Source organism: Alcanivorax sp. (assembly GCF_017794965.1).
Taxonomy (GTDB): domain Bacteria; phylum Pseudomonadota; class Gammaproteobacteria; order Pseudomonadales; family Alcanivoracaceae; genus Alcanivorax.
Window position 1 is genome coordinate 3273526 of record NZ_CP051240.1, and the last position, 461373, is coordinate 3734898.

Sequence of the window (461373 nt, forward strand, 5' to 3'; positions counted from 1 at the left end):
CAGAGAAATCTCCAGATCCACGTTCTTGGCTTCCAGGTTCTGCAGACCGATGAAGAGGCGCCCGTCCGGCAAGAAGTCCAGCGGCCCTTCAAGGATCACATCATCGATCGGCAAGCCCTTGACGTTGTGCTCCAATCCCAACGGCAGACTCAGTGCAGGAGCGTCAAACAGCAGATCAAACTGGAGGCGGAACACCGGGCCATCCGGGGTGTCTACAATATAGCCTACCGGCGGGACAGTGCGCGGGCTGTTGGGATCACTGGGGTCTTCTGGCTCATAACGCACCCGCATGATGTTCGGACCCGTGGACGTCTCAATCGGCACCAGGCCCACATCGCCCACCACAGCCAAGAGATCACTCAACACCCCCTCGCCGCCAAACTGGCCAGCCAGTGCATTCACCAGATCATCTACCGCACCCAGGGTCATCTCCAGAAGATCAGTCAGGATGGGGCCCAGCACCGGGATTACATCCAGCGTACTCTGGGAATCCAGCACATTCAGATCCAGCCCCACCACGGCAGTCGCGTCCAGGTTGGTCAAGGCCAGCGTGGTCGGGTAAATCACTACCGGCACGCCCTGCTCTTCTTCGTCGAAATCCAGGATTTCGGTGTTGAGCAAACCGGTGACATACATGATGCGGTCGCTATCACACTGACTCTGATCTTCCGAGCTATAAGGCGGAACGCCCTCGAAGCCACAACCGGTGTTAGCAGCGGTCACCAGACCGGAGCCGCCGCCATCGCGAGGCAGAATCAAGGTAGCATTGGCCGGCGTATCTGCCGGATCGATGACATTTGCCGTTGCCACCGGCTCCCCGTTATCGATCTGAAAGTTGTTGTTCACATCCGCGCTGGGCAGGTTGCCCAGTTCCTGGAAGATGGTGTTGGCCGCCGGGCCACCCTTGAACAGGATTTCCATATCCGGGCCACCCTCTTTCAAGCCGCCGCCCAGCAGGGGTGCACTCTGGAACGGCAGGCCATCGGCAGAGCAGATGCCGGCACAGCCGGTGCCGCCGCCATTGCCCATCATGACGTAGCGATAGAGCGCTCCCTCTTCCCAGGGCTGCTCAGGAGTGAACATGACCGCACGGGTTTGGGTGGTCAGCTCACCGTCCACCGGCTCCCAGCTGCCACCATTGTCTTTTTCGACCAGGAAGGTGCCGCCCAGGGTGATGGTGGCCGGATCCATGTTCTGGGAAAAGCGCACCTTGATAGGACGGTTGGCAGGCAGATCCACAATGGGCAGGGAGTCCACTGCCACCTGCTCCGCCGTGCTGCTGGAAGACACACAGGCGCCCTGGAAGCCACTGTCGATGGTGGCCTGACTGACCGTTTCCGTGGCGCAAGGGAACCCCGGGTACACGGTGGACGCGAAGGGACCACGGCGCACATCGTCCGAATCATTTACCACATATTCCGGGAGGGTGAAGTCGAGGCTGTTGTCCCCTTCCAGGGAATCCAGCATCTGCAGCGGGTTACCGGCCAGATCGGTGATATCCGGGGTGGTGGTCACCACATACTCCACACCATATTCAACCGGGGTCTCCGGGGTAATCACCAACGCATTCCCGTTCAACACCCAGCTGAACGACTCAGCAAGGCCGCCCTTGGTCAGCTGCAGGGAATCGCCAGCAATAATGGAATCCGGCTCCAGCGCTTCGTTGAAGTGAATCACGATGGGCTCGCCCGGCTCCATGCGATCGGCCACGTTGCCCGGCTGCCAGGACAGCTCGGCACCGTTATCGCCATTCAGCACCGGGATAAATGGATTCACTGCATCCACCGGCGGCAGCGGCGCGTTTTCCTGGTCGCGATAGGACTCCATGCGGAAGCTGAGCACGCCGTAGCTGTTTTCCACGCCCAGCACACGGGGCTCTACCACGGTGATGGCGTCCGTGTTGAGCTGGCCGTCCTCGATCAGGCCAGTGCCCACCAACTCCAGGTGCATGATGTTCTGGGTAAAGGCACCGTTGGCGCGAGCGTCCGCGGTGGAGGTGGCGATATCCATGAACAGTCGCAACTGCTTGGGGGCATCATCACTTTCTGCGTTGGGGTTGGGGAACAGGTAACCGGTGGCATCGGAGATGATCTGCACGGTCACTTCACCGGAGTCGAAACCCACCGGCACTTCACCGCCGATGAACACTTCCAGCGCATCCCCTTTGAGAATACCGCCCTTCTTCACGCGCAGCGGCGTGACTTCCGGGAAGTTGGGCGTGAACGCCAGTTCCGCGTACACATCACCGGACTGCTTGGAGACCGTCTTGTCCTGCAGCAAGGTACCAATCACCGGCACACAGTTGATCGGCTGGCCGGTGAGCTCGGACAGACGCACCCCGTCGTCCAGACACCCCAGGTCTTCATCTGCCGGCGGTGCATTGGTCACCAGCACCGCACGCTCGCCAGTGGTGGGCGAGGTGGTGTCTTTGGGCACCGTGGAGTGTGTAAAGGCGGCAATGGTGTCACCGGCCTCGTTCTGCACGCCATCGATCACCAGTTCATAGGTCTGGCCCGGCACCATGTCCTCTTTCGGATCCACGGTAATCGCAGTACGGCCGACCAGCATCAAGGCCGGCACGACTTCACCGTTACTCATCAGGCTGACGGTATCGCCATAGATCGCGCTGCTGGCGTCGATGGGCTGGGTGGTGCGCACCCGGAACGAGGAAAAGTCCATGCTCTTGAACTGGCCATCATCCGGGAACAGTGAGGCGACCTCGAAGGTGTCACTGGTTCGCTGGCTAGCCAGCGGGCCTTCCAGGGCGGCACGGGTGGTGAAGTTGAGCGTGCCGTCCTTGAAGGTGGTGGTTTCACCCAGCACGGTCACACCGTTCATGACCACGCGATACTCAGACGCTGGCTTGAGAGCGTCCACCGGGGTCAGCACCACGCCTTTGCCATCGGCCACGGACGCCAGGGTAAAGGGAACATCCTCACCCTCCGGCCCGGTAAAGCTGAAGTTGCTGTCGCTGGCAGTGACCTCGTGGCTGAACTGCAGGGCAACAATGGCCCGCGGCGCCACCTGCTCCTGATTATCCAGGGGGTAGGTGTAGTGCAGATTACGGGCATTGAACGTGGGCGTATCGAAACTCACATCGGCACTGTCACCCCCGCAACCGGCCAATGCGGCCGCCGCGAGTGCGGTAACGATGAGGCCTGTGTTGTTCTTTTTCATGTCGCGCCTCCGTTAGAACTTCAAGGTCAGTGAACCTGAGAAGACATGCACGTCGCCTTCTGTGCTCACGGATTCATAGGGATTGGCCACGCCGGGACGGGTGGTCGTCAGCTCGAAATCACGCTGCTCCAGCTGCTGGAACTGGTAACCGAAATCGAGACGCATGGGGTAGGCCAGGATCGGCGGGTTCTTGATGATCAGGGCACTGCCCACACCAAAGATCATGCGATCATTGTCGAAGTAGTTCACGTCCGGGGTCTGGATGCTTTCCAGCGGGCTTTCCTGGTAGGCCACACCACCGAACAGCTTGATATGGTCATTCACGCTCCACTCGGCCCCCACCCGTGGCACCATCACATCCTTGAATTGGGCGAACGCCTGATCCTTCACGGTATCCCGCGCCAGCTGGTCTTCCAGATCACTCCAGTTCTGCTGCTCCACACTGGCCGCCACGCGGAAGTTATCGAACAACTGGTACTGGATACCGGCGCTGAGAATGTCCGGCTGGTAGGAGTCGATGGTATCGATGAGTACGGTAATACCCGGGTCCAGCACCGTGCCCGGGATGGTCAGGTTGGATTCCACAGCGGTCCGGGCTTCGGTGTGACCGCGGAAGGCAACGGCGGTTTCCAGACCGGAGAAAACCCCACAATCCTCGTTACCACAGAAGATCTTGTCCCACTCCAGGTTCATGGACAGTACCGGCCGGATGATTGGTTTGGCCGACACGGTCAATTCTTCATATTGGGTAACACCGGCCAGGTCAGCACTGGCAATCAGGGTGGCTTCACTGCGCAGGGAAATATGGGCCGATGCCCCGGTGCTGATCCCGTTGGCAATTTCCAGACCGCCCCCTAGATTCAGGAACAGGGGCTGACGGCCGTACTGCATGAACTGCCCTTCGCGGGAGTTCTTGGATTCAAAGGCCAGCATTTCCTCACCGTACTTTTCCACCCCGGCGATGATGGCGAAATACAGCGGGTGATCGCCTTTCAACATGTCGGTCAGATCGGTCTTCAGGGCAATGATCTGTTGCTGGGTATCCGCCACATTGGCCTTGTCACCGTCACGGATTACGGCTGCGCCACCCCCACTGGGGTTGCCATTACTGGTTACCATCAAGTCGTGCTCACCGTGTAGCAGGCCCACGGTCAATTCACCACGCGGATCCTGGGTCAGGTAAGCCGGATTGTAGTAGAGAGCAGAAGCCTGGGTATTGAACAGCGACAGTGCCTGCGCCGAGCCCACATCCACAGGCAGCAGGCCATAGGTGCTGGCAGTGTTGCCCATGGCGGCAAACGCCGGGGCGGTCAGCAGGGTCGAGAAAAGGGCTGCAGCCCCCAGGCGGCGTAAGGGTTTGACGGACATATTGGGTCTCCGGCGTTTGTTATTCGGCTTATTGCCACTCTTTGAGCGTGGCTTTGTTGCAGCGAAGATCAGGTGAACGGTATGCACCGGCTGACCTGTTCTTGCCTGTGTATATGCAATAAGTAAAACAAAACGCCAGTGCCACAGCCGTTGCGAAAAGGTTGGGAATGGTTGAGAAAAGTGTTTGATTTGGCGGGCTTGTTAAGGTGTGTAATCAGAGTGTTGCAGGGAAGCGGGAGGGCAGCAGTTGATAAGACCGAACCCCCGGACGTTGCCGTGGTCAAGCGGGTTGTCGTTTGATTTTCGCTCCTGCTGACAGGCTGGCGCCCTGTTCGTTCAGCAAGCTGAATCTCCCACAGCAGCTGTGCCCTTCCGTGGAAGGGGGGTTGGCGTGCGGCATGAAGCGTGGTGCGTGCATGCGTTATTCCAGTGGGAGATTCTGCTTGCTGAACGAAGGCCTTGCCGTGTGTGCAGCGGACACAAAAAAGCCGGCCCGAAGGCCGGCTTGATGCAGGATCGCCCGTTACTGCTTGATGGGCTCCCCCAGGTACTGCAGATGCAGACCATTTTGCGGAATCTGCAGATAAATCTCCGGGTTAGACAATGGAATGAAACCCAACGAGATCCCCAGTTTCACATCAATGGGCACCGTATTGCTGTTGAGCTGATCAATCACCATGCGACCATCCGGCAGGAAGGTCACCGGCCCGCTCAGGTTTAGCGTCAGCGGAGCGCTGTGCAGGCTGTGGGTACCGTCCAGCACGATATGCATGTCGGGCGCATCCAGATACACCTCCACATCGGTGCGGAACTCCGGACCGTTCTCCGTCTCCACAATCCAGCTCGGAATCAGACCCTGACGTTCGATCTCATCATACACATAGCTGCCATCCGGGTTGGTCTTGCCGCAGTAGTTCTCCGCATCCTCCGGCCAGGCCACACAGGTGTAGCGCATGCGCATGTACTGGGTTTCAGTGGGGGTTTCACTGGGAATCAAACTGATGATTTTCACCAGCAGCGTCACTGACGAGGCCTGGATCATGGTCGGGTAGAGCCCCACCCTTACGGCGCGCAGGGGCTCACCGGTTTCCGGGTCCATCACTGTTTCACCAGTCTGCAAGTCCCGATAGACCTCGGAACCAAACACTTCCGTGTCCAGTGCACCCACCACATGGATGTCACACTGTTCCGGCACGTCACAGACCAATTCCGGGTCGGTGAGAATACCGTCACCATCATAGTCATCCACCACCAATCCCGTGGTGTTCACCCCGGGACCATTGCCACCGTAGCCCGGCTCGCCGGCATCAAAGGTGCCGTTGCCGTTGAGGTCCGCGGTGGGCAGATTTCGCAGGGGCTGGAACACGGAGTCACGGGCAGGTGCACCAATAAAGTGGAGGTGCAGGTTCGGGCCACCCATATCATCCTCCGGGGCCCGCAGTAATGCGGTCTGCAGACGCTTGCCGGTTACCGAGCAGATCGCCTCGCCACTGCTGCAGTCATTCGCTTGCTGGGCGCTGGTGCCGTTCACACTCATCAGAATGTAGCGGTAATAGACACCCTCTTCCCAGGGTTCATCAGGGGTGAACCTGACGCTGCGTGCACCCACATCCAGACGGCCAGGCACGCCTTCCGCACACTGGTATTTACGGGTACTGCCGTCGTCAAAGCGCTGGGGTTTGCCGGTGGCCGGATCCAGCACCACCTTTTCTACCCGGAAGCTGCCCACATCACAGGCGGTACTGCTCTCGAAGATTACTGACGCGGGGTCAATGTCCTGGGAGAAGTTCACCCGGATGGCCCGGTCTGCCGGCAGGTAGGGCACCGGATTACGATCATCCGCCGTGTCCCCGCCCTGACAGAAGCCATGGTTGCCCGCTTCGATCTCCCAATGCTCCTTGTCGCTGGCACAGGGGAAGCCCGGATAGCTGGTCAAGACCGTGGGCGGTGCGGTGTCGCCAGGCACCGTCGGCAACTGAAAGTTTTCGTTAACGGCCACCAGCGGATTGCCCGCCAGATCCGTCACCCCACTGCCCACTGTCACCTGGTAGTTGGCACCCATGGCCAGCGGCTGTTCCGGGCGCACAATCAGGGTGGCGCCATCCAGTTCCCAGCTGAACGCTTGCTGGGCCCCGTCACGGCTGAAGCCAATAGCACCCTCCTGGCTGAGACCGTCCAGATCCAGCGGCTCGCTGAAGTTCAGGACAACCGGATCGCCGGGACGCGCCCGATCCGCCACCCCATTGGCATTGTTGACCGGCACCATGCTCTGCAACTGGGGCGCGGTCATATCCGGGACCGGCTGCGGTGGATTTTCCTGATCCTCGTAGGATTTCATGTGGAAGCTAAGCAGGCCGAAGGCGGTTTCCTGCCCCAGCAGTGTCGGCTCCACAATCCCCACGGCGTCGATTTCCATACGCCCATTATTCACCAGCGCCATGCCGTTCAATTCCACGTGCATCAGGGTCTGGCTCAGCCCGCCGTTGGCCTCCGGGTTCTCGGCGGTCATGGACACATCCATGAACAGCTTGATCTGCTTGGGCGCCTCATGGGCATCACTGTACGGGTTGGGCAACAGATAACCGGTGGCATCGGAGAGGAAGGTCACCGAGATGTCGCCGGTACTGAACCCGGCAGGCACATCGCCACCGACACGGACATCGATGTTGGAGCCTGTCAGCAAACTGCCCCGCGGGATACGCAGGGGCGACACGTCCGGGTAGTTGGGCAGATATGCCAGCTCCGCGTGCACGTCACCGGACTGCAGCGTGGCATCCTTGTTCCCCAGCAGGGTGGACATCAACGGCACACAGTTCATTACCGCGCCGGTCAGCTTGGCAGACAGGGCATCATCCTGGTTACAGGGATCCACCGCCGCGTCGCTGGCCTGCACCACTTCCTGCACCAGGGTGGCGCGGGGGCGGGAATTGCCAGCCACCCAGCTCTGCTCGTAGCCGCCCGTCAGCTGGTCATCCCCTACCCCGCGAATGGAGTCGGTCAGCTTCAGCGTGTATGTGCGGCCGGGCTGCAGATCCTCATGGGGATCGACAGTGACTGCATCTCCCTTCACCAGCAGAGCGGCAGGAACGGTCTCACCGTCGTTTTCCAGCTCCACGCTGCCTGACAGATCGGTATCCCCGTACACCACGGTGGAGGTATCGAGCAGCTGGTTGAATTGAACGCGCAGGGTGGTGAAATCCATGAAAGGCAAGGCGTCGCCATCCGGAATCACCCGATTGACCGCCAGATCCAGACTCATCATCTGGCTTTCCAGCGGCCCGTCATGACTCAAACGGGTGGTGAAATCCATGCCGTCTTCGAATCTCGCTTCACCATTGCTGGTCTCAATACCCTCAAGCACCAGACGATAGTGGGTGGCCGTTTTCAGGGGAGCCTGCGGCTGTAGCACCACCCCTTTACCGCCCGCCACCGGTTGCGGTGCCTGCAGTGCCACGTGATTGGTGCCCGTGTCTTCGCAGTCGTCCGACAGGTCAGGGCATTCAAGCAGGGTAAAGTGACTGTCATCCACAGTCACTGCATGGGAGAACCGCATTACCAGCGGCGTCCGTGGGGACACCCGCTGTTGCCCCTCGTAGGGATAGCTGTAGTAAACCTCACCCACCTGCCAATTTACGGTCTGGCTGTTATCCGCCTCCCCACCACAGGCACTGATCAGGGCCGCAGTGGTGGCCAGGCATAGCGCTTTCAGTTTCATGCCGAAGCCTCCTAGAATTTGAGCGTGATTGAGCCCGTGAAGACATGAACTTCACCGTCAGCCTCCCCGGCACCGTATGGCTGGGGGTAGGTGGGAGAGCGGCGGTCATAGAGCTCGATATCCTTGGGATCAAGCTGCTGATACTGGTAAGCCAGATCCAGCCGAACCGGGAATGCCAGCACCGGCACGGAAGCGTAACGAGCCGTCAGCCCCAGGCCGACAATCATCTTGTCCGCATCCAGATAGTTCACTTCCAGTGAACCCTTGGAATCCATCGGCGATTCGCTGAGTGCCACCCCGGCCGTCACCATGTAGGTGTCATCGAAGTGAAATTCGCCGCCAATACGGGGCACGATGATGTCCTTGAACGCCAGGCGGGCATCCTTGTTGCCGGTCAGCACCGCCTGGTCCTTGATAGTGTCGCCCTCGAGCTCTTCCTCCAGGTCCGACCATTGCTGCTTCTCCAAGGTTACCCCGACACGCCAGCGATCCTGGCTGTATGCCAGACCGGCGGCATAGATGTTCGGCTGATAGGAATCGATGGTGGACACCGCCAGAGTGATCCCCGGATCCAGCACCGTACCGGGGATGGTGATATTGGAGTCCACGGTGGTGTTGGTATTGGAATAGCCACGGAAACTGAAAGCCGCTTCCAGACCATTCATCCAGCAACTGTCGTCATCGCCACAGAAGCTCTCACCAAAATCCATGTTCATGCCGAAAATGGGCCGCAGGGAGGGTTTGGCGGACACGTTCAGGGTCTCGTAGCTGGTCTCCCCTGCCAGGGTTGAGGTGGCCACCAGCTCCGCCTCGGAATGGAGGGTAATCCGGGCAGACAGCCCCATATCCAGACCGCGCCAGATCTGGGTGCCGCCCCCCAGGTTCAGGAACAGGGGCTGACGGCCGTATTCAAGGTACTGGCCGTCAATGGCGGTCTGGGAGTTGAACGACAACATCTCGTCGCCGTACTCCTCAACACCCAGCATGAAACCCAGATAAAGGGGATGTTCATACTGGGTCAGGCCTGTCAGATCGGTCTTCATCCCCAGCAACACCTGCTGGGAAGGGGAATCCTGGAGAACCTGGCTTTTACCGGTGACCGGGCTGGAGGCCCGCAATTCATGGTCCGCATGCAGCAGCCCGGTGGTCAGTTCACCACGGCTGTCCCTGGCCAGATAGCCCGGGTTGTAATAGGTCGCCGACACCTGGCTGTTGAACAGGGACAACGCCTGGGCCGAGGCCACGTCTGAGGGGAGCACCCCGTAGGTGGTGCCAATGTTACCCATGCTGGCCATGGCCGGTATGGCAGACACAACCCCGAACCCTGCCACCATGGCGGGAAGCACTTTCCTGTATGTCATGAACGTCTCCAGAGACTTGCCCGAACGGGCTTATTGTTGTTAACCCAAAAGCGAAGCAATAACTTGCCTAAAAATAAGTGGCATAAGCGTACCAGCAAGACAGAAACATTACCTTACAACCAAGTCTCAATTTGCCATCTTATTTACATATATACACATAAATAAACCCTACAGCATTATTTATGTAAGGCATTGTTATTAGAGGGCAAATAGCTAGGCATCTGAAAGCATCAGGCCGAATATCAAGGCAAAGATGTACAGCCATGCACAAATCAAGCAAGAGATCAGGTCAAATGCAGTCTCACCACAGAGATCGCGGAGGGCACAGAGAGACCCAGTGTTTTGTCTCCGTGAATGCGGTGATCTCTGTGGTAAAAACCGTCTTTGGGGGCCGGGCTTATTGTGGGAGTCTGCTTGCAGACGAAGGGTTGGGGCATTCGCTTGCAGGCAAGCTCCCACAGTGGGGCCGGGGTTTGCTGGAATTTCCTCAGTGTACTCAGTGGCCTCTGTGGTAAACCCGTCTTTTGGTTTGCGGGGTTTGATGTGGGAGTCTGCCTGCAGACGAAGGGTTGGGGCATTCGCTTGCAAGCAAGCTCCCACAGTGGGGCTGGGGCTTGCTGGAATTTCCTCCGTGAACTCGGTGACCTCTGTGGTAAAAACCGTCTTTGGGGGAGGGAAGTTGGGCTTAATGCCTGCGGGTGAGCAGGATCACCGGCAGCAGGCCCAGCAGCACCAGGGTCAGGGACGGCGCCGCCGCCCGCTGCCACTCACCCTCGGCGGTGAGTTCGTAAATACGCACCGCCAGGGTGTCCCAGCCGAAGGGGCGCAACAGCAACGTGGCGGGCATTTCCTTCATCACATCGATCCCCACCATGAGCAGGGCCGTGAACAGCCCCGGCAACATCATGGGCAGATACACCCGGCGGCTCACCTCGGCGGAAGTAGCCCCCAGGGTGCGGGCCGCTTCCACCACTCCCGGCTTGACCTGCTGCAAGGCGTTTTCCACCGGTCCGAAAGCCACCGCAAGGAAACGCACCACATAGGCCAGCACCAACGCCAGCAGCCCGCCCACCAGCGGCACCGACAGCCCCAGATCATGCAGCCAGCCCTGCACCGCGCTGAAGCTGACCATGATGCCCACCGCCAACACCGAGCCCGGCAGCGCATAGCCCAGCGTCGCCAGCTGCACCGACGCAGACACCGTGCGCGACGGCTGGTGTCGCTTCACCCAGGCCAGCCAACTGGCCAGCATCAGCACCAGGCTGGCGGCCATGGCGCCAAGCAGGAAGGTACGCCACACCAGGTTGGCGAAGCGCCAGTCCACGCCCTGCAGACCGGTGCCGATCACCCAATACAGCAGGCGGGATACCGGCAGCAGAAACGCCAGGAACAGCACCCCGAAGGCAAACAAAGAGATCAGCCAGGCCTGGCGGGGGCGGGCCCGCATTACCTGCCGTCCCCCCAGCTCACTGTAGCGAGCACGGCGCCGGCCACGGCGCTCCAGGGTGAGCGCGACCAGCACGAACAGCAATAGCAGGGAGGCCAGCTGGGCGGCGGCCTGCAGGTTGAACAGGCCGTACCAGCTCTTGTAGATGGCGGTGGTGAAGGTATCAAAATTGAACACCGATACCGCGCCAAAATCCGCCAGGGTTTCCATCAAGGCCAGCGCCAGGCCGGCTGCAATACCTGGCCTCGCCATGGGCAAGGCCACTTTGAAAAAAGCCCGCAGTGAACTGTCGCCCAGGATACGGGCCTGCTCCAGCACCGCCCGCCCCTGGGCCAGGAACGCCAACCGCGCCAGCATGTAGACATAGGGATAGAGCACCAGGGTCAGCGTCACGATCACCCATGCCGGATGGCGGGCACTGAAGCCAGACAGGGCCGGCAACCAGCTACGCAGCTGGGTCTGGATCGGGCCCGCATAGTCGAGCAGGTCCACCATGACAAACGCCAGCACATAGGCGGGCATGGCCATGGGCAGAAACAGGGCCCACTCCAGCCAGCGGCGCCCAGGGAACTCCAGGGTGGCCACGCACCAGGCCAGCGACACCCCGAGAGTCAGCACCCCGATGGTGACGCCCACCATCAGCAGCAGGGTATTACCCACCAGCCGCCACAGCACCGTGTCGAGCAGGTGCTGCCAGGTTTCCCACTGTTGCTGGTGCCAGGCACTCAGCAATACCAGAATGGGCACCAGAACCAGCAACGCCAGTGCAACCGCACTGGCGCCACTGAGACCGGGCAACCTGATGGCGGGCAGCCGCGGAAGGGGCACTGTTGCTCGGCTCACCGCTTAGCGATACCCTGCGCGGTCCATCAGCTTCACGGCGTCCACCTGCAGGGCACCGGCCACGCTGACGTTGAGGTCATCCTCACGGAATTCACCCCAGGATTTCACTTCCTCTGCTGGTTCCACGGTCGGATTCACCGGGTATTCCAGGTTGATCTCCGCCAACAGGGCCTGGGCCTTGGGCTGGGTCATCCATTCCAGCAGAGCCTTGGCCTGTTCCGGATGGGGGGCGTATTTGGTCACCGCGCCACCCGAAATGTTGATGTGCACACCACTGCTCTCCTGGTTAGCCCAGAACAGGGACAGCGGCAGCTGCGGGTTATCGCGCTTCATGCGACCAAAATAGTAAGTATTCACTATACCCACATCGCATTGCCCTGCGACGATGGCTTCCATCAGGGCGGTATCATTGGAGAAGACATCCGTGGCCAGGTTACCCACCCAGCCGCTAACCACGGCTTCCGCCTGCTCTGAGCCCAGACGCTCGATCATGGTAGCGACCAGAGACTGGTTGTAGACCTTCTTGGAGGTACGCAGACACAGACGGCCTTTCCAGTCCGGTTCGGCCAGGGCTTCGTAGCTGGACAGATTTTCCGGGTTCACCCGTTCGGTGGAATAGACAAGGGTACGGGCCCGCTTGGTAAGGCCGAACCATTGTTTGTCCGGGTCGGTGAAACTGGCCGGCACATTGGCGTCCAGGACCACGGACTCCACCGGCTGCAGCAGCTCCATCTCGGCAGCATTCCACAGGTTGCCGGCATCCACGGTGATCAGCAGATCCGCCGGGGTGCGCTCTCCTTCCGCCTTGATACGGGCGGCCAGCGCAGAGGCATTGTCAGTGATGTAGCGAATGGTGGTGCCGGTTTCTTCGGTATAGGCATCAAATACCGGTTTGATCAGATGATCATTGCGAGAGGTGTAAACCACCAGTTCATTCTCAGCTGCAGGCTCGGAACAACCCCACAGCCCCGCCAGCGCCGCCAGGGCGCCAGCCATGACACCGACTCTCCAACAAACACGCATATCCCTTAACTCCAGTCCGGGAAATTCAAACAAGAATGATTCTTAATTGGTCTCGCAGTATGGCAGGTCTTGCGGTCAAGCTCTAGCCGGATTTTTTCACCGCTGCGGTGGCCGCGCCCGCTGCGGCAAATCCGCACTGCGCCCCAGCGCCCGGTTGGCGAAGAAGCCTTTCACCGGCCCCGCCTGATCCACCAGCTTCATCCCGGTATTGCGCAACCAGCGAAGCGGCAGGGCGCGCTGCTCGAACAGCTGCTGGAAGCCACGCATGGCATTCTGCATGACCAGGTTTTCACCCCGGCGACGGCGCTGATAGCGTGCCAGCGCATGCCGGTCGGCACAGCCCAGCCCGGTATCGACGGCACGGAGCACTTCTTCCGCCAGCACCGCCGCATCCAGCAATCCCAGATTAACGCCCTGCCCCGCCAGGGGATGGATCACATGGGCCGCATCCCCCACCAGTGCCAGCGCCGGCGCCACATACTGGCTGGCATGCCGGGGCTGAATCGGGAACACAGCCCGCTCACTCAGCAGGGTCACCTCGCCCAGCACATCAGCTACCGCGGCCTGCAGTTCCACGGCGAAGCGACCGGCATCATACTGCTGAAGCTCACGAATTCGTTCAGGCCAGCCGGACCAGACGATGGAGCACTGTCGCTGCTCACCCTGGGTCGGATCACTGTAAAGTGGTAACAGGGCCAGCGGCCCGGATTCCATAAACACCTGACGGGCACAGCCCTGATGCGGCAAGGCCGTGCCGATGGTGGCCACCAGCGCATGATGACCGCTGTCGGACGCACCACCACTGATCCCCGCCCAGTCCCGCACCTGCGAACGGGCGCCATCGGCGCCCACCAACAGATCCGCGTGCAGGCGTTCACCACCACACATCACATCCCAGCCGCTGTCATTGCGTCGCGCACTCTCCACGCTCGCGCCACAGCGCCAGTCCAGTGAGGCCAGCGCCTGGGCACGCTGATAAAGCGCGGCGGTCAGGTGGCCGTTTTCCAACAGCCACCCCAGGGTATCGGTACCCGCCTCTTCGGCGGTGAAGGTCACTTCACCGGTGCCATCCTGATCCCACACCTGCATGGCGCCATAGGGCTGGACGCGCGACAAATCAAGCTGATCCCAGACGCCACTGTTGCGCAGCAGCCAGTAGCTGGCCTCGGTGAGCGTAGACACCCGCAATTGCGCCGCCCCGGACGGCATCACCGGCTCCGGCGCCCCATCCAGCACCGTCACCCGCAACCCGGCCTCCGCCAGCAGAACCCCCAGCAAACCGCCAGTCATCCCGCCGCCAACAATAATGATGTGCTGTTCGCTATCGCCCGTCATAAATCCTTTCCAAAACGCGCAGATGCCCCAGGCAATCTCCGCCATCAAACCCTTGAGTTGAAAGTTAAAAGTTCAAAGTTGAAACGCGGGCCCGGCCAGCGTGTTTTGCAATATCGTGCCCGCGGTCACCGGTAAGGGCGCGGGTACAGAGATCCAGAACGGCAAAACCTTTCTCGCGCCTTTTCAACTTTAAACTTTGAACTTTCAACTGGTTTTGCCCCACCCGCAGCGCCAATGTCGGAGATGGGCGTTCGCCCATTTCCGACCTACGCCGCCGCAGCAAGGTTTCCGCTTTTGAACTTAGCTATTAACTGTTCACTGTTAACTATTAACTGCCTTTCAAAGCCCCATCGCCCTTCGCGCAAACCCACTGCGCAGTCCCGGCAGGATATCCAGCGCCACCAGACCCAGCTGTCGACTATGGGCAAACAGCGGTTGCTGGACACGAAACAGTTCCGGCACCCAGCGGGAGGCCTGACTGATCAGCGCCTGGTCCTTTTCCCGTTTTTCCGTGTAGGCCTGCAGGGTGGTCAGACTGCCAGGCTGGTCGCTGCCGCCCACGGTTTGCGCCAATGCCAGCAGATCCCGCACGGTCAGGTTGAAGCCCTGCCCGGCCACCGGGTGCAGGGTGTGAGCCGCATTGCCCACCACCACCGCATGGGGCACCACCTGGGCACAGGCTTCGGTGAGGATCAACGGATAACGCTGGCGCTCGCCGATGGCAGTCAGCCGCGGCGCCTCTGCCGGGCAGCGGGACTGCAGTTGTGCCAGCGCCTCCGGCTCGTCCATGGCCATCCACTGATCCACCTGCTCACGAGGCCCGGTCCATACCAGCGCAAAACGCTGCTCCGGCAGCGGCAGCAGGGCCAGCGGGCCATCATTGAGGAAACGCTCGTAGGCAATGCCTTCATGGGGCGTCGCCACTGACAGGTTGGCGATCAGGGCATCGTGGCCGGTGTCATGATCCCGGGCGCTGATACCCAGCCATTCCCGGGTTTGCGAACGGGCGCCATCGGCGGCGATCAACAGAGGGGTGTCCAGCACATCATCACTGGAGAGGGAAACCTGATAGCCACCTTCAAGGCGGCGAATGCCCGACAGCGAATCCGGTGCCCGCACGCTGATGCCGGCATCGTTGAACAGGGCACCCAGTAGCACAAAACCCAGCCAGCGGTTTTCCACCACCGCACCCAGCTGATGGACGCCTTCTTCCTCCGCTGACATGCGGGTCAGGCCCAGTCGGGATTGTCGTGACACATGCACCGTGCCGATGGACGCGGCGTGCTCGAGAATGGCATCGCCCAGCCCCAGATCGTCCAGCACCGCCAGGGTACCGGCAGACAAGGCCGTGCTGCGGGCATCAAAGCTGGGGGTCAACGGCGGCGTCTCCGGCAGCGTCAGCGGATGGCTTTCCACCAGCACCACCGAGCCCGCGCCGTGCCGGCGCAACAACAACGCCAGCATGGCCCCCGCCATCCCGCCACCCACAATCACCAGAGGTTGTTGCGTCATTTCAACGTCCATTCTTGCTGTAGGAGCGCCACTTGAGGCGCGAGCCCTAAGGGCGAGTTGAAAGTTAAAAGTTTAAAGTTGAAACGCGAACTGGATCAGCGGGTTTTGTCCAAGCTGTGCCCGCGTTTACCGGTAAGGGCGCGGGCACTGAGGCTGGCAACAGGAAAACCTCGCGCGCGCCTTTTCAACTTTAAACTTTTAACTTTCAACTGCTTTTGTTTCACCCTGCAACGCCACGTCGGAGATGGGCTCACGCCCATTTCCGACCTACGCGGCTGCGTAGCGGGTTATGTCTTTAAGGGTTTAGCTGTTAACTATTCACTATTAACTGTTAACTATTAATTGCCCTTCATCAGCTTCTCAATATCCGCCACATCCTTCGGCACCTCATGGGTCATCACCTCACAACCGTCCTTGGTGACCACCACGTCATCTTCAATGCGAATGCCGATGCCGCGCCATTGTTCGTCCACGGTGTCGTCGTCCGGCGCCACATACAGGCCGGGCTCCACGGTCAGGGCCATGCCCGGCTCCAGCTGGCGCCACTGTTCCTGCACCCGGTAATCGCCCACATCGTGCACGTCCAGCCCCAACCAGTGGCCGGTGCGGTGCATGAAGAAACGACGATAGCCCTCTGTTTCCACCAGCTCGTTGAACTCGCCTTTCAGCAGGCCCAGATCCAGCAACCCCTGGGTCAGGATATTGACCACCTGCTCATGGGGCACATTCCAGTGATTATCCGGGTGAGTGGCTTCGATGGCTGCATACTGACTGGCCAGCACCAGCTCATAGAGCGCTTGCTGGGGCTTGCTGAAGGTACCGTTCACCGGAAAGGTGCGGGTGATATCGGAGGCATACATCTCCAGCTCGCAGCCCGCATCCACCAGCACCAGGTCACCGTCCTGCAGCTTCTGTCGATTATCGATGTAATGCAGGATGCAGCCGTTGGCGCCACCACCGACAATGCTCGGATAGGCCGGGCTTCGTGAGCCATGGCGCATGAATTCGTGGATATATTCCGCTTCCAGCTGGTATTCCATCATGCCCGGCTTCACTGCCTGCATGGCACGCACATGGGCGCCGGCGGAAATGCTGGCTGCCTTGCGCATGAGCTTGATTTCACCCGCCGACTTGAACAGGCGCATATCATGGAGGTGGTGCGCCAGGGCAACGAACTCCCCCGGCGGCTGGGCGCCGGAGCGAACCCGCTCACGGATACTGTTGACCCAGCCCATCAGCCGGCGGTCGAATTCCGCATCCATGCCCAGGTCGTAATAGACCCGTTCACGCCCCTCAATCAGGCCCGGCAGGATTTCGTCGATATCCCCGACCGGGAAGGCATCATCGGCATCAAAATCGTTCACCACCCCTTCCGGACCGGAGCGGTAGCCATTCCAGATCTCCATGGTGCGGTCACGTTCACGGCAGAACATGACGTATTCGCCATGCTCTCGGCCGGGCAACAACACCAGCACGGCTTCCGGTTCGGCGAAGCCGGTGAGGTACCAGAAGTCGCTGCTTTGCCGGTAGGGATATTCCACATCCCGGTTTCGCACGTGCTCCGGAGCCGCCGGCAGAATGGCAATGCTGTTGGGCCCCATGATGCCCATCAACTCCTGGCGGCGACGGGCGAATTCCTGACGATTGATGCTCAAAACCCCTCCTGGTATCGGGAGATATTTCAGTGCTTGGTCGGCGGTGTGGACGGTACGTCTGCCTCTTCGGCCTTGGCCTGGGGACGCATAACCAGCTCAGTGTAAATCATCAGCGCTGCCATTCGGCAGTGTTCCGCCACCTGCTCGAACATGTCTTCCTCTTCCTCCCCGTCACTGTCAGGGGTTTCCACCTGGCTGATGGCCGCCAGGTCGGACAGGGCTTCCTGAATACCCTGGGAGAGATCCTTGTCGTGGGTATTCGCGGACCCGGTACCAAAGCCCACCAGAAAGCCCTCGCACCACTGGCCGATGGCCGCCACCCGCAACCCCAGATCTTCATCATCGCCCGGCAATAACAGGTGAAGCGCCAGGCCAGTACCAGCAAAGCCGCCGGCCAGCTCATCACGGGCGGCCACCAGCATGCCGGCCAAGGCAGGCTCAAACAGCTGGCCCTGCTCAAAATCCACATGGGAGGCCAACACCCCGAGCAGCTCCTCATCCCGGCCACCATGGCCGGTGGCGAGCAGTCCGGCAGTGAGTCCTTGCAGTTCGCTGGGAGAGTGGGCAATGCCGGCAGCCGCCAGGGACTGGGCCAGCACCTCAAAATCAATCGAGTTGGACATGGGTCGATCCGTTATCTGCAGGCATGAATGCCTTCCTGAAGAAGGCCATGAAAAGTGTGCGCTAAGTAACTACCAGTATTCAATTTCGTTGACCCCTGACACCCCCACACCTATAGTTGAAAGAGCCTGTCAACCGGGAGGGGGAGCCGAGCGCGGCAAATCCCGGTAAGGTGCAGGGGACGCGGGCCGAAACCGGCCCACACCTTAGGCGAACCACGACCATTTTGCCATGACGACGGAACAACAACTAAAGCAACTGGAAACCCGCGTCGATGAACTGCTGCGTATCAGTGCGCGGCTGCGCCAGGAAAATCTGGCCCTCCACGAGCGTGAGGCCAAACTGGTGGAAGAGCGCGCCCAGCTACTGAAGAAGAATGACGCAGCCCGCAACAAGGTCGAGGCGATCATTTCTCGCCTGAAATCTCTGGAGCAGGAATCCTGAGCGTGGCATCCTGCCCGTTCTTCAACCCCAAGCAATAGCGGTATCCGAGGCCATGTCTAACGAAAACTCCCTGGTGATCCATCTGCTCGACAAGGAGTACCGTGTTGCCTGCCCGGCAGGCGAGCAGGATAACCTGCTGGCCGCTGCCCGCTACCTGGACACCCAGTTGCGAGAAGTCCGCGATGCCAACGTGATCGGGCTGGAACGCATTGCCATCATGACCGCCCTGAACATGAGCCATGAGCTGCTCAAGGCCCGCCAGAGCGTGGATCAGGATTCCGAGAGCGAAGCCCGCGTGCAGGCCCTGCTCAGCCGCCTGGAAGACGAAATCCAGGCCTTCGAAGACGCCCGCCGCAAGCTGTAGAAGCGCCGCAACCGGCATCACGCTGCACGCCAACAAAGAACCGGAGTTGAAAGTTTAAAGTTCAAAGTTGAAAAGGCGCGAGCCACGTTTTCCTGTTGCCAGCCTCAGTGCCCGCGCCATTACCTGTAAACGCGGGCACCGCTTGGCAAAACCCGCTAATCCAGCCCGCGTTTCAACTTTAAACTTTGAACTTTCAACTGGTTATGTCTCACCCTGCAACGCCAATGTCGGAGATGGGCATTCGCCCATTTCCGACCTACGATGCCCCGGCAAGGTTTCCGCTTTTGAATTTAGCTATTAACTATTCACTATTAATTATTAATTGCCGTTTACCGCTGTTAACTGCCTTTCTGCCCTGTCAAGACTGTCAGCCCGGAACACCACTGTTATAATGACTGCGAGTGTTTCCTGGCCCGTGCGCCAGAGGGCCATGTCCCTGAGCCGATAACGTAATACCCGGGGGCATATATTGCCGTGTCCGTGTGCATGTCCGCCTATTGAGCGGAAAGCCTGAGGGCATGGCTGCTGCCTCCACCTTGAACCATACGGTTCAAGGGTCAAGCCCGCAGCGGCGGACCGGGAAGCACCCTTTATTTCTACGCCAGATGCTTGACGCCAGAGGCCGGATGCCTGCTCAACAGCCACTCTCGCCAGCACAACGACAACAGCGTCAGCAGCTGCGCCGGCAGTGTCGCCAGCAGCGGCGGCAGCTTACCCCCGGACAACGACGCCGGGCGTCCCGCCGGGTCGGCCCTGCGTTGACCCGGGCCCTGCAACACCGCCCCGCCCGCCATATCGCACTCTACCTCGCCAACGATGGCGAACTGGATCTGCTTCCCGGGATGACCCACCCCCGGCTGCGCCACGCCAGCACCTATCTGCCCTGGCTCGATCCGCTTCGGCGGGGGCATCTGAAGTTCAGACTGTGGCAGGCTCACCACGCCATGACCCCCAACCAGTACGGCATTGCCGAACCGGCCCGGGCCCTTAGAGGCCGTGCCCTGTGGGCGCTGGACGTGATTCTTCTCCCCGCAGTGGCGTTTGATCGCGCGGGGTATCGCATGGGAATGGGCGGCGGCTATTACGATCGCACCCTGGCCGACCTTCAGCGACGGCCACGCCAGCCAATGCTGGTGGCGGTGGGCTATGATTTTCAGTGTGTAGAGGAAGGCATGCTACCGGTGGCCCCGTGGGACCAGCCGGTAGATCGGATCGTTACTGCTGGGTCTGGGTGACAACGATACCCGCACTGTCTGCGTAATGCTGATAGTCCGGTTCGTTACCGCCATGGGTAAGGGTGCTGACCAGCACTCCAAGTCCAAAAACGATTGCCAGTAGCACCAAGGCGTCCGGCTTTTTCTTCATTTTTCTATTCCCCAAAGTGGTACAGCTAAAAATAAAATATGAGTAAAAAGTATTAACAGGACAGCCACTGTAATTGGAATGTCTGTCAGAAAATGCTAACCGGATCAAAATTTGACCATCCCACCATGGAAAGTCAAGTAGTTACCGGCACCTGTTGACGCTTCTTAACAGAACTACGGCATAACTCTTCGTTAACTGAGTCACAAAATGCATCTTTATGCATAACGAAGAGAGCCAGCCCCCGGTACAGCAAGCCGCTGGAGGTTTGCGACCGCCCACTGCGTGGCAAGTTCCTGAAGCCTTCTACAAAATCGCAACGGTGGGAGCCTGCTGCCATTCTCCCGCAGGCGCGCTCCCACAGGATCAGGTGCAGACTAGTTCAGGAACAGCCGGTACGCGGGGTTATCGCTTTCTTCCACCATGGGATAGGGCACTTTCCTGAGATCAGCCAGTAACTGGCCGCCTTTGCCCTCTTCCACCTGGAAACCCACCAGCACCCGACCATAGGCGGCGCCGTGGTTGCGATAGTGGAACAGGCTGATATTCCACTTTCCGCCCAGCGACTGCAGGAAGGCCATCAAGGCACCGGGGCGCTCCGGGAATTGCACCCGAAACAGACGCTCATGCAGGTCCTGCCGGGAGGTATGCCCCCCCACCAGATGGCGGATGTGAAGTTTGGCCATTTCATTGCCACTCATGTCCACCACGGGGTAGCCCTTGTCGGTCAGCTCCTGCATCAGGGCCTGCAATGCCTTGCCCCCGGGCTTGAGCTGAATCCCCACAAAGATGTTGGCCTGGCGGTCATCACTGTAGCGGTAGTTGAATTCGGTAATACCTCGGCGCCCCAGGGCCTGACAGAATGCCCGAAAGGCGCCCGGCTTCTCACTAATGGTGACACCCAGCAGAGCCTCACGCTGCTCGCCCAGCTCGGCACGTTCGGACACATGGCGCAGGCGATCGAAATTCACATTGGCCCCACTCTGGATCGCCACCAGGGTCTGGTCTTTCACCCCATGCCTGGCCACCCAGTTTTTCATGCCCGCCAGGGCAAGCGCCCCCGCTGGCTCACAGATGGCGCGCGTGTCCTCGAAGGAGTCCTTGATGGCCGCACAGATTTCATCCGTGGTGGCGGTAATCACTTCATCCACATGGTCTTTGAGAATCTTGTAGGTTTCCTTGCCGATCTGCTTCACGGCCACGCCGTCAGCAAACAGACCCACTTCCTTCAGCGTTACCCGGCGCTTCTTCTCCATGGCCGCTTTCAGGCATGCCGCATCTTCCGGTTCCACAGCGATGATCTTCACGTCCGGGCGCACGTATTTCACATACGCCGCCACACCTGCCGCCAGACCACCCCCGCCCACCGGGATGAAGATCGCATCCAGATCACGACTCTGTTGGCGGAGGATTTCCATACCCACAGTGCCCTGCCCGGCGATCACATCCGGATCGTCATAGGGATGCACAAAAGTCAGGCCGCCTTCGGCTTCCAGCTTGCGGGCATGGGACAGGGCTTCATCAAAGCTGTCACCATGGAGCACTGCTTTACCACCGTGGTTTCGCACCGAGTTGACCTTGATGTCCGGTGTGGTCCGCGGCATCACGATGGTGGCTTTCACTCCCATGGAGGTGGCCGCCAGCGCCATCCCCTGCGCGTGGTTGCCTGCCGAGGCACAGATGACCCCACGGTCCAGTTGTTCGCGGCTCAGCTGGCACAACTTGTTATAGGCACCACGCAGCTTGAAGGAAAACACTGGCTGCAGATCCTCACGCTTGAGCAAAACCCGGTTGCCAATTCGCTTGGAAATCAACGGCGCTGCATGAATGGGTGTTTCCACCGCCACGTCGTACACGCGGGATTGCAGTATCCGTTTGACGTATTTGTCCAGCATGAAAGTATCCGGGTTGGTCAGGCACAAGTATTGGAAGCACCATAGTCTAGGGCCTGACATGGGGAATTGCGATAGGCCGGGGTCGAGTCCGCGCCTCTGCTGGCCTATAATTGGCGCTTTACCGGGTTATCAGTAAAGCTGCGCTGGCCGGACGTCTGACGTCGCAGGTCTGACGTCCGACCAGGTTGTTGAGCCCCCGCACGTTCACGATGAGCACGACCACTCATCACACTCACCAGCATGACAGGACAGGCTCATGGATCAGGATGCACTGAAGAAGCAGGTCGCCGAAGCGGCGCTGCGCTTTGTTCCCGAAGGCGAATACATTGGCGTGGGTACCGGCTCCACCGCCAACTTCTTCATTGATGGTCTGGCCACCATGAAGGACCGCATCAAGGGCGCCGTGGCCAGCTCCGACGCCACCGCCGAGCGCCTCAAGGGCCATGGCATCCAGGTGGTCTCCCTGAACGACGTGGATCGCCTGCCGGTCTATGTGGACGGCGCCGATGAGGTGAACGCTCACCGGGAAATGATCAAGGGTGGCGGTGGCGCCCTCACCCGGGAAAAGATCGTGGCGGCGGTGGCTGGTCAGTTCATCTGTATCGTCGACGGCTCCAAGCAGGTCAAACGCCTGGGCACCTTCCCGTTGCCCGTGGAAGTGATTCCCATGGCCCGCTCCCATGTGGCCCGCAAACTGGTAGCCCTCGGCGGCCAGCCGCAATACCGTGACGGCTTTGTCACGGACAACGGCAACATCATTCTCGACGTCCACAACCTGGACATCCTCAATCCCATCGAACTGGAAGAGAAAATCAACAACATCGTTGGGGTGGTGACCAACGGCCTGTTCGCCAAGCGCCCGGCCAATGTGGTGCTGGTAGGCGAGAATGGCAGCGTTAATCAGTATTAGGCGACGCTGCACGCACCACGCTTCATGCCTGACGCCTGACCCCTGACGCAAAAAGGCCCACCCGGTAACCCAGGCAGGCCTTTTTGCGTCTCAAACGCTCACTATACCCCACTGTAGGAGCCCAGCTTGCCTGGGCGATGCGAGCCCAAGCGAGGCAAGGATTCCAGAAACACATCTCGACGATCAAATCCCAAACCAATTTCCATGCGTCTTGTTTTGCCTTTCGAAACTCGGCACTCGCAACTCGAACCTTTTCACCTCGCCTGGGCTCGGATCGCCTGCAGGCAGGCTCCTACGGCGGCTTCGTAGAAATGTAGAGCCCCGGGAACTATTCGGCCTTTCTTAATCCAATCGAGCATAGCTCATAGCTCATAGCTCATAGCTTACGGCTTTCGATTCATATCCCGGATCATGTCATCACGGCGTTGCTGGATTCGATCATGAAGGTCCTGTTGGCGGGCGTCGGATTGCTCTCGCAGTGCATCACGTTGATCCTGCCTTTGCTGTTGCTCACGAATACGCTGGTCTTCCCGCAACGCTTGCGCACGTTCAGCAGGATCAAGCGATGATGAAGAAGATGGCTCTGCCGCCATGGCAGACGACGTCATCAGTGTGGCCACCAACAGGGCGGCAACGCCACCCGCTACCTTTAGATTCTCTCTCACCACAGCCTCCCGGCCGATACCCGGCATCGCTTGCTGACACTCTTTCCCCCACTATGCCAGATTGATGTCATCAACACGTGAGGTTCAGCACGCCCTGTTTCCGGTCGTGTTTGCTTGACCACACGGGCCAGGCCGAGGGCATCGCCTGACAGACATAAAATTGTTCATCACGGAATTTTGTGAAAGGGGCTTGGCCAGGGTTGGCTGAAGGCGATTTCGATCTTGATGTGGGAACGTAGCGTAGCGAAGTAACGCACGGAGTGCGGCCCGAAGGGTGAGCGAAGCGAATAACTTGCTTGCAAGCGAATAGCCGTTTCCGCACCAACATTCGCCTGCAAGCAGGCTCCCACGAGACCGGCATCTTCGAGAGTCAAAATGCGGCGGTTAAGGCGCCTCTGAATAACTCCTTGCGTACTCAGAGGCTCCTTGAATCCTGCTCCCCTAAACAGAGAAACCCGCCGGCTTGCCAGCCTGGCGGGTTTCGGACTTCGCTAAATCAAATTGTGGGACAGCAGTGGCAACGTGCGGTTTTTTGGTACATCGCGGGTTAGCAGGAAAAGATCGTTTGCAAGCAAACGCCCACATCAAGATCGAAAATCGCCTTTCGAAAATCCTGGCCTCGCCCTGCTTCCCGCCATTCCGCGACGCACTTTTTTAGGTCTGCCAGAAATCAATCCCAGAAGTTGTACCACGGCTTGGCTTTGGCATTGGCCTTGGCTTCCACTTCTGCTTCTTCTGCATCTACTCTGGCTTGAGCATCCATTTCCGCTTGAGAAGCTGTTTCGCTGGCGCGCTGTTTGGCATCGTCATGGCGCTGCTTGGCTGCGGCTTTGTTCTCTTCCATTTTTTCCATGGCGGCATCGCGCTTGCCGCGTGCTTCATCTTCCAGACGTTTGCCATGGCCTTTCACTTCTTCGCCATGCGCTTCGGCATCGTCCATCATTTCATCGTGCCGGGCCTTGGCGTCGCCCTTCATTTTTTTGTGCTTTTCCTGCATGGCCTTTTTCTGGGCCTTGGCATCTTCCCTGGCCGCATCACGCTTGGCTCGCACATCCTGCTCCGCCGCCTTGGCATCCGCTTCCGCATTGACCGCAGCATTGATGCCCGCATTCAGATCCGCCACCGCAACCTGACTCAGCATTGCAGCACCCGCAGTCATCGCCAGTATAATTTTCTTTTCCATTGATTATCTCCCTGTTCCATGCCGAGGCATGAATATGATCTATTGGTTCGCGACACATACCCTGTGCCAAACCCGATCCCTGCTCAAGTAACAAACCGTAAAATCGGAAAACCGGTCAATGATCAGGCGAGATACTCATCAATAATCGCGAAAATTTTCTGTCGGAATTCCTCATGCTCATTGGCCAGTTGATGGCGTGCGCCGGGCAGGAGGTGAATACGCGGCTCACTGAATTTGCTTCGAATCACATCCAGGTTGTAGCGCCAGTCCACCGTTTCATCCAGGTCACCCTGAATGACCACGGGAGAAACATGAATACGTGATGCTTTTTCAAAACCCGGCAGCCATTTTTTCAGCGCCCCCACCCAGACCGCTGACACCCGCCGTGACTGCAGCGGATCCTTGTTCTCGAGAAAATCGAGAAAGTCCGGGTCGTTGGAGTTGATACTGAATACCCGCTTGATGCTTTTCGTAAAGGGGCTGATCGCAGTGTGCAACCAGCGACCGGTATTCCATTTAAAGGGACGCACCAGTGGTGCCAACAGGATGACCTGCTCAAAGGGGTTGTCGTCTCCCTCTCCGCGGCTCGCCAGATAATCCATCACGATGGCACCACCGGTACTCTGCGCGATCACATGCCAGGGGCGGGGGAAATGATTGGCTGCCAGACTCAGGCACTGCTCCAGCACGTTGCGGTAGGTGAGGAAATCTTCGATCACCGCCTGGGGACCGGAGCTGAGTCCGTGCCCGGGCAAGTCATACGCCAGGACCGCATAGCCCAGCTCCAGCACATGGCCAATCACGTGCCGGTACAGGCCCACATGATCAAAGTAACCATGGCAGACCAGCACGGTGCCGCGGGGGTTCTGTGGTCGCCACGCATGTACCGAGATCTGGTGGCCATCGGCCTCAAAATAGCCGAAACCATGCTCCAGACTGGGCAGCCGCTCAGCAAAGTTCAGTCCGTAGTAGGCAATGTACTGCTGGCTGGACGCCTCCAGAGGGTCAAAGGCTTCCCAGTTCAGGGGCTTCCAGTGCTGCTGGATATGGTCTCGGTCGAAAGGGTTTTCCATGGCCTGGGCAACGTCTCCACGGTTTACTCACGGCGTCTGCTGATAATACGGACGATACCGCCTTCCCGAAAGGACAACACCGGCACCACATCAGCGCCGCTGGTCATTGGCATCCACCACCGCAGGCCCAACACCATGCATTTCACCAGTCAGTCACTGGACGCCCTTCCCAAACGTACAAGGGTCAATCTGATTAATAGCCTGTCTGGCTTCAAGAGTGCCAACCTGGTGGGCACGCGTAGCCACGAGGGACAGGAGAACCTGAGTATCGTCAGCTCCTGCTTTCATCTGGGTGCAGACCCCGCGCTGATGGGCATGATCATCCGCCCCCACTCGGTGGATCGCCACACCCTGGAGTACCTGCAGCAAACCGGATACTACACCCTCAACCATGTCCATCAGGGGATGATCGGCCCGGCTCACCAGACCTCGGCCCGCTACCCCAGAGACGTCTCCGAATTCGAGGCCACCGGCCTGACCCCGCAGTATCATCAGAAGTTTCCCGCGCCCTTTGTGCAGGAAGCGCGGATACAACTGGGCATGAAGGTGGCAGATATCCAGGATATTGCGGTGAACGGCACCGTGCTGGTCATTGGCGCCATCGAACAAGTTCAGCTGCCTGAGGGCATCATGGCCGAGGATGGTTATGTAGATGTGGAAGAGGCGGGCACGGTGGCACTGTCCGGGCTGGACAGTTATCACCTCACCCACCGGGCAGGCCGCTGGCGTTATGCCAAACCGGATCAGCCCCCAACCCGATTCAGTGACTGAACAGGGGCTCTGGCATGGGCTGCTGCAGGGCCAGTAGCGCCCACCAGGCGGTCAGCGCCAGAATCGGCAGTGCCAGCACCAGCCCCCACCACACCAGCCGGTTGGCCCAGGGATTCAGCGCCCGGTAGCGCAATGCAAAACACTGCGATGCCGGCACCGGCAATAACAGGATAGCAAAGCCCCACAGCCACAGCTTCTGTCCGAAGGCAGTAATCATCAGGGTCAGCCAGCCCATCCACATCACCCCGATGCCCACTGCCGACACCATGGCCAGAGGAAGCGCAATCCATTGATGCTGGGTGTAGAACGCGAGAAAGGTATCAAGCATGGGCTGTCCCGGATATTGGCAAGGTGTGCTGGCATTGTCCGCGCTGTTCACACCTGGTCAAGCCGGGAACGCCATTCTCTTGCGGTACATCAACGGATCGCGGGATGCCGGGAACCTTTCCTTGCCCCTCTTCTCTAACCGGACAGACACACATGCATCCACAACCGTGGTTGAAGACAAGGAACCGCCATGAAATCCCTGCTGCCCCTCACCCTGCTGTTTACCAGCCTGTTCCTGGTAACCGCCTGCAACACAGCCTCCGACAATGGTGACAACGCCATGGCCATGCCATCCTACGAGCAACTTGCCGGCGCCCCCTGGCAGGTACAGACCCTGAACAACAAACCGGTGGGCAATGCCACCGTCACCCTGGTATTCCCGGAAGCGGGCAAGGTGGCCGGCAAGGCGGCCTGCAACAACTTCACCGGCAGCTACCAGGCTGACAACGGCCAATTCACCCTCCAGCCTGGCGCCATGACCCGCAAGGCCTGCATGCCCCCGCTGATGGAACTGGAGCAACAGTTTGTGACCGCGCTGAAAGGCGTGGATACCGCCGTACTGAATGATCTGGGCGAGCTGGTGCTGAGCGGTGAAGGGGTAGAGATCAAGGCGACGCGGTAGCACGCATGACGCCTGACGCCTGACGCCTGACGCCTGACGCCTGACGCCTGACGCCTGACGCCTGACGCCTGACGCCTGACGCCTGACGCAAAAAGGCCCGCCCGGTCTCCCGGGCGGGCCTTTTTGCGTCGGTAAAACATTCACTAGTGGCTGCTGTGGGAGCTTGCCTGCAAGCGATCCGAGCCTAAGCGAGGCAAGGATTGCAGAGACGCTAATGGTTTTCCTCGCTGTCGCTCGGATCGCTTGCAGGCAAGCTCCCACAGCGGCGTTGCAGATCCCAAAGCGGCTTCGGATCGAGGTTTCGGTATCAACAAAAAAGGCCACACCCATATTCAGGCGTGGCCTTTTTGTTGTCCGCCTGCAACCACCTCAACCGCGTTCTTGCATGTTGCGTGAAGCGTGGTGTGTGCAGCGTCTCTTACTTCACCCGCGGATCCAGCTCACCGGACTCGTAACGCTGGAACATTTCTTCCAGGTTGATCGGCTTGATCTTGCTGGCATTGCCGGCGGTGCCGAAAGCTTCGTAACGGGCGATACAGATATCACGCATGGCCGCCACGGATTCCTTCAGGTATTTGCGCGGATCGAACTCGGCGGTGTTGTTTGCCAGGAAGCGACGAATTGCCCCGGTGGACGCCAGACGCAGGTCGGTATCGATGTTGACCTTGCGGACACCGTGCTTGATGCCTTCCTGGATTTCTTCCACCGGCACCCCGTAGGTTTCCGGAATCTCGCCACCGAATTCGTTGATGATGGCCAGCCAGTCCTGGGGCACGGAGGAAGAACCGTGCATGACCAGATGGGTATCCGGAATACGCTGGTGAATCGCCTTGATCTGCTCAATAGCCAGAATGTCACCGGTGGGCGGACGGGTGAACTTGTAGGCGCCGTGGGAAGTACCGATGGCGATGGCCAGGGCATCCACCTTGGTCTTCTGCACGAAGTCTGCCGCTTCTTCCGGGTCGGTGAGCATCTGGTCGTGGGTCAGCTTGCCCGCCGCACCAATACCGTCTTCTTCACCCGCTTCGCCGGTTTCCAGGGACCCCAGACAACCCAGCTCACCTTCCACAGAGACACCACAGGCGTGGGCCATTTCCACGGTACGACGGGTCACGTCCACGTTGTACTCGTAATCGGTGGGGGTCTTGCCGTCTTCACCCAGGGAACCGTCCATCATTACCGAGGAGAAGCCCAGCTGGATAGAGCGCTGACACACGGACGGGCTGGTGCCGTGATCCTGGTGCATGACCACCGGGATATGCGGAAACTCTTCCACCGCAGCCAGGATCAGGTGACGCAGGAAGGGGGCGCCGGCGTACTTGCGAGCGCCGGCAGAAGCCTGCACGATCACCGGGGAATCGGTCTGGTCCGCCGCTTCCATGATGGCGCGCATCTGTTCCAGGTTATTCACGTTGAAAGCCGGAACGCCGTAACCAAACTCGGCGGCGTGATCCAGCAGCTGACGCATGCTAACTAGTGCCATTTTCGTTTCCCCTTCGTTTAACCGTTTGCGGCGAACTTCACCGCCTCACTTCGTTCATTACGGCCTGATGCCTAACGCTCGACGCCCAACGCTGTTCGGTTTGCGTCAGGCGCCGGGCGTCCAGCATCCGGCGTTTAATCCTTCGCTCTTGCTTCCAGCATCGCCACCGCCGGCAACACCTTGCCTTCCACGAATTCCAGGAAGGCACCGCCACCGGTGGAGATGTAGCTGATCTTGTCGCTGATGCCGTACTTGTCCACGGCGGCCAGGGTGTCGCCACCGCCGGCAATGGAGAAGGCATCGGAATCGGCAATGGCTTCGGCCATTTCCCGGGTGCCTTCACCAAACTGGTCGAATTCGAATACGCCCACCGGGCCGTTCCAGATGATGGTCTTGGCTTCCTTCATCAGTGCCGCCACGATGTGCGCAGTCTGCGGACCCACATCCAGAATCATGTCATCCTCTGCCACATCCTCCACCTTCTTGGTGACCGCTTCAGCGGATTCGGCAAACTCCCGGGCAGTGACCACATCCACCGGGATCGGGATGTGCACCTTCTCAGCGATCTTCTTCGCCGCCGGAATCAGGTCTTCCTCATACAGGGATTTGCCCACCGGATGACCGGCCGCCGCCAGGAAAGTGTTGGCAATACCGCCGCCCACCACCAGCTGGTCTACCTTGTCGGACAGCGCTTCCAGCACCTCCAGTTTGGTAGACACCTTGGAGCCCCCCACGATGGCGACCAGGGGCTTCTCCGGGTTCTGCAGCGCCTTGCCCAGCGCATCCAGCTCGTTGGCCAACAACGGGCCGGCACAGGCTACCGGCGCAAACTTGCCTACCCCGTGGGTGGACGCCTGGGCACGGTGCGCGGTGCCAAAGGCATCCATTACATAGATATCACACAGCGCGGCCATTTTTTGTGACAGGGCTTCATCGTCTTTCTTTTCGCCCTTGTTGAAACGAACGTTCTCGCACAACACCACCTGACCGTCTTCCACATCGACGCCGTCCAGCCAGTCCTTCACCAGCGGCACCTCACGGCCCAGCAGCCCTCCCAGATGATCCGCCACTGGCTGCAGGGAAAATTCGTCTGCATATTCGCCTTCGGTGGGGCGACCCAGATGGGACATCAGCATTACCTTGGCGCCAGCCTTGAGCGCATGCTCGATGGTGGGCAGGGAGGCGCGGATACGCGCATCGCTGGTGACCTTGCCGTCCTTCACCGGCACGTTCAGGTCTTCACGGATCAGAACGCGCTTGCCTGCCAGATCCAGGTCGGTCATGCGTTTGAAGTTCATTGCTTGCTTACCTCATTCACGGCCACCCAAAGGGGTGCGTTCATTCAATTCAGTGTTGCTGCGATTCGGCCAGCGCCGCTACCCAGTCGAGCAGTCGGTTGGCATAGCCCCATTCGTTGTCGTACCAGGCCACCACCTGCACCATATCGCCCTGCACCCGTGTCTGGGTCACGTCGACAATGGCGGATTCCGGGCGGTGATTGAAATCCACACTCACCAGCGGCGCATCATTGTAGCCAATCAGGCCACTGGACGCTGTTGCCTGTTGGTGTAACCACTGGTTGAGACTGTCTTCATCCGGCGTCTGTTCCAGACGCAACGTCAACTCCACCATGGCCACATTCAGGGTGGGCACGCGGATGGAACTGCCACTGATCTTGCCTTCCAGCTGCGGCAGCACTTGTTGCACCGCACCAATGGCACTACTGGTAGTAGGCACGATATTCTGTGCCCCTGCCCGTCCCCGACGCGGATCCCGGTGGACATGGTCCAGCAGGGTCTGATCCGAGGTATAGGCATGGATCTCTTTCATCAGCACCTGCTGCACACCAAAGCTGTCATCCAGCCGCGCCAGCAGGGGCGCAATACAATGCGTGGTACAGGACCCCGCCGACAGGATCCTGTCGTCCGCGGACACGGCCTGATGGTTCACACCGAACACCACCACCTGGTCAGCCTGATCGAACGGCACGGCACCGATGATCACTTTTTTCGCGCCCGCATCCAGATGCCGTGAGGCCCCGGCGTGGCTGCGAAAATGACCGGAGCATTCCAGCACCAGATCCACATCCATGTCGCCCCAGGGGAGCCGCTCCGGCTCGGGCTGCTCCAGTAGCCGCGGCGCCTGCTGGCCGATGCGCAGCATGCCCTCAATCAGTTCCGCTGGCGCCGCCAGACGCCCATGGGTGGTGTCGTACCGGGTCAGGTACAACAGGTCTTCTGGTCGCCCCTTGTCGTTGATCGCCACCAGACTGAACGGTGCCTTCCAGCCAGCGCCCTCGCGCTCGGCAAGGGCACGGACAAAGGAGCGACCGATACGGCCGTAGCCGTTGATGGCAATGCGCATCAGGCTGCGCCCCGCTGGACGCCGGACGCCAGACGCACGACGCTAAAAACCAGAACAACCAACCAACCGGAAACGGCAGAGCCACAGCACGCAACCACGGCCAATCTCGTCAGGCGTCCAGCATCCGGCGTCCGGCATCTCATTAAAGCAACGACTCCACCGCTTCCTGTACCGCTTCGGCAGTGATGCCGAAGTGCTTGAACAGGTCTCCGGCCGGGGCGGAGGCGCCGAAGCTGGTCATGCCGATGACCTTGCCGTCCAGACCCACGAAGCGGTACCAGTAGTCGGCGATGGCGGCTTCCACGGCTACGCGGGCACGCACGGACGACGGCAGTACGCTTTCCTGGTACGCCGCATCCTGGGCCAGGAATTCTTCCACGCAGGGCATGGACACCACGCGAATATTCTTGCCGCTCAGAGCCTTGGCCGCATTGACCGCCAGCTCCACTTCGGAACCGGTGGCGATGATAATCGCGTCCGGAGTGCCTTCACCGGTCTGCAGCAGGGTGTAGCCGCCCTTTTCGATCTCGGCCAGCTGCTCGCTGCCACGCTCCATGCAGGGCAGGCCCTGGCGGGAGAAAATCAGGGAAGAGGGGCCGTCCTGACGGAGGATGGCTTTCTTCCAGGACACCGCCGATTCCACCGTGTCACAGGGGCGCCAGGTGCGCATGTTCGGGGTCAGACGCAGGTTGGCAATCTGTTCGATGGGCTGGTGGGTGGGGCCATCTTCCCCCAGGCCGATGGAGTCGTGGGTGTAGACCAGAATGTTGGGCTGGTGCATCAGCGCCGCCATGCGCACCGCATTGCGGGCGTATTCCATGAACACCAGGAAGGTGCCGCCGTAAGGGCGCAGGCCACCGTGCAAACACAGGCCGTTCTGCACCGCGGTCATGCCGAATTCCCGTACCCCATAGTGGATGTAGTTGCCGCTGGCGTCGTCGGCGGTGACCGCCTTGCAGCCTTTCCACAGGGTATTATTGGAGCCGGCCAGATCAGCGGAACCACCGGCCAGCTCCGGCAAGAGCGGGCCAAAGGCATCCAGGGCATTCTGGCTAGCCTTGCGAGTGGCCACCTTGTCGCCCTTTTCCTGACATTCACGGATATAGGCATCCGCCTGCTCGGCAAAGTTCGCCGGCAGCTCGCCCGCCTGACGGCGCAGGAACTCGGCGGCCAGCTCCGGGTAAGCCGCCTTGTAGGCATCAAATCGCTGCTGCCATTCGCTTTGCGCGGCGGCACCGGCAGCGCTGGCATCCCAGGCCTGCTTGATGTCGGCCGGGATCTCGAACGGGCCATGGGCCCAACCCAGCTCCTTGCGGGTCAGGGCGATTTCGTCGTCACCCAGGGCGGCACCGTGGGATTCTTCCTTGCCCTGCTTGTTGGGACTGCCGAAACCGATCACGGTCTTGCAGCAGATCAGGGTCGGCTGGGTGGTGTTGGCACGGGCATTCTCGATGGCCACCTGCACCTCTTCCGCGTTGTGGCCGTCCACATTGGGAATCACCTGCCAGCCATAGGCCCGAAAACGCTCTACGGTGTCGTCGGTGAACCAGCCTTCTACTTCACCGTCGATGGAAATGCCGTTGTCGTCATAGAAGGCAACCAGTTTGCCCAGCCCCAGGGTGCCCGCCAGCGAACAGGCCTCATGGGAAATGCCTTCCATCATGCAGCCATCACCCAGGAAGCAGTAGGTGTTGTGATCCACAATGGTATGACCGTCGCGGTTGAACTGGCCGGCCAGCATTTTCTCGGCCAGCGCCATGCCCACGGCGTTGGCGATGCCCTGGCCCAGCGGCCCCGTGGTGGTCTCGATGCCCGGGGCATCACCATATTCCGGGTGACCGGCCGTGGGGCTACCCAGCTGACGGAAGTTCTGGATGTCTTCGATGCTGACGCCATAGCCGGTCAGGTGCAGCAGGGAATACAGCAGCATGGAGCCATGGCCATTGGACAACACAAAGCGGTCACGGTCGGCCCAGGTGGGGTCCTGCGGATTGTGCTTCATGAATCCGCGCCACAATACTTCGGCAATATCGGCCATGCCCATGGGGGCGCCGGGGTGGCCGGAGTTGGCTTTTTGAACCGCATCCATGCTCAGGGCACGGATGGCATTGGCAAGATCACGGCTGGCGGGGGCACTGGACATGCAGGGCTCCAAACTGACTGGTGGCTGAAAAGGGGCGCTATTGTCCCTCATGGAGATAAGGGCTACAAGCGCAAGCACCCTGCCGTCCTGACTTCCCGGCTTTTGCGTGCTGCGTGGTGCGTGATGCATGCAGCGGGTTGAGGTAATGCCGAAACCTATATCAATTTATTTTGATTTAGTTTTCGATTGCGTTAGACTGCGTCCTTATATGAATGCACAAGCCCCCTCCACCCCTGCTGTCGCTGAGATCACTGATCAGCTGGCAGGCTTCCTGAAGGCCGCGGGAGATCCCCTGCGGCTCCAGGTATTACAGGTGTTGGGGCAGAGCAGCTTCGGGGTGCTTGAGCTGTGCGACATCATGGCTATGAAGCAATCCGGCATGAGCCACCACCTCAAGGTGCTGGCCAAGGGCGGCCTGGTGGAGAGGCGCCGCGAAGGCAACTCCATTTTCTACCGCCGCCGCCTGCCTCAGCCAGAAAGCCGGGAAGGGGCCCTTCACGGTGCCTTGCTGGACGAACTGGACGATAGCGCTCTGAACGGCAAGGTGGCTGAACGGCTGGAGCAGGTACAGAATCAGCGTGCCGAGCAGAGTCGGGCGTTCTTTGCCCGCCATGCGGAGCAACTGGATGAACAGCAGGAACTGATCGCCGACTACTCGCAGTATGCCGAACAGGCGGCGGAGTTGCTGCTGCGGGCCTGCCCGGAGGGCCGTAATGCGCTGGAAATCGGCCCCGGCGATGGCCAGTTTCTGGCGGAGCTGGCTAACCATTTCGAGCAGGTTATCGGCCAGGACAATGCCGAAGCCATGCTGGCAGTCGCCAGGCAGACTGTCGCCGAACGGCAAAATGTGGCGCTGGTACTGGGAGAGTGGCCCGCCAGTGCCAGCACCCTGCCCACGGTGGATGCCGTGGTACTGAACATGGTGCTGCACCACCTGCCCTCCCCCGCCAGCGCCATCCGCGCCGCGGCCGGGCAGTTGAACGACGGCGGCACCCTGCTGATCACGGACCTGTGTCCCCACGATCAGCACTGGGCTCACGAAGCCTGTGGCGATGTCTGGCTCGGTTTCGAGGAAGCCGATCTGGTCAACTGGGCCGGCCGCGCCGGACTGGAATTACAGGAAACCCAGTTTCTGGCATTGCGGAACGGATTTCAGGTGCAGGTGAGAACATTTAGAAAGCAGTTGAAAGTTTAAAGTTCAAAGTTGAAAAGCGCGGACGAGCAAAGTGCAGTCTGACAGGCCGAGTCCGCGCACCAGCAACATGAAGCGCGTAACAGGGAGCCTTCGGGTTGGCACAAGACCATCTTCGCGTTTCAACTTTAAACTTTAAACTTTCAACTCAATTTTTCCCGCGTTGTTGTGTCTTTCATGCAGCGTGAAGCGTTAACCAAGGAGCACTCCAGAAATGAGTGAATATTCCATCTTTACTTCCGAGTCCGTGTCCGAAGGTCACCCGGACAAAATGGCCGACCAGATCTCGGACGCCGTTCTGGATGCGATCATCAAGGATGACCCCCACGCCCGCGTGGCGGTGGAAACCCTGGTGAAAACCGGCATGGCCATCGTTGCCGGCGAAGTGCGCACCAGCACCTATGTGGAACTGGAGGACATTGTTCGCCAGGTCATTCTGGATATCGGCTACGACAGTTCCGACAAGGGCTTCGACGGCGCCAGCTGTGCGGTCCTGAATGGTATCGGCAAACAGTCCGCCGACATCGCCATCGGCGTGGACGAAGCCGAGGACAAGGAAATGGGTGCCGGTGACCAGGGCCTGATGTTCGGCTTTGCCACCAGCGAAACGGACACCCTGATGCCAGCGCCGGTGTACTACTCCCACCGTCTGGTGGAACGCCAGGCTGAACTGCGCAAGAACGGCACCTTGCCGTGGCTGCGTCCGGACGCCAAGAGCCAGGTCACCCTGCGTTACGACAACGGCAAGCCGGTGGCGGTGGATGCGGTGGTGCTCTCCACCCAGCACGCCCCGGAAATCAAACTGGCCGAGCTACGCGAAGCGGTGATGGAAGAGATCATCAAACCGGTCCTGCCGGAAGAGTGGCTGCACAAGGACACCCTGTACCACGTTAACCCCACCGGCATCTTCGTGATTGGCGGCCCCATGGGTGACTGCGGCCTCACCGGCCGCAAGATCATCGTGGACACCTATGGCGGCATGGCCCGTCACGGGGGCGGTGCCTTCTCCGGCAAGGATCCGTCCAAGGTGGACCGTTCTGCCGCCTACGCCGGTCGTTACGTGGCCAAGAACATTGTCGCCGCCGGCCTGGCCGACAAGTGCGAGATTCAGGTGAGCTATGCCATCGGTGTGGCCGAACCCACCTCCATCTCCATTAACACCTTTGGTACCGGCAAGCTCAGCGACAACGAGATCGTCAACCTGGTTCGCGAGCACTTCGATCTGCGTCCGCGCGGCATCATCGAAATGCTGGATTTGCGCAAGCCGATCTACCGCCCCACTGCCAGCTACGGCCACTTCGGCCGCGAAGGCTTCAGCTGGGAAAAGACCGACAAGGCTGCCGAGCTGGCCAAGGCGCTGTAAGACCTGCCGTAGGAGCGGCGCTTGAGCCGCGAATTGCCGAGATGCTTTCGCGGCTCAAGCGCCACTCCTACAACAAAATTTTGACCCACTCCACGAGGGGCGCTGCAGCGGCATGACCGCGAGGCTCGCGGGGCGGGTTCACAAAGAACAACGGCGCCCATTCGTCAAAAACGAATGGAGAACACCATGAACGCTAAAGCGGATACCTTCACCGACTTTAAAGTCGCGGACATTTCCCTGGCTGCCTATGGCCGCTCTGAAATCGATATCGCCGAAACCGAAATGCCGGCACTGATCGCCATCCGCGAGAAGTACCGTGCCGAGCAGCCGCTGAAAGGCGCCAAGATCATCGGCTGTATCCACATGACCATCCAGACTGCGGTGCTGATCGAGACCCTGCAGGCGCTGGGCGCGGAAGTACGCTGGTCTTCCTGCAACATATTCTCCACCCAGGATCACGCCGCTGCCGCCATCGCCGCTGCCGGCACCCCGGTATTTGCCTGGAAAGGTGAAACCGAAGAAGAGTACATGTGGTGTATCGAGCAGACCTGTCGCGACGGCAATGGCGAGCTGTGGGAAGCCAACATGATTCTGGATGACGGCGGTGACCTGACCGGCTATATCCACGAGACCTACCCGCAGATGCTGGACAACATCCACGGCATCACCGAAGAGACCACCACCGGCGTGCACCGTCTCTACGAAATGCTCAAGAAAGGCACCCTGAAAGTGCCGGCGGTGAACGTGAACGACTCTGTCACCAAGAGCAAGAACGACAACAAATACGGCTGTCGTCATTCTCTGAACGACGCCATCAAGCGCGGTACCGACCACCTGCTGTCTGGCAAGAAAGCACTGGTCATCGGTTACGGTGATGTGGGCAAGGGCTCTGCCCAGTCCCTGCGTCAGGAAGGCATGATCGTGAAGGTCACCGAAGCCGATCCGATCTGTGCCATGCAGGCTTGCATGGACGGTTTCGAAGTGGTCAGCGCCTACAACAATGGCGTGAATGACGGCACTGCCGCCTCCGTTAATACCGAGCTACTGGGCACCACTGACCTGATCGTGACCACCACCGGTAACTTCAACGTCTGTGATGCCAACATGCTCAAGGCACTCAAGAAAGGCGCCGTCGTTTCCAACATCGGCCACTTCGATAACGAAGTGGACACTGCCTTCATGCGTGAGACCTGGGAATGGGAAGAAGTGAAGCCGCAGGTGCACAAGGTATGGCGCAACAAGGCAGAAGGCGACTTCCTGCTGCTGTTGTCTGAAGGCCGTCTGGTGAACCTGGGTAACGCCACCGGCCACCCCAGCCGCATTATGGATGGCTCCTTTGCCAACCAGGTGCTGGCGCAGATGTACCTGTTCGACCAGGCCTATGCCAGCCACTCCGACACAGTGAAAGAAAAGATGCTCAAGGTAGAAGTTCTGCCCAAGCATCTGGACGAAGAAGTGGCCCGCTACATGGTGGAAGGTTTCGGTGGCGTGATCACCCAACTCACCAAGGAGCAAGCGGACTACATCGGTGTCGACGTCAACGGCCCGTACAAGCCCGAGCACTACAAATATTAAAGACGCCAGACGCCGGACGCTCGATGCCGGACGCTTTCAGGCTCGCTTTGCGAGCCTTTCGTCAAGCGTCGAGTGTCTGGCCTCAGGCGTCTCGCGAAGCGAGACATCATGAAAAGAATCAGTTTTGAATTTTTCCCGCCGAAGACGGATGCGGGAAAAGAAAAGCTGCTGGCCACGCAGAATAAGCTGCTGGTGAAAGATCCTGAATTTTTTTCCTGCACCTTTGGTGCCGGGGGATCCACCCGTGACAACACCCGCGACATGGTCAACAAGCTGCGAGAGCAACATGGCGACACCGCCCCCCATCTGAGTTGCATTGGCCAGAGCAAGGAAGAAATTCTTGAGCTGGTCAACGGCTACAAGGACGCCGGCGTCACCCGTATCGTGGCCCTGCGCGGTGATCTACCCTCCGGCATGGGCTACGCGCAAAGCGAGATCAAGTATGCCGACCAGCTGGTGGCCTTGATCCGCGAAGAAACCGGTGATCACTTTCAACTGGAAGTGGCCGCCTACCCGGAGATGCACCCGGAAGCGCGTAGCTTTGAAGATGACATTGCCCACTTCAAGCGCAAGGTTGATGCCGGTGCCAACAGCGGTTTGACCCAGTATTTCTACAATGCTGACGCCTACGGCTACCACATGGATGCCCTGCAGAAAATTGGCTGTGATGCGCCGGTCTACCCAGGCATCATGCCGATCCTAAACGTGGCCAACCTGCTGCGCTTTTCCGCTAACTGCGGCGCCGATGTGCCGCGCTGGCTGCAGAGCAAGCTGAGCGACATCAAGGATGACGATGCAGCGGTGAAAGCATTTGGCGAAGAAGTGGTCACCCGCCTGTGCGAACGTCTTCTCGCCATGGGCGCACCGGGTCTGCATTTCTACACCATGAACCAGGCCGGTCCGAATCTGCGCATTCTGGATAATCTGGGGCTCTAACAGCAACGCTGCATACTTCACGCGGCACGCAACTCTCGACAACGCGGGCGGGGATAATGCCACACGGCATGGTTCCCGCCCGCGTTTTTTATTGTGTCGAAAAGCGATCCGTCGCTTCATCTGGATAGAAGGCACTGCAGACAAACTGTAGGAACGTAGCGTAGCGAAGTAACGCACGGAGTGCGGCCCGAAGGGGGAGCGTAGCGAATAACTTCCCTTCCAGGGGACAAACCTCGCGCAGCGAGGCGACCGAAGGGGTGGGCACAGCGAATAACTGGCGCTCCTAAAGCAACCCTCAGCGTTTGCGCGATACAAGAACGCCAGTGCCATCAGCACGGCACCTTCTACCTGCCCCGTTAGAGTGAGTCGAGGAACGGAGTCCTGTGACGGCATAGAGCAAAAAACCTGTCTGAGCGGAGCGAGTCTTTTTTGCGTCCGTCACAGGGCGAGCACCGGAGTGTGCCTGCGGAGCAGGCTGAACGGAGTCGGGGTAAGGGGGCGGAAGCGGGGGGGGTGCAAAACATGTTTTGCCCGCTGGAGCGCCATTCCCATACCGGGGAATGGCCGGAACGCCAGAGGGGTGCGCGCTACACCCCTTTGGGCCCGTCCGGCGAGGACACGCACATATCATAGTGCGATGGCATCTCAGGAGATTCGAAGTCACCCAGGTGGGGGCCACAATCACCGCAGGTTCGCACCTCGAGAGGTACTCCTACAGTCAGCACAAACGGCGCTTCTGGAATCCTTACCTCGCTTAGGCTCGGATCGCCCAGACAAGCTGGGCTCCTACAGTGGCTTCGTAGAAACGCCGATTCCTTTGTAGGAGCCCAGCTTGTCTGGGCGAATCCGGCTTCAAAGAAATCCGCCGGCCTCCGGGAACTTTGGGGCCTTCGTTAATCCTGTCAGTGTAGCTCGTAGCTGATTATTCCTCCCAGCTCTTTCCCTTAGCACATAACTGTATTTCACCCCTCTCTCACACCCGCTTACCCTGAAAACACATTCACCTTACTGGCCTTGCGCCGGTACCCCTGTGTGCAAGGCAGCATTGTCCTGGCTTACCCGGCCGGGAGGAGGCAGTCATGGCTACCCGCGCACTGACCGATTATCTCGACAACAACGACATCTACTACCACTGCTACAACCACGAACCCGCGGTGACGGCCGCAGAAGTGGCCCAGTCCAGTCATATCCCGGGGCGTCATATGGCGAAAACCGTGATTGTGGATGTGGACGGCATGCTGGCCATGGCCGTGTTGCCGGCCGACCAGTATCTGGATCCGGAAAAACTGCGCCTCACGCTGAATGCCCATCATGTACGTCTTGCCAGCGAGGACGAATTCAAGGATCGCTTCCCCCTCTGTGAACCCGGGGGCGAGCCGCCCTTTGGCAACCTCTACAACATGCCGGTCTACGTGGATGACACTCTGATATCCCAGGACTGGATTGCCTTCAACGCCGGCACCCATACGGAAGTCATCAAGATGGGCATGGGCGACTTCCTGCGACTCAGCGAAGCGACTACCTGCTCTTTCGCCATGCTGCATTGATGTTATGCCGGATGCTGGATGCCTGAGGCCGGACGCCAAAGGCTGAACACTGCCAACCTTCTGACGCGGGAGGTTGGCAGCCACGCCGGAGGTACGGCGAGTTTCGAAGAGCAAACCCCGTGCCCATCAGAGAAGAAAAAGTTGTCTTTGTAGTTTTGATTTTCGCAACTCATCAGTCGCTCCTCACAATTCGCCTCATTTTTCTGTCACCTTTCTATCGCATTTGCATGCTAAGCTGTCATAAAACAGTAAACGGAAAGAGTGAATGACACGACGCACCAAGATTGTTGCTACCCTCGGTCCCGCTTCCACGTCCGAGACCATGCTCGACGCCCTGATCACCGCCGGGGTTAACGTTTTCCGCCTGAATTTTTCCCATGGCAGCGCCGATGACCATCGCCGCACTGCCGACAAGATTCGCAGCCTCTCCGACAAGCATCAGCAGGCCGTGGCCATTCTGGCGGACCTGCAAGGCCCCAAGATTCGCATCGGCAAGTTCCGTGACGGTCCGATTGAGCTGAAAAATGGCCAGACCTTTACCCTGGATACCGAGCTGGATGATAGCGCCGGCACCCAGGACATCGTCGGCATCAGCTATCCACCGCTGCCGGATGACTGTGAGCCTGGCGATGTGCTGCTGCTCAACGATGGCTTGCTGGAATTGCAGGTGGATCGCATCGAAGGCAGCCGCGTCATCTGCACCGTGCTGGTCGGCGGCACCCTGTCCGACCACAAGGGGGTGAACCGCAAGGGCGGCGGCTTGAGCGCCAAGGCGCTCACCGAGAAGGACCTCAACGACATCATCACCGCCGCCGACATGGAGGTGGATTTCCTCGCCCTGTCCTTCCCCCGGGATGCGGATGATGTGAATGACGCCCGCCGCCACTTCCAGGCGGCCGGCGGCACGGGCGGGATTGTGGCCAAGATCGAGCGCGCCGAAGCCGTGGCCGATGACGAAACGCTGGACCAGATCATCCTCGCGTCCGACGGCGTCATGGTCGCCCGTGGTGATCTGGCGGTAGAAATCGGCGATGCAGAACTGGTGGGTGTACAGAAGCACATTATCCGCCGCTCACGGGCACTCAATCGCTTTGTCATCACCGCCACCCAGATGATGGAATCCATGATTCACAGCCCGCAACCTACCCGTGCGGAAGTCTCCGACGTGGCCAATGCGGTACTGGACGGCACCGATGCGGTGATGCTCTCAGCCGAAACCGCGGTGGGGGATTACCCGAAAGAAACCGTGCAGGCCATGGATCGCATCATTCTCGGCGCCGAGCGCACCTGGCAGGAACGTCGCAGCGACCGGCCACTCAATGAAAAGTCGGACAACATTGATGAAGTGATTGCCATGGCCGCCATGCAGGCAGCCAACCGGTTGAGCAATGTGACCGCTATCATCGCCATGACCGAGACCGGTAACACCCCGCGCCTGATGTCGCGTATGCGCTCCGGCATGCCGATCTTTGCCTTCACCCCAACCCCGGCAGCCCAGCGGCGCGTCGCCATTCTCCGTGGCGTGCAAGCCGTCTCCTTCGACAGTACCGCCCTGCCCAGCGAAACCGTCAACCAGCAGGCGGTGGGGATACTGGAAAAGATGGACCAGGTGAAACCCGGTGACCGGGTGCTGATCACCAAGGGCAACTATGCCGACGCCCACGGCGGCACCAACACCCTGAAGATTGTTGAGGTGGGAGGAAAGATTCAGTAGCCGGCAGTCTGCATGGCCGGCGCGGCTTGATAGTCGTGGTTTGATTTTCTGCCCACATCGCAACTCCAGCCAGATGCCTGACGCCGGATGCCCGACGAAAAAGCAAAACTCGCAAACCTGCGGGTTTTCAGCGCCGGGCATCTGAGCTCCGGCGTCCAATTAACATTCTTACACCATACCCATACGCAATAAGACGCCCCTTGCATCCTCCCCGCCGTAGACTCTAAGTGATCAAAATCTCTTCACTCGTTTACAGGACCCATAACAATGAAAATTGGTCTGGTGGTGGATTCAGGTTGTGACCTGCCCCGTGATTTCATTGATGCCAATAACATTCTTGTCATGCCGGTTCCGATCCGCATCGGCAAGGAAATCTATGTAGACGACCGGGATCCTCAGCGGGCCCGGGAATTTTATTCCCGCCATGAAGTGGACAAGAATCACGACGCCGAGACGGCCCCACCCAGCGTGGAGCAAATCCGCACACTGTTTCTGGAAAAGGCCGTCTCCCGCTTTGACTTTGCCCTGGTGCAGACCTTACCCAAAAGCCGCAGTCCGATTTTCGATAATGCCTCGGAAGCCGCCCACACCATCCTCAGTGACTACAAGCAATACCGGGCTGCCGCCGGGCTGGAAGGCCCCTTCCGGATTCGCGTCAGTGACAGTCAGACTCTGTTTGCCGGTCAGGGCGTACTGGCTGCAGAAACCATTCGCTTGATCAATAGCGGCATGAAGGTGGGCGATGTGCGCCAGCGCATCAACGACCTGACCCCCATGGCCGCCGGTTATGCGGTAGTGCCTGACCTGTATTACGTGCACAAACGCGCCCGCAAGAAAGGCGACAAGAGTGTGGGCTTCGTTGGCGCGCTGATGGGCTCAGCCCTGGATATCAAACCCATTCTCTGCGCCCGACAGGACCAGACCTTCCCGGTGGCCAAGGTGCGTGGATTTGATCTGGCGGTAAAAAAAATGTTCTCCCATGCATGCCACTGCATCAAGCAAGGCCTGCTTGCCCCCATCGTCTGCGTCAGCTATGCCGGTGATACCGATGCGGTTTACCAGATGCCCGGTTTCGAAGCCTTCAAGGCATGCGCCGAACAGCACAAGATTGAACTGTTGATCAGCCACATGGGACTCACCGGTGGCGTCAATATCGGCCCCGGCGCAATCAGCGTAGGCCTGATCAGTGCCGAGTCTGATTTTCATTGATCCCTTCTGCGCTTTCTTGAGCGCCGCCCAGAGCCGGCTTTTCGGCAAAGCCTCCACCCCCTGTTTGCTGGCATAGTAGCGCCAGCAAACAAGGAGTAACCATGTCTGATGCCCTCAGCACACTGAAGCAGAAAGGCCTGCCCGCAGATGCCCTGGCCTTTCTCGAGTCCCTGCCTGCCGAACAGGCAACCCCGCTGGCCGATGCTGTTCTGGCCGCACTCGACACCAAGGACAACCGCGTGGAAAAGGCCATGAACAATGCCCTTAACGTGGTGCCGGGCCCGTTCCGCCGGCCGGTGAAGAAGATGTTGTTCGGATAAAAGACAGGATTGATTGCCATGCATATTGAAACCGAAGCCGAGCTTTTGAAACTGGGCCGCCTGCTGGAAACCGGCGAGCACCAGCTGGATTTTCTGGAAGGCCAGGATCTGGATGCGCTGGCCGCGTTCCGCAACAGCATCTCCAGCTTCTTCTACAGCCAGCACCAGGACAGCTACCAACGACTGGCCGGCATCAGCAAACTGGTGCCCACCGGCGCCAGTGCCAAACTGGCCACCTCGGTACTGGGCTCCGTTCTGGCCGCCGGTATCGCCTCAGAACTGCCCGCTGATCGCGCCATCAAGCTGGCCGACAAGCTGCCGGACGACTTCCTGGCCAAGCTCTGCATTCATCTGGAACCGTCACAGTCCCGGGATCTGCTTGCCGCCATGCCGGACAAGATTGTCGCCCGTGTCGCCCAGACCCTGCTGGCCATGAATGAGCACATCACCCTCGCGCGCTTTGTCGCGGTGATCAAACCGTCCGCACTGGCGGCCATTACCGCCACCGTGGACAGCGGCGAAGCCATGGTGAAAATCGCCCTGTATCTTGAAGACAAGAGCAAGCTGAACATCCTGCTGGAGCTGCTCAGCGAAGATCAGCAACGGGCCACCGTTAGAGCCGCCACCGAGCATGAACTATGGCCGGCGGTACTCTCCCTGAATGGGCATGTGAACACGGATCTGCGCGGACAGCTCGGCAACATGGTGGCGGATCAGGGCGAGTCAGTACTCAGCCACCTGATCGAGGTGGCCAGTGAGCAGCGCCTGTGGACCAACCTGCTACAGGCTGTGAATGCCATGGACAATGCCCACCAGCAGAACATCGTCAATCTGGAAACCTTGCGTCAGCCTGCAGTGGTGGAAAGCCTGATCAGCACCGTGGCAGAAGAAGGCAGCTGGGACGAGCTGCTCGACCTGCTGCCGTTGATGGACCAGGCGCACCTCAATCCAGCACTGGATGTACTCACTGGTTCCGAGGCGGCATCCTTGGCCGAGGCGCTGGAGAAGGCCCACGATAGCAAACTGCTGGGCCTGTTTGGCCACCTGCCGGACGGCGCCGTCGCCGGTATGGCAGACGCCATCAAGACCAATGCCGCCAGTCAGTGGCAGGCGTTTGCCGGTCGCAACAGCGATGCCCATGAAATCGAAGCATTGAAGGCGGCAATCGCCTGACGCATCGCGGTCGTTCGACCGTGATCACCGCCCTTCCGGATACTGAGGCAGATCATCATTGATCTGCCACCAGTTGCAGGCTGATTCCACATAGAAATGAAATGCCGGGCGGGTCTTCAGTGGCTCGTTGAGTAATCCCGCGCGGATTCTCACAATCCCGGGCAAGGTATCCAGGCAGCTGTATATCGGTGACCCGCATTCGCGGCAGAACACCCGCTGCTTCCCCGACGATGACTCGAATGGCTTCAACAGTGCTTCGCCCCTTACCCAGTGAAGCGCTTTGGTCTTTACCGGGATATTGGTCACCAGCGCTGTTCCCTGGGCCTTACGGCACTGCTGGCAATGACATACCTGAATCGGCTCAAGCTCACCGGCAATTTCAAACGCGACACCACCACAAAGACAACTTCCTGTGTACATGCAGCCTCCTTGTCAGAACCCAAACATCAAGGCCTGACAGGATAGAAACTGAGGGAACCTGTCTGCAAGCGAGTTTCGAAGAGAAAATTCCAAACCTGCTAACCGCGAAGGGTCTATTCGATTTTGATTTTCGCAACTCGAAACTCGTACCTCGCGACTCTGCTACCGTTTCTGGAATCCTTACCTCGCCCACGCTCGGATCGCTTGCAGGCAAGCTCCTACATCGCTCCTGCTTCATCGCGTGATATTGTCGACCAGGAAATCCACGAACTGGCGCACCTTGGGTGAGAGGTGACGATGGCGGGGGTAGACCACCCAGACCGCGGTGTGATCACAGGCATACTGGTCCAGCACCGACACCAGGGCACCACTGGCAAGATCCTCTTCCACGTAGTAATCCGGCAACTGAACCAGGCCCAGCCCCTTGCGGGCCGCATCCAGCAGTGCCATGCCGGAGTTGCCCTTCCAGTTGCCTTGCACCCGGTGATGGCGGTGCTGGCCATCCACATCCAAAGGCCAGTTGTCGGCAGAGCCCAGCAGGCAATTGTGCTGACTGAGCTCACCCAGCGTGTGGGGGCGGGCATGCTGCTGGAAATACTCTGCGGAGCCGACAATGTATTCCCGCCGCGAGCAGAGCTTGCGGGCAATCAGGGAGGAATCGGGCAAGGCCCCTGTGCGGATGGCCACATCAAAGCCCTCATCGACGATATCCACCCGCCGGTTGGTGAAATCCAGCTGCACAGAGAGTTGGGGGTGCAAGGCCATGAAATCGTTCACCAGCGGGGCAATAAAGCGGTCGCCAAAGGTGGTGGCACAGGTGAGTCGCAACACCCCGGTGGGCTGTTGCTGGAAATCACTGATGGCAGTAAGCGCTTCCTGAAAGCCATCGAACAGCTGGCCACAATGCTCAAAGTAGACCTGGCCCGCATCGGTAAGCGTGAGCCGGCGCGTGGTGCGATAAAGCAGCTGAGTGCCCAGCTGGGTCTCCAGCCGTGCCACCAGCCGGCTGATATGAGAGCTGGATACCTCCAGATGGCGCGCCGCATCGGCAAAGGAGCCGCGGCGAACCACCTCCACAAAGGCTTCGATACGATCCCAATGCTGCATGACGGCTCCTGTTTTGACCCTTATTGTTGCTCAGCGGCAATAATCTATTGCCATATTCTGCCTTATCGCCCTATTCGTGTCTGCGTATAGTGAATCCAGTCATTTTCGGGAAAGCTCTGCCTGCGGTTTCCGTAGGGCGGAAATCGGCGTCAGCCGATCTCCACCATGCCAGAGGTCTTTCCACCCCCAATCCGTTATTGCTGGAGTCATCATGAAGTCACGTGCCGCCGTCGCCTGGGAAGCAGGCAAACCCCTGGTCATTGAAGAAGTGGATGTGGCCGGCCCCAAAGCCGGTGAGGTACTGGTGCAAATCGTCGCGACCGGTGTTTGTCATACCGATGCCTACACTCTGTCCGGCAAGGATCCGGAAGGCATCTTCCCCTCCATCTTTGGCCACGAAGGCGCGGGCATCGTCCAGGAAGTGGGCGAAGGGGTCACCAGCCTGAAGCCCGGGGACCATGTGATTCCGCTGTACACCGCCGAGTGTCGCAAGTGCAAGTTCTGCCTCAGCGGCAAGACCAACCTGTGCCAGGCCGTGCGTGCCACCCAGGGCCAGGGCCTGATGCCCGACAGCACCAGCCGCTTCTCCATGAACGGCAAGATGATTCACCACTACATGGGCACCAGCACCTTCTCCGAATACACCGTAGTGCCGGAAATTTCCCTGGCCAAGGTGAGCAAGGAAGCCCCCATGGACAAGATTTGCCTGCTTGGCTGCGGCGTCACCACCGGCATCGGTGCCGTGCTGAATACCGCCAAGGTAGAGCCCGGCTCCACGGTGGCCGTATTTGGTCTCGGCGGCATTGGATTGTCTGTGATCCAGGGGGCTGTGATGGCCAAGGCGGAGCGCATCATTGCCATCGACCTGAACGACGACAAGGAAACCATGGCCCGACAGTTCGGTGCCACCGACTTCATCAATCCCACCCAGTACAGTGATCCGATTCAGGATGTGATTGTGGAACTCACCGATGGCGGTGTGGACTACTCCTTCGAGTGCATTGGGAACGTGAACGTGATGCGTTCTGCGCTGGAGTGCTGTCACAAGGGCTGGGGCGAATCCGTGGTCATTGGCGTGGCCGGTGCCGGTGAAGAAATTTCCACCCGCCCGTTCCAGCTGGTTACCGGTCGGGTCTGGAAAGGCTCCGCCTTCGGCGGCGTAAAAGGCCGCACCGAACTGCCAGGCTACGTAGATCGTTACATGAAAGGCGAGATCAAGCTGGATGAATTCGTGACCCACACCATGGGCCTGGAAGACATCAACAAGGCCTTTGATCTGATGCACGAAGGCAAGAGCATTCGTTCCGTTATTTTGTTTTGAATACGCTGCATGCAACAGGCATCACGCAACAACGCGATGACTGTGCTGCCAGTTGATAGTTCTTCGCCGCGCTGCAAGCCCACTGTTGCCGCGCGGCCTCAAACATCACCGTTCCTGACACACTCTCCCGCATGTTATGTGTTGAGGGTTGAATGTTGCGTGATGCATGAAGCGAGGTCTCCATGGATATCGAATTGTTGTCCGCCACCAAATCCTTTGGTGGCTGGCTGAAACGCTACAAACATCGCAGTCAGGTGTTGAACTGCGAGATGATCTTTGCCATCTATCTTCCGCCGGCCGCGGAAGAACAAAAGGTGCCTCTGCTGTGGTGGCTGTCCGGTCTCACCTGCACCGATGAAAACTTCATGCAGAAAGCCGGTGCGCAGGGTATGGCTGCGCAACTGGGTATGGCCATTGTCTGCCCGGACACCAGCCCGCGAGGCAGCGAGTTGCCCGGCGAGCATGACAGCTATGACTTTGGTTCTGGCGCCGGCTTCTACGTGAATGCCACCCAGTCACCCTGGAGTCAGCACTATCGCATGTATGACTATGTCACCAGCGAGCTGCCGGCGCTGGTCAGCCAGCACTTCCCGCTCAACGGCAGGGAATCCATCTCCGGTCATTCCATGGGGGGACATGGTGCACTGATCTGCGCGCTGAAAAACCCGGGCCGCTATCGCTCCGTTTCTGCCTTCGCACCGATCACTCATCCGAGTCAGTGCCCCTGGGGTGAGAAAGCGTTCAGTGGGTATCTGGGTGAAGACCGTGAAGCGTGGAAAGCCTGGGACAGCTGCGAATTGATCCGCCAGCATGGCAGTCAACTGCCGCTACTGGTGGATCAGGGCGAAGCCGACAACTTCTACACGGATGGTCAGCTTCTGCCGGAAGACCTGCAGGCCGCCTGCAAGGTCGCTAACGTAGAATTGGACCTGCGCATGCAGCCGGGCTATGACCATTCCTACTTCTTCATCGCCAGCTTTATTGATGAGCATCTCCAGTATCACGCGGAGAAGCTGAAGTAAGAGGCAAGGCAGGCAGGGGCACAACCCTGCCACCTCTTTCCCGGAGCTTGCCTGCAAGCGACGTTCCTGCAGCCGCTTCGCTGATGATGTAGGAGCCCAGCTTGCCTGGGCGAACTGAGCGAAGCGAGGCGACCGAAGGGAGAGAGAATTCTTTAAGGGACTATCAAGACCTGAAACGCCTGATCGCCCTTCGCTCGATTCCGTGCTTCGCACGGTTCGCGCCTCAAGATGCGCTCCTACAGATCGAACAGCGTTTCTGGAATCCTTACCTCGCTTGGGCTCGGATCGCTTGCAGGCAAGCTCCTACGGGTTCTATCGAAGACATGTGCCAGCTGCACCTCAGCTCCTCGCTGTCGCTCGGTTCGTCCCCTGGAAGGGAAGTTATTCGCTACGCTCACCCTGCGGGCCGCACTGCGTGCGTTACTTCGCTACGCTACGTTCCTACAGCGGCTTCGTAGAAATGCAGAACCCCGGGAACTTTTCCGGGGTTTTCTATCCAATCAAGCGTAGCTCGTAGCTCGTAGCTCGTAGCTCGTAGCTCGTAGCTCGTAGCTCGTAGCTCGTAGCTCGTAGCTCGTAGCTCGTAGCTCGTAGCGTCCAGCATCCGGCATTTATTTCCTGTACCGCGGACTGTCTATCTCCAGTTTTTCCCGTGCCAGCGGCAGCCACAGCTCCACAATCAACGGCAGCACATCATCCAGCTTTCCCCCCGCCAGTCGGGTACAGACGGTTTCCAGGGCATCATCCGGCAAATTGAGCAGCGCGGCAGTGGATGTCAGGCGCGCCGCTTCGCCGCTGGCAAAGGCATCGCCCAGTTCACTTTCGCGTGCCAGCAAGGCTTCCAGATGGGCAAGAATCTTCTGGTAATAACCATCCACCCTGGGGTCGCTGTCCGGGTTTTCACGGTACTGTTCAATCGCGGTTTTCAGCTCGCTGGCAAAGGGGCGGTTAATCGGCATGGTTGAGCTCCATCAGTTCCTGCAAACAGACCAGCATGTCGTATTCCGTCTCGGCCACGCGCCGGCCAATGGCCGCCCGCTCCAGTGACGGCACATGGCCGCGCAGGTAACTGTAGGCCTGGTACTGACAGATCACGCCCCATTTGAAGGTGCCCAGCAGTTCCCAATAACGGGCACGGGCCTCGTCCACCCGCTGGCCGGTGGCGTTTTCATAGGCCGCATAGAGTTCGTCCCGGCTGGCAATCCCGCCCACGGGCTTGTCGCGGCGACCAAAGCGCCAGGCATTCACACACAGCCAGCCCAGATCTTCCATGGGATCCCCCCGGTGGGTGAGTTCCCAGTCAAGCACCCCGTTCAGCCCCTCTTCGCCAATCAGAAAGTTCCCCAGCCGGAAATCTCCGTGCACCAGCGCCGGGGAGTCGATCTGCGGCGCATGGTCTTTGAGCCAGCCGTAGACCAGCGAGAATACCGGCAGGGATTCACCGTAATCGCGATGCATGGCGTAGAGCAGTTCCACCTGGGTGGCGGCATCCTGTAGCGGCAGGGATTGCAGGTCTGTGAGCGGGGTGGCATGGATGGCCGCCAGCGCCCGGGCCGCGTCACCGCAGAATTGCTCCCGGGCGGAGGCAAATCGCGGATCCTTGAGCAAAACCGGCGGCAGGCTTTCCCCCGACAGGGCCTCCATCAGGTAACCCTCGCCCAGGCCTTCACTGCCGCCCAGAACGGTGATTACCCGGGCCACCGGGCACCCCGCCGTGGATGCGGCCCGTTGGGCCAGGGCCTCCCAGCGCTTGCCCGGGGCCATTCCAAGATCTTCTGCGCCGGCATCCAGACGCAGAATCCATTGCTGCGGCCCGTTACAGTCCGCTTCCAGCCACCAGGTATCGGCAGACGCGCCGGCGGTGAGCCGGCGACAAGTATGCAACACGCAGGATTGCCCCAGGGCCTCGCCCAGCAACGGCGGCAATACCGACTGGATCTGTTCTGCGGTGACTGCCATCAGCAGCCTTTGCCCACCGGGACGCCATCGACAACCTGATCCAGGTACTCGGCCATCCCGTAGCCGACAAGCCCGTCACATTCGAACCGGGACATGGCTTCGGTAATGCGCGTCTGCCGCCACTCGCCACTGTCCGTCTGGCGACGGTTACGCAGGGGGATCAACGCCAGCGCTTCACCATGCAGTTGATACTCACGGCCGGACACGGTCTTCAGGGAAAACTGCTGGGCACGGGCCTGGTCCCGATCATCAAGATCGGACGTCAGCGTGGCCGTTTCGATCAGATCATAAACTGGCTCGCTGCCGTCACGGGTGTCATACACCATGCCCCAGATATGCTGTTTGCCGCTGGCCATTTGTACGATAGACATGTTCACCGCGAAGTCGTCACGAAACGCCAGAGGCAACCAGCGATACCAATACAGATTCTGCCAGTAACGGGGCCCCCAGGAATGATCTCGCAGCCCCAGGCCATTGAGGGCAAACGTCTCGCCCTCAATGGTGACAGCCCCCTCACCTTTCATGTGTTGCTCGTAATGACCGCGGGCAAAGGATTCATCGGGATCTTCTTCAATGGGCAGGCCATTCTCGTCCACAGCTTCCCCCCCGTAGACCGGCGTCATGCCGGTAAAGGTGAGGTCCGCACTGACCTTCACGGTGGGGTTGTTGGCAAATGCGGTTTTCGGATCTTCCATCTGCTGCGGCTCATCCAGCAACAGCGCCTTGCCCTCATAGCGCAACGTCAGGGTCTTGAAAGGTTCTACCACATCAAAGCGCATCCCCCCGGCGGACAGGGCGTCATTGTTGTCGATCTCCACACGACGAAACATGAACGCCACACGGCCATCGGGCAGGTAAAAGCAAAACGACATTTCTGCATGACCTTCATTGGGCCGGTTACCCACGCGAAACCAGCCACCGCATCGCTGTTGGTGATCAAACAGATTGATATACATGCTTTCATTGAAGTTGCTGGCCGCCTCAATGGGATGCATATATTCGTCTTGCGGCTCCAGGCGAATCCGCGCGCCTTTACCCAGGTCCATCCATATTCTCCTTGTTCTTTATAGCATCACTTCAGGGTGAAGCCTGTCCCGTCTTTTTGCACTGTCCATGATTGACAATCCATAGCAGCGGAATTGTCATGTCCTTCCTGGTCGGCACCGCGTAGCGTCAAAGAAAAAGGAAAAACAATGGACGAGCTTCGCGCCCTGCTGCAACCGTGGTATCTACAGATAAAGTTTATTCATTTACTTTTCGTGATAATCTGGAGCTTCAGCACCGCCGTCGCCTACAGCTGGTATGTGAAGTCCGCCTGGATTGCCTGGCAGCATAACCCGGACGATCCAGACCGTCTGGCACGGCGAAACTGGGCCATGGAACAATTCGACAAAGGGGCGGCACTGGAACACATTGCCTTTCCCATTGTGCTGGTTACCGGTGGGTTGCTGGTGTGGGTGATGGGTTGGGGAATGGAAAGCCACTGGCTGATGCTCAAACTCACCCTGGTGATACTGGTGTTCGGCCCCATCGAAATCTTCGACTACTGGATTTCACATCTCGGTGGCAGCAAGAAACAATGGCGACTCAAGGGAGACATGCAACGCTATGAAACACTGATGCAGTGGCATTGGCGTTTCTTCCGGATCAGCACACCGCTGGTGGTCATCGTCATTCCCGCCATTATTTATCTGGCGGTGACCAAGCCGGGGTTTTAGCTTCGAGCTTCGAGCTTCAAGCTTCAAGCTTCAAGCTTTCAACAGCACAACCCGGGAGTAAGCGGCAGGGAAGTACACAACCTGTGTCTACCCCTTTCGCTTGCAAGCAAGCTCCCACAGAGCCAAGGCGCCTCTGAATAACTGGGGCTCCTACAGCAAGAACAGCACCACTCCGCAACCCTCCCTCAGTGAACTCTGTGCCCTCTGTGGTAGATCCTCTTTTGATTTTTGCGTGCCGCGTGTTGCGTGAAGCGTGTTGCAGCCGCAGAGCGGCCAAAAAAAAAAGCCAGAGGATAAACCCCTGGCTGGACTCGGGAGAGCGAGTTTGAAACTGTTGTCGCTTAGCCTTTCATGAAACCGGCCAGACGATCGTTAATGGTGGCGGTGCACTCGGTCATGATGTCATCGATGATCTCGGCACAGCTCGGGTAGCTGTCGATCAGCCCCTGCACGATACCGGAGGTCCAGATACCGCCGTCGATTTCACCAGAGGTCAGGGCCGCCTTGCCTTTCACACCGGCAACCAGATCGACGATGTATTCGAACTTCATGTCCTGGCCTTTCTCGCGCTCGATCTCGTTCACCTTGGTGGCAACCGCATTCTTGAATACGCGAGCCGTGTTGTTCAGCGGACGGAAGATCAGGGCGGTGTCCAGCTCGGACGCTTCCGCGATGGCCTTCTTCATGTTCTCGTGTACCGGCGCTTCCTTGGAGGCCAGGAAACGGGTACCCATGTTGATACCGTCAGCACCCAGAGCCAGACAGGCCGCCATCTGGGAACCGGTACCGATACCGCCAGAGGCCAGCATCGGGATTTTCAGTACCTTGGCAGCGGCGGGCAGCAGCACCAGATTGGGGATATCGTCTTCACCCGGGTGGCCAGCACACTCGAAGCCATCCACGGATACCGCAGCCACACCCACTTTCTCGGCTTTCAGTGCGTGACGCACAGAGGTGCACTTGTGGACCACCTTCACGCCAGCGCCTTCGAACAGGGGCATGAACGGCTCGGGGTTACGGCCAGCGGTTTCGACCACCGGGATATTGTTTTCACAGATAACCCGCGCGTATTCCTCGTAGGGGACCGGCTTGATGGTGGGCAGGATGGTCAGGTTGACGCCGAAGGGCTTGTCGGTCATTTCCTTGCAGCGTTTGATTTCCTTGTCCAGATCTTCCGGGGTCGGCTGAGTGAGGCCAGTGATGATACCCAGACCGCCCGCGTTGGAGACGGCAGCGGCCAGCTCGGCATAGCCGACGTTCTGCATGCCACCCTGGACGATCGGATACTGGATACCCAGCAATTCAGTAATACGCGTTTTCATTGGGTCTTTCCCCTGCTGAATTAGAACTGCCCCCACAGGGCGTGATGGCAGCAAAAGTAAACAAGTGAACGGTCGGTCAGCAATGACAGGATTGTTCAGAGCACCGGACAGTTTTGATACAAGCGTCTTATGATTAAGCGCAATACTTTGATTTTCAATGAATTAATCAAATAATCACAAAATAGCGACTGATCGCGGAATGGCAGGAAAACAACGCCCTTGAGGGTTTCCTGCTCAGTGAGGCACCTCTATGCCGGACGCTCGACGCTGGATGCCTGATGCTAGAAAAACCCTTCCCGCACATCCCCGATGCAGCCGACCTTCCTCAACCGCCCTTGCTGGCCGTCAATAGCTGCTTTCTGGCCCTGGCCGGGGTGGTTCCGGTCCACTTTCGCCAGGCCCGGCTAAAGGCGCTGTGCTCGGAAAACCCCAATAAAAGGGCGATATCCCCCAGTGTCAGCGAGGGGTCAGAGAGGTAATCCCGAGCCAGCTGCTCACGAGTGCGATCCAGTAGCGCCCGCCAGGTCATCTTGCGCTCTGCCAGACGCCGCTGCAGGGTCCGAACCGACATATGCAGCTCCTTTGCCAGGCGCGGCAGGGTCACCACCGCCTCCGGCATCAGCCGCACCATGGCCTGTTGCAAGGCGCGGTCGAAACTGTCCGACTCCGGCAGCGCCAGCATCAGGGCCCGTGCCTGACGATCCAGCAGGGTACGCATATGGGGCGCACTGTGTGGCAACGGCAATGCCAGCAAGGTCAGGGAGGACACCACCCGGGTTTGCGGCTGTTCGAAATGTACCGGGCAACCGAAGAATAGCTCATAGGCGTTACGGGTATCCTCATCCGGGGCCGCGAAGACAAAGTCGACACGCTCCGGTGAGAGGCGAGACTCCACCAGGCGGCGCAGGAAGGCCACCAACGCGGCGATCGCCACGCTATCCGCCAGCACCCCGGTAGAATCCTCTGCCGTCCAGCACAGCGCCATGCTGCTGCCCTCGGCCACCACTTTCACCACTTCGCGCCCGTAAAACAGGGACTCGTAGCGCTGGTAGGCCAGCATGGCTTCGCCCAGGGTGCGACAAGTCAGGATCAGGTACCCCAGCACCCCCACATGACGGGGCTGCACCCGGGCCCCGATATCCAGTGCCGGCGCCACGGCCTGCGGGCGCAACGCCACCGCCCGGGACAACAACGAATTCCACAGGGTCAGGGGCACCACATCGCCGGGGCTGCGACTATCCAGTACCGTGCGCAGGTCCGGGGCGGGCAGGCTCTCCCGGTCCAGCCAATCGGTCAGCAGCTGCACCCAGGCCCCGGTAACACGCATGGGAGTGGCCATGGCGTCTCCACAATGACGAATTTGTGGCATTGATTGTCAAAATAACGGCACCAATCGTCAATATTTTGTGGATGCCCACCGACACAATAGACACATTGCGAAGAAGCGAGGCCGCACCATGTCGATAACAAGCTGGTTTGAGGATGTCTGGGCCAACAGTGGGCTGGCGCCACTCTGGGATGTGCTGGCACCCTGGTTGGCCCTGGATGAGCGACAGCTGATCTTTGTCGTCGCCACCCCGATCTTTATTGGCCTGTTCCTGTGGGAATATCGCAAGATCCGCCATGACCCGGCACGGGTAGACGGCCGCGAATCGGTGCTCAACTTCATGCTCGGCGCCGGCTACCAGACCACCGAACTGTTGTTTGCCGGCCTTCTGGCGTTTCCGGTCTATGCGTTTGCCTATCATTACCGGCTGATGGAGATCGAACTGACCTGGTTCACCGCCCTGCTACTGTGGGTGTTGCTGGACTTCGCCTACTACTGGTTTCATCGCAGTTCCCACCGGGTTCGCTGGCTGTGGGCGGCCCATGTGACACACCACTCTTCCGAGCGGATGAACTTTTCCACCGCCATGCGACAGAACGCCACCAACATCTTCAATGGCGGCTGGCTGTTCTATGTGCCGCTGGCGGTGATTGGCTTCAACCCGGTGTGGATCGGCGTCGCCTATGCCCTGTCACTGGTCTACCAGTTCTTCATTCACACCACCCTGGTGGGCAAGATGCACCCGGCCATCGAGTACATCTTCAACACCCCCAGCCACCACCGCGTCCACCACGGCCGCAACCCGGAATACATCGACCAGAACTATGCGGGCGTGTTCATGATCTGGGACCGCCTGTTCGGCACCTTTGTGGAAGAAAAAGAGGACCTGCCGGTGGAATACGGCATCACCCGTCCGGTGTACAGCAACAGCCTGCTGGTGAACTGGTGCCACGAATACGTGGACCTGTTCCGGGACATGGCCAAACGCGGGCCCTTGCTACAGCGACTGAAACACCTTTGGAAGCCGCCGGAGTGGGAACGGGAAAGCAATTAATAGTTAATAATGAATAATTAATAGTTGCGCGTTCACCTGCAGCGATTTTCAAAACGTACGAGGCCGCGCCCAGGCTCTGGGCGCGGCCTCGCACATTTCAGTCAAGCAAACTGCGACCGCGACGTTATTAATTATTCATTATTAACTATTAATTACCGTTGCAAGCGCCTGCTGGTACCCCATCCACGCCATCACCCCGGCCATCAGGTTGCCAAACGCCGCCCCCAGGGCCAGCCCGCCGAAGCCTCCCAACTGAAAGCCCAGCCACAGTAACGGCAGGTAGCACAAAAACAGCCTCAGGAAAGACAACAGCATGGCGCGCATGGGCCAGCCCAGGGCATTGCTGGCCGAGACCACCAGCATGCAAACGCCCAGCAGGCCAAAGCTCGGCGGCATACAGCGAATCAGTACCGCCAGATAACCCTGCACCGGTGCGGTTTCCACCAACAGGTTTGCCAGCGGCACCGCCAACACCGCCAGTATCAGCCCCAGCAGGGTTTGCCAGCCGATCACCATGATCGCCCCAACCTTCATCAGCTGCTGCACCGTGTCCCAGTCCCGACGGCCATAACAGCGCCCCAACCAGGGCGGCAAGGCCATGGTCATGCCCAGCACCAGCACAATACTGAAGCTTTCCAGCCGGCTGGCCATGCCCCAGGCCGCCACCGCCTGCTCACCGCTGCGGGCCACCAGGGCGGTGGCCAGCATGGCCGCCAGCGGTGGCATCAACTGGCTGATCATGGCCGGGCCGGCGATGTGCAGGAATGGCAGCGCCGATATCCGCACCTGCTCCAGCATGCCATGGCGCTGCACCCAGCCTTTGCCACGCAGGGCCAGGATCAACAACAGCCCCCCCATAGCAAACGCCAGCAACGTGGCCAGCGCCGCACCGGGCAATCCCAACCCCTGCCAGTCACCAATTCCAAAAATCAGCAGCGGATCCAGCACCAGGTTAAACAGACTGGTCAGCACCATCATCAGCCCGGGAAAACGGGTATTGCCATGGGCACGAAACAGGCTGTAGCCAAAATAAACCACCCCGCCCACCCACATGGCAGGCAGCTGCAACGCCCAGTAGGGGCGGATCATGGCCTGTACGTCAGGGGAGGCCCCCAACAGGGAAAATACCGGCCCCTGCACCCACCAGAGCACCACCGCCAACAGCCCCAGCAAAGCCCCACCGCCCGCCAGCACCAGGGCCCCCAGGCGGTTGGCCTCAGCATGCTGCTCCGCGCCGATGGCCCGGGAAATCAACGCGGCAATGGCAATTCCCACCCCTACCTGGACCCCGATGACCAGAAACGCCAACGGGAAGGTGAAGGACTGGGCGGCCAGCGGCAGAGTCCCCAGCCGCGCCACAAACACACTGTCCACCAGATGAAACCCCAGCAACGCCATCACCCCCAGCGCCATGGGCCAGGTTTGCTGCCACAACTGGCGGGCAAGGGTCAGATTGGAGAGAGGGGTATCGGTTTGCTGCACGGGCGGCCTTTGGGTTGGGATGGGGTTTGGGGAGACTAGCAGGGGGGCAGGGAACAGTTAATAGTGAATAATTAATAGTTAATAACTGCGCGATCACCGCTTGAGCCGAATCAGGCCCAGCAGCCCGCGACCTGACAATCGGCGCGGCCTCAAACGCTGTAAATCCAACAACACCAACCCGCGCAGTTATTCATTATTCACTATTAATTATTAATTGGTTTCAGGCGCTCTTCCCACTTCCCGCTCTCCACCAGCTCCAGAAACTCATCCCCCAGCCGCTCACTCTCAGCCATGGCTTTGCGCCAGCTGGCTTCGCGGGCGGTGTCGTCGTTGAGGAATTGTTTGAAGTCGCGGCGATCGGGGAGCCTGCGGTTGGGCAGTGCCTGCAGGTACTCGGTGGAGGGGGACACCAGCAGGGTGCGGCTGAGTTTTTGCGGGTCGCCGTTGCGCCAGCGCAGGGGCTTGTCGAACCAGCCCGGGATCACCCGATCGGTGAAGTGCGGATAGAGCACGACTCCCTCACTGCGGTAGGGCAGATCCAGATGGTAATCGAGCAGACCTCCGTCGCGGTATACCCCCTGCGGAGCACCGGCAAGATCAGTGACCCCCGCCAGCACCATGGGGATGGCGGCGCTGGCCAGCAGCGCGGTACGCAGGTTGCTGGCGTCCAGCGAAATATGGTGGGTAGTGAAATCGTTTAACTCATGCAACGGCAGCGCATGGTCTGCGGGATAGACCAGCCCTCGCTCCATAAACAGGCCGGAGGCCTGGCGGCTGAACAAATTGGAACCGATCAGGGCCGCCAGTCCGGCACCCAGCCCCCAGCCATTCTCCCGCGCCATCAGGCCCCGGCTGCGCACCACCACGATGGCGAGGCGGTAATCAGAATGGTCGAGAATATTGGCATCACCGTCGCCGATCAGCTCGGAGAGCATCAGGGCACACTGAGCGGAGATCTGGGCCGGGCTTTCGCTACCATCGTAACGCTGGCGGGTATAGATCTCTGCCAGCTTGTGCAGACCCGCCACTGGATCGTCTGACATGGCGATGGCAGCAAAGCGCCAGCTGCCGATGGAGGCGCCGATGAGGGTACGGGGGCGCGGCGCACGGGGCAGGAACTCACCGAACACGGCGCGATCGAGACCGATGATACCCAGCGCCTTGGGCCCGCCGGCCGCACCGGGAACGATATCCACGTGCTCAGGCTGGAGGCCATGCTCGCGTAAATGCGCTATCGCTTCCTGGCCTGCGCGAAGGGTCAACGCCGGCGCAGAGGTATGAATGGCAACCACCCAGCTCTCCCACTAATCAGTCAGGACAGGGATGGTAACCACTGGGCGGATGAATACAAAAGGCAGAGGCGTCGATTATCCGGCTCATTACGACTGAATGGCCGGGAACTGATCCTGGACATCGCAAACCTCACGCTTATCAGGCTGACGATTTTGAATCTTTTGCGTCAGGCGTTCAGCCTTGGGCCACAGGCATTTGGCATCAGACGTCCAGCATCAGGCGCCCCACTCACCCTCCCTTCAGGAAGCGGCCCAGGGCGCGGGTGAATTCCACTGGCTGACTCATCAGCGGTACGTGGCCGGAGCGAGGCAACACCACATGTTCCGCACCGGCAAGCTGGGCGAACGCCGCCTGCCCTTCTGCGGGATAAAGGGGAGACAGGGCACCGGTCAGCACCGTGGCGGGCACCGGAAAGTCCCGGGCACTGTCACGGTAATCGTGGGCGCCATCCAGATAGGCGTCCAGATAGGCTCGGATATCGGCAATATTGGACACCGGCAACAAGCGTGCCCACACCCCGGCCCAGCGGGCGCTGGCCGCAAACGCATTCTTCAGCCGATCATTACCGGAGATCTGAGACAGGATATCCACCAGCTGGTGTAACACCCGCTCGCGCAGCCCCACAGCAAGGTCGACCACCTCCCCCTGGTCAGGCGCCCCGTCGAGCAACGCCCTGAGCGCACGCAGCTGGCCAAAAAAATGCGATTGATTGGCACCGAACAGACCGTGAGGCCAATCCGCACTGTTATGAATGCACGGCGACTGATCCACATGCAGATAGCGGGCAACCGAGGAGAAATCACCGAACGACTGCCAGTGCAGGCTGGTGGTGGCGCCCAGGGAATAACCCACCAGATAACAGGGCGAGAGCCCGAAATGACGCACCAGATCTTCCATGTCTTCCATGTGGTTCTGGAACACATCCGCCTGATTGAAACGGACTCTGGCGGAACGACCGGCACCCCGCAGATCCGGCAGATAGAACTGGAATTCCCGCGCATACGGCAGCACAAACGGTAGCCAGTCACGGCCCTGCATGCCCAGGCCGTGAAGCATCAACACCGGCTGGCCGCGGCCCAGGGTTCTAACGTGGAGAGACTGGCCATCCCTGGCCGGAAAAAACGGCATCCTTACCCCCTTTTTTCAGTCATGTCGGAATCAGCCGTACAGGCACAGGTACGCCGTATCTACCTCTACCTTAACCTGAAAGGTGCTGTTGGCCTCCACTTCAAAGGTGTCACCGGCGGCAAAGGTCTGCCAGTCGGTGGCGCCCGGCAGCTTGATGATCAGCGCCCCACTCACCACTGTCATGGTTTCGTGCTCGCTGGTACCGAACTCGTACTCACCCGGTGCCATGACACCCACGGTGGCAGGCTTGGTTTCACCCTGGAACGCGATGGATGCCACCTTGGCATCGAAGTATTCATTGACCTTGAACATGGTCGGATCTCCGCAGCAACAAATTCGAGGCGCGAGTATGCCAAAAGCGCCCGCCCGTTGCTCTTTATTTTAGCCGCTCTGCGGCTGCACAACGCTACACGCAAAGCCGGCAGAACCGCACTGTGGGAGCGAGCCTGCTCGCGAAGCCCCCGCTCACTGCGCCAGAAACAGCGACATTAATAAAACGGCATACCCCATTTGGGGGACGCCAAGATCGGCCGATGCACGCACAATTCGCCTGTACTGGGATAATTCGGGATAACCATAATGACAACGCAACCTTTTCGCCTCCGGCCTTTGATGCTGGCGGGCACCCTCGCCCTTGCGCTGGGCTCCACCGGCTGCAGCAACATGAAAGCCGTCAGTGCCGCCAGCCAGGGGGATCTGGCGACCCTTCAACAGCTGCATGGTGAAGGCAAGAATATCCACGGCAAGGATCTAAAGATGACCACCGCCCTTTACCGGGCGGCGGAAGCCGATCAGGCCGATATCGTCACCTTCCTGCTGGACAACGGGGCCGATATCAATGCCCGCAATGGCTTCAGCAAGCGTACCGCTCTGATGACCGCGGTGGAGACGGAAAACGCCGCCATGCTGACACTGCTGCTGGAGCGCGGTGCCGATGTGAACCTGGCCGACCGCAAGGACAATACGCCACTGACTTTGGCGGTGGATGCCGGCAAGGGCGAATTGGCCGCCATCCTGCTCAATGGCCGCGCGAACCCTGACCATGCCGGTGAAACCACTTTTACGCCACTGATCACCAGCCTCAACAGCGACAACCTGCCGCTGGCCACGCTGCTACTGGAAGCAGGTGCCGATCCGGATCTGGTGGTGGATGAAACAGGGATTCCGCCAATCCATATTGCCGTCAACAAAGACAACACCTCCATGGCTGACCTGCTGGCAGGACATGGCGTCAATCTGGAGCAGATTTACCAGGGCGACACGCCGTTGCTCGAAGCGATCAAAAAGAACAGGACAACATTGGCGAGATCCCTGGTCGATCATGGCGCCAATACCGACGCCATGGATCAGGCACCGTTGCCTGCCATGTATTACGCGCTCTTCAGGGGCCACCGCGCACTGGCACTACATATGTTTAGCGCCGGGGCAGATCCTGATGCGGTGGTCAGCCCTGCCTCCGGCACCACACTGCTGGAATGGGCTACCACTAACGGCTACCGAGACCACGCCATTCTTCTGCTTGAACAGGGCGCAACTGCCACAGACAGGGCTTTGCATTCGGCTGTGGCAAACAAAAACAACGACACGGCTCTTGCCGCCGCCCTGCTCGCCACCGGCATCACCCCGGACGGTACACTGGAGCAACCCAACGTTGCAGCCGCCGCCAAGGCCAACAACCTGGAAACGCTTAACCTGCTTCTGGCCGCAGGAGCCCTTCCTTCACCGATGCCCACCGACAACTTCAACCCGCCACTGATGTATGCCGCCGAGAATGGCAATGTGGACATGGTGGATGCCCTGTTGGCTGCAGGCGCCGAGGTGGACCAGCTTAGCGTTAATGGCTTCACCAGCTTTTACCAGGCCACCTACAAGAATAAGACGGAGAGCATGAAGCGGTTGATCGCAGCAGGTGCTGACGTCAACAGCCGTAACGGGGACGGTAAATTCACGCCACTAATGACCGCCGCAGACAATGGCCGCAAGGAAGCCACCCTGGCCCTGATCGGGGCAAAAGCCGACCCCAACCTGACCACCGACGATGGCTACAGCGCGCTGTACTATGCTGCCGGCAGCAACCACCCGGATGTCGTCACCATGCTGATGGCCGCCGGCGCCAACCCGGAACTGGGTGCTGGCCGCTATCAATGGACCCCGGTGCACAAGGCCGCCCAGGAAGGCAATTTCGAGGTGCTGGAAAACCTGCTCAAGTACGGCGCCAACGCCAACCCCCGTGATACCGATGGCGACACCCCCATGGATCTCGCCATGCGCAAAGGCTACGAGAAAACCCCTCAGGTGTTGGGCAGCTATGGCGGCAGGATCAACAACTACACCGCCCCCAAACAGAGTAGTGGCGATACCTTCGGCAAGGTGTTCGCCACCGCCGCCATTGCCGGCCTGGCCAGCTCCGCGGACATTCCCTCCTACGCCACTGCCGACATCATGAGCGCCACCGTAAAAGACATCTGGGTAGAGAACGGGCAAGGCAACAACCTGGCGCAGATGCAGCAACAATATGCCCGCGGCAACTTCGAAATTCGCGACCCGCTGGTGAAGCAAGCTTTCAGTGCCTCACTGGAAGCTGAGAAGGAAACCGCCCGCCTCAAGAAGCAGCTGGCCCAGGAACAGGCCGCCCAGTGCAAGCTTCAGCAGGAGCAACGCCGTCAGCTGCAGGCCCAGCAAAAAACCGCCAACGCGGAACAACGCCGTCGCCAGCAGGAGCTGGTCCGCCAGCAACAGGCCATGGCGGCGCAGCAGGCCCGCCAACAGCAACTGCGTGAGCAACAACAGGCTGAACGTGCCCGCCTTCAAGCCGCCCGCGCCAGTCAGGCTGCCGCCCCGGTACAGGTGGCGTATCGCAGCGAACCGGCCGCCACCCGTCAGCCCCGCCGTGGGCACAGCGCCCGCCAGGCCAGCATCCAGCACGGCAACATGCAGGCCAGCGACAAGCTCAACTGCCCCAGCTGCAAGGGCACGCTCAAGCAGCGCAACGTCACTATCGGCGAATGCACCCTGGCCTCCATCACCGTGGCTTACGATGTGGGCGCCTTCTTTGGCGAACCGATCGTGCGTGGTGACTACAAGTGGCAGGCAGCCAATGGCACCCCGGATGACTGTCTGGATTCGTCCTTCGCCATCTGGCTGAAGATCCAGAACGGCGGCGCCCATGGCTACGTGAAAGTGGATCCGGTGGTGCCCAAGGCGGGCCAGGAAAGCTACTCCGGCACCGCCGGTAGCCCCAACTGGGACGAGTTCATCTGTGGCTTCAATGGCAAGCAGAAAACCCAGTGTTTCGAACCCGATGATGCCAAGACCCTGCTCAAGAAAGGCAGCATCACCAGCTTTACCTATTCAGTACAGTAATCATCGGAAAAAAGAAACGGGCCCTCGGGCCCACTGCTGTCCCACATTTTCAGCCCCCCCTTTGGGACAGGAGCTCCTTCCTTTGTGGGAGCTTGCTTGCAAGCGAATTCCGCCCTTGCGAACACGTCTTCGCCTACAAGCAAGCCCCTACCCAGGAAGAATCTACGGAGGCTGGGGGGCGACATCTGAAAATGGGCTCGCCGCCAATTCATGTCTTCATATCACGAAAGACCCTGCCGGAATGTCAGCCCCTGCAGAACTCAGTCAAGCAGATACAAACTGTGGGACAGCAGTGCCCTCGGGCCCGTTTTTTGTTTTCCGCACCGTCAGACCGAGTCGCTTTCCAGCAGGCCCCATACTGCCTGGCGAACGGGAGTAGTTTCGAGTTACGAGAAGCGAGTTTCCAAAGGCAAAACCGGGACACGCGAAAGTTTTTGATCTTCACAACTCGAAGCTCGCTTCTCGCAACTGTGCCTTCCCCTTCTCAGCAGCAACCGGCCCACGCATACTCGGCATAGAAGTCCCTTCTCACGGAGCTGGCCATGAGCAATCTCAACGATAACGGCGACGTAGTGGAATGCCCCAACCTTGCCGGGCGGCCCACGCTGGAAGCCGTTCCTTCGCACCGCAGTGTGCTCGGCAGCGGTCTGCCGATCATTCGCCACTTGCCAAGCCGCCGCCAGCGCCTGATCGGCCCCTGGTGCTTTCTCGATCATATCGGCCCCACTTCCCTGAGCGCAGACAGCCCAGTGGATGTGGGGACCCACCCGCACACCGGGCTGCAGACCGTCACCTGGCTGTTTGAGGGCGCCCTGCTTCACAAAGACAGCCTGGGTTATGAGCAGGTGATCGAACCCGGCCAGCTCAACCTCATGACCGCAGGCCATGGCATCTGCCATTCCGAGGAAAGCCCGCCCGGGTTCAGCGGCCCCATGCACGGTCTGCAGTTCTGGATTGCCCTGCCCGGCGAACACGAAGACACCACCCCTGCCTTTGCCCACCACACGGATCTGCCCCACTGGGAAAAGGACGGCATGAGCGTGACTCTGGTGGTCGGAGAACTGGACGGTAGACACTCCCCGGCAAAGGTCTTTTCTCCCCTGGTGGGTGCGGATATTGAAGCCCATGAGGGCGGCACCCTTACCTTGCCGGTGCCGGCCAGTTTCGAGCTCGGGCTGTGCATCAACCAGGGCCATGCCCATGTGGAGGGCAACAGGCTGGATGTGGGTGAACTCTATTATCTGGGCCAGGGACGTGAGCAACTGACCCTGACCCTGGAACCGGGCAGCCGGGTGATGCTGTTGGGCGGCGAACCGCTACACCAACCGGTACTGCTGTGGTGGAATTTTGTCGGCCGCGACCAGGCCCGGCTTGAGCAGGCGGTAGCCGACTGGGACAACTGGCCCAACAACCGTTTCGGGGAGGTAACGGCCTACCAGGGAAAGCCGCTCAAGGCGCCAAGGCTGGATCCGCAGGTGAGATTGAAGGGGTGAAGGACGCCGGAGGCCAGATGCCCGACGCCGGACGCTATTCGTCTGCAGGCAGACTCCCACAGGAGCGAAGCGAACCTGCTTTTGCTTTTGACTTTGCTCTTACTCATAGCTCATAGCTCGCAGCTGGTAGCTGCTAGCTATGAATAAGGCTGACAGTAGATAGCAATCTGGTCGTCGTCACTGTCGAAGCGGGTGTAGGCGATGATCACATCGTAACTGCGCCCGCTGCTGACACTGCAGCTGACCGTATCGATCAGCACACCCTGGGTGCTGTTGTTCACATCCACCTGTAGTGTGCTGCCGGAGGAAAGTGTGGTGTAACTGCTGCCATCACCATATTCCAGCGCCGAAGCCAGCTGCTGGGCGCCGCCGGGCAGGGACACGGACAAATCATCGCCGGCCAGCCGGGACAGGGTGTTGATAAAACGCACCCGGATCTGGCCGCTGGCCACATCCACGTCCTGATAGCGGAAGGTACCAAGGCGCTGATTACCCAGGGTGGTGTCACCCATGAGAACCACCGTGTAGCGGCTGCCCGCCACCAGGGTGCGGTTCACCGGCCCATTGATCAGCGTGCTGCCGGAACTGGCGCCGCGCACATCAAAGGCAATACTTTCACTGTCGTCGTCCAGTTCCACACTGTCACTGCCGACACTACCGGTAACGGTGTACTCCACATCGCTGGCCAGCGGCGAGTTCATGTCATCCACGAACAGATCCACGCTCACATCATCGCTGCTGCCACCGGTGGTCTGGGTCATCTGGTTATGGAAATACAGCCGGGTGCTGTCGCCAAACACGTCTTCGTCTTCATCGCAGCCGAAGGCTGACAACCCGGCGATGGAGGCCGCCATGACCATGCGCAGAAATACCATGGTTAGTCACTCCCGGAGCTGGCCTCGCCGGGCTGCTCAGGCAACACGTCGGGTTCACTCTCGTTGAATTCACGGATAAAGATGCCCCAGAAGGCCACAAACAGGGCCGCCAGCAGGGGGCCCACGGCAAAGCCGGTGATCCCGAACATGGCCAGACCACCCAGGGTGGAAAACAACACCACATAATCCGGCAGCTTGGTGTCACGCCCCACCAGAATGGGCCGCAAGATGTTATCTACCAGACCAATGATGAATATGCCGTAAAGCAACAACACGGTCGCCTCGACGACCTCACCCACCGCATAGAGGTACACCGCCACCGGCAACCAGATCAGGCCCGCCCCCACTGCGGGGATCAGTGACAGCACCGCCATCACCACGCCCCACAGCATGGCGCCGGGAATACCCAGAATCCAGAAAATCAGCCCACCCAGGGCACCCTGGGTGATGGCCACCAGCAGGTTCCCCTTGATGGTGGCGCGGGTCACTTCCGCGAACTTGGCAAACAGCAGTTTTTCGCGCTCATCGCCCAACGGCAGGGCGCGTATCAGCATGGCAATCATGCTGTCGCCATCACGGATCAGGAAGAACGCCAGATACAACATCAGCCCCAGGTTGAGGAAGAACTGGAAGGTGTTCTGCCCCACCGCCAGGGCGCGCTTGGCCAGAAACTGACCGGCGCCGGTGAAGGCTTGCACCGCCTGGGACTTGATCCGCTCAAGATCGATATCAAAGCGTTCGGCCAGGGACTGGATACCCGGGAAGGCATGCTTGATCTTGTCCACATACTCGGCCAGGTTGATCTCGCCACTCTGTACCTGCTGGAACAGCCCTACCCCCTGGGTCACAAAGGAGGTGGTCACAAACAGCACCGGAATGATCACCAGCACCACGCACAGGGTCAGGGTGAGCATCGCAACCAGATTACGCCGGGCCGGCCAGCGCGCCAGCAGGCGCTTCTGGAACGGGTAGAAGATCACGCCGATGGCACAGGCCCAGAACACCGGGGCCCAGAAAGGCTTCAAGAGCAGGGCAAAAACCAGGCTGACGCCGATCAGCGCCAGCAAAAAGGCGCGTTGCTCCAGCGTTTCGGACTTCCCTGTATTCATACGATTCCTTCCACTCAGACGGCGGCCTTGATGACCGTGCTACCCAGGTAGGCCATGTAGGCCACGTAGACAATCAGCAGGCCAATACCATTCCCCCGCGTCACCTGTCCCTTGCGCCCCCACAGACCGTAGCCCATGACGAACAGCACCAGGGTAAGGGCGGTCATCAATGACCAGTCGCGCAACAGCACATCCTGCTCCACCGCCATGGGGCTGATGGCACCGGCAATACCGACCACACCAAGGGTATTGAACAGGTTCGAGCCTATCACGTTGCCAAAGGCGATATCGTGCTCGTTCTTGCGCACCGCCGCGATGCTGGACGCCAATTCGGGAAGAGAAGTGCCAATGGCCACAATGGTCAGACCGATGACCAGATCACTAACCCCCAGGGACTGGGCAATGAACACCGCCCCCCATACCAGCGCCCGGGAGCTGACGACCAGCAGAATCAGGCCCACCACCAACCAGAACAGCGACTTCTTCAAGGGCAAGGGGTGCTCAGCCATGTCGGTTTCCACTTCGCCCCCGAGCATATCCCCCTTGCCATTCATGGCGGCATACACGGACCAGCCCATGAGGCCGGCCAACAGACCAATCAGCACCCAGGCGTCGAGACGGGAAATATCGCCATCCAGCAACTGAAAACCGGCCAGCAAGGTGATCACCGTGAGTACCGGCAGTTCCTTGCGCAGGACAGCAGAGTTGATCGCGATAGGACTGATCACGGCCACCACGCCGAGAATCAGGGCGATGTTGGAGATGTTCGAGCCGTAGGCATTCCCCAGCGCCAGGGACGGGTTGCCGTCCAGGGCCGCCAGGGCGGAGACCACCATCTCCGGGGCGGAGGTACCGAAACCGACAATCAGCATGCCGATCAACAGGGGGGGCATGCCCGCATGAGCGGCGGTACCGGCGGCACCATCCACAAACTTGTCCGCACTCCACACCAGCAGAATCAGCCCGCCAATCAGGGCGGCAATGGCCAGCAACATCGGTACTCCTTTGGGCTCTCGAGAAAATCGGAATCAGGCGGGGCACATTGTGGCAGAGAGGGCAGGCATAAGCATCTGCTACGAGCGACAAGGCCGGAGCAAAGACACTGCACACGAATGAAGGCAGGGCGAGGTGCGCGTTGCGAAGATCAAGGTCAAGCCATCGGTTTATTCACCTGTGGGAGCTTGCCTGCAAGCGATGAAGCCTTGATCAACTCCCCATCGCTTGCAGGCAAGCTCCTACAGACGGGCAGTGATACTGCCATGTTTGGAGCTTCGTACCCCGTAACCTGTCGCCCCTAAACCGGCTCCCCCTTGCGCGCCTTGATCCCGTACACCAGCGTGTACAACACCGGCACCACCACCAGGGTGAGGATGGTGGCGAAGCCCAGGCCAAACATGATCACCACCGCCATGGATTCGAAGAAGGCATCAAACAGCAGTGGCACCATGCCCAGCACTGTGGTGATGGCGGCCATGCACACCGGGCGCACCCGTGACACGGAGGCATGCACCACCGCATCCAGCGGTTCCCGCTCGGTCATCTCCAGCTTGATCTGCTCCACCAGCACGATGCCGTTCTTCACCAGCATCCCTGACAGGCTCAGGAAACCCAGCAGGGCCATGAAACCGAACGGGGCGTTGAGCAACAGCAGCCCCAGGGTCACACCAATAATGGCCAGTGGCACCGTGGCCCAGATCACCAGTGGCTGGCGCAGGGAGTCGAACAGCAGCATGGTGATGATGAACATGAACAGGTAACCCAGCGGCAGGCTGCCAAACACCGCTGCCTGCGCATCCCGGGAGGCTTCGTACTCGCCGCCCCAGCTCAGGGCATAACCCGGCGGCAATTCCAGCGCCTCGATCTGTTGGCGGATGCGGCGCAGCACATGGTCGGCGGTTTCGTCGCCCAGCACATCCGGCTCGGCCTGCACGGTCAGGGTGCGTTTGCGATCGCGACGCATGATCAAGGCGTTTTCCCATTCGGTGGAAAAGTCCGATACCACCTGGCTGATGGGTATAAAGGTGGCGTATACCGGTGACCACACCTGCACATCATTCAGGTTATTGGCACTGAGTCGCTCATCATCCGGTGGCCGCGCCACGATGGGCAGCAACTTGCTGCCATCGCGATACAACCCCACAGTACGGCCGCTAAAGTTCAACGCCAGGGTATTATCCAGATCCTCACGGCTGATGCCGACACGCCGGGCCTGGGCCTCCTGGAACTGTGGACGGATCACTTTTTCCTGCTGGCGCCAGTCATGCCGGATACTTTCCAGCGCACCATCCGCCGCCATGATCGCCTCCGCCTGCAGGCCCAATTCGCGCAACGTGGCCGGATCCGGCCCGCTGAACCGGGCCTCGATGGAGGCGGCCGGACTGGGACCGATCATCAATCGCTTTACCTTGGCAAACGCCTGCAGGTGTTGTTCGCGAATCAGATTGCGGGTGTCGGCCAGGGCGCTGTCGATCTGTTCCCGGTCGCCAACCTGGACGATCAGCTGGGCGTAACTCGGGTAACTTTTCTCGGGGGCATAAGGGAGCATGAAGCGTTCCGCGCCACGGCCGATGGTGGTGGTGACCTGAGTGACGCTGTCCATCTCCAGCAGCGACGCTTCCAGTCGCGACACCGACTCACGGGTGGCACGGATATCACTACCCTGGGGCAACCAGTAGTCCACCAGATACATGGGGGTGTTGGACGGCGGGAAAAACGCCTGTTTGACGAAACCGAAGCCCAGCAAGGCCACGATCATAAGCACCGCCATGCCGGACAGCGTCAGCACCCGGTGATGGATCGCCCGGTCCAGCATGCGACGGTAGAGTACAAAGACCCGCCCCGAGTAAGGGTCTTCGCCAACTCCCTCGTCATTGCCAACATCCTTGTCGCGAAAGAAAAGATGCGCAAAGAACGGCACCAGGGTGATGGCGGTGATCCAGCTCAGCATCAGGGAAATCAGCAACACCCAGAACAGGCTGTTGGTGTATTCCCCGGTGGCATCTTCCGACAGCCCAATCGGCGCGAACGCCATGATGGCAATCACCGTGGCGCCCAGCAGCGGCCAGACGGTCTGACGGACAATCTCCGCCGCGGCCTGCAGCTTCGACAGCCCGCGTTTCATGCCGACCAAAATGCCTTCCGTAATGACGATGGCGTTATCCACCAGCATGCCCAGGGCAATGATCAGGGCTCCCAGGGAAATTCGTTGCAGGTCGATGGCCATCACCTTCATCAGGATGAAGGTGCCAAGGATGGTGAGCAGCAGAACCCCGCCCATGAGCAGGCCGGAACGCAGCCCCATGAACACCAGCAACACCGCGATCACGATCGCCACCGCCTCGCCCAGATTGAGCATGAAGGCACTGACCGAGTTATCCACTTCGTTGGGCTGGTTATAGACCGTGGCCAGTGCCATGCCCACCGGGCGCTGGTACTCCAGCTCACTGAGGCGCTGATCCACCCGTGCGCCCACATCCACCACATTCACCCCGGAGGCAAACGAGATGCCCAGCGTCAGCGCCGCGCCGCCATTGAAGCGATACAGGTGACCGGGGACTTCGGCATAACCGCGCTCGATGGTGGCCACATCACGCAAATAGACCAGCTCATCGGCACCGGGCTCGGAAATCAGCAGGTTGCCCATGGATTGCACAGTAGGAAATTCGCCGGTGGGGTAGATGCGGATGTATTCATTGCCCACCCGTACCTTGCCGGCGGGGCTCACCGTGTTCTGGGTTTGCAGCAGGGCAAAGATCCGCTCCGGACTGATCCCCAGCGACGCCAGACGGGCGCGGGACAGCTCCACCAGCACCTGCTCCTGACGCTGGCCACCGACCACCACCTTGCCGACCCCATCCACCAACACCAGCTCACGACGCAACAGATCGGCGTAGTCCTGCATATCTTCGTAGCCATAGCCGTCACCGGTGATGGCCAGCAAGATGCCATACACATCGCCGAAGTCGTCGATCACCTGGATAGTGCCGGCGCCGGGGGGCAATTGCCCCTGCAGATCGGTCATCTTGTGGCGCAGCTCATCCCAGATCTGCTTGAGCTGGCGGGTCCGGTACTCCGGTTTCATCTCCACCTGCACCTGGGACAGACCGTTACTGGAGATGGACGTCACCGTCTTCACATAGGGGAGGTTCTGGATCGCCGCCTCCACCGGCAGGGTCACCTCCTCTTCCACCTGGCGAGGGGAAGCCCCCGCGTACTGGGTGATCACCATGGCGATCTTGAGGGTGAACTCAGGGTCTTCCAGCTGCCCCAGACGGGTAAAACTCACCGCCCCACCCACCAGCAGGATCAGCGTAAACAGCCAGCTCACCACCTTGTGGCGAATGCTGTACTCCGCAATATTCATCGGTTACAGGCCCCGCTCTTTCACCAGTTCACGGACCTGCTGCCCCTCACTGAGATGATGGACCCCGGCACTGACAATGCGATCACCGGCATCCAGCCCGGCGGTAATTTCCACCCCGTCACCGACAACCTGCCCCAGTGTCACCTGGACGGCAGTGACCGTGCTGTCTTCCGGCTGGAAACGCCATACCCAGGCGCCATCGCCATCATCCTTGTTGAACACCGCCTCCACAGGGACCTGTGGCCAGGTAGTGGCCTTGCGCATGATCTGACTCAAATCGATGGCCACATCCACACTCATGCCCGGCAACACAAAGATGCCCTCCGGATTGGCCATGGTCAGGGTAATGATATAAGTCTGGGTGCGATCATCCGCGCTGGCTTCGTGTTCCTTGTAGCTCGCCTTGAACACCTTGTCCGGCGCGCCCTCGAAACGCAGCTCCGGCTGATAGTCTTCACCATCCTCGCGAATGTGGGTGAAGAACCGCTCGGAGACCGCAAACTCGATGTCGATATCCTTGTTGCCCTGCAGATACAGGATCGGCTCTTTGGCCTGGACGAACTGGTAGTTCTCCACATAGGTACGCGCCACCGTGCCGGCATAGGGCGCCTTCAGGCGAGTATAATTGACGTTGTCACGTGCCAGGCTCAGGGCCGCCTGGGCCTGGCGTCGCTTGGCTTTCAACTCATCGAACTGTGACTCGGAAATCACTCCCCGCTCATGCAAGCTGATACTGCGTTGGTACTGGCTGTCTGCCAGATCATACTGGGCCTGCCGGTCGGCCAGCTGATTGCGGAAGTCCGCCGGGTCCAGAGCAGCCAGTAATTGACCTTTCTTCACCTCTTCACCGGCCCGTATGGGCAGCTGTTCCAGCTGACCGGATACCCGGAAGGCCAGCTCCGACCCCTCGGTGGCCACCACCTTGCCCGGGTAGTGACGCAGCCGCCCTTCTGCCATGCTGTCCACGGTGTAGAGCTTCACCGGCTGCGCCAACGGCGCTTCATCCTGCGGCGATTCGCCGCAACCCCATAACACCAGCGACAAGCCCAGCACTGCCCAGATTCGTTGCATTTCGCTCTCCCAATAGCAACTCAGTGTGACGGCCACACGCAATTCGCGCATGATACACCCTCACAAAGCGATATTGTCACCTGCAATGATACCGCTGTCTTTGTTTACTCGGGACAAACGTCCAAACCGACACCGGAAAGGTCGTAATTGGCACGAGCCGATGACGCACGGTTACCCCCACAACATGTTGTTACCCTAAGGGAGAGACAGCGAGGGGGAAGAAGCGAGCGTCGAGATGCGCTTCCGGGATCCTTGCCTCGGTTAGGCTCGGATCGCCTGCAGGCAGGCTCCAACGGCGGGGTATAGAGATCAGAAACCACGGAGGACACCCATTGCTTCAACTTAGTGATCTCGGCGCCCTCCGTGGTGAAACTCGCTTTGCTGCTTCTGTGGGAAGTTCAGCTTGCTGAAAGAATGCTGCTGTAGACCAGGGCATGCTGGCAGAACCTTCGTTCAGCAAGCTGAATCTCCCACCAGACATCGATTTCACATAAGGCGAAGGAGCGGCCCTGCAGGGGTGAGCGGAGCGAATAACCGACACTCCTGCGGGAAGGCCTTTGCGGCAGCAACTTCCCGCTAATACGCGGTGAACCAAAAAAAAGGCCGACGAAGTGTCGGCCAAGGGGAAGTCTTGCGAACCTGCCGCCGGGGGAGCGGCAAGTGGACGGGCCGGCAGAGGGGAACCGCCGGCCACAGGAAAATCATAGCCTCCGGCTATTCACCGAAAAACCTGAATTGCCCTATTCGATCAATCGCACTTTCCTATTGTCCGCCCGGCTGCACTTAGGCCCCGCTTTGTGAAAGTTGTCCGAATTGGCGCTTTACAGCCTCTCCGCGGGCTCGGCATGATGCGAAAACCTTTCAGCCCTGAATTGTGACCTGTCCAACGACAAGAGGATCACCATGCCCAGCGATACCCACGAGGCGTACTCCCACCACGAGGAATGGCTCAATGGCCTGACCCACGGTATTGGTGCAGCACTCAGCATCGTCGGCACCATTGTGCTGATCGTGGCCGCCAGCCTGCAGGGCGACCCGTGGAAAATCGTCGGCTTCAGCATCTTCGGTGCCAGCCTGATCCTGCTCTACAGCGCCAGCACCCTGTATCACAGCAGCCGCAGCCCTAAACTGCGCGCCGCCTTCAAGATGCTCGACCATTGCGCCATCTACGGCCTGATCGCCGGCACCTACACCCCCTTCCTGCTGGTTAACCTGCGTGGCCAGACCGGCTGGATCCTGTTCGCCGTGATCTGGGCGCTGGCCGTCACCGGTATCGCACTGAAAGCACGCTACGGGCACCGTTTCAAATTACTGCGAGTGGGCATCTATCTGGCCATGGGCTGGCTGATTCTGTTTGCCTCCGGCGAACTCACCACCAAGCTCAACGACACCGGCTTCTGGCTAGTGCTGGCTGGCGGCATCACCTACACCGTGGGCGTGATTTTCTACCTGGCAGACAAGATCATCCCCTTCAACCATGCCATCTGGCACCTGTTCGTGGTGGGCGGCAGCGTCTGCCACTTCTACGCCATGTACTACGGGGTACTGCCGTATATGGCGCCGGTGGTTTGAATTTAGCGCCTGACGCCTGACGCCTGACGCCTGACGCAAAAAGGCCCGCCCGGTACCCGTGCGGGCCTTTTTGCGTCGGTAAAACTCTCGCTATACCCCGCTGTAGGAGCTCAGCTCGCCTGAGCGATCCGAGCCTTAGCGAGGCAAGGATTCCAGAAACGAGCCTAGAGTCACGAGTTTCGAAAACCCAATAAACAACAACCAAGCACGAGGTTTGAGGTTTTGCCTTTCGAAACTCGCTTCTCGTCACTCGAAACTTTATTACCTCGCCAAGGCTCGGATCGCGAGCCTGCTCGTTACTCGCTACGCTCACCCTGCGGGCCAGCCTTCGGCTGTTACCTCCGTTGCACTCCGGTTCCTACCGCAGCCCGGGAACAGCACCTCTGCTGCCTGCGACCTCGACCGCATTGGCCCCTTGCCAGATCAGCCTCAACAATATACATTATTAAATTATGAATAATATAGCCAAAACCCAGCCCCTGCTCCCGGACGCAGACAGCCTTCGCGACAACGCCCGCGAGGCAAGCCAGATGCTCAAGGCCCTCTCCCACCCTGACCGCCTGATGCTGCTCTGTCAGCTGGCCGATGGCGAAGAACGCAGTGTCAGCGAGCTGGAAACCCTGACCGAACTCCATCAGCCCTCGCTTTCCCAACAGATCGGCGTACTGCGCCGTGAGGGACTGATCGAGGGCAGGCGGGATGGCAAACACATGCACTATCGCGTCGCGGATGGCCGGGCACTGGCCATTCTGCAAACCCTGTACGAACAATTTTGTGGAGTACCAGAATGACCATCGACTGGAATGCCTTTACCCCCTGGGCGTCCCTGGCCGGCGGCGCGCTGATCGGCCTCGCCGCGCTGTGGCTGCTGCATGCCAATGGCCGCATTGCCGGCATCAGCGGCATCGTCGGCGGGCTGCTGCGCCCAGCCCCGATGGACCGTGGCTGGCGCATTGCCTTTATCCTCGGCATGCTCATCGCCCCCACCGCCTGGGCACTGGTGGGTACCCTGCCGCCAATGGTCATTGATGCGGACATCCCGCTGCTGATCGTGGCCGGCCTGGTGGTGGGTATCAGCACCCGCTATGGGGCCGGTTGCACCAGCGGCCATGGCGTGTGCGGCATGTCTCGCCTGTCACCCCGCTCGCTGGTGGCCACCGCAGCCTTCATGGGCAGCGGTTTCATCACCGTGTTTGTGATTCGTCATTTGCTGGGAGGTGTGTAATGCATCGCAGCCATATCACTGCCTTTGTCGCTGGCCTGATTTTTGGCATCGGCCTGTTGCTGGCCGGCATGGCCAACCCGGCCAAGGTACTGGCTTTCCTGGACATTGCCGGTCATTGGGACCCCTCTCTGGCACTGGTCATGGGCGGTGCCATCCCGGTCTCTGCCGTCGGCTTCTACCTGACCCGACAGCGTTCCGCCCCCCTGTTTGGCGACAGCTTTCAGGTGCCCACCAACCGCAAGCTGGACAAGCGCCTGGTACTGGGTGCACTGGGCTTCGGGGTAGGCTGGGGTCTGGCCGGCTTCTGCCCGGGTCCGGCGCTGGTGGCACTCGGCACCGGCAGCCTGAAAGCCATCGTCTTCGTCGCCGCCATGCTCAGCGGAATGGTGATCTTTGAAATGATGGAAAAGCGCAAGAGCGCGTAACAGCAGTAACGAGCAGGACCTCCTGTAGGAGCTTGCCTGCAAGCGATCCGAGCCTTGGCGAGGAAATCAGTTTCGAGTTGCGAGTAACGGGTTTCGAACACCAGAACAGCAAACCTTAAGCTGGCTCAGGGTTTTAGATGTTCGAAACCCGGTACTCGGTACTCGTCACTCGCTTCTGGAATCCTTTCCTCGCCAAGGCTCGGATCGCGGTCGAACGACCGCTCCTACAGCGGTTTCATCCCAGGCTTCATGGCATCCGGCATCAAGCGTTCAGCAATGTTTCAATATCCTTGCGGATCGCTTCTGGCTTGTCGGTGGGGGCGTAGCGTTTGACCACCTTGCCATCCTTGCTGACCAGGAACTTGGTGAAGTTCCACTTGATACCTTTACTGCCCAGCACCCCCGGCGCTTCCTTTTTCAGGAAATCGTAAAGCGGGTGGGCGTTGTCGCCATTCACGTCGATCTTGTCGAACATGGTGAAGCTGACACCGTAGTTCTTTTCGCAGAAGGCGCCGATCTCATCCGCGGCACCGGGCTCCTGCTTGCCGAACTGGTTGCAGGGGAAGCCGAGAATTTCCAGCCCCTTGTCCTTGAGGTCGTCATACAGCCCCTCAAGCCCCTTGTACTGCGGCGTGAAACCACACTTGCTGGCCGTGTTCACAATCAGCATGACCTTGCCCTTGAATTCAGACAGGTTCTTTTCATCGCCGCTCAGGGTGGTGGCAGAAAAATCGTAAATCCCCATTGTCACTCCATGTCGTTTCTGGCCTGAAGCCAGGTTATTGAGATTGTTCGGACAGCGCGGTGATCACCGCCTGTGCCACTGCCTCGCTGGACTGCGGATTCTGCCCCGTCACCAGCTTTCCATCTGTCACCGTATGCGCCACGAACTTGTCAGCCAGATCCAGGCGGGCACCCAGTTCTTCCAGACGCGTCGCCAGCAGGAACGGCATCACCTCATCCAGACCCACCTCACGCTCTTCCTCATTGGTGAAGCAGGAGACCGTCCGATTCTGAACCAACGGCGTACCGTCTTCATTGCGAAGCCCAACCAGAGCGGCCGGCCCATGGCACACCGCCGCCAGCACACCACCGCGATTCCAGGTGCGCTCCATGACCGCAGCCACCAGAGGATTATCCGGCATGTCGAACATGGCGCCATGGCCACCCGGGACAAAGACACTGGAAAAAGCGTCCTCCCAGACTGCTTCCAGCGGCCTGGTGTCTTCCAGTACCGAAATAGCATCCGCCCAGGCCTCTTTCTGGTCATCATCCGGCACGGAATTGGGGTCCACCGGAATCTTGCCACCCCGGGGGCTCGCCACGACCAGCGGGATACCCTGCTCCCGGAACGCCAGATACGGCACTGCGAATTCTTCCAGCCACAGGCCTGTCTGCTGTCCCTGCCCCATCTGTGAAGCACTGGTCACCAGCATCAACAACGGTTTGTCCTGATTCATCATCTCCTCCCGAAACATCCATCAAACAGCGGGAATACCAGCTGTGCATCAAAGCAGCAGCCATGGCAACATGCTGTGAAACATACCGTGGGTTCCACCAGCCGCAATATCAACCCTGGACCTGATTTCATGGACTGGCAACAGCTACTGAACAAGACCCGCCTGGGCGGGCGTGATGCCAAGGACGAAAGTGGCCGCACCGCTTTCCTGCGTGATCACGACAAGATCATCTTTTCCGGTGCCTTCCGGCGGCTGGCCCGCAAGACCCAGGTGCACCCGCTGGCCACCAACGACCATGTTCATAATCGCCTGACCCACTCGCTGGAAGTCTCCTGTGTGGGCCGTACCCTGGGGATCCGGGCCGGAGAGCGGCTGCAGTCCAAACGCCTGCTACCGGAGTCCGTGAATCCCACTGACTTTGGTGACATTGTTCAGTCCGCCTGCCTGGCCCACGACATCGGTAACCCGCCCTTTGGTCATACCGGTGAGCGCGCCATTCGCGCCTGGTTTCAGGAACGGGGACAGCACTTTCTCGACATGCTGTCACCGGAACAACAGAGTGACCTGACGTTTTTCGAAGGTAACGCCCAGGGCTTTCGCATCCTCACCAAGAGCGAATACCACCAGTACGACGATGGCATGCGCCTCACCTACGCCACTCTGGCCACCTTCCTGAAATACCCGTGGCTGTCCGCCGATGCCGGGGCCGCCAGCAGCAAACCCGGCAAGTACAGCGCCTTTGTCGCGGAAGCCGCAGCCTTTCACGAAGTGGCCAAAGCCAGCGGACTGATTGAGCAATCCCCCGGTCGTTTCTGCCGCCACCCGCTAGCCTATCTGATGGAGGCCGCCGACGACTTCTGCTATGCCATCATTGACCTGGAAGACGGCCTGGAAATGGATCTGCTGCACTGGGATGAAGTCTATGCCTTGTTGCAACCGGCACTGCCGGACACCAGAGAAGTGAGCGAACTGATACATTCCGACCTGCGCGACGGGCGCAAGGCTGCCTTGCTGCGCGGCAAGATTATCGAGCGCTTTATCGAAGCCGGTGTGGAAGCCTTTGTGGCCAATCACGAGCGGTTGCTGCAAGGCCGCATGGAAGGAGATCTGATCAGCCATTGCGAACCGGCGGTGCGGGATGTGGTGGAAAACGCCAAGCAACTGGCGCGCTCAAAAGTGTTCGAGCACCCGAGAAAAATCGAGCTGGAAATCGGCGCCTTTGAAGTGATGGGCGCGCTGCTGGACGGGCTTATAGAAGCCGCAGTGTCCCACGCCTGCAACAACGCCAAAAACTATCGCCACGAACGCATCATCGACCTGATCGGCCGACACAGCTTTCCGGAAAATCTGGAAGCGTTACCGGAACAGGAACGAATCTATCAATGCATCATGCGGGCCCTGGATTTTCTCGCCGGCATGACCGATAACTACGCCACCTATCTGGCGAAACAGTTTTCCGGGATGGCGGAGACGCGATATTAGGGATAGGTAAAACCGAGCGGCCCATTTGAGAGCTCACCCGGCCTCATATCACCTCTACAAACTATTACCTAGGGAAGGGGGGCAGGTTGGCGAATGCCAAGCAACGTATCACTTGTAAAGTAATCTTCAAAGCAGGGGTTAGCGCCACAAGAAAAGCCAGTGTTTTCATTTACCACACTCTCTTTATCCACAGCATAAATAATAGCCGCACCCTCTGCTACAACAAACGTTACAACGGGACTACCGTTAAAAGACTCAGAAACTTGAAGCACATTTCCTTCCTGAGACCAATAAAGGGTTTCTGTTTCTGGGGCCACATCCTGTTCAAGTTCTAACCTGCCAGAGAAATCAATATCTCCCTGAAACTCGCTTTCAAACTCCAAGGTAGCCGTTTTCTCGGCATCTTCATTAAATGTTAGAGAAAACTGCTCGGTCGACAAATCAATTTCTGCACCATGGGTTGCCACTTCGGCGGATGAATTGGATCCATCGTCATCAATTCTTTGCAATGTAACCCGAGAAGTTTGAATTGTATAACTGGAACCTACGACTTCGAGGGACGTAGCACTGTCAAGCTGCTCCTCAAGGGCAGCAATACGGCTATTGCTTTCTTCTATCGCAGTCACCAATGCACCAAAATTGGCATTAACCTCTGCCGCAACCGCATTCTCGCCTTGCGTAAAAGTATTTGGTACAGACACTTCCGCCACAGCCACGGAACTTGCCATTGCAGCAGCCAGAGCAGTCATCATAAATTTTTTCATTGTGTTGTTCCTTCTTCCGTAATTAGTTGGCGAACCAGTTTATTGCCAGTTCGCTTCGTTCCATTTGGTTTCACCCCATACTGCCTCGACAGTCGTACCGGTACAGGCACTAACAGTGGTACTGGGCACACAAGGGTCAGCGGGATCCGGATCAGCTACGTTGTCACCAAAGCCGTCACCATCGGCATCTTCACTTTCGGTAAAATCATCAGGGAAGGCATCTGAATTATCGCCGACCCCGTCGCCGTCAGAGTCGGCGCTTTCATCGGGGTTCTCCGGGAAGGGATCAGTATTATCCCCTACACCATCACCATCCGTATCTGCCGTTTCTCCTGAGTCGTTCGGGAAAGCATCAGTGTTATCGCCGACACCATCGCCATCGGAGTCCACGGTCTCGTTCCCGTCTTCCGGGAAGGCATCCGCATTATCGCCCACGCCATCGCCGTCAGAATCAGCGGTTTCTTCCGGATCATTCGGAAACACATCCGCGTTGTCACCGACACCATCGCCGTCGGAGTCCACGGTCTCGTTCTCGTCCTCTGGGAAGGCATCCGCATTGTCGCCCACGCCATCGCCGTCAGAATCAGCGGTTTCTTCAGGATCATCGGAAACACATCCGGACCGACACCATCGGTCGGAGTCCACGGTCTCGTTCTCGTCCTCTGGGAAGGCATCCGCATTGTCGCCCACATCGCCGTCAGAATCAGCGGTTTCATCATCGGGGAAGGCATCATCACGATCAGGGTTGCCAGGTGCAAGATCGTCGGCGTTCAGGACACCATCACCATCAATGTCAGGATCGGTACTGTCCGGGTCACCATCGCCATCCAAGTCGCTCTCGACCTTCGCGGGGGCGGGATCGGCAGGGGCAGCTAAGGCTGTGCTGGTATCCACTTCATCCTGCCCCGTATCCGCCGTTTCATCGGCCACGACCGTGTTGGTCTGACCAACCGTGACGCCATCTGTGCCGGGAATAACCAGCATTGACGGGTCCTGAGTAACTTCTGTCGCCAGGTTAGGGATGTCACTGAAGGCATTCAGGGCCTGCCCATCTGACTGGCCATCAATCGTTCCATCAGAGAAATCCTGCAGCAGCGCAGAGAACATGCTGTCAGCAGACTCTTCACTGGCGGCATTTGCCTCTTTCGCCTTTTTGGCAAGCTCTGCCGACAATGCAGATACAGCCTCTACAGCCGTACGCAGCTTAACCACTTTGGCCTGGTCATCGCCGGCAGAAGTGATGAGAGGAGGACTGGAAAACAGATCGACATCATCACCAAGCAGGTCAAACCCTAGAGCGCTCTTCACTTTTTTCTGAGCAATCCCCAGAGCCTGAAGCCACTCATCCTGGGAAACATTGCCATCACCATTACCGGCAAAGCCTCCGTCTGGGCTGTCTGCATTTTTCAGAGCTAACTGCAAAGCCAGCGTACTAAGGGGGGTAGGATAATTCGTTCCACCGTTTGCGATGTCTTCCGCAGTAGAGACGGACAGCAATCGGCCAATGACCGGCGCCTGGCCTGTGGTCAGATCAATGGTGTCAGCATCTGCTACAACTTCAACGATCACAGTGCCTGTAGTGCCATCGGGCACCGAAACCCCCGAGAACGCGGCGCTACCATTGGTATCACCTCTATCCAGCAGTTCGCCAAGTCCGTCAGGCTGATTCGGATCAGCGGCATACAGCGAGACCGCCGCGTTGGCCAATGGGCCTTTCACAGCAGAGCCCTTAAGAGCCGTGCCAGATGAACCGCCACCATCGTTTGAGGAGCCTCCCCCACCACTACTGCCACCGCCGCCGCAACCAGCGAGCAATAGCGCAGCAACGAGGGGGGTGAGGGCAAAAATTCCCTTCATATATTTCCCTTCCCTGAGTTGGTCTTGATATTCCAAGGTGCCAAACTAGCAAAATGCGACTTGTGTCTCAATTCTTTCGTGACATGAGACACAATTCATTTGCCGTTGCTACAAAAAACCTAATGAGGCATGGGCTTAATAGTCGCCATCTGGTTGCAATTAGCTTCATCTATAATATCCCCATATGGGGGATGCGCGCTTATGACTCCCTGCTCAATACTAGTAGTCAAAGCTTCGTGCCGGTTTCTTCCCGGGTTTCCCGCCAAGCCGTACACTGGGCCAGCTCACCGTCTTCCAACGTCCCGCCCGGCACCCCCAACTTGTCGCCCCAGCGATGGCTGAGCAGCAACACCTTGTCATTCTGAATAATCAGGCACCCGGCGTTGGCCAGGCACGCAAGACCCAGGTGCCACCAACGACCATGTCTTCAACCGCCTGACCCATTCTCTGGAAGTCTCCTGTGTGGGCCGCACTCCGTGCGTTACTTCGCTACGCCACGCTCCCACATCATGATCGAAAACCGCCTTCGGCAATCCAGCTCCGATCCTGCCTTACGTAGTTCTGCGATAAAAAAAGCCCCGCATCTGCGGGGCCTCTCGAATACAGAGATCAACACACGTTCATTAAGACCTACTGGATTGCCGCCCAGTTGAAATCACTGGAGGTGCTCCATACATCGCTCCAGATCTCGCCTTCCTTGGCTTCATCGCCAATGGACACGACACCATCAGACTCTTCCCAGGCAGAATCCTCTGAGTACAACCGGAATTCCCAGAAGTCTTTCCCGTCACCGAGTTCATCTGCACTGTAATACACCAGACTCCATAGCTCGGAAATGACTTCCTGCCCATCAACGAAGGTCAGCTTGATCACATTGGTGTCGAAGTCAGTGAAGGTCACCTGGAACACTTCATCATCTCCTGTGCCGTCGTCAAAGACACCATTATCACCGGGCTCAACAACGGTTGCATTACCGGCACCATCAAAGGTCAGCATGGCCTCATTCCCTTCTTCATAGAAGGTAGTATTGGCCAGCATTGCCACACTCAGTGCGTTACTATCGTGGATCTGCTCACAGGACGCACGCACCTCATAGTAATCCGTCACGGAGTTGAAAGTTTCCGGCTTTTCGTTGATGTCATCCCAGCCGGAATCATAATAACAACCCAGCGCCTGACCATCCGGATCGGTCTCGGACCAGGTCCAGTTCCAGATTTCACCGTCCTGCATGGTGGTATCCATATAGTCCTGATCAGACTCCAGCCAGTAGTAATCCTCATAGAACACCTTGAACTGGTATTCGTTACCGTCGGAGTACAGCAGGGTCAGCACGTCGTAGCCTTCTACCATGCCACCTTCGGTAAGTGAGTATTCCAGCATGACCTGATTGGTCCCGAAATCCGAAACAGTGACGAAGAATGCTTCATCGTCCCCTGTGCCCTTGATCTCGTCATCACCGTAATCCAGGCCTGTGGCGCTGTCACCATTCAGGCTGAAGGTCATTTCCCCTTCACCGTCATAGAAGGTTTTATCCGCCAGGTCGGCAGCAGAGAACGACGGCAACGGGCCATTCTGCAGGTCACAGTCGGCAATCACGTTGCTGTAATCATCCAGTGAGTTGAACACCAGCGGCTGGTCATTCATGTCGTCCCAGCCAGATTCATAACCACAGACCAGAGATTGTGACTGTGAACCGACCCGGTTGAAGAGGTAGCTCCCTTCATCCGCGTCGGTAAAGGTGAGCACAGTCCCGTCGATCTCTATCGCTTCACCCTGCTGATCCGCTGAATCATCTGCATTGAACAGACCGCCCGCACCATTGGTATCTACCGATACCGAGGTAGCCTCGAAGTTATAGCCATCCCAACTATAGAAGCCAAACTCACCGGACAGCGCCTGAGGTGAACAGGTATCGCCATAACACTCCTGATTCTGAGTATGCACGATGGCGTACTCAGTGGAGGACAGGAAGGTGAGGATATTCAGGTCATCGCCTTCGCCGAGAACCCAGGAGCCCACCAGGGGCAGCGCCTCATCGACAATACGATCAGCACCGAAGCCATCATCAGTGGTAAAGGCATCACCGTTCACCTGCAGATTGAACGAGGCACCATCCAGACCACCTTCTCCGTCAGACTCTTCGATCATGCTGGCGGTAAAGGCACCGGTCTCCTGATCCCAGCTATAGGTGCCGTACTCGGCAGAGCCGGCCGTCTGATCGGTGTTGTCACCCTCGTGGAACACCACGTAGTGAGTGTTATCGATAAAGGTCAGGATGTTGCGCTGACCAGCGCCCTCATCGATCAGCCAGCTGCCGATCAGAGGATTACCTTCATTTGCCAGCTGCATGCTGTCGGCAAACTGCTGTGCGGCCTCTTCATTAAAGAAGAAGGTTTCCACGTCATCACAGCTGTCCCAACACACCTCGAAGCCATTCCCCAGAGCAGCCATATGACCGGCCCCGATATTGGGGTCGCTAGCGATATGCCAGGTGATCACATCGGCACCAAACGTCAAGGAGCTCTGCGTCATGGAGAACGCCAGCACTTCCGGCATGTAGTAGCTATCAGCAAACGAGGGCTCATCAGATGTCCGCTCGCTCAGCTCGACGGTACCGGCACCGATCACCTGAATCTTCTCGATGATCCAGTCACCTGCATCGCTATACACGTTATAAACCGGCGCCTTGAGAAGCTGAGGGCCCTGGAAGTTCTGGGTATACGTGGCACCCGGAGTTTCGGCTACTGGCAGCGCATTCCATGCCGCCTGTGCTTCGCTCAGGGTGTGGTAGAAGCGATCCACGTTATCCGGGGAACCATCTTCGTTACGGAATACCACTTCCAGATACTGCTCGGTGTTACCGAGGAAGTTGATGCCGGCGCCAGACACGCTGTCACCCAGCTGGCCGTCAGCATTGATCGCAAGGGCAATCCCGAGCTCCTCACACTGATCGCCGGCAATACCGGTAACGTCCACGGTCAAGCCATCTGCAGAGAACACCAGCTCACTCAAGCCACGGTCGCTATTGGTAATCCACTCGCAATTAGCATCGTTGACATTGCCGTACCAGACATCGTACAGGGTACGACCTGCCAGCCAGGTGTGGGAGAAACGCTTGGTATCGAAAGTATCGGCGTGTACATCGGCCAGATTGAAGTAGAACGCATCGTAACCGATCCAGTCAGCCAAGGAGTAGAACTGACTACCCTCACCATTGCGGCAGATGTCCAGCGCAGTTGCAGAATCAAGGATATCCTCATCATCAATCCAGCAGCTCTGCTGCTTGCCATCCACCACTTCGGCATCGGCAGTCACATAGTTTGGCTGATCAAAGTCGGGAGAAGTCAGTACCAGCACCTGGTTGTCCTGTTCAAAAACCCAGTTACCGGAAATGCTTTCATCGTTACAGGCAGAGGTCCCCTCGAAGGTACCGCCAGCATCGAATGCCATGCGCACAAAGGTGGTTGTGCCCGCACATTCACTGTCATCGCCATCTTCTACATAGACATCGTAGACCGTCTGGCCCGAGAAGCTGGCAGGATCGAAGGCGGCAGCCTGTGCGGACGCTTCAATGGTCACGGCAGCAGAATCCACGCTTTCGGGTGTTTCCTGGGCATCCGTGTAGCTGGCATTCACATAGACATCCAAGCCCACATCTGCCTGCTGAACGTCATAGGTCGGACCGAAGCCGGCGCTGACTGCATTCACAAACCACTCATACGTCACCGAGCCCATACCGTCTTCATCGGAAAGAGTGTTGTTTGCTGAGAGGGTATTGCCCGGTGCAGGCTCACCACTGATGGTGACCTCGCCCTCCGGCAGATCGTTGACATTGTTTACCGGGGTAGTGTCAGAGGACAGCAACACCTGGTTGCCAAACACGCCATCGTTGAAGGTCACCTCCACGGTGATGTTCTGGCCCACTTCTGACTGGGTGAGCACCAGACTGTCCGTGGTGGCCCCGACAATATCTGCGCCAGCGGCTTTCCACTGGTAGCCCACAATGACAATTTCACCATCCGGATCAGACAGGTCATTGGTCGCCGTAAGCACCTGATCTTCGGTGTTGTCACCGGTGATGGTCACGCCACCGGTATAGGGGTCATCCGCATCGAGCACCACCACCGTCTCGGAATCCACTTCGGTGAGATTGTCGTCGCCATCGGTGTAGCTGGCGCGGACAAAGATGGACGCTCCAACGTATTCCTGACCCGGGGTAAAGGTAGAACTGCTCTCGTCATCAATCGCGCCGCCATCGGCATACCACTGGTAGCTGATCACCAGCGGATCGGGACCATCGGCGTCAGCCAGGTCATTGCTCGCGGTCCAGGTCTGGTTCTGGGTATCACCGGTAATGGTCACGGAGCCAGTGGGCAGGTTGTTGAACTGAGCTACCGGTGCAGTTGGCTCAGAGGTTACGGTTTCGGTGGAGTCGCGGCTATCCGGGAAGGTGATCTCCACGGTGATGAGCGCGCCCACGTCCGCCGTTACCAGGGTATAGGTGGCCGCATTGGCACCACCGATATCGCTACTATCGCGCTTCCACTGGTAGGTAGTTTCCGCCGGAGGCGTGCCCGGCAAGCCGTCGTCATCACTCAGACCGGAGAGGAAGTTGGCAACCGACAGCTCCTGGGTGTCCATGGCCTGTCCGGTAATGATCACGGAGCCCTGAAGCGGGTCGTTTACGTTCTCAACGGCAATGGTTGGCTCGGAGGTATCACCACCCGAACCACCGAGATCGTCGCTGAATGTCACCTGCACGGTAATGGCTTTGTCGACATGGCTATCGTCGAGGAGCAGCTGGTCACTGGTTTCCCCATCCAGCAGCTGGCCATCGGCAAACCACTGGTAGAGATACTCGACGTTCTCCAGCCCATCTTCATCGGTAAACTCAGGCACCGCCTGCAGGGTCTGATCTTCTTCCACGGTACCCGTGATAGTGACAGAACCCTCACTCCCATTGTCCACGTTGGCAACTGGCAGGGTGGCTGCGGTGGTGACAGTCTGATCGGCGAAGGTGCCATCGGTGTAGGTCAGCACCACACTGATTGCCTTTTCTACCTGGGCCTGGCCAAGCAGCAGGGACGACTGGGTGGCACCGTCAATGGTCTGGCCATCCGCCAGCCACTGGTAGCCGGTGATGGTCACCGTGCCATCCGGGTCCACCAGATTATTGCTGGCGGTCAAGGTTTCACCTTCTTCCGGGACACCCAAGATCTCCGCGGAACCGCCGGTAGGGTTGTTATAGGTGTTCGGAATAGCGGCAGTTAGGTTGGAAAAGACTTCCACGGGGTCAAACACGCCATCACTGACAACCACGCCCGCACTGATCTGTTGCCCCACATGGGCCTGTTGCGGAGTAAAGGTTTCCCCGGTAGCGCCATCAATCGTAGTACGATTTTCCTCAGTGCCGACATACCACTGATACGCTTCGTAAGAGAGCGTGCCATCGACATCACTAAGCTGCTTATCGAGGCTCAGTTCTTCGTTCTCATTGCCTGTGCCTACGATGGTGAGGGTACCAGCTGGGTCATCGTTCACCGGCGTCACATCAATGGTAATAATGCTCACGGGAGAACTTTTCTCGCCATCGCTTACACTGTAATCCAGCACCACCTGACCTGAGGAATTTAGATCCGGAGTGAACTCATAATAGGATTGCCCTGCAGGCAGTACCTGACCGTCTACGGTATAGGTCAGGGTATCGCCCTGGGCGTCAGAGCCGCCAAGATCGATAGTGATAACACCACCGTCCTCTGGCCCACTGCCGCTAACCGCAACGATCTGAGGAGCTGCCTCACAGGCCGCGCCCACACCATTGTCGTTGGCGTCCAACTGGTCATCTTCATTGGCGCCATTCTTGGTGTTGATACAGTTATCAACATCGTCTTTGACGCCATCAAAATCGGTATCGGCAACGGTGACCACTTCTTCGGGCTCCACCGTCACGGACTGGTCCACGGTTACCGAGGTACCGAGGCTTTGCGCTTCGCTGTCGAGCACCTGGGTAATATTACCCACCGGTGTGGAGGTGCCGGGAATAATCAGATTGGCAACCGGCACCGCATCCACATCAACACCCGCAAGTTCCGGCAGATCGTCCTCACCCTTCTTGCCGTCAATCACGCCATCACTGAGGTCCAGCGCCATGGAAGACAACACATCGGTAGCAGAGTCGCCTTCCTCAGAGGAGTCGGCGGCCGCATTGTTCAGCACCGCAGAAACCGCCTCTACCGCCAGACGGTAGGCCGCCACCTGGGCCTGTTTTTCCGGGGTATCGGTGTCGTCGTTCAGTACCGGCGTAGCGGTAAAAATGTCCACCGACTCATTGAGGCCAAAGCCCAGCGTGGACTTCACAGTATTCTGGGCGTCGCTGAGATTCTGCTGCAGGGTTTCCGGGGTGGCGCCCTTGCTGGCCGCCACTTCGGTGGCCAGCGAGGTCAGCGGTGTGGCCACCACCGGGGTACCGCCATTGAGCATGTCGGCAGTAATCACGGTTTTCATGATGGTGATCACCGGTTCAACGCCTGTGGTCAGATCCACCGTGTCATCATCCGCTTCCACCACCACGATATAGGGAGCCCCCGCGGGATCCAGACTCAGGCCAGTGATTTGCGCCTGGGCATTGGTAGTGCCAGTACCCACCGGTGCGGCGGCGCCAATCAGATCCGCCGCTGAATAGTCCAGCGCATAGGCTTTCACCGTGGCATTCACCAGCGGCCCCTTCACCGCAACCCCTTTGACGCTGGTGCCGGAGCCAGTCGGAGGCGTTCCCCCGCCCGACGAAGCTCCACCACCAGAACTAGAGCCACCACCGCCGCCACAAGCCGCCAGTAGCGCAGTAGACAGCGCAATGGCGAGCGGCAGCTTCGCTTTGGATCCCAACATATTGATTCCCCAGTTTTGTTTGTTCACTACTTGTCAGTTGCAGAATACCCGCCAGCCTTTGCAGCCCTCATCCCCCATTTAAGGGATGAGGGCTGCAAAGTCTTATCGCGAATTAACGGGCCGCTTCAGCCACTGTCCCTCAAATCTGCGAAGAGTCTTTTTCCGAGCCCTAAATCTATGGGATGCACAAACCATCCCGCATCACCCATTTGAGGTATGCCGTTACAAAAGTTGTTAGCCAAAAGTTAATGAATTTAATTCAATGCCAATTCGGAGTGATTAAAAGGGCGAGCACAGGGCAACGGCGCCTTTTCCCGGCGACAACGGGAGGCAAAAGCAGGATCAATGGCTGAGGATAAGGCGCCTGAGCGCGTCAGGAAGGAAGGGACGTGCCGGGCTACGCCGGCACAAGGGCATTCAGGTGCGGTCGATCAGAGTTGCTTGAGCACCCGGGCCAACAGAGTGGCAAACACTGCAGGCTGCTCCATTTGCGGAAAGTGCCAGGTGCCGGGTTGCAGCCATTCGGTGACATGGCCTTCACAGCGAGCTCTCGCGGCATCACCGATCAGATCACCATTGATGGCATGGACAGGACAGTGGAGCTCGTTGAACGCCGCCTCCGGGGACCAGCGCAGCAGGTCGGACCAGAGCGGCAGCATGGCTTCAGCAGGGGCTGACGCCATGTCCTTGCCCAGCGCGATCTTCTGGTCTGCGGGCAAGTCCGGCCCCGCATTATTGGCTACCAGGTTGTCGATGGCCGCAGGAAAGTCTTCATAGAACCCTGCCTCAACCCCCTTGGCACCCTCTTCATCCAGATCCCCATAGGGAATCACAAAGGTATCCACCAGTACCACGCCCCTTACCGGCTTGCGTCGGGCCAGCTCCAGTGCCACGGCACCGCCCATGGAGTGGCCCACTACAATGGGGTTGTCCTCGTCCTGTAATGCGTCGGCCAGGCAGTCCGCCAATGCGGCCACCGTCCAGGCGGCCGGGGTCACGTTCCGCGCCTCACCATGCCCCGGCAGATCCACTGCCAGCAGCCGAACACCCTCAGGCGGGCTATCCAGCAGCGGCTGCCAATGGCTGCGCCTGCAGGTCCAGCCATGCACCAGCACCACCGTTTGCGCGCCGTCGCCACTTTCCGTTACCGGCAGGTTCTGGCCATCCGCCAAGGTCCACTTCAACTCCACCATGTGATGCCATCCTCTGTTTTGACACTTTGCCACCCATCCGGGAAAGTGTGATGCACTTCTAATTTTGTCGCCAACCCGGTACCTTAAGAGGCACTGAGGGGAACGACAATATAATCATGACTGCTTCTGCATGTAAGGGATTGCAGGGGAAAGCACACGAGTCACTGCTGGACACGCTGTATGACGCGCCGTGCAATCCGGATGCCTGGCCCAGGTTTCTCGATCAGCTGATCGAGGCGACCGGCTCCCGCTCTGCCCGTATGCTGGTCATGGATCGCGCCGCCCAGTCGGTGAAATCCAGCATCAAACAGAATATCGACGACGCCGACCACCAGGCCTATGTGTCCCACTTTGTGAATACCTGCCCGTGGCGCCCCGAACTGAAAGACAAGGCACCGGGCCAACTGTATTCCAGCTACCTGGATTTTTCCTGTCCGCAGAAGCAGTTCTACCAGACCGAATTCTATAACGATTGGGCCTCAAAACAGGATATTCACCATGGGGTTTGCGGTACGGTCTGGCAGGATGACCACCAGACGGTGCAGCTGCTGATCCAGCGCACCCGTGGACAGGGCCACTATCAACGGGAAGAGACCAACCGCATCAACGAACTGGTGATGCATGTGCGGCGCGCGTTGCGTCTGCAGAGCCAGGTCAGTGCGCTCGACCATACCCGCATGGCGCTGGAACAGACCCTGGAGATTCAGGCGCAGCCCTTTGCCCTGGTGGATCGCCACGGCAGGATTGTGCACCTTTCCGGCGAAGCAGCAGCGCTGCTCGACGAGCTCCCATGCACCCACACGTTCAACCAGACCCTGACCCTGCAAGACCCGCGCCTGCAGGCCGATCTGTTATGCCTGCTGGAGCAAGTCACCCGCCCTGACAACGATCCCCGCGCCGGGGCCGGTGGCGTCATCATGCTGCCACGGACAGTGACTGAAGGGGTGCGCTGCCTGGTGAGCCCGCTGCGCGGCAACCCGCTGTCGCAGCATTACACTGACAGCCGCCAGCCGCTGGCCATTGTCTATTTCCAGGATCCTCGCGCCGAGGTCTATATTGATCTCAACTGCCTGATGCAGCTGTACGGACTGTCCGAAGCCGAATCCCGAGTGGCCGCGGGCATCAGTCGCGGCCTGGGCCCGCAACAGGTGGCCAACACCTACCAGCTATCGGTGCATACCGTGCGCACCCAGCTGAAAAGCGTGTTCACCAAGACCGGCACCACACGCCAAAGCGAACTGGCCAAGGAAGTACTCACTTCGCCGGCAGTACGTCACTGGCGGAACCCGGATCTGGTGCTGTCTCGCTCTGCATAGCGTCACCCGCCACCTGCAGAAACTGTTCAAACTGGTATTCAAAACGCCAGCGGTCCTTGCTCAGCGAGGATAACGGATACCAGCCAATGGCCGAGACTTCCGTCATCGCCGAGCGGGGCACATCCACCGCCGCCCCGGCCTCCACTGGCTGCAGGAGATGGCAGCGGTAAAGATGAAAACCGTTGCTCATCACCGCCAACCGCCGGCCTACCGTCACGGCCATGCCCGACTCTTCAGCAGTCTCCCGCCAGGCCGTGCACTGCGCCAACTCGCCCTCTTCCAGCGTGCCCCCCGGCACCCCCAGCTTGCCACCCCAGCGATGGTTGAGCAGCAATACCTTGTCATCCTGAACGATCAGACAGCCGGCGTTGGCACGACGGTCGTCCTCCTCGCCGGGCACGCGGGGGCAGTCCGCCAGGGTCATGGTGGGCAGGAGAAGCAGCGTTGCGATGAGGCGGCGGTTGGTGGTCATGAGGGTAGATTGGCGTTTGCGGATGACGCTGTCATGGCATTTTTCCCGGGGCTTTAGGTTTTAATCGAGCGCTCTGGGAGAGTGAACAGTTAACAGTGAATAGTGAATAGTGAACAGCGGAGAACACACCGTTTTTTCCGGCGCCGGCACTCGCACATAAACCTGGTGCGCGGCCCAAGATCTTCGAGATAACCCCATGCGCGACCGAGCAACTGTTCACTGTTAACTGCCCCTCCAGCTCCCGGTATTGCATCGGCGCGCACCGCGGGGCATCCGCTGCAGCACATAGACAAAAGCGTGACCGTACTCTGTCTGCAACTTCTCGCGGCGGTACACCCGAGGCACTTCTTCCAGGTGATCCAGCGAGGCCAAGGTCAGCGCATCCACCTCATACACCTCACCTTGAAGAGATTGCGCACCCGGCATCCAGGCGCCGGGGTAATCACCCAGGTCAAACAGCTGAAAATCTGGCGGCGACAACGTCTTCCCCACAAACCGTGCCCGGCGCAGGTAATGGTGATTGCTGTAACCCTGTTTCAGGGCGCCGACACTCGCCCAAGCAGTGGTGCGCGGCCACGGGCCTTGCAGAAAAATCACATGCGCGACCGCGCAACTGTTCACTGTTAACTATTCACTGTTAACTGATTAGTGGCAGCCTGTGCTCCATGGTCGCCGAAATCACATCGTCCGGCACGATGATTTCGGTGGCCAGCGGCAGGTGGTCGGACAGTTTGCAGTCTTCCAGCACGCGGGTGTGCTGGCTGGTCAGGCCTGGGGACAGCAGGATGTGATCAATATGTCGGTCCGGCGCCCAGCTGGGGTAGGTATTCAGGTTATCGGCCATTACCGTGTCCAGCCCCAGCTCCGACAGCGGCGAGGCATCCAGGTGTTCCAGCCGGCAATTGAAATCCCCCATCATCACCACATACTTGTACTCACGCAGCAACCGATACAGGTAAGCGAGCTGGGTATTACGCACCTTTTCTCCCAGTGCCAGGTGCGCCACCACCACCACCAGCGGCTGGATCGGGTGGCCGTACTTGATCACGATGGCGCCGCGCCCGGGCAGGCCCGGAAGGCGGTGGTCCGTAACTTCAAAGGGTTGGAGGCGGCTGAGAAAGCCGTTACTGAACTGGCCAAGGCGGCCCAGATTACGGTTGAGCTGTTGATGCCAGAAGGCAAAGTCGCCCAGGGACGCCAACCGGACCAGCTGGTTCATATTGCGTGAACGCAGGCTGCCGCCGTCCACTTCCTGCAAGCCCACCACATCGAAATGGCTGATCACCTGGGCGATCTGTTCGATGTTTTCCACACTGCGGGGGTGGGCAACCAGATGTTTCCAGCTGCCGGTGATGTAATCGCCGAATTTCTGCGTACCGATCCCGGCCTGGATATTGAAGCTGATCAGCTTCAGGGTATTTTCCGGTAACACCACTTCACGGGTCTGGCGGGTTTTTCTGACCCCCTCCCGAGCGAAGGAAAAGCCCGCAGGGCGGGCTTTCCAGTCACGATAGGCAGTGCGTGCCTTGTTCAGCAGCATGGCTTAACCGTCGTTCTTTTCCTTTTGAGCCAGGTACTCGATCACTTCGAACAGCTCCTGATTGCTCTTCAGGTTGGAGCGCAGGATCAGGTACTTGCCGTTCACCACGAAGTTGGGGACCCCGGGGATCTTGTAGTCCCGGCTCAGGGCATCGGCCTGACGAATCTTGGTCGACACGCCGAAAGAGCTGTACAGCTTGCTGAACTGCTCCGGTTCCACGCCATACTTGCGGAAGAAGTTGGTCAGGGCAGGCTCGCTGTAGAGGGGCTCACGGTGCTTGTGGATAGCATCAAACAGGGGTGCGTGGATTTCGTCCACCTTGCCCAGCGCCTCTTCCACGTAATAGGCACGGGCCAGCGGCTCGGCGTTACGCAGGAACAGCACCGGAGTGCGCACATAGTCGATGTACTCCGGCTTGTCTTCCAGCCAGTTGTCTACCGCCGGCTCCAGGGAATAGCAGTGCGGGCAGCCATAGGAAAAGAACTCACGGACCTCCACCTTGCTGGGGTCATTCACGGAACCCTGGACATCCAGAATCTTGTAGTGGGTATCCAGCGCAAAGCGGGAATGTTCTTCCTCGGCATGGGCCGTAGTGGCCATTCCCAGGGTCAGCAGCAAGGCCGTAACGAAGCGAAGCATGTGGAGTCCTCTCCTTTTTGTTAGTGTCCGGCAGATGTGACCACCGGCAACGCGTTTTTCTCCCGGTCAGGGACATTATCTTTTCATGATAGCAATAAAAAGGTGAAGGACGCATTTCCGTGAAAGCCAGACCGGCACACACCCAGGGATGCCTGCCCCACCTGGAGCCCGACAAGAAGTTCATCGTGCAATTGCGGGAAGGTGCTGCTACCTGGGCCTTCCTCCAGGAGCGTCGGTTATTCGCTCCGCTCACCCCTGCGGGGCCGCCTTGTCGGGCGTTCCTTCGCCCTGGGTGAAACCCCTGTCTGGTGGGAGATTCAGCTTGCTGAACGAAGGTTCTGGCAGCATGCCCTGGTCTACAGCCGCATTCGTCCAGCAAGCTGAACTTCCCACAGAACCAGCAAAGCGAGTTTGACCACAGAGGGCGCCGAGATCACTGAGTTAAAACAATGGGAGCCCTCGTGGTCTCAGTGATCTCTCAACCCCGCCGCAGGAACGTAGCGCGGCGGAGTAACGCACGCAATGCGGTCCGAAGGGTCAGCGAAGCGAAACCTGCCTGCAGGCGATCGGAGCGACAGCGAGAGGGAAGAAACGAGCGTCGAGATGCGCTTCTGGAATCCTTACCTCGCTTAGGCTCGGATCGCCTGCAGGCAGGCTCCTACGGAAAGGCGGGGCTTTCCCGGAACGCCGCGGTGGGCCCGCAGGGGTGAGCGGAGCGAATAACCGACGCTCCTACGGCATGGGTCGTGCTGCGAGCCATACCCTCAAATTCGCTATGAACCAAAAAAAAGGCAGCCCGAAGGCTGCCTTTTCTACAAACCGGAACCCGCAGGCTTAGTTGGACAGCCCGGAAATGAAGCTGGCCACAGCCTTGATCTGGGTATCGCTCATTTCAGCAGCGATGGTCTGCATCATGCCCGGCTCTTCGGCAGAGCCGTCGTTGGTCCGCTTGATCACGGCATCGCCGAGGTCATTACGGCCAGCGGCACGGAAGGCTTTCAGCTGGTCTTCGGTGTACTGGGCGTTCTGACCTGCCAGATGCGGGTACATGGCAGCGTCCATGCCCTGACCGGCAGGACCGTGACAACCGGAGCAGGCGGGAATGTTGTTGGCCATGTCGCCGCCACGGTACAGACGCTCACCCTGGGCCACCAGGTCCGGGTTGGCCTGACCGGCTTCCGCGGTTTGCTTGGCGTAGTAGGCCGCGATGTCCTGCATGTCCTGCTCGCTCATGTTGGCTACCTGGCCAGCCATGATGGCGTTGTTGCGCGCGCCGGACTTGAAGTCCTGCAGCTGCTTGACCAGATACTCTTCACCCTGGCCCGCCAGTTTCGGGTAGGTGGGGATGGCGGCATTACCGGCCTGACCGTGACAGGCAGCACAGGGAGCGGCCTTGGCTTCACCGGCTTCTGCGTCACCGGCAGCCATGGCCGGGGTGGCGACGGCGGCAACCGCCATCAGCACGAACAGTTTTACAAACTTCATGACCTATCCTTTGTACAGCGTCTTATTTGCTATTTGCCATGTACTCGATCAGAGCACGGTATTCGTCGTCGCTACAGTCGTTGCACATGCCTTTCGGCGGCATGGCATTAAACCCTTCCCGGACATGCTTCACCATGGTGTCCATGCCTTTTTCCATGCGCGGCTTCCAGGCAGCTTCATCATGGGATTTTGGCGCACCGGCAGCACCGTTGGAATGACAGAAAGTACAACTGGCGTTGTAACGTTCCTCAACTGTAGCTGCGTGGGCGGCAGAGCCCATCACCAAAGCCAATGCAATACCTGCAACCATACCCTTCATAAGCGCTACCTCTGCTAAGCTGGCGTCACCGCTGGCGAAGTCGTTTGCCTTTCATGGCAAACCCTTGTAGAACGTCCGCGGTCCCCCAGTGGGACCGGCGGCCGCGATTATATACCAGACTAACACGCGCCGTCATATTCCATGTGAATAGTAAGGTTACAGAGGCTCCCGATCATGGCTCAGCACCCCGTGGAAACCCTGCTGCACCAGGCGCACTTCCTGCAAAGTGCCCAGCGGCTGGACCAGTGCCCCCCGGATGAGGGCCGTGAAGTGGCCTTTGCCGGCCGCTCCAACGCTGGCAAATCCAGCGCCATCAACCGACTCACCAGCCAGCGCACCCTGGCCCGCACCTCCAAGACCCCGGGCCGCACCCAGCTGATCAACTTCTTCGAGCTGGATGAGCAACGCCGCCTGGTGGATCTGCCCGGCTACGGCTACGCCAAGGTGGCCAAAACCAAGCGCAACGAGTGGCAGCAGCATCTGGATCACTACCTGGCCGAACGCCAGGCCCTGATCGGGCTGGTACTGATGATGGATATCCGCCATCCGCTCAAGGAATTCGACCAGCTGATGCTCAACTGGTCCGCCCAGGCCAACATGCCCATCCATATCCTCATGACCAAGGCCGACAAGCTGAAGTTCGGCGCGGCCAAAAGCACCCTGCTCAAGGTCAAAAGCCAACTCAAGAACCACCCCGCCCCCCTCAGCCTGCAACTGTTCTCCGCCACCAACGGCACCGGCTGCGAAGACGCCTGGAACAAGCTGGGGGAATGGCTAGAGGTGGACGGGTTTGGGGCTGAGATGCCTGATGGGCCTGATGCCTGATGCCTGATGCCTGATGCCTGATGCCTGATGCCTGATGCCTGATGCCTGATGCCTTTTTGCATCGGTAAAACCCTCGCTATACCCCGCGTAGGAGCTCAGCTTGCCTGAGCGATCCGAGCCTAAGCGAGGCACGGATTCCAGAAGCGAGTTTCGAGTACCGAGTTTCGAAAATCTAAAACCGGTGGTCAGGTGTGGGGTTTTAATCTTGGCCTTTCGAAACTCGCGTCTCGTAACTCGAAACTCATTACCTCGCTGTCGCTCGGATCGCTTGCAGGCAGGTTATTCGCTGCGCTCACCCCTTCGGGGCCGCACTCCGTGCGTTACTCCGCTTCGCTACGTTCCTACAGCGGGTTCTAGCCAGGTCGTAGTATCGGTTTGGGGTTTGGGGTTTGGGGTTTGGGGTTTGGGGTTTGGGTTTAAGCGTCAGGCGTCCGGCGTCCGGCGTCCGGCATAAAATCCAGGCAAAAAAAATCCCTGGCAGCAACCTTGGGGGAAGGGAACGACTGTGCTGCCAGGGAGGCTTGCCGCCCCGGCTCTTTGGGGGAAGAGGCCCGGGGCTATATCACGACGAACCGGTGAGGGTACTGGGGGATCGGGGGTTCCGGCCCGTCGCTGTAAATAAGATGCCTTCTTTCGATAAAAGTTCCATCCCCCCCAAAGTATTTTTTTACGTTTTTTTGCCAACCTGCCGATCTGCGTCACAAAACCGGCGCGAAATGGCACTCACGCCCCCTGTTTGGGCAAGGCAAACAGATGCCATCCCTAGCTACAGGGTCTAGCTTGTTGATTCACAAGCAGTTAGTTCGGACAAGAAAAAGTGGCACAACGATTGCTTAACTAGCGTCAGGAGATTGATCAGGAAATAAAACAGGTCACTCCGCCTCTAGCCTTTTGCTTGCTGACCCTGTCAGCAGGCAAAAAAAATCCCTGGCAGCAATCTTGGGGGAAGGGAACGACTGTGCTGCCAGGGAGGCTTGCCGCCCTAATCTCGGGGGAAGAGATCAGGGAGTCCAAATAAGCTACGAACCGGCTGAGGGTACTGGGGGATCGGGGGGTGCCAATCCGTAGCTATTTCTTATGACCGCAGCGTTTTTCCAGAAGTTCCAGCCCGCCGCACATTTTACATTTAGGCACGCAACACGCTGCACGCCTCACGCAACAACGCGCCAAACACCCTGCCAGACGGCTACCTCAACGCCGCGATCAAAGATCAATCGCTTGCAGGCAAGCTCCCACAGCGGCTTGATCCCGAGGACGAATCTGATCCTTGGCTTTGATCTTCGACACTCAGTACTCGAAACGCGTTTCTGGAATCCTTACCTCGCTTAGGCTCGGATCGCCTGCAGGCAAGTTATTCGCTTCGCTCACCCCTTCGGGGCCGCACTCCGTGCGTTACTCCGCTGCGCTACGTTCCTACAGCGGCCCTGTAGCAAGGCCGTGGGAGCGGTGGTTCCACCGCGAAATCCGCTGCCTTTACGGCAGCAATCCCGCTCGAACACCGCTCCACCACCACAGCCGGCACCCGCGTGCTGCATGAAGCGTGATGCGTGCCGCGTCTCTTACTGCTTCCACGGTTCGCCGCGGGTTTCCTTCATGCGCTTGAGGTCGCGGTGCATGGCCGCCTTGGCCAGCATGTGCGCGGAGACCGGCGCGGTGATAAACAGGAACAGGGTGATCAACACCTCATGCAGCTGCAAGGCATGCTCCTGCCAGGAGAAGTAGATCAGTGACGCCAGGATAGCGCCGCCCACCCCCAGGGTGGTGGCCTTGGTGGGGCCATGTAGTCGGGTATAGAAATCCGGCAGCCGCGCCAGGCCGATGGAGCCCACCAGCGCGAACACGCCTCCAATAATCACAAAAATCGACACCGCCCATTCAATCAGAGAATCCATTAACACCTCGCTTGCAGGCAACACGCATCACGCAACAACGCGGCCACCGCCTGCCAATCCATCCGACCCATCACTCGCGCCGACACCGCATAGCGGCCCAGCGCGAAACACCCAACACATCAGCACACATAACCTCTCTCGCGTTGTTGCGTGCAGCGTGTTGCATGATGCGTCATTCAATAATATCCCCACGGGTGACGTACTTGGCCACGGCCACCGTGCTGACAAACCCGATCAAGGCAATCAGCATGGCCGCTTCAAAGTACATTTTGCTGCTCTGCTGGATGCCATACAGCACGATCAGGGCAATGCTGTTGATGTACATGGTATCCAGTGCCAGCACCCTGTCGGGCAGACTGGGGCCGAAAATCAGCCGGCCCAGGTTCAACACCCAGGCCAACACGAACAGGCCCATGGCTATCGATAATGCCGTATTCAGCATTCGAAGATCTCCTTTAACGGGCGCTCGTAACGCTGCTTGATCTCCGCCACCAGGGCAGCGGGATCATCCACATCCAGGCCGTGAATCAGCAGGGTGGTACGGTCCGGGCTCACATCCGCCGACACCGTGCCCGGCGTCAGCGAGATGGTGCTGGCCAGCAACGCGATGGCGAAATCGTCATCCAGCTCCAGCGGGAACTCCACAAACCCCGGCCGCAATGATTTCAAAGGCCCCAGCACTTTTATGGCCACCGACACATTGGCCACCACAATGTCGTAGAGCACCACCACCACAAAACCGAACATGCGCGGCAAATTACGAACCCGGGGGACATTGGGCCAGAACGGCTTGGTGGTGAGCGGCAGCACCACCGCCAGCACCGCCCCCAACAGGGCATGACCGGCCGTAAAACCATTAAGCAGCAACCAGGCCAGCCACAGAACCAGGCTCAGGCTGGGAAACGGCAGCACATGATTCATGAATCGGCTCATTGCGCGTCCTCCCCCAGTACCGCATCCACATAGGCTGTGGGCATTTTCAGCTGATCGGCCACCGCATCCGCCCACTGCAGACCCGATTCACCCCACACCACCATCACCGGACTGATGACCAGCAGCCACAACACAGCCAGCAGGCGGCGGCGGGACGGACGCAGGCCGGCACTTTCACCGGTGGTGCGCCAGAACAGGGTGGAACCGGCACGGCTCATGGCGATCAGGCCGCACAGACCGGCAAACAGCAACAACGCCCAGTAGAGCGGCTCCGGTACAGCTTGCATAAGCCCCACCTTGCCCACAAAACCGGACAGCGGCGGCAAACCCACCACCGCAATGGCCGCCACGAAGAACAGCAACGACAGGCGCCCGCCACCCAGGATAGCCGGCCCCGCCACCAGTTCGTCGCCCACATCACCGCGACCACGGGCAATCAGCCCCGCCAGCAGGAACAGCGCCCCGCAGATCAGGGTGGAATGCACCATGTAGTACAGGGCCGGAGCCAGTGCCGCCCCATAACCCGCGGAGAACGCAGCGATCAGCGTGCCCACCGACATCACCACCAGGTAAGCCACCGCCGTTCCCAGGCGCCGGGCGCCCAGCACGCCCACACAGGCCAGCAACAGGGTAATCAGCCCCATCCACCACAGGCCCTGCTGGCCGATGGCCGGAATCGGCGCCAGAATCAGGGACATCACGCGCACCATGGCGTAGATCCCCACCTTGGTCATGATGGCAAACAGGGCCGCCACGGCCGGGGTAGCACTGGCATAGGTGGCCGGCAACCAGAAATACAACGGAAACAGCGCCGCCTTGAGCCCGAACACTACCCACAGCAACAGCAGGGCCACGGAAAACAGGGTGGTATCGCCCAACGGCAAGACCTGGGCCTTGGTGGCCACATCCGCCATGTTCAGAGTGCCGGTGGTGCCATAGATCAAGCCGAGGGCAATCAGGAACAGGCCGGACCCCACCAGGTTCAGCACCACATAATGCAGCCCTGCCTTCACCCGCTCGGGGCCCCGCCCGTGCAACGCCAGCCCGTAGGAGGCGATCAACAGCACTTCGAAGAACACGAACAGGTTGAACAGGTCACCGGTGAGAAAGGCCCCGTTGACGCCCATCAGCTGAAACTGGAACAGCGCGTGGAAATTGGCGCCCTTGCGGTCATCGCCGCAGCTGGCATACAGCAGCGCCGGGAAGGCCAGCACCGCAGTGAGCAGCACCATCAGGGCACTGAAGCGGTCCAGCACCAGCACGATGCCAAACGGCGCCTCCCAGTTACCCAGCTTGTACACCGTGTAGGTGCCATCCCAGGCCTGCCCCACCAGCACCACCGACACCGCCAGCAAGACGGCGCAGGACAGCAGCCCCGTCAGCCGCCGCAGGCGGTGCCGCTCGCGCACTTCCAGCAACAATAGCAGCCCGGCCAGCGCCGGAATCAGAATAGGCGCGATAATCCAGTGGCTCATTGCTTGCCTCCTGCATCCGCACCGTCACTGCCATCCACATGGTCGGTGTAGTGCTCCCCCTGACTGCGCAGGGCCAGCACCACCAGGAAGGCGGTCATGGCAAAACCGATCACGATGGCGGTGAGCACCAGCGCCTGGGGTAGCGGATCGGTGGGATTGTCACTCATGCCCACCACCGCCACTTCGTTGATTTTCAGCCCGCCCATGGAGAACAGGAACACATTCACTCCATAGCTGAGCAGGGTCAGGCCCATGACCACCGGGAAGGTCCGCGCGCGCAGGCACAGATACACCCCGGTGGACACCAGCACACCAATAATGATTGCGACCAGCAGTTCCATCAGGCCTCCTCCCTCTTGTCATCCAGCAACGACAGCTTGCCCAGATTGGCCAGCATCAACAGCGTCGCGCCCACTACCGTGAGGAACACCCCGATATCAAACAGCATGGCCGTGGCCAACTCGAACTTGCCCACCACCGGCCAGTAAACGTAGGTGAAGCTGCTGGTCAGGAAGGGATAATCAAATGCCCAGCTGCCAATGCCGGTGAGCCCGGCCAGCAGCACACCCAACGCCACCACCGGGTGGTAATCCCCCGGCATGCGGCTGTGCACCCAGGCCACCCCGGACGCCACATACTGCAGCACCAGTGCCACCGAGGTGATCAGGCCCGCCACAAAGCCACCCCCCGGCAGGTTGTGGCCCCGCAGGAAGATGTACACCGCGATCAGCAGCGCCAGCGGCAGCAGGGGGCGGGAAATGGTCACCAGCACCAGCGGATGGGCGTCCTTGGCCCAGGGCCGTCCCAGCGAATCGTAGCGTGCGGAGCGCAGTTCCAGATCCTTGAGCAGGGCATAGATGCCCATGGCCGCCACGCCCAGCACGATGATTTCACCGAAGGTATCGAAGCCACGGAAATCCACCAGGATCACATTGACCACATTGGTGCCCCCGCCGCCGGGCTTGCTGTTGTCCAGGAAGAACTGGCTGATGGTGCTGTTCTCACCGGTCATCACCAGGAACGCCATTATCGCCACGCCCACACCACAGATCAGCGCCAGCGCCACATCCCGGATCACCCGGATCGAGGAGGATTCCGCCCGGGTTCGCACCGGCAGGAAATACATGGCCAGCATCAGCAGCAAGATGGTCACCACTTCTACCGACAGCTGGGTCAGCGCCAGATCCGGTGCCGAAAAGCGCACGAACAACAGCGACACCATCAGCCCCACCACACTCAACGACATGATGGAGGTCATCCGGTGGCGGTGCAGCAGTGTGGTCAGCAGGGCAGCCGCCACCAGCATGAAGGTACACAGGATCGCCACCCCGTCCATGGGCAGTTTGTACTGGCTGAGGTCCAGCGCCGGCAAACGCACCAGCTGGGTCAGCAGGATCACCGCCACCAGGGCAATCAGCCAGGCCACATAACTCTGCAGGGAGCCGTTCTGGAAACGCCCGGTGATCGCCGCGGCCCAGCGGTTGAGTTGCTGGATACGGCCTTCGAACACCAGCTTGGCATCCAGCTGGGGGACCCGGGTCCACAGATCAAACAGGCGACGGCGCTGGGTATAGATCAGCACACCACCGGCGGTGGCAATAAAGCTCATCAGCAGCGGCAGATTAAACCCGTGCCACACCGCCAGGTGATAGTCCGGCAGGGTACCGCCCAGGGTGGCCGTCGCCGCCACCGCCAGCAGACCCGCCACGGTGATCGCCGGGAACACCCCCACCGCCACACACAGGGCCACCAGAATTTCCACCGGCACCTTCATGTAACGCGGCGGTTCATGGGGCGGATACTTGGGCAGGTTCACCGGCTCGCCATTGAAGAACACGTCATGAATAAAGCGCGCCGAATAGGCCACCGAGAACACCCCGCCCAGGGTGGCGCCCACCGGCAGGATCCAGCTCAGTGCCCCCAGCTGATGGGAGCCCAGGGTCTCGGCAAAGAACATCTCCTTGGACAGGAAGCCGTTCAACAACGGCACCCCGGCCATGGCCGCCGAGGCCACCATGGCCAGCACCGCGGTATAGGGCATGTATTTCCACAGGCCGTTGATACGGCGCATGTCCCGGGTGCCGGTTTCGTGATCGATAATCCCCGCCGCCATGAACAGACTGGCCTTGAAGGTGGCGTGGTTGATGATATGGAACACCGCCGCCACCGCGGCCATCTCGCTGTTCAAACCGAACAACAGGGTAATCAGCCCCAGGTGGCTGATGGTGGAATAGGCCAGCAGGCCCTTCAGGTCATGCTGGAACAGGGCCACAAAGGCCGCCCACAACAGCGTCATCATCCCGGCCAGGGACACCAGCATGAACCACAGATCGGTGCCGGCCAGGGCCGGGTATAGCCGCGCCAGCAGGAACACCCCCGCCTTCACCATGGTGGCAGAGTGCAGGTAGGCACTCACCGGCGTGGGTGCGGCCATGGCGTGGGGGAGCCAGAAATGGAACGGGAACTGGGCGCTCTTGGTGAACACGCCCAGCAGCACCAGACACAGGATCACCGGGTACCAGCTGCTGGCGCGGATCACATCCCCGCTTTCCAGTACCGTCTGCAGGCTGAAGGACCCCACCACATTGCCCATCAGCAGCACACCGGCCAGCAGGGCCAGGCCGCCCATACCGGTCACGGTCATGGCCATGCGCGCGCCCTTGCGCGCCCCGGTCTGGTGACCCCAGAAGCCGATCAGCAGGAAGGAACTGAGGCTGGTGAGCTCCCAGAACACCACCAACAGCAGCAGGTTGTCACTGGTGACCACCCCGAGCATGGCGCCCATGAAGAGCAACAGATAGGCATAGAAGCGCCCGGCTTTCTCCTTGGCGGAGAGGTAATAGCGGGCGTAGAGAATCACCAGCAGGCCGATGCCCAGCACCAGCAGGGCAAACAGCAGTGCCAGGCCATCCAGGCGGAAGGCCAGCGACAGGTCCAGCGAGGGAATCCAGCGCAGGGTGCTGTGCAGGGTTTCCCCGGCAAACACCTGCATGGCCGGGCTCACCAGCAGCGCCAGCGCCGTGGCCGGCAGCAACGCCGCCGCACACGCCATCAGGGTGCGATTGGACGACACCCTTTCCACCAGCGGTGGCAGGCACGCCCCCAGAAACGGGAGCATCACCACAAAGGCAAGGTTCATAGATCAATCCGTTGTCATGAATCCCACTTCCCGGAAGCGGATTCTTCGTTTAAACAGGCGGCAACCCGCCCGATAGCTTGATTGCAGAAGACTAGAAAAACAATGACAACGGCGGATCAGGAAAATACGGACGCCGCCCCCGGCGCGGGCACTGGGACAGGGTGATGCAACAAGGCTGGACCAGAGAAGCGGTCATGGCATCCGTATTAATGGAAAGGGACACCGAGTATGCCATGGGCGGGCGGCGGGCGCGATACGGGACAGGGGCGAGTTGAAAGTTCAAAGTTTAAAGTTGAAACGCGGCTCCAGGCCGAGGGGATTGCCCACCCCTCTCCGCGATCACCGGTAATGGCGCGGGCACACCCCATGAACGCCATGAGAGCCTCTCCCGCGCTTTTGAACTTTCAACTTTAAACTTTCAACTCGCCTCCCCCCGCCCTGCCGAATCCCGCCATTTCCGCTACACTCTCCCCACTCACTCATCAGCAGAAGCCGAACACCATGTCCGCAGCCGAAAAACCCATCATCCTCGTCGATGGCTCCTCCTACCTGTACCGCGCCTTTCACGCCCTGCCGCCGCTTACCACCTCCAGCGGCCAACCCACCGGGGCGGTGCGTGGGGTGGCGGCCATGCTGCGCAAGCTGATGAAGGACTACGAGCCGGAATACATGGCGGTGATCTTCGACGCCAAGGGCAAGACCTTCCGCGATGAACTGTTCGAGGAATACAAATCCAACCGCCCGCCCATGCCCGACGACCTGCGCGCCCAAGTACAGCCCCTGCACGACCTGATCCGTGCCATGGGCCTGCCGCTGATCATCGAAGAAGGGGTGGAAGCGGACGACGTGATCGGCACCTTCGCGCGCATCTTCGGTGAACAGGGCAAACCGGTGCTGATCTCCACCGGCGACAAGGACATGGCCCAGCTGGTCAACGACAAGGTCACCCTGATCAACACCATGAACGACGCCCTCTACGACATCGACGGCGTGATCAAGAAGTTCGGCGTGGGCCCGGAGCTGATCATCGACTTCCTCGCCCTCATGGGCGACAAGGTGGACAACATCCCCGGCGTGCCCGGCGTGGGCGAGAAGACCGCCCTGGGCCTGATCCAGGGCCTGGGCTCGCTGGAAACCATCTACCAGAACCTGGACAAGGTGGCCGAGCTCAGTTTCCGCGGCGCCAAGACCCTGGGCAAGAAGCTGGAAGCCCACAAGGAGCAGGCCTTCCTCTCCTACAAACTGGCCACCATCAAGCTGGACTGCGAACTCAGCGAAGACCAGGACGACCTGAAACTGCAGACCCCGGACGCCGAGAAGCTGGCCGAGTACTACCGCACCCTGGAATTCAAGGGCTGGCTCAAGGAGCTGCTGGGCGGCAAGGACCCGGTGGCCGAAGACGCCGGCAAAGACGTGGACATGGACGCCGATGACGATGCGCCCGAAGCCCCCGCCTTCGGCCGCGACGCCTACGACATCGTCTACACCCAGGCCCAGCTGGACAAGTGGGTCGGCAAACTGAAAAGTGCCGGGGAATTTTCCTTCGACACCGAAACCACCAGCCTCAACTACATGAACGCCGAACTGGTGGGCTTCTGTGTGGCCGTGGATGACAAGGCCGCCTACATCCCCTTCGGCCACAACTACCCCGGTGCGCCAGACCAGCTCGACAAAGAACTAGTGATGGACGCCTTCAGACCGCTGCTGGAAGACGACAACATCAAGAAGATCGGCCAGAACCTGAAGTACGACATGAGCGTACTGGCCGAAGATGTGGGCATCACCCTGCGCGGCGTGGCCTACGACACCATGCTGGAATCCTACGTGCTGGATTCCGTGGCCACCCGCCACGACATGGACTCCCTGGCCCTGAAATACCTGGGCCGCAAGACCATCAGCTTTGAAGAGATCGCCGGCAAGGGCGCCAAGCAGCTCACCTTCAACCAGGTGGGCCTGCACGAAGCCAGCCGCTACGCCGCCGAAGATGCGGACGTGACCCTGCGCCTGCACCAGACCCTGTGGCCCAAACTGGAAAAGGAAGGCCGCCTGCCAGACGTGTTCCGTGACATCGAACTGCCGCTAGTCACCGTACTCAGCCGCATCGAGCGCAACGGCACCTACGTGGACGCCACCCTGCTCAAGCACCAGAGCCAGTTCCTGGCCAAGCGCATGGCGGAACTGCAGGAAAAGGCTTTCGAGATCGCCGGGCAGGAATTCAACCTGGCCAGCCCCAAACAGCTGGGTGAAATCCTCTACGAAAAGCTGGAAATCCCTGTCATCAAAAAGACGCCAAAAGGCGCGCCCTCAACCGCCGAACCGGTGCTGCAGGAACTGGCCCTGGAATACCCCCTGCCCCAGGTAATCATGGATTACCGTGGCGTGGCCAAACTGAAGAACACCTACACCGACAAACTGCCGGAGCTGATCAACCCGCGCACCGGCCGCGTGCACACGTCCTATCACCAGGCGGTGGCCGCCACCGGGCGCCTGTCCTCCAGCGATCCCAACCTGCAGAACATTCCGGTGCGCAGTGAAGAAGGCCGCAAGATTCGCCAGGCGTTTCTCGCTCCCAAAGGCAAAAAGATCGTCGCCTGCGATTACTCCCAAATCGAACTGCGCATCATGGCGCACCTGAGCGGCGACAAGGGCCTCACCGACGCCTTCGAAAAAGGCCTGGATATTCACCGCGCCACCGCCGCCGAAGTGTGGGGCAAAAGCCTGGAAGAAGTCAGCGACAACGACCGTCGCAACGCCAAGGCCATCAACTTCGGCCTGATCTACGGCATGAGCGCCTTTGGCCTGGCCAAACAACTGGGCCTGCCGCGCAAGGAAGCGCAGGACTACATCGACCTCTACTTCGAACGCTACCCGGGCGTAAAACGCTACATGGAAGAAACCCGCGCCCAGGCCTCGGAGCAAGGCTACGTGGAAACCCTGTTCGGCCGTCGCCTCTACCTGCCGGAAATCCGCAGCAGCAACGGCCAACGCCGCCAGGCCGCCGAACGCACCGCCATCAACGCCCCCATGCAAGGCACCGCAGCGGACATCATCAAGATGGCCATGATCAAGGTCCACGACTGGCTCGACACCACCCACTTCGACGCCAAGATGATCATGCAGGTGCACGATGAACTGGTGTTTGAAGTGGCGGAAGATCAGGTGGAAGATCTGGTCAAGGAAGTGAAGGAGCGCATGGAGTCAGCGGCGGAATTGAAGGTGCCGTTGATTGTGGATGCGGGGATTGGGGAGAATTGGGATGAGGCGCATTGATTAAGAGAGACGCTGCACGCAACACGCTTCACGCAGCATGCTGAGGGCCGGCGTTCGCGCGGCCCTCACAGGCCTGACTCTGGAACAACTTCAACCAAACAGTGTGTCCTTGAAGCTAAACCAGGCCCAAAGAGCAAACAGCATATAAACCGCTATCATGATATTGGCTTTTTTTCCTTTTACCTTTGTCCTCTTGGGCTTCACTGGGGCAATCGACTCTCCAGCACGAACAATGTCCAGCTCGTAAAATCCATATCCCAACCGCCGTTCGACATCCACAGATTCACCATGGACTTCAAATGAAAAATTATCACCCTCGGACTCTGACACCCTGACTCCGTCGACATAGAGAATCTTGGTTTCAGACGACGAAGAATAGGCCACTATCCATTCAACACCTTCAACTTTATAGATGTCATAAGCCCAGCCATCAGGAATATCGGGCTGTTGGCTCTCTACCACTTCAGAAACTTCGTAGACGTTTTTTTCGTTATCCATAACTGCTTCTTCCTTCCATCAACCGCTCAAGCAACGCATCAATTTCCGCTTTCAGTTCCTTATCTTCCAGCTTGTTCGCGTTCACCTTTGCCGCTTCAAGACTACTGATCGCCGCCTGGGTTTGTCCCAGTTCTGCCTGCAGCCTGGCCATGGACAAGCCGATGGAGGCAAGATGATCTTTGGCATTGATCGCCTGTGCCTTTGCTATGGCTTTTTCATACAGCGCCAGCGCAGAATCGAAACCTTCGGTGAAATCAGCCAGCGTTTCCCATTGCTCGGGGTGGTCTTTCTGAGTGTTTTCGTTATCCGTGCAAATGGCTTTGAGCTGGCAATACAGCGAATCAAATTCCGCCTTGTTACCTTTTCGGTCCGCCTCCATCAGCTTCTCAGCCAGGCCGTAAACAGCCTTGTATAACTTGGTGTTAATCATTTTCTATCCATCAAAAAGCAAAGGCGGACATAAGGAAACCAGCGCCAGGCCTTCTATTTCCTTCAGCCCAGACTGACTTCCAGCTTCTTGCCGATTCCCCGTGCCGCCTTGACCATGGTTTGCAAGGTTACGCTGGGGTTCTCGGCATCCAGCAGCCGATCCAGCTGAGAACGGCTGGTATGAATGCGCTTGGCGAACGCCGCTTTACGCACGTCATTGGCGACGAGGTAGGCCGCGACTTCAGACGCTAGCACCCGCTTGATGGCGATGGCCTCCACTTCATCCAGCATACCTTCATCGTCAAGGAAGCTGTCGAAGCTGCTGCCTCGATGTTTATTCTTTGCCATGTCGATGACTCCTCTGATACTGCTTCAATCGGTCTTTCGCCAGATCCAGATCCTGTTTGGGCGTTTTCTGGCTCTTCTTGATAAATCCGTGCAGCAGAATCATTTCTGAACCGATGACCGCAAACAGGACGCGGGCGATTCGTTTGTCACTGATATTCGAGCGCACCTCACACACCGCACCGTCCAGGTTCTTCACCAGACTTGGCGGGTGGTAATCCCGGGGCCAGCCAAACTCGATGGCCTTGATGTCTTCTCCGATGGTGCGCTTGTCCGGATTGCCCAGTTTCACCAGCCACTCCCTGACCGGCTCCGAGCCCCCCCGTGGCGAAGAAAAATGCTGAAATCCGTTTCATGAATTTTATAGTACCAAAATTGGTACTATTCGTAAATTGGGGAATTGCCCGGCTCATCGCTTGCAGGCAAGCTACGGAAGGTTATTAGCGCCTCTGAGTTTGCAGCGGGGGCATCAAGCGAAGCGCTACGTTGCCCCGTTCACCTCCGCCAGCAACGGCCTGGCCTCCAGCTTGCCAGGGCAAACTAGAAACTAGGGGACACGCACTCATTCCACCCTACCGAATATCATACTTCTCCGACCACAACCGCAAATCCTCCAGGATATCCAGCGCACTGCGCCCCAGCTCGGTGAGTTCATAGGTCACGGCAATGGGGCGGTCGTTGATGACGGTGCGGAGCACCATGCCGCGGGCTTCCAATTCCTTGAGACGCTGGTCGATCATCTTCTTGGTGGCGCCGCCCAACATGCGGTTCAGATCATTGAAGCGTACCGGGCCATCCTTGAGGTGGTAGATCAGCGATCCGGTCCACTTGCCGCCGATAATGCGCATCCCCCGCTCAATGGCGCAGGGCTCCATGCAGGCATCGATGACTTTTTTTCGGCCATAACCATCTGTTTCGATGCGACTTTTCATTTTCTCACCGCCGTTTTCACCAGGTTTCCAAAAGGATACTAATTGATCCGCGCCACAAGGTGTAAATAGTATACCTGAAATAGATTGGTAACCAGCCGCCGCTGCCCCTTTACTGTTTCATGGAGAGCCCAATGAGCAAGATCCTGATCATCAACGCCCACCATCACTACCCCTTTGCCGAGGGCAGGCTCAACGCCTCGCTGGTGCAACGGGCCAGCGAACAGCTCCAGGCCAATGGCCACCAGACCCGCATTGTGGAGGTGGACAAGGGCTGGGACGTGGAGCAGGAGCTGGCCAATCACCAGTGGGCCGATGTGATACTGCTGCAGACCCCGGTGAACTGGATGGGGGTGCCGTGGGTGTTCAAGAAGTACATGGACGAGGTGTACACCGCCGGCATGGGCGGGGCGCTGTGTAATGGCGATGGCCGCGCTGAAGCCGCCCCCAAGGCCAACTACGGTGCCGGCGGCACGTTGAACGGCAAGCGCTACATGCTCTCGCTGACCTTCAACGCCCCCGAAGAAGCCTTTGATGACCCGCAGGAATACCTGTTCCAGGGCAAGAGCGTGGACGACCTGCTGTTCCCCATGCACATGAACTTCCGCTTCTTCGGCATGACACCACTGGACACCTTCGCCTGCTTCGACGTGATGAAGAATGCCCAGGTGGAAAACGACTTTGTGCGTTTCCAACAGCATCTCGACACCCAGTTTCCGGCCGCCTGAAGGAGTGCCCCTGATGAAGACCTCTGCGATTGCCATTGTGCTACTGGGCATGGCTCTGAATCTGAGCGCCTGTGCCACCGCCAGCCAGCAGGATCATCGCCCTGCCCATGTGACCTCCCCCGAGCACTACCGGGTACTGCTGGAGAACGATCAGGTGCTGGTACTGGAGATGGTGCTGGAGCCGGGTGAATCCGACCGTCTCCATGACCACCGTGATGAAACGGTTTATTTTCAGCAGGGCGGGTCCCTGCGCATCAGCCTGCCCGGCGGCGAGGCCATGGACGTGACCGTACCCGACGGCCATGTGATGTGGCACGAGGCCTGGACGCACCAGGTGACCAACACTGGCAGCGAGCCGGTGATGGCCATTATTGTGGAAGCGAAACCCTGAACACGAATACCGGTAGGCGGGCCATTGGGCCCGCCATCGTCGCAACAAAAAGGAGCACACCATGACAGAACAGCATCAGGTGCATTGTGATTGTGGTGAGGTGGTCATCACCCTCAACGGCAGCCCCAGAGTGCACGCCCACTGCCACTGCGAAGACTGCCGCAACCTGCTACAGGTGCCCTACCATTCCGTGCTGGCCTGGGACGGCGACCAGGTCAGTGTCAGCAAGGGCAGTGACGCACTCACCGTATTCCAGTCCCCCACCAGCAACATGACCCGCGCTTTCTGCCAGCACTGTGGTGAGGTGCTCTACAACACCAACGCCATGGGCTGGAAGATCGTTTCGCAATGGCTTTACCGAAAAAACCACCACGACACCCTGCCGGAAAGTTGCCAACCTAACGCGCACTTTTTCTATGATCGGCGCACCGTGGACATCGACGACACCTTGCCTAAACGATGATCTGTTTACGTTCTCCCCAAAATCACAAAATGACATAGCGATTTTGGGGACACGCATCCCTTTCGCCACAATCACTCCCCACAACCGCCTCCGCTGCCATCACCACAGTCGGAATCGAACGCTCCGCCTACTGCGATAGCGAAGAGACCGGCCACAGGCCCCAACCTGGACCCTTTCTCAAGAGCCGACGCCATAATCTCTCGCATCTCCGAAAGTTTTTCTTCCGTGAACACAGCGGGATCCAGCGCCTTTTCATCACAGAATAAAAGACATGCGTACTCGGCGTAGTGTTCATTCAAACCAAGATCGCTAACCGTTCGGCATACTTGAGCTGGTGAATACGGCAGCGAGCCGCCATATCGATTCGGAAGCGCATCGGGCAGTAGCTGCTGATACTTTTGTATAACAGAATCTCTTTTTCTCACCGGCCTTTCCTCATTTTAAGAATTCCCAAATAGGGTCGAAACAGGTTACACGCACACCTTTACCCCCTCTTTATCTAAACAGAAAGCAATAACCCAAATGGGCGATAACAAAATGTTGAAATCCTGCTACTTTACGTTCGGGGAAGCGTTTTCGTTACGCTTAACGTATGCACACTTTTCATCAGGTAATGCCATGAAAACAAAATCCACCCTTATTGCTTCATCTTTCCTTGCTATTGCACTTCCGGCTCTCTCTTTCGCTGACTCGCCTTTCAATGGAATCCAGGCGGGTGTGACTCTCGGCTACGAAGACGCCTCCATGGACTGGGATACCGATCTCGTCATTGATGCGTTCAACCCCAACAATGTTGCAGCCCCGGGAGCAAACTCCTCAGAATCATTAGACGATTCTGCTTTTGCCTATGGCGTATTCGGCAGCTACAACATGGCCCTCAGCGACAGTTGGATTCTGGGTGCTGAACTGGCCTACCAGGGCAGCGACATCAGCGACTCCCTGAACAGCATCCCCGGTTTCTTTCTCTCCCCAAGCAACCAGACAAAAGCTGAAGTTGAGGTCAATGACACCTTCCTGTTAGGGGTCAAAGGTGGCTATCTCCTAAATCCCACCACCTTGGCATACAGCACCTTGAGCGCCACTCTCACCGAAGTGGAAGTTAGCTCTAACTGCCCTTCTGATGGAGCAATCTGTAACCCTGGCTCGCCTGCTCGTTCTGATAGCGACGATGACGACATCACTGGCTGGGCTCTGGCTGTAGGGGTGGAGAAATCCCTGTCCAGTAACCTGTCCGTTCGCGCCGAGTACCGTTACGCAGATCTTGGCACCGCTGAAGTTTCTGCAGTGAGACAGGAAACCGGCGAGTCCTTCGGTATTGATGCTGACGTGGATGTAACCAGCCAAACCCTTCAAATTGGTGCGGCTTACAAGTTTTAAGATCCGCGCTTTGTGTGCGCAGGCCAAGCCTGCGCACACGCCCCAGATTCGAAACACCGTAATTCCCGTTCGAACCAGGGCCAGGTTCCCTATTTCCCAGATCACCCCAGGCTGACCTCCAGCTTCTTGCCAACCGCTCGAGTACAGCATCACTCGCCAGATTCACAGCTACACCCCCATCACTCTGACACTGCATGAGTTCATTGCACTGTTTAAGGACATGGCCAAGCCGGGGCCACTTTGGCTGCGACTGAAGCACCTGTGGGCAACGCTGGAATGGCAACGGCCGGAAACGGAACGGCCCCAGCCATCCACTTCAACGTCTGCGACACCCTAGGATCGTCGGGAATCTCAAAGGGGTGGTAAACACACGGCTGTCACACAGTTTGACTTAGCGAAGTGCGAAACCCGCCAGGCTGGCAAGCCTGCGGGTTTCTCTGTTTAGGGGAACAGGATTTAATCGCCGCATTTTGACGCTCGCAGATGCCTGTCTCGTGGGAGCCTGCTTGCAGGCGAATGTTGGTGCGACAAGGGCTATTCGCTTGCAAGCATACCCTGACGAGCACAGAGAGCTCCCACAAGAGAAAGCGCCTCCGCTTCCTCAGGACCTGAGGGAAACGGTGGGACAGCAGTGCTGGCAAACAGCCCTTTGAGGGCTCACCAACAGGGTTCAGGGTCTGAAGGCCGCTCGAACCGCACTGCCGGAATGGCCCGGTTCCACACCTGCCAGCTCAATGCCGGAATAATGCTGGCAAAGTGGACGAACGTCGCTGCTACACTCACGCTGAACAATAATTCTGCATTCCTGCTGTACGCGGGTCTGCAGTGTCCGAGCCTCCTTATCGCTCAGCCCGTCCTGCTGATAATTCAGGGTTTCAGCGACACAGTTGTCGACGATTTTAGTCAGCGCAACACTCTCCCCCTGGGCGGCACCGCCCATGGACAAGAACCCCACCACTGCAACAAACATTAACCGGCGCATAGGCACTCCCTGTGCTTTCACTCATCCTGATTGTTCTGAACCGTGCCTGGAGTCCCTCTCCGGACGACCCCCCGCGACCAAGCCCTCGTTCCTGCCATGGACCCTTCCCTGGCGCCCCGAACCTGATCGCCAGATAATACTAGTCAATCTCCTCCCCAATCGTTGTACGCCATTTCTTACATCACGTAGGACTTCGACTGTTCAGACACCCTGCTCACCATTCGTCGGTTATTCAGATTGACAGGAAACACAATGCCTTAGGTTGTTTAATTGGGCATTTGTACCGTTGGTCAGGTTTTGAGATTCTGCAGGTAAACTGACAAGGCATGGGCAGGGAGCTTCGCTTGCAAGCAAGCTCCCACAAAAAAAACGATATGCCGTGATTAGTCGGTTTGTTCGGAGGGGTTCATGCGGCGCTTGCGCGCCTCTTCTTCCTCGAAGGCGGCCTTGATCTCCGCCAGCACGTCGTCCACGTCCGCTTCATGGGTATCTTCTTCGGCATCGCCACTGAGCTCCACATGGGGATGCAGTTCGCCGCCTTCGTAGAGATCCCAGATTTCCTTGGCGTAATTCGTCTCAGCCAGCTCCGGGGCGAACAGGGAGTAGTAACGACGCATGTTGTTCACGTCGCGCTCGAGCATGGCGCGGGCGTTGTTGTTGGCAGCGGCATCCACCGCCTGGGGCAGGTCGATAATCACCGGGCCGTCTTCATCCACCAGCACATTGAATTCGGACAGATCGCCGTGGATCAGGCCGGCGCACAGCATGCGCACGATGTAGCGGATCATCAGGCGGTGATCTTCGCGGGCCTGTTCGGCCTCCATAACCACTTCGCCGAGACGCGGCGCCACATCACCATGCTCATCAGTGACCAGCTCCATCAGCAGCACGCCTTCCAACATGCCGTAGGTACGTGGCACCCGCACGCCCGCATCGGCAAGGCGACGCAGGGCCTCCACCTCGGCGCTCTGCCAGACTTTTTCCTGCTGCTCGCGGCCGAATTTGGAACCCTTTTCCATGGCACGGGCACGGCGGGAGTTTCTTACCTTGCGGCCTTCCTGATACTGGGCGGCCTTCTTGAAGCTACGCTGCATGGCTTCCTTGTAGACCTTGGCACAACGCACCTCATCCCCACAACGCACCACAAAGACGTCCGCTTCCTTACCGCTCATCAGGCGGCTGAGGACTTCGTCGACAAGACCATCGTCGACCAGGGGCTGGAGGCGTTTTGGGGTTTTCATGGGCTCCTTGGTTACCGTTAATGTGATTGAGCTTTGGCCCGGTTGTCACCGCAATCCCCTCAAATGGGGTATGACAGCGTTTACGTGCCCAATGATACTGGTTCACCCTCATTCGCCAAGAGTATCTGATCCATGAGTAAACTTTTGAAGATTTTCGCCCTGGCGCCGCTGGCTGGATTGGGCCTGTTTGCCGGCAGTCACGCCCTCGCTGATGAGCCTCTCAGCTACCATCTGGAAACCGCGCTGGAAGATGGATATTACGGCTATGCAGCCCGTACACCAGAGAATTATCGCTTTGTAATGGTCAAGGAGGGGGAGCCCATCCTTTATTACCCGAAGAACAGCGGCAGAACCTCCTGCCCCCCCAACTCGGGCAGCAGCACCTTTTTCTTCAGTCTGGGGAATAATGGCACGTTGCTGCGAGTGAAACAGGGCAGCGCCTACTCCAGGGCCGGCCTCTTCCAGAAAAACATGGCCACCCGCAAGGGCATTGAGGCAGCCGCCGGCAAGGTAAGGCTAGACCAGCATTATCCCTGCCGTGGCCAGGTGATTCGCGACTGATCCTTGCCGCTCAGGCACTTCAAGGCCTGTAGAGGGCTTGCACCGGCAAAGACAGCCTGTCCGGATGGCGCGGGGTGGCTGTGGCGAAGTGCTGGTAGATTTCCTGCAGATCCGCCTCCATGTCATCGGAGGGATAAATCACCACCGGGAAGGTGAAGGTCTTTTTCTGGTAATCGGCCAGGGCCAGGATGATCGGCACGTTGGCGCGCTTGGCGATGTGATAGAAACCCAGCTTCCATTCCTCCGCATTACTGCGGGTCCCCTCCGGGGTGACGGCAATCAGTAGCCGGTCGCGCTTCTTGAACTGGGCTACTGTCTGGGTCACTACACCGCCGGCGCGGGCCCGCTCGATGGGCATGGCGCCGAGCTTGCGCAACAGCCAGCCCAGCGGCCCCTTGAACAGGCTGTGCTTGATCATGATGTTCACGTCTTTCTGCAGGGCAGACCGGCTGACCAGGGCAATGACCCCATCCCAGTTGGAGGTATGCGGACCACCGGCAATCACGGCACGATCAATATCCGGGAAGGGACCGGCCTTCCAGCCGGTCAGTCGCAACAGCGTCTGAGCGATGATCTGGGCCAATGGTCTGCGGCCCGCGGCGTTCTCTGATGCCTGCATGATTTCCCCTATGCAAAGGGGTGGCAGTGTACCGGCCAGACAGACGTTACGCATTGGGGGAAAGTGTTGCCGGAAATTGCCGTCCGAGGCGGGGTCATATCCCGGCGCTGGACAACCGCTCCCGCATCATGCTGTAGCTCAGCCCCCAGATGCAGTACTCCTGATAATGACAACACGGGAACGTCAACGTCCCCAGCGGGGTAGCAATTGGCAATCGGGATTGATGGACCGGGTCGGCAAGATACGCCATTGGAATCCACACCCCCCGGCGGGCTTCGTGGTTAAGGGTGAGAGTGTCATCACCCTGCCATGTGAATACGTGAGGGGTTACCACCATGGGGCGCCAACGGCTGTGGTGGCGGGTTAACAGATCGGAAAGCCTGCCCTGATAGGCACCAGCACGGTAAAGGTCCAGCCCGGTTTCCTCCAGGGTTTCACGCATGGCGGTATCCCTGCTGGATTGGTCACCCTGCTGCAAGCGCCCGCCCGGAAAGGCCATGTCTCCAGACCAGGGATCGCCCTTGCGCCTGGCGCGCTGAATGAAGAACAGCTCCCGGCCGTCGCGACCCTCACGCTCAATCAGCGCCACCGCGGCGCGGGTGACGCGACGCCGGAAGGGCAGCTTCTGCGGCCGCGCTTTACTTAACCAGGCACGAAGGGACAAGGGCATTTCCTGTGGGTGTTCATGATAAGCCTATCAGCCAGGCAGCCAACACCGGCAACCCTAACGGGCCATAAAAATGACGCCTGCCAGCAGCAGCCCCAGCAGGGCCACCCCCATATTCACGGCGATACCCCAGCGGGCCGCATAGCCATCCGGAAAGTCTGAGGGCTTGAGCGTCGCCAGCAGCCTGCTGTACTGGCGCGAGGCGAACACCGCCACGCCTGCCCCGATCAGGATGAACAACAGCCCGACCATCACGGTAACCCATTGGGACAGGGGCGCCGGGGGCTCAGGGGACAACATCCGCATCAACATGCCGGAACGCTCAACCAGAAAACCGAACGCAATCAGGGCGATACTGGTGCGATTCCAGGCCAGCAGCGTGCGCTCGGCGGCAAACAGGACTCGCGGATCTTTTTCTTCTGACATGGGCTTTCCTTTGTTGTCCTCCTCCAGAATAGCGAAGCTCGGGGCTCTCCACATCCTGCCAGACGTTACCGACCATCTGAATTATCACGATTTCGATGGACAGACTGGTCGAATCCCTATAACTTGCGCGTCAGCTAAAAGATCGCGCTTGAATCACGACTCCATTTCGTTGTTGTATAACTCGTCCTGCAGTTCCGAAGTCCAAGTTCCCGTTTTTCAGCTACACCCGCCCTCTGGGCAAAACTTCATTTTACAGGATAGTGTTATGTCTACTGTTAAAGGCACCGTTAAGTGGTTCAACGAAGCAAAAGGTTTTGGTTTCCTGGAGCAGGAAAACGGCCCGGACGTTTTCGCTCACTTCAGCGCCATTCAAGGCTCTGGCTTCAAAACCCTGGCCGAAGGTCAGGCTGTTGAGTTCACCGTGACTCAGGGCCCGAAAGGCCCGCAGGCTGAGAACATCGTTGCTCTGTAAACGATAGTTCCAGTAAAAAAGGCGCCTCATGGCGCCTTTTTTGTGCCTGCTGCAAGCCTCAAGCTACAAGCTACAACGCGAAACAGGGCTTCCCGTAACGCCAAGCCCTGCCCCACTGCTGTCCCACAGTTTGTATCTGCTTGACTGAGTTCTGCAGGGGCTGACATTCCGGCAGGGTCTTTCGTGATATGAAGACATGAATTGGCGGCGAGCCCATTTTCAGATGTCGCCCCCCAGCCTCCGTAGATTCTTCCTGGGTAGGGGCTTGCTTGTAGGCGAAGACGTGTTCGCAAGGGCGGAATTCGCTTGCAAGCAAGCTCCCACAAAGGAAGGAACTCCTGTCCCAAAGGGGGGGGCGGCTAAAAATGTGGCACAGCAGTGAGCCGTGCCCGCGCTTTGTCGTCCTGCCTTGAAAACCTTCGTTCAGCAAGCTGAATCTCCCACAAGGGACGCCAGCCCCGGAAGCCGGATAGCTGTTTTGCAGGAGAGGCAACATGTTGGGCGAAAACAGCCCACGAATCGCGGGCACGGCCAGCCCGGAAAACGACTCACCTCTTTCGCGTTGTAGCTTGTAGCTTGCGGCTTGTAGCTCGCCTCTCGGGGCTGGGCTACGGCGCCTTTGGCATGGGTCTCTCCAGGGTGAAGGCCCCTCGCAGCTCACCCGCCTGATAACCCCTTGCCTGATCTTGCGGGTAGCGATCCTCCAGTGCCTGTACCACCGGGGCTGAAAGTGCTCTGCCGTGGCAAGCCAGGCAGGGCCCTTCCACCATGATCGCCTTCATATAGCGTTGCACCGGTTGGCCATCAAGGTTTTCTGTGTGCAGTACTTCCAGCGAACCCGGCTCGACCCCGGCGTCCAGTTGCTTCTGGAACCACAGCAACTGTTCTCGCTCCCAGGCATCCGGCGTATTGGCCGGATTACGCACCTTCAGGCTGGTACGCGCCACGGTCCAGGGGCCCTGCTCGCTGACCTGATCGGTAATCGGCATGGCGGACAGGTTGCACACCTCAATGGCGGCCAGCGGCCCACCTTCTTTCATGGCAGACATCAGAGCCTGCTTCAACGCGCCCCCCAGCGCCATGCTGGCCTGGCGTGCCCCCGCCTGGTCAGATTGCGCATCAGCAACCGCCAGTCCCGCTGTGAGCACCAGTGCCAGTCCAGTCAACAGAGTCCGTTTCATCACATGCTCCTTTCATTGTCAGCTGGCCGGTCCACTGAGGCCGCCGGCGTCAATTTGCTGTTAAGGGTCGGCGATAGAATTTATATATCGCAACGATATAAGCATATATCTTGAAGATATATGGTGCGCATTTTAGTCTTTCCCTGCAAGCCCACTGACACCACTACTTCCCGCAAGGAGAACGACTCATGGAAACCCCCGCACAGCAAACCGCCGGCCTGCCGCGCATCAACGAACCCGCACCGGATTTTCAGGTTTTGACCACTGACGGCGAGAAATGCCTGGCCGATTACCGTGGCAAATGGCTGGTACTGTTCTCTCACCCCGCCGACTTCACCCCGGTCTGCACCACCGAATTCATGGCCTTTGCCCAGGCAGCCCCGGAATTTGCCAAGCTCAACTGCGAACTGCTTGGTCTGTCCATCGACAGCATCCACTCGCACATTGCTTGGATGCGCAATATCAAGCAGAACTTCGGCGTGGAAATCCCCTTCCCCATCATCGAAGACCTGAAGATGGAGGTGGCCAATGCTTATGGCATGATCCATCCAGGGGCTGCCGACACGTCTGCGGTGCGCGCTACCTTTATCATCGACCCCAACGGGATCCTGCGTGCCATGGTCTACTACCCGATGAGCAATGGACGTTCCATTCCGGAATTTCTGCGCCTGGTGAAAGCCATGCAGACCAGCGATGAAAACGGCATCGCGACGCCGGAAGGCTGGCAGCCCGGCGACAAGGTCATTGTTCCTCCGGCCAAGACCGCCGCTGCCGCCAACGCCCGCGCGGAATCCGGCGACTATGAGTGCAAGGATTTCTACTTCTGCACCAAGACGCTTTAATCCAGAGTAAAAAGCACAGCGCCCTTTCGTGGCGCTGTGTGATTGCTATGACCGTCAAGGAAAATTCCCCATGAAAACTGCCCACGATCTGGTTCAGGAAGCCAAGGCACGGATTCATGAAGTGCCACTGGAAGAAGCCCAGGCAGCCATCAACGATGCGGTGCTGTTGCTGGATGTACGTGAGGGCGACGAATATCACGCCGGCCACATTCCCGGCGCTGTCTCTATTCCCCGCGGCATTCTGGAATTCAAACTCAGCAATGACCCGGCGCTGGATCTTCGCGACCAGCCCATCGTGATTTACTGCAAGACCAGTGGCCGCGCTGCGCTGGCCGCAGCCACCATGAAGGAAATGGGTTATCTGCATGTGCAGTCCATCGAGGGTGGCTTTGATGCCTGGCAGGACGCTGGCAAGCCGGTGGTCACTCCGGACATGCTGGATTTTGAATAGTCTGAAAGCGGGGAGGAAAGTTTCGAGAAGCGAGTTTCGAAGATCAACATTCAAAACCCGTAGAAGGGGGGGCAGGGTTTGCCTTTCGAAACTCGCTTCTTGCAACCCGAAACTCATTCCCTGGCGAGGCTCTCCTGCTCTCCGGACAGCGTTTCTGGAATCCTTACCTCGCTCAGGCTCGGATCGCCTGCAGGCAGGCTCCTACAGTGGGGGCTCTCCCGGCTTTGCGTGAGGCGTGTTGCAACCGCAGAGCGGCCAAAAAAACGGGCCTCAATGAGGCCCGTTTTTGTCTTGCTGATCTACGCTGTGATCAAGGCTTGGCTTCGTAGCACACATCGTGCACACGGAACGCCTTGTTCACGTTGAAGGCGCCGGCATAGGTCAGGCTGACCGAATCAAAGTTTTCCGGGGCGTCCGCCACCAGGAATCGTTGATCGGTGTTGGCACCAATACCCAGCAGATCCACATCAATCAGGCTGCCATCCACAACTCGCTTGGCAACCATGTCGCCATCGTCATAGAAGCGGATGGTGATGAAGTTACCCAGCACTTCGATGTTCAGCAGCGGCGAGGTGGTATCGGTCACCACAAAACCCACCTTGCTGGCATTCAGGTTCTGGGCTTCGTCCTTGGCATCCGCAGCCACATAGGCACCACCTTTGAATACGGCTGCACCGATGTTCAACTGGGCAAACGTTGCGCCATTTTCATCGATGGTGTGCTCCGGGTTGTCCACACTACAGGCCAAACAGATACCGAATTCGCCAAAGCCGCCCAGGCCATCGCCGTTGGCGTCATGGGTTGCGCTGGTCAGCGGCGTGAAGGCGTTGTCGGCACCACAGCTGAAGCCGTCGTCGTCACAGACATCACCTTTGCCATCGCCGTCGCTATCCTTCTGGTCACCGTTAGGCACGTTCGGGCAGTTGTCCACGTCATCGTTGTGGCCATCGTTGTCTTCATCGCCTGCCGGCTCACTGCCACCATCGGTGTCACACAGATCACCGGTCATGTCGCCATCGGAATCCAGCTGGTCACCATTGGCAATCAGCGGGCAGTTATCTTCATCGTTGTTGACGCCATCGCCATCGCGGTCGCCGTCACAGATATCACCCTGTCCGTCCAGGTCCGCATCCAGCTGATCCGGGTTGGGCATGTTCAGGCAGTTGTCTTCCTCATCAGCAACGCCGTCGCCGTCCGCATCCCCTTCGCAGGCATCCCCCACGCCATTCAGGTCTTCATCAGCCTGATCCGCATTGGCCGTGAAAGGACAGTTGTCGCTGTCATTGTCCACACCGTCATTGTCGCCGTCGGCATCACAGGCATCGCCTGCACCATCAGCGTCCACGTCGTGCTGTTCCGGGTTGGCAACAAACGGGCAGTTGTCCACGCCATCATCAACACCGTCCTGATCCGAGTCGGTATCCATATCGCAGGCATCACCCAGACCATCCAGATCCGCATCCGCCTGGTCAGCATTGGCTACCAGTGGACAGTTGTCGGTGCTGTCATCAACCTCATCGCCGTCACGATCATCGTCGCAGACATCGCCCACACCATCGCCATCCGCATCGTCCTGCATGGCATTGGCCATCTCCGGACAGTTGTCATCGATATCGGCAACCCCGTCTCCATCCTGGTCCACGTTACGGGACTGCGGATTCGGATTCTGCACCACATCAACGCCGCTGCTTCCCCCGTCCGCTTCACAGCCTGCCAGCAGCATGGCTGCAAACATGGCCAGCATGACTATCTTGATTTGATCCCTCATTTTCTTACCTCCATAACCCGAAATTCGACACGACGATTCATGGCTCGCCCAGAAGCTGTTTCATTACTCGCCACGGGATCCAGTTCCCCATAACCGCGCGCGGTAAGACGATCACCCGCTACACCATTATCAATCAGCATCTGGCGCACTGATTCGGCTCGCGCCTGGGACAGCTGCTGGTTGTACTCGGCAGAGCCCATGCTGTCGGTGTGGCCGGTGATTTCGATGCTGAAATTGGTCTGCGCATTGAGCGCTTTGGCAACACGCTCCAGTACAGGCCGCGTAGAGGCGGTCACCTGGTCCGAGTTCACTTCGAAGCCGATATTGTGGAAAGTGATGGTCTGATCCGTCAGCAGACAGCCCTTGCCATCCACTTCACCGCCTTTCAGCGTATCCGGACATTCATCCCGGCTATCCGGAATGCCGTCCCCATCGCTGTCCGGTTCCTGAACCATGACTTCACGGGTCTCGTAGACAACTTTCTCAACCACCTTCTCCACTTCGCGCACCTTGGTGTAGCCAAGCGGAATTTCCAGACCCAGGGAGAAACGCAGGTCGTTGAAGCCGCCATCCCCCTTAGTGTTGTTGAAGCTGGTGCCGTCGTAGTCGTCATACATATAGCGCGCTTCGGCACGGAGCTTGACCCCGTTATCAAAAATCGGCGCGGTGATCACACCCAGGCCCACATTGGCATGCAGGGTGTAATCGTCATCATCATCGGGCACCACATCGTTGCGGATCAGACCCACGGCCCCGACCACGAAGGGGGTAAACGACAGCCGGTCACCGAAGGCGTACATCAGGCCGGTGGTCAGCGCGCCCTGGTAAAAATCGGACATGAATTCTTCACCGGAATCGAGACCATAGGCCGCAAATTCCGTTTCCCACCACCATTGCTCGGCGACCTCACGGCCATAGGCCACACCGCCACCCAGGCCCTTGCTGCCCAGCTCACGCTCTTCGTCCAGCTCCACGTAATGGAACATGGGGCTGAAATACTGCCGGGGGTCGGCTTCCTCAACGGTGACTCCGGCAAACGCCGGAAGACTGCAGGCACCAACACAACACGACAGGAAAGGGACTAGCTTGCGTCCGTTCATACTTCCCCCTAAAAAATTGAGTGCAACGAAATGCGGTGCAATTTGAGCCGAAGCGGCTGCGAGATAAAATCCGCCTAAAGTACCAATGTTCACACCGGAGTGACGCAAACTTACAGCCGGGACACATTTATCGGATAAACGCCTTGTTTTTATTGGCCTGACCGCACAGGGAGCGGCTTGGGCAAACTCCTCCAGATTGTCAGACAACAGCCTTAAAAAAGCGCAAAACTGTGCACAATGGCTCACATAAACAGTATTCCTACTGCTATACAGCTACGCTGATTGGCGTAAGACAAAGACGCTCATCTACGCCAATAGGAGGACAGACAAATCAAGCCATAGCCATTTTGTATCGGATCGTGTCAGTCGATCCCTCAATGGCAGAGTCTGCGACCGGTCTTAGCAGCCGCTCGCAGCAAGCCTGTCTCGCCAGCTGCAATGCGGGGAGTCCACACGGGAGGAACGACGGAATGGAGGAGGGGTAAGGGATGCGTCAAATCCGGCAATGCTGACGGACCGTAATGAGCACAGGAACTACGCTGTGACCACCCTGCTCGCCAGGGCAGTAAAAGCGGGAGCGCCCGGTGCGCCCCCGCCCGTTGACCGCTAAACGTGACCGGGCTTGTGCATCAGGAACCGTGACAGCGCGGGGATCAAGATCAGGGCACCGATCATGTTCCACAGGAACATGAAGGTCAGCAGAATGCCCATGTCTGCCTGGAACTTGATGGGTGAGAATACCCAGGTGCACACCCCTGCCGCCAGGGTCAGGCCAATCAGCCCGACGATCTTGCCGGTAAAGCGCAACGCCTTGGCATAGGCCACCGCCAGCGAATCTCCATTGCGCTGGTTGGCCAGCTGGATGCTCAGCAGGTAGAGAGCATAATCCACACCGATGCCCACGCCTAACGCGATTACCGGCAGTGTGGCTACCTTGATGCCGATACCCAACACCACCATGAGTGCCTCGCACAACATGGACGTAATGATCAGCGGCACCAGCGCCACGACCACGGCCCGCCAGCTGCGGAAGTTGATCAGGCACAGCAGCCCCACCGCCAGATACACCAGCAGCAGCATCCAGTAGTTGGCCTTTTCCACCACGATGTTGGTGGCGGCATCAATCCCGGACGAGCCCGCTGCCAGCAAGAACTCCACCTCCTCGCGGTTGTGGTTGTCGGCGAACTCCTCGGTAACGTCCACCACCCGCGACAATGTCTCGGCCTTGTGATCGGTCAGGAACGCAATCAGGGCACCGGAGCTTCTGTCTTCGGTCACCAGCTCGGGGTTGGAAACACCGATCTGGTTGAGGGTGTCGGTAATCACCGCCGGATCCCGGTTGATGGAAGCCCATTTCAGGTTCCCTTCGAAGAACCCGGGGGTGATACGGCGAATCAGGCTGGCCGCGGCCACGGTGGTCTGCACCCCGGGGGTGGCACGCAGCAGTTCTTCCAGCCGGTCCTGCTCCATGAGGGTTTCATAGCTGCCCATGCCGCCTTCTTTGCTGCGCATCATCACCACAAACAGGTCGCTGGATAGACCGAAGTTCTCGGTGATGAAGGCATTGTCCTGGTTGTAGCGGGAGTCCGTTCTCAACTCGGGAGCGCCGGCGTCCAGGTCACCGATACTGATGTCTGTGCGCACCACCATGGCCACCACAAACAGGCCAGCGAAGAACACGATGGCCAGCATGGCCGGCTTCGGCTCGGTGAATTTTTCCAACAAATGGAACAGCGGGTGGCGACTGGATTGCGCAGAAAGACTGCGCTCGGCGCCGGTCTTGCTCACACCGGTATAGGACAGCATCACTGGCAGCAATACCAGGTTGGTGAAGACCAGAATGAAGATACCGATACTCAGGCTGATGACCATGTCACGGATCACCGGAATATCGATGATCGCCAGCACCGCAAAGCCCACCGCATCTGCCAGCAACGCAGTCAGGCCGGCGGCAAACAGACGGCGGAAGGTATAGCGGGCCGCCACATAACGATGGGTGCCACGACCGATATCTTCCATGATGCCGTTCATCTTTTGCACGCCATGGGACACCCCGATGGCAAACACCAGGAACGGCACCAGAATGGAATAGGGATCCGCCACGAATCCCAGCAACTGCATGCTGCCCAGTTGCCAGCTCACCGCCACCAAAGAACACAGCAGCACCAGCAAGGTACTTTTTGCACAGCGGGTATAGAGAAAGATGATCGCCACAGTGATCAACGCCGCAATCAGAAAGAACAGCGCCACTTCGGTGAGACCGTCAATCAGGTCCCCGACCAGCTTGGCAAACCCGATGATATGGATGCTGACGTTGTCGTCTTCCAGGCTGCGAACTTCCTTTTCCAAGGCATGGGAAAAGGCCGCATAATCCATGGGCTCACCGGTATGCGGGTCGGTCTGCAGCAGGGGCACCACGATCAATGATGAGCGCTGATCGCCGGCCACCAGGGAACCGACGATGCCCGAGCGCATGACGTTATAGCGAAGTTTCTTCAGGCTTTCCGGCGAGCCGTCATAATCATCGGGCATGACCGGGCCGCCCACAAACCCGTACTCACTGATCTCTGTCCACCGTACCAGGGGGGTCCATAGCGAACGCATGAACGAGCGGTCCACGCCATCGAGCAGAAAGATGCGATCATTGATCTCACGCAGTCGTTCCAGATATTCCGGGTCGTATATGTCGCCGTCACGGTGATGCACCGCAATGCGCACGGAATCCCCCAACCCTCTTAACTCATCACTCATTTCCAGGTAGTTCTGGATATAGGGATGGCTGTGGGGGATCATTCTTTCAAAGCTGGCATTGATCGGTAATTTCAGCGCATTGAAGGCCAGAAACCCGGTGAGCAATGCACAGAAAATCATGATGGCCAGGCGGTGATTGAAGATCACCCTTTCCAGAAAATTGCCTGAATTTTTGTCAAAATCTTCGAGCTGCCGGATCACCGGCATGCCATCGTTATGGGATGGTGTCGCCATGTCCGGTTACTCCTCGCCTTGAGTCTGGTGATTGTCAGAAGCATTGAGAGGAATCGGGATAACCCCTCCCAGACTGGTTGCGATCAGTGCATCTCCCGCCAGCAACAAGCTGGTATAGGGCACCGGCGGTGCCGGAAGATCCACAAAACCTTCTTCATCTGCACGACGCGCTTTCAAGCGCCCACCGGCACTGGCAAACACCGTCATGTCCGGGGTGCTCACGGCATCACTGATGCCCACATGAAAGCCTGCCTCCAGCTTTTCCCAGCTGTCGCCATGATCGAGACTCTGCCAGATGCTGCCACGCAAACCGTAGGCGATTAATTGCTGGTTGTTTCCGGTAATACCGAAGTAACTGCCTCGATAACCGGTTTCGATTTTTTCAAATTTTTTTTCGTCCTGGTTGAGTCGAAATACCGCTCCCCTTTCACCCGCGATATAAATATCATCACCGATTTTTTCCAGCGCATTCAGGTTCATGGCCATGGGATTGTCGATGCGGTGCAGCCACGGCTCCCAGCTTTCTCCACCATCGTTGGTATGGGCAATCATCCCGAAGGAGCCGACCACATAGCCTTCCTGTTGGTTTTCGAACAACACATCCAGCCAGGGAAGACTTGGCCCCTCGCGGAAATTCATCGCCATTTCATCCAGGTATTTGGCAGAGGCTTCGGCGTCAAAACCATTTTCTTGCTGGTAATAATCCTTGAAAGGCTTTTCTGACAGGCGTCCATCCAGCTGTCTCTGCCACTGTTGGCCACCATTGTCACTGTGCAGGATGAGGCCGTCATGCCCCACCATCCAGGCGTGATGGTCATCGAGCATGAACACACTGGTGAGATCGGAACTCACCGGCATGTCGACCTGTTTCCAGCTTGCGCCGGCATCCTCTGAACGCAGCACCACACCGCGCAGACCGGCGGCAATGATGACCGCATCATGGCCATCCACAGAGAGCAGCGGTTTTTTCCATGGCTCTTTGACCATGATCGGGGGTGTATCGAGAGGGTCCTGAAAGGGCGCTGCGGGAGCCGTGCCTGCCATCAGGGCACACAGCAGGGCACCGCCATGGGCCAGGGTGCGTAATCGCTTCATTATTGTTGTCCTGGATAGTTCGGCCGGCTGGTGCCGGCCGGGAAAGAATGAATGGCGGTGGCAGGCTCCCTTCCGCCCCGCCAGGTGTGGACACAACCGGGCTGGCCGTGGCGGCCAGCCGTTCTCACCTAGCGCACACCGGATGCACGGAGTGCATCAGGTACAAACAAGGTCTTGTTGATGACTTCATCGTGGGGACGCAGATAGTTTCGCTTGCTGCCACCCAGCCAGTTGGCCATGACATAGTTGTTTTTCACCAGGTCATACATGACGAAGGAGTTGGTCCAGTTGGCCTGCTTGTCGTACATGAAGATCGGGTTGATCATGCCCACGCGATAGAGCTCGCCGGCGTGATCATAGGTCTCCACCATCAGCATGGCCCAGGTGTCTTCATCGATATAGAAACGACGCTTGCTGTACACATGACGCGCGCCTTCCTTGAGGGTGGCTTCCAGCACCCAGACACGGTGCTTTTCCCAGCGCATGTAGTCCGGATTGATGTGGTCCTTGCCGAAGACCTCGTCCGGGTCCAGCCCGACCTGGTTCATGCGGTTGTTGTTGTAGGGCACCAGGATTTCCTTCTTGCCCACCATTTCAAAGTTGAAGCGGTCCGGGCGGCCTTCGAACAGGGACACCTCATCGTAGAAGATGGCGCCACCGTAACTGGATGCCGGGGTGTCATAACCGAAATCCGGAGCAATACGTACCCGACGCTGACCCGGGGTGTAGACATAAAACACCTGGTCGGCTTTCTGGTAATCCTGCGAGTAGTACCACAGCACCTGACGACCGGACTGGGCCGGCGGGCCCAGGTATTTGGCACGTACCTTCTGCTTGTAATCCCCATCCAGGCTGTCACGGGTGGTATCCTGGGTCAGCTTGTTGGATTGCAGATAGAGCTCGGCCAGCAGGGTACGGTGACCGGAGGCATCCACCAGATAGGACGGTGCCCGGTATTCCAGCGAGGCCGGTTCAGGACGGTTGAAGTGGTTCCAGAGCAGCTCATAACCGTCTGCCGGTTGCGGGAAAGGTACCGGTCCATAGGTGTTCTCTACCCCTTCACCATCGTGGACCAGTTTTGAACGCTCCGCATTCAGCTTCACCTGTTCGATTTCCCAGTCGCTGTAACGCTGGGTCCGATGGGTGGGATAGACATCCATGCGATAGGTGGGGAAGCGCTTCATCAGCCCTTTCATCCCTTCGGTGAGATGCTCTTCATATTGCCCCATGTTTTCCGGGGTCACCGAGTACAGCGGTTTCTCATCCGCAAACGGATCCAGGTACTGGCCGCGCCCGTCCTTGTGGCCTTCCGGTGCAGGAATGCCCTGGTCAGGATAAGCGGGAATGGAGCCATCCGCGTTGGCGCCTTTCACTGCACCCCACGGCGTCAGTTCTTCGGCATGCAGGACAGACGCCGCACCCAGGGAGAGCGAACCACACAACAGGGCGGTGATACTTTTTCGGGTAAAACTCTGTGTCATTGTCATCATTATTCCCCTGATAAAGGTGTGATTAGAACGAGGCTTCGAACGCCAGGGAAACCCAGTCCTTGTCATTCAGGAAGTAGTAACCGTTACCCTTGCTGGAATAGCCCGGCGTGGCATCGATATCCTTCTGGCGATAGTCATAACCGGCATAGGACAGGGTAAGGGAGTAGTTGCGATACAAGGTGGCGGATACCCCGGCGGAGTACACCACGGAGCCCTGGAAACCGCCGCTGAGGGTGGCACCGGTGCCGTAGGCACCCCAGGTAACGCTCATGGGCAGGGACAGATCCAGACCGGGAGCTGCTTGCAGCCACTCCGGCTCGAACCGGCCGGCCACATTGATCACATCACGGGTGGCACAGCCATCCCATTTGTCATCGCCCACCGGGCAGCCGTCATAGCCTTCGCCCTTGTAAAGGTGCTCATTCTCGTTGACGTCCATCAAGCGGCCCCAGGCCACTTCCAGTGCCGCACTACCGGTATCATAGAACGCGGTGGGTTCCAGGCCGGCCAGAGCGTTGATCACCATATGGAAGCTGTCGCCGGTGGCGCCTTCACTACCATCGGTGCCGGGCGCCGCTACGGCGGAGGAATTCAGGGCGGTGTTATGGCGGTAGGACATTTCTGCCCCCACACTCAAATCACCGATCTGTTTGTCGATGCTCAGACCGAACAGGTCCACCCCCTGGTTGTAGGACTGGTGGTAGCTTTCTGGCAGGCCCAGGGTGTTGAAGACGGCAATGGGCGCCCAGGGTTGGGTTTCATCCATACGCCGCTAGTAGGCACCCACGGTGCCGGCCAGGGCATCAGGGGTCCAGCGCAGGGACACACCATGGTTGTTATTGTTGTTGTCCGGCTCGAAGTTCTGTGCCCGGCGTGCGGCATAGCCATCCGGGAAGCCCGGTGTACCCGGCGCAATGAGTGGCCACTTGTCCGGCCCATTGAACATGAAGTCGATAAAGCCCAGGTAGGTCCCGCCTTCCGGGAAGCGGTTGCTTTCCCAGCCATAGAAATACTGGGCGGCCAGTGTCAGTTCGCGGGTCAGCGGGATCTGCATGTAAACCTGCTCACGGGGCAGGAACAGTTCGCTGAGATCCGAGCCTGGTGTAGCCAGGGACTTGCCCAGGTTAATCGGGCTCTGGGAATAGGAAATACTGTGGAAGCCCTGGAACAGGGAGGTGCCCCAGTACTGGGTCTGCTGCCCCACTTTCAACGACAGGAAGCGGTCTCCCAGGGGGATGTTGGCAAACACGAAGGCATCCAGCAGCTCTGCGCCTTCTACATAGTAGCGTTCGGTGTAGTGGGAATAGCGGTCGTTGTCGTAACTGCTACCCAGCGCGGCAAACTCCGGGGCCGTTTCCACCTTGTCATCGTAGGCGAAGTCTTTCCACACCGAGCCGCTAACCCGGGCACCGAACTTGCCCTTGTAGGAAATATCGAATTCGGAAAGCAGGGAAGAGCGGTTGGTGACAATGTCACCGCTGTCGCTGAACTTGTAATTCGATTCATCAAAACGGGGGTCGTAGGCAATATCATCATCAATGCCCTGCGTCCGCACGCCGACGATATGCCTGAAGGTGTTATCCCATCGGATCATCCAGTCCGGGTTGTAGCCGATCTCCATGGCCGTGGCCGGCTGGCTCAACAGCGCACTGGTGATTACCAGAGGCAATCCCAACGCCGGGGCCAGACTGGGTCGTAATGGTCTTATTCTCATTGTGTCCTCGCATTCCGCTCAAGTTCGCTAAAACGACACTGTCACCGTGGTTACCAGAATCCGCGCCCGGCCCTGCCGGCTGACTTGCGCCAACAGCAGTCGACCGTTTCAGGCAGAACCATTGAAGCCGGTTCATGAACCACGACTATCTTCTTAGTTCCCCGCCATTTAGCGACGGCTTGGCCGCCGACTCCAGACAGGAAATCCGTGAAAATGACGGCTTCCTACGAAACACGGCGGTCAAGCAGTCATATCCTGTGAAACAGCGCACACAAACAACCAAATAGCATCCGTAGAATACGCCGCCATTTTTTGGCACTGCCCAGGCACGCCATAATTCGCCTCTCCCAGCCAAATCCGATTATTTTCTGACCTCCCTCCCTTGCTGGCCGGTCCTGAATCAACAACATCGCAGCCAAACGTAAAATATGAAGATTTGTACGAACTGAGACAGTGGTCGCGTTTTTGTTTGCTGCCTGACGTTGGAAAAGGCGCTCGGCTCGCTGGCCACGATGAATGGACAACCGCTTGATTTCCCTCACAACCCTGTCATGCCTTCGTGCTAAGGTGTCAGCACAAAGACCACAAGGATTCGGTGGCGTACCACCGACGGATACGGAGATCAGCCATATGCGCTGGATGATATTGGGCCTGCCACTCACCGCCTTTTTACTGAGCGCCTGCGAAGAACCCGCCGCCCCCCAGGCACCCCCGCCGGAAGTCTTTGTGGTGACGGCCAGCGAGCAGCCCTACCAGCCGGAACGAACATTTACCGCGCGCATTGATTCGCGCAGCGATGTGAACATCACCGCCCAGGTGTCTGGCAAGCTTATCGCCGTACACTTCCGCGAAGGTGACAATGTGGAGGCCGGCGCCCCCCTGTTCGATATCGACCCGGCCCCCTACGAAGCCGCCCTGGCCCGCGCCCAGGCCGAGCACGAGCGCGCCCGCGCCACCCTGGCCGATGCCAAGAACAACCTGAATCGCGCCCACAAGCTCATCGACAAGGGCTACATCTCCGATTCGGAATACGACACCCTCAAGACCCGTAAACTGGAAGCGGAAGCGGCGGAACAGTCTGCCCGGGCGGCATTGGAAAGCGCCAAAGTCGATCTGTCCTACACCAGCATTTCCGCACCACAGGCCGGCCGGGTGGGCCGCTCCATCGCGTCCGTGGGGGATGTGGTCAGCCCGGGATTCGGCACCCTGACCACCCTGGTGGGGGGCAACGACATGCAGGCGGTCTTCCAGATTCCCGAGCGGCTGCTCACCGACGCCGCCATGAGTGAAAATCAGCCCAAGCCATCGGAAATCGAGGTGGGGCTGGAGATGCCCAACGGCAGCCAGTACCCCTATACCGGCAACATCGTCTATGTCTCCAACCGGGTGGACAGTCATACCGGCACAGTGGAAGTCCGCGCCGCCATGCCCAACCCCCGCGACCTGCTCCGCCCTGGCATGTTTGTTCAGGCCCACGTGCGCCTAAAGGACAGTCTGCAGGGCCTGATGATTCCCCAGGCCGCCCTGCAGGTGGATCAGCAAGGCACCTATGTCTTCACCGTGAACAAGGAAAATCGGGTACTGCGCAACAACCTGATGACCGGCGACCGGTTTGGCGAAAACGTACTGGTCAGTGAAGGTCTGCAACCCGGCGACAGGGTGATCCTGCGCGGCATCCAGAAAGTGCGCCCGGGCAGCGACGTGCAGGTGTCCGAATACAAACCCGCCACCGAACCCCATACCGGCAGTCAAACCGCTGCAGAAAACGATACCGCTGAAAACGGCGAAGCAGCAGCCACCTCAGGGAGTGACGCCCAGTGATCAGCGGCATCTTTATCCAGCGGCCCAAACTGGCCATGGTGGTGGGTCTGGTGATTACCTTCACTGGCCTGCTGGCCATGAAACTGCTGCCCATCTCGGAATATCCGGAAGTGGCGCCACCGCAGATTTCGGTGAGCGCCAGTTGGCCCGGCGCCTCGGCGGCGATCATGGAAGAATCCGTGGGCCAGGTGATCGAAGATGTGGTCAACGGGGTGGAAGGCATGGAGTACATGTCGTCCAGCTCCTCCAACAATGGCAGCTATTCTCTGTCGATCACCTTTGAGGTGGGCGAAGACCCGGACATGGCCCTGGTACGGGTGCAGAACCGGGTCAAACTGGCGGAACCCTCATTGCCGGCGGAAGTGCGCGCCCAGGGCCTGACCATCGACAAGCGCTCTCCGGACATTCTTTTTACCATCAACCTGTACTCCCCGGACGGCTCGCTGGACGAGCTTTTCATCGCCAACTACAGCCTGCTGAATGTGCAGAACCCGCTCAAGCGGGTGGAAGGCGTTTCGGATGTGAGCGTGTTCAGTGCCGCCGATTACTCCATGCGGCTGTGGATGGACCCGCCCAAGATGACCGCCCTGGGCATCACCCCGGACGACATCAACAACGCGTTGCGTGAGCAGAACGTTCAGGCACCGGCGGGCAAGATCGGCGCGCCGCCCTTCGACGGCAAACTCAGCACCGAGTATGCCCTGCAGCTGGAAGGCCGCCTCAAAGACGTAAAGGAATTTGAGAACATCATCCTGCGCGCCGACGAAAATGGCGCCATGGTGCGCCTGGGCGATGTGAGTCGCATCGAACTGGGCCAGCTTTCCTACAGCATTGCCGCCAACTACCAGAACCACCCTACCACGGTGATGGCCGCCTACCTGGCCCCCGGCGCCAATGCCCTGGCCACCGGCGATGCCCTGAAACAGGCCCTTGAAGAACAGAGCAAGACGTTCCCGGATGGGCTGGACTACGCCATCGGTTATGACACCACCCGCTATGTGGAAGTGGCCATTCAGCAAGTCACCACCTCATTGCTGATGGCGGTGGGCCTGGTCATCCTGATTACCTTTATCTTCCTGGGTGACTGGCGCCCGACCCTGGTGCCCACGGTGGTGATTCCGGTCTCCCTGATCGGCACCCTGGCGGTGATGCTGGTAGCGGACATGTCCATCAACACCATCACCCTGTTCGGTCTGATTCTGGCCATCGGCATCGTGGTGGATGATGCCATCCTGGTGGTGGAAAACACTGACCGGCATCTGCATGAAGACCCGAACATCAGCACCCGCGATGCGGTGACCCGCACCATGGAAGAAGTCACCGGCCCCATCATTGCCACCACCCTGGTGTTGCTGGCGGTATTCGTGCCGGTGGCGCTGATGCCGGGCATCACCGGCATCATGTACAACCAGTTCTCGGTGACCATCTGTGTGGCCGTGGTGATTTCCTCCATCTGCGCCCTGAGCCTGAGCCCGGCGGTGGCCAGCCTGGTCATACGCAGGGAGAAAGGCGAAGCCGCCTGGTATCGTGCTTTCAACAATGGCTTTGCCAAAGTCACTCTGGGCTACTCCCGGGTGGTCGGCGCCCTGCTGGGACGGCGAGGCCTCACCCTGGTGCTCTACGGGCTGATCATGGCAGGGCTGTTCTTCGCCGCCCGAGCCGTGCCCACCGGCTTTGTGCCGGCCGAAGACAAAGGCCTGCTGCTGGTCAACGTACAGCTTCCGGATGCTGCCTCCATCAACCGCACCGAGGCCGTGGTCGAGCAGGTGCAGACCCTGCTCAGCAATGATCCCGCCGTGGAGTCCGCCACCATGATCGCCGGCTTCTCCATGCTCACCGGCGGCGTGCAAAGTAACGGCGGTACCGGCTTTGTGGTGCTCAAGCACTGGGACGAACGCCCGGACTTCCAGGACATTTCCCTGGCCGTGTCGGCACGCGTCACCCAGCAGGCCTACCAGGCCATTCCGGAAGCGCAGATCCAGTCATTCCCACCCCCCTCGGTACCCGGCATGGGCGCAGTGGGCGGCCTGGAACTGGTACTGGAAGACACCCTGGGCCGCAGCCATGCGGACCTGGCCGGCGCCATGCAGATCCTCACCGCCGCCGCCAACCAGTCCACTCTGATCGGCAGCGCCTACACCAGCTTCCGGGCCAACGTGCCCATGTACCGGATCGATATCGACCGCAACAAGGCCAAGACCCTGCAAGTGCCGCTGACCAATATCTTCTCGGCACTGCAAAGCCATCTGGGCTCCAGTTATATCAATGACTTCTCCCTGTTCGGGCGCACCTTCCGGGTGATGATGCAGGCCGACCCGGAATACCGCTCGGACCTGAAAGATCTGGAACGGCTCTACGCGCGCAGCAACAATGGCGACATGGTGCCCCTCTCCACCCTGCTGACCACCGAACCGGTACTGGGGGCGGACATCAGCAACCGTTACAACCTTTATCGTTCGGCCATTCTGCGCGCCCAGCCCGGCGACGGTGTTTCCAGCGGCGATGCCATGGACGAGCTGGAACGGATTGCCGCCGAGGTATTGCCGGAAGGCTATCAGGTGGAGTGGACCGGGCAGAGCTATCAGGAACGCAAGGCAGGCAGCCAGATCGGCATCGCCTTTGCCCTGGCCATGGTGTTCATCTACCTGTTCCTGGTGGCCCAGTATGAAAGCTGGTCGATCCCGGCAGCGATCATTCTGGTAGTGCCCATCGCCGTGGCCGGCGCCATCGGCGGCCTGTTGATGGTAGGACAGATCGGCATTCCACAACTGGGGGCACTGGATCTGTTCGCCCAGGTGGGGCTGGTATTGCTGATCGGCCTGGCCGCCAAGAACGCCATTCTGATCGTGGAATTCGCCCGCGAACGGCGTGAGCAGGAAGGGCTGAGCATTCTGGAAGCCGCCGCCGAAGCCGGTCGCCTGCGTTTCCGCGCCGTGTGCATGACCGCCCTGTCCTTCGTGCTCGGCATCCTGCCGCTGGCCTTTGCCAGCGGCGCCGGCATGTTCAGCCAGCTTTCACTGGGGCATACGGTGATGTGGGGCATGCTGGCAGCACTGCTGATCGGCACCCCGATGATCCCGGCCTTCTACGCCATCGTGCAAGGCACCCGGGAAACCCTGAAGAGAAAGTTACTGAAGTAAACGCTGCGGGCTGTCCGACATGCGACAGCCCCGCCGTTAGCCCGAGGGCAAGAGGAGTTTCGAGCTATGAGCTATGAGCTATGAGCTATGAGCTATCAGAATTGTGTTTACCCGATGGCAGCCAGCAAGCTGCTGCTGACCTCACCACGAAACCACTGTAGGAGCGGTGGTTCCACCGCGATTATCCGCTTTAACCGGGTATCGCGGTCGAACGACCGCTCCCACAACAATATCCCGCCGCTGTAGGAACGTAGCGTAGCGAAGTAACGCACGCAGTGCGGCCCGCAGGGTGAGCGTAGCGAATAATTCCCTTCCAGGGGGCGAATCTTGCGAAGCGCGAAATCGACCGCAGGGCCGATCAGGGGCTCCAGGTTATGGCAGGTTTCAAAAAGGTGTTCACGAACTGGCAGAATCTTCCCTCGCCAGGGCTCGGGTTCGCGCCTCAAGATGCGCTCCTACAGTGGCATCGCTGCGCATACTAGCCCCAGCCGCTACGAATGCACCCAGCCTTTCCGCTAGTGAGATTTAAAGCGTGCAGCCTGTTGCGTTAAGCGTGTTGCTGCCTTCCAGGCATAAAAAAACCCGGCGATTTGCCGGTTTTTTTTATGCCTGGACGACCCCTACTTGATCATCTTCTTGATCATGTTCACCTTGTCCAGGTACGGCGCATAGCGCAGTTTGATGTCGAACAGGGTGGTGGCCTTGAGGATGCCGCGCTGGTGGGAGAAGGCATCGAAAGAGTTCTTGCCGTGGTAGGCGCCCATGCCACTTTCCCCCACACCGCCGAAGGGCAGGTTCGGGTTGGCCACGTGCATCACGGTATTATTGATACAACCGCCGCCGAACTGCATGTTGGCGAGCACGTGCTGTTCCACATCCTTGCTCTCGGTGAACAGGTACAGGGCCAGCGGGTGCTCCGGCAGTTTCTTCATGTTGCCGATCAGTTCATCCAGGGTGGAATAGCTGAGGATCGGCAGCACCGGACCAAAAATCTCTTCCTGCATGACCGCATCGTCCATGGTCACGTCTTTCAGAAGGGTCGGCGCAATGAAGCGCTGGCTGGCATCGGTTTCGCCACCCACCAGCAGCTTGGCCTTGTCGATCAGGCCGGCCACACGATCGAAATGACGGTCGTTGATCATCCGCCCCAGATCCGGGCTCTGCGCCGGGTTGTCGCCGTACCACTCTTTCAGGGTGGCCACCATTTCCTTCTCGAAGGCGTCCTTGATGTCGGCATGGACATGGATGTGATCCGGCGCCACACAGGTCTGGCCCACGTTCATCATCTTACCCGCCAGGGTACGACGAACCGCCACCTTCAGGTTGGCGTCCTTGTGGATGATGGTCGGGCTCTTGCCGCCCAGCTCCAGGGTTACCTTGGTCAGGTGCTTGGCCGCTGCCGCCATCACGATGCGCCCGACACGCGGGCTACCGGTAAAGAAGATGTGGTCAAAGCGCTGCTCCAGCAACACGTTGGTCACTTCGGTGCTGCCCTTGAAGGTAGTCACGAATTCATCACTGAAGCATTCCTTCATCATCTTCTCCACCACGTCGGCCACGGTGGGGTTCAGAGAGGACGGCTTCAGGACTGCAGTGTTGCCTGCGGCAATGGCACCGATCAGTGGCTGCACCAGCAGCAGGAAGGGGTAGTTGTAGGGGCCCATCAGCATGGTCACGCCCTGGGGAACGGACTCGATACGGCTACGGCCCGGCTGTGCCCACAGGGTGGTGCCCACACGCTTGGGTTTCATCCAGCTCTTCAGGTGCTTGATGGTGTGCTTGAGGTCTTCGTAGGCAGTGCTGATTTCGATATAGGCTTCAAATTCCGGGCGCCCGATATCCGCTTTCAGGGCTTCCTGAATCTCGGTCTGGTACTTCACCAGCGCGTCTTTCAGCTTCTTCAGCTGCTGGATACGGAATTCATAGCTCCGGGTGGCACCGGATTCGAAATAACGGCGCTGCTTGGCGACCGCCTCGGCAGCCCAGTCCTGGGACTGATTGATATTGTTGTCGTCGAGTACCGCACCCATGATTTGCCTCCTTGATGTGCCTGCAACCACTGCGATTGGAAACAGAGTGTTTCATGGGTGTCGAGACGGCACCATGAGATTTGTTTCTTTCAACTGACCAAAAACACCATGGTCTTGATGACAACCCCCAGAAAGAAACAGCGCGTGTCACTATGTATATCAGGTTGTCATTTTCCGCCCCCTCAGCAACCGGTAATGCATCCAGCGCACACTTACGTGTTCAGGCAGAGGCACCCCATGGCCGAATGATTTCAATTCACTTAGTATCAGACAGACTCTGCCCGGTTGTTTACCTGCCAGCGATACACAACTGGCCGCACATGGATGACTGGATATGGATCTTCTCTCGCTCGCAGGCGTTACCCGCCGCCTTCGCACTCCGATTCTGGCCCTGCCAATGGCCGCCGTGATCAGCGGTTGCGCCACCCTGGACGGGCTCAGCAACACCGATACCCGCAAGGACACCCCCCGTACCCTGGCGTCGCTGAGCCAGCCCAGTGACCAGCAGGTATGCTACGACCGCGATGCCGAGCCCTACACCCCACTGGTGGATGCCCATTTCCATCCCCGTCCGTTTGGGGGCGCGGCCATTCCGCCCGAAAAGCTCCATGGCATGCTGGAATCCCAGGGCGTACGGTTCGTGAACTACTTCGGTATCGGCCAGATTCTGGAACTGGACTCCGGCTGTAGCTATTACCTGGATTGCCCCGGCGTCACCGCCATGCCCAGCATCAAGAACGATTTCGTCAACGGCATGGAAACCGTGGCCTACCCCAATGACAACCTGCATATCACCCTGTCCATGACCTTCATGGACCTGGCTCACCCGGATAACATCGCCGAGCTTATCGAACTCTATGATCGCGAATACCCGGGCATGTTCAGCTGGAGCGGCGAACTCAACGTGATGAAGCAGGCGCTGCTGAAAAACAATCACGAGCCCGCCACCATCGAAAGCATCAACCAGTGGGGGCCTTTCATGGAGGTACTGAAAGAACGGGGCATCCCGGTAACCTTCCATTCGGATCTGGGCAATGATGCCCACCCCACCGAATTCCTGCCCCTGATGGAACACATTCTGGAAACCTACCCGGACAACAAGATCGTCTGGGCCCATATGGGCCTGTCCAAGGAGCTGGGCAATATGGATCCTGCCCGCCATGTGGAGATTCTCAGTGGTCTGCTCGATAGCTATCCCCACCTGATGCTGGATATCTCCTGGGACGTGCTCTACAACCAATACCATCAGTGGGGCGACATCTACGTGCCCTTCCTCAACAAGTACTCCACTCGCATTCTGCCCGGTACCGACTTCGTAGCTGCGGGTTACAAAGCCGATGACCAGTATGCCAAGGAGCTGGAAGTGACCAGCCGGGTCCTCAGGGCACTGGATGATCAGGCGTTCCACAACATTGCCCTGGGTGCGAACTACTTCAAGCTGATGGAGCTGGATTACAACGCTCCCAATGTCTGCCCGGCAGATACCGATAGCTGAGACCAACAAGAAGGGAATCGGGAATGCGAAAAATTGCCACTTTTTCGGCCGCGCTCTGCGCTGCCATGCTTGCACCCCACGCCTCCGCGGAAAACAGCGATCAGGACGTGGAACAGCAACTTCAGGAATTGAAAACCCTGCGTCAGAACCTTGAACAGCAGAGCCAGCAATTCGACCAGCGCATCCAGCAGCTGGAGACCGAGCTGTATGGGGAAAGCACCCCGGCACCGGCCGCCACGCCCCAGCCAGGCAGAAGCCTGGGCTACCGTCCCGGCCGGGGCTTCAACCTGTTCAGCTCGGACATGGGCGAGGTAAATTTCGGAGTCTTCAGCTACACCCGTTACCTGAACCAGAAAGACTTCGACCGCACCTATACCGACAGCTTCGGCAACACCAGCAACATTGATCCACGCAACGACTTCCAGTTCCAGAAAGTGAACATCAGCTTCAAGGGCTGGATCTTTGATCCCAAGCTGCAATACCTGTTCTACACCTGGACCTCCAACACCAGTCAGGGCGACCCGGCCCAGGTGGTGGTGGCCGGTAACCTGGGTTATCACTTCAACCCGGCGTTCAAACTGTATGCTGGTATCGGCGCCTTACCCTCCACCCGGTCTACCAACTACACCTTCCCCAACTGGCTGAAGAACGACCACCGCACCATCGCCGATGAATTCTTCCGCGGGTCCTACACCACCGGCATCTGGGCGGAAGGTGAAATCGCCGACGGGCTCAAGTACCGCGCCATGCTGGGCAACAACCTGAGTCAACTCGGGGTCAGCGGTAACCAGCTGGATGACGGTCTGAACACCGCCTCCGGCGCCCTGTGGTGGATGCCCACTACCGGCGAATTCGGCCCCGGTGAAGGGTTTGGCGATTACGAGTTCCACGAACAACTGGCCACCCGCTTCGGCATTCATTTCACACACAGCCGCGAGGATGCCCAGGCCCAGCCCGGCACCAATTCCTTCGAGAACTCCCAGATCCGCTTGTCCGATGGCACCCTGATCTTCCAGCCCGATCCCTTCGAGAACGGAAGCATCATTAATCAGGCCACCTACCAGATGGCTGCGGCCAACGCCGGTCTGAAATACCGGGGCTGGTTCCTGGAGGCAGAGTTCTACCAACGCTGGGTGGACAAGTTCGATGCCACCGGCCCACTGCCGGTGGACGAGCTGGATGACAAGGGCTACTCCATTCAGGCCTCCATGATGGCCATCCCCAAGGTGCTGCAACCCTATGTGGCCTACTCGGAAATCCAGGGTGAGTACGGCACTCCCCATGACCTGAGCGTGGGCTTCAACTGGTTCCCGTTCAAGCGCAAGGAATTCCGCTTCAATGTGCAGGGCCTGTACCTGAAGGATTCCCCGGTGGGTTACAGCAGCGTGCCCTTCCAGGTGGGCGGCAATGGCTGGGCCTTTACCACGGACATGGTGTTGGCGTTTTAGGAAATGCTGCACGCAGCACGCTTCACGCAACATGCGTCTGACACACAAAAGCCCGCCCGGAAATCCGGGCGGGCTTTTTTTGGTTCATAGCGGGTTAGCGGGGAAGCCTGTTGAGCACCCGTATCCGCAAGCGCTGCCCGACTGTCCCTGTGGGAGCTTGCTTGCAAGCGAAGGGGTTTAGGTCGATTGAGGGAAAAGCTTCGCTTGCAAGCTCACCCTTCGGGCCGCACTCCGTGCGTTACTTCGCTACGCTACGTTCCCACATCAAGATCGAAATCGCCTTCAGCCAACCTTGGCCAGGCCCCTTTCCCGAAATTCCGCGATGAACCTTTTTCCTGTCGGTACAAAATTCGCTATACCTCGCGTAGGAGCTCAGCTCGCCTGAGCGATCCGAGCCTAGGCGAGGTAAGGATCCCAGAGGCGCATCTCGAAGACCAAAAACAAACCACGTTCCATGCTTCCGGTCCTGCCCTTCAAAACTCGCTTCTCGCAACTCGAACCTTTTGGATCGCCTGCAGGCAGGCTCCTACGGGGCTATTCTTCGCTCCTACGGAGTCAGTGCGTTATGCAGTGGATCACCCCGCCAGCCAATCGGCAATGCGATCCATGGCGGTGATGCAGCGGCCGCAGTGTTGTTGCAGGAAGGCACGGTCCAGCTCACCGGAATGCGCCGCGGCGCCATCCAGTGCGTACTGGCCATCGAAATCCACAAACGCCTGACGCAGGCTCAACTCACCAGCGGGTCGGCCGAAGGCTTCGCCGGGCAGGGTGGCCACGCCGGTATCATTGAGTAATGACTCACACAGGGCGCCGCTGTCGCGGATACCCCGATCACGAAGCCGCCCTTCCAGCGGGGTGAAATCCGGAAACAGATAGAAGGCCCCGTCCGGCATGGCCAGATCCAGCCCGGCCTGCTGATAGCTGTCTACCTGATAAGAGGCCAGGGCATGCAGAATGCGACGGGCCTGGAACAGGTAATCATCCAGGTCATCGCCGCCATCAAAGGCGGTCACCGCCGCATGCTGAATGGGGGCCGCCACCGAGGTGTAGGTTTCACTGGCCACGGTGGCCATGGCATCACGCAACCAATGCAGGTTGGGCGGGAAAGCGAACGCCCCCAACCGCCAGCCACCGGCGCCACACCATTTGCTCATGCCATCACTGATGATGGTGCCTTCCGGGTAGTAACGGGCAATGGAGCGATGCTGGCCGTTGTACTGCAGCCGCCCGTAGATTTCATCACTGAGCAGAATGAGCCGGTGGTAGCGGGCCACATCGGCAATCTCACGCAGCTCTGCGTCCGTGAAGGTGTATCCGTGGGGGTTGGCGGGATAGTTGAGGATCACCAGGCGCGGGCGCCCGGGATCACGCTGACATAACGCATCCAGACTTTCTGCACTGAGCTTCCACTGGTTCTCGCGGTGAGTGGGCAACCAGTGTACCCGCCGGCCGATGATGCTGGCCTGGGGCGCATAGGACACCCAGCTGGGGGTGGGAATCACCAGGTCACCGTAATAGACCAGCTGAAGAATGAACATCAGCTCCTTGGAGCCGGGGCCGATCATGATGTCTTCGGCGCGGAACGCCGCATCATGCTCCCGGTCCAGGTAACGGGCGATGGCGCCCTGCAGGGCGGGCAACCCCTTCACCGGCAGATAATCCTTTTCTGCAGCGAACTCCTGAAGCGCAGAGACCACCGCGGGAGGCACCGGAAAGGGGGACTGCCCCAGACCAAACTTGAACACGTCCCGCCCCTGCTGGCGCAGGGCATTGCTGCGTTCATTGATGGCCAGGGTGGCAGACACGCCCAGCCCCCGTACATTCAGGTTCAGGTGCACATCGGGCTGAAACGGCATAGGACTTCCCCACCAGTGATCCTGTCTTTCACCCTAGATCAGGGGAGCGAACATGGCAAAGGGCAGCGCCTAACATCAACAAAACTCGACAACCGCAGGAGCCCAACTTGCCCGGGCGAATGGGCTTGAGATACGAGTAACAATTTTTGAATGGCGAAAGACCGAAAAGCGTTTCGGGGAAAAAGGAATGCCGTGCCATTTCCATTCGCCCAGGCGAGCTGGGCGCCTACAGGGAAAGGGTGTGGAAGAGAGCGTCAGCGCACATCCACCAGGCGGCTGGCCTTGCGGTATTTGACCTGCCAGCCGGACCAGGCGGGTAGCTCCCAGCGTTTGGGGTCCCCCTTGCGACCGCCGCTGACATATTCGGCGATCACCTGACGCACCGGCACCTTGTAGTGAATCCGCAGTTTCAGGTCGCTGAGATTCACTCGACGCGGGTAGGTGTCATCGAACCGCTCCCGCTCCCACGGCGGAATACCGTCAAAGCGCAGATCGTCCGGTTCCAGCAGATCCGCATCCTCCATATGCTCCACCCCCAGCTGGTGAAGTCTGGCCTGCAACCAATCCGCCGCCTCCGGCACCTCGCCATCACCTTCTCCCAGGGCCACGTAGAGCTGCCAGGCCGCCAGGTCATCCAGCAATTGTTCTCCCACCGGTGCCAGCATGTTGCCCTCGAGGATCAACCCGGCCAGCACCTGGCGGGCCGCCTCGCCTTCCGGTTCCGCCACGTCCGTGTGAATCACCCGCCCGGCGTAACACCACTCCCGGGTGGCCACCGGCCCGCCCTCCTGTTGACGCACCGGTCCCACCCGCGACTGGGCCAGCCCCTGTTCCACCAACGCCATGAGCGGTACCGGCGCCAGGCAGGTGGCGGCGGTGAACGTCTGCCGGGTACCGCGACCGGAAACACTGTGACTGTCCAGCACGATGGCGGCTTCGGCGCCTTCAGCGAACCGTGAGCTCTCGCTGATCCAGACTTCGCTGTCACCATTGCCCATGGCCTCCCGCCGTTTCTGTTTTTCCCGGCGCACAAAGACCGCACGGGGAAAGGCCTGCAGCACCGCCCGCCAGATCCGCTCACGGTCTTCCTCCATGACGGCGGGGATGGCCGGCAACTCAAGCAGGCCGCGCATCTGTCCGGCCAGTTTGCGTGCCTCGTCGCGGGCAGAATGATTGGGCTTCAACGCCGCCGGTGGTGTTTGCCGGATGGCCTGCACCAGAGTGGTGGCGTCACAGGGATGGGGCTGCCAGGCTGCCAGGGCCTGGCGGCCTTCCTCACTGCCGGGCAGGCTCAATGGACGACGCCAGGCACTGAGGGCCGCCGCCAGATCCACCATGAAACCGCGGCTTTCCTCATCCGGCATGGCCATGATCAGGTGCGCAAAGAAGGTATCCACCGGCAGGGCGAACAGGGCCTGACCCCGTGCCGTGGCAAGGCCGTTGTCATCCAGGGCGTCCAGCAGGTTCAGTTGCTCCCGGGCCCGCTGAAGGGTGTGCGCCGGCAATGGATCGGGGAAATCCAGATCCTCAATGCGGGCGCCGGCACAGGCCGCCGCCAGCACCAGATCGTCCAGTTCCTCGCGCTGGATCTCCGGTGGCGTGCGGGTATCCAGGGGCGCGTTTTCTCCCCACAGGCGAATCACCCGGCCCGGGTCGGTTCGCCCTGCACGGCCCTTGCGTTGCTCCGCGCTGGCCCGGGAAATCGCCTCCAGGGACAGCACCGTGCGGCCATTGCGCTGGTGGGTGCGACGCTCCAGGCCACTGTCCACCACCAGGGTGACGCCGGGAATGGTCAGGGAGGTTTCCGCCACATTGGTGGCCACGATGATGCGCCGCCGCGGCCCGGGCTGCAGGGCCCGCTGCTGGTCCTTCGCCGGCACACTGGCATGGAGGGGAATCACATCCGCATCCAGACCCTTCAGGGCGGTGACCGTCTGCTGGATTTCCTTGCGCCCGGGCATGAACACCAACACATCACCCGGGGCCTGCGCGATCCCCTGTGTCACTGCCGTCAGAACCCGCTGAGCCAGATCTCGCCCCGATGGCATCTGCCGATCATTGGCCGCCTGATACTGTTCGCTCACCGCAAAGCCACGGCCATCGGAACTCACCTGTTGCGCCTGGAGATAGTGGGCCAGCCGGGGGCCGTCCAGGGTGGCGGAGGTGACAATCAGGCGGTGGCGTCCCTGTGCCTTTAGCAGGGCCAACAGTAGATCCGTATCCCAGCGGCGCTCGTGGAATTCATCCAGCATCACGGTATCGAACGAAGCCAGCCGCCCCTCCCGCAACCAGCGCAGGGCGATGCCCGGGGTCACAAAAACAATGCGGGTATCGTCCGTGCAGGCCTGATCGAAACGGATCGCGTAGCCCACACTCTGCCCGGGTGGTTCATCACGCTGTGATGCCAGGAACCCGGCCAGGGCACTGCAGGCCACCCGGCGCGGCTCCACCACCAATACCCGGCCATGCTCTGCTGCCCAGAGTGGCAGGCGGGTGGACTTGCCGGAGCCGGTAGCCGCCGACACCACCACAGGCCCGCCCTGCAAGGCTGCAGAAACCTGATTCTTAATGGCATCAATGGGCAGGGAGTCGAAACCGGTCATGGTATCCGTCAGTAACATGTCAGACGGGGATGGTACCGACCGGGGAGGGGAAAAGGCCACCGCCGCTGGCGGTGGCCTGTGGATCAGACCTTCAGATACTTGGCCGCCTTGCTGTCGGCTTTCTTGGCCAGCGGCTTGAGTTCGGCAATCTTCTTGCACACCTCATCGCATTCTTCCTTGCTCAAGGCGTGGCCTTCCACCGCCTTGTGCAACTGGCTCATGTAGTTATCCAGCACCGAGATCACCGACAGGTGGATCACCGGCGCAATGGACGACTTTTTCTGCTGCGGGCGCTGCTTGCGATGTGCCTGTTCCCAGCGTTTTTCAAATTCCTTGTGACTGAGCGACATGCTTTCCTCCTTGTCAGAATGTCAGCTTGTTGACGCTGATACTGTTGAGCCCCAGTTCGCCACCGCTAATGCCTTCCAGAGACACCGGCAGGCTGATGTCGTCCAGTGACACCTTGCCCAGGTCTGCGGCCAGCTGGGCATCACTGAGCGTCATGCTGCCCACATCGAGATGCACGGTGGGAGTGACCCGGATGCTGACCTTGAGAAGGCCGATATCAATACCCAGAGACTTGTCCGACGCGGTGGCGTCAGCACTGAAGGAGCCACTGGTGGCTGCCGGCATGTTCACCGCCGGAATCGCCACGTTTTCCAGGCTGGCACCGGGCAGGTTGAGCTTCCCGGTCGGCGCGGCACGGTTGACGCGCATGGCTTCACCGTCTGCGGACGGCACTGTCACCGAACTGAGCGTCAGATCGCCCACGCCCATGCCGGTAATGGACAGGCCCGCACTGGGCAGGCTGAGCTTGTCCAGCCGCACCCCGCTGAGATCCAGATTGCCCAGATCCAGCTGGTCGATGGGTTTCATCTCGGCCACCAGACCGGGGATGTCGATACTGGGGATCTGCAGGTCGATATCCCCCAGATCCGGGACCGTGATGGTGCCCAGATCCACCGGGATATCCAGGCTGCCCATGTTTTCGCTGCCGTCCCAGCTACCGATCCAGCCCAGGTCGATTTCCCAGTCCAGGTGAAAACCCAGCTCTACAATACTACGGACCTGATTGAGTACCGCGTTGGCATTGTTGACGCTGGCCGAGCCGTTCTGCACCTTCAGGCTGCCAATGCTGGCGCTCCCCAGATTGACCTTTTCCACCTTGAGGTTGTTGAGCGTGCCGTTGTCGACGCTGACCTGGTCGATGGCGATCTTGCGGGATACCTGGGCCCCAAGCAGCCCCAGGCGGGTAAGCAGGTCCCTTGAAACAGGCAGGGACTCCATCAGACTGTCTGCAGACAGCCGTTCCTTGAGTGACATGATTTTTGCCTCCTGGCTTTATGAACGTGCTACGCACTCCTGCGCAGCACAGGCAACATAAACCCGGAGACGGTTCACTAATATGCGTCAAATGTACCAATTTCCAGGAATGTGATCTCCGTTACAACCTGCCCCCGATGACCATGTGCGGGTATACTTGGCAACCTTTGAACCAGCAAGGGAAGCCGACGCCATGCCGTCCTTTGATATTGTTTCCGAAATTGATGAAGTGGCCCTGCGCCATGCGGTGGAAAACGCCAACCGTGATCTTGCCAACCGTTTTGATTTCCGCGGTGTCGAGGCCAGTATTGAACAGAAAGGCCTGACCGTGACCCTGAAGACGGAATCCGACTTTCAGGTACAGCAGCTGGAAGACATCTTCGCCAAGGCCGCGGTCAAACAGGGCATCAGTGCGGGTGGGGCCGATCGCCCGGACAAACCCGAACACAGTGGCAAGACCTTCTCCATTACCCTCACCTTCAAGCAAGGTATTGAACAGCCCACCGCCAAACAGATCGTCAAACTGATCAAGGATGCCAAACTGAAAGTGCAGGCTTCCATTCAGGGGGATTCGGTGCGGGTTAACGGCAAGAAGCGTGACGACCTGCAAACCGCCATTGCGCTGCTGAAGGAATCCAAGATCGAGATTCCTCTGCAGTTCAATAATTTTCGGGACTGAGATCAGCTTCCAGCTATGAGCTATCAGCTGTGAGCTACAAGCTACAACGCGAGTGAAGTACTGTAGAGACTGAAACGCAAGAGGCCGCGCCTGGAATCCAGGCGCGGCCTCTTGCGTTATGGCAGACGGTTTTTGTAGGAGCGGTGGTTCCACCGCGAAATGCTACTGCGGTGATGAAATGCTTTCGCGGTCGAACGACCGCTCCTACGGTGCGTTTATCCTGCCGCTATCGGAACAGCTTTTTCACCGGCGTGAAAGTTGTGTCCGCCTTCATCTTTTTCACCTGCTCGGGGAACTGGCTCTTGCGCGCTTTCTCGCCCAGCCACATCAGCACCCGGTTGGAACCGGGGGTGGCCTTGCGGACCAGCTCTGCGCCCATGCGTAAAGGTGCCTGGGCCGGCCAGAAATATTTGGTCATGGTCTTCGGTAGCCCCAGTTTGTCAGCCGCTTCATCACCAAGAATATAGCGGCTGTAACCGGCACGCAGGGTGTACTCCAGTTTGCCGATATTTTTCTGCAGCCATCCGTCACGATCCTGGAGTGACGCCCTGGCCAGCGCCTCACCCAATCGACGGGTGTCATCATCACTCTCACCAATAGTCGCAATCAGGTGATACAACGCCCGCATGCTGTCCTGTTCATTGGTGGGCAGGATGCGTTCGTCCACCCCCATCAGGTACCCCACATAGCGCCACAGGTGAACAACTGCTTCCCGCTCGCGACGACTGAACAGATACCCCAATGACCGCAGCCCGGTAAGGAAGATCACCGAAAACTCCAGAATGGTCCCCATGGAATCCCACTGGTTGAGCGGGTAGCCCCAGCGCATGTCCCAGTTATCAGACTTGAGCAGCATGCTGCGCACCTGGGCATGCATCAGCCTTACCCGCACCGCACTCTTGAAACCCTCCTGATCCCGCTCCAGACCGCCCGGGGTAGTGACATCCATCCAGAATTTGCCGGTTTCCACCAGGCGCCGGTTCGCCATACGATCCAGCTGGCCAGTAAACACCAACGGCTTGGCAGCCGCGCCGGCAAGATAGCCCCCCATCAACGACATGTTGCGCAATACCAGTTCGCCGGACATCCCAACCCGATAGGACACTTCACAGCCCAGCCGCAGCAGCTCACGATCGAGCCAGATCGGTTCATGATCCACCTGACTAAACAGGGCCTGGAGCTCAGCCGGCGCGTCGGTCACGCTGCCTATACCCTGCTCCAGTGCCTGATCGACCAGCTTGCGCCCCTTGCCTGCTGGCAATTGGCCATACATGGCGACGACCGCATCGGCCAGCGGATCACCGGAGAGAATGGATTCACGAATCACCGCCATCTGCCCCTGTGTCGGCTGGGGATCGGAGCCCAGTATCCACTTGAAAAGTGTGCGGACCTTTCTGACTTCCGGACGGTTCGGGTCGCCCACACGATTCAAGCGGGCCGGATCCAGCGGCAGTTCCTGCAGCATGGCAGTCATGATTCTCTCCTTGCCAGCAACACTGACAAAACTGGTAAGTTCTTGATGCCATAACCTTGTCGCTGAAACCCGGGGATGGCAATGAATCACCGGGCAGAATGTCCCTGTATGACAGAAACAGATTTCACTTTTTTATCCACCCGTAACTTGCTAGTTTCACTTTCTTGTAAAAAGAAAGGATCGGTTTCATGTCCCACTCTATCGACCAGGCCGCTCGCCGCATGACACTGCTATGGTTTGTGGTCCTCTCCGGGCCCTTATTGATTGGCATCGGTATCAGCATGCTGGTCTGGCTGGGTAACTATTCCGCACCAGTGATACTGCTGCCAGAGGATACGCTCCGCATGGTGGCCATGGGCGCCATGGGACTGATGCTGGTTATCAGCAGGCCCTTGCGTAACCTGCTGCTTTCGCCCGCCAGCATCGCCAAACGCACGGTACACGGCAGCAGCAGCGACATTGAGCAACAGGCAGCAGCGCAAACCCAGGCCAGCATGTTCCTGCTGCTGGGATTACTGGACAGTGTGTCGATGATGATTCTGGCAATGAGCCTGATGCAGGCCGATGCCGAACTGGCGTTGCTGAACGGCATCTATACGTTGATTCTCGGCGTCATTGCGAAGCCGGACTTCACCCGGCTGATCCGGGAAACCGGGCAACAGCTTCGCCAGACAACCTGAACACCCCACGCCCCTGCCGACCAGCAACAGGGGCAACATCACCTGGTCACTGGAGGCGTCGAATGGAACCGGATTTCTGGCAGGAAAAATGGCAGAAGAATGAAATCGGCTTTCATCTCAGTCAGATTCATCCATTGTTGAAACGCTACTGGTCACAACTTGGCCCAGCCTCCACAGGGCGGGTTTTCGTGCCCCTGTGTGGCAAGACACTGGATATGCATTATCTTCGGGAACAAGGCGCAGACGTGGTTGGTGCCGAATTGGCTGAACACGCCGTTATCGCCTTTTTCGAGGAAGCGGGCCTGGACCCCGCCGTCTCCGACTGGCACGGCGGCAAGTGCTACCGCACTGAGGGCATCACCCTGTTCCAGGGCGATATCTTCACGCTGGATCAGAGCACGCTGGGGCCCATTGATGCGGTTTATGATCGCGCCGCCGTCATTGCCCTGCCACCAGCATTACGTCAACAGTACGCCCTGCATTTAATCAACCTGGCCGGCAACGCAGCGCAATTGCTGATCACCCTGAGCTACGATCAATCGGCCATGGCAGGCCCGCCATTCTCTGTGGATGCGGACAATGTGAAGGATCTCTACGGCCGGCACTATGATCTGAACTGTCTGTCCAGCAAGAATATTATTGAGCATGAGCCCCGCTTTAGAGAACGCGGGCTCAGCACACTGACAGAGAGCTGCTGGCAATTGACCCCGAAGTAACTCTACCAGGGCAGTTCGGTGCCATCGCTGTGCCAGAAGGTACCGCTGCTTTGCAGTGACAATCCGTCCATGCGCGCGATCAATGCCGTTGCCGCCTGGGCGACGGTCAAATTGCCGCTGTGACCGGTCATATCAGTCTGCACCCATCCGGGGTGGAGAATCGCCACCGCAATGCCTCGCGGTTTGAGATCATGGGCCAGTGACTTGCCCGCCGCATTCAGCGCGGCCTTGCTCATCCGGTAACCGTAGCGGCCTCCGGAAGTGTTGTCCGCAATCGACCCCATCCGCGAAGTCATCAAGCCCACCTTGCTGCCGGCATGCAGATTCTCCAGCAGCCCCATCGTCACGCGTAGCGGCCCCAAGGTATTGACCTCGAACTGCTCACGGATCTGGTCATAGTTCATGTGATCCACGGTTTCATTACGCATGATGCCCGCGTTGTTGAACAGCACATCCACAGCGGTATCACCCAGACCACTTTGCAGATTGATGACGCCATCTTCCCGGCTCACATCAATGCCATGCAGGATTTCCACACCCAGCTTTTCCAGCGCGACCGAGGGCTCACGGCAGGTGGCAATCACCCGCTCTCCCCGTGCTTTCCAGATTTCAGCCATGGCCAGGCCGATGCCACGGTTGGCGCCTGTGATGACGATGGTTTGACTCATTGCTCACTCCGGTTCATGGTCTCTTGAATCCCTGATATTGGCCCCAACAGTGAATAGATACCTTCAACACATTTCAACTGACGAGCCAAGGAGCACTCATGACTATCACCACAGGCGATACCCTTCCCACCATCACTATCAAGACCAACGGCGAAAACGGCCCGGAAGATCTCAACACCGGTGAATTTTTCAAGGGGCGCAAGGTCGTGTTGTTCGCGGTACCCGGCGCGTTCACCCCCGGCTGCTCCAATACCCATATGCCCGGCTTCGTGGTGAACGCCGATGCCATTCTTGAAAAGGCCGACGCCATCGCCTGTATGGCGGTGAACGATGCCTTTGTCATGGATGCCTGGCAGAAAGACCAGAATGCCGAGCACATCACCATGCTGGCCGACGGCAATGCGGAATTCACCAAGGCACTGGGGCTGGACATGGATGCCAGCGGCTTTGGCATGGGCCCGCGCAGTAAACGCTTTGCCATGATCGTCAACGATGGTGTGGTGGAATATATCGGTGTGGATGACAAGGGCGTAGAAAAGAGCAGCGCCGAGACGGTGCTCGCGCAGTTGTAATTACGCGCTTGAAGTCTAAAAAATATTTCACTTCAATCCGTAGGAGCCAGCCTGCTGGCGATATCTTTCGCTTTCAGGACTGCTCCTACTGCTGCCCCTGCTTCTTTGCCACCACCAGCAATGAAACAATAAGTTCAAAGTTAAGAGTTTAAAGTTGAAAAGGCGCGAGGCAAGTTTTTCTCTTTTTGAGTCTCTGTGCCCGGGCCATTACCAGAGCGCGCGGGCACGGTATTGCAAACCTCTTCGGCCTGACCCGCGTTTGAACTTTTAACTTTAAACTTTTAACTGCTTCAATCCCCTGATATTCGATTGCGTTCGATAAAGCGGGTGGAGTCACCACCGAACGATCCACCATAACTTTCGCGCACCATGATGCGGTCACCGATACCATGCAGCTTGTACTGGTTCTGCAGGGTCAGCCCATAATTGGGCAAATGGGTGGTATCCACTTCCTTGTTGGTTTTCTCACTGGCCGTGACTTTGTGATCAATAAAATCCTGCTCGTAACCCAACTCAAGAATGGGGGAATTTTCATCCACGTTGGCGACGGCATGGCCATAAATTGAGCGCGCTTCATCGTCATGGAAATCCGGCTGATAATACGGCCAGATTTCTTCTTCAAGAAAGTTGCTCCTGAACCACTGGGGTGAAAAGGAACTTTGTCCCGTGGCCAGAAAAGCGCCACGAATCCTCGATGATTCACGGCGCACCGGGGATGGGTCATCCGGGTTGGAAATCTCTTTTACTGCGGCATGAATGCCGGCCCCTGCGCCCAGCGAAGAACCGGTGACGAAGATGTCATCCGGATTGATCTTGAACACCTCGGCATAATGGCGGAAGAACTGGATCGCATGGCTCATGTCATTCAGCGAAACAGGATAGCCATTTGCATCTACATCCTTGGCTGGATGACGAAAGTCCAGCGCTGCCACCGTAACGCCTCCCGGGCCACCACCCTCGATACCCAGATAGGCCTGCAATGTGCCTTTCTTCGGACCCCGCATGGTCTCTTTATTGTGATTGGCAGAATGCGCGTAAATCACCAGGGTGTTGGTTTCGCTGCCACTGTGCACCCGACCATCCGGCGTCGGGTAGTAGACATCAATGCGCAGTCCATTGGGGTCTGTGTCCGGACCGACCAAGGGCAGCCAGCTGACGCTGCTGTCGCCATAGTAGATATTCTCGTAATAACCACATACCGGATCACAGCTTCCGTCTGTTACGTAGTGACTGTTCATCAACGTGCCGTCAAACGGGCCCGGTGCATCGGCACCGGCAGGAGCCGGGCCACCGGTAATCCATTTTTCACCACAGGCCTGGCCGGCATCCGTGTCCACACAGATCCTCACATGGGTACTCTCCCCCACGGCCAACCCCCAGGGATAAGTGATGGAAAATGCACTGCCCTCATTGCTGCCTTTGTTTTGGGTTGCCGCCAGGCTGCCATCCACATAGTAGTAGTGGCTTGAGCTGCTTGGTTTCAACACGTCATAGGCTATGTCGAAGGGCTGACCGGCAGGCACATGGTTGTTGACGCCAACGGTGTGTACTTCCACCGCCTGTTCCAGCTGCAATACATGACCAGCACGAATGCTGATTTCATCACAGACCAGATCGCCGCCATGCTGCAGACAAACCGCAATCGTTTTACGGTCGCCGTCGGAAAAACCGCCGGGATAGGTCACAGAGAATTCACCCGGCTGGGAACCGGTACTGCTGTTGCTACGGGTTTTTTTCAGCACCCCGTCAACATAGTAATAGTGACTGGACGTACTCGTGTCGGTGACTTCATAACGAATAGGAAAGGGCTCGCCGGGTGGCACCACATTGCCCTCTCCCACAGGCAGAATCCGCACCTGGAAATTCTGTGCAGCCAGAAGCTGGCCGCCCATTGCCGACAACAATATAAAAAGACTATACAGCAACCCCTTTCTTGATAGCGATTTCATGACAACGCCTCCCGATATGGCGCCAAAACTTTCTCCTGAGAATAAGACCCTGGTTCCGGTCCGGCCATTAAAAGAGACACCGATCGAATCAATTCTCAAAATTCTGTATGACAGGATAGAGAGACGCCAAATAATGCCTAACCGAAAGAATGACGATTCCGGAATTAGTCGTATTCACAGGAATAAATTTACAACAGGCTTGATCCCTGTCTTTGCATTGGGCCAGGGGATTAAGGCAGGACGGCTTCGATTAACAAAGAATGCGGCATGGCGGGCTCTGGGAGCATGCCTTAGTCGACAGCCGCATTCGTTCAGCAAGCTGAACCTCCCACACAGTCAGAAAAGCCAGTTTGAGCACAGTGATCACAGAGCTATAACAATGGATTTCCCTCCGTGGCCTCCTTAATCGCTGTACCCGCTGCTGGAGCGTAGCGAAGGGAAAGACGCGAGTTTCGAGATACGCGTTTCGAAAGGCAAAACCGAACTCATGGCCTCATTGAAAGGGGTTTGGGTATTGAGCTTCGAGAGGCGCTTCTGAAACCCTTACCTCGCTTAGGCTCCGATCGCCTGCCGGCAGGCTCCTACGGAAAGGAGGGGGCTTTCCCGAAATCCGCGATGAACAAAAAAATCCCGCCAGGCAGTGCTGGCAGGAACCGGTTATCAGATTTCAAGATTCAGACCCAAGGTGGCAGTAAAGTCATCTTTTTCCGGGGTAATGCCATTACTGTCTGGCTGCGGACTCTCAATGCGCTTCCAGGAACCGGCGATGCGCAGGTCCAGACGACTGGTGAGATCCACATCCAGCGCGGTGTAGAAATCATGCTTGGCGCGCCCACCCTTCGTCTCCGTCAGCGTGACCTGGTATTCAAACAGGATATCGATATTGTCCGTCAGCTCCTGATCGTAAAACGAGCTGAGCAAGAGCGCCGGCGTAGCAATGGTTCTGTCTTCGCCCGGGGCCACATCCACGTATTCGGTACGCTGATAACCGGGGCCGGCCGCCACCAGCCAATCCAGTTTTGGCGTATCAAATATCTGATAACCGCCACCAAAACCCAGCGTCCATTCTGCTGCCCGGTTCTGGAAAGGATCACGGTAATACTGTGCCTGCACCGGCCGGAAGAACCAGCGGTTGCTGACTCGGTAATCGTGAGTGACTTCAGCGCTATGGTTATTGGCAATCTGCTCGGAAGATGACTCGGAGTAATTCCCGGTATAGCTCATCCGGGTACTGTTCTTCACGGTTCGTCGTTTCAGGGAAACCTTGGTGTTCAGGTCTTTCTGTTCCACGTTACCACTGCGGAAATTGAGGCCCACCGATACATCCGCGGTCCACAGATCGAACTCCCTGGGCGACGCGCTGGCGATCCCCACTACCTGCTCAAATTCCACAGGCTCACCACCGATCATCAGTTTGCCGCTTTCCGTGGTCAGCCGGCCAAGAATAATATCGCCACCCTCCATCAGCACCGACATCACCCGACCTGTGCGGATATAGGCAACATCTTCCCAATCGATAGAAATCAGATCAAAGTGATCACTGTCGATCTCCACGGATTCATCAAGCAGGACTTTCAGGCGCCCTTTTACCCATTCACCGGTATCTACCTGAATCCAGTCCCACTGCTGCACATCAAACAGGGGCGGTGTCCAGACTTCCGGGGGTTTGGCGGCACTGTCGAAGGTTTGTTCCGCGTATGCACAAACAGGCAATCCAGTCACAACGAAAGAGGCAGCCAGAACGGCTGCCTTTTTCATCATGCCTGTTCTGCAACAGGACTTTGAGGCCGGAGCCGGCAGTGCCGGGCCGGCAGAGAGGAGGTCAGTCATTACTTACCGTACGGTTGAGCCTCGTAGGGGTTGCCGCCCAGTGCGGCAGAGATGTCGGCGATGGCCTTCTGGGCACGGACGCTGTTACCCGCGGCATCCAGCGGCGGAGAGATAGCGGCAATGCCGAACTTGCCCGGGGAAACGGCGATGATACCGCCGCCCACACCACTCTTGGCGGGCAAGCCAGTTTTATACAGCCACTTGCCGGCGTCATCATACAGACCTGCCGTGGCCATGACCGCCAGGATCTCCGGCATATCCGCCGGTTTCACCAGTTCCTTGCCGGTGACCGGGTTGGTACCCGCGTTGGCCAGGGTAGCCGCCATCATGCCCAGGTCCTTGGCATTCACACCAACTGAACACTGACGGGTATAGATGTCGGTGGCCTGCAGCGGATCGCCCTCGATATGGCCATAGGCATACATCAGGTGGGCAATCGCCTGGTTACGCTGGTTGGTGGCCGCTTCAGACTTGTAGATGTCTTCCAGCACGGTGAGCTCACGCCCGGCAAAGTCGCTGTAGTAACCGAGGATCTTGTTCCAGATCTCGTTGTAGCTCTTGCCTTCCACCATGCTGGTGGTGGTGATGGCACCGGCGTTCACCAGCGGGTTCATTTCATGCCCCTGGTTCTGCTCGATGGCGTAGATGGAGTTGAACACCTGGCCAGTGGCATCCACACCCACATTCTTGGGCAGTGCATCAATGCCTTTCTCTTCGGTCACCTTGGCCATGGTGAATACCTTGGAGATAGACTGGATCGACACTTCGGATTCAATGTCGCCCACGGTATAGACCTTGCCATCCACGGTCACCAGAACGATGCCGAAGATGTTGGAATCCACCTTGTCCAGCGCCGGGATGTAATCCGCGTTGGCGCCTTCCTTCAAGCCTTTGTACTTGTCGTAGGCCTTCTTCAGTTCGGCATTGATATTCTTTTCGGTGAGTTTGCTGTCCACCGGGCCGGCCGCGGCCGTTGCCTCGGATTCAGCCGAACAGCTGGCGCTGGCCATGGCCAGCATGCCGGCAAACATCAGGCTGAAAAACTTACGTGAATATTGCATTGCTCATGCTCCCTCTGAGTGATTCCGCCCGCTGGTTACAGCAGGTTTCCGCTGGAAAAGTTGTACTTCACGCTGAACTGCACGCGACGGTCGTAACCGGTGGTGCCATCATTGGAAGTGCGTTTGCCGAACAGGTATTCCACCCCCATCAGGACTTTGTCATTTGGTGTGTGCAGCAGGTTAACGGAGGCATATTCGCCCTTCTCGAAGGCATCAGCAGTCTGGAAATCCATGTTGTCGATTTCCGTGGAGCTGTAGCCGATGGAGGAGCTGTAGCGGTCATTCCAGTAGTGATCATAGTAGGCAATGAGGCCTGTAAGCGGCACTACCTTGTAATCCGGATCGGCCGCATCGCCATCAGGTGCCATGTCCACGCCGCCATCATTCATGTAGTTGGAAATACCATCACCGTGGACAACGCCCAGAATGATACGGTCTTTTTCAAACATGTTGATGGTACCGGTAAGGTTCACCCCCCAGCCCAACTCGCTGTCATCAGGTTCGCCGTCCAGACCACCCGGGGTGTCATACCCCACCTGGCGCAGGATACCGGCCACCTGGAAATGCCCCCAATCTTCCACCTGGCGGAAGTGCGCGGTCAGATCCGGGTATTCGTCATCACCCGAGGTGGTGTTCGGGTCCAACCCGTTATCCACACCACTACCCGGGTTTTCAATGGCGACGGCCACCGTGGAATCACCCTGGATCGGGGTCCAGCGAATCTGCGGATTGCGCAGGAATACCATGCCGGACGGCCCCCAGTAATCAATTACGTTGGGGAACACATCTCCATCCATGAACACACTGTTGGTCTGGCCGGCAAGAATGGATTTCCATTCGCCGTAGGCGTGTCGCAAACGAATGGTAGTCTGCCCTTCATCGGCGCCGACGCCGAACATATCGAATTCGAACTTGGTGGTTAACGGAGCATCACCCGCCATGGTGCTGGCATTTACGCCCAGACGACTCTGACGAACACCGAGTACAGCCTGGCCATCACTGCCAACCGCATCCTGGTTATAGGGAATGCGGCCCGGGCGCAATGTGTCTTCCCACTCCGGGGTAACACGATCAAAGCCCTGCACATAATCCACCATACCAAAGCCATAGACTTCAAAGGAGGAATCGGATTCGGCAGCCACACAAGCAAGAGGCGCCATCAGCATGGCAGCACTGAGGCCTCTAAGAGGAAAGGTCTTTCGCATGATATTCATCCCTGGTTGTTCTTGATCTACCACCGCTCTCCCTGGCGAGGAATCAGCAGCAATGGCACAAAGGTGTTGCAGCAGTTCCACGCCTGATATGAACACAAAGCCGAATCATAGTCATCACTCTGCCAAGCGATTAAGGCTGAATAATGACAACGCGGTCACACTACACTTTGACGCCAGCCTCATGTGCAGTATTCACTATGAGAGCAAGGGAGCCTCTGAATAACTCCTTGCACGCTCTAGGCCACGCTGAGTACGCAAGGAGTTATTCAGAGGCTCCCAAGGACAACTAACAGGAATTCCTTCATGAGCATACTCCAGCTTCCTGATGCCCACCCCGAAGCCATCCTGCTGGATTGGCACGCCACCCTGGTGGACACCCACGATGCCATGTACCACGCCGTGGACGATGTACTGCCGCACCTGGAAGAACTGGACCTGTGGTACAACCTGCTCGATCCTGACGATTCAAAAACTATTGAAGATGCCAAACTGCTGATCTACGTGAAGGATCACCGCCGGCTGCATCCCAAGATCGTTGCCCAACGCAAGATTTCCCGCACCGATATCTTTGAAGTGTTGTTTGGCAGCGACCAGGACGCCAAGGGGCGTGCACACAAGGCCTTTGACCAGGCGTACAAGAAATATGTGGAAGCGGTATTCCCACTGGAAGCAGACATTCGCCAACAACTTGAGCGCATCCGCGCCCTGGACATCAGGACCGGCCTGATCTCCAACCGCAAACGGGACTTTCTGGAGCACGAACTGGCGCTGGTGGATGGCAACGGCTGGGAGGACCTGTTCGATGTAGTGGTGTGCGGCAGTGATGTGGCCCGGCGCAAACCGGCCCCGGACATGCTCCTGAAAGCCCTGGACAAACTGGGACTGCCCCCCGGCCTGGACTGCTGGTACATCGGCGACAGCACCACCGACGTGATCGCTGCCAAGGAAGCCGGCATCACCTCCATCTTCTATAACGGTGCGGGCTGGGACCAGGCCTGGCTGGACAAGATCTTTCCTGATACCACCAAACACCCACACCGCCCGGATGCCGTGGTCGGCAGTATTGCCGAACTCACCGACCTGACCCGACATCTGCTGGCACAGCACAAGCGAGTGGAACGCGCCCGCAGCTGACGATTGGCCTGTTTGAACCCCTGCAAATAGGTACACTCGTACCAATTTCAGTGCGGAGAGAGAATCCCGACAATGACAGCACCCTCCCCTATACCCCCGCGTTTGCATGCCTTCCGCGACGACGCTCTGGGTACCAGTGATGCCACTGAACTGGCCCAACGCCTGCAAAAAGGCGAGATCACCTCTACACAAGCCACCGAAGCCGCCATCGCCCGACTCAATGCCGCCAGCGATCTGAACGGCCTGGTACTCAACACCTTTGAAGACGCCCGCCAGCGGGCCGCACACACGCGCTTCGACGGATTCTTTGCCGGCGTGCCCAGCCTGATCAAGGACAATATCGACCTGCAAGGGCTGGCCACCGGTCACGGCAGCGCCGCAGTGGGCAGCAAACCCATGAAGCAAACCAGCGCGCTGGCCAAACAATACCTGGCCCAGGGCTTCAATCTGCTGGGCAAGAGTACCCTGCCCGCCTTTGGTTTCACCGCCTCCACGGAAATGGCCCACGCCCCGGCCACCCGCAACCCTTGGCATCTGGATCATTCTGCCGGCGGGTCCTCCGGAGGCAGCGCAGCACTGGTTGCCGCCGGCGCTGTGCCTATCGCCCATGGCAATGATGGCGGTGGCTCCATTCGCATTCCTGCCGCGGTCTGCGGGCTGGTAGGGCTGAAATGCACCCGCGGCCGGCTTGTCACCCAGGAAGCCGCCAAGGCACTGCCCGTGAATATCATCAGTGATGGTGTACTCACGCGCACGGTGCGCGATACCGCCAACTTTTTCATGGAAGCCGAAAAATATTATCGCAACCCCAAGCTTCCGCCTGTTGGGCAGGTCGACGGGCCGGGGCAGAAACGACTGCGCATTGGTTTGATGGTGGATTCCATCGCCGGCGAGCCCACTTGTGCACAAACCCGTCAGGCCGTTGAATCCACCGCCAGGTTGCTCAGCGACCTGGGGCACAAGGTGGAAATCGCCAGGATAGATCTACCCCAACGCTTTGTGGACGACTTCCTGCTTTATTGGGCCATGCTGGCCTTCTTCGTCAGCAAGTTCGGACGCATGCTGTTTCCACAGGGGTTCGAACACCACCAGCTCGACCCGCTTACCCTGGGGCTTGCCCGTTATTATCGGCAACGGTTCCTGAAAACCCCCGGAATGTTGCGCCAGCTGCGCAAGAGCCAAGCCCGCTATGCCGAGGTCTTTAATCAGTTTGATGTGATGCTGACACCGGTATTGGCCCATACCACACCCGAGCTTGGATTCCTGGGCGCCGCAGTGGATTTCGATACCCAACTGGAAAGGCTGCTGCGTTACACCACCTTCACACCGGCCAACAATGCAGCAGGAAGCCCCGGTATTTCGCTACCACTGGGACAAGCAAACAATGGCCTGCCCATCGGAATACAACTCAATGGCCGCCACGGCGATGAGCGCACACTGCTGGAACTGGCCTTCGAACTGGAGAGCGCGCAGCCATTTAAAAGACTGGACCAGTTTCACCTGGCCCACACCGCAAAGAACGGAGACACAGTATGAAAGGGCAGTGGCTTTTCAATCACAAAACCACGGCGGATCAGGTGCTGGAAAACAAGGACCTGACAGGGAAAACCGCAATGGTAACCGGTGCCAATGGCGGCATCGGCTTTGAAACCGCACGGGCCCTGGCGGCAGCAGGGGCGCGCGTGATTCTCGCTTGCCGCAATCCGAAACTTGGCGAACAGGCGATATCCAGAATTCAGTGCGCTCACCCCCATGCCAGCGTTGAACTGGTATTACTGGATCTGGCCTCACCGGCCAGCGTGCGCGCTTGTGCCAATAACCTTCGTGAACGTGAAGCCCTGTCGCAGCTGGATATTCTGATCTGCAACGCCGGCTCCATGTCCACCCAGTACCAGCTCACTGAGGATGGCATCGAAAGGACCGTGGCGGTGTGTCACCTCGGCCACTTCCTGCTGTGCCAGGAACTGCTCGCTATGCTACTGCGCGCCCCGGCACCCCGTGTGGTCATGGTCTCCAGTGAGTCGCACAAATACCCGTTCAAACTCGATTTCGACAACCTGCTGGTTTCCAAAAAGCAGAACGCCATCACCGCCTTCAACGCCTACGGGCAAGCCAAACTTTGCAACGCCCTGATGGCACTGGAGCTGCAACAGCGCTATGGCGCCAAGGGGCTCACTGCCTGCGCCGTCCACCCCGGTGCGCTGGTAACAACCGGTTTCGGGAATGGCTCCTGGCTCACCCGGCTGGCCTTCAAGGTTGCCAGTCCGTTTACCAAAACGCCGAATCAGGGAGCCGCCACCAGCGTCATGTGTGCCACCCACGACAATAATGAAGACATTGCCGGCGGTTATTTCTCTCACTGCCGCCCGGCTCGTCGCTCCAAAGAAGCCGCGAACCCGGCAGTGGCTAAACGGCTTTGGGATTTTTCAGAACAGCATGTGCAGCATGGGTGATGCGGCAAGCTGCGTTTTGCCCTGTGCCGCCTATCGGAATTGACTGGGCGACACCCCGTACCATTTCTTGAAGGCCCGGGAAAACGCGCTCACTTCAGAAAAGCCCAACAGGAAGGCCATCTGCGTCACCGTCATCCCTGGCGTGCGCAGATGACGTTCCACCAACGTCTTGCGAGTGTCTTCCAGCAGCTGTTTCCAGCTCAGGCCTTCATCACTCAAGCGCCGCTGCAGGCTGCGGGTGCTCATGCAGCACTCCTCCGCCGCCTCCGATTGCGCCGGCTCCCCGTCCGGCAGACGCTGCTCGATCCACAGGCTTAACCGGCTGGCCAGCGAGGCTGGCTCGGCATCGGCCAGCCGCTGCGTCAGTGTGGCGTCCAGCATGGCCGCCAACTGGATATCGCTGGCCGCCAGCATTTTTTGGGCATTGCGTTTGTCAAACGCCAGGCTGTAATGCTCCGCCACCACCACTTCACAGCGACAATAACGGGCCAGGGCCTGCTTCAACCCCTCTTCCACCCATTCCGGCACCGACACCGCCACCGGGTTGTGATCACGGTGAATGCGAATACGCAGCAGGCGCACGATGGTGGCCATCACAAAGGCAATGGCCTGGGGGTGGGGCTGATGATCCGTATTGGACGTAAAGCGCAGGGCAACACTGTCGTCACCGGCCACCAGCTCGGTGACCACCAGATCACTGATTAACCGGTGAAACCGGGTAATGCGGTTAAGTACGCTATACAGGTCGCCGCCCGCCGCCACCGCCAGTCCCAAAGCCCCGAAGGTACTGTATTCCGCATGGCGGGCCACTTCGATGGCCATGCCCGGATCGCCCAGCTCCTCCAGGCAATCGTCCAGCAAGGCCGTGGATACCGACGCGTCCAGCTTGGCCTCAGGATCACGGACCACCGCAGGATCCAGGCCATTGCGACGCAGGATCGCCTCCCCATCCAGACCACGCTCGTGCAACAAATGGAGTAGCGGCCCCATGAGCAGTGCTGTCGCCTGTTTTTTTTCTGACATTGGCGTCCCCGGTCAAACGGTTGGCGGGCAAAGCCGAGTTTTCCTTCCCGGCCCGGCCTACAGTGATTGCCATCGAGAAATGGAGATTTCCCATGGCTACAGCACCTGCTCGCGGCAAGTCCGCAACAGATAAAAAAATTCAACGCGATATCATCGCCATCAGTGATGATATACGGCAACGCCACGGCTGGCTCAAGCACCAGAACGCCATCGGCTTCGGCATTTTTGCCATAGCCATTGCTGGCTGCACCCTCAACGCCGTGCTCTACCTGCAGGGCCTCATGCCTGCCTGGGCGGTGATCCTGCTTACCGCCTTCTGGACCTCCCTGCTGCACGAACTGGAACACGACCTGATCCACTGGATGTACTTCAAGAACAACAAGCTGGTTCATCACCTGATGATGCTCGGCGTGTACCTGTGGCGCCCCACCACCATCAACCCCTGGGTACGTCGCCACCTGCACTTCCATCACCACAAACACTCCGGCAGTGAAACCGACCTGGAAGAGCGCGGCATCACCAACGGCGAAAAGTGGGGCCTCAAGCGCCTGATCATGGTGGGCGACAACATGCTCGCCGTGTACCTGCGCGCCATCAAATACCTGACTGAGCCGGTAAAGCTCTACCGTCGTGGCGTTATCACCCGCAAAGACATTCGCAACTTCCGCCTGATCGGCCTGGTGAGCTACAACCCGCTGGGCGTCATCGTCCACGCCATCTGGCATGGCTTTGTGCTCTACCACCTGCTCAACGGCATTGCCTGGCTGGCCGGTACCAGCATCGCCTGGCCGGAAGTGGTGACGGCACAGCTGAGCTGGATTACTCCGCTGGTGGTGGTACTGATCGCTCCCAACATGCTGCGTACCTTCTCCCTGCACTTCATCTCGTCCAACATGCATTACTACGGCGACAATGAGCCGGGCAAGATCACCGAACAGTGCCAGGTGTTGAATGTCTGGTGGCTATGGCCCCTGCAGGCATTCTGCTTCAACTTCGGCAGCACCCACGCTATCCACCACTTTGTGGTCCGTGACCCCTTCTATGTAAGGCAGATGACCGCCAAGCGGGCCCACCTAGTGCTGAAGGAAAACGGCGTGCGTTTCAACGACCTGGGCACCTTCCGCCGCGCCAATCGCATGCACGAAAAACCGCAAACCGCCTGATCAGCAAGCGCTCACCGACAGAAGCCCGCCTTGTGCGGGCTTTTCTGTTTTCAACGGAACCCCCTCCTCCAGCCGCCCTCAGTTTTGCAATTCTCTTTATAATCAAGCACTTTGCTGTGAGCGTATCCAGAATTGCCCGCCCAGAGTTATATAGAACACTCCTTATAACTCCGTGTAGGAGATTGGCTATAGCCTCTCAACCCTTTGTTATGGCAGGCTTTTTATCGGGGAGTATGTACGAGGGTTCCAGAGTTATATAGAACCGAGTTATACGGAACGTTCTAATTAATACGCTGTTAGTGTGAAAGAGGGTGGTTATGCACTATTGGCCTTACATTATTGTGATGCCTACATTGTTGGGGGTTCTCACTGGCATAGTTTTCGCAATTTCGTCGAGGAAAAAGGTTAAGTCAGCAACAGAGCTTTTTATTGCCGGTGTTTTTCTTGCGATCTTTTTTTCTATTCTTGCTGGAAGTGTTCCTGGGCCTTGGCAGGCACCAAACGGGTATATTTTGGAAAGTCCGGGCTCAGGACCTGGCTCGGAGGAAATGGTTGAAGGTTTTGTTGCAGCACAGGTAAAGCTAATGTTGTACCAAGTTGGGTTCACTGTTTTGTGTATGGTTCCTTGCTTGTATATGGTTCGGCGGTTTATCGGATCGCCAAATGCAGACACTAACAAGTAGCAGCAGGCCGACCTTCGGCGGCTGTGCTGGGCGTTATGTTCGATTATGAGTGAAGATTGTACTAACGAATTCAAGCGCCTTAACACACGAATAGGTCTGTATTGGATATTTCTCATAGGCTACTTGATAGTGGCGACTATGCTTTTTGATGTGGTGCCCAAAAATTTAAAGTGGAGCTCTTCGCCTCATTTTTATTTTTTCTGTGTGATTGGCTTTGGTTTATTGCTCCTGCTCAGGCTCATTTCGCCTAGATGCCCAAGCTGTGGTCGGGGTCTATACTCCATTATTGAATTTAGAAGGTTTCCTTTTTTCATAAAAAGCTGGATCGGGAAGAGCTGTTCTGGCTGTGGTGCAAAACTGAGAACATAACAAGGCGCTGCTGCCGACAAGCGGCAGAGCGCAGCGTTATGCGTAAATAGGATTGATTGAGAAATGGCGAATAATTGGAATATTCCAGCAGAGCTAGAAAAAGAAATCCGAGAGCGAGATAAAGTCTGCGTTTATTGCGGCAATGAATTCTTGTCTCACAAAGTCTCGGCTAAAGCATCTGCAAGCTGGGAGCACATTATTAATGACGCCTCTATTATCACTAGAGAAAATATCTGTTTGTGTTGCCGTGGCTGCAATGCAAGCAAAGGCCAAAAGCAGCTTTCTGTTTGGCTGCAAACTAATTACTGCAAAGAGCGCGGCATTACACCAGAGTCAGTTGCACCAATCATTAAACAGGCAATAGCTAATGGCCAGTAATTCACGCATAACCAGTGCAAGCAACAGGACTGTTAAAAAGCTAGCGCTTTTAAACAGCCGCTGTTGCAGGCGTTAAATGAATAGAAGGATCTATGTCTGAGATAGCCAATACCCCCGAACCACCATATTACGCGGTTATATTCAGCAGCCACCGTACAGAAGGCGACGATGGTTACGGTGATATGGCTGGCCGGATGGTTGAGTTGGCGGCGGAGCAACCAGGGTTTCTCGGCTTCGAGTCTGCCAGAGAGGGGTTGGGTATTACTGTGTCGTATTGGGAAAGTCTTGAGTCCATAGCTAGCTGGAAGAGTAATTCCGAGCATAGTGAAGCCCAGCGGCTGGGGCATGAAAAATGGTACTCAGAATTTCGGGTTCGTGTGGCTAGGGTGGAACGCGAGTATGGCATTTAACAAGTGGCGGCAGCAGGACCAAATTTCCGCTCGTTCCTCACTTCAATTTGTCCGCTGCGCCAGGCGTTAGGCATAAAGGATGAAACTATGAACAGTCTAGAAATACTCGAAAAATTGAGAACAAGTGAACCTCAGTTACTGACAGATTTACCCGAAACGTATGGCATTTATGCTCTCTGGGATCACGAGAAGAAAATCCGATACATTGGTTGCACGCCGAAAGCGACAGAAGGCTTCAGAAAGCGAGTTGGAAGTAAACACGTTACTGGCAGTGAAGGGCGTAGCCATAAGTTTTCTCAAGCCTATTGCACGGGCAGAATGTGGAGGTACTGCAAGAAGTTAGATCCTTCAGCCGCTCTAAATGCTCAAGATCCAAATGATGCAAAACTAGCAAAAAGACTGCGGACATTATTTATACGCAAGCACTGCAGGGTCACGTTTGTTGAGATCCCTGCGGAGAAGCGTGCAGGGAATTATTTCTCCTTTCTAACTTCTCTAGAGTCTGAAGTTCTTGCCCTTGCACCTTCCAGCATGCGTTTATGGGAAAAAATTGGATTTTCTCCTTTAAAAGAACCAATTGTTCTCGTGGATGAGCTACTTGAAGAAAACCCCAAACTTAAGGACGCCGCAGAAAGGCAGGCGCTGATATACAGGAAATACATTGAGCATAAGGAGTCAGCGATTGCCTAACAAGGCCAGGCACGGCGACTTTTTCATTCCGGCTTCGCCTGCACTACAAAGGCGCGCATGCTGGCAGCGTTACCACACCAAGCTCCTCAAGAAGCACCAGCCAACCATCAAGGCAGAATTTTGTGAGGGAAGATGAAGATAATCGGTTATCTGATTGGCGGGGCCCTGCTGTTGATGATTCTACTCGGGCCCGCTATCGGCCTGTATCTGGTATCAAAAGACACCGTTGCTGCATTGCGTTATGACGGGAGCGAACAGGCCCAGATAATCGATTGTCGTTCTATTCGTGCAGGCGGACAGAATTCACGATACAACCGCGTACCCGTGGTACAGAGACCCTCTGGGCAAACGCTCTCCGGGACGGTGGATGAGATACGCTTTTTCCGTGAGTGCGATGACCAGATCGGCACCACCGTCGAAGTCCTGTATGACACGGAAGCGCCAGACAATGCGCGGATCAATACTTTTTTGGAAATGTGGTTTCTGCCTATCGTTATCGGGGCTGTTAACTTGATCTGGTACGCTGCGGTGATTGTCGGTTATGCCAGAAAATATCGAAACCGGAATCAATGACATGGCCAGCCTGCAAACCTGGCAAGTTCAAAAGGAACCATCATGAAGGGATTGCTTTCACTTTTATTGGTTTGCCTGTGTGCAGTGGCTTGGTCATCCGGCATTTACCGTTGGGTAGACGACCAGGGCAATGTTCACTTTTCTGATTCCCCCTCCGAGGCGCACGCTTCGGAGAGTTTGAAACTCAAAATCAACACCTTCGAAAGCGTCACTTACGACAGTCTCTCCGTTGCACTTCCCTCCTCCGATAAACGCCACCGGGTTGTCATGTACTCCGCCAGCTGGTGCGGTGTGTGCACAAAGGCAAGGCGCTATTTTGAAGCCAATAACATTGGCTTTACCGAATACGATGTTGAAACCAGCCAGGCGGGTAAAGCGGGATTTGAGAAGCTGAACGGGAAGGGAGTGCCCATCATTCTGGTTGGCAACAAACGCATGAATGGTTTCAGCGCCGCGACTTTTGAGAAGCTCTATCAGTAACCCTTTTCACATCACCGGTTGAGTTTTTCACCTGGCCTTACCCTCACCGCCCGCTCCTTCCGCTGGCAGTCGATAGTTAACAGTGAATAGTGAACAGTTAACAGCGAAACAAAAAAAGGCCGCAGCCCGGTTGGGGCGCGGCTTTTTTATTTTCGTTATTAACTATTAATTGTTCATTATTCATTGCGTTCTTTGTGGCGAAAGAAACGCTGTATGCTGGAAAAATCCTTGTCCGAATAACCGTGATTGCCATGGGCGGCATAGAGGGATTTGGCCAGATTGCCCATGGGTGTGGCGGACTGGGAACTGAGAGCCGCCTGCAGGGCCAGGCCCAGGTCCTTGTTCATCAGCTTCACCGCAAAGCCGCCTTCATAATCTTTCGATGACGGCACGTTTTCCATCACGCCGGGCCAGGGGTTGTACTTGTCCAGGGACCAGTTGTCTCCGGAGCTGGCCTTCATGATGTCCGACAGCACTGCGGGGTCGAGGCCGTGGTCCGCGCCCATCTGTAGCGCTTCGGCGGTGCCGATCATGTGGATGGCGAGAAGCATGTTGTTGCAGATTTTCGCCAGCTGCCCGGCGCCGTTGTCGCCAGCACGGAACACCTGGGCGCCCATGCATTCCAGCACCGGGCGGGCCTGGTCGATGGCCTGTGTTTCACCGCCACAGATAAAGGTGAGGGAGCCGGCTTTGGCTCCCCCCACACCGCCGGAAACCGGCGCATCAATCATCACCCTGCCCTGTTCTTTGGCCATACCGGCCACATCACGGGCGGTGTCCGCGTCGATGGTGGAGCAGTCGATGATCAGGGCGCTGGGATCAATGTGCTGCAACACGCCATCCTCTCCCAGATAGAGGCCACGCACGGCACCCGCTGAAGGCAACATGCTGATCACCACCTCAGCACCCTGCACCGCTTGTGCGGCACTGCCTGCTGCTTTGGCGCCCTGTTCCACCGCCGTCTTGAGCAGCTCTGGAACCAGATCAAAGGCGGTTACCTCGTGTCCGGCCTTGACCAGGTTCGCCGCCATGGGGCCACCCATATGACCGACACCGAAGAATCCGATTTTCATTGTTCTCTCTCCTTCGCATTTTCTTTCTGTAGGAGCGGCGCTCGAGCCGCGAACCGCATATTGGGATAACCTCGCTGGAACCTTCGCAGCTCTGGCGCCGCTCCTACGGCGGTGTTTTGATTTGCGTCCGGCTTTCGACGTCCGACCTTCTTCCAGAAAAGATCGCCTGCAGGCAGGCTCCTACTGCGCTCATTACAAAAACGACAGATCCTTCAGCACATTACGCGCGATAATCACGCGCATGATTTCGTTGGTGCCTTCCAGAATCTGGTGGACGCGGGCATCGCGCAGGTAACGTTCCAGTGGATACTCGCGGATGTAACCGTAGCCTCCGTGTAACTGCAGCGCCTGGTTGCAGATGTTGAAGCACAGATCGGTGGCCAGGCGCTTGGCCATGGCACAGAGCATGCTCTTGTCGCTGTGATTCTGGTCCAGTTTCCAGGCCGCGAGCCGTACCATCTGTTGTGCAGCCACCAGTTCCGTGGCCATGTCGGCCAGGGTAAATTGCACTGTCTGGAAATCACTGATGGCCTGGCCGAACTGTTTGCGTTCCTGCACATAGGCCTGGGCCTGCTGCAATGCCGCCTGGGCAGCGCCAAGGGAACAACTGGCGATATTGATACGGCCGCCATCCAGGCCACCCATGGCGATCTTGAAACCCTGCCCTTCCTCACCCATCAGACATTCGGCAGGAATGCGCGCCTCTTCCATGATCACGGCGCGGGTGGGCTGGCTTTTCCAGCCCATCTTGTCTTCGTTGCGACCGTAGGAAACGCCCGGCGTATCCGCCGGTACCGCAAAGCAGGAAATGCCTCCAGCTCCGGGGCCGCCGGTACGTGCCATGAGCACCAGCACATCGGTATCACCGGCGCCGGAAATAAACGCCTTGGCGCCGTTCAGCACATAGCTGTCACCGTCCTTTCGGGCGGTGGTGGAGAGCGATGCCGCATCCGACCCCGCATTGGGTTCGGTGAGGCAATAGGACGCCAGCTTTTTGCCCGCCATCAGGTCATCGGCCCAGCGTGCCCGTGTGGCGTCATTACCAAACTGCGTCAGCATCCAGGTGGCCATGTTGTGGATGGTGATGAACGCGGTGGTAGAGGTGCAGCCTTGGGACAGCTGTTCGAAAATCAGTGCCGCATCAAGACGGGACAGCCCCATACCACCCAGCTCTTCAGAACAGTACAGGGAACAAAACCCCAGCTCGCCGGCTTTACGAATGGCATCTTTGGGGAAAATACTTTTCGCATCCCATTCCGCCGCAAACGGGGCCAGCTCCTTTTCGGAAAACTGTCGTGCGGTTTCGCGGAAAGCCTGCTGTTCTTCATTAAAAGAAAAGTCCACGGTTGTCTCTCTGCGGCTGTTCCTGTTCAGCAACCTTTGTGGGAGCTTGCCTGCAAGCGAATCGGCCTTGGATTAAAACCTTTCGCTTGCAAGCAAGCTCCCACAGGGTGCCCGCTGGATTATTTCAAATGAATGCTCATGTTTGGGCCGGAAGCCGGGATGTCGTCTTCGAACCAGCGGCTGGTGACAGTTTTGGTTTCGGTGTAGAAACGCACCGCCTGTTTGCCGTAGGCATGCTGATCACCATAGAACGACCCCTTCCAGCCGGTGAAGCTGAAGAACGGCAGCGGCACCGGGATAGGCACATTGATACCCACCTGCCCCACTTCCACTTCATGTTGGTATTTACGTGCCGCGGCGCCACTGGCGGTAAAGATGGAGGTGCCATTGCCGTAGGGACTGTTGTTCACCAATTGCAGGGCGTCTTCGAGGGTATCCACGCTGACACAACACAGTACCGGGCCGAAAATTTCTTCCTTGTAGATGGACATGTCCGGGGTCACATCCGAAAACAGGGTCGGGCCGACCCAGTTGCCGTCGGGCAGACCGTCCACAGTACAATCGGAACCATCCAGCAAACAGGTGGCGCCCTCTTCCTTGCCTTGTTTGATCAGGGTCAGCACACGCTGCTTTGCCTGCGGGCTGATCTGCGGACCGTACGCCGCTTGCGGATCATTCCACGCACCCGGGCGGATTTTCGCAAACTCGTCTTTCAGTTCATCGATCCACGCTTTCGAATCTCCCACGAACACCGCCACGCTGATAGCCATGCAACGCTGACCGGCCGCGCCACAGGACGCCCCCACCAGACTGTTGATGACCTGATCCTTGTTGGCATCCGGCATGATCACCATGTGATTCTTGGCACCGGCAAAACACTGGGCACGTTTCATGTGATCGGTGGCGGTGCGATACACATGCTGGCCCACCGGCACGGACCCTACGAAGGACACCGCCTTGATGTCCGGATGGGTCAGCAGGGTATCCACCTGTTCTTTGCCGCCGTGCACCAGCTGCAACACACCGGGAGGCGCACCAGCTTCCAGAAACAGTTCTGCCAGACGGTTGGGCGTCATGGGGTCCTGTTCGGATGGCTTGAGCACGAAGGTGTTGCCGGCGGCGATGGCCAACGGGAACATCCACAGGGGAATCATGGCCGGGAAGTTGAACGGGGTAATGCCGGCGCACACGCCCAGGGGCTGGGTCCAGGAGTGGGTGTCGATACTGCGCGCCACATTCTCCACGGTTTCACCCATCATCAATGAAGCGATGTTGGCCGCCTGCTCGGCCACTTCGATGCCGCGCCACACATCCCCCTTGGCATCCTCGAAGGTCTTGCCGGTTTCCTGACTGAGGATCTCGGCGATTTCTTCCTGGTGCTCCTTGAGCAAGGCCTGATAACGCAGCATCAGTCGGGCCCGCTCGGACACCGGCACTTCCTTCCAGCTTTCAAAAGCCCCTTTGGCGGCAGCGATGGCCTGTTCCATTTCGTCAGGGGTGGTGGCTGGCGCCTCGCACAGCACCGCCTGGGTGGCAGGGTTGGTCACCGGGATCCACTGGTCGGTGGTGCTGGCGACAAATTCACCGTTGATCAGCAGGGGCATGCGACGGCTCATGGGGCTCTCCGGAATGTCAGTCGTTGGCGTTATGGCTCTGTTGTAGCACAGCGCCGCCCTGCGGCAGATAGCCTCTTTTGCTCCTGATGGATTATATTGCGGTTTATGGACTACACACCTTCCCCCAGTCACGCCCCGGCAGAACCCTCCAGCTGGCCATTACCGGCCAGCGGCCAGCGGACCATCATTCCCCCCGCTGTGCTGGACAGCATTGCCGGGCATCCACTCTGTGACGGCTGCATGCCACACGGGGTGGGCTATTACCCGCAAGCCCGTGGGCACCGAATGCAAAGGCACAACCCTGCGGATTTCCTGTTGATCTACTGCATCAGCGGGCGTGGGGAGCTACAGGTTGAAGGGCGCCGCTACACGGTGGCAGGGGGCGAGCTGGTGCTGCTTCCCGCCACCCTCGCCCATCGCTACCAGGCCGACAGCCGTGATCCCTGGAGCATTTACTGGGTGCATCTGGGGGGCCATGAAGTGCCGCGTTTTTTTGACGAAATTGCCGGGCACAGCGGGGGCCGCACCGTGCGGGTAGGAGTGCATTCGCGGCTGGCGGAAGAGTTTCAGGCGCTGCTGGCCGCAGCTACCCGGGTGCAGCCGGAGCACCTGGTGTATGCCGCCAACCTGCTGCGCAGCCTGCTGGCATTCGCCGCCCTGATGCGCCATCAGCATGATGTGCGCCATGCCACCCTGGATGTGAACAGGGTCAACGGCTATCTGCAGACCGCCCTGCATCGGCGCCTGACCCTGGATGAGTTGGCGGCGGCCACCAGCGAGCTGTCCCGCTATCACTTCATTCGTGAATACAAGCGCCAGACCGGGCAAACCCCCATGCAGGCCTTTCAGCGCATCAAGGTGAGCCATGCCTGCTACCTGCTGGATATCACCGAGGACACCGTGGCGGAAATCGCCGCCCGACTGGGCCATGACGATCCGTATTATTTTTCCCGGCTGTTCAAGCGGGTGATGGGCGTGTCGCCGCAGCGGTATCGGCAGGAGAGGGGGCAGTAGCGACAAGCGACAACGCGGGAGATAGAGTTCAAAGTTTAAAGTTCAAAGTTTAAACGCGGGCCAGGGCGGCAGAGTTTGCGATGCCTTGCCCGCGCTCATCGGTAAGGGCGCGGGCACAGCAGCCCAAAACGGCAAAAACCCTCTCGCGCCTTTTCAACTTTGAACTTTGAACTTTCAACTGCTGTTCTCCCTGGCTCGGATCGCTTGCAGGCATACCCTGACGAGCACAGAGAGCTCCTACAGCCTATCCAGCCACGGCGATCCGTGTTGCGTGCAGCGTGTTGCTTGATGCATCTCTTAAACTGGCCGGCTTTGCCAGGTGAGCGTCATCACGTCGCGGTGGGTCTCGCACTGGAAAATGTGCGCACAGCCGTAGTGGCCAAAGCGGAATGGCAGGGTATCCACGGAATCCAGCTGCATCACGAACTGCATGGGTTCCCGGCAGCAGGGGCAGCTGGGGTAGCTCACGTTGTCGACCCAGTGGGGCCAGCCCATCAGCTTGTCACCGGGGCGCGGGGCCGGGCGGTGGGCATGAAGTAACGCCAGGGTGCCATCCAGCGCACCATCAGGATCATTGATCGCCGCGGTTTCCTTTTGGTCCGGGTAGTCCGCCAGGGGAATCCAGCCGGTCAGTGAACGTTCCGGAAGGGCATCTGGCAAGCGTACCGGCAGCGCATCAAAACCGTTGGCCTGGTCGCGGGGAATCACCCGTACCAGGGACGCATCAGAGAAGGGCAGGTGGGACTGACCCAGCACCTCACAGTCTTCCTCGCCATTGGTGCAATAGAACACCTGCAACACCCCATCACCGAAGGGGGAGCGCATGTTGCGAGGCAAATCACGGGATTCCAGCTGCACAAACAGCTGCATCGGCTGATGACAATGCCCGCAGCAAGGCCAGGATTCGTCAGGTTTCAGCAGCGGCAGACCACCGAACTTGGACATGGCACCCGGTACCGCCGGACCGGCTTGGGGACGCCAGGCGGGGCGGGAAAAGGAAGCCAGTCTTAGTTTGATTTCTTCAGGCAGCATGGGGTGTCCTCAATCTCTCGATTCCACCATGCCAGCATCACCCGCGAACCTCCTTCACAAACCGCTGCCAGGGCATTTTTAGGGACTGAGCGGCGTGCAAATTTTGAACTTGTGAACCATCCCGCAGGCTAAATGTGCGCAGATTTGCATTATTGGCCTTCTGAAAATCGCTTCATCTGCCACTGGGCGAAGGCCTGCTGGGCCAGCTCCAGCTGCTCAATCAGCCGCTGCCGCTTGCTGGGCTCAAACCGCCGCCGGGACAACGCCAGCAGGGATTTCTGCAAGCCATTGCGGTCCCCCCGGGACAGCTCCTCAAGCCAGTGGCCATCACTGTCGGTGACCACCAGCACATCCCGGCCGGCATGGTTACGCTGGCTGATCTGGTACCAGTGCACCAGCGCCCGTCCCAGCACCACATAACCAAACTGGGGATCTTTCAGGGGACCATAAATGGCTTCCCGGAAGCCACCGCTGAGCGGACCCAGCTTCACTTTGGTGAGTTTGTCACTGTAGTAATAACTGCCTGCGGCACCGAGCAATCCGCCAATCAGGGCCCCCGTCCCCAGGGAATGACCAAGGGTGGCCGCATCCAACCCGGCGCCGCCCACGGCGCCGGCACCAAAGCCCGCCGCGGCCAGCTGGCCCTTGCTGATGCCCCACAACTGCCGGGTGCGTTCGCCGAACAGGTCATCCCCATCCGGCAGGGAGAGATCCGATTCCTGCCGCTGCAAACGGCGATGCTGATAAAGATCTTCCACACTGTGACGCAGACGCTGCTCCCGCTCACGCTGCCAGGCTTGCCAGCGCTGGCGCAGGGTAGGCAACAGGAGCGCAGCACGCTCGTGCTCTCCCAGCCGGACGGTTTGCTGATGGCCGAGCATCTCGATCAGGGCATCCGCCATGCACTCCAGCGCCTGATGGTCGCGGCCGAATTTGAGCGCCTGCAGATATTCCAGTGCTGCATCCAGGGGTTCGCGCCAGTTTGGTGCCAGTTCACCGAAGCTGCGCAACAGTTCCAGGTGCTTTTCGAACGGTGCGCGCACCGCATCAAAGCGTCTCACGATCTGGAAGTACTGCCCCAGGGCGGCCTCCCAGTCAGCGCTGTAGTCATCGCTGCCGATCTGGTTAATCAACGCCAGGCTGGGGCGGCCCGTCCAGCGCAGGATGTTCATTTCTGCTTCGTGCTCCCGGTTGTAGGGCACGGATCCATCCACCACATAGATGATGCCGGCGCCCTCCACGATGGGACGCAACAATTCGCATTCGTCGTGGTAGCGCGGATCATCGCTGTGCTGTGTCACGAACGCCGCCACCGTGTCGGGACGGTCCGAGGCAGACAGACTGTGCCCCTGCAGCCAGGCCAGCACCTTGCGGGGACGCTGGAACCCTGGGGTGTCGACAAGCTCGTACAGGGTGAAGTCGTCCACTTTCATGGGGTAGCGGTGGCTGTCACGGGTGGTGCCGGACTCCATGGCAATGGCAATGGAGTCGTTCTGGGCCAGGGTGGCTACCACGCTGGATTTACCCTTGTTGGGGTGGCCGACCACGGCAAAGCGGGGCAGGGCAGCGTCGCTGTGGCGGTCGTCGTGGGTCTGTGTCTTGCCGTTGTCGTCCATGGTGTCAGCGTGTCGTGATGATCAATACCAAGTGGCGGAGATCGGCTTTCGCCGATTTCCGCCCTACGGGAGATTCGCTGCGCAGAGCAGCAGGCTTGCGTCCTTTTGACGCTCAATGAAGCGCTGCCACTGGGCCAGCAACTTGTCATCGGTGAGCTCGCCACCCTGTTCATCGGCCAGTGGCACCAGCGCCAGCAGGGTGCCGGCGGGCCATTGCTCGCGAGCGTCCAGCAGGAAGTCGGCCAGTTCGCCGGTGGGCGGCTCCCAGCCCCGCGCCACCAGAATCACCGGCTGGCCTCGCTCGCCAGCCCGACGCAGGGTGTCCGCATCCTCCTCCAGACTGCTGTTGCCGCCGGCACGGAGCTGCAGCGGCGACGCCTGCGTGGTCAGCTGGGCCACCAACCCGGCACTGGCCTGGCCGGCACCGGCCCAGTGGATCAGGGTGCCCGTCTCTGGCAGCGGCGCCATGGCCACCTGCACCGGTGCAGGCTGGCGGGGAGCCTCTTCGTCGCCACGGGTTTCTACCCACGGGGTTTCAAAGCGGTAGAACAGCGGCTGGTAACCCGGATGACGACGCAGCGAAGCGGCCGCCTGCCAACGCACCTGCAGTGCCGCCAGCACCAGCAGTGCCAGGCGCGGCAGGACCACGTAGGTCAGCCAGGCCATCAGTATGAAAGGCCACCAGTTACCCAGCAACGCCGGATCACTCACCGGGTTATCGCCAAGCCGGTAGTACTGCGAGGCGGCCACCAGCTCGGCACTGGGAAATGCCGCCGGCCAGAGCGACTGCCAGGGCAGGGCAACCACGGACACCAGCCGGTGGTAGCCCTCGGCAGAAGCCTGCAGGGTAGTGCTCCAGCCAAAGGCCAGATCCTGTACCGTCACCATGGCCAGCAGGGTGAGCAGGCCGCTGATGGCAAACATCAGTCCACCGGTATGGGCGATACGGGCAGACAGGGCAGGCCGCAGTGGCTGTAGCGGATCACCCTGTTCAGCCGTGCGGCCCAGCAGACTGGCCCAGGGCTGCCAGCCCAGCCAGGCTTGCAGACTGGTCAGCAGTGCCAGCCCCAGCTGCACCCCCACCAGCAGCAACAGCAGGGTCACATTGATCTGGCGACTGCCATCATAGAACAGCAGCCCCGCCATGAAAGCCGCACCCAGCACCGTCCCCAGCCCGGCAAAGATCCAGCGCGCCTGGCGCCAGCGACGCAGGCGCGGATCCCTTCCACTGGACTGACGCTGATCATTGAGGGCGCGCAGTTCCGCCAGCCATGTGTCCGCGGTCAGCGGTTGCCGCTGGTCCTGCTGCTGTTGGGCGAAACGGCGATCACGCCGGTGTAGAAACGCCTGCGACTGCTGGCTGTCACGACGGTATTGGTCATCGAAATCCAGCAGCCGGGTCAGGGGTGACGTCAACGACGAACTCGCTTATTCGGTGGTGTCTTCCGGAGCGGCAGCCGGGCTGGCCAGCGCGTCTTTCTTCGGGGAGGAGTACATCACCCCGTCCTGGGCACAGGCCATGCAGGCGTTGCCATATTCACCGATGATGCCGCCGTCCTCGTCATAGCCAAATGCCGGACGGTAATCCTGGGTGCACATCTCGGGGGGATCTTCCGGGCAGCTTTCCGTATCAGCGGGCAGGCCCATGGGGTAATCGGTATCGTACTTGTAGGTGCAGCCGGCAAACATCAGTGCCAGTGCCGGCAGGGCCAGGTACGCAGCTTTCATCCGGGTTCTCCTGAGCAATTAAATAGCTGAGTAATAACTGAGTATTGTGCAAGCATAGTCAAAGCGCACCGCCAACGCATGCTTGTGTGAACGAAATTCTCTAAAATTTACCCTTTGCGAATTTTTCCCGCCGAGAGGTTTCCATGAGCACGACCCAACCCATCGACTGGCGCACCCTGCCCGCCGCCATCTGGCGTGGCCGTACCGGCACTCTGCGACCGGTACCCAAGCCGGACCCGGTGCGCCTGGATGACCTGCTTGGTATCGATACCCAGAAACAGAAAATCATCCAGAACACCGAACGCTTTCTGGCGGGCAAGCCCTGTAACCATGTGCTGCTGTGGGGCAGTCGCGGCACTGGCAAGTCTTCCATCGTCAAGGCCTTGCTGAACGAGTTTGCACCCAGGGGCCTGCGCGTGATCGAGGTGGACAAGGATGACCTGCACGACCTGCCGGACATCGTTGACGACATTCGCGAGCGCCAGCAACGCTTTATCATTTATTGCGATGATCTGTCGTTTGAAGAGGGCGAGAACCAGTACAAGCACCTGAAGAGTGTGCTGGAAGGATCACTGGAACTGCCGCCGGAGAATGTGCGTATCTATGCCACCAGCAACCGCCGACATCTGTTGCCGGAATACATGAACGACAACGCCGACTCTCGGGTAGTAGAGGGTGAGCTCCATCATGGTGATGCGGTGGAAGAAAAGATTTCCCTGGCCGACCGTTTCGGTCTGGGACTAAGCTTTTATCCGATCAGCGAACCCCAGTATTTCGAGATCGTTGAGCATCTGTTTGGCCAGGTGAAAGACCGCCAGCAACTGCATATTCGCGCGCGCCGCTTTTCCATTGAAAAGGGTGTGCGCTCCGGGCGTACCGCACGGCAGTTTTATAATCAGTTTGTGGGGGAGTTTTGAAGGCGAGTCGAAAGTTTAAAGTTCAAAGTTGAAACGCGGGCCGGGTTGTCCTGTCTGCAAGGCCCTGCCCGCGATTACCGGTAACGGCGCGGGCTCAAACGCCCGAAATCCTTGCGCGCCTGCCCGCGCTTTTAAACTTTCAACTTTAAACTTTCAACTGCTTCACCGCCGCATCGCAGATTTCATCCACGGCTTTTCTCGCCGCCGGGATGGCGCCGCCCATGCTGATGAAACCGTGCACCAGTTGGGGGAAATCCAGGCTGGTAACGTCCACGCCGGCGGCGCGCAGTTTTTCCGCGTATTCCAGACCTTCATCCCGCAGCGGATCCGTGGCAGTGATCACAATCGCAGGGGGCAGACCATCCAGCTCCGGGTTGCGCAAGGGCGACACCCGGTAATCCGCCATCATCACGGGATCCGGAATAAAGTGGCTGCGGAACCAGGTGAGCAACGGCAGGTCCAGTCCGAAACCCTGCCCCAGGGTCTGCACGGATTCATGTTCCAGCGCCCCGTCCGTGGTCGGATAGATGAGCACCTGCAGCGCCGGCAACGCCAGCCCCGCCAGCTTGGCCTGCTGGCAGACCACCGCGCTGAGGTTGCCGCCGGCACTGTCACCCATGACCGCCAGCCGTTCGGGATCCAGCCCCAGGGCGGCGGTGTTGTCCAGCAGCCAGCGCCACACGGCGAGGGAATCATCGGCACCGGTGGGCGAGGGATATTCCGGGGCGAGGCGGTAATCCACACTCAACACCACGGTGTTGGTGCGCTCGGCAATGTAGCGGCAGAGCCGGTCATATTCTTCCACCCCGCCCACGGTGAAGCCGCCACCGTGGAAGTACAGGATGGCCGGGGCCAGGCGCGGCGCGTTCTCCGGGCGATAGCGGCGCACCAGCACAGCTGTGTCGTCTGCCACAGGCACCTGATGATCCACCACCACCGGCATGGGACGCTCGGCCACATCCAGCAGCGCGATCATGTCCTGATAGAGCTTGCGCGCTTGCGCCACCGGCACCGTATTGAGGGCAGGCTTGGCCGCACTGAGGGCCAACAGCAAGCGGATATGCGGATCGAGATGATCCCGGCCCCGGGTTTCCATTCCCGCCGCCAGCCGGGAGAGCACCGGCCGGGGCAACAGCATCAGGGATTTCAGCGCGGCGCGCTCCAGGGCAACCAGGTTCATCGACACTCCTTAATCTCGGCGCACGGCGGCAGGCCAGCTGCGCACTGGAAACAGAATCAGCGCGAGTGTATCAGAAATACCATTCCAGACCGCCCTCGATACCCGTGACGGTGATGTATTCCTTGTCCACGTATTGCATGTACTGCAGGCTCAGGCCGATGTCCCAGGCGGTGCGCACGCCGATGGCGGCCCCGAAGGCCAGGCTGGTGTCATCATTGCGCTCCACATCACTGCGACAGCCCATGGCATTACAGCGGCTTGCCTCGGTCTTTACCTTCACATCGGCGATGCCGGCAAACCCCTGCACAAAGAAACTCTCCAGTTGCTGTTTGGCCACGGGGGACGCGAACGACCATTTGCCGGTGGCCAGCAAGGCGCCCACATGATCCACGGTGTAATCCACCTTGCTGCGGCGATTACCGCTACGGCGGGTGTCCGGCGATGGCCCGGTGCCCAGACGCAGCTCCACCCCCCAATGCTCATCCACCATGCCCCCCATACGCAGGGCCAGGCCGGAAGGGGTGGTCTCGTAGCGGTTGTAATCCAGATTGAGGTGCATCAGGTTGGCCGCTGCATAGGCATAGCGGGAATCCTGAAAGTGGGCCACCTGGGCAGCAGGCTCATTCCCGGCATCGTCTGCCGCCCACAGGGCGGGGCTGAGCAGTACCCCGAAAAGCATCCAGTAACGCATGGAAGGTCGTCCTTTTTGTTATTCTTTGAGTCACGGTAGCCTGTTATACCACCGCCAGCAGGCAGAGTCTTTGCCCGGGAGCCGCGCAACCGCTCCCGGTCGCCGAATCAGGAACCCATGCATGTCCGTTTATACCCCGCTCGACCCGACACAGATGGCCCGGCTGCTGGCGCCCTTTGGCTATTCGCTGGTGGATTACCGGGCGGCCAGCCATGGCATCGAGAACAGCACCTTCCTGATTGACGCCACGGATCGTCAAGGCAGGGCAACCGCCCTGGTCCTGACCGTGTTTGAAAGCCTGGACAGCGATTCAGTGCACCCCTACCTGCATCTGCTGGCGGCATTGGCCGCGGATCCACACCTGCCCGTGCCCGGCCCGCTGGAGGATGACCAGGGGCAGTGGCAAATCACGGTGGCAGGCAAGCCCGCGGTGCTCATGCCGCGCCTGCCCGGCGAGCACGACTTTGCCGTGGATAACAACCGCTGCAGCCAGGTCGGCGCCTTGCTGGCACGCTTGCATCAATGCGACACCCAACCTCTGCTGCCGCTCGCGGATGAGCGTCAGCGACTGCTCTCCCTGCGTGACCAGCTGAGCCAGTTACCCGCCGATCAGCAAGCCCCCGCCCGTACCCTGCTGGACGCCTGGCAGGCCAGCCCCACCGGCCACACCCTGATTCACGGCGACCTGTTTCGTGACAACCTGTTATGGCAGGACGGCCGAATCAGTGCCCTGCTGGATTTCTACAACGCCTGCCTGGATCACCCGGAATACGACCTGGCGGTGACCCTGAATGACTGGTGTGTAACCGCTGATGGCAAGCCGATAGCGGAACGTGAGCAGGCATTGCTGGAGGCTTACCGGGCCAATGGCGGCACGTTCGACCGCGCACGCCTGCAACAGGCCCTGGCCGTGGCCGCCCTGCGTTTCTGGCTGTCCCGCCTGGCCGGCCCGGTGTCCGAACACAGCGAGGGGCAGGGCAGCAAGGACCCGGAAGAGTTCGCGAGGATTTTTGGGTGGCGGATGCAGGGGCTGGAGGGTGCCTGATGCAATAAGGCCCGCCCGGTAACCCGGGCGGGCCTTATTGCACCGATACAACACTCGCTATACCCCGCGTAGGAGCTCAGCTTGCCTGAGCGATCCGAGCCCTAGCGAGGCAAGGATTCCAGAAGCGAGTGGCGAGTAACGAGTTTCGAAAGGCATAACCCATGATCGTTCTGCCTGGTTTCTGGAATCCTTGCCTCGCCAGGGCTCGGATCGCGGTCGAACGACCGCTCCTACAGCGGGGTATCACCAGGGTGGGGCGATGTATCGTTAGGCTGTTTGGGGGTTTGGGTGTTTGCGTCAGGCATCTGGCATCCCGCATCCGGCGTAAAATCAACTGCCCGCCAGAATCATCCGGTTCAGGTGCGCCAGATACTCCTGTTCCTGCCATAGCCAGGGGTAATCCGGGCAGGCCAGGGAGCTGGGGGTGAGCGCTTCCACACCCTGGGTGAGAGCGTTGACCACCATCATTTCGTGCAGGTCTGCCCAGCCGGTGGGCAGCCGACGCAAATGGCGGGGCTGGTTGACGAAGCCTTCGCTGAGCACCGGGTGCATGCGCCGCAAACGGGTAAAGGCCATTCTGCGATTGAGCTGATCCTCCAGCCGGCGCTGCCAGTGGTTGCCGGCGGCATCCAGCAGCATCTGCTTCACCGGGCTGGCAAACTTGCTGAGTAACCCGGACAGGGGCATGGTGTCGCCACTGGCCAGCCTGTAGCGCGGGTCATCATCCAGCCACAGGCTGAAATCCAGAAAATCCAGTTCGCTGGTATCCAGCTGACGCAGCTGCTCACTCAGTGCCACCGTGGTGCTCATGCCCACGGGCACGGAGGGAAAAAGGGCATGCAGGGCCCGGGGAATCTCCAGCAGATAGGCTTCCAGGCGCTGATTGGCCTGTTCCGACCAGTGCGTAGGGAGTGGCCGCTCGGGAGAACGCTGGAATACCCGCCGGGCGACACCGTGGGCCGCTGGCAGGGAGGGAAACTGGTAACAGAAATCCAGCCCCGCCACGTCATCCAGGTAACCCCAGTCCGAGACCAGCGAGAGGGTGTCACTCCACACCGAGACAAAGTCTTCCGGGCGGCGCACGAAGGAGCGCCGGGCGCGACTGTCATTGACGAAGCGGCTGCTGAACCAGACCTTCATGCCCCGTTCATGGGTGGACTGCATAAGATGCTGCAGGGCATTGCGGATTTTCACTTCCACCTGACGTCCGCCGGGAGGCATCAATTCACAGCGATCCAGGTGGATGCCGTTTTCCGGGGTCGCCACCAGATGCGGGCAGGGATCCAGGCGCAGGGCATTGAAGCCACGCTGCTGGGTTTCGTCGAGGACACGCTCCAACGAGGCAAAGGCACCGTCGCGCAAATCGCGGTGCAGTAGCCAGGATAAATCCCAGCGGGCTATTGCCAGGGGTTGAGGCATATCGGTGAAGTCTCCCAATCAAGCGCACCAGCATACCGGTTTCCGAACCGGCCTCAATGGCCGTGGGCCCTGTTATCGGTGAAATGACCCACCTTGACACAAGGGTCACGTCACCGATTCCCCCCACGGGGGAGTCGGGCTATGATCACAGGCATGAAAAGAATAATGCTTCGCACATTGATGATGGTGACGCTATCCCCGGCGGTACTGCTGGCCGACGAGCAATTGCCCGACAGCGCCCCGCCGGATGACCAGGCACCGCAAACCCGTGAGAAGGGTCCCAATCAGGCTCTGAACAGCGAGGAGCTGGAGTCCCTTTACCTGCAATCACCGGTGGAACTGGACACCACGGACGAAAGCCAGGGGCTCAATGCCCTGAGCTCAGATTCCCGTTATCTGGAAAGTGATCAGGAATTGCTGCAGCGCCAGCGCGACACGGTACAGATCATCCCCACCCCGGAAGAAGCCACGCCCCCCACACCGCCCACCCTGATACCGGTGAGGGACCTTTAAGAGAGACGCAGCACGCTTCCTGCAACACGCGGGCGATTCGGGCATAACAGTGTTCCGTTTTTTTGTGGGAGCGTGCTTGCACGCGAAGCCTTTCTTTCAGGGTCAAATTCGCGTGCAAGCACGCTCCCACATAGACCCCACGCTGGGCTTGAGTGAACGGCATTGGGCGGATCTTAAAAGCGTTTTTGGTTTTCGAAACGCGTCTCTCGAAACTCGCTTCTGGAGCCTACCCCGCCAAGCTGCAGGCATACCCTAAAGTGCATAGTGGGCTCTTACAGAGCGCCTTGCAGACAGCGTTCGAATCCCTGCCCCAGATGCTCGAGCCAGGCCAGATAGTCCAGTTCCGGCTGATCCCGCCCCAACGGGTCCAGGGCCTCCGTGCGGCAGTCCGGGCATAGCCGCGCCAGCATGGCCATACGCGCTTCCGGTTCGCGAATCATGCACTGCACTCCCTGCTCACGAATCTGCGCGGCCAGGGCCACAAAGCGGCGGCTGCCGGGGCCGGCATCCAGCTGCTCGCTGACCACGACCGGCTCCGCCAGACCCAGCGGGTCAGTAAGATAGCCCCAGGGGTGGTGGTAGGTAAGCCAGGGCACCTGGGCCAGTGGCGCCAGACGGGCGCGCCAGCGTGGCTGGAACTGTTCTGCCTGCACCCGCCAGGCGCCGGGCTGCTGGTCTGCCAGTCCCTCCGGCAGCGCCGCGGCCACGGCGTCTGACAGCACGAGCATGTTGTTCACGGACAGCCACAGATGCGGGTCCAGATAGGCATCATCGCCGCTATGCGCATGCTCGCGATGATGGTCGTGGTCGTGGTCATCATGCTCGTCATGCTCATGGGCGCCGCCTTCCCGGCGCACCACACCCGCCAGGTCCAGCAAGGCGATTGATGGCTCGCCACGTCGCGCCACCAGTGGTGCCAGTGGCGCTTCCACACTGGTCCCCAGCCATACCATCAAATCCGCCTGCTTCACCAACAGCGCCTGACGCGGTGACAGGGCCAGCTGATGCGGGTTCTGGTTAGCCTGCAGCAGGGTCAAGACCTCCACCTCGGGGCCATACAAGCCACGTAATACCTTGGCCAACGGTTCCACACTGGCCACGATGGTCTGGCTCCAGGCGGGGGAGCAAGTCAGGAGCAGGATTGTCAGCCAGAAACGGCGCATAACGTGTTCACCAGTACGAGGCCCACAGCGGGGCGGAGCATTCAGTTGAAAGTTTAAAGTTCAAAGTTGAAACGCGGGCCAGGCCAGCGGGTTTTGAATGGCCTTGCCCGCGCTCGACGGTAATGGCGCGGGTACAGCGACCCAGAACGCAAAACCCGTCTCGCGCCTTTTCAACTTTGAACTTTAAACTTTCAACTCACTTCTCGCCCTTCAGTGCAGGCGAAAGGCGGGCAGTATATCATTGCGCCTTTGTATTACGGGCCCCTTCTTATGTCGGAACCATTGGTTAACGTTGATGCCGTCTCGGTCACCCTGGGGGGTACCCCGGTGCTGTCCGACGTCAGCCTGACCCTGGCCCCCGGGCGGATCACCACCCTGATCGGCCCCAACGGCGCCGGCAAGAGCACGCTGGCGCGGGTGGTACTGGGACTGGTGAAGACAGAGAAAGGCAGCGTGACCCGCCGCAAGGGGCTGCGCATTGGCTACATGCCCCAGCAGATCAAGGTGGACGACAGCCTGCCGCTGACCGTGGACCGGTTCCTCTGGTTGGCCGCCAGCGGCCCCACGGCTGCCCGGCGCACCGCCCTGGAGCGCGCCGGTGTGGCCCACCTTCGCCGCCGTGCCGTGCAACAGCTTTCCGGTGGCGAAATGCAGCGGGTACTGCTTGCCCGGGCGCTACTGCGCAAGCCGGACCTGCTGGTGCTGGACGAACCGGCCCAGGGGGTGGATGTGGCGGGCCAGAATGCCCTTTACGGCCTGCTCAAGGATGTGCGCGAGGAGCTGGGCTGCGCCATCCTGCTGATCTCCCATGACCTGCATCTGGTGATGGCTGCCACTGACGAAGTGATCTGCCTGCAACGCCATGTGTGTTGCTCCGGCAGTCCAGAAAGCGTGAGCCGTGACCCGGCTTACCACGAACTGTTCGGCCCCGCCGCCGGCACCCCGAACCTGGCGCTGTACACCCACGATCATGATCACGACCATGATCTGCACGGCAATGCCCACCACCACGACCATGAAGGCCCCTGCAACCATGATTGAACTGCTGCTGCCTGCGCTGCTGGCCGGCCTGGCCGTGGCTCTGGTCTCCGGCCCCATGGGCGCCTTTGTGGTATGGCGCCGGATGGCCTTCTTCGGAGACACCCTGGCCCATGGTGCCCTGCTGGGTGCCGCCCTGGGGCTGGCCCTGGAGATCAATCTCTACCTGGCGGTGGTGGCCGTCTGTCTGGGTCTGGCGGCGGCACTCACCGCCCTTCAGCATCAGCGGCAACTGGCCGGGGACACCCTGCTGGGGATTGTCGCGCATACCACCCTGGCCCTGGGCGTCATTGCCATCAGCCTGCAGACCGGCATTCAGGTGGATCTGTTTGCCTACTTGTTCGGTGACCTGCTGGCGGTAGGCTGGCGCGATGTGGCCGGCCTGTGGAGCGGGGCCATGGTGATTCTTGTGTTGATGCTGTGGCAATGGCGCGCACTGCTCAGCATTACCGTGAGCGAGGAGCTGGCCCAGGTGGAAGGCGTGGCGGTGCAACGCACCCGACTGCTACTGATGCTGTTGCTGGCGCTGCTGATTGCCGGCGCCATCCGCACGGTGGGGGTCTTGCTGATCACCTCCCTGTTGGTGATCCCTGCCGCCAGCGCCCGCCGCCTGACCCACACCCCGGCACAAATGGCCATGGTCGCCAGTCTGTTTGGGACCCTGGCGGTACTGGCCGGGCTGACGGTGAGCTGGTTCGCCAATACCCCGGTGGGCCCGTCCATTGTGGTGGCGGCCAGCGGGTTGTTTGTGTTGACGTTATTGCGGCGAAGTCGGTCGTAACAGCAGTTGAAAGTTTAAAGTTAAAAGTTGAAAAGGCGCGAGGTCGCTTTGGGTGATCTGGAACTCTGTGCCCGCGCCCTTACCGGGGAACGCGGGCACGGCCATGCAAAACTCTCTGGCCTGATCCGCGTTTCAACTTTTAACTTTAAACTTTCAACTCAGCCCACCGCCCAAAACATACCTGATCGCCTTGCAGTCGACGCCGACACGCTCGTTTCGCACCTCAAGTGGTGCTACAGCGGCTTCGTAGAAAGGTTTGCCGGAGTCTGAATGAGTCTGTCCCTTAACCAACGCATCTGGATGCTGGCCTGGCCGCTGCTGCTGTCGAATCTGACTGCACCGCTGCTGGGGCTGGTGGATACCGCCGTGGTCGGGCACCTTTCACACCCCCGTTATCTGGCGGCGGTGGCGTTGGGCGGCAATTTCTTCATGTTCCTGTACTTCTCTTTCAATTTCCTGCGCATGGGGACCACCGGGTTTGCCTCCCAGGCAAAAGGCGGCAAGCGGGACACCCGGGTGGTGCTGCTGCGTGGCCTGCTGCTCTCCTCGGCACTGGGGGTGGGGCTGATTGTGCTATCACCCTTGTTGCGCGAGACCGGTCTGTGGTTGCTGGGCGGGAGCGATCAGGTGCAGGCGCTGGCCCGGGATTACATCAACATTCGCATTCTCGGCGCCCCCGCCGCCCTGGCCAATTTCGCCCTGATCGGCTTCGCCATCGGCACCCACAACACCCGCGTGCCACTGAAAATGACCCTGCTGATGCACAGCAGCAACGCCCTGCTGGATGTGCTGCTGGTACAGGTGTGGGACTGGGATGTGCGCGGGGTGGCCACGGCCAGTGCCTGCGCCGAATACATCGGCCTGGCGGGGGGCCTGTTCTGGCTGCGTCAGTCCTTGCGCCCACCCCGGCAACGGGAGCCGGTATGGCAACTGTCTGCCATCCTTGCGCTGATGGGTGTGAACCGGGATATCTTCATTCGCAGCCTGGCCCTGCTCAGCTGCTTCTTTTTCTTCACCGCCCAGGGGGCCCGTCTCGGTGATACCGTGCTGGCCGCCAACGCGGTACTGATTACCTTTCTGCTGATTCTCAGCAACCTGCTGGATGGCTTTGCCAATGCTGCTGAAGCCCTGGTGGGTGAAGCCCGGGGCAGGGAGGATCATCACGCACTGGTGCGCGCTATCGCCGCCACCGGTCGCTGGACGCTGGGCTGTGCGGTGATCGGGCTGCTGCTCTTCGCCGTGGGTGGGACGCCCCTGATCGGTTTGCTCACCGACCTGCCCGGGATTCGCGACACCGCCATCTTCTATCTGCCCTGGGTGCTGTTGTTGCCCCTCACTGCCAGTGCCGGTTTCTGGCTGGACGGCATCTTTGTGGGGGCGACCTGGGGTGCCGCCATGCGCAACACCATGTTGGTATCAGTGGTGATCTTCTTCATCCTGTGGGGGCTGACGCGGGGCTGGGACAACCACGGCCTGTGGCTGACCATGAACGGCTTCATGGCGGCACGGGGGCTGTGTATGGGTTGGGTGTTGTGGAGGAGGTTGAGTTGAAAGTTTAAAGTTCAAAGTTGAAACGCGGACCAGGCCAGAGAGTTTTGCATGGCCGTGCCCGCGCTCGCCGGTAATGGCGCGGGCACTGACTCTCAGAAAAGAAAAACCTGCCTCGCGCTTTTTCAACTTTGAACTTTAAACTTTCAACTGATTTTCTCAGCGTCAGGCATCCGGCGTCTTGCGTCCGGCATTCATTCAATGCTTCGCCAGACCATTCTTCTTGACGGTTTTTTCCTGATACATGCGGTGATCTGCGTGCTTGAGTAACGCGTCGGCGCTGGCATAGTTGTCCGGGCCGGTCTGCACCACCCCCAGACTGATATTCACATTGGGCAGCCGTTCAGCCAGCAGGCGCTTGATCCGCTGACAATAGGTGCTCATGGCCTGTTCTTCAGTACTGTTCGCCAGCACCACACAGAATTCGTCACCGCCATAGCGCACACAGGTATCCTCACCGCGGGCGGCTTCCTTGAGCACCTTGCCCAGCTCACACAAGACCTGATCACCATAGGCATGACCTCGATCATCGTTAAGGTGCTTAAAGTCATCCACGTCCACAAAGATCAAACTTACGGGCTCGTGGCGGCGCTCCGCGGCCTTCAGCGTGCGTTGCAGGGCTTCATGCAGAAAACGCCGGGTGGTCAGCCCGGTGAGGGAATCGGTGCGTAATTCACCCGTGCGCATGGCCACGGTTTCCTCCAGGGCACGGGCGTAGTCCTCGGTGCGGTTTTTCACCGCCTCGATTTCCGACAACATGCTCTGGATGTAGGTTTCGAACACCAGCGTCACATCAAAATAGATCAGCTTGTCCAATGCCTTGATCACCCGCTTGCGCTGATCTTCTTCCGAAACCAGATCAGCCAGGTTTTCCACCAGCAAGCGGCGCAGCAAATAGACGGCGGAAAGATAATACTTTGGCTCAACACCGATGCGCTTGTGTACCAGGCCGATACGCAAGCGGTTATTGGCGTATTCCAGATCGTAGCTGCCGGCAAACAGGTCGAGGATATAGCGACGCTGGGCAGCCTGAAGTCGATCCAGGGTGTCGGCATCACCAATCAGGGTGGCGATCTCGGGGTTGCTGGTCTGGATGCCGTAAAAGGTATCGACTATGGTATCCAGGCGCTGCTCCACCTGGGCTCGACACTGGGTCAGGACGTCCACATCCTCTTCGCTGAAATCCAGCAGATGCTTGCGGACCCGCAACTCCGTTTCCGTCACACGCAGCTGTTCCAGCAACGTCTTCATGGTCGACATGTCAGCTCCCTTGCCCCCCGCAGACCTCCTTGGTCTGATTTTTATAATACGCTGATGGCAAAAGAACACTACTGGACGAAATGACGCATATCCGGCCCAGCATACCGTTCAGGCAAAAAAGTGACGCGGTTCACATTTTAAGCTGTGCGCGGAGTTGTGAAGGGCAAAGCAGGAGCGAGCTTCGAGCTTCGAGCTGCTAGCTTCGAGTTGCGAAAAGCCCGAGAAGGGTGGAAGGGCAAGAAGCACCTTGGTGGCTGACGGGCGTCATCTCGCCCGGGAAGGGATCATTGCCAGCGGCGCGGCGAGAGCGCTATTCGCATAGCAACCTCTCTCCCGCGACTCGTAGCTCGTAGCTCATAGCTGGTCTTCAACGCTTCAGACCACCGTCACGGTCCAGCTGGCCGACCACGCTCTTGGCATACCCCTCTGCACCGGCCTTGAGGCTGTAAGGGTTCATGCTGCGCGACTGAGCCTGCCAAACGGGCTTCTTGTTGGCCACATTGTAGAGCTGGGTCTGCAGATAGTAGTCCGTGGCGTTCTGGTAGTAACCCGGCTGGTAGACCGCGCTGTAGCTGTAGCCCACATAGGGCCCATAACCCAGATACAGGGGCGCGGACGTCATGGGCATATAGTCCACCTGGGGCGGCACATACTCGTCACGCTCTTCCACCTTGAGCAGACTGACCACCATGACACCGTCGGCGCCACTTTCCTTCACCGCAGCTTCCACATGAGCCTTGTACTGCTCGGCCTGCTGGCTTTCCCCACCCAGCGTGGCCGAGGCCAGCGTGGCAGTCACATCACGCTTTGCCAGACTCTTGCTCACTTGCTGCTCCACCGCGGCCGAGGTCACCGCGGACTCCGACAACACCACCACAAACAGGTGCGCAAAGGCCGGGCGGGGCTCGCCGGTCTTGGTCTGCCAGGTGGATTGGGTTTCGGTGGTGGTGGCACAGGCCGCCAGCAACAGGGCCGCACAGAAAACAAGGGCACGTTGAACCATCTGCATGGGAAATCCTTCGATATGCAAAGTAAAGTGCTGACAGAGTAAGGCGTTTTACGCACAGAGGCCACAGCGATCACCAGCAAGACATCTCTTTCCTCAGTGCTCTCTGTGACCTCTGTGGTAAATCCGGTTGTGGTTTTGAGCGTCTGGCATCAGGCGTCTGGCGTCCAGCGGCGAAGCTACTTCTTTCCGCCCGGCATGATGAATTTCATCAGGGTCATGAACCACATCAGCTGGCCAGGATCACCCTCGATCTTGATATCGCCCGCCTGCATGCCTTCCATGAACGCCATCTGGTTCTTGCCAGCCTGCTTCAGGGTAGCGAAGGCATAGTCCGCATCCTTGAAGTTCAGGGTCACGGTGGGAGACGGGTTAATACCGCCTTTCGCCACTACCTTGCCCGGGGTGAAGTGAAACCAGCGCGCCGGCTTGCCGGTGAACGTCCGCCACTGCATCACCACATTGCGGTTTTCCAGTTGTTTGCGAAAACCTTCATCACGCCACGCCAGCCAGCGCAACCGCCAGCCGAGGATCAGCAGAACCAGAGCAAATTTCATGAAACGTCCTTAATCAGATCAGCAACACGCTGCATGCTACACGCACCACGCGCGTGATGCGTGAAGCGTGTTGCCTGTTGCGTCCCTACGGCATTACCGCCGGCAGTTCCTTGTTGAGCTTCATCTTTTCCTTCACCGCATCACCGGTGAGGGCATAACCCAGCAGGCTGCCGTCCTTGCCGCGGAACAGGGCCTGTACGGTGTTGCCGTCCGCCTGGATTTCCCAATCGCCTTCGCTGCCTTCTGCCGCCGGGCAAACCACGACCGGACAGGCCGGGGTCTTGATGGTTACCGGCATCACCCCGTAGCTCACCTCTGTGGTTTCACCGGCCAGGGTCTTGGCGAGAGCACGCGCGGAGGCCATCAACGGCAGTACGTAGGGCAGTACATGGCCTTGCACCTCGGCACAATCTCCCAGGGCATAAACGTCTTCAGCACTGGTGCGCAGCGTCTTGTCGGTGATGATGCCGCGGTTGGTCTCCAGGCCCGCTTCCTGGGCCATGCTGATACGCGGGCGCAGGCCAATGGCAGACAGCACCACATCCGATTCGATCTTGCTGCCATCGGAAAGTTCGGTCACCAGGGTATCGCCCTCACCGTGATGCACGGCCTTGGCCAGCGGCCCGAAGTGAAATTTCACCCCGAGTTCGGCCAGCCCATTACCCACGGCTTCGGAAGCGGCTTCCGGCAGCAGCAGCGGCAAGCAGCGGCCCATGGGCTCCACCAGCTCCACCTGGAAGCCACCATTGGAAAGATCGTTGGCGAATTCGCAGCCGATCAGACCGCCGCCCAGGATGGTGACTTTCTTCTTGCCTTCCAGGGCCGTGCGGAATTTGCCGTAGTCCATCAGATCGTTGACGGAAAACACCTTGCCAACCGCATCGCCTTCCAGCGGCGGTGTCCAGGTATCGGCGCCCAGCGCCAGCACCAGCTTGCTGTAGTCCAGATGATCATCCGGCAGCAGCACACGCTTGGCGGCGGTGTCGATACCGGCCACATGAATGCCGGTGCGCACATCCACATTAAACTGTTCCGCTACCTTTTCCGGGGTCGCCATGCACAGGTCATCAGCGGTTTTTTCCTTGGTAAAACCGGCGGACAGCATGGGCTTGGAATAATTGCGACCGTCGTCGGCGGTGAGCATGACGATGGGCGTTTCCTTGTCCAGCTTGCGCAATTCCTTGACGGTGTTGAAGCCGGCCAGGCCGGTACCGATGATGACTACAGGGTTCATGGATGATCCTTTACGATGCGATGGATGGGCAGGACGTGATGTGGGCCCCGCATCCATTGCGGGGCAGAATCCGGATCAGGCCGGACTCAGATTTCCACCATTTCGAAGTCTTCCTTGCCGACGCCACAGTCGGGACAAACCCAGTCTTCCGGCACGTCATCCCAGGCAGTACCTGGCTCAATGCCTTCTTCCGGCAGACCTTCGGCTTCGTCATAGATGAAACCGCACACTACACATTCCCACTTCTTCATGGTGAACCTCATCGATGTAAAGTAAGCGCCCACTCACAATGGCGCATACAGGGTGTTTCTTGGGGCCGCCTAACCTATCGGTGCCAGCAGCAAAAATCAATGACAGTGGGCACTGTCAGGTTAGGTCGCAGCGGGCACTGGAGGGCGTCTGGCTTGCCCTTGTGGCCCCCATGGGCCATAGTCCTGCCGCCCGTATTCCCCTTATCCATCGAGAGCTATGTTGCCTGCCGCCCTGCATCCTGACCGCCACTGGCGCCCGCTGGAACAGCTGGTGATGCCGCCCGCTATTCGCGACTGGATGGCTGATCCGAACTCTCTGACCCTGCGCCTCAAGCGTCATGGGCGCTTTCGCGTGGTCCCCGGCTTTCATGCCATGGCCGTGCCACAACGGGCTGAACGCCAGCTGCTGGGCCTGCCAGACCGCCAGGCTGCCCTGATCCGGGAAGTGACCCTGCTACTGGATGAGACCCCGGTGGTAGCCGCCCGCAGTATCCTGCCCGTGGCCAGCCTGCGCGGTGCCAACCGCTCCCTGGGACACATGGGCAGCCGGTCCCTGGGACTGGAGCTCTACAAGCGGCCAATCTGTCAGCGTGACCAGGTCTGGGCACGCATGGCTTCCCCCGGCCACGGTCATCCGGTGTGCTGGGGTCGACAGTCCCGCTTTATCAAACGGGGCGCGCCCTTGCTGGTGGCGGAATATTTCCTGCCCGCGCTTTGGGAGAAGGTGGGGAGTCAGTTCAAAGTTGAAAGTTCAAAGTTAAAAAGCGCGGGGTAGACAGTTGCCAAACGGGCAGGCCCTACCCTCGATTCAAAACCATGGGGCGTTTTCATTCCTGTCGCGCGGCGCAAACGATATTCGTCTGGCACCACAAATCTGTCGCGCGTTTCAACTTTGAACTTTCAACTTGCAACTCAACCCCTCCCATCCGGACAATACCCCCACGCCCGACAACCGGATGTCCCATGTTTGCCTTCGTTGAACACCGCTATCCTGCCCTGTGGCCCTACATTCAGCTGATGCGCCTGGACCGGCCCATCGGTACCCTGCTGCTGCTTTGGCCGACCCTGTGGGCGGTGTGGATTGCCGGCAATGGCACCCCGAGCCTGAAGACCATCGTGGTCTTCTTCCTCGGGGTGGTGATCATGCGTGCTGCCGGCTGCGTGATTAATGATTTTGCCGACCGGGATTTCGACGGGGGCGTGGAGCGCACCAAGGGGCGACCGCTGGCCACCGGTGCCATCAGCAGCAAGCAGGCGCTGGCCCTGTTTGCCGGCCTCGGGCTGATGGCCTTTGTGCTGGTGCTGTTCCTCAACGAGCTGACCTTCTGGCTGTCCTTCGGGGGCCTGGGGCTTGCGGTCCTCTATCCTTTCACCAAGCGCTTCACTTTCATGCCCCAGCTGTTTTTGGGGGCCGCCTTCAGCTGGGCCATTCCCATGGCATTTGCCGCAGAAACCGGTGCCGTGCCGGAAATTGCCTGGCTGCTGTATGTGGCCAACCTGGTGTGGACGGTGGCCTATGACACCCAGTACGCCATGTGCGATCGGGAAGATGACCTGAAGATGGGCATCAAGAGCACCGCCATCCTGTTTGGCGACGCCGACCGGCTGATGATCGGCGTGCTTCAGGGGCTGACTCTGCTGGCCCTGATCATGATCGGCCAGCGACTGGAATTTAGCTGGCCCTGGTACGCCGGCATCGCCGCCATGTCCGCGACCTTTATCTACCAGCACACCCTGATCCGCTACCGCGAACGCTGGCCCAGCTTTCACGCCTTCCTGAATAATCACTGGAGCGGGGCGTGTGTGTTTGTGGGGCTGTATTTCCAGTACTTCTGAGTTGAAAGTTTAAAGTTCAAAGTTGAAACGCGGACCAGGCCAGCAGGTTTTGCATGGCCGTGCCCGCGCTCGACGGTAATGGCGCGGGCACAGAGATTCAGAACGGCAAAACCTGCCTCGCGCCTTTTCAACTTTGAACTTTAAACTTTCAACTCATCACTGCCTCTCCCGCTTGCATTTCCCCTGAATCCGGCTCAACTTGTCATACGCATGTCATAAAAGAGCAATCTAATAGGTGACCATACCTAGAACGACAGGCGAAGGAAGGAAGCCATGTCCCGTAACCGCATTTTGATTGTTGATGACGAGCCAGCTATCCGCGAGATGGTGGCCGTCGCCCTGGAACTGGCAGATTTTGATGTGCTGGAGGCGGAAAACGCCCAGCGCGGTCATGAAATCATCGTGGACGAGCGCCCGGATCTGGTACTGCTGGACTGGATGCTGCCCTCGGTCACCGGCATCGAACTGGCCCGCCGCCTGAAGCGCGACGAGACCACCAATGAAATCCCCATCATCATGCTCACCGCCAAGAGTGAGGAAGACAACAAGGTGCAGGGACTGGATGTGGGTGCCGATGACTACATCACCAAGCCCTTTTCCACCCGTGAACTGATCTCCCGCATCAAGGCGGTCATGCGCCGGGCGTCCAGCGTTGCCGCAGAGAAGGCCATCGAAGTGGAAGGGCTCTGCCTGGACCCGGTCAGCCATCGCATCAGCGCCAATGACGAGCCGGTGGACATGGGCCCCACCGAATACCGTCTTCTGGAGTTCTTCATGAGCCACCAGGAGCGGGCCTATTCCCGCACCCAGTTGCTGGACCAGGTGTGGGGCGCCAACGTCTATGTGGAAGACCGGACCATTGATGTACATATCCGGCGCCTTCGCAAGGCGCTGGCACCGTTCGGTTTTGACCGCTTTATCCAGACCGTGCGCGGCACCGGCTACCGTTTTTCCGTGAAGGCCGCAAAAGCCTCCTGAGCGGAAAAATGTGATAGGGTGCACGCAGTATCGCACCCCTGACCTGGCAAGGGCGACACAGACATGAAAGCGAGTCTGGCCAAAGAAGTTAACCGAATTGTCGGGCTGCTTGCCCTGGCCGCCATTGCCGCCATTGCGGTGGGCCATTTCTGGCCCCTGATTGCCGGCATGGTGGGCTATATCATCTGGAGCACCCGGCAACTGTTCGCCCTGTACAGTTGGCTGGTGCGCGATGACCACACCGAGCCTCCGGACAGCATTGGTCTGTGGGGCGAGTTCTACACCCGGCTGGAACACCTCTTCCAGAAAGAGCGTCGCGCCCAGGAAAACCTGCAAGGCATCATCCACCGCGCCCAGCAATCCGTGAATGCACTGGAAGACGTGGTGATCCTCATTGATCAGCATGGTTACCTGGAATACTGGAACGCTGCCGCCGAACGCTACATGGGCTTCAACCCCTCACAGGATCTGGGCCAGCCCCTGACCAACCTGATCCGTCACCCGCGTTTTACCGATTATCTGCACAGCGGCGATTTCCGCGAAGCGCTGGAGATTCCCTCGCCGGTGGATGACAACCGTATCCTGCAATTCCGGGTGACCGAGTTCGGCATTGGCGAACAACTACTGATGGCACGGGATGTGACCCGTCTCCATCATCTGGAACAAATGCGCAAGGATTTCGTGGCCAACGTGAGCCATGAGCTGAAAACCCCTCTCACCGTTCTCAAGGGCTATCTGGAAACCCTGCTCGATACCGTACCGGACGAACAGGCACGCCTGCGCCGCGCATTGACCCAGATGGAAAGCCAGTCCAATCGCATGGAAGCACTGGTCACCGATTTGCTGCTGCTGTCCCGGCTGGAAAATACCGATAGCGACAATGACAAGCAGGCAGTGGCAGTACACGGCATGCTCAATCGCATGCGCGAGAATGCGCTGGCCATGAGTGCCGACAAGCATCATCAGATCGAACTGGATGTACCGGAAGGGGCTCGGCTGGTGGCCAACCCGGCGGAGCTGGAAAGCGCCTTCGGCAACCTGATCACCAATGCAGTGAAGTACACGCCGGACAGCGGCCGCATTCGCATCCACTGGTGGCAGGATGACAACGGCGCCCACCTGTCGGTCACCGACAACGGGGAAGGCATCGACCCGGCACACATTCCCCGCCTCACCGAACGCTTCTACCGCCCGGACAACAGCCGCGTGACCCAGACTGGCGGCACCGGGCTGGGGCTCGCCATCGTCAAGCACGTGATGCTCCGCCATGGTGGCAAGTTGGAGATCAAGAGCCAGCTGGGCCAGGGCAGCACCTTTACCTGCCACTTCCCGGCAGCCAGACTGGTGAGCAAGCCCACAGCGGTGGCGGGTTGAGTTGAAAGTTCAAAGTTCAAAGTTGAAACGCGAACCAGGCCAGCAGGTCTTGCATGGCCGTGCCCGCGCTCGCCGATAATGGCGCGGGCACAGAGATCCAGAACGGCAAAACCTGCCTCGCGCCTTTTCAACTTTGAACTTTCAACTTTAAACTGTCTCTCATGAAAAATATCTGTGTGTATTGCGGCTCCAGCTCCGGCAAGGGTGAGGCCTATCTGTCAGCGGCGGATGCACTGGCGCAAGCGTTGGTGGAGCGGGATCTGGGTCTGGTCTATGGCGGCGCCAGCATTGGCGTCATGGGCGAGCTGGCCAGAGCCGTGATGCAACGTGGCGGCGAGGTGATTGGCATCATGCCGGAAGCGCTCATGCGGCGGGAAATCGGCTGTGACCACCTGACCGAATTACAGGTGGTGGAATCCATGCACGAGCGCAAGGCTGCGATGGCCGCACAGTCCGATGGTTTCATCGCCTTGCCCGGCGGCATGGGCACCCTGGAAGAGCTGTTTGAGATTCTCACCTGGGGACAACTTGGCTTTCACAACAAGCCGGTAGGGCTGCTCAACGTTGAAGGTTACTTCGACCACCTGATCCGTTTTCTTGAGCACGCCGTAACACAAGGCTTGCTGCGCCAGCAGCACCGGGAACTGCTAAGGGCTGCTCAGGATCCCGATGTCTTGCTGGATAATTTCCTGAAAGAACCCGCGCCGCTGCTGGATATCTGGATCGAGAAACAAGACCAGTTGTGAAAAATGTCGGACGTCTGACTTCCGACGTCAGACGTCCGACCCTTATTTCATCCTTTCAAGGTTGCATGCCAGCCTTTCAAGGCCTGAAGTTGTTTGGCAATCATGTCACGGGCTTTTTCGTCGGTGAGGTCACCGTTATCATCACACTTCTGGTGAGCTGCGGACACGAAGACTTCCGGTTTGTTGAGTAGGGGGACATCCAGGCACACCAGCACCTGCCGCAGGTGATACTGACTGCGACTGGTCCCCATGCCACCCATGGAGGCGCCCATGATTGCGGCAGGCTTGCCGGCAAACACGCTCCCCTCGACCCGTGACAGCCAGTCAATGGCATTCTTCAACACACCGGGGATGGAATAATTGTATTCCGGAGTCGCAAAGAGCAGGGCGTCCGCATTTTGCACTTGCCGGGCAAGCCGTTCCACCGCCTCAGGTTTGCTGTCACCATCGTCATCGCCGTTATATAACGGAATGGCAGAGATATCGGCCTGCTCAATCAACATGCCCGACGGCGCCAGCTCAGCGGCTGCACGGACCAGTCCTGAATTGAACGACCCCTGTCGTAACGACCCTGAAAATGCCAATACATTCATGTCTTGCCTCCCTGTCTGTTATTCGGTGCTCTCGCCCGGCATGCCATCAGACTACACCAGGATTATGTTTCAATGCGCATGCTTTACCCGCTGCTGTTTTTGCCTCATCGCGGATTAGCGGGAACCAGGACCTTCCCGTAGGAGCATCGCTCGCGGCGCGATTCCAGACCAGAATCAAAACGTTAACACCACAGAGTTCACAGAGACCACGGAGGAAACCCATTGTTCTATCTCTAAGATCTCTGGGACCTCTATGGTAAAACTGGCTTTGCTGCTTGTGTGGGAAGTTCAGCTTGCTGAACGAATGCAGATGCAGACCAGGGCATGCAATCAGAACCTTCGTTCAGCAAGCTGAATCTCCCACCAGACATCGATTTCACCCAAGGCCTGGTAAACTGCTTGAATCAACCGCCCCGAGCTCAGCGAAGGAACACCTGACAAGGCGCCCCCCCCCGGGTGAGCGGAGCGAATAACCGACGTTCCTGCGAGACAGGCCTTGTGTAAAGCCTTCCCTCAGATCCGCGATGAACCGTTTTTTTGCAAAGCGGCCGAGATATTTTACCTGTAACTACTGACAGCGACTCGCACCCGTGCTTATCTGTAAGCCATTAGGAAAAACGATACGCGCTTACATTTCCGGTATCGTAAAGACCCCAATAAGGAGTTTATGTCATGGATCTGTTACGCATTCTTATTGCCATCCTGCTACCCCCGCTGGGCGTGTTTCTCCAGGAAGGGCTGGGCAAGCATTTCTGGATCAACATCGTCCTGACCCTGTTTGGCTATCTGCCCGGCATCGTGCATGCGGTGTGGGTGATTGCCTCACGCTAGCCAAAACCCTCCCCCCACAGCAACCCGGATTGCCTTGGAGGATATCGAGTTTCGAGAAGCGAGTTACGAAAGGCAAAAACCCTGGATTCAGATTGTCAGGTTTTCGAAACTCGTTGCTCGCTTCCCGCCCCGTTTTCCGGTAAGTCATACCGCTGTTTACGGCCCGGGGTTTACAGCTGCGACGGTTCTGCCGTCAATGTGCCGTCGCGATAATCACTCAGGGCCTGATTGATTTCTTCCTGGGTGTTCATCACGAACGGGCCGTATTGGGCAATCGGTTCGCCCAGCGGCTTACCCGCCAGCAGCAGTAATCGGGCACCTTTTTTCCCAGCCTGCACAGTGACCGAATTACCGTCGGTGAGTGTCGCCAGGTGATCACAGGATAGCGTTTCACCCGCGACCAGCAGGTCGCCTTCGAACACGTACAGGAAACTGCCATAGCCTGACTTGATCGGTACCGCCAGACTTTCGTCAGGCCGCAACACCACATCCAGATACAGCGGATCCGTTACCCCGCCTTTCACCGGTGCCACCAGCACCTCATCAGCCAGGCTCACTTCCCCGGCAATAATCTTCACCTGACCACCGCTGGGAAGATCCAGGCGTGGCATCTCTGTATCGGCAATGTCACGGTAACTGGCCGGCTTCATCTTCTCTGCCGCTGGCAGGTTGATCCAAAGCTGGAAGCCCCGTAACAGACCGTCCTGCTGTTGCGGCATTTCTTCGTGAATGATGCCGCGCCCGGCGGTCATCCACTGGACACCACCCTGCTTGAGATCACCTTCATTGCCCAGGTGATCACGGTGGCGCATGTGGCCTTCCACCAGATAGGTGACCGTTTCAAAACCGCGATGGGGATGCGGCGGAAAACCGGCAATGTAGTCATCCGGATTGTCCGAGGAAAAGGCGTCCAGCATCAGGAACGGATCCAGGCGCACCATCGGGTTATACCCCAGCGCACGCTTGAGACGAACGCCCGCGCCATCGGATGTATCCAGAGCACGAATTGTGTTGAGAATAGTGCGTTCCATGGGAACCTCCTGTGGAAAGAAGCTGTTAGCTATGAGCTATCAGCTTCGAGTTAGAATCAAAATCTTTTCCTCATAGCTGATAGCTCACAGCTGATCACTGATCTTTCTCTCCCCCAATCGCTCGCGGTCGTGAGGTGTATCCCAGTCCAGCTGCGGGCCGGTGGAGATGATTCCGTGGGGATTCACCGTCGGGTGGCTGCAGAAATAGTGATGTCGGATGTGTGCCAGGTTCACGGTTTCTGCTACCCCGGGTAGCTGGTAAATATCCTTCAGATACCCCTGCAGGTTCGGGTAATCACTGATCCGTTTGCGATCACATTTGAAGTGCGTGACATACACCGGATCGAATCGCACCAGTGTTGTCCATAAACGGATGTCGGCTTCGGTGAGCGTGTTACCTACCAGGTAACGCTGTTCACCAAGACGCTTTTCCAGATATTCCAGCCGCGCAAACAGTGTCGTTACCGCTTCGTCATAGGCTTCCTGACTGGTGGCAAAACCACTCTTGTACACTCCGTTGTTCACGTCGTGATACACCGGCTCGTTGATGGAATCGATTTCTGCCTTCAGCGCATCGGGATAATAGTTGCCCGGTGTTGCGCCCAGTGCATCAAAGCTGGTGTTGAGCATGCGGATGATTTCTGCCGATTCGTTGCTGACAATGGTTTCCCGTTGCTTGTCCCACAACACAGGCACGGTTACCCGGCCGCTGTAGTTGTCATCCGCTTTCAGATACAACTCATAGAGTTTTTCAAAACCGTACAGGTCATCACCGGTGGCACCGTCAAAGTCGTCACGCAGTTCCCAGCCGTTTTCCAGCATGTGCGGATGCACCACGGACACACCGATATGCTCCTGCAACCCTTTCAGTGCCCGCACGATCAGAGTGCGGTGTGCCCAGGGGCAGGCATAGGACACATACAGATGGTAGCGCCCACTTTCGGCAGCAAAGCCATCGTCACCACTGGGGCCAGCCGCACCATCCGCAGTGACCCAGTTACGAAACTGGCTTTCGGAGCGCTTGAAGCGCCCTCCGGTGCTTTTGGTGTCGTACCACTTGTCCTGCCATTTGCCGTCGACTAACAGTCCCATGATGTCTCCTGATCTTTGTAGCGGGATTCAGCGTGGTTGAGTTGAAAGTTCAAAGTTTAAAGTTGAAAAGGCGCGAGGCAGGTTTTTCTTTTCTGAGAGTCAGTGCCCGCGCCATTACCGGCGAGCGCGGGCATGACCATGCAAAACCCTCTGGCCTGGCCCGCGTTTCAACTTTAAACTTTCAACTGATTTCTGCCTTCGCTTCTTCCAGCGCCTTCACCTTGATATCGTCGCCCATGTTCAGCCCTTCCGCGTACACGAAGCTCACATCGTTGATGCCCATGAAGGCAAAAATCATCTTGATGTAGGGCGTCACTGTGTCGTTGTCGGTGCCAGCATACAAACCGCCACGGGCGGCCAGTACTGTCACCGGCTTGTCCTCCAACAAGCCGATGGAGCCCTGATCGGTGTAGCGAAAGGTGATCCCGGCACGGGCCACATGGTCGATCCAGCTCTTCAGCTGGCTGGGGATGCCGAAGTTGTACATGGGCAAGCCCAACACCACTTGGTCTGCCGCCTTCAGTTCCTCAATCAGCGCCATGGAAAAATCATCCACCTGCTGTTGCTCGGCAGAACGCTCATCCTCAGGGGTGAAAAAGGCCCCCACCCGCTTGCCGTCCAGATGAGGAACCGGATCGGTCGCCAAATCCCGTTCCACGAAGGTAGCTTCAGGGTGTTCGGCCTTGAGCGCGTCCACCTTGGTATTGACCAGGGCAGAGGAGTTGCCGCCATCACTGAAAACACTGCTCTTGATTACCAGAATATTCATCACGTCACTCCATCCTGTGGGGCCGCTCCGGCGGACCAGCCCGTTTAAATTCGATGAATCTATTGTGATTTCAGATTAACCGATATAAAACAGAGTAAATTTGCTTGTTTAGGTCAGGTAATTCGATATGTCAGCCAAAATCTCCCTGGATCAGTGGCAAGCCCTGATTGCCGTGGTGGACGAGGGCGGTTATGCCAATGCCGCCGAAGCACTGGACAAGAGCCAGTCCGCGATCAGCTACGCCGTGCAGAAGATCGAGACCGAGCTGGGGGTGCGCGCCTTTGCTCTTGAAGGCCGCAAAGCCAAACTCACGGGAACCGGGCAGATGCTGTATCGCCAGGCCAGGATCCTGGTCGAAGAGGCTGAACGTATTGAAAGTACCGCCATCCAGCTCAGCCAGGGGTGGGAACCGCTGGTGCGCGTGACCGCCGACGCCCTGTTTCCGCAGCACTGCATGCTCACGGCGCTGGATGCCTTTGCCCGGCAGAGCCCGCTGACCCGAATCGAATATACCGAGACCGTGCTGTCCGGCACCGACGAGGCTCTGTTGCGCAAGGAAGCCGATGTGGTGGTGAATGCACGCATTCCGCCCGGTTTTGTGGGCGAGCCGCTGATGCGGGTGCGGTTCCTGGCGGTGGCCGCCCCCGACCATCCTCTCAATCAACAGGAGAGCCTGACCCATGAGGATCTGCGCCAGCATCGCCAGATCGTGATCAGGGATTCCGGCAGCCGGCGTATCGATGCCGGTTGGCTGGAGGCCGAGCAACGCTGGACCGTCTCCCACTCCTCAACCCGCAATGCGGCCATCCGTCGCGGACTGGGCTTTGCCTGGATGCCGGAATCCGACATCGGCAATAGTCTGGAGACCGGAGAGTTGAAGGTATTGCCGCTGAAAGAAGGTGTGGAACGGTTTGTGGATCTGCACCTGATTTATGCGGATGGCCAGTACGCCGGCCAGGCGGCACGCTATCTTGGGGAACAGATCCGCCTGGCCGTTGCCCAACCCTGTCCCGGCGTCACGGTTTCCTGACAGGCCCCCATCGACACTGGATAGACTGAAATTACGGAGAACATCATGCGACTACTGAGCCTGTTACTTGCCAGCCTGCTGCTCAGCGCCTGTGTCAGCCCGGTGGTGATCGACCAGCAGGGCGACATCACCCCGAGCCAGTATCAGACCTATGCCTTTATCGAACAGGACGAGGACACCCCCAGGGCCCTGGATGATCAGCGGGCCCGCAAGGCCCTGGAAAGCGCACTGGCCGACAAGGGCCTCCAGCCTGTGTCGGAGACGCAGGCAGACATTCAGGTGCGTCACTTCTTCAAGCGGGAACAACGCTACGACGGCAACGTGATGCAGTTCGGCTTTGGCTATGGTTTCAACAATGTGGCAGTAGGTGCCAGCACGCCCGTTGAGGGGGAGATGACCGAGGAATACAAACTGGTTGTTCAGTTTGTGGATCCGGCCAGCAACAACGTGGTGTGGCAAGCCACCAGCCGTGACCGACTGCATGATGAAATGACCAGTGAACGGCGCCAGGCCCATATCGACAAGGCAGTAAAAGAAATGTTCGAGCGCTTCTGAGCGCCGCAACGCCTTTCTCTGCCCACCACCAGGAGCCCGCTTGAACGCTGTCATCATTGGGCCGCTGGCCTTGCCTGCGCCAGCGCTTGTTATCCTGCTGGCCTTTTTCAGCGCCCTGCTGGCTTTTCAGTGGTGGCAGAAGCGGCGCCAACACAACCACTGCGAGGGGGTGCTTTGGCTGATTGCACTGAGCGGCTTGCTGGGCGCCCGGCTGGCCTTTGTATGGCGTTACCAGGACCAGTACCCGGACCTGCTGAGCATGCTGGATGTGCGCGATGGTGGCTGGTGGTGGCCCGGTGCCCTGCTGGCCTTGCCCCTGCTGTTTCTGGCCCTGTGGAGGCTGCCCCGGCAGCGCGGCGGTCTACTGATCGCCGCGGGGGCAGCTGCAGCCAGCGCCGGCGTCACCCTCATGGTGCTGGTGGCATTGCAGGCGCCCATGTCCCGGCTGCCAGACACCCCGCTTTATAACCTGCAAGGCAAACCGGTGGCCCTGCATGCCATCACTGGCGGCCAGCCCACCCTGATCAATCTGTGGGCCAGTTGGTGCCCGCCCTGCCGTCGCGAGATGCCCGTGCTGCAGGCGGCGCAGGACCGCTATTCCCGGCTGCGCATTGTGCTCGTCAATCAGGGAGAACGTGCCGGTCCGGTGCGACGCTATCTCACCGAGCAAGGCCTGCAATTCAATTTCCTGTTGCTGGACCCCCACAGCACGCTCAGCCAGTATGCCGGCAGTACCGGCCTGCCGCTGACGCTGCTTGTGGATGCCCAGGGCAATGAACTGGCACGCCACTTCGGTCCGTTATCCAGCGCCACCTTGCATCACCTTGTCCAGCCCCACCTGCCTGGAGTCTCACCATGAAATTCGCCTCGCGGTTCTTTGCCCTGCTCTTGCTGCCCACACTAGCGATGGCGCAGTCGCCGGACATGGACGCATTACTGACAAAGCTGGAGAAAAGCTACTGGGTCGCGGAGGGGCCAGAGCAGCCGGAACGGGTGGCCTACGTGTTCACTGACATGGCTTGCCCCTACTGCGCCACCCTGTGGCAGCGCATGCAGCCCATGATCGAGGACCCGGACAATACCCTGCAGGTGCGCCATATCATTGTGGGGCTGATCAACCCCAAACGCAGCTTCACCCAGGGCGGCGCGATACTGGCAGCGGACAATCCGCCCCGGGCACTGGCACAACACGAACGTCGCTTCGAGGAAGGCGGCATCGAACCGCTCAATCCGGTGCCCAGCGCCATCCGCAGCCAGATACACAGCAACACCGGCCTGATGATCGGGCTGGGCCTGTCCGGCACCCCCACCCTGATCTTTCAGGATCCACAGGGACGCTGGCGGGTAGCGCCGGGACTGCTTGAGGAGGGCGCGTTGAGGGAGGCGGTGTTTCGACTTCAGTGAACAGTTAACAGTGAATAGTGAATAGCTCGCGATAGCGGGCTTCTGTTTCCGCAACGCCTTCGACCGCGGCAATCGCACTACAACACTGCCAGCGTCAATAAATGATCCCCAAAAAAGATTCATTGCGGATTTGAGGGAATGGCTCGCAGCACGACTCATGCCGTAGGAGCAACTTCCCGCAATTGCGCGATGAACCACAAAAAAGCCGCACCCTGATCCGGGCGCGGCCTCCTGCCTTTCAGCAATCCCAATACGCTAACGCGCACTGTTCACTGTTAACTGTTAACTGCTAGTCCGTCAGCCAACTCACCTTGCCCTGACACACCGTCAACTTGACGCTGCCCTTGAGCACGCTGCCGCGCCAGGGGGAGTTGCTGCCGGCGGACAGCCAGTGCTCGGCGTAGTCTTTTTCGGCGTTGGCATCCAGCACGCAGAGGCTGGCCGGGCGACCGGTTTCCAGCTGGCCGGCCTGGATGTCCAGGCAACGGGCCGGGGCAGCGGTGACCGCATCCAGTGCCCGTGCCAGATCCAGTTTGCCTTCGCCCACCAGACCGAGCACCAGTGACAGCAGGGTATCCACCCCGGCCATGCCCGGTCGGGTGGCCGGGAACGGGGCCGCCTTGCTAGAGGAACCAATGGGCGTGTGCTGGGAACAGATAGCGTCGATGGTGCCATCGGCCACCGCTTCCAGCAGGGCCTCACGGTCCTCGGCGCTGCGCAGCGGCGGAATCACATGACAGTGGCTGTTGAAACCTTCCAGGGCCGATTCGTCCAGCAACAGATGTTGAATGCTCACGTCCGCGGTCACCGGCAGGCCACGCTGCTTGGCCACGCGCAGCAGGCGCAGGGATTCACGACTGGAGATCTGCTGAAAGTGAGCGCGCACACCAGTGGCCTCCACCAACAGCAGGTCCCGTGACAGGTCCACGCTTTCCGCCAGCGCCGGGATACCGGGCAGACCGAGGCGCGTAGCCACCGGCCCTTCGTGGGCACAGCCACCGGCGCTCAGGGCCGCATCCTGGGGTCGGAACATCACCGGCATATCGAAGGTGGCGGCATATTCCAGACAACGCTTGAGCACCAGGGCATCGGCCACCTTGCCGCCCGCATTGCCCACCGCAATACAGCCGGCCCTGGCCAGGGTCGCCATTTCCGCCAGTTGTTCACCCTTGAGCCCCTGGGTCATGGCCGCGATGGGCAGGATGCGGGCAAAACCGGCCTGACCGGCCTGCTCACGAATCAGCCGCACCACGGCGGTGGAATCCACCGGGCCGCAATCCGGCTGGGCCGCCATGTGGGTAATCCCCCCGGCCGCCGCCGCGCGGGTTTCGCTGGCGATATCCCCGCTACGACCGCTACCGGGCAGGGACAGATGCACGCAGGCATCCACCAACCCTGGCAGCACCCAGTGGCCTTCGGCCTCGATGATGTCGGCGCCGGGGGCATCCAGGCTGGCACCGATGCGGGTCAGCCTGCCGTTTTCGATCAGCAGGTCGGCCACGTCATCGCGGCCGGAAGCCGGGTCAATCACCCGGCCCTTGCGAATCAGGATATGGGCCTTAGCTGCCATGGGCACCTCCCGCCGGGGCACTGTCCTGGCCGCTGATGGCCATGGACATGACAGCCATGCGTACGGCGATGCCGAAGGTCACCTGGTTGAGAATCACCGAGCGGGGGCCATCGGCCACTTCCGAGGCGATTTCCACACCGCGGTTGATGGGGCCCGGGTGCATCACGATGGCGTCCTCTTTGGCGTATTGCAGTTTTTCGTTATTGAGCCCGTAGAGGCGGAAGAACTCGCCCTCGCTGGGCAGCAGGGCGGAATCCATACGTTCCTTCTGCAGGCGCAGCATGATCACCACATCCACATCTTTCAGACCGTGGGCCATGTCAGTAAAAACGGTGGCACCCAGCGCTTCGGCATCCACCGGCAGCAAGGTCTTCGGGGCAATCAATCGCACTTCCTCGGCGCCCAGGGTATTGAGGGCATGGACCTGGGAGCGGGCCACCCTCGAGTGCAGGATGTCACCAACGATGGCCACCTTGAGCCCTTCGAAACCGCCCTTGTAGTGGCGGATGGTGTACATGTCGAGCATGGCCTGGGTGGGGTGGGCGTGGCGCCCGTCACCGGCGTTGATCACCGCCACATCCGGTGTCACCTCGTTGGCAATGAAGAAGGGCGCGCCCGAGTCCTGGTGGCGCACCACGAACATGTCCGCCGCCATGGCTTCCAGGTTGCGCAGGGTATCCAACAAGGTCTCGCCCTTGCTGGTGGCCGATTTGGCGATATCCAGATTGAGCACGTCCGCGCTGAGACGCTGGGCCGCCAGCTCGAAGGTACTGCGGGTGCGGGTACTGGATTCGAAGAACAGGTTCACCACCGTCTTGCCGCGCAGCAGCGGCACCTTCTTGATCGACCGGCCACCCACATCCACAAAGCTGGCGGCGGTGTCGAGAATGTCTTCCAGAAGGGAACGGGGGAGGTGCTCAGTAGTGAGAAAGTGACGGAGCTTGCCGTCGTCAGTCAGTTGTACGCGGGAGGAGGGCGCAAGCATCAACGATCTGATCCGGTTGTGGTGTCCTTCCCTTCGACCAGTTCGCGAATTTCAGCAACCAGCGGTGAGGGCCCGCGTAATTCTACCCGCTGATGGGGGGGCAATGCCAAAGTTTCGCCACAAATATCGGCACGAATAGGCAATTCCCGGTGGCCGATATCGAACAGGACCACCAGGGAAATGGACGCCGGACGGCCAAAATCGAACAACTCGTTCATGGCCGCACGGATGGTACGGCCGGTCATCAGCACATCATCCACCAGCACGATATGCTGGCCATCGATCTCGAAGGGCAGGTTTGAAGGCGTCACCGTGGCCTTGAGACCGCGGGTATCGAAGTCATCCCGGTAGAAGGCCGGATTCAGGGTGCCCAGCGGCAACGGGGTCGCCAACTGGCTGTTCAGGGCCTCGGCAATCCAGGCACCGCCGGACTCGATCCCCACCAACACCGGCGCCTGGCCGGCAAAACGCTCCGCCAGGGCAGCGGCCATAGTCTGCAGATGGGTCTGCAATTGTTGTTCGTCCCAGCTCAAGGCTGTTCTCCAGTCATCATTCCACGGTAGGCGCCATGCTCACATGGCGAAACACCAAGCATGGCGTCTGTTGTGGAAAGAATAAAGCCTCACAGATACATCTTGCGGTTGATCTGGCAGCCGTAGGAACATCAGTTATTCGCTTCGCTCACCCCTTCGGAGCCGCCTTGCAGGCGTTCCTTCACTGCGCTCGGTGAGGTGCGAACCTGCAGTGATTGTGGTCCCCACCTGGGTGACTCCGCATCTGCTGAGATGCCATCGCACCATGATACGTGCTTGTCCTCGCCGGACGGGCCCAAAGGGGGAACTGGCTCCCCCTCTGGACTCCCGGCCACCCCGGCTCCGTTCCTCGACTCACTCTAACGGGGAAGCTACCGTGCTGATGGCATTGGTGCGTTTTCATGGCTAAGCGAGTGAAGGCGGGGGGGCATGCATATCCTCAATTAGCGGTTTCTACGAAGCCGCTGTAGGAGCGAGCCTGCTCGCGATCCGAGCCTAAGCGAGGTAAGGATTCCAGAAGCGCCTTTTTGTGCTGACTGTAGGAGTACCTCTCGAGGTGCGAACCGCGCGTCAGCGCGGAATCGACCGCAGGGCGATCAGGCGATGACATCCACACCGAATCTCTCTGAAGCTCAATCTTCTACGATACCCCCATCGCGTGCAGGCACGCTCCCACAATCGTCCGCTACGCTCTTTACCTAACAATCCGATCAATCCCTTCAGATTTTTGGGATGGCAGTCCTCCTCCCCGGCGCTGTAAGTTTTGTACAGTGATGAAACTCGACCGGCAGACACCACTCTAACCGGTAAGGGCATGAACAAGGGATCCGCAATGCCACTGCGCAACGACAAGCAACGCTATGGATGGCTCAGCATCAGCCTGCACTGGCTGGTGGCGGCCACCGTGATTGGCCTGTTTGCCCTGGGGCTGTGGATGGTGGATCTGGGTTATTACGACACTTGGTACCGCAAAGGTCCTGACCTGCATCGCAGCATCGGTATCCTGCTGTTTCTGGCCATGCTGTTCCGGCTGGTCTGGCGCCTTTTTTCTCCCCCCCCTGCAGCCCTGCCCAGCCACCAGCGCTGGGAAGTGATTCTCGCCCATCTGGCCCACTGGGCACTCTACGCCCTGCTGTTCATCGCCATGGTCAGCGGCTATCTGATCAGCAGCGCCGATGGCTCCTCGGTGGCCGTGTTCGACTGGTTCTCGGTACCTTCCATTACCGGCCATCAGTCCGGCCTGGAAGACACCGCCGGTGACATCCACGAGATCGCCGTGTGGAGCATCATCATACTGGCCAGCCTTCATGGGCTCGCTGCACTGAAACACCACTTTCTCGACCGGGATGACACCCTGCGCCGCATGCTGGGCCTGTCACCCCGTCACAACCCTTGAACATGCATCTGTAACCTTTGAGGAAAGACACCATGATGAACCTGATGAAAAAAACCGGCATTGCTGCCGCCGCGTTGCTGCTCAGCAGCATGGCCTTCGCCGAACCGGCAGGCACCTACCAGTTCGACAAGAAAGGCGCCCACCAGTTTGTGATGTTCAAGATTTCCCACCTGGGTTACAGCTGGCTATATGGCCGCTTCAATGATTTCAACGGCACCTTCACCGTGGATGCCGAGAATCCGGAAAACAGCAAGGTAGAAGCCACTATCCAGACCGCCAGCGTGGACTCCAACCACGCCGAGCGCGACAAGCACCTGCGCAGCGATAACTTCCTGGACGTGGACAAGTACCCCACCGCCACCTTCAAGAGCACCAGCATCGAACAGACCGGCGACGATACCGCCAAGATCACCGGCGACTTCACCCTGCACGGTGTCACCAAGCCGGTAACTCTGGACGCGAAAATGATCGGCTACGGCGAGTCACCCTGGAACGATTACCGCATGGGCCTGGAAGCCAGCACCACCCTGAAGCTGGCTGACTTCGGCATCACCAAGGATCTCGGTCCGGCATCAGAAACCGTTGAGATCATTATTTCTGTAGAGGGCGTCAAGAAGTAATTATCCATACCCCCTCGTTCTGCCATTCTATTTGGTAGCACGAGGTTTTCTCATGGCATATGAAGTTCAATCCATGATATTTCCCCAGGGTTTGTCATTCAGGCAAGCCCTTATTTCTAGACTCTCTTTTTATTCCTCCCCCCTTGGCGTTTAATACATTCCATCAAGGCACATTTTCTGGCCCACACGCTTATCATCATGAAATGAGAACAAGATGAATGTAAAAAATACCCTTTTAATCGCTCTTTCTCTTCTCTCTATTTTGGGCTGTTCTTCATCAGACAAGATGATCAACTCGGAAGCGATTCTCAAAGGCAACGTCAGTTTCATTGATGAATATCAGGAATCATCCTACGTAAAATCAGAGAATTCAGACTACCGACCGGGCTACACGCACTACAACGCGATGACCGCCGCCATTACATACCGAAACAAAGCGGCTGTAGAAAAACTGGTCGACCTGGGCGCAAGTAGAAAGGTTGTCATTCGCTACTACGAAAAGAGCGCAGACAATCAATGGCCGGCAGCCAGAGAAATCATAGCAAGTAGCAGCGCAGAACTTGCCTGCATCACAGGAGATATTGAGATAACCGATTATTTACTGGCGAAATTTCCTGATGAAACTTTCAATTACTCTCGATGCCTGTATTTCAATGTCGCTGGAGCTTTTGCTGCTAACGGCCACCCCCATGATTTTTATCAAGACAAACCATGGCTAACCAAACCCTCCCCTGTTGAACAGTATCAATTTATCAAAGAGCTGATTTACCGAGGAGCAAATGTGTCAGTCTTTGAGGATGAAGCCCTGCGAAAAAGCCTGGAAATTCCCGGCAATCTCGTGCGCGGCAAGATCACTGAAAGCAGCCTTTTTGGTTATGGGCTATCTTTTTCTACTAGTAGCCTGACTTTCCCTAAAGCGACTGCACTGGTTGAAGCAGGGCTCGATACTTCAGCCGCTTACCCTTGGTGGATCGCGATTTCCAATGCAACCTCCATGATGGAACCAACCGAATATGTGATGAACCTGGCTAACGCCATGCTCTATGCAGGAGCCAACCCGAATCTTACTGGCCAATTCAAGGTCATTTCTGATGCCGGTAGCAGGGAACTAATTTATTCGGAAAGGAGCGGGTTCAGCTTGCTTCATCTGGCCGCCTACTATGGAAATAGCGCGCTCTATACCTCCTTGCTCCAAAACGGAGCCGACCCATCCATGAAGGATAGTAGCGGTCGCCTTGCTCTAGATTATGCCGAACATGAACAACGTTGGTACCAGAAAATATCTGACGATGAGCAAGCCAGAAAGCTCGCCTCTAAAAAGCAAAGCAGCGACGTTCTTGGCAAGGCATTAGCCATAGGCATTGGCGCCGCCGCCGTTGGCAGCTTGGATATAGATAACGAGCTTTCTGCAAAGACCATGGAAAACCTTGCCACTGATGTTCTGACAGAATCAGGCAAAAAAAATATGGCCGCGGAACTATACCCTGAAAGGGGTAATACTAAACAGCAACCAGACACGATATCCCCAGAAACAAGCCTTTATTCGGATAATCGCTCATCATCCAAAGATGACTTTTCAGAATGCGTAGAAAAAAAACGAGCGCAATACCCTGGAAAAAGCCTGAACAATATGCGGCAACGCTGTTTTCCAATTACGGCCACTTGCTGGAACTGGGGTAGCGGAGAAAGCGCAGTATATGAATACTGCAGTGAAGATTCCTTACGCGAACGCGGCGTAGACGCACACCCCTATGACAAGAACAAAAAGCATGAATGGGACTGTGGCGGCTCAAGAAGTAGCTGCTAAACCCCTAAATGAAAAAGTAACGCAACGAGGGCCAGGTCTCCCATTTCCCACAAGGAGGGCCTGCGCCGGGATAAGACGGCGCCAATTCGTGTGGGATCCGGGACCAGGTCTTGCGTCGTGCATCACCTTCTTCACCGCCCAGCACGGTTGTTCGAATCCGAAATCATCCATCTTCTTGCCCGGAATACTTTTCCAGCAATGCCATAGTCAGCGAATACTGCTGCGCACAGAACGCAGAAAATTCCGACAGGGCAGCCTCATTGGGCCAAACGCCTGTGCGCCTGTTCAACTGACCAACACCGATCTCATACTCAGCCAGCAGCTGAATGTAGGCGCGGCGTTCTTCCAGCGGGATCACCAGCGGTGGCAGGCCGCTTTTCAATAACGGAATATTCGCCAGCAGGCGAGCAAGGCGACCATTGCCATCCCAGAACGGATGAATATGCACAAAGCCCGCATGAATTCTGGCGTAGCAATCAGCGGCCTGATCAAAGCTCATTTCTCCCGCCGCATTGATCGCCGCAATCAACTCCTTCATCAGTGGCGGCACTTCTGAAGGGACTGCGTATTCGATAAACACCTGCTGATTATCCGGTGTCACCACGTAAGTGCCGTTGACCTCATTTTTCCATGCACCGCTTGGTTTGTAGATGTCGGTAACCACCTCTGTTTGCACCGCCCGGTGCAAATCAAACAAACGCTGCTCGGTTAATGGCCCGGCAAGCCCCTGGTAGATCAGCTCAATGGCGCGGGCGTGACCGACAACTTCCTGGTGCTCTTTCAGGGGCTTGCCGGAAATGGTCAATCCCTCTTCCAGAATGAAGTGGGTGTCCCCCAATGTCAGGGTATTGCCTTCCAGAGCGGTTGAGGTGTGCGTCCACAGGTCCCGTAGCTGCTTGAGCAGGCTACCCCGGTGCTGCGACGGCACCCGCTGCAGGAAGGGTGGCAGCGAAGCTTCCTGCCGGTACTGGTAGCGAGTGGAGCGCCTGGCGCCTGTACGTTGCAACACCCCCTGTGCAACCCATTCACTGAGCCACCGGCGCAAAGTCCTCTCCGGGACCTGGACTGGGATGTCGTGAATAGAGAACGGGTTCAGCTGGGTCTTCACCCAATCCAGGGTGGCATTTTGAGCCGTCTTATTGGCCATAGATCATCGCCGAAAGGACTTTAACGGCCACTTTTGCATAAATACGGCCATTTTTCTATGGCCGTATTGCCTGATGGGCATGCTGGATGCAGAAGTGAACGCCAGGCTCTTCCGAGGAGGACATTCACGGGAAATGATCGTGAGAGACGCAGATGCTTCGCTGCGCTCACCCCCTTCGGCAATTCTGCGCTTCAGTGGCAGCTGAGGTCAGTTGCCACAACGCTTCTGCTACGGCGGAGATGGGCTCACGCCCATTTCCGCCCTACGAGAGCCGCTAGACTGGCTGGCCGCCCTCGCTCAAAAAGCCTTCCGCAATAATCACCGCCGCCATGGAATCGACACGCGGGTCAGCTTTCTGGATACCGGTACGATCACGGGCTTCGCGTGTACTGAGGCGCTCATCCACCAGCCACACTTTCATGCCAAAGCGGCCTTTCAAACGGCCGGCAAATTTCTTTGCCCGCGCGGTGGATTCGCTTTCACTGCCATCCATGTTCAAGGGCAAACCGACCACCAGGGCTTCCGGCTGCCATTCTTTCAACAGGGCGGCAATGTCATCCCAATTGGGCTGGGTATTTTTACAGGGCAGGGCTTTCAGCGGTGAGGCGGTGCCGAGCAGCTCATTGCCGCTGGCCACGCCGATTTTCTGGGTGCCGTAGTCGAAGGCCAAAATCATGAGGGGCAGTGAACAGTTAACAGTGAAGAGTGAACAGCGACGCGACAACCGGTTCGTGTTTTTGCAAGTCTATCAGTCGCGCACACGCCAAGGCCGCGGCCTGCAACCTCTGAAAAAGAAAAAACCGATCCCGCGTAACTGTTCACTGTTAACTATTCACTATTAACTGTTTAGCTGTGCCCCGCCTGACCCGCGATCAGGTTGATGTCCACGCCGATGCGTGCGGCTGCGGCGTGCCAGGATTGTTCGAAGGGGGTGTCGAGGACCAGTTCGCGGCTGGCGGGGGTGCTGAGCCAGGCGTTATCTACCAGTTCCTGTTCCAGCTGGCCGGCTTCCCAGCCGGCATAGCCGAGACACACCAGGGACTGTTCCGGGCCTTCGCCCACGGCGATGGCTTCGAGGATGTCACGGCTAGTGGTGAGCATCAGACCATCACTGAGCAGAATGCTGGAATCCCAGTGGGTGGACGCCGCATGAATGATGAAGCCGGCTTCCTGCTGCACCGGGCCTCCGGCCACCACCCGATGTCGCTCGGACGGCGGCACTTCGATCTCGATATCCATGTCTGCAAGGATGTCGCCGAGACTGATCTGCACCGGGCGATTGAGGGTCAGGCCCATGGCGCCCTCGCTGCTGTGCTCAACGACATAGGTGACGGAATGCTCGAAGTTGGGGTCAGCCATCTGCGGCATGGCCACCAGCAACTGGTGTTTCAGGGTTGTCTCTTCCATGGGCACAGTATCCGGCGACGGGGGGAGGGCTGCAAGCGCGGGGCCGAGTTGAAAGTTCAAAGTTTAAAGTTCAAACGCGGATCGGGTCAGGGGGTTTTGGCAGGCTGTGCCCGCGTTCGCCGGTAATGGCGCGGGCACAGAGGCCAGCAACAGCCAAACTGGCCTCGCGCCTTTTCAACTTTAAACTTTGAACTTTCAACTGCTTCTACTTCGACGACACCTTGCGGCTGCTGTCGAATTTCCAGGTGCGGATGATTTCCAGCACATCCATATGCTTGCGCATTTCCGGGGTAAAGTTGTCGAAGGGCGCAGCCATGCGCACGCTCTGAATGGCCGCCTGGTCGAGGAACTTGTGACCGGAAGACTGCAGCACACGCACTTCCTTGAGGGCGCCATCCTTCTGGATCGCCACCAACAGGCGCACGGCGCCGAAGGTATTGCTGTTCAACGCCTTGGCCGGGAAGTTGCGGGTCCCCATGGTTTCCACTTCGCGGCGGAAGGTATCGATGTACTGGGCCTCATAATGCGCCTTGGCAGACACCGAGGTGAGGCGGCGGATACGCGGGCGCTTGGCGTAGGCCTGCTTCTGCTCGGCCAGTCGCGCCTGCAGGCTGGCGATCTGCTGACTCATGTCGAGCAGATTTTCCTGCTTGGCCACCTTGAGCGGCTTCTGCTCGGTCTTTTCCTTCTGTTCGGCTTGCACCTTCTGCTCGCTCTCGCGGGCGGTGGTGATCACCAGCAACTGGGACTGGCGGTCACGCTGCTGCAGAGTGGTCTTTTCCTTGAGTTGGACGTTTTCCAGCTTGCTGTCGGCAAAGTCCGCCTGCTCGGTGGTGGTCAGTTCCTGCTTTTCAGCCAGATCCCCGGAGCCCTGCTGGTTGCTCTGGGCAATAAAGTCGGCCTCATCCGGTTCCTCGTCACTGCGGAACTGGGACAGGGTCACCTCCAGGGTGTGCGGGGCGGCACGCTGCTTTTCCGGGGCAAAGTTGACCCCGAAGATCAGGATGCCGTGGAAGGCCAGCGCCAGAAACACGGTAAAGGTAAGGCGATCTGAAGCACTGACGGGTGAATTGGCTGCCATGAATTCTTCTTTTCACTACTGCTTATTGTGTTATTTCCGTAGGAGCCTGCCTGCGGGCGAAGGCCAGAACAAGCGAAAGATCGCCTGCAGGCAGGCTCCTACGGTGAAAGCGGTCAGGACGCGTCCCGGACCGCCAGCAGGGCATCGAACATCTGCCCGGCAATGTTGATATCAAAGATCGCATCCAGCTCACGAATGCAGGTGGGGCTGGTCACGTTGATCTCGGTGAGATAGTCACCAATCACATCCAGGCCCACGAAATATAGCCCCTTGCGCTTCAGGGTCGGACCGACCTGTTCGCAGATCCAGCGGTCCCGGTCCGTCAGCTCACGGCCCTGACCGGTACCACCGGCGGCCAGATTACCACGCAACTCGCCCTCCTTGGGGATTCGCGCCAGCGCATAGGGCAGTGGCTCGCCGTTGATCATCAGGATGCGCTTGTCGCCATCCTTGATCTCCGGGACATAGCGCTGCGCCATGATGGGCGTCTTGCCATGCTGGGTGAGCACCTCGATCACCACCGAAATGTTGGGACTATCCTTGCGCACCCGGAAGATGTTGCTGCCGCCCATGCCGTCCAGCGGCTTCATGACAGTGTCATCGAACTCACGTACAAAATCGCGCAGCAGCCCGGCCTGGCTAGTGACCAGGGTAGGCGCGCAGCACTGCGGAAAGTCCGTGGCAAACAGTTTTTCATTGCTGTCGCGGACACTGCCCGGGCGATTCACCACCAGCACGCCCTCCCGCTCGGCCTTCTCCAGCAGATAGGTGGCGTAGATGTACTCGGTGTTGAAGGGCGGGTCCTGGCGCATCAGGATAATATCCAAATCTGCCAGATCCAGGTTCACGGCGTCGGCCAGACGGTACCAATCGTCGTTATTGTCGGTCACAGTGACTGCCCGTGTGGCCGCAAAACTGCGACCATCGCGCACGTAGAGATCAGCAGGCTCCATGTAATAGAGGGACCAGCCGCGCCGCTGGGCTTCCAGCATCATGGCGAAAGTACTGTCTTTCCAGGGTTTGATCTTGGCGATGGGGTCCATCACCACGCCGACTTTCAGGCTCATGGGATCTCCACAGATAGGGGGCACGGCCGGGCAATATTAGCAGCGCCGGCGGGGGATCGCCATGCGTCAGAGAGGCCTGGCGCCAGAGGAAGTTTTCTCAAGTTTCATAGGGTCTTATAGATTGATTGTAGAATCTGTGTTAAAAACTTTCCTTGGGCTGACACCGCCACAGGCCCCGCCCATCGAATTACTAGAAAGGCCAAAAATTACAATAAGTTGCGGCCAATTACGGTTCACGGTTAAAGGCAGTTTCCATGACTGACAATTTCCAAGACCTCAAGGTGATGGTCATCGACGACTCAAAAACGATTCGTCGGACCGCAGAAACCTTGTTGAAAAAAGCAGGTTGTGAAGTGATCACCGCCACCGATGGCTTCGACGCCTTGGCCAAAATCGCCGACACCAAGCCCAATATCATCTTCGTGGACATCATGATGCCGCGACTGGATGGGTATCAAACCTGTGCGCTTATCAAGAACAACAGTGCCTTCAAGTCCACCCCGGTGATCATGCTGTCCTCCAAGGACGGCTTGTTCGACAAGGCCAAGGGACGAATCGTGGGCTCTGATGAATACCTGACCAAACCGTTCTCCAAGGACGAACTGCTCGGCGCGATTCGCCAGCACATGGCAGGTTAGGCAGCACGCATGCTGACCGGATAGAGGAAAAGATGGCTCGAATTCTGATTGTTGATGACTCTCCCACCGAAACCTACAAGTTGCGGGAGATTCTGGAAAAAAACGGCCACGAGGTACTCGAGGCCGCCAACGGTGCCGATGGCGTGGCCATGGCCCGCTCCGAACTGCCCGAACTGGTGCTCATGGACGTGGTGATGCCTGGCCTTAACGGCTTCCAGGCCACCCGCCAGCTGACCAAGGGGGCAGACACCGCGCACATTCCCATCGTGATCGTCACCACCAAGGACCAGGAAACCGACCGTGTCTGGGGCAAACGCCAGGGCGCCAAGGATTACCTGACCAAGCCAGTGGATGAAGATCTGCTCCTGCAAACCGTCGACCGCATGCTGGCCGACAGCTGATCCGCAAGGAGCCATGAATGAGCGCTAGCGCCTCCGCCGCCTACATCAAGCTTACCGAATACCATCAGCGTTGCCGGGAGCAGGCCAAAGACCTGCCCATGCAGCAGGATGCGGTCAGCTACTGGAGCGGCGTGGGCTTTGTGCTCGATGGCAAGAAATACGTAGCACCGCTGGATGAGGTTTCCGAAATCCTCACGGTGCCGGCCTATACCCGCATTCCCGGCGCACAAAGCTGGATGAAGGGTATCGCCAACGTTCGTGGCCGCCTGATGACCGTGATGGATCTCAGCGGCTTTCTGGAAAAAAGTTCACCGATTCAGGAAAAGCGCCGACGGCTGCTTGTGCTGGATCAGGACGACCTCTACACCGGCATGACCGTGGATGAGGTACTGGGGATGCAGCATTTCCCCATTGATGAATTTGTCGAATCACTGCCGGTCAGTGATCCCAGCGTCACAGGATACGTGCGCGGGGCCTATCGGCGCGACGGGGAGTACTGGTCCGTGTTCAGCCTTTCCCGGCTGGCAGAGGACCCGCGTTTCATGCAGGTAGCCCGCACCGGCTGACTGCATCACGCGTACTTGGGGTACATAAGAAGAGTGAACGCCAGGCCAGGAGCCAGACTATGAAGTTCAATCCGGGAGCATTTTTCGAAAAACTGCGGGGGGGTGCGAGCAACAGCGGCGGCAATTCGCTGAACATTGCACTGTATTTCGGCCTTGCCATCTTTATTGTACTGGCACTGGTCAACTTCCTGCTTTCTGCCACCACCGCAAACAAGGCCCAGGAAAACATTACCCGGGCTTCCGAGATGCGCGTAGTGTCCCAGCAGATTGCCAAGAACTCCCTGGAAGCCGCGGCGGGTAACGCCGACGCCTTCGAATTGCTGGATAACTCCCGGAAGAGCTTCCAGGCCGCCTGGGACGCCGTTAAGGATGAGCAGGTTTCCGACCCCCAGGTGATGGAGCGTCTCAACACTCTCTGGAAAGAGGTTGACCAGAACACCGGGACCATTCTGAAAGGGGAAGATACGGTTCTGGATCTGCACGAAGTGGCAGACACCCTGGCCCAGACCATTCCTGCCCTTCAGGCTGAATACGAAGGCGTTGTTGAAATCCTGGTAATGACCGGCGCCGACCCGGAACAGATTGCCTTTGCGCAGCGCCAATCCTGGCTGGCCGAGCGTATCGTGCGGTCTATCTCCAAGGTACTGGAAGGGGGCGACGGTGCGGTGATCGCGGCGGACTCCTTCGGCCGTGACGCCAGCCAGTTCGGTCGTGTGATGAACGGCATGATCGAAGGCGACAGCGCCATGGGGATTGACCAGGTGAACGACCCGGATGCCCTGGACTACCTGGCCGAGATTGCCGACCTGTTCGATGAATTCGTTAACCAATCTGTCGATGAAATCCTGGAAACCGCCCCGGAACTCTTCCAGGTGCGGAACGCGGCCGACACCATCTTCCGTCGCTCCCAGGATCTGCTGCAGGAATCCACCAACCTGAACAACCAGTTTGAAGGCTCCACCGGCGGCCTGTTCCCGTCGGTATGGCTGGGTGCCATCTGTGGCGCCATTGCGGTATTGCTGTTCTTCCTGATCATGGCCCAGCGGAACCGTCAGGAAGCGAAGAAGAAAGACGAACTGGAAAGCGAGAACCAGCGTAACCAGGCGGCGATTCTGCGTCTGCTGGATGAGCTGGGCGACCTGGCTGACGGTGACCTGACCGTACAGGCGACAGTTACCGAGGACTTCACCGGTGCCATCGCTGACTCCATCAACTACTCCATTGACCAGCTGCGCAGCCTGGTACAGACCATCAACAACTCCGCGGTACAGGTGGCATCGGCCGCCCAGGAAACCCAGTCCACGGCGATGCATCTGGCCGAGGCCTCCGAGCACCAGGCCCAGGAAATTGCCGGGGCTTCTGCAGCGGTGAACGAAATGGCGGTCTCCATTGACCAGGTATCTGCCAACGCCTCCGAATCGGCGGCGGTAGCGGAACGAGCGGTAGCCATCGCCAACAAGGGCGCCGAGGTGGTACAGGCGACCATCCACGGCATGGACACCATCCGCGAGCAGATCCAGGAAACCTCCAAGCGGATCAAGCGTCTGGGTGAATCCTCCCAGGAGATTGGTGACATCGTATCCCTGATTAACGACATTGCTGACCAAACCAACATTCTTGCTTTGAACGCCGCCATTCAGGCGTCCATGGCCGGTGAAGCCGGCCGCGGCTTCGCGGTGGTTGCGGATGAGGTACAGCGCCTGGCGGAACGTTCCGCCGCGGCAACCAAGCAGATCGAGACCCTGGTTAAGACGATTCAGACCGATACCAATGAAGCGGTAATCTCCATGGAGGCGACCACCGCTGAGGTAGTGAAAGGGGCCCGCCTGGCGCAGGACGCTGGTGTGGCACTGGAAGAAATTGAGAACGTATCCAAAACCCTGGCGGATCTGATCCAGAACATTTCCAACGCGGCGCGTCAGCAGGCGGCGTCCGCGGGTCACATTTCCAACACCATGAACGTGATCCAGGAAATTACTTCCCAGACCTCTGCCGGTACCACCGCCACTGCGCGGTCCATTGGTAACCTCGCCGAGATGGCCCAGGAAATGCGTAACTCCGTTGCCGGTTTCCGTCTGCCGGAGCATTCCTGATCCGGCCTGCGCCGGCTAGGGACATGAGGATATGGGTGCTGCCGTGACAGACCGATGGTCCATCAGAAGCACGCCCGCCATGGATGCGGAGCAATTCCAGCTATGGCAGGCGCTGCTGGAAGACCGTACCGGCATGACCCTGTCCGACGCGCGCAAGAGCTTTCTGGAAACCAGCTTGAGCATCCGCATGCGCGAGCTGGGTTTCGAGGACTACGAAGCCTATTACGAACACCTGATGGTGGGCACCACCGAATCCCGGGCCATGGAATGGTCGATTCTGGTGGATCGTCTCACCGTTCAGGAAACCAGCTTTTTTCGCCACCAGAGCTCCTATGCACTGGTGGAGGAATACGTGCAACGCTTCGCCGCAGAACAGCCCGACGGAGCCAATCTGGATGTGTGGAGTGTGGGGTGCTCTACCGGCGAGGAAGCCTATTCCCTTGCCATGCTGATCAATGAGCAACTGGCGGATCACGACCGCAAGATGTTCTACGGCATCACCGCCACCGACATCAGCTTGCCCACGCTGGCCAAGGCACGCAAAGGGGAATATGCCGCCCGCCGCGCACTTCAGGTGGATCCGGTACTGCGTGAAAAATACTTTATTCCAGGGGACAACGGGCAAACCGTGATGGTGGCGCCGGAACTGAAACAACAGATCTGTTTCGCCCGCCTCAACGTGCTCGATCTGGGCAATGCGCCCATGAACAACATGGATCTGATCTTTTGTCAGAACATGCTGATCTACTTCCGCCGCTGGCGGAAGCGCCAGATCGTGAATCGGCTGGCGGAGCGGCTGGCGCTCGGGGGACTACTGGTACTGGGCCCCGGAGAAGTCACGGACTGGCAACACCCGGATCTGGAACGGGTGCACTTTGCCGACACCCTGGCTTTCCGTCGCTGTAGATAGAAAAGAACGCAACATGCTGCACGCAACACGCGGCACGCAAGAACAACAAGCCGATGGCGCGCCCTTACTGCAACCGGGTCTAGGCGCGCACATGTTACGTGTTATTAAAGCCTGCCCACTGAGAAGGCAGGTTGATGTATGACAGGAGACGTCATGAGTGACCGTCACGACTATCTGGCTCTGGACTGGGTTCGCGGGGAAATCCAGGAGACCCTGAACCAGGCGCAGCAGGCACTGGAAGCGTTCGTGGAAAACCCGGACGACGCCACCCGCATGCGTTTTTGCCAGGCACACCTGCATCAGGTGTACGGCACCCTGCAGATGGTCGAATTCTACGGCGCAGCGCTGCTCGCCGAAGAAATGGAAAAGCTGGCCCAGGCCCTGCTGGAAGGCCGTGTCGGCAATGTGAGTGACGGTCAGGAAACCCTGATGCGGGCACTGCTGCAGCTGCCGCCCTATCTGGACCGTGTGGCCAGTAACCGCCGCGATCTGCCGGTAGTCCTGCTGCCACTGCTCAATGACCTGCGCGCCGCCCGCGGCGAATCCCTGCTGTCTGAAACGTCCCTGTTCAAGCCGGATCTCAGTGACGCTACCGGCCAAGGCCAGATTCCCCAGGCGCTGCTCAACGACCCCCGTTTCGCTGCATTGGCCAGAAAGATTCGCCAGATGTTCCAGATCGCTCTGCTGGGCGTGCTGCGCAACGACCGCATGGGTGAGAATCTGGGCTACATGGCCAAGGTGTTCACCAAACTGGAACAGGTCACCGGCGACGCGCCCAGGGCGCCCCTGTGGAGCATCAGTAACGCCCTGGTGGAAGGCCTGGCGGAAGACGCCATCGTACTCGGCACCTCGGTGAAGATGATGCTCGGCCAGGTGGACCGCACCCTGCGTGACCTGACCACCAACGGCGCCGCCAGCCTCAACGAACCGGCGCCCACCGACCTGCTCAAGAACCTGCTCTACTACGTGGCCAAGGCCGAAGTGGACAGCCCGCGCATCCGCAATGTGAAGGCCCGATTCCGCCTGGAGGATGCCCTGCCTTCGGATGACCTGGTCACCGCCGAACGCGAGCGTATGACCGGCCCGGATGCCGAAGCCATGAATTCCGTGGTGATGGCGCTTTCCGAAGAGATCACCACCGTCAAAGATGCCCTGGAAACCTTTGTCCACAACGGTGAACAGGATGCCGCCCAACTGCAGCCCCAGACCGTTACCCTCAAGCAGGTAGCCGACACGGTGGCCGTGTTGGGTCTCGGTCAGCCGCGCAAGCTGGTGGAAGAACAACTGGGCGTGATGGAAGACATCGTGGGCGGCAAACGCCCGGCCGACCGCGACCTGCTGATGGATATCGCCGGGGCCCTGCTTTACGTGGAAGCCACACTGGCCGGCCTCACCGGCAGCGAGCGCCAGGGCAGCGGCGGCGACGAACCGGCCACCATGCCCGGCCATGTGGGCCAGGCCATGGATGCAGTGCTGCGCGAATGCCGTGCCGGGCTGGAAGAAGCCAAGGACGGTATTGTCGAATTCATTGCCTCCCAGTGGAGTACAGAACACCTCACCCCGGTACCGGAGCGACTCAATGCGGTGCGCGGCGGACTGGAGGTGATCCAGCTCAACCGTCCGGCGGTGATCCTGCGTCAGTGTGTGCGCTATATCGAAGAGCAGCTGCTGGAAGCCGACCAGCCCAGACCGGACTGGCGCAGCATGGACACCCTGGCCGATGCCATCACCTCGGTGGAATATTATCTGGAGCGTCTCAGTGATGATCCGGAGACCAGCGATGACATCCTCCAGCTGGCCCGGGCCAGCGTGGATGCGCTGGGCTACCCGCTGGAAAATGACAGCGATTTTGACAACCACGTGGAAGTGGAACGCATCGAGCTGGACGCCGACGTGGCCCACGAGCCGGTCGCAGAGCCAGCTGTTCAGCCAAATGAGATCAGCTCCGTCGCCGAGGCGCCAGCCGCTGACGCCCCCGGTGAAGCGCTCAACGACGACACGCCGGAAACCCCGTCTGCGGACGAAGACACCAGCGCGCTTTCCGAGCCTGCAGCGGACAGTGATACGCCCACTGAAGCGCCAGAGCCGCAAGCGTCCGTCCCGGACAGCGAGCCTGTGCAACCGGCCGCCGCCGAGCCCGAGCAGGACGACGATGACGACCTGATCGATGATGAAATCATCGAGATCTTCCAGGAAGAAGCCGGTGAAGTGCTGGAAGCCCTGGATGAGTACTTTCCGCGCTGGGCCGCCAATACCAGTGATGAGGAATCCCTGGTGGAGTTCCGCCGGGCGTTCCACACTCTGAAAGGCTCCGGCCGCATGGTGGGCGCCATGACCGTGGGCGAGCTGGCCTGGTCGGTGGAAAACATGATGAACCGGGTGATCGACAAGACCATCCAGCCGACCCCGGTACTGATCGAACTGGTACAGACCGTTCGCAACCATATCCAGCCGCTGGTGGATGCCTTCTGCTCCCGTCAGCCGAACCCATTCGACCCGCAGCCGTTGGCGGATGCTGCCGACACCCTGGCCGCCGGTGGCCAGATTGACGCGATACCCACGGTGGGCGACCACGCCGACACCCCGGACGACGCCACGCCGGCGGCCACCGACAGTGACAGTGAAGCGCTGACGGCGGATGACAGCCCTGCGCTCGATGACACGGTAGAGAGCCAGGCGCTGGACAACGAACCCGCCCCGCAAGGCGATGACGACCACGCCATTCAGGATGATGACACCCTGACACTGGACACCCTGCCGGACAGTGACGATGACAGCAGCGTGCCTGCGGTGAGCTGGGATGATGCGGACGACGAGATCACCCTGGAAGCCTTCGACAGCGAAGACGATCTGCAGGAAGACAGTATTACGTTTGAATCCGGCGAGGAGCATGACGCGCAGGGCGAAACGGGCGACGACGACACCCTGGAAATCACAGCCCTGGCCATGGACGAACCCGACCAGGGGGGCACTCCTGAGGTCCTGGACGGTAGCGATGCTCTGGCAGACATACCCGACCTGTCCGGGCAAGAAGACAACGGTGACGCCCCGGATCCGGTACTGCGCGAGATCTTTGCCAGTGAAGCACGCCGCAACCTGAGCCTGGTGAACAACTGGCTCGACTGTCTGGACAGCGACCTCTCGGAACATGACGTGGACGACGAAGTCCACCGCGCCCTGCATACCCTCAAGGGCAGTGCGCGCATGGCGGAAATCGAAGCGGTTGCCGAGCTGGCAGAACCCGCCGAAAAGCTGATCCGTGACCTGATCAGCAACAACCGCCGGGCCACCACTGAACAGGTGGAGTTGATCCGCCAGTCCTGCCAGTTGGTAGAGAATAATCTGGACAGCCTGGACCAGGCTCACCTGCCCGGCGCCGCGCCCCTGATCACCGCCCTGCAACAACAGCGGGACGGCCTGACCGACGACGATACCCCGGCACCGAATACCGACCCGCACATCCTTTCCGTGTTCCTCTCCGAAGGCATGGACCTGATCGTGGACGCGGAACAGTTGCTGTCCCAGTGGGCACAGCACCCCGAGCAGACCGAAGAACTGGTGCGTCTGCGTGACGAACTCAAGCTGTTGGGCAACAGCGCCGCCACGGCGGGGCTCACCGAGATTCACCAGCTGGCGGAAGCCCTGGCTGACACCTACAGTGCCGTGGAGGCACGTCAGCTTGCCTTCAGTGAAGTGCTGTTTGGCCTGGTCAGCGAGGGGCAGGACGCCCTGATGAACATGATGGACTGTCTGGCTGCTGGCCAGACCGTTCGACCCGAGCTGGGACTGGTAGATTCCCTGCGCGAACTCACCGAGAGCGGCCCTGATGATGATGGCCCGGACGGCGGGCTGCCGTTGGACCGCGAAGACGCCGGGACGGAAGATCACAGCAGCCCCATGGCGTCCCCCGCCGGCGACGGCGATTATCAGGCTCATCTGGATCCCGAACTGGTGGCCCTGTTCCTGGAAGAGGCCGAAGAGATCCTGGACACCGCCAGCAACGCCCTGGACCAGTGGGAGCAGGGCGACAGCAGCAATGTGGACAGCCTGCAACGGGACCTGCACACCCTCAAGGGCGGCGCCCGCATGGCGGGGGTGGCCCCGGTGGGTGATCTGGCCCATGAGCTGGAAAATCTCTACGAGGGCTACAACGGCGGACAGCTGGACGCCAACGGCGACCTGTTCGCCCTGCTGCACCGCTGCCATGACAGCCTCGCTGACATGATCGATGCCCTGCGTGCCAACCGCAGCCCGCAGGATGCCCCGGCGCTGGTCAGCGCCATTCAGGCCTATATCAAAGGCGAACCCGCCGCCGATATCACCCCCACTGCCGTATCGCCCGCAGAACAATCTGCCCCTGAACCCGAGCCGGTCAGCCCCGAGCCCGTTGCGGTTGAGGACGCGCCCGACAGCGAGGCACCCCCTCAACCGGAACGCGACCCGGAACTGGTCGAGATCTTTCTGGAAGAGGCGGACGAGATTCTGGAATCTGCCGGTAACAGCCTGGAGCTGTGGATTGGCGAACAGGGCAACCTGATCGAGCTGCAATCCCTGCAACGTGATCTGCACACCCTCAAGGGTGGCGCCCGCATGGCGGAAGTCTCCGAACTGGGGGATCTGGGCCACGAGCTGGAGACCCTCTATGAAGGCCTGGCCCAGAGCCAGCTGGCGGTGGAGCCCAGCCTGCTTGACCTGCTGCACCGCTGTCATGACCGTTTGGCAGAAATGGTGGAAGCGCTGCGTGCCAACCAGCCATTGCCCGGTGGTGAACAGCTGATTCAGTGCATTCACGGCTATGTGGCTGATCCGGCCGGCTTTACCCTGCCAACCCTGTCAGTCGCCACACCGGCTGCCGAGCCCGCCGCAGAACCGGAAGCACCGACCACGACCGTTCCCGCAGAGAACGACATCACGGTGGGCTCCAGTAATCCCGATGACGGAGACTGGCAGCCGGACACCGATCCGGAGATCCTGGAAATCTTCCTTGAGGAATCCGAGGAGCTGTCGGAAATCATCGACGGCAACCTGACCGCCTGGAAAGAACACCCGGAAAGCCGCGATTTCGTGGATGACCTGAAACGCGCCCTGCATACTCTCAAGGGTGGTGCCCGCCTGGCCGGTCTCAAGCAGCTGGGTGATATCAGCCACGATTTCGAAGCCTACCTGCTGGATCTGGACAAGCGCACCGGCGCCCCCGCCCTGGAGGATTTCCAACCCATGCTCGACTGGCACGACCAGATCAGTCGTGGCATGGAAACCGTGGCGAAGCGTGCACGGGCTACCCAGGCCGCCAAGCCGGCTGCTCCCGCAGAACCCGAGGCCGTGAGTGGCGAATTGATGCCCTCCCCGGCCAAACCGGAGCCTCAACAGGCCAAGCAGGACGACCGCCGTCAGCGCCAGAATCAGGCCCAGCCCCAGGAAATGGTGCGGGTAGGCGCGGATGTACTGGAAGCACTGGTTAACCTGGCCGGGGAAACCTCCATCAACCGTGGCCGGGTAGAGCAGGGGCTTACCGAGTTCACCTTCAACGTAGAGGAAATGGGTAACACCGTTCAGCGCCTCTACGAACAGCTGCGCCGTCTGGATTCAGAAACCGAAGCGCAGATCATGTCCAATTATCAGCAGGGCGTGGATCGGGGCGAATTCGACGAAGACTTCGACCCCCTGGAAATGGATCAGTACTCGGAACTGCACCAGATTACCAAGCAGCTGTCGGAATCCGCCTCTGACTTGCTGGATTTGAAGAACACCCTGCTGGACCGCACCAAGGACACGGAAACCCTGCTGTTGCAGCAATCACGGATCAACACCGAGCTGCAGGAAAAGCTCATGCGCACCCGCATGGTACCCTTCAGCCGCCTGGTGCCACGTCTGCGCCGTATCGTCCGGCAGATTTCCGGGGAAGTGGGCAAGCGTGTGGAGTTCGACGTACTCAATCCGGAAGGCGAACTGGACCGCTCACTCATGGAGCGTGTGGTTGCCCCGCTGGAACACATGCTGCGTAACGCCGTGGACCATGGCATCGAAACCGCCGAAGGCCGCCAGAGCGCCGGCAAGGACAGCACCGGGCGGGTCAACCTGGAGTTGACCCGGGAAGGGGGTGAGGTAGTGATCATCCTGTCCGATGACGGCAAGGGGATCGACACCGACGCGGTCCGCAAGAAAGCGGTTGAGCGTGGACTGATCGCCGAGGACGCCCAGGTATCCGAACAGGAAATCCAGCAGTTCATCTTCCATGCGGGTTTCTCCACCGCCGCCGCCGTGACCCAGATTTCCGGTCGGGGCGTGGGCATGGACGTGGTCGCCAGCGAGATCAAACAAATGGGCGGCTCGGTGACCATCGATTCTCACAAGGGGCAGGGCACCCGCTTCATCGTGCGTTTGCCGTTCACCCTGGCCATGAACCGGGCCCTGATGGTGAAGGCCGGCGAAGATAGCTACGCCATTCCGCTGAACCAGATTGAAGGTATCGTACGGATCAGCCCGTTCGAACTGCAGCACTACTTCAGCGAAGAAGAACCGGTTTACACCTATGTGGGCCAGGACTACGAACTGCAGTATCTGGGCAACTTTGTCCACGGCACTCGCGCCCCCAACCTTGAACACCAGACCACGCCCATGCCGGTATTGCTGATCCGCAGCACCGAACATACCGTGGCCATCGTGGTGGACGACCTGGTGGGCTCCCGGGAAGTGGTAGTGAAATCCGTGGGCCCGCAGCTGGCCAGTGTGGCCGGCATCAGTGGTGCCACCATTCTCGGGGATGGTTCGGTGGTGATCATTCTCGATATTCACTCCCTGATCCGTGCCGCCCACGTACAGATTCCCACCCTGCCGGTGGCAGAGCAGGAGCAAGAGCTGGAACCGCAACCGACTCTGCCTGAAGAGGCAGAGCCGGAGACCCGTGGTCGCGATACCCCGCTGGTGATGGTCACCGATGACTCGGTGACCGTGCGTAAGGTCACCACCCGGTTGCTGGAGCGGAATGGCTACGAAGTGGTCACTGCCAAGGACGGGATGGACGCCATTGCCAAGCTGGAAGACTTCCGCCCGGATCTCATGCTGCTGGATATCGAGATGCCACGCATGGATGGTTTCGAAGTGGCCACCCACGTGCGCCACGACAGCCGCCTGAAGGACGTGCCGATCATCATGATCACCTCGCGGACCGGCGAAAAGCACCGCGATCGAGCCTTCGATATCGGTGTGAACTGCTACATGGGCAAGCCCTTCCAGGAGAACGAACTGCTGTCCACCATCCGTGAACTGCTCGGCGAGCTGCAGGAAACGTCCGAGGGATGACCAACGCCGCCCGCGTCGGCGTCATTGCCGACAGCACACTGCAGGGCCATCTGCTCTCCAGCGCAGTGAAGGCGCAGGGCTACCGGGTGGTGGTCAACACCGACCCGGGCAATCTGGAAACACGCTGGTACCGCGACGATGCCCTGGACTTGTGGGTTGTGGATCTCTCCAGCGAAGACCGCTGGCAGGACTTTCTGGATACGCTGCTGGAAGAAGCCAGCGCCCCGATTCTGTTCTGTGACGGCCAGGCCCCGTCTCGCACCGACGCCGGTTATCCCCGCTGGGAGCGCCGGCTGGTCACTAAAGTAGTGGATTATATCGGCAAGCCGCAGGTACAGGAGCGGCTCGATATCATTCCGCAACGCACACCCAAGGCCCGTATCCCGGAGCCCCGGGAATTCCAGTCCATCATGCCGGCCAACCGTCCCCAGCGCGTCTGGGTACTGGGAGCCAGCCTGGGCGGGCCAGCAGCGGTGAAGGAATTTCTGGACTGTCTGCCGGCCAATCTGCCGGTGGCGTTCGTGCTTGCCCAGCACATTGATGCCAGCTTTCTGGAAACCCTGTGCAGTGTGCTCAGCCGGGATAACAACATCAGTTGCAAGGTGGGCGTGGATGGCGAAGCCCTGCGCCATGGCGAAGTGGCCATCGCCCCGGTGGAATATGCCGTCAGTTTCCGTCACGACGGCCGCATCCAGTCCACCGGTCAGGACTGGGAGGGCCCCTATGCGCCCTCCATTGATCAGGTGATCCAGCAGGTAAGCGACGGTTTCGGACAACAGGCCGGCGGTGCCATCCTGTTTTCCGGCATGGGCAATGACGGCGCCATCGCCGCGCCCAGGCTGGCCGCCACCGGTCGCCCGGTGTGGGCGCAGAGCAGTGACACCTGTGCCTGCAGCAGCCAGCCTGACTCCGTGCGTGAAACCGGTTGCGTCAGTTTCAGTGGCTCGCCGGAGCAACTTGCGCAGCAACTGGTAGAACAGGTAAGAAGAGAATTAAACAACGCCGAAAGCCTGACGCCTGACGCCTGACGAAGGCACGTACCATCAAGGTCCGGCTTACATTTGAGGTTGATTATGAGCAGTTTGCCTACGGAAATTTCCAGTCTGCTGATCCCCATGCAGGGGCGCCCATGGCTGGTGCCCAACATCGTGGTGGCAGAGGTGATTCCCCTGCGCCAGCCGGATCGTCCCGGCCACGGCCCGGAATGGTTGCTTGGCTGGCTCAGCTGGCGGGACCAGAACATTCCACTGGTGTCTTTCGAGCGCCTCAATGAATCCGGCCAGATCACCATTGGTCAGGACGCCCGTATCGCCGTACTCAACACCATCGCCGGCAAGCGCCCCTTCTATGCGGTGATCGTGCAGGGCATTCCCAGACTGATCAAGGTGGGCAAGGACGACCCGGTGGAAGAGCCCGTGGACACAGGCCCGGCAGAATCCATGTACATCCAGGTGGCCGGTGACCTGGCGGTAATCCCGGATCTGGACGCCATTGAAGGTGCCGTGTCCGGTCTGCAGACATGATCGACCGGGAGCGCCTTGCCGCCCTGGCCGCCGAACAACCGGAGCGCCCGGGCGCATACCGAAACCTCTATGCAACACCCCACCACGGGCTGCGCGACTTCCTGCGCTGGCAATGGGATAGCCGCGGCCAGTTCCCGCGCCACCAGTCATTCCCGCAACAGACCCCGGATCCCGCCCGGCTGGCCGCACCCGGACCGCAACCGCAATTGACCTGGATCGGCCACTCCACCTTCCTGTTTCAGTACAAGGGCTGGAACCTGCTGACCGACCCGGTGTTTTCCGAGCGCTGTTCGCCATTCACCTTTGCCGGCCCGAAACGGGCTGTGCCTGCGGCCCTGACCATCGACCAACTGCCGCCGATCAATGCGGTGCTGGTATCGCACAACCATTACGACCATCTGGACAAGGCCTCGGTAAAACAGCTTCAGGCCCGTTTCGGCAAGGACATCCTCTGGTTCGCACCGCTGGGGGTAGCCAGCTGGCTACGCAAGCTGGGGGTGGAGCGCATTATCGAGCTGGGCTGGTGGCAGAGCGAATTTCATGGTCAGGTTGAAGCGTTCTGCCTGCCCGCCCAGCACTTCAGTGGGCGCGGCCCCGGTGACCATAATCGTAGCCTGTGGTGCAGCTGGCGTCTGGCATTTCCTGACTTCTCATTGTATTTTGCCGGCGATACTGGCTATGCCCCCCTGTTCGGGGACATCGGCGATATCTTCGGCCCGGTGGATCTGGCACTGCTGCCGATCGGCGCCTACGAACCCCGCTGGTTCATGTCGCCTGTCCACATTAACCCGGCCGAAGCCGTGCGGATCCACAAGGACATCCAGGCGAAGCAGTCCGTAGCCATGCACTGGGGCACCTTCGTGCTCACCGATGAGCCCATGGATGCACCGCCCAAGGCACTGAAGCTGGCCATGGAGAGCCATTCGATTCATCCGGATCACTTTCGGGTACCGCAACACGGCGAAACCCTGATTCTGCAGCAGGATTGATAACCGACATCATGAGTAAACAATCCCAGGGCCGTCACCTTTGGGTGGTGGTCCGCCTTCTGGCCTGGCTTCCACTGCCACTGGTGACCGCTTTCGGCGCCCTTGTAGCCACCCTGATCACCCTGGTGCCGCTGCGCTATGCCAGCGCCTACCGGGTAGTCCTGATCAATCTGCTGGCCACCCACCCGGACATGAGTCTGGCAGAAGCCAAGCGCATCGGCCGCAAGAGCATGGCCGAACTGGGCCGCACCCTGACCGAATTCAGCCATGTCTGGCATCGGCCGGTGGCACAGACCCTTTCGCGGGTAACCCACCTCCATGGTGAATCCGCTTTTCTTGCCGCCACCGCCAGCGAACGACCCGTGCTACTGCTGTCATTGCACCAGGGCAGCTGGGAAATCAGCAACCTCTATCTGGGCGACAAAACCGACCCCGGCAAGACCCTGATCATGTATCAGCCCCATCCGGCCACCCTGATGGATGCCATGGTCAAGGCGGCCCGAGAGCGAACCGGCTCGGTGCTGATCCCCACCAACAGTCAGGGCGTCAAACAGGCACTGGCCGCCATGAAGAATGGTGGCACCCTGGGCATTCTCTCCGATCACAACCCGGGCAATCGCAGTAACCCCTCGGTCCCATTCTTTGGTTACGACGTGCCCACCCCGGCGCTGATCGACAAGCTGGTGCAACGCTACCGCCCGCACGTGTTCATCGTCTCCTGTAACCGTGGCGAAGGCGGGGTCAAGGATATCCATGTGCACTTCGAGCCGGCCCCGGCCATCGAACAGGCCAGCGACACCACCGAGATTCTCACGGAAATGAATGCCGGACTGCAGCGCTGCATCGAGCGCAACCTGCCCCAGTACCAGTGGACCTACAAGCGATTCAAATGGAGCTCCCAAGGCAGACGTAACTGGTACCGCCAGTCCAACCGTCTGCTGGCCGATATCGCCGCCGGCAAGGACCGCAAAGCGCTGGGGCTGCACCCGGAGACGGAAAGGCCAGACGCCTGACGTTTGATGCCTGACGCGACAGACGTCGAGCATCAGTTCCATCAAACCATTGCCCCTGCCGGGTGGGGGCGGCAAAATGCTTCGCCATTGCTGAGCAACCGCATCAGGCCCACTTCCGGAGAGCGCCATGACCATCGAAAAAGGCAAGGTCGTCACCCTGCATTACCAGCTGTTCAACGCCGAAGACGGCAGCGAGATCGAGAACTCCCAGACTACCGGTGAGCCCATGGCATACCTGCATGGTTACAACAACATCATCGCCGGGCTGGAAAGCGCACTGGAAGGCAAAAACAGTGGCGAGCAGGTGGATGTGACCATCGAGGCCAAGGATGCCTACGGCGAGTACGACAACACCCTTTTCCAGCGCATCTCCCGCAAATACCTCAAGCACGCCGGCAAACTGACCCCGGGCAAGGTGGTCACTGTCAGCACCGAAGAAGGCCCGCGCATGTTGACGGTTCTGAAGGTCGGTCTGAAAACCGTGGATGTGGATGCCAACCATCCCCTGGCCGGCAAGGCCCTGCGCTTCGTGGTGGACATCACCGAGATCCGTGATGCCAGCGAAGAAGAAATCGCCCACAAGCATGCGCATGGGGTAGGCGGGCACAACCATTGAGTTGAAAGTTAAAAGTTCAAAGTTGAAAAGCGCGACCGGGGAGGCGGCAGTAATCGAAATCGCCTTCCCCGCGCTGCAGCCGCCAAGCCTGCATGCGCGACTCGGGCATCTCCGCCAGCGAACAGCTTTCCCGCGTTGAATCCTGCTTCTCCCCACATCCCCCTCGCGGGCACAGCCGCTCCGAACCAAACACCCGATCCCGCGCCTTTGAACTTTCAACTTTCAACTTTCAACTTTCAACTCGTCCCCATTTTCAGCCTTTTCCTACCTACAACACCGCTCTTTCGTGCTATCTTACTCATCCAAAAGCATGAGAAGAGGGCACAGGAATGCCGGAATATAGTTACTGGATTATCGCCGGTCTGGTGTTGGTGATCGGGGAGTTTGTGGTCTCCGGCCTGGTGGTGATTTTCTTCGGTATCGCAGCCCTGATCGTGGGCAGCCTCAAATTCCTGGGCCTGCTCGATGACACCACCTGGGAGCTCACCCTGTTTGCGGTGCTCAGCCTGCTCTCCCTGCTCTTTGTACGCCGCTATTTCAGCGACAAGCTGATGGGCAAGGAACGGGAAGGCAACGGCAATGAAGACAGTGCCGGTCTGATTGGTCAGCGAGCTACCGTGGCCGAAGCCTTCAAGGACGGCACCGGCAGTGTCAACTATCGTGGCGCCCGCTGGCAGGCACAGAGCAGCCAGCCACTGGAAGCCGGACAGATGGTGCGTATTACCCAACACGAAGGTCTGTGGCTGACGGTAGAGCCCTGGACCAACACCCCCACCTGAAACACTCTACAACAAGGAAGCTTTACCCATGGCAGGATTAATCATTTCCGGACTGTTTGCACTGGGCGCTGTCGTGCTGCTGTTCATGGTCATCCGCATCGTGCCCCAGCGGCAGGTTTTTGTGGTGGAACGTCTGGGCAAATTCCAGACCTCCCTGGATGCCGGCATGCACTTCCTGATGCCGTTTATCGACCGTGTGGCCTACAAACATTCCCTGAAAGAAATTGTTCGCGACGTGCCGCGTCAAAGCTGTATCACCAAGGACAACATCGAAGTCTCTATCGATGGCGTCATGTACCTGCAGGTAATCGACCCGAAGGCCGCCAGCTACGGTGTAGATGATTACGTGCTGGCAGCCCAGCAACTGGCCCAGACCACCCTGCGTTCGGTGATCGGTAAAATCGATCTGGACAAGACCTTCGAGGAACGTGGCGAGATCAACATGGAAGTGGTGAAAGCGGTGGACGAAGCTGCCCAGCCCTGGGGGGTGAAAGTCCTGCGTTACGAGGTGGCCGACATCAACCTGCCGGTGTCCATCAAGGACGCCATGGAGAAACAGGTGCGTGCCGAGCGGGAACGTCGCGCCGTGGTGGCGGAATCCGAGGGTGAGCGCCAGGCCGCCATCAACCGTTCCGAAGGTGACCGCCAGGCAGCCATCAACCGTTCGGAAGGGGAAAAGCAGGAGATGATCAACATCTCCGAAGGTGAAAAGATGAAGCAGATCAACGAAGCGGAAGGTCGCGCCAAGCAGATCGAGCTGGTGGCCCTGGCCACCGCCAAGGGTCTCAACATGGTGGCCCGTGCCGTGAAGGAAGACGGCGGTCAGGAAGCCGTCAGCCTGCGCATCGCCGAGCAGTATGTGGCCGCCTTCGAAAAAGTGGCCAAGGAATCCACCACCATGCTGCTGCCCAACGGGCTCAGCGATATCGGTGGCGCCGTGGCCGGCCTGCAAAAAGTGCTCAAGACCGTGGACAACACCCCGGGCTGAGGAGCGAGTTTAAAGTTCAAAGTTGAAAAGCGCGACCGGGGAACAGGTGGTAATCGAGACCGCCGTCCCCGCGCCGCAGCCGCCAGGCCTGCGTGCGCGACTCTGGCATCTCAGCCAGCGAACGGCTTTCCCGCTTTGAAACTTGAACCTTGCAGCTTGAATCTTGCTTCTCTCACATCCCCTCGCGGACACAGCCTCACCGTACAAAACACCTCACCCCGCGCTTTTCAACTTTGAACTTTAAACTTTCAACTCACCCCCAAAGCTTGCAATCCGCCCCTCACATCCCCATATCCTGTAGCCCCTTTCCCGAAAGCCTCAGGAGCCCCCATGTCCCGCCATTTTGAGAAAGCCGAAGGCCTGTTCGAACACCCCGACGAAGTCACCCACGAATACCTGTTCAACCAGACCATGCTGCGCATCAAGGACCCCAAGCGAAGCCTGGATTTCTATACCCGGGTGCTGGGCATGCGGCTGGTTCGCAAGATCGACTTCCCGGAGATGCAGTTCAGCCTCTATTTCCTCGGCTACCTGAGCGAAGAAGAAGCAGGCCAGGTGCCACCTGATGATGCCAAACGACTCACTTTTACCTTCGGCCGCGAGGCCATGCTGGAGCTAACCCATAACTGGGGTACGGAAGAAGACGATGACTTTGCCTACCACGATGGCAACGCCCAGCCCCAGGGGTTTGGCCATATTGGCATCACCGTGCCGGATGTTTACGAGGCAGCTGAGCGCTTTGAAAAAATGAAGGTGGAATTCATCAAACGCCCCGACGACGGCAAGATGAAGGGGCTGGCCTTTATCAAGGACCCGGACGGTTACTGGATCGAAATCCTGCAGGCCGACATGCTGGAAAAGCAGCAACAGAACGGCTGATTTCATGTCATTTTTTTGACAGAAAAAAGGTTGTTTGCCCCTCTGACCAGTTGTCCCTAAGGTGAGGTTTTGGCTGTTATCAGCAAGACTTTCCGAGGGGACACACCGTGGCCAACACTTCCTTACTGACCGCACAACAGCGCAAAGCCTGCCAGGGTCGCGCCAACCAACCTGCACCCAATGGCCCGCGCGCCAAGGCACTTTTAGCGCTCGACAAAGGCAGCACCCAGCAGCAGGCCGCCGACGAAGCCGGCCTGTCCCTGGGTCAGGTGCGCTATTGCCTGCGTCGCTTTCGCAACGTGGCAATGGCCCTGTTCGACGCACCCACGCCCAGCGAAAGCAAACCCGCCGTCAAGACCGTTGCCCCTTCCCCAGAAGAAAAGACTGAACACAAGCCCGACAAAGGCAGCAAAAAATCCAAAGACACCAAGTCAGGCAAGAAAGGCAAAGGCAAAGGCAAAAAGTTGAAGCCGATCAAGCCCAAAGCCGACAAGGGCGACAAAAAAGACAAAAAGAAAGACAAAAAATCAGACAAGTCAGCCGGAAAAAAGGGCAAGAAAGACAGCAGCAAAAAAGGCAAAAAGAAAAAGAAATGAGCTGACGCCTGACGCCTGACGCCAATGATAAAACCGTAGGGCGGAAATGCCTGCAAGGCATCTCCGCCATGCTTTTCAGGGTTAGCTTGCGACACCCCGTGCTAGACTGCGGTTTTGATCATCAGCCATTGGGGGAATGTGGTGCTGACTCGGTTACCGCCCTGGGTCGAAGTCGGGGCCTTTCTTCTTGCCTTTCTCGCCGGCAGCGTCAACGCCGTGGGGCTGCTGGGATTCAGCCACCAGTCCGTGTCGCATCTTACCGGTACTTCCTCATTGCTAGGCCTGGCGCTGGCGGATCTGGACCTGTCCGTGGCCCTGCACTTGCTATTGACCCTGCTCAGCTTTCTCGCCGGCTCCGCCCTCAGCGGCTTGCTGATCACCAGTACCGCTCTGAAGCTGGGTCGCCATTACGGGTTTTCCCTGCTGATAGAAGCCGGACTACTGATCCTTGCCATGGTGTCACTGCAGCGGGGAAGCGATCTGGGTATCTATCTTGCGTCCATGGCCTGCGGGCTGCAGAACGCCATGGTGACCACCTACAGTGGCTCCATCATCCGCACCACCCACCTGTCAGGGATCTTCACCGACCTGGGCATCATGCTGGGCAACTGGCTACGGGGTACGCCACTGGATGCCCGGCGCTTGTGGTTGTTTCTGTTGCTGATCGCAGGCTTTATCTGTGGCGGGGTGCTGGGCACCTTACTGTTCCGCCAGCTGCACTTTGTCGCCCTGATGGTTCCGGCAACCCTGGCCGCAAGCCTGGCGGTGATCTACTGGGGCTACAGCCGCCGCCGTGACTGAACGCGGCATAGAGGGCCCCGCCTGGTCCACCCCGGCACGATGACTACTCACTGGCAATCTGCAACCACTCGTAATCCATCTGTCTGGCGGTCTTCTCCGCCAGCTCCCGGCTATGCAGTTTCGCCACCAGATGCAAGCTCATGTCGATGCCCGCGGAAATGCCTGCCGAAGTAATTCGGTTACCATCTTCTACCCAGCGAATATTTTCCTGTACCTGCAACGCCGGAAAACGACGGTGCAGATCCGGAAGATCTTCCCAATGGGTGGTGACCTTTTCGGTACTCAACAGACCCGCTTCGGCCAGCAAGAAGGCGCCGGTGCAAACCGAGGTCACCCAGCTGGCCTTCTCACCGGCACGGCGAATGGCTTCCAGCAACGTACGATTATTCAGCGCCCAGGTGTGCACCCCGCCACTGACCAGCAGCACATCCAGCCGGGGATGGTTATTGAGGGTGAAATGGCTGTTGACGCTGAGACCGCCGCGGGCATTGACGGTCTGCCGTTCGCTGATCAGGCAGACAGCCCAAGGCTTTTCCTCGCACAGGCGCGCGGCAGTGGCAAAGACCTCATAGGGACCGGCGAAATCGAGCACTTCCGCTTCATCGTAAATCACAATGCCGATCTGGCGCATTGAATACTCCTGCAACCGTCGGAGTCGTTATTTGGCGGGCAGGGTGCGAACAAAGTCGAAACAACGCACCAACCAACGTGTCATTTCATCCTCTTCCGCCAGCACCGCGCTGTCCACCATGATCATGCCCCGCAAGGGTCGGCCGGTAAAATCCATTTCCCTGGCACCAGGCTCACCCAACAGGGAGACATAGGCCGCGGGGCCCACCCTGGCCAGCAGGTCATCACCCAGTATCCCGCAGCACATGTTTCCCGCGATCATAAAACACAGACCGCCGAACATCCGTTTCTCATCCGGCAGGCCACCGCAAACCGTCTGCAAACCTTCGCGTACTCGTTCAGCCAGTTCCCTGTCGAATGCCATAGCCCGCTTCCCTATTCCGTACGGCTCACGCCGGCGCCGCGAATCACCAGGGCAATCCCGCCGAGGATAGCAAGCGAGGCCAGCAGCAGTCGCCCTGTTAACGGCTCACCCAGCCACAGCACCCCTGCCAACGCCGCCAACACCGGTACGCTGAGCTGTACCGTAGCGGCCGTTGAGCTCGCCAGTGATGGCAAGGCCAGATACCAGACGGCATAACCCGCCCCGGAGGCCAACGCACCGGACAGGATCGCATACACCAGGCCCATGGATTGGGGCGCCGGTAGCGGCCAGGCTACCAACGCCAGCGGCAACAACCAGAGCAACGAACGCAGGAAGTTACCGGCAGTTTCTGCGGTGGCGTCCGATGCCTTCTTGCCGCGGAGCGAATAGATACCCCAACCCATGCCGGCCAGCAGCATCAACAGGGCAGAGGGCAGATCCGGGGCGCTGGCACCCGGCAACAGCAGCAGTAACAAACCCGCCAGGGCCAGCAACAAGCCTGCCCATTGCCAGCCGGCCAGGCGCTCCCCGCGCACCAGTCCCACTCCGATCATGGTGGCCTGCACCATGGCAAACAGCAGCAGGGCACCGGTGCCGGTATCCAGTACCACATAGGCAAAGGAAAAACCCGCGGCATAGACAAACAAGGCCGAGGCGGACAGCACGCTGCCAGCACGCCATACAGCCGCCATGCTGCGATCACGCAGGGTCACGATCAGCACCAGCATCAGGGCTCCCGACAGCAACCTCAGGCCCGTGAAGCTGGCCGGGTCGATAGCGTCATTACGCAGGGCCAGCCGACACAGTACCGAGTTGGCGGCAAAGGCCAGCATGGCCAATGCCGTTAGCCACAAAGGGTACCGCGGGTTCACCAGAGCACGATCCGCAGGGCGTTGAAGGTCAGGCCAATCAGTGCCAACGATGACAAAAGAAACAGCAGGAATCGAACTTCGATCTTGTTCACTACCGCCTGCAGGATCGAGTGAGCAATGCGGATCCCCACATAGGCCCAGGCCAGCACCAGGTTGATGCCCTCGCCATAACCCAACAAGGCCAGCGCCAGGACGATGGCGTAGAACACCGTGGGCTGTTCCATCAAGTGATTATAGTTGTCCGCCTTCCAGCGCACAGAGGCCGGCAGGGTGTTCATTTGCTCACCACGGGGGGCATTGGGATCCGGCTTCATGTCCATGGCCATCATGGCCGGCAGGCGGGTCACATACATCCACAGCCACATGACCATGGACCAGGCAACCAGCACCACTAGCGGCGTCAGGATCGGAATGGAGATCAACATATCAGTCTTCCTGTTGTGTCAGGTTTACAGCATACCGTTGGCCAGGGCGTAGCCAAGACAGGCGGCACCCACCACGATCACCCCCAGCAGAATTCGCCCGATCGGCAAGCCGCTGACCTGATGGGCAGGCGACGGCCGCGCATGCGATGAAGCGCCTGTCAGCGCCTCTGTGGATTGTGCAGCGCCATGTGGGTTATCGGCCTCATGGCTTTCAACCCATTCCTTGGCTTCACGCAGGCCCAGCCCCTTTACTTCACGCAGTGCCTTGATAGCGGCGATTTTGCCGTTGTGAATCAATATCTGCTCGATACTCTCGGGTAAACGCATTTTCCCTCCCTGGAAAAGAACCACTACTCAGAAATCCTACTCGGGCACCATACAACAAGTTGTTCTTTCAATGCTCATCAAGGCGAGGCCATGGCTAACACTCAGCGAGCCTCCGGCCATTGCCAGCGCGGCACATCCAGCAGACCCTGGCCCACCACCCGGGTTTCCCCCATTTCCTTGCTCAGCTCGGTATGAACACAATCCGGGTGGGCTTTGAGCGCCTCCACCAACTCACTGGCATGACTGACCACCCACAGCTGACTGTGCTGGCAGGCCTTCTCGATCAACCGCGCCAGGGCCGGAAGGAGATCCGGGTGCAGACTGTTCTCCGGTTCGTTGAGGACCATCATGGAGGGCGGACGCGGCGTCAGCAGGGCCGCAATCAAAAGCAGGTAGCGCAGAGTGCCATCAGACAGTTCCGCCGCAGTGAGCGGACGCAGCAGGCCATGCTGGTGGAACTCCAGCTTGAGGCGACCGTCGGGGAGCGGGGCAATCTCCAGTCGCGCCCCGGGAAAAGCATCCTCAATGGCCACGTCCAGCCCACGGCCGTCGCCGATTTCGCGAATGGTCTGCAACGCGGCGGCCAGATCATGGCCATCATGATTGAGTACCGGGGTACGGGTGCCGATCTGCACCTGACGGGCCGGGGCATCCCGGTCAGTGCGGAAGTGATCGTAGAAGCGCCAGCCGCGAATGCGCTCGCGCAGGGTCAGGACCTCCGGGGCACTGTTGGCATCGGCCACCTGGCTGAACAGGCTGTCGAAACTGTTGAGGTGGGCGGCGATCAGTTTCCAGCCGCTATCGCTGCGTACCTTGACCATGGGGCCGCGACGATCCACCAGCACCGATGCCGGCCGATATACGTCTCCAGCCCAGATGATTTCCCGCTTGATCTCCGGATCCAGATTGAAGGCAGTGGTACTGTCCGGCTTGGGCAGCCCCAGCTCGATCAGATAACCAAAGTCCTCACCGGTGAACCCCAGACGCAGGCGGCGTTTTTCCTGGCGCGGCCCACCCTGCACCGGCACCAGCCCACGGCGCATGGCCGTAGTGAGGGTCTCCGGCCCGGCCCAGAACGTGGACTCCAGCACCCCCTCGCTGGCCAGGGCCGCAACCACATCATCCCGCGCCGTAGCCGCCAGCAACCGCAGGGAACGATAGAGGTTGGATTTACCGCTGCCATTGGCACCGGTGATCACATTCAGCGATCCCAGCGGCAACGCCAGATCCAGCGCCGACCGGTAATTGCAGATGGCAAGAGTATCAAGCATGACAGTCCCTTGTTTGAAAGCAGCTACCAGGTTTGAGCTATGAGCCACCAGTCAAAACACGAGGTTTTGGCATTTTCTGGCAGCTCATAGCTCATAGCTCGCCGCTGTTTTTTTGTCAGTAATACGGCATCCGTGACGGCTTTCAATACGTCGAGGGTGAACGGTGTTTCTCACGGACGGGTGACCGCTTGCAGATTACCGCTATGACGTCAGCGTGACAGGGACTGCTGCACAAACAGGTACCAATGGCGGACTTCATCATTAAGCCAGGCACGCGCCGGTGCCGCCGGGTCTACGATCAGGAACACCAACAACAGGCCACCGCTGAGCATGGCAGAACACCAGAACAGGAGAGAGAAGGGTTGCTTGCGGGTCTTGTGGCGAAACAGCGGACGGGCGAGCAGGGCACCGGGCCAGCCGCCTGCCAGCGCCAACAGGTGCAGGGTTTTCTCCGGGATGCGCTGGCGTTGGTGCACTGCGGCACGCTTGTCCAGGGCGTACAGAATCAGGGTGCACAGGCTGAGCAGGGACAGTACCAGCAACAGAAAGGGCAACAAGGCATCACCTGGGATCAGCCAGATTAGGCCGGCCACATAGGCAGCAATGACCAGCGATGAGACCGCCAGGGGCTTGATCATGGTTTAGCCCAGCCAGGCCCACAGTGCGGCCAGCAATGCCACTGGCGCGGTCTCTGCACGCAACACCCGCTCACCCAGTGCGAAGGGTGTGAAACCGCTCTGTTGCGCTGCCTTCAATTCCTCATCGGAAAAGCCCCCTTCCGGTCCGGTAAGCAGGGCCAGGGCCTCCCCCTTGTGCAGCACTGCCGGATCAAACGGTTTTTCGCCCGGGTGGGCGATCAATTTGTGGTGAGGCAGCTCACTGGCCAACCAGGTTTTCAGGCTCTCCACACCGGATACGCTGGGCGGAATATTCAACCCGCACTGCTCACAGGCACTGATGGCAATCGCCTGCCACTGGGTCAGCTTCTTGTCGGCACGCTCGCCTTTCAGGCGCACTTCGCAGCGCTCGGTGTCCAGCACGACGATCCTTGTTGCCCCCATTTCAGTGGCTTTCTGGATTGCATAATCCATGCGATCGCCCTTGATCATGGGCAGGGCCACGGTGACAGATAAAGGAGGGGTGCGGTTGTCTTCACGGAAAAACAGCACGTCCACGGTCACCGCTTTCTTGCTTACCGCAACAATGCTGGCCTGCCATTCACCGCCGCGACCGTTGAAGACGACAATGGCATCCCCCTCCGCCATCCGCAGCACCTTGCCAATGTGGTGACTGGCCGCCTGACCCAGCTCAACCTGCTGGCCAACCTGAAAATCCTGATCATCAAAAAAACGGCGAGACATGTTTTCTCCAGTGAATGCGGGGTGTCGCGGCGAAGGCAAAAGGCTACCATAGCCCGGCGCTGACGCCTTTGATTATCCTGCCGTGAGAACCGTCCATGGGTGAGATTCTGCATTCCTCCTTTCGCGCGCCCCTGTGGCTGCGCAACCCCCACCTGCAAACCCTTTGGGGGCCGCTGGGACGCACCCTGCCGGAAGTGGAGCGACAACAGGAACGTCTGGAGCTGGCCGACGGCGACTACCTGCTGCTGGACTGGGCCGGCCCGGCACCCCAGCCCGGCCAGCTGACGGTGATCCTGTTGCACGGCCTGTCCGGTTGCAGCGATTCCCATTACATGCGCGGTTTCCAGAAAACCTTCGCCGATGCCGGCATCCGTTCCGTGGCCATCAACAGCCGCGGCGCCAAACAACCCAACGATACCGCGCTGTGTTATCACGCCGGGGAAACCGATGATGTGGATGCGGTGATCGAGCATGTATTCCATCAGGATCCCACCGGCCACCGCCTGGCTATCGGCGTCTCACTGGGCGGTAGTCGCCTGCTCAACTGGCTGGTGCATCGCGACAATGGCCGGCTCACCGGGGTTGCCTCGGTCTGCGCGCCGCTGCGACTGGACCTGTGCGCCAACCGCCTGGACCGGGGCCTGTCACGGATGTATCGCAAGCATCTGATCACCGAATTGCTGGCCAGTTTTGATCGTAAGAAAGCCCACCTGGATCAAATCAATCCACCGGAGGCCAAACGCCTCTACCGGCTGAACATGACAGGCATCCGCTCTTTCTGGCGCTACGACGACCAGATCATCGCGCCACTCTATGGCTTCCGTGGCGCCAGTCACTACTATGCAGAATGTTCCGCTGGCCCCCGCCTGTTACAAATCCGCACGCCTACTCTGCTGCTGCAGAACCGCGACGATCCCTTCATGACCCCGGCCACGCTGCCAAAGAAAGCGGAACTGGGCCCGGCGGTAACGCTGGAGATCAGTGAGAACGGTGGGCACGTGGGCTTTATCGGTGGCGCTAACAACCGCTACTGGCTGGAGCAGCGCCTGCTGGCGTTCGTGCAGGGCTACGGGTTTCGGTAAGGGGACACACCTGTAGGAGCTTGCCTGCAAGCGATCCGAGCCACGGCGAGGTAATCATAGTTTCGAGAAGCGAGTTTCGAAAGGCAAACCCGAGCCTCCAACCTGGCCAGCGGTTTTGGATTTTCGAACTCGTCTCTGGAATCCTTACCTCGCCAAGGCTCGGATCGCTTGCGGGCAAGCTCCTACGGAAGCTCCGATTCAGCTGGCGTCTCTTCTTCCTCCGACATCCCCAGCAACAAGCCCGTGGTACTGTCCGCTCCCCGGTAACGGGCGCGCATTTCTTCCAGGTGCTCCCGGGCCTCGCCCGTGAGGAAGGGCTCCTCAAGACAGATTATCTGATAGATGCCATGACGCATCAGACGTTCATCCAGCGCCTCATCGCCAGCAGCATCCGGGCGCAGGCCGTGCACCAGAGACGCCCAGGACGACATGATGATCCAGGTGTTCACCATTAACCCCTGCAGCTGCTCATCATCCACCGCAACGATGCCACTGTTGCGCAACTCAGCATAGATCACCGTTCCCTGCTCCGTGACCGCCTGCACAAAGGCCCGGTAGCGCCGGGCCAGATCCGGATCCGCATGCAGCAGGTGAGACAGGTCACGATGAAAGAACCGGAACTGCCACATGGAGGCCAGCAGGCTTTCAAAGTAATACACCTTTATCCGCCAGGTGAGCGGTCCCTGCGGCGTGGCCAGCGCTTCCAGCAACTGATTCTGATAACGGTCGAACAGCGCCGACACAATCATCCCCTTGTTGCGGTAGTGGTAGTACAGGTTACCGGGACTGATGCCCAGCGCCTCGGCAATGTGATTGGTGGTCACATTGCGCTCACCCTGCTTGTTGAACAGGGCCAGGCTGGTGTCGAGGATCTTCTGTTTAGTGCTGGTCATTTCGGGACAACTGTTGTGTTTTTGCTACGCCGAGTTGACTCTTAGAGTAATTACTCTAAAAATCACTGGCAAGGTTAAAAAATAACCGGGCACCCCGTGTCCGGCATAACCATCTTACACAACAAACCAACTCGGGAGGCGAGGACCATGGTCGCCGAAGTGAAAGAGCTACATCAGAGCAACACCGAAATCGAGCGCATGCAGCGGATTTTTGCCGCCCAGAAAGCCGCGTTCCGCCAGCACCCTTTCCCTACTGCGGAACAGCGCATCGAGCTGATCAATCGCCTCCGTCCGATTCTCGCTAACCATGCCGATGAGTGGGCGGACGTCATCAGCGCGGACTTTTCCAATCGTGCTGCCGACGAAACCCGCCTGGCCGAGATCCTGATTACGCTGGAAGGTCTCAAGTACACCACCCGCAAACTGCGCAAGTGGATGAAGCCCAGCAAGCGCAGCGTCAGCGCCCTGAGCTGGCCGGGCAAGACCTGGGTGGAATATCAACCGCTGGGCGTGGTGGGCATCATCGTGCCCTGGAACTATCCGATCCAGCTGGCCGTGGTGCCAATCATCACCGCCCTGGCCGCCGGTAACCGGGTAATGGTGAAAATGAGCGAAGCCACCCCACGGGCCGGTGCCCTGCTGGAAAAACTGGTCGCCGAGAGCTTCCCGGAAGACCAGGTGGCCATCTTCAATGGTGAAGTGGAAGTGGGCCAGGCCTTCTCCCAGCTGCCCTTCGACCATCTGCTGTTCACCGGCTCCACCGCCGTGGGCCGCCATATCATGCGTGCCGCTTCCGAGAACCTGACCCCGGTCACTCTGGAACTGGGCGGCAAGAGCCCCTGCATTATTGGCCAGGACTTCCCCATGCGTGACGCCTGTGAGCGTATCGCCTTTGGCAAGTGCCTGAACTCCGGCCAGACCTGTGTGGCCCCGGACTACATCCTCTGCCCGGAAAACCGGGTGCAGGAATTTGTCGACGCCTGGAAAGCCCAGGTGGCCCAGTCCTACCCCACCATGGTGGACAACCCGGATTTCACCGCCATCGTTAACGGCCGCCAGCAACAACGTCTGCTCGGTTATCTGAAAGATGCCCGTGAGAAGGGGGCCGAGGTGATCGAGATCAACCCGGCCAATGAGGACTTCAGCAACAGTCAGAAGATCCCCCACACCCTGGTGCTCAATGTCACCGACGACATGCAGATCGCCAAGGATGAAATCTTCGGCCCGCTGATGATCGTGGTCCCCTACAAGACCCTGGACGATGCCATCGAGTACGTGAATGAGCGCCCCCGTCCCCTGGCCCTGTATTACTTCGACTGGAACAGCGAAAACTGCAGCCATGTGCTCAAGCACACCCACTCCGGCGGTGTCTGCCTGAACGACACCATTTCCCATGTGGGTGTGGATGACATTCCGTTCGGCGGCATCGGTGATTCCGGTATGGGCGCCTATCACGGCCCGGAAGGTTTCAAGACTTTCTCCAAGGCCAAAGGCATCTACAAGAAAGGCAAGTTCAACGCCACCCGCTTCATTCTGCCCCCCTATGGCCGAGGCATGCACAAGCTGATCCAGAAACATATGATCAAGTAACGTGCTGCCAGCCCGGGCCCGGCATCCAGGGCGGATCCGGGCTGGCAGTCAGCATGACGGTCAATGGATCAATAACAAGACAATTAAAAAGGTCATCCTATGGATCAGGGAATCAATCGACGTGGCTTTCTCAAGCTGGGTGCAGCAGGCAGTGCCTTGCTGGCCACCGGCTCTGGCGTGGCACTGCTGACAGGCTGCTCCAGCAATAGTGATGGCCCCGCTGAGGGCTACCGTTACTTCCGTCAACAGGACGTGGATCTACTCACCCCGCTGGTCGGTGCCGTGCTCGCCCCCTCACTGGCTGCCGCCGGCGCCAGTGCCGAAGACGGCATGAAAGCCTATGACGATCTGCTGGAAGGGGCCATGCCCGGTACCCGGGACACGCTTTTCCAGATACTGGATCTGATGCAGCTGGGCGCCGCCCGCTGGTTCCTGACCGGCACCTGGACTCACTTTTCCGAACTGGATGACGACCAGCTCAAGCAATTGTTGGCGGACTGGTCTGCCAAGAGCAACAGCATAGCCCGCATGGCTCTCAAGGGCCTGACCCAGCCCATGCACATGGCCTGGTATGCCAAACCTGCCGGAGCAAGCACCACCGGCTATCCGGGTCCGCCGACCCGTGTGATGGTTTGAGCCTCCCCACGCGCCCTACAAGAACAAGGAACGAGCATGCAGGACCTGACAACACTCCAGATCAAGGTAAAAGACCCGTGGAAACGCCCCGCTGACAATGGCTGGGATGTTATCGACGGGCGCACCCTCAATGACGACCGCACCCTGGAAGCCGATGTGGTGATCATCGGCAGCGGTGCCGGCGGTGGCGTGAGCGCGGAAATTCTTGCCCAGCGCGGCCTCAAGGTGGTGGTACTGGAAGCGGCCAAACTGAAAACCTCTGACCAGTTCGACCTGAATGAAGCCGAAGCCTACCGTGACCTGTATCAGGAAGGCGCCATGCGCGCCACCAAGGATGCCGGCATGACCATCCTGCAGGGCAGGGCAGTGGGCGGTACCACCGTGGTCAACTGGACCAGTTCCTTCCGTACCCCGGAAGAAACCCTCAACTTCTGGCGCGACCAGTATGCCGTGGAAGGGCTCTCCCGCAGCGAACTGGATCCCTGGTTCGCGATGATGGAAAAGCGCCTCAAGATCGAAAAATGGCTGATGCCCCCCAACGCCAACAATGATGTGCTCAAACGCGGCTGCGACAGCCTGGGCTGGCATACCGATGTGATCCCCCGCAACGTGAGCGGCTGCTGGAACATCGGTTATTGCGGCATGGGCTGCCCCACCAACGCCAAGCAATCCATGCTGGTGACCACCCTGCCGGGGGCCCTCAGCAATGGCGCAACCCTGATCCACAGCGCCCAGGCCGACACCCTGATCATCGAAGGCGATACCGTCACCGGGGTCAAGGTTCGTCCGCTCAAGGATGACAAGAGCCCCACTGGCGCCACTCTGACTCTCAAGGCCCGTGCCGTGGTGTCATCCGGCGGCAGCATGCAGAGCCCGGCCCTGCTGATGCGTTCCGGCGCCCCGGACCCCCATGGGCTGGTGGGTACCCGCACCTTCCTGCACCCCACCAACTTCGCGTACGGGATCTACGACAAGGAAATCGCCCCTTACTACGGCGCGCCCCAATCCATGTACTCCGACGAGTTCGTGTTCAAGCACGGCGTGGATGGCCCGGCAGGCTACAAGCTGGAAATGATGCCCATGCACCCCGGCCTGAATACCGCCCTGATCGGCGGCTATGGCGAAAGCGCCTTTGAAGAGGCACAACGGCTACCCAACCTGGCCGCCTCCATTGCCCTGCTGCGCGACGGGTTCCACGAAGACAGCGTAGGCGGCACCGTGGAGCTGCGTGACAACGGTGAGCCTCTGCTGGATTACCCGGTCAATGCGTACCTGCTGGACGGAACCCGACGCGCCCACCTGACCATGCTGGAAATGCAGTTCGCCGCAGGGGCCAAGGCCGTGCGTCCGGGACACCATGACGCGCCCTACTATAAAAACTGGAAGGAAGCCCGTGTCGGGGTGGATCAGCTGGACTACGCCCCCACCATCACCGGCCTGGGCAGTGCTCATGTGATGGGTGGCCTGACCATGGGTCAGGATGACAAGCGCTGTACCGTGAACAGCGATGGCAGCTATAAGCACCTCAACGGGCTTTACGTCATCGACGGTTCCGTGTTCCCCACCAGCCTGGGGGTAAACCCGCAGCTCACCATCTATGGCATCAGCGCCCGCAATGCCACCGCCCTGGCGGACCAGCTAACGGCATGAGCATGACGGCGCCCTTCACAGGGAGAGGCGCCGTTAACATTGAACCGGGATGTATTGCATCATCGCCGGCACCGGGTCGGAGCACCCCCGCGCACATTCCAGTTTGACCTCCCGGCTTTGCGGGTCCGGTTTACCGGCTTGCCGGTACAAGGTCCCGTTCAGGAATGTTCCCGGCAGACCGGTACACGCCAGCATCGCGTTATCGCCCATGAGAAACACACAGGGCGGGTCGCTAAACGTAAACAATCGGGAATAGGCATTGTCCTGGGGCAGGAGAGTGCTGTTTATGCTCTCAAGGGACAGACGGAACCGGGTCCCATCCTGGCTTTGCCCCTCCAGGCGCCCCATTGACTCTGCCAGAACCGACGATGACCACCACAAAAAAACCAGTATCCCTACCCGCATCACGCTCTCCTGGAATCCTTTTCCACCTAGGAAGCCTCTGAATAACTCCTTGCGTACTCAGCGTGGCCTGGAGCGCGCAGCTGTTGTGTCTTGACTCGATGGTCAGGGTGGCTCCCTTTCCGAGAGGCAAGGCGCAGCAGATGTACGCTCCAAGCCGCGCCTTTATGCCCGAACGGGTGCTCCCGGGTCTTCCAGGCTGGCCCGCACTCGTTGTTGCGCTTCCTTTGAAGGTGAAGAGCCGATGGATGGACATACACCTTCAAAAGCGCGCCCCTCTTTACCTTTGCCGAGGGGGCGAACCAGCCTGAAAGACTGAGCATGCAAGGAGTTATTCAGAGGCTCCCTAGACATTATTGCAATTTTGCGCATTCTCTGACGAGACGCTCTGGCGGTTGAACAGGCAGGCAGCCGCAAGTCAATGTCACAATTTCACCATTTGAGACAGAACCCTCATTTTGTTTCACGATGAACTACGCCATATTGCACCCTGACGATTCCCGCGAATAACGACGGATAGGTGCCATGGCTGTGGAAATGCATCGACGTGACTTTCTCAAGACCGGCCTGTTCGGTGGCGCCATGCTGGCCACCGGCTCCAGTCTTGCCCTGCTGAGCGGCTGTTCCAGCAATGACGGCCCGGCAGAGGGCTATCTGCACCTGCGCAAGCAGGACGTGGAACTGCTGCTGCCGCTCACCGGCGTGGTACTGGCCCAGGCCCTGGAGACGTCTGGCGCCTCTGCACAGACAGCCCTGAAGGCCTACGACAAGGTGCTCGATGGCGCCATGCCCGGCACCCGCGCCACCATGTTCCAGCTGTTTGATCTGATGCAGCTGGGCGCCGCCCGCTGGTATATCACCGGCACCTGGGCGTCTTTCGCCGATCAGGACCAAACCACCCTGACCCAGACCCTGCAGGCCTGGTTCACCCTCGATCGCACCCTTTCCCGCATGGCCTGGAAAGGGCTGGTACAGCCGTTGATGTTTGCCTGGTTTGCCCAGCCGGAGGCCGGCCTGACCACGGGTTACCCGGGACCACCGCAGCGGGTTATTTCCTGATTCATTCTTTCGTCGCCCGACCGAGCAAACCACGCCTTCGATAAGGAAACATCATGCAGGATCTCAGCACTCTGAAAATCCAGTCCAAGGATCCCTGGAAAGATCCCAAAGCCAACGGCTGGGATGTGATTGATGGTCGCCAGGAACGCAGCGACCGCACCCTGGAAGCCGATGTGGTCATCGTCGGCAGTGGCGCCGGTGGCGGGGTCAGTGCAGAGATTCTCAGCCAGAAGGGTCTAAAGGTGATCCTGGTGGAGGCGGCCCGGCTGAAAAGCTCCGATGAGTTCAACCTGAACGAAGCCGAGGCCTACCATGACCTGTACCAGGAAGGCGGCATGCGCGCCACCAAGGACGGCACCATGTCCATCATGCAGGGCCGCGCCGTGGGCGGCACCACCGTGGTGAACTGGACCAGTTCCTTCCGCACCCCGGTACAGACCCTGGATTTCTGGCGTGATGAATTCGGCGTGCAGGGTATGGACGAGGCGGCCATGGCCCCCTGGTTTGCGCAGATGGAAAAGCGCCTGAAGGTAATGAAGTGGGTAGCCCACAACAACAATAACCAGATCATGCTGGATGCCTGTCAGTCCCTCGGCTGGCAGGCCGATGCCATTCCCCGCAATGTGAGCGGCTGCTGGAACCTGGGCTACTGTGGCATGGGCTGTCCCACCAATGCCAAGCAATCCATGCTGGTCACCACCATCCCTGCCGCCATGGATACCGGTGCTACCCTGCTGCACAGCGCCCAGGCTGACACCCTGATCATGGAAGGGGACAAGGTCACTGGCGTTCGTATCAAGCCCCTGGACGACAACAAGATCGCCACCGGCGCCACCCTGACCCTGAAGGCGTCCACCGTGATTGTTTCCGGCGGCTCCATCCAGAGCCCGGCCCTGCTGCTGCGCTCCCAGGTACCGGATCCCCATGAACGGGTGGGCAAACGTACCTTTACCCATCCCACCAGCTTTGCCTTCGGTATTTTCGACCGCGAAATTGCCCCCTATTACGGCGCACCGCAAAGCGTGTACTGCGACGAGTTCAGTCATCAGAACGGCATCGCTGGCAACGCCGGCTACAAGATGGAAATGATGGCCCTGCACCCGGGCATGGTGGGTGCCTTCGTGGCCGGCTTTGGCCAACAAGCCTGGGACGAAATTTCCCAGCTGCCCCACATGGGCGGTGCCATCGCCATGATCCGTGACGGCTTCCATGAACAAAGCCAGGGCGGCGCTATTGAGCTGCGTGACAACGGCGAGCCGGTCATCGATTACCCGATCAACGAATACGTGCTGGAGGGCACCCGCCGTGCCCACCTGAGCATGGTGGAAATGTTCTTTGCCGCCGGCGCCAAAAAGGTTCGCCCCAGCCACAGCCAGGCGGATTACTACACCAGCTGGAAGGACGCCCAGGCGCGGCTGTCAAAGCTGGCCTACGTGCCGGTGGCCACCGGCATCGGTTGTGCCCACGTGATGGGGGGGCTGGCCATGGGCTCGGACGAGAGTCAGTGCGTGGTCAACAGCGATGGCAGCTACAAGTATCTGGACGGGCTGTACGTGATGGACGGCTCGGTGTTCCCCACCAGTGTGGGGGCCAATCCGCAGCTAAGTATCTACGGCGTCAGCGCCCGAAATGCCACGTTGCTGGCGGACAAACTGAAGGCCTGAGCCTGCTTACCACCAGGCCAGAATGGCGGCCCGGATCAGGCCGCCCATGGCGATGGGGGCAGTGAACAGCACCAACCAGTAACACATGAAGAGATTGTAGAGCAGGCCGCTGATATCTACCCCGAGCACGAAACAGGGGTCCGCGGCACCGGCATCCAGACGGGTGCCTTTGAGCCGGGCGATGCCCATGCCCAACAGGCTGAGCCCAAACGGCACAGCGACGAGTAACAGACTGGTTAGCACCCATTGCGCAGGTGTCATGACAAACCTCCTCCCCCGATGAAGTAGCGGGATGGTAGCAGAGGCAAACCCGACACGTTGCGACCTGTGGCAAATCGCCCGCTTTTGCCACGGACATTGATGCGGGCAGGTTCATTCATTTGGCAATGACACATAGGGAAGGGAAGGTTATGAGCAATTTTTCCGGCAAGACGGCACTGATCACCGGCGCCTCATCAGGCATGGGCATGGACTACGCCCGCCAGCTCTGCGCCCAGGGCGCCAACCTGATCCTCACCGCCCGCCGAGAGGATCGTCTCGAATCGCTCAAGCAGGAACTCGCCGCCGAATGCTCCCGGTCAGGGAAAAACGTGGACATTCACGTATTTGCCTGTGACCTGGTCGACGAGGAATCCCGTAACGCCCTGATCACCCGCATTGCCGACGCCGGGCTAAAGGTGGATATCCTGATCAACAATGCCGGGCTTGGTCTGCAGGCGCCGTACCTGACCCAGCAATGGGATGACCTGCACGGCATGATGCAGCTGGACATGAACGCGCTGTCGCACCTGACCCACCACTATGCCGCCGACATGAAAGCCCGCGGCGAAGGTTACATCCTGCTGGTGGCCTCCGTGGCCGGCCACATGGCCATCCCCGGCTACGCCGCCTACAGCGCCTGCAAATACTACGTGCGCGCCCTGGGCTATGCTCTCAACGGCGAGCTGCGCCCGGAAGGCATTCGCGTCACCGTGGTTTCCCCCGGCGCCACCGAGACCGCCTTCTTCGAAGTGGCCGGCCACGAGCGCAACTGGATCGCCCGCTTCATGACCGGCAAGAGCGAGCATGTGGTGGCCCGCGCTCTGAAGGGCCTCAAGCGTGGCAGCCGCGAAGTGGTCCCCGGCACCCTCAACTGGCTGGCCACCTTCTACAGCCGCATCCTCCCCTACAGCATGATGCGCCGCATCATGGAAGTGATATTTTAGGGACGCGGCACGCATCACGCTGCACGCACCATGCACATAACAACAGGCCGCTATCGCGGCCTTTTGTTTGACCGCCTGACGCCTAACGCCTAACGCCTAACGCCAAGGATGAAACCGCTGTAGGAGCTTGCCTGCAAGCGATCCGAGCCTAGGCGAGGTAAGGATTCCAGAAACGGTGGCCGGGCTCGGGTTGATTTGCGCTTCTGCCTTTCAAAACTTGCTTCTCGCTTCTCGTAACTCATCTCCTCGCTTAGACTCGGATCGCCCAGGCAAGCTGGGCTCCTACAGCGGCTCCGGCCCAGCTCAGCAGCCTTCCGCCGGCCCCAGCTGGTCCAGAAAATCCCCCGCCCAGAACAGCCCCTGAACAGCCAGCCCGGTCACCGCCAGCATCACCAGCAGAAACATCAGCGGCCGCAAACGGGCCCGGCGTCCGTACACGTAGCGGGTGGGTTTGAGAACTTTCTCGCCGGGTAAGGGGTGCTGGGCCAGCTGCCAGACGCGCAGGCTGTGGCGGCCCTCAATGGCTAGCACCACCAGCACAAAACTCCCCGGTAGCCCAACAAAGATCCCGTACAGCAATACCCCCATGGCGCTGAACGGCCCCACCTGACGGCAGGGAGCTGTCGCGACAAAGGTTTCCAACCAGGGAAAGAACAGCCACTGACTGACCAGCAACAACGGCACCGCCCAGGCCCCATGCAAGGCCAGAAGGGTTAACCGCTCGCGGCGGCTATATTGCGGTGCCCACTGCTCCATCCGACTCCCCTGAACAAGATCAGGGAAAGTGTGCCAGATTTTTCATGTGCTGCTTGATGGGACAGGGCAGACCAGACAGACATAAAAAACACCCCGGCCTCCAACGATAGAAACCGGGGTGTTTTTTGGCGTCTTGCGTCCGGCATCCAGCGTCAGGCGTTACTTCTCCCGCCGCAGCACAAAGAAGAACGGTTGCTTCATGCCCTTGAGATCCATAATGCCCAGCACGGTATCCTCATCCACCTTGTGGAACACATCGTTGATGGGCAGGTTATCGTACACCATGGTGGCAGTGGGCTTGCCACGGTAGGTGGTCATGCGCAGGCGGGCGGCGGACTTGTTGCCAGACAGCAGCGGGATCAGCGCCTGGAACGCGGTTCCCGCCGCTTCCGACTTGAGAATCGGCAGCTTGTCGAGCAGCCCCAGGCCAGGCATGGCCAGCAGCGGCTTGACGCTGGACAGCTCACCGTTGCGCTTGCGGAACACCAGCGGGTGCACATGCTCGGTGGTTTCGAAACGCTTGCCGTGCCAGTGACAACGCTCCAGCATGCCGTCCATGGGGTGGTCGGTCTCGAAGCCTTCCCCTTTCCAGGCGCCCAGCATGAAATCGGTATCTGCCGGCTCCAGTGCATCGAAAATGGCCAGCGCATCCTCAGTGGACACCTTCCCCTGTGCCTGCGCGGCAGCAAAGCTGATTTCCTGCTGTACTGCGGTCTTGTCGGTCGATGCACCCATGCTGCGCTCCTTGAAAGCCTGTGTCAGTGAGGTCGACTACGCTAATCCCCGTGGCCCGATACGACCAGTCCACATGGGCCATTGTCCGGCAATCCGGTTTACCGAAAACACCATCGTTGACCGAAACGCTTATTTGGGGAGCCTCTGAATAGCTCCTTGCGTACCCTGACGAGCATAAATATTCAGCGGATACAGTCTCGCCCCTTCCGTTGTGCCTCGGCACTGGCTTCCAATTCGGCCTGCTGTTGTCCCAGCATACGGCTGACCTTTTTCAGCTCGCGAATCCGCTGGTCCACTGCGGCCTTCTTCTCCGCCATCAGCAGCGCCCCCTGGGCGCAATCGATGGTATCGCTACGCAGGGCATTGAGCAGCTCGCGGATTTCGCGCAGGGAGAACCCCAACTCCTTCAACTGGCTGACCATGGTGACCCGTTCCACCGCTTTTTCCGGGTAGTCGCGGTAGTTGTTCTCGCCGCGCACCACTTCCAGCAACAGGCCTTCCTTTTCGTAATAACGCAGGGTGTGCCGGTTGATCCCGGTGCGTTGTTCCAGTTCCGCAATCCGCATTGTCGCTCCCTTGCTGCCACCGCCAGTTCGGCCTTGACCTTAGAGTCTACTCTACACCTTAGCCTGTCCGTAAATCAGCGTTTTCACAAGGACAAGGAGAACCCCATGACCATTCTGATCACCGGCGCCAGCGGCTTTATCGGCCGTTATGTCTGCGCACAACTTACCCGCGACCAGCAGCCCGTTCTTGCCATGCTGCGTCAGCCATCATCACAACTGGCCACCCTGCGGCGGCAGGTCGATGCGCTGGGCGGGCAGGGCGATCTGGTTCAGGCCATTCAGGGTGATCTGGATCAGCCGGACCTGGGCCTCGATGGGCCCGTCCCAGCGCTGGAGGCCATCATTCATCTTGGGGCCCGCTTCGCCTGGCAATTACCCATGGCGGAGGCACGTCGGACCAATGTGGACGGCGCGCTGGCCGTGGCACGCCTGGCCCGGCAACAGCAGACGCGGCTGGTGTTTATCAGTGGTTTCATGCTGGAGAACCTGGCTCATCTGGCCCGGCTGGGCATCGACCTGAACTCAGCGGATAAAACTGACTGGCAACAGGTCTATCGCCGTGCCGGAGGCTATGAAGCCAGCAAGCTGGAAGCCGCCATCCGGGTACGGGAGTATGCCCGGGAACAACATCTGGAGATGGTGGAAGTACAGCCCGCCACCGTGGCAGGAGACAGCCGCACCGGGCAACTGGACCACCAGCAACCGCTCTATCAGCTGCTCGACAACCTGGCGCGCGGGCGCATGGCGGCGATCCCCGGCACCCCGGACCACTGGCTGCCGCTGGTGGCCGTAGACCTGCTTGCCGCCCTGATTGCCCGGGCAGCTCTGGCCCCGGCGACACCGCAGCGACTGCTGGCACTGGACAGCCGTACTCCCAGCCTGCAGGGGCTGCTGGCCCACGCTGCCCCCTCCCTGAAAAGGAGAGCACCGACACGCTTTCTGCCCATGGGTGTACTCGCCACCCTTCTGCGCCTTCCCGGCCTGCCGCGCCTGCTCAATACCTGGCCCGAGGCCCTGCACTTCATTCAGACCACCCGTTTTGATACCGGTGCCAGTGATGCCTTTCTCGCTACCCAGGGGTTAACTCACCCGAGCATCAAGGGGGTAATCACGGCCAGCAGCCACTTCTATCAACAGCAACATAGCCCCGCGACACAACAACCCGCCTGACTCCAGACACGCCCCCTGTCATCCTTGCCCCTGCACGGCAGGGGGCGGTTGCGGTATCCTTGCGGCCATATGGTGCCCGGGCCAATGTCCGCGCACAGTGTTGACTGCAACAGAGGCAAGGCCAGTATGACCAACCGCGTAATCTACCCCGGCACCTTCGACCCCATCACCAACGGCCACCTGGACCTGGTGGAACGGGCCGCCAAGATGTTCGACGAAGTGGTGGTCGGCATTGCCGCCAGCGAGAAGAAAGGCCCGCTGTTCACCCTGGAAGAGCGCGTGGACCTCACCGAACGGGTACTGGCCCACCTGCCCAATGTGAAGGTGAAAGGCTTCTCCAAGCTGCTGGCCCACTTCTGTGAGGAAGAAGACGGCAACATCCTGCTGCGCGGCCTGCGCGCGGTATCCGACTTCGAATACGAATTCCAGCTGGCCAACATGAACCGTCAACTGGCCCCGGATCTGGAAACCGTGTTCCTGACCCCGGCAGAGCACCTGTCGTTCATCTCCAGTTCCCTGATCCGCGAGATCGCCCTGCTGGACGGCGACGTGAACAACTTCGTCCCGCCGCTGGTCGCCGAAGCACTGGAAGAGAAACGCAAGGCGCGGCAGAAATAAGAGTTCAAAGTTGAAAGTTCAAAGTTTAAAAGCGCGAGTCAGGTGATCGGGTTCTGGAGTCACGTACCCGCGCCATTACCGGCGAACGCGGGCACAGCCTTGCAGAACCATAAGGCCAACCCCGCGATTCAACTTTAAACTTTTAACTTTCAACTCAGGCATAACAACAACGCCGGACACCGCTCGACACACACCGGCATTCAAGGAGGAATCCCATGCGCATCCTGATCTCGTTACTGCTGCTGTTTACCCTTTCTGCCCAAGCCGCCGGGCCGGGACAGAATGCGATTGCCAGTGCCCACCCGCTGGCCACCCAGGCGGGCATGGAGATTCTTGACCAGGGCGGCAATGCCTTCGATGCGGCCATTGCGGTGGCAGCAGCGTTGGCGGTGGTGGAGCCTTATTCCGCCGGCATGGGCGGCGGCGGCTTCTGGTTGCTGCATCGCGAGCAGGATGGTTTCCAGACCTTTGTGGATGCCCGGGAAAAAGCCCCCGGCGCGGCGACGGCCAACATGTACCAGGACAAGGACGGCAACGTCATGCGCGACTGGGCGGTGAATGGCCCCAGCGCCGCCGGCATTCCCGGCCAGGCCGCCGCCTTTGTCCACCTCGCTGACAAGCACGGTAAGTTACCACTCACTACCACCCTGGGCCCAGCTATCAAACTGGCTGAGAACGGCTTCCCGGTGGATGAGAAATACCGCAAGCTGGCCGGCTACCGGGAAGAGGTACTCAATCGCTTCCCGGAATCTGCAGGCATCTTTCTGCATAATGGCAAAGTGCCACCCACCAACCACACCATCCGCCAGCCAGATCTGGCCCGGGTGCTCAGCGCCATCGCCGAGCACGGCAACGCCGGTTTCTACCAGGGCGAGGTGGCCAAACAGCTGGTGGATGGCGTGCAGCAGGCCGGCGGGCTGTGGACCCTGAAGGACCTCACCGATTACCAGGTGGTAGAGCGCACCCCGTTGATCAGCCAGTTCCGCGGTGCCCGGGTGATCTCCGCGCCGCCACCGTCCTCCGGTGGCATTGTCATGGCCAACGCCCTGAACATCCTCAGTCAGTTCAACGACGGCCACACCGGCGACCTGACCCCGCACCTGACCATCGAAGCCATGCGCCGCGCCTACCAGGATCGGGCCCGCTATCTGGGGGACCCGGACTTTGTGGATATGCCTGTGGATAAGCTGTTGAGCATGGACTACGCCAAACAGCGCGCCGCCAGCATCACCCTGGACAAGGCCACCCCCAGCGCCAGCCTCGGCGAGCCGATCGGCGTGGAAGAGGGCTTCCATACCACCCATCTGTCCGTGCTGGACAAGGACGGCAACCGGGTGGCTGCCACCCTCAGCATCAACCTGCCGTTCGGTAGCGGCTTTGTTGCGCCGGGGACCGGGGTGTTGCTCAATAACGAGATGGACGACTTTTCTGCCAAGCCGGGCAGCCCCAACGCCTACGGCCTGGTGGGCAGCGAAGCCAACGCCATAGCCCCCGGCAAGCGCCCGCTGTCCTCCATGACCCCCACCTTTGTGGAGTTTGACAATCGCATTGCCATTCTCGGCACCCCCGGCGGCAGTCGCATCATTTCCATGGTGATGCTGGGATTGCTGGAAGCGGCAGACAACAAGCCGGTACAGGACTGGGTCAGCAAGGTACGCTACCACCACCAGTACCTGCCGGATGAAGTGCAGGCGGAACCGGAATTTGTTGGCAGCGAAGCGGCTAAACAGCTGATGCTGCTAGGCCACAAGGTGGTCTCCACTGGCCGCGACTACGGCAACATGCAAGCCATCCTGTGGCGCCGTGACAGCAATGAAGTCACCGCCGCCAGTGATCCCCGTGGTATTGGCGAGGCTACCGTGCGGGCTCCCCAGGCCACGACGCCAGCCCCGCTGGAACTGCCGGAAAGTCTCTCCGCAGACTGACACCGGTATTGCCGCGCCCGCCTCTCCGGGCGCGGCCTTTCCCTTTGCCCAGGCGCTGGTAGGCATTGAAGTGTGTGTGACACGGATGGAGGGAAAGGCCAAAGCCAGCCAGAACCCACCCGCTCGCAGTCAGGCATCGGTACTGGCTGGTCTGGGTGAGGACCCCGCCGCCACATCTCTGAAGCAGATGATGGCGGCGATCCTGAAACCGGACTGATACGGCCTCAAGCGAGCGGTTGCGTGGCCATGAAGCTGTCCCGACCTTCCCAGGCCTTGAACCAGGCTGCCAGCCCGGGCCGCCCGCTGCGCCACTGCATGGCGTCATGGCGAAAGTCCAGATAGCCCAGGGCACAGGCCAGAGCAATGCTGGCCAGATGGATGCCCGCCGGCATCACCGCGTCCCCCTGGGCCTCCAGATAATCCAGGGTGCGGGTAATCGCGTCACGGCGGCGATCCTGCCAGAAGTCAGAGTGCTGCCTCTCCGGCCGCCCCCGTTCCATCACCATCAGGAAGGCGCTTTCCATAATGCCATCCGCCAGGGCCTGCCCTTGCTGGATAACCAGTCGGTGGGAAGCATTGTCTCCCAGCATGCTGTCCCGTCCCTGGGTCACGGCCAGGTTGTCCAGCCAGGCACAGATTATCGGGCTGTCCACCACCAGTTTGTCGTCATCGGTGATCAATGCCGGCACCCGCCCCAGCGGATTCATCCTGGCCAGTTCAGCCGCATCATCCAGTGGGTGCAATGCCCGCAGGTTGATTGCCTCGCTCAGCCCCTGTTCCCGGGCCAGAATCTGCACCTTGCGAGCAAACGGGGAAGTGGGCGACACCATCAGTTCCATGATTTTTCGCGCTCCATATGTGTGTATGCCCAAGCAGTGTACCCCACCGACCCCGCGACGGGGCGACACCTCTGGCTCAAATTAACCTTGTCGCCCATGGCGGATCGGGCAGAATCGACCCCTGTTACTGCCATTGTGCAATGTTATTTACGGCCGTGCCGTTTGTGGAGTTCCCATGCAGCGTATCGAGATCATCCAGACCTTCCCCTTCTCCGTGGACAAGCTGTTCGACTTTCTCAGCGACCATCACAATCTGGAGTTGATCTTTGCCCCGGCCAAGATCAAACGAATCAAGGAGGGCAGCGACAGTCCGAATGGCGTGGGTTCCACCCGCTGGATGAAGCTGCCACTGGCACCGGCCTTCCATGAAACGGTCACCGAAGTAGAACAGAACAAGCTGATCCGTTACGCCATCAGCAAAGGCAGCCCGCTGAAGAACCACCAGGGCGTGATGCACTTTTCTGAAACCAGCAACGGCGGCAGCATGCTGCACTACACCATCGAATTTGAAGGCAAACTGCCACTGATTGGCCCGGTCATTAAAACCGTACTGGACCAGGGCATCCGCCGCGGCCTGAAGAAACTAAAACTTTAAACCCGGCCCCCCTGTAGGAGCCCAGCTTGCCTGGGCGAAGTGTCGAGTTTCGAGAAGCGTGATGCAGCCGCAGCGCGGCCTAAAAAAACGCCGGGTCTCTTGCCTGTGCAAGACCCGGCGCTGAAGCAGGTTGCGTACAACCCAAAGACTGTTCGAGGTCGCAACGGAAATCGCCTTAATCGCGGTTTACCCGATTGCTGGCCCACATCTTATAGATAACGATAACCATTCTCAACAAAAACACTCACGATTCATCCTGCTTCAGCAAGGCACTCAATTCCTCACGGCCGCGCGCGCTGGTTTCCAGTAATTTGGCGTGGTCATCGCGATGCTCTATCTGCTCTTCCAGCATCCGCTCGTCCAGAGCGCGGAAACTTCGCACCAGATCCAGTGCCGTGGATTCCGGCACACCCAGCTCAGTCAGCGTCAATCGGGCACTCAGCAAGCCGGACTCAAAGGTTTCCCGAACCACCAGTTTTACCCCTTGGGCCCGCAGCCGGAAGGCATGGTTGCGATCCCGGGCTCGGGCAATGATGGTGACCTTGGGGAAATGGTGCTGCACCAGTGAAGCGGTCTTCATGGAGGCTTCCACATCGTCGATGGCCAACACCAGCACGCGGGCATGCTCCAGACCGGCGTTCTGCAACAGATCCAGTCGTGTCACATCACCAAAGTAGACCTCGTTGCCGAAACGACGCAGCAGATCAATTTCATCCGGATCGGAATCCAGCGCCGTAAAGGGAATCTGCCGGCCCACCAGAATCCGGGCGGTGATCTGGCCAAAACGACCGAGCCCGGCAATCACCACACTCGGGTGGTGGCTGGGCATGGCTTCCTCTTCCAGGTCCGGGCGGGGCGTGCGCGTCTCTTCAGGCCACAGCGCGGCCACGGCTTTCAACAACAGCGGGGTACAGGCCATGGACAAGGCCACCACCAGATTCAGCTGGCCCGCCAGTGTACTGTCCACCAGATTGAGCGTGACCGCCTGGGTCAGCAATACAAAGGCAAATTCGCCCCCCTGACTGAGCAACATGCCGAACAGCAGGGTACCCCGCCAGGTCGCCTTGCGGATCCGGCTGATCACCATCAATACCAGCGCCTTGGTACCCAGCAGAATCACCAGATAGAGCGCAATTTTTCCCGGGAAATCCAGTAGCAGGCGCAGGTCCATGGTCATGCCGATGGCCAGGAAGAACAGGCCCAGCAACAACCCCTTGAAAGGCTGGATATCCGTTTCCAGTTGTTCCCGGTAAGGGGAGTTGGCCAGCAATACCCCGGCAACAAACGCGCCCAGCCCCATGGACAGGCCCAGATGCTCCATCAGCGCTGCCGCCCCCAGCACCAGCATCAGGGCACTGGCACTCATCAGCTCCCGGTTGCGAAGTTTTGCCAGCCAGCCCAGCCAGGGGTTGAGCAGATAACGGCCCGCCGCCACCATGCCGGCCAGTGCCAGCAGCCCGGCCAGCAATTGCGGCCCGCCCTCATCGCTCCCGGTGCCTGCCAGCACCGGCAGTAACAACAGGATCGGGATTACCGCCACGTCCTGGAACAGCAGAATGGAAAACGCCGAGCGGCCATGGGGCGTGCCCAGCTGGTTGGTTTCCACCAGCATCTGGATAACAAAGGCGGTGGACGACAACGCCAGTATCGCCCCGACGGCAAGGCTGACTCGCATATCCAGCCCCAGCGACAGAAACACCGCCGCCAACAGCAAGGCGCTGGCCACCATCTGGGTGGCGCCCAGGCCCACCAGACTACGCCGTTGGGCCCATAGATGCTGAGGAGCCAGCTCCAGCCCCACCAGAAACAGCATCAGCACCACGCCCAGCTCGGCGAAATGCAGCACATGGGTGCCGTCACTGATCAGCGCCAACCCCAATGGCCCCACGGCAATGCCGGCAGCCAGGTACCCCAGGATGCTGCCCAGCCCAAGTCGCTGGAACAACGGCAATAGAATCAGGGTGGCACCCAATAACACCAGTGCCTGAGCAAAAAATCCGTCCACCGGGTTCTCCTTCTCCGTGAACACTGATGCTACCGGATCTGTGACAACAAATACCCACTCTGGCGCGGTTATCTTTTTGACGTTAAGGACGGGCTGCGCGCACCGAAATTGATCAGCAAGCGCGAAAGCCTTACCATTCGCGGCTCCTGAACCGCCCCCTATTGGTGCGCCATGAGCAAACAAAGCGATCAGGTTCGCCAGCGTCTGGTCAGTGGCGTGCTTCGCCAGCTCCATCTTGAGGTGATGAGCCAGCGCTTCAATCCGCGCCTGGTGCTTGCCGCTTTCAATCTGGTCAACGGGGGTCTGAGTATCGCCCTGATCGCCATGGTGGCGCTGGTTACCCAGCAGGCGTTCATTTTTCCCTCTCTGGGCGCCACCGCGTTCCTGCTGTTCCATGTGCCTCTGGCCGAGGCCGCCAGCCCCCGTAATGTGATCAGCGCCCACATCCTCGGCGCCCTGTGTGGCTGGCTCTCCCTGTGGCTATTCGGTCTGCACGACGCCCCCGCCGCCTTCATCAGCGGCGTGGAGTGGTCCCGGGTTGCCGCGGCAGGCCTGTCCCTGGGACTCACCAGCAGCCTGATGATCCTGTTGCGGGTGGCTCACCCCCCGGCCGGCGCCACGGCCCTGATTGTGTCACTGGGGCTGATGCACGAACTCCAGCAGATGCCGGTCCTGATCAGTGCAGTGGTCTTGCTGGTCTGCCAGGCCTTCCTGATCAACCGGCTGGCGGGGATTCCCTATCCGCTCTGGCGACCATCGCGGCCACCGATTAAAGGTAATGAGAACGATTAACAATATTGCTACACTGCGCCCCACACTTCCCTTGGGTGCGGTTCATGCGTGCGCTACTTGTCGTTCTTCATCGCTGGTTTGGCTTGTTCATCGCCGGTTTCCTGATCATTGCCGGCCTTACCGGGGCCCTGATTTCCTGGGACCATGAGCTTGATGAGTGGCTCAACCCCCACCTGTTCAAGAGTCAGAGCCAGGGCGAGCCGTTACCCATGCTTAGTCTGGTCGACAGGGTGGAAGCCGCAGACCCACGGGTGCGCGCCAGTTTTTTTGCCACCCAACCCGAGCCTGGACATAATACCGAAATCTGGGTAGACGCCCTGAAAAACCCGGACACCGGCAAACGTTATGATCTGGGTTACGATCATGTCTTCGTCGATCCGGTCACCGGCGAGATTGTCGGTAAACGGGAATGGGGCAAGATTTCCCTGCACCCGGAACACTTGATGTCGTTCCTCTACAAGCTGCACTTTTCCTTGCACCTCCCGGAATGGAAGGGCACCGATCGCTGGGGCGTCTGGCTGATGGGCATTGCCGCCCTGGTGTGGCTGTTTGATACCTTCATCGCCATGGCCATCACCCTGCCACGCAAACGACGTACCACCAGCCGTAAAAGGTGGCTGCAACGCTGGAAGCCGGCGTGGAAGATTCGCGGGGGCGCTGGCGCCTACAAACTCAACTTTGACCTGCACCGGGCCGTGGGCCTGTGGGTGTTTGGCTTGCTGCTGATGCTGGCGTTTACCTCCTTTTCCCTGAACCTGTATCGGGAGGTGTTTTACCCGATCATGTCCACGGTCTCGGAAACCACCCCGGGACCGTTCGAAACCCGCACACCCACCGCGCTCCACGATCCGGTGGAACCGCAGGTAGCCTGGCCCACTCTCTTCAACAAAGCCCGTGCAGAAGCAGATACGCGCGGTTGGCAAGAACCCATTGGTGACACCTTCTATAGCGATAACTTCGCCGTCTTCGGTGTGCGGTTTTACTACCCCGGTGAAGACCATGACAGTGGCGGCATGAAAGTGAAGAGTCTCTACTACGATGGCAAAAATGGCACGCTGATTGGCGACGAAGTCCCCTGGACCGGCACCGCGGCCGACGTCTTCAACCAACTTCAGTTCCCGCTGCATTCCGGCCGCATTGCCGGCCTGCCGGGCCGCATTATTATTTCCTTCATGGGCATCGCCGTGGCGATGTTGTCGATCACCGGCGTGGTGATCTGGTGGAAAAAACGCAAGGCGAGGGCCACGAGCCGGCGGCGCAGGGAAGACAGCATCGCAGCCACTGCTCCCAACACCTGAAAGAACGGTTGGGACGTAGCGCAGCGAAGTAACGCACGGAGTGCGGCCCGAAGGGTGTGTGAAACGAATACACCTCTCGAGGTGCGAACCCCAACCGGCAGAGCAAAGAGCAACCGATTCTGTAACGGCAGGGCTTCGGTCCGCACCTCGAGAGGTGCTTGTATGTTTGAATGCCCCTCCTGCAATGATGCAGGACTTGCCGGGGTGGAGGGACCAAAGGTGCATCTGACCTAAGGGTACAGACGGTAGGAGATTTGGCCCCACCCCGCACCTATTCATACGCCGATAAAGAATCCATCGGCTGAGTTCGCACCTCAGACCGACGATACCAGCAAGCCAGCGTTCAGGTGCGCCCCGACAAGCATGTGTAACCTAGCTCAAGGGGCAGTTCAGTGGCAATGCAAGTAGCAAGATCCATCGTCGGTATCGACGTCGCCAAGGCCGAATTGGTCATTCATTTCCAGGGCCAGACGCTCACCATTGAGAACACCCCCAAAGCCATTAAGGTCTGGCTCAAGAGCCTGCCATGCCCCTGTGAGATCGCCATTGAGGCCACAGGGACTTACCACATGGCAGTCATCGAGTTGGCCCATGCCAAAGGGCACCACATTTACGTTATTGATGCTTCACGGCTCAGCAGCTACCGCAAGGGAACAGGCGGTCGAGCCAAAACAGACGCCTCTGACGCCCAGCTGCTCGCCCGCCATCTGCAGAGAGAAAAAGAGGATCTACGCCGCTGGAGCCCGCCACCCAAGGCGTATCGAACACTGCAGACACTGCTGCGCCGCCGCGCCGCGCTCATCAAGGCACGCACCATGATCCAGCAAAGTCTGGGTGGCGAAAAGATCCTCAAGGCAAGCCTGAAAAAGCTGATCTTACAGATCAATAGTCTGGATACGCTGATCCAGAAACACCTTCGCGACACCGTAAGAGAAGCTGGACTTAGTGATCAGGTGCAACGGTGCAAGGCTCTGGAAGGTGTGGGCGACCTGACTGCATATGCGCTCGTTATGGCCTTCCTACGAGGAGACTTCCGCAACAGCGACGCCTTCGTCGCCTTCTTGGGGATGGATGTCCATGTAAAGGACTCCGGCACCAGAACGGGAAAACGCAAGCTGACCAAGAAAGGCGACTCAGAGACCCGCAGACTGCTTTACTGCGCAGCTATGGCTGCCCGTAAAAGCGCCCGCTGGGCTGGTGTCTACCAAGGTTATCTCGACCGTGGCCTGGCGAAAACGCAGGCCCTGGTCATCCTCGCACGCAAGCTGGTCCGTATCGCCTTCGCGTTGATGAAGAACCGCACCAGCTACGCGCCGTCGTCCGCCGCATAAAAGGGGTGGACAACATAGAATCTCCTACAGCAACCCTCATCGTTTGAGTAAGGAAAGAACGCCAATGCCATCAGCATGGCATCTTCCCTGTTAGAGTGAGTCGAGGAGCGGTGTCGAGGTAAGGGGCGGAAGCGGAGGTTTACAAAACATGTTTTGCCCGCTGAAGCGCCATTCCCATACCGGGGAATGGTCGGAATGCCAGAGGGGGAGCCAGTTCCCCCTTTGGGCCTTTATTCTCGTCAGGGTACGTTGCGGCGAGGACAAACACCTTTATCCGTGCGATTAAACTTCAGGCCAGCATTAGCCAACCAGGCAAGTGCTACGTTCGTCGCAGCTTCGCTGCCTCAAGTGGCTCTCCTGCAGAATCACCCGCCCCAGACAAAAAACCCGGCTTTCGCCCACACTGCCACATGGACATCCCTGGCACCCCAACGGAACAGGTTTTCCTGTTTGTCCTCTTGCCGCTTTGCCAGAAGCCCATCCACCTTCCTGTCATCCTCTTGCAATGGATAAACACGCTATATAATCTTGTTGCGCACCAAATTGCACAACGAAAAGGATTCCTTCTCCTCGGGGGGAAGGGGATTATTACAATGGAGAATGCAAAAGCAGCATGAAAACAATCAAAAAAAACCTCGTTTCTGTCGCTATTCTAGCAACCACTTCACCCGCGATGGCGGGCTTCTATGTCGACCTTCAGGCCAACCAGAGCGAACTGGATCGTAGCGGCCTGGAGTGGTACGCACCTTACCAGACAAATAACACCAGCATTGTCGGTTCCGGGGATTATGAGCATGTTGATCCTTCTGCGGAAACGGGCTTTGTCATTGGGCTGGGTATGGATCTGGGCAGCAACTGGACCAGCACCCTGCGCGTCAGCAGCATTGAGTTTGATGAGAAAGATTCCGTGTCCAGTCCCAATGAAGAGCTGACTGCAGCACGTGTGCACGCAGACTGGGGCGATGTGGCTGACGGTGATTGGGATAAAGGTACCACCCAGTACGAGCTGGAACAGCAGAGCATTGATCTGGAATTCGCCTACAACGTGAAGTTTGGCGGAGATAAAGGTCTGGTATCTCCTTTGATAGGCCTACGTTCTACCAGTATTGAACAAAGCATGAACACCTATTACGACGACACCAGCAATTCCAGCGGTACCCAGGTCCAGGAATCTGTAGATCACGACTTGCTCGGTTTTTTCGCAGGGGTTGAGGGGCGCTGGCAGTTCAACAAACTGGTCGGTGTTGAAGGGCGGGTAGACTTGGGTGTTATGAATGCCGAGGCATCACGCTCCAACTACGAGACTATCCAGGATGGGGATCAGGTCTATGTCGACACCGGCGATGATTTCACCGAAAGCGCTACCATGACCAATGCCATGCTGGGGGTTGTATTCAGCGCACTTCAATCTGACAGTGTGAATCTGGATGTAGGGTTGGGCTATCAATACTCCAGCATTGATGGTCTGTCTGACTTCATTCACTTCCCGGATGACGTTGTGGATGGCACCCTGGCCCGCAATCAACAAAGCCTGGGCACCAGCGGCTACTATCTGAATGTAGGCGCCTCTTTCTGATTTACGCATTGCGGTTAATCTGAAAGCAAAAAGCCACCGCATATGCGGTGGCTTTTTTGTTTCAGTCTCATCTCTGCATCTGCCGAAAAGGGCTTACCACTGAATCGGCGCTTCCGATGAGCCAGGGCTGGCTTGTTGCCCGGCGGGTTGGCTGGCCCGGTTCTGGGCCTGTTTGTCCGGACGTACCCGGTCGCCGACCTTGAGCGGGCCGCTGGCAGCCCCTTCCACCACCGCAATGCCGTAATCCGGGCGGATCTCACTGACCTTCAGTGTAGCCAGGGCTGCGCCTTCCATCTTGATGGTCATGCCGGTATCCGGATCCTTCATTTCACCAGCCGGACGATAGACTTTCATCAGGGCATCCTGTTCCAGGCGGCCTTCGCCCTGGGTCAGGAAAACCGTATCACCGTCCACCTTGATCACCTGTACCGGATAGAGCACGTCGGTGGCATCGCCAGCGATGGCACGAGCGATCTCCGGGTACATCACATCGGCCAGCCGTTCCGGGTGATTGCGGTCATCGATGTTGAGCTGTCGCGCCACTTCACGGATCTCCGCTTCGGACTTGTCCCACACGTAGAGGTCACTCCAGAGGATTTCCGTGGTGGTGGTATCGATCAGCCGGTAACGCACCCGTACATAGGGTTCATAACCGCCCATCTTGGCACCGTAGAACTCTCGCTCACTGTCGCCAATCTGGAAATCTTCAATGGTACCTACCAGCAGCAGGTCGGCGCCCTTGCGCTGGCCCAGGCGGGCCATTTCTTCCGGCGCCACACTGCCTTCGGAGACGGTTTGCAGCTCCTTCTCCACATCGGCGAGATAGGAACGGTCCAACACCCGGAAACGACCGGACTGGGTAAACGCCATGGACAGGTTTTCGGCCAGATCACGCTGCACTTCCTGCGCCGATACCTTCACATCGCCCAGGTCATAGCTGCTGGCGCGGGCATCAAAGGTGGCAATGGCAATGCCGGGCAGGTGAGAGCGGTCCGGGCCGATGGATTTGGGGCGCAGGATTTCCGCCTGCACATCCGCCTGCCACATGCCGTCATCCACTTTCTTCACGGACTGCACCTGGTAAGTCTTGATGTTACCCAGCGTGGGCAACTGCGGTTCTGGCACCGAGGTTTCCTTGCCCATCCAGGTGGACACATCACCCTGGGACTGGATGACCCATTCATAGACATCGGTGCGGAAGTTGGGATCCACTGCCAGGGTGACACCGCCCCCCTGACGCACCGCGGCCACCAGTGCATTGGTCATGGCCTGCTCCGGGGTATCACCGAAGCCGCGAGAGGAAACCGATACGGTCTCGGTCAGTGCATGGCTGAACGATGACAGCAGCATCAGTGCCATGATCAACGGAGCAAATAGTCGTTTGTACATGTGACCTCCTTGTTTCTAGCAGCTCCAGCCGTAGGAGCGTCGCTGGCGGCGCGATAGCCCAACCTCGAGAAGAATGATTTACCACAGAGTGCACAGAGATCACCGAGAAAATCGTTTTTTTACTCTGTGTGCTCTGTGCCCTCTGTGGTGAAACTGCTTTTGATCCTGGGCTCGAATCGCGCCGCCAGCGACGCTCCTACAGCAGAGGCTGTTCCGCGTGGAGCGTGCTGCCTGTGCGTGCTGCGTCTCCCTTACAACCCAAACAGGCTCTTGCTGCGCGTCTTGCGAATTTCTTTCTCGTTGGCCCACTCGATGATGCCGGTCTGGATATTCATCAACTTGAGAGTGAACTTGTAGTACACGTCCTTGGTATTGCCGTCACGTTTCACAATGGAGGAGAAGTTGCCGTACATCATGAACTCGGCACCAATCTGGCGGCCCATCTGGGCAGCAGTGTTGGGATCCACCAGGCCGGATTCGCTCTGGTAATCCAGTTGTTCACGCACGCTTTCCACCTTGGTCATGTCCACAAAGCGGAACTTGCCGGAATTGAGCAGTTTGGACTGGATGGTATCGGTGATGGATTCCGTGTCGATGTGCTCGGTAGTCTTGTTCTTGATGCTGTCCACGAACACCACCGGGCGACGGCTCTGGGTGAGCTGAACGATGGGCGGAAACACCAGCATGTCATCTACCATCTTGGCAGCAATCATCTGCAGATCGGTAGAACCGAAATCGGTATTGACGGTTTCGCGGGCCTGGGCATCGCCATAGTCCACCTTGGACGCACAACCACTGAGCACCAATGCGGCACCCAGCATCATCATGGAAAGTACACGTTGCATGTTTATCTCCTCACTAGCGGTAAGACCGCACAAATCGTTGAATTACTCACGAACCCAGATTTCGAAGCGGGCCGCACTGGGATTGGGGGCAATGGCGTTCACGTTATTCTGGCTACGGCCAGCCATGACCACCTGACGCCAGGGCTGGGCTTCCGGCTGTTGTTCAAAACCGCTGGCATCGAAAAACTTGATCTTGTATTGAAAGTCGAGCTGAAACTTCCAGTCGTTTTCCAGCGTGGCCTGTACATATAGCAGGTCGCCCACTTTCTTCTGTTTCAGATCCACCACGGTAATACGGCTCCCCAACAGACTGTTGTTGGAATAGACCTTGTGGGTGGGCTCGCCATTTTCATCAACTTCGATCTGGCTCATGTTGCTGGCTGAACAGGCCGCCAGCAGCAGCGCTACCAGCAAGGCCATCAGCGGACGGAAAATACTCATAGGGGTCCCTCCTGGACGGGTAACACGCGAGTAATCAAGCGGCCGGGGACGGCCACGACATGGATAACGGTGAGGCCACGGTTTACCACCGGTACCGTCAACGTAGCATCGCCCTGCGGGGTGCTCAATAACAGGGTATGTTCTCCCTGGGGCAGGGAAACGCGAGTCGCCTGGGCATAGGCAGGCAGTGTCAGCCAGCTGCGGCGGTCGGCCTGTTCACTGACCAGGTTGTAGATCTGGGTGGCAAAGGCCCCCAGAGCACCATAATTATCGTTGGCTTCTTTCTGCAGGTTGTACTTGGCGGTCGCCCGCAGGGTCTGGCGAACCAGCATGCCCGGCAAGCGTTCCTTCAAGTCCTTGGCCGCCAGTGCGCCCACATCGGCCAGCACCTGGGTTTCCGCCACAGGCTGCATGGCAGTATCCAGTATTCGCAAGGTGTTGGGCCTGGGTTTGTCCTGAAGCGCATAGGTGGGAAACGCCACGGAAAAGAAACCGTGCACGGTCGGGATGGGCAGGCTGAACTCGGCACGGGGTTGCACAAAACCCTGATCGTAAATCACCGCCACCAGCCCGGTGTCGCCGTCCTGCTTTCGATCCATGGCCGCCGACACGCGCTGCACATCTTCCTTCAACATGGTGGAATCGGGGTGGATCTCCAGCGCTTTCTTGTAATCCACCAGGGCATCATTCCATTCGCCATGAGCCTCCCAGAACAGGGCGGACAGATAGAAGGTCCAGGCATTCTGGAAACTGGCCTTGACCTCGCCGGCCACCGCATTCAGGCCTTCGAAGTAGCCGTCAAACTGGTTCAGGTCGATATTGTTTTCTTCGGCTTCCTCTTCCGCCTTGGCGATTTCCTTTTCTCGCTTGTTGGCGGCCACCTGCTGCTCCAGTGCAGCCGCACGAAACTCCACCGCGGCGCCGGTGGCATCATTGGCAGCCCAGTAATTCAGGGCCTGGTAGGCACGGGTGAAAATACGCTCGTAATCCGGGGCGATGTAGGGACGGGCATTATCATTGGTAATCAGTGATGAACCGGTTGCCGCCAGGGAAGAGACCTGGATTTTGGCGCTGGCATCTTCCGCATCATAGGCCGCCACAGCAGAGGCAAAGGCCTGGCGGCTGGCCTCACGCTGCCCCTGCAGCTGGGCCACTCTCCCCAGTTCCTGCAGGTAGAGCACCCCGTCTGCTCCGCTGGTGGCCGCTTCCAGTTTGCTAATAACCGGACTGGCGGGCGGCGCAGCGGCAAGTTGTGCGGGTTGCCCGGAAGCCGGTATTGCACCCGATGACGGGGAAGCCTCAGCGGCCGGTTGCGATGGCGCAGTGGCCAGCTCCGCCTTCCATTTGGCGGCCTGGCTGGGGTAGGAGACAAACAGCGAGCGACTGGCACAACCAGTCAGCAGGGCCATGACGGCCAGTGCAAGACATCCCTTTCTTATCGATTCCATAAGATGGTGTGTGTTCCCTGTTCCCATCAAAAGCCACAATAGTCAGACCGCCCGGATCCCCACCGGTTCAACACCGTTCTCGTGTCAGGCGTCCGGCCTCTTGCATCAGGCGTACAAATAAAAAGCCGGAGCAGACAAGGTAGTCTGGCTCCGGCTTTTTGTCGAGCGCCAATCCGGGCCGCTCCCCCCTTTTCGTCACCCCTGGCCCCGGGACGGGCCCGGACCGCAGGTTGGTTATGAAAAGGCTTGTCTGCTCCCTAGAACAGCACCCGGGTACGGATGGTGCCTTCGATGGTGCGCAGTTTTTCCAGCGCCAGCTGGCTGTATTCCTTGTCCACGTCGATCACCACATAACCAATGTCTTCATTGGTCTGCAGGTACTGACCACAGATGTTGATGCCATTTTCGGAGAAGATGGTGTTGATCTGGGTGAGGACGCCGGGCACGTTCTTGTGGATATGCAGCAGGCGGTGCATATCCGGGTGTGCCGGCAGGGCCACTTCCGGGAAGTTCACCGCACCCAGGGTGGCGCCGTTATCGGAGTAGCGGGCCAGCTTCTCGGACACCTCGGTGCCGATGTTCACCTGGGCTTCCTGGGTTGAGCCACCAATGTGCGGGGTCAACAGCACATTGTCGAACTCACGCAGGGGGCTGACGAACTCATCGTCGTTACCCTTGGGCTCTTCCGGGAACACGTCAATGGCGGCACCCAGCAGGTGGCCGTCCTTGATAGCTGCAGCCAGAGCGTCAATATCGACTACCTTGCCGCGGGCGTAGTTGATCAGGTAACCCTTGGGCTTGATGGCGCGGATCTGCTCTTCCTTGATCATCCAGCGGGTGTCGGCGGTATCCGGCACGTGCAGGCTGACCACGTCGGACATCCCCAGCAGCTCATTGAGGCTGCTGACCTGCTCGGCGTTGCCCAGCGGCAGCTTGGGAATCACATCGTAGAACTTCACCTTCATACCCATGGATTCGGCCAGCACGGACACCTGGGCGCCGATGTTGCCGTAACCCACGATACCCAGGGTCTTGCCACGGATTTCGTAGCTGTCCTTGGCCGACTTCAGCCAGCCACCCCGGTGGGCGGAGGCGTTCTTCTCGGGAATGCCACGCATCAGGTTGATGGTATGAGCAATCACCAGCTCGGCCACGGAACGGGTGTTGGAGTAGGGGGCGTTGAACACGGGAATCCCGCGCTTCAGGGCCGCCTTCAGGTCTACCTGGTTGGTGCCGATACAGAAACAACCTACACCGATGAGCTTCTCCGCTGCCTGGAACACCTCTTCGGTGAGCTGGGTGCGGGAACGGATACCAATGAAATGGGCATCCTTGATCTTGTCGGTCAGGTCACTGCCGGTCAGAGCGGTGGGCAGCAGCTCCACGTTGGTATAACCGTGTGCCTTCAGGTTCTCCACGGCGTTTTCGTGGATGCCCTCGAGCAGGAGAACGCGGATCTTGTCCTTCTCAAGAGAAGTATCGGCCATGATTGAAGTCTCGGTAGCCTGTGAAATGGGCGCGTATGTTAACATAGCGCGCTCAAATTGAGAGCCGTCCCGTTGTCGGATTGCTCAAGTTGGCGTGAGAACGCCTCAAGATCGTGCGTTTTACCCCGTTCAGGAGACCCTTGATGACCGCTTTTGCCCACGCTGCAATGGAGCAACTGACTGATTTGCTTGGCAAACGCCTGCTTACCGACCAGGAAAGCGCGGAGCGCTACGGGGTCGACTGGACCAAGGTGTGGGCTCCGGCCCCCTGCGCCATCGCGCTGCCGGAAACCATCGAGGAAGTGCAACAGATCGTGGAAATCGCCAACGAGCACGGTCTGCACCTGGTGCCCTCCGGGGGCCGCACCGGCCTGTCCGCCGGCGCTGTGGCGGCCAACAGTGAGCTGGTGGTGGCCTTTGATCGCATGAACAAAGTGCTGGATTTCAACGAATTCGACCGCGCTGTCACCGTGCAGCCCGGCGTGGTCACCCAGCAGCTTCAGGAATTCGCCGAAGAGAAGGGCCTGTTCTACCCGGTGGATTTTGCCTCCGCCGGCTCCAGCCAGATCGGCGGTAACATCGGCACCAACGCCGGCGGCATCAAGGTGATCCGCTACGGCATGACCCGCGACTGGATCACCGGCCTGAAGGTGGTCACCGGCAAGGGCGAACTGCTGGACCTGAACAAGGGCCTGATCAAGAACGCCACCGGCTACGACTTTCGCCACCTGTTTATCGGCTCCGAAGGCACCCTGGGCTTTGTGGTAGAAGCCACCGTCAAACTCACTCGCCAGCCCAAAGACCTGACCGCCCTGGTACTGGGCGCGCCGGGCTTCCGCGAAGTCATGAAGATCCTGCACGCCTTCCAGCAGGACATCGACCTGACCGCCTTCGAATTCTTTTCCGACAAGGCCATGGCCCACGTACTGGCCCACGGCGTGCCCAAGCCCTTCGATACCGAGTGCCCGTTCTACTGCCTGCTGGAATTCGAACAGCTCTCCGAGCAGGTGGGCGAGCAGGCCATGGCCATCTTCGAAAAATGTGTGGAAGAAGGCTGGGTATTGGACGGCGTCATGAGCCAGTCCCTGCAGCAGCTGGATCAGCTGTGGCAGCTGCGTGAGCGTATCTCCGAATCCATCGCCCCACACACCCCTTACAAGAACGATATCTCCGTGAGCATCGCCAAAGTGCCGGACTTCGTGGAAGACGTGGACACCGTGGTGCAGGACGCCTACCCGGACTTCGAGATCGTCTGGTTTGGCCACATCGGTGACGGCAACATGCACCTGAATATCCTCAAACCGGCGGACCTGGCCAAGGAAGACTTCTTTACCAAGTGCAACAACGTCTCGAAGTGGGTGTTCGAGATCGTGGAGAAGTACAACGGGTCTATCTCGGCAGAACACGGTGTCGGCATGACCAAGAAGCCGTACCTGGCATACTCGCGCAGCCCGGAGGAGATCGCCTGTATGAAAGCAGTGAAAGCGGTGTTCGACCCCAACAACGTGATGAACCCGGGGAAGCTGTTCGATGTTTGATGACGCCATCACCCTCAACAGCGGCGAAGACGATTACGTTCACCGCTGGATCGACGGCTCCCCCATCGACATCCCGGTGGGCAAGGTGGTGTGCGTGGGGCGCAACTACGCCGACCACGCCCGCGAGCTGGGCAATGAGGTACCGGAATCCCCGATTTTGTTCATGAAGCCGGCCACCGCCCTGGCCAGCCTGCACGAACCGGTGATCATCCCGAAGGGGCAGGGGCCGGTGCATCATGAAGTGGAAATGGTGGTCATGATCGGCAAGCGCATCCGCAAGGAAACCGACCTGGAAAACATCCGCTTCAGCATCGCCGCCTACGGCGTGGGCCTGGACCTGACCCTGCGGGAACTGCAGAACCAGCTGAAAGAAAAAGGCCATCCCTGGGAACGGGCCAAGGCCTTCGACGGCGCCGCCCCGGTCTCCGGCTTCATCGACGCCCGCGGCATCTCCGTGCGCCAGAACCTGGACGTGACCCTGGAGATCAACGAAGAAGTGAAACAGCACGGCCACACCGGCCTGATGCTGTTCCCCACCTTCGAACTGCTGGCCGAAATCAGCCAGACCTTCACTCTGGAACCCGGCGATGTAGTCTTCACCGGCACCCCGGCGGGCGTCGGGCCGTTGAACAGCGGCGACAAGTTCACCGCGCGCCTCGGCAACATTATTCAGGTGTTTGGCTCCGTGGCCTGAGCTTCAACACTGCTCCAACAGCCACCTGGTGACATCCCTCACTGTGGGAACGGAGCGTAGCGAAGTAACGGCCAGGGGCCGGCCCGGAGGGTAAGCACAGCGAATACGGTCGTTCGACCGCGAATCGAGCCTCGCTTGGAGGCACCCCCAAGCCAGCCACCAAGTTCCCCCATCGCGTCCCCGTTCTATTGCAAAGGTACCGGGTGCTGCGGCCTCTCTCCCTTCATGCCTTTGTAACACCCATTAGCCAGGATAAAACACACGGTTGTTGCGCGATGCGCAACACGCTACAATCATCCCCATGATCAAGTCATTCCGTCACAAGGGACTGAAACGGTTTTACTCGACTGGCTCCACCGCAGGCATTCAGGCGAACCATGCCAATAAACTGCGCATGCAACTCGCCGCCCTGGATACCGCCACATCAACGGATGATATGGATATCCCGGGGTTCCGATTGCACCCATTAAAGGGCAATAACAAAGGGCGGTGGTCGATTTGGGTTAACGGTAACTGGCGCATCACGTTCGAATTCCGCGACGGGAACGCCTATGTACTGGATTACGAGGATTATCACTGATGACCATGCATAATCCGCCGCACCCGGGTGAGTTCATTCGAGAGATTTACCTTCAACCGTGCGGCATCAGCACACGCCAGCTCGCCACCAGTCTGGGGGTAGCGGCTTCCACACTGTCACGTCTGCTCAAGGGCAACAGCGGTATCAGCCCCGAAATGGCATTGCGCCTGAACAAGGTACTTGGCCGCAGTGCGGAAAGCTGGTTGGCCATGCAGGATCAATATGATCTGTGGGTGGCCAGAAATACAATCAATCTGGACGATATCCAGCCGCTGGATATTGAGGTCGCGTGACCTCACTCAAAGGCTGGCCAAGAGTGCAGCCTTGAGGGTAATGTGCCGATAGGCAGTTGCCGCCTATGTTTAATACGGGAAATGGGAGACCTGACCCCGGTCACTCCACCTCCAGATCTGCCTGTTCTGGAGTAGCTTCAGCCCGACCCAGTAACCGCCCCTGCAGCAGGCGAATATTGTCGACCCGGGGCTTTAGCTTGCTCGCATCCCAGCGGAAATGGGGCCAATCCGGTTGTTCCCAGATGTACATGAGCCGAATAACCTGAATTTTGGATCATATTATGAGCCGATTATCCATCAGATTCGGCTCATTAACCAACCAGCCCCAGCTCTGGCGGGATATCCTCTGAGGCACAATGCGACAGCCCATTGCTCACATTCATTGAACAACCTCAATCGTTATGTGATTATTTACCACATAACGGCCATTTAGGCTCTTTATGTGGGATATAGTCACATGAATCTCATCAACCTAGGCCAGCAACTCAAGCATGAACGACGCGCTGCCGGCCTCTCCCAGAAAGAAGTGAGTGAACGCGCTGGTGTGGATCGCTCCACTATCTCCAAACTGGAAGGCGGGCAGCTGCCCGAAATCGGTTACTCCAAACTGGAGCGGTTACTCGGTTTGTTCGGCCAGGAATTGGTGCCAACACCCGTCAAACGACGCAGGCCGACCCTGGATGAACTGTCCGATAACGGTTAACGGCGGCACCGACACAAGGAGCCACGCTTGAGCGAAAAGACCAACCCACTGGATACGCTGGACGTCACCGTCAACGGGGAACTGGCCGGCGTGCTGCACACCAGCGACCGTAACCGGTATACCTTTACTTATGACCGGGAAGCGACCGGCCGAGAAGTGTCACTCACGATGCCCTTTCGTCCGGCCAGTTGGGAGCATGACCGGCTGCACCCCGTGTTTGCTCAGAACCTGCCAGAAGGCTACCTGAAGGAAGTGCTGGCCAAGACCGTTCGCAAGCTGCACGGATCCGGTGATCTGGCCCTGCTGGCGCACCTTGGTCCCTATCAAATTGGGCGGCTGGGCTACCAGTTGCCCGGTGCTCGCGTAGCAGAGGCCAGCCAACGGGAAGACCTGAATACACTGCTGCACTCAAACAACCCCGACCTGTTTGATGAACTGGTTGAGAAGTACGCCTTGCGCTCCGGGATCTCAGGCATGCAGCCCAAGGTACTGGTGGATCTGCAGGACAAGGCAACGGTGCGCTCCGGGCGGCTTATCGTGAAGTCGTGGGGTCCAGACTTTCCCCAACTGGCTCTGAACGAATACTACTGCATGCGGGTGGCCAAACTGGCCGGCTTACCGGTACCCGCGTTCGATGTGTCCACTGATGGTCGGCTGTTCGTGATGGAACGGTTTGATGTGATAGAAGACGATCGTTTTTTGGGTTTCGAAGATGGCTGCACACTGACGGGCAGGGTGCCAGAGGAAAAGTATGACAGCACCTACGAGCGCCTGGTAGAGACACTGGCCACCATGGTTGACCCAGCCCGTGAGCACGCCACCCGCCGAGAGCTTTTTTTGTCCGTACTGGTCTCATGGCTGGTGCGTAACGGCGATGCACACCTGAAAAACTTTGGGGTGTTGTACGAAAACCAGGAGGCAGACGTGAGACTGTCCCCCACCTTCGACATCGTTTGCACCACGGTGTACATCGAGCGTGATGTGCCTGCCTTGATGCTGGGTGGCTCCAAACGCTGGTGGCCACCCAAGATGCTGCAAACCTTCGGCCGCCAACACTGCCAGCTCAGTCCGCGGATGATTCGTGCCTTGATGATTCAAGCACTGGAGGCCCTGCGACAAGTGTTGGCAGAACTGAGTACAGCACCGGCGCATTTTGGCGAAGTGGGAAAACGATTACAGGCGCAATGGGAAGCATCCGCCAGCACCATGCACGACTACTTATATCGGCCAGGCTGAGAAGGAGGCTCCCGGATCAGCCGGGCTGCTGCCAGATACACATGAGCAGATTATGCGGCAGATTCGGCAGGCATGGAGCTACTCAACATCCAGATCGTGCAGTTCGCACCACTGCTTCAATTCCTTGAGCACCTGCGCCTCTTCATACTCGTACCACGTCTGCAACCATGCCATCTGTCACGGATGAATGTTGATAGGCTTCATGGATCTCATCGAGGCTGACCTTCACTTTTCTCCCCTTGGTTACTACTGTTATCCACTCTATGTTTGCATCCACAGGCTTTGGAGCCTCTGATTAACTGCTTGCAGACTATCTTGCCCTGCTGGTGTTGACGTCATAAATCCCATTCGTTGACAGACATCTCTTGCGCTTCCCAGCTCACTCCCTTGCCGCGAAGATATTGCTGCAAGGGTACAAACCCTTTGCTGTTAGCGGTTTTGATGGCGTAGTTATTCCAGGTATCCAGTTCGGCACCTGCTTCATGAAGTAATCGGACAATGTGGGCATAACCCTTGTCGGCGGCATATTGCAGTGCGGCGTTCAATGTCTTGCTGTCTGCATCACCCGCTTGCAGGCGGGCTATCAGAGCATCGACATACCCGTTTTCGCAGAGCTGGCGTATCGTCAGGGTGTCCGTATTCTGTTGCTGTTGCTTCACTTTTTGATAGAACGGTGAGAGATCAAAACTGACGCGGGGGAGAGTGCCATACACGGCCATGAACTCGCGAATAAAATCATGAAAATAACGGCCGGCCCCGGACTGCTTTTTCAGCAAGGTGGTTGCTGCCGGAATATGCCCGGTTGTCAGTGCCTGACTAATGTAAGGCATCATGTTGCCTTGAAGGGTTATGGCAGGATCAGCAAGGGTGGCGATTACGTCTTCGAGACTATGGCTTTCCCTGAAATAGCGAAATTGCTCATCTGACAGTATCAAGGTGTCTTGGGTATCGAGGACGCCGCGCCAATTCCCGCCACTGATCAGTTGATAGCAGGCCACGGCTTGCTTGAGGGCGGGGTGTGCGGGTTTGTACTGTTCATCAAACAGCAGATAACAGCAGGACTTGATGGGCTCGTGATGCTTACGACTCTGGTAATCCATCCCTGCCCGATAGAGGTGGTCATTGAAAATCGCCACGAGCACCGCCGGACTCAACAGACCTGACTCCACATAGTTTCTCAGCAGCGGGATGGGGAGGCGGTCCATCACATCGGCAAGTTGCTGTGGCCTCAGCCTGAACCTATTCAGCCACTCGACATTCAACCGCTCGCCAAGAAACGTCGCCAATAACTCTATAAAGGTCCCCGGAGAGCTGATCAAGCCACTGTGCAATTGCCGGGGAAATGCCGTTTCGGCCAACCGTTGCAGGTCAGCAGGATCAGATAGATCCCAGCTGTCCTGTACCTCCGCATCCTTTAACAGCACATATTCCAGGGTACTGAAATCCGAAGCGCCATCATGGTGGCCTTCTTCATGGATGTTGGCGATCTGCTCATCTGTCCAGCAAAGCTGGTGCAGGTAACGGTGCGAGGGCTTGAGAAATTCTGCAATATGCCAAGCTTGGGTCGCCAGAATGCCGTGCTGTTTTGCCATCTCACCGAACAGGTCATCCTTGTGTGAAGGGGACTCGACGCACAGCTGAGAATTTTCTGAAAGGTGATACCCGGAGTAGCTCGCCATTGGCAGCATGTTTTCCTTTTCGACCTGGCCAGAGTGCTTTCATTATTCGCATTGGATGCTTTCAACGGCCGCCAAAAAAGCATACGGGAATGCGGTATTACTCGAACAGAATACCCGGTAATCCAGGCGCATCAAAATGACGCCGCCCCTTGAAGGCAATGGCATGTTCGCCGGGCTGGCGCATGGCACCGGCGGAGGCAACCCCCATGGGCCAGAGATAGAAACGTTCACCCCTTTTTGAAACCGGCACCAGCCCCTTGTCATTAAACAGGCTGCCCACCTTGCCATTGGATTGTGGCAGTGCACGCAATGTATTGGCACTGGCGAATTGATATGAGGTGGTAGGCAGGCTGCCATCCACATCGCTCACCCGCACCAGATAATGGGTGTCCGGTTCCAGTAACAAGCTGAGGCGTTGGTGCTTCGCATCGGCAACGCGCTCGGGATAGAACACCGGTTTGTCGCCTTCGATCTCCGCTTTCTTTAGATCCGGATCGACAGGGTAGATCTTGTGATAACAACCGCAGGGATGAATGCTGTCGTAGAACAGGACGCCACCATCGGGCTTGAGTGTCACCCGCCAGATCAGCCCATCCAGTGCTCCGCCATAGCTGTCGAATGCACCAGCCTTTGGCCGCTGGCTGAACCAGAACTGGTAATTCAGTTGCAGCAGATTTTGCCCCTGGTAACGGGTCCAGCTGGCCCAGGTGTAACTCACCGGTTTGTCTACATTGATCGCCGGCTTGCCCTCGCTATCCAGATTCACTTCCCCAGGCCGGTTCCACCTTTCACTGTCGGTCATGGTCAGTACCGGTGCGTAGTGCTGGAGCAGGGCTTTGCGTTGCAGCTCATCAGGCAGGGGAATCTGCAACGGATTGTCGGCCAGCTGCGATGGCGTCGGCAACATGGCGGGAGTTACCGGCATGTCAGCCGCCGGCAAAGGCGCATATTGCTGCCGTGGGGCCGGGGCGGGCTCAACAAAGCGGGCGCTCATTTCTTCGTGGTAGTTGTCAATGGAACCGGTGGCCAACCAGGCAGTGAGTGGATAAATGCCGACCACCCGCAACCAGGTGGCATAGCTGTCCGCGATCTCTGCCTGGGGCAGGGTGCTGAAGTCGGTGTGAGCCGCCAGCACTGGCAAGCAGGTATCCAGCAACTGCTGTGCGGTTTCCGGGTTGAAGGGCATCGCATCTCCTGCCAGCCGCCGGCTCATCACCGACAAATCCTGCCAGGCCTTGCCGCTACTCAGGCGAATCCATTGCTGTTGCTGCGCGACGCTGCTGGCCTGTTGTTGCTGGAAGGCCAGCCAGCGATCCACTCCCAGATGTGGATAGTCCGGCAGGGTCTTTGCCTGGGCATCCTCGATGCCTGCCGCTTTCAGCGCCTGCGTCAGGGCAAAGAACTCCTGCTCACAGCTCGTCAGCGTTTCTGCCGCCAGCGTACCCGTCAGGGTCAGATTAATCAGCAGTGCAATCAGTGCGTTGCGGATCGCGTACATAGTGCTCCAGCGCGGCCAATGCCGCTTCCATCTGTCCCGGTGCCAGCTGGTCAGCCAGCCATTGCGGTATACCGCCGCCCGGGTCTACCTGTTGCTGGTATATAACGTCAGTGCTGTCGCCCTGATCATGCAGGGTCCAGCTGCCTTCCGTATAAGGTACCCGCACATAACTCGGCTGTTCAGGGTAGGCTGCCGGATTGCCCGACATGGTCAACACCAGCGGATCACCGGTGTGGCGCTCAAAGAGTGTCACTGCGTCACGCCCGGCCAGTGGCCACGGCGCCTTGCGGGCCATGTAGACCAGCGTCTGTGTGGCTGAAGGTGTGTCGAGAATGGTGAGCGTTTTGATACCCGGCATCCACTGCCGAACGTGACAGGGCTGCTCCAGAATCGGCAGCAGCTGTTTCAGGGAAATGGGCAACACCGCCTGCAAGGTAAAGCGATCCGGGCCAGGCAGCGAGGTACGTGTTACGCCTGCTGCCATTGCGGGCAACGGCATCACTAACAACAGGGACAAAATCACCTTACAGCGCATCGGCAAACACCTGACGGAGTTGCTCCGTGGTCAGGGTTGCGGGCTGGGGTGGCAGCACAGTCACCCGCACCGTGCCCGGCTTCATCAGTAACCCTCGGGCCGGGAGAATCTCGCCACTGTTATGCAGCACGACAGGAATCAACGGGGCGCCGGATTGTTGTGCCAGCCACAACGCCCCGGGTTTGAAAGGCAACAACTGACCATCCTTGCTGCGCTTGCCCTCGGGGGCCAAAACCACCGCATCGCCCGCCGCCAGAGCCGGCAGCAGCGGCGCCAGCACCTGCGGACCCATGCCCTGTTCCCGCTTCACGAAAACGGTGCCGAACATTTTCATCAAGGGGCCCAGCAAGGGATGGAACTGCAATTCATATTTGCCGATGGCAACCATGTCATGGCGCACCAGGCGGGCACCAATAATCGGGTCGGTGCCGCTCTGGTGATTGATCACAAAAATGGCTGGGCGTTGCTCCAGCAGTGCAACTTCACCCTCCACCTGCAGACGAATGCCCGCCAGCCCCAGGCCAAGCCAGGTGACCACACGGATACCCGAGTTGACGGCGCGACGGCGCCCCAGGGGCAGACAGGCCAGAAACCACAGCATGCCGACCAGCGGTGGCAATACAAACGCCAGCGTACTGCGGATAACCGTGACCAGTTGTGAAATCATTCGGGAGAATCCTGTGCCCTGTCTGCCAGCCTGAAGACACGGTATCAGAATCTGTGTGTGGCGGCCGTGACGGGAAATCGCCCGCCTCGGCCCAGTGAACAAATCCGGTTAGTTGGCTTCCTGCTGTTTCGTTGTTGCCCGTTGCGAGAAGAGGGTATCCAGCAGAATGATGACCAACAGCACTGCGGCGGATAACGGGAAAGCGCAACCGACCACGATCATTAATACCGCTACCCTGCGTCCGGAAGTCGGCTCGGCTTTCGGCGGTGCCCGGCGTGACTGACGCTTCCACCAGACAATCGCACCGGTAATCACCAGCGCCATGACCAAGGTCACCAACAGCAAGTTAAGCCACCAGTTCCACCCTCCCAGATCGCCCTGATGGAAAGGAATGGATGCTGCCATGGCCTTGCCCATGGCCGGATAATCGGCAAAACGGATCTCTTTGAGTGGCTCACCATTGGCCGGATTCAGATGCAGGATACGCTCGTCCAGCGGGTTACTGATGTCGCCGGCAATGGTGGTGGCCGACAGGGTCCAGACGCCGCGTTCGCCCTGTGGGAAGTGCACGCGGAAGTGCTCAAAGCCCTGCTCACCGGCCTGTTTGACCACCGCATCCAGATTCAGCGGTGCAGGGCCTGATGGTCCTCGCGGCAGGGGCGTCTGCTCCACAGCCCAGGGCACCCGGTGCAGACCATGCTCGTTCATGCTGGCGTGATCCATCACTGGCGCCGGCTGGGTTTCCGGCAGTTCAAAGCGCGTACCGGGCAGGGAACCCCAGGGCTGCACCAGCTTGCCACCCCAGATGCTGGTCCAGGCCATGCCGGAAAGCAGAAAGAACAACAAGGGCACGGCTATCAGCCAGCCAAGACTCAGGTGCCAGCGCCGCCATGCAGCACGGTTGGCCAGGGTGCGGCCAGGTATGAGTGCCCGCCAGCCCTTTTTCGGCCAGGCCAGGTAGAGGCCGGTGACGATCATCAATACCGCCAGGCCAGCGGCCATTTCAATCAGCAACTCACCGATACGGCCAAGATAGAGTGTGCCATGCCACTGCTTCACCATGGCGTAGACACTGTCCGCCGGGTCCATACTACCCAGCAACTCCCCGGTGTAGGGATTCAGGTGTGCCACGGTACTCGGTGCACCATGCCCACCATGACCGCCACCATGGCCGCTCTGTAACGAGAAACGTGCGGCCTGGTCCGGTTGTTGTGGTGGCAGATAGAGTTTCACCGTGGCATGGGGGTATGCCTCGCGCACCCTTTCCAGCAACACCGACGCGGGCAGCGGGTTTTCCCCGGGGGCCACCGTCATCAGCTTCTGGTTCAGAACGTCATCCAGCGGCTTGCTCAACAGCATCAGGGCACCGCTGCCCGCCAGCATGAACAGGAACGGCATCACCAGCATCCCGATCAGGAAATGCCAGCGCCACACAGCCGCATGGAAGCGGCCGGGGCGGGTTGAAGAGGGCACAGAGGCGGTCATGGTGATCCGTTCCTGATGAATGACTAGAAGTCGAAGCGCACGCCGGCATAGAACGAACGCGGCTCGCCGGCCTGAATGCTCACCGGGTTCACGGCTTCGTTGTCGCTGACACTGACATTTGACACATAGACTTCGTCGGTCAGGTTGCGGCCTTCCAAATAGACTTCCCAGTTATCCCGCTCGAGCCCGGTGCGCAGACCCAGCAGCTCATACCCTTCGATGTCCTTGTTGTTGGCAAAGTCACCAAAACGGTCATCAACAATATCGAAGGTGGGACCGGCAAAGAAACCATTACCGTGGCGATACATCACTTCGCCCTTGATAAAGAATTCAGGAGCCACCGGCAGATGATTGTTTGCATAGAGCGGGTCGTCATCAAAGGTAAAATCGTTCCACGTCAGGCTAAAAACCGGCTCAATGCGCTGTGCGTTGCTGCCCAGAGCCAGGCTGGCACCAAACAGGGCTTCCACACCGGCGTGGATGGTATCTTCAATGTTCGTAGCGAGGCTGGTACCAGGTGCCGAGGGGTCATCAATGGAGAGAATTTCATCCTCAATCTGGGCGTAATAAACAGACACTTCCCAGTTCCACTGGCTGGCCTGCCCTAGCGGCGCCGTGCCACGGGTACCCACTTCCCCTACCACGCCCTGCATTGGGTCCAGAGTTTCATTGTTAGCCTGAACATCGTCTTCCAACTGATACAGGGTGGGTGCTTCGTACAGTTTGCTAACGTTGGCAAACAGTTCACTGAGATCCGCCAGCTGATAGATCATTCCCAGGCGCGGATTGATTGAGTCATAGTCATCTTTCGGATTACGCTCGACACCGCTGGCTGCGTCCACATTGCTGACTTCACGGGATCCGGTCACCGCTTGCGCGCCATAAACCAGAGTCCAGCGCTCGGCAAAGTGCCAGCGATCAATGGCAAACAGTTCCAGATTATCCGCCTGGTTATCCACCTTGGTAGAAAGCGCGCCACGAATCCCTCCGCTATGCTGGTAGTTACCGCCTTTCACCCGGGTTTCGCCATAATTAAGACCCAGCAGCAAATCATGATTACCGAGCTTTTTGTCGTAACGAACGGTGGTGCCAAACGTGGTCTGGTCATTGTCGATCAGCAGGCTGAAGAACGGGTTCTCCACAATGGGGTGATAGAGTGACTGGTCCTCGAAGGAAAAGCCTACTACCAGGTTGCTGGTATCACTGAGGTTCGACTCAGTACGGTTGGCCACCCGCCATTTTTCCACGTCGTAGAGGAAGTTACCGGGAATGTTGGACGGGTTGGCCTGGTAGGGATCTTCGTCGAACTGGGCCTGGCTCAGTGACCCCGGCAGTTCCTGATCATTGTCCACGTAGGTCACGTAAAAGCGATTTTCGACCTTGTCATTGATTTGCCAGCCGGTATTGGCATACACACCGCCACGCTGTTGTTCCTGATGACCGCGAAACCCGTCGTAACTGCGTTGTTCTACGGTGACCAAGCCATCAAAGTCCCCGGCAACCACCCCGCCGGTAACGCTGTTCTGCACGGTGCCATGGCTGCCGACGCTCAGGTACGCTTCATTGTCGGCGGTGCGGGCGGTGGGGGTAATGAAATTAATGGCGCCGCCCAGCGTGCTGGCACCGTAGGTCATAGCATTGGCGCCACGGGCAATCACCGCATAGCGCGCCGCCAGGGGGTCAATGAAAGTGTTGTGGTTATTGCCATCGGCGGCGGTGACCGGAAGACCGTCGATCATCAGCTTCATGCCGTTACCATCGTAGGCCACCGCATCCAAGTTGGAGCCACGGCTGGAAATAAAGGTCCCGTCACCGGTCGAACCGGTAGCGGTCCACATGCCCGGCACATAGCGCAGCATGTCACCCAGGGTAACCACACTGCGCTCCTTCAGGTCTTCCGCTTCCACCAGTGTCACCCCGCCGGGGGTGAGTGATTGCTCTCGCTGCAATTCCGTACGTGTCGCTTCCGCCTCGCTTATGGCTTGGCCCTCAACCTGGACCGGGGCCAGTTCGAGCGGCGCGTTGTCGGCGCTGACCGCCGTGATTGGCAACAGAGTGAGCAGATAGCAGGGAAACGACGTGCGGATAAAACGTGACATGGACAGCCCCATAAAAAGAATGCAAGCAGAATGAAACAAGCGCGGGGCATTCTATATGGGACAGCCACAGCCTCTACGTGCGGCAAATTGCCGCATTAGCGGGCAACAATCAGTTTAAATAGCTATAAGCATATTCATACATTAACAGAGCCCCACGCCATCATGGGCTCTGCGACATGATGTCGTAAAAGCCGGTTTCTCCGCATCATGACACCCGGAAATGCTTGCGAACATTATCGTTCACCCAGCCACCCAGTCTTTCTTGCCCGATGCTGTTGATGAACTCACGGACTTCATCGGCATAGGCGCGGTCCTCTTCCAGGATATGATGCAACAGCCACTTTTCCAGTAACTGCAACAGGGCTTCCGCCACGTCTTCGCCTTTTTCGGTACTGCGTAGCAGGGATTCAATGCGCTGGGTGAACTGACGGTGAACCTGATGATGATCGTCCAGTTCCTTGTAGCCTGCCCGTTCCATCAGCGCCTCTTCAAAACTGAAGTGCGACTCGGTGTAGTCGACCAGATCGTAGAGGATCCTGGCCACACCCAGATAGGCATCCGGTTTGCCCACCAGGGTATCCAGCGTATTGATAAATTCCACGATGCGCTTGTGTTGCTGATCAATGACCAGAATATCCAGTTCGTATTGCGGACCCCAAACGATTCGCATGATCCACCTCCGGGATGTGTTGAGGGTTCACGCTAGCAATAGCCACCGCCCCGGATATAGATACAGGTCAATGTTTTCAGGTTTTCGCACACCATTCATCTGACCGGCCTCAGGGGACTAGAACGATATTGCTTAGCCGTTTTTCCAGTGCAGGGGGGAGTGGACAGCGGGTGTTGCATCCCGTCGTCATACAGGCACACTCAACCACACGTGCTGCAATCACACATGCCACACGACAGGTTCCGTACCCGTACGTATGGAACAAGGAGTTCCCCCCATGTCCGCCAATACGGATCTTGCCAACCGCCCCGATTACGACCAGGTCATTCAGGACATTGCCGATTACGTGATCGGTTATGAGATCCACTCTGACGAAGCCCTGGATACCGCCCGCCGCTGCCTGATGGATACTCTGGGCTGTGGCTTGCTTGCCCTGCGCTTTCCCGAATGCACCAAACACCTGGGGCCGCTGGTGTCAGGCACCTTGGTCCCCCACGGCGCACGGGTGCCGGGCACCCCCTTTGTACTGGATCCGGTGAAAGCGGCCTGGGATATTGGCTGCATCATCCGCTGGCTGGATTTCAATGACACCTGGCTGGCCGCCGAATGGGGACACCCCTCGGACAATCTCGGTGGCATCCTTGCCGTGGCAGATCATCTGTCCCAGACCCGTCTGGCCAATGGCGAAGCCCCGCTGACCATGGAGGACGTACTCCATGCCATGGTCAAGGCGCATGAAATCCAGGGCGTGCTGGCGCTGGAGAACAGTTTCAACCGGGTCGGACTCTGCCATGTGCTGCTGGTGAGAGTTGCCAGTACGGCAGTGGTCACCCACATGCTTGGCGGTGACCGCGAGCAGATCATGGCGGCTATCTCCCAGGCCTGGGTAGACGGCTCCGCCCTGCGCACCTACCGGCATGCGCCCAATGCCGGCTCACGAAAATCCTGGGCAGCAGGGGATGCCACGTCCCGCGCCGTCAGGCTGGCGGACATCAGCCTGCGCGGTGAAATGGGCATACCCGGTGTGCTAACCGCGCCCCAATGGGGCTTCTATGATGTGTCCTTCAGCCATACCAACAAGGAGCTGGCGCTCAAGCCCGAGGCGGAAAGAGTATTCCGTCTCCAGCGCGACTACGGCAGCTATGTGATGGAAAACATCCTCTTCAAGCTCAGCTTCCCTGCCGAATTCCATGCACAGACTGCCTGCGAAGCGGCTGTAACCCTGCACCCCCTGGTGAAGGACCGGCTCGATGAAATTGACCGCATTGTCATCACAACCCATGAATCCGCCATCCGCATCATTTCCAAAAAGGGTACCTTGGCCAACCCCGCAGACCGGGATCATTGCCTGCAATATATGACGGCAGTGCCGTTGATGTTGGGTGAGCTCAGCGCCGAGCATTACGAGGACGGCTTCCACGCTGCCCACCCGCAGATTGATACCCTGCGGGAGAAGATGGAAGTGGTGGAAGACAAGCGCTATAGCCAGGACTATCTGGATCCGGACAAGCGTTCCATTGCCAATGCCATTCAGGTGTTCTTCAAGGACGGCTCAAGCACCGAGCAGGTGGCGGTGGAATACCCCATCGGCCACCGCCGTCGACGCCAGGAGGGCATACCGGTACTGGAAGAAAAATTCCGCAACAGCCTGACCACACGTTTCCCGGCTGCCCGCTGCGACACCATCATGGCCCTCTGCCAGGACCGGGCGGCCCTGCATGCCACGCCGGTGCACCGTTTCATGGATCTGTTGGTGATCTGATGCCAGATCCTCGCGTAGGAGCCGATGCTTGTATGGCGATTAACACAGTTGAAAGTTCAAAGTTTAAAGTTGAAACGCGGAGCAGGTGGTCGTGAACGGAACGGCCTTGCCCGCGATTACCGGTAAGGGCGCGGGTGCACACGTTTTAATGCACACCTCGCCATCCCGCACTTTTCAACTTTCAACTTTTAACTTTTAACTGCCTTCAGCTAGACAACCTGAATCACTACCTTGCCGCGACAGCGGCCGCTGCGATTACGCTCGTAGGCAGCTTCACTATCAACCAGGGGATAAACACTGTCGATGATGGGCTTCAGTGCCCCCTGTTCCACCATGTCGGCCAGGGTGTCCAGATCCTGGCGATAGGATTCCACCACCACGGTACCGGCTTTTTTACCCAACGCACGATAGAGAGGGGTCGCAAACATGGAGGCACCCTGACCGCCGGTGGAAATAAAGTGGCCCTGTTTGCCTAGCAACGCCTTGCAAGTGAGCGGGGTCTCGTAGGAGGTGACATCGAAGACGATATCGAACTCACCCGCTGTCTTGCGATAATCGCCCTGGGTGTAGTCGATCAGGGCATCGGCCCCCAGTTCACGGACAAAATCCAGATTGCGGGTGCTGCATACCCCGGTGACATGCAGCTTCATCTGTTTGGCGATCTGCACAGCCAGGGTACCGACCCCGCCAGAGGCACCGATGATCAATACGGACTTGCCCACAGTCGCGCCGCCCTTGCGCAACCCCTGCAGTGCAGTCAGTGCCGCCAGTGGCAGAGAGGCCGCTTCATTGAAGCTCAGGTTGGCGGGTTTTTTCGCAACCCGATGCTGATTGATACGCGCCTTTTCGGCCAGGGATGCCGTACGCAGACGCATGTCCATGCCATAGACCTCGTCACCGATCTCGAAATGGCGGACATTACGGCCCTTGTCGATAACCACACCCGCCAGGTCATCACCAAAGATCGGCGGCAGACGTCGTGTGCCCACCGGGGTGGCCGCCATGGCCAAGTGATAATTGAGCTTCCAGTCCTTGGGATTCACCGACGCCGCATGCACCTCCACCAGCACATCATCGGCTCTCAGTCTGGACGGGGCATCTGTCTCGCTGAGAACCAGCTTGGTGTTGGGCCCCCAACCGGTGGTGGTAATGGCTTTCATGGCGTCACTCCCTGTTATTCAGTGCGGCCACAAGCTTACCAAAGGGGGCTGTGAAGAGAGCGGTCCGATAATGCCAAGGGGAGGGAGGGATTGTGTCAATGGAGTTGCAAGCTACAAGCTTCAAGCTACAACACGGATCAAGGGCGGTGCCGGCTTTTTGGTCCGGACATCGCGCTGATGGTATGGGCGCGGGCCCAAGCATCTAAATCAGCACTCACACCGAATCGCGTTGTAGCTTGAAGCTTGTGGCTTGCGGCTGATTACCCCGGATCCACCTTGCCGCGCAGGGACTTGATTTGGCCACGCCTGGTTTTCTTGTCCATGCGGCGCTTCTTGCTGCCCAGGGTAGGGCGGGTCGGTTTGCGTTTCTTCTGCTCTACCGTAACGCCCTTAATCAACTGAGCCAGGCGGGCGAGGGCGTTTTCCCTGTTCTTTTCCTGGGTACGAAACTGCTGTGCCTTGATGACCACCACGCCATCACCGTTGATGCGCTGATCGCTAAGCGACAACAACCGCTGCTTGTAGATATCAGGCAGGGAAGAGGCACGAATATCGAATCGCAGGTGGATGGCAGAGGAGACCTTGTTCACGTTCTGCCCGCCACTGCCCTGGGCACGAATGGCCTGCAGATCGATTTCGGTTTCCGGAATGGCGAGGTTGCGGGTGATTTGCAGCATGGGGGTACTGTAGCGGCTGCAGGGAAAGGGGTACAAGCCTCAAGCAGCAAGCTACAACACGCAGGTTGTTCCTTGTGTCATCTTCTGCCCGGACTCCGCGCTGATAGTTTGGGCGCGGGACCGGGCGTCAAAACAGGCACTCACAATGAGTCGCGTTGCAGCTTGAAGCTTGAAGCTTGTAGCTTGCCGCTTATTTCTTCACATCCCTGTCGTAACTGAGGCGTTTGGCCGCATCAAGGGTGAGCATCTGCATGAAGGCGCGGGTTTCACCGTCGGAGCCGGTGGGGGTGCCACCGTCACCACTTCCAAACACGTATTGCGGTACCTTGCGGTTGGCAAACGCCTGGGCCCAGATTTTCTGAATTTCGATTTCCGCTTCCAGCTTTTGTGCCAGGGCGTTATCCGCCTGTAGCACCGCCTTCTTCTGGTAGGCTTCCGCATCGGCCAGGGTGCGGCGGGTTTCCGCTTCAATGCGGGCTTTTTCAAGCTGAATCTGCGCGGTTTCCTTTTCGATTTCCGACTGTTCCTTCTGTTTTTGGGCCTGGGTAATGGCCAGCTGTTTTTCGGTTTCCGCTTCGGTGGTTCGCTGTATCTGGTCTACTTTCGCCTTGGCTTGACGTTCCGCCACTTCACGCTCACCCCGCGCAATAGCCAGCAAGCGTTGCTCTTCTTCCTGCACTCGCTGCTCGCGCGCTATGGCCCGATCGGCAGAGGCCTTCTGCTTGAGCTGCATACGTTCCACAAATCGCTGGTTGGGATCCATCTGGGTGACCCGGGCTTCCACCACGGTGACACCGTAATCAATGAAACGCTGTGACTTGCGCAGGGGAATACCCGCGTCATCAACCATCTTCCTGACCACGAATATCACCTTGCTGTCATCACCGTAGTCCTGCTGATCGGTACCCATGGCCACATTGGCGGAGCCTTTGATCTCGCCGACCCGCTTCTCACTCATTTCTTCACGGCGAACAATATAGATGCCGTTGATCATCTGATTCTCGAACTCGGTGTTGAACTCGGTACGCCCACCGGAGTAGTACTCCTCCGCGCTCATCAAGGAAGCATTGGCCTGAAGGGTTTCCTTGAAGGCCGGGATCAAGGCGGTGCGCAGCAGGTTTTCGGGTGTGCGATATTCATGGGCCAGGTGCAGGAAACTTTCCTGATCGGTGGGGATGGTAAAGCGCACCGTGGCCTGGGCATTGGCATCTACCTGATCCAGGAACATGATGTTCTGCGGAGGCAGAGCTGCGGAGGTTTCCGAGCTTTCCACTTCCACATAATCCAGGGTTTCACTGCCACCCCGTACTGCCTGTACTGTCAGGGCACGTTTCCAGGAATTCCAGCGGCCAAACAGATAGAACTGGTAGCCCACATCCGAGACAACTTCTTCATTCCCCATCAGGGTACGCACGTGATACACGTAACCCGGCTCGGCATAAAAGATGGATTTCTGGGCGACAATCAACAAACCCAGCGCCCCCACCACCATGCCCGCAACGCCCTTGAAGGGCATCAATTGTTTCAGTTTATCCATCATCCTGTTATCCCCCGGTTTTATAATTCAAGGGGAGTATTTTAATGAGCACGACGAAGATAAATAGTGGGCAATGTCTTACATTTGGGAAAGGATTCTGGCGCAGGCCCCCCGGCACAAACCGGATAGCCTGGCTGAAAAGGCGATAGTAAACGAAGGACAGGCCACCGGAACCAGGCAGCGGGCTTTATTGGCCCCACATGCGTGGCAGCACATTGATCTGGCCGGCCTGTTTACGGTGCAGAAACGCCATACCGATATGTCCCACTATCATGGCGAGCAATACCCAACCCAGTTCACCATGCAGCAGTGACCCCAGGTCCACCATCCACTCGATCTTGTCACCGCCGCCAGCCATCAACGTGATGCCGAAAGGCTCAAAGGCTCGACCAGACCCATACTGGCGCAGCAGAGCCAGCGCCGGGACGGCAAACAACAGGGCGTAAAGACCCAGGTGACCCAGTTTGGCTAGCAGATTAACAGCGGGAGGACGATTGGCCAGATTCTTTGCGGCCCAAAGCAGGCGTAATACCACCAGCACAATCAGAATCAGGCCAAGGGGTTTGTGGCTGGGCCAGAAAAGCGCTTCGAAGGCGCTGTCCTCAAAGCCGTAGTGAGCGATGGCAGAGAGAAACTGCCATCCGATCAGCACCGCCATGCTCCAATGCAATAAGCGGGTGAAAGTGCCGTAACGTTGCGGGGTATCCTGGCTGGCCACTGGCTTGCTCCTTGTCGATTTATCCAGATTGCTACAATGGCAGCACAATATGCAGGAATTGTGGAAATGTCCGGGTCAGTCTAATGATCACAACGCTGATCGGCTTGTTGCTCATAGAAGCGCTGGTCTTCCGCCCAGAATTCCCTCACTTCATCATTCATCGCCGTGCGCTGATGATAGGCAGCCAGGTTGCGCTGATCATCATAGCGATCACGGCAAGTCTGTTCTTCCCGGTGATCATCGTTATACGGAAAATCTACCTCCGGGGAGCCAGCAGACTGCGCTGATTGCTGCGGTGCGGACAGCACCGTGAGGGTACAGCCGGTGTGCATCAGGATAGCCACCAACAGCACCCCTCGCTTCATGTGATCGGTACCGCAAAGTGCAGCATCACGTGCACCTGCAGTTCACCCACCAGGAAACCCAGCACCGCACCGACAGTAATCAGGATCCACTCATCCTGCTGGAACGCCGGCCTGAGCAGCCCTTCGAATTCCTCTTCGGTAAGCTCCTGCATCTTGTTCACCAGCAGGTTCTTCAGATCCATGGCTTCCTCGGCGTAGGCTTCCATGTGGCTGAGGGTTTCCGGCAGGTGTTCCATGACTTTGTCGGCCACGGTCCGTTTCATTTCCTGATATTTGGTACTGCCTACCGCAAACACCACCAGGGGTTTGGCCAACCCGGCTTGTTCATCCATGGTCCGCTGCACCTGTTTCTGCACCAGACCAAACAGACGATCTGAGAGGGGGCCTTTGAGGATGGCTTCAATCACGGCAGCAGGGGTCACGATTTCACTGGCCACCAGCTCACCGTAACGGGCCGCCACCTGTTTGCGGCGCTTGATGAACAGCCCTTGCCATTCAAACAGCCCCAGATAGCGGGTGGGCTGTTTGGGGTTGAAGATCATTTTCAGGGCCAGCCAGTCTGTAAACCAGCCGGTGAACAGACCGAACAGGGGAATCACCCAGATGTTATGGGTTAGCGCCCATACCACCGCCTGAATAATACCAATAGCGAAACCGAACCAGATGCCCGAGGTACGGATAAACTTGAATTCCACATGGCCCGCTTCCAGAAACACCCGGTTGAGCAGCTCCTTGTCCCGCACCAGCGCATTGATCACCAGATCTTTCAGGTCGAACACCCGGGAAATGTTGGTCTTGATGTCCTCCATGATCAGTTCGACCATGTGTGGCGCTTCATTCTGGATGCGCTGGATGATCATCTTCTTGACCCGCTCCGGCGCAGATTCCCACAGGCCGGGTTGATACTTGGCCGCCACTTCACGGGTAATGTCTTCCACTGAGCGGATCAGCGGGTCACGGATTTCCGCTGCTACCCGGTTGGGATCAAGCCGGTCGAACACATCTTCGGGCTTGAGCAGCCGTTCCATCATCAGGTCGCAGGCGATACTGGCCATGGTCGCGGACTTGCTCGGCACAATGCCTTGCCAGCCGAAAAAGGGCCGAATGCCAACAAACTTCAGAGGCTTGAACATCATCTTGATGGCGACCACCTTGGTGCCATAACCAATGGCCGCCGCCACAAAGGGCATGGACAGGTACAAAAACCAGTTCGCCTGCAGGTCAGCCAGAATCAGATCCAGATCGGTAATCACGACTTATTCCTCTTCCCTGTCCGCTTCGCCATCGGCCACCAGCTGCTGCCAGAGCTGGTGGCCCAGGGGGCTGAAACACACGGATTCACGCTGCGGCTTCAGTTTTGGCCAATGCTGGTGCACCCGTGCCAGTGCCTTGCGGAAATCGCTATCACCTTCCAGCAGTTCATAGTCCGTGCGTTTGCCTTCCTCGAAAGCGGTGGCCATGACCCAGCCCTGCTCGAACAAGCGGTGCAGGTAGTAACCGATCATGTCGTTGCATTGGATACCCGCCGCACGGCCCACATTGGAATGGCGGAGCACCACCTCGCCCCGGGAGAACCGACCACCGCTGCACACCGTCAACAGGGGAAAGGTGCTGCCATCGGAAAGGGCTGCCAGAATACGGGCTTCATCGGCGCACAGGCCGGAGAGGATCTGGCGAACCAGCATGGTCTGAGCCTGTGCCTGGCTCTGCTCCATGGAAACTTCCAGCAACTGCCCCAGGGTCTCCGGCGGCCCGGCCAGTTCGCCGGGGGTATCCAGCGCTTCGAGGCGATCCTTGAGATTCTGCAATACGTCATGCTCGACCCGATGAAGTCGTTCATCGGCCCGTTGCACCGGCGGCAGCTGCAACAGCAGCTGTTGAAGTTTGCTCCGCAAGCCAGCGGGAGAAAGAGTGGATTCCGACACGCAAGGTTCCTGTTGTTATTGTCTTGGGGCGTGTGAACGCCTCTTCATTATTATCGAGTGTGCGGGCTTTTGGCCAATCTGCAAGTTACTATACGTATGGTTTGCGCAACCCGCCGGGCGGAATGACCGTTCAGTTTTTCAGGGCCGCTCACGCATGGCCAGTACCCGGTTTCGCAGATCCTCGGCATTCACGGCCTCCGGTGCTACCGCCTGACCGACGGTCAGTTTCACCCGGGACCAGAATCGTTTGGGCAGCCGGGTCAGGGCAGGCCCGCCCTTGTGACTGAAAAAGCTCCCCCACAGGCCGGACAGGGCCATGGGGATCACCGGCACCGGTGTTTCCCCAATGATCTTCTCTACGCCGGCACGGAATTCATCCACTTCACCGTCTTTTGTCAGCTTGCCTTCCGGGAAGATACACACCACCTCGCCGGCTTCCAGCTCTTCACGGATACGTACAAATGCCCGTTCGTAGATCTGCGGGTTACGGCTTTTCGAATCAATGGGAATGGTTTTGCCGGTACGGAAGATGTAGTTGAGAACGGGCATGTCATAGATCGGCTTGAACATGACAAAGCGTACCGGACGACGAATGGCACCGCCCAGCAGAAGGGCGTCCACATAGCTAACGTGGTTGCATACCAGTACACAGGGTCCATCATCGGGAATGTTGTCCATGCCCTGGTGCTTCACCCGGTACATGGTGTGGGTAAGCATCCAGATCAGTAGCCGGATCAGGAATTCCGGCACTACAGTATAGATGTAGGTCGCCACCACCACGTTGGCGATGGCCAGCGCCAGGAAGAATTCCGGTACGGTGAATTCCAGCATACCGATAAAGACGATGCCTGCAGCAGCAGACAACACCATCAACAGGGCATTGAGGATATTGTTGGCGGCGATGATCCGGGCCAGGTGGTGTGGGTTGGAACGGTGCTGGATAAAGGCAAACAAAGGGACGATGTAGAAGCCACCGAACACACCGATACCCAGTAGGTCCATCAGTACCCGATACCCCCCTGCCTGTTGCAGGAAACCGGCAATATCCACCTGGCCATTGCCGGCCAGACCCGCATAGGAAAAGAACAGATCAATCCCGAACAGGCTCAGACCAATGGAGCCCAGTGGCACCAGCCCCAGCTCCACACGCTTGCCGGACAGCTTTTCACACAAGAAGGATCCAAGGCCAATGCCGATGGAAAAGGTACCCAGCAGCAAGGCGTAGAGTCCGTCGGTACCGAACAGATAATCGTCCACATAGACTTTCAGCTGCGTGGTATACGCCGCGCCCAGAAACCAGAACCATGAGATGCCGAGTACGCACATCCACACCGACTTCACTTCCCGGGCATAGCCGAGGATGTGCCAGGTTTCCTTGAACAGGTTCCAGTTCAGTTTCACGCCGCTGTCCGCCGCCGGGGCATGGGGAATCCCCCGTGCAGCCAGATAGCCCAGTAACGCAAGACCAATCACTGATACGAAAACCACACCGTCACCCACGCCGTCCATCTTCAGTAACACGCCGGAAATGGAACCCAGCAGGATCGCCAGGAAGGTGCCCATCTCCACCAACGCATTGCCGGACACCAGTTCCCGGTCATCAAGATGCTGGGGGATGATGGAGTATTTGATCGGTCCAAAAAAGGTGGATTGCAGCCCCATGCAGAACAGCACGGCCAGCAGAAAGTATACCGCATCGAAATAGAACCCGATGGCGGCCGCTACCATGATGCAAATTTCCACGAACTTGATCTTGCGAACCAGAAAGGCTTTGTCGTACTTGTCGGCCACCTGGCCAGCAAGCGCAGAAAACAGGAAGAAGGGCACGATGAACAATGCCAGCGCCACATTATTCAGCGTATTCACACTCACCGAGGTAACCACCCCGGAGGCAATCAGCAGAATCAGCGCCTGACGGAACACGTTATCGTTGAAGGCCCCGAGAAACTGGGTAAAAAAGAACGGCCCGAAACGACGCGATGCCAGCAGTGAGAACAACCCTTTTTTCATTTTCTCGCCTTTATTATTTGTCGCGGCCAGAGTAGCAAGCTACAAGCTACAAGCTACAACGCGAACCACTTCCTTTGATAACGGTATTGTTTATCGCCGCGTCCCGGGCAACAGCGCGGAGTCCCGAGCTTTAATATTCAGCCCAACTGTCCCCGTGTTGCAGCTTGAAGCTTGAAGCTGGTCACTTCCCTGACCAGCTATTCAGATAATGCTGCAACAACGATTCCATCATCGCCTGCTCATCCACATCCCCAGCCACCACCAGTTTGTCATCCGCAGCCAGCATGGCAATGCCGTGCACACTGCCCCATAAGGTACGGGCGGCCAGGTGAATCTGCTCCGGTGCCTGGTGTTTGGCCAGTTCGGCCATGCGGCTTTCCACCCTGGCAAATAATTCCGCGGTCTTTTCCAGGTACCACGACGGTACCTGGGCCCCGTTCTGCATCTGGTGCATGAACACCATCTTCCAAAGGGCGGTCTGCTCACGGGCCATGGCCACATAGACCTGCGCCATATGATGAAGTTGTTGGCGGGGGGAAGGCGCCGGCGTCTCGTTCATGTCACCCAGCAGCTGGGTCAGGGTGTCTGCGTTTGCCTGGAGAATCAGATCGTCCAGATTGCTGAACACATGGTAAAGCATGCCGGCGGTATAGCCGATACGGTCGGCCACCTTGCGCACACTGAGCTTCTCCAGCCCCTGCTCGGCCACCAGATCCCGCACTGCCTGAATGGCCAGGCCCTGCAGCTCTTCCCGACTATGTTGGTTACGACGTGCCACAAAGAATTCCTGTTATCGATTATCCGGAGAAGCTTCGACGGTGGTGCGATGGAAGCAGTTGAAAGTTCAAAGTTTAAAGTTGAAAAGCGCGGTCTGGGTATATGGGTTTCGGACCTCTGTGGCCGCGCCCTTACCGGCAATCGCGGGCAGGGCCTGCCAATTCGATTCCACGCCTGTCGCGTTTGAACTTTAAACTTTGAACTTTCAACTGCTTTTACCGCGCCCCGAACGACGCTCCCACAAACTGGATACGTCTACGCTTTTGCTTCGCGCAACCCCGCCAGAATCTCTTCCGCCCGGCGGGTCTGGCTGTCGCCGATACCGGCTTCTGCCATCCGCTGATCCAGACTGTCGCCCCCGGATGCGCTCATGTCCGCCCCCAGCTGCACCTCACTTTGCCACAACAGCCGGCATTCTTCCTGCCGTTGCTGAATCTGCTGCAGGGTCTGCTGGCTATCGCACAACCGTTGGGCCAGACCTTGCTGTTGCTGGTTGCGCTGTCGTGAATCGCCGAACAGGGCTTCCTGGGTCCGCGCCATGGATTGCTCCTGGCGCAGGCTTTTCAGGGTATCTGCCGCCTGTTTGATAAAGCGCTGGAATTCGGTTTTCTGTTGTTCCAGTGTCACGCCCTGCTGGGCAAGGCGGTTCTGCTGTTGCTCCAGATCCGCCAGACGCTTGCCGATATCCAGCGCCAGGGAGTCATTATCTGCAGCCAGCGCCTGCCGTGCGCCATCTTCATAGTGGTGGACCTGCTTCACCAGCTCGCCAGCACGGCGCTGATTCAACTTCTCCTCCGCCATCAGCCTGGCCAGTTGTCGGCGAGCATCCCGCAAAGACTGCTCGGTTTCATACAACTGCTGATCCAGCAGCAACATGTCGTTGGCATTAACGATCTGCTCAACACTCACGCGAGCCTGCCCGCGCATCAGGGTTTTCATTTTGGTCCATGCAGTAGCCATGTTTTTTCTCCTTTTTGAAAGGTCTGACGTCTGAGCGGTTTTCCTCGTCAGGCGTCAGGCATCCGGCGTTCTAATCCGTATATTCCTTCAGCAAGCGTTCGGTCTTGGCGTCGCTGATACGGTTGATCAGCCGCCGTGCCTCGTGGTCATCGCGCAGGGTCTTGGCCAGGGTGATGGTGGAGCCGACCACAAACATGATGCCCATCACCAGATAGCCCTTGATCCACAAGTCGGTGGGCAACCAGACAATGCCCAGCACCATCAAGCCCAGACTGATGGCAAACGCGGCCTTCACGTAGAACAGCCAACCGCTGGAGTGACGTTGGATTGCGCTCTCATCCATGGGATACCCTCTTTTTATTTAACAGTGTTTAATTGATGAACTCAGTGGAGCACACCTTTTAAACAGCGTTCAACAAAGAGAATGTTACGGCTTATGTCACAGACTGTTCAGGAGCGCCCGGGCGGCGACCGATGGGGCGGGCCGGGTTGCCGGCCACAATGGTCCATGGCGGGACATCCCGGGTGACCACGGCGCCCATACCCACCACCGCATGATCGCCGATGGTCACACCATCCACGATGCCGGCGCGGGCGCCAATCCATACATCCTGGCCAATCTGGATCCCCCGGGACGTCACCGGCTGCTCACGGACCGGCCGATCCGCAGCCATGCCATGATTGAAGGCATACAGGGTGCAATAGGCTGCGATTCGCGTGTCGTCGCCCACGTGAATCCCGGCGGCACCGCCATCCAGGCTCACATGGTGGTTGATACTGACCCTGCTACCCAGACTGACTGGGCCATGAATAACGCAATCTGCTGCAATCTGGCTGCCATCTCCCACGAAAATGTTGCGACCAGGCTCAGCAAGCAACACTGCCTGAGGTGCCAAAAAGCAGTCCTCGCCAAACTGCACGGTCTCCAGAGCCATCAGCCGCTGCTGTATCGCCGCCTGCCAGGGCTCCGCCCAGGCGCGGTGCTTCGGCTTCAGGCGGGCATAGAGCCAGGGCATATAGGCAAGCCGTTGTTTGTGCTGTTCGCGGTAATCGTCTTCGGTCATGGAGAGCGAGTTTAAAGTTGAAAGTTCAAAGTTGAAAAGCGCGAGCCAGGTCATTGGGCTCTGAAAGTCCATGCCCGCGCAACTCACAGACCAGGAATCGCGGCCAGAAACGTTTCATTGCCTATAAGGCCTCGTCCGCGTTTCAACTTTGAACTTTACACTTTCAACTCAAGAAGTGTTTAGCAGCCCCTTGCTATGCAGTAGCATGAACATCCAAAACAAGGAGAACGCTGTGAAGAAATTGCTGTCGATTGTCCCCCTTTCTTTGGGCCTTGTGCTGGCTGGTTGTCAGAACATGGACGCGGTCATGCCCTGGGTGAATATGGGCAATGACATGGCCAAGAGTGCCGGCTACAACACCGACGAAAAACTGGCAGCCGGTATCAAGGCGGCGCTGATCAAGGGTACCGATGCAGCCGCGGCCCAGCTGTCACAGGAAGGGGCCATGAACCTGAAGTTGCCTGAAGCGGCTGCGCCAGTGACCAACACCCTGCGCCAGTTCGGACTGGGCAGCTATGTGGATCAGGTGGAAACCGCCATGAACCGGGGTGCCGAAAAAGCCGTTGTCGCTGGTGCACCGGTGTTCAAGAATGCCATCAATGCCATGAGCGTGGATGATGCGCTGGGCATCATTCAGGGGGGAGATACCGCTGCTACCAACTACTTCCGCGGCGAAACAGAAGACAGCCTGCGTCAGCGCTTCCAGCCCATCGTGGAAGAAAACCTGCGCAAGACCGGTTTCTATGACCAGTACCAGACTTTCCTTGCTGCCTACGATAAGTTACCACTCACTGACAAGCCCAACCTGGATCTTGAGAGCTACGTTATCGACAACAGCATGGACCAGCTTTACACCCGCATCGGTGAGCAGGAAACCCTGATCCGTCAGAACCCCATGCAACAGGGTAGCGCCCTGATCGGCGCGGTGTTCGGCTCAAACACCCAGCCGGCGGAATAAGAAGCAAGCTTCAAGCTACACGCTGCAACACGGGAATGTTCCTCGTCTTCCAAAATGCTCTCGCCGCGCACCTCGTCCGGGTGCGCGGGCAAGGCGATCTGATTCATCACGATACCTGCCGCGTTGTAGCTTGAAACTTGTAGCTTGCTGCTGCTCTCAAGCCACCTGCGGCAGGATCAACTTCGCAAAGCTCGCCAGAATACTGCTGGCGTCCTCGCATTCGCGCACATCCTGAAGGTAGGTATCCACTTGCTGCTGACTAAGACTGTCGCCGCTGAGCGTCTGAAGATAGGCTCGCATTACATCGGCACTGAATTCCGGGTGGAACTGCACCCCCCAGACACACTCACCATAGCGGAACGCCAGGCAGGCATCGTGCACGTTACTGGCCAGCACGGCGGCACCCGGCGGCGGAGTAAGTACTGACTGTTTATGCACCACTTGTGCCCACGGATGATTCTCCATGGCACTTAACAGGGCGTCCTGGTGTCCCGCCCGGGTTAATCGTAGCGGCACAGTGCCCACTTCGATGCCCCTGGGGTTATCGGCCACTTCTCCGCCCAGGGCCTGGGCCAGTAACTGGTGACCAAAACACAGCCCCAGTATGGGCAGGCCGGGGCGATGCTGGATAGCCCGATACAGCCAGTGAATAACGGTATTCATCCAGCCTTCATGATCGGTCACCATGGCGTGGGAGCCCGTAATAACGACCCCCGACAGCGCACTCACATCCGGTAATGCTTCTCCTTGCCAGGCATTGATAACCCATACCGGCACCGCGCTGCCCAACCCCTTGCTGATCCACTCTTCAAAATCGCCATAATGATTGCGGATATTCGGGTAGGTGGACCCGGTCTTGATGATGGCGATGGGTTTGCTGTTATTCATCACGTTGCACCCTTCAGACATCCTGTCTCTTGTTGTCACTCTCCCAAGAGATACTGAGCAAGGGGTGTACCAACTTTTGAGGGACAAGCTTCAAGCCTCAAGCTACAACGCGAATTCATGTACGTTTTTAATCTGAACCGCCCACACCGCGCCCTCAGTTTTCAGCGCGGAGTCACTTTCCCGCAGATACACACAGGCGGCGCCCCGTGTTGCAGCTTGAAGCTTGTAGCTTGTTTTTCAGATGAGTTCCCGGTGCCTGGGACAACTGACAAGGTGATCGTTAACCATGCCCACCGCCTGCATGAAGGCGTAGACGATGGTGGGGCCGACAAACTTGAAGCCACGCTTTTTCAGGGACTTGCTCATGGCCTCGGCCTGCGGGGTAGCAACAGGTACCTCTTTCATGCTGGCAAAATGATTGATCTGCGGCTTTCCATCCACGAAACCCCAGAGATATTCGGCGAAACCGCGCCCTTCTTCCTGTAAATCCAGGTAAGCACGGGCATTGCCTATGGTCGCACGCACCTTCAAGCGGTTACGGATAATCCCCGGATCAGCCAGTAGTTCCGCCACCTTGGCCTCGTCATAGCGGACAATCTTTTCCGCATCAAAGCCGTCGAATACCTCCCGGTATCGCTCTCGCTTGCGCAGCACGGTAATCCAGCTCAGGCCGGCCTGGGCCCCTTCCAGATTCAGGCATTCGAACAGGGCACGATCATCGTATTCCGGCACCCCCCACTCATGGTCGTGGTAGTGCTGGTACAACGGGTCCTCTCCACACCAGGGGCAGCGTTCCATGGCCTGACCTTCCTTATCCGCGTCGGGTGAGCCCGTACGGTATCACCGGCCCTTCCGGCCCGGTATACTTGGCGCGGCTTTTTTGCGGCAAACAACAGGATTCATCATGGCGGAACAACCGCAGACGGACATCATGACGTTTCAGGGCCTGATTCTGGCCCTTCAGCAGTACTGGGCAGAGCAGGGGTGCGTGGTCGTGCAGCCTCTGGACATGGAAGTGGGCGCGGGCACCTTTCACCCCTCCACCTTTCTGCGTGCCATCGGCCCGGAGAACTGGAACAGCGCTTATGTGCAGCCTTCCCGTCGTCCCACCGACGGCCGCTACGGGGAAAACCCCAACCGGCTGCAGCATTACTACCAGTTCCAGGTGGTCCTGAAGCCGTCGCCGGACAATATCCAGGAGCTCTATCTGGGGTCCCTGCGCATGCTGGGCTTTGACCCGCTGGTCCATGATATCCGTTTTGTGGAAGACAACTGGGAATCGCCCACCCTGGGCGCCTGGGGTCTGGGCTGGGAAGTCTGGCTCAACGGCATGGAAGTCACCCAGTTCACCTACTTCCAGCAGGTGGGCGGTATCGACTGCTACCCGGTTACTGGCGAGATCACCTACGGTCTCGAGCGTCTGGCCATGTACATTCAAGGCGTGGACTCGGTCTACGATCTGGTCTGGTCCGATGGCCCCTTCGGCAAGGTGACCTACGGCGATGTGTTCCTGCAGAACGAAGTGGAAATGTCCACCTTCAACTTCGAGCACGCCAACGTGGAAGAACTGTTCAAGCAGTTCGATCTGTTCGAGTCCGAGTCCACCAAGCTGATCGAGGTCGGCCTGCCGCTGCCCGCCTATGAATACGTGCTGAAGGCCTCCCATACCTTCAACCTGCTGGATGCCCGCAAGGCCATCTCCGTCACTGAACGCCAGCGCTTTATCCTCCGTGTGCGCACCCTGGCCCGGGCCGTGGCCCAGGCCTACTTTGATGCGCGCCGCAAGCTGGGCTTCCCCATGGCGGATGACACCATTCGTGACGAGGTCATGGCCGAGCTGCAAAAGCAGGATGAGAAAGCCGCCAAAAAGGCGAACAAGAAGGGGGAGAAATAATGTCCCGGGATTTGCTGATTGAACTGGGCACCGAAGAGCTGCCCCCGAAAGCGCTGCCCAACCTGAGCGCGGCGCTCACCGAAGAATTTGTCCGCCTGCTGGATGAAGCCGGTCTGAATCACGGTGATGTGGAAAGCTTCGCCGCGCCTCGTCGTCTTGCGGTGCTGGTACGTGATCTGGATGACAAACAGGCCGACCGCGATATCGAGCGTCAGGGTCCGGCTGTCCAGGCCGCGTTCGACAAGGACGGCAACCCCACCAAGGCCGCCCAGGGCTTTGCCGCATCCCTGGGCCTGACCGTGGACCAGCTGGGTCGTCAGGACACCGGCAAGGGCGAGCGTCTGGTGGCAAAGATCACCGAGCAGGGCAAACCCACCGTAGAGCTGGTTCCCGAGTTTTTCGCCCAGGCTATCCAGAAGTTGCCTATTCCCAAGCGCATGCGCTGGGGCAAGCGCAAGGTACAGTTCGTGCGTCCGGCCCACTGGCTGGTGGCCCTGTTTGGCGATGATGTGATTCCCTTCGAATTGCTGGATCTGCAATCCGGGCGTACCAGCTATGGCCATCGTTTCCACGCACCGGGTGCCATCGAACTGGCCAGCGCCGGTGAATACCTGGCACGAATGGAGAACGACGGTCACGTGATCGCCGACTTCAATCGTCGCAAGGCCATGATCGAAGAGCAGGCCATTGCCGCGGGCAAGCAGGCTGGCGGCACCGCGCAAATTGATCCCGACCTGCTCAACGAAGTCACCGCTCTGGTGGAGTGGCCGGAAGCCCTCACTGGCAGCTTCGACAACGATTTCCTGCGTGTTCCCCAGGAAGCGCTGATCAGTGCCATGGAAGAACACCAGAAGTACTTCTCGGTGCTGGATGGCAACGGCAAGCTGATGCCCAAATTCATCACCATTAGCAACATCCAGTCCAAGGATGCGCAGCAGGTGATCGCCGGTAACGAGAAGGTGATTCGCCCGCGTCTGGCCGATGCTGCCTTCTTCTACGACAACGATTGCAAGAAGACCCTGGCCCAGCACGGCGAAGGTCTGGCCAATGTGGTTTTCCAACAGCAGCTGGGCACCGTGGCCGACAAGTGCCAGCGCATTGGCGCCCTGGCTGCCGTGATCGCCGAACAGATCGGTGGCGATGCCGCCCAAGCCAAACTGGCCGGCGAGTTGAGCAAGGCCGATCTGAACAGCGAGATGGTCTACGAGTTCGATACCATGCAGGGCATCATGGGCTACTACCTTGCCCAGCGTGAAGAGCAGCCGGAAGAAGTGGCCAAGGCCCTCTACGAGCAGTATCTGCCGCGCTTTGCCGGCGACACCCTGCCACAGAGCAAGACCGGCATGGCGGTTTCCCTGGCCGACAAGATCGATACTCTGGTGGGCATCTTTGGCATCGGCCAGAAGCCCAGCGGCACCAAGGATCCCTATGCTCTGCGTCGGGCCACCCTCGGTATCCTGCGTATCATCATCGAGAACGGTCTGGCTGTAGACCTGCGCGACCTGCTTGATCAGGCCGTCCAACAACTGGGCGAGCGCATCGACGCTGGCCAGGTAGATGAAGCCTTCGACTTCATCAAGGGTCGTTACCGCGCCATGTACCAGGAGCAGGGTATTGCCACCCCGGTGATCCTGTCGGTACTGGCTATTGATGACGCCTGCCGCAAGCCACTGGATTTCGATCGCCGCGTGAAAGCGGTAGCCGAGTTCCAGCAACGCGAAGAAGCCGCCGCCCTGGCTGCCGCCAACAAGCGGGTATCCAACATTCTTGCCAAGCTGGAAGGGGATGCACCGGAAGAGATTGATGGCGCCCTGCTGGAAGACGAGGCCGAACAGACCCTCACCAACCTGGTGGTGGCCAGCTACGAGCAATCCGAACCGCTGCTGGAGCAGGGCGATTACCAGGGCGTACTGGAGATGCTGGCCGAACTACGTGAGCCGGTGGATGCCTTCTTCGACACCGTCATGGTCATGGCCGACGACGAAGCCGTGCGCAATAACCGCCTGGCTATCCTGGCGTTCCTGCGCGACCTGTTCCTGAACGTGGCGGACATCAGTCTGTTGCAGGAATAAGAGACGCTGCACGCATCAGGCAACACGCAAAAACCTGGGCCGCAGTTTACTGCGGCCTTTGTATATACACTTCGCTGCTTACGCTCCTTTCACCGCCGTAGGAGCCAGCCTGCTGGCGAAGTGGTATGAGTTTAAAGTTGAAAGTTCAAAGTTGAAACGCGCGGGGAAGGTGGTAAGGCTCTAAACCTCTCTGCCCGCGCCATTACCGGTGAACGCGGGCAGGACATTCCCTTTCACGATGACGTTAGACGCGTTTCAACTTTGAACTTTCAACTTTAAACTCGACTCAACCCGGACCAGACTGCCAAATCATGAACAAACTCATCATCCTCGACCGCGACGGGGTCATCAACGAAGACTCCGATGCCTACATCAAGTCCGTGGACGAGTGGATCCCGATTCCCGGCAGCATTGACGCTATTACCCGGCTCAGCAAGGCAGGCTATACCGTGGTGGTAGCCACCAACCAGTCCGGGATTGGCCGTGGTTATTATGATGAAGCCACGCTGGAAGCCATGCACCAGCGGCTACGGGATCTGGTGGCAGAGCAGGGTGGTGCACTGGGCAAGATCTATCACTGCCCCCACGCCCCGGACGAAGGCTGCGACTGCCGCAAACCGCTGCCCGGCCTGATTGACCAGATTGTTACCGATTATGGCGATGTGGCCGGCGCCCCCCTGATTGGTGATAGTCTTAGGGATCTGCAAGCCGGGATTTCCCGTCACTGCCAACCGGTGCTGGTACTCACCGGTAAAGGGCAAAAGACCCTGGACAAGGGACTGCCCGACTCCCTGGGTAACGTGGCGATTTTCAGTTCACTTGCTGACTTTGTTGATGACACCTTGAAGGACTAGGTATGCAGCACGACACACCGTCGCTGTCGATCAAGGTTCGCAGCGCGCTGTTTTTCGTGCTGTATAACCTTGCCGGTATTCTCTACAGTTTTCTCTGCGTGCTGATCGGCCCTTTCCTGCCGCTCAAGCCCCGTCACCGGTTCATTAATGGCTGGACCCGTTGCGCCATGTGGCTGGACCGGCATCTGAACCGGGTGCAGGTGAAGCTGGAGGGCGCAGAGCATCTGCCTGACGAACCCTGCCTGATCCTCGCCAATCACCAAAGCAGCTGGGAAACTTTCTACCTGCAAACCCTGGTTTGCCCCCAGACTACGGTGGTAAAACGTGAGCTGCTGTGGGTGCCGTTTTTTGGCTGGGGCCTGGCCCTGCTCAACCCGATCCGGATTGACCGAAGCAAGGGTAATGCTGCCCTCAAGTCCCTGCTCAAACAGGGCAAGGAACGTCTTCAGCAAGGACTCCCCGTTGTTATTTTCCCCGAAGGCACACGGCAACAACCCGGCACCATGGGGAAATTCAACCATGGTGGCACCATGCTGGCCTGCCAGGCTGGCGTCCCGGTAGTAGCGATAAGCCATAACAGTGGCGACTGCTGGCCCAAAGGGACCTGGATCCGCTACCCCGGCACCGTCACGGTACGCATCAGCCCGCTGATACAGACCGAAGGAAAGAAAGCCCAGCAGGTGACGTCAGATGTGCAGGCATGGATTCGGGATAATTATCCTGGTGAGCTTTCTGAATAAACATCAGCGACAAGCTACGAGCTTCGAGCTGCAAGGAAAATCAAAAACCTGACACTCCTGCAGCCCCGGCCGGCAACAATGCTGGATCCGTGCTGTAGGAATTCCCTTGAGATTCTAACGAGGTCCTGTGCCAGCTGCATCTCAGCTCCTCGCTGTCGCTCGGTTCGCACCTCAAGTGGTGCTCCTACAAATCGAACAGCGTTTCTGGAATCCTTACCTCGCTTGGGCTCGGATCGCCCAGACAAGCTCGTTATTCGCTTCGCTCACCCCTTCGGGGCCGCACTCCGTGCGTTACTCCACTTCGCTACGTTCCTACAGTGGCTTCGTAGAAACGCCGGTTCCTTTGTAGGAGCCCAGCTTGCCTGGGCGAATCGGGCAGCTAAAAAAACCGCCCAGCCCCGGGAACTTTTAGACCTTTCTTATTTCAATCGAACGTAGCTTGTAGCTTGTAGCTTGTAGCTTGTAGCTTGTAGCTTGTAGCTCGTAGCTCGTAGCTCGTAGCTCGTAGCTCGTAGCTCGTAGCTGACAGCATTTTAAGCTAACCCCTTATTGCTATCCCTCCTTAAAATAACTACAGTCATTCGCGCATTTTAACGACTACTCACAAGGGTAAAGTAATGACCATCAATCTTGATGAACTTTCCATCGACGAACTGGAAAAACTGATCAAGCAGGCAGAATCTGCACTGGAAAAGAAGCGTAAGGCTGAGCTGAAAAATGCCCAGGCAGTGCTGGAAAAGATGGCCAAGGAACTGGGCGTTGATCCTTCCGAGCTCCTCAAGGGTGCCAATGACAAGAAGGCACCGCGCAAGAAGCGCGCAGGCAAGAAAAAAGCCGGCGTTCGCAAGCCTGCTGCAGTGAAGTACCGCGATCCCAATAACAGCAGCAACACCTGGACCGGCCGCGGCAAACGCCCCCTGTGGCTCCAGGACGCCCTGAGCAAAGGCGCCAAGCTGGAAGATTTTGCGGTATAAGTAAGAGACGCCGCACGCTTCACGCAACAGGCACCACGCAAAACAAAAAAGCGAACCCACAGGGTTCGCTTTTTTTATTGGTTCATCGCCAATTATCACGCAACAGCGTTCTTGCAAGAGGCCTGGATCAGAAGCCGTCTTACCACAAAGGGCACCGAGATCACTGAGGAAATGAAGGTTCTAACCTCTGTGTACTCTGAGCCCTCCGTGGTTAATCTGCTTTTCGCCTTCAGCGTGAAGCATGATGCATGTTGCTTGATGCGTTAATTACACATCCAGATTCGATACCTGCAGCGCATTGGACTCGATGAACTGTCGGCGCGGGTCCACGTCATCGCCCATCAGGCAGGTGAAGATCTGGTCCGCTGCGATGGCGTCTTCGATGGTCACCTGCAACATCCGGCGACTTTCCGGATCCATGGTGGTTTCCCACAGCTGTTCAGCATTCATTTCACCCAAGCCTTTGTAGCGCTGGATAGCCGTGCCACGACGGGCCTGAGCCATCAGCCACTCCAAGGCATCGGAAAAGTGCCGGATGGGGCGCTGTGTCTCTCCACGCTGGATATAGGCATCCGCGGCCAGCAGACCTTCCAGGGTTTCCCCCAACGCCTTAATTTTCTGGTAGTCAGGAGACTGTAGAAAATCGATGGTGACCCGGTATTCGCGGGGTACACCGTGAGCAAGCACTTGCACACGTGGCAAGAACAACCCGCGTTCCTCATCTTTGGCGGCGGTGATAGTGAAAGTCTGGGTGGCATCGGTGATAGCATCCACACGCTTGCCCAGAGCTTCACACCAGCTTTCCATTCCCCCCTGATCCTTGAGGCTGTCTTCGCTCAGGGAGGGCATGTAGATCATTTGCTCCAGCACTTCCTCCGGGAAGACACGGGACTGACGATCAACAATTTTCATCACATTGCGGTATTCCGCAATCAGATTGGCCAATGGCTCACCACTGATCGGCGGCGCATCATCACCGGGGTACAAGGCTGTCTTATCCAGCGCCAGAGTCGTGAGGTACTCCTCCATGGCCGGATCATCCTTGAGATAGGTTTCCTGTTTGCCTTTCTTCACCTTGTAGAGCGGCGGCTGGGCAATATACACATAACCACGTTCAATCAGTTCCGGCATCTGACGGAAGAAGAAGGTGAGCAGCAAAGTCCGAATGTGGGAACCATCCACGTCCGCATCCGTCATGATGATAATGCGGTGGTAACGCAGCTTTTCCACGTCGTATTCGTCACGACCGATACCACAGCCCAGTGCGGTAATCAGGGTGCCCACTTCCTGGGAGGAGAGCATCTTGTCGAAGCGCGCCTTCTCCACATTCAGGATCTTGCCTTTCAGCGGAAGAATTGCCTGGTTCTTGCGGTCGCGGCCCTGTTTGGCAGAGCCCCCCGCAGAATCACCCTCCACAATATAGAGTTCGGACTGGGCTGGGTCTTTCTGCTGGCAATCTGCCAACTTGCCGGGCAGGCCAGCAATATCCAGTGCGCCTTTACGGCGGGTCATTTCCCGGGCCTTGCGCGCCGCATCACGGGCACGTGCAGCATCAATGATCTTCTGGGTAATGGCCTTGGCTTCGTTGGGGTTTTCCAGCAAGTAATCCTGGAACAGTTCGCCCATGGTCTGTTCAACCGCGCCTTTCACCTCGGAAGACACCAGCTTGTCCTTGGTCTGGCTGGAGAACTTGGGATCCGGCACCTTCACGGAAATCACCGCGGTGAGCCCCTCACGGGCATCATCGCCGGACGGGTTGGCCTTTTCTTTCTTGAGCAGGCCTTCCTTGTCCATGTAGTTATTCAGGGTACGGGTGAGGGCGCCCCGGAAACCTGCCAGGTGAGTACCACCATCCCGCTGGGGAATGTTATTGGTAAAGCAGAAGATGTTTTCCTGGTAGGAGTCGTTCCACTGCATGGCCACTTCCACTGCAATACCGTCTTCTTCACGGTCATATTGGAAGTGAAACACCTGATTCAGCGGCGTTTTGTTCTCGTTGAGGAAGCTGACAAAGGCGCTCAAGCCACCTTCATACTCGAAGATTTCCTCTTCGCCGCTACGCTCATCCTTCAGGTGAATACGTACACCGGAGTTCAAGAAACTCAGTTCCCGTAGACGCTTGGCGAGAATATCGTAGTGGAACTTGATATTGCTGAATGTCTCGGCAGAGGGGCGGAAGTGGATGCTGGTACCGCTGGAATCGGTGTTACCCACAACTTCCAGAGGCTTGTCCGGCACACCGTGGCGGTAAACCTGCTCATGGACCTGGCCATTACGGCGAATCGTCAGCTTCAACTCTTCAGAGAGCGCGTTCACCACAGACACCCCCACACCATGGAGACCACCGGATACCTTATAGGTATTGTCGTCGAACTTACCGCCAGCGTGGAGAACGGTCAGAATCACCTCAGCGGCGGAAACACCTTCTTCCTCATGGATATCTGTCGGAATCCCACGGCCATTATCCTGAATGGAAACGGACTCATCCGGGTGGATAACCACCTTGATCTCGGAACAGAAGCCCGCCAGCGCCTCATCAATGGAGTTATCGACTACCTCAAACACCATGTGGTGCAGGCCGGTACCGTCATCCGTGTCACCGATGTACATGCCGGGGCGTTTGCGAACGGCATCCAACCCTTTCAGCACCTTAATGCTGGATGAATCGTAATTTTTCTCCGCCATGCTCTATCCTTATTCACTCCCGGTTGGCGTCAGCTGCCGCAAGCGGCCATGTTCCACGTGGAACATTCTGCTTTCCACCGTCTGTAGTGCGTTGTTGTCATTCACCACTGCCGCCCAAGCGGGTTCATCCAGGGCGGTAATCAATGTTTGGTGTCCTGTGCCGGCAAGGTAGCCAAGCAATCGGTTCCGATGTTCCTCGTCCAGCTCTGCGGCCAGATCATCCACAAGCAGGGTACACACCTTGCCCGCGTTACTGATCAGAGGCAGTTGCGCCAACATCAGGCTGTAGGCCATCAACTTGGCCTGGCCGCGGGAAACCCGATCCCGCGCCACCACGCCGCCAACCATGATCCGGATATCACTCCGGTGAAAACCGGCCTGACTAAATCCTCGACGGCAATCATCCTGGCGCAAACGCTGTAAGGCATCCAGCGTGGTTTCATCTTTTTGCAGCCCGGTCTGTAGCTGTATTCGGACCTTCAGCTCCGGGGATAGCACTGCCATCACCTGGTTCAAACCGTCCTGCAAGGCAGCCAGATATGCTCTGCGTAACCCTTCGATTCTATCAGAACTCTCAGCCAGTTGCTGGTCCCAAAAGCCCAATTCTCGTGGGTTTATGACCCCTGAGCGCAACAGGGCATTACGTTGCTTTAATGCCGCGGAGGCATGGCGCCAGAGGGGCATGAACTGATGTTCCACGTGGAACATTCCCCAGTCCATAAAGCGACGCCGAAGGGATGAACTGCCGAAAACAAGGTCAACCGAGGCAGGATGAAGCGCAAGCACTGGGAGGAGGGCAGCCACTTCACTGAGTGCCTTGGGTGTCTGGCCATCGAGCTTCAGAGCGTCAATGCCTCCAGGTGTACGCCTGACACCCAAACGGTGACGCTGCTCACCCGCATCCACCTCGGCGTAGAGCGTGGCCGCATCAGCCCCATCACGCACCAAACGGGAAAGCCGCCCGCCACGGAAGGATCGACCACCACTACCAATAAAGTACACAGCCTCAAGCAGACTGGTCTTCCCGCTCCCATTATCACCCAGGATGACATTCAGGGAAGGGGACAGGGACAGGTCGGCATGACGGTAATTACGAAAATCCCCAAGCTGGAGACGAGTCAGCATAAACCCGGGATCCTATGGGCAGCGGTACAGGCAAGTGATTTCATCCACAGATTGTATCGCAGGAGCAAAGGCGCTGCCCGCCTTTAACCACAGGCTAACCACCCACACCCGCACACACCTTACCCACAAAACTATCCACAGGTGGAAAAGCTAGCTTCTCGTAGCTCGTAGCCATTAGAAATGGATCATGAAATTGAGGAAAACAGAGGCAGGCAAAGAGCCCCTCTAAGGATAAGCTCGATTCTGCATGAAGCGTCTCTGCCCCCGCAGAGCAGCCACAAAAAACCCGGCATATAGCCGGGCCTTTTGCTGGATCTGATGTGGACTGATCAGAGGCGCATGGGCATGACCACGTAGAGGGCCGCCTTGCTTTCCGGATCAAACACCAGGGCACTGCTGTTGCTGTCGCCCATTTCCAGCTCCGCCTGGGTGCCATTCATGGTGTTAAGCACGTCCAGCAAGTAGCTCACATTGAAGCCGATTTCCAGGGGTTGGCCGTTGAAGTCCACGGACACCTCTTCTTCCGCTTCTTCCTGTTCCGGGTTGTTGGCCACGATACGCAGGCTGCCTTCCGACAACTGCACCCGCACGCCACGGTATTTCTCATTGGAAAGGATAGCCACCCGGGCGAGAGCCTGGCGCAGTGTCTCGCGATCGGCAATCACATGACGCGTGCCTTCCTTGGGGATCACACGGTCGTATTCCGGGAACTTGCCATCCACCAGCTTGGAGGTGAACGTGATCGCCCCGACCACAATCCGCACATGGTTGCGGCCGATGGTCAGGCGGGCCTGTTCGCCAGCGTCGCCGAGAATACGGGACAACTCCATGACACCCTTGCGGGGCAGAATCACAGAGGCTTCCTCCACCGGTGCTTCCAGTTCCGCGTCACACAGCGCGAGACGGTGACCGTCAGTGGCTACCGCACGCAGGCGACCCGGCTTCAGCTCGAACAGCATACCGTTCAGGTAGTAACGCACATCCTGCTGAGCCATGGAAAAGGCAGTGCGATCGATCAGGCTGCGCAGCACACCAGGCTGGATATCCAGGGTGGAGCCAGTGGCATCCTCATCCTGACTGGGAAACTCGGACGCTGGCAGGGTAGACAGGGTAAAACGGCTGCGTCCGGAACGCACCAGCATACGCTCGCCATCGACTTCAAACCGGATCTCCGCTTCCGCCGGCAGGCTCTTGGCAATGTCGACCAGCTTTCGGGCCGGCACAGTGGTTTCGCCTGGCTGCAGTTCACCTTCCAGTGGCAACCGGGCCACCAGCTCCAGCTCCAGGTCGGTGCCAGTCATGGAAAGCTGGCCGTCCCCGACTTCCAGCAGGACGTTGGACAGCACCGGCAGGGTTTGCCGCTTTTCCACCACAGCCGCCACCTGCTGCAAGGGCTTGAGGAGCTGTTCTCTATTGATTGAGAATTTCATCGCGCTTTCCCGTTCTGGTTATCAGGGCTTACCCTTCCATTTTTTTACCCTGCTCAGGACGTCAGTGTCCGCAACAGGTTCTGATAATCTTCTTCGATTTCCGGGTTGGATTCTCGCAGTTCCAACACCTTGCGGCAGGCATGCAACACCGTGGTGTGATCCCGGCCACCAAAATTCTCGCCAATCTCAGGAAGCGAATGACTGGTCAATTCCTTGGACAGCGCCATGGCCACCTGTCGGGGCCGCGCCACCGAGCGGGTCCGACGTGGCGACAGCAGGTCGTTGATCTTGATCTTGTAGTATTCCGCAACAATGCGCTGAATATTGTCGATACTGATCTGCCGAGCCTGCAGCGCGATCAGATCCTTGAGCGCTTCCTTGATCAGGCCGATATCAATCTGGGCCCCGGTGAAACGCACATGGGCAATAACCCGCCGTAGCGCCCCCTCCAGTTCCCGTACATTAGACCGGATACGCTGGGCAATAAAGAAGGCTGCATCATTGGGCAGATCGACTTTCGCTTCCTCAGCCTTCTTCTTCAGGATCGCTACCCGGGTTTCCAGCTCCGGCGGTTCCATGGGCTGGGACAGCCCCCAGCCAAACCGGCTTTTCAGACGCTCCTCAAGCCCATCCACTTCCTTGGGGAACTTGTCACAGGTCAGGATGATCTGCTGACCATTCTCAAGCAGCGCATTAAAGGTATGGAAGAACTCTTCCTGCGACTGCTCCTTGCCTGCAAAAAACTGAATATCATCAATCAACAAGGCGTCCACGCTGCGGTAGAAACGCTTGAACTCATTGATGGTCTTGTTACGCAGGGCAGAAATCATGTCTGCCACAAAGCGCTCACTGTGCAGGTAGACTACCTTGGCATTGGGGTTACGACGAATCAGCTCGTTACCCACGGCATGCATCAGGTGGGTCTTGCCAAGGCCTACACCGCCGTAGAGCAACAAGGGGTTATAGCCATGGCTGGCCGGGTTCTCGGCCACTTGCTGGGCCGCTGCGGCCGCCATACGGTTGGACTTGCCCTCAACGAAGGTAGCAAAGGTAAAACCGGTATTCAGATTACTGCGATGCTTGCGTGCACCGCCGATCTCGCCCTGTGGCACCTGAGGACGGTTGTCGGCAGGTTCCGGGGTACGTATCGGCCCGGCAGGCGTAACCGCGCTATTATTCGCGGGCTGCGGGGCTGGCACAGGGGGGGGCGCAGGCGCACGGCTGGACCCCACTTCCAGGCGCAGATGGGGGAGAGCGCCGGTCTGCATTTCCCCCAGCACTTCGCCAATGCGCTCCAGGTACTTGTCTCGTACCCAGTCCACCACAAAGCGATTGGGGGCAAACAGGGTCAGCTCTGCGCCATCTGCGGAAGCCGCCACCTGCAGGGGACGAATCCACATATTGTACTGCTGCGACGGCAACTCATCCTCGAGCCGCGTCAGACAGCGTTGCCAGAGCTCTTCAGACACAAAACCGCCTTGCTCATAAAGAAATGAAAACGAGGGCAAACCCCTCAATCGAGCCAGCCATTCTACCCTCACAATCACACACCTATCCACAGGCTCCAGGGCTTTTTTTTCTTCGATCATGCTGTGGATAACTAGGCCCATAACCCTGTGCAGGGGCGCAGGGACAACCCGGTGGAAAACTGCGTGGATGAGTTATACCCACATTTAATGACAGCCCGTCCCCGTCTCCCCCCCAGTTCACACACACGGTTCTACGCAAGTTGTTAACCATGCAGGCCATTGAAAAATATAAGGAAAGCATGCTTATCCACAGAAAACGGCGTCCCTTATAATTACTAATACAATCAATAAATACTTAAATAATTTAATTCTATTAACAGTGACCGTTTCAAAAAGGCTGTGCAGCGGTGAAATTCCTGAAACACCTCCATAACGGACCAGGAACGGAGGCCGCTGCGACAAAATAAGAGAGCCCGATTCCCATCATTCCGTTTGCCAGCCCTGCCAACCACAACATGTTGTGATAGCCCAACAACCATGCTGATTTGCTGGGACTGTAGCGCGATTACCCATTGACACTGACCGGCCTATTCCATAGACTTGCCGCCCTTCTGAAATGCTGTTACTAGCACAGGTAAGCGAACATGAAACGTACATTCCAGCCCAGCGTACTCAAGCGCAAGCGCGCCCACGGTTTCCGTGCCCGCATGGCCACCAAGAACGGTCGCAAGGTTCTGGCCGCTCGTCGTGCCAAGGGTCGCAAGCGGTTGGCTGCCTAAGCCAACCGTTTTTCCGTCCCTCCGGCAGAGGTAACAGTGCCCGGCTCTCTGGCCTTTACCCGCCAACACCGACTTCTTACCGGTTCCCAATATCAAACCGTCTTTGACCACCCCAAATGGAAGGTGGGCAATGCGGTGTTCCTGCTATTGGCAACACCCAGCGATCAACCCTGCCCACGCCTGGGCCTGGTGATTGGCCGCAAGCGCGCAAAACGTGCTGTTGACCGGGGTTGTGTCAAGCGACGTGCCCGTGAACAGTTCCGGCTGCGACAGGACGCGCTGGCCGGCCTGGACATCATTTTGTTGGTACGCGGACGGGTGGATCACCCGGATCCTGCCCAGGTGACCCTCCAACTTGGTCAACTATTCGACAAGCTGCTTGCTAAGTGTCGGCAAGCTTGAGAAACTGCGGCCCGTTTTTCACGCCACTGACAAGCCATTTATGGAAATCCAGCGCGCTCTCGTGATCACCGGCATTGCCGTCGTCTCCTACCTGATGATTCAGGCCTGGCAGCAGGACTATGCCAACCCCGCCACCCCCACTCCGGTAGAGGAAGTGGCCGAGGCCAATAGCCTGCCCGGCGATGATCTTCCTGCACCGCAGTCTGAAGACAGTACCGTGCCCAATGCCCCTCAGGACACGGCACAGGCCCCCCTGAGCGAGGCCGCCCCGACGGCAGATGCAGAGCCTTCTTCTGCCAAGATTGAAGTCAGCACCGATGTGCTGCGTGTGGAAATTGATCCGCGCGGTGGCGACATTGTTCGCCTTTCGCTGCCTGAATACCCGAACCATGTGGATACGCCGGATCAGCCTTTTGTGTTGATGCAGCAAACCAATGCCAGCACCTATGTGGCGCAAAGCGGTCTGGTGGGCAAGAACGGTACCGATTCCAGCAAGGGCCGCCCGCAGTGGTCTGCCGAACAGACCCGCTATCAGCTGCGCGACGGGGCACAGGAACTGAACGTGGATCTGACCCTGACCCAGGATAACGGGGCGCAGATCATCAAGCGCTACACCTTTGAAAAAGGCAGTTATCTGGTGCGTGTCAGCCATGTGGTGCGCAACCAGGGGGCGCAGCCCTGGAGCGGCGCCCTGTATGGCCAGATCAAGCGTGATGGCGGTGAGGACCCGGGTACCGCCAAGGGCGGCTTTGTCCCCATGCCCACCTACCTTGGTGCGGCGTACTGGGACAGCGAGAAGCCTTATAACAAGCTCGACTTCGATGACATGCAGGAAGACCCGCTCAACCTGACGGTCACCGGTGGCTGGCTTGCCATGGTGCAGCATTATTTTGTCTCTGCCTGGATCCCGGATCCCCAGCAGCGCAATCATTACTCCAGTGTTTACCTGCCCAAGCGTGATCAATACCTGCTTCGCTTTGTGTCCCCCACCATGACGGTGGAGCCCGGTGAAGAAAAAGCCCTGTATGCCGAGTTCTATGCCGGGCCCAAGCAGCAGGATCATCTGGGTGCGATCAGTGATGGCCTTAACATGACCGTGGACTACGGTTGGTTATGGTTCATCTCCCAGCCGATCTTTGCCCTGCTGGTATTCCTGCAGAGTGGCGAGGTATCCGTGTTTGGCATGGATATCGATGTGGGCTTTGGTGTGGGTAACTGGGGTGTGGCCATTATCCTGCTGACCTTCATCATCAAGGCCATCTTCTTCAAGCTCAGTGCCACCAGCTACCGTTCCATGGCGAAAATGCGCAAGGTGGCTCCCGAGATGCAGCGCATCAAGGAGCAGCACAAGAACGATCGCCAGAAAGCGCAGATGGAAACCATGAAACTGTTCCAGCGGGAGAAGATCAATCCGCTGGGCGGTTGTCTGCCCATGCTGGTACAGATGCCGGTATTCATTGCCCTGTACTATGTTCTGCTGGAATCAGTGGAATTGCGCCAGGCGCCCTTCTTCCTGTGGATCAACGACCTGTCGGTGATGGACCCGTACTTCGTGCTGCCGATTCTGATGGGGGCGTCCATGTTCCTGCAGACGCGCCTCAACCCGACCCCTGCTGATCCCATGCAGGCCCAGGTCATGAAGTGGATGCCGGTGGTCTTCTCGGTATTCATGCTGTGGTTCCCGGCCGGTCTGGTGCTCTACTGGCTGACCAACAACATCCTGTCCATTGCCCAGCAGTGGGTGATTACCCGGAACATCGAGAAGGGCTGATGATACGCAGGACGCCTGATACCTGACGCTCGACGAAAAGCCGGTCCCTGACCGGCTTTTTGTTTGCTGGCATCCTGGGTTGCCTCGTCCCTATAATTTCGCCATGTCCAATACTAGCCAAGACACCATTGTTGCCATTGCTACTGCCCCGGGCCGGGGTGGAGTGGGGGTGGTGCGTTTGTCCGGGCCCCAGGCTCTGGCCATCGCAAAAGCGATTTGCGGTGATCGTGAGCTGACCCCGCGTATGGCCCATTTCGCCCGCTTCCGGGATGCCGCCGCGGAGGTGATCGACGAGGGGCTGGCGATCTATTTCCCGGCGCCCAACTCCTTCACTGGCGAAGAGGTGGTGGAGCTACAGGGGCACGGTGGACCGGTGATCCTCGATCTGCTGGTCAAGGCCTGCATTGATGCCGGAGCACGGCAGGCCCGGGCCGGTGAATTCTCCCAGCGGGCCTTTCTCAACGACAAGATGGACCTGACCCAGGCGGAAGCCATTGCCGACCTGATCGATGCCGGCACCGGAGCCTCCGCCCGTGCGGCCCTCCATTCCCTGCAAGGGGCCTTCTCCAACGAAGTGAATCAGCTGGTGGAAGCACTGATCGGCCTGCGTATCTATGTGGAAGCGGCCATCGACTTCCCGGAAGAGGAAATCGATTTTCTCTCCGATGGCAAGGTGGCCAGTGATTTGAACGGGGTTTATCAACAGGCCGAACGGGTACTGGATGAAGCTCGTCAGGGCCGGCTGGTTCGCGAGGGCATGACCCTGGTGATCGCCGGTAAACCCAATGCCGGCAAGTCCTCCCTGATGAATGCCCTGGCTGGATTTGACGCCGCCATTGTCACGGATATCGCTGGCACCACCCGCGACGTGCTGCGCGAGGCCATCCAGCTGGACGGCATGCCGCTCAACCTGATCGATACGGCTGGCCTGCGGGAAAGTGGTGACGTGGTGGAGCAGGAAGGCATCCGCCGCGCCTATGCAGAAATGAAAAAAGCCGACCGGCTACTGGTGATGGTGGATTCCCGGGAAAGCGATATCAATGCACAAGATATCCACAGCTTACTACCACAGAGTCAACAGCAGCTGGAAAACCTGGATTTGCCCGTCACCGTGATCCTCAACAAGGCTGACCTGTCCGGTCTGTCCCCCGGTGCCGCAAAGGACGGCACCTATATATTGTCAGCCTCCACCGGGGAAGGGCTGTCTGACCTGCGCGCCCACCTGAAAGCCGTGGCTGGGTACCAGGGCGAAGGGCAGAGCCGCTTCTCCGCCCGCCGCCGCCATATCACGGCCCTGGAACAGGCCCTCGAAGCCCTCGACAACGGCAAGGCCCAGCTGCACAGTCACGCCGCCGGCGAACTCCTCGCCGAGGACCTGCGCGCCGCCCAGAAAGCCCTGGAAGAAATCACCGGCGCCTTCACCGCCGACGACCTGCTCGGCCGCATCTTCTCCTCCTTCTGCATCGGTAAATAGCAGGCCAGACGCTGGATACCTGAGTCCTGACGAAGAAACCCCATCGCTGCTTCCTGTGGATACGAATACCCGCCTTTGCGCCAAATAACGCGCATCCGGATTTCAACGTTATTGATGCAATGTCAAAGACGAATTTACCGTTCGTCGGGATGTGACTCACTGGTCACCTTTTAAATCAATAACATATAAATGCGTATACAAACTGTTGATTATTGATCGTTGTGTGACCAATGACCTCATTGCAATTTATTCAATGCGATAGTCACCATCTGTGAACGGTTGTTTACAGATAGAAAATAAGAATAAATAAAACGTATAGGGGAGACGCGGGATGACCTTGCTGCATCACCGCACACACAACATCCGTTACCTGGCACGAACAGTCATGCTCGGTGGCCTCCTGATAGCCATGGATAGCCATGCTGCAATGGAGCCAATGGAGGACTCGGCCATGGCTGATGTCAGTGGTGCGGGTATCGCCCTTGGCTTTGAAGACTTCCGCTGGCTCACCAAGCCCACCAGTTATTACGAACAGATGGGCTCTGACCCGGTGGGTGCCAGTACCTTCCAGCGGGCGGATATGCGCTGGTATGGGTTGAGCATCACCGCCATCGGCGAAGGAGCCGGTGGGGCGGCCGGCAACCAGGGCTTCCACTGGGATCAGTCAGGCAACAGTTTTGGCACCCCATGTACCGCAGGTGGACTGGCTTGCCCGCTAGGCGGACAAATCACCAATTTTGCTCCCTATGACAACCCCTATGTCCTTCGCGCCTTTTCGCCTTTTGGTTATTCCTATGAGGGCGATCCACTCAACGAAGTAGCCGGTAGCCCTGACAAAACCGTCTACGAGTATTTGGCACCCACTAATCAGCCTTATTACAACTTTGCGTTCATGGGGGAGATCGAAGCGGGCCGAACCGGTGCGAACGAAAATCTGGCGGTGGGCGCAGGGGAATTTCTGAAAAGCCAGACCCTGATTCAGGGCAATGCGGCGGGCTCAATCTTCCGGATGTTCCAGCACACCCAACCGGGAAACGAAACCTTTGCCATCATGTACCACAGTCATCTGCGTGGTGACTTTCGTTTCTCTGCCGGGCAGGACGCCAGATCATCCAGTGATGAAATCGGTGTACCGGTGATTTTTGATGAAAACGAAGGTCTGCACTTAAAGAACGTAGAAGCCTTTATCGCACTAGGGCAGGCCTTCTATCAAGCGCTCACGTTAGACGCCGTGCCCCAGCAAGACGGGAATTTCATTATGGAAATTCCGTTTCTACGTGACCCCTCTTCCAGCCCGTATGATCCGCTCAACAATGCACAAAGGCATTTTTACAGCTTTGCGGTGGATGAAGATCTTGTTCGTGGCAGTTATGTGTTGGACGGAACCAACTATGAAAACGGTGTAGCTGGGTATATCACTGCACGGCTAGCCTATCTGCACAATATCAACAGCCCCAATGTTGCTGACTACGAACAGCATGTTGTCAACCAGTATGGCGTCAGTCTTTACGATGGCTTCTCGGTGCCCAGGAATGGCTGGCGCAATACAACACCACCCATGGTTATTCCCGCTGGGGCGACTGGACAACCTGCCGTGGCATCGGTTGTCCGGACATGCATGGTGTGGGATCGGCATCTCCCGCATCCCATCCTGATCGCAACACCTACAACAGTACCTCTGACGGGATCTTCTTCCGAAAGTGCACCAACTGTGATGACTTTGATGCTTTTGCGTACATGTTAACGGCGGTTGATGTGCGCCCTGGGAATAGTCAATACACGTGCCCCGGAGGGCAAGGGTGTACTTCAGATGGGTTTAGTCCGCGTGGCATCACATCAAACCGCGATAACGGGTTAGGTGACCTGTATGAAGACTCATATAACGCAAATGGACGTTACTACGCTCGTTCAGATAGCTGTACCGCAACCAGCGGAAATCCCTACCGTTGTGGTTATGGAGGAAGCTATTCCGTTGATGCAGGTGCTGACCACGTTTACGTAAACAACAAGGAGGATCCATCGACAACCTTTGATGTAGCAAGCAGACCTTACACAGAAAACAGGGAGTATAGCTGTGGACCGTTTGGGGCATTTACTTGTGACGAACCAGTACCCAGAGGCATACCGGTTATCCGTACTGATGTGGTCAATATAGGGGACTCCCGTATTGAAGGGTTGCAGATGAATTATATGAAATTTACCAGTTACGGAGCAGGAGGCCCGTAAGGGTAAGACTATGAGTAAAAGAACAATAATAACTATCGCATTGCTGTTGCTATCTTGTTCCGGAGTGAACGCTTTCAATCAACCTGGGTTGGTGGAATTGAAAGAGGATGAACTCAGAGGGGTTTCCGGTCAGGGACTCTTTGTGGCGGATATGGTTGAAGGTGATGAGCTGGCGAACCCCAATGCCTATTCCACGCCGTTCAATTTTTACCGGGTTGGTATGGACGGTGAAATGCAGCTCAATCTCAATATGTCAAAGCTACAGCTAGGCTGCGGCGGTGTGAACGATTTGCTGTCCGGCCATGCCGGCTGCGATATTGATATTGATTATGTGAGCATGATGGGCAGGGATGGGTTCCAGCCTGGCGACCCCCAAAGCCCGGTGGTTCTTGACCGACCTTACATGGAATTTGCCATCAAAAACGATGATATGAGAACCATGCGTGAAGTAGTGGGCATCAAGATTGGTGCTGCCAGTGTAGATGGTTTCATGGCAACAGGACGACGCTACTATCAAGGTGTGGTCAATGAAGAAAACACAGGGTTTGGATCTTCTTGTAACCCATCCTCTTCAACGGGGACCGGCGTCGTTGGATGCCATTCTGGCCTGAATTCCGTCAGCGGGTTTCTGGGTACGGATCTTTCTCTGACAATGCGGGTTATTGCTGATGTCTGTGTGGGTTTTGACATATTGGGTGGCTGCGCTGGGCTACCAATAGGTCTGGATGCTTGGGGGTGTACTGGGAGAACCGCGACGAATAACGACTTATGCGGAACTTCACAGTCGGAATCGGTTTTTGTGGATATTGCCGGGACGAGAATGCAGACCTTGGGACTACGATCTGCTGAACTTCTGCTAACAGGGGATGGGCTGGTTGCAGTAATGGAAGCAATCGGGCTGAACGACGTTTATGCATCATTGAATACTGATGCCAGAAGTATCCATGGTTTGGCTTTTGATAACACGAGTGATTTCTTTCTTTCATTTCAACGTGAACCGGTTGCCTATCCTAGATACTCAAAACAGTCACCGACTCAGGATTTTATTGATGAAGGATCATTCGGAACGGCATTTGATGCTTGTGCAACGAATGATATGGCAACAGCAAGGTGTGACAGTGGCTATGCTGTTCCTGCCAATACTGGGTGGTGGATGAATGCTCCCAGTGCAAGACTGGTCGATGTATATAACGATAATGCAAACTTGGGTCTGCTTGGCGTGGATGCAGTAATCGACCTTTTGGCTGCCCCTGGATATTTAATTAATCATCCTGAATTCGATCTAAATCGCGCGCAAAACTGCTACGGCAGTAGCACCTTCTGTTGAGGGAGGAGGTCACGTGACAAGAATAACGAGCAAGTACATAGCGCTGTTGACAGCCCTGGTTGTCAGCCTGGCACAGGCAGGCAGTCTTGAGCCTCTGAACGACGCAGAAATGGAATCGGTAACCGGTCAGAACGCCATCCAGCTGACTGTCAAAATGCACAACAATGTTCAGGTAAAAGATAACGAGCATGTGCGCTTGTCAATGTGTGAACCTAATGGAGCTGGCTACAGCCCGTGCCGGCTCGGCATGGAGTTCGTGGACAAGGAACGTAACTGGCTGGTGATGAAGCAGTTCTATGGCTATCTGAACCTGACAGACATCCGCCTGGAAGGGGTAAGTCTGCCCACCACGAATACCGCCTATTACGACGAGGATCGTTTCAAGCGCGCTGATGGCAGTTGCATGATTGCCGGCACCTGCAATCCCAGAGGGCTTGCCGCCATTGAAATGCGTTATCCCTCCTCCAAAGGGCCGGGGCAGTATCAGGACATGCAAACCTTTCTGAATATTGGTGCCATGGTCGTGGAGACCAACAATCCCTCAGCGACCTACAGTGATGGCAGTAACCCAAACCGTCCTGATGCCGTCGCAGATTATGGTTTCATGCGCGATCAGACCCAGGGCGTGGCCAATGCCTTCCGGATCAGTGACAGCAGCGGTCCCAATGCCAACATGCAGGTACGGTTTGACGGGAGCACATTGATCTATGGCTTCTAAAACGCTTTATCTGTTAATCGCCCTGCCTGGCGCGGCTATCGCGCTTACTCCCATGGATGATGCCGGTTTGTCCCAGGTGAATGGTCGCGATGGTATCACCGTCAATCTCACCAGTTCGACAGGCATGTCCGCGCAGGAAATGACCTGGGAGACGGATGCCGGGACGGCTCAGCAGGCATTGACCCAACTCACTAATGTAACCCTGGAAGGGAACGGTACCGATCTGTCAGCCAATCTGGTGATGGATGTGGGACATGATGGCACTGACCCCATGTTGTCAATGCAGTACCAGTGGGGGCCAAGCCGTTTCGTGATGGGAGGCATGCAGGTCACCACGCCCACCAATGTGTCCCCCTCTATGGGGCAGGCCGCCTTCTATTCTCAGGGGGCTCTCAACTATGCCAATCGCGGTATCTTTGATAACGACGGTAACAAGGCACGCCTGGATTTCGATCTCACCGGGGACTGGGTGTATCGACAGGGTAACCCTGGCAATGCGGAAATGAGTTTTGGCAATCTGGAGTTTACCAACCGTTTCACCACCGGGGCCGCCAATGGTCACACCGCGGGGGTGGGCACCGTGGCTATCGACAGTAACGGTATCAAGGTGGCCTCGGACTTTACCGAATCCATTCTCCAGTTTGATCTGATGTACAACGATAACCCGGCAACCAGTTTCGAGACTGCGTTGCGTGGCCCGTCTGACATGACGGGCCGTGTACCCATGATGCATGCCGGCTGGATCGGGGGGCTCACTGACACCCTGGTGCGGGTCGATCCCGGCGGGGTTGGGGTGAATGCACTCACTCCACGGACCCAGGGGCTGAATGTGCTGACCCAATGGGGCTTCGACAGTGACTTTATTCTCAACCTGGGCCATGCCGGTGGCAATGACACCCAGCTGCAGTTCCGTGACTGGCGACACCTGGGAACGGGTAGCGGGCCCATGTTGAAAATGAACCTGGCACTGGATGTGCTCCAGGACGATGCCGGTACTGGCGGGTTGTGCTTCGGCGTAACGGGTTTGACCTGTGGCGCCTCCGATTTTTATGACACCCGTGCGGATGATGGCCAATCTGCGTTTGCCATCCTGGTGCGGGATAGCTATCTGCGTGCCTACAGCGAGAGTATCGCCGTGGACAGCCTGGCCAATGTGGACAGCGCTACGGCCTACGACTGGAGCGTGATCCTCACCATGGGCCTGCTGGAGTCAGACATTCTCGTGTATCCCGGTGGTCCTTTTATGGAACCAGAAGGCTTGCGGCTGGATGCGGCGGTGATGGTGCAGTCACCGGGTTATTGGGCGGCGGCCACCAGCAGTGATGCCACCACCCGTGACAATGCCGCTGCCGGCTGGGCCAGCAATTCCCATTTTCTGTTTGCCGATATCGGTGCGGATGTGGCGATTGGCTTGATGAACGTGGATGTGCTGTGGAATGCGGACGACTTCTACTTTCTGTTGGGGCAAACCGATCCCACCTTTCCGGGCCTGCGATCTGGCATGATGTTGGGCACCAATGTGCTTTCCCGCTACCAGGTGCGCGGCTTGCTGGGGGCAGGCAGTCCGTCGAATCTGGGCAGTAATATTGCCAAGATTGCGCTGTGGGATCTTAACCTGTCTGCCAACCAATTCCGCTTTGTGCTCTATCCCACCATTGCGGAAGGTTCAGAAGCCCTGGGCTTTGATGCTTTCATGAATCTGGACGGTTCATCCCACTTCACCCTCGCGGAAGTGTCCAGCCCGCAGTCAGCCTTCCAGCTCTACAACGTGACCGGGAGTCTGGGCTGGGGTAACGGCAGTATCACGGTGCGATCCGAGAATGAAACCGCCGACAATCTGCCCAGTCTGACCATTGCCAATGAATTGTATATTGGTCAGAGCGCTGATTTTGGACAGGGGGCGCCGGATCACCTGGATCCGCTGATTGGCAGCCTTGGGTTCGGGGATCAGAATTATGGTCAGATCGCCATGCCGGGAGGGGTATGGCACAGCGAGATCATTGCCAAAGTTCCGTGATGATTCCTGCACAGTAGCACGCCTGTTTCCGGCCAAGGCCGGAAACAGGTAAAGCTGCTACGAGGCGGTTTTATGCCTCATTCCATGCGAATTTCTTGAAGGGCTCATCAACCGGCGTGTTGGCCAGGTGGTTGGTGTAATTGCTCATCACCTTCTGCGCCAGGCCGAGAATGATCTCGAGGATATGGCGTTTCTCATAGCCTGCCTGAAGAAAGGCGTCTACCGCCGCCTGGTTGACCTCACCCCGCTCCCTAACCACAGAAAGAGTAAAGTCACGCAGTGCTTCCAGTTTGTCGGTTGGCAGAGGTGTTTTGTCACGCAACGCATTGGTGATGTTGTCATCTACCTTCATGGATTTGGCGATCCCGGTATGGGCAGGAACACAGTAGTGGCAGGCATGTTCCACATTGATGGTCTGCCACACCACAGTAATTTCCTCATCGGTAAAACTGGTTTCAAGAAACAGGGAATGCAGTTTCTGATAGCCCTCCAACAATCCCGGCGCTTCCGCCATGACCGCATGCAGGTTCGGGATCATGCCAAAACTTTGCTGTGAAGCCTTCAGAAGGGAATGGCTGGCGTCAGGGGCAGTGTCTTCGGTATGCAATTGAAAGTCTGTCATGGGGGAGACTCCTCAGTGAAGAAAAGTTTTTGAGCGATTGCTCAATATTGGGAGAACCCTAACATCTCTGTGTGCAATCTCAACCTTTTTTTGAGTGAATACTCAAAAATGGAGTAAAATACCCGCAATCGCATATCACCGGGTTACCTGAGGAGGGAAAGGCGTTGCCAAGACCGATGCGCTACGACCGACAGGAGTGTCTGGAAAAAGCCATGGCTCTGTTCTGGGAGAGGGGCTATCACGCTACTTCCATGAAAGACCTGGAGCTGGTGCTTGATATGCGCCCAGGTAGCATCTATGCCGCTTTTGGGAGTAAGGAAGCGCTCTATGGTGAGGCATTGTCACTGTATGCCAGTGGCATGGCCGGTGAGTTTTCCCGCCGGGTTTCATCGGAAAACGGTGTAATCGACGGGCTGGCAAGCTATGTCAGAGAGATGGGCAAGCTGAACCGTGACAAGCTGCCTTCATGTGCCTGCATGCTGGTGAAAGGCCTGCTGGAAACCGGGGAAAGCGATACCCTGCAACAGCAAATCGAGGATAGCCTGGCAGGGATGGAAGGACTGTTCCGGCAGGCGTTTCAGCAAGCGCTGGAAGGCAAGGAATTGGCGCGCGGTGGTGGCGAACGCTATCAGCCGGAGCGTTTGGCGCGATGGCTGCAATGTTCCATTATGGGCCTGCGTGCCTATGCGCAACGCTCAGGCGATCGTCGGGCGCTACAGGCATTGGCGGATGATCTGGCCGATGATGTGGTGAGGCTGAAAGCCTGACCCGTCATCAGCGGGTCAGGACAGATTCTGGTGCTGGCCCTAGAACGCTACCGCAACACCCAGGCCCGCTTCGTTATCCACACTGTCTGAATCCAGCGCGCCGCGTCCGTAGAGGTCGAACTGAATTTGGGGTGTCATCATCCAGGTCACTCCCCCACCGGCGCGGTTGTTGTCATCGCCGTCGTCCTGGTTCTGGGTGAAGCCGGCATCCAGAAACACGGCCCACTGATCATTGAGCCGGGCATGCCAGGAGGGCACCACGGTGGTGGTGGATTCACTGCCGTCATCTTCGAAGCGCACACTGAGTTGTAGCTGGTGTCGATCATCCAGCCACCAGCCACCACTGATGGCGGCAAAGCTGCCATCCTCTTCTTCCTTGAAACTGTCGCTGGAGGTATCCATCAGCATGCCGGCCAGCAGGGCAGCGCGAAAGACCTCACCCCGATACAGGGCAAACTTGGCGCCAATGGAGCTGTCGCCCAGCCCGTCCAGATCGCCATTGTCGTTTTCGGATTTGAACTTCTGATAGCGATAGGCGTTGATGCCCACCTGAATTTCCATGTGGCTGATGACCTGCATACGCAGCAGGGTATTGAAATCCAGGGTGGTGATTTCCGGGCTTGCGCGCTGGTCCAGTGTGGCATCAGGCAGCCCCTGCTCAAGCACGATCCGGTGCTTGTCCAGGGTATCCGGGTTAAGGCCAAGGCCTCCACGTTCAAAGGGAGGGGCGGCCATTGCCATAGCGGGCAGGCATAGCAGGGCAACAATCCATCGTTGCATGAGGTCTTCACTCCTGAAGAAAAGAGGTTGCTGTGTGGACATGAAAATAAACCGTTACACCCTAGCCGAGAGAACCGGAATCAGCCATTAACCAAAAGGATTAAGGTAGGTTGCCCTTGCCTCACCCATTTCCTGTAGCAGCGCCGCTGGGTAGAGAAATTGAATTATCTTCACTTTTCCCTGTCATGCTAACGCCATATCTACATATTCCTTGCATAATGGCGGTCTAGACTCACTGGGCTGACGATCACGAGACGGAGAATTCAATGGGGCGGATCATTACGGTGGGAGCGTTGCTGGTCGCGATGGTGGCTGCAGCCTGGTGGATGCTGACACCGCAGCAGGCGCAACGCGGACAGCGTCCACCCACTGCCGTTAACCTGGCGCCCAGCATTGAACGGGATCTGGTGGATCAGGTGGAAGCGGTGGGCACCTCCCGGGCCGCCCAGGCCGTCGTGGTATTGGCGGAAGTGCCCGGCCGGGTGGCCGAAATCCACTTCCAGCAAGGGCAGCAAGTCAAACGTGGCCAGCTGCTGGTGTCACTGGATGATCGCAATGCCCGCGCGACGCTGGCACGCAGTGAAGCCGAGTTCCAGCGGGCCCAGGATGATTTTCGCCGGGGCCAGCAACTGGTGGAACGGCGTGCCATCTCTGAATCCGAAGTGGATACCTTTCGCACCGCTCTGGATTCGGCCCGCGCCGATCGTGATGCGGCCAGGGCCAATCTGAATGATCACAGCATCCGCGCGCCGTTCGCCGGGGTCGTCGGCCTGCGTCAGGTGGATGGCGGCGCCTACCTGCAGACCGGTGATGCCATTACCACCCTGGATAATCTGGGCCATATCGAAGTGGACTTTCAGGTGCCAGAACGCTATCTGGCAAGGTTGTCTGTGGGGCAGTCGGTGTCAGCCAGCAATGATGCGTTCCCGGATACGGCGTTTCAGGGGGCGATTACGCATCTGGACTCACGGGTGAACAGCAATAGCCGCAGCCTCACCGCGCGGGCCCGGCTCAACAACCCCGGTGATCGCATGTTACCCGGGCAGTTTTTGCGGATCACCGTGCAACTGGCGCAGCGGGCGGCCTTGCTGGTCCCGGAGCAAGCCATCATTACCCAGGGCGCACAGAGCTATGTGTTCACTGTGGACGCGCAACAGCAGGCGGTTCGCCATCCGGTGACCCTGGGGGGGCGCCGGGATGGCTGGGTGGAAATCACCAGTGGTCTGACCGGCCAGCCCGATGTGATCGTCAACGGGCACAGCCGCTTGGGTAGCGGCCAGCCGGTGAACGTGATCGATAATCCCGATGCCCTGCTGCCGGGGCAGCGGGCCCTGCTGGAACACACACCGGATCCGGCCAACGGCCCGGGGGCAGCGGCATGATCCTGTCGGATGTGTCCATCAAGCGGCCAGTATTTGCCACGGTGATCAGCCTGTTGATCGTGGTGTTCGGCATCAGTGCGCTGATGAAGCTGCCCATCCGTGAATACCCGGATATCGACCCGCCGGAAGTGTCGGTGCGGGTGGACTATGCGGGTGCGGCACCGGAAGTGATCGATACCCAGATTGTTCAGGTGATCGAAGGGGCCATTGCCGGGGTGGAAGGGGTGCGCAAGATCGAATCGCGCAGTCGTCTGGGCTCGGCGCGTACCACAGCAGAATTCGATCTGGACCGGGATGTGGATATTGCTGCCAATGATGTGCGTGATGCGGTTTCACGGGTGCTGAACCGCCTGCCTGAAGAAGCCGATACCCCGGTGATTGCCAAATCCGATTCGGATGCCCGCCCCATCATGTGGGTTACCCTGACCAGTTCCACACTGGCCCCCCAGGAGCTGTCCGACTTTGCCGAACGCTCGTTGGTGGATCGCTTCGCGGTGCTCGATGGCGTCTCGGAAGTGATCATCGGCGGCGATCGCCGCTATGCCATGCGGGTGTGGCTGGATCGGCAGACCATGGCGGCCAACCAGGTGACGGTCACCGACATTGAACAGGCGCTACGCAGCAATAACGTGGAATTACCGGCCGGCCGTCTGGAGTCCCAGGCCAGGGCCTTCACGGTGCGCGCCGATAATCGGCTGAACACGGTGGCCGCCTTCGAAAAACTGGTGGTACGTCGCGCCGGTGACTATCTGCTGCGGCTGGGCGACGTGGCGCGGGTGGCGCTGGGTGTGGAGAACGATGACAGCGTGATCCGTGCCAACGGCGAGACGGCTATTGGTCTGGGGGTGGTGCGCCAGTCCAAGGCCAATACCGTGGTGGTGTCGGACCAGGTGCGCGAAGAGATTGAGCGTGTTCGCGAGAATCTGCCCGCGGACATCAGCCTGGATGTGAACTACGACGAATCCCTGTTTATCCGCGCCTCCATCCGCGAGGTGCTGATCACCCTGGGCATCTCCGTCACGCTGGTGATCGCGGTGATCTTCATCTTCCTTGGCAACCTGCGCGCCACCCTGATTCCGGCGGTCACCATTCCGGTGTCCATCGTCGGCGCCTTTATCGGCTTCGGGGTGATGGACTTCTCCATCAATGTACTCACCTTGCTGGCGCTGATTCTGGCCATCGGCTTGGTGGTGGATGACGCCATCGTTATGCTGGAAAACATTCAGCGGCGTATCGATGAGGGGGAAACCCGTCTGGTGGCTGCCTATCTGGGTGCCCGTCAGGTGGCCTTCGCAGTGGTAGCCACCACCCTGACCCTGGTGGCGGTGTTTGTACCGATCTCCTTCATGGGTGGCGATGTGGGCAGGTTGTTTGGCGAGTTCGGGTTTACCCTGGCGTCCGCAGTGATCATTTCCAGCATCGTTGCCCTGAGCCTGGCGCCCATGCTCTGCAGCCGCTGGCTGCATCGCCACAGTGTTCGGGAGCAGCAAGGCCAAGGCAATGTTATCGATCGTGGCCTGCAACGACTGAACCGGATCTATGCCGGTGGCCTGAAGGCCACCCTGGCCACCCCCTGGCCATTGATTGCCGGTTCCGTCCTGTTATGTGTCTTTGCCGTGCTGCTGTTCCGGCAATTGCCCCAGGAACTGGCCCCCACCGAAGACCGCGGGGTGTTCATCATTCCGGCGTCGGCTCCCCAGGGCTCCACCTCTGAGTATGCCCAGCACCACACCCGGGAAGTGGAGAAGATTCTGATGCCGCTGGTGGAAAAAGGCGAAGCAGAACGGGTGTTGGCCATCATCGGCTTTCGGGGGGTCACCGAGCGTGCCTTTACCATCGTGCGCTTGAAGGACTGGGACGAGCGCGAGCGAACCCAGCAGGACATCGTCAACAGCATTCGTGGCCCCATTTCTCAAGTTACCGGGTTGCGCGCGTTTCCGGTCAATCCGCCGGGGCTGGGGCAGAGTGCCTTCGATCAGTCACTGGAAGTGGTGGTGGCCGGGCCGGACTATGAACAGGTCCAGGCCTGGAGCGAAACCCTGATGCAGGCCATGGGGGAGAATCCCAATCTGACCAGCATCGATACCGACTTTGAGCAGACCCAACCGCAGCTGGATGTGAAACTGGACCGGGAGCGCGCAGCGGATCTGGGTATCACCGCCACGGATGTGGGGGAGACGCTGCAGGCCATGTTTGCCACCCTCACCGTGTCCACCTTTGTGGATCGCGGGCGTGAGTACGATGTCATGCTGGAAGCAGAAGAAGGGGACAGTGAAACCCCGGAAGACGTCCTGCCCATCTACCTTCGCAGCAGCAGCGGTGAACTGGTGCCCTTCTCCAGTGTGGTGGAGCTGACTACCACCGGGGATGCGCCGGAACTGCGTCGCGTGGATCGCCTGCCGGCGATTACCCTGTCTGCCAATCTGGTGGAGGGCTACGATCTGGCCTCGGCCATGCGGGATGTGGAGCAGGCAGCCCGGGACAACCTGCCGCTGGAAGCCCGCATTGGTTACAAGGGCATGGCCGAAGAACTGCAGGAATCTTCCTCGGCCATTCTGATTACCTTTGGCCTGGCTCTGGTGATTGTGTTCCTGGTGCTGGCGGCCCAGTTTGAAAGCTGGATCCACCCGTTGATCATCATGCTCACGGTGCCGTTGGCCCTGGCCGGTGCCGTGGTGGCCATGAGCGTCACTGGCGACAGCCTGAACATCTATAGCCAGATCGGCATGATCATGCTGCTGGGGCTGATGGCCAAGAACGGTATCCTGATCGTGGAGTTTGCCAACCAGCTCCGTGATCAGGGCAAGAGTGTGAAGGAGGCCATCTACGAAGGGGCCATAGTGCGCTTTCGGCCAGTGCTGATGACGGGGATATCGACCATCTTCGGGGCTGTGCCGCTGGTGCTGGCCACCGGGGCCGGCGCGGAAAGCCGTTTCACCATCGGTGTGGTGATCCTGGGCGGTTTGCTGTTCGCCACCGTGCTGACCCTGTTCGTGATCCCGGTGTTGTACCAGTGGCTGGCTCCCTACGCCTCCCCGGCGGATGCGGTGAAGCAGCAGCTGGATAAAGAGATGGAAAGAAGCAGTTGAAAGTTCAAAGTTCAAAGTTGAAACGCGTATGATGACTTTGCCAAACGATAACGTCATCGTCCGCGCTTCAACCGGAAACGATTTCGCGGGCACGGCTTGTCAGAGTCATTCGGCGCTTATCGCGCTTTTGAACTTTCAACTTTAAACTCGCTTCTCAATGACTGATTTTGAACTGATCCGCAGCAAACGTCGCAGCCTGGAACTGCGCGTACTGGAAGACGGGACCGTCCAGGTACGGGCGCCACAGCGTGCGCCATTGCGCATGGTGCAGACGTTTGTGGACAGTCGCCGGCAGTGGATTGCCGAGCAACAGCAGCGTCAGGCCAGTCGGCCACGGCAGCGCTGGCAGGATGGCGAGGTACTGGCCTGGCGGGGTGAATCGCTGAAGATGGATGTTTGTGAAGGCCGCACCCGGGTGGTTGTCAGCGGGCCCTATCTGTCCATCCGTGTGCCGCAGCCCGATGATGAGATCACAGTCAGAACGGCGGTGGAAGGCTGGATGCGCCGTCAGGCAAAACCGGTGTTTGAAGACAGTATCCAGCGACAGTTTGGCTGGTTTGAGCAACAGGGTTTCCAGCGTCCGACACTACGCATCAAGAAAATGCGAACCCGCTGGGGCTCACTCTCGGCGCGCGGTTACATCAACCTCAACATGGCCCTGCTTCACTATCCTCCACAAGCGTTGGATTACGTGGTCATGCACGAGCTGTGTCACCTCAAACACATGGATCATGGCCCAGGCTTCCATGCCCTCATGGATGCCCGCATGCCCGACTGGCGCCAGCGCAAGGATCTCCTCGAACAGCCCCTGTTCCAACCGTGAATCAAAACCACCCACCCTCCCCGTAGGAGATTCTATGTTGTCCACCCCTTTTATGAGGCAGGCATAGATACGTAGTCAGTACGGCTCTTCATCAGCGCGAAGGCGATACGGACCAGCTTACGTGCGAGGATGACCAGGGCCTGCGTTTTCGCCAGGCCACGGTCGAGATAACCTTGGTAGACACCCGCCCAGCGGGCGCTTTTACGAGCGGCCATGGCCGCACAGTAAAGCAGTCTGCGGGTCTCTGAGTCGCCTTTTTTGGTCAGCTTGCGTTTTCCCGTTCTGGTGCCGGAGTCCTTTACATGGACATCCATCCCCAGGAAGGCGACGAAGGCGTCGCTGTTGCGGAAGTCTCCTCGCAGGAAGGCCATGACCAAGGCGTAAGCCGTCAGATCGCCCACACCTTCCAGAGATTTGCAGCGTTGTACCTGATCGCAGAGCCCTGCCTCTCTTACGGTGTTGCGAAGATGCTTCTGGATTAGTGTATCCAGACTGTTGATCTGTGAGATCAGCCTTGTCAGGCTCGCCTTGAGAATCTTTTCGCCACCCAGGCTCTGTTGGATCATGGTTCGCGCCTTGATCAGCGCCGCGCGGCGGCGTAGCAGTGTCTGCAGTGTTCGATACGCCTTGGGCGGCGGGCTCCAACGGCGCAGATCCTCCTTCTCTCTCTGCAGATGGCGGGCAAGCAGCTGGGCGTCAGAGGCGTCTGTTTTAGCTCGGCCGCCTGTTCCCTTGCGGTAGCTGCTGAGACGTGAAGCATCAATGACGTAAATGTGGTGCCCTTTGGCATGGGCCAACTCGATGACTGCCATGTGGTAAGTCCCTGTGGCCTCAATGGCGATCTCACAGGAGCATGGCAGGCTCTTGAGCCAGTGTTTAATGGCTTTGGGGGTGTTCTCGATGGTGAACGTCTGGCCCTGGAAATGAATGACCAACTCGGCCTTGGCGACGTCGATGCCGACGATAGATCTTGCTACTTGCATTGCCACTGAACTGCCCCTTGAGCTAGGTTACACATGCTTGTCGGGGCGCACCTAAACGCTGGCTTGCTGGTATCGTCGGTCTGAGGTGCAACTCAGCCGATGGATTCTTTATCGGCGTATGAATAGGTGCGGGGTGGGGCCAAGTCTCCTACCGTCTGTACCCTGAGGTCAGATGCGTCGTTGGTCCCTCCACCCCGGCAAGTCCTGCATCATTGCAGGAGAGGCATTCAAACATACAAGCGTCGCTTGAGACGCGAACCGAGCGTAGCGAGGACCCCGTAACGTTATCCAGAACCCTTCGCGCCTCAAGCGGCGCTCCTACAGCCAGGCAGCATTCCAGTAAGGGTAATCAGCCAGCCGGGATACCAGCCCTGCTCTCAGGGGATTGGCGACGATATACCGTGCTACATCCTTGATGGATTCTTCCTGTCGTAGTGCGTGATCGTGATAGCCTCGTTGCCAGATCGGCATTCCGCAACGGCGCGCGGAAGATGATTTGACCATATTGATCGTGTGGGACAGTGAGTAGCAATCGCCGAGCATGAACAACCAGTGCAAATGGTCAGGCATAACCACGAAGCACAGTGTGTCACTGGCGGACAGCTGATCAGATCGCTGGATAGCCCGGCATAGCGTCCTTGCATGATCATGCTCAGAGAACCAGAGGTATCGTCCCCTGGTGACAGTGGTGATGTGGTAGATATTGCGGGCTTGAGAGTGTCGACCTTTTCTCAAGTTGCTTCCATGGAATGTGCGGCTCATGAAGAAAGAGGTTAGAAAGCCGGACTGCTCATGACTGTCAGCGATATCGGAAATTTCTGTAGATACCCTGTTCAAGCGCAAGCATTTTTCGCATGGCAATCACTAAAAAGCAGTGATGAATCGAACGGGGTGTCCGTCTTAACGCAGGCCCACAGGCCAGTCAGATACTTACGCATTACCGCCACCTGGGCCTGCAGCTTGGTTTTCCCGCGGGCGACCAGGGCCTCATAAAATGCCTTGGCATTCGGGTCAAAGCGCACGGCGGACATGGCAGGCATATACAGCGCTGAGCGTATGTACACGTTGCCCGCTTTACTGATCCTTGAGGCCTGATGAACGCTGCTTCCAGACTGGTACAGACGTATATCCAGGCCCGCATGACGGCTTACCTGAGCGGATTTCAGATGATCCGGCAAGACGCACAGCTCAGCCAGCAACGCGAGGGCCGTTGCCTCCGCAATGCCCTTGGCTGCGCAGAAGTGCTTATACAAGCGCTTGAGCTCAGGTGATTCTCCCAGAAGCTCCACCGCAGCCCGCTTCAGCCGATCAATGCGTCGATCCAGCATCTCAATCGCTTCCTGCTCATCTTCAACGAGCAGCGTGGGCGTAGACTGGGTGGCCTTCATGGCATGGAGGCGGTTCTTTGCCTGTGTCCGGCTACCGGTCAGGCGGTTGATCTGCCTTCCGAGGCTTCGAAGGGCCTGACGGTGCTGATCTGGTGGTGTCCACAACCGGGGCTCCATCCGCATGCCGTACTCGGCCAGAAGTGCCGCATCTATGCTGTCGGTCTTGCTGTTCTGCAGCTTGATATTGGCGAAGTTCTTGGTGCTTTTGGGGTTAATCACTGCCACGGGCAGGCCGGCCTCAACCAGAGCCACCGCCAGATCAAAGTAATACACTCCTGTTGCTTCCATGACGATGCACTTCGGTCGAAGCTTTTTCATCGCGGCAATCATGGAATTGTGGCCATCAGGGGACTGCTTGTACTGCTTGGGCTTGCTGAACCTACCATCGCCAAAGCTCACAACATCCACAGAACTAGCACCAATATCCACACCGGCAAATACAGACATACCCTTCACTCGCAACGCTGAATTAACGACAATAGTCACCGGTTCCCCGACCTCGCACTGACTTACCTGCTACCGACCTTGTGATACGAAGTCTCGCGCAAGCGGCTTCGGGATACCCTTCGGAGTAGGTAATGAGGCGGGGAGCCGCTCTACAGACGAAGTCAGAGCAAGCTGCTTCCAGGAGCGAACGGCCTCCCCGGTAACCGGTAAACCATAATTCATATGGTGAAGTGGCAACATACAAGGAGCGGCGCTTGAGCCGCGAATGTGGTGACAGGCGCTGAAAGCGGCTGGTGTGATGGGGCACTTTCAGCCAGGCACAAAAAAACCCGCCGAAGCGGGTTTTTTTGTTGTGCCGAAGCAGTGCTTATTCAGCCACTACGTTGGCAGCCTGAGGGCCTTTCGGGCCCTGCTGGATCTCGAAGGAAACCTTCTGACCCTCGGCCAGGGTTTTGAAGCCTGAGCCGGTGATTGCGCTGAAATGAACGAATACGTCTGCACCACCATCGTCCTGGGAGATGAAACCAAAACCCTTGGACTCGTTGAACCACTTCACAGTTCCAGTAGCCATGTGAATCTATACCTCAAAATCTATTACTTAGGGTGTTGCTTGCAAACCATGATGGGGGTGTTCGGAGACAACTTCAGCTTCACGCAGGGAAGGCAACTACCAACACAAACTCCGGCCATAATTCGCAGCCACCTCCGACTCTACTCCCCTTTTTTGATCAGCACCACCCCTTTTTAAAGCCTGTTTTCAGGCGTTTATAGCGGGCTTGTCACGAAACGGACAGACATCTCGTGACGCTCATCAGGCGCCAGTGTCAGCACGTCATCCAGCACCCGGGCAGTTTCAATACAGAGCATGCGTTGCCAGGCGTCCGGGGCGAACTGACTGAGCCGCTGGCTCTTTTCCACCCATGGATTCCAGACCACTGCAGAGTGGCTGCCAGTGGTGGTCAGGGTCACCCTCCTTTGCCACCCCGGGTCATCAATGTGCAGGGTGGGGCCAAGCTGCAGGTAAAGCCGGTCGGTTTCCTCGCGGAACGTGAGCGGGCCGCTTTGCCGATGGCTGTGCCAGTCATCCATGGCATCCACGTAGGGTTTCTGGTCCAGCCCCTGCAGGGTGACCTGACGACTGTCGCTGACCGCAAAGTAGCTGTGCAAGGCCTGGGACAGCGTTACCGGGTTGACCCCCACATTGTGGTTCACCAGGCTCAGGGTCAGGGCAGTATCCAGGCGGATTTTCAGGCTGGGCTGCACGGCGGGGCAGGCATCGACAAGCTGTGTCGGTTCAGGCTGGAATACCAGCTCTGCCACATCGTCGCTTTGCTGCTGGTCGATGAGCGTCCAGGCAATGGAGCGCACCAGCCCATGGGCGGGAGGATCGTCCAGCGAATACGCCTGCTGCACGGCATCCGGATTAAAGGCCAGCCCGCCAAACCAGGGCCAGCACACCGGCACCCCGCCGCGCACCCCGGCACCCGACACATAGGCGGCCTGTTCACTGAGCCAGATAATGGGCGGCTCGTTATCCAGTCGGTACTCCAGCACCTGGGCGCCCTGTTCGGCGACCACCAGTGCCTGGCCACGGTGCCGAACCTGCCAACAGGCCAGTTCGCCACGGGTGATTGGTGAAATAGATGAGGTCATCCGTTACCTGTGGTTTGAGTTTAAAGTTCAAAGTTGAAAGTTAAAAAGCGCGGGGGATGCCCCTGGCTCTGAAAGGCCGTGCCCGCGCGATTACTGTTAATCGCGGGCACAGCGGTTGAAAGTCCAAAAGTCTATGTCGCGTTTTAACTTTGAACTTTTAACTTTCAACTTGCTCACTTGATCCCCGCCGCAATCTCCAGTTCACGAATGGACTGCTCCAGATAATCCAGCAACCGCTGCATGGATGGCAGGGTGCGGCGGCAGGCAATGAGACCAAACTCCAGTTGGTCCACATAGCTGGTGAGGGTGATATTCAGGGCAATGTTGTTGAGCGCGATAGACACCGGGTACATCCCCTTGAGCTCGGCGCCATTCCAGTAAAGCGGTGACTTGGGTCCGGGCACATTGGAGATGATCACGTTAAAGGCACGCCACTTGGGGGCCAGGCCGGTCAGCAGGTTGAGTCCGGTGGGCGCCATGGTCAGAGCTGTGAAGTTGAGGATCTCCTCGGGGCTCATCTGCGCGAAACGTTGCTTGGCTTCCTCGATGGAGTCGTGGATCACCTGGATACGCATGCCGGGATCACACACATGGGTGCCCAGGTTGGCCAGGATCATGCCGATCTGGTTACCGCCGGCACTGTCATCCTGACGCAGGCTCATGGGCACCATGGCAATCAGCGGCTCGTCTGGCAGGGCGTGCTGGCTGATCAGGTATTCACGCAGCGCATGGCCACACATGGCCAATACCACGGTATTTACGGTGCAGTTGAAGGCCTTGGCGATGACCTTGAGGCGCGACAGGCTGTAACTCTGTGCCGCAAACCGGCGAGAACCGGTGATGCTCTGATTGAGAATGGTGTCCGGCGCCTGAAAGATGGACACATAGTTCTCATCGTTCTTGGCTTTCTGGGTAACCTTGTACACTTCCCGGGCCAGCCCTGGCACCGTGGCGGCCTGCTTGCTCAGCCCGGCGCCCAGACGGGCCAGGCTGGAGGCCACATCCACCGGATTGCTGGGCAGCGAACGGGGCTTTTTCTTTATCTGGAACGCCCAGCCCGGGGCCATGTCCAGTTCATCGGGATCGGTGGAGAGTGTGCGGGCGGCGGTGCGCATGGCGGAAATGCCATCCATCACCGAATGGTGAATCTTGTAATAAAGGGCAAACTGGCGGCCACGGATACCTTCGATCAGGTGGCACTCCCACAGGGGACGCTCACGGTCCATCAGGTTGGAATGTTCGGCGGAAATCAGTGACAGCAGTTCCCGGATCCGGCCCGGCTTGGGCAGGGCTTCATGGCGAAAGTGGTGATCCAGATCGAATTGCTTGTCCTCGGTCCAGTAGTACTGGCCAAGCCGGCGGGTAAGCTTCTGGTTGAATGGCGCCACCGGGTTGCTGTAGTCACGCATCTGTTCGGCCAGTTCGCTGACATACTTGGGGCCGGCGCCTTCGGGAAAGTGGAACAGTTGCAGCCCGCCCACATGCATGGGTTGCTGGCGTTTTTCCAGCCACAGGAATAGTTGGTCTACCGGGCTAAGAGCTTTCATAGTGTCCAGATCCTTTTCACTTATCGTTATTTCCATCTACACAGCCTGTCATGGAAGTGAAATGCAGTCTCCATGCCAACCGGCCTATTACTGTGCAGAGAAGATCATAGTAGCAAACGGGCAGGGGGGTCACTGTGTGTGACCTGTAAAAATCCCGGCGTTGGAGTGAATAAATCGGGCTGTCTCAGTGAGCGATGTTATCGACTGAAATTCAGGACATGACAGACCCGTGAAATCCGCCATAAGCATGCATTTTGCCTCTTGCACCCGGGGGCGCTTTGACGAAGACTCAGGGTCTGACTGATGGGTCATTCCGGGGCGATAGGGAGAGCGACCTGGCTTGACGTCATGTATCACGCCGCTTGCGGCAGACACCCCGGGAAAGGGGGCTGGTCGTGCCCGCACAGGCATTCATCCCATGAATACTGAAAATAGACCATATTGATTATGTTTATGGGATGGCCGGGTCTAGAATGCGCAGCATCGAAGGCCGGCATGTCATGACATGAACAGGGTTGCCCCTCTCCGGTATCGATTAACCAATTCTTTTATCAGAGGTTCACCATGTCATACACCAAAGACATCGAAGCACTGGGCTCCGTGATTGGCGCCAACAGCACCTGGAAAGATATCAATCCGGAATCTGCTGTTCGCATGCGTCTGCAAAACCGTTTCAACACGCATCTGGACATCGCCAAGTACAACGCCAAGATCATGCGTGAAGACATGGCTGCCTATGATGCTGACAACTCCAAGTACACCCAGTCCCTGGGTTGCTGGCACGGTTTCATCGGCCAGCAGAAGATGATCTCCATCAAGAAGTACTTCGGTGGCACCAAGCGTCGTTACCTGTACCTGTCCGGCTGGATGGTTGCTGCCCTGCGCTCCCAGTTCGGTCCGCTGCCTGATCAGTCCATGCACGAGAAGACTTCCGTTGCTGACCTGATCCGTGAACTGTACACCTTCCTGAAGCAGGCTGACGCGTGGGAACTGAACCACCTGTACCGCAACCTGGACGCCGCCAAGGAAGCTGGTGATTCCGCCAAGCAGGCTGAAATCATCAACCAGATCGACAACTTCGAAACTCACGTTGTTCCGATCATCGCTGACATCGACGCTGGTTTCGGTAACCCGGAAGCCACCTACCTGATGGCCAAGCAAATGATCGAAGCGGGTGCGTGCTGTATCCAGATCGAAAACCAGGTTTCCGACGAGAAGCAGTGTGGTCACCAGGACGGTAAAGTCACCGTTCCCCACGCCGACTTCCTGGCCAAGATCAACGCCGTACGTTACGCCTTCCTCGAGCTGGGCGTTGACGATGGTGTGATCGTTGCCCGTACCGACTCTGAAGGTGCTGGCCTGACCAAGCAGATCGCCGTTTCCCAGAAAGAAGGCGACCTGGCTGATCAGTACAACTCCTTCCTGGAAGGTGAAGAAGTGACTGATCCGTCCTCCGTTCAGCACGGTGACGTTCTGGTCAAGACTGCTGGCAAGCTGATCAAGCCGACCAAACTGGCTTCCGGCCTGTTCCAGTTCCGTCGCGATTCCAACATCGATCGTGTTGTTCTGGACTGTGTCACCAGCCTGCAGAACGGCGCTGACCTGCTGTGGATCGAGACTCCGACTCCGAACGTTGCGCACATCAAGCACATGGTTGATCGCATCAAGGAACAAGAGCCGAACGCCAAGCTGGTTTACAACAACAGCCCGTCCTTCAACTGGACCCTGAACTTCCGTCAGCAGGTATTCGATGCCTGGTCTGAAGAAGGCAAGGACGTTTCTGCCTACGAGCGCGATTCCCTGATGAGCGTGAAGTACGACGAAACCGAACTGGCTGAAGTGGCTGACGAGTGGGCCAAAGAGTTCCAGGCCAAGGCTTCCCGCGAAGCCGGTGTATTCCACCACCTGATCACTCTGCCGACCTACCACACCGCTGCTCTGTCCACCGACCAGCTGGTAGAAGGCTACTTCGGCGAAGAAGGCATGCTGGCCTACGCCAAAGGTGTTCAGCGTCAGGAAATCCGTCGCAACATCGCTACCGTGAAGCACCAGGACATGGCCGGTTCCAACATCGGTGATGACCACAAAGAGTACTTCTCTGGTGAAGCTGCGCTGAAAGCCGGCGGTAAAGACAACACCATGAACCAGTTCGAGAACAACTAAGTTCCGATCTGTTCAAGGTAAGTCTTGAAGAAGCGGCCCCCGAAAGGGGGCCGCTTTTTTTGGTTCATCGCGGGTTAGCCGGAAGTTGCTGCTACCAAGGTCTTCCCGTAGTAGCGTCGGTTATTCGGCTCCGCGCACCCGTGCAGGCCGCCTTGTCGCCTTGTCAGGCGTTCCTTCGCTCCGCTCGGTGGCGGCGCGATTCCAGCGCTTTACTTCTCCCTGGGTGAAGCCGCTGTCTGGTGGGAGGTTCAGCTTGCTGAACGAAGGTTCTGGCAACAGCTCCCGATCCGAGGTTTCAGTGATCTTTGTGGTGAAAACGTTTTTCGATCCTGGTCTGAAATCGCGCCGCCAGCGACGCTCCTACGGAAAGGTGGGGCTTTCCCGGAATTCCGAGATGAACAAAAAAGGGGCGACCCGAAGGTCGCCCCTTTTTTAGCATCCGACGTCATAGATTTGACGTCCGATTTACCACTTACTCGTAATCGAACGAGAAGTGCTCTTCTTTCAGCTGCATGGTGCTCTTGGTGGGCTTCAGCGCGGCATCGGCGTGCCCTTTGGCGCTGGGCAGCATGCGCTCGAAGTAGAACTCTGCCGTGGCCAGTTTGGCTTTGTAGAATTCTGCCGGCTCGTTGCCACCGTTCTCCAGCTTGTCCTTGGCCACGCCAGCCTGCAGTGCCCAGAAGTACGCCATCATGGCGTAGCCGCTGTACATCAGGAAGTCGTAGCTGGCGGTGGAGACCATGTCGCGGTCCTTGGCGGCCACCAGCATGATGCGGGTGGTCAGGTAGTTCCACTCGGCAGCGATTTTCAGCAGCTTCCAGGCGAACGGGCGCAGTTTGGGATCGCGCAGGTTCTTGGTGCCGAAATCCACCAGTTTCTTGGTGAAGTCACGAACACACTTGCCCTTGGTGGTCAGCAGGACCTTGCGGCCCAGCAGGTCCAGGGCCTGAATGCCGGTGGTGCCTTCGTACAGGGTGGAGATACGCGCATCACGCACGATCTGCTCCATGCCATGTTCCTTGATGTAGCCGTGGCCACCGAACACCTGCATGCCGTCGTTGGCCACTTCCAGACCTTTCTCGGTGAGGAAGCCTTTCAGGATCGGGGTGAAGAAGCCCAGCTCGCTGTCCCAGTGCTCGTACTTCTTCATGTCGTTTTCCAGAATGCCGGAAATCATGTTGTCGGCGTACTGGGCAGAGAAGTACAGCATGGCACGGCCGCCTTCGGCGATGGCCTTCTGCTTGAGCAGCATGCGACGCACGTCACCATGGTGGATCAGGCTGTCGGCGATGGCATCGGGCTCTTTCTTGCCGGACAGGGCACGCATGGACTTACGCTCTTTGGCATAAGGCAGTGCACCCTGGTAAGACAGCTCGGCGTGGGCGATACCCTGCATGGCGGTACCCAGACGGGCAGTGTTCATGAAAGTGAACATGCACTCCAGGCCCTTGTTTTCCGGGCCGATCAGGAAACCGGTAGCTTCATCAAAGTTCATCACGCAGGTGGCGGAGGCCTTGATGCCCATTTTCTTTTCCAGGGAGCCAACGTTGACACCGTTGTCTTCACCGATCTTGCCCGGCAGGTACTTGGGCACGATGAACAGGGAGATCCCCTTGGTGCCTTTGGGGGCGTCAGGCAGGCGCGCCAGCACGATGTGGACAATGTTTTCCACCATGTCGTGGTCGCCGGAAGAGATAAAGATCTTGGTGCCGGAAATCTTGTAGGAACCATCCTTCTGCGGCTCGGCCTTGGTCTTTACCTGACCCAGGTCGGTACCACACTGGGGTTCGGTCAGACACATGGTGCCGCCCCAGGTCCCTTCGGTCAGCGGGACCAGGTAATCCTGCTTCTGCTCTTCAGTGCCGTGCAGCTGGATGGTGTTCATGGCGCCCAGGGACAGACCCGGGTACATGGAGAACGACCAGTTGGCGGTGGCCATCATTTCCTGCTTGATCAGACCCAGGGACATGGGCAGACCCTGACCGCCGTATTCCACTGGGTGGCTCAGACCCTGCCAGCCACCCGCCTGGAACTCTGCGTAGGCTTCCTTGAAGCCTTTCGGAGTGGTAACCACGCCGTCTTCCAGCTTACAGCCTTCCTCGTCACCGCTCTGGTACAGCGGACCGATGGTGTTCTCACACAGCTTGGCCATTTCACCAACGATGGCTTCCACCATATCCGGGGTGGCGTCTTCACCGTTGGGCAAGGTCTTGTAGTGACCTTCGAAATCGAACACTTCGTTCATCAAGAAGCGCATATCGCGCACGGGAGCCTTATAGTTCGGCATCAGAATTCCCTCGTCTCATCAGTCAGGCTGTCCATAGTGGGTTGCAGGATAAACCCGAACCGGACAGCGGATCACGGAGCGCATTGTTGGGGAAAGCACACTTAAAGACATTGACTGCCAAGGCGGGATAGGGCTGGCGTTACGGTGAATGGGCGTTCACGGGGTATTGAGCTTCGAGCTGCTAGCTATGAGCAAAACCGAACATTGCCACGAAGCCGCTGTAGGAGCCCAGCTTGCCTGGGCGATCCGAGCCAAAGCGAGGTAAGGATTCCAGAAGCGATTTTCGAAAACCTAAAACCCGGTGGCCAGTTAGGGTCTTGGCTTTTGAAACTCGTGACCCGAACCTTTTATTTCGCCGAGCCTCGGAGCGCGGTCGAACGACCGCTCCTACAGCGGCTCCGGTCTCACCTCTAGCCAAGTTCCCACAGCAGTTCTGCAGAAAGGGTTTTTCCTCACAGCTCAAAGCTCATAGCTCGCAGCTCTCTTACTTCTTCCCCTTCCAGCTATACATGGAAGTGGACACTCCGATGCGATACGCCACTTCGTCCCAGACCTTGCGGGGCAGGGCGGCCTTGAGCAGTTCGGTGGATTTGGCAATCGGTGGCTCAATCACGAAGCTGTCTTTCTTGATCATGCCCTTGATGATGCTGTTGACCACCTTTTCCGGGGTGAGCATGGGGGTGAGCAGCGGGGTTTTCACGCCGTCGAACATGCCGGTGGAAATGTAGCTGGGGCAGACCGTGGTCACGTCCACGTGCTTGATCTTGCGGACATCCAGTTCCAGGCGAATGGATTCGGAGAAACCCACCACCGCCCATTTGCTGGCGGCATAGGTGCTGCCATAGGGCAGGCCCACAAAGGCGGAAGCGCTGGCAATATTGACCAGGTAACCCTGCTTGGCCTGAATCAGATCATTGAGGAAGGCGTGGGTGGTGGCCATCAGGCCTTCGGTGTTGATGCGGAAGGTATTGAGATGCTGTTCCAGCTCTACCTGCTCGAACTCGCCGCCAAACACCACACCGGCATTGTTGATCAGCGCGGTGATCGGACCCACTTCCTCATGCAGCTTGTCACGGAATTTGGCAATGGACGCCAGTTTGCTCACATCCAGCACATAGGCATGGGCCTTGCCGCCGGCGGTCTTGATCCGGTCTGCCACCTCGCGGGCAGCAGCAATCCGCCGCGCCGTGACGATCACCTCCGCACCCTGTCTGGCAAACTCTTCCGCCATCAAGGCGCCAATACCGGCACCGGCGCCAGTGATCAGGATACGGTGATTATCAAAACGGGCCATGCGTCGTCCTTGCTGATGAGTTCAAAGTTGAAAGTTGAAAGTTCAAAAGCGCAGGATGGGTTCTCTGTTTTGAGATTCCGTGCCCGCGCCATTACCGTTAATCGCGGACACAGCATTGCAAGACAGAGCAGCCTGATCCGCGTTTCAACTTTAAACTTTCAACTCGTAACTGCTTTTATCCCGGCAGCTTCAGGCCAGCCATCACCACCAGCCCGTCTTCCACCGATCTGGCCCGCAGTCGCAGGCCGCTGATGCGTACCGTATCACCGACCACCGCCTGTTTCCCTACCTGTTTGGTAAACAATTCTGTCACGGTCAGGCCTTGCCAGAGCGGGGGCGGAGACTCCACCCCGTAGATGGCGATCAGTTGCGCCACCGGGGTCTTGCCGATCACGGTGAAATCGCCGTAATAGCGTTTCTCGTCCGGACTCATATGATGACACAGGTCTGACAGTGCCGGTTTGTGTGACAGCGGCGCCAGCCAGCTGATCAGATCGCCGGCCTCGATAACCGGTTCTTCCGTGGGGCTGTGCACCTGGTGATTACGGTACAGCATCAGCGGGGTGCGGCCTTCATCGGACAGTGCATTCAGTGGCTTGCCTACAGCGCGGGCACCTTCTTCCACCTGGAATTGCAGCAGGAAGCGGTCCCTCGGTGCGGCCAGCGGAACGATCTGACGGGCCTCGGTGGAGGGTGGCAGCGAGACCTTCATGCGTCGGGCCATGAACCGCAGGCTGGCACCCTGGCCGATCAGGGAAATCAGCACCACCACCAGGGTGATGTCGAACAGCAGATAGGTCTGCTCCACCCCGGCCAGCAACGGGAACACGGCCAGTACGATGGGCACCGCCCCGCGCAGGCCGGTCCAGGCGATAAAGATTTCTTCCCGGGCCTTGAAGCGAAAGGGCAACAGGCTGATCCACACCGCCACCGGCCGCGCGAACAGCATCAGGAACGCGGCTACGGCCAGCGCCCACACCAGGTGTTCAGTCAGCCGGGAGGGAGTCACCAGCAGACCGAGAATCAGGAACATGCCGGACTGGGCCAGCCAGGCCATGGAATCCATGGACTTGAGTATGTTGTCGCCGGTGCCGCCTCGGCGATTGCCCGCCACCAGCCCGGTGAGGTAAATGGCCAGAAAACCGGAACCGCCCACCAGATTGGTGACGGCGAACACCATGGCGCCACCACTGCACAGCAGCAGCGCGTGCAGGCCTTCGTTGCTGCGCACCCGCAACAGCACTTCACTGATCCCCACCCCCAGCAGCAGCCCCAGCAGGATACCCAGGCCGAACTGCTTGAGCAGAGTGATGGCCATGCCGAAGCCCCACTGAGTGTCCGGCTCCACCAACATGCCCACCAGCATCAGGGTGATAAAGATGGCCATGGGATCATTGAGCCCGGATTCAATTTCCAGGGTGCTGGCCACCCGCTCATTGAGCTTGACCCCGGCGCCCTTGATCACACTGAACACCGCCGCTGCATCCGTGGAGCCGATAATGCCGCCCAGCAGCAGCCCCAGGCGCCAGTCCACGCCCATCAACCAGATGGCAAACGCCCCCACCAGGCCAGCGGAAATCGCCACCCCCAGGGTGGCCAGACTGAGCGCCGGGCGCAGGCCCAGTTTGAAGGTGCTTAACCGGGTACGCAGGCCGCCATCCAGCAGGATCACCGCCAGGGCGATATTGCCGATTACATAGGCGGTGGAAAAATCATCGAATTCAATGCCGCCGATCCCGTCTTCACCAGCCAGCATCCCCACCACCAGGAAGATCAGCAGTGACGGCACCCCGAACCGGGCACTCAGCGAGCCCAGCAACAGGCCGGTAAACATCAGGCCGGTGCCGACAAGAAGGAAAAGGTTCAGAGAGTACAAGGAGTTTTCCGGTTAAGTGAGATCAGGGTTCTATAGTAGAATAGCTTACACGCAAGGGGTGGGTTGAGTTAAAAGTTGAAAGTTTAAAGTTGAAACGCGGTTCGGGGCTTTAGTGTGCGGCTACCCACTACCCGCGATTACCGGTAATGGCGCGGGCACGGAACCCCAAAACAGAGAGCCCATCCCGCGCTTTTGAACTTTAAACTTTCAACTTTGAACTGACTCTCCCGCGTGATGCTTGCAGCGTGAAGCGTTGTCCCTATACTATCGCGCCCCTTTGATCATATTTTGAGCAGCAGGCAAGCCCTGCAAGGTGTTTATCCATGGACTATTCCCAGCGTTATGGCGTGATCGTGATCGGTGGCGGTCATGCCGGTACCGAAGCCGCCCTGGCGTCTGCGCGCATGGGCGTGTCCACCCTGTTGCTTACCCACAACATCGAAACCCTGGGCCAGATGAGCTGTAACCCGGCCATCGGCGGTATTGGCAAGAGCCACCTGGTGCGCGAGATCGATGCCCTGGGCGGGGCCATGGCCCGCGCCACCGATAAAGGCGGCATCCAGTTTCGTGTGCTCAATGCCCGCAAGGGCCCGGCGGTGCGCGCCACCCGCGCCCAGGCGGACCGTATCCGCTACAAGGCGGCGATTCGCGACATCCTCGAAAACCAGCCCAACCTGACTATCTTCCAGCAGCCTGTCGACGACCTGATCGTGGACAATGGCCGCTGTGTCGGTGCCGTTACCAATATGGGGCTGCGTTTTCATGGCGATGCGGTGGTGCTGTGTACCGGTACCTTCCTGGGCGGCGTCATTCATATCGGCATGGACAATCATCAGGGCGGCCGTGCCGGCGATCAGCCCTCCAACGCGCTGGCCCGCCGTCTGCGCGAACTGCCGTTCCGGGTGGACCGCCTGAAGACCGGCACCCCGCCCCGGATCGACGGCAAAACCGTGGATTACAGCGTCATGGAAGAGCAGTGGGGCGATACCCCGCTGCCGGTGATGAGCTACCTGGGTAAGGTGGAAGAGCACCCGCAGCAGGTGTGCTGTTATATCACCCACACCAATGCCCAGACCCATGACATCATCCGCAGTGGTTTCGATCGCAGCCCCATGTTCACCGGCGTGATCGAAGGCACCGGCCCGCGCTACTGCCCGTCCATCGAGGACAAGGTGAATCGCTACCCGGACAAGGACACCCATCAGATCTTTGTGGAGCCGGAAGGCCTCGACACCCACGAGCTGTACCCCAATGGTATTTCCACCAGCCTGCCCTTCGATGTGCAGTTGCAGGCGGTGCGCTCCATCCGTGGCTTCGAGAACGCCCACATTACCCGCCCGGGCTATGCCATCGAGTATGACTTCTTCAATCCCCAGGACCTGAAGCACAGCCTGGAGACCAAGCACATGCCAGGGCTGTTCTTTGCCGGCCAGATCAATGGCACCACCGGTTATGAAGAAGCCGGTGCCCAGGGGTTGCTGGCGGGCCTGAATGCGGCGCGCATGAGCCTGGAGCAGGACGCCTGGACCCCCCGTCGCGACGAAGCCTACATTGGGGTATTGGTAGACGATCTGATCACCATGGGCACCCAGGAGCCCTACCGCATGTTCACCAGCCGCGCCGAATACCGGTTGCTGCTGCGTGAAGACAATGCCGACCTGCGCCTCACCGAAAAGGGCCACGAACTGGGTCTGGTGGACGACGAGCGCTGGGCTGCCTTTAACGCCAAGCGCGAGGGTATGGCAAAGGAAGAGCAGCGCCTGAAGAGCACCTGGGTGCGTCCGCAGACGCCGCAAGCCGAAGCAGTGAACCGCCTGATCGACAAGCCGCTCACCCGCGAGTACAGCCTGCTGGATCTGCTCAAGCGCCCGGAGCTGGATTACGCGGGCCTGGCGGATGCCGTCGCCCTGGAAGATCGCCCGGCCGAGGACGTGGTCGAGCAGATGGAAATTCTCGCCAAGTACGCCGGCTATATTGATCGTCAGACTGACGAGATCGAAAAGCTGCGCGCCGCGGAAACCACCGCCCTGCCTGCGGACTTCGATTATGAGCAGGTGAAAGGCCTGTCCAATGAGGTGAAGCAGAAGCTCGGCACCGTGCGCCCGGAAACCCTGGGCCAGGCGGGTCGCATTCCCGGGGTGACCCCGGCGGCCATTTCCCTGCTGATGATCTACCTGAAAAAACACCGCCACCAGAACAAGGCCGCCCAACACGCATGAGCCTGCCTGCACAACTTGCTGACACCCTGACCCGGGGCATTGATGCCCTGGGCGTGACCCTGAGTGATGACCAGCAGCGCCTGCTGCTCAACTACGTGGAACTGCTGGTGAAATGGAACCAGGCCTACAACCTGACTGCCATCCGCGATCCGCAGGAAATGGTGGTCCGCCACCTCCTTGATTCCCTGGCGGTACTGCCGTTCGTTGATAATGGCGACACCCTGGATGTGGGCACCGGCGCCGGCATCCCCGGCATTATTCTGGCGGTGTCCCGCCCGCAACAATCCTTCACCCTGCTGGATTCCAACGGCAAGAAGACCCGCTTCGTGCGCCAGGCCCGCCGGGAACTGGGTCTGGACAACGTGGAGGTTGTACACGGTCGCGTGGAACAGTACCGTAAAGCACCATCACAGATTATTTGCCGGGCCTTTGCCTCCTTGTCGGACATGCTGGCGCTGATGACGCCCATAATGACCGACAATACCCGACTGCTGGCCATGAAAGCGGCCAGCACGGAAGAGGAGCTGGCCACCCTGCCGCCAGGCTGGAAGGGGCATCACCACACCCTGACGGTTCCCGGGCTGGACGAGGCGCGCACCCTGGTGATCGTAGAGTCGGTTTCGTAGGTCGGAAATGGGCGTCAGCCCATCTCCGACAGGATGCCACGGCACGGGGTGGAGCGATCGGTGGAGATTGCCAGCAGCAATTTCCACCCTACAAAGAGCGGGTAGCAGGGTTTCGCGTCCGGCATCCAGCTTCTGGCGTCAGGCGTACAATCAAGGAGAACAGCGTGACCACCGTATTTGCCGTAGCGAACCAGAAAGGCGGCGTGGGGAAGACGACCAGCAGTGTGAACCTGGCCGCATCACTGGCTGCCACCCGCAAGAAGGTGCTGCTGGTGGACATCGACCCCCAGGGCAATGCCACCACCGGTTCCGGGGTGGACAAGTTCGATACCGACTACACCATTTACGATGTGCTCTGCGACGAAGTGCCCACCGAGCAGGCCATCGTCGGCACGCCGGAAGACAGCGGCTTTGACCTGATCACCGCCAATGGCGATCTTACCGCCGCCGAGGTGCAGCTGCTCGAGATGAAGTCTCGTGAATTTCGCCTGCGCAATGCGCTGGCGCGCATCCGAGACAACTACGATTACATCCTCATCGACTGCCCGCCGTCCCTGAACATGCTCACCGTGAACGCGCTGACGGCGGCGGACTCGGTGATCGTGCCGATCCAGTGCGAGTACTACGCCCTGGAAGGGCTCACCGCGCTGATGAATACCATTGAGAAGATCCGCACGGTGCTCAATCCCAAGCTGCACATCGGCGGCCTGCTGCGCACCATGTACGACCCGCGCAACAGCCTGTCCAACGACGTCTCCAACCAGCTCATCAGCCACTTCGGCGACAAGGTTTACCGCACCATCATTCCGCGCAACGTGCGGCTGGCGGAAGCGCCCAGCCACGGTGCGCCGGTGATCACCTATGATCCCAAGTCCCGAGGGGCGGTAAGCTACCTGGCCCTGGCCGGCGAAATCCTGCGCCGCGAACAGGCGCTCAAGAATCAGCCGGCAGCGGCATCGTAATTGCACGGCGACTGGAATTGTTTTTGCGCGTCAGGCATCCGGCGTCTGGCGTCAGGCATAAATTAAGGAAACACCATGGCGGCAAAGCGTAAACGCGGTCTCAGCAAGGGCCTGGATGCCCTGCTCAGCAGCAACGAGTCCTACCAGCAACGGCAGCAGGACGAAGTCAGCATCGAGTCCGAAGGGCAGCCGGATCCGGTCACCCAGCCCCCCCGTGACGGCGAGCTGCGCCACTTGCCGGTGGAATACATGGAGCGTGGCCGCTACCAGCCGCGCCGTGACATGTCCCCGGATGCTCTGGAAGAGCTGGCCGAGTCCATCCGTGCCCAGGGCGTGATGCAGCCCATCGTGGTGCGTCCGCTGGGCGAGAAGCGCTACGAAATCATCGCCGGTGAGCGTCGCTGGCGCGCCGCCCAGATGGCCGAACTGGAAACCATTCCGGCGGTGGTCCGCGAGGTGCCGGACGAAGCCGCCATCGCCATGGCCCTGATTGAGAACATCCAGCGGGAAAACCTCAATCCCATGGAAGAGGCCATCGCCCTGGGCCGTCTCAAGGAAGAATTCGGCCTGACCCATCAGCAGGTTGCCGACGCGGTAGGCAAATCCCGCGCCATGGTCACCAACCTGCTGCGTCTCATGGGTCTGGAAGCGGACGTGAAAAAGCTGCTCGAGCATGGCGACCTGGAAATGGGCCATGCCCGGGCCCTGCTGGCGCTGGAAGGCAACAAACAGATCGAGGCAGCGCGCACCGTGGTGGCCAAGGGCCTGTCCGTGCGCCAGACCGAAGAACTGGTACGGGATTTCGAGAAGGAAAAACCGGCCAAACCAGCCCCGGTGAAGGAAGATCCCAACGTGAAGGCGCTGGTCAACGATCTCTCCGAGCGTTTGGGTGCCCCGGTGCAGCTGCAGTCCGGCCAGGGCGGCAAGGGCAAACTGGTGATCAGCTACAACAACCTGGACGAACTGGACGGCATTCTGGCGCATATCAAGTAGAGCGCCTGACGCTGGATGCCGGACGCCAGACGCTGAAAACCGAAAATCAAAACCCGGCCACTGGCTTCTGTGGGAGCTTGCCTGCAAGCGATTTACCGCCATTCGCGTGCAAGCACGTTCCCACAGCAATGCCGCCAACACGGCCCGGCAGCGTAAGGCTGAAAAGGATTGCGCAAGGGTAAACAAATAAATTTTCGACGGACTGAACGGCATTCCGTACCGCTCTGGCAACCCCCTGAAGCGAATCCGTGTTCCACCATGGTCTAACTTTGACTAACAATCCACGCTCTACGGTTGCCACAAGCGAGCCAACTCCATATACTTCGCCGCGCTAACGATCAGGGGTGCCCAAGACCTTGCGCCTGGTGCGGCATCAACTTGCATCAGCCCAGAGGCTTCACGGTGACCACCAGCAACGAATTCCAGCCCCACAGAACATTGTTCTGGGGGTTAATGCGCGCTCAGCTAGCCGCGATTGTGGTCTTCGCGCTGTTGGTAACGGCACTGGCCGGAACACTGGCCGGTCTGGTAGCGGCCTGGGGTGGCACTATCAGCCTGATCGCTTATGCCTGGGGCGGCTTCCAGATCTGGATGCACCCCAAAAACCATATGCCAAAGCGTATGGCCACCGCGGCAGTAAGGGCGGAGATGGGCAAGATCGCAATCATGTTGTTGCTGTTCTGGCTCACATTCTCCAAAGTCCCCGAAACCCGGGAAATGAAGATTGCAATGGTTCTGCTGCTAGGCTTCCTGATCGCCCAGGTCGTGGGCTGGATTCAGGTAGCGCGCCTCGAGGGGCGCACAGCAGGGCAAGACGGGCAAAACGACTGAAACTGTAGGTATCAATATGGCTGGTAGCTCTCCGGGCGAGTACATCAAGCACCATTTGGGTAATCTGACCTATGGCGAACTGCCCGAAGGCTATGTCCGTGAATGTGCCGGGCGCGACACCCAGACCCTGACCGAAAGCACCTGGACCTTTGCCTGTAACGGCAACGAAGCCAAAGACATGGGCTTCTCTGCATTTCACGTGGATTCCCTCGCCTGGTCCGGCGGCCTCGGCATCATCATGTGCCTGCTGTTCTGGATGGGCGCTCGCAAGGCCACCGCAGGTGTGCCTTCCGGTTTCATGAACTTCATCGAAACCATCATCGAATTTATTGACACCCAGGTTCGTGATTCCTTCCACGGCAAGAGCAAGCTGGTGGCGCCGCTGTCACTGGTCATCTTCTGCTGGGTATTCCTGATGAACCTGATGGATCTGATCCCGGTGGACTTCGTTCCGGCCACCTTCAGCTGGATCATGACCTCCTTCTTCGGCTGGACCGCGCAAGAAGCCTACTTCAAGATCGTGCCCAGCACCGACCCCAACATCACCCTGTCCATGTCCTTCTCTGTGATGCTGCTGGTGATCTTCTTCACCATCAAGACAAAAGGCGTGGGCGGTTTCATCGGTACCCTGGCTCTGCATCCGTTCGAGTCCAGCAACCCGATCGTGAAAACCCTTCTGATCCCGGTCAACCTGCTGCTGGAGACCATTGGTCTGCTGGCCAAGCCGGTGTCCCTGGGTCTGCGACTCTTCGGCAACATGTACGCCGGTGAGTTTGTGTTTATTCTGCTGGCCGCCATGATGGGCACCTGGCAGTTTATCGGTGCCTGGCCGTGGGCGGTGTTCCATATTCTGGTTATCACCCTGCAGGCATTTATCTTCATGGTACTCACTATCGTGTACCTGAGCATGGCGGTCGAAGACCACTAAGATTTTTTAAACCGGTTTTTAACTAAACCAACCAAGCACTTAACGGGAGTGTAAAGATGGAAGGCATTCAATTTCTTGCTGCTGCTATCGTAGCTGGCCTGGCGGCCATCGGCGCAGGTCTGGGCTTCGGCATGATGGGTGGCCGTTTTCTCGAGTCTGTAGCTCGTCAGCCGGAACTGGCTCCGATGCTGCAAACCCGCATGTTCATCATTGCTGGTCTGCTGGATGCTGTGCCGATTATCTGTATCGCTATCGCGTTCCTGCTGATCTTCCAGTAATCGATCGCGTTTGATCCGGTAAATTACCTAACGCGATTGAGGTGATGGCATGAACATCAACATGACGATCATCGGCCAGGCTATCTGGTTCGCATTGTTCGTATTCTTCTGCATGAAGTTCGTCTGGCCGCCCATTTCCCGGGCCCTGGAAGAGCGCAAGCAGAAAATTGCCGAGGGCCTGAGTGCCGCAGATCGTGCCGAGCGCGATCTGGAGCTGGCTCAGGAAAAGGCGACCGCCAATCTCAAAGAAGCAAAAGAGAAGGCGGCCGAAATCATTGATCAGGCCAATCGCCGGGCTAATCAGATTGTGGATGAGGCAAAAGAAGCCGCGCGCACCGAAGGTGAGCGTCTGGTAGCCAAGGCCCAGTCTGAGATTGACCAAGAAGTTAATCAGGCTCGCGAGCAGCTGCGTAAAGAAGTGGCAGCCCTGGCGTTGAGCGGTGCCGAGAAGGTACTGACCAGCGAAGTAAACCAGGATGCGCACAAGCAGATGCTTGAGCAGCTGGCGGCTGAACTCTGAGACTACGGGTAACCCATGGCTGAACTGACCACCATCGCACGCCCCTACGCCAAGGCAGCCTTTGTTTTTGCAAAGGAACAGGGCGCCCTGGACAAGTGGGAAAAGATGCTGGGCCTGGCAGCAGCAGTGGCAGGTGATGCCAGCATGCGTGCCTACCTTGACCAGCCGGAACTGGATGACGCCGCCAAGGTTTCTGCCTTTGCAGAAGTCTGTGGTGACGAACTGGACGAGAGCGGGCGCAACTTTGTTGCGCAGCTGGCGCATAACAAGCGTCTGCCGCTGTTGCCGGTCATCCTGCAACTGTTCCATGAGCTTCTGGCCCAGGAACAGCAGTTCACCGATGTGGAGCTTATCTCCGCATTTGAAGTGGATGACGCTGTTGCCGAAAAGCTGGTAGCCGCTTTGAAAAAACGCCTTGGCACCGACGTGAATGTCACCACGTCCGTGGACCAATCCCTGATTGGAGGCGTGCTGGTGCGAGCCGGCGATACCGTAATTGATGGCAGTGTGCGTGGCCGACTTAACCGTCTGGCAGAGCAACTGAACTCTTGAGTTTGAGGGATTAGAGATGCAGCAACTCAACCCGTCCGAAATCAGCGAGATTATCAAGTCGCGCATCGCGAACCTTGATACCTCCACCGAAGCACGTAACGAAGGTACGGTGGTTTCCGTATCTGACGGTATTGTGCGTATTCACGGTCTTGCCGATGTAATGTTCGGTGAGATGATCGAGTTTGAGGGCGGCATCTATGGCATGGCCCTTAACCTCGAGCAGGATTCTGTTGGTGCCGTGGTACTGGGTGATTACCTGGGCCTGGCCGAAGGCCAGAAGGTACGTTGTACCGGCCGTATCCTGGAAGTCCCCACTGGCCCCGAACTGCTGGGTCGTGTGGTAGACGCTCTGGGTAACCCGATCGACGGCAAAGGCCCGATCGACGCCAAGCAGACCGACGCAGTCGAAAAGGTAGCGCCCGGCGTTATCTGGCGTAAAGAGGTTAACGAGCCGGTTCAGACCGGTTACAAGGCCATCGACGCCATGGTGCCGATCGGTCGTGGTCAGCGTGAGCTGATCATTGGTGACCGTCAGATCGGTAAGACCGCAGTAGCTGTCGATTCCATCATTGCCCAGAAGGGCACTGGCGTTAAGTGTATCTACGTTGCGGTTGGCCAGAAGCAGTCCACCATTGCCAACGTGGTACGCAAGCTGGAAGAGCACGGTGCCATGGATCACACTATCATCGTTGCCGCTTCCGCTTCCGATCCGGCGTCCATGCAGTTCCTGGCACCCTTCGCCGGTTGTGCCATGGGCGAATACTTCCGCGACCGCGGTGACGATGCCCTGATCGTCTATGATGACCTGACCAAGCAAGCCTGGGCGTATCGTCAGATCTCCCTGCTGCTGCGTCGTCCGCCGGGCCGTGAAGCTTATCCTGGTGACGTGTTCTACCTGCACTCCCGTCTGCTGGAGCGCGCCGCCAAGGTCAGCGAAGAATACGTAGAGAAGTTCACCAACGGTGAAGTGAAAGGCAAGACCGGTTCCCTGACCGCGCTGCCGATCATCGAAACCCAGGGTGGTGACGTATCGGCATTCGTACCGACCAACGTGATCTCCATCACCGATGGTCAGATCTTCCTGGAAACCGACCTGTTCAACTCCGGTATTCGTCCGGCGATGAACGCCGGTGTGTCTGTATCCCGTGTAGGTGGTGCAGCCCAGACCAAGATCGTTAAAAAGCTCGGCGGTGGTATCCGTCTGGCACTGGCCCAGTACCGTGAACTGGCGGCCTTCGCCCAGTTCGCTTCCGACCTCGACGATTCCACTCGTGAGCAGCTGGAACATGGTCAGGCCGTTACCGAGCTGATGAAGCAGAAGCAGTACAGCCCGCTGAGTGTTGCTGAGATGGGTGTTGTTCTGTACGCCGCTAACGAAGGTTACCTGAAAGGTATCGAAATCGAGAAAATCGGTTCCTTCGAAACAGCCATGCTGGACTACATGAACAGCGAAAAGAAAGCGTTGATGGACAAGATCAACGAGAAGGGTGACTACAACGGCGACATCGAGGGTGAGATCAAGGAATCTCTCGATCAGTTCAAAGCCACCCAGACCTGGTAATTCGCTGATAAAAGGTACTTCCTATGTCCAGCGGTAAAGAGATCAAAGGCAAGATTGCCAGTGTTCAGAGCACGAAGAAGATTACTCGTGCAATGGAAATGGTGGCAGCTTCCAAGATGCGTAAGGCACAGGATCGTATGGCAGCTAGCAAGCCCTACGCCAGCCGTATGCGTCAGGTGGTTGCCCATCTGGCCAATGCCGATCTGGAATACCGGCACAGCTACCTGCAAGAGCGGGAAGTCAAAAACGTTGGCTACATCGTAGTGACCTCTGACCGGGGTCTCTGCGGTGGTCTCAACGTGAACCTGCTCAAGAACGTTGTCAAAAGCGCGAAAGAATGGGAAGAGAAAGGCGCCAAGACCCAGTACTGCGTAGTGGGTACCAAGGGCGTTTCCTTCTTCAAGAGCGTGGGCGGCAACGTGGAAGCGACAGTTAACGGTCTGGGGGATACCCCGCACCTGAATGATCTGATCGGTTCCATCAAGGTAATGCTGGAAGCCTATGACAAGGGTGAGATCGACCGTCTGTACATCGTGTACAACGAGTTCGTGAACACCATGACCCAGTCGCCCACCAACATTCAGCTTCTGCCGCTTGAAGCCGGCGAAGAAGAAGAGTTGAAGCGCCACTGGGACTACATTTACGAGCCCGCTCCGAAAGAGCTGCTGGACGAACTGCTGGTGCGGTTCATCGAGTCCCAGGTCTATCAGGGTGTGGTTGAAAACAATGCCTGTGAGCAGGCAGCGCGTATGATCGCGATGAAAGCGGCCAGCGATAATGCCGGTGACATCATTCGTGATCTGCAGTTGGTGTACAACAAGGCACGCCAGGCTGCAATTACGCAGGAAATCTCCGAAATCGTTGGTGGTGCTGCTGCGGTCTGATCTGTCAGCAGGCAGGCGCGGCAAAAACGCAAGTTAAGAGGATGCAAGCATGAGTAGCGGTCGTATTGTTCAGATCATCGGTGCTGTAATCGACGTGGAATTCCCGCGCGAAGACGTACCGAAGGTATATGACGCCCTCAACGTGGACGGTACTGAAACCACGCTGGAAGTTCAGCAGCAGCTGGGCGACGGTGTTGTTCGTACCATTGCCATGGGCTCCACCGAAGGTCTGAAGCGTGGTATCGCCGTGACTGACACCGGTGAGCCGATTCAGGTTCCGGTAGGCACCAAGACCCTGGGCCGTATCATGGACGTGCTGGGTCGCCCGATCGACGAAGCCGGTCCTATCGGTGAAGAAGAGCGCATGTCTATTCACCGTGCAGCTCCTACTTACGCTGAGCAGGCCGCTACCAACGAACTGCTGGAAACCGGCATCAAGGTAATCGACCTGGTTTGCCCCTTCGCGAAAGGCGGTAAGGTTGGTTTGTTCGGTGGTGCGGGTGTAGGTAAAACCGTAAACATGATGGAGCTGATCCGGAACATCGCGATCGAGCACTCCGGTTTCTCCGTGTTTGCGGGTGTGGGTGAGCGTACTCGTGAGGGTAACGACTTCTACCACGAAATGAAGGATTCCAACGTACTGGACAAGGTATCCCTGGTTTACGGTCAGATGAACGAGCCGCCGGGTAACCGTCTGCGTGTAGCGCTGACCGGTCTGACCATGGCCGAGAAGTTCCGTGACGAAGGTCGTGACGTACTGTTCTTCGTCGATAACATCTACCGTTACACCCTGGCCGGTACCGAAGTATCCGCTCTGCTGGGTCGTATGCCTTCTGCGGTAGGTTACCAGCCGACCCTGGCGGAAGAGATGGGCGTTCTGCAGGAACGTATTACCTCCACCAAGGTAGGTTCCATCACCTCCGTACAGGCCGTATACGTACCGGCGGATGACTTGACTGACCCGTCTCCGGCAACCACCTTTGCTCACCTGGATTCCACTGTATCCCTGAGCCGTGACATCGCCTCCAAGGGTATCTACCCGGCGATCGACCCGCTGGATTCCACCTCTCGTCAGCTGGATCCGCTGGTCATCGGTCAGGAACACTACGACATCGCTCGTGGCGTTCAGATGGTGCTGCAGCGCTTTAAAGAGCTGAAGGACATCATCGCGATTCTGGGTATGGACGAACTGTCTGAAGAAGACAAGCAAGTCGTATCCCGCGCCCGTAAGATCGAGCGCTTCCTGTCCCAGCCGTTCTTCGTGGCAGAAGTATTTACCGGTTCTCCCGGCAAGTACGTTTCCCTGAAAGACACCCTGGCAGGCTTCAAGGGTATCCTGAACGGCGACTACGACCACATTCCGGAGCAGGACTTCTACATGAAGGGTTCTATCGACGAAGTGGTAGAAGCCTACAACAAGCGTAGCAAGTAACCTTCACCGGGAGACAACAAATGGCGATGACCGTGCATTGCGACATTGTAAGTGCAGAACGCCAGCTGTTCTCCGGCCTGGTTGAAATCGTGGTAGCTTCCGGTGTGGAAGGTGACCTCGGGATCATGCCTGGCCACGCCCCGCTCCTGACCCGGCTCCAGCCGGGCCCGGTACGGGTGAAGAAGCAGAATGGTGAAGAAGAAGTGTTCTACGTATCCGGCGGCTTCCTGGAAGTGCAGCCGAAGCTGGTTACCGTACTGGCGGATACCGCGGAACGCGCCGAAAACATGGACGCCGCTGAAGCCGAGCGCGCCAAGACCCGAGCCAAAGAAGCGCTGGAAGGGAAGAACTCCGAAATGGATTACTCCCGTGCCGCCGCCACCCTGGCTGAGTCCATGGCACAGCTGCGTACCATCGAACAGTTGAAGAAAAAGGCCCGGTAATCCGGTCTTTTGCAAATCTTCAACACATGAAAGGGTAGCCAGGTGCTACCCTTTTTTGTTTCTGTCATAGAATTAACGTACAACAGCAAACCAGACACGGGCCGGGAAGGTCCGCTCAAGTCGTAAAGCAATAAGGACAGGGTATGAGTCTCGCCGTCGTAATTCTTGCCGCCGGCAAGGGCACTCGCATGAAGAGTGCACTACCGAAAGTGCTCCATGAAGTGGCCGGCAAGGCCATGGTCCAGCACGTGGTGGATGCCGCTGATAGCCTCAACGCCAACAATACCGTAGTGGTCTACGGCCATGGGGGCGACCAGGTGCAGGCCACCGTCAGTGGCAGCAACCTGCAATGGGCCGAGCAGGCCGAACAGCTGGGCACCGGCCATGCCGTCGCCCAGGCCATGCCCGCGGTAAAGGAAGACATCGTACTGGTACTGTACGGCGACGTGCCGCTGATCCGTCCGGAAACCCTGCGTGAGTTCGTGGAATGCGTGGACGACAGCACCCTGGCACTGATGACCCTGACCCTGGACGACCCCAGTGGCTATGGCCGTATCGTCCGTGACGGCCAGAACAATGTGCAGCGCATTGTGGAGCAGAAAGATGCCACAGAAAATGAGCTGGGCATCCAGGAAATCAATACCGGGATCCTCGCCTGCACCCGCAGCTTCCTGGATGACTGCCTGCCCAAACTGTCCAGCAACAACGCTCAGGGCGAGTACTACCTTACCGACGTGATCGCCATGGCGGTACAGTCCGGCCTGAGCGTGGAAACCCTGCAACCCCAATTCGCCTGGGAAGTGGACGGCGTCAACGACCGGGTGCAGCTGGCCCGGCTGGAGCGCCTCTACCAGCAGGCCCAGGCAGAATCCCTGATGCGCGATGGCGTCACCCTGCGTGACCCGGCGCGTCTGGATATCCGCGGCAGCGTGCAGATCGCCAGCGATGTGATCATCGATGTGAACGTGGTGCTGGAAGGCGACGTGACCATCGAGGAAGGCGTCACCATCGGCCCCAACTGCATCATCCGCGATGCCAACATTGGCGCCGGTACCGTGGTGGAAGCCAACAGCCTGATCGACGGCGCGGTGGTGGGTGACCAGTGCACCATCGGCCCCTACGCGCGTCTACGCCCGGGCACCGAACTGGCGGACAACGCCAAGATCGGCAACTTCGTGGAAACCAAGAAATCCTATGTAGGTGAAGGCTCCAAGGTGAACCACCTCACCTACATCGGCGACAGCCAGATCGGCAAGGGTGTGAATGTGGGTGCCGGTACCATCACCTGTAATTACGACGGCGTGAACAAGTTCCAGACCATCATGAAGGATGGCGCCTTCATCGGCTCCAATTCATCACTGGTAGCGCCGGTCACCATCGGTGAGAATGCCACCGTGGGCGCCGGCAGCACCGTCACCAAGGACGTGGACGACAACGGCCTCGCCGTGGCCCGTGGCCAGCAGCGCAATGTGGCGAACTGGAAACGCCCCACGAAGAAATAACGGATTGTATCGGGTCCGCCCTTTTCATAGGGCGGAAATGGGCGAAAGCCCATCTCCGTCACAATGAACGGACCCGGCAGGCAACAGCTTTAGGAAAAAACACATGTGTGGAATCGTCGGCGCCATTGCCCAGCGTAACGTGGGCAACATCCTCATCACCGGTCTCAAGCGTCTGGAATACCGCGGCTATGACAGTGCCGGGGTGGCCCTGCTGGATGATAGCGGTATCACCCGGGTACGCCGCCAAGGCAAGGTGGCGGGCCTGGAAGACGCGGTGAACGAGCAAGGTGCGGCAGGCACCCTGGGCATCGCCCACACTCGCTGGGCTACCCACGGCAAGCCCTCCGAAGCCAATGCCCACCCGCACATGTCCGGCAGTGATCTGGCCCTGGTCCACAACGGTATCATTGAGAACTTTCAGGAATTGAAAGACGAATTGGAAGCGGCAGGTTATACCTTCCAGTCACAGACCGACACCGAAGTGATCGTCCACCTGCTCGACCAGACCCTGCAAACCGGCGTGGACCTGTTCGCCGCCGTGCAGCAAGTGACAAAGAAGCTGGACGGTGCCTACGCCCTGGGCGTGATCCACAAGGCGCAACCGGACAAGCTGGTCACCGTACGGTCCGGCAGCCCGTTGGTGATTGGCCTGGGCATCGATGAAAACTACATCGCCTCCGACCAGCTGGCCCTGCTACCAGTGACCAACCGCTTTATCTTCCTGGAGGAAGGGGATCAGGCCGAACTGACCACCGACGGCGTGCGCATCGTCGATGCCGACGGCAATCCGGTCACCCGCGAGCCCCACGAATTCGACGGCACCCACGAAGATGCCGAGAAAGGCGAATACCGCCACTACATGCAGAAGGAAATCTTCGAGCAGCCGGCGGCGATTCAGAAAACCCTGGAAGATCGCATCGAGTCCCCCGCCGGCCTGATTGAGGCATTCGGTGAAAAGGCCCCGGCGATTTTCGACAAGGTGAAAACGGTACAGATCGTTGCCTGTGGTACCAGCTACCACGCCGGCATGGTGGCCCGATACTGGCTGGAAGACATCGCCGGCATTCCCTGTCAGGTGGAAGTGGCCAGCGAGTTCCGTTACCGCAAGCACGTGGTACCGGAAGGCACCCTGTTCGTGACCATTTCCCAGAGTGGCGAAACCGCCGATACCCTGGCCGCCCTGCGCGATACCCAGTCGCCCAACTACGTGGGTCGTCTGGCCATCTGTAACGTGGACAGCTCCTCGCTGGTACGCGAATCGGAACTGGTGTTCCTGACCAAGGCCGGCCCGGAAATCGGCGTGGCCTCCACCAAGGCGTTCACCACCCAGCTGGCCGGCCTGCTGATGATGGTACTGGCTCTGGGCCGCCAGAAAGGCCTTGCCGACAGCGAAATCGAAAAGGTGCTGGATGAAATGCGCCAACTGCCTAACCTGATCGAACAGGCCGCCTCCCTGGACGCACCCATCGAAAAACTCTCCGAGCATTTCGTGGAAAAACACCATGCCCTGTTCCTGGGCCGTGGGGTGCAGTTCCCGGTGGCCCTGGAAGGGGCGCTCAAGCTCAAGGAAATTTCCTACATCCACGCCGAAGCCTACGCCGCCGGCGAGCTGAAGCACGGCCCGCTGGCACTGGTGGACAGCGACATGCCGGTAGTGTCCGTGGCGCCCAACGATGAACTGCTGGAAAAACTGAAATCCAACCTGCAGGAAGTGCGCGCCCGGGGCGGTGAGTTGTATGTGTTCGCCGACAAGAACGCCCACGTGAAGGAAGGCGAAGGCATCCATGTGCTCAACATGCCCGCCGTCCCGGAAACCATCGCCCCCATAGTCTACACCGTACCGCTGCAGTTGCTCAGCTATCACGTGGCCGTGCTGCGCGGCACCGACGTGGATCAGCCAAGGAATCTGGCCAAGTCGGTGACGGTGGAATAAAGGCAGTTAACAGTTAATAGTGAACAGTTAACAGCGAAAGCCCGGCAACGCCGGGCTTTTTTGTGCACAACACCTGGCCGAACACTACTGTAGGAGTTCCCTTCCAGGGGACGAACCGTGCGTAGCACGGGATTCGCGAAGCGAACATTCGATTGCGGTGAAACACCAACGCCAGCCCCTGTGGGAGCGGTCGTTCGACCGCGAAAGCCGAAGCGCGGCGCTCATTCGCGGTGGAACCACCGCTCCTACAAAACACTTGCCACCCCAGCCATCCGTTTTTCGACTTTCACAGCTCACAGCTCATTAGGACTCCCGCCGTAGGAGCCTGCCTGCAGGCGATCCTTTGCAGGCCCTCACCCACCAACTTGTATACCACCTTGTATGGCACGCTTGATGCATAAACTTGGTGCATATCACACCGTCAGGCAAAAGGGGTCAGGCCGTGACCGTACAAGAGCCGGTGCCAACCGATCAGGCGCACCGGGAGCAACCGACATCACCAAGCCATGGCAGTGGCTGGCAGGCCAGCCTGCACATGCAGCTGGAATGCTCCATGACGGGGCATGGTGCCAAGACGGTGATGACCGGCCTGCACCATTATGGCCCGCTGCGCGTGCAGCGCCCCTTCTACCCGGAAGGCGACACGGCGCATATCTACCTGCTGCATCCCCCCGGTGGCGTGGTCGGTGGCGATGGTCTGGATATCGACATCACCGCCCGGCGCCAGGCCCATGGCCTGTTCACCACCCCCGGTGCCACCAAGTTCTATCTCAGCGCCGGCGACACCGCCCGGGTCCGTCAGGCCCTCAGCGTGGAAGCCGGTGGCACCCTGGAGTGGTTTCCCCAGGAAAACATCTTCTTCCCCGGCGCCAAGGTGCACATGGACACCACCATCGATCTCAGCGGAAACGCCCGCTTCATGGGCTGGGAGATTTCCTGCCTGGGGCGGCCGGTGAACAGCGAGATCTTTGAACAGGGCAATATCGATGCGCGCTTTCGCATCAGCCGTGATGGCAAGCCAGTCATGATCGAACGCCTCAAGGTAGATCAGTCGCGCCACCTGAATGCCACCTCCGGGCTGCGTAACTTCCCTATGCAGGCCCTGTTTGTCGCCACCGGCTGCAACGAGCCCTTGCTGGAACAGGCCCGCGAACTGATCGAAGGCAAGGCTGGCGACATGCCCTGCGGCCTCACCTTGATCGACGACATCCTGGTCATGCGCGTGCTCGGCACCCGCTGCGAAAAGATCCAGGCATTGATGATTCCGGTCTGGCAGAAGCTGCGCCAGACGCTACTGAACAAACCGGCGGGCATCCCGCGTATCTGGAATACCTGAAACGGTAAAAGAGAAAGAGACGCCAAACCATGGAACTGACACCCAGAGAAAAAGACAAGCTGCTCATCTTCACCGCCGCCCTGCTGGCCGAGCGCCGTCTGGCCCGTGGCCTGAAACTGAACTACCCGGAATCCGTGGCACTGATTACCGCTGCCATCATGGAAGGGGCCCGGGATGGCAAGACCGTGGCAGAACTCATGGGCGAAGGACGCACCATTCTGAGTCGTGATGACGTGATGGAAGGGGTGCCGGAAATGATCCACGAAGTGCAGGTGGAAGCCACCTTCCCGGACGGCACCAAGCTGGTCACCGTCCATGACCCGATTGTGTAAAGGAGCAGGCTGATGATTCCTGGCGAAATGAAAGTGCAGGACGGCGACATCGAAATCAATCCCGGTCGCGACACCGTCACCGTGGAAGTAGCCAACACCGGCGACCGTCCCATCCAAGTGGGCTCCCATTACCACTTCTACGAAGTGAACAACGCCCTGCAATTCGATCGCGAAAAAACCAAAGGTTTCCGGCTCAACATCCCCGCCGGCACCGCGGTGCGCATCGAACCCGGCCAGAGCCGCACCGTGGAACTGGTGGCCTACGCCGGCGAAAGAAAAGTCTACGGCTTCCAGGGCAAGGTGATGGGCTCGTTATAAGGCTGGGGGTTTTCTGTGGGAGCTTGCCTGCAGGCGATTTACCTCCATCGCCTGCAGGCAGCCTCCCACAGTCGAACCAGCAGAGACGGGAAATAATGTCTGAATGGGGTGGTTAAACCATCCCATCAAAAAACAGGAGAACCACAGTGGCAACAATGTCCAGACAGGCTTACGCCGACATGTTCGGGCCCACCATCGGTGACCGGGTACGCCTGGCCGACACCGACCTGTGGATCCAGGTAGAAAAGGACTACACCGTCTACGGCGACGAAGTGAAATTCGGCGGCGGCAAGGTCATCCGCGATGGCATGGGCCAGTCTCAGCACCCCTCTGCCAAAGTCATGGATCTGGTCATCACCAATGCCCTGATCATCGATCATTGGGGCATCGTCAAGGCGGACATCGGCATTAAGGCCGGACGCATCGCCGCCATCGGCAAAGCCGGTAACCCGGATGTGCAGCCCGACGTGGATATCATCGTCGGCCCCGGCACCGATGTGGTAGCAGGCGAGGGCAGCATTGTCACCGCCGGCGGCATCGATTCCCACATTCACTTTATCTGCCCGCAGCAGATCGACGAGGCGCTGGCCTCCGGCGTCACCACCATGATCGGCGGCGGCACCGGCCCCACCACCGGCACCAACGCCACCACCGTCACCCCCGGCCCCTGGAACATGGCGCGCATGCTGGAAGCGGCGGATTCGTTCCCCATGAACCTGGGCTTCCTCGGGAAGGGCAACGCCAGCCTGCCGGAATCCCTCACCGAACAGATCGCCGCCGGCGGCATCGGCCTGAAACTGCACGAAGACTGGGGCACCACCCCCCAGGCGATCGACACCTGCCTCACCGTGGCCGACGACACCGACACCCAGGTGGCGATCCATACCGACACCCTGAACGAATCCGGTTTCGTGGAAGACACCATCGCCGCGTTCAAGGATCGCACCATCCACACCTATCACACCGAAGGGGCCGGCGGTGGCCACGCACCGGACATCATCCGCGCGGCGGGGCTGGCCAATGTGTTGCCATCCTCAACCAACCCTACCCGGCCCTACACCGTGAACACCGCCGATGAGCACCTGGACATGCTCATGGTCTGTCACCACCTGGATCCGAGCATCCCCGAAGACGTGGCCTTCGCCGAATCGCGCATCCGCCGCGAAACCATTGCCGCCGAAGACATCCTCCACGATCTCGGCGCCTTCTCCATGATCGCCTCGGACTCCCAGGCCATGGGCCGCGTCGGCGAAGTGGTCATGCGCACCTGGCAAACCGCCCACAAGATGAAAGTGCAGCGCGGCGCCCTCAAGGGCGACCCTGCCGAGCACGACAACTTCCGCGTCAAACGCTACGTGGCCAAGTACACCATCAACCCGGCCATCGCCCACGGCATGGCCCACGAAATCGGCTCGGTGGAAGTGGGCAAGCTGGCAGATCTGGTGCTGTGGAGCCCGGCCTTCTTCGGCGTGAAACCCAACCTGATCATCAAGGGCGGCATGGTGGCCATGGCCAAGATGGGTGACCCCAACGCCTCCATCCCCACACCGCAGCCGGTGCATTACCGCCCCATGTTCGGGGCCTACGGCAAGGCCCGCCAGGCCACCACCATGACGTTCATCTCCCAGGCGGCCATGGATGCCGGCATCCCCGAGCAACTGAAACTGGCCAACCGCATCGGCGTGGTGAAAGGCTGCCGTACCGTGCAGAAGAAAGACATGCTGCTCAACGACTGGCAGCCGAACCTGGAAGTGGACCCGCAAACCTATCAAGTGCGCGCCGACGGTCAGCTGCTCACCTGCGACCCGGCGGACGTGCTGCCCATGGCCCAGCGCTACTTCCTTTTTTAACGGGGCGCTTTAGACAGACATTGAGAACACCATGATCGAACTGACGGAAAAATTGAACGAGACCGCCCTGGAAAGCATCGACAACAGCACGCTGAAAATCCTCAGCCTGCCCATCGATGCGCGCATCAAGAGCCGCCAGAAAGCCCTGCTGGAAACCGGCGAGCCGGTGGGCCTGTTTCTGGAACGCGGCACCCTGCTGCGTGGCGGCGATGTGCTCAGCAACGCCGATGGCGTGCTGGTCCAAGTCATCGCCGCCGATGAAACCGTCTCCACCATCCAGTGCGACGATGCCCTGATGCTCGCCAAGGTGGCCTACCACCTGGGCAACCGGCACGTGCCCTTGCAGATCGAAACCGGCTTCGTGCGTTACCAGCACGACCACGTGCTCGACGACATGGTGCGCCAGCTCCCGGGTGCCGACAGCAGCGTCACCGTCAACGTAGAGCAGGCCCCGTTCGAACCGGAAGCCGGTGCCTACCAGCAGGGCGGTGGCCACCATGGTCATTCGCACGGGCACGGACATGGCCATAGCCATTCACACGATCACGACCACAGCCACGATCACTCAAACGAACACAGCCATTGAGCTAACGCGATGCCCCGGGGCGTCGTCACGAAAGGAGCACACCATGAAACACCTGACTCGCAAGGCCACCACCGCGGCCCTCACCCTGGCCACCGCCGCCCTGCCAGCCGCCGCCATCGCCCACACCGGCGAAGGCACCCATGTGCACGGCGGCCTGATGGCGGGCTTCACCCATCCCGTCACCGGCATGGATCACCTTGTCGCCCTGGTGTTGTTCGGCGCCTTGCTGGCCGGCACCACCCTCAAGGAAAAACAACTGGGCTTTGCCGCTGCCGGCATTAGCCTCGCGGCAGGCTTCGCCGGTGGCGTGGCCCTCGGTGGTCATGTGGCAATGGAGGCCGTGATCACCGGTTCGGCCCTGCTGTTCGCCGCCGCCCTGGCATTCCCGGCCAGCGTGCGCGGCAAGGCCGCCTGCGCGATAGCCTTGCTGCTGGGCGCCCACGGCTGGGCCCACGGCGTGGAAATGACCGGCAGCCTGGCTGGCTTTGGCGCCGGCTTCCTGGCCAGCTCCGTACTGCTGATGCTGGCGGGCCTGCCGCTGGGCCAACAGATCCAGAAAATCGCCCCGGCCCTGCGGGCCGTACTGGCTGCCGGTGCCGCCCTTGGCCTGATGCTGCTGGCGGGCTAAACGATGAGCCGCGCATCATGAGCAACAGCGACTTCTTCCGTCTACAGCAACTGATCAGCCCGTCGCTGCCCATCGGTGCCTTCACCTATTCGCAAGGCATGGAATGGGCGGTGGAGTGTGGCTGGATCAAGGATGCGGACGACGTCTACGTGTGGCTCGATGGCCTGCTGGAAAGCAGCGTCGGCGCGCTGGAGTTACCGGTATTGGCGCGGCTCTACCACGCCAGCCAACAGCAGGATGTAGAGGCCTTCAGCCACTGGGCCGACACCCTGCTGGCCTGGCGGGAAACCAGTGAGCTGCGCGCGGAAGAATGCCAGCGCGGCCAGGCCCTCACCATGGTGCTGGACAAACTGCCGGACGCGGCAGGCTGGCCGGAGCTGCAACAGCCGGAGTGGCGCGACGCCCTGGCCCAGACCCAACTGGCCGGCTTCGCCCTGGCCTGCGCCCACTGGCATGTGGATCTGGAACAGGCATTGAACGGCTACCTGTGGAGCTGGCTGGAAAACATGGTCATCGTCGCGGTGAAACTCATCCCCCTGGGCCAAAGCGATGGCCAGCGGGTGCTCTACCGCTTCAGCGACCAACTGGCGGCCATCACCAGGCAAGCCATGGCCCTGGACGACGATGACATCGGCTCCTCGTCCCCCGCCATGGCCATCGCCAGCAGCCTCCACGAAACCCAATACTGCCGCTTATTCCGGTCGTGAAAAGATACCCACACCCAATGTAGGAGCGGCGCTTGAGCCGCGAATGATTCATGTAGGAGCCTGCCTGCAGGCGATTAAGAACAACGGAGACAACCATGACAACCGAACACAAATCCCCCCTGCGCGTCGGCATCGGCGGCCCGGTCGGCTCCGGCAAAACCGCCCTGCTGGAAAAACTTTGCAAAGCCATGCGCGACGACTACCACATCGCCGTGGTCACCAACGACATCTACACCAAGGAAGACCAGCGCATCCTCACCGAAGCCGAAGCCCTGGAGCCGGAACGCATCGTCGGCGTGGAAACCGGCGGCTGCCCCCACACCGCCATCCGCGAAGACGCCTCCATGAACCTGGCGGCAGTAGAAAACCTGGCCCGCAAATTCGGCAACCTGGACGTGGTGTTCGTGGAAAGCGGCGGCGACAACCTCAGCGCCACCTTCTCACCGGAACTGGCGGACCTGACCATCTACGTGATCGACGTGGCCTCCGGCGAGAAGATCCCCCGCAAGGGCGGGCCCGGTATCACCAAGTCGGATCTGCTGGTGATCAACAAGATCGATCTGGCGGAACTGGTGGGGGCGGATCTGGGGATTATGGAATCAGATACCAACCGGATGCGCGGGGAGAAGCCCTGGGCGTTTTCCAATCTGAGGAATGATGTGGAGGGGTTGGAGAAGATTATTGGGTTTATTGTGGAGGAGGGGATGTTGCGGTCGCACTCTGAGAAGGCGGCTGTTAGTTAATAGTTAACAATTAATAGTGGATTGTTGAGAGAGCCTGGCGTTGCCGGGCTTTTTTGTGGGTGGGAGATAGCTGAACCGAATAGTGATGGCGTAATGACATCAGTGGTGTCGGTAGACAGGGGAGCTTGTAAGAGATTGCTTACAGAGAAATCTAACTCTTTGATATAAAGTGACTTTGTGTTCGCGAGTTTTTGGAGCTAAAAAGTAGTTGCTGTAAATAACCCTGTTGTTCTAATCAGTTAGAACAATCTCACTTGTGGGATCAACCTCTATATCCATGCTTTGCAACTTCAACTAGTGAATGAGTAAGACTGATTAAATATAGAATTGGAGAATGCTTTGAGAAAGCCTCGTTTATTCATAGCGTCATCCGTTGAAACTTTGCCGGTAGCTGAGGCTGTCAATGTTAACCTAGATCATGACCTTGAGGTAACTATATGGAAAAACGGGACATTCAAGCTATCCTCATCTGCAATTGATGATCTCGTTGAAAAATCATCAGCTATTGATTTCGCTCTCTTTGTTTTTGCTCCAGACGATATTTCCCAAATAAGAAGCAGGGTAGAGCATGTTGTGCGCGATAATATAATCTTTGAAATGGGTTTATTTGTTGGGGCGATAGGTAAATCTCGCTCGTTTATTTTGAAGCCGCGTAATGTTGAAATGCATTTGCCAACGGATCTGCTCGGTGTCACGCCAGCGGACTATGATGCAAGCCGATCAGATAATGATCTTGTTTCCGCAACGAATCGTGCTTGTGCTCTAATTAAATCTGAGATTGATCGTATTGGTCTGATTGATCATGCCAGTGTATCGGTAACACAGAGAATAGTTGCTAATCCAGCAAACTACTCACTCAATGATCAGGATTACAGATTCCTTGCAGCATGTTTGCAAAGTCATACATGTGATCCAAAAGGCATGTCTTTCTACAGAATTTCAAACAGCTTCGCGGGTATAAATGAGGAGGTTATTCAATTGTCTCTTGTGAAGCTTGAAAGGATGGGTCTAGTAGATAAAGTAATCGAGACAGGGGAGCAAGACGGGTACGATTACTTTTCATATTCCATTACAAATCTTGGGGTAGATACTCTTTTAAAAAATGAAGATTTAATCCGAAGAGAGCGCCAAGACAAAAATGATGATTTTGACAATGATATTCCCTTCTAAATTAGTGATTGTTTATACTTGGGCTTGTTATGATAAAAAAAAATGAGGCTAGAAAGCTAATTCACACTGCTCAAGGAAGAAAATGGCTAAATCAATTTAAGCCTTTAGATCAAGAAATCGCCTCCGCACTTGCTAATAATCTTACACTGGTTTCGCATAACGAGTTTGAGAGAAATCTAGTTTCAAAAATGGCTCAAGTCGTGCCCAGTATTCCTGGCCCGGTTGCATTTTTTTCCATCCGAGAAATGGTTGCCAGAAAAGCAGTTTTAAAAGGAGGGGAAATAAAAGAAGCGGTGTATGTCTCAACACCATTCTATGAGCAAGTAGAACTTGCGAATGATGGGGAATCTGTTGTTCCTTTGGCGAGCACAGCAGATGTTGGTAGTGAAGGGAGGGTAGCTTCCATTATTCGCCAATTTTGCAAGAAGAAAAAGAATTATTATCTAAATCACCCAAGCCTTGATAAATTGAGAGAAACTAAGTGTAGATCAATAGTTTTTGTGGATGATTTTATTGGTTCAGGGAATAGAGCTCTTGATTTCGTTGATTCATTCTGGATGGAAAAAACAATTGTTTCATGGAAATCTTACAAGCTTATTGATTTTCATGTGATTGCTTATTCAGGTGTCGAAGAAGGGATAAGAGTTCTCGAATCGCATAAATCTAATCCTTCAGTACATGTATATAGAGATGCGCCAACGTTTAATTCATTGCCCTGGAGTATGGAAAGGAAGCAAGAGCTGATTGAGCTCTGTGAAAAGTACGGTAGAGTTTCTAATAAAAAAAAGAAACACATGTGGTTAGGATACAAGAAGACTATGTGCTCTCTAGTTTTTGAGCATGGTTGTCCAAACAATGTTCCTGCTATTCTAATAGAAGATAGTGATAAATGGACCGGGTTGTTCCCGGATAGAACAATATCGGACACTACACTGTCTGTTTTTCCCAGTGAGATTCCTCTGGAGGCAAAAGTAGAGAGCTTTGACGATATAGGCTATCAGCAACTTGGGGAGGCTACTCGTTTGATTGGTTGTGGCAAAGAGGGGAAAATCATGCTTTTAATTTTGGCCCTTATCTCAAAGGGGAAAAAGAAGAAAACAACCCTTTGCTATGCAACAGGGTTAAGTAATGATGATTGTGATAAATATTTGGCAAGGTGCATAGAATGGGGCTTTGTAAGCCCACAGAAGAGAATTACACCAGCAGGGTTAGCTGAACTGAAGGCTGCGAAGAAAGTCTCAAAAGTAAAGGCCAGGCGCCTTCACAAAGGGTCGGATTATTACTATCCTCAGCAGTTGAGAAGATCACATGGTGACTAGTGAATGCAAGCAACGATCCTGTTGCTATAACTACTTCTGTGGTTGTTGGGGTAAGGATTGCCTGATCCCTGTGGTAAAGCCTGCGCTGAGCGAGAGCCAAAGCACTCTGGCATTTCCCTTCGCAGGCTCAGGATGCCAGAGCGCTTTAGCGCTCTAGGTTTATCAGAGTAGTTGCTATGTGGTCTTCTCAATCATATAAGAAGAAGGGACTTAAATATGGTCGACCAATTTCTGTACTAAAAAATGGAATTGAGCAAACAGAAGCCGTTCTAGACCACAACGATCAGTTGCCTTCAATCTTGACCCTTAAACACCTTTCTGAAAGAACAGGTGTTAGTCTGGAAAATTTAAGATCCTTCGTTTCCAGAGAAAATGAAAATTCATATACAAAGTTCTCAATCGCAAAACGGTCTGGTGGTCGAAGATTTATTAGAGTTCCTTCCCCTCCGCTAAATCATGTTCAAAAATGGATACATAGCTATATCCTTAGTTTGGTGAAACCAAATAGAGCTAGCTTTGCATTTGTAAAAGGAAAATCGATAAGGGATTGTGCTGAAATGCATTGCGGGGCTACATGGCTTATAAAGTTTGATATTGTAAATTTTTTTGAGTCTATATCCGAAATTCAAGTTTTCAATGTATTCAATTCTTTAGGTTACCAACCACTGGTTTCATTTGAGCTAGCCAGATTGTGTACGGTCGCCACTCCCAATCGAAGCCCAAGGGCTCATTACAAAAATTGGCATGTAATTAAATGCTATAAGGCCATAAAGCAATACGAGCAATCATTATTAGGTTATTTGCCCCAGGGCGCACCTACGAGCCCTGCTTTATCAAATTTAGTAATGTCTAGATGTGATGAAATATTGGGGGGTATAGCCAAAGAGTTTGATTTGCAGTACACGCGTTATAGTGATGATATTACATTTTCCACTTGTGCAACTGACTTTTCTAGAGGGCAAGCAAAGGAAGTTATCCGGAGAGTTAACAAGGTTCTTTCTAGGCAAGGATATTTGCCAAATTATAAAAAAGTAAAAATTGTTCCTATTGGAGCAAAAAAAATTGTGCTTGGGCTGAATGTTGATGGGGATTTTCCTCGGCTTCAGAAAGAGTTCAAAGATCGTTTAAGGCAGCATATTTATTACTTGCAGAAAGTGGGGCCAGTGGAGCATGTATTGGCTAGGGGGTTTGATTCAATTTGGGGTTTTAAATCACATCTTAGAGGGCTTATCGATTATGCAAAAATGATTGAGCCACGGTATGCAGAAAAGATGATGGAAGAATTTAATAAAGTTGATTGGCCTTTTTAGGAGTAAAGTAATCGGGGGTACAACCACAATAATCGGGGACACCCGAGTAATCGAGTGATGCGTAATCGGCGTAATCGGGGACACGCATGAATTGGGGTATGTCTTACGGTGTTTGTGGTTGTTCTCTGATGTAGGTTGGTTTGCGTAGTCAGTAGTGTTGGGTGATGGATAAGCAAGGAGGCTTGTCATGACCCGCGCACTAATCGGGGACACGCATGAATTTGCTTTCTGGCCAGGTTTTGCATTGGAGGTTTGGCGCAAAATTCAAGACATTGATCCGAATGTGTCCCACGTCAGAAATCTGGCCGAATGTACTATTTGGCCTAATGTTCTATAGGTTGTCGAATGGATAATCAGAGTTATTACTCGATACTTGGTCTTGTGCCCGGTGCGGAGGTGGCTGTAATTAAAGCGGCTTATCGTGCATTGGCATCCACATACCACCCTGACAGAAACAAAGAGCCTGGAAGCGAAGAAAAAGTTAAGGCGATAAATACTGCGTATGCAACCTTATCCGATCCCATTAAAAGAGCACAATATGATAAAAGCCTAAAGGTGCAACAAGATAATTTAATGGGGGCTGAATTTGATACTGATCCAGGCATCCTTTCTCAAGCAATTTCTCAGGCGTGGTCAGTTGCTGTTTCTTTTTATCCTAATATTGACAAAAAGTCGGCAGACTTAGAAAGAATATCTTGGAGACTTTCATTTTCATTCAAATTAAAGTTGCTTGAGAGCCAAGAGTTCAAGAGTTGCGATGATATTTATGAGGAAATGAAAGGGTATTACTTGGAAAGGTATTTTGGGTCTGATAGAAAAGTACAACATTATGCAGAGGAAATTATAAAGTCAGGCCACAAAGATGTAGCAGTAAAAATCAATGAAATTGTAAGGGTTATGGGGAAAAGTGTCTCACTGTGGCAAATAAAAGAAAAAATTGAATCTGAATTTCCTGATATTCAAAATGAAATGATGCTAAGAAAGCTATATCAGGATATGAAATTTTCAAATGGAGGCTATGATTATTCTGCGGTTGTTGAATTTATCCTTGGGCTTGGTGGAAGGGTGCAACGAAATACTTTTTGGAGTCCTGGAAGGGTTAAGCTGACAATCTTTTCTGAGGTTCATGAATTTGATAGCGTGAGAGAGTTCTATTCCTATGTTGAAAAGACTTATTCACACTATTCGTAAGAGCGGGAAGAGAGAGTAATCGGGGAGAATCATCAGGGACACGCATGAATTGGGGGATGTCTTACGGTGTTTGTGGTTGTTCTCTGATGTAGTTGGGTTTGAGTAGTCAGTAGTGTTGGGTGATGGATAAGCAAGGAGGCTTGTCATGACCCGAGCGCGTTATAGCCAGGTATCGCTGGATTCAACGTCTTACTATCACTGTATCTGCCGTTGTGTGCGGCGGGCCTTTCTGTGTGGCCAGGATCACTATTCTGGACAGGATTATGAGCATCGCCGCCAATGGGTGGTGGATCGCCTTGCTGTTCTCGGTGAGGTATTTGCCATCGACCTTTGTGCCTATGCGGTGATGTCCAATCACTACCATGTAGTCCTTCGTATTAACCAGAAGAAAGCCTTGGGTTGGTCTGATCAGGAAGTGGCAGAGCGGTGGATGCAGCTATTCAACGGGCCCTTGATCGTTAAGCGTTGGCTCAAGGGTGAGACTGAAGCGGCAGAAGATCTGAAGGCTGAAGAGAGGCCTAATCAGGGACACGCATGAATTACTGCCAGGCTGATGCCGATACGGCGTGTGGTGGCTGTCACGTGTACTCCTTGTGAATGTTCGGTGAGATGCCCATATCAAACATAACGTACCGCGCCGCCATCCACCCGGATGTTCTGCCCGTTGATAAATCCCGCTCTCGGGCTGGCAAGAAACGCCACCAGGTCAGCTACTTCCTGCCGAGTCGCCAGTCGACCGGTGGGGTTAGGGAAATCATGCTCGACGATCCTGTCCTGCAGGTTTTCCCAGTCCGTGGGCCAGCCTTTCTTCTTTGCGCGCAGCTGATACGCCTGTTCGATTTCCGGGGTGTGGATCAGGCCGGGGGAGATGGTGTTCACGGTAACGCCGGTATGGCTCAGTTCCTTGGCCAGGCTCACCGTGGTATTGGAAAGCGCGCCTTTAGCGGCATAGTAATGCGGCATGATGGCGTTGGGTTGATGGTCACCCATGGTGCTGAGATTGATGACCCGTCCCCACCCGGCCTTTTTCATGTGCGGAGTACAGTGCTGAATCAGACGCACGGCACTGAACAGGTTGACGTTGCTGGCCTCAATCCATTGTTCGATGGTGAGTGAATCCCACTTGCCCATCAAGGCCGAGCCGTAGTTGTTCACCAGGATATCCACCTGCAAGCCGTGCCCAGCCAGTTGGTCCATCACTTGCTGCGCGCCCTCATCGCTGAGGATGTCGCCCACCACCGGTACGATCTCCAGAGCTGAGTCAGTGATTTCCGATATTGCAGCGTCGGCCGCTTCTTTGGTGAAAGCGTGAAGTGCAACGGTGGCGCCTTCTTCTGCCAGGGTGGTGGCGATCACATTGCCGGTACCGCGATGGGCGCCGCTGACCAGGGCAGTTTTACCGTTGAGTTGTAGATCCATCGAGGCTCTCTTGTCAGGTTCTCGGTGATAGAGGGATGAAACAGGAACCGGAGAGCAGGGGCAAGGGGGTATCGGCAATGTGGATGCCGTGAAGCATCACGCGTAAAGGTGATGCTTCACGGTGGTCTGCGGCAGTCCTTCAACCGCCAGCTCTTCCAGAATGCCGTCCAGGGTTTTGGAGATCATGGCAGCGTTCTTGATCATGGCGATCTTGGGGTAGACGTTTCGACGGCCGGCCTGGATCAGGGCTTCTTCTTCACCGTCCTTGAATTCAAACAGGGTATGGCGCCATTTGAAGTCTTTCTTTTCCAGCAGGATGTTGATGTCGCCCAGGTAACTCTGGTCCAGCATTTCCTTGATATAGGCAAGCTGTGCGCCGGCCAGCTGGCCCACGCGCCCCCCTCTTTCCAGCAATTTTTCCGCATAGCTGAGCACTTCACTGGTCAGGTTCAGGCCGGAGGCAGAGAGCGCATTCTTGAAGCCCTTGCGCTGACGACTTTTCACATCGTCAATAAACGGCACCACCACCGGATTGATCAGGCTGACGATGAAATGGTTAACGCCATAAAGCCGTGCCAGGCGGCGTGCTGGCAGGTCGCCGGACACGGAGCCGTCCACCCAGCGACGGCTGGCCAGATAGGGGCGTGGCTTGCCATCGTAGCCCTTGGCGTACAAACGCTCAGCGGGAATCATGCCGGGGATGCTGCAGGAGGCGGAGATGGCCGAGCGCACATAGACGTTGGGGGAAGTGATGGCATTCATCAAACGTGAGTTCTGATGCTTTTCCGCCGGGGAGATCGACACATTGATATAGCGGCCGGTTTTTTCGTAGGCTTCCTGGAAGGTCAGATCCATGGGCACGATTTCGTCCAGCGCCTGTTCCTTGTGCAGCTTGGCTTCCTTTTCGGTCATGCGACCGAGCAGGGAATCCAGCAGAGAATTTTCGGCATATTGTTCGTAGCGTTTGCTGGAAAAATAATTTTGGCTCTTCAACTCTTCATCGGTATAGATGCCCAGCTGGCCGGACACCACGGCCCCGGCACTGGCGCCAGACAGCACATTGGGCACCAGGCCCTGGTTCACCAGCTCCTGCACCACGCCATGATGAAAATAAATCAGCCCGGCCCCGCCGGAAAGAAGAAGGGCAGAGCGCCCATAGCAGTGGCTGGCACGGCGAAAGAAATCCAGTTTTTCCAGATAGCTGATTTCTGATTCAGGGACTTCACTGATGCGCACCAGTGACTGGCAGATCACCGAGACATAATCATCGATCAGATGTTTGGTGCCGCACTTGGCCCGGTTGTAGAGAATCGGTTTCCCCATGCCGCCCATATTGCCGTGCACACCTTCGTTGAGTGCATAGAGCAGTTCCCGGTTGGCGCCTTCATCAAGGTATTTCTTCAGCTTGTCACGGCGAGTCTGGATTTCAACGTAGTCGTAGAGATTGGTGCGATTGCGCTCGCGCCAAAGATGCGCCTCTGAAAGTGCATCGTGCTGTCGCGCCAGATCCAGCCAGTCGCTATAGCGGGTGGCCGCGTCCATGGCCTGATCCAGGCGTTTCAGATTCATGTTCAATGGCAATGAATGATCCATGCCCGACTCCTTGGATTCCTGTGCACAAGCACGGCGTGAGCGACGGATCGGGAAACAGTATCCCGATATGCCGTTTCAATGACTCACTGAGTAAAAGCGAAAGCAGGTAATGCCTGTTCTGTTTTATCAGGCAACGTTGGGAGCTGCCAGCCAGTTTCGCTCACGCTGGGTGTCACATTGTTGCCTTTGGGCTCTTTCAACCAAAGGAATTAAACGTCCGACGCCCTGCTGTTTACCCCGTGTTGCACCGGGAGGCCTGAAGGCATAGAAAGAATGCTCGTATAAGAAAAAAGCAGGGTGACTCCATGACTGCAGATGTTCGTGCGATTCCTCGCTCGTCCGAAACGCTCAGCCACCAGGGTGGCTTTGATACGCTGGAAGACGAGTTGCACTACACCGTGGCTCCGGCCGACATAAAGGGTTCTCTGCCGGCGGCGGTCAGTGGCACCTTCTTTCGCATCGGTCCGGGGCGCAACAAGATTGGCGGGCAGGAATTCGGGCATTGGTTTGATGGCGACGGCATGCTGCATGCCGTGTCGTTCACTGATCAGGGGGTGGTGTACCGCAATCGTTATGTACGCACGCCAAAATATCTGGCGGAAACCCGGGCAAACAGGATTGTGAAGCGCAGCTTCGGTCACAATGCGCCGGGGGGGATTCGCAAGAACATCGGCCGTCTGCCGGCCAACTGTGCCAACACCAACCTGGTCTATCACGGCGGAAAATTGTTGGCCTTGTGGGAGGGCGGTCGTCCCTGGCGACTGGATCCGGTGACATTGGAGACCCTCGGTGAACATGACTATGACGGACAGCTGGGGCGTTTCAACGCCTTCAGTGCCCACGGCAAGGTGAACCCACGCACCGGGGTGTATTACAACTTTGGGATCCGTCCTTCGTTCAGTCCCCGGGGGGCGCTTACCGGCAAGGGCGCCATTGATCTCTATCGCATTGCCCCGTCAGGTCATCTGCTGGAAAAGGGCGCCTTCGAAGTGGACTTTCTCAGTTTCTGCCACGACTTCGCGCTCACCGAGCACTACATGATTTTTTTCCAGTCCCCCATCGCCATGACCTCCCCGGTACCGTGGTTGGCCGGGTTGATTCCCTTTGACCGGGCCATTGCCTGGCGACCGGAACTGGGCATGAAGATCTATGTGGTACGCACACTGGATTTTCAGGTGGAGAAAGTCTTCACCGTGGACGAGCCTTTTGTGGCTATACATTTCTCCAATGCCTGGGAAGCCGGCGACGGCAAGATCCACGTAGACCTGACACGCTACGAGGATTTTTCTGTGAATGAGCAGTTGCGCCATGTGCTCCACAGCACGGGTGAGACCGCGGCCGGTCGTTTCATGCGTTACCGGCTGGATCTGCGCGGCGGCCAGATTGAAGCAAGCGAATACCGCAATGCCCTGGGTGGCGAGTTCCCCCAGTGGGATCAGCGCTACACCACCCAGCCCACGTCAGTGATGTATGCCGCCTGCATGATGTCACCTGACGCCACCTTCTTTGACGGGGTAGAGCGGATTGATCTGCACAGTGGTCAGGTCATCAGCCATGATCTGGGCGCAGGCCGTTATACCTCAGAAGCCATGCACGTTCCGCCAGAGGAAGGCGATGACAATCAGGAGGGCTGGCTGGTGAGCATGGTCTACGACGCCCACACGCACCTGAGCGAAGTGGTGGTCTTTGATGCCCGCACGCTGGAGGAAGTGGCGGTGGTGCCGTTAAAGAACCATGTGCCGTTCGGTTTTCACTGTGGCTATACCCCGGAGCCGTTTGTCAGCTAAGGGTAGGGAATCGCCGTAGGAGCTCTCTGTGCTCGTCAGGGTATGCCTGCAAGCGATCCGAGCCTGAGCGCGGTAAGGATTCCAGAGAGACGAGAACGAGTTTTGTCTTTTGAAACTCGCGATTCTGCCCTCATCGCCGGCAGGCTGGTTCCCCTGAATGGGTTGAAGCCGCTGTAGGAGCGGTGGTTCCACCGCGAAAGGGTGAGCCGCGCCGCGGCTATCGCGGTGGAACCACCGCTCCTACGGGGGCGTGCCTTCGTTTGATGAAGCGGGTTTCGAGAAGTGGTTTTCGAAAAGCCTGAACACCTCGCTTTGGCTCGGATCGCTTGCAGGCAAGTTATTCGCTTCGCTCACCCCTTCGGGGCCAGCCTGCGACGGTTACCTCCGTTGCACTCCGGTTCCTGCAGCGGGATCTGGCCACTATCGCTTTATTAACCCAATGCATGACGTTCCATGCAGGGCAATCAATGTCATCCCAGCCACCAGCTGGCTACACTGTGGCTTCGTTTTTGAAGACTGGAGTCCGCCGTGCCCGTCCCGTTTAGTGCCATCCTGATCGCCAACCGTGGCGAGATCGCCATTCGTATTGCCAACGCCTGTGCGGATCTGGGCATCCGTTCGGTGGGGGTGTTTGCCGAGGATGATCAGGCCTCCCTGCATACCCGTCAGGTGGATGAAGCGGTGGCGTTGCCGGGTCGGGGTGTGCCGGCCTATCTGGATGGTGGGCAGTTGATTGCCATTGCCAAAGCGCAGGGCTGCGAGGCGATCCATCCCGGCTACGGGTTTCTTGCCGAGAACGCGGACTTTGCCGATCAGTGTGCCGAGGCGGGCATGACGCTGATCGGGCCCGGGGCGGAGACCCTGCGGCTGTTTGGCGACAAGGCGGCGGCCCGGGCGCTGGCCGCCCGTTGCCATGTGCCGCTGGTGCAGGGCAGCGATCAGGCGGTGACGCTGGCTGAGGCGCAGGCCTTTATGGCGTCTCTCGATGGCAGCGGGGTGATGATCAAGGCCCTGAGTGGCGGCGGCGGCCGGGGTATGCGAGCGGTTACTGACCCCTCGGAACTTGAAAGCGCCTATGCCCGTTGTCAGTCCGAAGCGAAGGCGGCCTTCGGCAATGATGCGGTGTATGTGGAGCAACTGGTCACCGCAGCGAGGCATATCGAAGTGCAGGTGCTGGGGGATGGCAGTGGCGCGGTGAGTCACCTGTGGGAGCGGGACTGTACCCTGCAGCGCCGCCACCAGAAGCTGGTGGAATTTGCCCCGGCGCCAGGGCTGGAGAAGGAGCTGCGGGATCGCATCATCCACAGTGCCCTGACCCTGGCTGCAGAGGTGAAGTATCGCGGCATCGGCACCTTCGAGTTTCTGGTGGAGCCGGACCAGGACCGTTTCTACTTTATGGAAGCCAACCCCCGGGTGCAGGTGGAACATACGGTCACCGAGCAGGTCACCGGGGTGGACCTGGTGCATAGCCAGATCCGTCTGGCGGCGGGCGCCAACCTGGTGGAGCTGAAACTGGATACGCCGCCGGCCTGCGAGGGCATGGCGGTGCAGCTGCGCCTGAATCTGGAAACCCTGAAAGCCGATGGCAGTACCACGCCGGCAGCGGGCACCCTCGCCGCCTACGAGCCGGCCAGTGGGCCGGGCATCCGGGTAGATGGTTATGGCTATGCCGGTTATGCGGTGAGCCCGGCCTACGATTCCCTGTTGGCGAAACTGATCGTCACAGGGGCGGATTACCCCGCCGTACTGCAGCGCGCCCGCCGGGCGCTCAAACAGACCCGCATCGCCGGGGTGCAAAATAACCTGCCGCTGCTGCAGGCGTTGCTGGCCAGTGACGATGTGCAGACCAACGCGGTGACCACCCGCTATGTGGAAACTCACCTGGATCAGCTGCTGGCGGCCCTGCCGGAAGCCGCCCCATCAGATCTACCCGCAGCAGAGCCAATACAGCAGGAGCAGCTGACCACACCTGTCGGCTGCGAGGCGCTGCTCAGCCCCACCACCGGGGTGCTGGTGTCCCTGCTGGTGAACGAGGGCGCCACGGTGCAGGTGGGGCAGGTGGTGGCCGTGCTGGAAGCCATGAAGATGGAGTTCGAGGTGCGTGCCACCGTGGCCGGTCAGGTACACAGCCTGGCCGCCCAGGAAGGTGACGCCCTCAACGAATCGACGCCGCTGCTGTTTGTGGAACCGGGTGAGGTGGCTGGCGATGCCATCGCCACGGAAGAAAGCGTGGACCTGGATCATATTCGCAAGGATCTGGCCGAGGTGCTGGCCCGACACCATGCCATCAGTGACGAAGGCCGGCCGAAGGCGGTGGAGAAGCGCCACAGCAAGGGCAAGCGCACCGCCCGGGAAAACCTGGATGACCTGCTGGATGCAGACAGCTTCCAGGAATACGGCGCCATGGCGCTGGCGGCCCAACGTCGTCGTCGCAGCAGTGAAGAATTGCAGGCCATGAGCCCGGCGGATGGGCTGATTGGTGGCACCGGCACCGTTAACGCCGAACAGTTTGGTGAGTCGGCCGCACGGGTCATGGCCATGAGCTATGACTACACCGTGTTTGCCGGCACCCAGGGGATGATGAACCACAAGAAGACCGACCGGCTGCTGCAACTGGCCGGGCAGTGGAAGATGCCGCTGGTGTTGTTCGCCGAAGGCGGCGGTGGCCGCCCCGGTGATACCGACTTTGTCGGCGTGGGTGGACTGGACTGTCCCACCTTTGCGGCCATGGCAAAACTGTCCGGCGAAGTGCCGCTGGTGGGTATTGGATCCGGTCGTTGTTTTGCCGGCAATGCCGCCTTGCTGGGTTGCTGCGATGTGATCATTGCCACCAAAGATTCCACCATCGGCATGGCCGGCCCGGCCATGATCGAAGGCGGAGGCCTGGGCCGCTTTACCCCGGAGCAAGTCGGTCCTGTGGACGTGCATACTGCCACCGGCGTGGTGGATATCGCGGTGGACGATGAGGCCGGCGCGGTGGCCGTGGCTAAACAGTACCTGTCCTATTTTCAGGGCACGGTTGAGGACTGGCAGGCCGCGGACCAGCGCGAACTGCGCCACAAGATTCCGGAAAAGCGCACCCGTGTTTACGACATTCGCAACGTGATCGAGACCCTTGCCGACAGCGGCTCGGTGCTGGAACTGCGGCGGGGCTTTTCGCCGGGCATGATCACGGCGCTGATACGAATCGAAGGCAAACCCTTTGGCCTGATCGCCAACGATCCCACTTACCTGGGCGGTGCCATCGATGCGGTGGGTGGCGACAAGGCAGCGCGTTTCATGCAACTGTGCGAGGCCTTTGGCCTGCCCATGGTGTCCCTGTGCGATACCCCCGGTTTCATGGTCGGCCCGGAAGCGGAAAAGCAGGGCACCGTGCGCCATGTGTCGCGCATGTTTGTGGCTGCCGCCAGCCTTACCATTCCGTTTCTCACCATCGTGCTGCGCAAGGGCTATGGGCTGGGTGCCCAGGCCATGGCGGCAGGCAGTTTCCACTCGCCGCTGTTCATTGCCTCCTGGCCCAGCGGCGAGTTCGGCGCCATGGGGCTGGAAGGGGCCGTGCGGCTTGGCTTCGCCAAGGAGCTGGCGGCCCAGCCCACCCCGGAGCGTCAGGAGCGCCTGTTCAACAAGCTGGTGTCCAAGGCGTATCAACAGGGCAAGGCCCTGAACATGGCCAGCTTCCTGGAGATCGATGCGGTGATTGATCCGGTGGAAAGCCGTCAGTGGATTCTGCGCGGGTTGAATGCGTCTGGCTTTAAGACGGGTACCCACGGTGGGCGTCCGTTTGTGGATACGTTCTGAAAAAGCAGCTACGAGCTACGAGTTTCGAGCTGCGAAAACCTGGCCGGAGTGGTTTGAAGGTTTTGTTTTTCGAAACCCATTTCTCGCAACTCGCAACTTTCTCTTCGCCAGCAGGCTGGCGATTCGCTGCGCCCACCCCTTCGGGGCCGCACTGCGTGCGTTACTCCGCTGCGCTACGTTCCTGCGGGTGGTTTGTAGTCACTGTAGGAGTTCCACTTGAGGGACGAACCGCGCGAAGCGCGGAATTGAGCGAAGGGCAATCCGGGCCTATACCGTACCGAAATTTCTGCAATCGTACGGTTTCATTCACCGTAGGAGCCAGCCCGCTGGCGATCCTTGTGAGTAACGAGAAGTGAGTGACGAGTTTCGAGTTACGAAAACCTGGCCCGGAGTGGTTTGAGGGTTTTGCCTTTCGAAACTCGCTTCTCGAAACTCGGAACTTTCTCCCCTCTTTCCTTGCTGCGCCTGGTTCGCCCCTCAAGCGGGGCTCCTACAGAATACGGTGGTGTTGCTACCGTCATGGCGCTGAAATCCCTACACTGGGCTGATCACTGATTGATCAGGACCCAGCATGACTCCATCCGCTCCGACTCCCCGTGCCTGGCCGCTTCTTCCATTGCTGTTCTTTCTCGCCGTGTTCCTCGGCAGTGGCTTGTACTACACCTCCACCGATACCGAGTTTGCGTTCTACCAGATCAAGGCGCCGGTGGTGGCCATGGTGGCGATTGTGCTGGCCATGCTGTTCGCCCGCTTCGCCGGGCAGCGGCTTGAGCGGAGTGTGGAGCGGCTGCTGTCGGGCATTGGCCACCCCAACATCATTCTCATGTGCCTGGTGTTCCTGCTGGCCGGTGCCTTTGCCAGTGTCAGTGACAGCATTGGCAGTGTGGACGCGACGGTGCAGTTGGGGCTGCGCATCATTCCGGCTGACTGGGTGCTGCCGGCCCTGTTCCTGATTTCCGCTTTCATTGCCACGGCCATGGGCACCTCCATGGGGACCATCGCGGCCACCGCCCCCATTGCGGTGGGCTTTGCGTCTGCCACCGGCTTGTCCCTGCCCATGGCACTGGGTGCGGTGGTGGGTGGCGCCATGTTCGGTGACAACCTGTCGATGATTTCCGATACCACGATTGCGGCTACGCGCAGCCAGGGCGTATCCCTGAAGGATAAGTTCCGGGTGAATATCTGGATCGCCCTGCCGGCGGCCCTGCTGACCCTGGTGGTGTTGGTGATGGTGAGCGGTGGCGAACATACGGTGGAGCACAAGCCCTTCGAGTTTGTGCGGGTGGTGCCCTACCTGCTGGTGTTCGGGCTGGCCCTGAGTGGCCTCAATGTGCTGGCGGTGCTGATCATCGGCATTCTGGTGGCGGGTGTGACCGGCATGGTGGTGCAGCCAGAGTATGGTCTTGCGGAGATAAACGGTGCTACCTGGAAAGGCTTCGAGGGCATGTTCGAGATCATGCTGTTGTCCATGTTGATCGGTGGTCTGTCGCAACTGATGACCGATCAGGGTGGCACCCGCTGGGTAATCGAGCGGATTCACGGGCTGACAAGATTACTGAAGCTGCCGCTGCAAAAGGCAGGGGAAGTGGGCATTGCCTTGTTGGTGGTGTTCGCCAACGTGTTCGTGGCCAACAACACCGTGGCCATCGTGCTGACCGGTGACATGGCCCGCGACATTGCTGACGACCATGATGTGGACCTGCGTCGTTCGGCCAGTCTGCTGGATATTTTTTCCTGTGTGGTGCAGGGGCTGATTCCCTACGGCGCACAGGTATTGTTGGCTTGCTCCATTGCGTCGATCTCCCCGTTGGCGCTGATCGGCAGCATACATTACTGCTGGGTGCTGGCGGCCGCCGGTGTGGTAGCCATTCTCCTGGGGCGGCCAAGGCTGAAGGCTGCGCCCTGACAGCGGTAATCTCCTACACACAACGGCCTTGAAGGCCTACAGGCGCATGCCCCAGGTTCTGTCAGAGTCCATGCTTCACTGACAGCGCCAGGGAGGTGCGCATGGTCTGGTTATATCGTTTCAGTTACCGGTTGCTGCTGTTCCTGGTGATGGTGTCACTGGCCGCCACTGCCGTCGCTGGCCAGGGGGATATGCAGCTGGCCGGCACCTGGCGCCCAGGCATGGACTTGCAGGGTTATTGGGTCAGCGAGAAGCTGGACGGAGTGCGGGCCCGCTGGGATGGTCAGGCGCTCTACAGCCGAGGTGGTTATCCCATTGCCGTACCGGACTGGTTCACCCGGGGCTTTCCCGCGCAGCCGCTGGACGGCGAACTGTGGATGGGGCGGGGCCGGTTCAGTCAGGTAGCGGCGGCGGTACGGCGGCTTGAACCGGTGATGACAGAGTGGCGGCAAATACGTTTCATGGTCTTTGATCTGCCCGCCAGCCAGGCGCCATTCCGGGACAGGGTGGCGCAGATGCGTGACCTGGTAGCCGGCAGTGGGGCCTACACGCTGGCGATGATTGAGCAGCAACCGGCGACCACCGAGCAGGCGCTCATGGTTCACCTGGACAAGGTGATTGCCCGGGGCGGTGAAGGTCTGATGCTCCACCATGGTGACAGCCTCTATCATGATGGTCGTAGCCAGGCCCTGCTCAAGGTGAAGACTTGGGATGACGCTGAGGCCCGGGTGGTGGCGCACCGGGAAGGCCGGGGCAAGTATCAGGGTATGTTGGGGGCTCTGGTGGTGGAAACGCCGGAAGGTCGGCGTTTCAGGCTGGGGACCGGTTTCAGTGATGCGGAGCGAGCGGCCCCGCCGCCCATTGGCAGCCGGGTAACGTACAAGTATTACGGCCTGACCGCGACCGGGTTGCCGCGCTTCGCCAGCTTTCTGCGAGTGCGGCCGTCGTTTGTGCCCACGCAGACTGCGGCAACCGATTAAACCCGGCTTGAGCCCGGCCGGGCTTTACTGCATGGTGAGGCGTTGATGTTCGTCAAGGATCACTCGCTGACATGCACCGTATCCCGGAGGGGTTGTGGACCCCCTGACACCGCTTTCTTCCCTGTCCCTGGTGGCTGACAGTGACCAGGCGTTTACCCTGCGTGTCACCCTGGCCCGCCTCGCCACCCGTACCCTGGATGTGCAGTACTACATCTGGGATGACGACACCACCGGCAAGCTGTTGATCTACCGGGTACTGGAAGCCGCCCGGCGCGGCGTGAAAGTGCGCATGCTGCTGGACCATGCCAACCAGCTGGGGCGTGACGTGAAGTGGGCATCGCTGGATGCGCATCCCAATATCGAAGTCCGTCTGTTCAATCCCTTCCATGGTCGCTTCAAGCATTTTCACCAGTGGCTGTATCACGCACCGTTACTCAACCACCGCATGCACAACAAGGCATGGATTGCCGATGGCGAGCGTTGTCTGGTGGGGGGGCGCAATATTTCCGATCACTATTTTGGCGTGAACCCGGCCAGCAATTTCCGTGATCTGGATTGGTATGCCAGTGGTCCCATTGCGGCGGAAACCCGCGATGCGTTTGAAACCTACTGGCAGAGCGATCTGGCCATGCCATTGAAAACCCTGCGCCGCTATCGTCCAGAGCGGGCGGAGCGCAGCTGGCAATGGCTGAGTCGCTGGCGTCGTTCGCTGAAAAATTATCCCTACCTGTTTCCCCAGCATGAACAGTTCTTTGTGGATTACCTGGCAAAGCAGGAAGCGCAGTGCGAGCAGGCACCGGCGGTGCTGTTGTTCGATAGCCCGGAGAAAGCCGCCGGGGCTACGCAGTCACTGATGGGCGACCAGCTTGCCCGGTTGCTGGATCGCGAAGACCATCGCGAATTTCTGCTTGAGGCAAGCTATTTTATTCCCGGCGATGATTTTGTGGCAGCGCTGTCCCGACTCAGAGAACGTGGAGGACGCGCTGCGGTGCTCACCAACAGCCTGGCCACCAATGATGTGATTGCGGCGCACGCTGTTTATGCGCCTTACCGGCGCGCATTGATTCGCGGCGGTGTGGAATTGCATGAGCTTCAGCCCAATGCCCACAGCATGAAACGGCAGGTGCGACTGTTCCGCGGGCGCTCCAAAGCCAGCCTGCATACCAAGGCCATGGTTCTGGATCGGCGTGAGATCTTTATTGGTTCTTTCAACATGGATCCCCGCTCCCTGCATTTGAATACCGAGATGGGCTATTACGTCGTTTCGAACTCCCTGGGCAAGCAGGTGGCAGAATTTATCGAAGAAGGCCTGTCGCCGGTAAACAGTTACCGGTTGGAAATGGCGGGGGAGGCGCTGCGCTGGGGGGGTGTGGATAAACAGGGCAAACCCGCAATGCTGGATCATGAACCCCGAACCAGTCTGATGCGAAGATGGCTGGCTGCTTTTCTGGCGTTGTTGCCCATTGCCCGGTTTTTTTGAGATGACTACGAGCTACGAGCTACGCTCGATTGGATAGAAAACCCCGGAAAAGTTACCGGGTTTTTCAGCATTTCTACGAAGCCGCTGTAGGAACGTAGCGTAGCGAATAACATCCCTTCCAGGGGACGAACCGAGCGACAGCGAGGAACTGAGATGCAGTTGGCACAGGCCCTTGTTATAACCCGTAGATACCGTCTCTCTCCATACCCTGCAAGCCGTCTCTATGCGACTTGTGGGGTATATTTCTTTTGGTGCTTGATTACCCCATAGGCGATTTGCACCAGCTTGCGCATTGCTGCCACCACAATCACTTTACCTGTCTTCCCCCTGTCTTCCATGCGCCGTCTCAGTGCCCGGATATCGGGGTTGTGGGTGCATGCTGTGACTGCTGCCATGAACAATTTTCCCCGTACGTTGGCGCGGCCACCTTTGCGGATCTTTGTCGGCTTTCTGGAGTCGCCGGATTCATTGTGCACCGGCGTAATGCCCAGGAAGGCGGCACATTGCTTGGCTGACCGGAAGTCCCGACTGTGTATTAGCGACAGCAGCTCTCGGGACATCACATCGCCTACCGCAGTGATGCTCTCCAGCAGTGAGCGGTCCTGTTTCAGTTCAGGATGGCCATCAATGTGGTCATCGATGTCCTTTTTGAGCTTGCGGATCTCCTCATTCAGTGTCGCGATCATGTCCTGTATAGAGGCAATGACTCGCTCGCTTGACTGGTTGAATTCCGCTTTCTCAAGCCGGTTTTCTTCCCGCTGACGGTCTTTCTCCAAGGCCTCCAGACGAGCACCAAGCGCTCGTAACTGCCTGATCTCTGGCGCTTCCGGCTGCCATTTATGTAGTCGCTCATGCTTCTCTTTCACGTAGAGAGCCAGGCACAGCGAGTCGAGCTTGTCTGTCTTGCTTGAGAACCCTTCACTCTTGGCGAAGTCCCTGGTGCGCGCCGGATTGGCCACATACACCTGCAACCCAGCTTCATGGAGTGCGTAGGTCAGGTTCTCGTGATAAATACAGGTGGCTTCCAGCACCACATGAATCTCGGACGGCTCAGCACCGGTCTGCTTGAGCAGCCACTGCGCAACCTCGTGCTCCTTCCCGCGCCGATTCTGGAAAACCCGTGTTTTTACCTTCCGGGGATTGGCCTGGCGCAGCCAAAGTGTATCGAGGCTCTTTTTGCTGACATCAATTCCAACGAAGTGCATCTCTCGTGTCTTCCCTTGCTTATACGGCTTCATCCCGCGGAGGGGAGAGCCCGGATACCGTTCAGATTTAAGAGAATGGGTCGGAGCCAGGATCTACGTCACAGGGTCTATGCCCTCAGGAGCTTGTCAGGCTTTAACCCGACCCGTGAGTGCTGGTAGCTAATCAGCACTCGTGGAGAGATACAAGGAGCTTGCCTGCAAGCGATCTGTGCCCAAGCGAGGTAAGGATTCCAGAAACCTCCCTGGAGCTGTAGGAGCGGTCGTTCGACCGCGAACCGAGCGATAGCGAGGCAATCGGTTATGCCCATTGCGTTACTATCAGGATGCTCGGTGTTGCTATGTTCTCATCCAGGGTGGTTCGGCCAATATGTTGGCGCAAATGAAAAGGCCTCCTTGCAGTCGCCTCGCTGCGCTCGGTTCGCGGTCGAACGACCGCTCCTACGGGGGCCGTTACGTCCGGGGTGTATGTGGATGAACCTGATCATTCCCAATGGGTTGTGATATGAAGGATGATCCGTATTGAATTCCACGCAGGCTGAATAGTTAAAAGATTTTCAAAAAACTGAACAGGACAATCAATGACAACGCCCTTCTGCTTTCGTTTCCGCGTGCGTTACAACGAATGTGATGCCCAGCAAGTGGTATTCAATGCCCGCTATGGGGATTATGTGGACATCGCCATGACGGAATTTTTCCGGGCGTTGGGGTGTGACTACAACAGCATTCTTGAGCAGGGGCTGGATAACCAGGTGGTGAAGCTGACCACCGAATGGCAATCGTCTGCGCGTTTTGATGATGTGCTGGAGGTGTTCGTTTCCGCTATACACATCGGCAACACCTCCTTTACGCTTCAGGCGGACATACGACATGCCGATGAAGCGCGAGCCATTGCGGTATCGCAAGCCGTTTACGTGATGATGACCACAGAACCGTTTGAAAAAACCCCCGTGCCGGACTGGCTTCGTGAGAAGCTGCAGACCGGCGCACCGGGGAAGATTATTGATCAGAGCGGGCGATAGAAACAGCTACAAGCAACGAGGTACAAACGACAAGGCGCGGTCAGGGTTTTTGCGTTTTGACATTCCGCACCCGCGTCCAACCGTTAAGCGCGGGTGAAGCATAACAGCAATAACCTATCATCCGTCCCGTTGTGGCTTGAGGCTTGCAGCTTGCGATTTTCAAACTCAGTCGCTGGCTACTTCCAGTACCACCTTGCCTTTGGCGGTGCGTGAGGTCAGCGCCGCCAGGGCTTGCTCATACTCCTCGAACTTGAACACCTGGCTGATGCGCGGTTTGATCTTGCCCTGGGCGAACAGCTGGAACAGTTCCATGATGTTCTGCATGTTGGCTTGTGGCTCCTGCTGGGTGAAAGCGCCCCAGAATACGCCGACGATGGAGCAGCCTTTCAGCAGCGCCAGGTTGGCGGGAATTTTGGGGATGTCGCCGGCAGCGAAGCCGACGATCAGCAGGCGGCCGTTCCAGGCCATGTTGCGTAGCGCCGCTTCGGTGAACTTGTCGCCCACCGGGTCGTAGATTACGTCCACGCCTTTCGGGTAACGCTGCTTGAGGGCGTCCTTGAGGTCTTCTTCGGCATAGTTGATCAGGTCATCGGCGCCAGCGTCTTTGGCCACGGCCAGTTTCTCTTCACTGCTGGCGGCGGCAATGACGGTGGCGCCCATGGCCTTGCCCAGTTCGACTGCAGCCAGACCCACCCCGCCACTGGCACCCAGTACCAACAAGGTTTCCCCGGGCTGGATGTTGGCCCGTTGCTTGAGGGCGTGATAGCTGGTGCCGTAAACCATGGAGAAGGCGGCAGCAGTGTTGTCGTCCATGCCGTCCGGTACCGGAATCAGATTGCTTTCCGGGGCCACAATTTCTTCGGCAAAGGCGCCATAGCCGGTGAGCCCCATGACCCGCTGGCCGGGTTGGTAGCGCTTCACGCCTTCACCTACAGCAATCACTTCGCCGGCCATTTCGCCGCCGGGGGAGAACGGCAGTTCTGGCTTGATCTGGTACTTGCCCTCGATGATCAGGGTGTCCGGAAAGTTCAGCCCTGCGGCTTTCACCTTGATCTTCACCTGGCCCTTGCCCGGTTCAGGGGAAGCAATGTCTTCAATTGCCAGCTTGTCCGCCGGACCCAGTTCCTTGCACAAAATCGCACGCATGCGTCGCTCTCCCGGAAATCGTTTTTATAGAAGGGGAACGCTAACGCTGATGGCGGGAATAGACAAATGCATGTGGTCGATGGGGGAGGATGAAGGGGAATAATAGCTATGAGCTATGAGCTATGAGCTACGAGGTGCAAGCTACAAGCTTCAAGCTGCAACGCGGATCAGGACGGTGGGTTTTGAAAGGCCGTGCCCGCGCTTCCCGGTAAGGGCGCGGGCACTGAGGCGCAGAACAGGAAAACCTGTCTTGCGCCTTGTAGCTTGTGGCTTGCTGCTTTCTTACCGGTGTCCAGTGAACTCCACCACCTGCTGGAAGGTGGGGCGGTTTTGCCAGTGGATACCGGGGACGGTGGCCAGGCCAATGGCGCGGTGCTGGATCTGGTCCTGGGTTTCATCCACGCTCCAGCTGTCCATGGCAGCGATACCGCCAAGATCCTCGATGGCCTGGTTCAGGCTGGTGGCCAGGGCGGTGCGGCAGGTCTCGGTGTCGTCTGTGTCGGCACAGCGGAGCTGCTGGTAGGGGGCGGCGCTGGTGCCCAGCGCCTGTTCCAGCACGCGCTCCAGGTAGCCGTAATAGCCGCTGATGTAGGCGGAGCCTCCGGCGCCGGGCGCATTGTCGCGGCCCATCAACGACAGGTTCTGGCCGTCCACATCTTCCACGGCGGTGACCTGGGGCAGCAGGTTGTCGATCAGCCGTGGATACCAGGCATCCATCAGTGCCACGGCGGCTTCCTCATCGTAATTGCCGTCACCATCCCGGTCGCGGCGCAGGGCGCCGTTACTGACCCAGTTGTCTAGCAGACGGATAGCGCTGTCCTGATCGCCGGTGACGGGGGCCCGTGACAGCAATGCCAGTGCCTTGGGTACGATTTCCTGACCGCGCAGGTCCACGGTGGCGGCATCACCCATGGCCTCCACCATGCGTGCCCGGGTTACGTTGCCCTCGCTGACCAGTTGTTGCAGGCGCACATCCAGGATGTCGTTGCGGTGTACGGAGGCATAACTGGCGTGGGCATCCGCCGCCCACCAGTCCCTGGCCGGCCGGTTGTTCCAGCTGGCCAGGTAGCCGTGTTCCGGGTTGCTGGCCTGGGGGTGGGCCGCCTGGGGCAGGAAGCCGTTCCAGTCGTACTGGCCGTTGCCCCAGCTGGGCAGTTCCGGATGCACGCCAGGGGCCCGCTGCGGGTAGTCACCGGAATGGAAGAAGGCAATGTCCCGGTCATCAATATAGAACCAGTTAAAGCTGCCGGTGGTGTTATAGAAGGTGTCGTAGAAGCTCTGCACATCGTGCACGTCATTACGGCTGGCCTGCAGGAACGGCAGGGCGGTATCCAGTTCGGCATTGTAGGTGCTGCGCTGGCGGGTTACCGCCACCGGCATGCCGCCCACGGTGGCGAAGCCAATCACCGGACCGTATTCGGTGGTACGGATGACCCGGCGGGTGACCGCTTCATTCTGGCCCACTGCTTCCGGGTCCGTTGATGAGGCCAGGTTCCAGCGGGCCACCCATTGTTCATCAATCACATCGAAGGGCTGGCACTGGCCGTTGACCTGATAACCGCCTTCCCCGTGGGCGGGATTATCTGCAGGTTGGCAACGTTGCACCACGCGCACATCGGTCAGATCGGAGCTGCCGGAGGTGGCACTCCAGGCGAAGTCCGGGCCACGACCGATGACCACATAGGGCAGGCCGGTGAAGGTCATTCCGCGGGTATGAATATCGCCGCCGTGGATGGCCATTTCCAGCAGTAACTGGGGCACAAAATAGCTGGTCTGCGGCCCGAACACGGCCAGCGGCCTGCCGCTGGCGGAGTGCTCTCCATTCAGTAGCAGGGCATTGGACATGGCGGTGGGGAGCCCGTCACGCAGGCCCTGGATGCCGGTCTGGATGGCAGCAACACGCTGCATGGCCTGTTCTCGCTCGGTATCGGACAGGGCTGAGCTATCCTGCCACAGGGTCGGTAGCTGAGCGGTCAGGCTGGCCCACTGGCGCGCCAGGGCGTCACCGCCATCGTCCAGGAAGGACAGGGACAGGATGCCGCCGAGCAGGTCACCGACGGTATCCAGGAGACCGCCCACCACACCGGTGCCGGGCAGGGCTGGTACGTTGCCCAGGGCTTCCGGGCACTCCGGCTGGCCGGGGCGGCCGCAGGGCTCATGACTGAGCGGGTCGTAGGGCTGGAACGAGCCGCTATCAAACATGACTGCGCCGGGAAACTGGCCAGCCAGTTCTCCGCTGAGCGGACACAGGTCTGGCAGTGTGGGAGGGGACTGGGTGGCAAAGCGGTCGGTGGTGGTCACCGAGGATTCCGGGTCCAGGCCATTGCGCAGATCCTGCCACAGGGCGCAGGCGGCCTCGTTGCTGCCTACCTGTTCCTGCAGGGCCTGCAGTAACAGCACATTCTTGTGTTCGTTGCCGCCGCCACCGGCGAAGATCCCCTGGATCAGGGTGGCGATGGCTACCACATCTTCAATCACAAAAGGCTCCAGCTGGACCCCCAGGGCCACATATTCCACCGGAACCTGCAACAGTCCGCTGCGTGCATCGGCTACATACTGGTTCAGCCCGGCCACATAATCGGTGGCATCGTCGAACACCTGGGCACCGTCATCCCCGAAACGGGCAATGGTCTTGCCGATCATGGCGGTGCGATCCTCTTCCCGGTAGGGCGCGTTGACGGCGATGTCTTCGTCGAAGGAGAAATCTGCCGGTCCCAGGAAGCGGGACAGTTCACCGCGCCCGGCGCGGCGCAGCACGTCGAGCAGAAACAGGCGGTCTGCGGCGGTCACATAGCCGACGCCAAACAGCGCATCACGGCGGGAGTCGCCAAAGATGTGTGGCACGCCAAAGTTGTCGCGTTTGATCGCCACCTGATAGCTGCCGGCCTCCACGGTCTGCTCGCTCTCCCAGCTACCGCCGTCGGCGGGGAGCAGCGGTGCGGCCTTGAAGTAGTCCAGCAGCTGATCATCGGTGAGTCCGGGCTCGCTGCGCACCAGCGCATCGTAGAGTCCGAGCTGGTCATCAAAATGGGGTTCCTTGCTCAGTGCTGGCACCAGACCGGTCTCGGCTACCAGATCATCAAACAGGGTGCTGACCAGATCGCCCAGGCCAGGAATGTCGGTGGTCAGGCTGCTGATGCCGCCGATATCGTCCTGGCCGGGGGGGAGAATATTTAGCACCGTGCCATAGTCGGCAAAGGGTTCAGTGAGGATGTCGGGGCGCGTTTGCGGCCCCTGGACGGGCGGTGCCGGTTCCTCCGGTTGACTGGCCACTGGGGTGTTGGTCACCGGGGCAGGGCTGCTGGAGCCACCACCACCACAGGCGGCGAGTAAACTGGCAGCAAGCAAAGCCGACACAATGCGCGCAGAAGTCATGGCGCTCTCCTTGGGATATTGTTGTTGTTGTGCTTAAAGCACGATAGTCCCAAGAGTGTCACTGTGGATGAGATGGGTGGAGGACGTGCAACAAAACAGCAAGAAAAGACTACCTAACGCAAAAATCGCCATGAGCATTGAGCTACGAGCTACGACGCGAGGCAGGGCGTCAGGTCCGGAAAGGTTGTGCCCGCGGGGTTGAGTTGAAAGTTCAAAGTTTAAAGTTGAAACGCGGATCAGGCTTGGTGGTTTTGCAAGGCTATGCCCGCGTTCCCCGTTAATGGCGCGGAGACCGGCTTTCAGAACAGTGGGCCTGTCCCGCGCGTGTTGCGTGATGCGTGTTGCGTGCTAGCCATTTTTTTCGATATGCGCTAGTACGTTGGCCAGGCGGTCGACAAGGATCTTGTTGATGCTCTTTTCCAGCACCCGCCCCAGTTCATCACTGACCACGGCATCGGCCAGGGGGCGGATGCGGGTGATGAAATCGGCCAGTTTGGGTACGTCTTCGCCTTCCGGCAGGGCGTCGTCACCGTATTTCTCGTCCACCAGATGGTGGATGATCATGCCGATGAAGCGCTCGGCCAGCTTGTCCACTTCCTCTCGGACCAGGGTCACGTGGGTGAGGACCGCATCCAGCGGCACGCCGGCTTCGCTGAGCTCCTTGCCGGCGTTGTAGACGCGCGGGTAGGGAATGCGCAGGCGCATGCCTTCGGGAATGATGTAGCCCAGCTTGACCGCCTTGGTCATCACGTCCGGGGTAATGTCTTCGCCGAAGTCATCCAGCAGGTTCTGGTAGTCCAGATAGGAAGGCACCACCGGGTTCTGCCAGGTGGTGACCGCCACCTCCAGACCGAGAATATCGTTGAGCTCGCGGCCCTGTTCCCAGGCGCTGAGCAGGTCACGGATATTGTTCAGGGTGTAACCGCGTTCCAGCAGGGCACCGATGATTTTCAGGCGAGCCAGGTGAACGTCGGTGTAGATACCCGTACGGCCGCGTTTTTCAGGAGGCGGCAGGATGCCGCGGTCCTGGTAGGCACGTACGTTACGCACTGTCGAGCTGCCCTCGCGGGCCAGTTCGTCAATGGTGTATTCCTTGTGATTGCCGGCTTCTGCCGGGGCGTCCTCTGCGTCAGTCTGGGTGTATTTCTTCAGGCTGCGCAGTATCGCTGCGGGGTTACGGTCACTGGTTTTCATGGCTGCGATGATAGCCCGGTTTTTGCACTGGTGCTAGAACAGAGCATGCGGTACGCAACAGGCATCACGCTTCACGCAAAAACGCGGGACAGGTCTGAGTTGGGTTTATGAGAGCGGTAGATGGATGCCGCGCTGTAGGAACCTGCCTGCAGGCGATCCGAGTCTAAGCGAGGTAAGGATTCCAGAAGCGAGTGACGAGTCACGAGTTTCGAAAATCAAAAAACAGCAGCCAGATGCGGGGCTTGAGATTTTGCCTTTCGAAACTCGCTTCTCGCAACTTGACACTCTTGCCTCGCCAAGGCTCGGATCGCCTGCAGGCAGGCTCCTACAGCTTCGTTGTAGCTAACGCATTGCCTAGGGCGGAAATCGGCGTACGCCAATCTCCGCCGGTGTCCGGCCTAAGGGTGCTTCGTAGAGGCGTAGCTGCCGGTGCCCGGATGGCTGCTATCCGCCGCGGACTGCGGGTCGCTATTGACCTCGGCGCGCTTGAGCGATGCGCTGGCGGGGGCACCTTCGATGTGCTGGATGAACTCACTGATCCAGCCGGCGGTCACGTCCGGGTACTGGAGAAGGGGGCCCCAGTGTCCGCAGTCCATTTCCCGGCGCCACAGGCGATCGGTCCACCGGGGCAGGTCTTCGAGCATGGTCGGGCGCACATAGTTGTCGTCTCGGGCCACGAGCAGTTGCACCGGTACACGGGTGTAGCGCTCCCGGGGCATGACCAGGCGGGGCAGCATATTGGCCCGATACAGCTCGATACCGTGAACCCCGTCTTTCAACTGGGTGGGGCTGACGTCGCTGTCCAGGTTTTCGGTGCGCTTGAGGACACCGGGCCAGGCTTTGGCCAGACCGGCTTTCCACAGGGTGGGTGCCAGCAGGGGCAGCTGGAACGCCATGATGTACCAGGAGTGGGTCAGCTGATTGAGCACCGCCGCTGGCTTGCGCTTCAGGTTGCCCTTCATCCACTGGCCGACGTGATCGAGGCAGGGGCCGGACAGGGTGGTGTAGGAGGCGATGCGCTCCTCGGCACCCGGGTCGGTGACCGATTCCCAGGTCTGGATGGAGCCCCAGTCATGGGCGACCAGATGGACCTTTTCGCCGGGGCAGGTGGCGTCCAGCACGGCGTGCAGGTCGTTCCGCAGTTCGCGCAGCTTGTAGGCGGCACGGCCTTTCGGAACGGAAGAGTGACCGGCACCACGCACATCATAGGCCACTACCTTGAAGTCCCGGCTAAGTCGCTCAGCGACTTTCTCCCAGACATGATTGGCATCCGGGTAGCCATGTATCAGTACCACGCTGGGGCGCTTGTCTTCGCTCCAGGTACGCACCGCCAGATCCACACCGTTGCGGGTTACTTTGCTGTCACGCCATTGCACCATGCCGGGCCTCTTATTCTCTGTTTTCTTACTGTGTCAGGGTGTCGACAACCAGGGCATCCTCGGCGTCGTTGAGCCAGCGGGGGCCCAGGTCATCCACGATCAGGAAGCCGCTTCCGGCCACGCTGTGACCCGACTCGCTGAGGCTGAACTGCCATTGCCACAAGCCCGGGATCAGTGGGCCTTCGCCGATACGATTCCCTTCCGGGAGCTTGCCGGTAAGGGGAGCCAGACGGTAGTGCTGGCGGATAGCCGGGAACCGTTCTGCTACCTGCTGCGCAGTCTCCCCCCGGGCGAGGGCATCTGGCAGCGCTGCTTGCCAGTGGCTCAGTTGCTGCTCAAGAGGGGTCAGCTGATCATGGCCTTGCGGGCCATTCAGGCAGGCCCGGGCCGCATAGCCATTGAGCACCGCATCGCACTGAAGTGTATAAGACATGCCTGCCCGAAAACGGTGCCGTCCGGGTCTGTTCAGGCCAAAGCGACGGCGGGCCGGGCGACCGGAAAAACGCACTCTTGGCGGTCTGGCCGGGTCGAACAGTTGGTGGGCGCGCAGCCAGTCACGAATCAGCTGCTGGCAATCCGCCTCGCTCATGCCGGGCTGCAGGGCTGCGGCAATGATCTGCAAGCATTTCTCAGCGAGGCGTCTTGCCTCAAGGTACGGTGCCAGCGCCTGCTGGTCCGGGGTCCAGAATGCGGTCATGACGCCTCCGGGTTGTTTTTGGAATGGGTCGATCATTACATCGGGCAATGTAAAGGTCAATGGCATTGACGCAACATGCATCACGCACCACGCAACAACACGAGGGCATGCCCTGCCAGCCTGCAAGGGCACTGCTTCGCGCTGCGGCTGCGGCTTCCTTCGGGCAGAGAGCTAGTTGAAAGTTTAAAGTTCAAAGTTTAAACGCGAGTGGGGTTATCAGGCCTTGCTGTCCTGTGCCCGCGTTCCCCGGTAATGGCGCGGGCACAGAGGCTAAGAACCCAAAACCCTGGTACGCGCCTTTTCAACTTTAAACTTTCAACTCCAAAAAAAGGGCCGGCACAAAGTGCCGGCCCAGGAATCACCGTAGAAAAGGGAGAGCTAGGTGATATTAAAAACGCTTAGGCGGCATCCCGCAGGATGTTGCCGAGCAGCTTTTCGAAGTTCTCCAACTGCTCGCGGTTGTCGTGGTCCCAGGGGTGGAAACCGGGCTTGAACCAGTCGAACCAGGGTTTGGTGATATTGCGGAAGATACCCTTGCGGCCCCAGGTGTGTCTGGCCACCGCACGCCAGCCTTTCAGGTCGAACAGGCCGCCATGGATCCGCACGTTATGCAGGTAGAACGGGATCATCAGGGCAAAGAAGATACCGGTGGCCGCTACCAGGGTGCTGGTGCGCAGGGCATAGGCGCCCAATTGAGTATCATCGCCGATCACGGTGGTGTAGACGTCGAAGGCCACCGCCTTGTGCTCGGTTTCTTCCAGCGCGTGCCAGTTCCAGATGGCCTTGTAGCCTTCATCGGAACCTTCCATGATTTCGGGCAGATCCAGCAGGCCGCCACCCAGAATGGCTGTGAGGTGCTCCAGGGCCACAGTGGCCGCCAGCTGGAACGCATCCGGGGTATAGTCCTGGACCGCCTTGAGGAGTTTGGCGACGGCAGCTTCCTGGGCATGCAGGGGAGTGCCGGCTTCAGCCACATAGTTGTTGTACTCGTCGTGCTCGCGGCCATGCATGGCTTCCTGGCCGATAAAGGCGGTCACGGCTTTTTGCAGGTCGGGATCCGTGATCTGGTCACGATATTTGCGTACGCTGTCGATAAAGAAGCGTTCACCCACCGGGAAGAACAGGCTCATGGTATTCAGGAACTGGCTCACATTGAGGCCGTCCTTGTGCCATGTAATGGCCTTGGCCGGGTTCAGGTTGAACTTCAGATTGCGACGGATCGGTAGAATGGATACGTTCATTTTTGCGTACCTCCCTAACTGTTACATCATTCAATGATACAATGGCCTGTATCTGCATCAAGGACTTTTTCTTTCAGGACTGACACAAATGACAACAACCCCCCGCGACACAGCAAACCGTTTGCTGGATGGCCTGGTGGCGTATCTGCTGGACCGGTTGGCGCCGGCGCAGCTGGATGGTTTGATCGAGGCTGAGCTGGATTTTTTGTTGGAAAAGGCGGCGGGTTACCCGCTGAACGCCTGGGTAACCCCCCAGCAGATCCACCAGACCGCGCGTAAGTACGCCATTGAGATGGACATCAGCGGTGCCATTCCGGAGCTGGTGGGTGACATGGTGGAAGAGTTCTACCAGCAAGCCGTGGACAGTGAGCGGCTCATCGCCGATGTGGTGGATGAAGACGTGATCATGGCCCTGCTGGACAAGGTGCTGGAGATCCCCCTTTCCCGCCAGAGCATGGCCTGGCTGGGCCGCAATCCGGTGTTGCTGGCGCTATTGGCTGGCGGCGCACAGATGGGCATCAAGACCCTGTTGCACCAGGGGATGCCGGCGCCCCTGCGTGACCAGATCGCCCGCCGCCTGCCGGAGCGTTGGGTCAACAGCCTGGATGTCCGCATGCAGGAATGGCTATTGCGCCGCACCGAACAGTTGCTCAGCGACCCCTGGCTGTATCGGGACGAGAATCTGGATGAGCTGCGTGAGCTGGTGCTGGTGGGCTGGCAGGATTTTGCCCAGCGCCCGGTGGCCGACCTGCGCGAGCTGCTCAGCAGCGAGGATATCCAGGAGCTGTTCGTGATCGGTTTCGAGTACTGGCGCGACCTGCGCCACACCGATGCGTTTAACAACCTGCTGGAATCCGGGGTACAGGCCTTCTTCGACAAATATGGCGATACCGGCCTGGTGGATCTGCTGGACGAGCTGGGCGTGACCCGCGCCATGATGCTCGACGACGCCCGCCGCTTCGCCCCGCCGATCATCGAGAAACTGCGCAACGAAGGATTGCTGGAAGCGTGGCTGCGTCGGCACCTTTCCGGGTTTTTTGAGGCGGAGGGGACGCTGGAGCTGCTTAATTAATAATTAATAGTGAATAATTAATAATGCGCGATCATGAATCGCGGTTGTTCAAACGTAAGAGGCCGCGCCCAGACTATGGGCGCGGCCTCTTACGTTTCAGGGACAGCCAGGGCTGCCCCGCGAGTTATTAACTATTAATTATTAACTATCAATTGCCTGCCTATACGCCTGCGTATGCAGCAACTCCACCAGCTCTTCTTCCGGCACCGGCTTGCTGATCAGGAAGCCCTGGATGGTATCGCAGGCCATGTCGCGGAGGATGGACAGGTGTTGTTCGGTTTCCACGCCTTCGGCGACCACGTTCATCTGCAGGCTGTGGGCCATGTCGATGATGGCGCGGGTGATGGCGGCATCGTCCGGGCTCTTGTCCAGGTCCATGATAAACGAGCGGTCGATCTTCAGGGTGTCCACCGGGAAGCGCTTCAGGTAACTCAGTGAAGAGTAGCCCGTGCCGAAATCATCCAGTGCCAGTTCGATGCCCCGCTTGCGCAGTTGCTGGAGCATTTCGATGTTCTGCTCCATGTCTTCCATGATCAGGCTTTCGGTGAGCTCAAGTTCCAGCAGCTGCGGTGGCAGCTCGGTGCTGTCCAGCACCCGGTCGACGATCTCGGCCACGTTGCCCTTGCGGAACTGGTGGGCGGACAGGTTCACCGACACGGTGATGTCGCCCAGGCCCTGTTTGAACCACTTGTGGGCCTGGCGGCAGGAACGTTCAAGCACCAGCTCGCCGATGGCGGAGATCAGGCCGGTTTCTTCTGCCAGCGGGATGAACTCGGACGGCGGGATCAGCCCCATGGTGGGGTGCTGCCAGCGCACCAGGGCTTCCACCGAGGTGATGCGGTTGTTGGCCAGTTCCATCTTGGGCTGGTAGTAGACCACGAACTCGTTCTTGAAGATGGCCTTGCGCAGGCTGGTTTCCAGGGCCAGCTGTTCCACCGAGGCCACCCGCATGTTGCCCCGGTAGAACTGGAAGTTGTTGCCGCCGCTGCGCTTGGCCTGATACACCGCCATGTCGGACTGGTTGATCATGCTCTGCGCTTCCTTGGCGCTGTCCGGGAACACACTGATACCGATACTGGCACCCAGCAGCAGCTCATGGCCGTCGATATGGAACGGCTTCTTCATGGCGTTGATCAGTTTCTGGCACAACTGGCTGATGGCGGCTTCGCTGTTGTACTTCTCCACCAGCAGGGTGAATTCGTCGCCGCCCACCCGGGCCAGATGTTCTTCCTCGCCGGCAAAGTGGCTCAGGCGTTCGGCGGCGGCCTTGAGCAGGCGGTCACCGATTTCGTGGCCAAGGGATTCGTTGATGGGCTTGAAGCGGTCCAGATCAATCATCAGCAGGGCCACTTTTTCCCGGTTCAGGCGTGCCAGGGTCAGTGACTTGTGCAGATGCTCACGGAACTGGGAACGGTTGGCCAGCCCGGTGAGGCGGTCGTAGTTGGACAGGAACTGCAGCTGCTGTTCGGTTTCCTTGCGGGTGGTCAGATCCGAGATCATGCCTACATAGCGGATCACCCGGCGCTGTTCATCGCGTACGGCGCTGACTTGCAGCCATTCCGGGAACGCTTCGCCATTACGACGGGTTTCGTTGATCTCGCCTTCCCAGAAGCCGTTTTCCGAAAGGGCGTCGGTGATTTCCGTATAGGTCTCGCGGTTGGCCTGGGTGCTTTGGTGATCCAGCACCTGCTTGCCCAGCACCATGGACTCGCTGTAACCGGTGATCTGCTCGAAGCGGGCATTCACGGCCAGGAAGCGGAACTTGTGGTCGAGAATGAAGATGCCTTCCGGGGCGTTCTCGAACACAGTGGCGGCCAGGCGTTGCTGTTCCTGGGCCTGACGGTCTTCGGTGATATCCCGGCGGGTCCCGATCATGCGGGTGGCGCGGCCTTTTTCGGACCAGCGTACTACGCGGCCGTCATCCTCAATCCAGCGCCAGTCGCCGTCAGCATGACGCAGGCGGTAGACCGCGTGGTAACGATCACTTTCACCCTTGAAGTGGGACACCATGGCGCGGCGGACCCGGGTCAGGTCGTCCGGATGCACCAGGGTTTCCAGATCGCCGAAGAAGTTCTTGAAGTAGGCGCTGTCGTAGCCCAGCAGGCGATCGAAGTTGGTGTGGTAGTTACGGCCGGTATCCAGCATCCAGTCCCACAGGCCGATATTGCTGGCTTCCAGGGCCAGCTCCAGCCGCTCGCCGGTGGCGCCCAGCGCCTTGTTGGATTCTTCCAGGGCCTGGGTGCGCTCGGCCACCATGGTTTCCAGCCGCTCGTTGGTTTCCTGCAGGCGCTGGCGGGCTTCCTTGCGTTCGTAGATTTCCTGGGCCAGCTTCTCGTTCAGGGATTCCGCATCACTGCGCGCCCGGTTCAGGTAATCAATCAGGGAGCGGTTGCTGGCTTGCAACATCATGGCCTGGTGGCCGGTGTTGTGAATGCGGCGGGCGGCCAGCAGGAAGAACAGGCCCAGCACCATCATCATCACCAGTAGCGACAATTCGCTCTCCGCCTGGGTCTGGGACAGGCGGACCATGATCGGGCCCAGCAGCATGGCCAGGTACAGGAAAACGGTGGGGAAGTGGCTGCTGTAGGCCGCCAGGGCCAGGGTGCCCAGACCCAGACCAATGCTGGCACACAGCAGTTGCATGCTGAGCATGTCCGGGCGGAATAGCAGCTCTGCCGGATTGAACAGGTAGCCGGCCATGCCGATCACCAGTGGGGTGCTCAGTGCCAGTGCTGCCAGCTGGGTGCGACAACGGGCGGTGATTTCATTGTGGAGCAGTTTCTTGCGGGCCAGCAACAGCAGGGGAATGCGAACCAGCTGGATCAGGCAAAACAAGGTTGCCCAGCCAATCAACAGGCTGCGGGAAGCGGGGCTGTTCCAGTAAAAGTAGGTCATTACCGCGGCGCTGGCGGTTTCCAGAACAAAAAGCACAAGGATGCCGCTGAACAGCAGCTGGCACTGTTCAGTGATAATGCCCTTGAAGGGGGCAGATGCGCGGTTGTTCGGAGACTGCAAAGACACCTTGATTATTATCCTCTGGCCTTGTGGCCGAGTGTTTTTGATTCTCAGTGTACCCACAGGAAACACCAAGGGGAACAGCCTTTATCGGACAGTCTGCAGCAACCCTGCCGAAGGACGCGTGAATAACTCCCGGGTGGCGTCTCCTCGGGCCAGTTTCTGCTAAACTCCCGCGCCATGGATGATGTGACTTCCCTTATTGATGGTTTGAACCCGGCCCAGCGCGATGCGGTGGCGGCCGATGATCGCCACCTGCTGGTGCTGGCCGGCGCCGGCTCGGGCAAGACCCGGGTGCTGGTGCACCGGATTGCCTGGCAGATCGCCACCGGTCAGGCCTCGCCGTTCGGCATTCTGGCGGTGACCTTTACCAACAAGGCCGCCGCCGAAATGCGCGGCCGTATCGAGCAGCTGCTGGATATGTCGGCGGAAGGCATGTGGGTGGGTACCTTCCACAGCATTGCCCACCGCCTGCTGCGTTCCCACTGGCAGGAGGCCGGCTTGCCCCAGGGCTTCGAAATCATCGATGCCGATGACCAGCAGCGGCTGGTCAAACGGGTGATCAAGGAACTGGGGCTGGACGAACAGCGCTGGCCGGCCCGTCAGGCCACCTGGTTTATCAACAGCCAGAAGGATGAAGGGTTGCGCGCCAGGCACATGGATGCCAACGGCGACCTGTTTGTCCAGACCATGCAGAAGATCTACGCCGGCTATGAAGAAGCCTGCGAACGGGGCGGGCTGGTGGATTTCAACGAGATGCTGCTGCGGGTACTGGAATTGTTCCGCGACAATGACAGCCTGCGCGGCCACTACCAGCGTCGTTTTCGGCATATCCTGGTGGACGAGTTCCAGGACACCAACAGCATCCAGTACGCCTGGTTGCGGTTGCTGGCCTGTGACGACAATGCGGTGACCATCGTGGGGGATGACGACCAGTCCATCTATGGCTGGCGTGGCGCCAAGATCGAGAACATCCACAAGTTCAGCCGTGACTTCCCGGATACCCGTACTATCCGTCTGGAGCAGAATTACCGCTCCACCGGCACCATCCTGAAGGCCGCCAACGCGGTGATCGACAACAACAGCGATCGCCTGGGCAAGGAACTGTGGACCGAGGGCGGTGATGGCGACCCGATTCGCCTGTATGCCGGCTTCAATGAGGTGGACGAAGCCCGCTTTATTGCCGGGCGGGTGGACAAGCTGTTCCAGGAAGGGACCGCGCGCCGGGAAATGGCGGTGCTGTACCGGTCCAACGCCCAATCCCGGGTGCTGGAAGAGGCGTTCCTGCAGGCCGGCATCCCTTACCGCATCTATGGTGGTCAGCGCTTCTTCGAGCGTCTCGAGATCAAGAACGCACTGGCCTACCTGCGCCTGATCAGCAACCGCCATGCGGATGCGGCCTTCGAGCGGGCAGTGAATACGCCCACCCGCGGTATCGGCAACAAGACTCTGGAGACCCTGCGCGAGGTGGCCCAGTCCCGCGGCTGCTCCCTGTGGGACGCGGGTCAGGCCATTGTCAGTGAGCAGTTGCTTACCGCCAGAGCCATTAATGCACTGGCGGTGTTCCTCAATCTGGTGGAGAAGCTGGCTCGCCAGTGTGACGGGCTCAACCTGGGTGAAACGGCCGAGCATGTGATCGAGGCCAGTGGCCTGGTGGCCTTTCATGGCAAGGAAAAGGGCGAGAAGGGCCAGCAGCGGCAGGAGAACTTGCGCGAACTGGTGTCGGCCACCCGGGAGTTTGGCGAGGAAGATGAAGATTCCGAGATGGACTCGCTCACTGCCTTCCTGGATCACGCCGCACTGGAATCCGGCGAAGGCCAGGCGGATGCCCACGAAGATGCGGTGCAGATGATGACCCTGCACTCGGCCAAGGGGCTGGAGTTCCCGGTGGTGTTTATCTGCGGCATGGAAGAGGGGCTGTTCCCCCATCAGCGCTCCAGCGAGGATCCCAGTGGTCTCGCCGAAGAGCGCCGCCTTTGTTACGTGGGCCTGACCCGCGCCATGCGTGAGCTGTACCTGACCCACGCGGAAAGCCGCCGTCTCTATGGCAATGAAAACTACAATCCGCCCAGCCGCTTCCTGCGCGAGATCCCGGCGGACGCCATGGAAGAAATCCGTGCCCGGGCGGGCTTCAGCCGCCCCATGGGTGGCGCCGCCAAGCCGATCCGGGAAACCGAATCCAACGGCATCGTCCTGGGCGCCCGGGTGTTGCACCCCAAATTCGGGGAAGGCACCGTGCTGCATTTTGAGGGCCAGGGCCCCAATGCGCGGCTACAGATCAACTTTGACGGCGCCGGCACCAAGTGGCTGGTCAGCCAGTACGCGCGCCTGGAAGTGATTTAGGGCCTTCGCCCCGCCTGAAGCCGGATGCTGGATGCCTGACGGTAAAAGCGCGGCGTAGGTCGGCAGTGGGCATGAGCCCATCGCCGACATGGCACTGCCGGGTGGCACGGCGAGTTAAAGTGATTTGAAGAAGGTCTGACGTCGGACGACGGACGTCTGACGCGGAACAATTTGGTACTGGATGTGTTGTTGCGTCTGACTTCCGACGTCAGACGTCAGACGTCCGACCCGTCGACAAGAACAACGGGGTGGCCAATCACTGCTGCCCAACCACGGAGGATAAATCTTGGACCGTCGTAAATTCGTTTCTGCCCTGGGATTGGGGCTGGGTGGTATGGCGTTGGCTGGCTGTGAGCAGAAGGACTGTCCGCCCGCTGAGGGGGCGGTGGCCGGTGCTGAGCCGGACAAGAAGAAGCCCCAGCCGCAGACCTATGAATGGAAGATGGTGACCACCTGGCCGAAGAACTACCCGGGCCTGGGCGCCGGTGCCAACCGGTTTGCCAAGCGGGTGGAAGAGATGTCTGCCGGCCGTATCAAGATCAAGGTGTACGGTGCCAAAGAGCTTGTGCCGGCGTTCGAGGTGTTCGATGCGGTGCGCCAGGGCAGCGCGGAAATGGGCCATGGTGCCGCCTATTACTGGAAGGGCAAGCACCCGGCCACGCCGTTCTTCACCGCGGTGCCGTTTGGGCTCACCGCCCAGGAAATGAATGGCTGGCTGCACCATGGTGGCGGTCAGGAACTGTGGGATGACCTTTACGCCCAGTTCAATCTGAAGCCGTTTGCCTGTGGCAACACCGGCACCCAGATGGCCGGCTGGTTCAACAAGGAAATCAACAGCATCGAGGACATGAAAGGCCTCAAGATGCGCATGCCCGGCCTGGCCGGCGAAGTGATTGCCAAGGTGGGTGCCACCCCGGTGCAGCTGCCCGGCGCGGAAGTGTTCACTTCCCTGCAGACCGGAGCCATTGATGCGGCTGATTGGGTAGGGCCCTACAACGACCTGACGTTCGGTCTGCACCGGGTGGCGGAGTACTACTACTATCCGGGCTGGCAGGAACCGGGCCCGACCCTGGAACTGACCATCAACAAGCAGGTGTGGGACAGTTTGCCGGCGGATCTGCAGGCCATCATCCGCTACGCCGCCCAGTCCGAAAATCAGGACATGCTGGATGAATACACCGCCCGCAACAATGCGGCGCTCACCGAACTGGTGAACAAGCACAGCACCAAATTGCGCCGCCTGCCGGACGACGTGCTCAAGGCCCTCAAGGAGGCCAGCGATGAAGTGGTAGAAGCACTGGTGGCGGACAACAAGGACGCCCGCAAGGTGTACGACTCCTACCGCAAGTTCCGCGACGAGTCGCTACAGACCATGGCCATCGCCGAGCAGCCGTACCTGAACATCCGCAGCGAGTTACAAGTTGAAAGTTGAAAGTTCAAAGTTGAAAAGCGCGGGCAGGACTGGTGCCAGACGGCATGGGCCCTGCCCGCGTTTTTTTGTGGGGAAAACAGCAAACACATCGAAAGGCAGGACTGTTAGCTGTAGGAGTTCCCTTCCAGGGGACGAACCTCGCGCAGCGAGGCGACCGAAGGGAGGTCATTTTTCTGGCGTCTCTGGCATCCTTACCTCGCTTGGGCTCGGATCGCTTGCAGGCAAGTTATTCGCTGCGCTCACCCTTCGGGCCAGCCTTCGGCTGTTACCTCCGTTGCACTCCGGTTCCTACAGCGGCTTCGTTGTGGCGTGGTGGTTTGCCTGAAACGCGGGCACGACGTAATCAGTTTGGCAACATGCCCTGCCCGCGCTTTTCAACTTTGAACTTTAAACTTTCAACTAGTCCTGCGGCACCACCCGTGTCCGCCCGGTGTCATCAATAGCCACGAAGGTGAAATGTCCCTCGGTCACCTTGGACAGGGTGCCGGTATCTTCACGAATCCATACTTCCACCAGAATTTGCATGGAGCTGCGGCCGATGTCCTGCAGCTGAGTGTAGCAGCTCACCACGGCGCCAATCGGTACCGGGCGCAGAAAGGCCATGGAGTCGATGGCCACGGTGGCCACGCGGCCACGGGCTTTCTTGCGTGCGGTGACGGCGCCGGCCAGGTCCATCTGTGAGACCAGCCAGCCGCCAAAGATGTCGCCATTCCAGTTGGAATCCTGGGGCATGGCAATGGTCTGGATGGCCAGTGTGCCGATAGGTTGCGGGGTGTCGTCGGTATGATCAGTCATCTTGTTATCCATATAGGGTGTCAGGCAGCCACGTTGCCAGGGCCGGGAACAGGGCAAGTATACCCAGCATTACCAGTTGTATAACGATAAAGGGCACCACGCCCTGATAAATCTGGGCGGTCTGTATCTCCGCCGGTGCCACGCCGCGCAGATAGAACAGCGCAAACCCGAAGGGTGGCGTCAGAAAAGAGGTTTGCAAGTTCAGCGCCAGCATTACCCCCAACCATACCGGGTCCAGCCCCATGGCCAACAGCACTGGTCCGACAATCGGCACCACCACAAAGGTGATCTCGATAAAGTCGAGGATGAAACCAAGCAGGAATATCAGCACCATCACCATCAGTGTGGCGCCGAGCACTCCGCCGGGCATGGCCTCGAACAGGCCGTGTACTGCCTCTTCCCCGCCAAAACCACGAAACACCAGGGAAAACAGGCTGGCGCCGATCAGGATCATGAACACCATGGCGGTGACCCGACTGGTGCTGCGCACGACCTCGCCCAGAATGGTCAGGTTCAGGTGCCGGTTGAAAGCAGCCAGCAACAGGGCGCCGAAGGCGCCGACCCCGGCGGCCTCCGTGGGCGTGGCTTTGCCGGTGAGGATGGAGCCGAGCACGGCGGCGATCAGCAGCAGGGGCGGCAGCAGGCCGCGCAGGATTTCTGCCCAGCCCACGGCGGCGTCCTCGTCACGGCGCATGGCCGGTGCCAGGTGGGGCTTCCACAGGCTGATCACCAGCACATAGGTCAGATACAGCCCCACCAGGATCAGCCCGGGAATCAGGGCACCCACGAACAGGTCTCCCACAGACACGGTATCCAGTGACCACAGCCCCTGTTTCAGCTGGGCCTCCTGGTAGGCATTGGAGAGTACGTCGCCCAGCAGCACCAGGGCGATGGAGGGCGGAATGATCTGGCCCAGGGTGCCGGTGGCACAGATCAGGCCGGTGGAGAGCTGGGGCTGATAGCCCTGGCGGAGCATGGAGGGCAGGGACAGCAGCCCCATGGTCACCACCGTGGCGCCGACAATGCCGGTGCTGGCGGCCAGCAGGGCGCCGACCAGGATGATGGCCAGCCCCATGCCGCCCGGCAGCGGGCCAAACAGCCGCCCCATGCTGGACAGCAGGTTCTCTGCCACCCGTGATTTCTCCAGCATCACGCCCATGAATACGAACAGGGGCACCGCCATTAGCGTGGTGTTCTCGATGATGCCGAACAGGCGATTGGGCACAAAGGTCAGGTCGGCGGGATTGAACACCCCGCTGGCCATGCCGCCGGCGGCGAACAACAGGGCGGTACCGCCCAGGGCAAAGGCCACCGGATAACCGCTGAGCAGCACCAGGCACACCACCACAAACATGATCAGGGGTATCCACGCCATCACAGCCCCTCCTCCGGATGTGATGCCGGTGACGGCAGGGGGGCGCCCATCAGTGTCAGGGTATGGCGCAGCAGCTCGGCCACGCCCTGAACGGTGAGCAGGGCCGGCAGTACCAGCAGCAGTGACTTGAGCAGATAGACAAAGGGCAGGCCGCCGTTGGCAGAGGTTTCCTGCTCCTTCCAGCTGCTGAGCACATAATCCAGCGACAGCCAGAAGAGGGCGCCGCACACGGGCAGCAGCAGGAAAAGGGTGCCCAGCAGGTTGACCCAGGCCCGTTGGCGCGGGGAAAAGCGCTGGTAAAGTACGTCCACACGGACATGCTCGTCCTCGGCCAGGGTATAGGCGATGGCCAGCATGAACAGGGCGCCGTGCAGGTAGGTGAGGGATTCCTGCAGGGCGATGTTGCCGATCCCCAGCCCGTAGCGTAGAACGACCACCAGGGCCATGCCTATTACCAGTAGCAGTGCCAGCCAGGCAGTGCAGCGGCCCGTGGCCAGGGTGAAGCCGGTCAGTCGTTGCTGCCAGCGAAGAAGGGTGTGTGTCATGACGCCTTGTTATTGTTGGTCCGGGCCCGAAGCGGGTGGAGCCGCATTATACGGGGGGTGTGGGCCCATTTCAGCCTCTTGCTGGGGGTGTGGGTCATTTCAGGCCGCTGACGGGCAAGAAGCGAAAAAAGTTGAATTGCGACATCATTGTAATGTTGGTGTCATAAACCCTCTCTAGGATGCGTCGTGCTGAAACATGAACTGGCTTGCATCAGTTAGAACAACCGGGGTGGATTCAAATACCAACATCACCGGTGCCATGCGTAACCTGGAGGCATATTGTGAACTTCAAGATTAAAGCAACCCTTGCTGGCGTAGCTGCCGCCCTGGCCTTTGCCAGCGCCCCGGCCACTGCCGACAGCCGTGATTACATCTCTATCGTGGGTTCTTCCACGGTATATCCGTTCGCAACCACTGTTGCCGAGCGTTTTGGTCGTGGTTCCAGCAACCCGACTCCGAAAATCGAATCCACCGGTTCCGGCGGCGGCATGAAGCTGTTCTGCGCCGGCGTTGGCACCCAGCACCCGGACATCACCAATGCGTCCCGTCGCATGAAGAAGTCCGAGTTCGCTCAGTGTCAGGAAAATGGCGTGAAGGACATCACCGAAGTCGTGGCTGGTTATGACGGCATCGTGTTCGCCAATTCTGCCAAAGGCAAGCACATCGACGTTACCCTGCGTGACCTGTTCCTGGCCCTGGCCAAGGAAGTTCCGGATCCGAAGGGCGGCGAGAAACTGGTTGCCAACCCCTACAAGACCTGGAAAGAAGTGAACCCGGCCCTGCCGAACACCAAGATCGAAGTGCTTGGTCCGCCGCCCACTTCCGGTACCCGTGATGCCTTCAACGAACTGGCCATCGAAGGCGGTTGTAAGACCTTCCCGTGGCTGAAGGCCATCAAGAAGCAGGACAAGTCCAAGTACAAGGCGATCTGTCGCAGCATTCGTGAAGACGGCCACTACGTTGAAGCCGGCGAAAACGACAACCTGATCGTTCAGAAGCTGGAAAAGAACCCCGACGCTTACGGTGTGTTCGGTTTCTCCTTCCTGGATCAGAACCGTGGCAAGGTACAGGGCGCCAACGTGGGCGGTGTTGAGCCGACCTTCGACAGCATTGCTTCTGGCGACTACCCGGTATCCCGTTCCCTGTACTTCTACGTGAAGAAAGCACACGTGGGTGTGGTACCGGGCATCAAGGGCTACGTGAAAGAGTTCACCAGCGAGAAAGCCTGGGGCCCGGAAGGTTACCTGGCCGAGAAAGGCATGATCCCGCTGGGTGATGATCTGCGCAAGGACATGGCCAAGCAGGCTCGCAGCCTGAAGTCCATGACCGGCGAAGAAGACCTGCACTAAGCGCTGAATCTGGAAGAGAAGAAAAAGCAAGGATGCTTTGGCCCGGTGGCGACTTCGCCTCCGGGCTTTTTAACCAGTGATTCAATTTATGACATTTTTTTTGCAATAAGCGACGCGCTATTCTCGCCACGCTTATTGGAGAAAAAACCAAACGGAGAACACCATGCAAACCGGTAATCTGCTGTTGCTGCTGGTGGTGATGATCGCCGGGGCCTATTACATGGGCCACCGCCGATCGTTTGCCCTGGCCCGGCCGTTGGGCGGCATCCGCCATCTGCATTCATTGCCGTTCTACTACGCCATGCGCACGGCGATCTGGTGTGCTATTCCGGCGCTGGCGGTGCTCGGGGCGTGGCTGATTTTTGATGACACCCTGATCCGGGTCACGGTGATGGGCAGTCTGCCCGCGGACAGCCAGCCGGTGGATGCCTCTTCCGCCAACCTGCTACTGAACCAGATTGGCAACGTGGCCAGCGGGGCTATCGCCGCCAGCGACGTGTCTCCGGCGGTGGCTGCCGCCGCGCAGAAATTGAACGATCTGCGTGAACTGAACAGCATGGCGTTGGCCGTGGTGGTGATCGTGGTGGCCATGTTGGGCACGGCCTGGGGCTGGGTAAAGATTTCTCCGCAGATGCGCGCCCGCCAGCAGGTGGAAAAAGTGCTGCAGACCCTGTTCATGCTTTGTGCAACCATCGCCATTCTCACCACCGTGGGGATTCTGCTGTCGGTGATGTTCGAGTCCATCCGGTTCTTCGGCAAGGTGCCCGCCACGGAATTCCTGTTCGGTCTGCAATGGAGTCCGCAAACCGCGCTACGTGCTGACCAGGTGGCCTCGGAAGGGGCGTTCGGGGCGATCCCGCTGTTCATGGGGACGCTGCTGATCTCTGCCATCGCCTTGCTGGTGGCGGTGCCCGTGGGCCTGATGTCGGCCATCTACCTGGCAGAATATGCGCCGAAGCAGGTGCGCGCTTTTGCCAAGCCGGCGCTGGAAGTGCTGGCCGGGGTGCCCACCGTGGTGTACGGCTTTTTTGCGGCGCTGACCGTGGCGCCGGTGATTCGTCAGCTGGGTGAATCCATCGGCCTGGATGTGGCATCGGAGTCGGCACTGGCTGCCGGTCTGGTGATGGGCGTGATGATCATTCCCTTTGTGTCTTCCCTGGCGGATGACGTGATTACCGCCGTGCCCCAGGCCCTGCGCGACGCTTCCCTGGGGTTGGGTGCGACCCGCTCCGAAACCATCAAAAAAGTGATTTTCCCGGCGGCCTTGCCGGGCATCATGGGGGGCATCCTGCTGGCGGCTTCCCGTGCCATTGGTGAAACCATGATCGTGGTAATGGCGGCCGGTCTCGCGGCCAACCTGACCGTGAACCCGCTGGAAGCGGTGACCACGGTGACCGTGCAGATCGTGACGCTACTCACCGGTGACCAGGAATTCGACAGCGCCAAGACTCTGGCAGCCTTCGCTCTGGGCCTGATGCTGTTCATTACCACCCTGCTGCTTAACGTGGTTGCGCTTCACATCGTGAAGAAATACCGCGAGCAATACGACTAGGGGAATCTGACATGAGTAAAACCACCGAACAGGTTCGCAAGTCGCTGGCCAAGCGCTATCGCGCCGAGAAAATGTTCAAAGGCTATGGCATAGCGGCCATTGGTTTTGGCCTGCTGGCCCTGGTGCTGCTGTTCACCGACATCATTGGCAAGGGCCACAGTGCGTTCTTCGAAACCTACGTGCAGATGGACGTGACCTTTGACCAGGAAACCCTGGACATTATTGACGTTAACGATGACGAAGAACTCAGCTTCGCCAACTATGATGGTCTGGTCCGTGACGCGCTGAGAGAAAAGTTTCCCGGTGTGGACGGGCGACAGGAGAAACGTGAGCTGTATGGCCTGGTCAGCACCGGCGCAGGTTATGCACTGCGTGACATGCTGAGAGAGGATCGCAAGCTACTGGGCCAGACCCGCACTTTGTGGTTGCTGGCAGACGATGACGTGGATGTCTATGTGAAATCCAGCAGTGATGATCGTCTCGAATCCCGACTCAGTGATAACCAGAAAAACTGGATCCAGACCTTCGAAGCGGAAGACAAGTTGGAGCTGCAGTGGAACAAGTCACTGTTCACCCATGGTGATTCCCGTGAGCCTGAGCTGGCGGGTATCTGGGGTGCGGTCATGGGCTCGCTCTTTACCATGATCGTGACGCTCCTGCTGAGCTTCCCCATCGGGGTGTCCGCTGCCATTTATCTGGAAGAGTTCGCACCCAAGAACAAGTTCACCGACTTCATTGAAGTGAATATCAACAATCTGGCAGCGGTGCCTTCCATCATCTTCGGTCTGCTGGGCCTTGCGGTGATCATCGGCCTGTTCGGTATGCCGCGTTCGGTGCCGCTGGTAGGGGGGATCGTTCTTACCCTGATGACCCTGCCCACCATCATCATCTCCAGCCGGGCTGCCATCAAGGCGGTGCCGCCGAGCATCCGCCAAGCCGCCATGGGGCTGGGTGCCTCAAAGATGCAGGTCGTACTGCACCATGTGCTGCCGCTGGCACTGCCAGGCATGCTTACCGGCGCCATCATCGGTATGGCCCAGGCACTGGGTGAAACGGCGCCGCTGCTGATGATCGGTATGGTGGCCTTTATCGTGGACGTGCCCGGCGGGCCGCTGGATCCTTCCACGGTGTTGCCGGTACAGATCTACCTGTGGGCGGATAGCCCGGAGCAGTCGTTCGTGGCGCTGACCTCGGCAGCCATCATGGTGCTGCTCACTTTCCTGATCGCCATGAATACATTGGCGGTGTTCCTGCGCAAGCGTCTTGAGCGGCGCTGGTAACAATGAGTGCTAAAGGGGCTCTAAACATGGATACTGCAGAAAAGTTTGATGACAAGACGCCGCGCAGCGACACGCCGGCAAGCCAGATTGAAGGTGAACAGGCAATGGAAAACACTCCTCGCTACCCGGACAAGACCATTGGCAGTCCGTTTGTGGATAACGCCAAGATGAGCATGCGCGACGTGGACGTGTTCTACGGTGACAAGCAGGCTATCCATGGTGTGAGCCTGGATATTGGCAAGAACGAAGTGGTCGCCCTGATCGGCCCTTCCGGTTGCGGTAAATCCACTTTCCTGCGTTGCCTGAACCGCATGAACGACACCATCGATATCTGCCAGGTGAAGGGTAGCCTGCATCTGGAAGAGCAGGATCTCTACGATCCCAAGCTGGATGTGGTGGAGTTGCGCGCCCGGGTGGGCATGGTATTCCAGAAGCCCAACCCCTTTCCCAAGTCCATCTACGACAACGTGGCCTATGGCCCGCGTATCCATGGTCTGGCCAACAAGAAATATGACCTGGACGAGATCGTGGAAAACAGCCTGCAAAAGGCGGGTCTGTGGGATGAGGTGAAGGATCGGTTGCATTCACCCGGCACCGGCCTTTCCGGTGGTCAGCAGCAGCGTCTGTGTATCGCTCGGACCATTGCCGTGAGCCCGGAAGTGGTGCTGATGGATGAGCCCTGTTCTGCACTGGACCCCATTGCCACGGCCAAGATCGAGGAGCTGATCGCCGAGCTGAGCGAGTCCTACACCATTGCCATCGTGACCCACTCCATGCAGCAGGCCGCCCGTGTGTCCAACCGTACTGCCTACTTCCATCTGGGTCGACTGGTAGAGATGAATGACACTGAAACCGTGTTCACCAAGCCGGAACACGATCTGACTGAAGCCTACATTACCGGCCGCTTCGGCTAAGCGCGGGAGAGGAGCAAGCAACATGGATCGCATGCATTTTGGTGAGCACAGCTCATCCCAGTTCAATGAAGCGCTGGAATCCATCCGTAACAACCTGATGGAGATGGGTGGTCTGGTAGAGAAACAGGTGGTTGATGCCCTGCAGGCATTGCTGCAGGCGGATTCCGGGCTGGCGCAGAAGGTACTGGAAACCGAAGACAAGGTGGACAAGCTGGAGATGCTGATCGATGAGGAGTGCACCAAGGTGCTGGCCCTGCGTCAGCCGGCGGCCTCCGACCTGCGTCTGATTATTGCTGTGACCAAGGCCGTGTCCGATCTGGAACGGATCGGTGACGAGTCGGCCAAGATTGCCCGCATGGGCCAGCAGCTGGCGGAAGAAGGCGAATCGCCCCGCGGCTATGTGGAAGTCCGTCATATCGGCAACCACGTACGCAACATGCTGCGCGACACCCTGGATGCCTTTGCCCGTTTTGATGCAAAGAAAGCCCTGGATGTGGCGGCCGAAGATAACGAAGTGGATCTGGAATACCGCAGTGCCATGCGGTCTCTGGTGACCTTCATGATGGAAGATCCGCGGGCCATTTCCCGGGTGCTCAACATCATCTGGTCCCTGCGCGCGCTGGAACGTATCGGTGACCATGCCCGCAACATTGGCGAGCAGGTGATCTACCTGGTGGAAGGCAAGGATGTTCGCCACATCAGCGTGGACGAGATTGAAGCCAAGCTGAAGAAGTAGACGCTGCACGCAACACGCTTCATGCAGCACGCAAAAACCCGGTCAGCAGGCCGGGTTTTTTGTTGCTGCCTAATATGCCGGAGGTGATGGGGAGCAGTTGAAAGTTTAAAGTTGAAAGTTCAAACGCGGGCCAGCAAGCGGGTTTTGCAAGGCCCTGCCCGCGTTCCCCGGTAAGGGCGCGGGCACAGAGTTCCAGATCACCCAAAGCGGCCTCGCGCCTTTTTCAACTTTGAACTTTAAACTTTCAACTGGGTTGTGTTTCCGCTCGCGCTGTCACAAAACCTTCCCGCGTTGCAGCTTGAAGCTTGTCGCTTGCACCTTTAATATCCGTATTTCCGAATATACAGATATAGAGATGCCGGAACACATGATAACGCCGACACAACTGTGCAAATGCCTGGGTGATGATACCCGCCTCAGCCTGATCTGCTTGTTGCACGGGCAGGGTGAGGTGTGTGTGTGCGATCTGGTGGACAGCCTGCAGGCACCGCAATCCACCATCTCCCGGCACTTGGCCCAGCTGCGTCAATGCGAGCTGGTTGTCGCACGCCGTCAGGGTACCTGGATGCATTACCAGTTGAACCCGGCGTTGCCGGAATGGGCGTCCGCGGTGATTGCCTCTCTGGTCGGCCCGGCCCGCGAAAAGCTGAACATTACGCTCCCCAACGCCGCCTGCTGCGGCTAACACTGAGAGATCGCTATGAATACGCCCCTGACTGTTTTGTTCCTGTGCACTGGCAATTCCTGCCGTTCCATCATTGGTGAAGCTCTGGCTGATCACCTGGGCAACGGCAAGCTGCAAGGATTGAGTGCAGGCAGCATGCCCACTGGCAAGGTTAATGAAAATGCGTTGGCCGTGTTGGCGCGACACGGTGTGACCGTGAATAACCCCAGCTCCAAGACCATGGATGACCTGGAAGGTGAGCAGATTGATCTGGTGATTACTGTTTGTGATGCCGCTGCCGGGGAAGCCTGCCCGGTGTGGCTGGGTGATACCCCCAAAGTGCATTGGGGGCTGGCGGATCCTGCCCATGTGACCGGAAGCGAGGAAACTGTTCGCGCTGCCTTCGAAACCACCTATAACGAGCTGCATGCCCGTATCGAAGCGTTGGCATCGCTGGATCTCGAGAGCATGAACGGACTTGGACTTATTGCGTCAGCACAAAAAATTCACCGTGAGATAGGTAGTGAGTAATGCCGTTTTTTGAGCGTTATCTGAGTGTCTGGGTGGCCCTGGCAATTGCTGCAGGCGTGGGTCTGAGCGTGGCCATACCGGGGGTGTTTGAAGCCGTCGCCGGCTTTGAATACGCCCATGTGAACTTGGCGGTCGCGGTGTTTATCTGGGTGATGGTCTACCCGATGATGATCCAGATCGACTTTACCGCCATTAAACAAGTGGGCCAGAATCCCCGCGGGCTGTTGCTGACACTGGTGGTGAACTGGTTGATCAAGCCGTTCACCATGGCCGCGCTGGGCTGGCTGTTCTTCAAGGTGTTCTTTGCCGGCTGGGTGGATCCGCAAACCGCCACCGAATACATCGCCGGGATGATTCTGCTGGGTGTGGCCCCCTGTACCGCCATGGTCTTTGTGTGGAGTCAGCTGACCAAGGGGGATGCCAACTACACCCTGGTGCAGGTGTCGGTGAACGATATCATCATGGTGTTTGCCTTCGCGCCCATTGCGGGTTTGCTGTTGGGGGTCAGTGACATCACGGTGCCCTGGGATACCCTGTTGTTGTCCGTGGTGCTGTATGTGGTGCTGCCGTTGATTGCCGGTTTCATCACCCGTCAGGTGCTGGGGAGTGAAGAGCGGGTTGCCGCCTTTGTGCACCACCTCAAGCCGGTGAGTGTCATGGGGCTGCTGGCCACCGTGGTACTGCTGTTTGGCTTTCAGGCGGAAACCATTCTCGCCAAGCCCATGGCCATCGTGCTGATTGCTATTCCGTTACTGATCCAGACGTACGGGATTTTCATCATTGCATACTGGGCGGCCAAACGGTTGCGTCTCAAACACAATGTGGCCGGGCCGGCCTGCCTCATTGGTACCAGCAACTTTTTCGAACTGGCTGTGGCCGTGGCGATCAGTGTGTTCGGTCTGAATTCCGGTGCAGCATTGGCCACCGTGGTGGGCGTGCTGGTGGAAGTGCCGGTGATGCTGTCGCTGGTGGCGATTGTGAATCGTACTGCTCATTGGTTCGAGAAGAGCAATTAATAGTTAATAATGAATAATTAATAGCGAAAGGCGGAAAAGCGGGTATGGGCTGGCGCCCATTTTCGCATTGCGTTTTTCGTAGGGTGGAAATTGTCTCGGCAATCTCCACCGTTGTGTGTAGAGAGCCGATAACAAATGAATGACATCCCTAACCTCGACCAAGACTGCTTTCAGGTTCCGACGCCGGAAGAGGTGTTTCGTGATCGGCCGTCCAGCCACAAGCCACGCATTTTGTTGCTGTATGGATCGTTGCGAACCCGTTCCTTCAGTCGGTTGGTGGTGATGGAGGCGGCGCGGTTGCTGGAGGCCATGGGGGCAGAAGCAAAAATTTTCCACGCCGATGGTTTGCCGTTGCCGGATAGCGAGGATGCCAGTCATCCCAAAGTACAGGAACTGCGTGATCTGGTGACTTGGTGTGAAGGCATGGTGTGGTGTTCTCCTGAACGACACGGTGCCATGACCGGTATCATGAAAGCGCAGATCGACTGGATTCCCTTGTCACTGGGTGCGGTACGCCCTACCCAGGGAAAGACCCTCGCAGTGATGCAGGTATGCGGCGGTTCCCAGTCATTCAACGCGGTAAATCAGTTGCGTGTGCTGGGACGCTGGATGCGTATGGTGACGATTCCAAACCAGTCTTCTGTTGCCAAGGCATTTCTGGAATTTGATGACAACGATCGCATGAAACCGTCTGGCTTTTATGATCGCATCGTGGATGTCATGGAAGAGCTGGTGAAATTCACCTATCTCACCCGTGATCGCAGCGACTATCTGGTTGACCGCTACTCCGAGCGCAAAGAGAGCGCCGAAGCGCTGATGAAGCGGGTCAACCAGAGAGACATGTGACGGTGATTACGGGCGCAGCGCGAATCCTTCGCGGGGAAAGTGGTTGGCGACCTGGCCAACCGTGGCATCGTCGCGAACGATGACCCATTCCAGGGGGGTGCTCGCCACCAGGGTTCCCGATACCGGTTCGCGCCCGTAGTCAGCCGGGGCAATATTGACTGCTTGCCCGATCAGTCCGCCATCGTGATCACTGTCGGGAACGGCACGAGGGCTGTGGTTGCGGGCAATGTCCAGTGCCTGCTCTGCGCTGATGTCGGTACGGTTGCCCTGGCCAAAGGCTTGCAGTCGGTCCATCCACGCGTTCACTTTCGGGTAGCCTTTGACCACAGGTTGTTCGGCCAGGTCGCGCTGGAACCAGAGGCTGTGGTACGCGGAGAAATCAGCCGCATTCGGCGTTTCACCAAACAGGAAAGGCTGGTTCGCCAGCATGCTTTCCAGGCGGTCGAGGTGCTCACGCACCATGCGCTTCATTTTTCCTGGACCATTTGCCTTCACTTTGGCCTTGCTGCCCATGCGCATGCGGTCCCATAGCAACTTGCAAAGATCGAGCAGGCTGGACTCTTTCAGCACCTTGCGAAGCAGGGTCCGGTTGCCGGCAGTAATGATGCAGGCAAGGAAAACATCCAGGTCCACCTCGCGAATAAATGCCTGAACCTCTTCCGGGCAATTCTCCATGGCCAGTTCCGGCTTGTTGCTGAGGCGCGCAATTTCCCGGGCAATGGTACGGGTGTCGCAAAAGATATCCGCGCCGATCTGGGCAACGGGAATCTTGCGGTAGCCTCCCGCCAGTGGTGCCAGGAGGGGGCGCGGCGGCATTTCCCTGACTTCTACGGACTGCCAGCTGAGACCCGCATAACCGAGCATGGCGCGCACTTTCTCGGAAAACGGAGAGAAATAGTAATGATGAAGAATCAGTTCAGACATGGGATGACACGCTCGAGAAAACGGTAGAACGTGCATCTTCGATAACTACAGTCGAATTGACAAGGCAGCAGACCCTGCCTGGCTGGCGTCAGGGTCAAACGGAGGTAGGGAGCCTCTGAATAACTCCTTGCGTACTCAGCGTGACCTGAAGCGTGCAGCAGTTGTGTCTTGTCTCGAAGGGAAGGGTGGTTCCCTTTTCAAGAGGCAAGGCGCTGCTGATGTGCGCTTCAGGTCGCGCCCCCCGGGTCTTCCAGGCTGATCCACACTCGTTGTTGCCTGTTCTTGAAGGTAAGAGTCTCGACAGGCAACCAGCATGCCTTCAAAAGTGCGCCCCCCTTTACCTTTGGACCCTAGAGGGGGTGAATCAGCCTGAAAGACTGAGCATGCAAGGCGTTATTCAGAGGCTCCTTAGCCCAGATGCTGCTCCAGCCATTGGTCAAACTGTGCTTTGGGCAAGGCCCCTGACAGGCGCGTGATTTCCTTGCCATTGCTCACAATCATCAGCGTGGGGATAGAACGAATCTGAAACCTTGCCGCGGTTTGCGGGCAGGCTTGCGTATCAATCTTGATAAAGCGTGCCCGGGTGGCAAAATCGGCTGCGCTGGCCTGGAAGGTGGGGGCAAACTGCTGACAGGGCCCGCACCAGCTGGCCCAGAAGTCCAATACCAACGGCAAGCCATTGCGGTCGACAAGCCGCTGGAACGAGGCGTCGCTGGCCGCCAGTGGCTGGCCATTCAAAAGCCGGGTTTTGCACTTGCCACAAACCGGGTGGCTGTCCAGCCGATCTTCCGGTACGCGATTGATGGCCCCGCAGGAGGGGCAGGTCAGCTCAATGGCCATTGTCAGGCTCCAGTAGAAACTGATGGAGTGATGGCGGCACTAGCCCTGTTTTTCAAGGTGCTGATCCGCATCCAGCAATGGCAGACAGGATCGCATTTTTTCGCTGTTAAAATCAGAAGGGAAGCATATCTCATCGCTGCTCTTCTCCAGCGTCATCCCGCCTTCCGGTGACCACGGGTTGGGCAGAGACGGATCGTGGTGACGGAACCAGCTCAACAGCTGGATTTGCGCGTCCAGGTGCGAAAGCCGGCTCAGGTATTCGGTAAAATGGGGAAGCGAGCTTTCCAGAAGCTGGTTGCCGGCAGGATTGCGGATGGCTTGCGACAGGGATGGTGCGGGAAGCTGATACACATCGTTGGCGATGATGAAAGAGGGGTTCTCGGAAAGATCGGCATAATGCTGATAGAAAAGGAAAGCCCGGTTGGTGGTGATGTTCTCTCTCAGTCCGATAATGTAATAAAGATTTTCCAGCCAATGTTCGCCAAAAAACTCATGACTTCGCCAATCCTGCTGAAGGACACGGGTGGAGAATCGGAACTCGTAGGCTAACGCGGAGCGGAAACTTTTTTCCGCTGTGGAAAGGCGATACTGGCTCAGAGAAACAGGCTGACCTTGCTGCATTAAAAGCGCAGCCAACTGTATTTTTTCTGACAGTATCCTGGTAACTATCACCTTGCTGAGAATGCTGTGATGCTGGGCAAGGAGATGTCGTAGGCGTTCGATTTCGGACGTCAACCCCTGGCCGTCTTTGTTCATTGCCCAGTTAAGGGATTGCAACCTGGCCAGTGTAATCAGCCGGCGATAGCGTGGAAACGGCGTGTCGATCCTGGCGGGGGTCATTTCCTTGAAATCATCAAAGGCGAGGAAGTGCTGGTAGCGCGCCAAGTAGGGTGCAAAGCGGGACAATAGTGCCTGGCCTGTGGCGGTATGTTGCTGCTGCTTCAACAGGCAGGCAGCGGTGTAGTTATCGCACAGCAGGTCTTTCTGCTGTAGTTCCTCGAGTGGCTCGGGTCCAGTGGGATGGGGTGAATCAAGACGTTGCTGGATGTTGTCTGGATCAAAGGGTGGGTCGATGCCAACCATCTCTATCAGGTATTGATAGGCCGCATTCTCTTCTTCGGTATCTTCCAGCCAAAGCTGTGCTGCGGCATCAAGGGGTTCGTCACTGACCCACCAGCCAGCAAGGAGAACCAGTCCGGTAAAAAGCAGCAGGATGATGGCGTTTTTCATGTTTCCCCCGAAACGTGATGTCGCCGCCGGTTATTTCCCTGCCGGATACCAGCGGTCCAGCCCAATCTCGATACTGTTGTCAGTGGTGCCAAACCAGATCTGGCCATCCTGAATCATGGCCTGTAGCTGCATGGTCCGGTTCACGCATCCCTCCAGCGCCACTTCGCTGTCGTGATCAATATAGATGACGGACAAATTGTCAAAACGCTGCACCTTGCTCTTGATGCCGTCCCACCATACCTGGGGAGCGCGGGGACCATAGCAGTACACCGTCACCCTTTCGGCCATGCCACAGGCCTTGCGCAGCCGCTTCTCATCCGGCATGCCCAGCTCGATCCAGTGGGTAACGGTACCGTTGGGGTGGTGTTGCCAAAGATCAGGCTCTTCCGGGTTGGAAATACCCTTGGAAAACGCCAGATCTTCGTGTGCGTTCAACGCAAAGGCCAGCAGCCGCAGCATCATCCGTGATTCGGTTTCCGAGGGGTGCAGCGCCACGGTCAGGTTGTGGGTGGCGTAATAATCCCGATCCATATCGGAGATAGTCAGCTCGGCTTTGAAGATGGTGGCGGTGAGGGCCATAACAAGACTCGCAACAGGCAGCACGCAACACGCATGCACGCAAAAAATTAGCCAGATTGTAGCAGGCTTTGTGCGTGTCGCGTGGTGCCTGATGCGTGAAGCGGTATTAAACCAGTGCCCAGACCCCAAAGCCCACAAACAGCAGGGCGCTGATGCGGTGGGCCCAGGTTTCCAGCTTTTCGCTGGCGAATTGATGGCCAAGCCAGATGACCGGCAGGTTGGCCGCGATCATGCCCAGGGTGGAGCCGCCAAGCACGGGCCAGAACTGGTCCTTGAACTGCACGGCCAGGGCAATGGTGGCCAGCTGGGTCTTGTCGCCGATCTCGGCAATAAAGAACAGCACCAGAGCGGTCAGGAAGGGGCCATATTTAGGCTCGTTGCTGATCTCTTCGTCGCCATCCGGAATCAGCATCCACAGGCCCAGGGCAATAAAGCTGAGGCCCAGAATCCAGCGCATCCAGTCCATGGGTACGGCATCGGCCAGCCAGTCACCGAACCACACCGAGACACCATGATTGAGCAGGGTGGCAATCACCACGCCGGCCAGGATGGGCCAGGGCTTGCGGAACTTGAGAATCAGCGCCAGGGACAGCAGCTGGGTCTTGTCACCGATTTCACCCAGGGCGACCAGCAAGAAGGAGCTGAGAGTGGCTTCCATGTTGATTTCCAGAGGGGCGGGATTGCTTCGACGCAGAGACACCACCTGCCAATCCCGCCCCGGCGGAATGCAAGTCGTGTCTCAGGTCTCGTCAATCCGGGCAACCCATAGAGGGCAGAGCGGATGTGGACGCCATGCGCATGAGGCGCAACCATGTTGACGGCCACCTTGAGGCTGTTCAGCGAGGAAAGCGGTTCGAGCGACTACTCCCCCAAGACGGGTGAAACCATAGCGGAAATCCGCCGTTCAGGCCAGTACAATGGGGAAGAGCAGCAGCAAGCTGCAGGGCGTGACAGTTACCCTTGTGATCTGTTGGGTCGTGTCCGCGATTTTGCGCCCGAACGCGGTGACAGGCCTTAAAGATTGTTGGAATGTTTGTCGCGTTGAATCTTGCAGCTTGCGCCGTTCTGACCCGACCTTAGTGCAGAAGAGACTCACATGAGCGATGACCGTCTGATTGATATCGAAACCAAGCTAGTCTATCAGGAAGACCTGATCGAGGCCCTCAACAAGGTGGTTGCGGATCAGCAGCTGAAGATTGATGAGCTGGAAAAAGCCTGCCGCAAGATGGTGGACCGGCTGGTGGATCTGTCCGAAGCCTTTGAATCCGCCCAGATCGAAGACGCCCCGCCGCCGCATTATTGAGTTGAAAGTTTAAAGTTCAAAGTTGAAAAGGCGCGAGGGCGGCTTTCCTGTTGCTGGTCTCTGTGCCCGCGCCATTACCGGAGAGCGCGGGCACAGCCTGACAAAACACGCAGACCAGATCCGCGTTTGAACTTTCAACTTTACACTTTCAACTCGATCTCCCTTCGGTCGCCTCACTGTGTTCGGTTCGTCCCCAGGAAGAGGGTTATTCGCTGCGCTCCCCCTTCGGGCCGCACTGCGTGCGTTACTCCACTACGCTCCGTTCCTACAGCATGCACGTACGCCCTCAGAATGCTTCCTGCGACGTGGTTTGGCTTTCGGATGTATCCTGCTGCAGCGTAAGCGCCGGCGCTACCGCGTCGTCTTCCGGCAGGCGCGCTTCCAGCCAGCTGATGATGTCGCCCCAGATCTCTTCCCGACGCCGGTCATGGAGGGTGGCATGGGTGATCTTTTCGTAGCGCAGTAACGTCTTGTCTTCGCTGCCCAGGTGCTCAAGGGTGAATTCGCTGGATTTGACCGGCACCAGCACATCCCGGGTGCCCTGCTGAATCAGAACGGGCGCGGTGACCTGGTCCAGTCCTTTCTCGATGCGCGTGGTGGCGTCCTGCAGGCCGGTGAAATAACTGAACGGCAGCGCCTTGTGGGTGGCAAAGGGATCATCATGAAAGGCCTGTTGGTACTCCTCTTTCTTGAGCAGCAGCCCGATACCCATGTGTTCCATGAGTTTTCCGTGATACAGGGCCGGCATGTTCGGGAAAAGTTTGCCTGGTTGCGAGAGCGTCCAGAGTCCCATATTGGATACCCAGTGCGGAGAACTGACGGGACCGAAACTGAGTCCCGGGCGCACTGCCGGTGCATTCAGGATCAGGCCATCCACTTCCACCGTATCTTCGATCTGCGACAGCAGGGCAATGGCCCCGCCCATGGATTCGCCCTGCAGGTAAAGCGGTGCATCAGGATAGCGGGTGATGACTTCCTGATAGGCACTGCGCAAGTCCAGCAGATACTCATCGTAGTTACCGATCACGCCGTTGCGCCCGTAACCCTGGGACTGTCCCCAGCCACGCAGGTCGATGCCGAATACGGCAAAGCCCCGGGAAGAAAAAAAAGTGGCCATGGGTGAATAGAATCCGGAGTGAGCGATGGTGCCGTGCAGTAACAGCACCACGCCACGGGGTTCATTCGGGCCCTCGGGAAGCCACCATTGGCCAAACAGGGAAAGCTGATCCGCGCTTTCCAATACCACAGGGGTAGCACCTTGCGCAGCCACATACTGTTCGCGAGGCGGGTTCTGCGCTGGGTTGAGCGAGAACATGGCACAGCCCTGCAGGAACATCATGGCCAGCAGGATCAGTGAATAACGCAGTAGAGAAACCGTTTTCATTGTTGTTGTCCGTTACGGGTCAAAAGCTCAGGGAATTTTCAGAATCACGTCGCTATGCCAGGTGCCGGCGGGAATGGCCATGCGCCCGAAATCTTCAGAGCCAAAACCGAGGGTGCCGATCAACGGGGCGCCGGGGGCTCCGCCAAAATGCGCGGACGTACCAATATCCAGGTCGTTGCTGATGGCCAGTTGCGGCAAGCCATCACTGGTATTCTGACCGGACACCATGGACAGACTGCCGTTGCGCCATGCCACCCGCCCGGAAATATCCTTGACGTAAAAGCGGGATTGCGGACTGGAGATCTCGCCCACAGTGATATAGCTGTTATCCAGATCCAGAAGGCCGTTAAAGCCGATCGGCGCGGCACCGGTACTGCCATCCACCGGCAGCGGATTGAGTACAAACAGAAACTGGCTGGTGTTCAGGTTCACATCAATCAGCGACACCTTGGTCAGGGCGTCGTAACTGAGGTTGTCCATATAGCCGCCGCCAAAGATCGAACGGAAGCGATACTGGGCCTTGTTGTCGGTTTGCAGCCACAGCCCGCCCGGCAAATCGGGATAACGGCTGTCGCCATCGGTAACCCGCAAGAACAGATCCCGGGCCTGATAAATGATGTCGCCATTGATAAAGCCGACGCCGGCGTTGGCTGCGGTATCCACCATCATGAAATGGGTGTTGGACTGCCAGCCATTGCCGGAGGTGGCGCGCACGGCGGCACTGCTGCTGTTGGCCCGTCGCCAGGCATCAGGGGATTGGGCGATCAGGTTGATGTCGGCGCGGATGCCGGTATCAGTAGTGGCAACGGCTGTGCCATCAGCACGCCCATAGGGGTAAAGAAAAATATCCGCATCCAGCTTGCCGAAGGTGAAGGCGGCACCCCAGTCCACCGGCGTGACGGTGCCGCCGGCCAGCGGATCTTCCACCTCGACCAGAGTGTTGTAGGCTAGCAGCCGGCCATCACGCATAAGCACGCCAAATGCCGCTTCATTGGCGCCGGGCAGGGAGTTGCCGTACCACTCGCCACCAGCTGCAGTGCAGGCAGTCTGATCCACCACCCCTGAGGTGGCGCTGCCGGCACAGAGTCCCGCCGGGCCCACACCCCCCTGAAACACATCAAAGATGATGGGTAGCCGGAACATGGGGCCCGGGGCGGCACCCAGCCGCTGCCAGTTGCTGAAGCGGGCAATGGTGCCATTGCCGCCGGCCTCGCCGAGCGAGAGGGAGAAGTCGCTGTCGAAATCCCATTCGGTATAGAGGCTGATGCCCTGGGAACGTTGACCGCTCTGGCTGCCATCAAAATCCTGATAAGTGTCGGCGCCATTGAGGTAGCTGCCGTAGCCAAATCCACCGGGTTGCAGTCGCCAGACCGGATTGATCAGTCCACCCTGCCAGCCAAAGCGCAGCAGGTTGCTGCGGCCAGTTTGATCAAAGTCTGCGGGGCTGGCCTTGAACGCCAGGTCGAAGCCGATATCCACATTGGCGAACGGCGCACTGACCAGCAGCCCTTGTGCATCGATGCCCACCCGTCCTGTGGAGAGAGACTGCCCGCCGGCTGCACCATTGGTGAAGCGCGCGGCTAACAACAGGTTGGCGAGACTGAACTCGGCACTGCCGGCCGCACCCTGGCGATAAATCAGATCGCCATTGGCAGACAGGTCGAGGGTGGCGTAATCGCCACCCACGTTGAAAAGGCCACCACGATTGATAAGAGAAAACTGCCCGGATGAAATCAGAGCCAGCGAGCCCAGTGATCGTGCTGAGGCATTGTCTGCTGCGGTGTTGAACGTCAGCCCGCCGATCTCGAATTTCTGCGCCGACCAGTTCCCGGTAACGGCGAGCATGGGATTGCCGCTGCCATCACTGCCCACATCCAGATTCCACTGCTGGTTGAGCCCGCCGCCGACACCTTCCAGTGAGACATCTTGCAGCTGGGTGCAGGCATGTTGATTGGCGATACCCCCGCTACAGGAACCATCATTGAGGCCATTGTCGTCAGTGACCCACTGGATGGTTGATGCACTGATGCCGTTATCGCTGGTCAACCCGACGGAGACCCCGTCTGCGCCCGTGACACCGGACAGCGCATCGTCGGTCATGGCTTGCAGCGCCAGTGATGTGGCAGGCAGACACGTGATGATCAGCATGGGGGCGAGATGTCGTTTCATGGTCATGCCCTCAACAGAACACCGCACTGCCGTAGCAGTTGGAAACCCGGGGCAGATCGATCTTGGGGTTGTCGATCAGCAGCCGACCTTCCGGACCGAGAAGGCTGATCACGGTGCCCAGATCCACACGGCCCACATCAATGCGGTCCGGGGGATTGATGTTGAGGATCTTGGCGCCGGGGGCATTCAGCCACCAGCCGGTATTGGCGGTGGGGGCATAGCCACTGGAGCAGCGTCCGTTGGACGGAATCTGGCCATAGCTCGGGTTGCAGGCATCAAAGGCAATGTTGTTGGGCGGGGGCGCCTTGCTGTAGTTGGGCCAGGAGACTTTCTCACGCTGTACGGAGAGGAAAAAGTTCTCCGTGTTGGGCGTGAGCAGATAGTGGACCTGACGCATGTCGATCTTCAGCTGGCCATAGCCCTCATCCACAATGGCATTGGCAAGCGGATTGACGATCCCCCAGCACACCGCATCCCACCAGGCGCAATTGAGATCAATGTCATCCACGGTGAGTTTGGCGGCGGCCACATGCAGTGTCTGCAAGCGGGTGCCGCTGGCATCCACAAAGAACGGCAGGGAGTTGGGGCCGCAGCCATATTGGGCCGGATTCATGCGCCCGAAACAGGTATCCAGATCGGCGTTATATAGCCCCGCCATGTTGGCGCGGGCACGAATGGCAGCGGACAGTTCCAGTGACAGAAAACCGGACACGCTGTTGATCCCGGAGTGGCAGTTCACAACGCCCTGGCCGGTGGTGGCTGAAGGGTTACAGGTGCCGCCATGTTCCTGGTTGACCAGAAGGGTTTCCAGTCCCGGGCCGACAAAATTCTCTGACGGTTTACTGGCACCGGTGTAATCACGTCCGATACCAAGGGCGCCATTGATCCGCTGCCCACCCACCTTGAGACCCACCACTTCGCGAAGTGTAGGGGAATGGTCATTCTTGACGGCCAGTTCCACGTAGGGGCGAATCAGCTCAAAGGCGCTCTCCGGCCCATCCAGGGAAGGAAAATCGCCATCGTTGTTGATGCCCATGAAACTCAGGTAATCGATGTCGATATCGCAGGCGGCAGAGCTGGAGAGCAAATCGTTGACGCCACCGCAGCCGAGCTGGAATTTGGCCATGTTGGCATTCAGGTTCAGCTTTACGTCCAGCCCCATGCGATAAAAATCAAAGTTGGCCGAGCCATCGCCGGGGGCATTGGCCAGCGCATTGGGCGCAATATGATCCGACAGGAACAGGCTGCCATCCTGGGCCAGCACATCGGAGAGCGCTTCATCTTCCATGGGAACCAGGCGCGCCTGGACATGACAGGTGAGCAGCAGGCCCAGCCCGAGAAGTAAGGCGCGACTAGAAGCCAAACACATAGGCCTCACCTTCGAATCGCATATTGGCCGGTGCATTGAGTGCCTGACTATCGGTGGCCCGGAAACCGAGCACGCTGCCGGTGGCGGCATCGCGCATGTAGCCCGGGATGTTGTTGACGGTGTCGTCGTATTCGAGCGCCACCCGACCGATGTGGGTAAACAGGTTCAGGTCGTTGTAAATGCCCACGTCCTTGTGGAAGGGGTAACGGGTGCGCAGTGATAACAGGCCCGAGGGATTACAGCCTGCGATCAGGCAGTCGCCTTCCACGGAAAGAAAGCGGCTGGCGTCGTAGTGGCTGGTGTTACTGGCGGGGAGGGTGGCGTTGTCGATGCGAAGATCGTTGATCTGCAGCGCACCGTAATAATCTTTCAGCATCAGCCAGATGCCATCACGGGCGGAAAACTCGAAACCCATACGGCAGGGATTCAGACCGCCGCTGGTGCAGCCGATCGGATTACCGGTGGTATCCACGTTGTTGCGAAGCATCAGGGTCAGTTGCACGCCTTGACCCGCCTGCCCGGCGATATGAGACATTTCCTGATCATCCAGCGGCTGCAGGGTGTCGGCGTGGGCACTGATGGCCAGGCATAGCAACGCAGCTATGAACGTCTTCATCAGCACACCCCCGGTCGGCAACTTTCCATGTGGAACTGGTTGATCAGCAGGCCTTCGATACGGGCCGAACCAAGATTGACCCGGTCCGTGGTGTAGTAACGGTTGCTGTTGCCTGGGCCGTTGCTGACAGGTCCTTCGCCGACACCGAAACAGACGCCTGGATTATTGGGGTCGCAGTTGTAGTTCTGGGTCTGCTGCATGCTGGCGGTTTCGCCGCGCTTGTCGATACGGATGGGGCGTTTGGCGAAGGCATTGAAGGTGCTGCCTGCCCGGGCGCGGAAAATGATGCCGTCATTGCTGGCGTTGATGCTTTCCCGTGTGCCCTCGGCGGCCCAGCCGGCCATGGCGGGGTACCAGTCGCCATAGCGCACATAGCCGTGGGAGAGACGGTAATTCTGGCAGGCCGTGTCGCCGCCGGCGCAGGGGGTTTGCCAGTCGCGGGTGGCCGTACGGGCGGTTTCAAAGCCACGGATATCACCACTGTCGAGACCGTAGAAGCGGTTATAGACCGTCGGGTTATTGGGGATAGGAGTCAGTTGCAGATAAAAATCCCCGCTGGTGCCCACTGGCCCCAGTACCAGAGACTGGTAATACAGCTGGCCAAAGGGCAGGAAGGCTTCCACGTTACGGAAGATCAACCCTTCGTTGGCCTCAAATACCGGCGCCTCGCCAATTACATCGGTAGCGCCCCCAGCAGCTTGGGCAACGCTGAAGCGAAAATCACCGCGCAGGTAGCTGTGGTACATCATGCCGAAGGTTTCGTTGCCCGGTTCAGTATGTTGAAACAGACGAAAGACACTGCCGGCAGCATTGCCGCGGATAATGGTCTGGTTTTTCAGCAGCCCGCCGCCGCTGGTGTTGTTGATGCCTTGTCCGGCGGAGAGCAGCTGGGTGGCACTGTTGCGGGTGGCGCCGGCTTCGATTTCGCCCCAGAACGACAGGGTGTAATCCGGCTGGCTGGTGGGCGCCAGGAATTCGTAGATGGTCTTGTCCGGGCTGGAGGCATCCTGGTTCACCAGGCTGCCATCCCAGGCCATGCCGCGGGGAGACCAGGCGCGCATCACATAGGGGTTATCAAAGGGTGAAAACCACTGGATCTGACCGCCACGGGGACAGGACAGGGATGAGGCGTCACAGAGGGATTCATTCCAGTGGCTGCCGCCGGCGCCTGCGCCGGAAAGGTTGATGCCATACCAGCGCAGGTCGCCGCGCCGCCAACACCCCTGATTACCACTGGTGTTACCGGTTGAGCTGCAGGCGCCAGCCGGGCTGATACCCACCTGTTCAAAATAACTGGTAGGCGCCATCAGATAACGAAAGTTATCCAGCGCCACGGCGATGCCCGTCCCGTAAGCGGCAGACATTTCGTGTTCATCCAGCGGCTGCAGGCCAGCATGACAGGCACCGGCCAGCATCAGCAGGCCCGTGGTTATTGTTGTTTTCATGATTATCCCCGTCTGATGGGCTATCGATCAGACTGAGGGACTATTGTCGGGAGGCGAGGGGAAAGGGCGCAGAGGTAAATCTTGCCAGTGGGCTGACAAATGACGTCGTGGGTTTAGTTGAAAGTTTAAAGTTGAAAGTTGAAACGCGGACCAGGCACGCGGGTTTTGCAACGCCCTGCCCGCGTTCCCCGGTAAGGGCGCGGGCACAGAGTTCCAGATCACCCAAAGCGACCTCGCGCCTTTTCAACTTTGAACTTTAAACTTTCAGCTCGACCCCCGTGTTGTGACGCGCTATCCCTGCTCCCGAAACTGCGAGGGGGGCATGCCGGTCCATTGCTGGAAGCGGCGCTGGAAGGAGCGGGTATCGGAAAAGCCCAGGCGCTGACTGATCTCGGCCACGGTCATGTCGGTGATGGTCAGATAATCCTGGGCCAGTTGCTGGCGGGTGTCATCCAGCAGTTGTTGCCAGGAGAGTCCCTGTTCCGCCATGCGCCGGTCCAGGGTGCGCAGGCTGATGCCGAGCCGATCGGCCACAGTCTTCCGGCGGGGCAGACCACTGAGCATCAGGTCCCGCGCCAGCCAGCGCAGTTGGCTGCCCAGATCCTGTTGTTTTTGCACTTCTTCCAGTTGCTGTCGGGCTGCCGCTTCCGCCTGCACCAATCGCTGGTCGTTGAACACATTGATCGGCAGGTCCAGCGTGTGGGCATCCAGCTCCACCTGGTTGCTGGCGGCGCTGAAGGTGACCGGGCACAGGAAGATGCCTTCCAGAATCGCCTTTTCCTCATCGTTGACCGGTGCGTGTTCCAGTTGCACCCGGCAGGCGGTCAGGTTGGGCTGCCCGGTGATAAAGCGAACCATGCTGGTGCCCAGCAGCATCAGGTTGGTCATCAGGTGGCGGCGCAACACGGGTTGCTGGGTGACCATGGAAGCGGTGAGCACCAGGTTGCCGTTGTCGCGGTTTTCCAGATGAAAGCCGCCGGAGTTGCCACCGATCAGGGCCTGATATTTGGTGGTGAAGGTGAGGGCTTCGCGCAGGCTGGCGGCACTGAACGCCAGTTTGGTCATGGTGTTGAAAATGGCCGGCATCATTTGCTGGCCAATATGCAGCCCCAGCAGTTCATCCTGACTGCTGAGCAGCAATTCCTGCAGGAAGGCTTCCGCCTGCCAGGTGGCCACCCGGGCCATGGGCTGCAGCGAGGTGGCTGCATCCAGCCCGCAACGCTGCAGGATCTCTGCCGCCGGCAGCCCCAGCCGCTCGGCGCCATAATAGAGCTGCGCCAAGCCGATCCCGGAAATAAAATGGTCGCTGTCAGTGGCGGGGCTGTCAGTAATAATGGAATCCAGATTCATGCCATCATTCTGCAACAAAACACGCCGCCGGGAATAGAGATCGAATTCCGTTCGACGGAAATCGGTCCCTTTCGAAGCGAAAAGCAGGAAAATTACAGCTACGAGCTACGAGCTACGAGCTACGAGCTACGAGCTATGAGCTACGAGCTACGAGTTCAGTTCGGGGTATCCTGAAACGAAAGAGGCCGCGCCCAAACGCCTGGTCGCGGCCTCTGTCCGCGCAGTGTGGCAAGACGCCACCCCGCGCAGCTATTAACTATTCACTGTTAACTATTAACTGCCTTATTCCGTGTCCTCAATGCTCAATCCCCGCGTCGCCACGTCCAGACTGGAGGCATCGGTTTCGTTGCCGAGCTTGATCATCAGGCGCAGGTCGTTGGGGGAATCCGCGTGGAGCATGGCATCTTCGTAGGTGATCTCGCCGGCGCTGTAGAGATCATAGAGTGCCTGGTCAAAGGTCTGCATGCCCTGTTCGCGAGATTTGCTCATCAGTTCCTTGAGCATGTGCACTTCGCCCTTGCGGATATGATCCTGTACCAGCGGGGTGCCGAGGAGGACCTCAATGGCGGCGCGGCGACCCTTGCCGTCCGGGGTGGGGATCAATTGCTGGGCGACGATGCCCTTCATGTTCAGGGACAGATCCATCCACAGCTGGTCGTGCATGTCCGCCGGGAAGAAGTGGATGATCCGGTCCAGGGCCTGGTTTGCGTTGTTGGCGTGCAGGGTGGCCAGGCACAGGTGACCGGTTTCGGCGAAGGCGATGGCCTTGTCCATGGTTTCGCGGGTCCGGATCTCACCGATCAGGATCACGTCCGGGGCCTGACGCAGGGTGTTCTTCAGTGCCACATCAAAGCTGTCGGTATCGATGCCCACTTCGCGCTGGGTAACGATACAACCCTGGTGCTGGTGGATGAATTCGATGGGATCCTCGATGGTGATGATGTGACCCTTCGAGTTCTTGTTACGGTGGCCGATCATGGACGCCAGCGAGGTGGATTTACCCGTACCGGTGGCGCCCACGAAGATCACCAGGCCCCGCTTGGTCATGGCCAGTTCCTTGATCACCGGCGGCAGGCGCAGCTCGTCCACGTTGGGGATCTTGGTTTCGATGCGACGCAGCACCATGGCCACCAGGTTGCGCTGGTAGAAGGCGGACACCCGGAAACGGCCGATGCCGCGGGCGGAAATGGCGAAGTTGCACTCGTGCTTATCGACAAATTCCTTGCGCTGCTTTTCGGTCATCACCCCGAACACGATATCCCGGGTCATATCCGGAGTCAGTGCGTTCTTGGTCACCGGCAGGATCTTGCCGTGAATCTTCATGCTGGGGGGAACGCCTGCGGTAATAAACAGGTCAGACCCGCCCTTCTGCACCATTATCTTGAGTAGCTCTTCAAATTCCATGTTACGTGCCTGCATGCCCGGGCAGCATCCCGGTGCGGTTATTGTTCATTTTTTGCCAGATCAGATGGAATCCGGGGCCTTGGCCTTTTCCCGTGCTACATCGCGGGCCACCAGGCCTCGCTGCACCAGCCCTTGCAGACACTGATCCAGGGTCTGCATGCCCAGCTGACCCCCGGTCTGGATGGCCGAGTACATCTGCGCCACCTTGTCCTCGCGGATCAGGTTACGGATCGCCGGGGTGCCAATCATGATTTCGTGGGCGGCGCAGCGGCCACCGCCGTTCTTCTTCATCAGGGTCTGGGAGATAACCGCCTGCAGGGATTCCGACAGCATGGAACGGACCATGGATTTTTCTTCCGCCGGGAATACGTCCACCACCCGGTCAATGGTCTTGGCCGCGGAGGTGGTGTGCAGGGTGCCGAACACCAGGTGACCGGTTTCCGCTGCGGTCAGGGCCAGGCGAATGGTTTCCAGATCCCGCATCTCACCCACCAGGATGATGTCTGGATCTTCCCGCAGTGCCGAACGCAGGGCTTCTGAGAAGCCCAGGGTGTCACGGTGCACTTCCCGCTGGTTCACCAGGCACTTCTTGGATTCGTGTACGAATTCGATGGGATCCTCAATGGTGAGGATGTGCTCGTAACGGGTGTTGTTGATGTAGTCGAGCATGGCCGCCAGGGTGGTGGATTTACCGGAACCGGTGGGGCCGGTGACCAGTACGATGCCACGGGGGAAATCGGACACCTTCTGGAAGACCTTGCCCATGCCCAGGTCTTCCATGGTCAGTACCTTGGACGGAATGGTCCGGAATACCGCACCGGCACCCCGGTTATGGTTAAAGGCGTTGACCCGGAAACGGGCCACCCCCGGTACCTCGAAGGAGAAATCGGTTTCGAAGAACTCTTCGAAGTCCTTGCGCTGCTTGTCATTCATGATGTCGTAGATCAGCGCGTGAACTTCCTTGTGCTCCATGGCTGGCAGGTTGATGCGGCGAACATCGCCGTCCACCCGGATCATGGGGGGCAGGCCTGCGGAGAGGTGGAGGTCAGACGCGCCGTTTTTGGCGCTGAAAGCGAGCAGCTCGGTAATATCCATGGTGTCTTCTGGTGTTGTTATGCGTTGTGGCAAAGGGTACGGCGGGCACCCCTTTCCGTTATTATGTGTGCGGACCGCGGGCGAGCCCGTGGCCTCAGAAAATCGTACTAATCGCCCTAAAGTAACCCGACCTTTTCAGGCGTTCAAGGAACTGCAGTACGAATTCGTCTCCGGTAGGAAAGCCCTGCCGGACGGCCATCCAGACAGATCAGCAGGTAGAGCCCCCATGTCAGACACCCCCCGCCCCCTGAAGACCCTCCGTCAGGAGATCGCCGCAGCCTGCCAGCAGGCCGGCCGCGATGCGGATGCCGTGACCCTGCTGGCGGTGAGCAAGACCCGCACCGCCAGTGAGCTGGCTGCCCTGGCGGATCAGGGCCAGCGGGATTTTGGCGAGAACTACCTGCAGGAAGCGCTGGACAAAATGGATGACCTGGCAGACCGGGATCTGGTCTGGCATTTCATCGGCCCGATCCAGTCCAACAAGACCCGCGACATCGCGGCCCGCTTTGACTGGGTGCATTCGGTGGATCGCCTCAAGGTGGCTCGCCGTCTCAGTGAGCAGCGCCCGGCCGGACGGCCGCCCCTGAATGTGTGTATTCAGGTGAATGTGGATGACGAGGACAGCAAGAGCGGGGTGCCGTTGGCAGAGGTGGCCGCGCTGGCCGAAGCGGTGGCGGCCCTGCCCAACCTGACCCTGCGCGGCCTGATGGCCATTCCCCGGGCGGACAGTGATGACCATAACCGTGCCGCTTTCCGACAGCTCGCCATGACACTGTCACAATTGCGCAATACAATGCCCGGCCTCGACACGCTCTCCATGGGCATGAGTGCGGATTACGGGGTCGCCATTGAAGAAGGGGCCACCGTGATACGGCTGGGAACGGCCCTGTTTGGCCCCCGCCCAACCCGCTAGCCCGGCGTGTCGCTTGCGCGACAACCAAAGGACAATGCAGTTATGGCACAGCAACTGATCGGATTTATCGGTGCCGGCAACATGGCGACCAGCCTGGCCGGTGGCATGGTGGCGAAAGGGATTCGCCCGGCCCGCATCTGGATGAGCGACCCGTCCCAGGATCGCCTTGATGAGGTGTCACAGCTGCATCGGGTGCACGTTTCCACGGACAACCGTGATGTGCTCAGCCGTGTGGATGTGCTGGTGCTGTCCGTTAAGCCACAGATGATGCAGCAGGTGTGTGAAGACCTGCGTGACCTGATCGCTGATCGCCAACCGCTGGTGATCTCCATTGCGGCAGGTATCACGGTGGCCAACCTGAAGGCCTGGCTGGGTGAGACTCCGGTGGTGCGCTGCATGCCTAACACGCCGTCACTGGTACAGGCCGGCGCCACCGGCCTGTACGCCGCCCCGGGAGTGAGCGATGAGCAGAAGGCCATGGCCAAAGAAATCCTGGGCTCTGTGGGCCTGACGTTCTGGTTCGATGAAGAGAAGGAACTGGACGCGGTTACTGCGGTATCCGGCTCCGGTCCGGCCTACTTCTTCCTGCTGATGGAATCCCTGATCGAAGCGGCCAAGGCCCAGGGCCTGGACGCGGCGACAGCCCGTCAGATGGTGCTGCAGACTGCCTGGGGTGCGGCCCAGCTGGCGATCACCAGTGAGGCGGGCCCGGATGTGCTGCGCCAGCAGGTCACCAGCCCCGGCGGCACCACCGCCGCTGCCCTCAACGTGTTCGAGGAAGCCGGCTTCCGCGAACAGGTGCAGGCCGCCGTCGCCGCGGCACGGGAGCGCTCGGAAGAGCTGGCCGGATAAAGGCGAGTTGAAAGTTTAAAGTTGAAAGTTCAAAAGCGCGGGCAGGCGCGCGAGGGTTTCGGGCGTTTGAGTCCGCGCCGTTACCGGTAATCGCGGGCAGGGTCCTGCAGACATGATAACCCGGCCTGCGTTTCAACTTTGAACTTTTCACTTTCAACTGTTCTCCACCCTTTGAAATTTGCCCCCCTTGCCCCAAACTCTTCCCCTGTTGCGACCAACGGAGTGATCCATGAACCCCCAGGGTGCCCTGATTTACCTGCTCGATTTTGCCTTCAGTGCGTACATCTTTATCGTGCTGACCCGGTTTGTGCTGCAGTTGGCGCGGGCGGATTTCTATAACCCGATTTCCCAGTTCGTGCTCAAGGCCACCAACCCGCTGCTCAAGCCCATACGGCGTATTGTCCCGGGTTACGGGGGGCTGGATGTGGCGTCGCTGGTGCTGGTGGTGATCCTGATCATTACCAAGGCGCTGGTGATTGTGGGTATTCAGGTGGGCGGCTTCCCGTCGGGTATCGGTGGGCAGCTGGTGCTCTACACTCTGCGCGAGCTGGCCAGCGTACTGCTCAACTATGTGTTCTGGGCGGTCTTTATCCGGGTGATACTCAGCTGGGTGGCACCGGATCCCTACAGCCCGGTGGTACGGATCATTGTGCAGATCACGGAGCCGATCATGGCACCGGTGCGCAAGATGTTGCCTCCCATGGGGGGCTTTGATCTGAGTCCGCTGTTCGTTCTGTTGGGTATCCAGCTGCTCAAGATCCTGTTTCAGCTGCACTGATAACCCTGGACGCCGCCGGCAGGCGGCGTCGTTGCATTGTTGGCCGGCGGGTATTACCTCCAAATGGTGGTAGCCAGCCGACCAGCGTTATGCATATCCTGTGCGCCTTGCATTTTCCCTCTGGCCACCAGCCAGTAAAGTGGTTGATCAAACAATGGATTGAAAGGACCGCACAGTGGATGATCTGCGGGATTTCAGCGTGACCTCCATGCGCACGCTGCACCAATTATCGTTACTCGACCAGGCCGATCTGCCCGGCCTTTTTCAGACGTACCTGAGCCGTGGCTGTGAGCTCTTGGGGCTCTCCGTTGGGATTGTCAGCCAGATCGACGATGGCCAATATCGTGTCTCGGCGGTGATCGGCGGCGGTGACGCCATTGGTCGCGGTGATGTCTTCCCTCTGGGGGAAACCTACTGCCAGGCAGTGGTCACCAAGCGTGGCACGGTGGCGCTGCATCATGTGGGCGCGCTGGAAGAGATGCGCAGCCACCCGGTGTACCAGGGCATGCAGCTGGAATCCTATATCGGCACGCCCCTGCGGGTGGCGGGCGAGGTGGTCGGGACCCTCAACTTCAGCGATACCGGTATTCGCCCGGAACCGTTCACCATGGAAGAGCTGGAGTTCATCGAGTTGATGGCCCAGAGTCTCAGCCACGCCCTGGAGCAAGATGGGCTGCGCAGCAGTCAGGCGCAGCACCTTGCGGATCGTGAAGCCACTGAACTCCTGTTTGAAGCCGCGTTCCAGCATGCGGCCATTCCCATGGCCATTGTGGCACCGGATGGGCATTGGCTTCGGGTCAATGATGCGGTCTGCAACCTGCTCGGCTACTCCAGCCGGGAACTGCTGGACATGGACTTCCAGAGCATCACCCACCCGGATGACCTGCATAAGGATCTGGCGCACGTACAGTCTCTTTTGTGCGGGGAGAAGAGCCAGTACTGGATGCAGAAGCGCTACTTTCACAGTAACGGTGAACTGGTGTGGGCGTTGCTGGCGGTGTCCATCGTCCGCAACGCCGATGGCTCGCCGCGCTGTTTCCTTTCCCAGATCAAGGATATCTCGCCCCAGCGCGAAGCCGAGTCTGCCCTGCAGGCCAAGCGCGAAGAACTGGAGCAGATCAACCAGGAACTGGCCCAGCTGGCGCGCACCGACAACCTTACCGGCCTGCGTAACCGGGCGGTGATGATGGAAGTCATGCGCCAGGCCCATGTCAGCTGTGGCCGCAGCCGCGAGCCGCTGGCCTGCCTGCTGATGGAGGTGGACGGATTCCGCCAGTTCAACGAAACCCATGGCCACAGCGAAGGGGATGTCCTGCTCAAGGCGGTGGCGGATTGTCTGGAGGTGACGGTCGGGGAGGGCGGTATCGTTGGCCGTTATGGCGCGGATGTGTTCATGGTCATTCTGCCGGAACGGGGCCTCAATGCCGCCCTGCAAACCGCCGATCTGTGCCGTCAGGCGGTGGCGGAGATGACCACAGTCGCGCAACCTTTACATCTGAGTGTAGGGGTGGCGGTGTTGCTGCCTGAAGAGGGCGTGGCCCTGCCGGATACCGACGACCTGTTACGCACCGCCGACCAGGCCCTTTATGCAGCCCGGGATACCGGTGGCGACGGGGTGCGGGCGGTCAGGGTGGAAAGCCTGTCAGTGACGGCATGAAACAAGGTCGTGCATAGCGCAGGATTTAACTACGCCTTCCCTTTTTCACGCTTGCCTTGTCAGGCGCCGAACGCCTGATGCCCCCTTCATCTCTCCCCGAGCTGCCCCCCCCCCCCCTATTCAGGGGGGTCACGTCCCATCAGGCGCCGCGTAGCATGTGACTCACTTCTCATCTGGGGAAGTAGGTCATGGCAATGGAATGGTTGGTCTCAGACCTGACCGGCAAGGATGCCTATCCAGCTACCGCCACAGCGTCGCTTCCTTTCCGCTTTCTCCGGATGAAAATCGTCCACTACGTCGGGCTGAACGACGACTCCGTCATTCGTGACCGTCGCCATGCAGGGCAATGGGGGGACGGGTCTGTGAGTGATTCAGGGGTACCTTGAGTCGACAGCCGAAAACGCTGGGCCAGTAACAACCAAATTACATCCACGGGGAAAGCACATGAAAAAGATGTCAGGGAACAAGACGATTTCTGCGATGGCCTTGGCCACCTTGGTGACAGGTTGTGCCACCACCGGCAGTGAAGCGCCGAGCTACGATGCCAATGGCAGTGCGGCCAGCCAGGCGGACAGTTTCATCGCAGCAGAAAACGAAAAATATATGGCGGGTGTGGACAAGGTGGGTGTTCTGTCCTGCAATGTCATGTTTGGAGTGAACAGTGCAGCGTCGGCGTCCACCAGTGGCGGTTTCCGTTCTGATGCCATGCGTGCAACAGGGACCACCCGCCGTTCTGATGTGAAGGTATCGGTCACCTATGCCGCCAAGGGCGTTGATGAAGCAGAAATGCAGCGCATTGCCAACCAGGCTTGCGATAACGCTGAGCAGAAACTGTCGGATGCGGGTTTCCAGGTGGTGCCACATGCCACTATCAAGGCGAACCCGCATTACCAGGCAATGCATGCAGAAGGCCGTGAAAGCCCCTTTGAATACAAGGGTAGTGCGGGGACCCGCTATCTGGTGATGGGTCGCGAAGGAGAAACCATTTCCGATCCTCGATACATCGGCACGGCCAGTGGATTTGGGCAGGCCTTCAAGGCTGCAGGGGGAAGTTCAGCCCAACAGCATGAGGGGCGCCTGATCAAGGATCTGGGCCTGACAGGGGTCAACGTCAATATCCTGATTGATTTTGCCCAGCTGGAATCCGATGGACACAGCAGTTTTGGCGGCTTTGCCAGTAAGGATTCCGCGAAAGTCGATGCCACTATTCAGTTGGCGGCGAGTGGTGATCTGCGTTTCCAGCCGCTTTCAGCGCAAAAATGCTGGAGCCGTTTCGGCAAGGAAGAGTGCATGATCAAGCCCAACCACATGCCGGTTTTCAGCACGACCAATGCTGTTGCCACAGCCAACACTTTCTACAGCAGCATTGAGGATGTGACTACCACAACCGACAAGCTGACCTCCGGCATCACCAAGGGGTTGGGACTGCTGAGTGCCATGAGTGGGACGTCCAGTTCCACGGCCAGAGATATTACCCGCTATCAGGTTAACCTGATTCCTGCTTCCTATGATGCAGAGAGCAGCGAGTTGGCAAGCGGGTTACTGGAGATGGCCGCCAGCAAGGCAGCCTCATCACGCTAGGCTGAACCAAAAAAACGGGCCGTATAACGGCCCGTTTTTTTTGGGGTTTATCCCGGGTTCCGGGAAAACCTCACACCTTTTCTTTTCGTAGGGGCGTGGGTTATTCGTTCAGCAAACTGAACTTCCCACCCCATTGGCAGAGCCGGTTTTACCACAGAGATCGCAGAGATCACTGAGTAAAAATAATGGGCGTCCTCCGTGGTCTCACCGATTATCCCTGTGGGAGCTTGCTTGCAAGCGAAGGGAGGTTGATCGAGTGCGGGAAAGGCTTCGTTTGCAAGCAAACCATTCGCTTCGCTCATCCTTCGGGCCGCACTCCGTGCGTTAGTCCGCTACGCGAGGTTCTCACATCGAGATCAAAACAACCTTCCCCTAATCCATTTCCCACTAACCCGCGATGAACCTTGTTTGCCAGCAACGCCTTGCCCGCCATTTGTTCTCTATCGGGAAACGGGAACAGACAGCATTACTTGCCAGTGTTCATCCACAATACCGAATTCGAAATCGCCCCCGATCTTGTCCGCTCGGGATTGCATGATATTCAGCCCCCGTTGTGCCCCAGGTGTCGCAGACGTATCAAGGCCGTTGTTGGTGATGATGATGTCCAGTTTGTCATCGCCGCCATGCAGGGTCACTGAAAGCAGAGGTGTATCGGAATGCTTGAGGGCATTGCTCACTGCTTCACGAATAATGCGCGTGGTTTCGCTGAACTGCAGGGCTTGCAACGTGGCAGGCCCGATGTGCTCATTCCATTGCAGGGTAACGTCATGATCCCTGCAGCGACGCGCGGTTTCCTCGCGCCATTGTGAGGCTGCGGCATCCAGTGACAGGGAATGCCCTTCCATGGCCTTGAGAAGATCTCGCAGATCCACGATGGCTTCACGCACAAGCGGTTTGCTGTCCGCAGGAGATTTATGCAGCAGGTGTAACAGCTTGGCGCCCAGATCATCGTGCATATCCCGGCGAATGCGCTTGCGTTCCTCGCTGGCGCCTTCTTCCCTGGCCGTGCGGGTCTGCTCGACCAGCGCGTGTAGGGCCAGTACCAGCTTGCCGGTATCCACGTCGTGTCGGCTAAATACCCGTTGCCCACCATGGGGGTGCAGTAATTCGAAATGATGCGGCTGTCCGGTATCTGGCACCAGTAAACGGTTGCCGTTGTCCTCAATGCTGACGTTTTGCACTGGGCCATCTGCGCGCTTGAAGGATAATGGCGAGAACACCGCTTGCAGCGCGGCGGCAATCCCGGACTGTTCCGGAGTGTCTTTTTGCGCCTGCAACATGGCAGGCAGCGCCTGGGATAGCCAACTGTCCAGCCCCTGGCGTTGATTGCGGATCAATCTGCCCCACAGATATTGCCGCACCGGGAAATACAGCCAGCCAATCAGGGCCACAGAAAGGGCAAGCGTGGCGGGACCGGAAAGGGTGAGCAGGGTGGCCAGCAGCAGGTCGGTGAGCATGATGACCAGACCGCCCAGTAGCCAGGACCAGAGAGAAAACCACCAGGGTTCCAGATTGAATAACCGATGGCGCACGACCCCCATGGCCATGCCCACATACATCAGCAGGAAGGTAGTGAACAGCAGCCCCTGGGACGCCGGGGTTGGCAGTGTCAGCATGGCAGGAAGAATCATGCCGCCGGCAAAGAATGCGGTACCCAGAATGATGGACAGCACAGTCCAGCGCAGCGCGATACGATCCTGCCGTTGCCCCCGGGTTTTCCAACCCTGCCAGAGGGCCCCTGCCAGCCCGAGCAGGAAAATTCCCATCACCCATGAGTGAAAACCGGCGGCGGGGGTGGCCACCAGTTGAGCCTGATCGACCACAATGGCGACGGCAAACAACAGAAAGAACATGCCGGTGAACCAGACCGAAGGAGCCTGGCGCGGATAGTTCCAAAGGAAAGCGCCCAGTGACGCGGAGAACAGCAAGGCTCCGAAATGATTGATACCGGAGAGCAGTGCAAAAAGTTGTCCTGGCAGGAACAGTTCACGGGTGCTGTAGATGGCGGCGGCAGAGGAGAACAGTACGTAGCTGAGCCCGGTGAGGGCAAAGGAGTGGATGGCAATGTCGCTGCGTGCCGGCACCCACACCAGCAGACAGATCACCATGCCTGACAAACCGCAAATCAGCTGAAGCCAGAAAAGGCCGGGCAATGACACCAGAGAACGTGACGATGATGAAATCGCCACGGCGTTGCCGTCGTTATCCAGCAGCAACAAACTCCCTGCCGTGAGGGCGCTTTCCAGAAACTGGTGGGCGCTGAAGAAATCATTCAGGGCCGCGTAATCGGGTAGTACATCCGGTTCTTCCAGCAACAGCTTCGGGTCGGCTGTAATGCGTTGCTGGCCGTTGCTGAACTGTGCCACCGAAAGCATTCGGCCATCCCCAAGGGTGGCGACAATGGCATCTTTATCGGCCCGGAACTGGATATCGCTAACCGGCAGGGACAGTGCGGCGATGATGGTCATCAGCCCATAAGCGGCCACCAGCAGAAAGCCGATGGCAATCCGGGTCTTGAGTGAAAGCATGAAGTTCCCTTGTCTGATGTGGTGCCCTTGCCCCCTTGTTTTGGGGGTTGATCCCATGGGCCGCTACTCATTATAACTGTCTGCAATAGCTGACGACTCAGCGTCAGCCACTTTTGTATCGCCATTATAAGGCGTGCCTGAAACTATAATCGGGTTTTAGTGAAAGACCCAGTCTTGCCACATGGAGTAAGCATGCTGTCAGTCAAACAGGTGTTGATCGTGGAAGACCTTCCTGATGTGGCTGACTGGTTGCACCAGCAGGTGGTGAGCATACTTGATCCAGATCAGGTGAGCCGTGCCACCAATCTTGCCGATGCGGTCCGCTGCATGGAGCAGCAGCGATATGACCTGGCGCTGATCGATCTGGGGCTGCCCGATGGCAGCGGCATGTCCCTGGTGCGCCCATTCAAGGAAGCCAATCCCACTGCGCAATGCATCATTACCACCATTTTTGATGATGCCGAGCATCTGTTCGGCTCACTGCGTGCCGGTGCCGATGGTTACTTGCTCAAGGATGATACCGAAGAGGCCTTTGCCGGCCATCTCTCCGGTATCCTGCAAGGGCGACCTCCGCTGTCGGCTTCCATTGCCCGACGCTTGCTCGAACACTTCCACCCGTTTGCCGGTGAAGAGGAAGTCGCCCTGACGCGTCGGGAGCGGGACATGCTGACCCTGATTGCCAAAGGGCTGAGCGTAAAACATGCCGCAGAAAAGCTGGGTATTTCCCACTACACCGCAGCAGGCTACATGAAGGATGTGTATGCCAAGCTTCAGGTGAATACCCGGGCCGAGGCCACCCTCAAAGCCATTCACATGGGATTGGTCAATCCGTCCTGATGGGACTGTCCATGGCGACGATTTTAATCGTCATCCACTGATCAAACCCCGCTCGCTGCTCCAGTGGGTAGCGAGCTTTCCCCTTTTTCTGGTTCATCGCGGACTAGCGGCATAGTGCTGCTTGTGTGGGAAGTTCCGCAAGCTGAATTTCCCGCCAGAGACCGATCTCACCCAGGGCGAAGTAAAATGCTGGAAGCGCTCTGCCACCGAGCGCAGCGAATAACCGATGCACCTGCGGAAAGGGGGGCTTTGCCGTAAACCCGCGTTGAACTTTTTTCGTACCGCTTCCCTGGTTAATAGCACAGCGTTTTCTTGCGCTACCCCCATGTTTGGGGGGTGATGCGATTGTTCCTGCACTCCTATGCTGACGGTATTCATCTCAATCAGGCAGCGTGGGGAAGGGTATGCAGCCAATCAAAGGGAAGTGGATTGTTGGGGCCGGACTGTTGGGAGTGATCCTGACGGTGGCTGGCTGTGGCGGTGGTGGCAGTAGCAGTAACGGTGGTGCTGTGGATAGCGGTGGACCGGCTGCGCCGGCATCCTCCAGCTTGACCGGAACCGCTGCGGTGGGGGCGGCGATTCAGACCGGTACAGTTACCGCAGAATGTGCCGATGGCAGTGGTTTTACTTCCACCGTGACCACCAATGCCGATGGCACCTGGAGTGGTGATGTCGGCAATGCAGCCCTTCCCTGTGTGCTTACCGTGACCGGGGGCACGCCGGCTGTCACGCTGCGTAGCTATGCCAGCCAGCCGGGGACAATCAACATCACCCCGATTACCGACATGGTGCTGGCGCTTACCACCGGCCTGGCAGACGGTAGCTGGATTGCCACACCGGCCAACTGGCCAGATGCCAGCACCATAGCCAGCAAGAAAACCGAGCTGCTCACCGCCATGACCAATGCCGGTTTTGTGCTGCCTGGAGGTGATCCGTTCAGCACCGCACTGGTGATTGGCGATGCCTGGGATCAGGTGCTGGATGCGATCCAGGAGGCCATTGATGATGACCCGTCCATCGCCGATTACAGCGCCCTGCTGAACCTGGTGAAAGACGGCAACCTGAACCAGTTCCCGGACGCGCCAGAAGACGAAGAACCGGTTGACCCGGAATTACCCGCGAACCTCAACGTACTCACGAATTACGCCGGTACTTACACGGTGATCGGTAACGGCGAGGGTGACCCGGGTTACTGCGCGAGTTGTGGAAGTGGCACCCGTAATCATGCCCGTGGCACCGTTATCATTTCGGCACAGGGTGATATCGATTTTGACACCGACATCGGTTTTACCGTTGCCGACATTGTTGAAATTTATGACCGCACCAATGTGGCCACCGACCGTCGTGTCGCAGTGAATTATGGCCAGTCTGATAGCGACGAGCGCGTACGGGTTTATCTCAATGCGGATGGGGACGTTATGGAAATCATCCATGATGATGGCCAGGGTACCACCACCCGTGCCTTGATTCAGGAAGACAGTTCGGACCCTGAACCCGAACCCGGTGCAGAGCTATTGGGTATGCGCAATGGGGTAGCGGTAGTGTATGGCGGCAATGTTTGGGCTGTGGAACAGCCGTTTATCGAGTCCTTCATGGCCACTACGGCTAAGCGGCAGATTCGGGCTAATAACTTTGGCAACGACTACAACATTATCGACACAACGCCGTTCAATGGAGATGATCTGGCCTGGGTGCAGGTAAATGTCGCCCATGGCGCGCTGGGTACGCAGTTGTGTCTAGACGGCGCAGGGGTATCAATGCTGACCGTCGACAATAGCGTCAGCCCACCCGTGCAGAAAACCTGGACGGCCACGGCCTGTGAACTGGATGTGGACTATCACTTCAGTAATGGGGCCACCGATGGCCGCATCATCAGCGCCACGCTAAGCAACGACAAGGATGATGAACAAATCACCCTGAGCGGTGGCCAGTTCCGGATCTATATCCACACCGGTACTGAAGGCGAAGCGCCGGCCCTGGCGGACGAGATTCGTTGGGACATGACGATCGATAGTGGTACCCGTGAGATGCGCTCCGGACATTTCCTGGGTGGCCGGCCCTTGCTGGATGGCTCACATCCGGATCATGCGCTGAAATTCGAACTGCAGGCCGGCAGCAACAACAACCCCGCGGCAGGCGAATACAGCTGCGACGATGGTGACACCGAAGTGACCCTGAAGATGGGCTGGATCACCGTTAGCGATCCGCTGTTCAAGTTTCAGAGTGCCAACGGGGGTAATTGCACCGTTACCATCGAGCAAAATGCCGGGCGCAAGTATATCGGTTCGTACACCGCCACCCTGATGGGGCCCAGCAACGGAGGCGGTGCTGCCTTTGGCTCCGGCCTGGGGACAGGCGATATCGAGCTGCCGGAAGCGGAGCGGACCCTGGTTGTGCACGGCAAGTTCCGCAACTTCACCACCCAGACCTTCCATGCCGATAATAACGGTGACGATGGTGCACTGGGCAGTGAGGCGCAGGGCATCAGCATGACCATCGATGAGGGCAGCACCCATTTTGTGGCCGGTGAACGGTTCCTGCTGGCATCGGAGGTCTCTTCCAACGGCAGCAACGGCTACTTCTTCCGCCTGTTTGATGATCTGGAATCCCCGAATAACCAGATGCGGATGGTGTGGTCCAATATTCCCATGCAGGTCGGCAGCTTTACCTGCAACACGGATGTGGGTGGCCTGAAACCGACCATGACAATCTCCACCCCGGCCAACATCCCCTACGGTGCCACCTACACCCAGTCAGGCACACAGAACCTGACTGAAGGGGCGTCCTGCACCATCAACGTGACCAGTGTGAGCGATGGCAAAGTGGAAGGCACCTATATCGCCACGCTGGTGGCGAGGGATATGGGGCCCGTGTTGCCGGGCAATGATAATGCGATATCGTTGTCAGGTGATTTCCGCTATCCCTACACCCCCTGAAACAGGAAAGTAAGGACTAAAAAACACCGGGCAGTCATGCTGCCCGGTGTTTTTTTCAACGGGGTTCGGTGCGAATTGTTTTGACTACCACAGACAGGGCGTCTTGCCCTGTTTCTCCTGGGATTCCATCCAGCTGAGGATGCGCCCGCCCAATGGGCGCTGGGTGGCTTGCTGCGCCAGGGCCACGGCGGCGCGCAGTTTTTCCACATCGATGCCGGTGTTCAGGCCGGCACTCTCCAGCAGGTAGACCAGATCTTCCGTGGCCATGTTGCCGGTGGCGCCGGGGGCGAACGGGCAGCCGCCCAGCCCGCCAATGGAGGCATCGAAACGGCGCACGCCCAGATCCGCCGCGGCCCAGGCCATGGCAGCGGCCAGCCCGCGGGTGTCGTGCAGGTGCACGTAGAATTTCTCCGCGCCGAACTCGCGAATCAGCGGTGCCATGATGTCCTTCATCTGCTGCGGGTTGCCAGCGCCGATGGTGTCGGCGATGGCCACCTCATCCGAGCCCGCGGCAAACATGCGCTCGCTGAGCTGCTGCGGCAGGGTTACCGGTACCGGCCCGTCGTAGGGGCAGGCAAAGGCCCCGGAGATATAGGTGCGAGTGGCAATGCCATCGGCCCTGGCCGCCGCGATGATGGCTTCGCAGCTCTGCGCCGCCTGTTCCAGGCTCATGCGCAGATTGCGCTCATTGAAGGAATCCGTGGTGGAGAGCACCAGCGCCACGGTGGGGTAGCCCGCTTCTTTGGCCAGCTGGTAGCCCTTCAGGTTGGGCACCAGGGCCGTGTAGTGTAGAGGGAAGTGCAGGTCCTCCCCTTGCGGCAGCAACCGGGTGAGGGCAGCGGCATCGGCCATCTGGGGAATGGCCTTGGGGCTGACAAAGCTCACCGGCTCCAGATAACGCATCCCGGCCTCTACCAACAGTTGTGCAAGCCGTGCCTTGGTCTCGGTGTCCACCGTTACTGGCTGGTTCTGCAGTCCGTCGCGCAGCCCCACTTCGTTGATGATGGCCTGGTCACTCATACCTTTGTCCTACCCGTTAACAGGCCGGTAAGTGTGCCATTGTGCGCAGGCTTGCGCGAGTGGCCAGAACTGACAGGTTCTTGGTGGTTTCGGATTTCAAACCGGGGGCCTCCTGTGGCAACAATGGCACCATACCGACAATAACCAGGAGCGACCTCGACCATGAGCAGCCCGACCTCCCTTGCCATGCTCAAGCACGTGCACCATGGCGCCTACCGCTGCCGCGACGCGGAACAGACCCGCTGGTTTTATGAAGATGTACTGGGCCTGCCGCTCACCCTGGCCATGGAATTCGACGAAGAACCCGGCACCGGCCGCAAGGTGGACTACATGCACCTGTTCTTCCAGATGGGTGACGACAACTTCATCGCCTTCTTCGATGCCCCGGACAGTGCCGATGAAATGCAGTTCCGGCCTCGTCATGCCTTTGATCTGCATCTGGCGTTTGAAGTGGACACCATGGAGCAACTGAAGGAATGGCGCCGGCGTATCAACAAGGCGGGTCGTCCCTGTTTCGGGCCGGTGGATCACGACTTCATCCATTCCATCTACTTTGTCGACCCCAACGGTATCCCGCTGGAAATCACCGTGCGTGATCCCAGTTACGACAAGGTAGTCGAGGCCGATGCCGCCAAGGCCCACGATGCGCTCAAGGCCTGGACCGAAAAGACCCGCGCCCAGAAGGAAGTGCTGTTTGGTGCGGCCCTGGACATGCGTGGTATCGACACCAGCAAGACCGATTTCTCCAAGGTGAAGGCGGCCATGGAACAGCAACAGCAAAAACAACAGGAACAACAACAGCAAGAAGAGCACAAGGACGCCTGAACATGAGCAAGCTGTACGATCGCACCCCCCACCTGATCGCCTTCACTGAGGAGTCCAAGTTCAAGGACACCTATGCCGGCCCCATGGATCTGGTCACCCTGGAAGCCCACTTGCTGACGCCCAAATCCGGACCGGGAAAGACCGTAGTAGTGTTCATGCACCCGGTGGGCGGCGGCGCCTATCTGCCCATGGTGTCGGCGCTGGCCAAGGCGGGCTTGTCCGTCATCTACTGCAACAGCCGCTACCGCGGCGCCGACAGTGCCTTGCTCATGGAGAAGGTGGTGGCGGATCTGGGAGCCTGCGTGCGCTATGCCAAGGAAAAGCTGGGCTATGAGAAGGTGGTGCTGGGCGGCTGGTCCGGTGGCGGCTCCCTGAGCCTGATGTATCAGGCGGAAGCAGAGGACCCGCAGATCACCGAGACCCCGGCGGGTGATCCCTATGATCTGGTGGCACAACAGCTGATCCCGGCGGATGGCATCATGTTGCTGGCGGCCCATGTGTCCCGCGCCATCACCATGACCGAATGGCTGGACCCGTCAGTGAAGGACGAGAACCACCCGGAAGACCGGGAGCTGGAATTGGACATTTACCATCCGGACTGCCCCAACCAGCCGCCCTACAGTGACGAGTTTGTGGCCCGCTTCCGACAGGCGCAGATTGACCGCAACCGGCGCATCACCGACTGGGTGAAGAGCAAGCTGGAGGATTTCCGCAAGCAGGGCCTGCACAGCGAGGAATTCGGTTTTGTGGTGCATCGCACCATGTGCGACGTGCGCTGGCTGGATCCGGCCCAGGACCCCAACGAGCGCACCCCCGGCAGCTGTTATCTGGGCGACCCCCGAACCGTCAACAACGGCCCGGTGGCCCTGGCCCGGTTCAATACCCTGCGTGGCTGGCTGAGTCAGTGGAGTTTTGATGATTCCCGCGCCAATGGTCCGGCCTGCGCGGGCCGCATTAGTATTCCTGCACTGGTGATAGGCAACACCGCCGACAACGCCTGCACGCCCAGCCACACCCTGCGATTGTTTGAGGCTTTCAAACCGGGCCAGGCCGAGCGCCGCGAAATCAAGGGCGCCAACCACTATTACTTTGGCCAGCAGGACAAGATGGATGAAGCGGTCAACTGCTGTACGGAGTGGCTGCAGAAACACGATTTGATGTAGCAAAGCTGGACGCCGAATGCCGGTCGCCTGACGAGATTGATAACACCATGTCACAAGCCGTCAGCGATCCTGTCCGACAGTTTTACTGTGTGCTGTCCTGACCGTGCCAGTGCTGCTAACTTTGGCATTCTTCACGAACGAGTAGAGCAATAATGAGCGTGATCCTGTTTTTATTGGCCCTGGTGGTCGCCTATTCGGTGGGCATGACCCTGGTGCTGTATATCTGCTGGTACTATGACCGCAACAACTTCCCTGAGCAGGCCAAGGTGCCCGATGAGCCTCCCATGCGGGTGTGGGCAGCACTGCTTGCGGTGCTCAAGGAAGCGGGGTCGCTGCTGTTGCTGTTCCTGCTCTATCCCCTGCGACTGATACACGATGCCTCGCCGGTACGCACCCGCCACCATGCAGAAACCCCGGTGATCCTGGTGCATGGCTATGGTGGCAACAGCGCCAACTTCCTGCTCATGCAATGGCGCCTGAAATGGCGCGGCTGGTCCAACGTCTATTCAGTGAGCTATACCCCGCCGCACATCAATGCCCGCAAGCTGTCCCAGCAAGTGGTCGATCATGTGGAGCGTATCCTCAATGCCACCGGCGCCGAAAAAGCCCACCTGGTCTGTCATTCCATGGGTGGGCCGCTCACCCGTTATGCGCTGAAGAATCTGGGCCTGGCCGGGAAAGTGGACAAGGTGGTCACCCTGGGCAGCCCTCATTACGGTTCCCGTATTGCGGCACTGTTCCCGCCGGTGGGCGCCGCTGCCCAGCTGCGCCACAACAGCCCGTTCATCCGTGAACTGGCCAACGGGGAAACCTGCCCCGGCGGTGCCCGTTACTTCTCCCTGTTCTCCAACATGGACAACTTCATCCTGCCGTCCTCTTCCGCGGTGTTGCATGGCGCAGAAGAGAATGTGCACATCCCCTACCTGGGCCATGCCTCACTGCTGTACAGCAACCGAGTGCTGGACCAGGTAGAACGCTGCCTGCTCAAGCCGGAGCAGACCAGCGAGTAAGGCTGCTTGCCTTGTAGGAGTCCCTCTCGAGGTGCGAACCTGCGGTGAGAGTGGCACTTGCCTGGCAGGCTAAGGCTGGCCTGCAGTTTCATCGCACCGATAAAGGTGTTTGTCCTCGCCGGACAGGCCCAAAGGGGTGTAACGCGACACCCCTCTGGACTCCCCCGCGCCCCGACTCCGTTCGGCCTGCTCCGCAGGCACACTCCGGTACTCAGGATCTGGCGGACGCAAAAAAGACTCGCTCCGCTCAGACAGGTTTTTTGCTCTACGCCGCCAGATCCTTGCGTTCCTCGACTCACTCTAACGGGGAGTCTCCATTCTGAGATGACGGTGCAATCCGGGCTAAGAACGTCTCAATATTTTGGCCGTAGGAGCTTGCCTGCAAGCGATCCCCACCAGGTCTGGGAGCGAGACCAATGCAGAGCCCCCTGGAAGCATGCAGAGGCATACCGTTTTCTCAGTGAACTCTGTGTCCTCTGTGGTAGAAATTCTCCCTCTCACCCATCAAACCTTGACGACCATCAAGATCGACTCAAGTCGAGTTGCCTTTGCGGCTATTCCGGATCATGGTTGAAGTATCAGCCATCGTTGAAAAAGGAAGCGCGCAATGAGTGAGTATGGAGCTACGGTTGCCTGGCATCTGAAACCGGATACCCCTTTCGACTACGAAACCTTCAACCGAGACCACGAGTGGACCCTGGGCGGCGGGGAAGTGGTACAGGCATCGGCCTCGCCGGACTTCTTCGGCAGCGGCAGCAAGGTCAACCCGGACGAAGCCGTGGTGGCGGCCACTTCCAGCTGCCACATGCTCACGTTCCTTTCCATTGCCGCCAAGCGAGGCCTCAAGGTGCTCAGCTACATCGACCAGCCCTCAGGCACGGTGGAAAAGAACGCGGACGGTCGTATGGCCATCACCCGTATCGTGCTGCGTCCCCGGGTGGTGTTCGACGATGCAGATATGGACGGCCCGGCCCTGGAAAAACTCCACGACAGTGCCCACCGCAACTGTTTTGTGGCCAATTCCCTCAACTCGGACGTGGTGATCGAGCCGGCCTGATGAGCGCACAGGCGGCCCTGGGGGCCGCCCACTGACCTGCCCGGGTATACAAAAGACTGAATGGTCACCCCGGGTTGATGTGAGCCTCACGGCATCCCGCTAGAATGTTGGCCATAATTTGCCGGCACGGACCCGTCCGTGCACGTTAATGACCAACAGGAAGAGCCAGTATGCTTGATCAGAACGAAATCGAACTGTTCCGCGACAACGTCAAGAAATTCCTCGAAAACGAAGTGGCCCCCCACTACGACCAGTGGGAAAAGGACGAGAAATTCCCCCGCGAACTGTGGAACAAGATGGGCGAGAACGGCCTGCTGTGCGTGGACGTGCCGGAAGAATACGGCGGCTTCGGTGCCACCTTCACCCTGTCAGCAGTGATTATCGAAGAAGCCTCACGGGCTGGCTACGGCGCCCTGGCCTCCAACCTGTCCGTGCACTCGGATATCGTCGCCCCCTACATCCTCCACCTGGGCACCGAAGAGCAGAAGCAGACCTGGCTGCCGAAAATGGTCAGTGGTGAAGCCGTGGGCGCCATCGGCATGACCGAGCCGGGCGCCGGTTCCGACCTGCAGGGCATGAAGACCCGTGCCGACAAGGACGGTGAAGGCTACAGCATCAATGGCCAGAAGACCTTCATCACCAACGGCCAACACTGTGATGTGATCGTACTGGCCACCAAGACCGACCCCAACGCCGGGTCCAAAGGCATGACCCTGTTCACCGTGGACTGCACCCTGCCGGGCTTCTCCCGCGGGCGTAACCTGGAAAAAATGGGCCACCACGCCGCCGATACCTCCGAGCTGTTTTTCGAAGACGTGAAAGTGGGCGCTGACCAGATCCTCGGTGGTGAAGGCAAAGGCTTTGCCAACCTGATGAACGAACTGCCCCGCGAACGCCTGATCCTGGCCCTGGGTGCTGTGGCCGCCTGTGAAGGCATGATCGAGCGCACCATTGAATACACCCAGGAGCGCATGGCCTTCGGTCAGCCGATCAGCAAGTTCCAGAACACCCGTTACGTGCTGGCGGATCTGCACGCCCAGACCCAGATCAACAAGGCATTCTGCAGCCAGTGCACCACCGAATACGACAAGGGCGAACTGAGCACCACCAACGCCTCCATCGCCAAGCTCACCACCACCGAGCTGCAGGGCGTGGTTGCCGACAAGTGTCTGCAACTGTTCGGTGGCTACGGCTACATGCAGGAATACCCGATCTCCCGTGACTACGTGGATGCCCGCATCCAGCGCATCTACGGCGGCACCAGCGAGATCATGAAGGAAATTATCTCCCGGGATATCCTGGGCCGGTAACCCCCTCGGGTTGGCGAATAAAGAAACGCGGCTTCGGCCGCGTTTTTTTATGGCTGGGAAAAACAGCGGCGAGCTTTGAGCTGTGAGCTATGAGGAAAATCAAAATCAGAAACCAGCTCCGCTGTGGGAGCCTGCCTGCAGGCGAAACCTGATCACAACAAGGAAACACCAAAACCAAAATCGGCACGGAAGAATAATGCCATATTGATGGCATGTGCCGTGCTCAACAGACCGGGCTTTAATTTTGTAAGAGATGGCTTACAGAAAACGATAACTTATTGATATAGGGTGGAACGGTACGGGGGGAAAAGAGCCTTTTTCGGAACGCTAGTACGGGGACTATGTTGACGCTTCGTGTTTTGTCTGTTGGGATAAATTCTCATCTGCCAGGTATCTTGCTGTTCTAAAAGCAAAAATGATCGCCCCGCCTGAATTGATGAAAATAATTATGTCGAATTGAGTTAAGTCGATTCGTTCGACTGAATACGCTGTTACGTGCACTAGAATAATCATGGAAGTATCTGCAGAAGAAGAAATAAAACAAATTGAAGTCGGAAAACCCCACGTAGTTATTTTGGGAGCTGGTGCAAGCTACGCCGCTTTTCCTAATGGGGATAGAAACGGCCGCAAGCTTCCCCTAATGAATAACTTTGTTGAAACACTAGGCATTGAGAATTTAATAGCTCGAACGGGCTTATCTTTTTCCTCTACCAATTTCGAGGATATATACACCGAGATTCATCAAAAAACCGAACTAAGTGATATCAGAGAAGAGTTAGAAAAAGTAGTCTATGACTATTTTAAAGGGATGGAGCTACCTGATGAGCCAACGATTTACGACCATCTAGTATTGTCACTTCGCAACAAAGACTTCATCGCAACCTTTAATTGGGATCCATTTTTAGTTCAGGCAATTCGCAGGAATGGTCAACGTTTTAAGATGCCGAGAACGTTATTCCTTCACGGAAATGTAGAGGTAGGTTATTGCCAGGACGGTCACATGATGGGTAATAACGGTGGTTACTGCCATCATTGTGGAGAGCCGTTAACATGCACACAATTACTTTATCCTGTAGGAGAGAAAAACTATCACTTAGATGAGTTTATATCCCGCCAATGGGCAACAATGGCGGATCTGTTGAAGCACGCCTTTATGGTAAGCATATTTGGGTACGGTGCTCCAACATCAGACGCTAGTGCAATAGCTCTGTTAAAAGATGCTTGGGGCAGTGTGGATGAGAGGAACATGGAAGAGTTTGAGATCATAGATGTCAGAGACGAAGATGACCTGCGCGAGACATGGTCGCGATTTATACACTCACATCATTATCGAGTAGAAAATAATTTTTACAACTCATGGATAGCAAATCATCCAAGACGTACTGGTGAAGCATATTTAAATCAGTTCTTAAAGGCGCTGTTCATTGAGAATAATCCTCTACCAAAAGATGCGAACTTTGAAGATTTATGGTCTTGGTATGACAGACTGCAGGAGATAGAGGATGCGCACACGTAACAAGTCAATCAACTTCGCGCCTTCGGCGCCGGACACAGCAAAGCTGCGCCGGTTATTGAGGCGTGACTGCCAATGCAAGCACAGGGGGCAGACCTCACATTTCACGGACCTCCATGAGATCCCGGCTTTCACCACTGGAAAGAGTTGTCAGTCGATGATTGTCATGTTGGCGTGAGAAATGTGAGGTCTGCCCCTTGGTTCCTGTGAGCCTTGGGTATTGAATGACCCTCTCTCAGAAGGCAAATGATGTCAGCGATGGCTTCCTGCCTTGAATCAAAGTTCCATGTATGAAGCCATTTTTCCCATCTCATCCTGTGAATGAGCCTGCTATGTATCGACTTCTCCCTTTTCTTGCCTTGGTTTTTTTGCTGTTGTCCGCCGGTTGCACCAATGTGGCCGGGGATCGGGTGCGTAGCCTGACATCTGATGCGGGTAGCTCGGCGCCATTGATGCAGTATGCCGACACCTTTTTTACCGCGGCAGGTTATGACTGCCAGGCGGAGGATAGGGGGGCTGCCTTGCGTTGCGGGCGCGAGCTGCGGGATCTCTTTATTCATCAGACCCGGGCGGTGGTGGAAATCTTTGAGGACAAAGATGCGGATCGGTACCTGCTGGCCTCCACTCGCTGGGATGAGGGGCTGATTCCGGGAGAATTCATTTCCTCCAAGTTTGAGAACCCGGATGTGGCGACCTTCTGTGAATCCCTGGCGGCATCCGGGAAGGGAAGATGTCGGGTTGAAGAGTGACCCTGCCTGCCAGGGGTCAGTGGCCGTGCTGCACAAGGGCCCGTCTGAGCTGTAGAGAGGCGACAGGCGCACTATCGCTTGTGGGGGCAAGACGGGGGCTGCCAAAACCGGGATAATGCCCGCCAGATTCATTCACCCTCCAACCCGGCAGCGCCCCATGGAAATCAAGGTCAATTTTCTCGACAACCTCCGTCTGGAAGCCAAATTCGACGACTTCACGGTGATCTCGGACCAGCCCATTCGCTACAAGGGCGATGGTTCGGCGCCGGGCCCGTTCGATTACTTTCTGGCGTCGTCGGCCATGTGTGCTGCCTATTTCGTGAAGGTGTACTGCAACGCCCGGGATATCCCCACGGACAATATCCGCCTGTCACAGAACAATATTGTCGACCCGGAAAACCGCTATAACCAGATCTTCCGCATCAATGTGGAGTTGCCGGAAGGGCTCTCTGACAAGGACCGCACGGGCATTCTGCGCGCGGTGGACCGCTGCACGGTGAAGAAGGTGGTACAGACCGGGCCGGATTTCCAGATCAATGCGGTGGAGAGTCTGGATGAGGACGCCCAGGCGCTGCTGACGGTGAATCCGGATGACAGCACCCGCACGCTGATCGAGGGCAAGGACCGGCCGCTGGAGGAGACTATCGCCACCATGACCGGGATCCTGGAGGATCTGGGCATGAAGATCGAGGTGTCCTCCTGGCGTAATATCGTGCCTCACGTATGGTCCCTGCATATCCGTGATGCGGCCTCGCCAATGTGTTTCACCAACGGCAAGGGGGCCACCAAGGAAAGCGCCCTGTGTTCGGCCCTGGGCGAGTTCATCGAGCGTCTGAACTGCAATTTCTTCTACAACGATCAGTTCTTCGGGGAAGAGATCGCCAACAGCGAATTCGTCCATTACCCCAATGAAAAATGGTTCAAGCCCGGCCCCAACGATGCGCTGCCGGCGGAAATTCTGGACGAGCATACCCGCGCCATCTATGACCCGGATGGCGAGCTGGGAGCCTCCAACCTGATTGATACCAACTCCGGGCGTGTGGACCGGGGCGTCTGTTCCCTGCCGTTCGTGCGCCGTTCCGATGGGGAGACGGTGTACTTCCCCACTAACCTGATCGAGAACCTGTTCCTCAGTAACGGCATGAGTGCGGGCAACACCCTGGCGGAAGCCGAGGTGCAGTGTCTGTCGGAAATTTTCGAGCGGGCGGTGAAGAAGTACATCATCGAACAGGAGATCGTGCTGCCGGATGTGCCAGAGGCGGTGCTGGCCCGTTATCCGGAGATCGTGGAAGGTATCAAGGCGCTGGAGGCCCAGGGCTTCCCGGTGCTGGTGAAGGATGCTTCCCTGGGCGGGGAGTTTCCGGTGATGTGTGTGACCCTGATGAATCCGCGCACGGGTGGGGTGTTCGCCTCTTTCGGCGCCCACCCCAGCTTCCATGTGGCCCTGGAGCGCAGCCTTACCGAGCTGCTACAGGGGCGCAGTTTCGAAGGCCTGAACGATGTGCCGCCGCCCACCTTCAACAGCATGGAAGTGTCCGAACCCAACAACTTTGTGGAGCACTTTATCGATTCCACCGGGGTGATTTCCTGGCGTTTCTTTAGTGCGGCAGCGGACATTGAATTTGTTGACTGGGATTTTTCGGGTACCACTGAAGAAGAGGCAGAAACCCTGTTCGGTATTCTCGAGGAGCAGGAAAAGGAAGTGTACGTGGCCGTGCACGACCAGCTCGGCGCACCGGCTTGCCGTATCCTGGTGCCGGACTTCTCCGAGGTATACCCGGTGGAAGATCTGGTGTGGGACAACACCAACATGGCGCTGGACTATCGGGAGGATATCCTCAACCTGCACCAGCTGGACGACGAGCAACTTGCTTCGCTGGTGGAGCGTCTGGAAGACAGCCAGATCGACAACTACACCGACATCATCACCCTGATCGGTATCGAGTTCGATGAGAACACGGTGTGGGGCCAGCTTACCGTGCTGGAGTTGAAGTTGTTGATCTATCTGGCCCTTGGGCGCCTTGAAGAGGCGGCGGAAAAGGTGGACATGTTCCTGCAGTTCAACGACAACACCGTGGAGCGCGGTTTGTTCTACCGGGCCATGAACGCGGTGCTGGAAATCGCCCTGGACGAAGAGCTGGAACTGGACGATTTCCTCTACAACTTCAAGCGCATGTTTGGTGAAGAGACCATGGCACAGGTGGTCGGCGCGGTGGAAGGCAGCGTGCGCTTCCCGGGGCTGACTCCCACCAACATGCAGCTGGACGGCCTGGACAAGCATCAGCGCCTGATCGACAGCTACAAGAAACTGCACGCGGCGCGGGCGCGCCTGGCCGGTCTTTAAACCCCAGAATCGCGGATACAACATGACCCAGGATTGGACACAACAAACTGGCGAGGACAGCCAGCAAACCACCCACTCCCTGACCTGTGCGGGCGATGACGAGCAGGCGGTGAAAGCCGGCCTGGAAGCGGCACTGGAAAAAGCCGTCAGTCTGCTGGATCGCAATGTGCGCGATGATGCCCGTTATCTGCTGTGTGAGTGGAGTGTGGCGGACGCGCGCCTGGCGATTGTGGTCAGCGACGACAGCAAAAGCCTGGATGCTCCTGAAGTGGTGGTGTGCCATTTCAACTGTTTCGATAACGCCGTGGATGTGGAGCAGGTGCAATTCCTGATTCGTGACTACCTCACCACCTGCACGGCTTTCCTCGGCTGGTCCCTGCTGGCCGCCTTCCATGAAGGCGATCGTCAGCGTTCCCGCCTTCTGTAATCCTTTCTGTGGGTGCGTGCCTGCAGGCGAAGGGCGCACAATGAAACAAAGGCTTCGTTTGCAGGCAAACTCCCACAGTGCTTTGCAGAAAAGCGCGGGTGCTTCCGGTTAAGGGGGCGCATTGCAAGGCGGGGTGGGGCGACTGCGAGGGTGTTTTTCGCGGTGGAACCACCGCTCCTACGGGGAGGGGCTTGCAGAGGGGGGAGTCGTTGGCGCGGGAAATACGGCCCTGTCCCTTTTCTGTTTTGTTTTTCACCTCGCCTTGGGTGTCATCGATGTCTGGTGGGAGATTCAGCTTGCTGAACTTCCCACCCACTGGCAAAGCGGTAATGCCAGAGTGGGGTTCGGTTTGGGACAGGCTTCGTTTGCAAGCAAACTCCCACAGTGCTTTGCAGAAAAGCGCGGGTGCTTCCGGTTAAGGGGGCGCATTGCAAGGCGGGGTGGGTCGACTGCGAGGTTGTTTTCGCGGTGGAACCACCGCTCCTACGGGGAGGGGCTTGCAGAGGGGAGGGGTTATCGTTGGCGCGGGCACGACCTTGCCGCTGCCATGGCCTCCCTCGCGCAACTATTCACTGTTAATTATTAACTATTAACTGCCTTCACAGTTCGCTTGGCAATCGCCCGCAACACAATCTGGCATTGGTTCTCGCCATACTCGCGAATGTCTGCGCCGGCGTCCTGGCGTTTGCGACCGACGATATTCACCAGCAGGCGCTTGAAGATCTGCAGGGAGACGTCGAATTCGGTGGTGTCTTCCTGCAGGGCGATGAAGGAATAGCGCTTGAGCAGGGGAATCAGGTTCTGGATGTCGGTTTCCAGATAGCGGTTGGCGGAGAAGCGGGCGGTGGCGATCTCCACGAAACGGAAGGCCAGCTGATGAGCGGCAGGCATATCGTTGTTCTGAAAATGCTGTTCCAGCTGCGGCAGCATGGCCACCAGATCTTCAATTTGTCCCGGCTGCCAGCTTGTCGCCGCGCGCTCGGCCAGCTGGGACAGCAGCAGAAACAGGAACTCATAGAGGTCCTTCACCTGGGTTTCTGTCACCTCGCACACCCGCGCGCCCCGGCGCGGCTGCAGCTCGATCAGATGTTGCTTTTCCAGCAGCCTGAAAGCCTCCCGGAGTGAGTTGGTGCTCACATCAAGGTCCTTTGCCAGCTCGCTTTCGGGCAGTTTGTTCCCCGGCGCGAGTTCCCCGGTAATGATCCTCTCGCCCAGGTGGCGGGCGATTTGTTCGCTCAGGCTGACAGCTTGCAACGACATGACACCTTCCTGTGAATCGGCGACGCCATTATGACGTCATGGGCGTAGTATTTCATTTCTTGAGTTGTTTGACAATTCAAGAAATCAGGGATAATGTTGCCATCGTTGACTGTTACTTTGAGCTTGAACAAGCGAGGACAAGACCATGTTCGAGAGCATGAATCCCGATCGGATGCTGACAATAAAAAAGTGGGGCTACGTGTTGTTCTGGGCAACCATGGTGCCGCTGGTACCCTTCTCCGCCTTTGTCGGTGTGGATAATGGCACCCAGGATTACTGGGCCTGGTTCCTGTATTTCGTGATCTTCGGCATCATCCCGGTGCTGGACTACATCATCGGCAAGGACCCTTCCAACCCGGATGAAGAGGTTCAGGTGCCCACCCTGACCGAAGAAGTGATCTATCGGGTGTTCACCATTCTGATGGGCTTCGTGTGGATCGCGGTGCTGTTCTATGCCGGCCACATCTTCATGACCAACGATTACGGCCTGCTGGGCAAGATCGGCTGGATTGTGTCCATTGGTACCGTGGGTGGCATTATTGCTATCAACCTGGGCCATGAGCTGATCCACAAGGATCCAAAGATTGAAAACTGGATGGGCGGTCTGCTGCTGTCCTCCGTGACCTATGCCGGCTTCAAGGTTGAGCACGTGCGTGGTCACCATGTACATGTGTCGACGCCGGATGATGCGTCTTCCAGCCGTTACAATCAGGGCCTGTATGATTTTCTGCCGAAGGCGTTCGTGCGTAACTTCAAGAATGCCTGGGCGCTGGAGAAGAAGTACCTGGAGCGCAAAGGCAAAAAGAATATCAGCATCCATAACGAGCTGATCTGGTGGTACAGCATTTCTGCCCTGTTTGCGGTGGCCTTCGGTGTTATCTGGGGCTGGCAGGGTGTGGTGTTCTTCCTGGGGCAGAGCTTCTTCGCAGCGCTGGCACTGGAAATCATCAACTACATCGAGCACTACGGCCTGCACCGTCGTGTTAATGACAACGGCCGCTACGAGCGGGTGACGCCGGCACACAGCTGGAACTCCAACTACCTGCTCACCAACATCGCCCTGTTCCAGCTGCAGCGTCACAGTGACCACCACGCCTATGCCAAGCGTCGTTATCAGGTGCTGCGTCACTACGAGGAAAGCCCGCAGCTGCCGGGGGGCTATGCCGCCATGTACGTTCTGGCCCTGTTCCCGCCGCTGTGGAAAAAGGTCATGAACCCCCGTGTGGAGGCCTACTACGAGGGTGAGATGGATCAGCTGTTCCGGGATGCCAAGCGGGTGAATAATATCGCTTGAAGGCAGTTAACAGTGAACAGTGAATAGTTAACAGCGAAAGACGACAAGCCCCGGCATTGCCGGGGCTTTTTTTGGTTCATCGCGGATTAGCGGGAAGTCTGACTTTACATCAGTATCAGTAAACGTTGTTCCGATTCTCGCTGTGGGAGCTTGCTTGCAAGCGAATGGGTTTGGGGCGAGGCTGGGAAAGGCTTCGTTTGCAAGCAAGTTATTCGCTTCGCTCACCTTTCGGGCCGCACTCCGTGCGTTAGTTCGCTACGCTACGCTCCCACCCCAAGAGCAAAATCGCCCTCGGCCAGTTCATGCCTGGCCCGGTTTTCCGTCATTCCGAGATGAGCCTGTTTGTTGGCCGCGCAGAGGCGGTGTTTCCCCTGTAGGAGCCCAGCTTGCCTGGGCGAAAAGCTCAGGAGCGAGGACGAATTGCGAGAACCTGGCTTGATGCGCATCCGGTTATGTCTTTCGAAATTCGACACTCTTATCGCCCAGGCAAGCTGGGCTCCTACAAGGGCCGAACAGGACGCGGTTGTAACGTAGGCGCGGGCACGGCCAACCCCGCGCAACTATTCACTATTCATTATTAACTATTAACTGCTTTTTACTGTCGCCAGAACATGGGCGTGAACAGCACCAGCAGGGTGAAGATTTCCAGGCGGCCGGCGACCATGAGGACGGTCATCATCCACTTGGCGCTATCGGTAATGTTGGCAAAGCCGGCGCCTACCTCGCCGATGCCCACCCCCAGGTTGTTGAGGCTGGCGGCCACGGCGCTGACGGCGGTGGTGAGATCCATGCCGGTCATGGTGAACAGCAGGGTGAAGATCACCGAGATGGTGATATAGACGCCAACGAACCCCCACACGGCCTGGAGTACCCGATCGGGAATGGACTGGCGGCCAAAGCGCAGGGCAAACACCCCGTTGGGATAAATCAGCCGGCGCAGTTCGCGGATGCTGTGGTGAAATACCAGAGCGGCGCGGACGGCTTTCATGCCGCCGCCGGTGGAGCCGGCGCAGCCGCCGATAAAACTGGTGAAGACCAGCAGGAAGGGGATGAAGCCCGGGAAGGCCGCCGCGTTGGTGCTGGTCAGCCCGGTGCCGGTGCTGAAAGACGCCACCTGGAACGCGGAGTGGCGTAGGGCATCGGCAAAGTTGAAGTCGTAATGGAAGAACAGTAGCCCGGCGGTGATGATGCTGGTGTAGATCAGGAACAGGGTGATGAAGAAACGGAATTCCGGATCACGGATGAACACCAGCAGGGAGCGACCACGCCACATGGCGAAATGCAGGGCGAAGTTGATGCCGCCAATCAGGATGAACGTGGTGGCGGTCCAGTCAATCAGCGGGTTGTCCCAGTAGGCCATGGAGGCGTCGTGGGTGGAGAAGCCGCCGGTGGCCACGGTGCTGAAGCTGTGGCAGATGGCATCGAACACGGTCATCCCGAAAGCCCAGTAGAGAGCGGCGCAGGCGACAGTAATGAACAGATAGATGTACCACAGGGCCTTGGCGGTTTCGGCGATCCGCGGGGTGAGCTTGGCGTCTTTCATGGGGCCGGGGATTTCCGCCTTGTACAGCTGCATGCCCCCGATACCCAACATGGGCAGAATGGCCACGGCCAGTACCACTACGCCCATGCCGCCGAGCCACTGTAGTTGCTGGCGATAATAGAGAATGGACTTGGGCAGAAAATCCAGGCCGGAAAGCACGGTGGCGCCGGTGGTGGTCAGCCCCGATACGGATTCGAACACGGCATCGGTGAAACCCACCGGCACATCATCGCTAATGATCAGGGGCAGGGCGCCGATCACCCCCAGCACTGACCAGAACAGGGTAACCACCAGGAAGCCGTCGCGGGTTTGCAGTTCCGCCTTGTTGCGGAAGAAGGGCAGCCACAGGGCCAGGCCCAGCGCCAGGCTGAGCACAAAGGAAATCAGGAACGGGCCTTCACCGCCTTCCTGATACCAGTAGGACACCGCCACCGGCGGCATCATGGTAAAGCTGAACACCACCAGCAACAGGCCAAGAATTTTCGAGATCAGCGCGAAGTGCATGGTTAGCTGGCCTGGTCTGACGTCTGACGTCGGACGTCTGACGCGTAAACACTGGTGCGTGGAGCGAGGTTAGGGGCGTCCGTCGTCCGTCGTCCGACGTCCGACCCGCTTATAGAAACTGCTTCCATTGCCGCTGCTCCAGTCACCACAGAATCCCCTAAAAGAACGTAAACCCCACCTGGAACAGTTTTTCCACGTCCCGGGTGCGGCGCTTGTCGATCAGAAACAGGATGACGTGATCATCCGGTTCGATGACCACGTCATCGTGGGCGATCAGCACTTTCTCGCCACGTACGATGGCGCCGATGGTGGTGCCTTCGGGCAGGTCGATATCCTCGATGGCACGGCCCACTACCTTGGAGGAGCGAGCGTCACCGTGGGCAATGGCCTCGATAGCTTCTGCCGCGCCCCGGCGCAGGGAATAGACGTTCACCACATCACCGCGGCGCACATGGCTGAGCAGGCTGCCGATGGTGGACTGTTGGGGCGAAATGGCGATGTCGATGTCGTGACCCTGGACCAGATCCACATAGGCCGGGTTGGAGATCAGCGTCATCACCTTGCGTGCGCCCAGCCGCTTGGCCAGCAACGAAGCCATGATGTTGGCTTCGTCATCGTTGGTGAGGGCGCAGAACACATCGGTGTTTTCGATGTTGGCGCGCAGCAGTTCGTCACGGTCGGTGGCCAGGCCCTGCAAGACCACGGTCTGGGCCAGCTTTTCGCCCAGCCAGTCGGCGCGGCCTGGACTGCGCTCCAGCACTTTCACGTTGTAGCGGTGCTGAATGGTCTTGGCCAGGCGGTAGCCGATGTTGCCGCCGCCGGCGATGAGGATGCGCTTGTAGTTGTGTTCCAGGCGGCGCAATTCACTCATTACCGCGCGGATGTCGTTCTTGGCGGCAATGAAGAACACTTCATCATCCGCTTCGATCACCGTGTTGCCTTCTGGAATGATGGGCCGGCCGCGGCGGAAGATGGCCGCTACCCGGGTATCCACGTTGGGCATGTGCTTGCGCAGTTCGCGCAGCTCGTTGCCCACCAACGGGCCGCCATAATAGGCGCGCACCGCCACCAGCTGTACCCGGCCACCGGCAAAGTTCACCACCTGCAGGGCGCCGGGGTGTTCGATCAGCCGGCGGATATAGTCGGTGACCACCTGCTCCGGGCTGATGATCACATCAATGGGCAGGGCGCCTTCATTGAACAGTTTGTCCGAGCGGCTGGTGTAGTGGGCGGTACGGATACGGGCAATCTTGGAGGGGGTGCGGAACAGGGAGTAGGCCACCTGACAGGCAATCATGTTGGCCTCGTCAGAATTGGTGACCGCAATCAGCATGTCGGCGTCTTCGGCGCCGGCCTCCTTGAGCACATTGGGGTAGCAGCCCATGCCGCGCACGGTGCCGATATCGAGTCGGTCGCCCAGCTCGCGCAGACGCTCCGCATCGGTATCGATGACGGTAATGTCGTTCCGCTCGTTGGCCAGGTTTTCTGCCAGGGTTCCCCCCACCTGACCGGCACCGAGAATGATGATTTTCATGCGTCCTGCTGAGCCCCCTTGCGCAGGCAAGCCAGATAGAAGCCATCCGGTCCGTCTTGCTGCGGAAACAACTGCCATCCCGCGTCCACCATTGTGGCCTGTTCCGGGCGTGGCGTCACATCCCGTGCCTGTGGCTGGCGCTGCAGAAACGCGCTGACCTGACGATCATTCTCGTCGCGCAGCACCGAACAGGTGGCATACACCAGCATGCCGCCGGGCTTGAGCAGCGGCCATAGTGCATCCAGCATGCGCGCTTGTAAATCAACCAGTGCAGGAATGTCCGACGCTTTTCGGTGCCATTTCACGTCCGGTTGGCGACGCAGAATGCCGGTGGCGGAGCAGGGCGCATCCAGCAGGATGGCATCAAAGGGCTCGCCATCCCACCATTGCTCTGGCTGACTGGCGTCCCCCTGCAACAGGGTGGCGGTGGCGCCAAGGCGCGCCAGGTTTTCCTTGATACGGGTCAGGCGGCGGGGCTCCAGCTCCAGGGCTACCAGGTCGGCATGGGGGAATTTTTCCCGCAGCTGGCCGGTCTTGCCGCCGGGGGCAGCGCAGGCATCAAGGATGCGGCCGTTGGGCGGCGCCTGCAGCAATTCGCCGGGAAGCTGGGCGGCTTCATCCTGCACTGACAGGGCGCCCTGCTCGAAACCAGGCAGCTGGAACACCGGCCGGGCCGGTTTCACATAGATGCTCCAGGGTGACAGGTCGCCGGGGCGGGCGCCCTCGCCCAGGGCGGCAATGGCGCCGGCCCGTTGTTGCTGGTTGCGATTGACCCGCAGGGTAAAAGGTGGGGTCTGCAGGTTGGCACGGGCCATGGCTTCGGCCTGCTCGGGCCAGTCCCGGGTCCAGCTTTTATACAGCCAGTCCGGCAGGCTGAGCTGGATGTTGGGAGTGGCGTCCGCAAGGGCGTCCTCCACGTTCAGCTTGCTGGCCTTGCGCAGCACCGCGTTGCTGAGGCCGGCGGCCCAGGGGGCTTTCAGCTTGCGACACAGCTGCGGGTAGGCATTGACGATGGCGTGGGCCGGGCGGTCACTGAACCACAGCTCATAAAGCCCGGCCAGTAACGCCAGTCGCACCGGCTGGGCACTGGCCTTGAGCGGTTTGGAGAGTTGCTGGTTAAGCCAGTGGTTGAGCGGGCGCAGGTGGCGGCAGACGCCGAAGCTGATATCCCGCATCAGGCCGCCGTCGCTGCCTTGCAGGGGGAAGTCGCGCAGTACCTCACGCAGGCTTTCGCCATCGCCCTTGCCGGGGATCACGCGGTCAAGAACGCGGACCGCGCTCAGCCGCGGGTCAGGCGTCGCCACTGTTGCTGTCCACTGCGTCACCCAGGGGCTCGCCGACCTTGAACAGATCCGGGTTGCCGCGCAGCAGGTCGGCCACGGCCATGCGCCGTTTGCCCGGCAGCTGCAGGGCTTCCAGTATCAGGATGCCGTCGCCGGTGGCCACCTGAATACCGCTGTCGTCCACCTTGAGGATTTGGCCGGGCTCGTCATCATCCTTGCCGGGCAGCGGGCTTTCACTGGCCTGCCAGACCCGCATGGGCTGGCCGTTGAGGGGCACCCAGGCCACCGGAAACGGGTTGAAGGCACGGATGCGGTTGTAGAGGGCGCGGGTGGGCAGGCGGAAATCCAGCCGCCCTTCTGCCTTGCTCAGCTTGTGGGCATAGGTCACGCCGTCGTCCGGTTGGACGGTGGCGTTGGCCAGATACTGTTCCAAATCATCCAGTACGGTGACCAGCAGCCGCGCGCCCTGGGCGGCCAGCCGGTCGTGGAGTTCGCCGCCGGTCTCTGCGTCGCCAATGGGCAGGGACTCGCTGAGTAGCATGGGGCCGGTATCCAGGCCGGCTTCCATCATCATGATGGTGTTGCCGGTCTCGGTATCCCCCATGCTGATGGCGCGCTGGATCGGTGCCGCCCCGCGCCAGCGGGGCAGCAGGGAACCGTGCACGTTCAGGCAGGCCAAACGGGGAATATCCAGCACCGCCTGGGGAATGATCAGCCCATAGGCCACAACGACCAGTGCATCCAGATTCAGGTCGCGCAGCTGTTGGCGAATCTCCTCGCCCTTCAGGTTTTCGGGCTGCAGCACCGGAATATCATGGCTTTCCGCCAGTAGCTTTACCGGGCTCTTCTGTACTTTCTTGCCACGACCGGCAGCCCGGTCCGGCTGGGTGAGCACAGCCACCACGTCATGATCACTGTCGAGCACGGCCTGCAGACTGGCCGCAGCAAAATCCGGGGTGCCGGCGAAGGCGAGACGTAAGGGTTTCAATGAACAGCCTCTGGGTTGGTGATGATGAGGAAGGGAAGATCAGTTGAAAGTGTAAAGTTGAAAGTTCAAACGCGGATCACTGTTGCGGCCAGCGAATGGGCGCTTTCCCCGCGCCGGAACGTTAGAGCGCGGGAAACGAGTTAGACGCTTGCTCAGCCTACCGCGCGCTTTTCAACTTTAAACTTTGAACTTTCAACTCAACCCTGCAGCCGGTGCACTTTCTCCAGCTTCTTCTTGATCCGGTCGCGCTTGAGGCGGGAAACGTAGTCCACGAACAGCTTGCCTTCCAGATGGTCGATCTCGTGCTGGATGCAGGTGGCGAGGAGCTCGTCGGCCTCTTCCTCGAAGGTGTTGCCGTCCCGGTCCAGCGCAGTGATCTTCACCCGTGCTGGGCGCTTCACCTTCTCATAGAAGCCGGGCACCGACAGACAGCCCTCCTCGTAGGGGGCCAGATCATCGGTGAGCGGGGTAATTTCCGGGTTGATAAAGACCCGGGGTTCGCTCTTGTCCTCGGACAGATCCATGACGATCACCCGCTTGTGCACGTTCACCTGGGTCGCAGCCAGGCCGATGCCGGGGGCGTCGTACATGGTTTCGAACATGTCGTCGATGAGTTTGCGAAGCTCGTCATCTACCTTTTCCACCGGCTTTGCTACGGTTCTCAACCGGGGGTCAGGGAATTCCAGTATTTCCAGTTTGGCCATGTACCTTCTCAGAAGTTGCGATAGCACTCGAAATTCGGTTGCTAAATATATGATCGCATTGCTAGTATCCAAAAGAAACCGTGTCTGCCTCGGCGTCGCACGGCCTCTTTAGGGGATGAGTCCAATAATGATAAAAGGAATCCGATGATGATGAAATCGGTCCAGCGCGCCTTTACCGTCGGGCTGCTGCTGTCAGTGACAGGCCTGGCCTCCGCTGCAGTGATGCTCAAAGATGGGCATCCCGGCAAGTATTATGTCAAGAATGGCGACACCCTGTGGGACATCAGCTCCCGTTTTCTGGAAGAGCCGTGGCAGTGGCCGGAAATCTGGCAAATCAATGAAGAAATTGGTAATCCGCACCTGATTTACCCCGGTGACGAGATTCGTCTTTCCTATGTGAATGGCGAGCCGCGTCTGTCCGTGAAGCGGGGTGTGGAAGAGACAGTGATGTCCAATGGGGTGGTCAAGCTGTCTCCGCGGGTGCGTGAAATCGCCAACGATGA

403 protein-coding genes, 1 other RNA gene, 1 pseudogene and 1 riboswitch (2 of these 406 cut by a window edge) are annotated in these 461373 nt (G+C 58.6%); of the genes and pseudogenes, 200 read left to right on the top strand and 205 right to left on the bottom strand.

Annotation, left to right across the window (positions count from 1 at the left end; translation table 11 throughout):
• The 10 genes from HF945_RS14315 to HF945_RS14360 all read right to left on the bottom strand — a co-directional run.
• A protein-coding gene (locus tag HF945_RS14315) for an Ig-like domain-containing protein (RefSeq protein ID WP_290523242.1) crosses the window boundary here: on the bottom strand, positions 1-3177 show its 5' portion. 84 nt of this gene lie to the left of the window's left edge; the window shows 3177 of its 3261 coding nt (coding positions 1-3177); the start codon lies at positions 3175-3177; the stop codon falls past the left edge of the window.
• 12 nt (positions 3178-3189) lie between these two features.
• Positions 3190-4545 carry an outer membrane protein transport protein gene (locus HF945_RS14320; protein ID WP_290523243.1) on the bottom strand — a complete coding sequence of 452 codons (1356 nt, stop codon included), beginning with the start codon at positions 4543-4545 and terminating at the stop codon, positions 3190-3192.
• Between the two features lie 523 nt (positions 4546-5068).
• The gene (locus tag HF945_RS14325; protein ID WP_290523244.1) at positions 5069-8260 is read right to left on the bottom strand and encodes an Ig-like domain-containing protein; all 3192 of its coding nucleotides are present in this window, start codon (positions 8258-8260) and stop codon (positions 5069-5071) included.
• Positions 8261-8271: 11 nt separating this feature from the next.
• Complete coding sequence (locus HF945_RS14330; protein ID WP_290523245.1) at positions 8272-9621, bottom strand: outer membrane protein transport protein; 1350 nt, start codon at positions 9619-9621, stop codon at positions 8272-8274.
• Positions 9622-10306: 685 nt separating this feature from the next.
• Positions 10307-11911: an iron ABC transporter permease gene (locus tag HF945_RS14335; RefSeq protein WP_290523246.1), complete on the bottom strand. Its 1605-nt coding sequence runs from the start codon at positions 11909-11911 to the stop codon at positions 10307-10309.
• Positions 11912-11914: 3 nt separating this feature from the next.
• Positions 11915-12907, bottom strand: a complete 993-nt coding sequence (locus HF945_RS14340; protein WP_290523247.1) for an extracellular solute-binding protein — start codon at positions 12905-12907, stop codon at positions 11915-11917.
• Between the two features lie 123 nt (positions 12908-13030).
• Positions 13031-14269 (bottom strand): FAD-dependent monooxygenase, encoded by a 1239-nt coding sequence (locus HF945_RS14345; protein WP_290523248.1) that lies wholly within the window; start codon positions 14267-14269, stop codon positions 13031-13033.
• A 339-nt stretch (positions 14270-14608) separates the two neighbouring features.
• A complete protein-coding gene (locus tag HF945_RS14350) occupies positions 14609-15781 on the bottom strand; it encodes an FAD-dependent monooxygenase (RefSeq protein WP_290523249.1) in 1173 nt (390 codons plus the stop codon).
• Between the two features lie 338 nt (positions 15782-16119).
• Complete coding sequence (gene pepP / locus HF945_RS14355) at positions 16120-17436, bottom strand: Xaa-Pro aminopeptidase (protein WP_290523250.1); 1317 nt, start codon at positions 17434-17436, stop codon at positions 16120-16122.
• A 26-nt stretch (positions 17437-17462) separates the two neighbouring features.
• Positions 17463-18059 carry a UPF0149 family protein gene (locus HF945_RS14360; RefSeq protein ID WP_290523251.1) on the bottom strand — a complete coding sequence of 199 codons (597 nt, stop codon included), beginning with the start codon at positions 18057-18059 and terminating at the stop codon, positions 17463-17465.
• Between the two features lie 229 nt (positions 18060-18288).
• Between HF945_RS14360 and HF945_RS14365 the strand changes: the two genes are divergently transcribed.
• The 4 genes from HF945_RS14365 to HF945_RS14380 all read left to right on the top strand — a co-directional run bounded on the left by HF945_RS14365 (position 18289) and on the right by HF945_RS14380 (position 20100).
• A complete protein-coding gene (locus tag HF945_RS14365; protein WP_290523252.1) occupies positions 18289-18501 on the top strand; it encodes a TIGR02449 family protein in 213 nt (70 codons plus the stop codon).
• 52 nt (positions 18502-18553) lie between these two features.
• Positions 18554-18865: a cell division protein ZapA gene (locus HF945_RS14370; protein ID WP_290523253.1), complete on the top strand. Its 312-nt coding sequence runs from the start codon at positions 18554-18556 to the stop codon at positions 18863-18865.
• 402 nt (positions 18866-19267) lie between these two features.
• Positions 19268-19452: non-coding RNA, 6S RNA (gene ssrS, locus HF945_RS14375), on the top strand.
• Positions 19453-19491: 39 nt separating this feature from the next.
• On the top strand, positions 19492-20100 hold the full coding sequence (locus HF945_RS14380; protein WP_290523254.1) for a 5-formyltetrahydrofolate cyclo-ligase: 609 nt from the start codon (positions 19492-19494) through the stop codon (positions 20098-20100).
• Here the strand turns inward: HF945_RS14380 and HF945_RS14385 are convergent.
• The gene (locus tag HF945_RS14385; RefSeq protein ID WP_290523255.1) at positions 20081-20230 is read right to left on the bottom strand and encodes a hypothetical protein; all 150 of its coding nucleotides are present in this window, start codon (positions 20228-20230) and stop codon (positions 20081-20083) included. The two genes, HF945_RS14380 and HF945_RS14385, sit on opposite strands and share 20 nt — an antisense overlap.
• 374 nt (positions 20231-20604) lie before the next feature.
• A complete protein-coding gene (gene ilvA, locus HF945_RS14390; RefSeq protein ID WP_290523256.1) occupies positions 20605-22122 on the bottom strand; it encodes a threonine ammonia-lyase, biosynthetic in 1518 nt (505 codons plus the stop codon).
• Between the two features lie 256 nt (positions 22123-22378).
• On the opposite strand from ilvA, the gene rpiA reads away from it, so the two are divergent.
• Positions 22379-23032, top strand: coding sequence for a ribose-5-phosphate isomerase RpiA (rpiA, locus tag HF945_RS14395; protein ID WP_290523257.1), 654 nt, complete (start codon positions 22379-22381; stop codon positions 23030-23032).
• 383 nt (positions 23033-23415) lie between these two features.
• Here the strand turns inward: rpiA and HF945_RS14400 are convergent, their stop codons facing one another.
• From HF945_RS14400 to HF945_RS14410, 3 genes are all read right to left on the bottom strand, one after another.
• Positions 23416-23697 carry a hypothetical protein gene (locus HF945_RS14400; RefSeq protein WP_290523258.1) on the bottom strand — a complete coding sequence of 94 codons (282 nt, stop codon included), beginning with the start codon at positions 23695-23697 and terminating at the stop codon, positions 23416-23418.
• Between the two features lie 670 nt (positions 23698-24367).
• A complete protein-coding gene (locus HF945_RS14405; RefSeq protein ID WP_290523259.1) occupies positions 24368-24880 on the bottom strand; it encodes a hypothetical protein in 513 nt (170 codons plus the stop codon).
• 122 nt (positions 24881-25002) lie between these two features.
• Positions 25003-25953 (bottom strand): alpha/beta hydrolase, encoded by a 951-nt coding sequence (locus HF945_RS14410; protein WP_290523260.1) that lies wholly within the window; start codon positions 25951-25953, stop codon positions 25003-25005.
• On the opposite strand from HF945_RS14410, the gene HF945_RS14415 reads away from it, so the two are divergent.
• Entirely contained in the window at positions 25915-26724 is an 810-nt protein-coding gene (locus HF945_RS14415; RefSeq protein WP_290523261.1) for a flavin reductase, read from the top strand. The genes HF945_RS14410 and HF945_RS14415 overlap by 39 nt on opposite strands.
• Here the strand turns inward: HF945_RS14415 and HF945_RS14420 are convergent.
• Positions 26714-27052, bottom strand: a complete 339-nt coding sequence (locus HF945_RS14420; protein WP_290523262.1) for a hypothetical protein — start codon at positions 27050-27052, stop codon at positions 26714-26716. The genes HF945_RS14415 and HF945_RS14420 overlap by 11 nt on opposite strands.
• 189 nt (positions 27053-27241) lie before the next feature.
• On the opposite strand from HF945_RS14420, the gene HF945_RS14425 reads away from it, so the two are divergent.
• Positions 27242-27673 carry an META domain-containing protein gene (locus tag HF945_RS14425; protein ID WP_290523263.1) on the top strand — a complete coding sequence of 144 codons (432 nt, stop codon included), beginning with the start codon at positions 27242-27244 and terminating at the stop codon, positions 27671-27673.
• 418 nt (positions 27674-28091) lie between these two features.
• Here HF945_RS14425 and fba read toward each other — a convergent pair whose 3' ends face one another.
• The 4 genes from fba to tkt all read right to left on the bottom strand — a co-directional run bounded on the left by fba (position 28092) and on the right by tkt (position 33663).
• Positions 28092-29156, bottom strand: coding sequence for a class II fructose-bisphosphate aldolase (gene fba / locus HF945_RS14430; protein WP_290523264.1), 1065 nt, complete (start codon positions 29154-29156; stop codon positions 28092-28094).
• Between the two features lie 134 nt (positions 29157-29290).
• Positions 29291-30454, bottom strand: a complete 1164-nt coding sequence (locus HF945_RS14435) for a phosphoglycerate kinase (RefSeq protein ID WP_290523265.1) — start codon at positions 30452-30454, stop codon at positions 29291-29293.
• Between the two features lie 49 nt (positions 30455-30503).
• On the bottom strand, positions 30504-31520 hold the full coding sequence (locus HF945_RS14440) for a glyceraldehyde 3-phosphate dehydrogenase NAD-binding domain-containing protein (protein WP_290523266.1): 1017 nt from the start codon (positions 31518-31520) through the stop codon (positions 30504-30506).
• A gap of 142 nt (positions 31521-31662) precedes the next feature.
• Positions 31663-33663 carry a transketolase gene (tkt, locus tag HF945_RS14445; protein WP_290523267.1) on the bottom strand — a complete coding sequence of 667 codons (2001 nt, stop codon included), beginning with the start codon at positions 33661-33663 and terminating at the stop codon, positions 31663-31665.
• 208 nt (positions 33664-33871) lie between these two features.
• Here tkt and HF945_RS14450 point away from each other — a divergent pair, with 208 nt between their 5' ends.
• The 9 genes from HF945_RS14450 to HF945_RS14490 all read left to right on the top strand — a co-directional run bounded on the left by HF945_RS14450 (position 33872) and on the right by HF945_RS14490 (position 44692).
• Positions 33872-34858 (top strand): metalloregulator ArsR/SmtB family transcription factor, encoded by a 987-nt coding sequence (locus HF945_RS14450; RefSeq protein WP_290523268.1) that lies wholly within the window; start codon positions 33872-33874, stop codon positions 34856-34858.
• A 211-nt stretch (positions 34859-35069) separates the two neighbouring features.
• On the top strand, positions 35070-36218 hold the full coding sequence (gene metK / locus HF945_RS14455; protein ID WP_290523269.1) for a methionine adenosyltransferase: 1149 nt from the start codon (positions 35070-35072) through the stop codon (positions 36216-36218).
• 88 nt (positions 36219-36306) lie between these two features.
• Positions 36307-36384, top strand: a riboswitch (S-adenosyl-L-homocysteine riboswitch).
• A gap of 20 nt (positions 36385-36404) precedes the next feature.
• Positions 36405-37793: an adenosylhomocysteinase gene (gene ahcY, locus HF945_RS14460; RefSeq protein WP_290523270.1), complete on the top strand. Its 1389-nt coding sequence runs from the start codon at positions 36405-36407 to the stop codon at positions 37791-37793.
• Between the two features lie 108 nt (positions 37794-37901).
• Entirely contained in the window at positions 37902-38729 is an 828-nt protein-coding gene (gene metF, locus HF945_RS14465; protein WP_290523271.1) for a methylenetetrahydrofolate reductase [NAD(P)H], read from the top strand.
• A 1079-nt stretch (positions 38730-39808) separates the two neighbouring features.
• Entirely contained in the window at positions 39809-40276 is a 468-nt protein-coding gene (locus tag HF945_RS14470; protein WP_290523272.1) for an aminoacyl-tRNA deacylase, read from the top strand.
• Positions 40277-40541: 265 nt separating this feature from the next.
• Complete coding sequence (gene pyk, locus HF945_RS14475; protein ID WP_290523273.1) at positions 40542-41990, top strand: pyruvate kinase; 1449 nt, start codon at positions 40542-40544, stop codon at positions 41988-41990.
• Between the two features lie 267 nt (positions 41991-42257).
• Positions 42258-43199, top strand: a complete 942-nt coding sequence (locus tag HF945_RS14480; protein ID WP_290523274.1) for a DegV family protein — start codon at positions 42258-42260, stop codon at positions 43197-43199.
• 101 nt (positions 43200-43300) lie between these two features.
• Positions 43301-43519: a hypothetical protein gene (locus HF945_RS14485; protein ID WP_290523275.1), complete on the top strand. Its 219-nt coding sequence runs from the start codon at positions 43301-43303 to the stop codon at positions 43517-43519.
• An 18-nt stretch (positions 43520-43537) separates the two neighbouring features.
• Positions 43538-44692 carry a hypothetical protein gene (locus HF945_RS14490; RefSeq protein WP_290523276.1) on the top strand — a complete coding sequence of 385 codons (1155 nt, stop codon included), beginning with the start codon at positions 43538-43540 and terminating at the stop codon, positions 44690-44692.
• Positions 44693-44716: 24 nt separating this feature from the next.
• Here HF945_RS14490 and HF945_RS14495 read toward each other — a convergent pair whose 3' ends face one another.
• Together HF945_RS14495 and HF945_RS14500 are read right to left on the bottom strand one after the other, a co-directional pair.
• A complete protein-coding gene (locus HF945_RS14495) occupies positions 44717-45112 on the bottom strand; it encodes a GFA family protein (RefSeq protein ID WP_290523277.1) in 396 nt (131 codons plus the stop codon).
• Between the two features lie 234 nt (positions 45113-45346).
• On the bottom strand, positions 45347-46219 hold the full coding sequence (locus tag HF945_RS14500) for a LysR family transcriptional regulator (protein ID WP_290523278.1): 873 nt from the start codon (positions 46217-46219) through the stop codon (positions 45347-45349).
• A 211-nt stretch (positions 46220-46430) separates the two neighbouring features.
• On the opposite strand from HF945_RS14500, the gene HF945_RS14505 reads away from it, so the two are divergent.
• Both HF945_RS14505 and fghA read left to right on the top strand, forming a co-directional pair.
• A complete protein-coding gene (locus HF945_RS14505; RefSeq protein ID WP_290523279.1) occupies positions 46431-47540 on the top strand; it encodes an S-(hydroxymethyl)glutathione dehydrogenase/class III alcohol dehydrogenase in 1110 nt (369 codons plus the stop codon).
• A 182-nt stretch (positions 47541-47722) separates the two neighbouring features.
• Positions 47723-48562, top strand: a complete 840-nt coding sequence (gene fghA, locus HF945_RS14510; protein WP_290523280.1) for an S-formylglutathione hydrolase — start codon at positions 47723-47725, stop codon at positions 48560-48562.
• A gap of 611 nt (positions 48563-49173) precedes the next feature.
• On the opposite strand, the gene HF945_RS14515 is transcribed toward fghA, so the two are convergent.
• Genes HF945_RS14515 through HF945_RS14525 form a run of 3 tightly spaced genes read right to left on the bottom strand, consistent with a single transcriptional unit; the run spans position 49174 to position 51567 of the window.
• Positions 49174-49521 (bottom strand): DUF6285 domain-containing protein, encoded by a 348-nt coding sequence (locus tag HF945_RS14515; RefSeq protein ID WP_290523281.1) that lies wholly within the window; start codon positions 49519-49521, stop codon positions 49174-49176.
• On the bottom strand, positions 49511-50521 hold the full coding sequence (locus tag HF945_RS14520) for a phosphotransferase family protein (RefSeq protein ID WP_290523282.1): 1011 nt from the start codon (positions 50519-50521) through the stop codon (positions 49511-49513). Before HF945_RS14520 ends, HF945_RS14515 begins: the two co-directional genes overlap by 11 nt.
• Entirely contained in the window at positions 50521-51567 is a 1047-nt protein-coding gene (locus HF945_RS14525; protein WP_290523283.1) for a hypothetical protein, read from the bottom strand. The genes HF945_RS14520 and HF945_RS14525 overlap by 1 nt, the downstream gene beginning before the upstream one ends.
• A 147-nt stretch (positions 51568-51714) precedes the next feature.
• On the opposite strand from HF945_RS14525, the gene HF945_RS14530 reads away from it, so the two are divergent.
• Positions 51715-52239, top strand: coding sequence for a hypothetical protein (locus tag HF945_RS14530; RefSeq protein ID WP_290523284.1), 525 nt, complete (start codon positions 51715-51717; stop codon positions 52237-52239).
• A 341-nt stretch (positions 52240-52580) separates the two neighbouring features.
• On the opposite strand, the gene HF945_RS14535 is transcribed toward HF945_RS14530, so the two are convergent.
• The gene (locus HF945_RS14535) at positions 52581-53561 is read right to left on the bottom strand and encodes a nitronate monooxygenase (RefSeq protein ID WP_290523285.1); all 981 of its coding nucleotides are present in this window, start codon (positions 53559-53561) and stop codon (positions 52581-52583) included.
• Positions 53562-53886: 325 nt separating this feature from the next.
• The gene (locus HF945_RS14540) at positions 53887-54900 is read right to left on the bottom strand and encodes an AraC family transcriptional regulator (protein ID WP_290523286.1); all 1014 of its coding nucleotides are present in this window, start codon (positions 54898-54900) and stop codon (positions 53887-53889) included.
• A 118-nt stretch (positions 54901-55018) separates the two neighbouring features.
• Between HF945_RS14540 and HF945_RS14545 the strand changes: the two genes are divergently transcribed.
• Entirely contained in the window at positions 55019-55942 is a 924-nt protein-coding gene (locus HF945_RS14545; protein WP_290523287.1) for a sterol desaturase family protein, read from the top strand.
• 141 nt (positions 55943-56083) lie between these two features.
• Here HF945_RS14545 and HF945_RS14550 read toward each other — a convergent pair whose 3' ends face one another.
• The 4 genes from HF945_RS14550 to HF945_RS14565 all read right to left on the bottom strand — a co-directional run bounded on the left by HF945_RS14550 (position 56084) and on the right by HF945_RS14565 (position 60157).
• The gene (locus tag HF945_RS14550) at positions 56084-57355 is read right to left on the bottom strand and encodes an MATE family efflux transporter (RefSeq protein ID WP_290525427.1); all 1272 of its coding nucleotides are present in this window, start codon (positions 57353-57355) and stop codon (positions 56084-56086) included.
• A 272-nt stretch (positions 57356-57627) separates the two neighbouring features.
• The gene (locus tag HF945_RS14555) at positions 57628-58716 is read right to left on the bottom strand and encodes a patatin-like phospholipase family protein (protein WP_290523288.1); all 1089 of its coding nucleotides are present in this window, start codon (positions 58714-58716) and stop codon (positions 57628-57630) included.
• A 229-nt stretch (positions 58717-58945) separates the two neighbouring features.
• Positions 58946-59845, bottom strand: coding sequence for an alpha/beta hydrolase (locus HF945_RS14560; protein WP_290523289.1), 900 nt, complete (start codon positions 59843-59845; stop codon positions 58946-58948).
• A 30-nt stretch (positions 59846-59875) separates the two neighbouring features.
• Complete coding sequence (locus HF945_RS14565) at positions 59876-60157, bottom strand: pyrimidine/purine nucleoside phosphorylase (RefSeq protein ID WP_290523290.1); 282 nt, start codon at positions 60155-60157, stop codon at positions 59876-59878.
• A 267-nt stretch (positions 60158-60424) separates the two neighbouring features.
• On the opposite strand from HF945_RS14565, the gene HF945_RS14570 reads away from it, so the two are divergent.
• Positions 60425-63208: an ankyrin repeat domain-containing protein gene (locus tag HF945_RS14570; RefSeq protein ID WP_290523291.1), complete on the top strand. Its 2784-nt coding sequence runs from the start codon at positions 60425-60427 to the stop codon at positions 63206-63208.
• A gap of 542 nt (positions 63209-63750) precedes the next feature.
• Positions 63751-64701 (top strand): pirin family protein, encoded by a 951-nt coding sequence (locus HF945_RS14575; RefSeq protein ID WP_290523292.1) that lies wholly within the window; start codon positions 63751-63753, stop codon positions 64699-64701.
• Between the two features lie 137 nt (positions 64702-64838).
• On the opposite strand, the gene HF945_RS14580 is transcribed toward HF945_RS14575, so the two are convergent.
• The 5 genes from HF945_RS14580 to HF945_RS14600 form a co-directional block, all read right to left on the bottom strand.
• Positions 64839-65576: a hypothetical protein gene (locus tag HF945_RS14580; RefSeq protein WP_290523293.1), complete on the bottom strand. Its 738-nt coding sequence runs from the start codon at positions 65574-65576 to the stop codon at positions 64839-64841.
• Between the two features lie 2 nt (positions 65577-65578).
• A complete protein-coding gene (locus HF945_RS14585; RefSeq protein ID WP_290523294.1) occupies positions 65579-66685 on the bottom strand; it encodes an AI-2E family transporter in 1107 nt (368 codons plus the stop codon).
• A gap of 14 nt (positions 66686-66699) precedes the next feature.
• Entirely contained in the window at positions 66700-67680 is a 981-nt protein-coding gene (locus tag HF945_RS14590) for a calcium/sodium antiporter (RefSeq protein WP_290523295.1), read from the bottom strand.
• A 299-nt stretch (positions 67681-67979) separates the two neighbouring features.
• Positions 67980-71048, bottom strand: a complete 3069-nt coding sequence (locus tag HF945_RS14595) for an efflux RND transporter permease subunit (RefSeq protein WP_290523296.1) — start codon at positions 71046-71048, stop codon at positions 67980-67982.
• A gap of 3 nt (positions 71049-71051) precedes the next feature.
• Positions 71052-72119, bottom strand: coding sequence for an efflux RND transporter periplasmic adaptor subunit (locus HF945_RS14600; RefSeq protein ID WP_290523297.1), 1068 nt, complete (start codon positions 72117-72119; stop codon positions 71052-71054).
• 903 nt (positions 72120-73022) lie between these two features.
• Here HF945_RS14600 and HF945_RS14605 point away from each other — a divergent pair.
• The 4 genes from HF945_RS14605 to HF945_RS14620 all read left to right on the top strand — a co-directional run bounded on the left by HF945_RS14605 (position 73023) and on the right by HF945_RS14620 (position 75341).
• The gene (locus HF945_RS14605; protein ID WP_290523298.1) at positions 73023-73691 is read left to right on the top strand and encodes a hemolysin III family protein; all 669 of its coding nucleotides are present in this window, start codon (positions 73023-73025) and stop codon (positions 73689-73691) included.
• Positions 73692-74143: 452 nt separating this feature from the next.
• The gene (locus HF945_RS14610; protein WP_290523299.1) at positions 74144-74482 is read left to right on the top strand and encodes a metalloregulator ArsR/SmtB family transcription factor; all 339 of its coding nucleotides are present in this window, start codon (positions 74144-74146) and stop codon (positions 74480-74482) included.
• On the top strand, positions 74479-74916 hold the full coding sequence (locus HF945_RS14615; RefSeq protein ID WP_290523300.1) for a YeeE/YedE family protein: 438 nt from the start codon (positions 74479-74481) through the stop codon (positions 74914-74916). The genes HF945_RS14610 and HF945_RS14615 overlap by 4 nt, the downstream gene beginning before the upstream one ends.
• Positions 74916-75341 carry a YeeE/YedE family protein gene (locus tag HF945_RS14620; protein ID WP_290523301.1) on the top strand — a complete coding sequence of 142 codons (426 nt, stop codon included), beginning with the start codon at positions 74916-74918 and terminating at the stop codon, positions 75339-75341. The genes HF945_RS14615 and HF945_RS14620 overlap by 1 nt, the downstream gene beginning before the upstream one ends.
• Positions 75342-75603: 262 nt before the next feature.
• Here the strand turns inward: HF945_RS14620 and HF945_RS14625 are convergent, their stop codons facing one another.
• Both HF945_RS14625 and HF945_RS14630 read right to left on the bottom strand, forming a co-directional pair.
• Complete coding sequence (locus tag HF945_RS14625; RefSeq protein ID WP_290523302.1) at positions 75604-76086, bottom strand: glutathione peroxidase; 483 nt, start codon at positions 76084-76086, stop codon at positions 75604-75606.
• Between the two features lie 34 nt (positions 76087-76120).
• The gene (locus tag HF945_RS14630; protein ID WP_290523303.1) at positions 76121-76801 is read right to left on the bottom strand and encodes a type 1 glutamine amidotransferase domain-containing protein; all 681 of its coding nucleotides are present in this window, start codon (positions 76799-76801) and stop codon (positions 76121-76123) included.
• Between the two features lie 129 nt (positions 76802-76930).
• Between HF945_RS14630 and HF945_RS14635 the strand changes: the two genes are divergently transcribed.
• Positions 76931-78283, top strand: a complete 1353-nt coding sequence (locus tag HF945_RS14635; RefSeq protein WP_290525428.1) for a deoxyguanosinetriphosphate triphosphohydrolase — start codon at positions 76931-76933, stop codon at positions 78281-78283.
• 68 nt (positions 78284-78351) lie between these two features.
• On the opposite strand, the gene HF945_RS14640 is transcribed toward HF945_RS14635, so the two are convergent.
• From HF945_RS14640 to HF945_RS14655, 5 genes are all read right to left on the bottom strand, one after another.
• A complete protein-coding gene (locus HF945_RS14640; RefSeq protein ID WP_290523304.1) occupies positions 78352-79047 on the bottom strand; it encodes a hypothetical protein in 696 nt (231 codons plus the stop codon).
• 39 nt (positions 79048-79086) lie between these two features.
• Positions 79087-80940: a hypothetical protein gene (locus tag HF945_RS14645; protein ID WP_290523305.1), complete on the bottom strand. Its 1854-nt coding sequence runs from the start codon at positions 80938-80940 to the stop codon at positions 79087-79089.
• Positions 80941-81130: 190 nt separating this feature from the next.
• On the bottom strand, positions 81131-81310 hold the full coding sequence (locus tag HF945_RS17390) for an NUDIX hydrolase (protein WP_366492917.1): 180 nt from the start codon (positions 81308-81310) through the stop codon (positions 81131-81133).
• Between the two features lie 224 nt (positions 81311-81534).
• Positions 81535-87792, bottom strand: a complete 6258-nt coding sequence (locus tag HF945_RS14650) for a hypothetical protein (protein WP_290523306.1) — start codon at positions 87790-87792, stop codon at positions 81535-81537.
• A gap of 431 nt (positions 87793-88223) precedes the next feature.
• A complete protein-coding gene (locus HF945_RS14655) occupies positions 88224-88985 on the bottom strand; it encodes an alpha/beta hydrolase (protein WP_290523307.1) in 762 nt (253 codons plus the stop codon).
• Positions 88986-89101: 116 nt separating this feature from the next.
• Here HF945_RS14655 and HF945_RS14660 point away from each other — a divergent pair, with 116 nt between their 5' ends.
• Positions 89102-90301: a helix-turn-helix transcriptional regulator gene (locus HF945_RS14660; protein WP_290523308.1), complete on the top strand. Its 1200-nt coding sequence runs from the start codon at positions 89102-89104 to the stop codon at positions 90299-90301.
• On the opposite strand, the gene HF945_RS14665 is transcribed toward HF945_RS14660, so the two are convergent.
• The 6 genes from HF945_RS14665 to HF945_RS14690 all read right to left on the bottom strand — a co-directional run bounded on the left by HF945_RS14665 (position 90240) and on the right by HF945_RS14690 (position 94756).
• Positions 90240-90773 carry an NUDIX domain-containing protein gene (locus tag HF945_RS14665; protein ID WP_290523309.1) on the bottom strand — a complete coding sequence of 178 codons (534 nt, stop codon included), beginning with the start codon at positions 90771-90773 and terminating at the stop codon, positions 90240-90242. The two genes, HF945_RS14660 and HF945_RS14665, sit on opposite strands and share 62 nt — an antisense overlap.
• A gap of 222 nt (positions 90774-90995) precedes the next feature.
• Entirely contained in the window at positions 90996-91370 is a 375-nt protein-coding gene (locus HF945_RS14670) for a gamma-glutamylcyclotransferase (protein ID WP_290523310.1), read from the bottom strand.
• 40 nt (positions 91371-91410) lie between these two features.
• Entirely contained in the window at positions 91411-92313 is a 903-nt protein-coding gene (locus HF945_RS14675) for an endonuclease/exonuclease/phosphatase family protein (RefSeq protein WP_290523311.1), read from the bottom strand.
• Positions 92314-92316: 3 nt separating this feature from the next.
• The gene (locus HF945_RS14680; RefSeq protein WP_290523312.1) at positions 92317-92952 is read right to left on the bottom strand and encodes a thiol:disulfide interchange protein DsbA/DsbL; all 636 of its coding nucleotides are present in this window, start codon (positions 92950-92952) and stop codon (positions 92317-92319) included.
• Between the two features lie 834 nt (positions 92953-93786).
• Positions 93787-94437: a cytochrome c4 gene (locus tag HF945_RS14685; RefSeq protein WP_290523313.1), complete on the bottom strand. Its 651-nt coding sequence runs from the start codon at positions 94435-94437 to the stop codon at positions 93787-93789.
• Positions 94438-94459: 22 nt separating this feature from the next.
• Positions 94460-94756, bottom strand: coding sequence for a c-type cytochrome (locus HF945_RS14690; protein ID WP_290523314.1), 297 nt, complete (start codon positions 94754-94756; stop codon positions 94460-94462).
• Between the two features lie 174 nt (positions 94757-94930).
• Here HF945_RS14690 and yihA point away from each other — a divergent pair, with 174 nt between their 5' ends.
• Complete coding sequence (yihA, locus tag HF945_RS14695; protein ID WP_290523315.1) at positions 94931-95581, top strand: ribosome biogenesis GTP-binding protein YihA/YsxC; 651 nt, start codon at positions 94931-94933, stop codon at positions 95579-95581.
• A 1559-nt stretch (positions 95582-97140) separates the two neighbouring features.
• Here the strand turns inward: yihA and HF945_RS14700 are convergent.
• The 6 genes from HF945_RS14700 to HF945_RS14725 form a co-directional block, all read right to left on the bottom strand.
• Positions 97141-97473, bottom strand: coding sequence for a Na+/H+ antiporter subunit G (locus tag HF945_RS14700; RefSeq protein WP_290523316.1), 333 nt, complete (start codon positions 97471-97473; stop codon positions 97141-97143).
• A 172-nt stretch (positions 97474-97645) separates the two neighbouring features.
• A complete protein-coding gene (locus HF945_RS14705) occupies positions 97646-97915 on the bottom strand; it encodes a K+/H+ antiporter subunit F (protein WP_290523317.1) in 270 nt (89 codons plus the stop codon).
• The gene (locus HF945_RS14710) at positions 97909-98406 is read right to left on the bottom strand and encodes a Na+/H+ antiporter subunit E (protein WP_290523318.1); all 498 of its coding nucleotides are present in this window, start codon (positions 98404-98406) and stop codon (positions 97909-97911) included. Before HF945_RS14710 ends, HF945_RS14705 begins: the two co-directional genes overlap by 7 nt.
• Entirely contained in the window at positions 98403-99881 is a 1479-nt protein-coding gene (locus HF945_RS14715; protein ID WP_290523319.1) for a monovalent cation/H+ antiporter subunit D, read from the bottom strand. Before HF945_RS14715 ends, HF945_RS14710 begins: the two co-directional genes overlap by 4 nt.
• Entirely contained in the window at positions 99878-100222 is a 345-nt protein-coding gene (locus HF945_RS14720) for a Na+/H+ antiporter subunit C (RefSeq protein WP_290523320.1), read from the bottom strand. Before HF945_RS14720 ends, HF945_RS14715 begins: the two co-directional genes overlap by 4 nt.
• Entirely contained in the window at positions 100222-103020 is a 2799-nt protein-coding gene (locus HF945_RS14725; RefSeq protein ID WP_290523321.1) for a monovalent cation/H+ antiporter subunit A, read from the bottom strand. Before HF945_RS14725 ends, HF945_RS14720 begins: the two co-directional genes overlap by 1 nt.
• Before the next feature lie 501 nt (positions 103021-103521).
• Here HF945_RS14725 and polA point away from each other — a divergent pair.
• A complete protein-coding gene (polA, locus tag HF945_RS14730; RefSeq protein ID WP_290523322.1) occupies positions 103522-106290 on the top strand; it encodes a DNA polymerase I in 2769 nt (922 codons plus the stop codon).
• Positions 106291-106380: 90 nt separating this feature from the next.
• Here the strand turns inward: polA and HF945_RS14735 are convergent, their stop codons facing one another.
• From HF945_RS14735 to HF945_RS14755, 5 genes are all read right to left on the bottom strand, one after another.
• Positions 106381-106788: a hypothetical protein gene (locus HF945_RS14735; RefSeq protein ID WP_290523323.1), complete on the bottom strand. Its 408-nt coding sequence runs from the start codon at positions 106786-106788 to the stop codon at positions 106381-106383.
• Entirely contained in the window at positions 106781-107218 is a 438-nt protein-coding gene (locus HF945_RS14740; RefSeq protein WP_290523324.1) for a tetratricopeptide repeat protein, read from the bottom strand. The genes HF945_RS14735 and HF945_RS14740 overlap by 8 nt, the downstream gene beginning before the upstream one ends.
• A gap of 62 nt (positions 107219-107280) precedes the next feature.
• Entirely contained in the window at positions 107281-107565 is a 285-nt protein-coding gene (locus HF945_RS14745) for a Fis family transcriptional regulator (protein WP_290523325.1), read from the bottom strand.
• On the bottom strand, positions 107552-107854 hold the full coding sequence (locus tag HF945_RS14750) for a type II toxin-antitoxin system RelE/ParE family toxin (protein ID WP_290523326.1): 303 nt from the start codon (positions 107852-107854) through the stop codon (positions 107552-107554). The genes HF945_RS14745 and HF945_RS14750 overlap by 14 nt, the downstream gene beginning before the upstream one ends.
• Positions 107855-108134: 280 nt before the next feature.
• Entirely contained in the window at positions 108135-108494 is a 360-nt protein-coding gene (locus HF945_RS14755; protein ID WP_246972331.1) for a helix-turn-helix domain-containing protein, read from the bottom strand.
• 131 nt (positions 108495-108625) lie between these two features.
• Between HF945_RS14755 and HF945_RS14760 the strand changes: the two genes are divergently transcribed.
• The 3 genes from HF945_RS14760 to HF945_RS14770 all read left to right on the top strand — a co-directional run bounded on the left by HF945_RS14760 (position 108626) and on the right by HF945_RS14770 (position 110073).
• On the top strand, positions 108626-109219 hold the full coding sequence (locus tag HF945_RS14760) for an NAD(P)H-dependent oxidoreductase (protein WP_290523327.1): 594 nt from the start codon (positions 108626-108628) through the stop codon (positions 109217-109219).
• Between the two features lie 13 nt (positions 109220-109232).
• Complete coding sequence (locus tag HF945_RS14765; protein WP_290523328.1) at positions 109233-109610, top strand: hypothetical protein; 378 nt, start codon at positions 109233-109235, stop codon at positions 109608-109610.
• Between the two features lie 61 nt (positions 109611-109671).
• The gene (locus tag HF945_RS14770) at positions 109672-110073 is read left to right on the top strand and encodes a GFA family protein (RefSeq protein ID WP_246972338.1); all 402 of its coding nucleotides are present in this window, start codon (positions 109672-109674) and stop codon (positions 110071-110073) included.
• Positions 110074-110144: 71 nt separating this feature from the next.
• Here HF945_RS14770 and HF945_RS17395 read toward each other — a convergent pair whose 3' ends face one another.
• Positions 110145-110498: a DUF6559 family protein gene (locus HF945_RS17395; RefSeq protein ID WP_366492143.1), complete on the bottom strand. Its 354-nt coding sequence runs from the start codon at positions 110496-110498 to the stop codon at positions 110145-110147.
• Between the two features lie 193 nt (positions 110499-110691).
• Between HF945_RS17395 and HF945_RS14775 the strand changes: the two genes are divergently transcribed.
• Positions 110692-111450 carry an outer membrane beta-barrel protein gene (locus HF945_RS14775; protein WP_290523329.1) on the top strand — a complete coding sequence of 253 codons (759 nt, stop codon included), beginning with the start codon at positions 110692-110694 and terminating at the stop codon, positions 111448-111450.
• Positions 111451-112120: 670 nt separating this feature from the next.
• Here the strand turns inward: HF945_RS14775 and HF945_RS14780 are convergent.
• On the bottom strand, positions 112121-112432 hold the full coding sequence (locus tag HF945_RS14780; protein ID WP_290523330.1) for a hypothetical protein: 312 nt from the start codon (positions 112430-112432) through the stop codon (positions 112121-112123).
• Between the two features lie 383 nt (positions 112433-112815).
• Positions 112816-113673: a PA4780 family RIO1-like protein kinase gene (locus tag HF945_RS14785; protein ID WP_290523331.1), complete on the bottom strand. Its 858-nt coding sequence runs from the start codon at positions 113671-113673 to the stop codon at positions 112816-112818.
• Between the two features lie 132 nt (positions 113674-113805).
• On the opposite strand from HF945_RS14785, the gene HF945_RS14790 reads away from it, so the two are divergent.
• On the top strand, positions 113806-114234 hold the full coding sequence (locus HF945_RS14790) for a hypothetical protein (RefSeq protein WP_290523332.1): 429 nt from the start codon (positions 113806-113808) through the stop codon (positions 114232-114234).
• 19 nt (positions 114235-114253) lie between these two features.
• Here HF945_RS14790 and HF945_RS14795 read toward each other — a convergent pair whose 3' ends face one another.
• From HF945_RS14795 to HF945_RS14805, 3 genes are all read right to left on the bottom strand, one after another.
• Positions 114254-114853: a lysophospholipid acyltransferase family protein gene (locus HF945_RS14795; protein WP_290523333.1), complete on the bottom strand. Its 600-nt coding sequence runs from the start codon at positions 114851-114853 to the stop codon at positions 114254-114256.
• 94 nt (positions 114854-114947) lie between these two features.
• The gene (locus tag HF945_RS14800; protein WP_290523334.1) at positions 114948-115517 is read right to left on the bottom strand and encodes a CoA pyrophosphatase; all 570 of its coding nucleotides are present in this window, start codon (positions 115515-115517) and stop codon (positions 114948-114950) included.
• Between the two features lie 60 nt (positions 115518-115577).
• Complete coding sequence (locus HF945_RS14805) at positions 115578-115946, bottom strand: DUF202 domain-containing protein (protein ID WP_290523335.1); 369 nt, start codon at positions 115944-115946, stop codon at positions 115578-115580.
• Between the two features lie 265 nt (positions 115947-116211).
• Here HF945_RS14805 and HF945_RS14810 point away from each other — a divergent pair, with 265 nt between their 5' ends.
• Positions 116212-116418 carry a cold-shock protein gene (locus HF945_RS14810; RefSeq protein WP_035235160.1) on the top strand — a complete coding sequence of 69 codons (207 nt, stop codon included), beginning with the start codon at positions 116212-116214 and terminating at the stop codon, positions 116416-116418.
• A gap of 608 nt (positions 116419-117026) precedes the next feature.
• Here HF945_RS14810 and HF945_RS14815 read toward each other — a convergent pair.
• On the bottom strand, positions 117027-117599 hold the full coding sequence (locus tag HF945_RS14815) for a DUF3365 domain-containing protein (protein WP_290523336.1): 573 nt from the start codon (positions 117597-117599) through the stop codon (positions 117027-117029).
• 188 nt (positions 117600-117787) lie between these two features.
• Between HF945_RS14815 and HF945_RS14820 the strand changes: the two genes are divergently transcribed.
• Positions 117788-118441 carry a peroxiredoxin gene (locus HF945_RS14820; protein WP_290523337.1) on the top strand — a complete coding sequence of 218 codons (654 nt, stop codon included), beginning with the start codon at positions 117788-117790 and terminating at the stop codon, positions 118439-118441.
• Between the two features lie 70 nt (positions 118442-118511).
• Positions 118512-118892, top strand: coding sequence for a rhodanese-like domain-containing protein (locus tag HF945_RS14825; protein ID WP_290523338.1), 381 nt, complete (start codon positions 118512-118514; stop codon positions 118890-118892).
• Positions 118893-119202: 310 nt separating this feature from the next.
• On the opposite strand, the gene HF945_RS14830 is transcribed toward HF945_RS14825, so the two are convergent.
• The 6 genes and pseudogenes from HF945_RS14830 to HF945_RS14855 form a co-directional block, all read right to left on the bottom strand.
• A complete protein-coding gene (locus tag HF945_RS14830) occupies positions 119203-120660 on the bottom strand; it encodes a thrombospondin type 3 repeat-containing protein (RefSeq protein WP_290523339.1) in 1458 nt (485 codons plus the stop codon).
• On the bottom strand, positions 120657-121760 hold the full coding sequence (locus tag HF945_RS14835) for an OmpA family protein (RefSeq protein ID WP_290523340.1): 1104 nt from the start codon (positions 121758-121760) through the stop codon (positions 120657-120659). The genes HF945_RS14830 and HF945_RS14835 overlap by 4 nt, the downstream gene beginning before the upstream one ends.
• A gap of 606 nt (positions 121761-122366) precedes the next feature.
• On the bottom strand, positions 122367-124745 hold the full coding sequence (locus HF945_RS14840) for an MMPL family transporter (protein WP_290523341.1): 2379 nt from the start codon (positions 124743-124745) through the stop codon (positions 122367-122369).
• Between the two features lie 6 nt (positions 124746-124751).
• Positions 124752-125840, bottom strand: coding sequence for a YCF48-related protein (locus tag HF945_RS14845; protein ID WP_290523342.1), 1089 nt, complete (start codon positions 125838-125840; stop codon positions 124752-124754).
• A gap of 128 nt (positions 125841-125968) precedes the next feature.
• Positions 125969-127330 (bottom strand): DUF1329 domain-containing protein, encoded by a 1362-nt coding sequence (locus tag HF945_RS14850; protein WP_290523343.1) that lies wholly within the window; start codon positions 127328-127330, stop codon positions 125969-125971.
• A gap of 22 nt (positions 127331-127352) precedes the next feature.
• Positions 127353-129044: pseudogene (locus tag HF945_RS14855) on the bottom strand (DUF1302 family protein).
• Between the two features lie 630 nt (positions 129045-129674).
• Between HF945_RS14855 and HF945_RS14860 the strand changes: the two are divergent.
• Together HF945_RS14860 and HF945_RS14865 are read left to right on the top strand one after the other, a co-directional pair.
• Positions 129675-130865 carry an efflux RND transporter periplasmic adaptor subunit gene (locus HF945_RS14860; protein WP_290523344.1) on the top strand — a complete coding sequence of 397 codons (1191 nt, stop codon included), beginning with the start codon at positions 129675-129677 and terminating at the stop codon, positions 130863-130865.
• Positions 130862-134005, top strand: a complete 3144-nt coding sequence (locus HF945_RS14865; protein ID WP_290523345.1) for a multidrug efflux RND transporter permease subunit — start codon at positions 130862-130864, stop codon at positions 134003-134005. Before HF945_RS14860 ends, HF945_RS14865 begins: the two co-directional genes overlap by 4 nt.
• Before the next feature lie 620 nt (positions 134006-134625).
• On the opposite strand, the gene HF945_RS14870 is transcribed toward HF945_RS14865, so the two are convergent.
• Positions 134626-136035 (bottom strand): aldehyde dehydrogenase, encoded by a 1410-nt coding sequence (locus HF945_RS14870; protein WP_290523346.1) that lies wholly within the window; start codon positions 136033-136035, stop codon positions 134626-134628.
• Positions 136036-136369: 334 nt separating this feature from the next.
• Here HF945_RS14870 and HF945_RS14875 point away from each other — a divergent pair, with 334 nt between their 5' ends.
• Together HF945_RS14875 and HF945_RS14880 are read left to right on the top strand one after the other, a co-directional pair.
• Positions 136370-137530 (top strand): amidohydrolase family protein, encoded by a 1161-nt coding sequence (locus HF945_RS14875; protein ID WP_290523347.1) that lies wholly within the window; start codon positions 136370-136372, stop codon positions 137528-137530.
• 23 nt (positions 137531-137553) lie between these two features.
• A complete protein-coding gene (locus tag HF945_RS14880; protein WP_290523348.1) occupies positions 137554-138978 on the top strand; it encodes a hypothetical protein in 1425 nt (474 codons plus the stop codon).
• Between the two features lie 575 nt (positions 138979-139553).
• Here the strand turns inward: HF945_RS14880 and HF945_RS14885 are convergent.
• The 4 genes from HF945_RS14885 to HF945_RS14900 all read right to left on the bottom strand — a co-directional run bounded on the left by HF945_RS14885 (position 139554) and on the right by HF945_RS14900 (position 144760).
• Positions 139554-140834 (bottom strand): aminotransferase class I/II-fold pyridoxal phosphate-dependent enzyme, encoded by a 1281-nt coding sequence (locus HF945_RS14885; RefSeq protein ID WP_290523349.1) that lies wholly within the window; start codon positions 140832-140834, stop codon positions 139554-139556.
• Between the two features lie 254 nt (positions 140835-141088).
• Positions 141089-143437 (bottom strand): helicase-related protein, encoded by a 2349-nt coding sequence (locus HF945_RS14890; protein ID WP_290523350.1) that lies wholly within the window; start codon positions 143435-143437, stop codon positions 141089-141091.
• A gap of 83 nt (positions 143438-143520) precedes the next feature.
• A complete protein-coding gene (locus HF945_RS14895) occupies positions 143521-143787 on the bottom strand; it encodes a hypothetical protein (RefSeq protein ID WP_290523351.1) in 267 nt (88 codons plus the stop codon).
• A 13-nt stretch (positions 143788-143800) separates the two neighbouring features.
• Entirely contained in the window at positions 143801-144760 is a 960-nt protein-coding gene (locus HF945_RS14900; RefSeq protein ID WP_290523352.1) for a hypothetical protein, read from the bottom strand.
• Positions 144761-144953: 193 nt separating this feature from the next.
• Between HF945_RS14900 and HF945_RS14905 the strand changes: the two genes are divergently transcribed.
• Positions 144954-145439, top strand: a complete 486-nt coding sequence (locus HF945_RS14905) for a YajQ family cyclic di-GMP-binding protein (protein WP_290523353.1) — start codon at positions 144954-144956, stop codon at positions 145437-145439.
• A gap of 226 nt (positions 145440-145665) precedes the next feature.
• On the opposite strand, the gene HF945_RS14910 is transcribed toward HF945_RS14905, so the two are convergent.
• Entirely contained in the window at positions 145666-146913 is a 1248-nt protein-coding gene (locus HF945_RS14910; protein ID WP_290523354.1) for an oxygenase MpaB family protein, read from the bottom strand.
• A gap of 188 nt (positions 146914-147101) precedes the next feature.
• On the opposite strand from HF945_RS14910, the gene HF945_RS14915 reads away from it, so the two are divergent.
• Positions 147102-147593: a hypothetical protein gene (locus tag HF945_RS14915; RefSeq protein ID WP_290523355.1), complete on the top strand. Its 492-nt coding sequence runs from the start codon at positions 147102-147104 to the stop codon at positions 147591-147593.
• Between the two features lie 62 nt (positions 147594-147655).
• Positions 147656-148309 carry a thiopurine S-methyltransferase gene (tmpT, locus tag HF945_RS14920; protein ID WP_290523356.1) on the top strand — a complete coding sequence of 218 codons (654 nt, stop codon included), beginning with the start codon at positions 147656-147658 and terminating at the stop codon, positions 148307-148309.
• Positions 148310-148311: 2 nt separating this feature from the next.
• On the opposite strand, the gene HF945_RS14925 is transcribed toward tmpT, so the two are convergent.
• Positions 148312-148977 carry an SDR family oxidoreductase gene (locus HF945_RS14925; RefSeq protein WP_290523357.1) on the bottom strand — a complete coding sequence of 222 codons (666 nt, stop codon included), beginning with the start codon at positions 148975-148977 and terminating at the stop codon, positions 148312-148314.
• 98 nt (positions 148978-149075) lie between these two features.
• Between HF945_RS14925 and HF945_RS14930 the strand changes: the two genes are divergently transcribed.
• Positions 149076-149549 carry a peroxiredoxin gene (locus HF945_RS14930; protein ID WP_290523358.1) on the top strand — a complete coding sequence of 158 codons (474 nt, stop codon included), beginning with the start codon at positions 149076-149078 and terminating at the stop codon, positions 149547-149549.
• Positions 149550-149839: 290 nt separating this feature from the next.
• On the opposite strand, the gene HF945_RS14935 is transcribed toward HF945_RS14930, so the two are convergent.
• The 4 genes from HF945_RS14935 to HF945_RS14950 all read right to left on the bottom strand — a co-directional run bounded on the left by HF945_RS14935 (position 149840) and on the right by HF945_RS14950 (position 155594).
• The gene (locus HF945_RS14935) at positions 149840-151498 is read right to left on the bottom strand and encodes a hypothetical protein (RefSeq protein ID WP_290523359.1); all 1659 of its coding nucleotides are present in this window, start codon (positions 151496-151498) and stop codon (positions 149840-149842) included.
• A gap of 660 nt (positions 151499-152158) precedes the next feature.
• On the bottom strand, positions 152159-153259 hold the full coding sequence (locus tag HF945_RS14940) for a DUF481 domain-containing protein (protein WP_290523360.1): 1101 nt from the start codon (positions 153257-153259) through the stop codon (positions 152159-152161).
• Between the two features lie 68 nt (positions 153260-153327).
• Complete coding sequence (gene glsA / locus HF945_RS14945; RefSeq protein ID WP_290523361.1) at positions 153328-154389, bottom strand: glutaminase A; 1062 nt, start codon at positions 154387-154389, stop codon at positions 153328-153330.
• 35 nt (positions 154390-154424) lie between these two features.
• A complete protein-coding gene (locus tag HF945_RS14950; protein ID WP_290523362.1) occupies positions 154425-155594 on the bottom strand; it encodes a DcaP family trimeric outer membrane transporter in 1170 nt (389 codons plus the stop codon).
• A 312-nt stretch (positions 155595-155906) separates the two neighbouring features.
• Here HF945_RS14950 and HF945_RS14955 point away from each other — a divergent pair, with 312 nt between their 5' ends.
• From HF945_RS14955 to HF945_RS14965, 3 genes are all read left to right on the top strand, one after another.
• Entirely contained in the window at positions 155907-156737 is an 831-nt protein-coding gene (locus tag HF945_RS14955) for an HAD-IA family hydrolase (protein ID WP_290523363.1), read from the top strand.
• Positions 156738-156809: 72 nt separating this feature from the next.
• Positions 156810-158273, top strand: coding sequence for an amidase (locus tag HF945_RS14960; protein WP_290523364.1), 1464 nt, complete (start codon positions 156810-156812; stop codon positions 158271-158273).
• The gene (locus HF945_RS14965) at positions 158270-159190 is read left to right on the top strand and encodes an SDR family oxidoreductase (protein WP_290523365.1); all 921 of its coding nucleotides are present in this window, start codon (positions 158270-158272) and stop codon (positions 159188-159190) included. Before HF945_RS14960 ends, HF945_RS14965 begins: the two co-directional genes overlap by 4 nt.
• A 30-nt stretch (positions 159191-159220) precedes the next feature.
• Here HF945_RS14965 and HF945_RS14970 read toward each other — a convergent pair whose 3' ends face one another.
• Positions 159221-160213, bottom strand: coding sequence for an AraC family transcriptional regulator (locus HF945_RS14970; protein WP_290523366.1), 993 nt, complete (start codon positions 160211-160213; stop codon positions 159221-159223).
• Positions 160214-160305: 92 nt separating this feature from the next.
• Here HF945_RS14970 and HF945_RS14975 point away from each other — a divergent pair, with 92 nt between their 5' ends.
• From HF945_RS14975 to HF945_RS15005, 7 genes are all read left to right on the top strand, one after another.
• Complete coding sequence (locus HF945_RS14975; protein ID WP_290523367.1) at positions 160306-161376, top strand: fatty acid desaturase; 1071 nt, start codon at positions 160306-160308, stop codon at positions 161374-161376.
• A 317-nt stretch (positions 161377-161693) separates the two neighbouring features.
• Positions 161694-162059: a hypothetical protein gene (locus HF945_RS14980; protein ID WP_290523368.1), complete on the top strand. Its 366-nt coding sequence runs from the start codon at positions 161694-161696 to the stop codon at positions 162057-162059.
• Between the two features lie 432 nt (positions 162060-162491).
• Positions 162492-162806, top strand: coding sequence for a hypothetical protein (locus HF945_RS14985; protein ID WP_290523369.1), 315 nt, complete (start codon positions 162492-162494; stop codon positions 162804-162806).
• A 92-nt stretch (positions 162807-162898) separates the two neighbouring features.
• Positions 162899-163216, top strand: coding sequence for an antibiotic biosynthesis monooxygenase (locus HF945_RS14990; protein WP_290523370.1), 318 nt, complete (start codon positions 162899-162901; stop codon positions 163214-163216).
• A gap of 87 nt (positions 163217-163303) precedes the next feature.
• Positions 163304-163906 (top strand): hypothetical protein, encoded by a 603-nt coding sequence (locus HF945_RS14995; protein ID WP_290523371.1) that lies wholly within the window; start codon positions 163304-163306, stop codon positions 163904-163906.
• 132 nt (positions 163907-164038) lie between these two features.
• Positions 164039-164479: a DUF3592 domain-containing protein gene (locus HF945_RS15000; protein ID WP_290523372.1), complete on the top strand. Its 441-nt coding sequence runs from the start codon at positions 164039-164041 to the stop codon at positions 164477-164479.
• Positions 164480-164521: 42 nt separating this feature from the next.
• Positions 164522-164959: a DUF4124 domain-containing protein gene (locus HF945_RS15005; protein WP_290523373.1), complete on the top strand. Its 438-nt coding sequence runs from the start codon at positions 164522-164524 to the stop codon at positions 164957-164959.
• Positions 164960-165135: 176 nt separating this feature from the next.
• On the opposite strand, the gene mmsB is transcribed toward HF945_RS15005, so the two are convergent.
• From mmsB to HF945_RS15020, 3 genes are all read right to left on the bottom strand, one after another.
• On the bottom strand, positions 165136-166032 hold the full coding sequence (mmsB, locus tag HF945_RS15010; protein WP_290523374.1) for a 3-hydroxyisobutyrate dehydrogenase: 897 nt from the start codon (positions 166030-166032) through the stop codon (positions 165136-165138).
• Between the two features lie 192 nt (positions 166033-166224).
• Complete coding sequence (locus tag HF945_RS15015) at positions 166225-167376, bottom strand: acyl-CoA dehydrogenase family protein (RefSeq protein WP_290523375.1); 1152 nt, start codon at positions 167374-167376, stop codon at positions 166225-166227.
• Between the two features lie 119 nt (positions 167377-167495).
• Complete coding sequence (locus HF945_RS15020) at positions 167496-168992, bottom strand: CoA-acylating methylmalonate-semialdehyde dehydrogenase (protein ID WP_290523376.1); 1497 nt, start codon at positions 168990-168992, stop codon at positions 167496-167498.
• A gap of 105 nt (positions 168993-169097) precedes the next feature.
• Here HF945_RS15020 and HF945_RS15025 point away from each other — a divergent pair, with 105 nt between their 5' ends.
• A complete protein-coding gene (locus HF945_RS15025; RefSeq protein ID WP_290523377.1) occupies positions 169098-170006 on the top strand; it encodes an AraC family transcriptional regulator in 909 nt (302 codons plus the stop codon).
• A 297-nt stretch (positions 170007-170303) separates the two neighbouring features.
• Here the strand turns inward: HF945_RS15025 and HF945_RS15030 are convergent, their stop codons facing one another.
• From HF945_RS15030 to HF945_RS15045, 4 genes are all read right to left on the bottom strand, one after another.
• Positions 170304-171038, bottom strand: coding sequence for a DUF1963 domain-containing protein (locus tag HF945_RS15030; RefSeq protein ID WP_290523378.1), 735 nt, complete (start codon positions 171036-171038; stop codon positions 170304-170306).
• A 149-nt stretch (positions 171039-171187) separates the two neighbouring features.
• A complete protein-coding gene (locus tag HF945_RS15035; RefSeq protein ID WP_290523379.1) occupies positions 171188-172654 on the bottom strand; it encodes a GTPase/DUF3482 domain-containing protein in 1467 nt (488 codons plus the stop codon).
• Positions 172655-172717: 63 nt separating this feature from the next.
• The gene (locus tag HF945_RS15040) at positions 172718-174070 is read right to left on the bottom strand and encodes a DUF2868 domain-containing protein (RefSeq protein WP_290523380.1); all 1353 of its coding nucleotides are present in this window, start codon (positions 174068-174070) and stop codon (positions 172718-172720) included.
• Positions 174071-174082: 12 nt separating this feature from the next.
• Complete coding sequence (locus HF945_RS15045) at positions 174083-174382, bottom strand: hypothetical protein (RefSeq protein ID WP_290523381.1); 300 nt, start codon at positions 174380-174382, stop codon at positions 174083-174085.
• A 143-nt stretch (positions 174383-174525) separates the two neighbouring features.
• Between HF945_RS15045 and HF945_RS15050 the strand changes: the two genes are divergently transcribed.
• Positions 174526-175299: an ATP-binding protein gene (locus HF945_RS15050; RefSeq protein WP_290523382.1), complete on the top strand. Its 774-nt coding sequence runs from the start codon at positions 174526-174528 to the stop codon at positions 175297-175299.
• Positions 175300-175444: 145 nt separating this feature from the next.
• Here the strand turns inward: HF945_RS15050 and HF945_RS15055 are convergent, their stop codons facing one another.
• Positions 175445-176479 carry an alpha/beta hydrolase gene (locus tag HF945_RS15055; protein ID WP_290523383.1) on the bottom strand — a complete coding sequence of 345 codons (1035 nt, stop codon included), beginning with the start codon at positions 176477-176479 and terminating at the stop codon, positions 175445-175447.
• A 70-nt stretch (positions 176480-176549) separates the two neighbouring features.
• The gene (locus HF945_RS15060; protein ID WP_290523384.1) at positions 176550-177170 is read right to left on the bottom strand and encodes an outer membrane beta-barrel protein; all 621 of its coding nucleotides are present in this window, start codon (positions 177168-177170) and stop codon (positions 176550-176552) included.
• A 121-nt stretch (positions 177171-177291) separates the two neighbouring features.
• On the opposite strand from HF945_RS15060, the gene HF945_RS15065 reads away from it, so the two are divergent.
• Positions 177292-178215 (top strand): homoserine kinase, encoded by a 924-nt coding sequence (locus HF945_RS15065; RefSeq protein WP_290523385.1) that lies wholly within the window; start codon positions 177292-177294, stop codon positions 178213-178215.
• A 330-nt stretch (positions 178216-178545) separates the two neighbouring features.
• On the opposite strand, the gene HF945_RS15070 is transcribed toward HF945_RS15065, so the two are convergent.
• Positions 178546-179634: a cellulase-like family protein gene (locus HF945_RS15070; RefSeq protein WP_290523386.1), complete on the bottom strand. Its 1089-nt coding sequence runs from the start codon at positions 179632-179634 to the stop codon at positions 178546-178548.
• 165 nt (positions 179635-179799) lie between these two features.
• Here HF945_RS15070 and HF945_RS15075 point away from each other — a divergent pair, with 165 nt between their 5' ends.
• The gene (locus HF945_RS15075; protein WP_290523387.1) at positions 179800-180147 is read left to right on the top strand and encodes a hypothetical protein; all 348 of its coding nucleotides are present in this window, start codon (positions 179800-179802) and stop codon (positions 180145-180147) included.
• 272 nt (positions 180148-180419) lie between these two features.
• Here the strand turns inward: HF945_RS15075 and HF945_RS15080 are convergent, their stop codons facing one another.
• Entirely contained in the window at positions 180420-181310 is an 891-nt protein-coding gene (locus tag HF945_RS15080) for a zinc ABC transporter substrate-binding protein (protein WP_290523388.1), read from the bottom strand.
• Between the two features lie 270 nt (positions 181311-181580).
• Here HF945_RS15080 and znuC point away from each other — a divergent pair, with 270 nt between their 5' ends.
• From znuC to HF945_RS15095, 3 genes are all read left to right on the top strand, one after another.
• The gene (gene znuC / locus HF945_RS15085) at positions 181581-182351 is read left to right on the top strand and encodes a zinc ABC transporter ATP-binding protein ZnuC (RefSeq protein WP_290523389.1); all 771 of its coding nucleotides are present in this window, start codon (positions 181581-181583) and stop codon (positions 182349-182351) included.
• Positions 182344-183129: a zinc ABC transporter permease subunit ZnuB gene (gene znuB, locus HF945_RS15090; protein ID WP_290525429.1), complete on the top strand. Its 786-nt coding sequence runs from the start codon at positions 182344-182346 to the stop codon at positions 183127-183129. The genes znuC and znuB overlap by 8 nt, the downstream gene beginning before the upstream one ends.
• A gap of 270 nt (positions 183130-183399) precedes the next feature.
• Complete coding sequence (locus HF945_RS15095) at positions 183400-184680, top strand: MATE family efflux transporter (RefSeq protein WP_290523390.1); 1281 nt, start codon at positions 183400-183402, stop codon at positions 184678-184680.
• Positions 184681-184875: 195 nt separating this feature from the next.
• On the opposite strand, the gene HF945_RS15100 is transcribed toward HF945_RS15095, so the two are convergent.
• The 5 genes from HF945_RS15100 to rd form a co-directional block, all read right to left on the bottom strand.
• Entirely contained in the window at positions 184876-185937 is a 1062-nt protein-coding gene (locus HF945_RS15100) for a GGDEF domain-containing protein (RefSeq protein ID WP_290523391.1), read from the bottom strand.
• A 367-nt stretch (positions 185938-186304) separates the two neighbouring features.
• Positions 186305-186946: a hypothetical protein gene (locus HF945_RS15105; protein WP_290523392.1), complete on the bottom strand. Its 642-nt coding sequence runs from the start codon at positions 186944-186946 to the stop codon at positions 186305-186307.
• 176 nt (positions 186947-187122) lie between these two features.
• A complete protein-coding gene (locus HF945_RS15110; RefSeq protein WP_290523393.1) occupies positions 187123-187500 on the bottom strand; it encodes a hypothetical protein in 378 nt (125 codons plus the stop codon).
• 85 nt (positions 187501-187585) lie between these two features.
• A complete protein-coding gene (locus tag HF945_RS15115; RefSeq protein WP_290523394.1) occupies positions 187586-188734 on the bottom strand; it encodes an FAD-dependent oxidoreductase in 1149 nt (382 codons plus the stop codon).
• Between the two features lie 86 nt (positions 188735-188820).
• Positions 188821-188985 carry a rubredoxin gene (rd, locus tag HF945_RS15120; protein WP_290523395.1) on the bottom strand — a complete coding sequence of 55 codons (165 nt, stop codon included), beginning with the start codon at positions 188983-188985 and terminating at the stop codon, positions 188821-188823.
• 217 nt (positions 188986-189202) lie between these two features.
• Here rd and HF945_RS15125 point away from each other — a divergent pair, with 217 nt between their 5' ends.
• From HF945_RS15125 to HF945_RS15145, 5 genes are all read left to right on the top strand, one after another.
• Positions 189203-189760 carry a chorismate lyase gene (locus HF945_RS15125; RefSeq protein WP_290523396.1) on the top strand — a complete coding sequence of 186 codons (558 nt, stop codon included), beginning with the start codon at positions 189203-189205 and terminating at the stop codon, positions 189758-189760.
• Between the two features lie 188 nt (positions 189761-189948).
• Positions 189949-190821 (top strand): 4-hydroxybenzoate octaprenyltransferase, encoded by an 873-nt coding sequence (gene ubiA / locus HF945_RS15130; protein WP_290523397.1) that lies wholly within the window; start codon positions 189949-189951, stop codon positions 190819-190821.
• A gap of 273 nt (positions 190822-191094) precedes the next feature.
• Positions 191095-191799: a phosphate regulon transcriptional regulator PhoB gene (phoB, locus tag HF945_RS15135; protein WP_290523398.1), complete on the top strand. Its 705-nt coding sequence runs from the start codon at positions 191095-191097 to the stop codon at positions 191797-191799.
• 63 nt (positions 191800-191862) lie between these two features.
• Entirely contained in the window at positions 191863-193173 is a 1311-nt protein-coding gene (phoR, locus tag HF945_RS15140) for a phosphate regulon sensor histidine kinase PhoR (RefSeq protein WP_290523399.1), read from the top strand.
• Between the two features lie 161 nt (positions 193174-193334).
• The gene (locus HF945_RS15145; protein WP_290523400.1) at positions 193335-193919 is read left to right on the top strand and encodes a TIGR00730 family Rossman fold protein; all 585 of its coding nucleotides are present in this window, start codon (positions 193335-193337) and stop codon (positions 193917-193919) included.
• Positions 193920-193966: 47 nt separating this feature from the next.
• Here the strand turns inward: HF945_RS15145 and HF945_RS15150 are convergent, their stop codons facing one another.
• On the bottom strand, positions 193967-194512 hold the full coding sequence (locus HF945_RS15150; protein ID WP_290523401.1) for an NADPH-dependent FMN reductase: 546 nt from the start codon (positions 194510-194512) through the stop codon (positions 193967-193969).
• A gap of 672 nt (positions 194513-195184) precedes the next feature.
• Between HF945_RS15150 and HF945_RS15155 the strand changes: the two genes are divergently transcribed.
• On the top strand, positions 195185-195343 hold the full coding sequence (locus HF945_RS15155; protein WP_153498813.1) for a YqaE/Pmp3 family membrane protein: 159 nt from the start codon (positions 195185-195187) through the stop codon (positions 195341-195343).
• A 170-nt stretch (positions 195344-195513) separates the two neighbouring features.
• Here the strand turns inward: HF945_RS15155 and HF945_RS15160 are convergent, their stop codons facing one another.
• The 3 genes from HF945_RS15160 to HF945_RS15170 all read right to left on the bottom strand — a co-directional run bounded on the left by HF945_RS15160 (position 195514) and on the right by HF945_RS15170 (position 198235).
• Positions 195514-196374 (bottom strand): pirin family protein, encoded by an 861-nt coding sequence (locus HF945_RS15160; RefSeq protein ID WP_290523402.1) that lies wholly within the window; start codon positions 196372-196374, stop codon positions 195514-195516.
• Positions 196375-196458: 84 nt separating this feature from the next.
• Positions 196459-197466 (bottom strand): glutathione S-transferase family protein, encoded by a 1008-nt coding sequence (locus tag HF945_RS15165; protein ID WP_290523403.1) that lies wholly within the window; start codon positions 197464-197466, stop codon positions 196459-196461.
• Between the two features lie 181 nt (positions 197467-197647).
• Entirely contained in the window at positions 197648-198235 is a 588-nt protein-coding gene (locus HF945_RS15170; protein ID WP_290523404.1) for an NAD(P)H-dependent oxidoreductase, read from the bottom strand.
• A gap of 127 nt (positions 198236-198362) precedes the next feature.
• On the opposite strand from HF945_RS15170, the gene HF945_RS15175 reads away from it, so the two are divergent.
• Genes HF945_RS15175 through dsbG form a run of 4 tightly spaced genes read left to right on the top strand, consistent with a single transcriptional unit; the run spans position 198363 to position 201224 of the window.
• Positions 198363-199265: a LysR family transcriptional regulator gene (locus HF945_RS15175; protein WP_290523405.1), complete on the top strand. Its 903-nt coding sequence runs from the start codon at positions 198363-198365 to the stop codon at positions 199263-199265.
• Between the two features lie 45 nt (positions 199266-199310).
• On the top strand, positions 199311-199820 hold the full coding sequence (locus tag HF945_RS15180) for a DUF4136 domain-containing protein (protein WP_290523406.1): 510 nt from the start codon (positions 199311-199313) through the stop codon (positions 199818-199820).
• Between the two features lie 40 nt (positions 199821-199860).
• Positions 199861-200679, top strand: a complete 819-nt coding sequence (locus HF945_RS15185) for a TlpA disulfide reductase family protein (protein WP_290523407.1) — start codon at positions 199861-199863, stop codon at positions 200677-200679.
• Positions 200676-201224, top strand: a complete 549-nt coding sequence (gene dsbG / locus HF945_RS15190; protein ID WP_290523408.1) for a thiol:disulfide interchange protein DsbG — start codon at positions 200676-200678, stop codon at positions 201222-201224. The genes HF945_RS15185 and dsbG overlap by 4 nt, the downstream gene beginning before the upstream one ends.
• A gap of 289 nt (positions 201225-201513) precedes the next feature.
• Here dsbG and HF945_RS15195 read toward each other — a convergent pair whose 3' ends face one another.
• Genes HF945_RS15195 through pyrR form a run of 3 tightly spaced genes read right to left on the bottom strand, consistent with a single transcriptional unit; the run spans position 201514 to position 204312 of the window.
• Positions 201514-202794, bottom strand: coding sequence for a dihydroorotase (locus HF945_RS15195; protein WP_290523409.1), 1281 nt, complete (start codon positions 202792-202794; stop codon positions 201514-201516).
• Complete coding sequence (locus HF945_RS15200) at positions 202784-203779, bottom strand: aspartate carbamoyltransferase catalytic subunit (RefSeq protein ID WP_290523410.1); 996 nt, start codon at positions 203777-203779, stop codon at positions 202784-202786. The genes HF945_RS15195 and HF945_RS15200 overlap by 11 nt, the downstream gene beginning before the upstream one ends.
• Positions 203779-204312 (bottom strand): bifunctional pyr operon transcriptional regulator/uracil phosphoribosyltransferase PyrR, encoded by a 534-nt coding sequence (pyrR, locus tag HF945_RS15205; RefSeq protein ID WP_290523411.1) that lies wholly within the window; start codon positions 204310-204312, stop codon positions 203779-203781. Before pyrR ends, HF945_RS15200 begins: the two co-directional genes overlap by 1 nt.
• A gap of 832 nt (positions 204313-205144) precedes the next feature.
• Here pyrR and HF945_RS15210 point away from each other — a divergent pair.
• From HF945_RS15210 to HF945_RS15220, 3 genes are all read left to right on the top strand, one after another.
• Entirely contained in the window at positions 205145-205708 is a 564-nt protein-coding gene (locus HF945_RS15210; RefSeq protein ID WP_366492919.1) for a cytochrome b, read from the top strand.
• A gap of 32 nt (positions 205709-205740) precedes the next feature.
• A complete protein-coding gene (locus HF945_RS15215) occupies positions 205741-206328 on the top strand; it encodes a YceI family protein (protein WP_290523413.1) in 588 nt (195 codons plus the stop codon).
• Positions 206329-206542: 214 nt separating this feature from the next.
• Positions 206543-208135 carry an ankyrin repeat domain-containing protein gene (locus tag HF945_RS15220; RefSeq protein ID WP_290523414.1) on the top strand — a complete coding sequence of 531 codons (1593 nt, stop codon included), beginning with the start codon at positions 206543-206545 and terminating at the stop codon, positions 208133-208135.
• Positions 208136-208298: 163 nt separating this feature from the next.
• On the opposite strand, the gene HF945_RS15225 is transcribed toward HF945_RS15220, so the two are convergent.
• The 5 genes from HF945_RS15225 to gshB all read right to left on the bottom strand — a co-directional run bounded on the left by HF945_RS15225 (position 208299) and on the right by gshB (position 212837).
• A complete protein-coding gene (locus HF945_RS15225) occupies positions 208299-209282 on the bottom strand; it encodes a Fic family protein (protein WP_290523415.1) in 984 nt (327 codons plus the stop codon).
• Between the two features lie 274 nt (positions 209283-209556).
• The gene (gene ruvX / locus HF945_RS15230; protein ID WP_366492170.1) at positions 209557-209958 is read right to left on the bottom strand and encodes a Holliday junction resolvase RuvX; all 402 of its coding nucleotides are present in this window, start codon (positions 209956-209958) and stop codon (positions 209557-209559) included.
• 170 nt (positions 209959-210128) lie between these two features.
• The gene (locus HF945_RS15235; RefSeq protein ID WP_290523416.1) at positions 210129-210689 is read right to left on the bottom strand and encodes a YqgE/AlgH family protein; all 561 of its coding nucleotides are present in this window, start codon (positions 210687-210689) and stop codon (positions 210129-210131) included.
• Positions 210690-210894: 205 nt separating this feature from the next.
• Entirely contained in the window at positions 210895-211770 is an 876-nt protein-coding gene (locus HF945_RS15240) for a TonB family protein (protein WP_290523417.1), read from the bottom strand.
• A 113-nt stretch (positions 211771-211883) separates the two neighbouring features.
• Positions 211884-212837, bottom strand: coding sequence for a glutathione synthase (gene gshB / locus HF945_RS15245; RefSeq protein WP_290523418.1), 954 nt, complete (start codon positions 212835-212837; stop codon positions 211884-211886).
• Positions 212838-213091: 254 nt separating this feature from the next.
• Here gshB and pilG point away from each other — a divergent pair, with 254 nt between their 5' ends.
• The 16 genes from pilG (at position 213092) to HF945_RS15325 (ending at position 232931) form a co-directional block, all read left to right on the top strand.
• A complete protein-coding gene (gene pilG / locus HF945_RS15250; RefSeq protein WP_246972619.1) occupies positions 213092-213475 on the top strand; it encodes a twitching motility response regulator PilG in 384 nt (127 codons plus the stop codon).
• 32 nt (positions 213476-213507) lie between these two features.
• Complete coding sequence (gene pilH, locus HF945_RS15255) at positions 213508-213876, top strand: twitching motility response regulator PilH (protein ID WP_290523419.1); 369 nt, start codon at positions 213508-213510, stop codon at positions 213874-213876.
• A gap of 17 nt (positions 213877-213893) precedes the next feature.
• Positions 213894-214442, top strand: coding sequence for a chemotaxis protein CheW (locus tag HF945_RS15260; protein WP_290523420.1), 549 nt, complete (start codon positions 213894-213896; stop codon positions 214440-214442).
• A gap of 59 nt (positions 214443-214501) precedes the next feature.
• Positions 214502-216535: a methyl-accepting chemotaxis protein gene (locus HF945_RS15265; protein ID WP_290523421.1), complete on the top strand. Its 2034-nt coding sequence runs from the start codon at positions 214502-214504 to the stop codon at positions 216533-216535.
• A gap of 31 nt (positions 216536-216566) precedes the next feature.
• A complete protein-coding gene (locus HF945_RS15270) occupies positions 216567-217445 on the top strand; it encodes a CheR family methyltransferase (protein WP_290523422.1) in 879 nt (292 codons plus the stop codon).
• A gap of 153 nt (positions 217446-217598) precedes the next feature.
• Positions 217599-224747 (top strand): Hpt domain-containing protein, encoded by a 7149-nt coding sequence (locus tag HF945_RS15275; RefSeq protein WP_290523423.1) that lies wholly within the window; start codon positions 217599-217601, stop codon positions 224745-224747.
• A complete protein-coding gene (locus tag HF945_RS15280; RefSeq protein ID WP_290523424.1) occupies positions 224744-225775 on the top strand; it encodes a chemotaxis protein CheB in 1032 nt (343 codons plus the stop codon). The genes HF945_RS15275 and HF945_RS15280 overlap by 4 nt, the downstream gene beginning before the upstream one ends.
• 45 nt (positions 225776-225820) lie before the next feature.
• Positions 225821-226270 (top strand): chemotaxis protein CheW, encoded by a 450-nt coding sequence (locus tag HF945_RS15285; RefSeq protein WP_290523425.1) that lies wholly within the window; start codon positions 225821-225823, stop codon positions 226268-226270.
• Positions 226267-227259 (top strand): MBL fold metallo-hydrolase, encoded by a 993-nt coding sequence (locus HF945_RS15290; RefSeq protein ID WP_290523426.1) that lies wholly within the window; start codon positions 226267-226269, stop codon positions 227257-227259. Before HF945_RS15285 ends, HF945_RS15290 begins: the two co-directional genes overlap by 4 nt.
• A gap of 11 nt (positions 227260-227270) precedes the next feature.
• Entirely contained in the window at positions 227271-228272 is a 1002-nt protein-coding gene (locus HF945_RS15295) for a lipid A biosynthesis acyltransferase (protein ID WP_290523427.1), read from the top strand.
• A 127-nt stretch (positions 228273-228399) separates the two neighbouring features.
• Entirely contained in the window at positions 228400-228888 is a 489-nt protein-coding gene (locus tag HF945_RS15300) for a peptidylprolyl isomerase (protein WP_290523428.1), read from the top strand.
• Between the two features lie 329 nt (positions 228889-229217).
• Positions 229218-229667 carry an NfeD family protein gene (locus HF945_RS15305; protein ID WP_290523429.1) on the top strand — a complete coding sequence of 150 codons (450 nt, stop codon included), beginning with the start codon at positions 229218-229220 and terminating at the stop codon, positions 229665-229667.
• 28 nt (positions 229668-229695) lie between these two features.
• A complete protein-coding gene (locus HF945_RS15310; RefSeq protein WP_290523430.1) occupies positions 229696-230655 on the top strand; it encodes a slipin family protein in 960 nt (319 codons plus the stop codon).
• 330 nt (positions 230656-230985) lie between these two features.
• Complete coding sequence (gloA, locus tag HF945_RS15315; RefSeq protein WP_290523431.1) at positions 230986-231534, top strand: lactoylglutathione lyase; 549 nt, start codon at positions 230986-230988, stop codon at positions 231532-231534.
• 107 nt (positions 231535-231641) lie between these two features.
• Positions 231642-232130 (top strand): helix-turn-helix domain-containing protein, encoded by a 489-nt coding sequence (locus tag HF945_RS15320; RefSeq protein WP_290523432.1) that lies wholly within the window; start codon positions 231642-231644, stop codon positions 232128-232130.
• Positions 232131-232244: 114 nt separating this feature from the next.
• The gene (locus tag HF945_RS15325; protein WP_290523433.1) at positions 232245-232931 is read left to right on the top strand and encodes a YoaK family protein; all 687 of its coding nucleotides are present in this window, start codon (positions 232245-232247) and stop codon (positions 232929-232931) included.
• 43 nt (positions 232932-232974) lie between these two features.
• On the opposite strand, the gene HF945_RS15330 is transcribed toward HF945_RS15325, so the two are convergent.
• The 8 genes from HF945_RS15330 to HF945_RS15365 all read right to left on the bottom strand — a co-directional run bounded on the left by HF945_RS15330 (position 232975) and on the right by HF945_RS15365 (position 238181).
• On the bottom strand, positions 232975-233562 hold the full coding sequence (locus HF945_RS15330; RefSeq protein ID WP_290523434.1) for a DJ-1/PfpI family protein: 588 nt from the start codon (positions 233560-233562) through the stop codon (positions 232975-232977).
• A 27-nt stretch (positions 233563-233589) separates the two neighbouring features.
• Positions 233590-233925: a TfoX/Sxy family protein gene (locus HF945_RS15335; protein ID WP_290523435.1), complete on the bottom strand. Its 336-nt coding sequence runs from the start codon at positions 233923-233925 to the stop codon at positions 233590-233592.
• Positions 233926-233936: 11 nt separating this feature from the next.
• On the bottom strand, positions 233937-234797 hold the full coding sequence (locus HF945_RS15340; protein ID WP_290523436.1) for a DMT family transporter: 861 nt from the start codon (positions 234795-234797) through the stop codon (positions 233937-233939).
• Positions 234794-235222: an MAPEG family protein gene (locus HF945_RS15345; protein WP_290523437.1), complete on the bottom strand. Its 429-nt coding sequence runs from the start codon at positions 235220-235222 to the stop codon at positions 234794-234796. The genes HF945_RS15340 and HF945_RS15345 overlap by 4 nt, the downstream gene beginning before the upstream one ends.
• Before the next feature lie 24 nt (positions 235223-235246).
• The gene (locus HF945_RS15350) at positions 235247-235549 is read right to left on the bottom strand and encodes a ribosomal protein L7/L12 (RefSeq protein ID WP_290523438.1); all 303 of its coding nucleotides are present in this window, start codon (positions 235547-235549) and stop codon (positions 235247-235249) included.
• A 101-nt stretch (positions 235550-235650) separates the two neighbouring features.
• Entirely contained in the window at positions 235651-236820 is a 1170-nt protein-coding gene (locus HF945_RS15355; RefSeq protein ID WP_290523439.1) for an AAA family ATPase, read from the bottom strand.
• Positions 236821-237029: 209 nt separating this feature from the next.
• Positions 237030-237458, bottom strand: coding sequence for a DUF1294 domain-containing protein (locus HF945_RS15360; RefSeq protein WP_290523440.1), 429 nt, complete (start codon positions 237456-237458; stop codon positions 237030-237032).
• 3 nt (positions 237459-237461) lie between these two features.
• On the bottom strand, positions 237462-238181 hold the full coding sequence (locus tag HF945_RS15365; protein WP_290523441.1) for a 16S rRNA (uracil(1498)-N(3))-methyltransferase: 720 nt from the start codon (positions 238179-238181) through the stop codon (positions 237462-237464).
• 95 nt (positions 238182-238276) lie between these two features.
• Between HF945_RS15365 and HF945_RS15370 the strand changes: the two genes are divergently transcribed.
• The gene (locus HF945_RS15370) at positions 238277-239263 is read left to right on the top strand and encodes an alpha/beta fold hydrolase (RefSeq protein WP_290523442.1); all 987 of its coding nucleotides are present in this window, start codon (positions 238277-238279) and stop codon (positions 239261-239263) included.
• 182 nt (positions 239264-239445) lie between these two features.
• Here the strand turns inward: HF945_RS15370 and HF945_RS15375 are convergent, their stop codons facing one another.
• Complete coding sequence (locus HF945_RS15375; protein WP_290523443.1) at positions 239446-240156, bottom strand: TetR/AcrR family transcriptional regulator; 711 nt, start codon at positions 240154-240156, stop codon at positions 239446-239448.
• 147 nt (positions 240157-240303) lie between these two features.
• On the opposite strand from HF945_RS15375, the gene HF945_RS15380 reads away from it, so the two are divergent.
• The 3 genes from HF945_RS15380 (at position 240304) to HF945_RS15390 (ending at position 244032) form a co-directional block, all read left to right on the top strand.
• Positions 240304-241746: a coniferyl aldehyde dehydrogenase gene (locus HF945_RS15380; protein WP_290523444.1), complete on the top strand. Its 1443-nt coding sequence runs from the start codon at positions 240304-240306 to the stop codon at positions 241744-241746.
• 99 nt (positions 241747-241845) lie between these two features.
• Complete coding sequence (locus HF945_RS15385; RefSeq protein WP_290523445.1) at positions 241846-242382, top strand: twin-arginine translocation signal domain-containing protein; 537 nt, start codon at positions 241846-241848, stop codon at positions 242380-242382.
• Between the two features lie 36 nt (positions 242383-242418).
• The gene (locus HF945_RS15390) at positions 242419-244032 is read left to right on the top strand and encodes a GMC family oxidoreductase (RefSeq protein ID WP_290523446.1); all 1614 of its coding nucleotides are present in this window, start codon (positions 242419-242421) and stop codon (positions 244030-244032) included.
• 33 nt (positions 244033-244065) lie between these two features.
• On the opposite strand, the gene HF945_RS15395 is transcribed toward HF945_RS15390, so the two are convergent.
• Entirely contained in the window at positions 244066-244437 is a 372-nt protein-coding gene (locus tag HF945_RS15395) for a hypothetical protein (protein ID WP_290523447.1), read from the bottom strand.
• A gap of 522 nt (positions 244438-244959) precedes the next feature.
• Here HF945_RS15395 and HF945_RS15400 point away from each other — a divergent pair.
• Together HF945_RS15400 and HF945_RS15405 are read left to right on the top strand one after the other, a co-directional pair.
• Complete coding sequence (locus HF945_RS15400; RefSeq protein WP_290523448.1) at positions 244960-245493, top strand: Tat pathway signal protein; 534 nt, start codon at positions 244960-244962, stop codon at positions 245491-245493.
• 53 nt (positions 245494-245546) lie between these two features.
• Positions 245547-247157: a GMC family oxidoreductase gene (locus HF945_RS15405; protein ID WP_290523449.1), complete on the top strand. Its 1611-nt coding sequence runs from the start codon at positions 245547-245549 to the stop codon at positions 247155-247157.
• Between the two features lie 6 nt (positions 247158-247163).
• Here the strand turns inward: HF945_RS15405 and HF945_RS15410 are convergent, their stop codons facing one another.
• Entirely contained in the window at positions 247164-247418 is a 255-nt protein-coding gene (locus tag HF945_RS15410; RefSeq protein ID WP_290523450.1) for a hypothetical protein, read from the bottom strand.
• 149 nt (positions 247419-247567) lie between these two features.
• On the opposite strand from HF945_RS15410, the gene HF945_RS15415 reads away from it, so the two are divergent.
• On the top strand, positions 247568-248362 hold the full coding sequence (locus HF945_RS15415) for an SDR family oxidoreductase (protein WP_290523451.1): 795 nt from the start codon (positions 247568-247570) through the stop codon (positions 248360-248362).
• A 303-nt stretch (positions 248363-248665) separates the two neighbouring features.
• On the opposite strand, the gene HF945_RS15420 is transcribed toward HF945_RS15415, so the two are convergent.
• From HF945_RS15420 to HF945_RS15430, 3 genes are all read right to left on the bottom strand, one after another.
• Positions 248666-249118, bottom strand: a complete 453-nt coding sequence (locus HF945_RS15420) for a hypothetical protein (RefSeq protein ID WP_290523452.1) — start codon at positions 249116-249118, stop codon at positions 248666-248668.
• A gap of 159 nt (positions 249119-249277) precedes the next feature.
• Entirely contained in the window at positions 249278-249853 is a 576-nt protein-coding gene (locus HF945_RS15425) for a DUF4334 domain-containing protein (RefSeq protein WP_290523453.1), read from the bottom strand.
• 182 nt (positions 249854-250035) lie between these two features.
• Entirely contained in the window at positions 250036-250419 is a 384-nt protein-coding gene (locus HF945_RS15430; protein WP_246972718.1) for a MerR family transcriptional regulator, read from the bottom strand.
• Positions 250420-250524: 105 nt separating this feature from the next.
• On the opposite strand from HF945_RS15430, the gene HF945_RS15435 reads away from it, so the two are divergent.
• The 4 genes from HF945_RS15435 to HF945_RS15450 all read left to right on the top strand — a co-directional run bounded on the left by HF945_RS15435 (position 250525) and on the right by HF945_RS15450 (position 254349).
• Complete coding sequence (locus HF945_RS15435) at positions 250525-251589, top strand: SDR family oxidoreductase (RefSeq protein ID WP_290523454.1); 1065 nt, start codon at positions 250525-250527, stop codon at positions 251587-251589.
• A gap of 126 nt (positions 251590-251715) precedes the next feature.
• On the top strand, positions 251716-252207 hold the full coding sequence (coaD, locus tag HF945_RS15440) for a pantetheine-phosphate adenylyltransferase (protein ID WP_290523455.1): 492 nt from the start codon (positions 251716-251718) through the stop codon (positions 252205-252207).
• A 215-nt stretch (positions 252208-252422) separates the two neighbouring features.
• Positions 252423-254132, top strand: a complete 1710-nt coding sequence (ggt, locus tag HF945_RS15445) for a gamma-glutamyltransferase (RefSeq protein ID WP_290523456.1) — start codon at positions 252423-252425, stop codon at positions 254130-254132.
• Between the two features lie 76 nt (positions 254133-254208).
• Positions 254209-254349: a hypothetical protein gene (locus HF945_RS15450; RefSeq protein ID WP_290523457.1), complete on the top strand. Its 141-nt coding sequence runs from the start codon at positions 254209-254211 to the stop codon at positions 254347-254349.
• Between the two features lie 7 nt (positions 254350-254356).
• Here the strand turns inward: HF945_RS15450 and HF945_RS15455 are convergent, their stop codons facing one another.
• Positions 254357-254971 (bottom strand): glutathione S-transferase N-terminal domain-containing protein, encoded by a 615-nt coding sequence (locus HF945_RS15455; RefSeq protein ID WP_290523458.1) that lies wholly within the window; start codon positions 254969-254971, stop codon positions 254357-254359.
• Positions 254972-255146: 175 nt separating this feature from the next.
• Here HF945_RS15455 and HF945_RS15460 point away from each other — a divergent pair, with 175 nt between their 5' ends.
• On the top strand, positions 255147-255566 hold the full coding sequence (locus HF945_RS15460) for an SRPBCC family protein (protein ID WP_290523459.1): 420 nt from the start codon (positions 255147-255149) through the stop codon (positions 255564-255566).
• Between the two features lie 244 nt (positions 255567-255810).
• Here the strand turns inward: HF945_RS15460 and HF945_RS15465 are convergent, their stop codons facing one another.
• On the bottom strand, positions 255811-257571 hold the full coding sequence (locus HF945_RS15465) for a monovalent cation:proton antiporter-2 (CPA2) family protein (RefSeq protein ID WP_290523460.1): 1761 nt from the start codon (positions 257569-257571) through the stop codon (positions 255811-255813).
• Positions 257572-257742: 171 nt separating this feature from the next.
• On the opposite strand from HF945_RS15465, the gene HF945_RS15470 reads away from it, so the two are divergent.
• The 4 genes from HF945_RS15470 (at position 257743) to HF945_RS15485 (ending at position 262568) form a co-directional block, all read left to right on the top strand.
• On the top strand, positions 257743-258363 hold the full coding sequence (locus HF945_RS15470; protein WP_290523461.1) for an HPP family protein: 621 nt from the start codon (positions 257743-257745) through the stop codon (positions 258361-258363).
• Positions 258364-258407: 44 nt separating this feature from the next.
• Entirely contained in the window at positions 258408-259661 is a 1254-nt protein-coding gene (locus tag HF945_RS15475) for a PepSY-associated TM helix domain-containing protein (RefSeq protein WP_290523462.1), read from the top strand.
• Between the two features lie 398 nt (positions 259662-260059).
• Positions 260060-260992, top strand: a complete 933-nt coding sequence (locus HF945_RS15480) for a transposase (protein WP_290525431.1) — start codon at positions 260060-260062, stop codon at positions 260990-260992.
• Positions 260993-261665: 673 nt separating this feature from the next.
• Positions 261666-262568, top strand: a complete 903-nt coding sequence (locus tag HF945_RS15485) for an Lpg1974 family pore-forming outer membrane protein (protein ID WP_290523463.1) — start codon at positions 261666-261668, stop codon at positions 262566-262568.
• Positions 262569-262661: 93 nt separating this feature from the next.
• Here the strand turns inward: HF945_RS15485 and HF945_RS15490 are convergent, their stop codons facing one another.
• From HF945_RS15490 to serA, 5 genes are all read right to left on the bottom strand, one after another.
• Entirely contained in the window at positions 262662-263957 is a 1296-nt protein-coding gene (locus HF945_RS15490) for a CsgG/HfaB family protein (RefSeq protein WP_290523464.1), read from the bottom strand.
• Between the two features lie 251 nt (positions 263958-264208).
• Complete coding sequence (lpoB, locus tag HF945_RS15495) at positions 264209-264802, bottom strand: penicillin-binding protein activator LpoB (RefSeq protein ID WP_290523465.1); 594 nt, start codon at positions 264800-264802, stop codon at positions 264209-264211.
• Positions 264803-264844: 42 nt separating this feature from the next.
• Positions 264845-265243 (bottom strand): YcfL family protein, encoded by a 399-nt coding sequence (locus HF945_RS15500; RefSeq protein ID WP_290523466.1) that lies wholly within the window; start codon positions 265241-265243, stop codon positions 264845-264847.
• Positions 265240-266691, bottom strand: a complete 1452-nt coding sequence (locus tag HF945_RS15505; protein WP_290523467.1) for a hypothetical protein — start codon at positions 266689-266691, stop codon at positions 265240-265242. Before HF945_RS15505 ends, HF945_RS15500 begins: the two co-directional genes overlap by 4 nt.
• A 257-nt stretch (positions 266692-266948) precedes the next feature.
• Entirely contained in the window at positions 266949-268178 is a 1230-nt protein-coding gene (serA, locus tag HF945_RS15510; protein ID WP_290523468.1) for a phosphoglycerate dehydrogenase, read from the bottom strand.
• A gap of 143 nt (positions 268179-268321) precedes the next feature.
• Here serA and HF945_RS15515 point away from each other — a divergent pair, with 143 nt between their 5' ends.
• The 4 genes from HF945_RS15515 (at position 268322) to HF945_RS15530 (ending at position 271283) form a co-directional block, all read left to right on the top strand.
• Positions 268322-269716, top strand: coding sequence for an FAD-binding oxidoreductase (locus HF945_RS15515; protein ID WP_290523469.1), 1395 nt, complete (start codon positions 268322-268324; stop codon positions 269714-269716).
• Positions 269709-270410 (top strand): fumarylacetoacetate hydrolase family protein, encoded by a 702-nt coding sequence (locus tag HF945_RS15520; protein ID WP_290523470.1) that lies wholly within the window; start codon positions 269709-269711, stop codon positions 270408-270410. The genes HF945_RS15515 and HF945_RS15520 overlap by 8 nt, the downstream gene beginning before the upstream one ends.
• A 301-nt stretch (positions 270411-270711) precedes the next feature.
• Complete coding sequence (locus HF945_RS15525) at positions 270712-270990, top strand: type II toxin-antitoxin system RelE/ParE family toxin (RefSeq protein ID WP_290523471.1); 279 nt, start codon at positions 270712-270714, stop codon at positions 270988-270990.
• The gene (locus tag HF945_RS15530) at positions 270990-271283 is read left to right on the top strand and encodes a HigA family addiction module antitoxin (RefSeq protein WP_290523472.1); all 294 of its coding nucleotides are present in this window, start codon (positions 270990-270992) and stop codon (positions 271281-271283) included. The genes HF945_RS15525 and HF945_RS15530 overlap by 1 nt, the downstream gene beginning before the upstream one ends.
• Positions 271284-271383: 100 nt before the next feature.
• Here HF945_RS15530 and HF945_RS15535 read toward each other — a convergent pair whose 3' ends face one another.
• A complete protein-coding gene (locus HF945_RS15535) occupies positions 271384-271533 on the bottom strand; it encodes a DUF4172 domain-containing protein (RefSeq protein WP_290523473.1) in 150 nt (49 codons plus the stop codon).
• A 207-nt stretch (positions 271534-271740) separates the two neighbouring features.
• Between HF945_RS15535 and HF945_RS15540 the strand changes: the two genes are divergently transcribed.
• Together HF945_RS15540 and HF945_RS15545 are read left to right on the top strand one after the other, a co-directional pair.
• Positions 271741-271986: a helix-turn-helix transcriptional regulator gene (locus HF945_RS15540; protein WP_290523474.1), complete on the top strand. Its 246-nt coding sequence runs from the start codon at positions 271741-271743 to the stop codon at positions 271984-271986.
• A 27-nt stretch (positions 271987-272013) separates the two neighbouring features.
• Positions 272014-273222, top strand: coding sequence for a type II toxin-antitoxin system HipA family toxin (locus tag HF945_RS15545; RefSeq protein WP_290523475.1), 1209 nt, complete (start codon positions 272014-272016; stop codon positions 273220-273222).
• Positions 273223-273557: 335 nt separating this feature from the next.
• Here the strand turns inward: HF945_RS15545 and HF945_RS15550 are convergent, their stop codons facing one another.
• From HF945_RS15550 to HF945_RS15580, 7 genes are all read right to left on the bottom strand, one after another.
• A complete protein-coding gene (locus tag HF945_RS15550; RefSeq protein WP_290523476.1) occupies positions 273558-274901 on the bottom strand; it encodes an ankyrin repeat domain-containing protein in 1344 nt (447 codons plus the stop codon).
• A 97-nt stretch (positions 274902-274998) separates the two neighbouring features.
• Complete coding sequence (locus HF945_RS15555; protein ID WP_290523477.1) at positions 274999-276399, bottom strand: hypothetical protein; 1401 nt, start codon at positions 276397-276399, stop codon at positions 274999-275001.
• Positions 276359-276934, bottom strand: a complete 576-nt coding sequence (locus HF945_RS15560) for an START domain-containing protein (protein ID WP_290523478.1) — start codon at positions 276932-276934, stop codon at positions 276359-276361. Before HF945_RS15560 ends, HF945_RS15555 begins: the two co-directional genes overlap by 41 nt.
• On the bottom strand, positions 276924-277601 hold the full coding sequence (locus HF945_RS15565) for a lysophospholipid acyltransferase family protein (protein ID WP_290523479.1): 678 nt from the start codon (positions 277599-277601) through the stop codon (positions 276924-276926). Before HF945_RS15565 ends, HF945_RS15560 begins: the two co-directional genes overlap by 11 nt.
• Positions 277602-277709: 108 nt before the next feature.
• A complete protein-coding gene (locus HF945_RS15570) occupies positions 277710-279086 on the bottom strand; it encodes a PepSY domain-containing protein (RefSeq protein WP_290523480.1) in 1377 nt (458 codons plus the stop codon).
• A 23-nt stretch (positions 279087-279109) separates the two neighbouring features.
• Positions 279110-281185, bottom strand: a complete 2076-nt coding sequence (locus tag HF945_RS15575) for a TonB-dependent receptor (RefSeq protein WP_290523481.1) — start codon at positions 281183-281185, stop codon at positions 279110-279112.
• A gap of 205 nt (positions 281186-281390) precedes the next feature.
• Positions 281391-281855 carry a bacteriohemerythrin gene (locus HF945_RS15580; protein ID WP_290523482.1) on the bottom strand — a complete coding sequence of 155 codons (465 nt, stop codon included), beginning with the start codon at positions 281853-281855 and terminating at the stop codon, positions 281391-281393.
• A 277-nt stretch (positions 281856-282132) separates the two neighbouring features.
• Between HF945_RS15580 and HF945_RS15585 the strand changes: the two genes are divergently transcribed.
• Positions 282133-283617 carry a bifunctional 2-methylcitrate dehydratase/aconitate hydratase gene (locus HF945_RS15585; RefSeq protein WP_290523483.1) on the top strand — a complete coding sequence of 495 codons (1485 nt, stop codon included), beginning with the start codon at positions 282133-282135 and terminating at the stop codon, positions 283615-283617.
• A 209-nt stretch (positions 283618-283826) separates the two neighbouring features.
• Here the strand turns inward: HF945_RS15585 and HF945_RS15590 are convergent, their stop codons facing one another.
• From HF945_RS15590 to HF945_RS15645, 12 genes are all read right to left on the bottom strand, one after another.
• Complete coding sequence (locus HF945_RS15590) at positions 283827-284777, bottom strand: NAD(P)-dependent alcohol dehydrogenase (protein WP_290523484.1); 951 nt, start codon at positions 284775-284777, stop codon at positions 283827-283829.
• A 260-nt stretch (positions 284778-285037) separates the two neighbouring features.
• Positions 285038-285454 (bottom strand): alternative ribosome rescue aminoacyl-tRNA hydrolase ArfB, encoded by a 417-nt coding sequence (gene arfB, locus HF945_RS15595; RefSeq protein ID WP_290523485.1) that lies wholly within the window; start codon positions 285452-285454, stop codon positions 285038-285040.
• Between the two features lie 190 nt (positions 285455-285644).
• On the bottom strand, positions 285645-286994 hold the full coding sequence (locus HF945_RS15600) for an SPFH domain-containing protein (RefSeq protein WP_290523486.1): 1350 nt from the start codon (positions 286992-286994) through the stop codon (positions 285645-285647).
• 184 nt (positions 286995-287178) lie between these two features.
• Positions 287179-287709, bottom strand: a complete 531-nt coding sequence (locus HF945_RS15605; RefSeq protein WP_290523487.1) for a cytochrome b/b6 domain-containing protein — start codon at positions 287707-287709, stop codon at positions 287179-287181.
• A gap of 80 nt (positions 287710-287789) precedes the next feature.
• On the bottom strand, positions 287790-288074 hold the full coding sequence (locus HF945_RS15610; protein ID WP_290523488.1) for a hypothetical protein: 285 nt from the start codon (positions 288072-288074) through the stop codon (positions 287790-287792).
• Positions 288071-289327, bottom strand: coding sequence for a DUF445 domain-containing protein (locus HF945_RS15615; RefSeq protein ID WP_290523489.1), 1257 nt, complete (start codon positions 289325-289327; stop codon positions 288071-288073). Before HF945_RS15615 ends, HF945_RS15610 begins: the two co-directional genes overlap by 4 nt.
• A 3-nt stretch (positions 289328-289330) precedes the next feature.
• On the bottom strand, positions 289331-289999 hold the full coding sequence (locus tag HF945_RS15620) for a hypothetical protein (protein ID WP_290523490.1): 669 nt from the start codon (positions 289997-289999) through the stop codon (positions 289331-289333).
• Between the two features lie 138 nt (positions 290000-290137).
• Positions 290138-292009 carry an MFS transporter gene (locus tag HF945_RS15625; RefSeq protein WP_290523491.1) on the bottom strand — a complete coding sequence of 624 codons (1872 nt, stop codon included), beginning with the start codon at positions 292007-292009 and terminating at the stop codon, positions 290138-290140.
• Positions 292010-292190: 181 nt separating this feature from the next.
• Complete coding sequence (locus HF945_RS15630) at positions 292191-292787, bottom strand: TetR/AcrR family transcriptional regulator (protein WP_290523492.1); 597 nt, start codon at positions 292785-292787, stop codon at positions 292191-292193.
• A 254-nt stretch (positions 292788-293041) separates the two neighbouring features.
• Positions 293042-293746: a PspA/IM30 family protein gene (locus HF945_RS15635; protein WP_290523493.1), complete on the bottom strand. Its 705-nt coding sequence runs from the start codon at positions 293744-293746 to the stop codon at positions 293042-293044.
• Between the two features lie 70 nt (positions 293747-293816).
• On the bottom strand, positions 293817-294089 hold the full coding sequence (locus tag HF945_RS15640) for a YiaA/YiaB family inner membrane protein (RefSeq protein ID WP_246972829.1): 273 nt from the start codon (positions 294087-294089) through the stop codon (positions 293817-293819).
• Positions 294090-294180: 91 nt separating this feature from the next.
• Positions 294181-294810: an acyltransferase gene (locus HF945_RS15645; RefSeq protein ID WP_290523494.1), complete on the bottom strand. Its 630-nt coding sequence runs from the start codon at positions 294808-294810 to the stop codon at positions 294181-294183.
• Positions 294811-295042: 232 nt separating this feature from the next.
• Between HF945_RS15645 and HF945_RS15650 the strand changes: the two genes are divergently transcribed.
• Positions 295043-295768, top strand: a complete 726-nt coding sequence (locus HF945_RS15650) for a DUF4197 domain-containing protein (RefSeq protein ID WP_290523495.1) — start codon at positions 295043-295045, stop codon at positions 295766-295768.
• Between the two features lie 156 nt (positions 295769-295924).
• Here the strand turns inward: HF945_RS15650 and HF945_RS15655 are convergent, their stop codons facing one another.
• Both HF945_RS15655 and HF945_RS15660 read right to left on the bottom strand, forming a co-directional pair.
• Positions 295925-296677 (bottom strand): glutamine amidotransferase, encoded by a 753-nt coding sequence (locus HF945_RS15655; protein WP_290523496.1) that lies wholly within the window; start codon positions 296675-296677, stop codon positions 295925-295927.
• Positions 296678-296893: 216 nt separating this feature from the next.
• The gene (locus tag HF945_RS15660; protein WP_290523497.1) at positions 296894-297454 is read right to left on the bottom strand and encodes a DNA-3-methyladenine glycosylase I; all 561 of its coding nucleotides are present in this window, start codon (positions 297452-297454) and stop codon (positions 296894-296896) included.
• A 106-nt stretch (positions 297455-297560) separates the two neighbouring features.
• On the opposite strand from HF945_RS15660, the gene glyQ reads away from it, so the two are divergent.
• From glyQ to HF945_RS15685, 5 genes are all read left to right on the top strand, one after another.
• A complete protein-coding gene (glyQ, locus tag HF945_RS15665; protein ID WP_290523498.1) occupies positions 297561-298550 on the top strand; it encodes a glycine--tRNA ligase subunit alpha in 990 nt (329 codons plus the stop codon).
• Entirely contained in the window at positions 298550-300622 is a 2073-nt protein-coding gene (gene glyS, locus HF945_RS15670) for a glycine--tRNA ligase subunit beta (RefSeq protein ID WP_290523499.1), read from the top strand. Before glyQ ends, glyS begins: the two co-directional genes overlap by 1 nt.
• A 311-nt stretch (positions 300623-300933) precedes the next feature.
• Positions 300934-301476 (top strand): D-glycero-beta-D-manno-heptose 1,7-bisphosphate 7-phosphatase, encoded by a 543-nt coding sequence (gene gmhB, locus HF945_RS15675; protein ID WP_290523500.1) that lies wholly within the window; start codon positions 300934-300936, stop codon positions 301474-301476.
• A 2-nt stretch (positions 301477-301478) separates the two neighbouring features.
• Positions 301479-302216, top strand: coding sequence for a lysophospholipid acyltransferase family protein (locus HF945_RS15680; RefSeq protein ID WP_290523501.1), 738 nt, complete (start codon positions 301479-301481; stop codon positions 302214-302216).
• A gap of 617 nt (positions 302217-302833) precedes the next feature.
• Complete coding sequence (locus HF945_RS15685) at positions 302834-303190, top strand: H-NS histone family protein (RefSeq protein WP_290523502.1); 357 nt, start codon at positions 302834-302836, stop codon at positions 303188-303190.
• 267 nt (positions 303191-303457) lie between these two features.
• Here HF945_RS15685 and gyrB read toward each other — a convergent pair whose 3' ends face one another.
• The 4 genes from gyrB to dnaA form a co-directional block, all read right to left on the bottom strand.
• Positions 303458-305875, bottom strand: coding sequence for a DNA topoisomerase (ATP-hydrolyzing) subunit B (gyrB, locus tag HF945_RS15690; RefSeq protein ID WP_290523503.1), 2418 nt, complete (start codon positions 305873-305875; stop codon positions 303458-303460).
• A 9-nt stretch (positions 305876-305884) separates the two neighbouring features.
• Positions 305885-307000 (bottom strand): DNA replication/repair protein RecF, encoded by a 1116-nt coding sequence (gene recF / locus HF945_RS15695; RefSeq protein WP_290523504.1) that lies wholly within the window; start codon positions 306998-307000, stop codon positions 305885-305887.
• 329 nt (positions 307001-307329) lie between these two features.
• Positions 307330-308430, bottom strand: coding sequence for a DNA polymerase III subunit beta (gene dnaN / locus HF945_RS15700; RefSeq protein WP_290523505.1), 1101 nt, complete (start codon positions 308428-308430; stop codon positions 307330-307332).
• Between the two features lie 53 nt (positions 308431-308483).
• Complete coding sequence (gene dnaA / locus HF945_RS15705; protein WP_290523506.1) at positions 308484-309899, bottom strand: chromosomal replication initiator protein DnaA; 1416 nt, start codon at positions 309897-309899, stop codon at positions 308484-308486.
• 644 nt (positions 309900-310543) lie between these two features.
• Here dnaA and rpmH point away from each other — a divergent pair.
• The 8 genes from rpmH to HF945_RS15745 all read left to right on the top strand — a co-directional run bounded on the left by rpmH (position 310544) and on the right by HF945_RS15745 (position 320613).
• Positions 310544-310678: a 50S ribosomal protein L34 gene (rpmH, locus tag HF945_RS15710; RefSeq protein WP_008929683.1), complete on the top strand. Its 135-nt coding sequence runs from the start codon at positions 310544-310546 to the stop codon at positions 310676-310678.
• A 36-nt stretch (positions 310679-310714) separates the two neighbouring features.
• Positions 310715-311080: a ribonuclease P protein component gene (gene rnpA, locus HF945_RS15715; RefSeq protein WP_290523507.1), complete on the top strand. Its 366-nt coding sequence runs from the start codon at positions 310715-310717 to the stop codon at positions 311078-311080.
• A gap of 40 nt (positions 311081-311120) precedes the next feature.
• Positions 311121-312851: a membrane protein insertase YidC gene (yidC, locus tag HF945_RS15720; protein ID WP_290523508.1), complete on the top strand. Its 1731-nt coding sequence runs from the start codon at positions 311121-311123 to the stop codon at positions 312849-312851.
• A gap of 103 nt (positions 312852-312954) precedes the next feature.
• Positions 312955-314325, top strand: coding sequence for a tRNA uridine-5-carboxymethylaminomethyl(34) synthesis GTPase MnmE (gene mnmE, locus HF945_RS15725; protein ID WP_290523509.1), 1371 nt, complete (start codon positions 312955-312957; stop codon positions 314323-314325).
• Positions 314326-314656: 331 nt separating this feature from the next.
• Positions 314657-316069, top strand: coding sequence for a hypothetical protein (locus tag HF945_RS15730; protein WP_290523510.1), 1413 nt, complete (start codon positions 314657-314659; stop codon positions 316067-316069).
• A gap of 492 nt (positions 316070-316561) precedes the next feature.
• A complete protein-coding gene (locus HF945_RS15735; protein WP_290523511.1) occupies positions 316562-317878 on the top strand; it encodes a hypothetical protein in 1317 nt (438 codons plus the stop codon).
• 13 nt (positions 317879-317891) lie between these two features.
• Positions 317892-318596 carry a hypothetical protein gene (locus HF945_RS15740; RefSeq protein WP_290523512.1) on the top strand — a complete coding sequence of 235 codons (705 nt, stop codon included), beginning with the start codon at positions 317892-317894 and terminating at the stop codon, positions 318594-318596.
• Positions 318586-320613, top strand: a complete 2028-nt coding sequence (locus HF945_RS15745) for a DUF6160 family protein (protein WP_290523513.1) — start codon at positions 318586-318588, stop codon at positions 320611-320613. Before HF945_RS15740 ends, HF945_RS15745 begins: the two co-directional genes overlap by 11 nt.
• Positions 320614-320683: 70 nt before the next feature.
• Here the strand turns inward: HF945_RS15745 and HF945_RS15750 are convergent, their stop codons facing one another.
• Complete coding sequence (locus HF945_RS15750; RefSeq protein WP_290523514.1) at positions 320684-321235, bottom strand: carboxymuconolactone decarboxylase family protein; 552 nt, start codon at positions 321233-321235, stop codon at positions 320684-320686.
• A 164-nt stretch (positions 321236-321399) separates the two neighbouring features.
• Between HF945_RS15750 and HF945_RS15755 the strand changes: the two genes are divergently transcribed.
• Positions 321400-322002 (top strand): TetR/AcrR family transcriptional regulator, encoded by a 603-nt coding sequence (locus HF945_RS15755; RefSeq protein WP_290523515.1) that lies wholly within the window; start codon positions 321400-321402, stop codon positions 322000-322002.
• 39 nt (positions 322003-322041) lie between these two features.
• Here the strand turns inward: HF945_RS15755 and HF945_RS15760 are convergent, their stop codons facing one another.
• Positions 322042-322782 (bottom strand): transporter, encoded by a 741-nt coding sequence (locus HF945_RS15760; RefSeq protein ID WP_290523516.1) that lies wholly within the window; start codon positions 322780-322782, stop codon positions 322042-322044.
• Between the two features lie 266 nt (positions 322783-323048).
• Here HF945_RS15760 and HF945_RS15765 point away from each other — a divergent pair, with 266 nt between their 5' ends.
• From HF945_RS15765 to HF945_RS15775, 3 genes are all read left to right on the top strand, one after another.
• On the top strand, positions 323049-324164 hold the full coding sequence (locus HF945_RS15765; protein WP_290523517.1) for an efflux RND transporter periplasmic adaptor subunit: 1116 nt from the start codon (positions 323049-323051) through the stop codon (positions 324162-324164).
• On the top strand, positions 324161-327253 hold the full coding sequence (locus tag HF945_RS15770; protein WP_290523518.1) for an efflux RND transporter permease subunit: 3093 nt from the start codon (positions 324161-324163) through the stop codon (positions 327251-327253). Before HF945_RS15765 ends, HF945_RS15770 begins: the two co-directional genes overlap by 4 nt.
• Positions 327254-327410: 157 nt before the next feature.
• Positions 327411-328076, top strand: a complete 666-nt coding sequence (locus HF945_RS15775; RefSeq protein WP_290523519.1) for a SprT family zinc-dependent metalloprotease — start codon at positions 327411-327413, stop codon at positions 328074-328076.
• A 50-nt stretch (positions 328077-328126) separates the two neighbouring features.
• On the opposite strand, the gene HF945_RS15780 is transcribed toward HF945_RS15775, so the two are convergent.
• From HF945_RS15780 to HF945_RS15805, 6 genes are all read right to left on the bottom strand, one after another.
• Positions 328127-329059 (bottom strand): IS110 family transposase, encoded by a 933-nt coding sequence (locus HF945_RS15780; RefSeq protein ID WP_290525365.1) that lies wholly within the window; start codon positions 329057-329059, stop codon positions 328127-328129.
• Between the two features lie 318 nt (positions 329060-329377).
• Positions 329378-329821 carry a transposase gene (locus tag HF945_RS15785; protein ID WP_290525432.1) on the bottom strand — a complete coding sequence of 148 codons (444 nt, stop codon included), beginning with the start codon at positions 329819-329821 and terminating at the stop codon, positions 329378-329380.
• Between the two features lie 71 nt (positions 329822-329892).
• A complete protein-coding gene (locus HF945_RS15790) occupies positions 329893-330894 on the bottom strand; it encodes an IS110 family transposase (protein WP_290523520.1) in 1002 nt (333 codons plus the stop codon).
• 367 nt (positions 330895-331261) lie between these two features.
• Positions 331262-331465 carry a cold-shock protein gene (locus HF945_RS15795; RefSeq protein WP_011590014.1) on the bottom strand — a complete coding sequence of 68 codons (204 nt, stop codon included), beginning with the start codon at positions 331463-331465 and terminating at the stop codon, positions 331262-331264.
• A 194-nt stretch (positions 331466-331659) separates the two neighbouring features.
• Complete coding sequence (locus tag HF945_RS15800; RefSeq protein WP_290523521.1) at positions 331660-332547, bottom strand: D-hexose-6-phosphate mutarotase; 888 nt, start codon at positions 332545-332547, stop codon at positions 331660-331662.
• A 173-nt stretch (positions 332548-332720) separates the two neighbouring features.
• The gene (locus HF945_RS15805; RefSeq protein ID WP_290523522.1) at positions 332721-334094 is read right to left on the bottom strand and encodes a wax ester/triacylglycerol synthase family O-acyltransferase; all 1374 of its coding nucleotides are present in this window, start codon (positions 334092-334094) and stop codon (positions 332721-332723) included.
• Positions 334095-334658: 564 nt separating this feature from the next.
• Here HF945_RS15805 and HF945_RS15810 point away from each other — a divergent pair.
• On the top strand, positions 334659-336257 hold the full coding sequence (locus HF945_RS15810; protein WP_290523523.1) for an isocitrate lyase: 1599 nt from the start codon (positions 334659-334661) through the stop codon (positions 336255-336257).
• A gap of 472 nt (positions 336258-336729) precedes the next feature.
• On the opposite strand, the gene HF945_RS15815 is transcribed toward HF945_RS15810, so the two are convergent.
• From HF945_RS15815 to HF945_RS15825, 3 genes are all read right to left on the bottom strand, one after another.
• Positions 336730-338544 carry an acyl-CoA dehydrogenase C-terminal domain-containing protein gene (locus HF945_RS15815; RefSeq protein ID WP_290523524.1) on the bottom strand — a complete coding sequence of 605 codons (1815 nt, stop codon included), beginning with the start codon at positions 338542-338544 and terminating at the stop codon, positions 336730-336732.
• A gap of 484 nt (positions 338545-339028) precedes the next feature.
• Positions 339029-339838 carry an SDR family NAD(P)-dependent oxidoreductase gene (locus HF945_RS15820; RefSeq protein WP_290523525.1) on the bottom strand — a complete coding sequence of 270 codons (810 nt, stop codon included), beginning with the start codon at positions 339836-339838 and terminating at the stop codon, positions 339029-339031.
• A 175-nt stretch (positions 339839-340013) separates the two neighbouring features.
• Entirely contained in the window at positions 340014-341714 is a 1701-nt protein-coding gene (locus HF945_RS15825) for a potassium/proton antiporter (protein WP_290523526.1), read from the bottom strand.
• A 323-nt stretch (positions 341715-342037) separates the two neighbouring features.
• Here HF945_RS15825 and mnmG point away from each other — a divergent pair, with 323 nt between their 5' ends.
• The 28 genes from mnmG (at position 342038) to HF945_RS15965 (ending at position 369406) form a co-directional block, all read left to right on the top strand.
• Positions 342038-343933, top strand: coding sequence for a tRNA uridine-5-carboxymethylaminomethyl(34) synthesis enzyme MnmG (mnmG, locus tag HF945_RS15830; protein ID WP_290523527.1), 1896 nt, complete (start codon positions 342038-342040; stop codon positions 343931-343933).
• Positions 343930-344559: a 16S rRNA (guanine(527)-N(7))-methyltransferase RsmG gene (gene rsmG / locus HF945_RS15835; protein WP_290523528.1), complete on the top strand. Its 630-nt coding sequence runs from the start codon at positions 343930-343932 to the stop codon at positions 344557-344559. Before mnmG ends, rsmG begins: the two co-directional genes overlap by 4 nt.
• Before the next feature lie 164 nt (positions 344560-344723).
• Complete coding sequence (locus HF945_RS15840; RefSeq protein WP_290523529.1) at positions 344724-345521, top strand: ParA family protein; 798 nt, start codon at positions 344724-344726, stop codon at positions 345519-345521.
• A 75-nt stretch (positions 345522-345596) separates the two neighbouring features.
• Positions 345597-346514 (top strand): ParB/RepB/Spo0J family partition protein, encoded by a 918-nt coding sequence (locus tag HF945_RS15845; protein WP_290523530.1) that lies wholly within the window; start codon positions 345597-345599, stop codon positions 346512-346514.
• A 402-nt stretch (positions 346515-346916) separates the two neighbouring features.
• A complete protein-coding gene (locus HF945_RS15850; RefSeq protein ID WP_290523531.1) occupies positions 346917-347345 on the top strand; it encodes an ATP synthase subunit I in 429 nt (142 codons plus the stop codon).
• A gap of 16 nt (positions 347346-347361) precedes the next feature.
• The gene (atpB, locus tag HF945_RS15855; RefSeq protein ID WP_290523532.1) at positions 347362-348273 is read left to right on the top strand and encodes a F0F1 ATP synthase subunit A; all 912 of its coding nucleotides are present in this window, start codon (positions 347362-347364) and stop codon (positions 348271-348273) included.
• Between the two features lie 56 nt (positions 348274-348329).
• Positions 348330-348551, top strand: coding sequence for a F0F1 ATP synthase subunit C (atpE, locus tag HF945_RS15860; RefSeq protein ID WP_007151035.1), 222 nt, complete (start codon positions 348330-348332; stop codon positions 348549-348551).
• Between the two features lie 49 nt (positions 348552-348600).
• Complete coding sequence (locus tag HF945_RS15865; RefSeq protein ID WP_290523533.1) at positions 348601-349071, top strand: F0F1 ATP synthase subunit B; 471 nt, start codon at positions 348601-348603, stop codon at positions 349069-349071.
• Positions 349072-349086: 15 nt separating this feature from the next.
• Entirely contained in the window at positions 349087-349623 is a 537-nt protein-coding gene (locus tag HF945_RS15870) for a F0F1 ATP synthase subunit delta (protein WP_290523534.1), read from the top strand.
• Positions 349624-349639: 16 nt separating this feature from the next.
• Positions 349640-351184, top strand: coding sequence for a F0F1 ATP synthase subunit alpha (atpA, locus tag HF945_RS15875; RefSeq protein ID WP_290523535.1), 1545 nt, complete (start codon positions 349640-349642; stop codon positions 351182-351184).
• Positions 351185-351207: 23 nt separating this feature from the next.
• Positions 351208-352068, top strand: a complete 861-nt coding sequence (atpG, locus tag HF945_RS15880; protein ID WP_290523536.1) for a F0F1 ATP synthase subunit gamma — start codon at positions 351208-351210, stop codon at positions 352066-352068.
• 49 nt (positions 352069-352117) lie between these two features.
• Complete coding sequence (gene atpD / locus HF945_RS15885) at positions 352118-353500, top strand: F0F1 ATP synthase subunit beta (protein WP_290523537.1); 1383 nt, start codon at positions 352118-352120, stop codon at positions 353498-353500.
• A 20-nt stretch (positions 353501-353520) separates the two neighbouring features.
• The gene (locus HF945_RS15890; RefSeq protein WP_290523538.1) at positions 353521-353943 is read left to right on the top strand and encodes a F0F1 ATP synthase subunit epsilon; all 423 of its coding nucleotides are present in this window, start codon (positions 353521-353523) and stop codon (positions 353941-353943) included.
• Between the two features lie 143 nt (positions 353944-354086).
• Positions 354087-355445 (top strand): bifunctional UDP-N-acetylglucosamine diphosphorylase/glucosamine-1-phosphate N-acetyltransferase GlmU, encoded by a 1359-nt coding sequence (glmU, locus tag HF945_RS15895; RefSeq protein WP_290523539.1) that lies wholly within the window; start codon positions 354087-354089, stop codon positions 355443-355445.
• A 103-nt stretch (positions 355446-355548) separates the two neighbouring features.
• On the top strand, positions 355549-357378 hold the full coding sequence (gene glmS, locus HF945_RS15900) for a glutamine--fructose-6-phosphate transaminase (isomerizing) (protein ID WP_290523540.1): 1830 nt from the start codon (positions 355549-355551) through the stop codon (positions 357376-357378).
• A 442-nt stretch (positions 357379-357820) separates the two neighbouring features.
• Positions 357821-358714 carry an urease accessory protein UreD gene (locus tag HF945_RS15905; protein ID WP_290523541.1) on the top strand — a complete coding sequence of 298 codons (894 nt, stop codon included), beginning with the start codon at positions 357821-357823 and terminating at the stop codon, positions 358712-358714.
• Between the two features lie 29 nt (positions 358715-358743).
• Positions 358744-359046 carry an urease subunit gamma gene (gene ureA, locus HF945_RS15910; RefSeq protein ID WP_035233573.1) on the top strand — a complete coding sequence of 101 codons (303 nt, stop codon included), beginning with the start codon at positions 358744-358746 and terminating at the stop codon, positions 359044-359046.
• A gap of 12 nt (positions 359047-359058) precedes the next feature.
• Positions 359059-359364 carry an urease subunit beta gene (locus HF945_RS15915; RefSeq protein WP_290523542.1) on the top strand — a complete coding sequence of 102 codons (306 nt, stop codon included), beginning with the start codon at positions 359059-359061 and terminating at the stop codon, positions 359362-359364.
• Between the two features lie 155 nt (positions 359365-359519).
• Positions 359520-361214, top strand: a complete 1695-nt coding sequence (gene ureC, locus HF945_RS15920) for an urease subunit alpha (RefSeq protein WP_290525433.1) — start codon at positions 359520-359522, stop codon at positions 361212-361214.
• Positions 361215-361245: 31 nt separating this feature from the next.
• Positions 361246-361800 (top strand): urease accessory protein UreE, encoded by a 555-nt coding sequence (gene ureE, locus HF945_RS15925; protein WP_290523543.1) that lies wholly within the window; start codon positions 361246-361248, stop codon positions 361798-361800.
• Between the two features lie 43 nt (positions 361801-361843).
• Positions 361844-362428: a HupE/UreJ family protein gene (locus HF945_RS15930; protein ID WP_290523544.1), complete on the top strand. Its 585-nt coding sequence runs from the start codon at positions 361844-361846 to the stop codon at positions 362426-362428.
• Positions 362429-362445: 17 nt separating this feature from the next.
• A complete protein-coding gene (locus HF945_RS15935) occupies positions 362446-363135 on the top strand; it encodes an urease accessory protein UreF (protein ID WP_290523545.1) in 690 nt (229 codons plus the stop codon).
• A 95-nt stretch (positions 363136-363230) separates the two neighbouring features.
• A complete protein-coding gene (ureG, locus tag HF945_RS15940; RefSeq protein WP_290523546.1) occupies positions 363231-363878 on the top strand; it encodes an urease accessory protein UreG in 648 nt (215 codons plus the stop codon).
• 339 nt (positions 363879-364217) lie between these two features.
• Positions 364218-365048 (top strand): nucleotide-binding protein, encoded by an 831-nt coding sequence (locus tag HF945_RS15945; protein WP_290523547.1) that lies wholly within the window; start codon positions 364218-364220, stop codon positions 365046-365048.
• Between the two features lie 29 nt (positions 365049-365077).
• Positions 365078-366367: a winged helix-turn-helix domain-containing protein gene (locus HF945_RS15950; protein ID WP_290523548.1), complete on the top strand. Its 1290-nt coding sequence runs from the start codon at positions 365078-365080 to the stop codon at positions 366365-366367.
• A gap of 176 nt (positions 366368-366543) precedes the next feature.
• Positions 366544-367677 (top strand): reverse transcriptase family protein, encoded by a 1134-nt coding sequence (locus HF945_RS15955; protein ID WP_290523549.1) that lies wholly within the window; start codon positions 366544-366546, stop codon positions 367675-367677.
• Positions 367678-368022: 345 nt separating this feature from the next.
• Positions 368023-368868 (top strand): DnaJ domain-containing protein, encoded by an 846-nt coding sequence (locus HF945_RS15960; RefSeq protein ID WP_290523550.1) that lies wholly within the window; start codon positions 368023-368025, stop codon positions 368866-368868.
• A 145-nt stretch (positions 368869-369013) separates the two neighbouring features.
• The gene (locus HF945_RS15965) at positions 369014-369406 is read left to right on the top strand and encodes a transposase (RefSeq protein WP_290523551.1); all 393 of its coding nucleotides are present in this window, start codon (positions 369014-369016) and stop codon (positions 369404-369406) included.
• Positions 369407-369486: 80 nt separating this feature from the next.
• Here HF945_RS15965 and HF945_RS15970 read toward each other — a convergent pair whose 3' ends face one another.
• Together HF945_RS15970 and HF945_RS15975 are read right to left on the bottom strand one after the other, a co-directional pair.
• The gene (locus HF945_RS15970; RefSeq protein ID WP_290523552.1) at positions 369487-370287 is read right to left on the bottom strand and encodes an SDR family oxidoreductase; all 801 of its coding nucleotides are present in this window, start codon (positions 370285-370287) and stop codon (positions 369487-369489) included.
• Between the two features lie 96 nt (positions 370288-370383).
• The gene (locus HF945_RS15975) at positions 370384-371880 is read right to left on the bottom strand and encodes a DUF3336 domain-containing protein (protein WP_290523553.1); all 1497 of its coding nucleotides are present in this window, start codon (positions 371878-371880) and stop codon (positions 370384-370386) included.
• A 305-nt stretch (positions 371881-372185) separates the two neighbouring features.
• Here HF945_RS15975 and HF945_RS15980 point away from each other — a divergent pair, with 305 nt between their 5' ends.
• From HF945_RS15980 to HF945_RS16000, 5 genes are all read left to right on the top strand, one after another.
• Complete coding sequence (locus HF945_RS15980) at positions 372186-373667, top strand: carotenoid oxygenase family protein (RefSeq protein ID WP_290523554.1); 1482 nt, start codon at positions 372186-372188, stop codon at positions 373665-373667.
• Between the two features lie 528 nt (positions 373668-374195).
• On the top strand, positions 374196-377465 hold the full coding sequence (locus HF945_RS15985) for a carboxyl transferase domain-containing protein (RefSeq protein ID WP_290523555.1): 3270 nt from the start codon (positions 374196-374198) through the stop codon (positions 377463-377465).
• A 571-nt stretch (positions 377466-378036) separates the two neighbouring features.
• Positions 378037-379371: a Na+/H+ antiporter NhaC family protein gene (locus HF945_RS15990; RefSeq protein WP_290523556.1), complete on the top strand. Its 1335-nt coding sequence runs from the start codon at positions 378037-378039 to the stop codon at positions 379369-379371.
• 101 nt (positions 379372-379472) lie between these two features.
• A complete protein-coding gene (locus HF945_RS15995; protein ID WP_290523557.1) occupies positions 379473-380351 on the top strand; it encodes a DNA ligase in 879 nt (292 codons plus the stop codon).
• Positions 380352-380445: 94 nt separating this feature from the next.
• Complete coding sequence (locus tag HF945_RS16000; protein WP_290523558.1) at positions 380446-381831, top strand: phospholipase D family protein; 1386 nt, start codon at positions 380446-380448, stop codon at positions 381829-381831.
• 221 nt (positions 381832-382052) lie between these two features.
• On the opposite strand, the gene HF945_RS16005 is transcribed toward HF945_RS16000, so the two are convergent.
• Positions 382053-383036 carry an IS110 family transposase gene (locus tag HF945_RS16005; protein ID WP_290522779.1) on the bottom strand — a complete coding sequence of 328 codons (984 nt, stop codon included), beginning with the start codon at positions 383034-383036 and terminating at the stop codon, positions 382053-382055.
• A 578-nt stretch (positions 383037-383614) separates the two neighbouring features.
• Between HF945_RS16005 and HF945_RS16010 the strand changes: the two genes are divergently transcribed.
• On the top strand, positions 383615-384055 hold the full coding sequence (locus tag HF945_RS16010) for a thioesterase family protein (RefSeq protein ID WP_290523559.1): 441 nt from the start codon (positions 383615-383617) through the stop codon (positions 384053-384055).
• A gap of 165 nt (positions 384056-384220) precedes the next feature.
• Here the strand turns inward: HF945_RS16010 and HF945_RS16015 are convergent, their stop codons facing one another.
• The 6 genes from HF945_RS16015 to HF945_RS16040 all read right to left on the bottom strand — a co-directional run bounded on the left by HF945_RS16015 (position 384221) and on the right by HF945_RS16040 (position 393087).
• On the bottom strand, positions 384221-385201 hold the full coding sequence (locus tag HF945_RS16015) for an NADPH:quinone oxidoreductase family protein (protein WP_290523560.1): 981 nt from the start codon (positions 385199-385201) through the stop codon (positions 384221-384223).
• Between the two features lie 282 nt (positions 385202-385483).
• Positions 385484-388576, bottom strand: coding sequence for a penicillin acylase family protein (locus HF945_RS16020; RefSeq protein ID WP_290523561.1), 3093 nt, complete (start codon positions 388574-388576; stop codon positions 385484-385486).
• A 348-nt stretch (positions 388577-388924) separates the two neighbouring features.
• Positions 388925-389770, bottom strand: a complete 846-nt coding sequence (locus tag HF945_RS16025) for a MerR family transcriptional regulator (protein WP_290523562.1) — start codon at positions 389768-389770, stop codon at positions 388925-388927.
• 398 nt (positions 389771-390168) lie between these two features.
• Positions 390169-391149, bottom strand: coding sequence for an alpha/beta fold hydrolase (locus HF945_RS16030; protein WP_290523563.1), 981 nt, complete (start codon positions 391147-391149; stop codon positions 390169-390171).
• A gap of 25 nt (positions 391150-391174) precedes the next feature.
• Positions 391175-391846: a M24 family metallopeptidase gene (locus HF945_RS16035; RefSeq protein WP_290523564.1), complete on the bottom strand. Its 672-nt coding sequence runs from the start codon at positions 391844-391846 to the stop codon at positions 391175-391177.
• Positions 391847-392244: 398 nt separating this feature from the next.
• Entirely contained in the window at positions 392245-393087 is an 843-nt protein-coding gene (locus HF945_RS16040) for a metal-dependent hydrolase (RefSeq protein WP_290523565.1), read from the bottom strand.
• Positions 393088-393175: 88 nt separating this feature from the next.
• Here HF945_RS16040 and HF945_RS16045 point away from each other — a divergent pair, with 88 nt between their 5' ends.
• Positions 393176-394159 (top strand): hypothetical protein, encoded by a 984-nt coding sequence (locus HF945_RS16045; RefSeq protein WP_290523566.1) that lies wholly within the window; start codon positions 393176-393178, stop codon positions 394157-394159.
• 141 nt (positions 394160-394300) lie between these two features.
• On the opposite strand, the gene HF945_RS16050 is transcribed toward HF945_RS16045, so the two are convergent.
• Positions 394301-397180: an EAL domain-containing protein gene (locus HF945_RS16050; RefSeq protein WP_290523567.1), complete on the bottom strand. Its 2880-nt coding sequence runs from the start codon at positions 397178-397180 to the stop codon at positions 394301-394303.
• Positions 397181-397354: 174 nt separating this feature from the next.
• On the opposite strand from HF945_RS16050, the gene uvrD reads away from it, so the two are divergent.
• Both uvrD and HF945_RS16060 read left to right on the top strand, forming a co-directional pair.
• Positions 397355-399517, top strand: coding sequence for a DNA helicase II (gene uvrD / locus HF945_RS16055; protein ID WP_290523568.1), 2163 nt, complete (start codon positions 397355-397357; stop codon positions 399515-399517).
• A 286-nt stretch (positions 399518-399803) separates the two neighbouring features.
• On the top strand, positions 399804-400949 hold the full coding sequence (locus HF945_RS16060; RefSeq protein ID WP_290523569.1) for a TRAP transporter substrate-binding protein: 1146 nt from the start codon (positions 399804-399806) through the stop codon (positions 400947-400949).
• Positions 400950-401348: 399 nt separating this feature from the next.
• Here the strand turns inward: HF945_RS16060 and HF945_RS16065 are convergent, their stop codons facing one another.
• The 3 genes from HF945_RS16065 to HF945_RS16075 are packed head-to-tail and all read right to left on the bottom strand — an operon-like array spanning position 401349 to position 403664.
• Positions 401349-401744 (bottom strand): acyl-CoA thioesterase, encoded by a 396-nt coding sequence (locus HF945_RS16065; protein ID WP_022985849.1) that lies wholly within the window; start codon positions 401742-401744, stop codon positions 401349-401351.
• Positions 401745-401748: 4 nt separating this feature from the next.
• Positions 401749-403119 carry a TRAP transporter large permease subunit gene (locus tag HF945_RS16070; protein WP_290523570.1) on the bottom strand — a complete coding sequence of 457 codons (1371 nt, stop codon included), beginning with the start codon at positions 403117-403119 and terminating at the stop codon, positions 401749-401751.
• Complete coding sequence (locus tag HF945_RS16075) at positions 403119-403664, bottom strand: TRAP transporter small permease subunit (RefSeq protein WP_290523571.1); 546 nt, start codon at positions 403662-403664, stop codon at positions 403119-403121. The genes HF945_RS16070 and HF945_RS16075 overlap by 1 nt, the downstream gene beginning before the upstream one ends.
• Positions 403665-403957: 293 nt before the next feature.
• Between HF945_RS16075 and HF945_RS16080 the strand changes: the two genes are divergently transcribed.
• From HF945_RS16080 to arsH, 9 genes are all read left to right on the top strand, one after another.
• Positions 403958-405013, top strand: a complete 1056-nt coding sequence (locus HF945_RS16080; RefSeq protein ID WP_290525434.1) for a substrate-binding domain-containing protein — start codon at positions 403958-403960, stop codon at positions 405011-405013.
• 163 nt (positions 405014-405176) lie between these two features.
• Entirely contained in the window at positions 405177-406565 is a 1389-nt protein-coding gene (pstC, locus tag HF945_RS16085; protein ID WP_290523572.1) for a phosphate ABC transporter permease subunit PstC, read from the top strand.
• 11 nt (positions 406566-406576) lie between these two features.
• Positions 406577-407845, top strand: coding sequence for a phosphate ABC transporter permease PstA (gene pstA / locus HF945_RS16090; protein ID WP_290523573.1), 1269 nt, complete (start codon positions 406577-406579; stop codon positions 407843-407845).
• A gap of 104 nt (positions 407846-407949) precedes the next feature.
• Positions 407950-408759 carry a phosphate ABC transporter ATP-binding protein PstB gene (gene pstB, locus HF945_RS16095; protein ID WP_290525435.1) on the top strand — a complete coding sequence of 270 codons (810 nt, stop codon included), beginning with the start codon at positions 407950-407952 and terminating at the stop codon, positions 408757-408759.
• Between the two features lie 22 nt (positions 408760-408781).
• Positions 408782-409495: a phosphate signaling complex protein PhoU gene (gene phoU, locus HF945_RS16100; protein WP_290523574.1), complete on the top strand. Its 714-nt coding sequence runs from the start codon at positions 408782-408784 to the stop codon at positions 409493-409495.
• Between the two features lie 355 nt (positions 409496-409850).
• The gene (locus HF945_RS16105) at positions 409851-410180 is read left to right on the top strand and encodes a metalloregulator ArsR/SmtB family transcription factor (RefSeq protein ID WP_290523575.1); all 330 of its coding nucleotides are present in this window, start codon (positions 409851-409853) and stop codon (positions 410178-410180) included.
• Between the two features lie 15 nt (positions 410181-410195).
• Entirely contained in the window at positions 410196-410690 is a 495-nt protein-coding gene (locus tag HF945_RS16110) for an arsenate reductase ArsC (RefSeq protein WP_290523576.1), read from the top strand.
• Complete coding sequence (gene arsB, locus HF945_RS16115) at positions 410690-411706, top strand: ACR3 family arsenite efflux transporter (protein ID WP_290523577.1); 1017 nt, start codon at positions 410690-410692, stop codon at positions 411704-411706. Before HF945_RS16110 ends, arsB begins: the two co-directional genes overlap by 1 nt.
• Positions 411707-411841: 135 nt before the next feature.
• Positions 411842-412552 (top strand): arsenical resistance protein ArsH, encoded by a 711-nt coding sequence (arsH, locus tag HF945_RS16120; protein WP_290523578.1) that lies wholly within the window; start codon positions 411842-411844, stop codon positions 412550-412552.
• Positions 412553-412558: 6 nt separating this feature from the next.
• Here arsH and HF945_RS16125 read toward each other — a convergent pair whose 3' ends face one another.
• The 5 genes from HF945_RS16125 to HF945_RS16145 all read right to left on the bottom strand — a co-directional run bounded on the left by HF945_RS16125 (position 412559) and on the right by HF945_RS16145 (position 416783).
• Positions 412559-413476: a glutathione S-transferase family protein gene (locus HF945_RS16125; RefSeq protein WP_290523579.1), complete on the bottom strand. Its 918-nt coding sequence runs from the start codon at positions 413474-413476 to the stop codon at positions 412559-412561.
• 408 nt (positions 413477-413884) lie between these two features.
• Complete coding sequence (gene trxC / locus HF945_RS16130; RefSeq protein WP_290523580.1) at positions 413885-414316, bottom strand: thioredoxin TrxC; 432 nt, start codon at positions 414314-414316, stop codon at positions 413885-413887.
• Positions 414317-414355: 39 nt separating this feature from the next.
• Complete coding sequence (locus HF945_RS16135) at positions 414356-415546, bottom strand: hypothetical protein (RefSeq protein WP_290523581.1); 1191 nt, start codon at positions 415544-415546, stop codon at positions 414356-414358.
• A 30-nt stretch (positions 415547-415576) separates the two neighbouring features.
• Positions 415577-416125: a YaeQ family protein gene (locus HF945_RS16140; RefSeq protein WP_290523582.1), complete on the bottom strand. Its 549-nt coding sequence runs from the start codon at positions 416123-416125 to the stop codon at positions 415577-415579.
• A 106-nt stretch (positions 416126-416231) separates the two neighbouring features.
• Positions 416232-416783, bottom strand: a complete 552-nt coding sequence (locus HF945_RS16145) for a TMEM165/GDT1 family protein (RefSeq protein WP_290523583.1) — start codon at positions 416781-416783, stop codon at positions 416232-416234.
• 153 nt (positions 416784-416936) lie between these two features.
• Here HF945_RS16145 and HF945_RS16150 point away from each other — a divergent pair, with 153 nt between their 5' ends.
• Both HF945_RS16150 and HF945_RS16155 read left to right on the top strand, forming a co-directional pair.
• Positions 416937-417143 (top strand): hypothetical protein, encoded by a 207-nt coding sequence (locus tag HF945_RS16150; RefSeq protein ID WP_290523584.1) that lies wholly within the window; start codon positions 416937-416939, stop codon positions 417141-417143.
• Positions 417144-417221: 78 nt separating this feature from the next.
• Entirely contained in the window at positions 417222-417428 is a 207-nt protein-coding gene (locus HF945_RS16155) for a SlyX family protein (protein ID WP_290523585.1), read from the top strand.
• A gap of 286 nt (positions 417429-417714) precedes the next feature.
• Here the strand turns inward: HF945_RS16155 and HF945_RS16160 are convergent, their stop codons facing one another.
• From HF945_RS16160 to HF945_RS16195, 8 genes are all read right to left on the bottom strand, one after another.
• Positions 417715-418812 carry an alpha/beta fold hydrolase gene (locus tag HF945_RS16160; protein WP_290523586.1) on the bottom strand — a complete coding sequence of 366 codons (1098 nt, stop codon included), beginning with the start codon at positions 418810-418812 and terminating at the stop codon, positions 417715-417717.
• Between the two features lie 27 nt (positions 418813-418839).
• Positions 418840-420981: a hypothetical protein gene (locus HF945_RS16165; RefSeq protein WP_290523587.1), complete on the bottom strand. Its 2142-nt coding sequence runs from the start codon at positions 420979-420981 to the stop codon at positions 418840-418842.
• A 10-nt stretch (positions 420982-420991) separates the two neighbouring features.
• On the bottom strand, positions 420992-422350 hold the full coding sequence (locus tag HF945_RS16170) for a hypothetical protein (protein WP_290523588.1): 1359 nt from the start codon (positions 422348-422350) through the stop codon (positions 420992-420994).
• Positions 422334-422966 carry a hypothetical protein gene (locus tag HF945_RS16175; RefSeq protein WP_290523589.1) on the bottom strand — a complete coding sequence of 211 codons (633 nt, stop codon included), beginning with the start codon at positions 422964-422966 and terminating at the stop codon, positions 422334-422336. Before HF945_RS16175 ends, HF945_RS16170 begins: the two co-directional genes overlap by 17 nt.
• Positions 422966-424411, bottom strand: a complete 1446-nt coding sequence (locus tag HF945_RS16180) for a hypothetical protein (protein WP_290523590.1) — start codon at positions 424409-424411, stop codon at positions 422966-422968. The genes HF945_RS16175 and HF945_RS16180 overlap by 1 nt, the downstream gene beginning before the upstream one ends.
• Positions 424412-424702: 291 nt before the next feature.
• Entirely contained in the window at positions 424703-425761 is a 1059-nt protein-coding gene (locus HF945_RS16185) for an AraC family transcriptional regulator (protein WP_290523591.1), read from the bottom strand.
• A 282-nt stretch (positions 425762-426043) separates the two neighbouring features.
• Positions 426044-427165, bottom strand: a complete 1122-nt coding sequence (locus HF945_RS16190) for a PilT/PilU family type 4a pilus ATPase (protein WP_290525436.1) — start codon at positions 427163-427165, stop codon at positions 426044-426046.
• 60 nt (positions 427166-427225) lie between these two features.
• Positions 427226-428260 (bottom strand): type IV pilus twitching motility protein PilT, encoded by a 1035-nt coding sequence (locus HF945_RS16195; protein ID WP_290523592.1) that lies wholly within the window; start codon positions 428258-428260, stop codon positions 427226-427228.
• Positions 428261-428486: 226 nt separating this feature from the next.
• On the opposite strand from HF945_RS16195, the gene HF945_RS16200 reads away from it, so the two are divergent.
• The 5 genes from HF945_RS16200 (at position 428487) to HF945_RS16220 (ending at position 434041) form a co-directional block, all read left to right on the top strand.
• Positions 428487-429173 carry a YggS family pyridoxal phosphate-dependent enzyme gene (locus HF945_RS16200; RefSeq protein WP_290523593.1) on the top strand — a complete coding sequence of 229 codons (687 nt, stop codon included), beginning with the start codon at positions 428487-428489 and terminating at the stop codon, positions 429171-429173.
• 42 nt (positions 429174-429215) lie between these two features.
• A complete protein-coding gene (gene proC / locus HF945_RS16205; RefSeq protein ID WP_290523594.1) occupies positions 429216-430025 on the top strand; it encodes a pyrroline-5-carboxylate reductase in 810 nt (269 codons plus the stop codon).
• Between the two features lie 229 nt (positions 430026-430254).
• Entirely contained in the window at positions 430255-430803 is a 549-nt protein-coding gene (locus HF945_RS16210; RefSeq protein ID WP_290523595.1) for a YggT family protein, read from the top strand.
• 175 nt (positions 430804-430978) lie between these two features.
• Positions 430979-432460 carry a diguanylate cyclase gene (locus HF945_RS16215; RefSeq protein ID WP_290523596.1) on the top strand — a complete coding sequence of 494 codons (1482 nt, stop codon included), beginning with the start codon at positions 430979-430981 and terminating at the stop codon, positions 432458-432460.
• 444 nt (positions 432461-432904) lie between these two features.
• Complete coding sequence (locus HF945_RS16220) at positions 432905-434041, top strand: hypothetical protein (RefSeq protein WP_290523597.1); 1137 nt, start codon at positions 432905-432907, stop codon at positions 434039-434041.
• A gap of 440 nt (positions 434042-434481) precedes the next feature.
• Here the strand turns inward: HF945_RS16220 and HF945_RS16225 are convergent, their stop codons facing one another.
• Positions 434482-436569 (bottom strand): sensor histidine kinase, encoded by a 2088-nt coding sequence (locus HF945_RS16225; RefSeq protein ID WP_290523598.1) that lies wholly within the window; start codon positions 436567-436569, stop codon positions 434482-434484.
• Between the two features lie 192 nt (positions 436570-436761).
• On the opposite strand from HF945_RS16225, the gene HF945_RS16230 reads away from it, so the two are divergent.
• On the top strand, positions 436762-437406 hold the full coding sequence (locus HF945_RS16230) for a response regulator transcription factor (protein WP_290523599.1): 645 nt from the start codon (positions 436762-436764) through the stop codon (positions 437404-437406).
• A gap of 404 nt (positions 437407-437810) precedes the next feature.
• Positions 437811-440342 carry a hypothetical protein gene (locus HF945_RS16235; RefSeq protein ID WP_290523600.1) on the top strand — a complete coding sequence of 844 codons (2532 nt, stop codon included), beginning with the start codon at positions 437811-437813 and terminating at the stop codon, positions 440340-440342.
• Between the two features lie 84 nt (positions 440343-440426).
• Here HF945_RS16235 and HF945_RS16240 read toward each other — a convergent pair whose 3' ends face one another.
• Entirely contained in the window at positions 440427-441362 is a 936-nt protein-coding gene (locus tag HF945_RS16240) for a hydroxymethylglutaryl-CoA lyase (RefSeq protein ID WP_290523601.1), read from the bottom strand.
• A gap of 162 nt (positions 441363-441524) precedes the next feature.
• On the opposite strand from HF945_RS16240, the gene HF945_RS16245 reads away from it, so the two are divergent.
• The 9 genes from HF945_RS16245 to HF945_RS16285 all read left to right on the top strand — a co-directional run bounded on the left by HF945_RS16245 (position 441525) and on the right by HF945_RS16285 (position 451760).
• Positions 441525-442187, top strand: coding sequence for a VOC family protein (locus HF945_RS16245; RefSeq protein WP_290523602.1), 663 nt, complete (start codon positions 441525-441527; stop codon positions 442185-442187).
• Positions 442188-442189: 2 nt separating this feature from the next.
• Positions 442190-443350: an alpha/beta fold hydrolase gene (locus HF945_RS16250; protein ID WP_290523603.1), complete on the top strand. Its 1161-nt coding sequence runs from the start codon at positions 442190-442192 to the stop codon at positions 443348-443350.
• Positions 443351-443502: 152 nt separating this feature from the next.
• Positions 443503-444360, top strand: a complete 858-nt coding sequence (locus HF945_RS16255; RefSeq protein WP_290523604.1) for an alpha/beta fold hydrolase — start codon at positions 443503-443505, stop codon at positions 444358-444360.
• Between the two features lie 607 nt (positions 444361-444967).
• Entirely contained in the window at positions 444968-445417 is a 450-nt protein-coding gene (locus HF945_RS16260) for an OsmC family protein (RefSeq protein ID WP_290523605.1), read from the top strand.
• A 170-nt stretch (positions 445418-445587) separates the two neighbouring features.
• A complete protein-coding gene (locus HF945_RS16265; RefSeq protein ID WP_290523606.1) occupies positions 445588-446727 on the top strand; it encodes an acyl-CoA dehydrogenase family protein in 1140 nt (379 codons plus the stop codon).
• A 511-nt stretch (positions 446728-447238) separates the two neighbouring features.
• Positions 447239-448243: a hypothetical protein gene (locus tag HF945_RS16270; RefSeq protein ID WP_290523607.1), complete on the top strand. Its 1005-nt coding sequence runs from the start codon at positions 447239-447241 to the stop codon at positions 448241-448243.
• A gap of 329 nt (positions 448244-448572) precedes the next feature.
• The gene (locus tag HF945_RS16275) at positions 448573-448989 is read left to right on the top strand and encodes a hypothetical protein (protein ID WP_290523608.1); all 417 of its coding nucleotides are present in this window, start codon (positions 448573-448575) and stop codon (positions 448987-448989) included.
• Between the two features lie 157 nt (positions 448990-449146).
• Positions 449147-451333, top strand: a complete 2187-nt coding sequence (locus HF945_RS16280) for an OsmC domain/YcaO domain-containing protein (protein WP_290523609.1) — start codon at positions 449147-449149, stop codon at positions 451331-451333.
• A gap of 22 nt (positions 451334-451355) precedes the next feature.
• Positions 451356-451760, top strand: coding sequence for a hypothetical protein (locus HF945_RS16285; protein WP_290523610.1), 405 nt, complete (start codon positions 451356-451358; stop codon positions 451758-451760).
• Between the two features lie 582 nt (positions 451761-452342).
• Here the strand turns inward: HF945_RS16285 and HF945_RS16290 are convergent.
• Complete coding sequence (locus tag HF945_RS16290; RefSeq protein ID WP_290523611.1) at positions 452343-453020, bottom strand: GntR family transcriptional regulator; 678 nt, start codon at positions 453018-453020, stop codon at positions 452343-452345.
• 145 nt (positions 453021-453165) lie between these two features.
• On the opposite strand from HF945_RS16290, the gene HF945_RS16295 reads away from it, so the two are divergent.
• Entirely contained in the window at positions 453166-454314 is a 1149-nt protein-coding gene (locus tag HF945_RS16295; protein ID WP_290523612.1) for an alkane 1-monooxygenase, read from the top strand.
• Between the two features lie 595 nt (positions 454315-454909).
• Here the strand turns inward: HF945_RS16295 and HF945_RS16300 are convergent.
• The 5 genes from HF945_RS16300 to def all read right to left on the bottom strand — a co-directional run bounded on the left by HF945_RS16300 (position 454910) and on the right by def (position 460870).
• The gene (locus HF945_RS16300; protein ID WP_290523613.1) at positions 454910-456361 is read right to left on the bottom strand and encodes a TrkH family potassium uptake protein; all 1452 of its coding nucleotides are present in this window, start codon (positions 456359-456361) and stop codon (positions 454910-454912) included.
• Between the two features lie 157 nt (positions 456362-456518).
• Positions 456519-457895, bottom strand: a complete 1377-nt coding sequence (gene trkA, locus HF945_RS16305; RefSeq protein WP_290523614.1) for a Trk system potassium transporter TrkA — start codon at positions 457893-457895, stop codon at positions 456519-456521.
• A complete protein-coding gene (gene rsmB / locus HF945_RS16310) occupies positions 457892-459199 on the bottom strand; it encodes a 16S rRNA (cytosine(967)-C(5))-methyltransferase RsmB (RefSeq protein WP_290523615.1) in 1308 nt (435 codons plus the stop codon). Before rsmB ends, trkA begins: the two co-directional genes overlap by 4 nt.
• Positions 459186-460166, bottom strand: coding sequence for a methionyl-tRNA formyltransferase (gene fmt / locus HF945_RS16315; protein ID WP_290523616.1), 981 nt, complete (start codon positions 460164-460166; stop codon positions 459186-459188). The genes rsmB and fmt overlap by 14 nt, the downstream gene beginning before the upstream one ends.
• Positions 460167-460363: 197 nt before the next feature.
• Positions 460364-460870, bottom strand: coding sequence for a peptide deformylase (gene def / locus HF945_RS16320; RefSeq protein WP_290523617.1), 507 nt, complete (start codon positions 460868-460870; stop codon positions 460364-460366).
• A 147-nt stretch (positions 460871-461017) separates the two neighbouring features.
• Here def and HF945_RS16325 point away from each other — a divergent pair, with 147 nt between their 5' ends.
• Positions 461018-461373, top strand: the start of a protein-coding gene (locus HF945_RS16325; protein WP_290523618.1) for a LysM domain-containing protein. Its footprint extends 715 nt past the window's final position; the window shows 356 of its 1071 coding nt (coding positions 1-356); it begins with the start codon at positions 461018-461020; its stop codon lies beyond the right edge, outside the window.

Bases quoted from the DNA above. Each gene is read 5' to 3' on its own strand.
- HF945_RS14320 (WP_290523243.1), bottom strand. From the start codon at position 4,545: ATGTCCGTCAAACCCTTACGCCGCCTGGGGGCTGCAGCCCTTTTCTCG.
- HF945_RS14325 (WP_290523244.1), bottom strand. From the start codon at position 8,260: ATGAAACTGAAAGCGCTATGCCTGGCCACCACTGCGGCCCTGATCAGT.
- HF945_RS14330 (WP_290523245.1), bottom strand. From the start codon at position 9,621: ATGACATACAGGAAAGTGCTTCCCGCCATGGTGGCAGGGTTCGGGGTT.
- HF945_RS14340 (WP_290523247.1), bottom strand. From the start codon at position 12,907: ATGGCTGGCGCCCTGGCGGCGCTGGCGGGGCTGTGGGGTTGTTCCGAG.
- HF945_RS14345 (WP_290523248.1), bottom strand. From the start codon at position 14,269: ATGACGGGCGATAGCGAACAGCACATCATTATTGTTGGCGGCGGGATG.
- HF945_RS14350 (WP_290523249.1), bottom strand. From the start codon at position 15,781: ATGACGCAACAACCTCTGGTGATTGTGGGTGGCGGGATGGCGGGGGCC.
- HF945_RS14360 (WP_290523251.1), bottom strand. From the start codon at position 18,059: ATGTCCAACTCGATTGATTTTGAGGTGCTGGCCCAGTCCCTGGCGGCT.
- HF945_RS14365 (WP_290523252.1), top strand. From the start codon at position 18,289: ATGACGACGGAACAACAACTAAAGCAACTGGAAACCCGCGTCGATGAA.
- HF945_RS14370 (WP_290523253.1), top strand. From the start codon at position 18,554: ATGTCTAACGAAAACTCCCTGGTGATCCATCTGCTCGACAAGGAGTAC.
- HF945_RS14380 (WP_290523254.1), top strand. From the start codon at position 19,492: ATGCCTGCTCAACAGCCACTCTCGCCAGCACAACGACAACAGCGTCAG.
- HF945_RS14385 (WP_290523255.1), bottom strand. From the start codon at position 20,230: ATGAAGAAAAAGCCGGACGCCTTGGTGCTACTGGCAATCGTTTTTGGA.
- ilvA (WP_290523256.1), bottom strand. From the start codon at position 22,122: ATGCTGGACAAATACGTCAAACGGATACTGCAATCCCGCGTGTACGAC.
- rpiA (WP_290523257.1), top strand. From the start codon at position 22,379: ATGGATCAGGATGCACTGAAGAAGCAGGTCGCCGAAGCGGCGCTGCGC.
- HF945_RS14405 (WP_290523259.1), bottom strand. From the start codon at position 24,880: ATGGAAAAGAAAATTATACTGGCGATGACTGCGGGTGCTGCAATGCTG.
- HF945_RS14410 (WP_290523260.1), bottom strand. From the start codon at position 25,953: ATGGAAAACCCTTTCGACCGAGACCATATCCAGCAGCACTGGAAGCCC.
- HF945_RS14420 (WP_290523262.1), bottom strand. From the start codon at position 27,052: ATGCTTGATACCTTTCTCGCGTTCTACACCCAGCATCAATGGATTGCG.
- HF945_RS14425 (WP_290523263.1), top strand. From the start codon at position 27,242: ATGAAATCCCTGCTGCCCCTCACCCTGCTGTTTACCAGCCTGTTCCTG.
- fba (WP_290523264.1), bottom strand. From the start codon at position 29,156: ATGGCACTAGTTAGCATGCGTCAGCTGCTGGATCACGCCGCCGAGTTT.
- HF945_RS14435 (WP_290523265.1), bottom strand. From the start codon at position 30,454: ATGAACTTCAAACGCATGACCGACCTGGATCTGGCAGGCAAGCGCGTT.
- HF945_RS14440 (WP_290523266.1), bottom strand. From the start codon at position 31,520: ATGCGCATTGCCATCAACGGCTACGGCCGTATCGGTCGCTCCTTTGTC.
- tkt (WP_290523267.1), bottom strand. From the start codon at position 33,663: ATGTCCAGTGCCCCCGCCAGCCGTGATCTTGCCAATGCCATCCGTGCC.
- HF945_RS14450 (WP_290523268.1), top strand. From the start codon at position 33,872: ATGAATGCACAAGCCCCCTCCACCCCTGCTGTCGCTGAGATCACTGAT.
- metK (WP_290523269.1), top strand. From the start codon at position 35,070: ATGAGTGAATATTCCATCTTTACTTCCGAGTCCGTGTCCGAAGGTCAC.
- ahcY (WP_290523270.1), top strand. From the start codon at position 36,405: ATGAACGCTAAAGCGGATACCTTCACCGACTTTAAAGTCGCGGACATT.
- metF (WP_290523271.1), top strand. From the start codon at position 37,902: ATGAAAAGAATCAGTTTTGAATTTTTCCCGCCGAAGACGGATGCGGGA.
- HF945_RS14470 (WP_290523272.1), top strand. From the start codon at position 39,809: ATGGCTACCCGCGCACTGACCGATTATCTCGACAACAACGACATCTAC.
- pyk (WP_290523273.1), top strand. From the start codon at position 40,542: ATGACACGACGCACCAAGATTGTTGCTACCCTCGGTCCCGCTTCCACG.
- HF945_RS14480 (WP_290523274.1), top strand. From the start codon at position 42,258: ATGAAAATTGGTCTGGTGGTGGATTCAGGTTGTGACCTGCCCCGTGAT.
- HF945_RS14485 (WP_290523275.1), top strand. From the start codon at position 43,301: ATGTCTGATGCCCTCAGCACACTGAAGCAGAAAGGCCTGCCCGCAGAT.
- HF945_RS14490 (WP_290523276.1), top strand. From the start codon at position 43,538: ATGCATATTGAAACCGAAGCCGAGCTTTTGAAACTGGGCCGCCTGCTG.
- HF945_RS14495 (WP_290523277.1), bottom strand. From the start codon at position 45,112: ATGTACACAGGAAGTTGTCTTTGTGGTGGTGTCGCGTTTGAAATTGCC.
- HF945_RS14500 (WP_290523278.1), bottom strand. From the start codon at position 46,219: ATGCAGCATTGGGATCGTATCGAAGCCTTTGTGGAGGTGGTTCGCCGC.
- HF945_RS14505 (WP_290523279.1), top strand. From the start codon at position 46,431: ATGAAGTCACGTGCCGCCGTCGCCTGGGAAGCAGGCAAACCCCTGGTC.
- fghA (WP_290523280.1), top strand. From the start codon at position 47,723: ATGGATATCGAATTGTTGTCCGCCACCAAATCCTTTGGTGGCTGGCTG.
- HF945_RS14515 (WP_290523281.1), bottom strand. From the start codon at position 49,521: ATGCCGATTAACCGCCCCTTTGCCAGCGAGCTGAAAACCGCGATTGAA.
- HF945_RS14520 (WP_290523282.1), bottom strand. From the start codon at position 50,521: ATGGCAGTCACCGCAGAACAGATCCAGTCGGTATTGCCGCCGTTGCTG.
- HF945_RS14525 (WP_290523283.1), bottom strand. From the start codon at position 51,567: ATGGACCTGGGTAAAGGCGCGCGGATTCGCCTGGAGCCGCAAGACGAA.
- HF945_RS14530 (WP_290523284.1), top strand. From the start codon at position 51,715: ATGGACGAGCTTCGCGCCCTGCTGCAACCGTGGTATCTACAGATAAAG.
- HF945_RS14535 (WP_290523285.1), bottom strand. From the start codon at position 53,561: ATGAAAACGCGTATTACTGAATTGCTGGGTATCCAGTATCCGATCGTC.
- HF945_RS14540 (WP_290523286.1), bottom strand. From the start codon at position 54,900: ATGGCCACTCCCATGCGTGTTACCGGGGCCTGGGTGCAGCTGCTGACC.
- HF945_RS14545 (WP_290523287.1), top strand. From the start codon at position 55,019: ATGTCGATAACAAGCTGGTTTGAGGATGTCTGGGCCAACAGTGGGCTG.
- HF945_RS14550 (WP_290525427.1), bottom strand. From the start codon at position 57,355: ATGGCGCTGGGGGTGATGGCGTTGCTGGGGTTTCATCTGGTGGACAGT.
- HF945_RS14560 (WP_290523289.1), bottom strand. From the start codon at position 59,845: ATGCCGTTTTTTCCGGCCAGGGATGGCCAGTCTCTCCACGTTAGAACC.
- HF945_RS14565 (WP_290523290.1), bottom strand. From the start codon at position 60,157: ATGTTCAAGGTCAATGAATACTTCGATGCCAAGGTGGCATCCATCGCG.
- HF945_RS14570 (WP_290523291.1), top strand. From the start codon at position 60,425: ATGACAACGCAACCTTTTCGCCTCCGGCCTTTGATGCTGGCGGGCACC.
- HF945_RS14575 (WP_290523292.1), top strand. From the start codon at position 63,751: ATGAGCAATCTCAACGATAACGGCGACGTAGTGGAATGCCCCAACCTT.
- HF945_RS14580 (WP_290523293.1), bottom strand. From the start codon at position 65,576: ATGGTATTTCTGCGCATGGTCATGGCGGCCTCCATCGCCGGGTTGTCA.
- HF945_RS14585 (WP_290523294.1), bottom strand. From the start codon at position 66,685: ATGAATACAGGGAAGTCCGAAACGCTGGAGCAACGCGCCTTTTTGCTG.
- HF945_RS14590 (WP_290523295.1), bottom strand. From the start codon at position 67,680: ATGTTGCTGGCCATTGCCGCCCTGATTGGCGGGCTGATTCTGCTGGTG.
- HF945_RS14595 (WP_290523296.1), bottom strand. From the start codon at position 71,048: ATGAATATTGCGGAGTACAGCATTCGCCACAAGGTGGTGAGCTGGCTG.
- HF945_RS14600 (WP_290523297.1), bottom strand. From the start codon at position 72,119: ATGCAACGAATCTGGGCAGTGCTGGGCTTGTCGCTGGTGTTATGGGGT.
- HF945_RS14605 (WP_290523298.1), top strand. From the start codon at position 73,023: ATGCCCAGCGATACCCACGAGGCGTACTCCCACCACGAGGAATGGCTC.
- HF945_RS14610 (WP_290523299.1), top strand. From the start codon at position 74,144: ATGAATAATATAGCCAAAACCCAGCCCCTGCTCCCGGACGCAGACAGC.
- HF945_RS14615 (WP_290523300.1), top strand. From the start codon at position 74,479: ATGACCATCGACTGGAATGCCTTTACCCCCTGGGCGTCCCTGGCCGGC.
- HF945_RS14620 (WP_290523301.1), top strand. From the start codon at position 74,916: ATGCATCGCAGCCATATCACTGCCTTTGTCGCTGGCCTGATTTTTGGC.
- HF945_RS14625 (WP_290523302.1), bottom strand. From the start codon at position 76,086: ATGGGGATTTACGATTTTTCTGCCACCACCCTGAGCGGCGATGAAAAG.
- HF945_RS14630 (WP_290523303.1), bottom strand. From the start codon at position 76,801: ATGAATCAGGACAAACCGTTGTTGATGCTGGTGACCAGTGCTTCACAG.
- HF945_RS14635 (WP_290525428.1), top strand. From the start codon at position 76,931: ATGGACTGGCAACAGCTACTGAACAAGACCCGCCTGGGCGGGCGTGAT.
- HF945_RS14640 (WP_290523304.1), bottom strand. From the start codon at position 79,047: ATGAAAAAATTTATGATGACTGCTCTGGCTGCTGCAATGGCAAGTTCC.
- HF945_RS14650 (WP_290523306.1), bottom strand. From the start codon at position 87,792: ATGTTGGGATCCAAAGCGAAGCTGCCGCTCGCCATTGCGCTGTCTACT.
- HF945_RS14655 (WP_290523307.1), bottom strand. From the start codon at position 88,985: ATGGTGGAGTTGAAGTGGACCTTGGCGGATGGCCAGAACCTGCCGGTA.
- HF945_RS14660 (WP_290523308.1), top strand. From the start codon at position 89,102: ATGACTGCTTCTGCATGTAAGGGATTGCAGGGGAAAGCACACGAGTCA.
- HF945_RS14665 (WP_290523309.1), bottom strand. From the start codon at position 90,773: ATGACCACCAACCGCCGCCTCATCGCAACGCTGCTTCTCCTGCCCACC.
- HF945_RS14675 (WP_290523311.1), bottom strand. From the start codon at position 92,313: ATGCTGCTGAACAAGGCACGCACTGCCTATCGTGACTGGAAAGCCCGC.
- HF945_RS14680 (WP_290523312.1), bottom strand. From the start codon at position 92,952: ATGCTTCGCTTCGTTACGGCCTTGCTGCTGACCCTGGGAATGGCCACT.
- HF945_RS14685 (WP_290523313.1), bottom strand. From the start codon at position 94,437: ATGAAGTTTGTAAAACTGTTCGTGCTGATGGCGGTTGCCGCCGTCGCC.
- HF945_RS14690 (WP_290523314.1), bottom strand. From the start codon at position 94,756: ATGAAGGGTATGGTTGCAGGTATTGCATTGGCTTTGGTGATGGGCTCT.
- yihA (WP_290523315.1), top strand. From the start codon at position 94,931: ATGGCTCAGCACCCCGTGGAAACCCTGCTGCACCAGGCGCACTTCCTG.
- HF945_RS14700 (WP_290523316.1), bottom strand. From the start codon at position 97,473: ATGGATTCTCTGATTGAATGGGCGGTGTCGATTTTTGTGATTATTGGA.
- HF945_RS14705 (WP_290523317.1), bottom strand. From the start codon at position 97,915: ATGCTGAATACGGCATTATCGATAGCCATGGGCCTGTTCGTGTTGGCC.
- HF945_RS14710 (WP_290523318.1), bottom strand. From the start codon at position 98,406: ATGAGCCGATTCATGAATCATGTGCTGCCGTTTCCCAGCCTGAGCCTG.
- HF945_RS14715 (WP_290523319.1), bottom strand. From the start codon at position 99,881: ATGAGCCACTGGATTATCGCGCCTATTCTGATTCCGGCGCTGGCCGGG.
- HF945_RS14720 (WP_290523320.1), bottom strand. From the start codon at position 100,222: ATGGAACTGCTGGTCGCAATCATTATTGGTGTGCTGGTGTCCACCGGG.
- HF945_RS14725 (WP_290523321.1), bottom strand. From the start codon at position 103,020: ATGAACCTTGCCTTTGTGGTGATGCTCCCGTTTCTGGGGGCGTGCCTG.
- polA (WP_290523322.1), top strand. From the start codon at position 103,522: ATGTCCGCAGCCGAAAAACCCATCATCCTCGTCGATGGCTCCTCCTAC.
- HF945_RS14735 (WP_290523323.1), bottom strand. From the start codon at position 106,788: ATGGATAACGAAAAAAACGTCTACGAAGTTTCTGAAGTGGTAGAGAGC.
- HF945_RS14740 (WP_290523324.1), bottom strand. From the start codon at position 107,218: ATGATTAACACCAAGTTATACAAGGCTGTTTACGGCCTGGCTGAGAAG.
- HF945_RS14745 (WP_290523325.1), bottom strand. From the start codon at position 107,565: ATGGCAAAGAATAAACATCGAGGCAGCAGCTTCGACAGCTTCCTTGAC.
- HF945_RS14755 (WP_246972331.1), bottom strand. From the start codon at position 108,494: ATGAAAAGTCGCATCGAAACAGATGGTTATGGCCGAAAAAAAGTCATC.
- HF945_RS14760 (WP_290523327.1), top strand. From the start codon at position 108,626: ATGAGCAAGATCCTGATCATCAACGCCCACCATCACTACCCCTTTGCC.
- HF945_RS14765 (WP_290523328.1), top strand. From the start codon at position 109,233: ATGAAGACCTCTGCGATTGCCATTGTGCTACTGGGCATGGCTCTGAAT.
- HF945_RS14770 (WP_246972338.1), top strand. From the start codon at position 109,672: ATGACAGAACAGCATCAGGTGCATTGTGATTGTGGTGAGGTGGTCATC.
- HF945_RS14775 (WP_290523329.1), top strand. From the start codon at position 110,692: ATGAAAACAAAATCCACCCTTATTGCTTCATCTTTCCTTGCTATTGCA.
- HF945_RS14780 (WP_290523330.1), bottom strand. From the start codon at position 112,432: ATGCGCCGGTTAATGTTTGTTGCAGTGGTGGGGTTCTTGTCCATGGGC.
- HF945_RS14785 (WP_290523331.1), bottom strand. From the start codon at position 113,673: ATGAAAACCCCAAAACGCCTCCAGCCCCTGGTCGACGATGGTCTTGTC.
- HF945_RS14790 (WP_290523332.1), top strand. From the start codon at position 113,806: ATGAGTAAACTTTTGAAGATTTTCGCCCTGGCGCCGCTGGCTGGATTG.
- HF945_RS14795 (WP_290523333.1), bottom strand. From the start codon at position 114,853: ATGCAGGCATCAGAGAACGCCGCGGGCCGCAGACCATTGGCCCAGATC.
- HF945_RS14805 (WP_290523335.1), bottom strand. From the start codon at position 115,946: ATGTCAGAAGAAAAAGATCCGCGAGTCCTGTTTGCCGCCGAGCGCACG.
- HF945_RS14810 (WP_035235160.1), top strand. From the start codon at position 116,212: ATGTCTACTGTTAAAGGCACCGTTAAGTGGTTCAACGAAGCAAAAGGT.
- HF945_RS14815 (WP_290523336.1), bottom strand. From the start codon at position 117,599: ATGAAACGGACTCTGTTGACTGGACTGGCACTGGTGCTCACAGCGGGA.
- HF945_RS14820 (WP_290523337.1), top strand. From the start codon at position 117,788: ATGGAAACCCCCGCACAGCAAACCGCCGGCCTGCCGCGCATCAACGAA.
- HF945_RS14825 (WP_290523338.1), top strand. From the start codon at position 118,512: ATGAAAACTGCCCACGATCTGGTTCAGGAAGCCAAGGCACGGATTCAT.
- HF945_RS14830 (WP_290523339.1), bottom strand. From the start codon at position 120,660: ATGAGGGATCAAATCAAGATAGTCATGCTGGCCATGTTTGCAGCCATG.
- HF945_RS14835 (WP_290523340.1), bottom strand. From the start codon at position 121,760: ATGAACGGACGCAAGCTAGTCCCTTTCCTGTCGTGTTGTGTTGGTGCC.
- HF945_RS14840 (WP_290523341.1), bottom strand. From the start codon at position 124,745: ATGGCGACACCATCCCATAACGATGGCATGCCGGTGATCCGGCAGCTC.
- HF945_RS14845 (WP_290523342.1), bottom strand. From the start codon at position 125,840: ATGAAGCGATTACGCACCCTGGCCCATGGCGGTGCCCTGCTGTGTGCC.
- HF945_RS14850 (WP_290523343.1), bottom strand. From the start codon at position 127,330: ATGATGACAATGACACAGAGTTTTACCCGAAAAAGTATCACCGCCCTG.
- HF945_RS14860 (WP_290523344.1), top strand. From the start codon at position 129,675: ATGCGCTGGATGATATTGGGCCTGCCACTCACCGCCTTTTTACTGAGC.
- HF945_RS14870 (WP_290523346.1), bottom strand. From the start codon at position 136,035: ATGGGTGCGGTACTCGACGACAACAATATCAATCAGTCCCAGGACTGG.
- HF945_RS14875 (WP_290523347.1), top strand. From the start codon at position 136,370: ATGGATCTTCTCTCGCTCGCAGGCGTTACCCGCCGCCTTCGCACTCCG.
- HF945_RS14880 (WP_290523348.1), top strand. From the start codon at position 137,554: ATGCGAAAAATTGCCACTTTTTCGGCCGCGCTCTGCGCTGCCATGCTT.
- HF945_RS14885 (WP_290523349.1), bottom strand. From the start codon at position 140,834: ATGCCGTTTCAGCCCGATGTGCACCTGAACCTGAATGTACGGGGGCTG.
- HF945_RS14890 (WP_290523350.1), bottom strand. From the start codon at position 143,437: ATGACCGGTTTCGACTCCCTGCCCATTGATGCCATTAAGAATCAGGTT.
- HF945_RS14895 (WP_290523351.1), bottom strand. From the start codon at position 143,787: ATGTCGCTCAGTCACAAGGAATTTGAAAAACGCTGGGAACAGGCACAT.
- HF945_RS14900 (WP_290523352.1), bottom strand. From the start codon at position 144,760: ATGTCACTCAAGGAACGGCTGTCTGCAGACAGTCTGATGGAGTCCCTG.
- HF945_RS14905 (WP_290523353.1), top strand. From the start codon at position 144,954: ATGCCGTCCTTTGATATTGTTTCCGAAATTGATGAAGTGGCCCTGCGC.
- HF945_RS14910 (WP_290523354.1), bottom strand. From the start codon at position 146,913: ATGACTGCCATGCTGCAGGAACTGCCGCTGGATCCGGCCCGCTTGAAT.
- HF945_RS14915 (WP_290523355.1), top strand. From the start codon at position 147,102: ATGTCCCACTCTATCGACCAGGCCGCTCGCCGCATGACACTGCTATGG.
- tmpT (WP_290523356.1), top strand. From the start codon at position 147,656: ATGGAACCGGATTTCTGGCAGGAAAAATGGCAGAAGAATGAAATCGGC.
- HF945_RS14925 (WP_290523357.1), bottom strand. From the start codon at position 148,977: ATGAGTCAAACCATCGTCATCACAGGCGCCAACCGTGGCATCGGCCTG.
- HF945_RS14930 (WP_290523358.1), top strand. From the start codon at position 149,076: ATGACTATCACCACAGGCGATACCCTTCCCACCATCACTATCAAGACC.
- HF945_RS14935 (WP_290523359.1), bottom strand. From the start codon at position 151,498: ATGAAATCGCTATCAAGAAAGGGGTTGCTGTATAGTCTTTTTATATTG.
- HF945_RS14940 (WP_290523360.1), bottom strand. From the start codon at position 153,259: ATGATGAAAAAGGCAGCCGTTCTGGCTGCCTCTTTCGTTGTGACTGGA.
- glsA (WP_290523361.1), bottom strand. From the start codon at position 154,389: ATGCAATATTCACGTAAGTTTTTCAGCCTGATGTTTGCCGGCATGCTG.
- HF945_RS14950 (WP_290523362.1), bottom strand. From the start codon at position 155,594: ATGCGAAAGACCTTTCCTCTTAGAGGCCTCAGTGCTGCCATGCTGATG.
- HF945_RS14955 (WP_290523363.1), top strand. From the start codon at position 155,907: ATGAGCATACTCCAGCTTCCTGATGCCCACCCCGAAGCCATCCTGCTG.
- HF945_RS14960 (WP_290523364.1), top strand. From the start codon at position 156,810: ATGACAGCACCCTCCCCTATACCCCCGCGTTTGCATGCCTTCCGCGAC.
- HF945_RS14965 (WP_290523365.1), top strand. From the start codon at position 158,270: ATGAAAGGGCAGTGGCTTTTCAATCACAAAACCACGGCGGATCAGGTG.
- HF945_RS14970 (WP_290523366.1), bottom strand. From the start codon at position 160,213: ATGTCAGAAAAAAAACAGGCGACAGCACTGCTCATGGGGCCGCTACTC.
- HF945_RS14975 (WP_290523367.1), top strand. From the start codon at position 160,306: ATGGCTACAGCACCTGCTCGCGGCAAGTCCGCAACAGATAAAAAAATT.
- HF945_RS14980 (WP_290523368.1), top strand. From the start codon at position 161,694: ATGCACTATTGGCCTTACATTATTGTGATGCCTACATTGTTGGGGGTT.
- HF945_RS14985 (WP_290523369.1), top strand. From the start codon at position 162,492: ATGGCGAATAATTGGAATATTCCAGCAGAGCTAGAAAAAGAAATCCGA.
- HF945_RS14990 (WP_290523370.1), top strand. From the start codon at position 162,899: ATGTCTGAGATAGCCAATACCCCCGAACCACCATATTACGCGGTTATA.
- HF945_RS14995 (WP_290523371.1), top strand. From the start codon at position 163,304: ATGAACAGTCTAGAAATACTCGAAAAATTGAGAACAAGTGAACCTCAG.
- HF945_RS15000 (WP_290523372.1), top strand. From the start codon at position 164,039: ATGAAGATAATCGGTTATCTGATTGGCGGGGCCCTGCTGTTGATGATT.
- HF945_RS15005 (WP_290523373.1), top strand. From the start codon at position 164,522: ATGAAGGGATTGCTTTCACTTTTATTGGTTTGCCTGTGTGCAGTGGCT.
- mmsB (WP_290523374.1), bottom strand. From the start codon at position 166,032: ATGAAAATCGGATTCTTCGGTGTCGGTCATATGGGTGGCCCCATGGCG.
- HF945_RS15020 (WP_290523376.1), bottom strand. From the start codon at position 168,992: ATGAGCCGTCGCATGCCCCTGCTGATCAACGGTGAATTTGTCGCCAGC.
- HF945_RS15025 (WP_290523377.1), top strand. From the start codon at position 169,098: ATGGACTACACACCTTCCCCCAGTCACGCCCCGGCAGAACCCTCCAGC.
- HF945_RS15030 (WP_290523378.1), bottom strand. From the start codon at position 171,038: ATGCTGCCTGAAGAAATCAAACTAAGACTGGCTTCCTTTTCCCGCCCC.
- HF945_RS15035 (WP_290523379.1), bottom strand. From the start codon at position 172,654: ATGGACGACAACGGCAAGACACAGACCCACGACGACCGCCACAGCGAC.
- HF945_RS15045 (WP_290523381.1), bottom strand. From the start codon at position 174,382: ATGAAAGCTGCGTACCTGGCCCTGCCGGCACTGGCACTGATGTTTGCC.
- HF945_RS15050 (WP_290523382.1), top strand. From the start codon at position 174,526: ATGAGCACGACCCAACCCATCGACTGGCGCACCCTGCCCGCCGCCATC.
- HF945_RS15055 (WP_290523383.1), bottom strand. From the start codon at position 176,479: ATGAACCTGGTTGCCCTGGAGCGCGCCGCGCTGAAATCCCTGATGCTG.
- HF945_RS15060 (WP_290523384.1), bottom strand. From the start codon at position 177,170: ATGCGTTACTGGATGCTTTTCGGGGTACTGCTCAGCCCCGCCCTGTGG.
- HF945_RS15065 (WP_290523385.1), top strand. From the start codon at position 177,292: ATGTCCGTTTATACCCCGCTCGACCCGACACAGATGGCCCGGCTGCTG.
- HF945_RS15070 (WP_290523386.1), bottom strand. From the start codon at position 179,634: ATGCCTCAACCCCTGGCAATAGCCCGCTGGGATTTATCCTGGCTACTG.
- HF945_RS15075 (WP_290523387.1), top strand. From the start codon at position 179,800: ATGCTTCGCACATTGATGATGGTGACGCTATCCCCGGCGGTACTGCTG.
- HF945_RS15080 (WP_290523388.1), bottom strand. From the start codon at position 181,310: ATGCGCCGTTTCTGGCTGACAATCCTGCTCCTGACTTGCTCCCCCGCC.
- znuC (WP_290523389.1), top strand. From the start codon at position 181,581: ATGTCGGAACCATTGGTTAACGTTGATGCCGTCTCGGTCACCCTGGGG.
- znuB (WP_290525429.1), top strand. From the start codon at position 182,344: ATGATTGAACTGCTGCTGCCTGCGCTGCTGGCCGGCCTGGCCGTGGCT.
- HF945_RS15095 (WP_290523390.1), top strand. From the start codon at position 183,400: ATGAGTCTGTCCCTTAACCAACGCATCTGGATGCTGGCCTGGCCGCTG.
- HF945_RS15100 (WP_290523391.1), bottom strand. From the start codon at position 185,937: ATGTCGACCATGAAGACGTTGCTGGAACAGCTGCGTGTGACGGAAACG.
- HF945_RS15105 (WP_290523392.1), bottom strand. From the start codon at position 186,946: ATGCAGATGGTTCAACGTGCCCTTGTTTTCTGTGCGGCCCTGTTGCTG.
- HF945_RS15110 (WP_290523393.1), bottom strand. From the start codon at position 187,500: ATGAAATTTGCTCTGGTTCTGCTGATCCTCGGCTGGCGGTTGCGCTGG.
- HF945_RS15115 (WP_290523394.1), bottom strand. From the start codon at position 188,734: ATGAACCCTGTAGTCATCATCGGTACCGGCCTGGCCGGCTTCAACACC.
- rd (WP_290523395.1), bottom strand. From the start codon at position 188,985: ATGAAGAAGTGGGAATGTGTAGTGTGCGGTTTCATCTATGACGAAGCC.
- HF945_RS15125 (WP_290523396.1), top strand. From the start codon at position 189,203: ATGTTGCCTGCCGCCCTGCATCCTGACCGCCACTGGCGCCCGCTGGAA.
- ubiA (WP_290523397.1), top strand. From the start codon at position 189,949: ATGTTTGCCTTCGTTGAACACCGCTATCCTGCCCTGTGGCCCTACATT.
- phoB (WP_290523398.1), top strand. From the start codon at position 191,095: ATGTCCCGTAACCGCATTTTGATTGTTGATGACGAGCCAGCTATCCGC.
- phoR (WP_290523399.1), top strand. From the start codon at position 191,863: ATGAAAGCGAGTCTGGCCAAAGAAGTTAACCGAATTGTCGGGCTGCTT.
- HF945_RS15145 (WP_290523400.1), top strand. From the start codon at position 193,335: ATGAAAAATATCTGTGTGTATTGCGGCTCCAGCTCCGGCAAGGGTGAG.
- HF945_RS15150 (WP_290523401.1), bottom strand. From the start codon at position 194,512: ATGAATGTATTGGCATTTTCAGGGTCGTTACGACAGGGGTCGTTCAAT.
- HF945_RS15155 (WP_153498813.1), top strand. From the start codon at position 195,185: ATGGATCTGTTACGCATTCTTATTGCCATCCTGCTACCCCCGCTGGGC.
- HF945_RS15160 (WP_290523402.1), bottom strand. From the start codon at position 196,374: ATGGAACGCACTATTCTCAACACAATTCGTGCTCTGGATACATCCGAT.
- HF945_RS15165 (WP_290523403.1), bottom strand. From the start codon at position 197,466: ATGGGACTGTTAGTCGACGGCAAATGGCAGGACAAGTGGTACGACACC.
- HF945_RS15170 (WP_290523404.1), bottom strand. From the start codon at position 198,235: ATGAATATTCTGGTAATCAAGAGCAGTGTTTTCAGTGATGGCGGCAAC.
- HF945_RS15175 (WP_290523405.1), top strand. From the start codon at position 198,363: ATGTCAGCCAAAATCTCCCTGGATCAGTGGCAAGCCCTGATTGCCGTG.
- HF945_RS15180 (WP_290523406.1), top strand. From the start codon at position 199,311: ATGCGACTACTGAGCCTGTTACTTGCCAGCCTGCTGCTCAGCGCCTGT.
- dsbG (WP_290523408.1), top strand. From the start codon at position 200,676: ATGAAATTCGCCTCGCGGTTCTTTGCCCTGCTCTTGCTGCCCACACTA.
- HF945_RS15195 (WP_290523409.1), bottom strand. From the start codon at position 202,794: ATGGCAGCTAAGGCCCATATCCTGATTCGCAAGGGCCGGGTGATTGAC.
- HF945_RS15200 (WP_290523410.1), bottom strand. From the start codon at position 203,779: ATGCTTGCGCCCTCCTCCCGCGTACAACTGACTGACGACGGCAAGCTC.
- HF945_RS15210 (WP_366492919.1), top strand. From the start codon at position 205,145: ATGCCACTGCGCAACGACAAGCAACGCTATGGATGGCTCAGCATCAGC.
- HF945_RS15215 (WP_290523413.1), top strand. From the start codon at position 205,741: ATGATGAACCTGATGAAAAAAACCGGCATTGCTGCCGCCGCGTTGCTG.
- HF945_RS15220 (WP_290523414.1), top strand. From the start codon at position 206,543: ATGAATGTAAAAAATACCCTTTTAATCGCTCTTTCTCTTCTCTCTATT.
- HF945_RS15225 (WP_290523415.1), bottom strand. From the start codon at position 209,282: ATGGCCAATAAGACGGCTCAAAATGCCACCCTGGATTGGGTGAAGACC.
- ruvX (WP_366492170.1), bottom strand. From the start codon at position 209,958: ATGATTTTGGCCTTCGACTACGGCACCCAGAAAATCGGCGTGGCCAGC.
- HF945_RS15235 (WP_290523416.1), bottom strand. From the start codon at position 210,689: ATGGAAGAGACAACCCTGAAACACCAGTTGCTGGTGGCCATGCCGCAG.
- HF945_RS15240 (WP_290523417.1), bottom strand. From the start codon at position 211,770: ATGGCAGCCAATTCACCCGTCAGTGCTTCAGATCGCCTTACCTTTACC.
- gshB (WP_290523418.1), bottom strand. From the start codon at position 212,837: ATGAGCCTGAAAGTCGGCGTGGTGATGGACCCCATCGCCAAGATCAAA.
- pilG (WP_246972619.1), top strand. From the start codon at position 213,092: ATGACTGACAATTTCCAAGACCTCAAGGTGATGGTCATCGACGACTCA.
- pilH (WP_290523419.1), top strand. From the start codon at position 213,508: ATGGCTCGAATTCTGATTGTTGATGACTCTCCCACCGAAACCTACAAG.
- HF945_RS15260 (WP_290523420.1), top strand. From the start codon at position 213,894: ATGAGCGCTAGCGCCTCCGCCGCCTACATCAAGCTTACCGAATACCAT.
- HF945_RS15265 (WP_290523421.1), top strand. From the start codon at position 214,502: ATGAAGTTCAATCCGGGAGCATTTTTCGAAAAACTGCGGGGGGGTGCG.
- HF945_RS15270 (WP_290523422.1), top strand. From the start codon at position 216,567: ATGGGTGCTGCCGTGACAGACCGATGGTCCATCAGAAGCACGCCCGCC.
- HF945_RS15275 (WP_290523423.1), top strand. From the start codon at position 217,599: ATGAGTGACCGTCACGACTATCTGGCTCTGGACTGGGTTCGCGGGGAA.
- HF945_RS15280 (WP_290523424.1), top strand. From the start codon at position 224,744: ATGACCAACGCCGCCCGCGTCGGCGTCATTGCCGACAGCACACTGCAG.
- HF945_RS15285 (WP_290523425.1), top strand. From the start codon at position 225,821: ATGAGCAGTTTGCCTACGGAAATTTCCAGTCTGCTGATCCCCATGCAG.
- HF945_RS15290 (WP_290523426.1), top strand. From the start codon at position 226,267: ATGATCGACCGGGAGCGCCTTGCCGCCCTGGCCGCCGAACAACCGGAG.
- HF945_RS15295 (WP_290523427.1), top strand. From the start codon at position 227,271: ATGAGTAAACAATCCCAGGGCCGTCACCTTTGGGTGGTGGTCCGCCTT.
- HF945_RS15300 (WP_290523428.1), top strand. From the start codon at position 228,400: ATGACCATCGAAAAAGGCAAGGTCGTCACCCTGCATTACCAGCTGTTC.
- HF945_RS15305 (WP_290523429.1), top strand. From the start codon at position 229,218: ATGCCGGAATATAGTTACTGGATTATCGCCGGTCTGGTGTTGGTGATC.
- HF945_RS15310 (WP_290523430.1), top strand. From the start codon at position 229,696: ATGGCAGGATTAATCATTTCCGGACTGTTTGCACTGGGCGCTGTCGTG.
- gloA (WP_290523431.1), top strand. From the start codon at position 230,986: ATGTCCCGCCATTTTGAGAAAGCCGAAGGCCTGTTCGAACACCCCGAC.
- HF945_RS15330 (WP_290523434.1), bottom strand. From the start codon at position 233,562: ATGCGCCAGATCGGCATTGTGATTTACGATGAAGCGGAAGTGCTCGAT.
- HF945_RS15335 (WP_290523435.1), bottom strand. From the start codon at position 233,925: ATGGCATTCGACAGGGAACTGGCTGAACGAGTACGCGAAGGTTTGCAG.
- HF945_RS15345 (WP_290523437.1), bottom strand. From the start codon at position 235,222: ATGTTGATCTCCATTCCGATCCTGACGCCGCTAGTGGTGCTGGTTGCC.
- HF945_RS15350 (WP_290523438.1), bottom strand. From the start codon at position 235,549: ATGCGTTTACCCGAGAGTATCGAGCAGATATTGATTCACAACGGCAAA.
- HF945_RS15355 (WP_290523439.1), bottom strand. From the start codon at position 236,820: ATGCTTGATACTCTTGCCATCTGCAATTACCGGTCGGCGCTGGATCTG.
- HF945_RS15360 (WP_290523440.1), bottom strand. From the start codon at position 237,458: ATGATCAAGCCCCTGGCGGTCTCATCGCTGGTCATTGCTGCCTATGTG.
- HF945_RS15365 (WP_290523441.1), bottom strand. From the start codon at position 238,181: ATGTCTCGCCGTTTTTTTGATGATCAGGATTTTCAGGTTGGCCAGCAG.
- HF945_RS15370 (WP_290523442.1), top strand. From the start codon at position 238,277: ATGGGTGAGATTCTGCATTCCTCCTTTCGCGCGCCCCTGTGGCTGCGC.
- HF945_RS15375 (WP_290523443.1), bottom strand. From the start codon at position 240,156: ATGACCAGCACTAAACAGAAGATCCTCGACACCAGCCTGGCCCTGTTC.
- HF945_RS15380 (WP_290523444.1), top strand. From the start codon at position 240,304: ATGGTCGCCGAAGTGAAAGAGCTACATCAGAGCAACACCGAAATCGAG.
- HF945_RS15385 (WP_290523445.1), top strand. From the start codon at position 241,846: ATGGATCAGGGAATCAATCGACGTGGCTTTCTCAAGCTGGGTGCAGCA.
- HF945_RS15390 (WP_290523446.1), top strand. From the start codon at position 242,419: ATGCAGGACCTGACAACACTCCAGATCAAGGTAAAAGACCCGTGGAAA.
- HF945_RS15395 (WP_290523447.1), bottom strand. From the start codon at position 244,437: ATGCGGGTAGGGATACTGGTTTTTTTGTGGTGGTCATCGTCGGTTCTG.
- HF945_RS15400 (WP_290523448.1), top strand. From the start codon at position 244,960: ATGGCTGTGGAAATGCATCGACGTGACTTTCTCAAGACCGGCCTGTTC.
- HF945_RS15405 (WP_290523449.1), top strand. From the start codon at position 245,547: ATGCAGGATCTCAGCACTCTGAAAATCCAGTCCAAGGATCCCTGGAAA.
- HF945_RS15410 (WP_290523450.1), bottom strand. From the start codon at position 247,418: ATGACACCTGCGCAATGGGTGCTAACCAGTCTGTTACTCGTCGCTGTG.
- HF945_RS15415 (WP_290523451.1), top strand. From the start codon at position 247,568: ATGAGCAATTTTTCCGGCAAGACGGCACTGATCACCGGCGCCTCATCA.
- HF945_RS15420 (WP_290523452.1), bottom strand. From the start codon at position 249,118: ATGGAGCAGTGGGCACCGCAATATAGCCGCCGCGAGCGGTTAACCCTT.
- HF945_RS15425 (WP_290523453.1), bottom strand. From the start codon at position 249,853: ATGGGTGCATCGACCGACAAGACCGCAGTACAGCAGGAAATCAGCTTT.
- HF945_RS15430 (WP_246972718.1), bottom strand. From the start codon at position 250,419: ATGCGGATTGCGGAACTGGAACAACGCACCGGGATCAACCGGCACACC.
- HF945_RS15435 (WP_290523454.1), top strand. From the start codon at position 250,525: ATGACCATTCTGATCACCGGCGCCAGCGGCTTTATCGGCCGTTATGTC.
- coaD (WP_290523455.1), top strand. From the start codon at position 251,716: ATGACCAACCGCGTAATCTACCCCGGCACCTTCGACCCCATCACCAAC.
- ggt (WP_290523456.1), top strand. From the start codon at position 252,423: ATGCGCATCCTGATCTCGTTACTGCTGCTGTTTACCCTTTCTGCCCAA.
- HF945_RS15455 (WP_290523458.1), bottom strand. From the start codon at position 254,971: ATGGAACTGATGGTGTCGCCCACTTCCCCGTTTGCTCGCAAGGTGCAG.
- HF945_RS15460 (WP_290523459.1), top strand. From the start codon at position 255,147: ATGCAGCGTATCGAGATCATCCAGACCTTCCCCTTCTCCGTGGACAAG.
- HF945_RS15470 (WP_290523461.1), top strand. From the start codon at position 257,743: ATGAGCAAACAAAGCGATCAGGTTCGCCAGCGTCTGGTCAGTGGCGTG.
- HF945_RS15475 (WP_290523462.1), top strand. From the start codon at position 258,408: ATGCGTGCGCTACTTGTCGTTCTTCATCGCTGGTTTGGCTTGTTCATC.
- HF945_RS15480 (WP_290525431.1), top strand. From the start codon at position 260,060: ATGCAAGTAGCAAGATCCATCGTCGGTATCGACGTCGCCAAGGCCGAA.
- HF945_RS15485 (WP_290523463.1), top strand. From the start codon at position 261,666: ATGGCGGGCTTCTATGTCGACCTTCAGGCCAACCAGAGCGAACTGGAT.
- HF945_RS15490 (WP_290523464.1), bottom strand. From the start codon at position 263,957: ATGTACAAACGACTATTTGCTCCGTTGATCATGGCACTGATGCTGCTG.
- lpoB (WP_290523465.1), bottom strand. From the start codon at position 264,802: ATGCAACGTGTACTTTCCATGATGATGCTGGGTGCCGCATTGGTGCTC.
- HF945_RS15500 (WP_290523466.1), bottom strand. From the start codon at position 265,243: ATGAGTATTTTCCGTCCGCTGATGGCCTTGCTGGTAGCGCTGCTGCTG.
- HF945_RS15505 (WP_290523467.1), bottom strand. From the start codon at position 266,691: ATGGAATCGATAAGAAAGGGATGTCTTGCACTGGCCGTCATGGCCCTG.
- serA (WP_290523468.1), bottom strand. From the start codon at position 268,178: ATGGCCGATACTTCTCTTGAGAAGGACAAGATCCGCGTTCTCCTGCTC.
- HF945_RS15515 (WP_290523469.1), top strand. From the start codon at position 268,322: ATGACCGCTTTTGCCCACGCTGCAATGGAGCAACTGACTGATTTGCTT.
- HF945_RS15520 (WP_290523470.1), top strand. From the start codon at position 269,709: ATGTTTGATGACGCCATCACCCTCAACAGCGGCGAAGACGATTACGTT.
- HF945_RS15525 (WP_290523471.1), top strand. From the start codon at position 270,712: ATGATCAAGTCATTCCGTCACAAGGGACTGAAACGGTTTTACTCGACT.
- HF945_RS15530 (WP_290523472.1), top strand. From the start codon at position 270,990: ATGACCATGCATAATCCGCCGCACCCGGGTGAGTTCATTCGAGAGATT.
- HF945_RS15535 (WP_290523473.1), bottom strand. From the start codon at position 271,533: ATGTACATCTGGGAACAACCGGATTGGCCCCATTTCCGCTGGGATGCG.
- HF945_RS15540 (WP_290523474.1), top strand. From the start codon at position 271,741: ATGAATCTCATCAACCTAGGCCAGCAACTCAAGCATGAACGACGCGCT.
- HF945_RS15550 (WP_290523476.1), bottom strand. From the start codon at position 274,901: ATGGCGAGCTACTCCGGGTATCACCTTTCAGAAAATTCTCAGCTGTGC.
- HF945_RS15555 (WP_290523477.1), bottom strand. From the start codon at position 276,399: ATGTACGCGATCCGCAACGCACTGATTGCACTGCTGATTAATCTGACC.
- HF945_RS15560 (WP_290523478.1), bottom strand. From the start codon at position 276,934: ATGCGCTGTAAGGTGATTTTGTCCCTGTTGTTAGTGATGCCGTTGCCC.
- HF945_RS15565 (WP_290523479.1), bottom strand. From the start codon at position 277,601: ATGATTTCACAACTGGTCACGGTTATCCGCAGTACGCTGGCGTTTGTA.
- HF945_RS15570 (WP_290523480.1), bottom strand. From the start codon at position 279,086: ATGACCGCCTCTGTGCCCTCTTCAACCCGCCCCGGCCGCTTCCATGCG.
- HF945_RS15575 (WP_290523481.1), bottom strand. From the start codon at position 281,185: ATGTCACGTTTTATCCGCACGTCGTTTCCCTGCTATCTGCTCACTCTG.
- HF945_RS15580 (WP_290523482.1), bottom strand. From the start codon at position 281,855: ATGCGAATCGTTTGGGGTCCGCAATACGAACTGGATATTCTGGTCATT.
- HF945_RS15585 (WP_290523483.1), top strand. From the start codon at position 282,133: ATGTCCGCCAATACGGATCTTGCCAACCGCCCCGATTACGACCAGGTC.
- HF945_RS15590 (WP_290523484.1), bottom strand. From the start codon at position 284,777: ATGAAAGCCATTACCACCACCGGTTGGGGGCCCAACACCAAGCTGGTT.
- arfB (WP_290523485.1), bottom strand. From the start codon at position 285,454: ATGCTGCAAATCACCCGCAACCTCGCCATTCCGGAAACCGAAATCGAT.
- HF945_RS15600 (WP_290523486.1), bottom strand. From the start codon at position 286,994: ATGATGGATAAACTGAAACAATTGATGCCCTTCAAGGGCGTTGCGGGC.
- HF945_RS15610 (WP_290523488.1), bottom strand. From the start codon at position 288,074: ATGAAGCGAGGGGTGCTGTTGGTGGCTATCCTGATGCACACCGGCTGT.
- HF945_RS15625 (WP_290523491.1), bottom strand. From the start codon at position 292,009: ATGAAAAAAGGGTTGTTCTCACTGCTGGCATCGCGTCGTTTCGGGCCG.
- HF945_RS15635 (WP_290523493.1), bottom strand. From the start codon at position 293,746: ATGGCTACTGCATGGACCAAAATGAAAACCCTGATGCGCGGGCAGGCT.
- HF945_RS15640 (WP_246972829.1), bottom strand. From the start codon at position 294,089: ATGGATGAGAGCGCAATCCAACGTCACTCCAGCGGTTGGCTGTTCTAC.
- HF945_RS15645 (WP_290523494.1), bottom strand. From the start codon at position 294,810: ATGACCGAAGACGATTACCGCGAACAGCACAAACAACGGCTTGCCTAT.
- HF945_RS15655 (WP_290523496.1), bottom strand. From the start codon at position 296,677: ATGTCTGAAGGGTGCAACGTGATGAATAACAGCAAACCCATCGCCATC.
- HF945_RS15660 (WP_290523497.1), bottom strand. From the start codon at position 297,454: ATGGAACGCTGCCCCTGGTGTGGAGAGGACCCGTTGTACCAGCACTAC.
- glyQ (WP_290523498.1), top strand. From the start codon at position 297,561: ATGGCGGAACAACCGCAGACGGACATCATGACGTTTCAGGGCCTGATT.
- glyS (WP_290523499.1), top strand. From the start codon at position 298,550: ATGTCCCGGGATTTGCTGATTGAACTGGGCACCGAAGAGCTGCCCCCG.
- gmhB (WP_290523500.1), top strand. From the start codon at position 300,934: ATGAACAAACTCATCATCCTCGACCGCGACGGGGTCATCAACGAAGAC.
- HF945_RS15680 (WP_290523501.1), top strand. From the start codon at position 301,479: ATGCAGCACGACACACCGTCGCTGTCGATCAAGGTTCGCAGCGCGCTG.
- HF945_RS15685 (WP_290523502.1), top strand. From the start codon at position 302,834: ATGACCATCAATCTTGATGAACTTTCCATCGACGAACTGGAAAAACTG.
- gyrB (WP_290523503.1), bottom strand. From the start codon at position 305,875: ATGGCGGAGAAAAATTACGATTCATCCAGCATTAAGGTGCTGAAAGGG.
- recF (WP_290523504.1), bottom strand. From the start codon at position 307,000: ATGCTGACTCGTCTCCAGCTTGGGGATTTTCGTAATTACCGTCATGCC.
- dnaN (WP_290523505.1), bottom strand. From the start codon at position 308,430: ATGAAATTCTCAATCAATAGAGAACAGCTCCTCAAGCCCTTGCAGCAG.
- rpmH (WP_008929683.1), top strand. From the start codon at position 310,544: ATGAAACGTACATTCCAGCCCAGCGTACTCAAGCGCAAGCGCGCCCAC.
- yidC (WP_290523508.1), top strand. From the start codon at position 311,121: ATGGAAATCCAGCGCGCTCTCGTGATCACCGGCATTGCCGTCGTCTCC.
- mnmE (WP_290523509.1), top strand. From the start codon at position 312,955: ATGTCCAATACTAGCCAAGACACCATTGTTGCCATTGCTACTGCCCCG.
- HF945_RS15730 (WP_290523510.1), top strand. From the start codon at position 314,657: ATGACCTTGCTGCATCACCGCACACACAACATCCGTTACCTGGCACGA.
- HF945_RS15735 (WP_290523511.1), top strand. From the start codon at position 316,562: ATGAGTAAAAGAACAATAATAACTATCGCATTGCTGTTGCTATCTTGT.
- HF945_RS15745 (WP_290523513.1), top strand. From the start codon at position 318,586: ATGGCTTCTAAAACGCTTTATCTGTTAATCGCCCTGCCTGGCGCGGCT.
- HF945_RS15750 (WP_290523514.1), bottom strand. From the start codon at position 321,235: ATGACAGACTTTCAATTGCATACCGAAGACACTGCCCCTGACGCCAGC.
- HF945_RS15760 (WP_290523516.1), bottom strand. From the start codon at position 322,782: ATGCAACGATGGATTGTTGCCCTGCTATGCCTGCCCGCTATGGCAATG.
- HF945_RS15765 (WP_290523517.1), top strand. From the start codon at position 323,049: ATGGGGCGGATCATTACGGTGGGAGCGTTGCTGGTCGCGATGGTGGCT.
- HF945_RS15770 (WP_290523518.1), top strand. From the start codon at position 324,161: ATGATCCTGTCGGATGTGTCCATCAAGCGGCCAGTATTTGCCACGGTG.
- HF945_RS15775 (WP_290523519.1), top strand. From the start codon at position 327,411: ATGACTGATTTTGAACTGATCCGCAGCAAACGTCGCAGCCTGGAACTG.
- HF945_RS15780 (WP_290525365.1), bottom strand. From the start codon at position 329,059: ATGCAAGTAGCAAGATCTATCGTCGGCATCGACGTCGCCAAGGCCGAG.
- HF945_RS15785 (WP_290525432.1), bottom strand. From the start codon at position 329,821: ATGAGCCGCACATTCCATGGAAGCAACTTGAGAAAAGGTCGACACTCT.
- HF945_RS15790 (WP_290523520.1), bottom strand. From the start codon at position 330,894: ATGTCTGTATTTGCCGGTGTGGATATTGGTGCTAGTTCTGTGGATGTT.
- HF945_RS15795 (WP_011590014.1), bottom strand. From the start codon at position 331,465: ATGGCTACTGGAACTGTGAAGTGGTTCAACGAGTCCAAGGGTTTTGGT.
- HF945_RS15800 (WP_290523521.1), bottom strand. From the start codon at position 332,547: ATGACCTCATCTATTTCACCAATCACCCGTGGCGAACTGGCCTGTTGG.
- HF945_RS15805 (WP_290523522.1), bottom strand. From the start codon at position 334,094: ATGAAAGCTCTTAGCCCGGTAGACCAACTATTCCTGTGGCTGGAAAAA.
- HF945_RS15810 (WP_290523523.1), top strand. From the start codon at position 334,659: ATGTCATACACCAAAGACATCGAAGCACTGGGCTCCGTGATTGGCGCC.
- HF945_RS15815 (WP_290523524.1), bottom strand. From the start codon at position 338,544: ATGCCGAACTATAAGGCTCCCGTGCGCGATATGCGCTTCTTGATGAAC.
- HF945_RS15820 (WP_290523525.1), bottom strand. From the start codon at position 339,838: ATGGCCCGTTTTGATAATCACCGTATCCTGATCACTGGCGCCGGTGCC.
- mnmG (WP_290523527.1), top strand. From the start codon at position 342,038: ATGGACTATTCCCAGCGTTATGGCGTGATCGTGATCGGTGGCGGTCAT.
- rsmG (WP_290523528.1), top strand. From the start codon at position 343,930: ATGAGCCTGCCTGCACAACTTGCTGACACCCTGACCCGGGGCATTGAT.
- HF945_RS15845 (WP_290523530.1), top strand. From the start codon at position 345,597: ATGGCGGCAAAGCGTAAACGCGGTCTCAGCAAGGGCCTGGATGCCCTG.
- atpB (WP_290523532.1), top strand. From the start codon at position 347,362: ATGGCTGGTAGCTCTCCGGGCGAGTACATCAAGCACCATTTGGGTAAT.
- atpE (WP_007151035.1), top strand. From the start codon at position 348,330: ATGGAAGGCATTCAATTTCTTGCTGCTGCTATCGTAGCTGGCCTGGCG.
- HF945_RS15865 (WP_290523533.1), top strand. From the start codon at position 348,601: ATGAACATCAACATGACGATCATCGGCCAGGCTATCTGGTTCGCATTG.
- HF945_RS15870 (WP_290523534.1), top strand. From the start codon at position 349,087: ATGGCTGAACTGACCACCATCGCACGCCCCTACGCCAAGGCAGCCTTT.
- atpA (WP_290523535.1), top strand. From the start codon at position 349,640: ATGCAGCAACTCAACCCGTCCGAAATCAGCGAGATTATCAAGTCGCGC.
- atpG (WP_290523536.1), top strand. From the start codon at position 351,208: ATGTCCAGCGGTAAAGAGATCAAAGGCAAGATTGCCAGTGTTCAGAGC.
- atpD (WP_290523537.1), top strand. From the start codon at position 352,118: ATGAGTAGCGGTCGTATTGTTCAGATCATCGGTGCTGTAATCGACGTG.
- HF945_RS15890 (WP_290523538.1), top strand. From the start codon at position 353,521: ATGGCGATGACCGTGCATTGCGACATTGTAAGTGCAGAACGCCAGCTG.
- glmU (WP_290523539.1), top strand. From the start codon at position 354,087: ATGAGTCTCGCCGTCGTAATTCTTGCCGCCGGCAAGGGCACTCGCATG.
- glmS (WP_290523540.1), top strand. From the start codon at position 355,549: ATGTGTGGAATCGTCGGCGCCATTGCCCAGCGTAACGTGGGCAACATC.
- ureA (WP_035233573.1), top strand. From the start codon at position 358,744: ATGGAACTGACACCCAGAGAAAAAGACAAGCTGCTCATCTTCACCGCC.
- HF945_RS15915 (WP_290523542.1), top strand. From the start codon at position 359,059: ATGATTCCTGGCGAAATGAAAGTGCAGGACGGCGACATCGAAATCAAT.
- ureC (WP_290525433.1), top strand. From the start codon at position 359,520: ATGTCCAGACAGGCTTACGCCGACATGTTCGGGCCCACCATCGGTGAC.
- ureE (WP_290523543.1), top strand. From the start codon at position 361,246: ATGATCGAACTGACGGAAAAATTGAACGAGACCGCCCTGGAAAGCATC.
- HF945_RS15930 (WP_290523544.1), top strand. From the start codon at position 361,844: ATGAAACACCTGACTCGCAAGGCCACCACCGCGGCCCTCACCCTGGCC.
- HF945_RS15935 (WP_290523545.1), top strand. From the start codon at position 362,446: ATGAGCAACAGCGACTTCTTCCGTCTACAGCAACTGATCAGCCCGTCG.
- ureG (WP_290523546.1), top strand. From the start codon at position 363,231: ATGACAACCGAACACAAATCCCCCCTGCGCGTCGGCATCGGCGGCCCG.
- HF945_RS15950 (WP_290523548.1), top strand. From the start codon at position 365,078: ATGATAAAAAAAAATGAGGCTAGAAAGCTAATTCACACTGCTCAAGGA.
- HF945_RS15955 (WP_290523549.1), top strand. From the start codon at position 366,544: ATGTGGTCTTCTCAATCATATAAGAAGAAGGGACTTAAATATGGTCGA.
- HF945_RS15960 (WP_290523550.1), top strand. From the start codon at position 368,023: ATGGATAATCAGAGTTATTACTCGATACTTGGTCTTGTGCCCGGTGCG.
- HF945_RS15965 (WP_290523551.1), top strand. From the start codon at position 369,014: ATGACCCGAGCGCGTTATAGCCAGGTATCGCTGGATTCAACGTCTTAC.
- HF945_RS15970 (WP_290523552.1), bottom strand. From the start codon at position 370,287: ATGGATCTACAACTCAACGGTAAAACTGCCCTGGTCAGCGGCGCCCAT.
- HF945_RS15975 (WP_290523553.1), bottom strand. From the start codon at position 371,880: ATGGATCATTCATTGCCATTGAACATGAATCTGAAACGCCTGGATCAG.
- HF945_RS15980 (WP_290523554.1), top strand. From the start codon at position 372,186: ATGACTGCAGATGTTCGTGCGATTCCTCGCTCGTCCGAAACGCTCAGC.
- HF945_RS15990 (WP_290523556.1), top strand. From the start codon at position 378,037: ATGACTCCATCCGCTCCGACTCCCCGTGCCTGGCCGCTTCTTCCATTG.
- HF945_RS15995 (WP_290523557.1), top strand. From the start codon at position 379,473: ATGGTCTGGTTATATCGTTTCAGTTACCGGTTGCTGCTGTTCCTGGTG.
- HF945_RS16005 (WP_290522779.1), bottom strand. From the start codon at position 383,036: ATGCACTTCGTTGGAATTGATGTCAGCAAAAAGAGCCTCGATACACTT.
- HF945_RS16010 (WP_290523559.1), top strand. From the start codon at position 383,615: ATGACAACGCCCTTCTGCTTTCGTTTCCGCGTGCGTTACAACGAATGT.
- HF945_RS16015 (WP_290523560.1), bottom strand. From the start codon at position 385,201: ATGCGTGCGATTTTGTGCAAGGAACTGGGTCCGGCGGACAAGCTGGCA.
- HF945_RS16020 (WP_290523561.1), bottom strand. From the start codon at position 388,576: ATGACTTCTGCGCGCATTGTGTCGGCTTTGCTTGCTGCCAGTTTACTC.
- HF945_RS16025 (WP_290523562.1), bottom strand. From the start codon at position 389,770: ATGAAAACCAGTGACCGTAACCCCGCAGCGATACTGCGCAGCCTGAAG.
- HF945_RS16030 (WP_290523563.1), bottom strand. From the start codon at position 391,149: ATGGTGCAATGGCGTGACAGCAAAGTAACCCGCAACGGTGTGGATCTG.
- HF945_RS16035 (WP_290523564.1), bottom strand. From the start codon at position 391,846: ATGACCGCATTCTGGACCCCGGACCAGCAGGCGCTGGCACCGTACCTT.
- HF945_RS16040 (WP_290523565.1), bottom strand. From the start codon at position 393,087: ATGAACGTATCCATTCTACCGATCCGTCGCAATCTGAAGTTCAACCTG.
- HF945_RS16045 (WP_290523566.1), top strand. From the start codon at position 393,176: ATGACAACAACCCCCCGCGACACAGCAAACCGTTTGCTGGATGGCCTG.
- uvrD (WP_290523568.1), top strand. From the start codon at position 397,355: ATGGATGATGTGACTTCCCTTATTGATGGTTTGAACCCGGCCCAGCGC.
- HF945_RS16065 (WP_022985849.1), bottom strand. From the start codon at position 401,744: ATGACTGATCATACCGACGACACCCCGCAACCTATCGGCACACTGGCC.
- HF945_RS16070 (WP_290523570.1), bottom strand. From the start codon at position 403,119: ATGGCGTGGATACCCCTGATCATGTTTGTGGTGGTGTGCCTGGTGCTG.
- HF945_RS16075 (WP_290523571.1), bottom strand. From the start codon at position 403,664: ATGACACACACCCTTCTTCGCTGGCAGCAACGACTGACCGGCTTCACC.
- pstC (WP_290523572.1), top strand. From the start codon at position 405,177: ATGCAAACCGGTAATCTGCTGTTGCTGCTGGTGGTGATGATCGCCGGG.
- pstA (WP_290523573.1), top strand. From the start codon at position 406,577: ATGAGTAAAACCACCGAACAGGTTCGCAAGTCGCTGGCCAAGCGCTAT.
- pstB (WP_290525435.1), top strand. From the start codon at position 407,950: ATGGAAAACACTCCTCGCTACCCGGACAAGACCATTGGCAGTCCGTTT.
- phoU (WP_290523574.1), top strand. From the start codon at position 408,782: ATGGATCGCATGCATTTTGGTGAGCACAGCTCATCCCAGTTCAATGAA.
- HF945_RS16105 (WP_290523575.1), top strand. From the start codon at position 409,851: ATGCCGGAACACATGATAACGCCGACACAACTGTGCAAATGCCTGGGT.
- HF945_RS16110 (WP_290523576.1), top strand. From the start codon at position 410,196: ATGAATACGCCCCTGACTGTTTTGTTCCTGTGCACTGGCAATTCCTGC.
- arsB (WP_290523577.1), top strand. From the start codon at position 410,690: ATGCCGTTTTTTGAGCGTTATCTGAGTGTCTGGGTGGCCCTGGCAATT.
- arsH (WP_290523578.1), top strand. From the start codon at position 411,842: ATGAATGACATCCCTAACCTCGACCAAGACTGCTTTCAGGTTCCGACG.
- HF945_RS16125 (WP_290523579.1), bottom strand. From the start codon at position 413,476: ATGTCTGAACTGATTCTTCATCATTACTATTTCTCTCCGTTTTCCGAG.
- trxC (WP_290523580.1), bottom strand. From the start codon at position 414,316: ATGGCCATTGAGCTGACCTGCCCCTCCTGCGGGGCCATCAATCGCGTA.
- HF945_RS16135 (WP_290523581.1), bottom strand. From the start codon at position 415,546: ATGAAAAACGCCATCATCCTGCTGCTTTTTACCGGACTGGTTCTCCTT.
- HF945_RS16140 (WP_290523582.1), bottom strand. From the start codon at position 416,125: ATGGCCCTCACCGCCACCATCTTCAAAGCCGAGCTGACTATCTCCGAT.
- HF945_RS16145 (WP_290523583.1), bottom strand. From the start codon at position 416,783: ATGGAAGCCACTCTCAGCTCCTTCTTGCTGGTCGCCCTGGGTGAAATC.
- HF945_RS16150 (WP_290523584.1), top strand. From the start codon at position 416,937: ATGTTGACGGCCACCTTGAGGCTGTTCAGCGAGGAAAGCGGTTCGAGC.
- HF945_RS16155 (WP_290523585.1), top strand. From the start codon at position 417,222: ATGAGCGATGACCGTCTGATTGATATCGAAACCAAGCTAGTCTATCAG.
- HF945_RS16160 (WP_290523586.1), bottom strand. From the start codon at position 418,812: ATGAAAACGGTTTCTCTACTGCGTTATTCACTGATCCTGCTGGCCATG.
- HF945_RS16165 (WP_290523587.1), bottom strand. From the start codon at position 420,981: ATGAAACGACATCTCGCCCCCATGCTGATCATCACGTGTCTGCCTGCC.
- HF945_RS16170 (WP_290523588.1), bottom strand. From the start codon at position 422,350: ATGTGTTTGGCTTCTAGTCGCGCCTTACTTCTCGGGCTGGGCCTGCTG.
- HF945_RS16175 (WP_290523589.1), bottom strand. From the start codon at position 422,966: ATGAAGACGTTCATAGCTGCGTTGCTATGCCTGGCCATCAGTGCCCAC.
- HF945_RS16180 (WP_290523590.1), bottom strand. From the start codon at position 424,411: ATGAAAACAACAATAACCACGGGCCTGCTGATGCTGGCCGGTGCCTGT.
- HF945_RS16185 (WP_290523591.1), bottom strand. From the start codon at position 425,761: ATGAATCTGGATTCCATTATTACTGACAGCCCCGCCACTGACAGCGAC.
- HF945_RS16190 (WP_290525436.1), bottom strand. From the start codon at position 427,165: ATGGAATTTGAAGAGCTACTCAAGATAATGGTGCAGAAGGGCGGGTCT.
- HF945_RS16195 (WP_290523592.1), bottom strand. From the start codon at position 428,260: ATGGATATTACCGAGCTGCTCGCTTTCAGCGCCAAAAACGGCGCGTCT.
- HF945_RS16200 (WP_290523593.1), top strand. From the start codon at position 428,487: ATGTCAGACACCCCCCGCCCCCTGAAGACCCTCCGTCAGGAGATCGCC.
- proC (WP_290523594.1), top strand. From the start codon at position 429,216: ATGGCACAGCAACTGATCGGATTTATCGGTGCCGGCAACATGGCGACC.
- HF945_RS16210 (WP_290523595.1), top strand. From the start codon at position 430,255: ATGAACCCCCAGGGTGCCCTGATTTACCTGCTCGATTTTGCCTTCAGT.
- HF945_RS16220 (WP_290523597.1), top strand. From the start codon at position 432,905: ATGAAAAAGATGTCAGGGAACAAGACGATTTCTGCGATGGCCTTGGCC.
- HF945_RS16225 (WP_290523598.1), bottom strand. From the start codon at position 436,569: ATGCTTTCACTCAAGACCCGGATTGCCATCGGCTTTCTGCTGGTGGCC.
- HF945_RS16230 (WP_290523599.1), top strand. From the start codon at position 436,762: ATGCTGTCAGTCAAACAGGTGTTGATCGTGGAAGACCTTCCTGATGTG.
- HF945_RS16235 (WP_290523600.1), top strand. From the start codon at position 437,811: ATGCAGCCAATCAAAGGGAAGTGGATTGTTGGGGCCGGACTGTTGGGA.
- HF945_RS16240 (WP_290523601.1), bottom strand. From the start codon at position 441,362: ATGAGTGACCAGGCCATCATCAACGAAGTGGGGCTGCGCGACGGACTG.
- HF945_RS16245 (WP_290523602.1), top strand. From the start codon at position 441,525: ATGAGCAGCCCGACCTCCCTTGCCATGCTCAAGCACGTGCACCATGGC.
- HF945_RS16250 (WP_290523603.1), top strand. From the start codon at position 442,190: ATGAGCAAGCTGTACGATCGCACCCCCCACCTGATCGCCTTCACTGAG.
- HF945_RS16255 (WP_290523604.1), top strand. From the start codon at position 443,503: ATGAGCGTGATCCTGTTTTTATTGGCCCTGGTGGTCGCCTATTCGGTG.
- HF945_RS16260 (WP_290523605.1), top strand. From the start codon at position 444,968: ATGAGTGAGTATGGAGCTACGGTTGCCTGGCATCTGAAACCGGATACC.
- HF945_RS16265 (WP_290523606.1), top strand. From the start codon at position 445,588: ATGCTTGATCAGAACGAAATCGAACTGTTCCGCGACAACGTCAAGAAA.
- HF945_RS16270 (WP_290523607.1), top strand. From the start codon at position 447,239: ATGGAAGTATCTGCAGAAGAAGAAATAAAACAAATTGAAGTCGGAAAA.
- HF945_RS16275 (WP_290523608.1), top strand. From the start codon at position 448,573: ATGTATCGACTTCTCCCTTTTCTTGCCTTGGTTTTTTTGCTGTTGTCC.
- HF945_RS16280 (WP_290523609.1), top strand. From the start codon at position 449,147: ATGGAAATCAAGGTCAATTTTCTCGACAACCTCCGTCTGGAAGCCAAA.
- HF945_RS16285 (WP_290523610.1), top strand. From the start codon at position 451,356: ATGACCCAGGATTGGACACAACAAACTGGCGAGGACAGCCAGCAAACC.
- HF945_RS16290 (WP_290523611.1), bottom strand. From the start codon at position 453,020: ATGTCGTTGCAAGCTGTCAGCCTGAGCGAACAAATCGCCCGCCACCTG.
- HF945_RS16295 (WP_290523612.1), top strand. From the start codon at position 453,166: ATGTTCGAGAGCATGAATCCCGATCGGATGCTGACAATAAAAAAGTGG.
- HF945_RS16300 (WP_290523613.1), bottom strand. From the start codon at position 456,361: ATGCACTTCGCGCTGATCTCGAAAATTCTTGGCCTGTTGCTGGTGGTG.
- trkA (WP_290523614.1), bottom strand. From the start codon at position 457,895: ATGAAAATCATCATTCTCGGTGCCGGTCAGGTGGGGGGAACCCTGGCA.
- def (WP_290523617.1), bottom strand. From the start codon at position 460,870: ATGGCCAAACTGGAAATACTGGAATTCCCTGACCCCCGGTTGAGAACC.